315 protein-coding genes, 1 tRNA gene, 1 pseudogene and 1 riboswitch (1 of these 318 running past the window's edge) are annotated in these 339,517 nt (G+C 39.9%); of the genes and pseudogenes, 137 read left to right on the top strand and 180 right to left on the bottom strand.

Annotated elements, in window-relative coordinates; translation table 11 throughout:
• From FHS59_RS05285 to FHS59_RS05275, 3 genes are all read left to right on the top strand, one after another.
• Nucleotides 1-295, top strand: a 295-nt coding sequence (locus FHS59_RS05285; RefSeq protein WP_246388307.1) for a GIY-YIG nuclease family protein, incomplete at its 5' end; no start/stop codon positions are given.
• Between the two features lie 135 nt (nt 296-430).
• Nucleotides 431-721, top strand: coding sequence for a GIY-YIG nuclease family protein (locus FHS59_RS05280; protein ID WP_184493680.1), 291 nt, complete (start codon nt 431-433; stop codon nt 719-721).
• Between the two features lie 579 nt (nt 722-1,300).
• Nucleotides 1,301-1,447, top strand: coding sequence for a lmo0937 family membrane protein (locus tag FHS59_RS05275; RefSeq protein ID WP_184493678.1), 147 nt, complete (start codon nt 1,301-1,303; stop codon nt 1,445-1,447).
• Nucleotides 1,448-1,524: 77 nt separating this feature from the next.
• On the opposite strand, the gene FHS59_RS05270 is transcribed toward FHS59_RS05275, so the two are convergent.
• The 3 genes from FHS59_RS05270 to FHS59_RS05260 form a co-directional block, all read right to left on the bottom strand.
• Nucleotides 1,525-3,858 (bottom strand): TonB-dependent receptor domain-containing protein, encoded by a 2,334-nt coding sequence (locus FHS59_RS05270; protein WP_184493676.1) that lies wholly within the window; start codon nt 3,856-3,858, stop codon nt 1,525-1,527.
• A 65-nt stretch (nt 3,859-3,923) separates the two neighbouring features.
• Nucleotides 3,924-5,177 carry a sensor histidine kinase gene (locus FHS59_RS05265; RefSeq protein WP_184493673.1) on the bottom strand — a complete coding sequence of 418 codons (1,254 nt, stop codon included), beginning with the start codon at nt 5,175-5,177 and terminating at the stop codon, nt 3,924-3,926.
• Entirely contained in the window at nt 5,174-5,857 is a 684-nt protein-coding gene (locus tag FHS59_RS05260) for a response regulator transcription factor (RefSeq protein ID WP_184493671.1), read from the bottom strand. The genes FHS59_RS05265 and FHS59_RS05260 overlap by 4 nt, the downstream gene beginning before the upstream one ends.
• 264 nt (nt 5,858-6,121) lie before the next feature.
• Here FHS59_RS05260 and FHS59_RS05255 point away from each other — a divergent pair.
• A tRNA-Pro gene (locus tag FHS59_RS05255) sits at nt 6,122-6,195 on the top strand.
• A gap of 577 nt (nt 6,196-6,772) precedes the next feature.
• On the opposite strand, the pseudogene FHS59_RS23230 reads toward FHS59_RS05255, so the two are convergent.
• From FHS59_RS23230 to FHS59_RS05240, 3 genes and pseudogenes are all read right to left on the bottom strand, one after another.
• Nucleotides 6,773-7,711, bottom strand: a pseudogene (locus tag FHS59_RS23230) (recombinase family protein); the annotation flags it as partial.
• Nucleotides 7,712-7,931: 220 nt separating this feature from the next.
• Nucleotides 7,932-9,416 (bottom strand): recombinase family protein, encoded by a 1,485-nt coding sequence (locus FHS59_RS05245; RefSeq protein WP_015266925.1) that lies wholly within the window; start codon nt 9,414-9,416, stop codon nt 7,932-7,934.
• On the bottom strand, nt 9,406-9,573 hold the full coding sequence (locus FHS59_RS05240) for a hypothetical protein (protein WP_184493669.1): 168 nt from the start codon (nt 9,571-9,573) through the stop codon (nt 9,406-9,408). Before FHS59_RS05240 ends, FHS59_RS05245 begins: the two co-directional genes overlap by 11 nt.
• Nucleotides 9,574-10,183: 610 nt before the next feature.
• On the opposite strand from FHS59_RS05240, the gene FHS59_RS05235 reads away from it, so the two are divergent.
• The 7 genes from FHS59_RS05235 to FHS59_RS05205 are packed head-to-tail and all read left to right on the top strand — an operon-like array spanning nt 10,184 to nt 15,240.
• Nucleotides 10,184-10,576, top strand: coding sequence for a single-stranded DNA-binding protein (locus FHS59_RS05235; RefSeq protein WP_015266927.1), 393 nt, complete (start codon nt 10,184-10,186; stop codon nt 10,574-10,576).
• Nucleotides 10,577-10,620: 44 nt separating this feature from the next.
• Nucleotides 10,621-11,694, top strand: a complete 1,074-nt coding sequence (locus FHS59_RS05230; RefSeq protein WP_015266928.1) for a DUF932 domain-containing protein — start codon at nt 10,621-10,623, stop codon at nt 11,692-11,694.
• A 54-nt stretch (nt 11,695-11,748) separates the two neighbouring features.
• On the top strand, nt 11,749-12,273 hold the full coding sequence (locus FHS59_RS05225) for a PRTRC system protein E (RefSeq protein WP_184493667.1): 525 nt from the start codon (nt 11,749-11,751) through the stop codon (nt 12,271-12,273).
• A gap of 31 nt (nt 12,274-12,304) precedes the next feature.
• Complete coding sequence (locus FHS59_RS05220) at nt 12,305-12,523, top strand: PRTRC system protein C (protein ID WP_184493665.1); 219 nt, start codon at nt 12,305-12,307, stop codon at nt 12,521-12,523.
• Nucleotides 12,524-12,539: 16 nt separating this feature from the next.
• A complete protein-coding gene (locus FHS59_RS05215) occupies nt 12,540-13,715 on the top strand; it encodes a hypothetical protein (RefSeq protein WP_184493663.1) in 1,176 nt (391 codons plus the stop codon).
• Nucleotides 13,712-14,437 carry a PRTRC system protein B gene (locus FHS59_RS05210; RefSeq protein WP_184493661.1) on the top strand — a complete coding sequence of 242 codons (726 nt, stop codon included), beginning with the start codon at nt 13,712-13,714 and terminating at the stop codon, nt 14,435-14,437. The genes FHS59_RS05215 and FHS59_RS05210 overlap by 4 nt, the downstream gene beginning before the upstream one ends.
• Nucleotides 14,434-15,240: a PRTRC system ThiF family protein gene (locus tag FHS59_RS05205; protein WP_184493659.1), complete on the top strand. Its 807-nt coding sequence runs from the start codon at nt 14,434-14,436 to the stop codon at nt 15,238-15,240. The genes FHS59_RS05210 and FHS59_RS05205 overlap by 4 nt, the downstream gene beginning before the upstream one ends.
• Before the next feature lie 352 nt (nt 15,241-15,592).
• Here FHS59_RS05205 and FHS59_RS05200 read toward each other — a convergent pair whose 3' ends face one another.
• The 13 genes from FHS59_RS05200 to FHS59_RS05140 all read right to left on the bottom strand — a co-directional run bounded on the left by FHS59_RS05200 (nt 15,593) and on the right by FHS59_RS05140 (nt 25,474).
• Nucleotides 15,593-15,874 carry a molybdenum ABC transporter permease gene (locus tag FHS59_RS05200; RefSeq protein WP_184493657.1) on the bottom strand — a complete coding sequence of 94 codons (282 nt, stop codon included), beginning with the start codon at nt 15,872-15,874 and terminating at the stop codon, nt 15,593-15,595.
• Nucleotides 15,875-15,996: 122 nt separating this feature from the next.
• A complete protein-coding gene (locus FHS59_RS05195; RefSeq protein ID WP_184493655.1) occupies nt 15,997-16,443 on the bottom strand; it encodes a DUF3872 domain-containing protein in 447 nt (148 codons plus the stop codon).
• Nucleotides 16,444-16,454: 11 nt separating this feature from the next.
• The gene (locus FHS59_RS05190) at nt 16,455-16,949 is read right to left on the bottom strand and encodes a conjugal transfer protein TraO (RefSeq protein ID WP_246388305.1); all 495 of its coding nucleotides are present in this window, start codon (nt 16,947-16,949) and stop codon (nt 16,455-16,457) included.
• A gap of 86 nt (nt 16,950-17,035) precedes the next feature.
• On the bottom strand, nt 17,036-17,932 hold the full coding sequence (traN, locus tag FHS59_RS05185) for a conjugative transposon protein TraN (protein ID WP_184493650.1): 897 nt from the start codon (nt 17,930-17,932) through the stop codon (nt 17,036-17,038).
• A gap of 24 nt (nt 17,933-17,956) precedes the next feature.
• Entirely contained in the window at nt 17,957-19,288 is a 1,332-nt protein-coding gene (gene traM / locus FHS59_RS05180) for a conjugative transposon protein TraM (RefSeq protein ID WP_184493648.1), read from the bottom strand.
• Nucleotides 19,275-19,562: a nitrogen regulatory IIA protein gene (locus FHS59_RS05175; protein ID WP_184493646.1), complete on the bottom strand. Its 288-nt coding sequence runs from the start codon at nt 19,560-19,562 to the stop codon at nt 19,275-19,277. The genes traM and FHS59_RS05175 overlap by 14 nt, the downstream gene beginning before the upstream one ends.
• Before the next feature lie 13 nt (nt 19,563-19,575).
• Nucleotides 19,576-20,004: a hypothetical protein gene (locus FHS59_RS05170; RefSeq protein WP_015266956.1), complete on the bottom strand. Its 429-nt coding sequence runs from the start codon at nt 20,002-20,004 to the stop codon at nt 19,576-19,578.
• A 12-nt stretch (nt 20,005-20,016) separates the two neighbouring features.
• Nucleotides 20,017-20,640: a conjugative transposon protein TraK gene (traK, locus tag FHS59_RS05165; RefSeq protein ID WP_015266957.1), complete on the bottom strand. Its 624-nt coding sequence runs from the start codon at nt 20,638-20,640 to the stop codon at nt 20,017-20,019.
• Between the two features lie 24 nt (nt 20,641-20,664).
• Entirely contained in the window at nt 20,665-21,657 is a 993-nt protein-coding gene (traJ, locus tag FHS59_RS05160; RefSeq protein ID WP_015266958.1) for a conjugative transposon protein TraJ, read from the bottom strand.
• 3 nt (nt 21,658-21,660) lie between these two features.
• A complete protein-coding gene (locus FHS59_RS05155; RefSeq protein ID WP_184493644.1) occupies nt 21,661-22,293 on the bottom strand; it encodes a DUF4141 domain-containing protein in 633 nt (210 codons plus the stop codon).
• A 27-nt stretch (nt 22,294-22,320) separates the two neighbouring features.
• A complete protein-coding gene (locus FHS59_RS05150; RefSeq protein WP_184493642.1) occupies nt 22,321-24,825 on the bottom strand; it encodes a TraG family conjugative transposon ATPase in 2,505 nt (834 codons plus the stop codon).
• Complete coding sequence (locus FHS59_RS05145) at nt 24,822-25,154, bottom strand: DUF4133 domain-containing protein (protein ID WP_015266961.1); 333 nt, start codon at nt 25,152-25,154, stop codon at nt 24,822-24,824. Before FHS59_RS05145 ends, FHS59_RS05150 begins: the two co-directional genes overlap by 4 nt.
• Before the next feature lie 11 nt (nt 25,155-25,165).
• A complete protein-coding gene (locus FHS59_RS05140) occupies nt 25,166-25,474 on the bottom strand; it encodes a DUF4134 domain-containing protein (protein ID WP_184493640.1) in 309 nt (102 codons plus the stop codon).
• A gap of 222 nt (nt 25,475-25,696) precedes the next feature.
• Between FHS59_RS05140 and FHS59_RS05135 the strand changes: the two genes are divergently transcribed.
• Nucleotides 25,697-26,500 carry a phospholipase D-like domain-containing protein gene (locus tag FHS59_RS05135; protein WP_184493638.1) on the top strand — a complete coding sequence of 268 codons (804 nt, stop codon included), beginning with the start codon at nt 25,697-25,699 and terminating at the stop codon, nt 26,498-26,500.
• A gap of 89 nt (nt 26,501-26,589) precedes the next feature.
• Here FHS59_RS05135 and FHS59_RS05130 read toward each other — a convergent pair whose 3' ends face one another.
• From FHS59_RS05130 to FHS59_RS05115, 4 genes are read right to left on the bottom strand one after another with little or no spacing between them, the layout of a single operon-like run.
• Nucleotides 26,590-26,952 carry a hypothetical protein gene (locus tag FHS59_RS05130; RefSeq protein ID WP_184493636.1) on the bottom strand — a complete coding sequence of 121 codons (363 nt, stop codon included), beginning with the start codon at nt 26,950-26,952 and terminating at the stop codon, nt 26,590-26,592.
• 56 nt (nt 26,953-27,008) lie between these two features.
• The gene (locus tag FHS59_RS05125; protein ID WP_184493634.1) at nt 27,009-28,136 is read right to left on the bottom strand and encodes a nucleotidyltransferase domain-containing protein; all 1,128 of its coding nucleotides are present in this window, start codon (nt 28,134-28,136) and stop codon (nt 27,009-27,011) included.
• A complete protein-coding gene (locus FHS59_RS05120) occupies nt 28,133-28,936 on the bottom strand; it encodes an SMODS-associated NUDIX domain-containing protein (protein WP_015266966.1) in 804 nt (267 codons plus the stop codon). Before FHS59_RS05120 ends, FHS59_RS05125 begins: the two co-directional genes overlap by 4 nt.
• 3 nt (nt 28,937-28,939) lie before the next feature.
• Nucleotides 28,940-29,173, bottom strand: a complete 234-nt coding sequence (locus tag FHS59_RS05115; RefSeq protein ID WP_015266967.1) for a DUF2188 domain-containing protein — start codon at nt 29,171-29,173, stop codon at nt 28,940-28,942.
• A gap of 165 nt (nt 29,174-29,338) precedes the next feature.
• On the opposite strand from FHS59_RS05115, the gene FHS59_RS05110 reads away from it, so the two are divergent.
• From FHS59_RS05110 to FHS59_RS05100, 3 genes are read left to right on the top strand one after another with little or no spacing between them, the layout of a single operon-like run.
• Complete coding sequence (locus tag FHS59_RS05110; protein WP_184493632.1) at nt 29,339-29,863, top strand: sigma-70 family RNA polymerase sigma factor; 525 nt, start codon at nt 29,339-29,341, stop codon at nt 29,861-29,863.
• Complete coding sequence (locus tag FHS59_RS05105; RefSeq protein ID WP_015266969.1) at nt 29,860-30,255, top strand: hypothetical protein; 396 nt, start codon at nt 29,860-29,862, stop codon at nt 30,253-30,255. Before FHS59_RS05110 ends, FHS59_RS05105 begins: the two co-directional genes overlap by 4 nt.
• Nucleotides 30,239-31,060 carry an ImmA/IrrE family metallo-endopeptidase gene (locus FHS59_RS05100; protein WP_015266970.1) on the top strand — a complete coding sequence of 274 codons (822 nt, stop codon included), beginning with the start codon at nt 30,239-30,241 and terminating at the stop codon, nt 31,058-31,060. The genes FHS59_RS05105 and FHS59_RS05100 overlap by 17 nt, the downstream gene beginning before the upstream one ends.
• Nucleotides 31,061-31,133: 73 nt before the next feature.
• On the opposite strand, the gene FHS59_RS05095 is transcribed toward FHS59_RS05100, so the two are convergent.
• The 32 genes from FHS59_RS05095 to FHS59_RS04950 form a co-directional block, all read right to left on the bottom strand.
• Nucleotides 31,134-31,328 (bottom strand): DUF4391 domain-containing protein, encoded by a 195-nt coding sequence (locus FHS59_RS05095; RefSeq protein WP_041738736.1) that lies wholly within the window; start codon nt 31,326-31,328, stop codon nt 31,134-31,136.
• A 186-nt stretch (nt 31,329-31,514) separates the two neighbouring features.
• On the bottom strand, nt 31,515-31,904 hold the full coding sequence (locus FHS59_RS05090) for a hypothetical protein (RefSeq protein ID WP_041738738.1): 390 nt from the start codon (nt 31,902-31,904) through the stop codon (nt 31,515-31,517).
• Between the two features lie 150 nt (nt 31,905-32,054).
• Nucleotides 32,055-32,267 carry a GDCCVxC domain-containing (seleno)protein gene (locus FHS59_RS23225; RefSeq protein ID WP_137404718.1) on the bottom strand — a complete coding sequence of 71 codons (213 nt, stop codon included), beginning with the start codon at nt 32,265-32,267 and terminating at the stop codon, nt 32,055-32,057.
• Complete coding sequence (merTP, locus tag FHS59_RS05085; protein WP_221444440.1) at nt 32,268-32,867, bottom strand: mercuric transport protein MerTP; 600 nt, start codon at nt 32,865-32,867, stop codon at nt 32,268-32,270.
• Between the two features lie 44 nt (nt 32,868-32,911).
• A complete protein-coding gene (locus tag FHS59_RS05080; protein ID WP_015266975.1) occupies nt 32,912-33,115 on the bottom strand; it encodes a hypothetical protein in 204 nt (67 codons plus the stop codon).
• Nucleotides 33,116-33,150: 35 nt separating this feature from the next.
• Entirely contained in the window at nt 33,151-33,540 is a 390-nt protein-coding gene (locus FHS59_RS05075; protein ID WP_184493630.1) for a metal-sensing transcriptional repressor, read from the bottom strand.
• A complete protein-coding gene (locus tag FHS59_RS05070) occupies nt 33,537-33,905 on the bottom strand; it encodes an ArsR/SmtB family transcription factor (protein WP_137404716.1) in 369 nt (122 codons plus the stop codon). The genes FHS59_RS05075 and FHS59_RS05070 overlap by 4 nt, the downstream gene beginning before the upstream one ends.
• 91 nt (nt 33,906-33,996) lie before the next feature.
• Nucleotides 33,997-34,683 carry a site-specific integrase gene (locus tag FHS59_RS05065; protein ID WP_052331439.1) on the bottom strand — a complete coding sequence of 229 codons (687 nt, stop codon included), beginning with the start codon at nt 34,681-34,683 and terminating at the stop codon, nt 33,997-33,999.
• 202 nt (nt 34,684-34,885) lie between these two features.
• Nucleotides 34,886-35,086, bottom strand: coding sequence for a hypothetical protein (locus FHS59_RS05060; protein WP_041738740.1), 201 nt, complete (start codon nt 35,084-35,086; stop codon nt 34,886-34,888).
• Between the two features lie 108 nt (nt 35,087-35,194).
• Complete coding sequence (locus FHS59_RS05055; RefSeq protein ID WP_184493628.1) at nt 35,195-37,249, bottom strand: copper-translocating P-type ATPase; 2,055 nt, start codon at nt 37,247-37,249, stop codon at nt 35,195-35,197.
• An 18-nt stretch (nt 37,250-37,267) separates the two neighbouring features.
• Nucleotides 37,268-37,849 (bottom strand): DUF2911 domain-containing protein, encoded by a 582-nt coding sequence (locus FHS59_RS05050; RefSeq protein WP_184494500.1) that lies wholly within the window; start codon nt 37,847-37,849, stop codon nt 37,268-37,270.
• Nucleotides 37,849-38,562 (bottom strand): PepSY domain-containing protein, encoded by a 714-nt coding sequence (locus FHS59_RS05045; RefSeq protein WP_014771899.1) that lies wholly within the window; start codon nt 38,560-38,562, stop codon nt 37,849-37,851. The genes FHS59_RS05050 and FHS59_RS05045 overlap by 1 nt, the downstream gene beginning before the upstream one ends.
• Nucleotides 38,559-39,872 carry an APC family permease gene (locus tag FHS59_RS05040; protein ID WP_184493626.1) on the bottom strand — a complete coding sequence of 438 codons (1,314 nt, stop codon included), beginning with the start codon at nt 39,870-39,872 and terminating at the stop codon, nt 38,559-38,561. Before FHS59_RS05040 ends, FHS59_RS05045 begins: the two co-directional genes overlap by 4 nt.
• A gap of 161 nt (nt 39,873-40,033) precedes the next feature.
• Nucleotides 40,034-40,828, bottom strand: a complete 795-nt coding sequence (locus FHS59_RS05035; protein WP_184493624.1) for a cation transporter — start codon at nt 40,826-40,828, stop codon at nt 40,034-40,036.
• A gap of 50 nt (nt 40,829-40,878) precedes the next feature.
• On the bottom strand, nt 40,879-43,233 hold the full coding sequence (locus FHS59_RS05030) for a multicopper oxidase domain-containing protein (RefSeq protein WP_184493622.1): 2,355 nt from the start codon (nt 43,231-43,233) through the stop codon (nt 40,879-40,881).
• 10 nt (nt 43,234-43,243) lie between these two features.
• A complete protein-coding gene (locus FHS59_RS05025; protein WP_184493620.1) occupies nt 43,244-43,930 on the bottom strand; it encodes a hypothetical protein in 687 nt (228 codons plus the stop codon).
• A 19-nt stretch (nt 43,931-43,949) separates the two neighbouring features.
• A complete protein-coding gene (locus tag FHS59_RS05020; RefSeq protein WP_221444439.1) occupies nt 43,950-44,414 on the bottom strand; it encodes a nuclear transport factor 2 family protein in 465 nt (154 codons plus the stop codon).
• Nucleotides 44,415-44,438: 24 nt separating this feature from the next.
• Complete coding sequence (locus FHS59_RS05015; RefSeq protein ID WP_184493618.1) at nt 44,439-44,876, bottom strand: hypothetical protein; 438 nt, start codon at nt 44,874-44,876, stop codon at nt 44,439-44,441.
• A 96-nt stretch (nt 44,877-44,972) separates the two neighbouring features.
• Complete coding sequence (locus FHS59_RS05010) at nt 44,973-45,425, bottom strand: 5-fold beta-flower protein (RefSeq protein WP_184493616.1); 453 nt, start codon at nt 45,423-45,425, stop codon at nt 44,973-44,975.
• A 77-nt stretch (nt 45,426-45,502) separates the two neighbouring features.
• A complete protein-coding gene (locus tag FHS59_RS05005; RefSeq protein WP_246388304.1) occupies nt 45,503-46,003 on the bottom strand; it encodes a DUF3347 domain-containing protein in 501 nt (166 codons plus the stop codon).
• Between the two features lie 159 nt (nt 46,004-46,162).
• Nucleotides 46,163-47,950: an efflux RND transporter periplasmic adaptor subunit gene (locus FHS59_RS05000; RefSeq protein ID WP_246388303.1), complete on the bottom strand. Its 1,788-nt coding sequence runs from the start codon at nt 47,948-47,950 to the stop codon at nt 46,163-46,165.
• Nucleotides 47,951-47,968: 18 nt separating this feature from the next.
• Entirely contained in the window at nt 47,969-49,393 is a 1,425-nt protein-coding gene (locus FHS59_RS04995; protein ID WP_184493612.1) for a TolC family protein, read from the bottom strand.
• A 10-nt stretch (nt 49,394-49,403) separates the two neighbouring features.
• On the bottom strand, nt 49,404-53,228 hold the full coding sequence (locus tag FHS59_RS04990) for an efflux RND transporter permease subunit (RefSeq protein ID WP_184494498.1): 3,825 nt from the start codon (nt 53,226-53,228) through the stop codon (nt 49,404-49,406).
• A 119-nt stretch (nt 53,229-53,347) separates the two neighbouring features.
• Nucleotides 53,348-53,782, bottom strand: a complete 435-nt coding sequence (locus tag FHS59_RS04985; RefSeq protein WP_449355639.1) for an HYC_CC_PP family protein — start codon at nt 53,780-53,782, stop codon at nt 53,348-53,350.
• A 120-nt stretch (nt 53,783-53,902) separates the two neighbouring features.
• Nucleotides 53,903-54,508 carry a YceI family protein gene (locus FHS59_RS04980; protein ID WP_184493610.1) on the bottom strand — a complete coding sequence of 202 codons (606 nt, stop codon included), beginning with the start codon at nt 54,506-54,508 and terminating at the stop codon, nt 53,903-53,905.
• A gap of 225 nt (nt 54,509-54,733) precedes the next feature.
• Nucleotides 54,734-55,996: a hypothetical protein gene (locus FHS59_RS04975; RefSeq protein WP_083892016.1), complete on the bottom strand. Its 1,263-nt coding sequence runs from the start codon at nt 55,994-55,996 to the stop codon at nt 54,734-54,736.
• Between the two features lie 13 nt (nt 55,997-56,009).
• Nucleotides 56,010-56,588, bottom strand: coding sequence for a YceI family protein (locus FHS59_RS04970; RefSeq protein ID WP_184493608.1), 579 nt, complete (start codon nt 56,586-56,588; stop codon nt 56,010-56,012).
• A gap of 11 nt (nt 56,589-56,599) precedes the next feature.
• Entirely contained in the window at nt 56,600-57,631 is a 1,032-nt protein-coding gene (gene adhP / locus FHS59_RS04965; protein WP_015266994.1) for an alcohol dehydrogenase AdhP, read from the bottom strand.
• 327 nt (nt 57,632-57,958) lie between these two features.
• A complete protein-coding gene (locus FHS59_RS04960; protein WP_073094974.1) occupies nt 57,959-58,531 on the bottom strand; it encodes a helix-turn-helix transcriptional regulator in 573 nt (190 codons plus the stop codon).
• A 92-nt stretch (nt 58,532-58,623) separates the two neighbouring features.
• Nucleotides 58,624-59,004: a hypothetical protein gene (locus FHS59_RS04955; protein WP_184493606.1), complete on the bottom strand. Its 381-nt coding sequence runs from the start codon at nt 59,002-59,004 to the stop codon at nt 58,624-58,626.
• Between the two features lie 149 nt (nt 59,005-59,153).
• Nucleotides 59,154-59,252, bottom strand: a complete 99-nt coding sequence (locus FHS59_RS23520) for a GDCCVxC domain-containing (seleno)protein (RefSeq protein ID WP_430623644.1) — start codon at nt 59,250-59,252, stop codon at nt 59,154-59,156.
• A 54-nt stretch (nt 59,253-59,306) separates the two neighbouring features.
• On the bottom strand, nt 59,307-59,585 hold the full coding sequence (locus FHS59_RS04950; protein ID WP_184493604.1) for a hypothetical protein: 279 nt from the start codon (nt 59,583-59,585) through the stop codon (nt 59,307-59,309).
• 12 nt (nt 59,586-59,597) lie between these two features.
• On the opposite strand from FHS59_RS04950, the gene FHS59_RS04945 reads away from it, so the two are divergent.
• The gene (locus FHS59_RS04945; protein ID WP_317168168.1) at nt 59,598-60,188 is read left to right on the top strand and encodes a metal-dependent transcriptional regulator; all 591 of its coding nucleotides are present in this window, start codon (nt 59,598-59,600) and stop codon (nt 60,186-60,188) included.
• 193 nt (nt 60,189-60,381) lie between these two features.
• Here FHS59_RS04945 and FHS59_RS04940 read toward each other — a convergent pair whose 3' ends face one another.
• The 4 genes from FHS59_RS04940 to FHS59_RS04925 all read right to left on the bottom strand — a co-directional run bounded on the left by FHS59_RS04940 (nt 60,382) and on the right by FHS59_RS04925 (nt 63,252).
• On the bottom strand, nt 60,382-60,795 hold the full coding sequence (locus FHS59_RS04940; RefSeq protein ID WP_041738750.1) for a hypothetical protein: 414 nt from the start codon (nt 60,793-60,795) through the stop codon (nt 60,382-60,384).
• 588 nt (nt 60,796-61,383) lie between these two features.
• The gene (locus FHS59_RS04935; protein WP_015266998.1) at nt 61,384-62,019 is read right to left on the bottom strand and encodes a hypothetical protein; all 636 of its coding nucleotides are present in this window, start codon (nt 62,017-62,019) and stop codon (nt 61,384-61,386) included.
• Nucleotides 62,020-62,030: 11 nt separating this feature from the next.
• The gene (locus tag FHS59_RS04930) at nt 62,031-62,480 is read right to left on the bottom strand and encodes a DUF3408 domain-containing protein (RefSeq protein WP_015266999.1); all 450 of its coding nucleotides are present in this window, start codon (nt 62,478-62,480) and stop codon (nt 62,031-62,033) included.
• A gap of 4 nt (nt 62,481-62,484) precedes the next feature.
• Complete coding sequence (locus FHS59_RS04925; RefSeq protein WP_015267000.1) at nt 62,485-63,252, bottom strand: ParA family protein; 768 nt, start codon at nt 63,250-63,252, stop codon at nt 62,485-62,487.
• A 736-nt stretch (nt 63,253-63,988) separates the two neighbouring features.
• Between FHS59_RS04925 and mobA the strand changes: the two genes are divergently transcribed.
• The 6 genes from mobA (at nt 63,989) to FHS59_RS04895 (ending at nt 69,468) form a co-directional block, all read left to right on the top strand.
• The gene (gene mobA / locus FHS59_RS04920) at nt 63,989-64,426 is read left to right on the top strand and encodes a conjugal transfer protein MobA (RefSeq protein ID WP_015267001.1); all 438 of its coding nucleotides are present in this window, start codon (nt 63,989-63,991) and stop codon (nt 64,424-64,426) included.
• 2 nt (nt 64,427-64,428) lie between these two features.
• Nucleotides 64,429-65,718: a conjugal transfer protein MobB gene (gene mobB, locus FHS59_RS04915; protein WP_137404687.1), complete on the top strand. Its 1,290-nt coding sequence runs from the start codon at nt 64,429-64,431 to the stop codon at nt 65,716-65,718.
• Nucleotides 65,719-65,818: 100 nt separating this feature from the next.
• Complete coding sequence (gene mobC / locus FHS59_RS04910; protein WP_015267003.1) at nt 65,819-67,840, top strand: conjugal transfer protein MobC; 2,022 nt, start codon at nt 65,819-65,821, stop codon at nt 67,838-67,840.
• 105 nt (nt 67,841-67,945) lie between these two features.
• Nucleotides 67,946-68,776 carry an RteC domain-containing protein gene (locus FHS59_RS04905; protein WP_184493601.1) on the top strand — a complete coding sequence of 277 codons (831 nt, stop codon included), beginning with the start codon at nt 67,946-67,948 and terminating at the stop codon, nt 68,774-68,776.
• Nucleotides 68,766-68,954 (top strand): hypothetical protein, encoded by a 189-nt coding sequence (locus FHS59_RS04900; RefSeq protein ID WP_184493599.1) that lies wholly within the window; start codon nt 68,766-68,768, stop codon nt 68,952-68,954. Before FHS59_RS04905 ends, FHS59_RS04900 begins: the two co-directional genes overlap by 11 nt.
• Before the next feature lie 16 nt (nt 68,955-68,970).
• On the top strand, nt 68,971-69,468 hold the full coding sequence (locus FHS59_RS04895; protein ID WP_015267006.1) for a hypothetical protein: 498 nt from the start codon (nt 68,971-68,973) through the stop codon (nt 69,466-69,468).
• A gap of 80 nt (nt 69,469-69,548) precedes the next feature.
• Here FHS59_RS04895 and FHS59_RS04890 read toward each other — a convergent pair whose 3' ends face one another.
• From FHS59_RS04890 to FHS59_RS04855, 8 genes are all read right to left on the bottom strand, one after another.
• Nucleotides 69,549-74,948 (bottom strand): N-6 DNA methylase, encoded by a 5,400-nt coding sequence (locus tag FHS59_RS04890; RefSeq protein ID WP_184493597.1) that lies wholly within the window; start codon nt 74,946-74,948, stop codon nt 69,549-69,551.
• On the bottom strand, nt 74,935-75,372 hold the full coding sequence (locus FHS59_RS04885) for a DUF1896 domain-containing protein (RefSeq protein ID WP_137404685.1): 438 nt from the start codon (nt 75,370-75,372) through the stop codon (nt 74,935-74,937). The genes FHS59_RS04890 and FHS59_RS04885 overlap by 14 nt, the downstream gene beginning before the upstream one ends.
• Nucleotides 75,373-75,592: 220 nt before the next feature.
• Nucleotides 75,593-76,522, bottom strand: a complete 930-nt coding sequence (locus FHS59_RS04880; protein ID WP_184493594.1) for a nucleotidyl transferase AbiEii/AbiGii toxin family protein — start codon at nt 76,520-76,522, stop codon at nt 75,593-75,595.
• Between the two features lie 3 nt (nt 76,523-76,525).
• On the bottom strand, nt 76,526-77,314 hold the full coding sequence (locus tag FHS59_RS04875) for a type IV toxin-antitoxin system AbiEi family antitoxin (RefSeq protein WP_184493593.1): 789 nt from the start codon (nt 77,312-77,314) through the stop codon (nt 76,526-76,528).
• A gap of 118 nt (nt 77,315-77,432) precedes the next feature.
• Entirely contained in the window at nt 77,433-79,514 is a 2,082-nt protein-coding gene (locus FHS59_RS04870; protein WP_184493591.1) for a type IA DNA topoisomerase, read from the bottom strand.
• A gap of 6 nt (nt 79,515-79,520) precedes the next feature.
• Nucleotides 79,521-80,984, bottom strand: a complete 1,464-nt coding sequence (locus tag FHS59_RS04865; protein WP_184493589.1) for a DUF3945 domain-containing protein — start codon at nt 80,982-80,984, stop codon at nt 79,521-79,523.
• 84 nt (nt 80,985-81,068) lie between these two features.
• A complete protein-coding gene (locus FHS59_RS04860; protein ID WP_015267013.1) occupies nt 81,069-81,377 on the bottom strand; it encodes a helix-turn-helix domain-containing protein in 309 nt (102 codons plus the stop codon).
• A gap of 249 nt (nt 81,378-81,626) precedes the next feature.
• Complete coding sequence (locus FHS59_RS04855) at nt 81,627-82,472, bottom strand: RteC domain-containing protein (protein ID WP_015267014.1); 846 nt, start codon at nt 82,470-82,472, stop codon at nt 81,627-81,629.
• Between the two features lie 715 nt (nt 82,473-83,187).
• On the opposite strand from FHS59_RS04855, the gene FHS59_RS04850 reads away from it, so the two are divergent.
• Both FHS59_RS04850 and FHS59_RS04845 read left to right on the top strand, forming a co-directional pair.
• The gene (locus tag FHS59_RS04850; protein WP_246388301.1) at nt 83,188-84,312 is read left to right on the top strand and encodes a PQQ-dependent sugar dehydrogenase; all 1,125 of its coding nucleotides are present in this window, start codon (nt 83,188-83,190) and stop codon (nt 84,310-84,312) included.
• Between the two features lie 335 nt (nt 84,313-84,647).
• A complete protein-coding gene (locus FHS59_RS04845) occupies nt 84,648-86,069 on the top strand; it encodes an alanine/glycine:cation symporter family protein (protein ID WP_184493585.1) in 1,422 nt (473 codons plus the stop codon).
• Nucleotides 86,070-86,277: 208 nt separating this feature from the next.
• Here FHS59_RS04845 and FHS59_RS04840 read toward each other — a convergent pair whose 3' ends face one another.
• The 5 genes from FHS59_RS04840 to FHS59_RS04820 form a co-directional block, all read right to left on the bottom strand.
• Nucleotides 86,278-89,454 (bottom strand): efflux RND transporter permease subunit, encoded by a 3,177-nt coding sequence (locus FHS59_RS04840; protein ID WP_184493583.1) that lies wholly within the window; start codon nt 89,452-89,454, stop codon nt 86,278-86,280.
• A 25-nt stretch (nt 89,455-89,479) separates the two neighbouring features.
• Nucleotides 89,480-90,598, bottom strand: a complete 1,119-nt coding sequence (locus tag FHS59_RS04835; protein WP_184493581.1) for an efflux RND transporter periplasmic adaptor subunit — start codon at nt 90,596-90,598, stop codon at nt 89,480-89,482.
• Nucleotides 90,599-90,624: 26 nt separating this feature from the next.
• Entirely contained in the window at nt 90,625-91,950 is a 1,326-nt protein-coding gene (locus FHS59_RS04830; RefSeq protein WP_184493579.1) for a TolC family protein, read from the bottom strand.
• Nucleotides 91,951-91,994: 44 nt separating this feature from the next.
• Nucleotides 91,995-92,573 (bottom strand): TetR/AcrR family transcriptional regulator, encoded by a 579-nt coding sequence (locus tag FHS59_RS04825; RefSeq protein ID WP_184493577.1) that lies wholly within the window; start codon nt 92,571-92,573, stop codon nt 91,995-91,997.
• Between the two features lie 108 nt (nt 92,574-92,681).
• Complete coding sequence (locus FHS59_RS04820) at nt 92,682-93,764, bottom strand: AI-2E family transporter (RefSeq protein WP_184493575.1); 1,083 nt, start codon at nt 93,762-93,764, stop codon at nt 92,682-92,684.
• Between the two features lie 127 nt (nt 93,765-93,891).
• Between FHS59_RS04820 and FHS59_RS04815 the strand changes: the two genes are divergently transcribed.
• Both FHS59_RS04815 and FHS59_RS04810 read left to right on the top strand, forming a co-directional pair.
• Nucleotides 93,892-94,743 carry an alpha/beta hydrolase gene (locus FHS59_RS04815; RefSeq protein WP_184493573.1) on the top strand — a complete coding sequence of 284 codons (852 nt, stop codon included), beginning with the start codon at nt 93,892-93,894 and terminating at the stop codon, nt 94,741-94,743.
• Between the two features lie 88 nt (nt 94,744-94,831).
• Complete coding sequence (locus tag FHS59_RS04810) at nt 94,832-95,977, top strand: 1-acyl-sn-glycerol-3-phosphate acyltransferase (RefSeq protein ID WP_184493571.1); 1,146 nt, start codon at nt 94,832-94,834, stop codon at nt 95,975-95,977.
• Here FHS59_RS04810 and FHS59_RS04805 read toward each other — a convergent pair.
• Nucleotides 95,970-97,187 carry a GAF domain-containing sensor histidine kinase gene (locus tag FHS59_RS04805; protein ID WP_184493569.1) on the bottom strand — a complete coding sequence of 406 codons (1,218 nt, stop codon included), beginning with the start codon at nt 97,185-97,187 and terminating at the stop codon, nt 95,970-95,972. The two genes, FHS59_RS04810 and FHS59_RS04805, sit on opposite strands and share 8 nt — an antisense overlap.
• A gap of 110 nt (nt 97,188-97,297) precedes the next feature.
• Here FHS59_RS04805 and FHS59_RS04800 point away from each other — a divergent pair, with 110 nt between their 5' ends.
• The 15 genes from FHS59_RS04800 (at nt 97,298) to FHS59_RS04730 (ending at nt 112,341) form a co-directional block, all read left to right on the top strand.
• Nucleotides 97,298-97,876, top strand: coding sequence for a peptidylprolyl isomerase (locus FHS59_RS04800; RefSeq protein WP_184493567.1), 579 nt, complete (start codon nt 97,298-97,300; stop codon nt 97,874-97,876).
• 35 nt (nt 97,877-97,911) lie between these two features.
• Entirely contained in the window at nt 97,912-101,025 is a 3,114-nt protein-coding gene (locus FHS59_RS04795) for an AsmA family protein (RefSeq protein ID WP_184493565.1), read from the top strand.
• A 27-nt stretch (nt 101,026-101,052) separates the two neighbouring features.
• Entirely contained in the window at nt 101,053-102,123 is a 1,071-nt protein-coding gene (locus FHS59_RS04790; RefSeq protein WP_184493563.1) for a Gfo/Idh/MocA family protein, read from the top strand.
• 61 nt (nt 102,124-102,184) lie between these two features.
• The gene (locus tag FHS59_RS04785) at nt 102,185-102,943 is read left to right on the top strand and encodes an SDR family NAD(P)-dependent oxidoreductase (RefSeq protein ID WP_184493561.1); all 759 of its coding nucleotides are present in this window, start codon (nt 102,185-102,187) and stop codon (nt 102,941-102,943) included.
• A gap of 126 nt (nt 102,944-103,069) precedes the next feature.
• On the top strand, nt 103,070-103,930 hold the full coding sequence (locus FHS59_RS04780) for a fumarylacetoacetate hydrolase family protein (RefSeq protein WP_184493559.1): 861 nt from the start codon (nt 103,070-103,072) through the stop codon (nt 103,928-103,930).
• Complete coding sequence (locus FHS59_RS04775) at nt 103,927-104,751, top strand: amidohydrolase family protein (RefSeq protein ID WP_184493557.1); 825 nt, start codon at nt 103,927-103,929, stop codon at nt 104,749-104,751. Before FHS59_RS04780 ends, FHS59_RS04775 begins: the two co-directional genes overlap by 4 nt.
• Nucleotides 104,752-104,858: 107 nt before the next feature.
• Nucleotides 104,859-105,623 carry an L-fucose dehydrogenase gene (locus FHS59_RS04770; protein ID WP_184493555.1) on the top strand — a complete coding sequence of 255 codons (765 nt, stop codon included), beginning with the start codon at nt 104,859-104,861 and terminating at the stop codon, nt 105,621-105,623.
• An 8-nt stretch (nt 105,624-105,631) separates the two neighbouring features.
• The gene (gene fucP, locus FHS59_RS04765) at nt 105,632-106,939 is read left to right on the top strand and encodes an L-fucose:H+ symporter permease (protein WP_184493553.1); all 1,308 of its coding nucleotides are present in this window, start codon (nt 105,632-105,634) and stop codon (nt 106,937-106,939) included.
• Between the two features lie 86 nt (nt 106,940-107,025).
• Nucleotides 107,026-107,367: an L-rhamnose mutarotase gene (locus tag FHS59_RS04760; RefSeq protein ID WP_184493551.1), complete on the top strand. Its 342-nt coding sequence runs from the start codon at nt 107,026-107,028 to the stop codon at nt 107,365-107,367.
• A gap of 83 nt (nt 107,368-107,450) precedes the next feature.
• A riboswitch (TPP riboswitch) is annotated at nt 107,451-107,541 on the top strand.
• Between the two features lie 52 nt (nt 107,542-107,593).
• Complete coding sequence (locus FHS59_RS04755) at nt 107,594-108,319, top strand: class I SAM-dependent methyltransferase (protein WP_184493549.1); 726 nt, start codon at nt 107,594-107,596, stop codon at nt 108,317-108,319.
• Nucleotides 108,319-109,383, top strand: a complete 1,065-nt coding sequence (locus FHS59_RS04750) for an AIR synthase family protein (RefSeq protein WP_184493547.1) — start codon at nt 108,319-108,321, stop codon at nt 109,381-109,383. Before FHS59_RS04755 ends, FHS59_RS04750 begins: the two co-directional genes overlap by 1 nt.
• On the top strand, nt 109,380-110,009 hold the full coding sequence (locus tag FHS59_RS04745; RefSeq protein WP_184493545.1) for a thiamine phosphate synthase: 630 nt from the start codon (nt 109,380-109,382) through the stop codon (nt 110,007-110,009). Before FHS59_RS04750 ends, FHS59_RS04745 begins: the two co-directional genes overlap by 4 nt.
• Before the next feature lies 1 nt (nt 110,010).
• The gene (locus FHS59_RS04740) at nt 110,011-110,298 is read left to right on the top strand and encodes a Trm112 family protein (RefSeq protein WP_184493543.1); all 288 of its coding nucleotides are present in this window, start codon (nt 110,011-110,013) and stop codon (nt 110,296-110,298) included.
• Between the two features lie 74 nt (nt 110,299-110,372).
• Entirely contained in the window at nt 110,373-111,287 is a 915-nt protein-coding gene (locus tag FHS59_RS04735) for an alpha/beta hydrolase (protein WP_184493541.1), read from the top strand.
• A 364-nt stretch (nt 111,288-111,651) separates the two neighbouring features.
• Nucleotides 111,652-112,341, top strand: a complete 690-nt coding sequence (locus FHS59_RS04730) for an HAD family hydrolase (protein ID WP_184493539.1) — start codon at nt 111,652-111,654, stop codon at nt 112,339-112,341.
• A 108-nt stretch (nt 112,342-112,449) separates the two neighbouring features.
• Here FHS59_RS04730 and FHS59_RS04725 read toward each other — a convergent pair whose 3' ends face one another.
• Nucleotides 112,450-114,195, bottom strand: coding sequence for an ABC transporter ATP-binding protein (locus FHS59_RS04725; protein ID WP_184493537.1), 1,746 nt, complete (start codon nt 114,193-114,195; stop codon nt 112,450-112,452).
• A gap of 355 nt (nt 114,196-114,550) precedes the next feature.
• Here FHS59_RS04725 and FHS59_RS04720 point away from each other — a divergent pair, with 355 nt between their 5' ends.
• Nucleotides 114,551-116,257 carry a GH39 family glycosyl hydrolase gene (locus tag FHS59_RS04720; RefSeq protein WP_184493535.1) on the top strand — a complete coding sequence of 569 codons (1,707 nt, stop codon included), beginning with the start codon at nt 114,551-114,553 and terminating at the stop codon, nt 116,255-116,257.
• A 211-nt stretch (nt 116,258-116,468) separates the two neighbouring features.
• Here the strand turns inward: FHS59_RS04720 and FHS59_RS04715 are convergent, their stop codons facing one another.
• The 3 genes from FHS59_RS04715 to FHS59_RS04705 form a co-directional block, all read right to left on the bottom strand.
• The gene (locus tag FHS59_RS04715) at nt 116,469-117,320 is read right to left on the bottom strand and encodes an alpha/beta hydrolase (RefSeq protein ID WP_184493533.1); all 852 of its coding nucleotides are present in this window, start codon (nt 117,318-117,320) and stop codon (nt 116,469-116,471) included.
• Nucleotides 117,321-117,519: 199 nt separating this feature from the next.
• The gene (locus FHS59_RS04710) at nt 117,520-117,915 is read right to left on the bottom strand and encodes a DUF1573 domain-containing protein (RefSeq protein ID WP_184493531.1); all 396 of its coding nucleotides are present in this window, start codon (nt 117,913-117,915) and stop codon (nt 117,520-117,522) included.
• A gap of 212 nt (nt 117,916-118,127) precedes the next feature.
• Complete coding sequence (locus tag FHS59_RS04705) at nt 118,128-119,573, bottom strand: ATP-dependent DNA helicase (protein WP_184493529.1); 1,446 nt, start codon at nt 119,571-119,573, stop codon at nt 118,128-118,130.
• A gap of 14 nt (nt 119,574-119,587) precedes the next feature.
• Between FHS59_RS04705 and FHS59_RS04700 the strand changes: the two genes are divergently transcribed.
• Genes FHS59_RS04700 through coaD form a run of 4 tightly spaced genes read left to right on the top strand, consistent with a single transcriptional unit; the run spans nt 119,588 to nt 122,016 of the window.
• Nucleotides 119,588-120,097 carry an NUDIX domain-containing protein gene (locus FHS59_RS04700; protein WP_184493527.1) on the top strand — a complete coding sequence of 170 codons (510 nt, stop codon included), beginning with the start codon at nt 119,588-119,590 and terminating at the stop codon, nt 120,095-120,097.
• 48 nt (nt 120,098-120,145) lie between these two features.
• Nucleotides 120,146-120,727, top strand: coding sequence for a hypothetical protein (locus FHS59_RS04695; protein WP_184493525.1), 582 nt, complete (start codon nt 120,146-120,148; stop codon nt 120,725-120,727).
• 12 nt (nt 120,728-120,739) lie between these two features.
• Nucleotides 120,740-121,558 carry a DUF3822 family protein gene (locus tag FHS59_RS04690; RefSeq protein ID WP_184493523.1) on the top strand — a complete coding sequence of 273 codons (819 nt, stop codon included), beginning with the start codon at nt 120,740-120,742 and terminating at the stop codon, nt 121,556-121,558.
• Between the two features lie 2 nt (nt 121,559-121,560).
• Complete coding sequence (gene coaD / locus FHS59_RS04685; protein WP_184493521.1) at nt 121,561-122,016, top strand: pantetheine-phosphate adenylyltransferase; 456 nt, start codon at nt 121,561-121,563, stop codon at nt 122,014-122,016.
• Here coaD and FHS59_RS04680 read toward each other — a convergent pair.
• Nucleotides 122,004-122,693, bottom strand: coding sequence for an NUDIX hydrolase (locus FHS59_RS04680; RefSeq protein WP_184493519.1), 690 nt, complete (start codon nt 122,691-122,693; stop codon nt 122,004-122,006). The genes coaD and FHS59_RS04680 overlap by 13 nt on opposite strands.
• 96 nt (nt 122,694-122,789) lie before the next feature.
• On the opposite strand from FHS59_RS04680, the gene pyrE reads away from it, so the two are divergent.
• The gene (gene pyrE, locus FHS59_RS04675) at nt 122,790-123,434 is read left to right on the top strand and encodes an orotate phosphoribosyltransferase (protein WP_184493517.1); all 645 of its coding nucleotides are present in this window, start codon (nt 122,790-122,792) and stop codon (nt 123,432-123,434) included.
• Between the two features lie 63 nt (nt 123,435-123,497).
• Here pyrE and FHS59_RS04670 read toward each other — a convergent pair whose 3' ends face one another.
• The 7 genes from FHS59_RS04670 to FHS59_RS04640 form a co-directional block, all read right to left on the bottom strand.
• Nucleotides 123,498-124,688: a hypothetical protein gene (locus FHS59_RS04670; RefSeq protein WP_184493515.1), complete on the bottom strand. Its 1,191-nt coding sequence runs from the start codon at nt 124,686-124,688 to the stop codon at nt 123,498-123,500.
• Nucleotides 124,689-124,693: 5 nt separating this feature from the next.
• Nucleotides 124,694-125,491 (bottom strand): type 1 glutamine amidotransferase, encoded by a 798-nt coding sequence (locus tag FHS59_RS04665; protein WP_184494495.1) that lies wholly within the window; start codon nt 125,489-125,491, stop codon nt 124,694-124,696.
• 70 nt (nt 125,492-125,561) lie between these two features.
• Complete coding sequence (locus FHS59_RS04660) at nt 125,562-126,689, bottom strand: carboxylate-amine ligase (RefSeq protein ID WP_184493513.1); 1,128 nt, start codon at nt 126,687-126,689, stop codon at nt 125,562-125,564.
• Between the two features lie 17 nt (nt 126,690-126,706).
• Complete coding sequence (locus FHS59_RS04655) at nt 126,707-127,663, bottom strand: ATP-grasp domain-containing protein (RefSeq protein WP_184493511.1); 957 nt, start codon at nt 127,661-127,663, stop codon at nt 126,707-126,709.
• Between the two features lie 33 nt (nt 127,664-127,696).
• On the bottom strand, nt 127,697-128,410 hold the full coding sequence (locus tag FHS59_RS04650) for an alpha/beta hydrolase-fold protein (RefSeq protein ID WP_184493509.1): 714 nt from the start codon (nt 128,408-128,410) through the stop codon (nt 127,697-127,699).
• A 116-nt stretch (nt 128,411-128,526) separates the two neighbouring features.
• Nucleotides 128,527-129,045, bottom strand: a complete 519-nt coding sequence (locus tag FHS59_RS04645; protein WP_184493507.1) for a hypothetical protein — start codon at nt 129,043-129,045, stop codon at nt 128,527-128,529.
• 90 nt (nt 129,046-129,135) lie between these two features.
• Nucleotides 129,136-129,645: a gamma carbonic anhydrase family protein gene (locus FHS59_RS04640; protein ID WP_184493505.1), complete on the bottom strand. Its 510-nt coding sequence runs from the start codon at nt 129,643-129,645 to the stop codon at nt 129,136-129,138.
• Nucleotides 129,646-129,788: 143 nt separating this feature from the next.
• Here FHS59_RS04640 and FHS59_RS04635 point away from each other — a divergent pair, with 143 nt between their 5' ends.
• From FHS59_RS04635 to FHS59_RS04595, 9 genes are all read left to right on the top strand, one after another.
• Entirely contained in the window at nt 129,789-130,514 is a 726-nt protein-coding gene (locus FHS59_RS04635; RefSeq protein WP_184493503.1) for a YceI family protein, read from the top strand.
• A 13-nt stretch (nt 130,515-130,527) separates the two neighbouring features.
• Complete coding sequence (locus tag FHS59_RS04630; RefSeq protein WP_246388300.1) at nt 130,528-131,829, top strand: anthranilate synthase component I family protein; 1,302 nt, start codon at nt 130,528-130,530, stop codon at nt 131,827-131,829.
• The gene (gene dinB, locus FHS59_RS04625; protein ID WP_184493501.1) at nt 131,810-132,919 is read left to right on the top strand and encodes a DNA polymerase IV; all 1,110 of its coding nucleotides are present in this window, start codon (nt 131,810-131,812) and stop codon (nt 132,917-132,919) included. The genes FHS59_RS04630 and dinB overlap by 20 nt, the downstream gene beginning before the upstream one ends.
• 86 nt (nt 132,920-133,005) lie before the next feature.
• Entirely contained in the window at nt 133,006-134,481 is a 1,476-nt protein-coding gene (gene miaB / locus FHS59_RS04620) for a tRNA (N6-isopentenyl adenosine(37)-C2)-methylthiotransferase MiaB (protein WP_184493499.1), read from the top strand.
• Nucleotides 134,481-135,773 (top strand): sigma-54 interaction domain-containing protein, encoded by a 1,293-nt coding sequence (locus FHS59_RS04615; protein ID WP_184493497.1) that lies wholly within the window; start codon nt 134,481-134,483, stop codon nt 135,771-135,773. The genes miaB and FHS59_RS04615 overlap by 1 nt, the downstream gene beginning before the upstream one ends.
• A complete protein-coding gene (gene lptE, locus FHS59_RS04610) occupies nt 135,757-136,296 on the top strand; it encodes an LPS assembly lipoprotein LptE (protein ID WP_184493495.1) in 540 nt (179 codons plus the stop codon). The genes FHS59_RS04615 and lptE overlap by 17 nt, the downstream gene beginning before the upstream one ends.
• A 32-nt stretch (nt 136,297-136,328) precedes the next feature.
• Complete coding sequence (locus tag FHS59_RS04605; protein ID WP_184493493.1) at nt 136,329-137,072, top strand: hypothetical protein; 744 nt, start codon at nt 136,329-136,331, stop codon at nt 137,070-137,072.
• Between the two features lie 10 nt (nt 137,073-137,082).
• Nucleotides 137,083-137,445, top strand: coding sequence for a preprotein translocase subunit SecG (secG, locus tag FHS59_RS04600; RefSeq protein WP_184493491.1), 363 nt, complete (start codon nt 137,083-137,085; stop codon nt 137,443-137,445).
• Nucleotides 137,446-137,607: 162 nt separating this feature from the next.
• On the top strand, nt 137,608-138,558 hold the full coding sequence (locus tag FHS59_RS04595) for a sterol desaturase family protein (protein ID WP_184493489.1): 951 nt from the start codon (nt 137,608-137,610) through the stop codon (nt 138,556-138,558).
• 2 nt (nt 138,559-138,560) lie between these two features.
• Here the strand turns inward: FHS59_RS04595 and FHS59_RS04590 are convergent, their stop codons facing one another.
• On the bottom strand, nt 138,561-139,280 hold the full coding sequence (locus FHS59_RS04590; RefSeq protein WP_184493487.1) for a hypothetical protein: 720 nt from the start codon (nt 139,278-139,280) through the stop codon (nt 138,561-138,563).
• A gap of 217 nt (nt 139,281-139,497) precedes the next feature.
• Here FHS59_RS04590 and FHS59_RS04585 point away from each other — a divergent pair, with 217 nt between their 5' ends.
• From FHS59_RS04585 to FHS59_RS04575, 3 genes are all read left to right on the top strand, one after another.
• The gene (locus FHS59_RS04585) at nt 139,498-139,776 is read left to right on the top strand and encodes a co-chaperone GroES (RefSeq protein ID WP_184493485.1); all 279 of its coding nucleotides are present in this window, start codon (nt 139,498-139,500) and stop codon (nt 139,774-139,776) included.
• Nucleotides 139,777-139,813: 37 nt separating this feature from the next.
• Nucleotides 139,814-141,442 carry a chaperonin GroEL gene (groL, locus tag FHS59_RS04580; protein WP_184493482.1) on the top strand — a complete coding sequence of 543 codons (1,629 nt, stop codon included), beginning with the start codon at nt 139,814-139,816 and terminating at the stop codon, nt 141,440-141,442.
• A gap of 175 nt (nt 141,443-141,617) precedes the next feature.
• On the top strand, nt 141,618-142,001 hold the full coding sequence (locus FHS59_RS04575) for a response regulator (RefSeq protein ID WP_184493480.1): 384 nt from the start codon (nt 141,618-141,620) through the stop codon (nt 141,999-142,001).
• Between the two features lies 1 nt (nt 142,002).
• On the opposite strand, the gene FHS59_RS04570 is transcribed toward FHS59_RS04575, so the two are convergent.
• From FHS59_RS04570 to FHS59_RS04515, 12 genes are all read right to left on the bottom strand, one after another.
• Entirely contained in the window at nt 142,003-143,127 is a 1,125-nt protein-coding gene (locus FHS59_RS04570; protein WP_184493478.1) for a serine hydrolase domain-containing protein, read from the bottom strand.
• 3 nt (nt 143,128-143,130) lie between these two features.
• On the bottom strand, nt 143,131-144,636 hold the full coding sequence (locus FHS59_RS04565; RefSeq protein ID WP_184493476.1) for a S10 family peptidase: 1,506 nt from the start codon (nt 144,634-144,636) through the stop codon (nt 143,131-143,133).
• A 135-nt stretch (nt 144,637-144,771) separates the two neighbouring features.
• Nucleotides 144,772-145,179, bottom strand: coding sequence for a GNAT family N-acetyltransferase (locus tag FHS59_RS04560; protein WP_184493474.1), 408 nt, complete (start codon nt 145,177-145,179; stop codon nt 144,772-144,774).
• 287 nt (nt 145,180-145,466) lie between these two features.
• Entirely contained in the window at nt 145,467-145,748 is a 282-nt protein-coding gene (locus tag FHS59_RS04555; RefSeq protein WP_184493471.1) for a GNAT family N-acetyltransferase, read from the bottom strand.
• A gap of 18 nt (nt 145,749-145,766) precedes the next feature.
• Nucleotides 145,767-146,186, bottom strand: coding sequence for a VOC family protein (locus FHS59_RS04550; protein WP_184493469.1), 420 nt, complete (start codon nt 146,184-146,186; stop codon nt 145,767-145,769).
• Between the two features lie 16 nt (nt 146,187-146,202).
• The gene (locus FHS59_RS04545) at nt 146,203-146,568 is read right to left on the bottom strand and encodes a DUF2116 family Zn-ribbon domain-containing protein (protein ID WP_184493467.1); all 366 of its coding nucleotides are present in this window, start codon (nt 146,566-146,568) and stop codon (nt 146,203-146,205) included.
• A gap of 69 nt (nt 146,569-146,637) precedes the next feature.
• Nucleotides 146,638-147,783 (bottom strand): aminotransferase class V-fold PLP-dependent enzyme, encoded by a 1,146-nt coding sequence (locus FHS59_RS04540; protein ID WP_184493465.1) that lies wholly within the window; start codon nt 147,781-147,783, stop codon nt 146,638-146,640.
• Nucleotides 147,784-147,810: 27 nt separating this feature from the next.
• Nucleotides 147,811-148,308, bottom strand: coding sequence for a GNAT family N-acetyltransferase (locus FHS59_RS04535; protein ID WP_184493463.1), 498 nt, complete (start codon nt 148,306-148,308; stop codon nt 147,811-147,813).
• An 8-nt stretch (nt 148,309-148,316) separates the two neighbouring features.
• Nucleotides 148,317-150,098 (bottom strand): SGNH/GDSL hydrolase family protein, encoded by a 1,782-nt coding sequence (locus tag FHS59_RS04530; RefSeq protein ID WP_184493461.1) that lies wholly within the window; start codon nt 150,096-150,098, stop codon nt 148,317-148,319.
• 39 nt (nt 150,099-150,137) lie between these two features.
• A complete protein-coding gene (locus tag FHS59_RS04525; RefSeq protein ID WP_184493458.1) occupies nt 150,138-150,716 on the bottom strand; it encodes a YdeI/OmpD-associated family protein in 579 nt (192 codons plus the stop codon).
• Nucleotides 150,717-150,831: 115 nt separating this feature from the next.
• Nucleotides 150,832-152,271, bottom strand: coding sequence for an alpha-L-fucosidase (locus tag FHS59_RS04520; RefSeq protein WP_184493456.1), 1,440 nt, complete (start codon nt 152,269-152,271; stop codon nt 150,832-150,834).
• A gap of 205 nt (nt 152,272-152,476) precedes the next feature.
• A complete protein-coding gene (locus FHS59_RS04515; protein WP_246388299.1) occupies nt 152,477-152,875 on the bottom strand; it encodes a hypothetical protein in 399 nt (132 codons plus the stop codon).
• A 157-nt stretch (nt 152,876-153,032) separates the two neighbouring features.
• Here FHS59_RS04515 and FHS59_RS04510 point away from each other — a divergent pair, with 157 nt between their 5' ends.
• Together FHS59_RS04510 and FHS59_RS04505 are read left to right on the top strand one after the other, a co-directional pair.
• Nucleotides 153,033-153,497, top strand: coding sequence for a (2Fe-2S)-binding protein (locus FHS59_RS04510; RefSeq protein WP_184493454.1), 465 nt, complete (start codon nt 153,033-153,035; stop codon nt 153,495-153,497).
• A 1-nt stretch (nt 153,498) separates the two neighbouring features.
• Nucleotides 153,499-155,721 (top strand): xanthine dehydrogenase family protein molybdopterin-binding subunit, encoded by a 2,223-nt coding sequence (locus tag FHS59_RS04505; RefSeq protein WP_246388297.1) that lies wholly within the window; start codon nt 153,499-153,501, stop codon nt 155,719-155,721.
• Nucleotides 155,722-155,723: 2 nt separating this feature from the next.
• On the opposite strand, the gene FHS59_RS04500 is transcribed toward FHS59_RS04505, so the two are convergent.
• The 11 genes from FHS59_RS04500 to FHS59_RS04450 form a co-directional block, all read right to left on the bottom strand.
• Complete coding sequence (locus FHS59_RS04500; RefSeq protein WP_184493452.1) at nt 155,724-156,089, bottom strand: DUF2200 domain-containing protein; 366 nt, start codon at nt 156,087-156,089, stop codon at nt 155,724-155,726.
• 21 nt (nt 156,090-156,110) lie between these two features.
• A complete protein-coding gene (locus tag FHS59_RS04495) occupies nt 156,111-156,503 on the bottom strand; it encodes a DUF1801 domain-containing protein (RefSeq protein WP_184493450.1) in 393 nt (130 codons plus the stop codon).
• A 48-nt stretch (nt 156,504-156,551) separates the two neighbouring features.
• Entirely contained in the window at nt 156,552-156,983 is a 432-nt protein-coding gene (locus FHS59_RS04490) for a DUF1801 domain-containing protein (RefSeq protein ID WP_184493448.1), read from the bottom strand.
• Nucleotides 156,984-156,992: 9 nt separating this feature from the next.
• Nucleotides 156,993-157,454 (bottom strand): SRPBCC family protein, encoded by a 462-nt coding sequence (locus tag FHS59_RS04485; RefSeq protein WP_184493446.1) that lies wholly within the window; start codon nt 157,452-157,454, stop codon nt 156,993-156,995.
• Between the two features lie 136 nt (nt 157,455-157,590).
• A complete protein-coding gene (locus FHS59_RS04480; protein ID WP_184493444.1) occupies nt 157,591-158,292 on the bottom strand; it encodes a class I SAM-dependent methyltransferase in 702 nt (233 codons plus the stop codon).
• 120 nt (nt 158,293-158,412) lie between these two features.
• Nucleotides 158,413-159,042: a hypothetical protein gene (locus FHS59_RS04475; RefSeq protein WP_184493442.1), complete on the bottom strand. Its 630-nt coding sequence runs from the start codon at nt 159,040-159,042 to the stop codon at nt 158,413-158,415.
• A gap of 38 nt (nt 159,043-159,080) precedes the next feature.
• The gene (locus FHS59_RS04470) at nt 159,081-159,674 is read right to left on the bottom strand and encodes a hypothetical protein (RefSeq protein ID WP_184493440.1); all 594 of its coding nucleotides are present in this window, start codon (nt 159,672-159,674) and stop codon (nt 159,081-159,083) included.
• 206 nt (nt 159,675-159,880) lie between these two features.
• Nucleotides 159,881-160,369 (bottom strand): SRPBCC family protein, encoded by a 489-nt coding sequence (locus FHS59_RS04465; RefSeq protein ID WP_184493438.1) that lies wholly within the window; start codon nt 160,367-160,369, stop codon nt 159,881-159,883.
• Nucleotides 160,370-160,868: 499 nt separating this feature from the next.
• Nucleotides 160,869-161,405, bottom strand: a complete 537-nt coding sequence (locus FHS59_RS04460; RefSeq protein WP_184493436.1) for a hypothetical protein — start codon at nt 161,403-161,405, stop codon at nt 160,869-160,871.
• A gap of 142 nt (nt 161,406-161,547) precedes the next feature.
• Complete coding sequence (locus FHS59_RS04455; protein WP_184493434.1) at nt 161,548-162,423, bottom strand: FEKKY domain-containing protein; 876 nt, start codon at nt 162,421-162,423, stop codon at nt 161,548-161,550.
• Nucleotides 162,424-162,608: 185 nt separating this feature from the next.
• Complete coding sequence (locus tag FHS59_RS04450) at nt 162,609-163,118, bottom strand: hypothetical protein (protein WP_184493432.1); 510 nt, start codon at nt 163,116-163,118, stop codon at nt 162,609-162,611.
• Between the two features lie 245 nt (nt 163,119-163,363).
• Here FHS59_RS04450 and FHS59_RS04445 point away from each other — a divergent pair, with 245 nt between their 5' ends.
• The gene (locus FHS59_RS04445) at nt 163,364-163,747 is read left to right on the top strand and encodes a single-stranded DNA-binding protein (RefSeq protein WP_184493430.1); all 384 of its coding nucleotides are present in this window, start codon (nt 163,364-163,366) and stop codon (nt 163,745-163,747) included.
• Nucleotides 163,748-164,115: 368 nt separating this feature from the next.
• On the opposite strand, the gene FHS59_RS04440 is transcribed toward FHS59_RS04445, so the two are convergent.
• The 6 genes from FHS59_RS04440 to FHS59_RS04415 form a co-directional block, all read right to left on the bottom strand.
• Complete coding sequence (locus FHS59_RS04440; protein WP_184493428.1) at nt 164,116-165,042, bottom strand: alpha/beta hydrolase; 927 nt, start codon at nt 165,040-165,042, stop codon at nt 164,116-164,118.
• 306 nt (nt 165,043-165,348) lie between these two features.
• The gene (locus FHS59_RS04435; RefSeq protein WP_184493426.1) at nt 165,349-166,830 is read right to left on the bottom strand and encodes a cryptochrome/photolyase family protein; all 1,482 of its coding nucleotides are present in this window, start codon (nt 166,828-166,830) and stop codon (nt 165,349-165,351) included.
• A complete protein-coding gene (locus FHS59_RS04430) occupies nt 166,814-166,960 on the bottom strand; it encodes a DUF2256 domain-containing protein (protein WP_184493424.1) in 147 nt (48 codons plus the stop codon). Before FHS59_RS04430 ends, FHS59_RS04435 begins: the two co-directional genes overlap by 17 nt.
• A complete protein-coding gene (locus tag FHS59_RS04425) occupies nt 166,957-167,586 on the bottom strand; it encodes a flavin reductase family protein (protein ID WP_184493422.1) in 630 nt (209 codons plus the stop codon). The genes FHS59_RS04430 and FHS59_RS04425 overlap by 4 nt, the downstream gene beginning before the upstream one ends.
• Before the next feature lie 31 nt (nt 167,587-167,617).
• Complete coding sequence (locus FHS59_RS04420; protein WP_184493420.1) at nt 167,618-168,757, bottom strand: FAD-binding domain-containing protein; 1,140 nt, start codon at nt 168,755-168,757, stop codon at nt 167,618-167,620.
• The gene (locus tag FHS59_RS04415) at nt 168,715-168,978 is read right to left on the bottom strand and encodes a TIGR03643 family protein (RefSeq protein WP_184493418.1); all 264 of its coding nucleotides are present in this window, start codon (nt 168,976-168,978) and stop codon (nt 168,715-168,717) included. The genes FHS59_RS04420 and FHS59_RS04415 overlap by 43 nt, the downstream gene beginning before the upstream one ends.
• 466 nt (nt 168,979-169,444) lie before the next feature.
• Here FHS59_RS04415 and FHS59_RS04410 point away from each other — a divergent pair, with 466 nt between their 5' ends.
• From FHS59_RS04410 to FHS59_RS04395, 4 genes are all read left to right on the top strand, one after another.
• Nucleotides 169,445-170,491: a nucleoside hydrolase gene (locus tag FHS59_RS04410; protein ID WP_184493416.1), complete on the top strand. Its 1,047-nt coding sequence runs from the start codon at nt 169,445-169,447 to the stop codon at nt 170,489-170,491.
• Nucleotides 170,492-170,580: 89 nt separating this feature from the next.
• The gene (locus FHS59_RS04405) at nt 170,581-171,285 is read left to right on the top strand and encodes a TIGR04282 family arsenosugar biosynthesis glycosyltransferase (RefSeq protein WP_184493414.1); all 705 of its coding nucleotides are present in this window, start codon (nt 170,581-170,583) and stop codon (nt 171,283-171,285) included.
• A gap of 107 nt (nt 171,286-171,392) precedes the next feature.
• Nucleotides 171,393-174,614 carry a SusC/RagA family TonB-linked outer membrane protein gene (locus FHS59_RS04400; RefSeq protein WP_184493412.1) on the top strand — a complete coding sequence of 1,074 codons (3,222 nt, stop codon included), beginning with the start codon at nt 171,393-171,395 and terminating at the stop codon, nt 174,612-174,614.
• Between the two features lie 2 nt (nt 174,615-174,616).
• Nucleotides 174,617-176,065, top strand: a complete 1,449-nt coding sequence (locus tag FHS59_RS04395) for a SusD/RagB family nutrient-binding outer membrane lipoprotein (protein WP_184493410.1) — start codon at nt 174,617-174,619, stop codon at nt 176,063-176,065.
• Nucleotides 176,066-176,237: 172 nt separating this feature from the next.
• Here the strand turns inward: FHS59_RS04395 and FHS59_RS04390 are convergent, their stop codons facing one another.
• From FHS59_RS04390 to FHS59_RS04375, 4 genes are all read right to left on the bottom strand, one after another.
• Nucleotides 176,238-176,678 (bottom strand): 2-dehydro-3-deoxyphosphooctonate aldolase, encoded by a 441-nt coding sequence (locus tag FHS59_RS04390; protein WP_184493409.1) that lies wholly within the window; start codon nt 176,676-176,678, stop codon nt 176,238-176,240.
• 58 nt (nt 176,679-176,736) lie between these two features.
• A complete protein-coding gene (locus FHS59_RS04385) occupies nt 176,737-176,925 on the bottom strand; it encodes a hypothetical protein (RefSeq protein WP_184493407.1) in 189 nt (62 codons plus the stop codon).
• 203 nt (nt 176,926-177,128) lie between these two features.
• Nucleotides 177,129-177,545, bottom strand: coding sequence for a YybH family protein (locus FHS59_RS04380; protein WP_184493405.1), 417 nt, complete (start codon nt 177,543-177,545; stop codon nt 177,129-177,131).
• 189 nt (nt 177,546-177,734) lie between these two features.
• Nucleotides 177,735-178,277 carry a tetratricopeptide repeat protein gene (locus FHS59_RS04375; RefSeq protein ID WP_184493403.1) on the bottom strand — a complete coding sequence of 181 codons (543 nt, stop codon included), beginning with the start codon at nt 178,275-178,277 and terminating at the stop codon, nt 177,735-177,737.
• Nucleotides 178,278-178,608: 331 nt separating this feature from the next.
• Between FHS59_RS04375 and FHS59_RS04370 the strand changes: the two genes are divergently transcribed.
• The gene (locus FHS59_RS04370; protein ID WP_184493401.1) at nt 178,609-178,992 is read left to right on the top strand and encodes a single-stranded DNA-binding protein; all 384 of its coding nucleotides are present in this window, start codon (nt 178,609-178,611) and stop codon (nt 178,990-178,992) included.
• A gap of 635 nt (nt 178,993-179,627) precedes the next feature.
• Nucleotides 179,628-179,849: a hypothetical protein gene (locus FHS59_RS04365; protein ID WP_246388295.1), complete on the top strand. Its 222-nt coding sequence runs from the start codon at nt 179,628-179,630 to the stop codon at nt 179,847-179,849.
• Between the two features lie 403 nt (nt 179,850-180,252).
• Here the strand turns inward: FHS59_RS04365 and FHS59_RS04360 are convergent, their stop codons facing one another.
• The gene (locus FHS59_RS04360) at nt 180,253-182,484 is read right to left on the bottom strand and encodes an acylase (protein ID WP_246388293.1); all 2,232 of its coding nucleotides are present in this window, start codon (nt 182,482-182,484) and stop codon (nt 180,253-180,255) included.
• A 41-nt stretch (nt 182,485-182,525) separates the two neighbouring features.
• Nucleotides 182,526-183,416: an aldo/keto reductase gene (locus FHS59_RS04355; RefSeq protein WP_184493399.1), complete on the bottom strand. Its 891-nt coding sequence runs from the start codon at nt 183,414-183,416 to the stop codon at nt 182,526-182,528.
• A 129-nt stretch (nt 183,417-183,545) separates the two neighbouring features.
• Between FHS59_RS04355 and pfkA the strand changes: the two genes are divergently transcribed.
• Together pfkA and FHS59_RS04345 are read left to right on the top strand one after the other, a co-directional pair.
• Nucleotides 183,546-184,520: a 6-phosphofructokinase gene (pfkA, locus tag FHS59_RS04350; RefSeq protein ID WP_184493397.1), complete on the top strand. Its 975-nt coding sequence runs from the start codon at nt 183,546-183,548 to the stop codon at nt 184,518-184,520.
• 1 nt (nt 184,521) lies between these two features.
• The gene (locus tag FHS59_RS04345; protein ID WP_184493395.1) at nt 184,522-184,857 is read left to right on the top strand and encodes a hypothetical protein; all 336 of its coding nucleotides are present in this window, start codon (nt 184,522-184,524) and stop codon (nt 184,855-184,857) included.
• Here the strand turns inward: FHS59_RS04345 and miaA are convergent.
• Nucleotides 184,842-185,777, bottom strand: a complete 936-nt coding sequence (miaA, locus tag FHS59_RS04340; RefSeq protein ID WP_184493392.1) for a tRNA (adenosine(37)-N6)-dimethylallyltransferase MiaA — start codon at nt 185,775-185,777, stop codon at nt 184,842-184,844. The genes FHS59_RS04345 and miaA overlap by 16 nt on opposite strands.
• Nucleotides 185,778-185,797: 20 nt before the next feature.
• Here miaA and FHS59_RS04335 point away from each other — a divergent pair, with 20 nt between their 5' ends.
• Genes FHS59_RS04335 through FHS59_RS04315 form a run of 5 tightly spaced genes read left to right on the top strand, consistent with a single transcriptional unit; the run spans nt 185,798 to nt 189,555 of the window.
• The gene (locus tag FHS59_RS04335) at nt 185,798-186,559 is read left to right on the top strand and encodes a response regulator (RefSeq protein WP_184493390.1); all 762 of its coding nucleotides are present in this window, start codon (nt 185,798-185,800) and stop codon (nt 186,557-186,559) included.
• Nucleotides 186,556-186,933 (top strand): response regulator, encoded by a 378-nt coding sequence (locus FHS59_RS04330; RefSeq protein WP_184493388.1) that lies wholly within the window; start codon nt 186,556-186,558, stop codon nt 186,931-186,933. Before FHS59_RS04335 ends, FHS59_RS04330 begins: the two co-directional genes overlap by 4 nt.
• A 2-nt stretch (nt 186,934-186,935) precedes the next feature.
• A complete protein-coding gene (locus tag FHS59_RS04325) occupies nt 186,936-187,214 on the top strand; it encodes a hypothetical protein (protein ID WP_184493386.1) in 279 nt (92 codons plus the stop codon).
• On the top strand, nt 187,211-187,975 hold the full coding sequence (locus tag FHS59_RS04320; RefSeq protein ID WP_184493384.1) for an MBL fold metallo-hydrolase: 765 nt from the start codon (nt 187,211-187,213) through the stop codon (nt 187,973-187,975). The genes FHS59_RS04325 and FHS59_RS04320 overlap by 4 nt, the downstream gene beginning before the upstream one ends.
• Nucleotides 187,975-189,555 (top strand): NFACT RNA binding domain-containing protein, encoded by a 1,581-nt coding sequence (locus FHS59_RS04315; RefSeq protein ID WP_184493382.1) that lies wholly within the window; start codon nt 187,975-187,977, stop codon nt 189,553-189,555. Before FHS59_RS04320 ends, FHS59_RS04315 begins: the two co-directional genes overlap by 1 nt.
• A 6-nt stretch (nt 189,556-189,561) precedes the next feature.
• Here FHS59_RS04315 and FHS59_RS04310 read toward each other — a convergent pair whose 3' ends face one another.
• The 4 genes from FHS59_RS04310 to FHS59_RS04295 all read right to left on the bottom strand — a co-directional run bounded on the left by FHS59_RS04310 (nt 189,562) and on the right by FHS59_RS04295 (nt 194,400).
• Entirely contained in the window at nt 189,562-190,347 is a 786-nt protein-coding gene (locus tag FHS59_RS04310; RefSeq protein ID WP_184493380.1) for a LytR/AlgR family response regulator transcription factor, read from the bottom strand.
• 142 nt (nt 190,348-190,489) lie between these two features.
• Complete coding sequence (locus FHS59_RS04305; protein WP_184493378.1) at nt 190,490-192,352, bottom strand: fasciclin domain-containing protein; 1,863 nt, start codon at nt 192,350-192,352, stop codon at nt 190,490-190,492.
• Nucleotides 192,353-192,533: 181 nt separating this feature from the next.
• Nucleotides 192,534-193,964 (bottom strand): pyruvate kinase, encoded by a 1,431-nt coding sequence (gene pyk / locus FHS59_RS04300; RefSeq protein WP_184493376.1) that lies wholly within the window; start codon nt 193,962-193,964, stop codon nt 192,534-192,536.
• Between the two features lie 7 nt (nt 193,965-193,971).
• The gene (locus tag FHS59_RS04295; protein WP_184493374.1) at nt 193,972-194,400 is read right to left on the bottom strand and encodes an IPExxxVDY family protein; all 429 of its coding nucleotides are present in this window, start codon (nt 194,398-194,400) and stop codon (nt 193,972-193,974) included.
• Between the two features lie 152 nt (nt 194,401-194,552).
• Between FHS59_RS04295 and FHS59_RS04290 the strand changes: the two genes are divergently transcribed.
• Genes FHS59_RS04290 through FHS59_RS04270 form a run of 5 tightly spaced genes read left to right on the top strand, consistent with a single transcriptional unit; the run spans nt 194,553 to nt 199,781 of the window.
• Complete coding sequence (locus FHS59_RS04290) at nt 194,553-194,789, top strand: acyl carrier protein (protein ID WP_057940051.1); 237 nt, start codon at nt 194,553-194,555, stop codon at nt 194,787-194,789.
• Between the two features lie 19 nt (nt 194,790-194,808).
• Nucleotides 194,809-196,059: a beta-ketoacyl-ACP synthase II gene (fabF, locus tag FHS59_RS04285; protein ID WP_184493372.1), complete on the top strand. Its 1,251-nt coding sequence runs from the start codon at nt 194,809-194,811 to the stop codon at nt 196,057-196,059.
• 7 nt (nt 196,060-196,066) lie between these two features.
• Complete coding sequence (rnc, locus tag FHS59_RS04280) at nt 196,067-196,807, top strand: ribonuclease III (protein ID WP_184493370.1); 741 nt, start codon at nt 196,067-196,069, stop codon at nt 196,805-196,807.
• 32 nt (nt 196,808-196,839) lie between these two features.
• A complete protein-coding gene (gene nadE, locus FHS59_RS04275) occupies nt 196,840-198,681 on the top strand; it encodes an NAD(+) synthase (protein WP_184493368.1) in 1,842 nt (613 codons plus the stop codon).
• A gap of 2 nt (nt 198,682-198,683) precedes the next feature.
• Entirely contained in the window at nt 198,684-199,781 is a 1,098-nt protein-coding gene (locus FHS59_RS04270) for a prolipoprotein diacylglyceryl transferase (RefSeq protein WP_184493366.1), read from the top strand.
• A 1-nt stretch (nt 199,782) separates the two neighbouring features.
• Here the strand turns inward: FHS59_RS04270 and yidD are convergent, their stop codons facing one another.
• Nucleotides 199,783-200,010, bottom strand: coding sequence for a membrane protein insertion efficiency factor YidD (gene yidD, locus FHS59_RS04265; RefSeq protein WP_184493364.1), 228 nt, complete (start codon nt 200,008-200,010; stop codon nt 199,783-199,785).
• 56 nt (nt 200,011-200,066) lie between these two features.
• Here yidD and FHS59_RS04260 point away from each other — a divergent pair, with 56 nt between their 5' ends.
• The 8 genes from FHS59_RS04260 (at nt 200,067) to FHS59_RS04225 (ending at nt 212,721) form a co-directional block, all read left to right on the top strand.
• Nucleotides 200,067-201,530, top strand: a complete 1,464-nt coding sequence (locus FHS59_RS04260) for a POTRA domain-containing protein (RefSeq protein WP_246388291.1) — start codon at nt 200,067-200,069, stop codon at nt 201,528-201,530.
• 75 nt (nt 201,531-201,605) lie between these two features.
• Complete coding sequence (locus FHS59_RS04255) at nt 201,606-202,421, top strand: PorV/PorQ family protein (protein ID WP_184493362.1); 816 nt, start codon at nt 201,606-201,608, stop codon at nt 202,419-202,421.
• Nucleotides 202,412-204,520, top strand: coding sequence for a helix-hairpin-helix domain-containing protein (locus FHS59_RS04250; protein WP_184493360.1), 2,109 nt, complete (start codon nt 202,412-202,414; stop codon nt 204,518-204,520). The genes FHS59_RS04255 and FHS59_RS04250 overlap by 10 nt, the downstream gene beginning before the upstream one ends.
• A 64-nt stretch (nt 204,521-204,584) precedes the next feature.
• Nucleotides 204,585-207,020 carry a zinc-dependent metalloprotease gene (locus tag FHS59_RS04245; protein ID WP_184493358.1) on the top strand — a complete coding sequence of 812 codons (2,436 nt, stop codon included), beginning with the start codon at nt 204,585-204,587 and terminating at the stop codon, nt 207,018-207,020.
• Between the two features lie 184 nt (nt 207,021-207,204).
• Entirely contained in the window at nt 207,205-208,581 is a 1,377-nt protein-coding gene (locus tag FHS59_RS04240; RefSeq protein ID WP_184493356.1) for a tetratricopeptide repeat-containing protein, read from the top strand.
• Between the two features lie 24 nt (nt 208,582-208,605).
• Complete coding sequence (locus tag FHS59_RS04235) at nt 208,606-210,645, top strand: M3 family metallopeptidase (RefSeq protein WP_184493354.1); 2,040 nt, start codon at nt 208,606-208,608, stop codon at nt 210,643-210,645.
• A 65-nt stretch (nt 210,646-210,710) separates the two neighbouring features.
• Nucleotides 210,711-211,805 carry an AI-2E family transporter gene (locus FHS59_RS04230; RefSeq protein ID WP_184493352.1) on the top strand — a complete coding sequence of 365 codons (1,095 nt, stop codon included), beginning with the start codon at nt 210,711-210,713 and terminating at the stop codon, nt 211,803-211,805.
• Nucleotides 211,768-212,721, top strand: coding sequence for a tetratricopeptide repeat protein (locus FHS59_RS04225; protein WP_184493350.1), 954 nt, complete (start codon nt 211,768-211,770; stop codon nt 212,719-212,721). The genes FHS59_RS04230 and FHS59_RS04225 overlap by 38 nt, the downstream gene beginning before the upstream one ends.
• On the opposite strand, the gene FHS59_RS04220 is transcribed toward FHS59_RS04225, so the two are convergent.
• The 3 genes from FHS59_RS04220 to FHS59_RS04210 form a co-directional block, all read right to left on the bottom strand.
• Nucleotides 212,709-215,651, bottom strand: coding sequence for a PAS domain-containing hybrid sensor histidine kinase/response regulator (locus tag FHS59_RS04220; protein ID WP_184493348.1), 2,943 nt, complete (start codon nt 215,649-215,651; stop codon nt 212,709-212,711). The genes FHS59_RS04225 and FHS59_RS04220 overlap by 13 nt on opposite strands.
• A gap of 293 nt (nt 215,652-215,944) precedes the next feature.
• On the bottom strand, nt 215,945-218,209 hold the full coding sequence (locus FHS59_RS04215) for an aconitate hydratase (protein WP_184493346.1): 2,265 nt from the start codon (nt 218,207-218,209) through the stop codon (nt 215,945-215,947).
• 144 nt (nt 218,210-218,353) lie between these two features.
• Nucleotides 218,354-219,640 (bottom strand): TIGR00366 family protein, encoded by a 1,287-nt coding sequence (locus FHS59_RS04210; RefSeq protein ID WP_184493344.1) that lies wholly within the window; start codon nt 219,638-219,640, stop codon nt 218,354-218,356.
• A gap of 112 nt (nt 219,641-219,752) precedes the next feature.
• On the opposite strand from FHS59_RS04210, the gene FHS59_RS04205 reads away from it, so the two are divergent.
• Nucleotides 219,753-221,525: a sensor histidine kinase gene (locus FHS59_RS04205; protein WP_184493342.1), complete on the top strand. Its 1,773-nt coding sequence runs from the start codon at nt 219,753-219,755 to the stop codon at nt 221,523-221,525.
• On the opposite strand, the gene FHS59_RS04200 is transcribed toward FHS59_RS04205, so the two are convergent.
• A complete protein-coding gene (locus FHS59_RS04200; protein WP_184493340.1) occupies nt 221,508-222,521 on the bottom strand; it encodes an acyl-CoA reductase in 1,014 nt (337 codons plus the stop codon). The genes FHS59_RS04205 and FHS59_RS04200 overlap by 18 nt on opposite strands.
• A 138-nt stretch (nt 222,522-222,659) precedes the next feature.
• Between FHS59_RS04200 and FHS59_RS04195 the strand changes: the two genes are divergently transcribed.
• The 5 genes from FHS59_RS04195 to cas6 all read left to right on the top strand — a co-directional run bounded on the left by FHS59_RS04195 (nt 222,660) and on the right by cas6 (nt 226,754).
• Complete coding sequence (locus FHS59_RS04195) at nt 222,660-223,007, top strand: 4Fe-4S dicluster domain-containing protein (protein ID WP_184493338.1); 348 nt, start codon at nt 222,660-222,662, stop codon at nt 223,005-223,007.
• Between the two features lie 169 nt (nt 223,008-223,176).
• Nucleotides 223,177-223,500 (top strand): DUF3276 family protein, encoded by a 324-nt coding sequence (locus FHS59_RS04190; protein WP_184493336.1) that lies wholly within the window; start codon nt 223,177-223,179, stop codon nt 223,498-223,500.
• 80 nt (nt 223,501-223,580) lie between these two features.
• The gene (locus FHS59_RS04185; protein WP_184493334.1) at nt 223,581-224,666 is read left to right on the top strand and encodes an AI-2E family transporter; all 1,086 of its coding nucleotides are present in this window, start codon (nt 223,581-223,583) and stop codon (nt 224,664-224,666) included.
• 7 nt (nt 224,667-224,673) lie between these two features.
• Nucleotides 224,674-225,771: a redox-regulated ATPase YchF gene (gene ychF, locus FHS59_RS04180; RefSeq protein WP_184493332.1), complete on the top strand. Its 1,098-nt coding sequence runs from the start codon at nt 224,674-224,676 to the stop codon at nt 225,769-225,771.
• 92 nt (nt 225,772-225,863) lie between these two features.
• Nucleotides 225,864-226,754, top strand: a complete 891-nt coding sequence (cas6, locus tag FHS59_RS04175; RefSeq protein ID WP_184493330.1) for a CRISPR-associated endoribonuclease Cas6 — start codon at nt 225,864-225,866, stop codon at nt 226,752-226,754.
• A 36-nt stretch (nt 226,755-226,790) separates the two neighbouring features.
• Here the strand turns inward: cas6 and FHS59_RS04170 are convergent, their stop codons facing one another.
• Nucleotides 226,791-228,062, bottom strand: a complete 1,272-nt coding sequence (locus tag FHS59_RS04170; protein ID WP_184493328.1) for a type IX secretion system plug protein — start codon at nt 228,060-228,062, stop codon at nt 226,791-226,793.
• 50 nt (nt 228,063-228,112) lie between these two features.
• Nucleotides 228,113-230,026, bottom strand: a complete 1,914-nt coding sequence (locus FHS59_RS04165) for an ABC-F family ATP-binding cassette domain-containing protein (RefSeq protein ID WP_184493326.1) — start codon at nt 230,024-230,026, stop codon at nt 228,113-228,115.
• A 93-nt stretch (nt 230,027-230,119) separates the two neighbouring features.
• Here FHS59_RS04165 and FHS59_RS04160 point away from each other — a divergent pair, with 93 nt between their 5' ends.
• Nucleotides 230,120-231,325 (top strand): PQQ-dependent sugar dehydrogenase, encoded by a 1,206-nt coding sequence (locus tag FHS59_RS04160; RefSeq protein ID WP_246388287.1) that lies wholly within the window; start codon nt 230,120-230,122, stop codon nt 231,323-231,325.
• Between the two features lie 31 nt (nt 231,326-231,356).
• Here the strand turns inward: FHS59_RS04160 and FHS59_RS04155 are convergent, their stop codons facing one another.
• From FHS59_RS04155 to FHS59_RS04140, 4 genes are all read right to left on the bottom strand, one after another.
• A complete protein-coding gene (locus FHS59_RS04155) occupies nt 231,357-232,676 on the bottom strand; it encodes an ABC1 kinase family protein (protein WP_184493324.1) in 1,320 nt (439 codons plus the stop codon).
• A gap of 3 nt (nt 232,677-232,679) precedes the next feature.
• On the bottom strand, nt 232,680-233,345 hold the full coding sequence (locus tag FHS59_RS04150; RefSeq protein WP_184493322.1) for a TetR family transcriptional regulator C-terminal domain-containing protein: 666 nt from the start codon (nt 233,343-233,345) through the stop codon (nt 232,680-232,682).
• A 111-nt stretch (nt 233,346-233,456) separates the two neighbouring features.
• Nucleotides 233,457-233,996 (bottom strand): ATP-dependent protease subunit HslV, encoded by a 540-nt coding sequence (hslV, locus tag FHS59_RS04145; protein WP_184493320.1) that lies wholly within the window; start codon nt 233,994-233,996, stop codon nt 233,457-233,459.
• Nucleotides 233,997-234,140: 144 nt separating this feature from the next.
• Nucleotides 234,141-235,769 carry a pyruvate dehydrogenase complex dihydrolipoamide acetyltransferase gene (locus FHS59_RS04140; RefSeq protein ID WP_184493318.1) on the bottom strand — a complete coding sequence of 543 codons (1,629 nt, stop codon included), beginning with the start codon at nt 235,767-235,769 and terminating at the stop codon, nt 234,141-234,143.
• Between the two features lie 120 nt (nt 235,770-235,889).
• Here FHS59_RS04140 and FHS59_RS04135 point away from each other — a divergent pair, with 120 nt between their 5' ends.
• The 5 genes from FHS59_RS04135 to FHS59_RS04115 all read left to right on the top strand — a co-directional run bounded on the left by FHS59_RS04135 (nt 235,890) and on the right by FHS59_RS04115 (nt 240,924).
• On the top strand, nt 235,890-236,849 hold the full coding sequence (locus FHS59_RS04135; RefSeq protein WP_184493316.1) for a YheT family hydrolase: 960 nt from the start codon (nt 235,890-235,892) through the stop codon (nt 236,847-236,849).
• A 34-nt stretch (nt 236,850-236,883) separates the two neighbouring features.
• Nucleotides 236,884-237,582: an SOS response-associated peptidase gene (locus FHS59_RS04130; protein WP_184493314.1), complete on the top strand. Its 699-nt coding sequence runs from the start codon at nt 236,884-236,886 to the stop codon at nt 237,580-237,582.
• 86 nt (nt 237,583-237,668) lie between these two features.
• Nucleotides 237,669-238,667, top strand: coding sequence for a 3-oxoacyl-ACP synthase III family protein (locus FHS59_RS04125; RefSeq protein WP_184493312.1), 999 nt, complete (start codon nt 237,669-237,671; stop codon nt 238,665-238,667).
• 1 nt (nt 238,668) lies between these two features.
• Nucleotides 238,669-239,244: a hypothetical protein gene (locus tag FHS59_RS04120; RefSeq protein ID WP_184493310.1), complete on the top strand. Its 576-nt coding sequence runs from the start codon at nt 238,669-238,671 to the stop codon at nt 239,242-239,244.
• Nucleotides 239,245-239,361: 117 nt separating this feature from the next.
• Entirely contained in the window at nt 239,362-240,924 is a 1,563-nt protein-coding gene (locus FHS59_RS04115; protein WP_184493308.1) for a toxin-antitoxin system YwqK family antitoxin, read from the top strand.
• A gap of 207 nt (nt 240,925-241,131) precedes the next feature.
• Here the strand turns inward: FHS59_RS04115 and FHS59_RS04110 are convergent, their stop codons facing one another.
• Entirely contained in the window at nt 241,132-241,653 is a 522-nt protein-coding gene (locus FHS59_RS04110; RefSeq protein WP_184493305.1) for a cupin domain-containing protein, read from the bottom strand.
• 213 nt (nt 241,654-241,866) lie between these two features.
• On the opposite strand from FHS59_RS04110, the gene FHS59_RS04105 reads away from it, so the two are divergent.
• The 4 genes from FHS59_RS04105 to FHS59_RS04090 are packed head-to-tail and all read left to right on the top strand — an operon-like array spanning nt 241,867 to nt 249,215.
• Entirely contained in the window at nt 241,867-243,114 is a 1,248-nt protein-coding gene (locus tag FHS59_RS04105) for an ROK family transcriptional regulator (protein ID WP_184493303.1), read from the top strand.
• Nucleotides 243,115-243,134: 20 nt separating this feature from the next.
• On the top strand, nt 243,135-246,422 hold the full coding sequence (locus FHS59_RS04100) for a VCBS repeat-containing protein (protein ID WP_184493301.1): 3,288 nt from the start codon (nt 243,135-243,137) through the stop codon (nt 246,420-246,422).
• Nucleotides 246,419-247,753 (top strand): vanadium-dependent haloperoxidase, encoded by a 1,335-nt coding sequence (locus FHS59_RS04095; RefSeq protein ID WP_184493299.1) that lies wholly within the window; start codon nt 246,419-246,421, stop codon nt 247,751-247,753. The genes FHS59_RS04100 and FHS59_RS04095 overlap by 4 nt, the downstream gene beginning before the upstream one ends.
• Nucleotides 247,754-247,772: 19 nt before the next feature.
• On the top strand, nt 247,773-249,215 hold the full coding sequence (locus tag FHS59_RS04090) for a sulfatase family protein (protein WP_184493298.1): 1,443 nt from the start codon (nt 247,773-247,775) through the stop codon (nt 249,213-249,215).
• A 6-nt stretch (nt 249,216-249,221) separates the two neighbouring features.
• Here FHS59_RS04090 and FHS59_RS04085 read toward each other — a convergent pair whose 3' ends face one another.
• The 7 genes from FHS59_RS04085 to FHS59_RS04055 all read right to left on the bottom strand — a co-directional run bounded on the left by FHS59_RS04085 (nt 249,222) and on the right by FHS59_RS04055 (nt 264,710).
• A complete protein-coding gene (locus FHS59_RS04085; protein ID WP_184493297.1) occupies nt 249,222-251,090 on the bottom strand; it encodes an FAD-dependent oxidoreductase in 1,869 nt (622 codons plus the stop codon).
• A gap of 5 nt (nt 251,091-251,095) precedes the next feature.
• Nucleotides 251,096-251,950, bottom strand: a complete 855-nt coding sequence (locus FHS59_RS04080; RefSeq protein ID WP_184493296.1) for an ROK family protein — start codon at nt 251,948-251,950, stop codon at nt 251,096-251,098.
• Between the two features lie 147 nt (nt 251,951-252,097).
• Nucleotides 252,098-253,696: a SusD/RagB family nutrient-binding outer membrane lipoprotein gene (locus FHS59_RS04075; protein ID WP_184493295.1), complete on the bottom strand. Its 1,599-nt coding sequence runs from the start codon at nt 253,694-253,696 to the stop codon at nt 252,098-252,100.
• A gap of 2 nt (nt 253,697-253,698) precedes the next feature.
• Nucleotides 253,699-256,770, bottom strand: a complete 3,072-nt coding sequence (locus tag FHS59_RS04070) for a SusC/RagA family TonB-linked outer membrane protein (protein WP_184493294.1) — start codon at nt 256,768-256,770, stop codon at nt 253,699-253,701.
• Between the two features lie 408 nt (nt 256,771-257,178).
• Nucleotides 257,179-258,765: a SusD/RagB family nutrient-binding outer membrane lipoprotein gene (locus FHS59_RS04065; RefSeq protein WP_184493292.1), complete on the bottom strand. Its 1,587-nt coding sequence runs from the start codon at nt 258,763-258,765 to the stop codon at nt 257,179-257,181.
• A 28-nt stretch (nt 258,766-258,793) separates the two neighbouring features.
• Nucleotides 258,794-262,111 (bottom strand): SusC/RagA family TonB-linked outer membrane protein, encoded by a 3,318-nt coding sequence (locus FHS59_RS04060; protein WP_184493290.1) that lies wholly within the window; start codon nt 262,109-262,111, stop codon nt 258,794-258,796.
• Between the two features lie 436 nt (nt 262,112-262,547).
• A complete protein-coding gene (locus tag FHS59_RS04055) occupies nt 262,548-264,710 on the bottom strand; it encodes a glutamine synthetase III family protein (RefSeq protein WP_184493288.1) in 2,163 nt (720 codons plus the stop codon).
• Nucleotides 264,711-264,942: 232 nt separating this feature from the next.
• On the opposite strand from FHS59_RS04055, the gene mtaB reads away from it, so the two are divergent.
• Nucleotides 264,943-266,262 carry a tRNA (N(6)-L-threonylcarbamoyladenosine(37)-C(2))-methylthiotransferase MtaB gene (mtaB, locus tag FHS59_RS04050; RefSeq protein WP_184493286.1) on the top strand — a complete coding sequence of 440 codons (1,320 nt, stop codon included), beginning with the start codon at nt 264,943-264,945 and terminating at the stop codon, nt 266,260-266,262.
• Nucleotides 266,263-266,389: 127 nt separating this feature from the next.
• Complete coding sequence (locus FHS59_RS04045) at nt 266,390-268,402, top strand: alpha-amylase family glycosyl hydrolase (protein ID WP_184493283.1); 2,013 nt, start codon at nt 266,390-266,392, stop codon at nt 268,400-268,402.
• 12 nt (nt 268,403-268,414) lie between these two features.
• Here the strand turns inward: FHS59_RS04045 and FHS59_RS04040 are convergent, their stop codons facing one another.
• Complete coding sequence (locus FHS59_RS04040; RefSeq protein WP_184493281.1) at nt 268,415-269,488, bottom strand: acyl-CoA dehydrogenase family protein; 1,074 nt, start codon at nt 269,486-269,488, stop codon at nt 268,415-268,417.
• Nucleotides 269,466-270,092, bottom strand: coding sequence for a nicotinamide riboside transporter PnuC (pnuC, locus tag FHS59_RS04035; RefSeq protein WP_184493279.1), 627 nt, complete (start codon nt 270,090-270,092; stop codon nt 269,466-269,468). Before pnuC ends, FHS59_RS04040 begins: the two co-directional genes overlap by 23 nt.
• Before the next feature lie 276 nt (nt 270,093-270,368).
• Between pnuC and FHS59_RS04030 the strand changes: the two genes are divergently transcribed.
• Nucleotides 270,369-270,722 carry a DUF805 domain-containing protein gene (locus FHS59_RS04030; RefSeq protein WP_184493277.1) on the top strand — a complete coding sequence of 118 codons (354 nt, stop codon included), beginning with the start codon at nt 270,369-270,371 and terminating at the stop codon, nt 270,720-270,722.
• Between the two features lie 32 nt (nt 270,723-270,754).
• Here FHS59_RS04030 and FHS59_RS04025 read toward each other — a convergent pair whose 3' ends face one another.
• The 5 genes from FHS59_RS04025 to lpxK all read right to left on the bottom strand — a co-directional run bounded on the left by FHS59_RS04025 (nt 270,755) and on the right by lpxK (nt 277,751).
• A complete protein-coding gene (locus FHS59_RS04025; protein ID WP_184493275.1) occupies nt 270,755-272,443 on the bottom strand; it encodes a GMC oxidoreductase in 1,689 nt (562 codons plus the stop codon).
• Between the two features lie 121 nt (nt 272,444-272,564).
• A complete protein-coding gene (locus tag FHS59_RS04020; RefSeq protein WP_184493273.1) occupies nt 272,565-273,809 on the bottom strand; it encodes an ABC transporter permease in 1,245 nt (414 codons plus the stop codon).
• Between the two features lie 336 nt (nt 273,810-274,145).
• Complete coding sequence (gene miaE, locus FHS59_RS04015; protein WP_184493271.1) at nt 274,146-274,757, bottom strand: tRNA-(ms[2]io[6]A)-hydroxylase; 612 nt, start codon at nt 274,755-274,757, stop codon at nt 274,146-274,148.
• Between the two features lies 1 nt (nt 274,758).
• Nucleotides 274,759-276,660: a putative porin gene (locus FHS59_RS04010; RefSeq protein WP_246388286.1), complete on the bottom strand. Its 1,902-nt coding sequence runs from the start codon at nt 276,658-276,660 to the stop codon at nt 274,759-274,761.
• 50 nt (nt 276,661-276,710) lie between these two features.
• Nucleotides 276,711-277,751 (bottom strand): tetraacyldisaccharide 4'-kinase, encoded by a 1,041-nt coding sequence (lpxK, locus tag FHS59_RS04005; RefSeq protein WP_184493269.1) that lies wholly within the window; start codon nt 277,749-277,751, stop codon nt 276,711-276,713.
• A gap of 41 nt (nt 277,752-277,792) precedes the next feature.
• On the opposite strand from lpxK, the gene FHS59_RS04000 reads away from it, so the two are divergent.
• The 3 genes from FHS59_RS04000 to FHS59_RS03990 all read left to right on the top strand — a co-directional run bounded on the left by FHS59_RS04000 (nt 277,793) and on the right by FHS59_RS03990 (nt 280,196).
• The gene (locus FHS59_RS04000) at nt 277,793-278,893 is read left to right on the top strand and encodes a Nif3-like dinuclear metal center hexameric protein (RefSeq protein ID WP_184493267.1); all 1,101 of its coding nucleotides are present in this window, start codon (nt 277,793-277,795) and stop codon (nt 278,891-278,893) included.
• Nucleotides 278,894-278,896: 3 nt separating this feature from the next.
• On the top strand, nt 278,897-279,667 hold the full coding sequence (locus FHS59_RS03995; RefSeq protein WP_184493260.1) for a zinc ribbon domain-containing protein: 771 nt from the start codon (nt 278,897-278,899) through the stop codon (nt 279,665-279,667).
• Nucleotides 279,668-279,812: 145 nt separating this feature from the next.
• Entirely contained in the window at nt 279,813-280,196 is a 384-nt protein-coding gene (locus tag FHS59_RS03990) for a hypothetical protein (RefSeq protein ID WP_184493258.1), read from the top strand.
• Here FHS59_RS03990 and FHS59_RS03985 read toward each other — a convergent pair.
• Nucleotides 280,174-280,803, bottom strand: a complete 630-nt coding sequence (locus tag FHS59_RS03985; RefSeq protein ID WP_184493256.1) for a histidine phosphatase family protein — start codon at nt 280,801-280,803, stop codon at nt 280,174-280,176. The two genes, FHS59_RS03990 and FHS59_RS03985, sit on opposite strands and share 23 nt — an antisense overlap.
• Nucleotides 280,804-280,855: 52 nt before the next feature.
• Here FHS59_RS03985 and FHS59_RS03980 point away from each other — a divergent pair, with 52 nt between their 5' ends.
• From FHS59_RS03980 to menD, 3 genes are read left to right on the top strand one after another with little or no spacing between them, the layout of a single operon-like run.
• The gene (locus tag FHS59_RS03980) at nt 280,856-281,278 is read left to right on the top strand and encodes a hotdog fold thioesterase (RefSeq protein ID WP_184493254.1); all 423 of its coding nucleotides are present in this window, start codon (nt 280,856-280,858) and stop codon (nt 281,276-281,278) included.
• A complete protein-coding gene (locus FHS59_RS03975; RefSeq protein ID WP_184493252.1) occupies nt 281,279-282,496 on the top strand; it encodes a chorismate-binding protein in 1,218 nt (405 codons plus the stop codon).
• The gene (gene menD, locus FHS59_RS03970; RefSeq protein ID WP_184493250.1) at nt 282,493-284,178 is read left to right on the top strand and encodes a 2-succinyl-5-enolpyruvyl-6-hydroxy-3-cyclohexene-1-carboxylic-acid synthase; all 1,686 of its coding nucleotides are present in this window, start codon (nt 282,493-282,495) and stop codon (nt 284,176-284,178) included. Before FHS59_RS03975 ends, menD begins: the two co-directional genes overlap by 4 nt.
• Here menD and FHS59_RS03965 read toward each other — a convergent pair.
• Complete coding sequence (locus tag FHS59_RS03965) at nt 284,156-284,962, bottom strand: helix-turn-helix domain-containing protein (protein WP_184493247.1); 807 nt, start codon at nt 284,960-284,962, stop codon at nt 284,156-284,158. The two genes, menD and FHS59_RS03965, sit on opposite strands and share 23 nt — an antisense overlap.
• A 122-nt stretch (nt 284,963-285,084) precedes the next feature.
• Nucleotides 285,085-285,954 carry a LysR family transcriptional regulator gene (locus tag FHS59_RS03960; RefSeq protein ID WP_184493245.1) on the bottom strand — a complete coding sequence of 290 codons (870 nt, stop codon included), beginning with the start codon at nt 285,952-285,954 and terminating at the stop codon, nt 285,085-285,087.
• 100 nt (nt 285,955-286,054) lie between these two features.
• On the opposite strand from FHS59_RS03960, the gene hutH reads away from it, so the two are divergent.
• The 5 genes from hutH to FHS59_RS03935 all read left to right on the top strand — a co-directional run bounded on the left by hutH (nt 286,055) and on the right by FHS59_RS03935 (nt 293,286).
• Nucleotides 286,055-287,620, top strand: coding sequence for a histidine ammonia-lyase (hutH, locus tag FHS59_RS03955; RefSeq protein ID WP_184493243.1), 1,566 nt, complete (start codon nt 286,055-286,057; stop codon nt 287,618-287,620).
• Between the two features lie 145 nt (nt 287,621-287,765).
• Nucleotides 287,766-288,998 carry an imidazolonepropionase gene (gene hutI, locus FHS59_RS03950; RefSeq protein ID WP_184493241.1) on the top strand — a complete coding sequence of 411 codons (1,233 nt, stop codon included), beginning with the start codon at nt 287,766-287,768 and terminating at the stop codon, nt 288,996-288,998.
• 114 nt (nt 288,999-289,112) lie between these two features.
• Nucleotides 289,113-291,113: a urocanate hydratase gene (locus FHS59_RS03945; protein WP_184493239.1), complete on the top strand. Its 2,001-nt coding sequence runs from the start codon at nt 289,113-289,115 to the stop codon at nt 291,111-291,113.
• A gap of 9 nt (nt 291,114-291,122) precedes the next feature.
• Nucleotides 291,123-292,085 (top strand): formimidoylglutamase, encoded by a 963-nt coding sequence (hutG, locus tag FHS59_RS03940; protein ID WP_184493237.1) that lies wholly within the window; start codon nt 291,123-291,125, stop codon nt 292,083-292,085.
• Nucleotides 292,086-292,098: 13 nt separating this feature from the next.
• The gene (locus FHS59_RS03935; protein WP_184493235.1) at nt 292,099-293,286 is read left to right on the top strand and encodes a 6-bladed beta-propeller; all 1,188 of its coding nucleotides are present in this window, start codon (nt 292,099-292,101) and stop codon (nt 293,284-293,286) included.
• Nucleotides 293,287-293,301: 15 nt separating this feature from the next.
• Here FHS59_RS03935 and FHS59_RS03930 read toward each other — a convergent pair whose 3' ends face one another.
• The gene (locus tag FHS59_RS03930; RefSeq protein ID WP_184493233.1) at nt 293,302-296,247 is read right to left on the bottom strand and encodes an FAD-binding and (Fe-S)-binding domain-containing protein; all 2,946 of its coding nucleotides are present in this window, start codon (nt 296,245-296,247) and stop codon (nt 293,302-293,304) included.
• 139 nt (nt 296,248-296,386) lie between these two features.
• Entirely contained in the window at nt 296,387-296,716 is a 330-nt protein-coding gene (locus FHS59_RS03925; protein WP_184493231.1) for a hypothetical protein, read from the bottom strand.
• Nucleotides 296,717-297,201: 485 nt separating this feature from the next.
• Between FHS59_RS03925 and FHS59_RS03920 the strand changes: the two genes are divergently transcribed.
• The gene (locus FHS59_RS03920) at nt 297,202-297,972 is read left to right on the top strand and encodes a YdcF family protein (RefSeq protein ID WP_184493229.1); all 771 of its coding nucleotides are present in this window, start codon (nt 297,202-297,204) and stop codon (nt 297,970-297,972) included.
• A 6-nt stretch (nt 297,973-297,978) separates the two neighbouring features.
• Here FHS59_RS03920 and FHS59_RS03915 read toward each other — a convergent pair whose 3' ends face one another.
• The 4 genes from FHS59_RS03915 to FHS59_RS03900 all read right to left on the bottom strand — a co-directional run bounded on the left by FHS59_RS03915 (nt 297,979) and on the right by FHS59_RS03900 (nt 304,497).
• Nucleotides 297,979-299,283, bottom strand: coding sequence for a type II toxin-antitoxin system HipA family toxin (locus tag FHS59_RS03915; RefSeq protein WP_184493227.1), 1,305 nt, complete (start codon nt 299,281-299,283; stop codon nt 297,979-297,981).
• Entirely contained in the window at nt 299,277-299,612 is a 336-nt protein-coding gene (locus FHS59_RS03910; RefSeq protein ID WP_184493225.1) for a helix-turn-helix domain-containing protein, read from the bottom strand. The genes FHS59_RS03915 and FHS59_RS03910 overlap by 7 nt, the downstream gene beginning before the upstream one ends.
• Before the next feature lie 178 nt (nt 299,613-299,790).
• On the bottom strand, nt 299,791-303,684 hold the full coding sequence (locus FHS59_RS03905; protein ID WP_184493222.1) for a DEAD/DEAH box helicase: 3,894 nt from the start codon (nt 303,682-303,684) through the stop codon (nt 299,791-299,793).
• Nucleotides 303,685-304,497, bottom strand: coding sequence for an SDR family oxidoreductase (locus FHS59_RS03900; protein WP_184493220.1), 813 nt, complete (start codon nt 304,495-304,497; stop codon nt 303,685-303,687).
• A 108-nt stretch (nt 304,498-304,605) separates the two neighbouring features.
• Between FHS59_RS03900 and rlmD the strand changes: the two genes are divergently transcribed.
• Together rlmD and FHS59_RS03890 are read left to right on the top strand one after the other, a co-directional pair.
• Complete coding sequence (gene rlmD, locus FHS59_RS03895; RefSeq protein WP_184493218.1) at nt 304,606-306,012, top strand: 23S rRNA (uracil(1939)-C(5))-methyltransferase RlmD; 1,407 nt, start codon at nt 304,606-304,608, stop codon at nt 306,010-306,012.
• A complete protein-coding gene (locus FHS59_RS03890; protein ID WP_184493216.1) occupies nt 306,009-306,386 on the top strand; it encodes a hypothetical protein in 378 nt (125 codons plus the stop codon). Before rlmD ends, FHS59_RS03890 begins: the two co-directional genes overlap by 4 nt.
• A 160-nt stretch (nt 306,387-306,546) precedes the next feature.
• Here FHS59_RS03890 and thiL read toward each other — a convergent pair whose 3' ends face one another.
• Together thiL and mce are read right to left on the bottom strand one after the other, a co-directional pair.
• Nucleotides 306,547-307,575: a thiamine-phosphate kinase gene (gene thiL, locus FHS59_RS03885; protein ID WP_184493214.1), complete on the bottom strand. Its 1,029-nt coding sequence runs from the start codon at nt 307,573-307,575 to the stop codon at nt 306,547-306,549.
• A gap of 138 nt (nt 307,576-307,713) precedes the next feature.
• On the bottom strand, nt 307,714-308,115 hold the full coding sequence (mce, locus tag FHS59_RS03880) for a methylmalonyl-CoA epimerase (protein WP_184493212.1): 402 nt from the start codon (nt 308,113-308,115) through the stop codon (nt 307,714-307,716).
• A 95-nt stretch (nt 308,116-308,210) separates the two neighbouring features.
• On the opposite strand from mce, the gene FHS59_RS03875 reads away from it, so the two are divergent.
• From FHS59_RS03875 to FHS59_RS03850, 6 genes are all read left to right on the top strand, one after another.
• Nucleotides 308,211-308,537: a HesB/IscA family protein gene (locus FHS59_RS03875; RefSeq protein ID WP_184493210.1), complete on the top strand. Its 327-nt coding sequence runs from the start codon at nt 308,211-308,213 to the stop codon at nt 308,535-308,537.
• Nucleotides 308,538-308,682: 145 nt separating this feature from the next.
• A complete protein-coding gene (gcvT, locus tag FHS59_RS03870) occupies nt 308,683-309,777 on the top strand; it encodes a glycine cleavage system aminomethyltransferase GcvT (protein WP_184493208.1) in 1,095 nt (364 codons plus the stop codon).
• A gap of 6 nt (nt 309,778-309,783) precedes the next feature.
• On the top strand, nt 309,784-310,497 hold the full coding sequence (locus FHS59_RS03865; RefSeq protein ID WP_184493206.1) for a 2-phosphosulfolactate phosphatase: 714 nt from the start codon (nt 309,784-309,786) through the stop codon (nt 310,495-310,497).
• A gap of 183 nt (nt 310,498-310,680) precedes the next feature.
• Nucleotides 310,681-312,159 (top strand): alpha-amylase, encoded by a 1,479-nt coding sequence (locus FHS59_RS03860; protein WP_221444438.1) that lies wholly within the window; start codon nt 310,681-310,683, stop codon nt 312,157-312,159.
• A gap of 93 nt (nt 312,160-312,252) precedes the next feature.
• Complete coding sequence (locus tag FHS59_RS03855) at nt 312,253-313,728, top strand: sulfatase (protein WP_221444437.1); 1,476 nt, start codon at nt 312,253-312,255, stop codon at nt 313,726-313,728.
• Between the two features lie 66 nt (nt 313,729-313,794).
• Entirely contained in the window at nt 313,795-314,277 is a 483-nt protein-coding gene (locus FHS59_RS03850; protein ID WP_184493204.1) for a hypothetical protein, read from the top strand.
• Between the two features lie 3 nt (nt 314,278-314,280).
• Here the strand turns inward: FHS59_RS03850 and FHS59_RS03845 are convergent, their stop codons facing one another.
• Nucleotides 314,281-314,619: a nucleotide pyrophosphohydrolase gene (locus FHS59_RS03845; protein ID WP_184493202.1), complete on the bottom strand. Its 339-nt coding sequence runs from the start codon at nt 314,617-314,619 to the stop codon at nt 314,281-314,283.
• A gap of 121 nt (nt 314,620-314,740) precedes the next feature.
• Here FHS59_RS03845 and FHS59_RS03840 point away from each other — a divergent pair, with 121 nt between their 5' ends.
• Genes FHS59_RS03840 through FHS59_RS03830 form a run of 3 tightly spaced genes read left to right on the top strand, consistent with a single transcriptional unit; the run spans nt 314,741 to nt 316,829 of the window.
• A complete protein-coding gene (locus FHS59_RS03840) occupies nt 314,741-315,373 on the top strand; it encodes a MarC family protein (RefSeq protein ID WP_184493200.1) in 633 nt (210 codons plus the stop codon).
• A 21-nt stretch (nt 315,374-315,394) separates the two neighbouring features.
• Nucleotides 315,395-316,435 (top strand): zinc-dependent alcohol dehydrogenase family protein, encoded by a 1,041-nt coding sequence (locus tag FHS59_RS03835; RefSeq protein ID WP_184493198.1) that lies wholly within the window; start codon nt 315,395-315,397, stop codon nt 316,433-316,435.
• A 7-nt stretch (nt 316,436-316,442) separates the two neighbouring features.
• A complete protein-coding gene (locus tag FHS59_RS03830; protein WP_184493196.1) occupies nt 316,443-316,829 on the top strand; it encodes an iron chaperone in 387 nt (128 codons plus the stop codon).
• A 7-nt stretch (nt 316,830-316,836) separates the two neighbouring features.
• On the opposite strand, the gene FHS59_RS03825 is transcribed toward FHS59_RS03830, so the two are convergent.
• Nucleotides 316,837-318,099: an aminotransferase class V-fold PLP-dependent enzyme gene (locus tag FHS59_RS03825; RefSeq protein WP_184493194.1), complete on the bottom strand. Its 1,263-nt coding sequence runs from the start codon at nt 318,097-318,099 to the stop codon at nt 316,837-316,839.
• Nucleotides 318,100-318,325: 226 nt separating this feature from the next.
• On the opposite strand from FHS59_RS03825, the gene FHS59_RS23515 reads away from it, so the two are divergent.
• Nucleotides 318,326-321,010 (top strand): alginate lyase family protein, encoded by a 2,685-nt coding sequence (locus FHS59_RS23515; RefSeq protein WP_221444436.1) that lies wholly within the window; start codon nt 318,326-318,328, stop codon nt 321,008-321,010.
• A gap of 49 nt (nt 321,011-321,059) precedes the next feature.
• Here the strand turns inward: FHS59_RS23515 and FHS59_RS03815 are convergent, their stop codons facing one another.
• From FHS59_RS03815 to FHS59_RS03785, 7 genes are all read right to left on the bottom strand, one after another.
• Nucleotides 321,060-322,541 (bottom strand): ATP-binding cassette domain-containing protein, encoded by a 1,482-nt coding sequence (locus tag FHS59_RS03815; RefSeq protein ID WP_184493192.1) that lies wholly within the window; start codon nt 322,539-322,541, stop codon nt 321,060-321,062.
• A gap of 95 nt (nt 322,542-322,636) precedes the next feature.
• Nucleotides 322,637-324,121 (bottom strand): sulfatase family protein, encoded by a 1,485-nt coding sequence (locus tag FHS59_RS03810; protein WP_246388285.1) that lies wholly within the window; start codon nt 324,119-324,121, stop codon nt 322,637-322,639.
• A 76-nt stretch (nt 324,122-324,197) separates the two neighbouring features.
• Nucleotides 324,198-324,650 carry a D-aminoacyl-tRNA deacylase gene (dtd, locus tag FHS59_RS03805; protein WP_184493190.1) on the bottom strand — a complete coding sequence of 151 codons (453 nt, stop codon included), beginning with the start codon at nt 324,648-324,650 and terminating at the stop codon, nt 324,198-324,200.
• On the bottom strand, nt 324,647-325,360 hold the full coding sequence (locus FHS59_RS03800; RefSeq protein WP_184493188.1) for an NAD-dependent epimerase/dehydratase family protein: 714 nt from the start codon (nt 325,358-325,360) through the stop codon (nt 324,647-324,649). The genes dtd and FHS59_RS03800 overlap by 4 nt, the downstream gene beginning before the upstream one ends.
• Entirely contained in the window at nt 325,354-325,986 is a 633-nt protein-coding gene (locus tag FHS59_RS03795) for a thioredoxin family protein (RefSeq protein ID WP_184493186.1), read from the bottom strand. Before FHS59_RS03795 ends, FHS59_RS03800 begins: the two co-directional genes overlap by 7 nt.
• Before the next feature lie 31 nt (nt 325,987-326,017).
• Complete coding sequence (locus FHS59_RS03790; RefSeq protein WP_184493184.1) at nt 326,018-326,431, bottom strand: YkvA family protein; 414 nt, start codon at nt 326,429-326,431, stop codon at nt 326,018-326,020.
• A gap of 3 nt (nt 326,432-326,434) precedes the next feature.
• Nucleotides 326,435-326,956, bottom strand: coding sequence for a DUF7935 family protein (locus tag FHS59_RS03785; protein ID WP_184493182.1), 522 nt, complete (start codon nt 326,954-326,956; stop codon nt 326,435-326,437).
• Between the two features lie 110 nt (nt 326,957-327,066).
• On the opposite strand from FHS59_RS03785, the gene FHS59_RS03780 reads away from it, so the two are divergent.
• The 3 genes from FHS59_RS03780 to FHS59_RS03770 all read left to right on the top strand — a co-directional run bounded on the left by FHS59_RS03780 (nt 327,067) and on the right by FHS59_RS03770 (nt 328,541).
• Nucleotides 327,067-327,381 (top strand): HesB/IscA family protein, encoded by a 315-nt coding sequence (locus FHS59_RS03780; protein ID WP_184493180.1) that lies wholly within the window; start codon nt 327,067-327,069, stop codon nt 327,379-327,381.
• Between the two features lie 34 nt (nt 327,382-327,415).
• Complete coding sequence (locus FHS59_RS03775; RefSeq protein ID WP_184493178.1) at nt 327,416-327,919, top strand: DUF6265 family protein; 504 nt, start codon at nt 327,416-327,418, stop codon at nt 327,917-327,919.
• A 127-nt stretch (nt 327,920-328,046) separates the two neighbouring features.
• Entirely contained in the window at nt 328,047-328,541 is a 495-nt protein-coding gene (locus FHS59_RS03770) for a DUF4136 domain-containing protein (RefSeq protein WP_184493176.1), read from the top strand.
• A gap of 33 nt (nt 328,542-328,574) precedes the next feature.
• Here the strand turns inward: FHS59_RS03770 and FHS59_RS03765 are convergent, their stop codons facing one another.
• The 5 genes from FHS59_RS03765 to FHS59_RS03745 are packed head-to-tail and all read right to left on the bottom strand — an operon-like array spanning nt 328,575 to nt 332,148.
• Entirely contained in the window at nt 328,575-329,033 is a 459-nt protein-coding gene (locus tag FHS59_RS03765) for a DUF4268 domain-containing protein (protein ID WP_184493174.1), read from the bottom strand.
• Nucleotides 329,034-329,035: 2 nt separating this feature from the next.
• Nucleotides 329,036-329,899, bottom strand: coding sequence for a ChaN family lipoprotein (locus FHS59_RS03760; protein ID WP_184493172.1), 864 nt, complete (start codon nt 329,897-329,899; stop codon nt 329,036-329,038).
• Nucleotides 329,892-330,257: a dihydroneopterin aldolase gene (folB, locus tag FHS59_RS03755; RefSeq protein WP_184493170.1), complete on the bottom strand. Its 366-nt coding sequence runs from the start codon at nt 330,255-330,257 to the stop codon at nt 329,892-329,894. The genes FHS59_RS03760 and folB overlap by 8 nt, the downstream gene beginning before the upstream one ends.
• Nucleotides 330,257-331,234, bottom strand: coding sequence for a DivIVA domain-containing protein (locus tag FHS59_RS03750; RefSeq protein ID WP_184493168.1), 978 nt, complete (start codon nt 331,232-331,234; stop codon nt 330,257-330,259). The genes folB and FHS59_RS03750 overlap by 1 nt, the downstream gene beginning before the upstream one ends.
• Nucleotides 331,231-332,148, bottom strand: coding sequence for a WD40 repeat domain-containing protein (locus FHS59_RS03745; protein ID WP_184493166.1), 918 nt, complete (start codon nt 332,146-332,148; stop codon nt 331,231-331,233). The genes FHS59_RS03750 and FHS59_RS03745 overlap by 4 nt, the downstream gene beginning before the upstream one ends.
• Nucleotides 332,149-332,184: 36 nt before the next feature.
• On the opposite strand from FHS59_RS03745, the gene FHS59_RS03740 reads away from it, so the two are divergent.
• On the top strand, nt 332,185-332,814 hold the full coding sequence (locus FHS59_RS03740) for a 4'-phosphopantetheinyl transferase family protein (RefSeq protein WP_184493164.1): 630 nt from the start codon (nt 332,185-332,187) through the stop codon (nt 332,812-332,814).
• Between the two features lie 80 nt (nt 332,815-332,894).
• The gene (locus FHS59_RS03735) at nt 332,895-333,398 is read left to right on the top strand and encodes a redoxin domain-containing protein (RefSeq protein ID WP_184493162.1); all 504 of its coding nucleotides are present in this window, start codon (nt 332,895-332,897) and stop codon (nt 333,396-333,398) included.
• On the opposite strand, the gene FHS59_RS03730 is transcribed toward FHS59_RS03735, so the two are convergent.
• The 3 genes from FHS59_RS03730 to FHS59_RS03720 form a co-directional block, all read right to left on the bottom strand.
• Nucleotides 333,395-334,237 (bottom strand): transglutaminase-like domain-containing protein, encoded by an 843-nt coding sequence (locus FHS59_RS03730; RefSeq protein WP_184493160.1) that lies wholly within the window; start codon nt 334,235-334,237, stop codon nt 333,395-333,397. The two genes, FHS59_RS03735 and FHS59_RS03730, sit on opposite strands and share 4 nt — an antisense overlap.
• Nucleotides 334,238-334,286: 49 nt before the next feature.
• On the bottom strand, nt 334,287-335,897 hold the full coding sequence (locus FHS59_RS03725) for an acyl-CoA carboxylase subunit beta (protein ID WP_184494483.1): 1,611 nt from the start codon (nt 335,895-335,897) through the stop codon (nt 334,287-334,289).
• Between the two features lie 138 nt (nt 335,898-336,035).
• Nucleotides 336,036-336,836, bottom strand: coding sequence for an N-acetylmuramoyl-L-alanine amidase family protein (locus FHS59_RS03720; protein ID WP_184493158.1), 801 nt, complete (start codon nt 336,834-336,836; stop codon nt 336,036-336,038).
• A 61-nt stretch (nt 336,837-336,897) separates the two neighbouring features.
• Here FHS59_RS03720 and FHS59_RS03715 point away from each other — a divergent pair, with 61 nt between their 5' ends.
• Nucleotides 336,898-339,517, top strand: the 5' portion of a protein-coding gene (locus tag FHS59_RS03715; RefSeq protein ID WP_394353559.1) for a putative LPS assembly protein LptD. Its footprint extends 113 nt past the window's final position; the window shows 2,620 of its 2,733 coding nt (coding positions 1-2,620); the start codon lies at nt 336,898-336,900; its stop codon lies beyond the right edge, outside the window.

Below are 339,517 nucleotides of genomic sequence, written 5' to 3'. Positions count from 1 at the left end.
TCAGATGGATGTATGCTATATTATTTTTAGTCCTTCTTTAAACAAATTCTACGTAGGAATTACCCATGAACCTATTCACAATAGAGTCAAAAAGCAAAACCTACACCAATATGGAAAACATAAGTTTACTGCTAAGGCGAATGATTGGGAGCTTTATCTCCTGCTGCAAGCACAATCCTACTCTCATGCCCGAAGAATGGAATTAAAGATTAAAAAAATGAAAAGTGCAAAGTTTATCAGGGAACTAAAAGAAAACCTAGTAATGCAATCACTCTTGATCCAACAAACCATATGAGCTCCTGACTCTCCCGACTTGTCGGGACAGGTGGTCCCTGCCCACGATAGCCATCGGGGCGAGCCCAGGTGGACCCACAAAAAGGCTGGATTAGTTTCCAGCCTTTTTTACTTTTGACTCTTTTGCTTTGATCAGATGGATGTATGCTATATTATTTTTAGTCCTTCTTTAAACAAATTCTACGTAGGAATTACCCATGAACCTATTCACAATAGAGTCAAAAAGCACAACCTACACCAATATGGAAAACATAGGTTTACTGCTAAGGCGAATGATTGGGAGCTTTATCTCCTGCTGCAAGCACAATCCTACTCTCATGCCCGAAGAATGGAATTAAAGATTAAAAAAATGAAAAGTGCAAAGTTTATCAGGGAACTAAAAGAAAACCTAGTAATGCAATCACTCTTGATCCAACAAACCATATGAGCTCCTGACTCTCCCGACTTGTCGGGACAGGTGGTCCCTGCCCACGGTAGCAATCGGGGCGAGCCCAGGTGGGCCCACAAACGCCCCGGATACATTACGTGTTCGGGGTTTTGTTTTTTCAGAGAATTGCTTACTTCTTCTTTTCAATCTCAAATTTCAAAAATGACTAAGTCTGAACACCGATACATAAAGGGATACTTATTTAAAATTTGAGCTAAAATAATATTCATCTATTAATTAAGATAAATGAATTCATACTATTGATTTATAAAAAGATATGAAACATTATTTTTCAGATATAGAGAAAATCTATCAAAAGAAATTTTGTAAAAAAAAGGGTCTTACTAATTAATTCACAGAAATCTTATGTGAAGATCCCTTTCTTTAAAATCATAAATTTGTTTAACTACAATCAGTTAATGAAGTACCTGTTTCGGGAAGAATTTTGCCCATATCAGCCTAATCAAGAAACTAAATCCAAGTATTTCCACTCTATTCGACTCAAAATAAAGGATTTTGAAAATGGCACTCGACTTGGGTATTAGTAGGAAACAATTTGAAAATTAAACCACTAATACCATGAGTTCTTTATTATATCTAATTGCCGTTATTTTATTAATTGGGTGGTTGGTTGGCGTATTTATCTACAGCGTCAGCGGACTGATCCATATTTTATTGGTTTTGGCACTAGTAGCCATCATATTTCGACTTATTGGAGGAAGATAGATCAAAATCTAACCTTCAAAGAAAAAGGCAGAGAATCCCTGCCTTTTTCTGTTTACATAAAACCCATAATATTACTTTTAAAAATTAAACATGGCAGATAATAAATAAATCTGCGTTTCTCTTTTGGAATAAAACTCTTGAGAAAAAGTATTGGTCATAGAAGTACCGGCAAATCTTCTGGTATCAAAAATATCCCTGGCGCTAAAGGTCAAACTCCCCTTTCCGTCAAAAAAAGATTTCTGCAAACTTCCATCAAAATAATATTGTGCGAGATCTCTACCCTGCGCTTCGATTTCAGGTGACTCATAGTTTCCTACTAATTGGAAATTAATCCCTAGAGGTAACTTGAAGTCTTGAGTCAGTTTAACATTCCAAGAAAAACCGGAATTAGTAAACTCTTCACTGATGTTAGATCCATCTACCGCTATTTGAAAAAGTGTCAATCCACCATTCAAGGAATACCAATCAGAAAGCTCACTCGTAGCAATAAACTCCACACCATAAGACTGTGAGGACAATAGATTATCAGGCTGGGAATAGGAAATTCCATCCTCTATGAAAGTGATAAAATCAATTTGCCCATTTACTTTCCTATAGAACAAATTGGTGGTGAAACTACTCTTTTCAAAATTTGCCAAATGCCCAAATTCATAGGAGTTGATCATTTCTGGCTGTAATTCAGGGTTTCCCCTTCGGACATTTAAACTATCTGTGATATCCGGAAAAGGGTTCAATCTCCAAGCTCTAGGCCGGTCAATTCTTCGACTGTATGTGATTTTGAGAGAATGATTTTCATTTAAATTATAAAGTCCCTGAACACTCGGGAAAAGATTGAAATAGGACTGCTTATTCTCTTCGTTGGTGTTTGCCAAATAAGTATCCACCTTGGTATACTCTCCTCTCAACCCTAAAGCATATTCAAACTTTGGTTTGGTATTGGAATAGACAAAATAACCTGCATGAATTTGATCCTTGTATATAAAATGATTGCTGACGTCTGGATTAACTACAAAATCCTGACTTACCTCGTCAAATCTTAAATATTGATAATCATTGTCAAATTTTCGGATTGTTGACTTCAATCCCATTTCAATTTTTTGATCTTCCCAAGGACGGATATAATCGAATTGAAACACTGAAATATCTCTTACCTCGTCTGTAAATGCCCTTTCTCTTCCTGTCAGATTTTCAGGATCTGGGCTTTGGGAATTATTGAATATCTCGATATCCTGAGTTTTATATTGATTTCTATAAGAGTGACTCGCTAAAGCTCTCAATAAATGCCCTTTATCCTTAAATGAGTGTTCAAAGATCAAAGCATTATCCCAACCGTCATCTGTTTCATTTTCTGAATTCCTTCTAACATAGTCAAAAACATCTTCGTTTTTCAGTTGTTCTGCATACAAGGTATTGACTTGCCAATTTTCACTTGACTGAAATACACCTTCGTAACTCAATGTGTTATTTCCAAAGTAATAATCTGCTCCAAAGTTTAAATTATGCCCAATATCATGATCGGTATTATTGGTATTTTGAACTAAAGATTCATTTTCTTCAAATAGAAACCTTGTTGATTCACGATTCCCGATTTGTTTCCAATTTCTATAATTGTAACCCGCATAGGTATTCAACTTAAGCCCTCTGTGTGAAATCCTACCACCCAAATTGGTTCGGTTCCTAGTCCCGTAGGTGGCTTCTACTCCTCCGTGAGTTCCTAATTCCAACCCTTTTTTCAAAACGATGTCAATCACTCCAGCCTCAGCTTCTGCATCATATCGTGCATTGGGATTATTAATCACTCTAATTTCCTCTACTGCACTGGCAGGTAGTTGATCCAGATTTTGGGTCAAAGAGGAGTTTCTTCCATTGATCAGAATATTTGTCCCGGAACTTCCCCTCAGTGAAACTGCTCCGTCTTCACTAACTGAAATGGACGGGGTATTTCTAAGTACGTCCAACAGTGTCCCACCTGTATTTGCCAAGTTGTTTTCCGGAGTAATCGTGATTCCTTCCATGGTAGATCTGATCGGCATTTTACTGGTCTCTACAACTACCTCTTCCAGGTTTTGATTTTCACTTTTCATTTCTAGTGTACCCAAATCCACTGAACCGGATACTTCTACATCAGAGACGGTAAAATCTGAATATCCCAGAAAAAAAGCTTTGAAAAAATAAGTCCCAGGTGAAACCTTCAAAGAAAACTCTCCATTTTCATCTGTATCTCCGAAAACCTCTGGAGTTGAGGATTCTTCATTTTCAAAAATCGCGACCTGTACAAAAGACAATGGCTTTTTGGTTTGAGAATCCACCAAAACACCACTTATCTCAGAATTTTGCCCGAAGGATTGCGTACTCCCGAGCAAAAGAAATAAGATAATTAATCTATAAATAGATGGTTTGATGAAATTCATTGAATCGTTGGTTTTTAAGTTTCACCTAATTCTACCAAATGATTCTGAATCAAATTTGAAGTTGATTATCCGAAAGTAATTCGAGCTGAATGAATTGACCCCTCGGAAGTATATGTGAAAGACAAACCATAAGTTTTACAGATCTGATTGACAATTGCCAATCCAAGACCAATTGATTCTGTCTTATTACTTTCTTTTTTAAATCGCTGCAGAAGTTCTTCCGGATTTTTTCTCAATGGAATACCGGAATTTTCTACCAATAAAAATTCAGAATTGAGCTGAAGCCGAATCCAACCTTCTTCAATATTATGCTTTACAGCATTGCTGATGAGATTCTGGATCATCACTTCAGCAATAAATGGATGGATAACAGAAAAAACATCCTCCTGAATATCCTGCTCCAATTCAAGACCACTGACATGGATAAGTTCTTTGGTCATCTCCAGATTCTTCTTTACCAGCTCAGTGAGATTGATCGAAGTCGGGGTCTCAAACTCATTATTTTCCAATTTTGCCAACAAGCTCAGTGATCTCACAATTCTTTGAATTCTTTCATTATTTTGGTAGGCAGAATGGATCAGTTCGGCTTGCTTCTCTGTGATGTCTTCATTCATCAAGTGCTCCAATTTACCCCTCACAACTGATGTGGGTGTTTGTATTTCATGAGAGATATTTTCAGAAAACTCCTTGATCTGCCTATAGTCTTTCAAAAGCTTGGCAGACATTCGCATCAAAAATTCATTAAGTTGATCAAACTCTTTGATTTTGCTCTTCGAAAATTCAAAAGGCTCATTGCTGGAGAAATTAAATTTCTGAATCTGATTCAGAGAGTTTTGAAATGGTCGAAAAACTCGATTTGAAATTCTCCGAAGGAAAAATCCGATAAATGCCAATTGCAGCAAAAAAACCACCACCATTGTAAAAACTACCGTTTCAGTAATATCATCTTTTTCTACCAACAGATTGAAATAGGAAATTCTGTAATGCTTTCCATCGATCTTATAGGATTTACTTGCTTTGAGCTGCCTCACTTGCTTGTCATTCGGATCATGAAATGCCAGTGTATCTCTTAAATTCAGAGATTCTTCTGCTCTATTCATTGGCAAAATTTCAATCTCCAACCTGTCGTCAACTAAACCTTCATAAGGGCTTCCTCTTCGAATCTGGTCTGCAACAGAATCCACTTGACGATCAAGTTCCCTTCCCATTTCAAATTCTATTTCAGAATCGATTTTGAGATAGATAAAAAAACCACCAATCAGCAGACCCGCCAAAGTCAGGCTCAAGTACAATAAAGTGATGATGTTGATGAGTTTCATGATGGATTTTCTTCAAACTTATACCCTATTCCATAGACTGTTTTCAGGTAATCTTTGCCCCCAGCTTCACAGATTTTCTTTCGAAGATTTTTCATGTGCTGATACACAAAATCAAAATTTGCAAGATCATCAGTGTAGTCTCCCCAAAGGTGCTGTGCGATTGCCTGCTTGCCAAGGACCCGGTTTTTATTGGTAATCAAAAAAATAAGGAGATCGTATTCCTTCTTAGTCAGATCAAGCAATTTCCCATTAACAAAAGCTTGAAAAGTACTGTAATGGATAGAAATTTCACCAAGATTCAATTCATCCGATCCTTCCAGTTTTGATCTTCTATAAATGGCTTTAAGTCGAGCCAATAATTCTGAAAGGTGGAATGGTTTAGGTAAATAATCATCTGCTCCTTGATCTAACCCTTTGATCTTGTCATCCAGAGAGTCTTTCGCAGAAATTATCAGGACATTGGGTGAATTCGTTCTAGATTTGATCCATTTCAACAGCTCTAACCCATCTCCATCTGGAAGCATCAAGTCCAGCAAAACACAATCATAGGTGTAAGACAATAATTTATCTTCAGCCTGGTAATGAGAATTGGCAGTTTCACAAAGAACTCCAACTTGATCCAAATACCTGACGACATTGTCAGCAAGTTCTTCGTTATCTTCTACCAAGAGAATTTTCATAGGATAAACAAGAAATGAATTTCGTACCGAAAGGGCAATCGAAAGGTTAAAAAATACTCTGAAGGAATTCTGAAGTTTATCTTTTGCCAACTTTACCCAGATAAAATACTCGTTTTCAAATCTTTATAAACAGCCAATTTTCGAGTAAAAATTCGATTCATTTTTTTTTAGAATTAAATGAATCAGAAAATTGAAAAAAGGAATAAATCACTACATTTGCATCCGGTTATGGGGGAATTGGTTTTCCAAAACCTCATAAAACCACGGGGTGTAGCGTAGCCCGGTATCGCGCCACATTTGGGATGTGGAGGTCGTAGGTTCGAATCCTGCCACCCCGACTTGACGGGACAAAGTAGAAAAATCTATTTTTGTCCCGTTTTTATTTTTACCTAATTCGCTATTAATCAACTGAATATAACTCACGAATTCATTGCGTCTTCTGGTTCGAACTTTGCTTCCGTCAAAAACGATTTTTTCGGGATAAATCGAACCAATATCTTTTCTTACCTCTGAAAGGTTCCCATTTTTAACCGATGTGCCTATCTCTTTGATTTTTGTCAGCCCCTGCTCAATAAGCGTTTGCACATTGTCGATATCATGATTGAATTTGGTCAGTTGCAATTCCAGAGTCGATATCTTTGCTCCGTATTCTGTTTTCATTTCCCGGTAATCAGAAGCATCGATTTGCCGTGTAGCCAATAGTTCCCTTACATGAGAGAGCCGACTTTCATAGTCTTTGATCTGATTGAGGACTTCTTTCTTTTCTGTTTGTACTTCCCTTGTCTGTTCAAGGTAATCCTTGGTGACTATCTCCTGGTATAATTTTTTGTCCCGAATATCGGGGATAAACCGTAGCAAATCCGCTTGGATGGCATCGTTCACTTTCCCGGCATTTGTACGATGTTTACAGCCTCCCTTGCAATGGTAATAAGCATAATAGCGGTACCTCCCTTTTGACTTGCTACCTGTCAACAGTTTTTCGCATTCGGGACATATCAAAAATCCCCTGAAAGGGAATTCATCCACTGTCTCGACCTTTGTCCGGTAATTTCTGCCTCTACCGTCCAATGTATCCTGAACCTCATTAAACAAACTCTCAGAGATGATCGGCTCGTGCTGCGCCTTAACAAAATATCCTTCCTCGTCTTTAAATGGCGGCACGAATAGCTTTCCGCAATAAAGCGGATTCCTCAGCACCTGCCAAAAAGCATTTTTGCTGCATTTAAGCCCTTTCGTCCTCGCTTGCTTCCAGACTTGTTCTGTATTATAAACTCCCTTACTTACTTCCTCAAATGCCCATTTCAGGATTTCGGCATCCGGCTCTTTGGGTGCTATATATTTTTTGCCGTACTCATCCGATTTATTTACGTATGCTACCGGTGCCAGTCCCATGTACCGTCCTTCTTTCTTTGCCCGGCGCATGCCGTAAAATACGTTCAATGCCCTGCGGTCGTTTTCCACTTCCGGGGCAGCCAGATAAAACGCCAGCATCATTTTGTTTTCCGGAATCTCCAGATCCAAAGGTTGTTCAATTGCCTGCGGTTCCACGCCTAAGCGACGAAGGACATTAATCATCTGGTAGGCATCCCCAGCATTACGGCTGAAACGATCCCATTTGGTAAACAGTACCAGATTAACGCTATTCTTCCGCTTCTTTAAGCTTTGTATCAATTCCTTCCACCTTGGGCGGTTGAAAGATTTCGCCGAATGGTCCTCATAGACCACATTGCGGATTTCTATCTTGTTGTTGATGCAGTATTTCCTCAACATCTCCTCTTGGTTCCGCTGAGAGTACCCTTTGTCCGCCTGTTCGTCGGTGCTTACCCGAATATATAGATCCGCTAAATATCCCATACCTCTAATCGAATTTAGTGCAAGAAGAGCCAGTCTTTCGGAGTGCAATGAAGTTCTTTGTCCTTCATTGGTTGCATTTGGCTCTCGATGGCTACTAATTTAACGATTAAAATCGAAGTAAAAGACTGTTAAATAGTAAAATTAGGGCTGCCTGTAGATGAGTGACCTGGAATAGAAAATGGATTGCGGTAGTTTTAAAACGGGAAAAATCAGCCTGTCCTTATTTCGTTTTTTCCGTGTTATAGTGATAGGCAAGCGTTAGGATGTCATCGGGTTTAACCTCTTCGGCTAATGTGCCGTAAAACAACAGCTTTTGCGGGTATATCGTGTGTATAAGGGATCTTTTGTCCTCTGTTTTGCTTTCTTCAAAGATGCTGTCCAACGCCATTAATTCCATGATGTCTTTTTCCAATAAGGATTCTATTTTGGGCAGGCTTCGGCAAATATTATCCAGTTTTTCTTTCAATCCGGTTAAGACCGAGTCGTATTGCCGCTTGATTTCGAGATAATCGGTTGGTTCAATTTTCTGCATGGCCAGCAGGTTACGGATATGCGATACCCTGTTCTCGTAATCCTTTAGCTGATGTAACAATTGCTTTTTTATTTTCTGCTCATTTTGGGTAAGCTCATAGTACGCTTCCGCGATGATTTTTCGGTAGATAGCCGACATCTCTTTTCTGGGGATGAACTTTCGCAACTCCCCCTCAAACACCTGGTGGAGTTCTTCAACCCTTATCCGGTAAGGGCATCCCTTACGGCAGTGATAGTAACTGTAATGATTTGTCCTTCCCTTTGATCTACTGGCGGTGAGAAGGCTACCGCAGACCGGGCATATCAGGAAACCTCTTAATGGAAAATCATTTCGGGTATTGATCTTGGGTCTATATTTCCTGCCTCTTCCGTCCAATATCTCCTGTACCTTATCAAACAACTCTTCTGATATGATGGCCTGATGCTGTCCCTGGATAAACCGGCTTTCTTCATCCTTGAACTTTGGCAGGAATATCTTTCCGCAGTACACGGGATTTCGAATCAATTGCCAAAACGCATTTTTACTACATTGCAAACCTTTTTCCCTTGCATTTTTCCAGACCTGTTCGGTATTGAATACACCCTTTGACAACTCTTCGAATGCCCAATAGAGTATGGTGGCATCCGGTTCTTTGGGAGCAATGTACTTATGTCCACCCTGGTCTATCTTGTTTTTGTAACCTACGGGAGCGAGTCCCATATAACGACCTTCCTTCTTCGCCCTTCGCATGCCGTAGAATACGTTGAGCGCGCGACGGTCATTTTCTACCTCGGGTGCGGCAAGATAAAAGGCAAGCATCATCTTGTTCTCCGGAATGGATAGATCCAACGGTTGTTCGATGGCCTGTGGTTCAACCCCGAAATCACGGAGAACATTTATCATCTGATAAGCGTCACCTGCGTTCCTGCTGAACCGATCCCATTTGGTGAACAGGACAAGATCGATTTTGCCCCGGTGTTTTTTAAGGTAGGAAAGCAGTTTTTTCCATTCAGGTCTATTGAAGGATTTAGCAGAATGATCCTCATAGACAATATTCCGTATTTCAATCCAATGATTGTCACAGTATTTTCGCAGCATTTCCTCCTGGTTACGCTGTGAATAACCCTTGTCTGCCTGTTCATCGGTACTTACGCGGACGTATAGATCAGCTCTCTTTCCTCTTTCAACGCTCATCCGATTCCAGGTATTTTGTTACCGTTATCTTTGCCAGTTTCTTCAAGAACGCCAGAAGCTTAGCAGCTTCTTCCTTGGTGACTTCAATCTGCTGCTGCCTTAACATACTGACGATTTTATCCGGTGTTACTTTTATATTTTGTGCTATTGCTTCCATAAGCTATCCTCCAATTGCCATTCATCCTGAAAGTTATAGGCAAAGGAGCCCGGACGTTGGAATGATGCAGTGATTGGCGATTAAAGGAAGTATTTGGCTAAATAGATTTCCACATTCGTTTTAGCTTTTTTGTAGCCCAAGCACATTTGCTTCCCTGCACATTCCCTCTACTGCAAAAGAGCTTGCTGGCTACCTCTGAAACAGGAAATAGAAAACCGTAACCCCGCCGCAGTCTTCCTTCCGTTCCGCTTTTCCAATCCCTGTTCACCGGGCTTTCACAGCCCTATCATTAGTACCCAAAAGGAAATTGTCAGAATAATATTTTCCAATACGAAACCGGTAAAAAGGCAGCTAAGATGTAGTGGGCAGCCACCGCGCAAGCCCAACCAAAAGACTACGGCATAAACGGTTTCCTCCCCGGGGGGTCCCCTCCAATTATTCCGTTTCCTTTTGGTTTTGCGCCATGCCCACTCCGGTTACCTGCTTTCTTTTTTCCGGTTTTTCTTTTGGAAAAATTTATGCGAAGCGAAGCGGAGCAGACCACAACAGGAAACAGGGAACGAGGAAAAGCGAACGTAACAAAATGTCAAACTCTAAAAACAGTACGATTATGAACATCATCGGAAGACTGACAAGGGATGCGGAAGTACGTACCCTGTCAAACGAAAAGCAGGTAGTAAACTTTTCGGTAGCGGTAAACGACAGCTACCGAAACAAACAGGGTGAGCGAGTAGAACAGACCGCATATTTCGATTGCGCCTATTGGATTTCCTCAAGCGTAGCAAGGCTACTGACCAAAGGTACATTGGTAGAATTATCAGGCAGGGTAAGCGCCAGGGCGTGGACGGGCAAAGACGGTGAAACCCGTGCAGGACTGAACTTCCATACTTCACAAATTAAATTGCATGGAGGCGGTAAGAGAGCGGAAACCACACAGGCTACCCAGCAACCCGAAAACAACAAGGTAACGGTGCAGGGAACGGAGGACGACCTCCCATTTTAACAACAGTATTCATTTCATTTTCAAACATCAAAATTTCAAATATCATGGCACATAATCTGAATTTCAACGAGCGTACAGGACGTTATTCATTCTTTAGCGTACAGCAGAAAGCGTGGCACGGTTTGGGACAAATCGTGGAGCAGTACCCGACAAGCGAGGAAGCTATCAAATATGCAGGGTTAGATTACGAGGTAGTAAAATCCCCCCTGTTCACCAAAGGTTCGGGCATAATCGAAACAGCTAATGGCATAGAGATAGGCAGTAATGAACTGGAAGTCCCCAACTATTTCGCCAATATCCGCACCGACAACAATGTCGTATTGGGCGTAGTGGGCAAAGATTACCATATTGTACAGAACCGTGAAGCCTTTAATTTCTTTGATGCCATCGTAGGCGGTGGCGAAGGTATCCTGTACGAAACTGCAGGAGCGTTGGGCAATGGGGAGCGCATATTTATCACAGCCAAACTGCCCGATTATATCCGTGTGGGAAATGGCGATGACGTGACGGAAAAATACATTTTCCTGACCACTTCGCATGACGGTAGCGGAAGTATCACGGCAGCTTTCACACCTATCCGTATCGTATGCCAAAATACGCTGAATGCTTCGCTTCGCAATATGACCAATGTAGTGCGAATCAAACACACTTCAGGCGCAAAACAGCGTATCGAGAATGCCCACAGGATAATGGGGTTGGCAAACACGTTGAGCAACCAGTTAGAAGGCATTTTCAACGAATGGACAAAGGTAAAGGTGACCGACCGAGAAGTAAGAAAGCTCATCCAGTTAGCACTTTGCCCGAACAAGGAAACCCTTGACCTTATCAAAAAAGGTGCGGAAGATGAAATTTCCACCGTGTTCAAAAACACCGTGGATGATGCCTTCGCCTATGCCATGATAAGCGACACACAGCAAATGGACACGACCAAAGGCACGTTGTTCGGGGCGTATAATGCCGTTACAGGCTACTATCAGAATGTTCGCAATTACAGGAACGAGGAAGCCAAGTTACAGAGCATTGTATTGGGTGGTACTGCCCAACTGAAATCGCAGAAAGCCTTTGAATGGTGTAATGCCTTTGCAACGGACGGTGCGGACATCCTGAACCTTAATTAGATAATCACAGGCTACCGCCTTATTCGGTGGTAGCCTTTAAAAAAACTTTAAACGATGAACACAAATTTCTTCAATCAGATAGCGCAGTTGGAGTTTACAGGAAACCTGCAACTGACCATAGCAAAAGGAGCGGAAAACCATCTTATCGTATCGGTAATGCTCCACAATGACGGGTGCGGAGATAATGCCAAAAACCTTATTCCCCCATTGACCTTTAACGCCACACCGCAGGAGTTTGACGAGGGATTTTTTGAGCAGATAACCGCACCAATCCAAAAAGTGTCAGGGGTAATGGTGGATATGGAAAAATTCCTAAAACAGCTTGAAGAAGCCAAAAAACAATCGGCAATGGAGAAGGAAAAAGCCGATAGGGAGAAAAAGGAAAAAGAAGCCAGAGACAAGAAGTTCAAAGACGGAATGGCAAAGGCTGACGAACTGGAGAAAGAAGGCAAATTCCGTGATGCGTGGATAAAAGTTCCCGATATAGCGGAGTTTCCCGAAAAGGTGGACGAGATACGAAAGCGCAAGTCGGAATTGTCTGAGAAATTTTCAACCCCAAGCCTTTTTGGGGCGGAATAACCCATTTGTTGAACATTTAGAATCGAACATTATGTTATTAGCAACGCATTTAGAACGGGTATTTATACTCAAAGAGAAAGGACAGGACATCCGACTGACCGACCCCGAACCACGTTGGAGCGTGGAAGCCGTGATGAATTTTTATGCAGGAACGTACCCCATGCTGACAACGGCAAAAGTATCCGCACCGCAAATCAAGGATGATGCGGTGGAATACAGATTTGAAAGCGTAATGGGGACGAAAGGTTAATCTTAAATCTAAAACGATGAACTATGTACAAACCTATCATATCGGGGATTATCAGCATACCCGAGCAGAAACGGCAACGGCAATTGCACCGACAGTTGGGCGAGTTCGCAGGTTGGATGCAAAGAACCAAAGACGCAAACGAAGTGCGGAAAGACAAACAGAAATCCGTACCGATAGCCATGTTGCCAATGGTTTTCTAAGGTGCAGGTTTCTGCCGAAACTGAAAACGGAACAATCTGTACAGGCTTGCAGGAAAACAGCGAAAACGGAAAGGGATTTTTATCAGTCCCTTTCCGAACTTGCCGAACATTACCGCATTGAGCCCATGCCGACCAAGGATTTTGGCTTTCCCTACAATATCGCTTTGGCAATGTGGGATGTAGAAACCCAATTAAAACGTAGCCACGTAAATTGGGATAGTTTCCATTTGATACAGGATAGCAGGAAAACCTTTTTTGTAAGCGAGGAACGGTACAACACAGGCACGACCCTTTATTATATTCCCGTTGTTCCGCTCTTTCAGATGCTCAAAGACCCGAAGCGGAAAAAGAACGCCCAATTGCTTATTTCGGTTTGCAGTTACCTCTATCATATAGCCGACATTCCGTATTACAGGCAGGAAGACAGCTATTTGTACTGGATGTACGAAATGCACAAAGAATGGGTGGAGCAGAACGATGAAACGGAAGACACGGAAATATATATGCGTGAATTTGGGATTGCCGAACACGTAGGCGACCGTATAGAACAGAAACTGTTCAACCGAATCAACCTAACCGTATTTGAACAGCGTTTAAGCCAGTTTGAAAGCCACAATACCTTTGACCAAGAATGTTTTCGGATAGCTTGCAATGCCTTTGCCCTGTATTCAGAATACCCGACAGCCAGTATTTTCCGAAACGCACCCATTCCCGATGATGCCCCCGATGATGGTGATTACAGCAATGAAACCATCGGAATGGAAAAGTATATCTCCTTTATTGCCGATACAAATGGATGGCTGTATGAGAGCCTTTCGGATAGCATCAACAATGAATTTAACGAATACGGAGGTGTTCAGGAGCCGACCATTCGCAAATCCTTTGACGGAAGTAACATCGCAGAAAGTAACCTTGGGTTTGAGAACCGTTTGTTTGCGTTACTGGACGACCTATGTACCCTATTGTATGATTATAAAACGACAAGAACATGAACAGTGCAAACGACATAACCGAGAATTTTGGAACCTTATACCACCCAAAATCCGCTTTGGTCTTTTATGAAACCAATGGAGCAAATACCGATAGGTATGTGGAGCATTTTGATATGGACAGCAACGGCAATCCAATCAATGCCCACCCCCTGACCGTAAGAGAAGCGAATGTGTTGGCGAAGGCTTTGCAGACTGATGAAGAAAGAAACAGAGCCTTTTTAAAGCCAAAGGGAATATTGCCGACCAATATTATGCATATCAATCCAAGCGAGAAAGGCACGGTACTTTGGTACACCAAAGCACAGCAACGGCAACTGTATTTTGTGGATAGTTTGGGCATACCCAACGGCAAGGCACAAGTGCCGCCAATGCTATGGTATGCAGGTAAAAATAACCTTTTTGTATTTGCTTTGGCATCGGATAGAAGACCGAATGCTAACACGCCATTGCATTACGCCCCCCTCTTCAATGTGTATGAAAATGGCAATGTATGTATGGGAACGGTGGGTATTGACATCAAAAAATCGGCTTCGGTGGAGGAATTTACCACCGCATGGGAGGACTACTTTTTTAACAGCTATTTCAGCCACTTGTTAGGCAGACATAGCCCCATAAAAGGAAATTGTGTTAAGATATGGAAAGACCTAATCGGTACGGACAACCCCTTTGCGAAAGAAGTATTGAAAAAGAATGGCAAAACCCTTAAAAACCTATTGCAATGAACACGACAAAAACAGCCGTCCATTTTGTGGACAATGAACTGATAAGTCCGACCAATCCAATTTCGGTAAACCTTATCGGTGCAGGTGGCACAGGCTCAAAAGTCCTGACCGCCTTAATGGAAATGAACCACAGCTTGATAGCGTTGGGACATGCAGGATTGCAGGTGCGTTTATGGGACGATGATATTATCACCAGTGCCAATTTAGGCAGACAGCGTTTTGCCGAGAGTGAAACAGAGCTGTATAAATCCGTTGCTTTAATCAATCGTTGTAACCGCTTTACAGGAACAAATTGGAAAGCCGAGACAGCAAAATTTGAGAAAGGCAAGTTGGGCAGATTGCCCGATTATGCGCAAGCGACCATTACGATTACCTGTGTGGATAATGTACAGGCAAGGTTTGGCATTGCAGAAATTTTGAAAGAAATCAGTAACCGCAGAAACCACAGGGATGAACCGAAATATTGGTTGGACTTTGGGAATAGCCAGCACACAGGGCAAGTCCTGCTATCTACTATCGGGGAGATAAACCAACCTCAATCCGAAAAGTACAAAACCGTGGCAAACCTGCCAATGATTACCGATGAATTTGGCGAATTGCTGAAGCAATCCGAACAAGAGGATAATACGCCAAGTTGCAGTTTGACTGAAGCCTTGGAAAAGCAGGATTTGTTTATCAATTCCTCATTGACCCAAATGGGTTGCTCGTTATTGTGGGGCTTATTCCGCAACGGAATGACCCCATACAGGGGATTTTTCCATAACCTGAAGGATTTTAATACCCACCCGATAAAAGTCGCCTGACCCGAAAAATCGGGCGGCGAAAAGACGCATCCTTCCGTTGGTCGGAACCGCCTTTTCGCATTTAATTGGTGCAACCCCTTTGTCAAAATGCCCCTTCACCGCTTCATGGCACTGCATTTTATCAAACAGGTTGCGGGAAAATTTGCGGGATATTCGTTATCCCGATATTGGGGATTGGTTTCGGCTTCTTTTCTTTCCACATAAGCGGCCAAAGAAAAGAAGCAAAAGAACGCCGCTTGGTTAGAACTGAATAGATATTGCTTCCTCTATCATGGCGTTGTTGGAGTACTGTTTGCAAGCATGTTTTTAACCACTTTATCGACTAAAAAATCTTATCGTATTATTGAACCGACTATTTCGGGCTATGAATTTCGGTAGTTTGCTGTTCCTTATCGCTTTTCATTCTTGAATAGGACCATAGAAAAAGAATGCCGATGATAATCAGCGCATATGCGAGCCATTTGCCGATACGTTCCAATAAACGGGTGAATACTGAAGATTCAAAGCTCGAAAAGCCTTCCACACCAGCCATATTGCGCCGGTAAAATTTCCTGCGGCTTATCCAGTAGATAAGCCCAATCCCCACCACAATGGGAATAATACCAAGCATTAATTGTGAAGTTACTGCATCCATTGTATTGAGCTGATAATCCAAGTAAATTTAAGGAAAAACCTCCCATATGGGGAGCAAAAAATGAAAAAAGCGACCTGTAAATAAGGATACAAGTCGCTTTTTTGATTGATTTCGGTATGCCTTTAGTCACTACTGTTAAACCGGAAACTCAACTGTTTCTCGTTACCGAAATTATCCGAAATCCATACCTCAAAGGATTGTGATACGGTGGATGCCGAGGTGTAATATAACCGGAACTGCTCTGCTGGCACAGGGTATAAATCATTGGGCAGGTATGGCGGTTCATCATAGTAGCGCAAGGTTCCCTGTCCGGCAAACTGGAAGTAGCGGAGAAAGTACCGGGTATCTGCATAGTTGCCGTTTCGCTGTATTGTTACCCTGATCTCCACGGTACTGCCATTGGCCAACTCGTTGGGTACGGGCATTACATCGACTTCGAAGGGAAAGTCGTTCTGGATTTCGAGTTCGTCCTTTTCGCAAGAAAACAAAACCACCGAACAAATAAGCATTGCTGCAAGCATAAATCCTGCTTGAAAATGCGGGCTGTATTTTCTGAATAATCGTTTCATCGTAAGTCATTTTAAAAGTTAAATCGTAATCCTACACCTGCCGATGGACGGAACTGCTCCAGATCTGTTCCCCAAAGAACTTTTGTACGTCCCTGTAAGAGGAATACAACCTGGTCAGACAGGTAGGTTTCTAAACTGAGCCGTCCGCCTGCGCCGTAAACGAAGTTGTCTTCACTTAATATCCTCGCACCGTCGTATAGCATTTGCTCACCTCGATTGATGTTTTCATAGCCGACAACACCTGTAACCCCAAGATTGAATGTGAAATTCTTCCGGGTATCGCCCAACAAAAAGAAGCTGTAACCACCTTCTGCCGTATAGGTTTCATGCGGTATGCGAAGGTCTTTATAGTCGTAATACTGGTGAGCATATTCCAAAGCCCAAAGCTGGTAGTTCCCGTTTTTGCCATTTACGGTCATGCCGATTTGGAGGTAATAATCGTTGCCGATTTTGTCATTGGATAATACACCGGTTCTTACTTCCAATCCTTTCTGCTTGGGCAACATCCGTTGTCCCTGTGCCATTGTGATGCCCAAGAGCATGAACATCACGGCGTAGATATACTTTTTCATATTTCGCTGTCAAAGGGTTATTAAATTTTCAGGTGCATGTCGTCAATCAGACGAGCCTTGATCAAATCCGAATTTTCCACCTGAAGTGTTTGATGCCTACCTCCGTTCTTCTCAAAAATCTCAATTTGGAGAATCTTGTCATCGCCGATGGTAAACTGATCCAAGAGGAATACATTCTGCTCCGTCATATTTCCTGAAATTCCTCCCAATGGCTTATAGGTACGGAGTGGTATCAGTGGTCGCTCCTGCACGACGGTACGTTTAGCGACTTGTTTGTCCACTACCTTGAAATTGATGAAATCAATCTCGAACGGCATATTGCTTTTGTTCTGGATCTCCGTATGGTAATAGTATTTACCGTTATGGATATAAATTCCCTTCAGGATGAACTGAATGCCGAAGCTTTTAGCACCGATGTGCTTTATGATGCGCTTATCCTTTTTGTAAATGGTTTCCATTAGCAGACCTACAAGCGATGGCGAGCTGCTTCCCAGCTCTTCAAACAGAACGTCGTTTCCATTCGCTTTCTCCACGGCTTTCTGCATGGTAAGGAGGTCGTAGCTCAAAGCCAGTGGATTGGTACTGTAATGGACATTGAAACTGTAGAAACGTCCGTCATTGGTAATGACCGAAAAATTGGTTTCCTGTTCGAAATCCTTTACCGAGGCCTTTACACGTAACACATTTTCCGCATCGTCCGCTTTTCCGGCAATCAGGCACTCACTTCCCAAATCCACGTAACGTATAGCGGTCGGGAAAATCAAATGCGAAGTCTTATCGTAGGTGACTTCCATCTGGTACGGTTCTATCTTGCCCAGAGCAAGAGGTTTTCTTGTCGCATTGTCCTGTGCAAATGACGACATGGCAAAGCCGATGATCAGGGTTATTGCTCCCAGTGTTTTAAAAAGACTGTTCATTGTTTTACTTATTTGAGTTTAACATTATTGTTTAGAGACCAGGAAGAGCTGGAGCCCTGCTTTAAGGGTGACTTTCGGTGTCCTTACTTTCTTGGAGAAATAGCCGGATATGCCCTGCACCACACCACGACTGAGGTCTGCGGCGATCTGCTGTCCGGCGGATTGGGTAAGCATCAGGCTTGTTCCCGGAGTCTGGCTCATATTACCCGCCATTTCGGTCAGTGCATTCATTTCCGGCGAATACGGAACGTGCAGACCTTGCTGTCCATCCAGATCATAAATGGCAATATCCACCGGCATGATATTGCCTTCCAGTTCGATGGAAGATACATTCAATTGTAAGCGGCCGCCCTGAAACTTGGCATTTGCCGTTAAAACAGTCCCCTTGGGGATCGTACGATCAGGTGTTTGGGCAGACTCCAATAAACGAAGCCGAACTCCACTTTCACCGGTAATGGTCTGCGTTTCATGTACACAGGCTTTGATACTGTTTTTCGATTGTACCACCTGCCCGACGGAACCCGTAGTAAAGAAACCCCTGTTTCGGGATTCACTCCAATCGGCTAAAAAGGTACTATCCGCTGGTTCACGGTACAGTGCGGATACCGTGTTTTTCCTTGTTGGTGTGAATGCGACAAAATGTACCTTTTGTGTAGGAGCAGCGACTTTGGCTACACCGTCAGCTGACACAGCTTGTCCCGCATTCGTGCCTGAAGGAAGGTATTTTGCAGCCATCTGATAGGATTTTTCCATCAGCGCCAATTGGTCATCCACAGTGACGGCGGGCGGTACCTCTTTTTCCGCCAGCTGTTCTTTCAATTCATCCAGCTGCCTGCGAAGTTCAGCTGTTTCGGTATCATCTTCCTGATAGAAAGACCCTAATGTATTCTGTGCATAACGATAGCTGCTGAGTGCCGGATTACCGGACCGTCCGGCGCTTCTACCACCTGTATAGCCGTAATTTTCGCCTTCTTCGGGAAATTCTTCTATTGCTTCTTCCTGATCATTGGTATTCCAATAGTCCGAAAGTGTTGCCATCGCATTGCGTTTTTCCTGTTCCTTACGCTCCAGCATTTCCTGCTCATAGGCCTTGCCTTTATCGGCGGGTAGTCCTGCACCTGTAGCTTGGGGAACGGCATCGTTGATCCCGACATTTTCGACTTCCTTTTTGTCGGAGTATGGTTTAAATATCAGGTACAAACAGCCGAGAAATACGACACCCATCAAGACGAATATGAGAGGCTTTTTGAACTTTTCGGTTTTGTTCTGCGTGCTGTCTTGCAGCATATCTTTGGTTGTTCCCGGATCACCCTCGGTCACCCGGACAACCGTTCTTTGGTTCTCATTTTCTTTCATCAGTCTTATCTTTTGAGTTTGTGAATAATGTATCCTGCAAGCTTGCAGGGCTTTCGTTCTTTTTAAGAACAGGGTTTTCGATATGCTCAATGACCATATCGTTGGCAGACTTTCCTGTATCGAGCCAGACACTGGTAATTACTCCGGCGGTAAGCATCAGGTAACCTGTAAAAAAGTATACGGTGTACCTACGCTGTTTTCGAACGGGTAAGGCTTTCCAGTGCTCGTCCAGCCTGTCAAAATACCTGTCCAGATTTGCTCTGATCTTTTTCATACTATTTCTGTTGTTATAGCTTGAAACGCTTGGGGCTTAGATCTACTTTTTGCTTCGGTACTTCGTTTACCAAAGCCACTGCTTCTGCTGCTTTTGGGACGGTAAACACCGATAGGTTAGTCAGCTTTGATTGTTTCAATAGTTGACCAAAGCGGTCTTTCTTCGTAATCTCCATGCTGTCGACGAAGAATTTGTTGTTCAGGTATTTCACCCACATATTACATTCTATCCGTGGCTTGTCTTCGCCAGCCCAGAGCAGGTAGCTCGTCAATAGCAATTCCCTTTCAGGCAAATGATCATTACCTTTTTGACAGCTTTCAAGGTATTCCCCTATGCTTTCTTTTAATTTCCCCGGATATGCACCCTGTGTGTGGAAATAGCCGTTATATCCTTTGTCAGTAAGGATTTTCGCGAATGTGTTTAAATCTGATAATGCTTCCATTACATTGTTTTTTTAGCGTTCAATGACTTCCATATCCCTATTTTCCATGACGGCAAACTTTTCGATGTTAAACCCTTGGGGATTGTTGTCCGAGCGGACGGAATTGACGAGGTAACAGGAAGTAATCAGGTTTCGCCGGGTCACGTTGCTCGATCGGATGATGAACTGTTTGGCATAGGTTCGTACCGAATAAGGATAGTTGTCGAAATTGCACACCACGCTATCCACTTCAATGCGCTGTTGGACATTCCCCGATATGATCCTACCGTAATACCCCTTTTCTGAAAGGTCTTTGTAATAGTTAAAGGCACTTTTATCGGCAAGGTTAAATGCCCGGTTCATATTGCTTTCGATGGCATTCCTGTCAGGTGCCAACGTAAAGAACAGTTCGTGAAAGCGCCTCACGTGCTCCCGAGCCTCAACCGGACGGTTGATACTTGCATCCTGTGACAGCGCCAACATCAATGACTTTCCACTGTCCAGCACATAGATTTTCTGGCGTTGCTGCTCTGCGAAGTGATAGGATTTCCACACGGTATATCCCACCACTCCAGTGCAGAGAACGGCAAATACGATTGCGTACAAGCGTATCTGGCGGAAGCTGTTTTCGATATTTCTTAGCGTCTTAAATTCCATTTTTTACGGATTAATCGTTTTACATTATTTGAGTAGCTGACCGCCGATGTTTCCAGCTGCTGAACCTGCTCCGGCACTTGCGACATTCCCTGCTTTCATTGCGGTCTGGTTTACGTTACGGGTAAAGTTTCCTGCGCCACCTGCCTGGATAATCCAACCTGTTACCGTCGGGATAGTGAAGTATCCCACGATTCCGATAATCATAAAGATGATATAGACGGTATTGGAGGTGTCGGGAATGAATGTCGGGTCGGCAAGCTTTTCGATATCCTTTTCGACGATTAGGGATTGAATCTTGGAGAGCATGGCACTAAACAGGTCTGCAACGGGCAGCCATAGGTAGACACTGATGTACCTCGTAAGCCACTGCGTGAGCGTGGACTGAAAACCGTCCCATACGGAAATAGCAAAAGCTATGGGACCGAGTATGGACAGGACGATCAGAAAAAAAGTACGTATGGTATCGATTACCAATGCTGCCGCTTGAAACAGAATTTCCAGCAGTTCCCGGAACCAGTTTTTGACTGCCTGTTCCATATTGTACATGCCCCGCTCGATGTACATGCCCGACATCGTCATTAAATCGGATGGTGACCAGCCCAATTCGTCCAGTTTTTTATCAAACTCCTCATCAGATGCCAGATAAGCGGTTTCAGGATTTCTGAGCATCGCTTCCCGTTCCAACAGGTCTTTTTTCTCCTGTAATTCGGTCATATCAAGCACTTGGTCTTCGAGGATAGTATGCGTACCCTGCACTACAGGGCTCAACACGGCATTGATGGTTCCCAGCACGATGGTCGGAAAAAACATAATGCAGATGCCCAAAGCAAAAGGACGGAGCAAAGGGTATATATCAATCGGCTCTGCCTGGCTCAATGCCTGCCATACCTTGATGGCCACATAGAATAAAGCCCCCAAACCTGCCAACCCTTTGGCTATTGCCGCCATATCGGCGGACAGGGGCAGCATCTCATCGTATAATGAGCGCAGGACTTCGTGTAGATTACTAAACTCCATGGCTTACCAGTATTTTTGGTTAGCCGTTCCATAGAGTTCCAGCACCCGGTGGGTATTGTTCTGTTTTTTGGCTCTGAGATAACTTACGGAGATGTTCTTGGTGGTATAGTAGCGCACCAAACTGTGGTATTCCTTAACCTCTTTGTACACCCGGTCGATAATATCCATCCGTTCCTTATCATTCAGCGACAGGCTTGTGGCACTTACGATCTGTTTGAGTTCCTTCAGCAGTTCAGTACTTTCATTAAGCAATGCGGAATAACCGTTGGATATGGCTGTTAATTCCTGTGCGGAAAAATTCGGGTCGTTCATCATCTTGCCGAAATTCTGTACATACATCTCGGACACGTCACCCACCAAGAGTACCGTTTGCTGTACTTTTCGGGCATCTTTGACCAGGTTACTTACCGCTTTCAGCTTGTCGTAATATTCTTTACCCTGCTTATAGACCTTTTCAACTTCCTTGAAATTTTTCACCACATTACTTACCGTGGAGGAAGTCTGTACGATCTCATTCGCGCTGTTGAGAATACCCGAAGCCAGATTTGCCGGGTCGGTTACTACAAACTGGGCTTTTGCGGACGGTGCTACGGCAAGCATGATTGCCGTACACACCAAATACATGATCTTCTTCATTGTTTCTGATTTTTAAAATGTTAATGACTATTGATTTACTTTATCCCGCCTTTGCATAGCGATGTGCTTAATAGCGAGTTCTACATTGCCATCCAGTTCGGAAGCAAGCTGCATCACTTCCATCTTTTCGGTTTCTTCCGTGGTATAAGCCAGATATTCTTCCAGACTAACCTCCGTGGCATAGACTGCGGAGTGCGTACCACCCAAGCCAATCCACACCTCTTTATAAAGCCGGCTTGGGTCATTATTCATGTTGATGGAAAGTACCTGTGCCTTTTCTTTATCCGTTAGCCCGAGCATGGTCTGGATATCGTCAAACTTGTTCATGTACTTGCGCTGGTCAAGCAGGATTTTGCAATCACTATTGTTGATGATACTCTCCTTGACGATGGGTGACTGGATGATGTCGTCCACTTCCTGCGTAACCACGATGGCTTCACCAAAAAACTTTCTGACGGTCTTAAAAAGATACTTGATGTACTCTGCCATTCCCTCTTTTGCGATGGCTTTCCAGGCTTCCTCAATCAAAATGAGCTTTCGTATGCCTTTCAGCCTACGCATCTTGTTGATGAAAACCTCCATAATGATGATGGTCACAATGGGAAACAGGATTTTGTGATCCTTAATGGCATCAATTTCAAACACAATAAAGCGCTTGGAAAGCAGGTCGAGTTGCTTGTCGGAGTTGAGCAGGTAATCATACTCACCGCCTTTGTAGTAAGGTTCCAGTACGTTCAGGAAGCCGGCGACATCAAAATCCTTCTCCCTGACCTGTTTTTCCTCCAGTATCTTCCGGTAATCCCTTCGTACATATTCATAAAAACCATTGAAAGATGGATATTCATCACTTTGCCGGATTCGTTCGATATAACCGCTCACGGCATTGGACAGAGCTACCTCTTCGGAACGGGTTGGCGGCTCATCATCACGTTTCCAAAGTGTCAGTATCAAAGTTTTGATACTTTCCCTTTTCTCAATGTCAAATACACCATCATCGGTATAGAAGGGATTAAAGGCAATGGGATTGTCTTCCGTATAGGTGAAATACACTCCGTCTTCGCCTTTGGTTTTCCCCTTGATGAGTTCACACAATCCCTGATAGGAATTACCGGTATCCACCAATAGCACGTGAGCGCCTTGCTCGTAATATTGCCGTACCATGTGGTTGGTAAAAAAAGATTTCCCCGAGCCAGACGGACCAAGAATAAACTTGTTCCGGTTCGTGATGATGCCACGTTTCATGGGCAAATCCGAAATATCCAAATGGAGGGGTTTTCCGGTCAGGCGGTCAGCCATTTTGATACCGAATGGCGCGGGTGAACTTTGGTAATTGGTTTCTTCGGTGAAGAAACACAAAGCAGGCTCGATGAAAGTGTAAAAGCTTTCTTCACTCGGAAAATCGCCTGCATTGCCCGGCATTCCTGCCCAAAACAAGGTAGCGACGTCCGTGGTGTTGTGCCGCGGCTTACATTCCATTAATGCCAATGCGCTACCGCAATCGTTCTTGAGCTGCTTCAATTCGCCAGGGTCGTCCGACCAGGCCATCACATTGAAGTGCGCCCGGATAGATGATAGCCCGAAGCTGTGGGCTTCGTTCAGGTAGCGCTCAATCCATTCTTTGTTGATCTGATTGGCACGGCTGTACCGAGCCAGCGAGTGCATATTCCTTGCGGACTTTTCAAACTTTTGCAGGTTGTCTTCGCTGTTGTCCAAAAACAGGTACTGGTTGTAAATGTGATTGCAGCTAAGCAGTAATCCCACGGGAGCAGCAAAAGACAACTGACAGTCACTACGGTCAGTGGATAATTTTTCATATCGGGTATCCGCCGATACCGTTGGTGGAAGGTCGTCTGTATCGGAAAGCGTATGCAGGCACAATCTTTTGTTACCGACACGGACTTCTTCACTTCCCAATGCAATATCCTGCATGGGTGTACCGGCTTCCTTTGATAATGTAAGGTACTGTTCCAGCAATCCCTGTTTTTGATCGGTACCAACGATATCTTCTTCACTTAGCCGTTGCAAGCTTATAAAGCCACTATCGTTCACGATACGCTCAAACTGTGTCACGGCTTCCATGAATCGGTGTACCGTTTCCTTATTTCTGATTTCCTTTGGGATCAGTGTGCCTTTGCAAAGCGAAGAGAAATTGCTCTGCATCCGCATACGCTCTTTAGTGGTCTTGGTCAGGAACAGGTAGCAATAATGATTCAGGAACGGACGCTCATTGAAATGACGTTGGTAGGATTTGCCTAAAAAGCTAAAACCATCCTTATCCAAATCGGGATTATAACTTTCCTTGATGTACCAGTCCTGTTTGTGAACGACTGTAAAATCCGATAAGGTCTTGATGGCCTTGTGCCAGGTGGAATGAACGGCCTCGTATTCCGCAGAAGCTACGGTAAACAATTCCGGCAATCGCACCTCAAAACAGGCAGTGATATCCGCATCCTTTGAAAGGATGCAATTATTCTCTACTGCCAGTAAAGGGAACTTGCTTTCCAGTGTGGAGGTCTTTGCTACATTTCTCATACGGCACCGGATTTAAGGGGAAACTTTAAATAGCGGCGTACAGGCTTGCGGCAGACGATGTATCGGGGATGCCGTTTGTTGGCTGCTATCTTCATCAGTCCGTGTTCGCCATATTTTCTGTTCAGTAAAAAGGTCTGCCACACGATCAGCGAAGCACCGCCCGCTCCAAGAAACAGGCAGATATAAGAGTTTACGCCCGCCATGTACAGGATCATCACCAGGATAAGTATGCCGAGCAGTCCACCGGCAAAGATGAACAGGTACTGAGCCTTCAATCCCTTAAACTCTACTGTTCTCCCAATGCCCTTATTGATGTTGTAAGTACTCATAAGGCAAGGGATTAAAGGAAGAATGAACGCAGGATGGTAGCCGCAACAATGAGAAAAATACAGGCTCCAAACCACGAAGCCGCCGTCTTGCTCGTGTCGGGATCTCCGCTGCTGAACTTGTTGTACACCTTAACACCACCGATTAACCCAACGACCGCACCAATGGCGTAGATAAGCTGTGTGGCCGGATCGAAATAGGATGTTACCATTTGGGTGGCTTCATTGATCCCGGCCGAACCGTTGCCCTGCTGGGCAAGCGCACTAAAGCCTGACAGCACTGCTACCGCTGCCAAAAGCGCTTTTTTGCTTTGTTTTTCCATAATTGAAACACTTTAATTTGTTGCTTTCGACCCGCGCCTTGCGGGCTTTCGGGACAAAGGTGTTTCAAAAAGGGAGGAGGTATAACTAAGTGGCAGTGAGAGGAATTACTTGGCGGTGAGTGGCGGTATGTCTCAGATTTAAAAGGGAATTGCAGTTTGTCTATACATTCTATTGGTGGATAGTTGCTATTTTAGCATAAACAAAAATCATCCAAATAATTAATGAAATTATCAGAGTTAACAATAGATAGCATAAAGGAATTTATTTCGGGGGATAACCAGTTGACGCCTTATCTTACAGGCCCAGAAATTTTAAAACTCTTTAACCGGATTGGTTTTAAAGATGTTTATAAGTACAGAGATGGAGGAATGCCAAATGGTCTTAGTCGAAACGCTTATGTTTTGGAGAAACTCATTGAAATAAATGGAAGAAAGGAAATGGTAGCACTAATGCAAATGATCTTTGATCCAAGACATTTTGCGGGGGATACAAGTAAGGATATCGCAAAAGCTGTTGAACAAATTAATCCACTCTTGCAACAAGATGGCTATAGACTTGATGAATTTAATGGACAATACAAAATAATAGGTGCCGACTTACCGGATAACATTGAGGTTGAAGTACATTTTGAAGACATCGAAGCACAAATTGTCGAACAAATCCAAAACGCCAAATTCTCAATCTGGATAGCGGTTGCTTGGTTCACCAACAAAACCCTTATGAGGGAGATTTATAACAAAAAACTTGAAGGGGTCAGTGTCCGCATTGTAGTCTTAGATGATGAAATAAACTCAAAATACGGGTTTGAGTTTGAAAAATATTTTGAAGCTAAAAGAGTTCCAAAAAGTGGGAAATATGAAAATATAATGCATCACAAATTCTGTATTATCGACTTAAAAACGGTTATTCATGGTTCTTATAACTGGACAACAAAAGCCAATTGGAATAGGGAGACTGTTAGCGTCGAAAACAGTCGTGAATTAGCAGAAAAATATGCTTCCGAATTTATTCAACTTATTAAATAGGTTGCTTAAAAGCAAGCTAATGAGCGACAAATGGTTGTCTCCCGAGTGGGGCAAATAGAACTCGGGGTGTAATCTGCTTTTTTTTCATTTCAATTCGGATGCTCACCGCCTCCCAGCCAATCACCAGTTGTGTGCCATAGCTCATAGTAATATAACCACAAGGCCGTCCAGGGAATAATTGTATCCGCCAAAAAATCAGATTTCTTGAACTCATTATATTTCGGTCTATATAAACATAGATTCCCAGATGAATACAAATGAGGTACCTTTTCCCCATTTGCATTCAGTTCCAATTTTGGTGAAACGATGGTTATGTTTGGCATGTCTGAAAGCTTATATTTTAAGACAAATTCATATAAACAACTTCGGGCACTGGGCCGCAGAGCTCCTTCCATTTTCATAGAGCTTGGAGAGGTAAACTTGGTCGCAAATTGCGGAAATTTCGTCTTCATATAAGCTATCTGTTCCGATAGTTTTTTCTCTCTGATCCTTGACGTGTAACTAGCTCTCATTCGCCGAAAAAAGTGTTATTCTTAATCGGGATACTGCCCAGTGAGCTGGTCGAGGTCAATACCCCAGTACCTGTTGCTACCCCAAGTGCATTACTTTTTCGAGATCTTTCAATCTCCATCGCTTGACTACCTTGCGCTTTCACGAACAGATCATCACCAAACAGGCCTTTCATAATCCGACTTTCTTCAATGATGCCGTTATCCTTCTTCAATTTTTGCCATTCACTATGTAAATGAAATGAAAACCGTTTAAATGCTTCGTAATATTCAGGCTCCTTATCCCATTTATCGGTAAAGTCTTCATCTGCATTCACCGGATTGAGTATTTTAAGTCTCCCATAGGACTGCCCTATGCTATTTTGGATCGTAGAAACAATATTATCAACGGTGTTAAAAATACTGTCTTCGCCTTGATAAAATTGGCCGGCTATCGTTGTCAGGATCACGCTTGATGTTTTGTAGCTGTCATCCTTTTGGAAATAGATATCTCGGTAGCGCTTAATTAACTGTACTCCGCGCTGCAATGGCTTTTTCTTACTGAAATCGTCAACAGGCAGATTTTCGGCTCTAAGTGCCTTCTCAAGCAGGCTTTCCTTAACAAGATTTGATTGCGCTATAAACCAGTCAGCATAACCTCGCGGATTGCTACTGACCCAGCTTCCTAATTCACGGTCAGGAACCATGATACGATTTCTATCATATTCAACTTCCTGAACCCCTGGCAAAATATCCATGTGATAATCCCCTGCATATTTTAAACGGATACATCGGTTTTTGGCTTCTAACATATCCCTATACAATCCATGCTCATTTAATCGTCGCCTCAGTTCATTGTATATCCTTTCAGGACTATGTGGGGTTCCGTATTTCAGGTGTATTGCAATATCCAAATCAAACTCTTCTCTTCCGAAAGGCTTGACAGTTGTCATTATTCGAACAGACCCATGAGGATACACATCATACTTGTATGGCTTGAAGAATTTTTCATCCGCTTCAATCCACTCTTTCACGGCCTCGTAACTACTTTTCATACGATCACGCCGTGTCTTGTCCAGTTGAACCTCTTCTGCCATCCTATCGAGCAGATCATCAATTTGTGTAGCTTTCTTTCCTAATAGTATCATTTTGGTAAAATTTTAAATGTGTGTGGCAAAATCCTTTCACCATTTATGGTTGACCCGTTCCGGATCTCATTTGGCGTAGCAAAGTAAACCTCGTCCCTTTTGCTTATCAGGGCATTGATAGATTGCTTTTGGGCATCATTTTCAGTCCTCAATTCAAAGATGTCTGCATATCGTAATTCATCGATAGGGTATGCCGGTGATTTTAAAACGCCTTCGATGTGTTTCCCTATAAACACGTATTTAATGTGCTTGAAAATATCACCAGGTAATATGTTGGCATCGATCAGCTCTTCACGGAATTCTCTGGTTGGATCCATTTCACGGTTTTTTCTGCTTTCAAACCATTTCAGGAAATCAATTAGATTTTTCCTCCTTTTAACAATAATCCGTAAATCGTTTTCGGTATCCTCGTCTCTCGGTACGTGATTGCAGGGCTCAACACCCAGCCGATCGAACAATTCCCTGTTTTCTTCCTTCAAATATTTGTATGCACCTCCAACCGGTTGGTAGCCGGGATTGTCATTCTTGTGCCTCTTGATTAATAGGTATCTGCCATTCACTTCAATTCTAAACAAATAAGCGACCGTGACCCTGACTGGTTGATTACGTTTTATAATCAATGTCTTAAATAGCCTCCATTTTTTTCGGTTCTCCAACAAGAATACACAGAACTCTACCATGCCACCGACTACGAGACCTAAAGAGATCTTAAACACTGTGCCTTTTGGTTCGTCCCCTGCCAGAAAAAAGCAGGAGAGGAACCCTAAAAGGCCGATAACCAAACTTACTTTTCCTTTCATCGACTAATGCTTTGTGTCTTTTGGAGGGTGAGGATCGTTGCCGTAGGAATCCTTATCCCGGATTGTACCATTCGGTCTATGGATAACAACTTCTGATTGCTGATTGATAGCAATTTCCCGTGCTATCTTAATTGCTTCTTTCTGGGTTCCTACAATTTTTGTAGCCTTTTCGTTTCCGGCACCTTTGACTGCCCAATTGTCGCCCCTCGGCACCACATGTTGATTTTTTTTAGCCATGTCTTTATTATTTGTTAATTTTTAATATTCTTCGTCCCCTTCTTTAATGGGAGCCTTTATATATACATGCTGATGTTTTTCAATTTTTTGCCACGACCAAGAATTTTTTTTTTACGAGTGGCAAATTTTTTCCCCATCTTAGCATATTATTATAGACAAGAGCTGATGAATCTTTATGACGAATTGCAATCTATTGACTTGGACGACCTGTTAGACAGGTTGACCTCGTATGCGACCAATCGTTTGAAGTCAGCCGGGTTAAAGGATTTGGGAGGAAAAGAGCCTTTTGATTTTGTTGGAGATTTACTTTTAAAGGTAATTGAAGGTACCCGTGATTGGGAAAATGCGAATTGTTCGTTTACCGATTTTATGTTCGGGAGTCTTCGAAGTGAAATCAGCAATTTTTTAAAGGGATCTCTGGTTGGGCAAACGCAGGATCTTTTGGAGAGTCACGCGTATAATAATCAAGATGATATTAAAGAAGAAAGGCAACAAGTTTCAGAATTATTGCAACAGGCTGGAGCGGATGATGACGAATTAATGGTGTTCGAGTATTGGATGGACGGTATCTGCAAACCAAGAGAAATTGCAGAGGATCTCGGCATTGATGTAAAGGAGATTTACAGGACCGTGAAACGATTGGAACGAAGATTGCCCAAAATAAGAGAACAAGCAAAAAGTATCATATGAGCAATAATATTAAAAATAGGATTGACGATGCTCTGATTGCTTTCTACAAAGAAGTGGACAAGGATGCCCTCGCCGATATGCTGAAAGATGATGTATCAGATATCGATGCGTACAACAAAAAAAAGAAGCAACTTGTTTTTTTGGCAAGGGCAAAGGCACAGAAGGAACGGAATGACAATTTATTGAAATTAGTCAGTAAATTTCAACAAGCCATCGAAGCGAATATTGAGAAGCCTGTGGCTATGCTCAAACAATTTATTCAGGGTAATGCTTCTTTGGCCTTGTACCGAAATCTCGATAAATTGTCCAAAGAGGATATTATCGAAATAATCAAGGATCAGAACTTTGTTCAACTAATTGAAGAATTGGAGAACGATGAGAAGCGTCAATAATGCGCGCTTACAGGCTCGCAAACTTTTAGACGACTGTGGATTGGATGAGATAACCGATTTGGACATGGATCTGTTTGTCGCCGGATTAGTGGTTGCTGGGCATGATGCAATACTTATCGAAGAAGAGCTCTCTAATTGTGATGGAAAAATTGTGTTTGGAAACAATAAGGCGGTTATAAAGGTAAATTCAAAGATACAGTTCCAGGAGAGAAAACGCTTCGTTGCAGCCCATGAGATAGGGCATCTCTTGATGCATAGAAATATGCAGCTTCCCGATGATACATTCACTAATTTTAACATTATTGAAGGTACGGAAAATACATTGAAAAACGGGAGGCAAGAATTGGAAGCAAATGAATTCGCCAGTGAACTTCTAATGCCTGAAAATTTATTCCTTAAAGAAGCAAAAGGCAAGAAGTTTTCACCCCTTTTGATCAAGCAACTTTCAGAACGATTTAAAACTAGTTTGACAGCAACTATTTTTCGCTATTTGCAGTTTGAGCAGTTACACCCTCTTTGCCTTGTCTTTATCGAGAATGGGAAAGTGAAATATTGGAAAAAGTCCAACGACTTAAAAGTTTGGTTGGGCGATTACACCAAGTTAGCACCACCTTCCGATTCAGTTGCCGCAGAGTATATTCAAAAAGATTACGAGTTTGTGTATAAACTTGAAGAAAAAGCACAGAACATTAACAAATCAACATGGTTCAATCTAAGTGAATATGATGAAGATACAGACTTCTATGAGTATTGCATTCCAACAAGGCGGTATAAAACCATCCTAAGCATCATCTGGGAAAATTAAATTCATGATTTTCGGCCGACTTCCTTTAGACAATGTTTTATCGAAGTTAAGTATTTCGGAATTCCGAACTCCATCAATTTGATCCTTTCCCATCTGCAAATAGCCACTCCAGCTCCTTTTCAGCGGCTTTTAGCTGTTGGTTCAATTCCACTTTTTGATTGAACTGTTTGCTCTTGGCTATGGCCGATTTTAACTTTGAAATTTCCTTTTCCAATGCTGTTATTTTTTTTCGATAAGCAACCAGATCCGGTAGAGGTTTGATTTGCATGGAGCGATTGCCGGACAATTGCACGCAGAAATTATTTTATTGAAAGTCTGATTAAAGAAACTTGATGATAGTTTTGTCGGATAGATCGTGTTCTAATGCTGTTCGAATATCCCGGAACAGCTATATTTTACAGAACCATTTCCGACATTGCTCGAAGGTTTCGTAACCCAGGCAACTAACTGATAATCAGATGTATCTAAATAAGAAATGACTGGAACAGGATAGAGCGATACCGCCCTGACCAGCCGGGGGAGCCTTTTTAGGATTTGTGTATGTTCTTGATTCGAAAAATTGTGTAGAAGGCAAATGGAAAGATGGCTGAGCCAATGCCGCAGGTGAAAAAGCAATGACCGGAATGTCAGAATGAGGTGCTCTGAAATCATCAAGAGAGAAGATGGTTTCCTGGTCCTCACAGCCATCACAAGGGTTGCTGTGATCGTCACAGCATGGTTCGTGGTGTTTTAGAAAAAGCTCGAAACTGATCAGTTCGCCCCCACAAAAGTGCTGAAACACTGCCATCCCTTTGCCAGGGAGGAGCATTGCAATGAGCAGGACTATATATAAGTTGCGCTTCATGAGCCTTTTTGATGTAAAATGCCATCCATTGAAGGGGCATCTATTTGGTATTCCCTTCAATATGACTCAAAAGTACGCAACGGTTATTGAGGGTGCTATGACATTGTACATGTTAAAACATGATGTATGTCAGATAAAGCATTGTCTACGCTAGCAACATGCTTGATCAGAATCCAATTGTACTGGTGGACAAGGTGCTGAGCCATAGCTGCAATACACGCAGCAATCCCCTTCCTTCGGTTTTAGTACCTGGTGGCAATTTTCACATTCGTAAAAATACTGACAGGCGTCAGTGGGCATGGTTTCTTCTTTTTGATGCCCGCATTCCGGGCAGGTGATGGTTGATTCTAATATGATTTCCATTTATTTCTCTGTTTTATTGGTCACGGAATATCCGGTCGAGTTGATAGCTTGCTCAATTTCAAGGATGCCTGTTTTGGTATTGTCAAATTCTACAATGGCATTGCCCTGTTCGTAGGATGCGGTTACTTTAAGGATACCGCTGAGCTTATTTACCTCATGTTCAACATGATCTGCGCAACCCTGGCAAGTCATGCCTTTGATTTGAAAATTTACGGTCTGAATGTCTGACTTATCAACGATGATCACTTGCTTTTCAGATTTAGGGTAGAAAATGTGAGCATAAAGCGGGAATGTGAGCATCAGGGTCGCAAAAACGGTGACTATCCCAAGGAATTTCCTTGTTTTCCAAAAGGAGGGCTGTAGGTCCTCCTCACACGCACATTCTATTTCACCTTTGGCCTTTGGTTTAAGTTTTTGGTACCAGGCAAAACCCAACACTACAACCGTAATGCCCACAAAAAAGGGCCGTGCAGGATCCAGCCAGGAAAAAGTGGAGGCAATCCCGCTTGCACCGGCCACTAGTGCAAGCACCGGGGTGATGCAGCAAAGTGAACTTAAGAGTGCAGCCATAATACCGCTGGTTAAAAGCGAATTTTTCATATACTTTTTCATTTCAAAAAAAGAAGGGCTCTGCGCCCTCCCGGTTACTTTTTCTTGCAGCAGGCGGGTATTTCCGCCACTTTCAAATCATAAGGACATTCCGGAGTGCCTGCCAAAGGGCAGCTAACTTTTGGACAATCTGGAGTACCTTCCAAAGGACAAGCTTTTGGGGATGAGTTGATCCCGTAAGCAAGGCCACCAATGGCGAGAATACCCGCTGTGGCCAAAATCATGAGTTTACTTTTCATATCAATACTATTTTATTGAAACATCTCTCCAAAGTTCAGTCACGGGGGGAGGGGGTGTCCAAACGTTCGGATAAAAATTTCTTCAATTCTTCTTCCACCGTCCGGGCTTCCCTTAGTTTTTCAGGCACTTCTTCGAGTTTAAGCTCTGGAAATAGTGTTCTCAGCTTTTCTATTGTTTCTTCATTACCACAGTTACCGGGGCAGTTCTGGTAAGCTAACGAGATTCTTTCTGCTAATGCTTTTCTGTAGGTATCATCCAATAATTCATAAGTAGTCTTGGTAAGGGTGGATTGTACCGCCTTCAACTGGAGAAGTATGTTTTCCACCTGGTCCTCATCGTCAATTTTACTGAGGATATATCCCAACTGCCCGGTAGCAGTTTTTAAGGAAACCTTTATGCTTTGGGTAAGATCACTGGATATCATAGGGCAGGAATTGTATTTGGGAGATTAAACAAATCGAGCACTGATGAAATGATCCGCTGACTGTGCGCTTCTACTGAATAGAAGATGGTTTGTCCGGATTTTTTGGTTGTCACGATTCCTGCATCCTTCAGCTTTTTCAGATGTTGGGAAATGGCCGGCACTGTCATGCCTAGGATGTCTGACAAGTCGCACGGACAAAGTTCATTTTCCTGTTTCAAGAGGTACAGGATTTTGAGGCGAACCGCATTACCAGCCAGGTTCAGTACATCTGCCAGTTCTAAAAAGCCTTCTTCTTTACTCTTCAAGTCTTCCCTGCACCTATTGATCTGGTCGCTATCGGCAAAGACACGGATACATGTATTCATAACTTCGTATTTAAGCATTTGCTTAACAAAGCTAAGGAATTAAATGTATTTAAGCAATCACTTAAATACAAAAAAGGGCTACTTCGAAGGGCTACTTCGCCCTTCTCATCAATTTTGGTGCTGCCAGCTTCTCCCGGAGAGTGTGCATGTCTTCCCTTACCTTCTTCTCCACCACTTTAGCGTAAACCTGAGTAGTGGTGATTTTTGAATGACCCAGCATCTTGCTCACAGTCTCCAACGGGACACCATTGCAAAGAGTAACGGTGGTGGCAAATGTATGCCTGGCCAGGTGAAAGGTGAGGTTCTTTTCAATCCCGCACAGGTCGGCTATTTCTTTCAGATAAGAGTTAAGCTTTTGATTAGAGATCATAGGGAATACAGATCCTTTTTGCAAAGCCCTTGGGTGGGTTCTGTATTTCTCAATAATCTCCCAGGCCTTGGGAAGGATGGGAACCCTGACAGGTTGGTCGGTTTTCTGGCGGCAGGTGGAAAGCCAGTACTCCCCATCAATGCCAATCGTGATGTTGGATGGTGTCAGGTTCATCGCATCGATGTAGGCCAGTCCGGTATAGCAACTGAACACAAACAGATCCCTGACCCACTGCAAACGCACAATCTTGAAGTCCTTGTTTTCTACTGCCTCCAACTCTTCGTGATTAAGGAAATCCCTATCAACTCGATGAAATTTGAGCAGATACTTTTCAAAGGGATCCCGGCTTACCCATTCCATTTTTACAGCCATGGTCACCATCTTCCAGAACCTCTCTAGGTGCCTCATCACTCCATTGTTTCCAAGCGGCTTTTGGTGGTCTTTGGGTTTTTAATTGCGTAGGTAAAACTCCAAGATATTGTCAAAGAAGCCTGTGAGCTTATCTAATTCGTTTTGATAATACTTGCGCCTAATCTTAATCCCTATTGGGCTTGTTAGTTCCAAAATTGAACACGTTGAGATTGTAAATGAGTTTGCAGGCGTATTTGGGTTAAATCTCCTTAAAGAAGAGTATTTCACCGGCTTGAGAATCTACAAGGTTTTTAGTTAAGACATTCTGTAACCTGTTAATGGCAATTAGAACCCTTTGAAAGCTCAGCTCTGATTTTTTGAGGAGGTTATCTTCCTCCAGATCGATCATTCTAAGTTTGTCCTCTAAATCTTCATATTGTTGGTTATAATTTTCAGGCATTTAAAAAGTGAGTTTTTCATTTTCATAGTGTCTATTTACTGCATGAACTGGTTCAAATAATCAACACAGCAGATTTTACCTGGTCTTCCCAAATCTGAGCAGGGGTAGTCAGTTCTTAATTTTTCGTTTCAGCAATTGCGCATTAATGGCGACTATGACCGTACTCAGGCTCATGAACACTGCGCCTATGGCAGGGCTTATAACCAGGCCGGGGATAAAGCCGGTGGCCAAAGGTAATGCGATGGCATTGTAACCGGTAGCCCAGGCGAGGTTTTGAATCATTTTGTTGTAGGTTGCCCTGCCAAACAGAACCAGGTTGGCAATGTCCTTTGGGTTGCTGTTGACCAGGATGATGTCGGCTGTCTCAGCAGCCACATCGGTACCGGAACCTACTGCAATACCCACATTAGCCTGTGCCAGTGCAGGGGCGTCATTCACACCATCACCCGTCATGGCTACAAAGTGGCCTTCTTTTTGGAGTTTCTTGATGATTTCCACTTTTTGATGGGGCAGTACCTCACTGTAGTAGCCATCCAGCCCGAGTTTTTCACTGACTGCCTTGGCGGTTTTCTCATTGTCCCCGGTAGCCATGTATAGCTTCATGCCTTTTTCCCGAAGCGTTTCGATGGCTTTAGGGCTTTCTTCCCTGATTTGGTCGGACAAGGCTATGAAGCCTATTATTAGATTCTCTTGCAGCACATACACGATGGTTTCTGCCTCATCAGATCCTGCCTGATCGGGGATATTTATGTCGTTTTCTTTCAGGTAGCCGGGGCTGACTACTTTCCAATTTTGTCCCTCGATCTTGCCTTGAATGCCCTTGGCCGTTAATGATTCAAAATTTTCTACCTTTTTCAATGCCAGGCCTGCCTCTTTCGCTGCTTTCACAATGCCTTGTGCAATTGGGTGCTCCGATTGCTGCTCCAGCGAAGCGGCAAAGGACAGCAGTTCATTTTTGTTCATATCATCAGAAAGGCTCTCATATCGTGAGACACCAAATTTGCCTTCGGTCAACGTGCCTGTTTTGTCAAACACCATTGCGGTAATCTTCCGAGCATTTTCAAAAGCAGTACGGTTGCGGATCAGCAAGCCTTTTCCTGCTGAAACAGCAGTGGAAATGGCTACAACTAGTGGTATGGCCAAACCCAACGCATGTGGACAGGATATAACCATGACGGTCACCATTCGTTCCAATGCAAAATCTAAAGGCTTACCCAAGCTGATCCAGGTAAACAACGTAATAGTACCCGCACCAATGGCGATGAAAGTGAGCCATCTTGCGGCAACATTGGCCAGGTTTTGAGTTTTCGATTTAGCTTTCTGAGCTTCTTCAACCAGCGTGATCACTTTGTTGAGGTAGCTTTCTTTCCCGGTTTTGGACACTTTCACCTTGATGGATTGGCTGCCATTTACTGATCCGCCAATGACCGGGTCGCCCTTGGATTTTTTCACCGGCTTGCTCTCACCGGTGAGCATGCTTTCGTCCAGGTGGCTTTCCCCATCCACCACTGTACCGTCCGCAGGTATTTTTTCATTGGCTTTTATCAGGATGATATCCTCCTTTTTCAGTTGATCAACCTTGATGTCCTTGATTTGGTCTCCCTGAACCAAATGAGCTTCGGAAGGCATCATCTGCACCAGTAATTCGAGCGCTCTTGATGCACCCATTACCGATTTCATCTCGATCCAATGCCCCAGCAGCATGATGACAATAAGGGTCGCCAGCTCCCAGAAAAAATCCATCCCCTCCAAGCCAAACACCACAGCCGAGCTGTACACATAAGCCACAGTAATGGCCACTGCAATCAGGGTCATCATGCCCGGGTTTTTGTCCTTCAACTCGTCCCAAAGTCCTTTGAGAAAAGGCCAGCCCCCATAAAAGAAGACAATGGTGGAAAGCCCAAAAAGGACGTACTGATCACCAAAAAAGGTTAGCTCAAATCCCAGTAATTGCTGGATCATATGAGATAGTGCCAGGATCGGTACGGTGAGCACCAGAGAAATCCAAAAACGCTTTTTAAAATCCTCGATCATCATGGCATGGTGGTCATGGTGCCCATGCTGATGGTCTGATTTGTTGATGGTTTGATGATCTGATGATTGGCTCTTTTGGTGACCCTCGTGTGTATGATGCTTGTGGTGTTCGTGATTATGCTTTTCCATGAGTAAAAATTTTAGTGGTTAATCTGTTTTGAATGGAAGTGAAACACTTAGCTTTTCCCATGACATGCGGATAGCGCCAGAGCCCTCTCCTTTGTCTTCTATGGTATAAGTTAGCCGTTCGGTAAGTGGCATTCCCGTTTCCGGTGTTACCTCAATCATGATGACATCATCGGCCTGATCGTAATCATCTGCCAGGTGCTGCTCCCAGTTTTTGTTTAGGATCAATGTCCAACGGTCCTGTCCGGGAATGGTAAAGAATGCATACTTCCCTTTTGGTATCGTAGTTTCTTCGACCTGGATTGCTTTGGAAAATTCTATATTGGTGGCACTGTGTGCACCTGTCACCCAAACTTCGCCATAGGGTACCAAACCTCCCCAGATGACCCTTTCCCGCACTGCGGGTGAGTGGTACTTGATGGTAATGTGCGTATCACCCACATTGCCATGCGCTTCCTGAGGGATGCTCTTTTTCGAGTTGTCCGATTGCTCAGTAGGTGCTTTTTCCGGCTGATGGTGTTCGTGACCACCATTTTCACCTTTTTTGTTTTGGCAGGATACGATCAGCAATCCCAGTGCAAGTATGTAAATCAGTTTGTTCATCATTTATTCTTTTTAAGTTTTGAAGTGGTTTTTAAGAAAGTTTTAGAGGATACTGCGTAAAGTGTAAAGCCTGATAGCACTGTAAATAGGCCAAAGACTGAAAATGCCCTGAGCAGCCAATTGTTAAAGTTGTCCCGCCCGGCATAATCCATGGTGTGGAACATCCAAAGAAAATCGAACCAACGCCAACGGCTGTGGCGTACCCGTTCGAAGTTGCCGTTACGGGCATCTACGTAGGCCGTAAGGTTTTCGGGATGCTCAAAGTGGACAGCCCAGGCTGGTAGCGGCCTGCCACGGTATTCATGATGGTTGTCGGTTTCAGTAATCCATTCTGTTTTCAGGATTTCCAGGTTTTTTACGAGATGGTTCTGTGCGATTTCGGCCGCCTCCGTTTCGGTTATGCCCTTTTTGATTTGCCCGGTCAGGGCATTGTAAAGCAGACTATCGTTGACCCAATAATGCGGTTGGTGATTGATGTAGCGAAGCTCAAGGGATGAAATACCAATCGTTGAATCCAATTGTGCCGGACTGATCAGGTTCCGGGGTGAATGGGTCGTGACATGCTCATGGTGGAACTGGTCTCCATGGATTTCGTCAATATCCGTCCAACTGAAATAGAGGCCGCTGACCGTCCACCCAATAAACTGAATGCCTATAAAAATCCCCAGATACCGGTGTGTTTTTCGGATGTAGTAGTTTCTGTTTCGTTTCATTTTTGGGTAGATTTATCTGCTCGACTTAAGAACCATTTTTCACCTGCAAAAACTATTAGCATCACAGATGCAGAAACAATAAGAACCAAAAGGTCAGATGATGCCTTGATCCATAAGAAAGCTGCCAATACGATGAAATCCAACACCATCGCTGTGAGTACAATTGTTCCATTGGCTTTCACCTCTTTCCTCAAATACTTATATACACCCCAATGAATAATGATGTCCATCACCAAATAAAAAATGGCTCCTATGGAAGCAATTCTGGACAGATCAAAGAAAATAGTCAGGATGATAGCGATAAACACCACATACACCAACATATGCTTCTGTATTCGGCCTGACATGCCCAAATGACTATGTGGAATAAGTTCCATATCTGTAAGCATAGCCGTCATACGAGAGACTGCAAAAATGCTGGCAATCACTCCCGAAATAGTAGCTATTATGGCAATAGCAACGGTAAAATGAAGACCAAAATCTCCAAAAACAGGTCTGGCAGCTTCAGCAAGGGAGTAATCTTTGGCTTGAATAATTTCAGAGATTGTAAGGCTTGAGTTTACAGCGAAAGCAACCAGAAAATACACCACTGTGCATATCAACAAAGAAATAATAATAGACAGGCCAACATTTTTTTGAGGTTCTGTAATTTCGCCACCACTATTAGTTATTGTAGTGAATCCTTTGTAGGCCAAAATGGAAAGTGCTAAAGCCCCAATATAACTGGTTGCTGAATAATCAGTGTTTTTGATGGCTTTTGGTATCAACCCTTCCAGAGAAAAACCCACTGCCCAGAGAGCTCCTATGGCAAAAATCAGAATTCCGATAATTTTGATAAATGACATGAACTGTGATGACTTTCCTATCAGCTTGTTGCCAGATATGTTAATCAAAAAAGCGCTAACCAAAAGAGCAACACCCAATATGGGAATCCAAAGTTCCTTGTTTTCAACTTCGAACAGTTGTAGGGTATAAGAGCCAAAAGTTCTGGCAACCAGGCTTTCGTTGATTACCATGGATAGTGCCATTAATAATGATGCAGAAGCTGTTATGGTTGATTTACCATAAGCTTTTTTCAAAATCATGGCTATCCCCCCAGCCGAAGGATACGTATTTGAAACTTTGATGTAGGAGTAAGCACTAAATGCTGAAATGAGAGCTCCCAAAACGAAAATGTAAGGAAACCAGGTCCCTGACAGTTCAGCCACCTGGCCCAATAATGCAAAGATTCCTGCACCGATCATTACACCAGTGCCTAAAGCAATTGATCCTAATAAACTTAAACTTCCTTTTTTATAACTTTCTTCCATAACGGTTTGCGGCTTTGCGTTCGGGCGGGTTTTTAGCACAAAACTTCCTTACGAAGCCGTAAACTTCAAAGTTACGAAAAACTGTCATACGAAGCCGTTTCCCCCGCCTGACGCAAAACCGCTGTTAGCAGTAGTGGTTTCTTCCGTTGTCTTGTTAGTCGTCATTTTGATAGCTGTAAAATTCTGTAAGCTCCTCTCGCTACAATGACAAATACAATTGCTCCAATAATTAAGTCGGGATAACCTGAATTGAGCCAATTAACCAAAAGTCCTGCTGTAATTACTCCCGAATTTATGATTATGTCATTTGAAGTAAAAATCATACTTGCTTGCATATGAGCTTCTTTGCTTTTTCTCTTTTGCAATAAATACAGACAAATAACATTAGCTATTAACGCTACAATCGAAACGAAAATCATTGTTTGAAAGTCAGGCATTTTCTCGACTCCAATAAATCGTCTGACTACTTCTATAAAACCAATTACAGCAAGAAGGATTTGAAAGTATCCTGCAAATTTTGCGATATTCTTTTTTCTGACTACTGTTCCGCCAACAACAATTAATGCAAGTCCATAAACAATACTGTCAGCCAGCATATCTAAACTGTCGGCAACCAAGCCCATTGAGTTTGATATAAGTCCTGTTACAATTTCAATAACGAAAAACAAAAAATTTATTATTAAAACAGTCCATAAGGTTTTTCTTTCGTCATTTTGATTGTCAGTTGCTGTAAAATTGTCAACCGAAACAGTCGAGAGAATTGAAGTGTCAAATTTTAATGTGTCAAGTCGCTGAAAAATTTGTTCATTATTGTCTATATGAAAAACGTGTAAAAGTCGGTTGGGTATGTCAAATTCTAACGATTGAATATTTGTCAAATCGTCAAGTTTCATCCGAATCATTTGTTCTTCGGATGGACAGTCCATTTTTGTTATCTTAAATGTCGTTTTTTGCATATCACTTCATTGTCTGTTGGGTCGTCCTACCATTACTGCTAACTTCCTAATTAAAACATGACAGATAATCCGCCCCCTGCTCCGAAGCGGTTGTCATAGCTTGTCATCAGTGAAAAATTCTTAGAAAGCATGTATTGTGCACCGGCACTCCATACAATTTCTTCTTTGTAATTTTGGCCGGCCTCCAGACCGTTTACCAATCCTGCATCAATTTGATATTCGTAATAGCCAAAAATTGATAACTTCGGAAATATCATCAGCGATCGACCGATTCCAATTCTAGGCCGAAGCTCATTATCTATCCTTAGGTCAACATTGAACATATAAGGTGTAAACCACCGGATACCAGCCACGGCAATTGTCTTCATATCATCCAAACTATTCCTGGTGGTATTCTCAACATTAATACCTCCAAAAACCCTCAAATAATCGTACAGATAATACTCATAAGAAAATTCAGCTTCCAGGTTCTGATTCCATCCGTATTCCATTGATAAATTGAATTGATTGCGAATGTTTGAAGTGGTCAGATTGACTGTTGTATTATGTGAGGCAACATCTGCCATTCCCCAACTATAGAAGCGGTTGGTTTCGTGAATCAGTTTGGAAATTGGAAAGGGTTTCATTCTAGGGTCTTCCGGTGTATCATAGCTGACTACCCGTGCCATACCACCCATCATATGATAGAGAATATGACAATGAAAGAACCAATCCCCATATTCGTTCCCGTAAAACTCAATGGTTACTTTTTGCATGGGGGGCACATTCACCGTGTGCTTCAGGGGTGAGTAATCACCGCTTTCGTTGATGACACGGAAAAAATGACCATGCAGGTGCATGGGATGGTGCATCATCGTCAGGTTGTTAAGGGTGATTCGGGTAATTTGCCCCTCTTTGATTTTTATTTTATCGGTTTCAGATAGGGGAATACCATTCATGCTCCAGATGTAGCGGTTCATATTCCCAGTAAGATTGAGGAGGATTTCATTGACTGGAACATCCTTACCATAAACCGTTTTTTCAGGTGATTTCAGATAATTGTAATTGAATTCTGAAAACATGTCCATGTTTTCCATCCCGGGCATTTCAGCCATGGGAGCACTTGGCGGATCCATTTTGGAGTTTTTATCATCAGACATATCCATTGAGGAATGATCCATTTGGGAGACCTCTTCCTTATTTCCGGCCATATTCATACCCGGCATATCATTATCCGGGTTTTTGTCGCCTTTCATTTGCATTCCCCAGTTCTCCATCATTTTTTGGGGATCGTCCTTTTTAGGATTAAATTTTAGGGCAGGAGCCCCCATGCGCATGTCCATTTTTGCTATTTGCATCATCATGCCAATCTTATCAGGACGGGGAACATCTTCGGCTGCTAAAACTTCGCCATCACCCAAAAAAGCAGAGGCTGTTCCTGAACCATCCTGAGCGGTGGCCCGAAATTCCATCTTTCCACTTTCCGGAATACTTACAATAAAATCGTAGGTTTCCGCAATGGCAATAAATGTTTTATTGCGCTTGACCGGCTCAACATTTAGTCCATCAGCTGCAACTAAAGTCGGCTCTTCACCACCAAACGTCATCCAAAACGAGGTAGAAGCTGCCCCGTTAATAATTCTAAGCCTAACCTTTTCTCCGGGTTTGAAATTGGGATATTCCTGAACTTGTTCACCATTAACTAAAAAGGCAGGATAATATATATCGGCAATGTCTGCACTTTCCATTCTCTGCCTCCAGAAATTTAACTGTGCTCCCATTGCACCTCTGGCAATAACCCGGTTGAGGGGTGTGGCCGTACCTTTTCGCCAGTTGTACCATTCGGTTCCTCGTTTCAAGAAACGAAGTACGTTCATGGGCTTTTCATTTGTCCAGTCCGAAAGTATTATAACAAGCTCTTTGTCATAGGCCAGGGTTTCTTCTTTAGGATGGATGACGATAGAGCCAAAAACACCACTCTGCTCTTGCAGCATGGTATGTGAATGATACCAATAGGTACCGGCTTGTTTCAGGGGAAATTCGTACTTCTGTGTTTCTCCAGGCGCGATGGGCGGAGTGGTAAGGTAAGGAACCCCGTCATAAAAATTGGGCAACAGCAATCCGTGCCAGTGAATGGATGTCTCTTCATCCATTTCGTTTTTTACGTAGATTACGGCAAATTCACCTTCAGTAAAAGTAAGTGTGGGTCCCGGGATACTGCCATTAATGGCCATTCCCATTACTTCCTTGCCTGCCCTGTTCACTGCCAGCTCATTTATGGAAATGGCGTACTCTCTTACAGGAAGATTATCAGTGTTGCCTTCGACTGATTTTTGAGTGAGGTTTTGCGCATTAGTTAGCCCTGATAATAAAAAAGACAAGGCAAATGCGAAAATTGCTAAAATTATATTAGGGAATTTTTTCATTATCTGATGTTTAATGTTCATGCTCCAGTTCCAAAAAATTACCTTGCGGCCCTACACCTTCTATGTGTACCAATTGTGCTCCGTAATGTCCTGCCTGTGCCACAGCATAAGCTGCACCCAATAACACAACTGCTACAATAGCCATTGCCCATCTTTTTGATTTGAAAATGAATAGGTTGATTCCTTGTAACAGCAGGCCAATAAACCCAAGATTGATTGTCCAGTCAGCCCAGAAGTCGTGTTGTTCCAATACGAGCTTGGCATGTTCTGTTAGTCCGTGAGTGTGCGGATGGAAGTTTCTGCCTGCCAGATATGCGGCAATAAATCCGATCAACACCAGGGCAAATGCCGTCCATGCCAGTTCCCTTTTGATGAAATAGATGTTGACTACCGCCAGAATGGCTCCCACAATCAGCAATACGATAGCGAAATGCACAATTAGCGGATGGATTGTGGGAAAGTCCGCAAGATCAGCCGTGACCTTTTTTTCGTGGTGTGCATCTTGAGGATGTGTATCGTGGCTATCCGCCTCGCTGGTACTGGTGTGGTCTTCATGCTCTTCCCCGGTGGAATGAGCATTCATTACGGTATCCGCCTGTTGGGCGGTACTGTCTTGTTTGCTTTTGTGGCCGTCATGAGCCGATACGGTTGCCGTAGTGAATAGTAGCAATACGACTGCTTTTAGAATATTTTTCATTGTTAAATTATTTAGGTGATTAATGATTGGTCTGTGGTTTTCTTGCTGATGAATGGGTTTGCCATATTTTCCATTGACCGTTTTCTTTTTTCAAAATGCTGGAGGCAACTCCTTTTCGCTCAATAACTGACTTGTCCTTGCTTAGCACAATGGTGTATTTGTAGGTTTCAGTAGCAAAGGCAAATGGCAAAGCGACTTCAATGGCTACTTCATAGTCACTAAACTTGAAAGATTCGAAATGATGGAGCTCCGGGCCCAGGTGGTTGGCCAGATAGTCCTGATATCGGCCTTCAACTTTGCCTGACTCAATAACAATTGATTGCGATACAAATAAATTACCTGTGCCGGTTGTATCGAGGCTTTCAATGGCCTGTTTGTATGATTCCAGGACTTGTTTTACCTGGTTAATTTCATCCGACTGTTGCGCTTGAGTCTTCACGGCCACTATGGCAGCAAGACCAAAAAAAAGCAGTTTCAATTTCATAGATTTTGGGTTAAAGGATTGTTTTTAGTTTTTCTTAAATGCGTTGTAATTAGCCTCTGATTCAAAGTAGGCAACTGCACCTTGTTGGTTAGTCACTACTATAAATGCTTCTGATTTATCTACAGGATTACCACTATAGGGGTCAATCGCGATCCTTGCGCTTTCCAGGTTGTTAAGCTTATCCACGCACATTTCACAGCAACCATAATAGGTTTTGCCATTGACCGGTACCGGGATTTGGGCTACACCCATATAGGCGTCATTGACCATACATACTAAGCTTGGGTCAATTGGAGTCTTTATCTCATCAGTGGCTATACCAACCGATGAGCCTATGCGGTAACCCTGAATCCAAAACACCGCTACAGTAGCTACAACTATCAGTGATACCAAGGTCAGATAAGCCACTAGTTTGTCTTTGCGCAATGACTTTGGACTAGCGTTGTGTTTTCTCGTTTTCATCGTATTAAGAGTTTGGTGCCTGATGGAAGAGTGGCGGCAGTGTAGCATGCAAGACTACACCTGCACAGAGGCCACTCTCCAACAGGGCTTTACTTTTTACTTATCTTCCTCTTTTTTCATTTCCTGTTCCAAGAAGAAACAGTGTGTAGCACACGCATGAAGTTTATAGTTTTTATGAACTGTGCCTTTTTTGTGACCTTCTGGATCCAGAATTTCACATTTATCACCCATCGTTTTGGTGCTCAGAATGAATACTCCATCGTTGTTGTAATAGCGACCATCTTTTTTGGCTTTGCCAAGGGGATTACCTTCGGCATCATACACTTTGCCGTTTTTGATAAAGCCCAGTTTTTGATTCTGATTGTTGAAAACAATGTCTTCTTTACTGATGTATCCGAGTTTGGTGCCCCGGTCATCCGATACCTCACCTTTTGAATTGATGTGTATTAGGCGTTGTTCCAACTTGCTACTTGGTTGTGCCAAGAGCCCATGTGCTGCCAGCAGCATTCCTCCAAGGAATGCGATGGTGAAAATGATGTTCTTTTTCATTTCTCATTGTGTTTGTGCCTGGTGTCAGGATCGGGCTCAGCTTATCGTGAACCCAATCCCTTATGCCAGGACTTGTGTCAGTTAATTGTCTCTTTTACGCTTCCGCACTTCAGCATCTTGTCACCGAAGTAAGGGTTGCGGATCTCCTTTTCGTTGGAGAGCCAATAGCCTCCTGTGTTGCCATTGGCCATTGGGCAGTATTCCAGGTAGAGTTCTCCCATGCTTATATCAGCGCCCTTCACCAAAGTGGCCATCTCATTGCTTAAGGCGGTAAAAGCCTTTCGCTGGTTTTCCAGTGAACCTGCCTGTGCAACTTTGGCCGCCTCTGTATGGACTTTATCACTTCCTTTTACATTGTGAAGAGCTTTCACCAAAGATTCAGAAGCAGATTTTGCTTGCTGAAAATCAGAGGCTACCAAAGCATTCTTCAAATGAATGTAGTGCGTGTAGGAAGATCCCAGCGCCTTGTCTTTGAACATGGGTTCCATCTTTTCACTGCTTGCTTGTGCGCCATGCGCTGCATGGTCGTGTTGTGCGGTTGCTCCCCAGCTTACTAAAGCCAGGCATAGCATGATCATTGTTTTTTTCATTTTTCTATTTGTTTAAAGGTTAAATACTTGGATCAGGACTAAACCAGTGACCAGAAGAATGACTATTCCCCAGGAAATCCAGCTGACCCATTTTTTTATTTTAGATGGAGATCTTTCATCTCCTGTTTTGCAGCAACTTTTCATCTCTTAATGGTTATGTCCACTGGCTGCTTGCTTGGCAGGCCCTCCATCCTCAAAGACTTTTTGACCTTTGAGATACGTCTCTTTCACCTCCCCACAGGAAAGCATGGCCTCACCGAAGTAGGGGTTGAGAATCTCTTCCGTTTCACTGAGCCAAAATGCGCCCTTATTGTCAAATGCCATCGGGCAGAAATCTTTGTACACTTTGTCCTTTTCCAGTCCGAAAGATTCGGTCATCTCCAGCATATTTTCAGAAAGCATTGAGAAGTGTTGCCGCAGGCCATCCAGGCTTTCTTCAGCCTGCATCATTTTAGTTGCTTCTGAAAACTTCTGTTTCAAAGCCATCCAGTGATCGTGTGCCTGGCCTTTCAGCCCGGCCATGTCAATCTGGTCCAAAGCTGCCTCCAACTGTTCCAATGCGGATTGTGTAGCCTTTGGATCATCAGCGACCAAACCATTCTTTACTTTGAAATAAGCATCGGCCAGCGCTGTGATTTGTTCCCTGAAAGCCTGTGGTACGTCCATGGTTTTCACATCCGGACGCATGAGCATACTGTAGTTTCCGGAAAGTTGTGCAGCCGCATCGATGGCAAATACTCCATTGGTCACTATCTCTTCACCCGCTTCCAGTCCGGCTTCCACCAGCCACATTTCGCCCATACGTGGGCCTATGGTGATTTCACGCATTTCGTAAGTTGGAAATTCAGTATCAGGTACTTTTACATACACGATTGAACGCTTGCCCGACCAAAGCAGAGCGGTGCGAGTTATGGCCAAAGAGGATTGCCCTTTGCGTAAAGTGGTCCGCACCCTGGCGTTGATGAACATTTCAGGTCGCAGCTCTCCGTTGCTGTTGGAGGCCTCAGCCCTCACAGAGGCTGCACGGGTTGAAGAATTTATGACCGGATCTATGTAGGTAATCTTAGCTTTAAAGGTCTCTCCGGGAATGCCTGCTGCGGTAAAGTTGACCTCATCACCGATTTTTACAAATGGGAGATCGGATTCATACGCATCAATCATTATCCATACCCGGTTCAGGTCAACTATATCAAATAAAACTGATCCAGTGTTCACATAATCACCAACTGAAATATTCCGCTGGGTTACAATACCACTTTTGTCGGCCAGCACATCAAATTGATCCTGCACTTTTCCAGAACCTTCAAGATCGTCAATTTGCTTCTCATTAAGTTTCCATAAGCGCAGTTTTTCCCTGGCTGCCTGATAAAGTTCGGGATAGGTGGATTTGGTAGAAGCAGCCTCCAAAAGTTCCTTTTGTGCTGTAACCAGCTCGGGTGAATAAATGGTGGCCAACCTTTCGCCCTGCCGGACAACCTGGCCGGTGAAATTGACAAAAAGCTGATCGATACGTCCCGGAAATTTGGCCGTGACAGAAGCCAGTTGGCGTTCATCGGCTTTCACTTTTCCGGTTAGAAAAAGCTCCCCTTCAGGAGATACTCCTGTAACCAGGGAAGTATGGACATTGGCCATGGCCACTGCTTCGGGTGTCATCTCATGCATAAGTGGACTGGCCGAGGCAGCAGACCGTTTACTTGAAGCTGGGATCAGGTCCATCCCGCAGATTGGACAACTGCCCGGTTCTGAAAGCCGTATCTGTGGGTGCATGGAGCAAGTCCATATTTGATCAGAATCTTCATCATGTACGTGAACAGCTTCTTCCGTCTCCTGATGACCTGAAGATGGTTTTACCATCCAGCCGAGTACGCCTCCCAATGTCAGCGCTACGAGCACGATCAGTAGGAGTTTTTTATTTTTAAATATTTCTTTCATCATTTTAACTTTTTAGATCAATTAATTCAGTTCTGTTGCTGCCAGGTTTTCCAGCATGGCAATGGTGACGTGCTGATCTACTATTGAAGTGATCAGCTTGAGTTGATAATCGAGCAATTGCTGTTGTACCCGCAGCACTTCCTCGAAATCCCGTCCGTCAGTAGCGTAGCTGGTCATCAGCAGGTTCAGGGTTTGCCCGGCCAGGTCGGTTTGCTCCCGGTACAGCTTTGTCCTTCTGGTTGCATCGTCCAAATCCCGCAAGGCGGTTGACCATCGGGTGGTCAACTGATTGACGGTGTTTTCCCTGCGCTGCTGAACGGCCAATTGTTTCAATTCCGCCTCTTTCTGTAAAGCATTGTACTTTTTCCGATAGATGGGTATAGTCAGCCTCAACATGGGCATCACCATGTCATTGCCGCCCATCGGCATTCCATTTTCTGTCCTTGGACTAAAGGGCATATAGTTGACGCCTGCCCCCAACATAGGCCTGCCTTCCAGCCGAGCCATCTTTTTCTGTGCCTCATAGGCTTCTTCCTCGGCATCCAGCATTTTCAACATGGGATTGTTCTGCGTAATGCTGTCCAGCAAAGCCTGGCGCTCCCAAGAGACTACTGATCCGCTCAATGAATCGGCTATGCTTACCACTTCATTGATATCCCGGTTAAGCAACTGATTGAATTCGGCTTTAATGGGCAGTCGGGAGTCTTCAAGCAAGGCAAGTGTGTTTTCCAGTTCCTTGATCTGAATCCTTACCCTGAGCACATCACTCATGCCTGACCCGCCCCCGTTCATTGATGAGGAAGTACCCATTGAAGAACCACCTTTTGAACTGCTTTTACCGGAAGTGCCACTGGTCATTCCACCGCTCATTCCACCCATTGACGATGCTGATGAGGTGGAGGAACCGCTGTTCATGCTTGTAGCTTGCTGCATATTGCTAGGGCCGGAACCGGTTCCTATATCTGCACTCTGAAAACGAATGAGCGCCAGCCGCTCATACTGTTTAAGAATCTCAAGGTTTTCCTCCGTAATGCGGATTTCCTCTTCTAGCCGATACAGTTTATACCAGGTGTTTTTTACCTGATAAAACAAGCGGTATTTGGCATCCTGAAACACTTCGTACTGCGCCAGTGCCATTTTGCTTGCTTCATCCTTTTGGGTTTTCAGCATGCCGAACCAGGGAAACATCTGCATCAACTGGATGTCGGCTTGCTGGTTGCCCATGAACCGCTCCATTGGTTGAAAGAAGAAACCCATGGTCAGTTCAGGATCAGGAAGTGCTCCCACCTGATGTACTTTTTCCAAAGAGGCCAGATATTCATTGAAGTAGGCTTTTAACTCCGGGTTGTTTTCTGCTGCTACTTTCAGGTATTCATCCAGGCTTTGTGAAAAGCTTGTGGACTGAACTCCTAAAAACAACAGGAATATGATTGCTATTTTTTTCATCTTCCTCTATTTATGATTCAGTAAATACTTCGGGATTGCGTCTTAACTTGCGCTCTGCCCACCAGCAGTATAGGACTGGCACCAGCAGTACTGTAATGATCTCGATGATCATACCCCCGAATGAGGGAATGGCCATTGGGATCATGATATCCGAACCCCGGCCTGATGAAGTAAGCACCGGCAAAAGTGCTAACAAGGTGGTGGCTGTGGTCATCATGGCTGGCAATACCCGCTTTTGTCCGGCCTCCAAAACTGCGTTACGCACCTCTTTCACGCTTTCCGGTTCCCGTTTTTCGAAGCTTTGCTTCAAATAGGTGGCCACTACAACGCCATCATCTGTGGCAATCCCGAACAAGGCAATAAACCCGACCCAAACGGCCACACTCAGGTTATACACCTTCATTTGGAAAAGCTCCCGCATGTTGGTGTCGAAGACAGTAAAATCCATGAACCAGTCCTGACCATACAGCCATAGCATCATAAACCCACCCGAAAAAGCCATTGCAATCCCGGTGAATACGAACAATGTGGTGGAAATTGCCCTGAACTGAAAATACAGGATCAGGAAGATGGCCATGAGGCACAGAGGAACTACAATGGCCAATCGCTTTTCAGCCCTTACCTGGTTTTCATAGCTTCCTGAAAACTCATAGCGAACACCTGATGGTACGATGAGTTCACCCGAATCAATTTTCTCCCGAAGATGGCGTTGCGCATCTTCCACTACAGTCACCTCGGCAAATTCCGGCAGCCGGTCCAAGAGCACGTAACCCACCAAAAAGCTGTTTTCTCCCCTGATCATCTCAGGTCCGGGGCGGTAGGTGATGTCTGCGAGCTGGCCAAGTGGAATGTAATTGCCCAAGGGCGTGGGCACCTGCATGTTTTCAATGGATGAAGGATCATCTCGGTACTCACGAGCATACCGCACCCTGATTGGAAAGCGTTCCCGGCCTTCCACCGTGGTACTGATTTGCATTCCGCCAATAGCCGTTTCTATATAGTCTTGTACATCCCGGATGTTGAGCCCGTAGCGGGTAATCTGATCTCGGTCAATGTCAATTTCGAGATAGGGCTTGCCTACAATACGGTCGGCAAAAACGGCCTCTTTCTTCACAGAAGGAACCTCCTTGAGGTATTTTTCCAATTGCAGCCCAAATTCTTCAATGGTTTTCAGGTCCGGCCCATAAACTTTAATCCCCATAGGCGCCCGCATACCCGTTTGGAGCATGACCAGCCGGGTTTCGATCGGTTGAAGTTTGGGAGAGGATGTAACACCCGGAATATTGACCACAGAAACAATTTCATCCCAGATATCATCAGGCGTTTTAATATGAGCCCGCCATTGGCGGAAATACTCGCCACTGCGGTCTTCAATGAGTTGATTGACATCAATTTGTTCCGGGGACATGGTCTCCGGGTTATAGGTGGTTCCATTTTTCAGTTCAAAGTGACCATCATCATTTACTTTGAACCGCAGCTTGTTTCCATTGATATCGGATACGTATTCGCTTTTGTAGTTAATGGTGTTTTCGAACATCGAGATGGGAGCCGGATCAATGGCTGTTTCTGCCCGGCCGGCTTTACCGACCACCATTTCCACTTCGGGGATGGCCGTTACCATCATATCCAGTTTTTGCAGTACCTCACGGTTTACTTCTATGCCGGAGTGCGGCATGGATGTGGGCATCAGGAGAAATGAACCCTCATTGAGAGACGGCATGAACTCTTCGCCTAAGCCCGGAAACACTTCAGATACAGCCGTCCATCCTGAGGTTTCCCTTAAGTTCCAGCCTAATTTTTCTGTTGCTTTTGGCAAAAAGCCGAATACCTTGTCAAAACCCAGCCAGATATTGGCCCCCAATAAAATAATGACAACAGGTGTAACCAAGAACAAGCCTTTATTGTCCAGGCACCACATGAGTATTTTCGGATAAACCCTGAGGAATAGAGCGAAGGTGCCAAGCACCAGGCCGAGGATTACAGCAATAAACAGAAAATTGACAAGCAGGCTATTGGATACCCCCAAGGGCACCCACTCTGTAGTCAGCAGCCAGGCTACAGCCACCACGGTAACGCCTACCATCATCAGGTTCCGGTATTTACCCAGTCTGTCAGGATAGTGCTGCAGCAGTACATTCACCAGACCAAAACCAAATAATACCCAGCCTGCCCATGACCAAACGGTGAATGCGACAACAGGGCCTGCTACCATTAGCAGATAGTTTAGATAGAGTCCCGTTTTTCCCTTTGCTTTTTTCATGGAAAATATCCAGTGCGAAAAGGCAGGCATGATGACCAGCGTAAAGATCACCGCTGATACCAACGCAAAGGTTTTTGTATAAGCTAACGGGCCAAATAGCTTTCCTTCAGCAGCTTGTAGCGTAAATACCGGCAAAAAGCTGACTATGGTCGTGCTGACGGCTGTTAGAATCGCAGTGGCCACCTCAGTGGTGGCATCATACACGGTTTTTAATTTTGACTGGCCTTCCGGGGCAATTTCCAGGTGCCGCAAAATGTTTTCATTGAGGATAATACCAAGATCGACCATGGTGCCGATGGCAATGGCAATACCGGACAGGGCTACAATGTTGGCATCTACTCCGAAGTATTTCATGAATATGAAGCACATGAGTACCGCCAGTGGCAAAAGCGCTGAAATGAGGATAGATGCCCGCAGGTTGTACACCATCACAATGATCACAATGATGGTAATCAATATTTGCAGGCTGATGGCTTCATACAAGGTACCAAGGGTTTCGTAAATCAAGCCGGTGCGATCATAGAAGGGTACTATCGTTACTTTAGAAACCGTGCCGTCTGCCAGTGTTTTGGACGGAAGTCCATCGGCTATTTTTTCAATTTCCGCTTTTGTCGCATTGATGATTTTCAAGGGGTTGTCACCGTAGCGGGCAATTACCACACCGCCCACCGCTTCGGCACCTGATTTGTCCAGGATGCCGCTCATGTTTCTTGGTTGGGGACCAATGTTGACCTTAGCAACATCTTTTACCCGGATGGGGACATTGTCCGTTACTTTCACTACAGCCTTGTCCAGGTCGGCCAGTTCCTCCACATAGCCCAGGCCTCTGACGAAATAATCGACAAGGTTTACTTCAATGGTGTTGGCCCCTACATCGATGTTGCTGTTCCTTACTGCCTGCATCACATCCATCAGAGAAACACCGTGTGCTTTCAGTGCAGCAGGGTCAACATCCACCTGATATTCTTTGACATATCCACCCACAGAAGCCACCTCGGCCACACCTTCCACTGCCGTGAGGGCGTAGCGTATGTAATAGTCCTGGATGGTGCGCAGTTCGTGGAGATCCCAACCTCCTGTAGGGTTTCCGTCTTTGTCCCGGCCTTCCAGCGTGTACCAATACACCTGCCCCAGGGCGGTAGCATCAGGGCCAAGTTTTGGCTGCACATCCGGTGGAAGCAAACCTGCCGGTAAAGAGTTGAGTTTTTCCAGCACCCGTGACCGGCTCCAGTAGAACTCAATGTCTTCATTAAAAATGATGTAGATGCTGGAAAAGCCAAAAGCTGAACTACTCCGCACACTTTTTACACCTGGAAGACCCAGCAATGCCGTGGTGAGCGGATAGGTGATTTGATCCTCCACATCTTGCGGGGAACGACCCATCCACTCGGTGAAAACGATTTGCTGGTTTTCTCCAATATCCGGGATGGCATCTACGGGTACGGGATCACGGGGAAGGAAGCCCACCTCCCAGTTGAACGGGGCTGTAACAATGCCCCAGGCTACAATGAGTAGCAATACGAGAACGGTAACGAGCTTATTCTCGAGAAAGAATTTGATTATGGAATTGAGCATATTTTGATTATTTGATGAATACAATGGTTTGATGGTCTGATGGAATAAATCCAACATACCACGTAGCATAGTTGAACCCGGCCGGTAATCAAATTATCGGAGGTTCAGATCATCAAAAATCAAATAAGGAAGGATTGAACGAGCACAGGTATGTCACGCTCAATCAGAGGGGGGGAATAATCGTTATACGAATAATAATCAACTGCAGGAGCGCTGAAAAGAAAGGATACCACAGCGTAGAAAACTGCGATCATTTGAAAATCAGGAACCGCAACTTTGGACACTTGGGTAAGGTCTTCATGTCCTTCCATTACTACAGTCTGGTCTTCGCAACAACCCTTTTTAGTGACCTGCTGATGTTCGCAATCTGGATCATGCTTATTCGTGGCACAAGGTGATTTCTGTGTGGCCATTTCGCAGGGCTCAGCCCCGGAAAAAAGTGCAATGCTCTCCAACTGTCCCATGCAAAAATGCATACCAAAGGTGTAGCTCGTGGAACTGAGCAGCACCAGGATGGAAAGCAGGATGGCCGATATTTTTCTAAAACGTTGCACTTTGTAGAAAGTCTTATTCGAATTTACGAAATTTAGTTTAGAATGTTCAAATTATAATGGGGTAAAACGAAGCAATTAGCATTATATTGCTTGGTAACTTATGGTTTTAAACCCATTATTTCATAAATACCTCATTACCAGGTGAAAGTCAACCAGAACTAAATCGTTTATTTTGATAGCACCAAATAATTTTTGAGGCGGCTCCAGATCAAAATCTGAAAGTGAAAATGACCGGCTCCCTTCAATGTGCATGCCATCATTGGTATAGTCTGTAATTTTGCATCGAACATTGTATTTTTCAGACTTTCCCGCCAGGGAAACTATAACTTCTCCATTTATCAAGTCGAAATCAGGTTGCTTCACCAACTGCTCAAACTGGATTATAACCGTTGGGAACTCACCAGCCTTTATTGTATTGTGAAAATCCCTGGTCATAAATCGGTTATGACAATCAAAAGAGGATGCCTTCAGGGTAACTTTGCCATTGAAAATGGTGCGCCCTGAACTAATTTCCCAAACCTGCACAAGCGTGTCCGTACCGTGGTAATCCATTGACTGGCAGTGAAAGTCTTTGACATTGCTGCCTACGGTCAATTCAAGTCGGCTATCTCCTGTTATGAGCCAAACTTTACTGCCCTGACTGTTTATCGTGAAACTTCCAAACATCAGTAAAATCAACAGCACAAGTGTTGGGTAAATTCCTTTGGTTCTAAAAAGGGTATTCATTTGGCTAGCTCTTGTTCTGTTTGTTTTTGAACTTTTCCCGGTACCAGCGAAGTAATTTTTGGCGCTCCTCCTGTCCGAGCATTGTCAGTGATTTATTAAGCTCCTTCTTTAAAAGGCTTTTATCAAAGCTTACCTTTTTCAGGATGAGCTTGCTGTATTCAAACCAGTTCATCGTATTTAAAAAATCCGGGTGGAGAGCATCTCTCCACCCGGAAAACCCCAAGCCTAAAAACTAATTACAGCTTCAAGGTTAATACCGTTGAATTCTCCTCCGGCATATTTAGTGCCTGCCCAGCCATCATCTTCATAAGTTTGGGTCACATATTCCAATTTAGCCATCACATTGCCGGTGAGGTACCAACCGGCACCAACATTCAATCGGTTTACGCTTTGATCTGCTGCTGTGTCAGACATTTTCCCGTTGACGGTGTTGTACCTTCCCCCGAAGTAAAATTGTTCCGTGTTGCCAAAGCGGTAAAGCACTTCTGCTGCAAGCTGCGTAAAAGAACCAGCTCCTTCCTCATCGCTGTTGGAAGCTACTTCATAGATGCCAAAAAACTCCAAGCCTTTAAATTTGATAAATGGGTTAACCTGAAAAGCTGTTAGTTGCCTGAACCGTGGGTTAAACCTTCCCTCAAAAGCATTCCCATCACCATCGAGTGTTTGCATTACATTATAATAACGGGATCCGGCCCTATCTCCACCGTAAAGGTAATTCCCCGTGGTAGTGCCCTTGTTGATGTACCATGAGCCTGTAAGACGCACTCTCAGGTCATTGTTTATCTGGTTATCATAACCCAGTTTTCCAAAGAATGATGCTTTGTTATCGGAATTGTCGTTTACCACCACACTTTGGTTAAGCTTTCCGTTGGTTAGCCCTAAAACACCCAGAAAGCCGTTTTTCATCACAGTAACTTCACCAAATGCTTCTGTAGAAAAAGCATCCATGATGTAGTTGCCTACAAACGGATTGAAAATGGCACGGGCATTGTCGCTTCTGCGGAAGTGAGCATCTCCATAATTGAACTCATCTAACCCTACGGTGATGCGGGTAACGTCCATGATGCCTTCCAGAAACCCGGGTTTGATAAAATCCAGTTTGTCAATTTGCACATACCCACCTTTTACCCAGGCTTCAGTATGGTTTTTAGAAGAAAGGTAAGTCCTCAAATGCATCCGTACACCCTCATAAAGCTGCACGTCTAAATTCAAATTGGCAGTAGGCAGATTGAAGTTGGAGCCGAGTTCTACCAAACTATCCAGATCATTGGATTGGTTCAAGGCTTGAAATTGCAAGGCGAAATCACCCCCTACCCGGACTTTTACTCCGTCAAAAGCAACGGTATCTTCCTTTGAAGGCTCAAATACATTGACACCGGCCCTGTCATTTGGCCTGAAATACTGCAAGGTCGGTTGCTGGGCATAAACTACGCCAGATGCCAATATTAGAAAGGCAACAAGCATGGATTGAGTTATTTTATTTTTCATTTTGTTTGAACTTTTAATTGTTTGATTGTTTAAAAATGGTTTCAAAAGAAATCCTCAGGTCATTCCCTGTCCTTATAGTGCCAAATACTGCTGTGGGCGGTTCCATATTGAACTGACTGAAAGTCACGGGCAGGCTTCCTTTGAAGCGAATGTTTTTTCCGGAAACCAGATAGTTTACTTTGAATTCAACTGGCCTGGCGGTACCGGCAATCGTGAGCCTGCCACCGGCAAAGATGGTGAGGTCATCCACCTGTACCGTGGTAAGCTCAAAGTGGATGTTAGGATGTTGCTTCGCTTTCAGCGCCTTATAGGCATTTTCGTCCATCCCACTTTTGCCGCTTTTCAACGTATTTACCGGTATGCTTACCGACAAGGACGCTATTTCCTTGATCCGCTCACCGCTCAGCGTAATACTTGCCGAACCCTCCGATTTTTCAGAAACCATCTCCCAATCATGTAGAGTGGAGGTTCCTGTTACCTTTAAAGATTGACTGCCCATCAGCTCATAGTGCTGTTGTGCAGTTGCCGGTAGGGAAAGCGCCACTCCTGCTAAAAGCAGGATATAAGTTTTTATTTTTATGAATCGTTTCATTGTTAGGTGGGTTAATGACCAATATCCAGCACCATACGGCCTTCTATCTGTCCCTTTTTCATTTGATCAAAGATTAGGTTGATATCCTCCAGCGGAGCGGATTTTACCGTGGTGGTTACCTTTCCTTCCATTGCAAAGTCGATAGCTTCCTGCAGGTCTTTCCTGGTGCCAACAATGGAGCCACGCACCGTATAGCGATTCAATACGGTTTCAAAAATGGGCAGGTCAAAGCTACCTGGAGGAAGTCCATTCATTACCAACGTTCCTTTTCTGCGTAGCAGGTCCAGTGCCTGCCGGAAAGCCACCGGTGACACAGCCGTGACCAACACGCCATGAACACCACCCGTTTCTTTCCGGGCATTCATCACTTCATCGGGATTTTTACCGTTGACCACTCTATCAGCTCCAAGCTTTTTGGCCAGGTTCAATTTGTCATCTGACACATCCACTGCAAGCACATGCAAACCCATGGCTTTTGCGTATTGCACTGCCACATGACCCAGGCCACCTATGCCTGAAATGGCCACCCACTGTCCTGGTCGCACTTCGGTTTCTTTTAGGCCTTTATACACCGTTACACCCGCACATAAAATAGGGGCCATTTGCACAAAGTCTATGGCTCCGCTGAACCGCCCTACATAATTGGGATCTGCCAATACGTATTCCGCATAGCCGCCATCTACGCTGTAGCCTCCGTTTACCTGCGACTCGCACAGTGTTTCCCAACCTGTAATGCAATGCTCGCAATGACCGCAGGCACTGTAGAGCCAGGGAACACCCACTATATCACCTTCTTTGGTGTTTTTTACATTGGAGCCCACAGCCGCCACATAGCCAATGCCTTCATGGCCAGGAATGAGCGGCAACCTGGGCTTGACAGGCCAGTCGCCATCAGCTGCATGCAAATCCGTATGGCATACTCCTGATGCCATTACCTGCACCAGGATTTGGTTTTCATTTGGGGCCTTTACAGGTATCTCTTCAATTTTAAGCGGTTGGCCAAACTCTGTGACCACAGCCGCTTTCATGGTTTTTGGTAACATGGTTTATTTATTTAAATGAATACTTTCTAACATTGACACATCAGTCAAATTGACATTTAGTCTGTTCCTTTCGCATCCTGCGTTTGGTTGTAGACCGCCAACCGAACGAATCCAAATAGCGCCAAACGCCTGCAAATTTATTGGCTCAACAAGCCTGATCTTTTACGTAATTTTCTTGGTGTTCCATTTTGAAGTTTAAAATTTAAAATCATCTACATTATTGATTATCAACTATTTAATTGTGATAAATTCAAGCTATCTCACATTTTGAATAGCGTTCGTTCAGGAAATTATAGTCTGTATATCCGTTTTTTACAGAATTATTGACTAGCATAGCCGATCAATAAACTTTCTCCTGTTGAGAAAGAGCTTTTGAAATTCTTTAGGGGTCATTCCTGTATATTGCTTAAACTGGCTGGTCATATACTGAACCGTGCTGTAACCCGCCTGAAAGGCGATGGCGCTCAAGGTTTGTTCATTGTAGATCAGCAGTTCTTTCACCCGCTCAATCCGTTGCAGGATGAGGTAGCGTTCAATGGTAATGTTTTCAAAAGACGAAAACAGGGTGCTTAAATAGCCGTAATCGTGTTCAAGATGTCGGCACAGATAGCTTGAAATTTTTTCTTCCTGCACTTGGTACCCGGAGCGTGCGTAATCGATTACAAGGCTTTTGATGTGCTCAATGAGCCGGAGCTTCTTTTCTTCGATAAGTTCAAGTCCTGATTGCTTTAGGAATTCCTGAATCAGGCTGATCCGTTCATCATTGAGCTCCCCAATAATCACTGCCTCACCCAAATGGATGCAGGCTATTTGGAAACCGAGGTTTTCGAGCCCCTGGCGCACCACCATGATACACCGCTCGCACACCATGTTTTTGATGTAGATATGTGAAGTTTTCATTTCTTCTTTTGTTTAGATTTTACATTTGATAAAGTATTGTACACTACAGGAAGCTGTGTGTGTGACAATACAATTGAACGTCAAATGTAGAATTACAGAAGAAATGACTGGAACAGGATAGAGCGATACCGCCCTGACCAGCCGGGGGGAGCCTTTTTAGGAGTTGTGTAGTTTCTTGACTCGAAAAATTGTGTAGAAGGCAAATGGAAAGATGGCTGAGCCATTGCCGCATGTAAAAAATCAATGACCAGAATGTCAGAATGAGGTGTCCTGAAATCATCGAGAGAGAAGATGGCTTCCTGATCCTCACAGCCATCACAAGGGTTGCTGTGATCGTCACAGCATGGTTCGTAGTGTTTTAGAAAAAGCTCGAAGCTAATCAGTTCGCCCCCGCAAAAGTGCTGAAACACTGCCATCCCTTTGCCAGGGAGGAGCATTGCAATGAGCAGGACGATATATAAGTTGCGCTTCATAAGCCTTTTGATGTAAAATGCCATCCAGTGAAGGGGTATCTATTTGTTATCCCCTTCAATATGACTCGAAAGTACGCAACGGTTATTGAGAGGGCTATGACATTGCACATGTCAAAACATGATGTATGTCACATAAAGCATTGTCTACGCTAGCAACATGCTTGATCAGAATCCAATTGTACTGGTGGACAAGGTGCTGAGCCATAGGAGCAATACACGCAACAATCCCCTTCCTTCGGTTTTAACAGATGATAACAGAAAGCAGGCTTACGCTTAATAATGTATTTTCTTCATTGTAAAATTCAAGATTTTAGAACTTCAACTATCCTTATATCCCAAGTACCGTTTAAGTGATTGTCCTCTTTATCTTTCACAAAAACTTTTAGCTTGATCTTCCCGGTGTTTAGGGATTTGACTATTTCTGAAGGTGTATCAGAACTCACAATAAAAGTCTCCCCATTAACATTTACTTGCCATGCATTTTCGTTCTTAACCAACTGGCCAACGATGGTGACTTCAGCATTCTTGGCTGAAAATCCATTATTCCTCACCTCTTCCTGAATCTTTTTCACCTTTCCCATGAAAATGGAGATGTGAGCGTCAAGGATCTGTCGGATCAGTTATCTATAAAAATGCCCACAGCCACCAGCATGATGAAAAAGCTGGCTGAAAAAGGTTTGGTGCATTACGAAAGTTACAAACCTCTGAAACTGACCAGTCGGGGGCTTAAAGAAGCAGGGCTCATCGTGCGAAAGCATCGGCTCACGGAAATGTTCCTGGTAGAGAAGATGGGATTTAGCTGGGAGGAGGTGCACGAAATAGCCGAACAGGTGGAGCACGTGCATTCACCTTTGTTTTTTGAGCGGATGGACAAGCTTTTGGGCTACCCGACCATTGATCCACATGGCTCTCCGATTCCTGACAATGAGGGAAATGTTGAAAAACCGAAATATAACAAGCTCAGCGATTGCAAGGCAGGTGATAAATTCACTTTGCTGGCAGTTGCGAATTCCAGTGAAGAATTTCTTCACTACCTGAATAGTCACCGGTTGAAGTTGGATACTGAGATTACTGTTCTTTCGGTTGAGGCTTTTGATGCAAGCATGACCGTTAGTTATGGCAACATTCCACAAGCGACCTTGGGAGAAGCCGCTTGTAAAAATCTGCTTGGAAGGAGGGGCTGATAACCTCAGCCCCTCATCATGCCGATTTGTCTGTTAAATGTCAGCGGAAATTAACTGTCTTTTGACCTACTGGTAGTTTGGATTGCAATTGCATCAGGAACAGAAAACTGAACGATATGGATAAGATGGAGTTCATATACCCGTAGACACACGCAAAATGTTAATGTGCAAGGGTATTGCAAATTAACATTTTTTAATTCGATTCCTCAAGTGAGGTGTTTATGTACTGGTCGTGTGCCTCACGATGGATAAGACCTGATTTCACAAAGTTGGCAATGTAGCCTTCGGCTGTCTTTGCCGGAATGCTCATTACTTTTGCTACTTCGAGGTACTTCTGACGGTTGAAGGTTTGTGGTAAGGCATACAGAAACTTCTCCTTCTTATTCATGCGAGTTGGCTTAGGCTCTTCTTGTGGAAGTTCTCCAAATACTTTGCTTGAATGCTTAACCAGTACTTTGACCATTGAAAGCGAAGCTTGAAAATCCCTTTCCTCACAAATCAGTTTATGGGAAGTGTCGCCTGTTTGACAGCTATTGGATAATATTTCTCCAGTGGCACTGTCGAATGCGCCAATATTTTTATCGTGTATAATGTGGCGCACTTCCATGATCCGCAAAGCGGAAAATATCATGCAGATTCGGTAAGCTATCAATCCTAATCTTCTGATTGTTGCCATGTAGTCCAACCCTTGAAGGTTCCAACCTATGGCAACAAATACCTACGTTCCACACTGGTGGAGCTGGGCTGGGCAGCATCCAGGACAAAAAACATCTATTTTGAAACAAAATACAAAATTTTGGTGGGCAGACGGGGCAAAAGAAAACCATTATTGCTTTAGGACATAAAATCCTGATTGCCTCCTACCACATACTCAAGGACAAGGTAGATTACAAAGAACTGGGAGCAGACCACCTCGACAATTTTAAGAGAGATAAGCTGGTTGCTTATTACAAAAAGCAATTAGCACAACTTGGGGAGGAAGCTTTTCAAGTAGCATAAGTTTTAACAAAGGTCGAATTTTACTATTGGGAAAACCACGAAAATGAAACTGACCTTATCAGTTAAGCACAAAAGAGTATCACCAAGAGCATGTGCATGAAAATTTTACCTAAAAGATGTTCTTAACTGATTTTTATAAATGATTGAAAAACAAAAAAATTAACTATTATTTATTCGCGTGAAAAAGGGAGCTTGCTTACACAAACTTCCCGATATCAAAATCATCCAGATGAGTTGTCCGCAAAGTGGAAGAACCGGCTTCCGTTTCAGCAGAAAGGCTTTTATCCAACAGCATGGCTATTTTTTGGGAAGCACTTTCCATAGAATTTTCCAGTAGGCTGAATAATTCGGTCCCCTGTATTTTCTGAACTATGGCTACTGCTGTTTCCTTCTGGGATGGCTCCAATATGTCTTTTTGCAGCAGCATCCCCACGGTGCTTAGTTCCTCGAAGGTAACCCCCTGGGCAAGACCGTTATCGCCTCCGGAATTTCCATACCTGTTCCATTCTTCTTCCTCTTCTTCAAAATCAGGCGTATTGCTGAATACTTCATCCAGTTCTTCCTGCGGAACTTGAATAGCGACTTGCTCATTCTCGTCGTATTCGATGTCTAAGTTATCAGGATTCGCTTCCGGTTCCTCAATTTGGCGTTCCCTGGCAGTCTTTGGCACCGAAAGTCGTTTTACAGGCTTGGGTTGCCCCATAATATCAGGCAGGTGTGGATTCACTTTTTCCTGCGTGGGTTTTTGGTCTGATCTTTTATTGATGACAATCTTGTCCTGCAAAAGCAGGGCAATGACTATCAGCAGGCAAATCACCATTACTATTTCCATTATCAAATGCTTTAAAAAATGGGTTTAAAATTTTCATTGAAATCATCCGTAATCGCTTTCTCAAACATTTCAAAATGATGCTCCAGAATGTTGTCAAGATAGGCATACAGGGGTATTTCATCTTTTCCAATAACCCGGACAATACGGGATAATCGTTCGTGGTATTCTTGCCGGATATAAATGCTTTTATCACCGCGCTTTGTCATGGCGTGGCTTTTCAAAAAATGGTCGCCGTAACTTCCGTCAAGATTTTTCCTCGCCCGGCTCTTTTCTCTTTGAACAGCTTTGTTCCGTGGTGATTCTTCCCGTTTTACGCCTTCTTTTGCCACTTCCTTTTCCCGAACTTCGGGTGGTTCAGGAGGAAGCCGTATCCCTTCTTTTTTGACGCCATCGACCATCAGGTTCATCATCAGTTCCTCATTAATATCCGGCGTGGCTTTTCTTTTATGATCGTTCTCCATAAGGCTATAATTGAATGATTTTCAAAAATTCGCTGATGAACAGGTCTAACTGGCAGGCTTTCATCAAGCGTTCATCGGGAGGCATTACGGTAGAGCGGAAAACGGTCTTGCTGTTCACTTCGCTTTCTTTACGAAAGCGTGTACTGTTCTTGACTTGGCTCTGCATCAGACTCAACCCTAATTGATGGATGAGATTGTGATATACGGCGTATAGCGGCGTCCTTTCCCTGCCATCAACCTGATTCCAGAAGAGGTTAATGGTTTCGATGGAAGTTTCTCCCTTTTTCATAATCACGTCCTGCAAAAGCTGAGTGAAGATGAGCGTACTTTCCATTACCACACGGTCTGCCGTAATGGGGGTGAAAATGTGGTGCATTCCAGCCAATGCCTTCAGGATTCCGGGCGTGTTGACCGTTCCGGGCAGGTCAAAGAAAATCACATCAAGAGGAACAGACGAAGTATTTGCAAACTCCTGAGCCGCTTCCAACACACTGTCAGCTCTGTGCTGCATAATGGGATAGGCCTTTTTATTGATGGTCGTAAATTGTTTGTATGCCAGCTTTTTCAAAGCCTCGTTTTCCATGACCATGGCCAAATCCCTTTTCTTCATTTTCATCAGGCTGTGCTGCGGAAAATCTGCATCAAATACGGCTACATTGTAACCTAAGCGATAGTGCAGGGTACTCGCTGCAAGCGTCGTAAATGTGCTTTTGCCAACCCCTCCTTTTTGAGAAGAAAAGGCGATAAACAGAGTTCTCTTTTTTGTGTCCATATTTTAAAAATTTAAAGTTTTCAAATTACTGTTTGCAGGCTTGCAGGCGTTCCGGCAAGCCGTTCTGATTTCCCGCTTTCTATCAGGATAGCTATCAGCCTTGCCTGCGATCATACCTGCTTCCTTGCAGTGCGGCAGCACGGCATTCATTCCGGTAGCTCATCAGGCAGGATTGACGTCTTGCTTTCATTCCGTCCTTCAAGCATTTCATCAGGTGGGCAGGATATATGGATAGCAAGCTTTCCTGCAATCTTGCTTTCTTGTATTCCGGAAATCAAGCAGGCTGGATAACCAGCCATCTTGAATGCACGCCGTCTGTTGGTCCTGAAGCACGGACGGTCTGTCTTCCTGCCAACATTCAAGGACAAAGAACCCATCAATATTATTCGATGGCGTAGCTGTGGCACTGTTTGGCGTTGAGGGGCAGTGTTTGGCACTGCGCAACAGTGCAGTGCTCTAATGGATAGGACTTTACTTTGTAGAAGGATTTTTAATAGCAGATTTATGCAAAGGACTTTTGACAAAATGGGGGGGTAACAGGAACGGCCTAAAGCCGTTTTTCCCTGCTATATCTAATCCGTCCCGGAGGGCGGATTCTTGTGTTCACCGGAACACGGCAAGTTGTGTTTTGAGCATCTCCAAACGATTTCCGATGCTCAAAACAACTTGCCCTTGCAGGGAGCTAAAAACACCTTCCGAAGTCAGGGTTTTCTGTGGTAATTAAAATGGATTAGCGATGAATGAGAACAACAAAAAACAAGTGAAAAAGACCGGACGCCGGCCAAAAAAGGATCCGGCGAAGATTCGGTACACCATTTCCTTTAATCAAGAACGACACGCTCGATTTCTTGCTCTTTTTGACAAATCGAGTATGCAGGTAAAGGCACATTTTATAATGTCCTGTATCTTCAACAACACGGTAAAGACCATTCAAATTGACAAAGGAACGGTGGATTTTTATATGCGTTTGACTTCCTTTCATAGTCAATTCCGCTCCGTTGGCGTGAATTATAATCAGGTGGTGAAACTGCTGTACCGTCATTTTTCCGAGAAAAAAGCAGCAGCATATCTGTATAAACTGGAAAAACAGACGGCTGAAATGGCGGTGCTTTGTCAAAAAATCATTCAGATAAGCGCGGAGTTTGATGCAAAATATCTGAAAAAACAGCGGTAAAAATGATTGCGAAGATCGGTAGAAGCGCAAATTTATATGGGGCATTGGCGTACAATCAGCTTAAAGTGGAGCAGGAAAACGGTAAGATTTTGTTTGCCAATAAGATGATTGAAAACGCAAGCGGGCATTATTCCGTGCCACAATTAGCCCAATCTTTTGCTCCTTATCTGATTGCCAACCGCAATACCGAAAAACATACTCTGCATATTTCCCTTAATCCGGACCCGAAAGACAAGGTAAGCGACGAGAAGTTCCGGAAGATGGCGGAAGAATATATGCGGGGAATGGGTTACGGTGAACAGCCTTTTGTCGTATTCAAGCATACCGATATTGACCGAAGCCATATCCATATCGTATCGGTCTGCGTGGACGAGCAGGGCAAAAAGATTTCTGACAAGTTTGAGAAAGTGCGGTCGATGAAGGTATGCCGCGAATTGGAAAGCAAGTACGGTCTGATACCTGCAACCGATAAGGAACGACGGCTGAACGAAAAGATTTTCCGTCCGGTGGACTACCGAGCAGGTGATATAAAAAGTCAAATCGCTTCGGTTGTTCGCCACTTGCCCAGCTATTACCAGTTCCAGACTTTGGGAGAATACAATGCTTTGCTTTCCCTATTCAATATAACTACTGAAAAAGTGGAGGGCGAATTACAGGGAAAGCCCCAACAAGGTTTATTGTACATTCCCTTAAATGAAAAAGGTGAAAAATCCGGACATCCGTTCAAGGCTTCGCTTTTCGGGAAGAATGCTGGGATTCCGGCTTTGGAATTGCATTTTGCAAAATGTAAAACGGCATTAAAAAACGACCCAAGCAAGCAGACCTTAAAAGCAGCCGTTACCATTGCCCTGAAAAACACAAGCGATGAGCAGGCTTTTAAAAAGCAGTTAGCTGAACAGGGCATTAACGTAGTGGCACGGAGAAATGATACCGGGCGTATTTATGGAATGACGTTCATTGACCACAATTCCAAGACGGTCTGGAACGGCTCACGATTAGGAAAGGAATTTTCTGCCAACACCTTTAATGGTTACTGGAACCACAATATCAAACCGGATATAAAAGAGCCTGCCCTGGCACCATCCAAACTATCCACATCAAATGATGCTGTTCTTCCTGCCGAAGAACCGCACCACTTGTTCAACTTCTTGAATACTTCTGAAAAGCCTGAAAGTGGCCTAATCGAAGCATTGGGTGGATTGCTGCCAGAAGCGCAAGGCGAAGATTATGAGGAACAGGCTTTTGCTAATAGGATGAAGAAAAGAAAAAAACGCCGAAGAGGTCATCAATAGCATCTGGACAAACATTGCCACGCTCCGCCACTGACTGCCACATTCGTATCGCCGGTCTTCTTCTCCCTTAAATTTCCGTTTGGACATTTAATTACAAAAAATGCAGGGAGAAGACGATTTACGGGGGCTGGCCAAAATCATGGCTTTTATGCGTGCGGTAAGTATCCTTTTGGTGTTGATGCACCTTTATTGGTTTTGCTACGGTTTCTTTTCAGAGCGTGGTTGGATACTGGAAATCATCAACAAAATATTAGGAAATTTCAACCGGACGGCGGGCTTGTTTTCACATCCCCTTTATACTAAACTGTTTGCATTGGTTTTGCTGGCATTAAGCTGTCTGGGTACCAAAGGTGTCAAGAACGAGAAGATAACCTGGAGCAAGATCTTTGTTGCTTTGGGAATTGGGTTTGTATTGTTTTTCCTGAATACGCCACTCTTGAAGCTATCGCCAGTCGCTGGGACTTCCCTTTATATACTCACCCTTGCTGCCGGATACATTGCCCTATTGATGGCGGGTGTTTGGATGCACCGCCTGCTTAACAACAACCTTATGGATGATGTGTTCAACAGCGAAAACGAAAGTTTCATGCAGGAAACCAGATTGATGGAAAACGAGTATTCCATTAACCTGCCTACCAAATTCTGGTACAGCAAGAAACAGCACAACGGCTGGATCAATGTTGTCAATCCTTTTCGGGCTACGATAGTACTCGGAACCCCGGGATCAGGAAAATCGTATGCCATCGTAAACAACTACATCAAGCAGCAGATCGAGAAAGGTTTCTCCCTGTATATCTATGATTTTAAGTTTGACGACCTTTCCACCATTGCCTACAACCATTTATTGAAGCACAGCGATAAGTACAAGGTAAAACCGAAGTTTTACGTCATCAACTTTGACGACCCACGGAGAAGCCATCGTTGTAATCCGTTGAACCCCGACTTTATGACGGACATATCCGATGCTTACGAGGCAGCTTATACCATCATGCTAAACCTGAACCGTAGCTGGATACAAAAGCAGGGAGATTTCTTTGTGGAATCCCCAATTATATTGCTTGCAGCGATCATCTGGTTTCTCAAAATTTATGATAATGGAAAATACTGTACGTTTCCACACGCTATCGAGTTGTTGAATAAAAAATACGCAGACGTTTTCACGATCTTGACTTCCTATCCTGAACTGGAAAATTATCTATCGCCCTTTATGGATGCCTGGCAAGGTGGCGCACAAGATCAGTTACAAGGGCAGATTGCTTCGGCAAAAATCCCCTTGTCAAGGATGATCAGTCCGCAGTTGTATTGGGTAATGACCGGAGACGATTTTTCGCTGGACATCAATAATCCGGCAGCGCCAAAAATTCTATGTGTGGGAAACAATCCCGACCGGCAAAATATTTACTCGGCAGCGTTGGGCTTGTACAATTCAAGGATTGTCAAGCTTATCAACAAAAAAGGGCAATTGAAAAGCTCCGTGATCATAGATGAGCTGCCCACGATTTATTTCAGGGGGTTGGATAACTTAATCGCAACTGCCAGAAGTAATAAAGTGGCTGTATGTTTGGGATTTCAGGATTTTTCGCAACTAACCCGTGACTACGGCGATAAGGAAAGCAAAGTGATACAAAATACCGTTGGTAATGTATTCAGTGGTCAGGTGGTTGGTGAAACCGCCAAGAATCTTTCGGAACGCTTTGGCAAGGTATTGCAGAAACGCCAGAGCCTGACCATTAATCGAAACGACAAATCAACCTCCATATCCACTCAAATGGACAGCTTGATACCTGCTTCCAAAATCTCAACGCTTACGCAGGGGATGTTCGTGGGATCAGTATCGGATAATTACGATGAACGCATTGAGCAAAAGATTTTTCACGCTGAAATTGTCGTGGACAATGAAAAGGTTGCCGCCGAAACCAAAGCGTATCGGGAGATACCTCAGATTCTTTCTTTCGTTGATGAGCAGGGAGAGGATAAGATGAAAGAACAGATTGAAAACAATTACCGCCAGATAAAATCGGACATTTTGGGTATTGTCGGGAACGAGCTGGAGCGAATCAAAAATGATCCAAGCTTGCAGCATCTTGTTGTGAAAGAGAGCGAAAACAAAAATAACGGGTAGCTCTATAATAATACGCTGATGCTAAGGCAAGAAGGTATTAAAAGGTTCATATACCCGGAAAAACATATCTTTCAAGATAATTTTATCATCAAACATAATTACGTTATGGAGAAATTTTTCAATCAAAGGTTGCTGGAACTGGAATCAGGAATAAAAGAATTGGAGATCGAACCTGATTTTTCAATACAGCGCATCGAGGCTGGAATTGAGCTTATTGTTCGATGCCTGGCTACAGTTAAAGAGCATGTTTTAACAAAGGGGTTTAAGGACACCAACGAGGAAATTCAGTTTTTCAAACACAGGAAACCGATTATCGTCTCAAAGCTGATTTTCTATAACTCAATCTACAGGATAGAGACTAAGAAACCTTACGGTTGTAAAGCGACTAAAAAGTACCTGAATAGGGAATTGCGCAAACTCAAGCGGTATTTTGACGAGAATCTTGAGTTTTACAAGTATTATCGCACCAATAACACCTACCTGGATGAAATCCTCTTTGTCAGGGGAAAACACGATTACAAACTCTGTTTAGAACCGTACTATATCCAGTCAGATCACAACTTTTCCTCCTCCCACGACTATAAGGTTGCCGAAATTATAGCCAATGATATGATACAGGTATATATCGAAGACCAGCTTTATAATTCCCGTTACTTGGACAAGCGAATGGCGAAAAATCCCAACCTAAACTGGACGAGCAGCAAAACGGCCTTAATCGAACTCATCTATGCCATGCATGCTCAGGGTGTATTTGACCACGGAAACGCTGATATAAAAGTCATCACAAAAAAAATTGAAAAGATGTTCAATGTTGACCTAGGGGATTTTTACCATACCTACCTGGAACTGCGCGGCAGGAAAATCAACCGTACCAAATTCATCGACACCCTGCGGGAAAGCCTTGTTAAAAAGATGGATGAACAGGATGAGAAGTGATTGTTGGAAGGGCTACGATGGTCTCCGTACACAGGGGATTAATGCGTATATTTGGGGCATAGGGCCATTTAAAACAGAAACCGATGTGCAGGCAATTGACAACAGAAAACATGGCTTTGACAATTTCAATAATATCACTTATCATTTCTGGACTAACTTTTTGGTTGACGAGAATTAGGAAAGGCAGTTTAAAAATGACACGACCTTCAATCATCTGTTTTCTTGGACAAAATGGCAATGATGAACCAAAAATATTTATTCGGACATTACTTTATGCGACTGCTGACCAAGGGCAACACATTCAAAATATGTTTGTGAAAATTCACCGGGCTGAGACAATACAAAATTTTAATGTTTGGGCTTACGGTGACAATGGGATTGTCAGAGGTAGCGGACTTTTTGCAAGTAAGACAGGTATATCAGTTTATCATCATTTTTTACTGCCGAAAAATGAACAATGGAATTTCGTTTCTGGAGAATATAGACTTGAAGTATATGCTGAAACCCCTAACAATAAAACGGAGAAATTATTTGAACAAAAATTGTCCCTGACAACAGACCAGACTAAGGACATTGAACTAGGGAAGGCAGTTTACTTTGATTGGGCGCCAAATACTGGACAATATGTGTCATATTCCGATATTAGAACAAATGAAAAGTGGCGTGGCGAAGACAAGAAAAATACCCAATAACAACTGTGTAACTGTAACTGTGGGTAACTCCTGTTGCAAAATTAATTTCCCCAAAACGGGTGAAATTATAGCCCTCGGGATCAGTGAATTCCATTCCTCATCAAGTTTGAGTTAGCCATATCGACGGTTGCCAGAGGGCTTTGTTCTATAACCTCAGCCGTTTTTTGCTCTTCCTTGGGTTCAGGAGAAATGGATAGCTGTATTTTACGGTCAACAGCTGCCAACTCGGTTTTTAGCTCGCTTAATCTGCTTTCTTTTGCCCATGTACCGTTTACTACTTCTTTGAGAACTGGCAGATCTTTTTGAAGTTCCGCTATTTTCTTCTGTTCCTGCTCCATGTAACCGGGCAGTTTTTCCAAGGCATTCAAAAAGTTCATTGCGGCCAGCTTTTCGTCTTTGGCGATGATACCGTTGTTATAGGTGTATTTGATATTGCCTTCGCCCTGAACCAAGAAGCGGTTTACCCGTATATCCATCCCCTCTTTTTCAGATGTTTCGGTTTTGACCAGTAATTGAAAGCCATACAAGCTGCCTATTTCCTGATAATCACCTCCGGTGCGGGCTTTGTCAGCAATTTGGTTGAGCTTTGCACCAATTTGTTTTATATCCGCATTGGGTGATAATCCGTCCAGCAGAACGGGGTTTGCAACAGTACCGTCCGAACGCTTTTGTATCCGCTCCTGTAGATTATTCCAATCAAGACTCATCCGCTGCAAGCGGGATTCGGCGCTTTCAAGCATTGCCATAGTATCTTCCAGCTTGTACTTGGAACTGAATTTGGAGCGGTTGAAGGCTTGTTTTTCGCTTTCCAATCCGGCAATCTGCTTTTCTATCTTGGCTTTGTCCAGCAGGTCAGTATTGCCGGAAAGAATTGCTACATATTCGGAAAAGTTCATTCCCGATTTTTCATCCATACTGCCTTCGTCGATAGTACGTTTGCCGAGGTTGTTGGATTTTAGCTGGTCGATAAATAGCTGTTTATTGTACAAAAGGTTGAACTTATAACTGTCCAATGATTTTTCTACCGCATAAATGATAACATCCACTTTATTGTCGGCGAAGAATTTGGCAATCTCATTGCCTTTGCGGATAGCCCGACCATCCCGTTGGGCAAGGTCGCTCGGTCTCCACGGCGTGTCCAGATGATGCACGGCAACGGCTCTTTTCTGTGCGTTGACCCCGGTACCCAGCATGCTGGTAGAACCAAACAGCACCCGGATTTTACCTTCGTTCATTCCCTTAATGAGTTCCTTACGTTTCTTATCATTGTTGGCTTCCTGAATGAATCGAACTTCGTGTGCGGGTATGCCGTGATCTTCCACAAGCTTGCGTTTGATCTCGGAGTACACATTCCATTCACCGGGCTTATAGGTGCCCAGGTCGGAGAACACGAACTGTGTTCCTTTCTGTGTGTTGTACCTGTTGTAATATTTGGCAATGTTTACCGCACAATGCGAAGCCTTATTGTCGGGATGGTCTTCGTACCTGCCGCTTACCATACGCATATCCAGCGACATCTTACGGGCGTAATCGGTGGCGATGAGCATCTTTGCCTTTTCCTCCCTTTGCGATAACGGTTCCCTCCCAAGCAAAGTGGCATTACCGTTTTTGGCAAATTCCATCAGCTTTTGGATAAATACCTGCTGATCCGGTGTGGGTGGAATATTGTACAATACCTCGTTCTTTTCGGGACGGTCAATACCTATATCCTTTGCCGTTCGGTAATCCGTGATTTCAGAGTAGAATTGAGCCAGCTCCGGCACTTTGATAAAGTAGCGGAAACGCTCTTTCGCCACAATGTTATTGGCTACCGAAAACTCATAGTCCGTCGTTTTCCTTGCATATATGGCAGCCCAGGCATCAAAACAGTTAATGCCCTGTTTTTCCAGAGCACGTGGGCGGAGGTACTTAAACAACAGGTACAGTTCTGTCAGCGAATTACTGATAGTTGTCCCGGAAAGAAAGGTAGCTCCCATGTCACTATCCTTCCTGTCCTGAATGGTCCGGATGGCAAAGAGCAGGTTCATCGCCTTTTGACTCCCTGCCATATTGCCCAATCCGGCAACACGGTTATGCCGGGTATTGAACATCAGGTTTTTGAACTGGTGGCTTTCATCTATGAATAGATGATCGATGCCCATCATTTTGAAATCCACGACATCGTCTTTGCGGTTTTCGATATCGTATTGCAATGTCTTTAGCTTGACTTCAAGGTTTTCTTTCTGTTTGATTGCTCCGGCAAGCATCCCCCGAGTTACTTCATTCCCCTGGGCTTGGAGCGCATCGAGATTCCGCTCCACACTGTCCAGTTCGATTTCGAGGATCTCTTTTTGCATTTCGGGCGATTGGGGTATCATTCCGAACTGGTCGTGCGTAAGGATTATGCAGTCCCAATCGTTGTTTTTAATCTCCCCGAAAATCCGCAGGCGGTTCTTGGGCGTAAAATCCTGCTTGCCGGGATACAATATCTTGGCATGCGGATAGGCAGTTCGGTAGGCTTCGGCTATTTCGTGAACATTACTCTTCAGCCCGATAATCATCGGTTTGTGTGCCAATCCCAATCGCTTCATTTCTTGTGCAGCGGTACACATAACCAGTGTTTTTCCTGCACCTACTTCATGGTCACAAATGGCGCCGCCATTTAGCTTAATCATCCAGACGGTATCTTTCTGGCTGGAATACAGGTCTTGCATACCTAATCCCTTGCGGTCCAATCCCGGAAAGTCCTGATGGGTTCCGTCGTAATTTGGGCGGACAAAACAGTTAAAGGTGTCGTTGTATTGGTCTGTCAGCCGCTTTTTAAACTCATCGTTTTGCGCATGCAGCCAGTCGGAAAAAGCGGTTCGGATTTCGTCAATCTTGGTGTTCGCCATTTGGATGGCTTCCATATCCCGCACCTTGACCTCTTTATCATCGACCTTAATTTTCTTGGTAATATCGGGTGTAGTATTGACCAATGCATGCTTTAGCAGGGCTATCCCGTCAAAGGTTCGGCTTTCCGATTTGACGGCGTATTTGTCCCATATATGCACATTCTTCCGGTCGCATTTTAGCGAAAAGTCATCGGTGCTATCGGAATAATGGATCAGCACTTCCGTATCAAACAAATGCGAAGCAAAACGGGCGTAAATACCAGTGGGTATCCAGCGTTCACCGAGGTTAAAATCCAGCTCTTCAAACTCGATACGCCTTGGTCGGGCTTCTTCCAGAACGGTAAGACTTGCTTTCGCTTCCGTATCATCGGGATTGTTTTTGAGGTAGGCGTGTACCTCTCCAGCCTTTTCGACCACATTGCCAGCAATCCAGCGTTCGGATATTTCGTATTCCTTTTGGAGTGGGTTGTAAAAAATACGACCATGCAGGGCTTCTTTCAAGGCATCGTCGGTCATACCGCTGATTTCGGACATATAGCCCAGATCCACGCTTCCGTATTTGTTGAGCGAAGCCGCCAATGCCTCTTTAGGATTGTCGGTAGCTAATGTTGCGGTAGAGAAACTTACAGGACGATGGAATATATCCGCTTTATGCACCACCCCGCCAACAACACGCTCCAGATAAGGGATTTCCTTTCCGGAACTGTCTGTTTTGATGAGCTTGATATTTTCGGCACTATTAAGGTTGCCACACCTTTTGACAAAGACGTCGTAAAGGCGGTTAAGCTTTTCCCTTTCTTCTTGATGTTCACGCTGTTGTTCCGCTTCTTTGATATAGAGCTTTTGGTAAACATCACGCACTTCGATATAGGCTTCGGCTCTTGCCTTTTGTAAAGGCGGTAATTGTAACGGGTGGAAAATAGCCGAACCGTCTGCTGTATCTACATCCTGCAAATGACCCACCCATCCCTTATCCACTACAAGGCAATCGTTTCTGTGGAAGGGTTGCAATTCGCCACTATACGGGGCAGGTTCAGCAATAATGCTGGAATCGGCTTGCTTTTCAGTCTGACCATTCCCGTTTATTTGTGAAAACAGGTCACCGATAGCTTCCTGTTTTTTTCCGTTTATTTGTGCAGTTCCGTTAGGTTTTGGTGGTGTATGTGGTTGTTGCATCACTCCACCGAACAGGTTTGTCTGGCGACCTATTGCCGCCCTTCTTTTTTTAGAGGTTTGCCTTTTGGGTTGTAGCGTTCCTTTGGATGTAGCAGCAACTGTTACGGGTTCGTCTGTATTTTCAAACAGGTCGAAAATGCTTAGCTGTTTTAATTCTTTTGGACTTTCTTGATAGGCAGCAGGTACGGGTTTCGGTTCCTGCCTAATGATGACAGGATCGATAACCGGAGGATTAACCGTTGGAGTGAAAGGACTTTGTATAAAGGACTGATCGTTCCGTTCCTCTTTGTATAAATTCAAATTCAAGTGCTTTCCAAAATCTTCGGAAAGCATTTGTTTGAGGTCTTTAGCGATACCATTCGTACCGTCTTTATGCGTGTAGATTAATGCAGGCTGTCCGTAGGGATCAGTGTCTAATTTCCAGTCGGTATGTACAATTCTTGTGTTGTCCTGAAAAATGGCATTACCCGGGGTGCCATATTCTGTTTGCCTGCTTTGACAAAACCGTTCTTCAACTTCGCTCAGGTTTTGCTTTGCCGTGTTCTTTTGGAGGATAATCAGATCGCTGCCAACCTCTGTTCCGGCATAGTCGGTAAACAGGTTATTGGGCAATCGAGCGGCTAAAACCAGGTTATTATTCTCCATCAATGCCCGGCGGATTGGCTCGTTCTTCGGACTATTTAGAATCCCCTGTGAAGTGATATACGCTAATACACCACCCTCACGGAGCATATCCGTTCCTTTCAGGAAAAAGTAATTGTGGACGCTCCGGGCCGCCTGTACTTTTGCCGTGTCTTTACTCCTAGAATAGGAAAGGTCAAACACGGAAGTATCGCCGAACGGGATGTTGCTGGCAACCACATCATAAGTATTCTGTTCCCTTTCGGGTATTTCCTCAAAACCGCTGATGCGGATATTACTTTCGGGATATAGCTGCTTTAGAATCTTGCCGGTGAGCAGATCTTTTTCATAAGCGGTAATACTTGGGATTTGGCTTTCTGAAAAGGACTGGATGAATGAGCCAATTCCTGCGGAGGGTTCTAGAAATTTATCCATCTTCAGACCGCTGTCACGCAAGGTTGATGAAATTGCATCAATGACTTGTGGCGGGGTATAAAAAGCTGTCAGTACGGAGCGTTTCATACTATCCACATATCTGCGATATTGCTTATCGTCCTGGGAGTTTTCTTTGAGTAGCTGGTGGAGTTCCTGCGTAAGTGGAAAAAGATCGTGTTCGGTTTTTCTCCAATGATTGATGTCTGTTTCGTTTGCTATGGGGTTCAGCACGAATTTAAGACCGCCAAATCCGCTGTATTGCATCAAGAGCAGTCTTTCGCCTACGGTGGCTTGTCGTTTCTCCTTTTCCAGTTTAAAAGCAATCCGTAAAGCATCAATATTCTGTTGGAGATGTTGCCTTTTACTGAAGCCCATTTTCCTCTATCCAGATGGCTATGGTTCCGGTGAGTTCGGTATAGAGCAGGTCAAACTCATACCCGTATGCGAAATCATCGGTCAGTTCATATCGAGCGAAAACAGGTTCACAAATAGGGAGCATTTTCAGGGCGAACGGTCGCAACTCCTCATCTGCCATATTGGTGTCGAACTCATTGCAGACCACTTGGAAAACGGTATCGAATCTGGAAAAATGCAAGCCCTCAAAAAGAATGTAATTTGCTATTTCATCGCATTGTTCTATGGGATTTCCCGCCATAAAAGCGCCCTCATAGGCATTGGCAGCCCAGGAGGAACGCTGGTCTATAAATTTTGTGTCAAAAGCTTTTTCGGGAAAGCTGGTATTTAATAGTTCTTGTAGCTGTAGCCTGAAATAAGACAAGTCTTTTCGCTGCGTATCCATACTAATTTTCTTTAGAATTTTCTTGAAGTCTAAAATTAGAGCAGCAAATAGGGATTTTTATAGAAGTGGCAGGGCTTGGCGTTGAAGGGTAGGACTTGGCTTATCGTTGCTTTTTACAGGACAGTAATTAAAATCAAAAACCCTCCGGAATGTCGGAGGGCATTTATGGGATTGTCAAGAATTTGAATTATCCTGCCAACAATAGGATGCTTTAAAAATATCACGTTTTGTTATTGAAAAGTACCTCTTTCAGTTTCTCGGCTGCTTGCCTGTGTTTCTTTTCGTCCATTTTTGAGAGATTGAGCAGTTTCCACTGAACAGATGGCAAATGAGCGACTTCCTCCATATTGGGCAGACCCAATAACTCCCATTGCGGTTTTCGTTCTTTAAAAGACAACAAAAATGCCCTCTCATCTGGAGTCATTTCTTTATTGATAACGGTCACCAGTTGCTCCCTTGTCCGTTCCAGTACTTCTACGGAAATATCCACCTCTGCCATTTGTGCGAAATCTGATTCATATATTTCACGTATGTCTTTGCGGTGTGGCGCAAGCAGTTCAGCCATTGGTCGCTGGTGGCTGATCAGGAACACAAGAAATGTTTTTCGTAGATTTTCCGTAAACCCCTCATTTTCGAGCAGAAACTTTACATCAAACAAATCACGGGGATGTTGCCTGTCCAATGCCGCGGCAATCTTCCCCGCGTATAAATCGGGTAATGATGCTACCTGTATTTCGGCGTAACCAAATTCACGCTCTACGGTTTCACAAACTTCCATGCGAACCTCAGGGAATACCGATCCCCGGATAACCGGTGACAACTCCACTTTGACACGTATATCTTCCACTTGCAGAATAAGACGGAGTGCGTTCCCCTGTTCGTGCGTGTTCTGTATGCGAATGCCCGGAATGGTTTTCTTAATCAGTTCGCTCAATCTCGATAATGCTTCACGGATATTAGCGAGTGCTTCTTCACGTCCCTCTGAGGGCAGGTAGAGCAAATCAATATCAACTGATAGTCTGGGAAGTTCCCTGTAAAAAAGGTTGATGGCGGTTCCGCCCTTCAGGGCAAAACATTTCTCACTGTCCAAAAGTGGCAGGATGCGTACCAATAACTGGACCTGCCGGTAATAAATACTGTCTTTCTTCATCTGTTAGGTTTGAAAATCCTTGGGTACGGTTATTTTATATGTTTTATCAAGCTCTCCTTCCTTTGCAATTACCCGGTTGCCGGACCCAAGGGCTATATGTTCCGTATCCAGCTTTGAAAACCATGTATAATTATGCCTTGAAGCGAACCAAAGGAAAAGCCGTTTGACTTTGACATTTGTGCACGCCTCCAATAATCGTTGCAAGGTTCGGGGGGAAAGGGAGGTCATTCCTTGTATGAGCTGATCTGCATGTTCAAATGATATTTTTCTGGGAACGTCGTTGAGCATTTCCAAGCAGGCTCTTTCCGGGCATGATATTTTCAGGTCTTTGAAACTTTCTTTCCAAGAAACGGAACTGGTGTATTTCCCGGAAATATCTCTTTCCATACCGGAGAAAAGTTCATTCCGGGTATGGCGTATAAAAGCTATGTTTTCCGATAGTTCGTTCGTCCATAAGGGTAATTTATCATTACCGTATAGACGGATGGTTTCTTTTTGGGAAACGGGTATGTAATGCGAAAACCCTTTTAATTCAAGAGCCGACAGCCCACCTACCACATAATCCGTTTTCATAACGGTTTGCAAGGTATAGACCATACTTTGCCAGGAAAGCAGGATACTCCCCCTTGTATATAGCCCTTTCCACAGTAATTTCAACTGTTCGCTTTTTACCAGGTTGTCTATGGCATGTTTGTCCAAAGAAGCCTCTTCCATAAGCCAGTTACGGGTTACAATCATACTTTCGGGTATTATCTGTTCCAATAATCGTCGTCTTTCAGGATTGGATGCCATGTTTACATAATTTATTTTAGGCGGCGTTTATCGCCGTCAAAACAAAGATACGTAAATATTTTGTTTATATAAAATAAAAATAACGGCGTTTATCGCCGTTGAATAAGATTTATATAAACTATTTCTTTTTCCGCTTCTCAAATTCAAAGGAGCTTTCAGCTTTGTCGTTCAAGACGATATAGGCATCGAACGTCTTTCCCGCCTTGCTTTTCATTCCTTTGATAAGCGATGTTTTGCCGTTATCCACCAGGCTTTCAATATCAACAATGCCGATTTGCACGCCGCAAACAATGCGAAACTGGACCCAATTGCAAGCCTCGTCCGGACACTTCACGATTTTATCCCGGATGAGCAGTTTTTGTTTTTTGCATTTCGGACAGACAAGTTCGGGTGAATTATCCTTGGCAATGGAAGTTTGCAACAGTTCTCCGGTGATGGATTTGGTATAGGCCTCCATTTCCTTTTGGAATGCTATGGCATTCATTTCACTGGTTTCGATTTTCTGAAGTGCCAGTTCCCATTCGGCGGTCATGGCCACGTCTGCAATTTTCCGGTCTTTGACCAACTCATATACCTGCAATCCCTTTTCCGTAGGAATCAAAGATTTCTTTTCCCGCTGGATATAATTGCGGGTAAACAGGGTTTCGATTATTGCGGCTCTTGTAGCCGGAGTGCCAATACCGATATTCTGCAAAGCTTTCCGTTCTTCCTCGTTCTTGATATCCTTTCCCGCCGTTTCCATAGCCGACAAAAGCCCTGCTTCGGTGTATAATACGGGAGGCTTGGTTTTCTTTTCCAAAACTGCGGCTTGTTTGATTTTGAGTACATCACCTTCTTTTATGTCCGGTAGATCCTCTATAGGTTCTGCATCATCATCGGTGAAGTTACCTTTGATGGAACGCCAGCCGGGTTCGAGCACCTTGCAGCCCTTTGTCGTAAAATCGTAATGCAATGCCTGTAAAGTAATATGAGTGGCCTCCTTGGTGCAGGCACCGGAAATCGCTTCGAGTAGTCGAAAGGCAATCATATCATAAACCGCATTTTCCTTTGCATTCAGTGCCGATGGGATTGTGTCGGTAGTCAATAACCCGTGGTGGTCGGTCACGCGCAGGTCATTCACGATGCGTTTATTGAAACGTCCCCATTTCACTTTGGCAACGGCTTGTTTACAGGTGTCCCTATCCTGCAAAGCTCTTATGAGATTGGGAATCTCTGTCCACATATCTTCGGGTATGTACTTGCTTCCGGTACGTGGATAGGTGATAAACTTCTTCTCATAAAGACTTTGAGCAATTTTGAGGGTTTCTTCCGCAGATAGGTTCAGTTTTTTGTTTACTTCTTTTTGCAAGCCGGTCAGGTCAAACAACAAGGGCGGCTGTTCTGTAACGTTTTTGGTTTCTACGGATGTGACAGCAGCCGTATTCCCGTTTCTCTCTATGGATTTCAAGGTGTCCTCTGCCAGTTTTTGGTTATCCCACTTATTTTTGGAAAGGCTTTTAAACTCGATGAATTCCTTGGTATGCGACAACTGTATCTGCCAGTATTTCTGTACCGAAAAGTTTTTGTTTTCCAAGTAACGCCTACATATCAAAGCTAGTGTTGGCGTCTGTACCCGTCCAAGCGAATAAACACCATTGCCAGCCGCAATGGAGAGTGCCTGCGTGGCATTGATTCCTACCAGCCAGTCTGCACGACTTCTGCCTTGTGCCGCTTGGTATAGTCCGTCAAACTCCTTTCCGTCTTTGAGGTTGTCAAAACCCTGTTTAATGGCTTTTTCCGTAAGGGAACTGATCCAAAGTCGCTGAAAGGGCTTGATGCATTTCAGGTACTCGTAAATGTATCTGAATATGAGCTCGCCCTCACGTCCGGCATCGGTCGCTACGATAATGCCATCACTTCGGTTAAAAAGCTGTTCAATGATTTTCAGTTGCTTTATCGCTCCTGCGTCGGTGGTGTAGCCTTTGTCTTTTTTCACCTTGCGGACTGCCAGTAAAAACGGATGGGGCAATATCGGCAAAGCTGCTTTGTCAAATCCCGTTATGCCATAATCTTCGGGCATTCCCAACCCGACAAGGTGTCCGAATGCCCAGGTAACAAAATAGCCGTTGCCTGTCAGGTGACCTTCCTTCTTTTCGGTGGCTCCCAACAGGCTGGCTATTTCCCTTGCTACACTTGGTTTTTCTGCAATGACTGTTTTCATACTTTACTACATTTTTCTGCTTCTGGCCTTTGCAGGTGTTTTGGGTTTTTCCTGTTGTTGCTGCTGTTTTTTGTCTTTCGGGGTTTGTTGCGCTGTCTTCAAAGGCTCTTTGATATTCTTGGTAGCTTCGTTGGTTTTTCCCTCTGAGTTGACTGCTGTTTGGGTTTTGTGGGGTTCGGTAGGTTTTGCCTGCTCTTTGAGCTTATCAGGATTTCGGAAAGAAAATTCCGTTCTGCCTGTTTCCTGATTCAGCGTGATATATCCCTGATATTTTTGCCCCTTTTTATCCACCAGGCCATCTACGTACACCGTTTGACCGGCTTTGAACTTATTGTATTGCTCTTCGTCCAGTTCCTTGCCCCGGAATGTTCGTGGAGCTTCCTGCGGCTGGTTTTGCTGATTGTTTTGAACATTGCTCTGTGTTTGCCGATTGGAATTGTTCCTGTCAAAAAGAAACTCCACATAGCGTTTGTCCGCGTTGAACTGAACCATAGCCGCAAACTCGGTTCCTTTCCTGGAAATCATACCTTCCAGATAAAGCGGTTTACCTTCCATTAAGGCTTGTTTTTGCGCATCGCCCAGTTTTACCCCTTTGATCTCATCCGGGATTCTGATAAAATCCGTCCGTAATGCGACCAGTTCATTGGTCAGCCTGTCTACGCTGACAATGGACGGAAGTGTTTCGCCTGTTTTGGGATTGGTCAGGTTAACCACACGTCCCATATTTCCTGATTCGAGTAGATTTTTCTTGTCCTCATCGGTAAACTTATGGCCGAAAAACTCAAAGTTCAGGTTTGGCTCTTTACGGATGCCGTGAATGGCAACCACCACCTGTCCGTCATCATTGGGTTGCAGGGATAAGCGGGCGTCCATTCGGGTTACCGCAGTACCAAGGTTTAGGCTTACCGGTACAAGTTCGTTGGTCTTATAGCCTTTCAGTAAAGGTTCAAGGAGGTTCATTTTTTCAAGGCGCTCCTTACCTAATCCAAGATTGTTCATGGTTTCCCAATCAATCTGTTCCAGCTTGTAGCGGTATTCGCTGGTTTCCGGGGTTTTCTGTGTCGTTTCCATATCATTTTGATTTTCTTGTTTTTGTTTCTCTTTTATTTCCGGTTTGATCTCGTGCTGTTTTAGTAGGTGTTCGCCTTCAGGAGTTGGACTGCTTACCTGCTTTTGCATTTTATCCGCCGTATCAATGGCAATAGGTGAGGGAACTTTGAAAAAAGAGAAGTTGGTGGGGTTCTTCAACTGGCTGAAAAAGTTGGAGAAGAAGTTGGAAAAGAAATCGCCATGTCTGTCCACCCGCATAAACTGGTTCTGGTTTTTCCTTGTAGGATCAACCGTTTCCATTTTCCCATTTTTGTCAATGCTTTTTACAGCCTGGATTTTCTTTTTCTCCTTATCCAGTACCAGCAATATGTCCGAGAGTTGTTCCGGTACTTGTGGTTTATCTAACGTTTGCTCACTCATCGCTTGAAAATTTTAAAGTTCAGTGCCGAAAGTAAAAGACGTACTCATCGTTTTGCTTCAATTGGCATCCACTGGCAGTGTTTGTCACTTGTTGGCGTTCGTTTTGGGGACCGGAGCCCTGAAACTCTCACGGATGAAGCGATGGACGTCGGAGAGCTTGTAATACAATTTTCCACTTATGGTGTAATAGGGCAACTTGCCGATGGAGCGGTAGCGTTGCAGGGAACGGTTACTTATTTTTAGCATCTGGAGCAGATCCTGATTGTCGAGCAACTCCTCACCATCTATGCAGTTGCGTTTTTTCTGCACATCCTCTAAATGGTCGCTAAGTATGTCAAAGCGCCCCATAATGCGTTCCATCCATGCCGTAAATTCCATTTTATCAATATTCATAAGGACTCCGTTTTTGTTTCATTACAAAATTCAGGAGTGTGGAAGGGTTTGTCTGCCAAGGCTAGCCAATTGGTTTAGCTGTTTTTTTAAAATTTTAGCAGTAATGAGAATTAGCTGAAAAACAATGGGTTAATTCTTGTAGAGTATATCGTTGGAGAACGGAACAGAGATTTTACCAATTGGCGGATATGGGCAAAAAGAAAGCAGCACATAAAATGCACTGCCTTGAACTTGACCTTTTGGATGCTGTCAAAGATCTTTATCCATGTATTCTTCGAGAGATAATTTCAACTGATCCAGAAATGCGGTTCTCGAACCAGCCCGGGTTTTCATCCGGTGAAAAGCGTGATGCAGGTCTCCGAGAGGAATACGGAAAAGTATCTGGAACATCAGGCTTATTTTTCGGATGCCGATCTTACCATGTGAAATAACACCGGAAGCGTGAAGTGCATAAACCAATTCAATGAGCGCGTTTTTGCTGTCTGTCCAGAAAACGTCATTGGAACTTTCCGGCTTCTGCAATATGGTGTCCGGGTTTTCTTCAGGATTGATTTTGGTCAGCAGGTAGGAATAAAGCAATTCATTGGCAATGATCCTTGCGATCTTGTAATCAAAAAAAGTTGAGAATAACGGATCTATCTCGAACACTATACTGTTAAGTCCATCGTGGTAATTGATATTTCCACGCTTAAAATAGGTGTCGTCACGATCCGTTCGTCCTGAGCGGTAATAACGGTAAAAATCGGTATTACAGACATGTGCCATGTATTCCCGTTTTAGGTTGGCCAACTGCGTTGAAAAATATCCATAATACATTTTCCCGTTGTCCACGGGGCAGGCTGTTTCAATGCGGTAAACCTTGTTGTAGTAGATTAGTTTACCGAGTATCTGCGGTTTTATCGTTCGGAAGAAGTTGATTTCTTCAGCATCGTTGCAGAAGCCATTCTCGATAATGTGTCCTTTAGCCGAGAATAGTAGGTCTTGGAGATACAGTGTCATTTCGTAGGCCTCATCAATCAATGTTTTGCCTTGCGATGAAATCTTGTCTTCCTTTTGGTGTATCTCCAAAATGATGTTTTGTAGAGCGTGTTTCATATCCGCCAATTTTATGGGGCTACAGGCTTTTTAGAGACAAGTATTCCCAAATGAAGTACAAACTTTATGATTTTGAGCACAATATTTCCCCAAGTTCTACCCAAGTTGGGAGATTTTTTTTTGCTGCAACCTCATAATTGGAGCTTTACATCTCTTGTTGAAAGGAAGCGTAAATTTAGCCTGTCAAAATAAAAATGATAAGAAACAGCGGTGTCTCCTTGCTTCTCGATATTTTCTTCATACTTTTGCACCGGTTAGTTCGAACCAAGACGAATCTTTCTCTTTCTGATTGTATACGAAGAAAAATAAATTCAATATATGTGGTTGATTTTTAATTACTTACGCATCGTTTTTCGAGGCTAATAATTTTAAATCTTCCAAAAAATGGTTCGAAAATTGTCCCGGGAGGACGACTTAAGCCAGCAGATATTTTTGCTGGCTTTTTTTATGCCCTTTCATTTTTATTCTGAGTCAAAATCATTTTTCGATTTATCATTATTTCTGGATGAAAAATGGCTGTGCTTTATCCTAAAAATTCATTTTCATCACCTTTCATTCCTGACCAAAGAGCAATTTTCATGAATTGGAATGCCATTCATTTTCCTTTATCTTGAATGACACATTTATAAAAGAGAAAAATCTCTTTCCCTTTAAACCAAAGCACTCAATGAGGTATTTATTCAATTTGTTACTCATATTTTGTCTTACTTTTAATATGAGCTGTGCCCAGGAAAATTCAAATCCTGCACCGGCTTCCAATGGAAATTTAGAAATAATAGAAGCATTCCCTTCATTAAGTTTTGAAAGACCGGTGGATTTTCAGCATGCCGGTGATGATTCCAAAAGACTATTTGTGGTAGAGCAAAGAGGAGTCATTTCAGTCTTTCAGAATGACTCAAAAACTGCAGAAAAATCTGAGTTTCTAGAAATAGAAGCAAAAGTGGATGATTCAGGTAACGAAGAAGGACTTCTAGGACTTGCTTTTCATCCTGATTTTAAAAATAACGGTTACTTCTATGTGAATTATACTGCCAGCAGCCCTAACCGGACAGTAATTTCTAGATTTAAAGTTTCGTCATCTAATCCAAATCAGGCTGATCCAAGCAGTGAATTGATTCTTTTGGAGTTTGAGCAACCCTATTCCAATCATAATGGAGGGCAAATTGCCTTTGGTCCAGATGGCAATTTGTACATCGCTGTGGGAGATGGAGGAAATGGTGGTGATCCGAAAGGGAATGGTCAAAATAGAAATACTTTGCTAGGAACGATCCTTCGAATTGACGTGAATAAGCCTAATGGTTCTAAAAGCTATTCCATTCCATCGGATAATCCTTTTGCTAATTCCTCTAGTGGTTTTCAAAAGGAAATATATGCTTATGGTTTAAGGAACCCTTGGCGCCTTAGTTTTGATTCAGAAACCGGAGAACTTTGGGTTGGAGATGTAGGTCAAAATAAATACGAGGAAATTGATATCATCAAAAATGGAGGAAATTACGGTTGGAATACAATGGAAGGATTTCATTGTTATAATTCCTCCAATTGTAATCAAGAAGGACTAGAGCTACCGGTTTGGGAATATGACCGATCTCGAGGTGACATCTCTATTACCGGAGGATATGTTTATAGAGGATCCGCAATCCAGCAATTGAAAGGACTTTATATTTATGCAGATTACGTTTCTGGAAGGGTATGGAGTTTGGATGCCTCCTCTTCTACCAGCCCAGTCAACACAGAACTTTTCGATATGGACTTTGCTATTTCATCTTTTGGTGTGGATGAAAACCAGGAGTTATATCTCTGTGGTTTTGATGGTAAAATCTATAAGTTCAATTTAAATTGAATTAGAATTAGGCGTGCTTGATTGGGGTCATAAATAGCTAGAGAAAGATGAGTAGTTAACATTTGGCCAAACCCAAATTTCTAACTCTTTAAGAATTTATTTTTCTGAAACTCTATTGATTTTCAAAAGGGCTGCTAAAACATTTATCAATTTGAAAATTGATGTAAAAAGTATGCTTTTTCCCATAATACCTAATTTTCAAAGGCAATCGATCATGAATTAAGCCCATTTAAAATGATTCTTCTGCTATAATCCCAGAATTTTCACTTTCTTCGGGTTTATAATAAACCCAAGCTTAAGAAAACAAGATAGATTTAGAAGTTTACAGATAAAAAATGAAAGAAATAGTAGAAGCAATCAATGCTGTCGTCTGGAGTAATGCCTTAATTTTCCTTTGCCTTGCAGCGGGAATTTATTTTTCATTCGTCACCAAATTTCTCCAAGTCACCTATATCAAAGAAATGGTCCAACTCCTTTTTAAGGGAGAATCATCCAAAGAAGGGGTTTCCTCCTTTCAGGCTTTTGCAATTGCAATTTCAGGAAGAGTTGGAACAGGAAATATCGCTGGTGTTGCCACTGCCATTGCTATGGGAGGTCCAGGTGCAATTTTCTGGATGTGGGTAATCGCTTTCTTAGGCGCAGCATCCGCATTTGTAGAATCCACTTTAGGCCAGATTTATAAGGAAGTAAACAATGGTGAATACCGTGGTGGACCTGCTTATTACATCGAAAAAGGCCTTGGAATCAAGTGGTACGCCATGCTTTTTGCATTCGCAACCATTCTTGCCACCGCCCTATTTATGCCAGGTGTTCAGAGTAATAGCATCGCCCTCAGCGTAGAAAATGCCTTTGAAATTCCTGTGATGTACACTGGAATCATTATTACAGTTTTCCTTGCCTTGATTATTTTGGGTGGAGTCAAAAGAATCAGTAAAGTAGCAGAGGTTGTTATCCCTTTCATGGCTGCTGCATATATCTTAATGGCGGTGGTGATCATCGCTATGAACATCGCTGAAGTACCATCCATTTTTGCATTGATTATCAAATCAGCCATGAACTTAGAAGCTGCATTCAGTGGAGTATTTGGTATGGCGATCGCCTGGGGAGTGAAAAGAGGAATCTATTCCAATGAAGCCGGACAAGGTACAGCTCCTCATGCAGCATCTGCAGCTGAAGTTTCCCACCCGGTTAAACAAGGATTGGTACAAGCATTTTCTGTTTATGTAGATACTATTTTCGTCTGTACCGCTACTGCTCTAATGATCCTTTTTACTGGTCAATACAATGTATTAAATCCTGATGGGGGCTTTATTGTAGAAAACTTACCTGGAGTTTCATTCGGACCAGAATACACCCAATATGCAGTGGGAACACATTTCCCTGCATTAGGAAAAGGATTTGTGGCTATATCCTTGTTGTTTTTTGCCTTTACTACGATCATGGCATATTACTACATTGCTGAAACAAACCTGAGTTATTTGATTCGAAAATCAAAAAACACTTGGGCAATTTGGGTACTCAGAGTGGCGATTTTAGGTGCTACATTTTATGGATCAATTAAAACCGCTGAACTCGCATGGACCATGGGTGATATCGGAGTGGGAATGATGGCATGGCTTAACGTGATTGCTATTCTTTTACTGAGAAAACCTGCCATGAAAGCATTTAAAGATTATAAAAAGCAGAAGAAAGAAGGCAAAGATCCAGTCTTTATTGCCAAAGATGCAGGAATCGAAAATGCAGATTTCTGGAAATAAATCATTCTTGAATTACTAAAAGAAGGCCGGCAATAGAATTGTCGGCCTTTTATGTTGAATCTCCATATCAAGAAGAATTTTTTATCATTTTCTCTTCTGTGAAACAATTAAATCCCTCTTAAAACTTTCACCAAAGAACAAAAAGAAACCTCCCGACAAGCTTTCACTTATCAGGAGGTTTCTTTTTAACTAGTACTAAAGAAGAGATTTAATGACCGTGGTCTCCTTCTTCAGGTTTATAATTAGCTTCTAATTCTGCCAATTCTTTTTTGCCGTATGCAATCTTGGTGATAGTGGTATAAAGAACCGGAACGAAGAAAATTGCCAAGAAAGTAGCAGCAAGCATCCCTCCAATCACTGTCCATCCGATAGTTTGTCTAGCCACTGCCCCAGCTCCATTTGATAAGGCCAAAGGCACAACTCCAAGAATAAATGCAAGCGAAGTCATAATGATTGGTCGAAGTCTCAACTTCACTGCTTCCAGCGTCGCATCCAATAAAGGCATTCCCCTATCCACACGTTCTTTCGCAAATTCCACTATCAAAATGGCATTCTTCGCTGCCAAACCGATCAAAGTCACCAAACCGATCTGCGCATATACGTTGTTGTCCAGCTTAGGTAAGAAGTGAAGAGCGACAATCGCTCCAAAAGCTCCCAACGGAAGGGCCAGCAAAACCGAGAATGGAACAGACCAACTTTCATAAAGAGCTGCCAAAAGCAAGGAAACCAAAACAATAGCCAACACGAAAATCAAAATGGTGCTATTACCGGAAGCTAATTCTTCCCTACTCAAGGCTGAGAAATCATAGCCATAACCACTAGGTAATACTTGGGCTGCCACTTCCTGAAGTGCTTCCAAAGCCTGACCACTACTGTAACCTGGAGCGGCATTTCCGTTGATTTCTGCAGATCTGAAAAGGTTATAGTGGGAAATCACAGATGCATTTTCCACCACCTCATAATCCACCAAAGCCGAAAGTGGAACAGATTCTCTGCTGGAATTCAACACGTAATATTGTTTCAAGTCTTCAATTCCGGAACGATAAGAAGTGTCAGCCTGAGAAACTACGCGGAAATTTCGGCCGTATCTGGTGAAGTCATTCACATAATTACTGCCCATATAGTTGGACATCGTGCTAAAGATATCGGTCATCTGCACTCCGAGCTTCTTCGCTTTTTCGCGGTTTACAGTAATGTGATACCCAGGAGTTCTGGCATTGAAGAAACTATAAGCCATAGCGATCTCCGGTCTTTGATTGACTGCTGCCAAAAACTGACCCATCACTTGCTCAAATTCTTTAATATCTCCTCCACCAGCACGCTGCTCTAGCATAAAACTGAAACCACCAGTTCTACCTAATCCCGGAATTGCAGGAGGCGGAACCACCACAATATTTCCATCTTTTATGGCTGTAAACTTCTGGTTCAATTGTGCGATAATTCCAAAGAGTTGTTTGGAAGGCTCTTTTCTATCCTCCCATGGATCCATCTGCACGAAGAAAGTTGCTGAGTTGGATTTAAAGGAGAAGTTGATCACGTTCAATCCACCGATACCAGTGACGTGATTGACTCCATCCGTATTTTGGATCAAGTCATTCATCTGCATCATCACTTCCCGAGTTCGACTGGTAGAAGCACTTTCTGGAAGCTCTAATGTTATGTACAATCGACCTTCATCCTCTGTTGGTAAGAAACCTGTAGGTTTGGATTGGAACAGGCCAAAAGTACCGGCGAAAATACAGATCAATAAAATCAGCACTAAAGGAGCTCTTCGGATCGACTTCTTCACCCCTGAGGTGTAAGAATTAGTGGTTCTTTCAAACCAAAGGTTGAACTTATAGAAGAACTTATTCAAGCCTTTGCCATGCTCATTTACCTCAGAGGGCTTCAATAGTAGCGTACAAAGTGCTGGAGTCAAACTCAATGCGACAAAAGCTGAAATCAATACAGAAATCGCGATGGTAATCGCAAACTGCTGGTACATTCTACCAACGATCCCAGGAATAAATCCAACTGGAATAAATACCGCAGAAAGAATCAATGCGATAGCAATAACCGGAGCAGTGATATCTTTCATTGCCAATTTGGTCGCTTCTTTCGCAGAAATCTTTTTGGAATCGATGTAATGCTGAACAGCCTCCACTACCACAATCGCATCATCCACCACAATACCGATTGCCAAAACAAATCCAAATAGCGTCAGCGTATTGATCGTAAAGCCAAGTAATGGGAAAAAGATGAACGTACCAATAATCGAAACCGGAATTGCCAGCACTGGTACCAAAGTCGCTCTCCAACTTTGAAGGAACAAGAATACCACGATAACCACCAATAACAGCGCTTCCATAAAAGTGTGAAGAACCTCATTGATCGAAACATCCACCACAGATACGGACTCGAATGAGATGGTATATTCCATGTCATTTGGGAAACTGGCTTTCAACTCATCCAAAGCAGCATATACACCTTCAGCAGTCTCCAATGCATTACTTCCTGGAGCTTGATACACCAAAAGAATTGCAGAATCTTTCCCATCCAAAATAGAAAAACGGCTATAATCAAACTGACCTAATTCCACTCTGGCAACATCTCTCAAATAGACCAAGGAACCGTCAGCAGGATTTGAACGAAGAACAATATCTTCGAACTCTTCAGCCCGCTCTAATCGACCGTTGACTGTAATCGGATATTCAAAAGCCTGACTATTAAACTGAGGCATTCCACCCACAGTACCAGCTGCTACCTGAAGGTTTTGCTCCTGAATCGCAGCAGTCACTTCTTTGGATGAAATATTATACTGAGCGAGTTTATCTGGCTTTAGCCAAATTCGCATACTAAAATCCTGACCAATCGGAGTAATATCCCCTACTCCATTGACTCTCAATAGTGCATCTTTGATGTAAATGTTGGCATAATTGGAAAGGAATTTCGGATCATGCGTTCCTTTGGGCGAAGTAATACTCACCACCATCATGATACTTGGATTTCTCTTTCTCACCACAACGCCAAGCCTTCTAACCGCTTCTGGAAGTTGTGGCTCTGCGATACTCACCCTGTTTTGAACATCAAGTGTGGCGATGTCGATATCCGTCCCAACTTCAAAAGTCACGTTGGCATTCATCTGACCTGTACTGGTATTGGTAGATGAAATGTAAGCCATCCCCGGTGTACCATTTACTTGAGTTTCAATCGGCGTTGCTACCGTTTCCTCCACAGTTTTCGCATCAGCACCCGTATAGTTTGCTGCGATAGCTACAACTGGAGGAGTAATGTCGGGATATTGCGTCACGGGGAGATTGAGAATTGCCAATGTCCCCACCAGCACTATCACAATGGATATTACCATTGCTGTTACCGGTCGTTTTATAAATACGTCTGATATCATTTTTATTGATTCAATCCTTTAAAAATTATTGTTGGGGAGCAGCCGATTCAGTAGTAATCTGAATGCCTTCTCTCAATTTCTGCACGCCACTCTCTACGATGACAGTTCCTTCCGCCAGGCCATCTCTTACTACTATATCATCTCCTAGTTGAGTACCAAGTATCACCTTTTGCTGGTGAACTTTATTTTCCTCCTGTACCACAAAGACAAAATATTCTCCCATTTGCTCGACGACTGCCTTAGCTGGTATCGCCAATTGAGGACCGATATCATCATTCAAAACCTGAAGATTGACAGTCATACCTGCGATTAATTCATGATTTGGATTTGGGAATCTCACTCTCAAATTGATCGTACCGGATTGTCTTCCAACTGCTCTATCAATCGTGATGAATTTTCCAGGAAATGGATAAGAAGACCCATCACTAAACTGGATCGTAAACAAAGAGTCCGGTTGATTTTCTTCTCTCAAAAGCTTGTTGTATCTAGGAATCTCTCGCTCATTCACCACAAAATTCAAAGACATTGGGTCATTGGAAGAAAGTGTGTTTAATAATGGTTGGCCTGGAGAAACCTGCGCACCTACTCTCACCTGAGAAATTCCAACTGTCCCATCAAATGGAGCTGTCAATAAAGAATACTGATAATCTGTACTGGCAGACTGAAGCTGTGCTTTCGCAAAAGCAAGTTGGGATTTGGCATCCAAAACCGCAGTTTCTGCATAATCCAATTGCTGTTTGGCGATCGCATCTTGCTCATCCAATCTTTTATAGCGCTCCAGATCTTTTGTCAGTTTAGCAAGATTGGCTTCCGCACTGGCCACATTTGCCTGCGCCTGCTGCTGTGAAGCTGCATATTTACTTCTATCGATTTCGTAAAGCTTTTGACCTTTCTTTACCATTTGTCCATCCTGAACATAAATATTGGTGATATAGCCAGAAATCTGAGGTCTGATCTCCACCTCATTCATTGGCACCAAAGTCGCCGGGTATTGATCAAATCCTCTGACAGATTTTTTAACCACTTTATAGGTAGTCACTGGAATAACTGGGGCTGGTGGTGGACCTGCCTGCTGTTTTGAACCGCAGGCAAAAGCCGTAAAAATCAGTGCTGAGAAAGCAATTATGTGAAAGTTAGATTTCATTATGATTGATAATTAGAGATGCAGAATTAATTGTATTCGATGATTCCAAGGGCTTTCTTCAGATCCAGCTTACTTTCCAAGACCTGATAGACAGCATTTAAGTGATTGATCTGGGCTGTTCTTAAATCGGATTCAGCCACGACCAAATCCACATAAGCTTTGATCCCTTCATCGTATTGTAATTTGATGATATTGTAAACATCTTCGGCCATTTCCATATTCTCGCGAATGGCTTCCCATTCGTACAGACTGCTTTTGTAATTTGCCAAAGCCACTTTGTATTCCGTCTTGATCTGACTGGAAAGATTTCGAAGATCTATTTCTCCCCGCTCTACCTGTAGATTTGCTATCCTTACCCTGTGCATTCTTTTTCCTCCTTGAAAAATCGGAAGCGCAAGCGTTAACCCAACAGCAGAAGTAGGGTAAGATTGATTATATAGATTGGAGAATTCCTGGTTGAAAAACAGCCAGTTGTACCGATAATTTGCAGAAAGCTCAGGAAGATAATTCCACTTCTCATAGCTTGTCTGAATCTCGTTCAAAGTCTGTTGGGTTTTCATCAACTGATATTCCACTCGATTCTCCAGTACCAAAGGTTCAGATTCTTCCATAAACATATCATCGAGCATTTTCTCACGATTAAACTCGACAGTGAAATCGGCATTATCCGGATAGCCCATTAACTGTTTTAGGTAGGCATATTTCGCATCAAAAGAAGTCTTCACCCGGTTTCGATCACTCCTTTCGTTGGCAAGTGCAATGCTCGCTCGCTGATAGTCTGTTTTGTCTACCAAACCCGCTTCATATCTACTGACGGCATCTTTGTATTGCTTTTCCAGCCTCACCATGTTTTCATCTAATACATTAAGCTGTTCGCTTGCCAACAAGATGTCGTAATAGGCTTTGCTCACCTCCACGATGGTATTGATTCGACTATTTTCAGTCACCTTTTCCAATTGCTCACGATAGTACTTGGAGGTTTTAGAAGCGAATAATTGATCTCTGTTGAAGAGTGTTTGGTTTACTTGAAACAACACATTGGAATTCCAAGGCTGGCCAAATGTGATCAGCTGGTCACCAATTACTTGGGTTTGCAACTTGATATTATAAGAACCTCCAGCGGAGGCAGAAATCTGTGGAAACCATCCCGCCAAACTGGATTTGATTTCCTGATCTCCGATTTCTTCATCGATCTGAGACTGTCGGATAAGTGGACTGTTCAGCAATGAATACTCTAAAATTTCCTCCAGGGACAATTCACCCTGTGGAATTGGTGGATCCTCCTGGCCAAAGCCAGTCGTCGAAAAGAGAAAAATGCTCATTCCAACTAGCAAAACATGCTTTTTAAACATAGAACTGTTTATTGAATAAAATTAAACTCGAACAAAGGTTTGGGTTACTTGTTTCTAATCCCTTCCCAGATCAAACTGGAAATCTCCTCCAGGTTTACATTTTTCTCTGCAAACCTATTCTTAAAGTTATTTTTGATTCTGACTACCGAATTGATATTCGAGTTGACTAAAATCGCCAGTACCGTTGGGTTTATGTATTTGATAGCTCCCGAGTCAATTCCTGACTGGAAAAATTGATTGGCCCACTCATGCCAACCATTAGGTTTTAATTGGGAATTTTCAGAATGAAAAGGTGAATTTACGAATTGGTCATAGAACCCATGGTGTGCTGGATTGAGTTCAAAATATTCCGTGTAATTTTTCCAATAATTGAAAAATCGAATTTCATATTCCATAGACTCATCGTCCTTACTGGATACATATTCCTTGATTTTTTCTGACACATATTCAAAAACTCCCATGATCAATTCTTCCTTACTGTCGAAGTAAGTATAAATTGAACCTGCAGCCACACCCGCATTTTTTGCGACTTTACTTACCGGGCATCCATGAAACCCCTGCTCATTGATAAGTACAAGGGCGCTTTCGAGGATACTTTCCTTTTTGTTTTGCAAATTCTCCATAACTGAATGAACGTTCAATCATAGCATGATACAAATAGTTCCTGAATGTGTGAAAAAAAGTTAAAAATAAATTGAGTGGAGAATTTTGGCCTTGTGTGGCAGCTGCATCTATTCTTTGTGAATCTTCCTTTTAAATAGCTTCCAGAAATTTTCATTTTTCTCTGACACAATGATTTCATCGCCCAGCAAAAATCCATAAGCCTTATAATTCTCCCTTTTTTCCAAAGTAATCTTCAGCACACCGACCAAAGGAATGAATAATATCATTCCTGAAATCCCCCAAACCCAACCACCGATTAAAATTGAAAGAACTACGGCAAAGGCATTTACCTGAACTTGTGCCCCTACTACCAATGGAGTGATCAGGTTATTTTCCAGAAGTTGAATTCCCCATAAAACCAGGAAGGTCAAAAATGGATAAAGAGCCGAATCCGTTGTCAAAAACACGTATAAAATGGCAAAAAGTGAACTTACAAAGACACCAACGTAAGGAATCAAGTTCATCAAAGCTATAAAGACGGCGAAAAGGAGAAAATACTTTACTCCGATTATATAAAAGAAGATCCCTGCCATGATCGCAACGATCACCGTCACTTTCAGCATTCCAGCCAAATAATATTGGATAACCCTCCCCGATTCTTTTGCCCATTCAATAATTTTTTCATTAGAATCTTTGGAGTTTCTATACAGGAATTCGACAAAAAAATCTTTGTAGTAAAGCAATAGAAAGATGAAAAGAGGAATTATTCCCGCTAAGGCAATTGACTTTCCTGTAGCAAATAGCGTCTGGTTTATACTCCCAAAATCAACTATCTGATCATAGATTTTTTCATTGTTGTCAAGCAGATTGATCCCTGTCGTAGCTTGAATTTCCTCCAGATAGGATTCCATCTTGGAACTAAATTGGGATCCAATTTCCGGAATATCCCCGATCAACCCGATCATTTGATTCAGAAGCAAATAAAACACACCAAAGGCCAACACACTAACTATAAGGATGCTGATAATAATGGCGATGCCTCTGGGAATTCTCCTCTCTTCTAGCCAATTGGACATGGGATTCAAAGCGAATGCAAAAAAAACTCCCCAAACCAGAGGTACAAAAATGAAAGCCCCTTCCATTAAGATGATTGACCCAAAAACCAGGACAATAAAAAAGTAAGCGATATTTTGAAGAGTCGTACTTTTCATAGCTTTCTATGTTAAAGATAGGGATTTTCGAATCTTGGAAATATGACTTAAGTCAGGATGTAAATTCAGTTTATTTTCAATTTATCCCTATTTTGGACTTTCGATAAATCCCAAATCCTATTACACTATGAACAGAATCTTACTTTTGCTTTTCTTTCTTCCCTCCTTTGCTTTTGCACAGGCAAAAGTTGATACACTGGAAGTTTACAGTCCGGTGATGAAGAAAAACTTAAAAGCAGCAGTCACCACACCCTCTTCCTATTCATCTTCATCTAAGAGTTACCCAGTACTATACCTTCTTCATGGTGGAAGCGGGGCTTTTAATGATTGGCACAAAAAGGTAACTGAGCCTGGTTTGGTTAATCAACTCGCAGATCAATACAACTTGATTATTGTTACACCTAGTGTGGGTCCAGCTAGCTATTATTACGACAGCCCGATGATGGATTCTGTCCAGTATGAAACCTACATTATCAAAGAACTGATCCCAGAAATTGATAAGAAGTACAGAACCTTGGACAAAAGAGAATCCAGAGCAATCACGGGACTATCTATGGGTGGACATGGAGCAATCATTCTTAGCGCAAAACACCCGGAATTATTTATTGCAGCGGGCAGCATGAGTGGAGTAATGAATATTGATACCCGTATGTGGATAGTGCCGGAAGATTTTCAGAAACTTCGTACTACTCAGCAAAAGGCAATGCTTGGAGAAGACCTGATTTATGATGCTCCTTTCTCGCAGTATACCGCTGTGGGCTTGGTAGACAAAATCAAAGAAAATGGTGTCGCACTCACTCTGGATATTGGGGTGGATGATTTCCTGATAAAAACAAATCGTCAGATGCACCAATTGCTTTTAGAGAATAAAATTGACCATGATTATACAGAAAGACCTGGAGCTCACACTTGGAATTACTGGACAGAGTCACTTCCTTATCATCTTTTATTCTTTTCTAAACACCTGAAATGGGAATAATTACAGAAGAAAGCAAAAATGATTTACAGGAGAAACTTCAAAAATTGACCTAAATTTTGCTTTTTGCAGGATAACTCAGCACCCATCTATGTCAAAATTTGATTCGATCAGGCCTTTTTATGATGCAGAAGCGAATGATGCTATTCGAGAAATAGTGGATGACCCGATGCTTGAGGCCATGATGAATTTCACATTTCCTCATGATTCCAAAGATCACTGGAAAGACCTCATGCTTCACACGCATTCTCTCCGTGATTTTCAGATCAACTTTATTTACCCAGGAGTCAAAAAAGTCTTGGAAAAAAGCTCTGACGGACTCAGTATCGATGGTTTTGAAAAACTAGAACCGAATACTTCCTATTTGTTTATTTCCAATCATAGAGACATCATTCTGGACACTTCTCTATTGAATGCCTCTCTCTATGAAAATGGATTGGTTTTGACTACTTCTGCCATTGGTGATAATCTTATCAAAAAGAAGTTTTTGCATACCCTTTCCAGATTAAACAGAAACTTTGCTATCAAACGAGGTTTGCAAGGAAGAGCCTTATTGGAGAGCTCTATGATGGCTTCAGAGTATATCAAAAAGTCCTTGGTTCATGAGAACAGATCTGTCTGGACTGCACAGCGGGAAGGCAGAACCAAAGATGGAAATGATGCAACTCAGCGTGGTGTTCTGAAAATGCTGACTCTTGCAGAAGAGGGAAATAATCCATTTGGGTATTTCGAGAAAATCAGAGTGGTTCCGATTTCCATTTCTTACGAATACGATCCTACGGACATTTTAAAAATGCCTGAGTTGCTGGCTAAATCCAGAGATGAAAAGTACGTCAAAAGTGAAAATGAAGATTTCCTAAATCTTTTGCGTGGCATCATGGGAACGAAGAAACGAATTCATATTCAAGTGAATGGAGTTTTGAATGAGGAAATCTCAGAAATCTCCAAAATGGAGCTGAATCAAAGTGAGAAACTTAGTCACTTAGCCAATGTAATCGACCAGAAAATTTGGTCTGGATATAAGCTTTGGCCAAGTAATTACATAGCACATGACTTACTTTATGGGGATGATGAATACAAAGCACATTACTCCGTAGAAGAAAAAAATGCATTCGAAAAGCGTTTAATCGAAAAAGTTGACACCAAAAACACACTGATGGTCAAAAACTTTTTGGCGATGTATGCAAATCCTGTCAACAATCAGAAAAAGAGCTTGGAATCCAATTCTATCAGTTGAATTGGATTCCAATTTTAAAGGTTGTTCCCTGACTTGGCTCAGACTCAATTTCCATTTTCCCTCCCAGTTCATTCACGAGTTTGGTGACTACATGTAGTCCAAAACCAAATCCCTTTTCACCGGAAGTTCCTTTTTCACTGCTAGCCTCTTCGGCTAAAATTTGATCTATTTTTTGCTGAGGCATGCCTGTGCCGGTATCTTTCACTGTAATGTTTAAAAACTCTTTTCCCTCATTAACCTCTAAATGCAGGAAAATCGAAATGGTGCCATAAGCAGGAGTGAATTTGATGGAATTGGAAATCAAATTACCAACGATCTGCATCAGTTTTGATTTTGGAAAAGGTGTAAAATGATTTGAGCTCCCAACTTCTACGATGAAATTCACCTTCTTCACCATCGCCTGCGGCTCAAACATGGCTTGAATTTTATTTTTGAAAAGCAGCAAAGTGAATTCATGATCCTTTGGATCGCGGATCATTTGAAGTTTTGGATCGAAATTTTGATTGAGGATTTCATCAGCCAAATCAAGAATTGAATCCCCGCTGTTTTGGATAAGATCCATGTATTCCAATACTTCCTCAATTTGGTTATCCATTCCCTGCATCTTGATTATTTCAGCCAAGCCAACGATTCCACCGATTGGACCTCTGACGTCGTGAGCAAGTTTTTTCTGACTTTGCAAGATATCCCCCATCTGGTCCTTCAGCTCTGCCAACTTGCTGTTAATCTTTAGTCGATCGACAATCTGCCTTGCGATCAATTTTAAAAGCTCCCTCTTCTCAGTAACGATGTTCTTCTCTTCCACATCCATTACACACAATGCCCCTAAATTATACCCTTCCGCAGTGGTCAGTGGCACTCCAAGATAATATGTCAGGTTGGGATCTTCTTTTACGTAAAATTTCTCTTTAAAGCGATCGTCTTCCCGCAAGTCATTTACTTCAAAAATCTCTCCTTCTTCATTTTCCATGGTGTATTGGCAAACAGAGTCTTCTCTGGCCATATTGGAAATTTCCATTCCTACATTAGCAATGGTCCACTGCGTGTAGGAATCGATCAAATTGATCAAGGAAACTTTAGTACCTGCCACGTTTGCTGCCATCTCAGCGAGCCACTTTACTCCATGTTTTCCATCGTAATAATCTAAATCTAAATTACTTAAAGCCAATAATCTCTCTAATTCACTCTCAAGAGTATATTTATTATCCATTATTTAAAATTAATTATCTCTGAAAAACAATCTAAATAAAATCAATTTCTACCAAAATCAATTTGAATTGATTTTATATTTAGATCAACAACTACGTACGAGCTATGAACATGATTAGACTATTCACGATCACATTATTTTTGGTTTCTTTTTCCATCATTAAATCTGTTGCTCAAAAGAAAGTTCCTGTCGCGGAGATAAAGACTCCCCAAGGAAAAATCCTTATTTCACTTGATGATAGAACTCCTAATCATCGTGATAGCTTTATTGAACTAGCCGAAGCCGGTTATTGGGATACTTTGACTTTCAACAGGGTGATCCCCAATTTTGTCAACCAAGGAGGCTGTCCTGATACAGAAGATGGTTTTAATGATCCTGAATATCTTTTGGCACCAGAAATCATTCCAGAATTGACTCATCAATATGGAGCGGTCGGAGCTGGAAGAGATGGCAATCCTGAAAAAATCAGTGCTAGATGCCAATTTTATATTATTCAAAATCCGGAGGGAGTTCATCGATTGGACGGAGACTATACCGTTTTTGGACAGGTAATAAAAGGAATGGAGGTGGTGGAAAAAATCGCTCAAATAGAAACAAATGATCAAGATGAGCCAATGGAGCCTGTTTCCATGAAAATTAAAATCAAATACCTCCCAGCTTCAAAAATTGATAAAATGGGTAACTTGTAATCTTATCTGCATCAGGCCTTTAATTTTTAAAATCTATGAAAGTGAATTTTTGGAATTCGAAAATATGGAAGTTCGGCCTTGGCTTTTTACTCCTCTTTTTCCTTTTTCTTCTATTTTTCCCTGTCATTTTCAAAGACCGGCTTCAGTCCACTCTTCAAAAGGTTTTGGATGAACAATTAGAGGTTGAAGTGAATTTTTCAGAAGTCAACGTAAGCTTGATTCGTCATTTCCCCTCGCTAACGGTCTCAATGGATGAATTGCTTTTAGAAGGATCTTCCCCATTTCAAACTGACACGCTTTTATATTCCAAAGAACTGGCATTAGGAATCAGCATTCCATCCCTTTTTTCAGAAAAATACATTGTGGATGAAATTTACCTGAAGGATGCTGTTTTGAAACTTATGCGTGACAAGGATGGCAATTCAAATTTTGATGTGGTCAAACCCACGCCTAAAGACAGTGTGGAAAAAGAACAAAGTCCTCTGAACTTAGAAATTGAGACTTTTCATTTTACAAACAGCAGATTTCTTTATCAGGATACTTCGCTTGACATGATTTGCGATGCAAAAGGAATTGACTATAAGGGAAGTGGGATATTGGAAAATGAAAACTTTAACCTGACAAGCGATATTACTATTGAAGAACTTCAGTTGCTGTACGAAGACTTCCCAATTCTAAATAAAAACAAGGTCGTCGCCAGTTTACTTACTCAGATCAACACAGAATCCACTTCATTAACTTTTTTAAGAAACGAACTTAAAATCAATCAATTACCAATGAATTTTGTCGGAAAACTTGAATTTATTCCGGGTGGCTACGACATGAATTTTGTTCTCGAATCTTTCGATTCAGGACTCGAGGATATTTTTTCTTTAATTCCTCAAGACCTGATGCCAGATCTTGGGAAAACAAAAATTACCGGTAAAGGCGATATCGTCGCTTCCTTACAAGGACTCTATCTTCCTGAAGAAAATGAAATGCCTGCTTTGGTCATCAATATGGGAGTTTCTAATGGGGAGATCTTACATAATGAAGCATCTCAACCCATCAAAGATTTGGGATTCCGATTAAATCTCCGTTTACCAGCTTTAGATCCTAGCCAATTTGAATTTGATTTAGATAGCTTGAATTTGAATTTAGATGATGGAAATCTAAATGGATTCTTTCATCTGAAAAACCTGAACCCATCTCAAATCAACTCTGAATTAAAAGCGGATTTGGATTTAGGTTTATTGAACAAAGCCTTGGGTACAAAATCCCTGGATTATAGAGGAAAATTTAATTTAGATTTCTCTTCAAGTGGGAATTTAAAAAGTGAACCAGACCCTAATGAATTAAGAAATCCTGAAGTTATTATCACAAGAATCCCAAAATTCAATCTGAAAACGAGTCTCTCAGACGGATATTTAAAATGGAATCAATTACCTGAGGCTATTCAGAATATCGACATCAATCTGAGTATTACTAGTCCCGACAGTCTTCCAAAAAATCTCAATTTCTCATTTGACAAAATCAATTTTAAAGTTATTGACCAAATCACCTCTGGGAATTTGAGCTATAACCTCGCACTCGAAAGAGAAGTCAATGCTAACCTGAAAAGTAGTTTTGACTTAGGTGATATCCCAAAATTCTACCCTTTGGATTCAGGTTTTCTTCTTAATGGTAAAATCGATTTGGATCTTATTGCTTCTGGAAAATACAATCCTGAAACAAAAGAATCTCCTATCGTCAACGCAGATTTTAAACTATCTAATGGATTTATTCAAACCCCGTATCATTCAGAATCCATTCAGGATCTATCCATCTTACTTTCAGTAAAAAGTAACTCTAATTCCATTTCAGATTTAAAATTTACTATCCAACCGATTGAATTTACATTTGCAGGTCAGCCATTTTTCCTGGCAGCAAACCTGCAAAACCCTGAAAATCTTTCCTATGACATAAACTCAAAAGGGAGGCTAGATTTAGGGAAACTTTACAGTTTTTTTGGTGTCGATGGGTATGATCTAGATGGTTTTTTAATCACTGATTTTTCCCTCAAGGGAAATCAAAATGATGCAATTAATGGGGATTACAATAAGCTAGACAATAGTGGATCGATACAAGTTCAGGATATCACTTTGCGAACAGACCTTCTTCCCCAACCCGTTGAACTGAAAAAAGGACTTTTAGAATTTAATCAGGACAAAATATCTTTTTCTGATTTTTTGACTTCCTATCAATCAAATGAGATTACAAGCTCTGGCTTTTTCTATAATTATTTAGGGTATGCTGTTGATCCGGAAGAATTATTGAAAGGGGAAATAACAGTTAATTCCACCTTTATAAATTTTGATGATTTCATGTTCTTCGGAGAAGAGACTCCTGGGAAAGTTGATAGTATGGGTTCTGTTTCCGGTGTCATTGTCCCTCCAAAAAATCTAGATATTGCATTAAATGCCAACATTGATTCGATTCATTTTGAGGAATTGGTAATAAAGAATTTTCAAGGTAAACTTTCCACGAAGCCTGAAATTATCAACTTAGAAAAAGCAGAATTTGAACTTGCTGGTGCAAAAATCTCCATGTCTGGAAATTATCAAGCAAAAAATCCATATTCAGCGACGTTTGAATATCAAATAGATGCAAAAGAATTTGATATAAACAGAGCCTACCAAGAAATAAAAATGTTTCAGGAAATGGCATCCTTTGCTGAATATGCCAGTGGAATTGCCTCGCTGAGCTATCATCTAGAGGGAAAAATCAATGCTCAAATGGAGCCCGTTCTACCATCCATAAAAGGTAAAGGTGTTTTAGGCTTGAAGGAAGTCAAATTAAAAGGCTTTAAATTGATGAACACTATTGCCAAGGAAACCGAAAACGCGGAATTGGAAGACCCTAACCTTAATGATGTAGAAATAGAAACTTCCATTGAAAACAACCTTCTTACTATTCCCAGAACTAAAATGCGGATCGCTGGATTTAGACCTAGATTTGAAGGTCAGGTAAGTTTGGATGGAGATATGAGTATTGCTTTTCGGTTGGGATTACCTCCTTTGGGGATTTTCGGAATCCCGATAAAAATTACAGGAAATCAGGATGAACCAAACATCGAAGTAGGAAAAATCACGGAGGGAGATACATTAGAGGAAGTGAAAGACAATAATTAAAATCAATTTTTGAGAAATTAGAGTACAATGAACCCAATCAGAATATTAGTTGTAGGATGTGGAAATATGGGAGCTTCCCATGCGACTGCGTATCATCAAATGCCGGAATTCGAAATATGTGGTTTAGTATCTCGTGGAGAGAGCAAAAACAAGCTAAACCAATCCTTGAATTCTAATTACCCACTTTTTGAGGACTTTGATCAAGCACTTCAGGAATCAAATGCAGATGCGGTGTGCATCAGCACTTATCCAGATACTCATGAAGAATTTGCTTTAAAAGCTTTAGATGCCGATTGCCATGTTTTCATTGAAAAACCTTTAGCAGATTCCATTACCGGATGCGAGAAAATCATTGCCAAAGCAAAAGCGAAAAATAAAAAAGTTGTCGTTGGCTATATTTTAAGACATCATCCTTCTTGGATCCGCTTTATCGAGGAAGCACAAAAGATGGGAAAACCTCTGGTGATGCGCATGAATCTCAACCAGCAAAGTCATGGTTATATGTGGGATGTTCATAAAAATCTAATGAAAAGCCTAAGTCCGATTGTGGATTGTGGTGTTCATTACATTGATGTGATGTGTCAAATGACTCTATCTAAACCTGTTTCAGTTTCCGCTATTGGTGCGAGAATGACTGATGAAATAGCAACAGACAACTATAATTATGGGCAACTTCAAATTCGATTTGAAGATGGTTCGGTTGGATGGTACGAGGCAGGCTGGGGACCAATGGTCAGCGAAACTGCATTTTTTGTAAAAGACGTCTTCGGTCCAAAAGGTTCTGTTTCCATCACTGCAAAAGATGCAGGATCATCTGGAAAATCTGATCATGTGGATAGCCATACAAAAACTGAGTCGATCAAAATTCATCATGCTGAAATCGACGAAAAAAATGAATTTCTTAGACCAGATGAATGGATTGATCTTAAAGATGAACCAGGCCATCAAGAGCTTTGTAACCGCGAACAGCACTATTTTTTAAAGGCAATTGAAGACAATGTAAATCTTGATGATCATTTGCAAGATGCACTTAACAGTCTGAAGATCGCTTTTGCCTGTGATGAATCGGTCAAAACCGGAGAAACAGTTAAATTATAATCCATCAAATATATTTTGGGAGTCTAGGCCAAAGACCCTATTTTCCCATTTTGGAAATGACATGAAAAATAAAACAGTACTTATAACAGGTGGGGCTTCAGGAATCGGACTTGCCATGGTTCAGCTTTTTGCAGCCAAAGAGACCAAAGTTTACTTTATCGACATTAACCCTGAAATAGGTGAAAAAGTAGCCCAAGAAGAACGTGACAAAGGATTTGATGTCACTTTCCTTTGTGGAAGTGTCGCAGATCCTGCAGAAACCGAAACACTCATTCAATCAATCCCTGGAAAAATCGACACATTGATTAATAATGCAGGAGTTTCGCACATAGGAAAAGCTGAAAACACGTCTGAAGAAGATTTTGACCGGGTATTTCAAGTGAATGTAAAAGGCATGTTTAACTGCATCAAGGCGGCACTACCGAAGCTGAAAGAAAATGGTGGAGGTTCTATTCTAAATATGGCTTCTGTGGCAGCAACGATCGGTATTCCTGATCGATTTGCTTATAGCATGACCAAAGGAGCGGCACTTTCCATGACTTTGAGTGTGGCTAGAGATTACGTGGCTGATCGGATACGTTGTAATTGTTTATCTCCAGGACGTGTTCATACCCCATTTGTAGATGGATTTTTGGCCAAAAATTATCCTGGTCAGGAAAAAGAAATGTTTGAAAAACTTGCTGCAACCCAGCCAATAGGTAGAATGGCAACTCCATCAGAGATTGCTGAGCTTGCCTACTTTGTAAGCGCTGAAACCGGAAGCTTCATTACAGGAACAAATATTCCTATCGATGGAGGATTCCTTGGTTTAAAAATGTGATACGAAATTCGAATTAAGAAATACGAGTTTTAAGCCAGTATTAGCCTAAACACAAAATTTTACATCTTGATTCTTGATTCTAAAATCTTAAAACTTGAAACATTATATTAATTACTAGATACTTATATGAAACTGATACGATTTGGCGAGGCCGGAAAAGAAAAACCAGGAATCATTGATAAAGACGGCAATTATTTGGATTGCTCTGGATTTCAGGAAGATTGGAATGAAGCATTTTTTGAAAGCAATGGACTAGATCGGTTGGATGCTTGGTTAGAAGCAAATATTGAAGGTCTCAGCAAAATCCCTGATAATTCAAGAATCGGTTCCCCTGTGGCCAGACCTTCTAAAATCGTTTGTATTGGACTGAATTATAGAAAACATGCGATCGAATCGGGCATGGCTGTTCCAGAAATTCCGATCATTTTCATGAAGGCCACCTCCTCTCTTTCAGGACCATTTGACCCGATTTATATCCCTAAAAATTCCACTGCAACAGACTGGGAAGTGGAATTGGCAGTAGTGATTGGTAAAAGAGCCAAATATGTGAGCAAGGAAAATGCTATGGATTATGTAGCAGGATATTGCTTGCACAATGATGTCAGCGAGCGTGACTTCCAGCTTCGTCATGGTGGTCAATGGGTAAAAGGAAAAAGTGCTGACAATTTTGCTCCGCTTGGACCATTTCTGGCAACTAAATTTGAAATTCCTGACCCGCACAATTTGAGACTTTGGTTGAAACTGAATGGCGAAACTATTCAGGACAGCAATACTTCTGATTTGGTATTTGACATCCCTTATTTGATTGAGCATTTGAGCCAATACATGACATTGCTACCAGGTGATGTGATTTCGACAGGAACACCGGCAGGTGTTGGATTAGGATTTGATCCACCAAAATATTTAACTGAAGGAGATGTGGTAGAATTAGGAATAGATGGCCTAGGTGTATCCCGACAAGTAGCCATGAAAGATCCTGAGGCATGAAAATAGATGCGCACCAGCATTTTTGGAAATACAATCCTACAAAGCACGACTGGATCAATGAGGACATGAAAGTCATCCGGAAAAACTTTCTTCCGGATGACCTGATTCCAATTCTTAAAGAGTTCGAAATTGATGGATGCGTCGCCGTTCAAGCAGATGAAAGCTTTTATGAAACGGCTTTTTTGATTGATCTGGCAGATGAATATCCGGAAATCAAGGCAGTCGTTGGTTGGGCAGATTTGGCAAATGATGCACTAGACAAAGACCTAGACCAATTTGCGAAACATCCCAAGCTTAAAGGCTATCGTGAAGTCCTCCAATCAAAACCCGTGGAATACATGCTACGCAAGGATTTTATCCAGGGAATTGAGAAAATCGGAAAGAGAGGCTATACCTATGATATCTTGATTTTTCATACTCAATTGGAAGCGGCTTTGCAGTTTGTCAAAAAAGCTCCCGAACAACCATTTGTGATTGACCATATAGCCAAACCAAATATCAAATTGGGAATCTGGCGAGATTGGAAAAAAGAAATGGCACCTCTAGCTGAGCGGGAATATATTTATTGCAAACTTTCTGGAATGGTCACAGAAGCTGACTGGAAAAAATGGACGGCAAAGGATTTTCAGGTCTATTTGGAAGTAGCATTGGAATTATTTGGCCCCAATCGATTGATGTTTGGAAGTGACTGGCCAGTCTGTAAAGTGGCAGCAGAATACGAGCAAGTACTAGAGCTGGTAGAAAAATTTACCGATCGGCTTTCCAAATCTGAAAAAGAAGCCATCATGGGAAATACTGCTATTGAGTTTTATGGAATTTGAATTATTGAAAGACAACAGTCCAAGGACCTCAGTATTCTGGAAATAAATTAAAATGTAAAAAAACTCTGTCAACAGTTTTTAGTGGACTTTTGACAAAACAATAAACTATGAACCTAAATTTATCAAACAAAGTCATCCTTATTTCAGGAGGAGCCAAAGGAATTGGCGGAGCTATTTCCAAGGGATTGATCGCCGAGGGAGCAATCCCGGTGATGATCGACCCTTCGGAAAAAGAAGGAGCTGAAATTCTCGCTTTGGGCGAAGCCTTTCAAATTCCGGTGAGACTTTTTGATGCTGCTGACTCGGAAAATGTAGTCAAAATTACATTGGAAAAGTACGGAAGAATAGATGGGCTTGTCAATAATGCAGGAGCAAATGACAGTGTAGGTTTGGAAAAAGGAAGCCCTGAAGAATTCGAAAAATCCGTTGCTAAAAACCTGAATCATTATTACCATTTGGCACATTATGCCTTGCCTTCTTTGAAGAAGTCCAAAGGAAGCATTGTCAATATCAGTAGCAAAACAGCGGTAACAGGACAAGGAGGAACCTCTGGCTATACAGCAGCAAAAGGAGCCCAACTATCTCTCACCCGGGAATGGGCTGTAGAACTCCTACCTTATGAGATCACAGTGAATGCAGTTATCCCTGCCGAAGTCTATACTCCGCTATACGAAAACTGGATCAATACTTTTGAGGATCCCAAAGCTAAACTAGAATCCATCACTGCGAAAATCCCATTGGGAAAGCGCATGACCAAACCAGAGGAAATAGCTGCAATGGCTATTTTCTTACTATCCGACCAAGCCAGACATATCACAGGACAGCACCTGTACGTGGATGGTGGTTACACCCATCTTGACCGATCCTTATAACCTCAATCATGACCCAAAAACCTGCACTTGTACCCAAACATCTTGTTTTACCATTTATCCTGATTACATCCCTTTTTGCTTTATGGGGTTTTGCAAATGACATCACCAATCCCATGGTGGCGGCATTTAAGCGAGTTTTGGAACTGAACAATACTCAGGCTTCCTGGGTACAAATGGCATTTTATGGAGGCTATTTTACAATGGCTCTTCCTGCCGCCTTTTTCATTAAAAAATACTCATACAAAACCGGCATTTTGCTTGGGTTAGGTTTATACGGCTTTGGAGCTCTCCTATTCTACCCTGCTGCTGCATGGGAAAGCTATGGCTTCTTCTTAGCCTCCTTGTATATCCTGACTTTTGGTTTGGCATTTTTGGAAACTACCGCAAATCCATACATTCTTTCCATGGGGCCGGAAGCTACTGCCACGCAACGATTAAATCTCGCCCAGGCATTTAACCCAATGGGAGCTTTGGCGGGCCTTTTTGTCGCAAAGCAATTCATTCTTAATGCTCTCCAATCCAATGCAACAGATGCAAATGGAAATATCATCTTCTCAAATCTCGATGAGTCTGCAAAAGCTGTAATCAGAACTGCTGATTTGATGGTCATAAGAAATCCTTATGTCATGTTGGGTTTAGTGGTTTTGGCTATTTTAGTCATCATTGCTGTGGCCAAAATGCCTGAAAGCAAAGACAATAATAAAATTGATTTCAAAGCAACAATGAAGCGTTTGCTATCCAAGCGAAACTTTGTAGAAGGCACGCTAGCTCAAATGTTTTATGTGGGAGCTCAGATCATGGTTTGGACTTACATTTATCAATACGCTGAAGTACTGGGGATTTCAAATGCAGATGCCGTCAATTATGGTTATGCCGCATTGGTTGTTTTTTTAGTAGGAAGATGGGTTTGTACCTACCTATTCAAGTTTTTTGCTGCGGCAAAGCTTCTTACCATATTTTCAGTTTTGGCTATTTTATTCACCGCCGGGGCAATTTTCCTTCCTGGAATGCTTGGATTGTACAGTTTAGTCGCCATTTCTTTTGCTATGTCTCTGATGTTTCCAACGATCTACGGCATTGCTTTAGAGGGACTTGGAGAAGATTCAAAATTTGCCGCTGCTTATTTGGTGATGGCAATTGTCGGTGGTGCTATTATGCCAACCCTTCAGGGAATGATCATGGATATTGGCGGTGCAGCTTATGATGATACGTTGATTTTGGGAGTTCCTGAAGTCAATTTCTCATTCATTCTTCCACTCGTCTGCTTTGTTATGGTCCTATTATTTAGCGTAAGAGTAAAAGAAGTCGTCAAATAACTATTAAATATCCACCAATTCTTAACCGGCTTGATTTCCAATTTAGATTCGGAAATCACTCATTTAATTAACAAGATAAGTAAGCAATGAAAACTCAAACTTTCGTCCTTATTTGTGACCTGAAGAATGAAGAAGAAACTATTCAGGCTTATGTGGAATGCCACAAAGCCGTAGTTCCTGAAATTATAGAAAGTATTCGTGTGGCTGGTGTTTTACAGATGAGTATTTATCGTTGGCAGAATAGACTTACAATGATTTTGGTGGGAGACGAAGAGTTCTCTTTCGAAAAGAAAGCTAAATTGGATGAAAGTAACCCGAAAGTTCAGGAGTGGGAAACATTTCTGGGGCAATATCAGACGAATTTACCTGGTACTCCTCCAAACTGGCGCTGGGCACTGACAGAAAAAATATTTGATTTTCAGGTTTAAAACCCAAAAAGTCATTTCTTTCCAATAACTCTTTCGGAAAGACTTTTACCTTAAAGCCTAGTTTCTATCTTTGTATAGAATAAATTATTACAACGGGGTGCCCAAAAGGCTGAGATTATACCCGAAAACCTGATCTGGATAATGCCAGCGTAGGAAATTGTGAACCATCCTATTTTTCACTTTCTCACCTTTTCTGGGATTCATTCAGGTCTATGAACATAGACGAATGAGTAAACTGATCAAACAAGAAACATTTGAAGTTGCCCCAGATGGGCTACGCAATTGGCAAGGTCGTAAAGAATGGTTTTTCAACCGAGATGATACGGACCATTACGAGGATTACTACGAAGGCCCTTATAAATTTCAGGAGGTCTGGCAAAAAAAGACACTGGAGGAATTAATCAAACAAGATCATCGGGTCAAAACGCTGTTGGAATTTGGTTGTGGCACCACTCGATTTACCCGATGGTGGCATGAAATAGGACTGGAAGCTAGCGGGGGTGACATCTCCCCTTTTATGCTGGCTCAAGGAGTCCAATTATTTGATGGTGATCTAGTCCTTGCAGACTCTCATCACATGCCTTTCAAGGATCACTCCTTTGATGCACTCGCTTTTGTAACCACTTTTGAATACTACAAAAACCCTGTGAAGGTTATCCAAGAGGCGGTAAGAGTAGGGAAATATGGAATCATATTCGGAATGATGAACCGAAATACTCCCAAATTGATCCGTAGAAAAGTCCAGCAGGCTTTTGGTAGAAACAATTATTATATCACAGCTCATTTTTACACGCCAAGTTCTCTGAAAGACTTGGTGGCGGAAGCTTTGCCCGACAGGAAGTACAAAATCGAATGGAATGCCACAGGACTACCGAAATGGTTTCCAAAAAAGCAATGGAAGATCCCTTACGGAGATTTCTTTGGTTTTCACGTTCAATTGCTAGATGTCTAATGGGAGCTTTCGAAAATTTTTCCGGAAAGATTGGCTCAGAAATCTTCAAAGAAGATGTTTTTTATTCCTGTGGAGCTAAAAGGAAGGAAGTCATTTGCGGACCCAAATTTGGTGTGGATACTTCCATTGTAGATTTGGGAAATGGAGAAGTTTTGGCTATTTCCAGTGATCCTCTATCTCTAATTCCCAGACTGGGGATGAAAGTTTCAGCTTGGCTTTCGGTCTACTTATTAGCCAATGACATGAGCACAACTGGCTTTACTCCAGAGTATGCCCAGTTTGTTTTAAACTTACCAACCAATCTAAGTAGAAGTGACTTTCAGAAATATTGGGGTCACATTCATGAGCTTTGTCAGGAAATGGGAATCAGCATTACTGGAGGGCACACAGGGCAAATCCCAGGAATTGAATCTACGATAGCCGGAGGTGGGACTTTTTTCCTAAAGGCACCCAAAGAACAGATCCTTACTAGTAATCAAGCAAAGAGTGGAGATTGCATTCTACTGACCAAGCATGCGGGTATTTCATCTACCTCTCTTTTGGCTATGGCTTTTCCCGAAACAGTTAAAAATGCTTTGGGTGAAAAAATCCAACAAACAGCTGCCGATAATTTCTGGAACCTATCTGTATTGAAAGAAGCTGTAATTGCCCGGCAAACTCTCTCAATTTCTGGGGGACTTCACGCCATGCATGATGTCACTGAAGGTGGAGTTTTAGGAGCAATCCAAGAAATGGCCCAGGCTTCCGGATTGGGTTTTCAGGTAGATATCCAGAAAATTCCTGTACCCGAAGTGGTTGAAAAAGTTGCTGAGTTATTCGGGATTGACCCATTCTTTTCCATTGGCGCTGGCGCAATGATCATGGCTGTAAAACCAGAATCAATAAATATCCTTCTTAATGAATTTGCCAAGGAGGGTATCCAAGCCACTTCTATTGGGACATTCACTGAAAGTTCAGAGCAGTTCCTCATAGCTCAAGACGGCACAAAATCAAATTTTGAATTTAATGGAATCGATCCCTACTGGGAAGCCTTTTTCCAAGCCTTCAAACAAGGGAAGAAATGAAAAAACTTAAAGGAATTTATCTGGTAATTGATCCAAATCAGCCTTGGGAAGCTCTTTTTGATAAAACCCAACAAGCATTAAAGGGAGGTGTTCAGATTCTTCAAATATGGAATCACTGGAAAGATGGTATTTCTGAATCAGAAAAAATCCGATTCTGCCAAGAAATCAAGAAGCTTGCACTTCCATATGATGTTGCTGTTTTGATTAATGAGGATTGGAAGTTTGTTGAAAAATCCGGTTTGGATGGATTACACTTGGACAGGAAACCTGACAATTGGGAAGAAATAAAGTCAGCGTTGAAAGGCCAATTGGTAGGATTGACTGTTGGAAATCAAGATGAGTTGATTGTATGGGCAGAAGAGCAACATTTATCATATATCAGCTTTTGCTCTGTATTCCCTTCCTCTTCTGTAGATTCCTGTGAAATAGTCAGGCCGGAAAACATCCAAAATGCAAGATCATTGACTTCTTTACCGATTTTCCTTTCAGGAGGAATCAGGCCAGAAAATCTACATCAACTAGACAAACTATCCTTCGAAGGGCTAGCAGTGATTTCTGGAATTTTAAACTCCAAAGATCCAGAACTAGCTACCAAGACCTATATAGATCACCTCAAAATGTATTAAAATGAATCGAAAACTATTAGATATACTATGTTGCCCTTTTGATAAAAGTGACTTAGAAATTCAAGTCATTCAAGAAACGGATTCTCAAGAAATCATAGAAGGGCTACTTACGTGCTCGACTTGCCAGAGATATTTTCCGATCATTTATGGTATACCCATTATGACCCCAGATGAATACAGGGAAAAAAGTCTGGAACTCCCTAATTTGGAGAGATGGGGATTAGAAATGCATACAAAAACTAATTCTTTCAAAATAGCAGACTCAAAAACTGCCAAAGAACTGGAATAATTGAGTATTTTAAACTCTCGAAACCAATTGGTTTTTAGAGTTAACCATTCAATTTTAGCCCAATTAATTAACCTATGAAAACGCTATTTTCCTGCATTCTTCTTTGCTTAATGCTATCTACCGCATACTCCCAAGAAATTATCCTATCACTTTGGGAAGGAACTCCTCCTCTTCAAAATGACATGGGTTTGGAAGAAAAAGCTGTTGAGGAAGGAATTATCCGGATCGAAAATGTCCAAACCCCTCAAATCGAAGTATTCCTGCCAAGCAAGCAATCACGAACTGGTCAGGCTGTGGTTATTTTTCCCGGAGGAGGTTATCATATTTTGGCCTATGATTGGGAAGGAAGGGACTTTGCCAAATGGCTAAATACTCAAGGAATCGTGGGAATTGTAGTCAAATACAGACTTCCGGATTCCAAATCTCTCACTGATGCTAAAGAGGTGCCGCTTCTTGATGCTCAAAGAGCTATTCGTCTTGCAAGGCATCATGCAGAAGAATGGAAAATTGACCCTGAAAAAATCGGGGTTTTGGGTTTTTCAGCCGGCGGGCATTTAGCTTCTACAGTGAGTACACAATATGCACATGAAGTGGACAGACCAAAAGATGCGATTGATGCCTTATCAGCTAGACCGGATTTTTCAATTTTGGCATATCCTGTTATTTCGTTTAGAGATGCCAGTGCACATTCTGGTTCAAGAAGGAATCTAATCGGAGAAAATGCATCTCAAGAGTTAATTGATCGTTTTTCTGGGGAATTGAACGTGACAGAAGAAACACCACCAACATTCTTGGTTCATGCACAGGATGACAAGGGCGTTCCAATCGAAAACAGCTTCTTGTATTATAAAGCTCTTCATGCCAAGGGCGTTCCTGCTTCACTCCATATTTATCCATCTGGGGGACACGGCTTTGGCTTTGGTTTTGGAAAAGGGCCTGTTTCTGGATGGAGAGAGGTGTTATTGGACTGGATGGTTGATTTGAAGTAGAATACTGTAAACTGGAGTTGAGAAAGTTAGATTTGTCTCTCTGAGTCCCAATTATTCTTCGAACATACTAAGGAAATGACAGGAATTGATCTTAAAAACTGGATTACAGTTACTCTGAGCACTTGAGAGACGAGAGTCTAGAAATCGAAGGGTCCTCGACTCCGCTCGGACTGACCCGCATATCTAACCATTAAATCAATTTGTCATTTGTAGCGAAATTGAAGTGCATTAATAAAACCTTTGTAAATAAGGCTTCGACTCCGCTCAGCCTGACTCCAGTGATACAACTTTAAAACCTTATCACTTTGCAACTTTACAACTCCAATAAATTTAGGATCATACAATATTTTAATTTTCCAATCTGATGATCAAAGTAATAGCCTTCGATGCAGATGATACACTTTGGGTAAATGAACCTTTTTTTAGAGAGGCAGAAGAACGATTTACCGAAATGCTGGAGGACTTTATGCCTCAGCATAGCGTTTTAAAAGAACTTTATAAGACGGAAATCGAAAACCTAGGCTTGTATGGGTATGGAATAAAAGGTTTTATGCTTTCCATGATCCAAACCGCTTTGAGAATTTCGGACCAAAAAATCCCTGTAAAACTCATTGATAAGATTCTAGAAATTGGGGTTGATATGATGCAAAAGCCAGTGGAACTTTTACCTGGAGTAGAGGAAGTTTTAGCCGAATTAAAAAAAGATTTTCGACTTGTAATGGCAACGAAAGGAGATTTGGTGGATCAGGAAAGGAAACTTAAAAAATCTGGTCTAGATCATTATTTCCATCATATCGAAATTATGAGCGAGAAGAAAGAAGCTGATTTTGAAAAACTAATCCGACACTTGGATGTAGCTCCTGAGGAATTCATGATGTTGGGCAATAGTCTCAAATCAGACATTCTACCAGTTTTAGCTCTTGGCGGGCACGCCATCCATATTCCATTTCATATCACATGGAAGCATGAATTAATTGAACATGAGATCGAGCATGAGCAATTTTATCAGGCAGAGCATATTTCTCAGGTCATTCAGATTATCAGGAATATTTAGCTAGGTACTTCATTAAAAAATAAAAAAGGGATTGTAAATAGTTAATCTATTTGCAATCCCTTTTTACTGAATTAACAATCTAAGCTAAAAAAGCCAGATGATTCCCTGTCAAATTCTCGACTGATAGGTGTATAGCTGATAATATCTTCCTTCCAAAGCAATAAGTTCATCATGCTTCCCTCGCTCCACAATATTACCTTGCTCAATCACCAAAATCTGATCTGCCTGACGTATGGTACTCAACCTATGCGCTATGACAAAAGTGGTTCTACCTTTCATCAACTCTTTTAAACTAGCCTGTATCAAAGTCTCAGATTCAGTATCCAAATTGGAAGTAGCTTCATCTAAAATCAAAATTCTTGGATCAGCCAAAACTGCTCGCGCAATGGCAATTCGTTGCCTTTGACCACCAGAAAGTTTTACCCCTCTCTCTCCTATCAACGTATCCAAACCATCTTCAAAACGGTCTGTAAATTCCTGCACGTGCGCTGCATGAACGGCTTGTTGAAGCTGTTCTTCTGAAGCATCCGGTCTAGGAAATAAAATATTCTCCCTGATTGTTCCTTCGAAAAGAAAATCATCTTGTAAAACTACCCCTAGCTTTGACCGAAAAGAATCCAACGTAACGGCCGCTAGATCATTTCCATCCAGAGTAATGGTTCCTGAATCAGGAGTTAGAAAAGTAGCTGCCAATCCAGCAATCGTTGTTTTTCCCGATCCAGATGTACCTACCAATGCCGTTACGGAACCTGATGGCGCATCGAAACTGATTTCTTTTACAACCTCCTTTCCTTCCTCATATGCAAAAGACACCTTGTTAAAAACCATATTGCCTTTGATTTTATCCAATGCAACAGTTCTCAGATTGTCATCGGCTTCCAATGGCGTATTCATAATCTCTTCTGTTCTGTCCAAACCTGCAAAAGCCTCTGTCAACTGACTTCCAATATTTGACATTTGGACAATCGGAGCTATCATAAAACCTAAGTAAAGGGTGAAAGCTAAGAAATCACCGAAAGTCAACTGGTCCTGCATGATCATATAACCTCCCAAGCCCATAATTCCCGCAGATGCCAGTCCAAGAAGAAGTGCTCCAGCAGAAGTCACAAAGCTTGTTGCTGTCAAACTTGCCTTGACATTTTGAAACAATTCATCCACTCCTTTGGCAAAAGTCTTGATTTCCTGCTCTTCGGCATTGAAACCTTTTATTACACGAATTCCACCGAGAGTTTCGGTTAGTCTTCCAGTTACCTGCGCATTAATTTTTCCTCTTTCCCGGAAAATAGGACGGATCTTCCCGAAGGCTTTTAAAGAAACCAATCCAAAAACCACCACTGGAAGGAGCACAAACAGAGTCATTTTAGGAGAAATGCTGAACAGTAAAACCAAAGAAATAATAGCTGTCAAAATCCCCCCAACCATTTGAGCAAATCCGGTTCCGACCAGGTTTCTTACCCCTTCTACATCTGACATAATTCGGGATACTAATTCTCCGGTTTTTGTATTGTCAAAGAAGCGAATGGGAAGTTTGATGATATGCGACTGAACTTGAGATCGAAGTTTTGCGATCAGATTCTGAGCCTCCACACTGAGAATTTGCGTCAGAGCATAAGAAGTAACTGATTGTATAACGATAGCTGTGACTACTGCGATGATTAACCATTTGAGCATATTCAAATCATTGCTCGGGATCACATCATCGATCAGGTATTTACTGGCTCCTGGCAAAACCAAGCTGGCGAGTCTACTGATAATAATTAGAAACAGTCCTAAAAATAAATGCTTTCTTCTGGGCCAAATAATGGTTTTAAAAACCTGACCCATAGTCACTTTTCGTTCTGCTTTTTTAGCCATGAAATAGTTTGTTTAGCGAAAGAAACCCCGAATTTTCTTTTACAGTTCAAAAACAGAAAAAAATAATAATCCAATTTCAATTCTCACTATATGGAAATAATTCAATATCCTTTAATTAAGAGAAAGTCATTTGCCAGAGAATTAATTTATTCCTTTTTGGAAATCAAAGTTTAACAATTGTAGAAGCATTGATTTAAAAAAGCCAGGAGTTTTAGCTTTAAAATTTCAAGGGGTTTGGTTTTAAATTTTTTAGAAGATTTTAAAACTTCTAATTCTTCGAGATTTTAAAAAGCAATCGTTTTTACCAATTATGGAAACATACTTCCTATATTAAAATGACAATTAACCCAAACCTATGAAACCACTTTTAATTAAAACCCTTCTAACATTTCTCGTATTTTCCTTTACGATTATCCATCTGAAAGCTCAAGAGCAAGTTGAAAAAGTAAACATTCAGGTGAATCTAGATAAAAAAATTGGTGAAATGGACCCCATTTGGGCATGGTGGGGTTATGATGAGCCTAACTATACCTACATGAAAGATGGCAAAAAGTTGCTTTCTGAAATAGCTTCTCTAAGCCCTGTCCCTGTCTATGTCAGAGCACACAGCTTATTGGTGACTGGTGAGGGAACCCATGCATTAAAATGGGGATCAACCAATGCCTACACAGAGGATTCTGATGGTAATCCAGTGTATGATTGGACGATTGTAGATAGGATTTTTGATACTTATATCGAAAGAGGTATGAAACCTTTTGCCCAGATCGGATTTATGCCTGAAGCACTTTCATCCAAACCCGAACCTTACAGGCACCATTGGTATCCGGGGGCACCTTACGAAGAAATTTATACAGGTTGGGCATATCCTCCAAATGACTATGAGAAATATGGAGAACTTGTTTACCAATGGGTATTGCATTGTGTAGACCGATATGGGAAAGAAGAAGTTGACAGCTGGTACTGGGAAGTATGGAACGAGCCTAACATTGGTTACTGGCAAGGTACCATGGAAGAGTATTTTATGCTTTACGATTATGCGGCTGATGCGGTAAAAAGAGCGCTACCCTCAGCCAAAATAGGAGGTCCAGAAACTACAGGACCTGGTTGGGATAAAGCAGCAGAATTCCTAACCGCTTTTTTAGATCATGTTCGTGACGATAACAGCTATGCAACTGGTAAAAAAGATATTCCATTAGATTTTATTTCCTTTCATGCCAAAGGCAGTCCCAAGTTGGTAGATGATATGGTTCAAATGAATATTGGAACGCAGTTGCGGGATATAAGTGAAGGTTTTAGAATTGTAGCTTCCTATCCAGAATTTAAAGATTTACCGATAATCATCGGAGAGTCTGATCCAGAAGGTTGTGCCGCTTGCTCAGTGAATGATTACCCACAAAATGATTATAGGAATGGAACCATGTATGCTAGTTATACAGCTGCTGCATTTTCAAGAAAATATGAACTGGCAGATCATTTTGGTGTGAATTTACTTGGAGCAGTGACTTGGGGATTTGAATTTGAAGATCAACCTTGGTATGCTGGATTTAGAGATATGGCAACCAACGGGGTAGATAAGCCAGTACTGAATGTGTTTAGGATGTTTGGTATGATGGAGGGAGATCGTGTAGCGATAAATCAAGAAGAACTTGCTTATGGTTTTCTGGATGTTAGAGATCATAGTGTCCGAGAAAAGCAGGATATCAATGCCATCGCATCAAAAAGCGATCAAGGTGCAGCGGTGATGATTTGGAATTACCATGATAACAATGATTTAACTATTCCAGACGCCTCGATAAGCCTTCAAATTGAAGGTATGCCTGGAAAAAAAATATTAGTACAGCATTTTCGGATAGACCAGGAACACAGTAACTCCTACACACTTTGGAAGAAAATGGGATCTCCACAAGACCCTTCTAATGAACAAATTGAAGCACTTGAAAAAGCTGGTCAACTTGAACATTACACATCTCCTTTTTGGGTTGAATCAAAGGATGGTATGGTGGAAATTGAGCTGACATTACCAGCTCAGGGCATTTCCCTTTTTAAATTGGATTGGGAATAAAAGAGGTATTATTTATAATCAAGAATAGGTAAACCCTACCTAATCAAGGATTTAAAATAAGTGTTTTGAGATTGGAGAAGATCAAACATCTACTTCAATAAGCTCCGAGAAAATATTAATTCCAAAAACCTGATTAATACATCTGCGATAGAAGTATCAAAACATTATAAAATCAAGATTTCATCATTTCACCTATATGCTAAGAACCAGCTTATTTCTCCAGTAAACTAGCAAAAAACACCATGTGGTATGGAAGTGCATTTTCCCAATACTTCCATGAATGCCCTCCATCTCGCTCAGTGTAATCATGAGAAATCCCCTCGAAAACCAATCTTCTATGCAATTCTCTGTTGGGTTGAATTAAAAAATCATTTACTCCACAGTCTATCATCAAGTGAATTCCGTGTTTCTTATACACATCGATATTGTTGATAATGCTTACCTCATCGTATCGCTCTGGAAACTCTTCTTTACTTCCTAAGATCCCCGCAAATCCTTTTCCCACATCGATCATTGATTGTTGTGGAAGGCCCCAACCCTTAAGATCTGGATTTATTGCGCCACTCATACTTCCAGCCGCTAAAAACAGCTCAGGATGCTTAGCAGATAAATACAATGCCCCAAAACCACCCATAGATAATCCTGTTATCGCTCTACCCTCTTTTTTGGCAATAGTTCTATAATTTTTGTCCATGAAATTGACGACATCTTTTGAAATATATGTGTCGTACTGACTTTTCTCGTCAACTGGGCTATCTATGTAATAACTAAATACATCACCTTCTGGCATAACAATAATAAACCCATATTGATCAGCCAGTTTTTGGATCAGAGCTTTATCAGAAATCTGCTTTGTCCAGTCAGAAAACTTTCCAATTCCACCATGTAATAAGTAAAGCGTGGGGTAATTTTTATTTCCTTGCTCATAAGTGCTTGGAGTCACCACTACTGCTTTGTGAGTAATCATGGTTTTAGAGTTTGTAATTTGCACAGTATCTGAGCTTGCAAAACTTGAACTTGCAAGTGCTGAAATGAAAAATAGAAGTAGGGCTGTAAATTTCATGAGTATCCTGATTTTGCTCTGAAATAAGCTAAAAAATTTATTGTAACAAAATGATACAATAGTAACTTCTATAAATAAAACACATATAACTTTCCCATTAGGGTTTTTGAAAAAGAACCAATCGTTTTGCTCCTAATGAATCCAAGCATAAAAAAAGCCTCCCAAACTGGAAGGCTTTCTAATTGTGTCATTTATGAACTTACTTCGTTTTAGGAAGTACGTTTGAAATCAATGAGATTTTTTCAATTGGCTCAGAAGCATTGGAATAAATTCTTACCACTGAATTTTGTTTCCCCATTTTACCTGCTGAATTAAAGGAAACCTTGATTTCGGCAGATTCACCTGGTGCAATTGGCTCCTTTGGCCAGCTTGGTACTGTACAGCCACAAGTTGCTGCCACATTGGAAATAATCAATGGAGCTTTCCCTGAATTTGTCAATTCAAATGTGTGAGACACTTTATCTCCTTGAGTAATATCTCCAAAGTCAATAGATTTTTCTTTGAATGTAATGGCTGCTCCAGAAGCTTCCTGCGCGTTTGCATGAAAAACCAATGCAAATGCAAAGAGACTAAATAGAATGGCTATTTTTTTCATATGATTATTATTTAATTTTCAATGGTCACATGGAAACTCGCTTGATCAGTAATCATCCTAAAGAATGATAAGTTAGTCATGCTCGATTTCATGATCTTAATTATTATTGGTTTTCAAATATTCAATTTTTTCAGATAGCATCAAATAACGAATTTCTTTTCTGCTTGGTTGCCATACTGAAAATACCTTGCCAAAATTGTTTTCTAGCAGTTTTATGACATGTCGTCAGCTGTTTTAACAAAAAACATGGGATTAAAATTCACAAGATATAATTCCTGAGTAGCCCGTGTTACTGCGGTATATAACCACCTGGTAAAGTCTTTATCCACCTGATCTTCTTTCAAATATCCCTGATCAACAAATACTGCCATCCATTGTCCACCTTGAGCCTTATGACAGGTCAAGGCATAGGCAAACTTCACTTGCAAAGCGTTCAAATAAGGATCTTTTCTGATCAATTCCATTCGCTCCTTTTTACTAGCAACATCAGCATAGTCCTCTGAAACCTTTTGATACAAACTTCTGTACTGGTCTCTTGTCAAAGATGGACTTGGCGAATAGAGCGTATCCAAGAGTACTTTTGCCTCAAAATGGGGCTCATCTGGATAATCCAATAGTCTCAACTCCAAAGTGGCAAACCGAAAATCATACATCTCTTCAAAAGACCTGATTTTCATCACTTCAGCCATATCTCCATTTGCTAAGAAATTGACCCTGTCTGACTCAGTCATATAGGTGTAGTTGTTTTTTACAATCATCAGTAAATCACCCGAGCTGATTTCATCTTCAAAAAAATGAATGACTTTACGGATATAAAGATTGTATTGAACCGCTGCTTTGTTTGATCTGGTAACAATTGTCGTGTTTTCTGTCCCAAATTTATCATAGGCATACCTGAGACCATCTTCCAACTTCTCTCCAGTCATTTTAAAAGTATCCTTAAATAAATTGGTGGTAATCTGTATTTTTGGCAGTTCGGCTTTTAATTGATCCCTTAAATTAGTGGCATTATAAAGAATCCCAGATTCCAATTTCTGCCGCATCACCTCTGTCAATTCGATTTGAGCAGCATCTAAGCGAAAGTATCGTTGAAGATAGCTTGACTCCAATGCCGGACTATATTCACTTCCCACAGGTGGTAATTGAGCCGTATCACCCACCAAAATCAATCGATTCCCTGTTCCCTGAAAGGTAAATCGGATCAAATCTCCAAGAAGATTCCCAGACATCCCTCCATCATCGGCCAGCATCGAGGATTCATCTACAATAAATACAGTGTCTTTGTAATAATTCTTTTGAAGAATAAAGCCCATTCCCAGACTCCCGTCATCCCCTTTTGGTTTGTAAATAATTTTATGAATGGTAAAAGCTGCTCTTTTGCTATAATTACCCATGACTTTGGCTGCTCGGCCAGTGGGTGCTAGAAGCAAGGATTTCATATTCAACCTTGGCAAACTTTTGACCAAGGCAGAAATCACAGAAGTCTTCCCTGTGCCTGCATACCCTCTTAATACAAAAGTTGGCTTGGAATCTGCGTCCATAGACAAAAAGTCATCCATTTTCTTAAAAAAAACAGATTGGCCAGAGGTTGGCGGAAAAGGAAAATTTTTGATCAATAAATCCGAAGGCTTCGGCAAGTGCTGATTATCTTTAGCCATAGAAGCGAATGTAAATGGCAAAAGACGATATCAGCAAGGAAATAGAATCAAAATTTGGAAATCATTTGCGTGTGAGGGTAAATGGGATCCTGATAGAGGATAATAAACTACTCATGGTCAAGCACCTGATGGGGGATGGAAAAATTCTTTGGTCTGTGCCTGGAGGAGGAATGCATTATGGGACGAATGCCGAGGAAAATCTGATCAGAGAATTTAAAGAAGAAACAGGTCTAAATGTTAAAATTCGCAAATATTTGTTTGTTCACGAGTATTTAGACCCTCCATTACACGCAATGGAGCATTTTTTTAGTTTAAAATCCACCGGAGGTAGTTTAAAACTCGGAGAAGATCCCGAACTTAGTAAGGAATTCCAGATTTTAAGTGAAATGGCATGGATGAGTCTGGAAGATATCCGTTCACTGCCTCAGGACTCCCTTCATCAAATCTTTTGGCGAATAAATTCACTTGAGGACCTAGGTTTGTGGAAAGGATATTTTAATTTTGGAAATATTTCCATAAAATAGCACGTTTAAAAAACCTTCAACCTTACCTTGATTTAAAATTTAATCAAAATGAATCTAACTAAAGTATTATCCTTTGTCTTCCTTTTAGCTGCTCTAGGTCTTGGTTACCTGCTTTGGAAAGGTGTAGATGATGTAGTGGAAACTGAGAAAAGAATTGCTTTGACAGAAGCTGCGATTATCGAGAAACTCCAAATGCTTCGTGATGCTGAATTGGCATATCAAGCTGCTAACGGAAAATATGCAGACAATTGGGACACCTTGAAGCAATTCATCCAAGAAGGTAAAATCTGGTTAGTTCAGAGAACTGAAACAACCAAATTATTGGAATATGGTAAAGAAGAAACTACAGTAACTTTTGACACCCTAGGTTCTGTAAACGTTCTTGACTCTTTGTTTAACGATAGAAAATATCCAAACTTCAATTTAGAAGCATTGGCAGTAGTTCCAGGTTCTGGAGGAAAGCGTTTTGAATTCTTCGCTGACAAAATCGAAAGAAACAGCTACGAAATCGCTGTATTCGAGATCAGAGACCCTGCTCCTATCAATCCAGAAAGAAGATTAAACAACAACGAGAAAGCCCTTAAAGTGGGTTCCAGAACTGACGCTTCAACTGAAGGTAACTGGAAATAATCCCAAAGGATTTTGGAAAACAATCTCAAAGTATACAAGAGTGATAAGTTTGATGTGGAAGACACAACGAGCTTATCACTTTTTTTATATCCCCATTCACTTGCAATTTTTGCCAAAGACAAAAATCAAGCGAACATCGGGATTCATTATTACACCAAATTTGAGTGGAATGAAATAGAATCTTTGCTGGTTTCTGATCCTCTTCTTCGGATGGATTTACCTGCAAAAATCTATTTGCACCAACTTGAATTTAGCTTGATACCAGGCGTTCTCTATGCACCTGGCAAAGAGGAAACCTATCTCTCTTTTGTTGGAGAGCAGAAAAAAGACAACTTTTATTTTGCAACACCTTTGGATAGCAACAATATCCAATTGGTTTCTTATCTCTCCAGTAAAACCAAGAAAGCTCTGGAGGCTAGATTTTCGGAAATCTCCTTTTATCATGGAGGCACTTCCTTTTTATCCTATTTATTCAAAGAGCGCTTTAATTTGATTGGACAAGAGATTCTTGTCTGCATTCTCGATAATTATATCTATTTGGTCGCCTTTACAGATCAAGAGTTAAGTGTCTTCAATATTTTTGAAATCAAAGATAAAGAGGACATTCTCAAGTATGTCAGCATTGTCATTGCTCAGATGAACTATGACAAAAACCATGTGAGAATCAGCCTTTTTGGTGCAACAGAACATTTTGAAGTAACTAATGAGTGGGGAAAGGAATATTTCCATCATTTCAGAATAATGAAGCCACATTCCAACCAGAATTATTCCCACGGCTTTAAACATTTAAAATCCGGAGGCCTTTTTGAGTCTTCTTGGCAATTTGATTGATCATGAAAAAAGTAGCCATATTCCCTGGTTCATTTGACCCATTTACTATGGGTCATCACGACATCGTAATCAGAAGTTTAAAACTTTTTGATGAGGTGATTATTGGAATTGGCTACAACTCGACCAAGCAAAACCGCTATTTCGACATAGACTTAATGGTCGATAAAATCAAAAGTGTGTATACTGGAATGGATCAGGTTAAAGTCATTGTCTATAATGAACTAACCTCCACTTTAGCAAAAAAACATGATGCGGGTTACTTGGTAAGAGGTTTGAGAAATACGACTGATTTCGAATACGAAAACACAATCAGCCAAATGAACCGGTACCTAAATGAAGATCTAGAAACCGTGTTTTTGATTACCTCCCCTCCTTTTGCAGCGATAAGCTCCACCGTTATTCGCGAAGTCCATCGCTATGGCGGAGATGTGGCAGAATTTCTACCTTATAAAATCTGAGGTTTTGGGTGGTTTTTGATAAACTGCTTAAATAAATACCTCATCGATGGATAAGAATTCACCAAGGCTATTTTGGCATCAGGTTCATAAAACCATCTGATATCATCGATTCCTTCTTCTTTTTGAGGAGTCATGTTTTTATCATCCAAGCACTCCATTTCATACCAATAAGTCTTCTTGAGAATACTTTTACGGTTTTGGGTGTAGGTATGCCAAGTGTTATACAAATGCCTTGTCACTTTTACTTTTACTGCGCATTCCTCCTCCACTTCACGAAGAGCACACTGCTCAGGAGTTTCGCCTTTGTCAAATTTCCCTTTTGGGAAATCCCACTTTCCAAGTCTAAAAATCAATAAAACCTTTTTCTTCTTATTCGTCACTACTCCTCCGGCAGCCTTGATAATCATAAAACGGCTTTTGACAAATTTCTTTAACGAGGCCTTATCTTTTGTCACTAAAGTAATGGAATCCAGATTTTTCAATTTTCTGGTCCGAAGAACATAGAGAAGTTTGATGACTAGATCGTGGGAAGGTTCATGAAAAAGCACATCATCTTGCCATTCTACAGAATTCAACAATTCATCAGGTTGATGGTAAATCGACTCAAAAGTTTTTCGACCATCCAACTCTTCATACGAAATCAGATCTAATGGCTTGTCGTTTACAAAAATTCTCATGGAAATTCCGCGCTTTATTTTTCTGAAAGAACCAAAAATGCATAAAAAAATCAGCAGCAACAACCTTCAGGAAAGTTTATCACTTATTTTTGGGTTATGGAAATTTTAGACCCGAGTGTAGCTGCTGAAGTAGCCGATAAATTACTGGAAATACAAGCGATCCGACTTCAACCTGAAAACCCTTTCACTTGGGCTTCAGGATGGAAATCCCCAATTTATTGCGACAATAGATTATCCTTGTCATTTCCTGCTGTCAGAAATCTTATCAAAAGCCAACTGGTAAAAAGTGTCATGCACTATTTTCCGGAAGCAGAAGCCATTGCCGGTGTTGCTACTGCCGGAATTCCTCAAGGAGCTTTGATAGCCAATGATTTAGAGCTTCCGTTTATCTATGTTCGATCCAAAGCCAAAGGGCATGGGATGGAAAATATGATTGAAGGAAAAGTAACCCCAGGTCAAAAAGTAGTCGTCGTGGAAGATTTGGTTTCTACAGGAGGAAGTTCTCTAAAAGCTGCAGAAGATTTAAGAAAAGCAGGTTTTGAAGTACTCGGAATGGTGGCGATCTTTAGCTATGGATTTGATTTGGCGGCAGAAAACTTCAAAAATGCAGGAGTCAAATTGATTTGTCTAAGTCATTATGAAGCACTTTTGCCAAGAGCAATCCAGAAAAAATATGTGACAGATGAAACTTTAAAATCTCTTTCCGCTTGGAGAAAAGACCCTTCTACCTGGACACCCTGAAAAAATATCAATTTTGATAATTGAGTTATAAATGAAAAAATAAAGGCCGATCAATCCGGCCTTTTACTTTTGGAATAACCCGATAGATCCGCCTACCCAGTCTTTATCTTTATTGAATTTTACACCTACCATTTCACCTCTGCTCAGTCGAGCCAGATTTGCCACCAACGTAGGACTTTCATCTTTCTCTGGCCAAAGGGCTAAAATCCTGACTTCTACCTTTACTTTTCCATCAGGTGCTTGGATCACAGGAGCATAATGCACTTTCTTTTGAAGTAAAAACATGTCTTTTTCTTTCACTTCGTCAATATCTTGCTGGGTGACATGAAATTTCACTCCACTTCCCGAAAAGGAGAATAAAGGCTTCAAGACATAATTCTCAAGATCAGTTGGAATCTCCTTTATTTCACTTAAGAGTCTACTTTCAATAAAATATGGCCCTTTTAAATAAGGAAGAATAAACTTCGAAATCCTCGTATACCAATTTGGATGACCTGCCCATTCTATATCTAATTCTTCTTCAAAACTGAAGGCAAGTTTTAAGTCTTTTCTCAAATCCAATTCATCAAAAATCACTCTATTGTAAATCCTTTTGATCTGAATTTTTTCTCCGACAGAATTCAAATAAAATAGCATTTTACCTTCTTTGATGACCTCGGTAACACAAACTACAGGAATCCCTAAATCATGTTTACAGTAATAGAAATCTATCTTTGTGTTTTGCTTTTCCGGCTCAATTTCCAGCAAAACGACTTCCTCGGGTTTGAAGTCTTTTAGAACTACTTTTCTCAAAAGATCCAGAAATGTAGACTCATTAAATCCATTGAGATAAGGAGTAGTATCCTTCAAAAATGGATAGAATTTTAAAAACTTTTGAAAGAGATGATACTGGAAATTGAAAACAGATGGAAAGCCCTGGATTTCGATCAACTTGGGTACAATCTTTCCATTCTCTTCACAGACTCCAAAATCTATCGCAAGAAATTGAGAATGGGAATCCTCATTCGGAACTGAGGTATTTAAATCAATCGATCGCTGAGTGAGGCTTTTAAAATCTGATTTTTTGATAAAAGAGATGACCTCTTCACATCCTTGCTGAATCTGTTTTTTTAACTCTACAGGAATAAAAAAAGGAGTTTCTGCAATTCTAAATGTCGGCGCAAAATTAAAATCACCCGCTATGTCCTTTAAAAAAGCATCATATTTCTCGGGGGTAAATGATGCATTAAACTGTTCTCTAAAGGACTGAATCATAGAATTTAGATAATAAGTGAGGGTGTTTTTGCAGTCTTTATTTTTCTTATGGATTGTTCTAAAAAGTTCGGAATGAGTGTTTCGTTCGTTTTGTAGATTTTATTTTCGTCTACTAAATGTTCCAACATCGTTCTAAACTTTGCTTTTCCTTTGGAGGCAATAATTTTCTCTCTGACTTCCGCCTTTTTCAAATGAGCCATAAAGCTTACTGGATCAGCTTCAGGGTGAAACTGGGTGCCGACGATTTCATCAGAAAAACGAATTGCCATAATCGCTCTTTCGTACTCAACATGACTGCGAATCTTCTCCAAAGCAATAATTTTCGCTCCCAGAAGATTAAATTTCTTATGATTAGGTTGAAGTACTTGGTAGTCTCTTGAATCAACCGCCCAAAATGGATTATCCAAGTTTTGGAACAAAGGATCCGTCATTCCATCTATCGTTTTATGAATTGACATCACCCCAAAAGATGTTGATTTCCTTTTGCTTAATTTACCCAGACCAAAATGTCTGCAAGCCATTTGGTAAGAATGACAGATCAAAAGAATATGTTTTTTCTGGGAATGGTTCTGGTTCCAGATCCAAATCTGATCGAGAAGATCAAAATATTTCAAATCCCAATTCCCATCACCTTCGAGTGGATCTCCAGGTCCTCCGGTAGAAATGTAGATATCATATTCTAAAATATCCGGCAATTCTGCTTTTCCTCTAACATCATAAACCCGATAGGATATTTGATCTGAAAATCTGTCAACAATTTCCTTGATGCAGCGCATGCCTTGATTCGCCTCACCATCATACATATCCAGGATTGCCAGATTTATCTTTTTCTTTCTCACGATTCTTCTACTTTATAATCAATCGCAAATGTAATTAATGTGACTGAATCCCTTGTCGAAATTTTGAGGTTATCATATCTACCACTTTTGATAAATCCTGAGTTTCCTCAAATACCGCCAACTGCTGATCTGCCCCAGTGCCATTCTTCAGGATTTCGTGGACATAATTGATTTCTTCCCTACTTCCTAACTCATCTACTACATCATCAATAAAATCCAATAACTCCAAAACCAAATCTTGTGTGGGAACCTCTGTTTTCTTTCCAAAGTCTATCAATTTGCCTTCAATTCCATTCCTCGCAGCACGAAACTTATTTTCTCTGATCAAGGCTATCCTGTAGATATTAAAGCTCGTATTGCTCATCAACAACTTATATAATTTAGCTACAATCGCCTGGATCAATGCTACAATACAAATGGTCTCATCTACAGTCAAGCACATATCGCAAATGCGAAATTCGATTGTACTGAAAAAAGGATGCATCCTGAGATCCCACCAGATTTTTTTAGGGTTATCAATACAATTGGTTTTGACCAAAATCTCTAAAAAATTGTCATAAGACTGTACCGAGTCAAAGTATTCAGGAAGTCCAGTTCTCGGAAATTTCGCAAAAACCTTTGCTCTGAACGCTTTAAAACCAGTATTTCTTCCTTCCCAAAAAGGCGAATTCGTCGAAAGAGCGTAAATATGAGGAAGGAAATAGCATGCTTGATTCATCAATTGCAACGCTATATCTCTATTGTCAATACCCACATGCACATGCAAACCAAAAATCAGGTTTGATCTGGCAATGTCTTTCAATTCATTGACTATCTCATGATATCGAAGGTCATCTGTGATTTCCTGATCCTGCCATTTTGAAAAAGGATGAGTTCCTGCAGCACCAACTACCAATCCCTGCTTATCTGCAAGTTCAAAAATCTTATTTCTCAAAAAAGAAACTTCCTTCCTTGCTTCGGCAACATTTTCACAAATATTGGTCCCCACTTCCACCACAGATTGATGCATTTCGGCCTTTACCTGCTCTCTGAGTTGGATTTTCCCACCTTCCACAATCTTTGACATATGAGATCTCAAGTCCCTGGTTTGGGGATCGATAATCTGATATTCTTCCTCTACACCCAAAGTGAATTTGGGTAACTTTTTCCCACCTTCTTTCATGAAAAGTTCTTTTCGGATTAAAATCTTTTTGCGGTTGCGGCTGCGTCTCTAATAAATGTACCCCAAGTCAAATTCATTTTTCCTGGCTTCTGAGCTTTCGCATAGGCAATTGCCATTTTTGCTGCTTCTTCTACAACCCATTCAAAATTTTCCTGTCCCACGGAATTGACATCTGCATCTGGAGCAGGGTTACCAAAATCAATGGCATATGGAATTCCATCTCGCACCGCAAACTCAACTGTATTAAAATCATAGCCTAGGCCTTTGCAAAGACGAATCGTATAATCTTTAACCGTCGCCAATAATTTTTTAGAAGAAGGGGTTTTATCCACTACATATCGTAAATGATGAGGGTTTCGAGGTTCATAATCCATGATTCTCACAGCTTTACCACCCAAACAATACACTCTAAAATATTCATCAAATACAATCTCCTCCTGAAGAAGCATTACCAATTGTCCTGTTTCAGGATGCTTTTGAAAAAACTCTTCTTGATTCTCCAATCTATACACATTCTTCCACCCCCCACCTGCGTAAGGTTTCATATATGCCGGAAAACCTATGTATTCAAACATCCCATTCCAATCTAAAGGAGCAGCCAGATTTCTAAAAGATTTACTAGTTGTATCATCCGGATGCTTTGAAGAAGGCAGAAGAACTGTTTTTGGAAGTGGAACTCCCAATTGATCCGCTAATGCATTGTTGAAGAATTTATCATCCGCACTCCACCAAAATGGATTATTGATCACTGCAGTACCGGTCAATGCAGCATTTTTCAAAAAAGCCCTGTAAAAAGGGACATCCTGAGAAATTCTATCAATAATTACTGCATATTCCGAAAGATGATTTTGAATCACTTTGTCAATTTTCACAGCTTCTGCCACGATTCCAGTTGGGGCAATTTGATTGACACGGTCAATAAATGCCTGAGGAAAAATATCCTCCATTCCGAAAAGTATTCCAATCTTTTTCATTCAAAACTTTTTAGGTGATTTTAAATCTATTGATTAATCAAACTTTATTCTAGACAAATAATGAGGAAACATTTCTTTCCAAACATCCCAATCATGCTGTCTGTTTTGCCTTACATCCAGCCAATGGGGCAATCCTCTCGACTTCAAAACTTCATGAAGTTGTAAATTGGAATCATAACAGATATCCCAATTGGAAGTACCTAAAACGATATCCATATTCCACAATTCATTATCATGTAATGCTCCCAAAAACTCAAGGGGGCTATTATAATAAATATCGTCATGAACGTATCCATCCATAAAACTCCGAATACTAAACGCTCCTGACATACTGAACATATGGCTCACATAACCAGGGTGCCTAAAAGCAAAATTGGCTGCATGATACCCACCAAAACTGCATCCAGCTGTCACTACTTTCCCTACCCTTGTATTTAGCCGTATCCTCTCTACCAGTTCATGACAGATCATTTTATCATAGGCCACATGCTGCTCGATTCGCTGATGCGGATGGACACTTTTATTATAGAAGCTTTGGGCATCATTGCTTTCTGGACAGTAAATCTGGATCAGGCCTTGCTCAATATACCATTGAGCGGATGTAATAAGCCCCATATCCCTGTTCTCATGAAAGGATCCTTTGGAGGTCGGAAAAAGTACGACCGGATAGCCTGCATGTCCAAAAACAAGCATCTGAACATCCCTTTGAAGGAAATTTGAGAACCACTTGAAATATTCTTCTTTCATCTAATTTGATTTTGAATACCAATCAATTAAGTGGATCCCACTTTCAATCAAATAAGTCAAAAAACATCAAAAACCAAAGCCCTGAAACTTACAGAGCATTATATTTTTATGATGTTTTATTTAAAGAAAGAAATAAAGGGTTTATTACTTAGTCGAATCATTCTGGAAACACCGATGATCAAGAGGAAAAATAGCAAGCCTACAAAAATCCATTTACTAGTAGTACAAAAGGAAGTGACCCAGGCTAATAAGGGCTTTTGAGAGGGGAAATTATTAATGAGATTGATAATTAGAATATTTTCTACGAAATCAAAAAACATAATGATTAAAGGGATCACTACCAGTTTTTTATTTCCCCAAAGGAAATACAGAATCCCTGTCGCCAACAAACCATACACTACCAGGTATGGAAAATCTAAGGCCAGTAAACCTACTTTATAAATTTCCCGATCAGGTTTCGATAAACTACCTAGTGCTGCATATGCCTGATCCACTGTATAAGCAAATTTCAAATCAAGCGCATATTCTGCTGGGAGATAATAATTCAATAATAAATTAAACAAGATGAATAGAGATGTCAGAAATAAAAGAACTGATCTCTTTTTGAGAGAAGAAAAAATCATTTTAGTAGACATAAAAACTGTTAAAAAAAACTTGAAACAATGAATAAAAAAGATTATGACAAATAAAGTGTTTTTTGTCCTATTTAAAAAGTTCCAAATACTTTATTTAAACCAACCAGCATACATAGGATAATTTTTGGCTGTACGGTCAATTACCCCTTGCATCGCCTCTCCGGTATCTTTTACTTTTTTCGCAGGCATACCGGCATAAATTGAATTAGCCTCCACTATAGTACCTGCTAACACTACTGCGCCGGCAGCTATAACAGCTCCAGAATTTACCACTGCTCCATCCATTACGATTGCTCCCATCCCGATCAAAACCCGATCGTGAATAGTACAACCATGAACTACCGCATTATGAGCGATAGATACTTTATTACCAATGATAGTGGGAAATTTTTGGTAGGTGCAATGGATCACCGCACCATCTTGGATATTGGTTTCATCTCCGATTTTTATAAAATGTACATCTCCTCGCAACACCGCATTAAACCAAACTGTACAATTATTCCCCATTTGTACATCCCCTACAAGCGTTGCATTAGGGGCCAACCAACAATTTTCGCCTATTTGCGGTTCTTTTTCATTGACTGGAATAATTAATGCCATAACCTTCGAAATATTTTTGCTGATCAAATCTAAAAAGATCTTCTGGGCAAAAATCTTTTCTTAAATGAAACTTTAAAAATAATTTTGAGTTTAAATGTATATACATATAAATTTGTGAAAATTTCAACCCTTTATCGATACCAATGAAAACTATTAAACTATCCGGATTATTTGTTGCAGCTGCATTGCTTGCATTTTCTTGTAACAAACCATCTGAAACTGTAGAAACTACAGAAGCGCAGGAAGTTGCAGCAGCAGAAGGAAAAACTTTAGAAATCGTACCAGAAGCGACAACTATCGCTTGGAGAGGTTACAAACCAGCAGGACAGCATTTTGGCAAAATTCCGGCTGTTGAAGGAACTCTAGCTGTTCAAGGTGAAGAAATCACAGGTGGAAAATTCACTTTTGATATCACAGGTCTTAAGATTGAGGATATGGAAGAAACTGACGAAAGCTACGGTAAGCTTTGGGGTCACCTTCAGTCTCCAGATTTCTTTGATGCTGCAAACCATCCACAAGCAACTTTCGAAATTACTGGCGTTGAGCCATTTGAAGCTGGTGATGTGATAGCTGATCAGGAGCAATTTGCTACTGAAAACACTCCTAAAGCTGCATCAGAACTTTCTCCAGCTAATCCAACTCACTGGATCAGTGGAAATTTGACCATGAGAGGAACTACTAAAAACATCAAATTCCCAGCTGCAGTAAGTTTGGAAAATGGTGCAGTTTCTGCAAAAGCAGGTTTTAATATTGACAGAACTGCTTGGGGTCTGGCTTACGGAGATGAAGCAACTGCTGTAGATAAGGCAAAAGATAAATTTATCTACAACACTGTTTCTCTTACACTTGATGTGAAAGCTGCAGAATAAATTTATTACATTCATGAAAAGAGGAATTCTAACGAATTCCTCTTTTTTTTGTCCTACAATGATGGATTTCCCTTTTTCTTACTCCCTTCCCTCTCCTATTTTCAATCAAAAACTTACAACATGGGCTCATGCTCATTTTCGGTTTTTGGCACTTTTTCAGGGAAATGATTATCAATATCCGGAAGAACCTTTTGCTGACTTTTTCTTTGCAGGAAATCAGGAATTAACCGAAAATGAAATTTGGGATAAATCTGTTCAAAAAGTCAAAGTTGGAATTATTGGATATGATTTTAAGAATCAAATTGAACAATTAGAAAGCTCAAATCCTGCTTGGCTTCCTCTTCCGGATCTTTGTTTCTTTACTCCTGAAATCTCCCTGAAATTTGAAGGAGATTTGGTAAAAAGTAGAACTGAGCTACCAGATGATTTTTGGAAGCAAATTGAATCAATCGAGTTTACTGAGTATAGTACTGAATGTAACTTTCGTGCTCTAATTACTAGTCAGGAATACCTAGAAAAAGTCAAGAAAATCCAGGATCTTATCATAGAAGGAGAAACTTATGAAATGAATTTTTGTCAGGCCTTTGAAGGACAATTTGAGAACTGGGATCCAATCGGCGCATTTTTCAAGCTTCAAAAGGCTTCTCCGATGCCCTTTTCGGCTTTATTTAAAGCTCGGGAAAAATGGCTTGTTTCCGCATCTCCTGAAAGATTCCTAAAGAAAAAAGGATCAAAACTTATTGGTCAGCCTATTAAAGGAACTATACGAAGAGGAAGCACTCCAGAAGAAGACATTGTCAATCGTTCTATTTTGATTGAGAGTGAAAAAGAGCGAGCTGAGAATTTAATGATCACAGACCTGACCAGAAATGACCTTTCAAAAGTTTCAAAAGTGGCTTCGGTCAAAGTGGATGAGTTGTTTGGCATCTATTCCCTTCCTAGAGTTTTTCAAATGATCACAACAGTTAGCTCAGAATTGAAAGAAAATGTCTCATTCAAAGAAATCATCCAAGCTACATTCCCAATGGGTTCGATGACTGGAGCTCCGAAAATCAGAACCATGAAATTGATAGAAGAACTTGAGTCTTTTAAAAGAGGTTGGTTTTCTGGAGCTTTTGGTTGGATAGATGAGGCTGGAGACTTTGATTTTTCTGTGATTATCAGGAGCATTATCGCTGACCAAAAAGCAAAAAAGCTCTATTTTGCTGTAGGAAGTGCAATTACTATTGATTCTGATGCTTCCAAAGAATACGAAGAGTGCGAACTAAAATCCCAGGCTATCCGAGAAATACTGCATGGAAGAAGCGATTCCTAATCCAGTCCGAAAGATAATTCACGTTGACATGGATGCATTTTATGCTTCTGTGGAGCAAATGGATCATCCCGAATGGAGGGGAAAACCCTTGGTAGTCGGAGGAAATGAATCTCGTGGTGTGGTGGCTGCTGCAAGCTACGAAGCCCGGAAATATGGGATCTTTTCTGCGATGGCCTCTGCTATTGCAGCCAGAAAATGCCCTCATTTGATTTTTGCAAAGCCTAGGTTTGATCGATATAAAGAGCTCTCTTTGCAGATTCGTGAAGTCTTCTATGAATACACAGACCTTGTGGAACCACTTTCCTTGGATGAGGCATTTTTAGATGTGACAGAAAACAAAATGGGTTTGAATTCTGCGATTTTGATAGCGAAACAGATTCGGTCAAAAATCAAAGAAAAAACCGGGTTGAACGCCTCGGCGGGAGTTTCCTACAATAAGTTTCTTGCGAAAATTGCCTCTGATTTAAATAAACCAAATGGTCAAGCTTACATATTACCCGAAGATGCAGAGGAGTTTTTAGAGAAATTGCCAATAGGAAAATTCTTTGGGATCGGTAAAGTAACCGCTGAAAAAATGCAAAAAATCGGTATTCATAATGGGGCCGATTTAAAACAATTTTCGCTTCAGTTTCTCACCAAAAAATTCGGGAAATCAGGAATCCACTATTACAATATTGTCAGAGGAATTCATCTTTCTGAAGTTCAACCCCATCGGGTAAGGAAATCTCTCAGTGCAGAAAACACATTTGAAAAAGACCTTTCTTCCATAGAGGATTTGACAAATTCTCTAAAATCGATTTATGAAGAGCTCATCAAACGTATTCGGAAATCCGGAATCAAAGGAAGAACAGTCACTTTGAAAATTAAATATGAAGACTTCAGTCAACAAACAAGAAGTAAAACCGTTGACCAATATCCGGAAGAAGAAATGATCTGGGAGATCGCAGTGGAATTATTAACTCAAGAAGAACTTCCCAAAGCTGTACGTTTATTAGGCTTGGGAATTTCCAACCTGAATATCATTGAAGAACATCAGCATTTTGGGGAGCAGTTGCTAATTCAATTTCCTTCTCAGCCTCGTGAGAGCTAATCTTTTTCTCAAAAAAAGAAATACCCCTACAGACTGCCATTTTGTCCGCATTTTATTAATTTCGCATCCCGAAAGTATTTCAGTACATGGATAATTTGATTAAAGACATAGATATCATCTCAGGAGAAGAAGCTCAAGCATGCGACTTCAAAACCACTGCAGATGATAACACCGGTAAATCCCGCAAACTTTACATTGAGAGCTATGGTTGCCAGATGAATTTCTCCGATTCGGAGATTGTGGCTTCCATCATGAAGGAAAATGGTTTTGATACTACCTCTGATTTCAATCAGGCCGATGTCATCTTTTTGAATACCTGCTCCATTCGTGAAAAAGCAGAATTGACGGTCAGGAAGAGATTGACGGATTTTAACAGAGCCAAAAGGAACAAACCTGAAATGACCATTGGAGTTTTAGGATGTATGGCTGAGCGTCTGAAAGAGAAGTTGTTGGAGGAAGAAAAGATTGTTGATGTGGTCGTAGGACCAGATGCGTATAGAGACCTTCCCAACTTAGTTTCTGCAGCCGAGGATGGAAATAAAGGTGTCAACACTTTCCTTTCCAGAGAAGAAACTTATGCGGACATAGCTCCGGTAAGATTAAACTCTAATGGAGTTTCTGCATTTATCTCGATTATGCGTGGATGCGACAACATGTGTTCTTTCTGTGTGGTGCCATTCACCAGAGGTAGAGAAAGAAGCCGTGATCCTCATTCTATTGTGGCAGAAGCACAGGATTTATTTTCCAAAGGTTATAAGGAAGTGACTTTGCTAGGCCAAAATGTAGACAGCTACAAATGGTCGCCTGAGGAAAACAACAAAGCGAGATTGAACAAAAAGGAAGAAGAAGTTACCGAGGTGATCAATTTTGCCAATTTATTGGAAATGGTCGCACAAGTATCCCCTACTCTTCGAGTGAGATTCTCCACATCCCATCCAAAGGATATTACAGACGAGGTACTTTATACAATGAAGAAGTACGACAACATCTGTAAATACATCCATTTGCCAGTGCAAAGTGGAAACAGCCGCGTTTTGGAGCTGATGAACAGAACTTATGACAGAGAATGGTATCTGAATAGAGTTCAGGCGATCAGGGATATTTTAGGTGATGAATGCGGTATTTCCTCAGATATGATCACAGGTTTTTGTACCGAAACTGAGGAAGAGCATCAGGATACTTTAACCTTGATGGACATCGTAAAATACGATTTCAGCTATATGTTTTTCTATTCTGAAAGACCAGGGACTTTAGCTGCGAAAAAATACGAAGATGACATTCCTCTAGAAGTCAAAAAACGAAGATTGGCTGAAGTAATTACCAAGCAAAGCGAGCTTTCTCACGAAAGAAACAAACTGGACTTAGGAAAAGAACAGTTGATTTTGGTTGATGGGATTTCTAAAAAATCAGATTCAGAATATAAGGGAAGAAATTCTGCCAATAAGGTGGTCATCATTCCTGCCGGAGATTATAAAATCGGAGATTATGTATTGGTGAAAATCACCGATTGTACTCCTGCCACTCTTTTCGGAGAGATCATCACCGTTAATCCAGCATTTTAATGATTACAGATTCGGAAATACAAAGCGTCAAACAACGATTTGGAATCATTGGAAACAGCCCTTTGCTGAACCATGCGATCCAAGTGGCGATTCAGGCATCTCCGACGGATATGACTGTTTTGATTACTGGCGAAAGCGGTAGTGGTAAGGAAAGTTTCTCGAAAATCATTCATTCTTTAAGTCTTAGAAAACACGGGAAATTTATTGCGATCAACTGTGGCGCGATTCCAGAAGGAACGATAGATTCTGAGCTTTTCGGGCATGAAAAAGGATCATTTACTGGTGCTCATGAGGCAAGAAAAGGCTATTTCGAAGTAACTGACGGAGGTTCTATTTTCTTAGATGAAATCGGAGAAATGCCTCTTGGAACGCAGGCCCGACTACTTAGAGTGTTGGAAAATGGTGAATTTATCAAAGTAGGTTCCTCCAAAGTCCAAAAAACCAACGTTCGTGTGATCACTGCTACCAATGTGAAATTGTTGAAGGCAGTAGAAAAAGGGAAGTTTAGAGAAGACCTTTATTACAGATTGAATACAGTTCCTATTTACGTTCCGCCATTGAGAGAGCGGGGAGATGACATGGTTTTATTATTCAGGAAATTCACTTCAGATTTTTCTGAAAAATATCATGTTAAACCTATTTCCTTGGATGCAGATGCCCAATCATTATTAAAGAGGTACCCATTCCCAGGAAATATCAGACAGCTGAAAAACCTTGCTGAGCAAATTTCGCTTTTGGAAGAGTCAAGGGATGTAGATGCCCAGACTTTATCTAAATATCTTCCTACAGACAATTCCCGTCTGCCAATGGCGTTAGGTCATCAGGGAAGCAAATCGGAATCTTCAGATTTCTCTGAAAGAGATTTACTTTACAAAGTCCTTTTTGACATGAAAAAGGACATGAATGAACTCAAAAAACTAGTTCTGGAATCATATCAATCTGGAGGGTTAAACCAGAGTATAATCCAAAAGCATCAAGGCTTATTTGAGGACATGGAGAGTAGCATACCAACGAATGAATCAGCGGAAAGCTCCTCCAATTATTCTGTTCCTTTGGTGATTGCTCCTCAAAAGAATCCTCATGATCAAGAGGAAGATTACGAAGACGAGGCAATTGAGGATATTTACCATGAGGAAGATGATAATTCGCTTTCTTTGGAAAGAAAAGAAAAGGAGATGATCCTAAAAGCTTTGCGCAAGCATAACAATAAAAGAAAATATGCGGCGAGTGATCTGGGAATCTCCGAACGTACCTTATACAGGAAGATCAAACAATATGAAATTGATCAGTAAACTTAGAATTCTTCTGGCTTTCGGCATATTCCTGTTGTTTCAAGGTTGCTCTGTCAAGTACAGTTTCACCGGAACCAACATTAATTACGATTTGGTAAAAACCTTTACAGTAGAAAACTTCTTCAATGATTCTGGTGGTGGACCTGCTAACATGGAGCAGCTTTTTACTGAATCTTTGAAGGAATATTACCAAAGAAATACCCAGTTGGAATTAGTAAGGACAAATGGAGACTTGCAATTTGCGGGAGCGATCAATCGATATTCTCTCACACCACAATCTGCTGTTTCCAGTAATAATCCGAATTTACCGGATCGTGCGGGTCAGATGAGACTGACTATTGCAGTGGAAGTTGAGTACATCAATTTGACGAATGAGGAGGAAAACCTGAGAAGGACTTTCTCTTTTTTCCAGGATTATGATCCCCGAACTACTACCCTTTTGGATGTGGAAAGTCAGTTAGTGGAAGAAATATTTCAAAATATCATTCAAGATATCTTTACCGCAACGGTAGCAAACTGGTAAATTCCTTATATTAAAACCCAAAATTAAATCCAGTGAACGCAGCACAATTTATAGAGTTGATCAGTAAGTCAGAGTCACCTGAAAGAAGTGATTTATTATCACTGAAAAAGATTCAGGAGAACTTCCCGTATTTCCAGATCCCTCATGTAATTGCTGCGAGATATGAATTCAATAAAGACCCGAACACCACTCCAGATTCTTTGGGATATGCGGCAGTCACCAGCCCAAACAGGGTTTGGCTGAAATATTTGGTAGAAAAGAAAGTTTCAGAAACTGAAAAGCCAAAATCCACCGCCTTAAAAGAAGAGTTTTTACCAGAAGAAATACCTGGTAAAAAAGATCCGAACCAAAGAACCAAATCCCTTATCAAACTAGGTGAAGATCTAAAAGGCAATAAGGTAGAAGAGGAAAAGCCCAAACCTGTAAGAAAGAGACGAAAACTGCCTAATGATGACTTGATAGAGAATATCAAGAAAAGGGAAAAGAAAACGATCGTAGACTCTAAGAAGCGCGAGCAAATAGATTTGATTAAAGCTTTTAGCAAAAAAGAAATCAAGCTTGCTACTATTAAAGAGATCGAAGCTAACCAGAACAATGAAAATCTGGCAGCGAGTAGTACTGAAATCAATGACAATTTACTATCCGAGTCTTTTGCCAAACTTTTGGTCTCTCAAGGCAAAAAGCCTAAGGCAAAGAAAATTTATGAGAAATTGATGTTGAAATTTCCGGATAAAAGGTCTTACTTTGCGGACTTAATTGAAAAACTGAAAGAATAATCCCCAATATATGTTTACGTTATTAATCACCATTATCCTGATCCTAGCAGTTCTATTAATCCTAGTGATCTTAGGTCAAAACTCAAAAGGTGGCGTTGGAGCAGCTTTCGGAGGCAGTGCATCTCAAATCATGGGTGTAACTCGTACTGGAAATGTATTGGAAAAAGCTACTTGGGTACTTGCTGTATCTATCTTGGTTTTATCCTTGGCTTCTTCAGCTTTCTACACAGGAAGCCAGCCAAATCAATTCTCTTCTCCAAATATTGAAAGTGCCAAACAACAAGTTGTAACTCCAGCTTTTGGAAACGATGAAAGCCTTCTTCCTACAGAATCTACTCCTGCGACCAGCGAAGACACTACTGGTGGAGAATAAGTAAGGAACTCATAACATTTGTGAAAGTCTGCCTCAAAAAGGCAGACTTTTTTGTTTTAGTAAAATGGATCATGTATTTTTCTATCTAGTCACCAAATTCTGGTCATTTTGATTCGTTTTTGAGCTACCAGAATCTTTCTTTAATCACCTTTCACCTACTATATGAATACCAAACCTATTCGTCTTGAGGACTTACATATTGAAAATTGGCCAAATCTAATTTTATGGGCTGCCCCGATCATGTTTCTACTCGTATTCATCGAGTGGGGAATCAGTGCCTATCAAAAGAAAGATGCTTATAACACTAAAGATTTTTTCGCTGCTTCTACCATCGGTTTGGTTAATGTAGGTATCAGCGCTCTGATCAAAATAGCAACATTTGGATCGGCTCTCTTCTTTTATAACATCTCCCCTTTTACTATTCCTGTTACTTGGTGGTCATTTATCTTATGCTTTTTTGCCATAGATTTTGCCAGATATTGGGCTCATAGAATTGCTCATGAGCAGCGTTTTTGGTGGGCAACTCACATTACACATCATAATTCATCGAAATACAACCTTTCAGTTTCCTTTAGACTAGGCTGGACCCAGCACATCAAAGTCATTTTCTTTTTTCCTGTGATGTTTATGGGATTTAATCCTTTTGTTTTCTTTATCTGTCACCAAATCGCAGTTTTATATCAGTTTTGGATCCATACAGAGTACATCACCAAATTGCCAAAGCCAATAGAATTCTTCTTTACGACTCCTTCTCATCACCGGGTTCACCATGCAAGTGATGCACATTATCTGGATAAAAACTATGGCTCGACTTTCATCATTTGGGACAGAATGTTTGGCACTTTTATGCCTGAAGGCGAAAGACCTACTTATGGGATTACAAAACCAGTAACTTCATACAATCCAGTTTATCTGGTTTTTCATGAATGGGTAGACATTTTCAAAGACCTCAGAAAAGCGAAGAATTTCAAAGAAGGCTGGAGAATCTTATTTGACAAACCTGGAGCTGAGGTGATCGCCAACAGAGAGAAAATCGAAAAAGAAAAGGCAACAGCAATCCACTCTTCTAAAATCGAAAAAGAGGTTCTTGCTTTGGAAGTCCAGGAAAAATAAGCTTAGCTATTTGGATTAGAAACGTGCTGCAGCAATAATCTCTTGCTAATCGGCAGCAAAGTTTCCTCCATTGGAAAATCCTTTGAACTGTGTAATCTCCATGTTGCAGGATTTGGGAGTTCCTTGATATCCTTGATCAATTGTAGTTTAATTTTCTCAAGTGTATTGACCAGGGATTTCTGAAACACTCCTACCAGCCACATTCGGATACTTCTGAATTTTTCTCCGGCAAGCTGAAGAAAACTAGACTGGTACCTGAATGCATGGATTTCAGGCTTGGACTCTCTAGTCAGTAGCATGAAGCCTTCTTTGGAATAAATCGGCATGATGCCTACTGGCTCAAATTCCACTTGGCTTTCTACTAGCTGGTAAATGTCCTTCCCTTTATTAATCTGATGCTCAAATCTAGGAATTGCAAATTCGGTAATATTGGCAATCTCCTGCATCAACTCCCCTTCTTTTTCTGTGGGTTGATAATGAAGTTTGCCATTTTGCAAATCAATTCCTGACAAAGCTTTTGGGAAAAGGCTATTCATTTGTGACTTTCCTTTTTTCAAATCATCCAAAAGCCGATGATGCTCTATGAGTTCGCCCAAGACAGGGTAAAGTTTTGAAGCATCAAATTGTTGATTAGTTTCTTGGAGATAGGCCAAAAGCTGATACTTTTTGTATTCAAAATCAATAAGGCCTTCAGCGATCCAATTTTTTGGTAATGTCTTCATAGGGAAATAGGTATACCAAAAAATACAAAAAACTGACATAAATACTGTCAGTTTTGGAAAAATTGACAGTTCTTTTTCTTCAATTTGTCGTGTATTGAAGCCTTCCTACCTGACAATTACAGCCGATTTGTCAGCCTTTCAAAAATATAGTCTACTGGCACAGGAAGTGCTAATAGCCATATGCATTTTAATCTAACATTTTAAACAAATTCATAATATGTCAAACGTGAACATCAAACCTCTTGCAGATCGGGTTTTGGTACAGCCAGCTGCAGCTGAAGAGAAAACCGCTTCCGGTCTTTATATCCCGGACACTGCAAAAGAAAAGCCTCAGAAAGGCACAGTAGTAGCAGTGGGTAATGGTAAAAAAGATGAGCCCTTGACTGTTTCAGTTGGAGACACTGTATTGTACGGGAAATACTCCGGTACTGAACTGAATGTAGATGGCAAGGATTACCTCATCATGAGAGAATCTGATATTTTCGCTATCCTTTAAGTAATCACCAAAACGTTAACCTAAAAATTCTAAAAATATGTCTAAGGAACTATTTTTCGACACTGATGCTAGAGACCGCCTGAAAAAAGGTGTTGATGCATTAGCTGACGCAGTAAAAACCACATTGGGACCAAAAGGTCGTAATGTCATTCTTGATAAAAAATTCGGTGCACCTACAATCACCAAAGATGGTGTTTCTGTAGCGAAAGAGATTGAGCTTGCCGAGCCAATCGAAAACATGGGTGCTCAACTTGTAAAAGAAGTTGCTTCTAAAACTGCAGACAATGCTGGTGATGGTACTACTACTGCAACTGTATTGGCTCAGTCTATCTTCAACGTAGGTATCAAAAACGTTGCAGCTGGCGCTAACCCAATGGATCTGAAGAGAGGTATCGACAAAGCTGTTGCTGCCGTAGTAGCTCAGTTGAAGACCAACTCTAAAGCTATCTCTACTTCTAAAGAAATCGCTCAAGTAGCTACTGTTTCTGCTAACAATGACGAAGAAATCGGTAACATGATTTCTGACGCAATGGACAAAGTAGGAAAAGACGGTGTGATTACTGTTGAAGAAGCTAAAGGAACAGAAACTGAAGTTAAAACTGTAGAAGGTATGCAGTTTGACAGAGGTTACCTTTCTCCATACTTCGTAACCAACACCGAGAAAATGGAAGCTGAATTAGAGCAACCATATATCTTGATTTATGACAAGAAGATTTCTTCTATGAAGGAATTGCTTCCAGTATTGGAGCCAGTTGCTCAGTCAGGTAAGCCTTTGGTCATTATCTCTGAAGATGTTGACGGTGAAGCTTTGGCTACATTGGTAGTAAATAAAATCAGAGGTGCTCTGAAAGTTGCTGCTGTGAAAGCTCCAGGTTTCGGTGACAGAAGAAAAGCTATGTTGGAAGACATCGCTATCTTAACTGGCGGAACTGTTATCTCTGAAGAAAGAGGTTTCAAATTAGAAAATGCTACTGTTGATATGCTTGGTAGAGCTGAAAAAATCAACATTGATAAAGACAACACTACCATAGTAAATGGTGCTGGAGATGCAAATGCGATCAAAGGACGTGTTTCTGAAATCAAAGCTCAAATCGAAAAAACTACTTCTGATTACGACAGAGAGAAGCTTCAGGAAAGATTGGCAAAGCTTTCTGGCGGTGTAGCTATCCTTTACATTGGTGCTGCTACTGAGGTAGAAATGAAAGAAAAGAAAGACCGTGTTGATGATGCATTGCACGCTACTAGAGCTGCAGTACAAGAAGGTGTTGTAGTAGGTGGTGGTGTAGCTTTGATCAGAGCTAGCGAAGCACTTGCTGACTTGAAAGGTCTTAACGAAGATGAAGATACTGGTATCAACATCATCAGACAAGCAATTGAATTTCCTCTTAGAACAATCGTTTCTAACGCAGGTGGCGAGCCTTCTGTAGTAATCAATAAGATCAGAGAAAACTCTGGAAACTACGGTTACAATGCTCGTACAGATAAATATGAAGATCTATTCTCTGTAGGTGTAATTGACCCTACTAAAGTGACTAGATTAGCTCTAGAAAACGCAGCTTCTATCGCAGCATTGCTATTGACTACAGAATGTGTCGTAGCAGATGTTAAAGAAGATGCTCCAGCAATGCCTCCAATGGGCGGCGGTGGAATGGGCGGAATGATGTAATTCATTCCAAATCACCAAAATTAAAGAGGAGACCTAACTGGTCTCCTTTTTATTTGCCTGAATATTAGACAAAACACTACCTAAAAATAAAAAAGAAATAAAATACTTTTTCTAGGATATGGAATAATTGTATTTTGCTAATATTAGCCCATAAATGATTATTACAAACCAATAAATGATTCACTTCGACGCCATTTTTCTCGTGGATGATGACCCAATCAATAACCTAATCAACAATAGATTATTGAGCAAAGTTGAAGTTTCTGAAACTATCGAAGAATTTTTAGAAGGCCAATATGCCATCAATAGAATCTGTGATTATAATTTAGATTCCAGAATTTTAATTTTTTTGGATATCAATATGCCCGTAATGAACGGATGGGAGTTTTTAAAAAAATATCAGGAGAATTTTCCTGATAGAGATGACACTATAATTATCCTTTCAAGCTCTATCGATTTTCAGGATAGACAAAAAGCGGATGAATATTCCATTGTTTCTGGCTTTTTAGAAAAACCATTGACATTGGACAAAATCAACATACAATTATCCAAATATTGATTTATTGAATCACGGGCCCCAATCGATCCCAAATATCTCTGATCAATAAAAAAGGCACCGCTAAATCTCCTGGTGCACCGCCCATTCTCACCACGACCATATTCTGAGAAGGAATTACCATTAAAAACTGACCATTTTTGCCCATAGCCTGATACATATCTGATGGAGCCTGAGGAATTAAACTTCCAGGAAAAACCATTTGGCTTTGAGGAACCATATACGAACTCTTGCCATTCAGCCAAGTCAAATAACCATAGCTATTGTTTAAATCCTGAGAACTCGAATATAAATCTTCGAAATAACCACTTTTCCAGAATCTCTCACCATCCCACTTTCCATTTGCCAGCAACAATAAACCAAACCTTGCCATAGACCTTGCATTGCTGTAAAAAACCTGATTCTCTCCGGTTTTCTGCCACATTCCCGACATCCCAATCTTAGAACCTAAGTTTTCTTCAAAGAAAGCCTGAAGCTTCATTCCTGTAGCTTTTTCTAACACCTTATCCAATAATGTATACGGTGCATTGTGATATGCCCAACGAGTGCCAGCTTCTGATTTAAAAACAAGACTAGCTGGGTCTGTATTGTCTTGGTTTGCAACTCCATCATCCAGTCCGGTCGTCATGCTCAATTGATGTAGAATGAGGATTTCACGTTCTTGACTATTTTCAAGAGATGTCCAGCCACTTCCAAGGTATTCCTGAGTTCGATCCTTGATGGAAAGCAAATTCTTTTCTTGAGCTAATCCTACCAGTGAAGCTGTCAAAGTTTTCCCAGCAGATGCCCAATACCAAAATGAGTTTTGATCCATTGGACCAAGTCCTGTCAATTTATCCCCCCAATATTCTTCTACCACAATTTTCCCATCCTTAAGAATAATAAAAGCACGGGTATCTTGGGTAGGAAGCCAGCTTAGAAGCTCCGCCAAAGCAGTTCCATCCCAGTTGAGACTTTGGTAATTAGTCTCATCCCAAACTGATGATTCCTTGGGAGGAAAATAAAGATCACCAGAATTTTTTGGTTGCTGAGCTTCAGTGCATGCTGAACTGAAAAATAACCAGCACCCAACTGTGACTTTTCCGACCAGATGGAAGCTATATTGAGACAGAAGGGTGCTGATTTTCATTTCTTATTTTCTTAATGTATCTGTAATAAATTCTTTCAAATCTGATCTGAATTTTGCCGCGGATGGCAAATGAGTATACATCATATGACCAGCTTCATAGTAAGTCATTTTGATTCTATCTGATGCAGATTTCGGCAATCCTAAATGCGAAATAGAATGCTCTACGCCATAAAATACTGTAGCCAAATCATAATACCCATTCATGATCAATACTTTCATATTTGGATCCTTGCTTAACGCATCTGCCATATCGGGTAGCGTGCTGATCGCGCCTGTTGTACCCCAATATTGATTTCCACTATGTGACCAATCCCACTTAAAACCCTCTTTGCTGTAAGCTGAAGGAGCATATAGCAAATCTTTACTTACTCCTAAGGCTCCGTGGAAATAATCTAAAAACAAACTTGTATAGGCAGGAGAAATCGCATCACTTTGCGGGTCAGTAAAGGCAGACATGGACATAAGATCAAGATTAATCCCTTTATATCTAGAATCGAGCCTTCCCACAGTCATCCCTTCATCTCTCAATAATTCCTGAAAAGTCTCCCCTGCATCCATTTTCAAATCGGCTCTTTTCCAAATCTCAGCATCAATGCCTGTATACCCTTCCAATTTTTGCGCTATTGCGTTTTTATCAGATTCAGAGAGTCGGTTTCCTTTAAATAAGGCTGGAGCATACTCGTTTTCTGTAAACTCCCTTACTTCCTGAACAAAGGATTCCAAATCAGCTTCTTTATTGGAAATTTTATCATGATATCTCGCGGTCACAGCTACGGTTGGTAAATAAGCGATATTGGAAATATCTTCATTTGGAACAAAGAACAATGTCCTCAGATCAAATACAGAAGAAACCATGATCACTCCATTTAGAGCATAACCTTGGTTCAACAAATAGCTCATTACACCAGCATTTCTAAATGTACCATAGCTCTCTCCCAAAATGTATTTAGGAGAATTAAGTCGATCATATTCCTTCAAAAACTGCATGATAAACAAACTCACACTTCTGATATCCTGATCTACTCCCCAAAAGTCTTTGCCAGTTGCTTCACCAATCGGCACACTGAGACCAGTGCCAATAGGATCCATCATTACGACATCAGCCACATCCAAAATAGAATACTCATTGTTAGCTAACTCATAAGGACCAGCCTGATTATAATTCGGATCATCAACCACAATTCGCTTTGGTCCCATGATTCCCATGTGTAGCCAATAAGATGAAGAACCAGGTCCACCATTATATGAGAAAATGATAGGTCTGTTTTTCTCTGGATTTTCTTTGAAATAAGCTGTGAAACCAAATAATGCTATCGGTCTATTTTGCTCATCTTTCAGTTCAAATGTTCCCGCTTTTGCATTGAGGTTGATCGTTTTACCGTCTATGGTTACAGACTGTTTCGACTCGAATACCTGTGCTTTTGGAAGTTCCTTTTCCGCAGCCGGCTTTTCCTGCGCTATCGCAAAGCCCGAAACAAGAAACAGAATTATTAAAAATCTGGATTTCATAGTATTTAGATTTAAGTTGAATGGTTTGGTTTAATCAAGATCAAAAAAACTCGGAAAAGGGTATTGAACCTGATCAACTGATTTCTTATGGGTGATTGGTTGGTTGGTTAAATTCAGAAGCAGTTTAACAAAAAATCAGGACATTGGCTCACCGGTTTTCAACTGATAACATCGCTCATGTAAGTGAAAGCCCAGTTTTTTGTAAAAACCTTCGGCATCTTCAGCGGAAAAAAGAAAAAGTCGGGCAGTAGGTGCAACTTCTCGGGTACAAGTCAGGATTTCTGTTCCTATCCCTTTTCCCTGATAACTCTTGATCACTGCAAGATCAGCCACAAAAGTTCGGTAGCAATAATCCGAAATACCCCGCATCAGTCCGATTAAAGTTCCTTCTTCCCTCGCGGTTACCCATAGATTTGTGCCCAAAATCATCTGATTTAAGAGCTTTTGGTCATCCATTGGTCTCCTTTTCCCCAATCCCGATTCATCCAAGACTTTCATGAATTCTTCAAGCGTGACCGTTTGTTCTGTTTGAATAGAAATCATATATTAAAGAATTAATTCAAAATTATGGGAGGCGGAGCAGGTTTTAGTTTATCCGGGAATCATTCCCTAAAAGACAATCGGAATTTAGGAAAAATCCGACCTATTCCTGTTGCTAAAGATTCATATTCCTATCAATCAAAAATTCATTTGGTAAACCTAAAAACATTGGATGAGTCTATCCAATTCAGGATTGAAAGGAAAATTAATCAAGAGAATTTTAGAAAATGGATTTTCAGAGGGATCTGGATCGGTGGACTTATCCTTTTCCTGATTCTTTATTTAATAAATTAAGTCAGCACATCCTGAAGATCTTTTCGCTTTTTGAATGTGGCTTTGGCGAATGGACAAAGTGGAAGGACTTTTATCTCTTCTTTTCTGACATAATCTACCAATGCTTCCAAAAGCTTTGCCCCTATACCCTGCCCTTTGAGGGATTCATCTACTTCTGTATGTTCGATGATCATTTTTTTTGATCCTGCCATGACATAGACCATTTCAGCGAACCGCCTCGCTCCTTCTTCAATAAAAAAAGAACCTTTTCTACCATCAAATTGATGTTGTATCTCCATATTAAATGTTTTCCAATTTTAACTTTCGGTTTTCTTTTCAACCATCTCGTCATACACCTCATTGACTGGTTCCCAAAGCTCGATGCTATGTCCATCTGGATCTAAAATATGCACAAACTTTCCATAGTCATAACTTGCTATTTCATCGAGAATGGTCACTCCTTCTTTCTTTAATTCTTCAACCAGTTCAACTAGATTTTCCACACAATAATTCACCATAAAATCTTTTTCAGAGGGCTTAAAGTAAGTGGTATTATCTTTCATTGGAGACCATTGTGTAAAGCCTTTTTGGTTTGGATTTTCGGAACTTCTCCACTCGAATGTAGTTCCATAGTCATCGGTTTGAAGACCTAAATGTTTTTTATACCAATCTTTTGTTTTGGCTGGATCTTTTACTTTGAAAAATATCCCTCCAATTGCAGTGACACGCTTTTTCATATTATCTGGATTAAGTTTATTCTATGCCTTTGACTATCAAAAACCAATCTCCATCCAATTCCAGATAGCCATAATCATAACAATAGTGATATTGATTCCCCTTTTTGTTGGTGTATAAATGTGTGATGTACTTAAAATTAAAACCAGCTCTCATCAACCTGTCCCGTGTAGTTTTACCAAGGTTTTCTCCATCCGGAATAAATTTCTCCAAAATATTTCGATTTCTCTTAAGCGCATTGTTTGTATTTCGGATCAAATTAGTGGTTAATGCAGTTTGCTGATTGTTGTAATTATTCCGGCAGGAATCATCACAAAACTTTTTATCTACTCTACCTCGAATAGGTTCACCACAATTCAAACATGTTCTCTTTTCTAAGCTCATTTTCAAAAAATATTCCTTAATCTAAGAATAAATAAGTTGATTATAAATAGTTAGCCTAGGATTTCAAACTTAATTTTTAATTAAGTCGATTAGTTTAATAATATCCGTTTCAGAATTGAAAACATTTACTGAGACACGCAAATTCTCACCTCTTGCAGAGAGATACACCTGATGATCTTCCAATTTTTGCTTTAAACTTGCCACATCTAAATGGCCAGGGAGTTTCGGAGCAATTAAATGAAATGCTAAAAATTCATCCTCCTCTACCACTCCACCAATGTCTTTGATATAATCTCTCAAGGGTAGATTCAGCTGTTTTGCATATTCTTGAATTCGTTCGGGTTTCCATTCGAGCAATTGTTCCAAACTTGCTTTAAGCATTGGCATCATGATAAAATTGCTGGTCTCACCGACATTAAATCTTCCTGCCCCAGGTTCATATTCGGATGCATAGTCCGAAAGAGAACCAAAATTCCTTGCATTCACTCTATTCATCCAAGACTCTTCTAGAGGAATTCCATCTTCGAATTTTTCCCCGATAAAGGCCAAGGCAATGGAATAAGGTCCTAAAAGCCACTTGTATCCGGCACAAACCAAAGCATCAATTTTATACTCCTTCACATCCATGGTCATTGCTCCCACAGACTGGGTGCCATCCACTATAAAGTAGGCTCCAACCGTTTCACATTTTTCGCCTATCTCCTTCAGGTTAAACTTCACCCCACTCATCCAGTGGATTGAGCTGATCAAAACTACTGCTGTATTCTCGTCTATGGCCTCAATGATTCGTTGATTCCAACTTTCTCCTTTTTGAATTGCCGAAGGATCCGATTCTACGATCTGCAATGCTGCACCATTTTCTTTAGCCCATCTTTCCATAGAAAAATAACCGCTTGGGAACTCATCCTTCACTACAATAGCCTTCTTTTTCAATTCGGCTTTGATGTTATTCAAAACAGAGGTAAAACCGTAAGATGTTGAAGGCATTACCGCTACTTCACTTGGTCTACAATTCACCAGTTTCCCGAAGGACATTCTCACCTCCAAAACTCCATCAAAGAAGTCATCCGGCTTTAAATCAAAGGGGTTTCGTTGTTTGATAAGAGACTGAATTCCTGCTTCTTCGGAGGATCTCAACAAAGGAGCACGATAAGCATTATTTAAATAATGAACTTCTGGTTTCAGGTTAAAAAGTTCTTTTTGGCATGAAAGCATAGCTTATTTTTTTATCAAAATGGTGATTTATTCTTCAAGGCTTTTAAACATAATATAGGTATCGACAAATCCTTTTTCAGGATGTCTAAATCCTTTTGGGGTAACTCCGATTATGGAGAAACCAAATTTCTTCCAAAGATGTACGGCCGCTAAATTCGTGCTGACCACACAATTAAACTGAATTCCGGTATATCCTTTTTCCTTTGCAAAGGAAATCGAATGTTCGCAAAGCATTTTCCCTAATCCCTTCCCATGATGATCGGGATGTACCATGTACCCGCAATTGGCAATGTGATTTCCTAAATCAATCTGATTTGGCTTGATGAAATAAGTTGCCAGTATTTCCCCAGTTTCATTCTCCAAAAGAAATGTATCCATTGAGCTGGCAAACCAAAGATCTGAAAGCCTTTCCTTGGGAGTTTTTGGGTCATAAACATACGTATCCCCAGATTGAATCACCTTCGAAAAAATCTCCCAGATTCCATCTAAGTCATTTTTAAAGTCAGCATGACGAATAAGACTCATTCCACTTTTTAATTATGAAGTATAGGTACCAATTCTTTCGCTATTACTTGATAGCCTGCTTCATTTGGATGCAAACCGTCTGAGAAAAGTGATTCATTTAACACCCCATCAGGTGACAACAACCCTTTCCCAACTTCCAAATAGGCACAATTAGCCAAATCGGCCATTTGCGAAATTTCCAGGTTGATCTGAGAAACTTCTTTTTCCAGTCCTCTTCTCGGAAGCAAACCAACCATCACGATTTCACTAGAAGGTTGACGCTCCTTTATTTCCTGTATCAGATTTTTTAACCCTAGAATTATTTCTTCTTGGGTATTAATTTGAAAGTTATTCGTCCCGATCATCAAGATGATCTGATTTGCTTCAAAGCCATCCAATTCATCATGATAGATTCTCCAAAGTACATTTTCTATCCGATCCCATCCATAGCCAAAATTCCGAACACCGGCAGGTTTGAGCATATCATTCCAGGAGTTAGGCCCATTTACCGTTTTGATTTTAGGTTCACCTCCCCAGAAGTTAACTATGGAATTTCCGAAAAGTAAGATTTTCGGAGGATCGTCATGATTCATTTTAAGGATTTCCTGATGCCTTTCCTCCCATTTATAGACGGCGATATCCCTGCTTTGGCTGGTGGAAATGGTAGTGGAAATATCACCTTTTTCTTGGTTCAAAACCTCTAAGATCAATGCCTCATAAGCAGCCGCATACTCTTCCATTCCTATGTCATTGGGATGAATAATATCCACAAATGAATCAAAACCCAGTCCCAGTTCCTCTTTTTCCAACAAGTAAATCCCTGTCACACCCTCATTCTTTAATTGCAAAAAAGCCTTTTTATACTGCTCATTGAGCCTTTTCACCAAATCATCATTTTTAATATTGACAAATGCATCCGCGTATCCAACATGCTCCGTCAAAATAATAGGCACATCAGGACGCTTGGATTTCAATTGCCGAACGGCATTTATGGTGAGGTTATAAATATCATCCCGGTCAGGACTTAAATTTGGAAGGCAATCCAAAATATAAACCTTGGCATCTATCTCCGTCAATAATTCCAGAACCTCCGGTTCCATTTTACCATTTCCAGAAAATCCCAGATTCAGAACGGGTCTTTCCAATTTCCTTTCCAGGATATTGGTCCAGGCCATTCCCGGTCTTGTAGCACAAGCTCCCTGACAAATTGAGGTTCCATATGCGACAATTGGTTTCTCTTTACGTACTGGCAACACTTCAAAGAAAAACTCCTCACCAACTCCTATTTCCAGATTTGAAACCTCATTATAAAGTGGTAAAAACAACTGGTATTCACGACCAAACTTGGCATATTTTGGTGATTCATCATTGATGATAAAAATGTATTCTGAATCCTCTTTGATAGAGTATTTCCCCCAAGCGCGCAGCCATTCTCCATCATAAGATTTGCTGTAAAGATCCAAACCACTTACGCCTGTTGCAGGCATATGAGGCATAGCGATTCCTCTTGTCACTTTATATCGAACCTGAATAGAATCAGCATTACTCCAAAACCGAATTGACAGCCCGGCGGACTGCTTAGAAAGATTCCAAACCGCATCTCTCACCTCGTCCTCAGCACGCGCTGGAAGTCGGTGGTAAATGGAAGGAACCTCTGAAGCCCAAGCCTGACCAGAAATAACCGGGAATTCACTTTGGGATGGATTCCACCAAGTGATTTTTCCTTCTTGCTGTGCAAATGAGTGGAAATCAAAAACCAGTAGAAAAATAAAAACAGAAAAAATTCTAAGATTAATTTGGCTGTATTTCATCGATTTCGGGTTTGTTCAATTTAGGTTTTAAGATCATTTCTAATCTTGAAGGCCTTTTCCTTCAAAAATTTTAGGGATATATTTTTCAATTCTTGATTCTCTGGTTTTAGCTTGTTTAGCTTGCGAAAAATAGAGTAAATATCCTCTTTGTCTTCCCGGAGTTAGACTTTCAAACGCTTTTTTCAATTCAGAATCATTCTCCAATCTGGCCTTGAGTTCATCAACCATTGGAAATTCAGAGGTTTCTTTCAGTTCAACTTTTAATCCTGCTTTTTCTACTTCGATCGCTTCAAAAACATATGCTTTTATGGAAGCTTTTAGGTCTTGAATTTCTTTCAATTCTGTAAACCTCATCTGCCTAGCGGCTTGGACATTTTTGGTTTGTTGGATCAAAATCCCCTCTGGATCTTTTAGAAGAGCTCCTTTATGAAAGAGGATCGCACAATATTCTTTGAAACCATGAATTAAGACCACATTGCTTCCTCGAAAAGTGTAGCAAGGCACTCCCCATTTTAACTCTTCAATCAATCCACAATCAAGAATAATAGACCTTAAAAGCAAATACTCCTTTCGCCATTGGGAAGGTTTTTCGAAAAAGAAATCAACTTTTGGGTTCATTGGGAAACTAGTAAAAATGAAACATCGATTTATGAAATCGGAGATCAAGATAAAAAAATAGTCAGCCAAATAAACCTGACTGACTATTCAAAAATGATATTATCTAAATCTCCTTTTAATTTCCTTCGTATTTCAAGACAATTGCCGCCCCTCCAGAAAGCTTTTTCTGAAGATTTTTTGGAATTGAAACTACGGTCTTTCCATTTTCGGATTTCCATTTTAGAGATTGGCTTTCTCCCAAAACCGTGATTTTACTTCCTTTTTTTGGATCATTCACTTCGAATGAAATGCTTGACTCAAGCTGCTCTCCTTCTTCCAATGGCAAAATTGCAAACAACTCATTTGCTTTGCCTTTTGTGAAGTAAAGCTTTCCATCTTTGAAAGTTTCGATCGCTCTGGTGTTATAAATTCCTTCTCCATTTACATCCAGCCACGCTCCGATTTCTTCCAATCTTGAAACTTGCTCAGGCAAGAAAAGACCATCGGCGGTCGGCCCAACACCCAACAATAAATTCCCTCCTTTTGCTACAATTTCAATCAACAAATGGATGACTTTTCGGGATGGCTTGAATTTATCATTTGGCACATAACCCCAAGCACCTCCTAATGTGATGCAGCTTTCCCAAGGATCTGGAGACATCTCTGCCGGAATTCCCTGCTCTGGAGTTCTATAATTTTCAAAAGGACCATGCACTGTTCTATCTACAATCAGAATTCCTTCCTGATTCTCTCTTACCATTTCGGCTACTTTAGGCATGTCGATTTCCTGACTGAATTCAGGAATCGGAGCTCCCCAGCTTAACACTTCCTCATTGACTGTTTCCAGAGGACGAACCCAGCCGCCATCCAGCCAAAGAATGTCAATAGCTCCATAGTTGGAAGTGATTTCATTCAGCTGATTATGAGTGAATTTCACAAACTGATTCCATCTCCAAGGGTGTTTTCGAATATCATAATTAACATTTCGGTCAGGAGTTGCCCGATAATCCCACCAAAAATACTGAGAATGCCAATCCGGTTTGGAGTAATAGGCTCCGATCATCATGTTCTTATCTCTGAATGCATCAAAGACATATTTCGCGACATCGGCTTTCGGGTTGTTTTTGAAAGGGCCATTTGAAATTTTATAATCCGTAAACTGGGTATCAAACATGTTGAATCCATCATGGTGCTTGGTGGTAAAAACCACGTATTTCATGCCTGCTTTAGCAGCTGCATCTGCCCACTGAGTTGGGTCAAATCCCTGTGGATTAAACTTCTCGCTCAATCCCCAATACCACTTTTTATAATCCTCATAGCTTTGAGTAGTGTCTCTTCGGTTGATCCAATCTTCATTGACAATACTCCAAGACTCAACGATTCCAGGGACTGCATAAATCCCCCAATGAATTAGAATCCCGAATTTCTGATCTCGCCAGTGTTCTAATTTTTCAACCACTTTTGGGTCTGTGGGATATTCGTATTCAGATGAGGTCGGATGGATGGTATTTTGAGCTTGCGCTCCAAAAGCAAAGGCGATGAGTATCACCCATGTCCAAAGGATTTTGGAAAACATAAATTCTAATGAAAATTGAAATGAAACATCTTGTGCTTTTAACAACAGCTAAAGGTAAAATAGATTGATTTAGGGCGCAAACCCTAATTTATTATTTCTCCAAAAAAAGTAAAATACTATCATTAAAGCTTATAAGAGGGCCCAAATTGAATTTTTTTTATTCTTGAATTCCTGTCCAAATATTATTAAAACCAATAGAGATTTCTCAAAACTCATTTTTCTTAAAGTTGAAAATGACCATCAAAGCAAAGACTAAAAATGGAATCGTAGAAAAAAAGATTTTCGGATTTTTTCCTATAATCCCAATCAAGGTCATAAATCCAAGTAATAATCCTAAAGAACCTATTCCTATATAGGTGAGAATTTTATTCGGCTTTTTCTGAAATACAGTTATTAACAACAGCAATTGTCCTATCGAGGGAATCACAGTAAAAGGATGAATGACTGAGCTTGGTTCAGAAACTATTTTTTGAAATAGCTCAGCCTCTATTTGGAATAAAAAAGAATGTTGGCCCTCCCCCCACTCCAAATAGCCAAAGAGCGAACTAATAATTAGCAAGACATTCAAAATTTTGATTTTCATAACAATCAAATAATCAAACAATTCTTTAATGAATATATTTAAAAGATCAGATAACTAATTACAGCACTTTCTTGGATCGTCCAAAAAGTGCCAGAAATCAATTTCTACCAGCCGTTTATAAGGATTCTTTCCTATTCTAAAGTCCAATTTCTTATCTTGGTATTTAACAGTTTTGACCATGCCCAAATACAATCTCCAAATCAATGGCTCACAAAAGACCGTAGAAACTGAGTCTGACACGCCTTTGCTTTATGTACTTCGTGATTATCTGGAACTGAATGGCCCTAAATTCGGCTGTGGATTATCTCAGTGCGGAGCTTGCATGGTCTTAGTCGATGGAGTCGCAGAAACTTCCTGCACTACTCCAATCGCAGCAGTAAGAGATTCTAAAATCACCACTTTGGAAGGATTGGCAGATCGAAACGGAAATCTCCACCCTGTACAAGAAGCATTTATTGAAGAACAAGCAGCTCAATGTGGCTACTGTCTAAATGGAATGGTCATGGCTTCGGTAAGCTTGCTTCAGGAAAATCCCAATCCCACACTTGCTGAAATTAAAGCTGGATTAGAATTAAATCTATGTCGCTGTAGTGCTCAAAGCAGAATAATCAAAGCGGTGGAAAGAGCTGCAAAGAACCTATAAAATGATGATTGAGCTACCTAATACTTCGAGAAGAAAATTCCTAAGAAACATTGGCTACATCAGTGTAGGTTTCCCTTTGCTGAGTTCCTGCTTTGCGGAGCAAGAACAAAAAATAACCGCCAGAGAAAACTTTGATGGAAATCTTCCAGGCAGCATGCGAAATGCAAGTGCAGTCAATGCCTGGCTTCAAGTGCTGGAAGATGGAAGGGTTTTGATTTATTCAGGAAAGGTGGAATTAGGACAGGGAATCCGAATGGCGATTTGTCAAGTTGCTGCCGAAGAATTGGATTTGGAATTAGATCAGGTTGACGTTCACTTGGCAGAAACCGGTGTCACCCCTGATGAAGGATATACGGCAGGAAGTGGTTCAGTGCCGAATAGTGCGATGTCTGTCCGATATGCCGCTGCCACGGCCAGACAAAAACTGCTGGAAATGACCAGCGAGAAATTAAATACTCCGGTTGAAAATTTGATTTTCTATGATGGAATGGTGAAAACCAAAACCGGGAATCAGAGTCTGAATTTTGCTGAAATTTTGAATGGAGCGCAAATTGACATGGAAGTCACCAAGCCCATTCCGGTAAAAGTAAGTTCAGGATATCGATATGTTGGAAAGCTGATTCCTAGAAAAGATATTCCAAAAATGGTCCGTGGCGAGGAAGTTTATATCCAGGATTTGAGGTTTCCGGGAATGGTGCATGCCCGAGTTTTGAGACCACCTAGTTACAAAGCTAAATTAGGAAGCATTGACTTTTCTGGACTTTCTACTGCAGTTGCAGGCGTTCTTAAAACCCATGTCAATGGAAGTTTTGTTGGCGTAATAACAGAGCGGGAATACCAAGCTGTCAAAGCGGTAAATTATCTAAATCGAACTGCAAAATGGGAAGTTGAAACAGCTTTATCTTCTGAAAAAGATCTCTTTGATCATTTAAAATCTATTGCAGAAGCTCCACAAAGTATCCGAAACGATGGAGATTTCGATTCGATTTCAGCAGAAAACAAAACATTTAAAGCAAGATATACTAAGCCCTATTTGATGCATGGATCTATCGGTCCAGCCTGTGGAATCGCCTTATATGACGGTGAAATCCTACATGTTTGGTCTCATAGTCAAGGAATCTACCCTATGCGGAGAGCTTTGTCAGCCATGCTAAAAATGGATGAAAATAAGATCCATGTGATTTCAGTGCCTGGAGCTGGATGTTTCGGCCATAGCACGGCTGATGATGCTTCCGCTGATGCTGCCATTTTAGCTTTGGAATACCCAGGAAAACACGTCAGAGTTCAATGGTCCCGACAGGATGAACATACATGGGAACCCTATGGCACAGCCATGATTATGGAAATGGAAGCTAGTTTGGATAAAAGCGGAAAGATTTCAGCATGGAAATCTGATATCTGGACAGACTCGCACAGCATGCGACCTGACTCAGATCCCGCCACATTAATTGATGCACGATATTTGGAAAACCCTGTTCAATTGAGAGGCAGGGGCTATTTGGGAGGAGGTCATAGAAATGCTGATCCTTATTATCCGATTCCAAACTTGCAGGTTAATGCTCATTTTTTTGATGGTCCATTGCGGATTTCTTCTTTAAGGAGCCTTGGCTCTTATGCCAATATCTTTGCGATAGAATCTTTTATGGATGAACTTGCCAGCAAAGCTGGAAAAGATCCGATCGATTTCAGGATAGCGCATTTACAGGATGAAAGAGCAATTGCAACTCTGAAGAAGATTAAAGAACTCACTCAAGCTGAAACTCTGAAGGAGGGAGAAGGAATTGGATTTGCTTTCTCTCGATATAAAAACAATACGGCTTATTGCACTGTCGCTGCCAAAGTAAATGTGGATCCAAAAAGTGGGAAGGTAGTCATTCAAAAAATGTGGGGAGTTGGAGATGTAGGCCAAATCATCAATCTGGATGGCATCAAAAATCAATTCGAAGGAGGAATGATTCAGGCTGCAAGCTGGACTTTGATGGAGCAGGTAAATTTTACCTCCGACGCGATCAGCAGCCAAGATTGGTATGATTACCCGATATTCCGATTCCCAGATATTCCAGAAGTCGAAGTGCATATGATCGACCGGCCTGAAGAAAAAGCAGAAGGAGGCGGAGAAGTCTCCATGCCTCCTACTGGTGCGGCCATTGCCAATGCAGTTTATCAGGCAGTTGGAAAACGAGTTTATGACCTTCCGATTACGTCAGAAAAGGTTTTGGGGTGAAATTACCCTTCCCTTAAAATCTTTTCCATCTTCCTGCCTTTGGCCAATTCATCAACTAGTTTATCCAAATATCTGACTTGCTGCGTCAAGGGAGTTTCAATATCCTCGATGCGATACCCACAAATGACTCCTTTGATCAGGCTGGCATTTCGATTCAGATTTGCTTCAGAAAAGAATTGGGAAAATGTCACTTTAGCAGTAATCAATTCCTGAATTTTTTTCTCGTCAAATCCGGTCAACCACTCAATCACCTGATGCAATTCCTCTTTGGTCCTGCCTTTCTTTTCCACTTTGGTTACATAATGTGGGTACACCGACCCAAAAGTTATTTTAGCTATTTTTTCGTCGTGTTCTGGTGTCGTATTCATGCCTAATTCTATCTATCAATTTTACTTTAGCCTCTCCAAAAGGCCTTTCTTTTTTACTATGTTTTTGTAATCCCATTGAATCTCCCGGGATTTCTTTAGCCAATTTCTCAAGTCCATTTCTTCTATTTCCTCCACAAAATTATAAAAAATAGAAGCATCTTTAAATTTACCGGTTCCAGGCTTCAACCTGTCATCTTCAAAATCTGCCCCACTCCAAAACATCAGCCGGATTCCTATTTTCTCCTTGCTATAGCCAACGATAGGATTTCCTTCTAAAAACCAAACGGGATGCGAATGCCATATCTTATTTTCAGCTTCGCTTAATTCCTCCAAAATGATTTGTGCCAATTTTTCACAGATCTTTTGGTCTTCCTCTGTTTGCTTTTGGTGATATGCTAGAATTGCTGGATTCATATTGGTAGAAAAATAAGTAGATGAAGAGGAAAATGATCGTATGGATTTTCAACAAACTGAATTAGGGTAATTTTTTAAATATTCAATTGCAGCTTTGCAAAGCTTCTCCAAAACTTCCAAATCGATGTCGGCAAGCTTATTCACATAAATACAGGCTTTTCCCATTTTATATTTCCCAAGCTCTGCCAAGAGTGATTTACTTTCCTCAGGATTAGTATAGATATATAAAGAAAAAGCTGCTTTTCTAGGTGAAAATGCAATCAAGGGCATGTCTCCTTCATGGCCACTTTCATATTTGTAATGATGGGTGCCAAAACCAATGATACTTGGCCCCCACATTTTTGCTTCGAAGCCTGACCATTGCTTCATCAGTTCTATGAGTTGGTAGGCATCCGCTTTCTTTGATTCACTGGAAACAAAGGAGTCTATGAAATCAGACACGGAGATTTCTGTTTCTACAGTTTTATTTTTTTGTGCCATTTTAAAAGTTTAATGTTCCAGTCTCTTTTTAAGATTTTCCAAGCTCATCATCAGATCTTTGCCCAGCATTTTTTGAAAAATTCCTTTCAATAAACTCATCGGAAACTTGGTAGGCCCTCTGAAGTCCCAGGACACCATGGTCTGCTTGTCATTCACTTCGGAAAGTATAAATTTTGAAGTCCCGGTATTTTTCATCGGGCGTTCAAATTTCATCTCGTATTCGATCCGTTCATTTTGGACTAACTTCGTGATTTTCTGTTCTCCTGCTCCTACACTTTTGTCTTTACTATCCCATTTGTACACAAATCCAACTGTCCCATCAGTCCCATAATAGTCAGCTTTTTTGTAAGGATCTTTCATGTTCCAAACACTATATTGATCCATGTTTTTAGAAAACCTCAGGTAATCAAAAACAACATCTATTGGTTGATCAATCACCACAGATTTCTCAACGATCATTTCACTTGCCATGCGAATTAATTTTAAGGTTAGGATATAAATAGAGGCTTTCTTGAAAAACCGACGACATCAACTTTGAAAGCTTACTAATTTATATAAAATCAATGACTTAGGTAAATTCCAATTGTAAAGAAAAATGAAATGAAATCTATCTTATTTTTTCCCCTTCGATAAATAACATACTCCCTTTCCGATAGCTTTTTATTCTTGATTTCTCTTCTTTGAAAAGTGCCAAAATCTCCTTTTCTGAACATAATTCCCCAAACTCATTCAATTTTCGAAGCTGCTGCATATACAGCTTGCTGATCCACCGATGTGTGATCATTGTGCTGAAATAAAAGGTTCCTCCTACTTTAAGAACGCGCAACAATTCCTGAACATACTCTTGCTTGTTATCAAAAAGATGGATCATTCCGAAGCTGCAAACTGTGTCAAAACAATTTTCAGCAAAAGGTAAATTGAAGGCATCGGCTTGCAATAATTGGATAGAATCACGCAATTTTCCTGTTTGTTCTATCAATCTTCCTTTCGCGATTTTCAGCATTTCAATTGAGCTATCGACCAAAGTACAAGGTCTTTTGGTCTGGGAATATATTGCTGCTGTCTGAATTAAACCTCCACAACCCACATCCAGTAATGAGCCATTTTCTGAAAAAATCCCTTTTTTGCCGAACTCCTTGTAATCGTCCGGGGAAGTCCCCCAAATAATTTTATTATACAGCTTAGACGAAACCAATTTTTCATACATAGCTGCCTTTTGGTCATAGGCCGATCCGGAAAAATTGTCCAAAACAGAAAAAATTCCTGGTTCGATTTCCTTCCATCCTTCCTGAGATTTTATAGTATCCATCGATTGTTACTAATTGGGTTTAAAACCACAATTTAGAAAAGAAAGAAGGTAGTTTTAATCGGCCAAATCTTCGGTTTGAGAAAATTATTGAAAGCTTTGTTCCAGCTTTATTTTGAGTTCTTAATATTCAATCGTTGTAAAATGGTTGGAGATCTTCCATTCCCCATTTTCTTTTTTAAAAAACACAATTAACTCCTCTCCTGCGGTTTTACCGTTGTATGATTCGTTATTCAAAAAGATGCCTAAGGTCGAAATCACCATATCTCCATTTTTGTTGCCTAGAAAAGACTTGAAAACATATTTAACATTTTCATTACCCTCTTTTTCGGAATTGGAAAGAATCAATCGGCTTTCTTTGTTCAGGTTTTCCTGGTCGAATTCGAATGCGGTTCCTCCATTTTCAATAAGTTGAATCGCTAAACTTTTTTCATCCTCACTCAACTCTTGCTTACCCAAAATGAATGATTTAAAACGCCTGGGAATAGGCTTTTCAATTGGTTTATATTCAATGTAAAGGATTTTATCTCCATAATTTCTTCCGAATTGATCCAAAACCAAATCCATAAATTCATGAAAATCGACCTCAGAATTAAGTTCATCCTTTTGAAGATTATCGAGGTTTTCCTCTTTTTTGATTTCTGATTCACAGGCAATCAAACTTATGGCAAGCAACAGGATGAAAATTGATTTCCTTTTTTTAAGAATGGTTAGTAAATCATTGTTTTCCAAACTGTTTAGGATGATTATCATTCAGTTATAATTGCATGTATTAAATGTAGTTGTTACTACTATTTGAAAATCTGGAAATTCCAAACCAGTTTTTTGGTCTGAATCAAGGTTCTCCAATCAATAAAGAACAGGCAAAAAAGCAGAAAAAGGGCCAAAATCAAACTAGCAACAGACTTTAAAGAAAAAGCCTGATCCATGATGGTTTGGACATTATCCACTGCATAGGCACCCAGAAGTAAGGCGACAGTATCACTAGTGAATTTCCCAATCAGAAAAGGCGGAATCACATAAATAGCTTTGATTTTAGAAATCCCTGCTCCTAAAAACAGCGGAGTTGTAGGTAGCGGCAAAAGTGAATAGGCAAGGATAATCATAATTCCTTTCCACTTATTTTCTCTCATTTTATCTCCCAAAAACTGGATGTCATTATTCTTGGATTCTTTCAGGTACATCTTGGCGAGAAGTGGTGCATACAGGAGAAGAATATATCTCCCTAAAACAGAACCTATTACCCCGATGATGATTACCCACCAAACATTCAGCTTAAAAACGATAAGTAAAAAAACCATAATCGTAAAAGCCGGCGGAAAAGGAAAAGGAACGATATCAAACAGAAGCGCACCTAGGAAAACCAAAAAATACTGCCACCACATGCTTCTCGTGATATGTTTTTAATGAAATTTATTGAATAAGTATGGATGGGAATTTACAGATTTCTGAATAATATTTTCAATCACCTTATCGCTACATCCTCTTGTAAATCTTGCTGACATATTCTAAAAATCTGAAGGCAGGGAATTAAAGCTTTGGGGATCGGGGCTTTGGTATGTGGCGTATCCCGAAGGGTATGCCAACATCATCACTTGATATCTCTCGTATTTACTTTCAATACTTGTTTCCATTTTTCACTCTCAGCAAAATCCTTAATTATTTCATTTCTTTTGATTAGGAAATTTGTCATATATCTTCTAAGAATTAGTTTGTCCACCAATTTACCTACAATTCCGAACGGAGACTCAAAATCAAAATAATCAATCATTATTGTTTGATCTCCCTTTTGTTCAAATTCGTGTTTATGTTTCATGAATTTGAATATTCCGCTTATCATTTCATCTGTGAAGTTTTTTGGTTTTTCAAATCCAGTAATTTTTACTTTCATTTTATGCCATATTCCGAAGTGTTTGGCTTTCCATGTTACTGATTCATTAAGTTTTATTAATCCTTCAGTTACTCCAGAAATTGCTTGTTCATGGGTTTTGGAAGCTGATATTTTATGTAAGTCTATTGAAGTTGACAATTCAAAACATCTTTCAATTGGTGCATTTATTTCAGTTTTAAGTTTGATCATGATTAATATTTGAACAGCCAAACAATTACTGCTATTGAACCGAGTGATATCAATATATGCGGTATTCTTTTTTTACCTTTTATTTCATCATATCTTAAAAGTCTACTTTTATTTGAGTTAATAATTAATATCCCTAATACATAAAAGATTACCCACAAAATAAAAATGTAGTATGACGGCTTTTCTTCCAGTTCAATGATTTGCAATGTCGAGTTTATGAAGTTAAGGATTGCCAAAAACAAAGTAACTGAACAGGCAATTGCTCTATACTGCATTCCTGACATTCCAAAGGAAAGTGAGTTCCAGAATACATAATATGTTTTAAACAATAAGATCATTAATTTTTTAATGAGAGATAACGGTTTACCGCTTTGCGTAGGCGGAGATTTTTAGCATTAAACTTCATTAGATGCACAAAGCTTGAATTAAGCACTCACTTTCATAGGAGAACGCTCCCCCCGCTTTTGCAAAACGGCTTTTATAGCCAGTTTTTCTTTCATTAACTTAGTCCTATTTTATTCTTTATTATGTCTTTCAATTCTATTGCTTCTGTGTGCTCAATTCCGCTTATCGCTGTGATAGTTTCATAGCCATAAGAAAAGGTTATTTTAATTTTGTCGGTAATATTGAGAAGTTGAAGCATTGCTGTTGGTCCTTCCGAAACTGATTCGTCTTTAATATCAATGTTCTTTATTTCCGAAAGTTTGTATGTTCTTGTCCTAGTCCAAAGCGGTGAAAGTTTGCTCAATTTTAAACTCTCTTCGTTTAAGCTAATTTCTTTTATTCCTTTTAGTTGCCATAAAAGTCCTTTCAAAGTAAAATAAACTACAATTACCGATAAAATGAAAATCACAATTCTTTCAATTGTTGGTAAGTCATTCGCAAAAAATAAGGATTGAATAATGCCATTAGTAAATTGAAGTGTTATTAACGAAAAGAAAATAATTAAAACCCAACTTTTTCGTTTTGGAGTTGAGATTGTAATTCCTGTTGTTGTCTCTGCAATTGCAGAAGTCATCTTTTTAGGTTCTTCCATTTTACCTGCTGTCTTTTTAAAATTGGCTATAACAGATTGCAAGCAGGCATCAGTTTTTGGCTAATGTCCACCCATGTATTTGAGTAGCCCTGCGCCAATAATTGTGCTTGCTTGCTGATATAGGGCATATTTCTTCTTCTACTCATAATGGTCCAGTTGCAAATGAAATAGTTATTCCAAAATTTTTGTCGTTAATTTTCTCAATTCTGTCAACGGTTACTAAACTCCTAATGTCATTACCGCCAAAGTCAATCTCCTCTCCCAGTTGCAAATTTTTATGACCATTTTTCTCATCCAGTAAAATATAGCTGTCAAGTAAAACAAGTCCTCTTTTAATGTCAATTGGAGCGTCAAGTCCACCGAGCATGCTTGTCATTAACCTGTCAGCTGTGCGAAACCAAAATCCAAGGTCTGTTGTGTCGTGTTGATATTTAGATGTTTCAAAGCGAAAAGTCAAAACGTAGTATTCACAACCCCAATTACGGATTACAAGTTTGTCGCCATTATCAAAAGTTACTGTTTCAATGGCTGATATACTGTCTGGCTGCAAATTAAAAGTCGTGTTTGGGTAGTCCGCTTTTTGAATTACAGGTTCTGCCTGTCCCCGAACGCAGTCGCTACTATGCACTTGCTCGGTTTGCGTTTGTATGTTTGTTGCTACATTATCAATGCTATCGAGTTGATTTTGAAATTTTGTCCACCAACCGGCACCGAATTTATTTTCCAATTGGGCAATCATTTTCTTGTTATAATATTCTGTCCCGTTGATAATTTCCGTAGATACATTGCAACCGAATAGATAAAAGCTAAAGTCGTAAGAGTTTGCCAATTTTTGTTTTTGCTCAAAGTTCAGCGGCATTTCTCCAATCTCAACGATTTGAATTTTACCATTTTTAATGTTTTGTCCCGCTGTCCAGAAATTAAATGGTGTAAAAAGTCCGAATGCGAAATGAAGTCCGAAGTAAAGTCCAATGAGTAGAAGAATCGTCAAAATTCCGTATGTAATTTTTTTTTTCAAATTATTTTTTTTTGTCAGTTTCGATGTCGTCTTAAAATGCCTTATAACGGCCCTGGCTATGGCAAGTTCGGGGTTTTGAAACCGCTTTCTTGTCCGCTAGACCGAATGTTTTTTATTTGTAATGTTTCCATATTTAAACAGTCAGCCCGCATTTGCTATAGCCGATGTTAGCGGGTCGTGCTTTTTTATTTCGTTAATTTCATCGCTCTTCTCGCTATGCCCTGAAAGTGTTTTGAGTCTTTGTCAACTTGGTCTGAAGTCTTTCCAACAATTTCTCTTCTGTTGATGGGCGAGTCAAGTCCTGTCAGTTCAATAATTCTTTTTCGTCTTTCTTTATTTTTCAAATCTTCGAGTCGATTAATTAAGTCAGACCTAAAATCTATATTCTTCAATTGTTCGTAGTTTACAAGAGTCCGACATGCAGCAAAAACTTCATCTTCATTTTCTGTTTGTAAAGCAATGTCGATAAGTTTGTTTGTGTCTGGTATTGGTAATCGGCACATAACTGGATTTCCGCCACCATGATACTCAGAGTCAACTCTGTAGGAAAGCCATTTATCTCCTGTTTCTTTGTCCATGTAGGTGATTGTCCATTCAGTTTCGTTTTGGTCAACTTGGTCGAACTGGCTCTCTAATTGATCAATGAGTTTTTGATCAGCGATGAAATATCTATTATGTAGTTCAGTTGTTGTCATTTTTGCATGCCGCCAATACTTATATATTCGCAACTCTCATTTTTCTCACTAAACCTACTAAACTTTTTTGATTACATAATCAGTCCATACAAGCTATAAACCTATATTATCCGACAACAAACGACTACAAACGGATACAAACGACTTACTCCCGACTCTGCCCTTCCTTCTTCCCCAACTTTGGCTTATCGAATTCCTCTAGCGAAAACGAAAAACAAATTTTTCACAACAAAACAACAAATATCATGAACACGCTAAGAAACAAAGTACAGCTAATCGGACGCCTAGGAGCCAAAGTAGAAATCAAAAATCTTGACGGCGGAAAGACGCTTGGCAAAGTATCCATGGCCACTAACGAATACTACAAAAACCCGAAAGGTGAACGCGTAGAAGAAACTACCTGGCACAACCTCGTAGCTTGGGGAAAGCAAGCAGAACTTTTGGATAAGTACACAGACAAGGGTTCGGAAATTGCCATCGAAGGCAAGCTCAGTAACCGTTCCTACGAAGACAAAGAAGGTAACAAACGTTACATTTCCGAAGTCGTAGTCCACAGCATTTTACTGATGGGAGACCGCAAAGCGAATGTTCCTGCAGGAGCCGAAACGGAAGACGATTTGCCATTTTGATAGCAATAGAAGCAAAAAACCGGGACTAAATAAATCCCGGTTTTTTTTCTGAAAGTCCAATGGAATCCCGCAGATTGACGCAGAAAAAGAGCGCAGATTCCCGCAGATTGCGTTCTGAGGATATGTTTCTTTCATCCCTATTTGTGAAGTACTAATTCATGAATGTTTTATGAAATATTTTATTGATTTACTCTTCGCGAGATACATCTCTTACCACCTATCTAGCGATAGCCCTATCTTGATTTATCTGCCTGAAAGGCTATCTTAAAAAAAGATAGACTGGCAAAATTTCAACTGAGGTAATTGCCTGAAAACTTTGTCTCGCATTTCGTACTTCAAATTTCGCAGATCTTACTTCAAACCTCCTTTTACTTTTTCTCCAAAAATTTATTCACATCCAGCCAATGAATAAATGCATCAAACCATTTGTTGCTGGTTCGATTAGGATTACCTAGTCCAAAACCATGTCCCCCATTTTGATAGAGGTGAAACTCAACAGGAATTCCGGCATTATACCAAGACTCTACCACACCAAATTGTCCTCTAAACAGGAAATCATCCGAAGCAATTGCATTAAACATTGGTGGTGCATCCTTAGGAACTTCCACAGGTCCCATTCCTCCATAAATTGGACCAATAAAGGCCAACTTCATCGTTTTGGAATTTAAGGTAGAATGCATGGTCAATCCAGCTCCCGCAGAAAATCCAATCATCCCAATTCGATTGACATCAACTCCCCATTCATCAGCTCGATCTAAAATCATTGCATAGGCAGCTTCTGCATCTTCTAATTGATTCGATAAGTCCATTGGAGCAGGTCTAACTGGGGTTTCCCCGGCAGAATTTCCAGATGGTGGTGTTGCTGGAGTTCGTGGTCGATTCATCCAATCACTAAAATCATCCAAAGATTCCGGAGTCGGATGTAATCTGTATTTCAGCACGAAAGCTGCAATTCCTTGTTTTGCCAAAGCTTCGGCCACTTCCCAACCTTCATTCCCCATGGACAACCAGCGAAAACCACCCCCCGGAGCGACGATTACAGCGGCACCATTTCCAGTACCTGGTGCAGGAAGAAATGGGGTTAGTGTAGCAGTAGTAATATTCCTTGCCATCGGATCTCCCCACTGGCGAAACCAGGATTCGGAAGCAGGTTGGTCGTCGACACCCCCTGTATTTAGAAGTATGGCATTTGGTTCATCTGGTGCCTCAAGCGGGTAGATCGTTCCATCTTGGGCATGTGCAGCAAAGGCACAAGAGAAAAAAGAAGCCAAAAAGGCTAACTTAAATAGTTTCATAGGTTTAAGGGTTTAGATAATTTGGATTAAGGTAAAAAAAATATGATTATCCGCAATGGGGCCAGTATATAAAGAATGAGTTAAGAAAGTCGCGGATAATCGTCCACCGACGACAGTCCACTGTCCGCAGCACGTTGAAGTGTTCTTCAAACCCATTTTTCCTTGTCTACTGGTAAAAAAGCGGATATTCATAAAAACATTTTCTAATCCATTCCAACGTATCCCTTTATACAATCTTAAAATGGTTACTAACTTCTGAGACTGAATACTAACTTTCGTATTTTGCACATCACAATTTCCAACTTCCTAATCTCCCAACTTCTCCAAAAAAGCTTCCGCCTTTTCCAAATGGGCATTTTTCTTTTTCTGATCCATCTTGTCCCAGGTATGATTCATCATCGAAAGCCGCGGATTTGATTTGAAAAAATCAGAGTGAACATCAATAAACCTCCAAAAGAGTCCATCCCAAACCGCTTCCCATTCTCCTTTCGGATAATTGCTCATTTTTTTCAGGTAATTGGAACCTGCGATGTAAGGCTTTGTCGCAAATAATCCTCCATCCGCAAACTGACTCATGCCGTAGACATTGGGCACCATCACCCAATCGTAGGCATCGATAAACAACTCCATAAACCAGCGATAGACTTCGTCAGGATCAAATTCACAAAGCAACATGAAATTGCCCAGAATCATCAATCGCTCGATATGATGACAATATCCAGTTTTCAACACCTTTTTAATCGTCTGATCCACTGGCTTTATCCCTGTACTTCCATCATAAAAACTCGCAGGGATCTTTCTTTTAAAACCCCAATAATTCCTGGTTCTGGAAAAACTGCCTTTGCATACATACATCCCTCGGATAAATTCCCTCCAGCCGATAATCTGCCGAACAAATCCTTCTGTAGAATTGATTGGGACATTTTCTGATTTGGCAAAGGCTAAACTTTCCTCCAAGACATATTCTGGAAGCAATAAACCCACGTTGATCAGGGGAGACAATAAACTATGATTGAGGAAAGATTCTTCTTTGACGATGGCATCTTCATAGGGTCCAAATTCATGAAATCGTGATTTTAAAAACTGCTGAAACCAAGTCTCTGCTTGATCTGGAGTAATTGGATAAATCGGTTGTTTGGTCAGTTTGCCTGGATTATCCGGAAAATGCTTTTTGGTATACTCACATGCCTCTTCCCAGAACTCCGACGCATCCGGAAATTGAATCGAGGGAGGAGTTTTCCCTTTGGGATATTTTTTCCGGTTATCAGAATCATATGTCCAATTTCCTCCCGCTGGCTCTTCATCTTTTTCTAATAAAATATCGCGCTCTTTTCGCTGCTGCTTATAAAAAGTGGTTTGAAAAAAGGATTTTTTATCTGGTTTGAAAAACCCTCCCAGATCCTTCTTGGAATTTAAAAAAGCTGGGTTTTCATAAATTTTCAGATCGCATGAAGCAGCCATTTTCTTGATCCTCTTCTCTAACCAATTATCCTCAGGATCTATGAAATGAACCTCTTTGATTTTCTGTTGATTGATTTCTTTTGTGAATTTTCTTATATCAGAAAGCTCAGAATTGGATGCTATGTAATGAACTTTCTTCCCTTTCTTTTCCAAAAAATCCTGGTAAGCTTTCATGGAAGCTAGATGAAAAGCGATCTTCTGTTTGTGAAAGCTGTATTGTTTAAAAAACAGGAATTCCTCCACCAGATAAATCTCACATTCATTTTCTAATAATGGACCAGAATAGAATAGCTGATGGGGAAAAATCAGGTTAATTGCTTTTGTCATTGGTTTTATTTCTTCTGCATTTTTCGCTGCAATATTTTACATCTGGCCAGTTTTTCTCCCATTTTTTCCTCCAGGAAAATGGCCTGTCACAGACTACACATATTTTACTTGACAGATCTGATTTTTTCATTCAAACTCAGGTATTTCATCTTCTCTGACATAGGGGAAAGTCTCCAGTTTTTGCAGACCGTAGTAGCTGTTGAGCCCGGCTATGCCTACTCCAGCATATCCTTCCAAATCCAATTGACCTAATTCATTGATCGCCTGATCAGGAAAAACCAAAAGCTCCACCGACCCAATTACAAAAAAACAGCCATTGGGTAAGGGTAAGCTTTCCTGATATTTCATTCCGATTTTCACCTGACTTTCTTTGACAAATGGAGCGAAAAAATCTCCGATATACTCAGAACCGAGTTTCATTCGATCAAATTCGGACTCTCCTCTTTTCAGTTTAGCTGAGGTGAAGTGTGCCTTTTTGATAAAAGATTCTGAAATATGGTTGATGGTATAATATCCCGTATCCAAGATATTTGGATAAGTATCCCGAGGCACTTCCATCTGTGGTCTCATAATAAAACCAAGTTGAGCGGGATTAGATCCCAAATGAACCACAGAGGAAAAAACGGCTACATTTTCCTGATTTTCTAGAGATTTGGTCCCGATCAGATTCGCAGGTTTAATCCCAGAAATCGAATTGATCAAATTCAATCGGTACTTCCTTTCCAGCTGATCTATTTCCTCTTTTTGAAATTTCATATTCTGTCTTTTTATTCTGTTATCGCAGCTTTTACTGTCTTGCAATCTCTTTTTTAACCTTTTTCCAAAAGGCAAAAAAGGATGGAAAATATCCCTCCACACTGCTTATCCAATCTCTGGACTCCATTTTCCCTTCATAATGTTGATTCAAAGGATGCTCTTTATAAATCAGATTATTGGGATCAACCTGCCCCTTTAACTCCTCAAACTCTCCCACTAAAACCTGAATCCCTTTAATGTTTTCTGAAAGCGCCAAAGCAAATTCTAAACACTTCTGAGAGACAGGATATTTTTCGAAAACGGATGGTTCCAACAGAAAAATGCGTTGCATTTCTTCGCCTTTGTACCAGTATGGATCCAGGTTGTAATAATTATAGATCAAGGTCTTTTTTGAGCTTTCCAAAAGAGGCTTTTGGAAATTAGGAAGCATTGTTCCTCCCGCAAAAGGCTCTGTTTTCTGAAGCAAATCAGGGATTTCTATCGAATCAAATTCTTCGTATTCCACATCCAGAAAAGTACCTTGTTGAGAGCTTTGGAAATACTTATTGATGTTCGCCTGATTGGCGAAATACTTTTTGCTGGAAAAAGCCCCTGCCACCCATTGCCAACTCAAATGATTACTTGCCAGATCGCCATCCAGCAAATGACTGTAAAGCCATTTGGCAGGGTTTAGCCAATGTGAATCCGCGATATTACAGCAGATCGAGGCGACATACATCCGCATATGATTATGCATGTAGCCAGTTTGGTAAAACTCCAGAATGGCCTGATCCACTACCTCAATTCCTGTTTTCCCTTGAATTACTGCAGTTGGAATTTGATGATTGTTAATGGGCTTTTGCTCATTTTTCAAATCCTGAAAAACACCATCGCTTTTCGCTTTCCATACTTGCTGCCAATAATCTCTCCAGGCTAATTCCTGAATCAACTTTTCACAGGATTGCCAAGGCAAATCGAGCGTTTGGATATACTGAAAAACCTGTTTGGTAGAAATCACTCCTCGGGAAATATAAGGGGATAGCCCTGTCACTGCCCCATCTTTAAAGTTTCTGGAAGCAGCATATTTCACAGGATTGATTGTTTGAATCCTTTTTTCGATAGCAAATAAATCGGTAGGAAAAGAATGCACTAGGTAATCTTGTTTAGGGAAATACTTTTTTGTCTGCTGCATTTAAAGCGGGTGATTTCATCACTTCTTTTCTTGAGATGCTTTTGGCTCACGCCAGAATTGACACGTTTCCGCCACATTTTAAAGGAGCTTTCCTTTAGTTCTTTTCGCATTAAGCGAATCACTTCAGATTCCGAGATTCCAAATTGATTTTTGGTGGCCTCGAAGGGAGTCCGATCTTCCCAGGCCATTTCTATGATTCGATCTATGTCTCTGTCGGTCATTTACTTCTCAAATTGTATTCAATGTGTCCAGATTTTCTTGAGAAAAAACTGCGTGTTTAGACTACATTTGATAAAGCAACAGCATCAAAAATTGTTTGAAAAGAAGCTGATTTTAATTGGCAGAATTCTAAAAAAGTATTTTCCTGTGGAGGGCTTCAAATAGATTTTTTTCGCTGAATAGAAACCTAATTGAGTTTTATGTACTTATCTAGGTAATTCAAGAATTACCTGAAATCAACGATTTCTATATAACCCAAATTACCCTACTTAAAACCAAGTAATAATTTATTCAATCAAAGTAATTAACCCTTAGTGTAAATACAGAGGTTTTGTCCCGTGGCTGACATTTGCCTGCTTAATTTTGAAAGACAAAATCCAATTCTTATCCACATTCGTAAATCGAGAAGGAAATCAGCCCTTTCCTAGATTCATCCTTTTATAAAATAACTCATCAATTCTTCCCATTATGCATTTCACATTTTCCATTGTCCTCTTTTTCAGCTTTTTGTATTCAGGCATCAACCTAAACATCTTAGACTTTATAGGTAATGATTTCTTGAGCCCTGAAACATCCATCAAATCAGAAGTGGCAATTGAAAAAAGACCGATTTGGATAGATACAGATCTGGCGGTTGGAATGAAAAGATATACGCGTCCTGGTTTCTCGGATGTAGACGATGGCTATGCGGTACTTCAGCTTATGAAGTCGGATAAAGTAAAAATCGTTGGGATCTCTGCGGTTTTTGGAAACACCAGGATTGATGACGCATACCGGATAAGTAACTACATGAATGAGATGTTTGCCGGAGGAAAAATCCCTGTTTACAAAGGTGCGGGAGAAGCAATCAATCTTCAGTCAGTAAAAACCAATGAAGCTGTGGAAGCCATGGCAGCTGCCCTTCGGGAACAAAAAATGCGGATTATGGCTATAGGTCCTGCCACTAATGTGGGGCTTTTATTATTGCTTTATCCAGAATTAAGTAGTCAAATCGAAGAAGTCGTACTTGTCGCAGGTCGTAGAAAGCACACCGATTATTTTGCGATAGGAACCCAAGGAAACCGGGCTAAGGATTTGAATTTTGACCTTGATAATGACGCCTTCCGACTGATGCTTGAAAATCAAGTTCCCGTAACTTTATGTCCTTTTGAAATTTCAAATCTGGTTTGGGTAAAAGGCGATGATTTAGATGCTTTGGCCAAAGCCGATAAAGGATCTCAATGGTTGGCAGAAAATTCCAGACCTTGGTTGGCTCAGTGGATCAGTCAAGGTGCGGATGGGTTCAATCCATTCGATGTTTTAGCCAGTCACTACATGATTCATCCTGAGGACATCATTTCCGAACCTCTGAATGCCAGATTGGAAATACACATCGATGATACTATCAAAGAAAATGACAAGGAAACCTTCAAGCAGTATTTGATCTGCGATAAAGGTGAAGGCTACCCGATCAAATACTGCTACAATGTCGTACCGGATTATCATCAAAAATTAGTGAACAGTTTTATCCGATAATTTCAAAAACTCTAAAGCCAAAACACTAATTCAGTTCGTAAGTATCAGAACATTTGAATTTCTGTAAAAATCAGGTCAAACTCTTTTAAATGAAGCAAACCAGTTCCAATACAGCTCTAATGGTTTATGCCATCCGCCCGAGGATTCAGGCTGAAAAAAAGGCTGTTTTTGGAAGTGAGCATTTTCTAAAGTCTCTGGCACTTTTTGAAAGACTTCAGGAAAACACCAAAAGAATCGTCAGCGAATCTGGACTGGAAGCAATCTGGATTTTTGATGACCTCCAAGAAGGAAAAACCTTTGGGGAGAGATACGCTAAAGCATTTTCGGATTTATTCCAACAAGGCTATGATCAAATCATTTCTGTCGGAAATGATATTCCTGGCTTGGAAGCTTCCCATATTCTGGAAGCACAGACACAACTTCAAAACTCCCAGACGATCCTAGGGCCAGCAGAGGATGGAGGTAACTATTTAATTGCGCTTTCCAAATCCTCCTTTGAAGAGGAAACGTTTTTCCAATTGCCGTGGAACAGCAATAAATTACATCAGGCAATAAAGTCCTTATTCCAAGCCAATGAGGGATCTGTTTTCCAATTAGAATACCTGATTGATATCGATGATTTCGATTCCTTGACCCGCTTCAAAGCTGATCTGAAATCCGGTGATTTCTTTCGATTCATTTCGCATTTGTTGCGCTCAATACTTGCATATATTCAAGAGGAAAAGAATTTTTTATGGGAAGTAATTCCCACCAAAGACAATCCACTTAGGGCTCCCCCTGCCCTTTTACCCTAATAAATCAAGCAACACCTTTTGCTAAACCAAATCCCTTTATTGACGGCTTCGGATGGAATTCCATTGCAATATGGCCAGTCAACAGGGTTTATTTTGACCAACTTTATATGAAATTTATATACACTGTACTGTTTCTATTCCTTGCTTTTGCCGCCTTGGCACAAAGCAATGTGTACGAAGGAAGCATCAAAGACAAAAATGGATTGCCTATTCCAGGCGCGACAATCGCAGAAACTGGCACCAAAAACGTAGCTATTTCAGATGCTGAAGGTAAATTCAGGATCAGTTCATCCTCCAGAGACCTTAGCTTACGAATCAGTTTTATTGGATATGAAACTACTACTGTTGCCATTCAAAACGGTGAATTCAATGGTTCTATCACCCTGTTAGAATCCACGGAAAACCTGGATGAATTTGTAGTTACAGCCTTGGGTATCACCAGAGAAAAACAATCTCTTTCTTCCGCTGTAACAACCATTGGAACACGAGAGCTGAGTGATGTTCCTCAAACCAATCTAATCAATGCACTTTCTGGTCAAGTGGCTGGGGTGCAGATCACCAATGGGTCTTCCGGAGTGGGATCTTCTTCTAGAATTATAATCAGAGGGGAAAACTCCATTTCTGGAAATAACCAAGCATTAGTGGTGGTAGATGGGGTTCCCATTAGCAATGAACAAATTACCAGTGACCTATTTAATGATGGGGCAAATATCCAGGAAGTCGATTTCGGAAATGGAGCCGCAGATATTAACCCTGAAGACATCGAATCTCTGACTATTCTCAAAGGCCCTGGTTCTGCGGCTCTTTATGGTGCAAGAGCAGCAAATGGAGTGGTTTTGATCACTACCAAAAAAGGAAAAAAGAAACCGGGAATCGGAGTTAGCACCAGTAGTTTGTTGACTTTTGATGGTCTTTTGACACTCCCGGATTATCAAAATGTTTATGGTGGCGGCTCAAATGGAAATTATTCATTTCAAAATGGAATCGGTGCAGGTGTCAATGACGGTGGCATTTCCAGCTATGGCCCCAAACTGGATCAAGGGCAGCTAATCGCTCAGTTTGACTCTCCTTCCGTAGATATTAATGGAAATCCAGTCAGAGGCGGTGACGTTATCAGCAGAACAAATCCTGATGGTTCCTATACACCGATCACTCCAACACCTTGGGTTTCCCGACCTGATAATGTCCGCGACTTTTATAGAACCGGCATCACTTCCCAGAACAATATTGCTATCAGTTCAGGAAATGAAAACGGCGGAGCTCGACTTTCTTACAGCAATCTTCGAAACGAGGGTATCTTGCCAAATACAGACCTAAAACGGGATGGAATTGCATTGAGTATCAACCAGCAATTGGTAGAGAAGCTTCGGGTTGACCTTTTTAGTAACTATGTCAATTCCAGAAGTGGCAACCGACCGAATCTCGGTTATGGTTATGAAAATGTGCAATACGGATTTAACTGGACAGGAAGACAGACCAATATCGCTTCTTTGAGAGATTATTGGCAGGCTGGGCAAGAAGGCCTTCAGCATTATGATTTCAATTACCTCTGGTTAACCAATCCGTATTTGACACTATTTGAAAACACCAATAGCTTCAATAAAAACAGGATTTTGGGAAACCTTGCCTTGACCTATGATATCAGCGATAAGCTAAGTCTTCGTGTTAGATCTGGCTTGGATAATTACAGCGATCTTAGAAAATTCAAAAGGGCATTTAGTACCAATAGAAGAATTTACGGTGGTTATAGAGAAGATCAGGTGAAGTTCTCTGAGAGAAATTCGGACATATTACTGACTTACTCTGATGCATTGAATTCCAAAATCACTTATTCCGTTTCGGCGGGAGCGAATAGATTGGATCAAAAAATCAACTATTCCTATACCGAAGCCTATCAGTTGGCGCTCCCAGGGATTTATACGCTGGAAAATTCAAGAGTTCCTTTGAGAGGTAGCAGTCAGATTTTCGAAAAGCGGATCAATTCAGTTTATGCTTTTGGTAATATCAGCTTGAACTCATCGCTCTTTCTTGATTTGACTTTGAGAAATGACTGGAGCAGTACTTTACCAGAAGGGAATAATTCCTTTGCCTATTATTCTGGCGGGTTGAGCTATGCATTTTCGGATGATATCAGACTTCCAAAGCCAATTTCAAGCTCCCTTGTTCGCTTTAATGTGGCCAGTGTGGGAAATGACACAGACCCTTATCAACTGAACAATACTTTTCAGTTCAATCAAAATTATGGCTCTTTCACCCGGGTTACGAACGGAACTGTGCTAAACAATCCAGATCTAAGACCGGAAAGATTGAATTCCTTGGAAGCTGGACTGGAACTGGGATTTTGGAAAGATCGCCTACTCGCGGATCTATCTGTGTATCAAAACACCAGTATCAACCAGATAATCGGCAGACCAATTTCTACTTCATCAGGTTTCAGCAACATCATCGAAAATGGTGGCGAGGTTAGAACCAGAGGATTGGAAGCAAGCCTGAAAGCGCTGATGATTGAGAAAAGAAACTTCAGCTGGAATTTGGGAGTGAATTTCACCAAGTATATTTCTGAGGTGACGGAACTACCAGAAGGAGTAGACCAATATGTCACCGGGGAAGCCAGCGTATTTGCAGGTTCCGGAGGATCCAATTCTGTGTTTTACATCGCAAGAAAAGGAGGAAGAATCGGCGACATGTACGGTTCAGGATTCCAGGAATTTGAAGGTCAGACCATTTTTGGAGCAAATGGTTTGCCGATTCAGGATGGAAAATTAAGACTGCTAGGCAACTACAATCCTGACTTCTTTATGGGATTGACCAACCAATTCAGATACAAGGGAATTGAATTGGGATTTGTGTTTGATTGGAGAAGCGGAGGAACGATCGTGTCAAGAACCAAGGCTTTGGGAAGTACATCTGGAGTCTTGCAGGAAACATTGGCAGGACGCGAAACAGGCGTTATTGGAGAAGGAGTCATGAATGTGGGAACGGCAGAAAACCCACAATATGTAACCAATACGACTTCTGTCCCAGCCAGTACATACTATAATAATTTCTACGATCGGGGAAATGAGGCGAGTGCATTATATGATGCTTCTTACCTGAAATTGAGACAATTGAGTATTTACTATGACCTACCTATGGCTTGGGTCAGCCAGATCGGATTCCAAAAAGTCCGGGTGGGATTTGTAGGAAGCAACTTATTGCTATTTACTGAAAACCCTCATTTCGATCCCGAGCTAAATGCCTTACAAGGCCGAAACATTACCTATGGGGTTGAGGACATGTCCTACCCTTCCACCCGAAGCTTTGGTTTCAGCATCAAAACAGAATTTTAATCATGAAAAAGCTCAAACATATAAATAAAGCAGCGGTAATAATTACCCTATTTTTCACTTTCTCCTGTACAGAAGGTTTTGAGGAAATCAATACCAATCCGAATTCTCCGGAAGCAATCGGGCCTCAATTCCTGCTTTCCAATGTAATTTCTGTAGCGGCCAATGAAAACACCTACACACAGGGATTTCGCTTGGCTAATTACTTGGCTCAATATGCTGCCAGTGTGGAATTTGAAAGAATTGACCGGTATGAAATGGGGAGTAATGCCCAATATTGGAATGGGATTTATCGACTGCTGAATGACATAGAGTCCATTCAGACCAATCCTGCCACCAATGAAGCCTATAATGCTGTGGCAGATATTATGAAGGCCTATTTATTTTCCCAATTGACAGATATGTGGGGTGATGTGCCCTATTCCGAAGCATTGGCAGCCAAATCAGGTGTCTACAATCCAGCATACGATACTCAGGAAAAAATTTATTTAGATCCTGAAATTGGAATTTTGGCCTTGTTGAAAAAATCTGCCGCAACGCTAAATACAACGGGTACCAGCATCCAGGGAGACATGATGTTTAATAACAACCTGGAGAAATGGAGAAGGTTTGCCAATTCTTTGAGAGTAAGGTACATCCTTAGAATTTCAAAACGGATGACTGACTTTTCGGAATTGCAGGCATTGGTAGATGAAAATGAGTTGATGCTTAGCAATGCAGATAACGCAGTGGTTCCCTATTTGTCCTCAGCTCCAAATCAATGGCCGATGTCCCAGTCTGCATTAGGTTTATATCAGGAACATCGGATGACTTTAACAGTTGATTCAGTGCTTAAGGCTTGGGACGATCCTAGGCAACTAGTTCTTTACAAACCCACTCAAAAAAGCGTAACGGATGGAAATCCAGAATTCAAGGGACTTCAGAATGGTCTAAATAGAGAGACGATCAATGGCAGAGGGATTAATTTGAATGATATTTCCTTATTCGGGGCTATTTTCCGGGATGTTCCAGATGGTGTCGATGGACAATTTATGCAATATTCTGAGCTGCAATTTGCATTGGCAGAGGCCGTAGCCAGAGGCTATATCAATGGAGATGCAAAGGCTTATTATGAAAAGGGAATTGCAGCGAGTTTTGACTACTATGACACAACTATTCCAGCCGGTTATTTTGAAAGACCTAATGTTGCTTTGAACAGAACGGACGATCTGACCAAAATTCTGACCCAAAAATGGCTATCCTTGATCAGCAATGGTCATGAAGCTTGGTTTAACATCCGAAGAACAGGAATTCCAGCTTTGACTCCGGGTCCAGACAATTTAAATGATGACAAATACCCTGTCCGATACCTTTACCCTGAATCTGAGCAAGCAGTCAACAATGAAAATTATCAGGCTGCGGCTAGTAGAATGGGCGGAGATAATATCAATAGCAAAGTCTGGTGGGAGAAATAGGGTGATCCATTAAGTAACAAGAAAAAACTCTCATATTCGAGACAGCAAAACTTGATTTGAAGTAAAAGCAAAAAAACCACCTGCGTATAGGTGGTTTTTTTGTTTTTTGAATGATAAGGAAAAATGTCTTTGCTTACTTTTTAAAACTTCAGTGAAACAATTTTTGACAAAATTATTTTTTGATAGTAAATCCAACAGGAGCTTTCAGCTTTCCAGAATCATACATGTTGATAAAAATTGAAACTGTATCTTTTGAATTTTCCCAGGTCACCCGATAATTATCCAACATAACACTTCCAAATCCAAAGGGGTTATTATCACTTTTAATTGGACAACAGCTTCCAGCTCTATAATAAGAGACCTTCTCCCCATTTGGCCCTGCCAATGCATTTAAAAATCTTCTCTCGTTTATTGGCCCCTCAGAGTCTTTTACTCCTCCTACCTCAACTGGATTTTTTTCTGTGAAACCATAAGTCTCATCAGTAGAAATTTCTGAAATCAAAAAAGTGTTTTCATCTCGAAGCTTCTGCGGTTCATTTTTTGAAAGTTGCTTGGTAGAAGTACAAGCAAAAAAAGAAAATAAGATTCCAAGAGTAAGAAGTTGTTTTTTCAATTTAAGGATTTGATTAAATACAATGGTTAGATAGAAAGGGGATTTTTTGATTGTTTATTTAGCGCTCAGTTAATCTTGGTTTTGATTCTTTCAAAGCAAATCCTGCAATTGTCAAAGGAAATCCAAAGAATGTAAGTAGTCCAGAAATCGATAGAGTTCGTCCTGAATTGGGATCAAGAAGGATTAGCGTGATCGAAGCTGCAATTAAGATCAATCCGATGGTGAAAATTAAAACACTTGTTTTCATAAATTACCTAGTTTGATGTAGTAATTAGTTCTTTTTTTATAAGTCCAAACTTCTTTAGATACACGATTGAAAAGGAAACGATTTTTCCAAAAGCAAATCCAGATTGCAATCGAAAAACTGACCTTACCATAACTAAGATAATAAAAAAGAAAAGATTCAGTTAACTTTTAGTTTTTTAATTTGGGACTTTAAATCAAAACCTTTTATAAATCCAAAATAGCAGTAAGATCCTCAGAAGTCACCGGAGCAGAAATATGCTGGTGAACCACTTTCCAATCTTCTTTCAACTTGGAAAACCCAATGGTAATCCTATTTTTCATGTTCCTTAATACAATTCCTTCAGGAGAAATAGCTTGAAATTTGATCAAACCACTGGCAAATCCAGTTGAATCTGACTGATGGATTTTTATCATTTCAAAATCAACTTTTACTTTTTCCTCCCCCAAAGAGTTTAACCAGTTTTCAATTTCTGGAGTCCATTCCTGAAGGTTGGAATAGTATCCCTTATCCCACATATCAAATTGAACAGCTTCGGAATCATAAAGCCTCAGAACAGCAGCAGGATTTTTTTGCCAAACTGCATCTTTATACGAAGGAAAAAATTCTTCAATTTCTTTCATGTTGTTTTTGAAAATAGAATTTAAGTTTAATGTCTAATTTATTTTAGCTTGATATTAACGGTTTGCATATGGCTTGTGGCGGTTTCGGAGCACTTTTCTGTCCACCGAAACCAAAGCTGGCTACGGAGCGAAAACCTTGCTGGTAACCGTTCACCCGCCATAAGCAATATGCTGTGTTGTGGGTAGTTTTTATTTTTCTCCTATTTGTTCGTATTCGATTTCACCTGTCCAATATTTGATAAGCTGCTTCTTAGAAACTGCCTGCTCTTTATACAAGTCAATCATTTCTATTTGATAATCTTCAAAATCCATTTCTTTCATGTCGGTTAGCGTTTTATTCGCCTTTGTAGTGTCGCCAGAAGCTTCTAAAATTCCCACATATTCAATCAACAGGTCGAAATTGAGCGTGTCCGATTTAAGGTAGTAGTCATATTTTTCAATTGCTCTTGAATAATACACGTTCGCTTCATCAATTTTACCTTCAAGTTCTAAAAACATAGCTTTTTGTCCGAGGTAAAATGGTTTGTCGGTCAGTTCAATTAATTTGTCAGCTACCTGAATTAATCCTTTTGAATCTTTCTTTCTGAACAGAAGTGTCACTTTGTGATTTAATGCACTAAAGTTTTGGTCGTCAAACTCTAATGCCTTATTTGTCAATACAAGGGAACTATCAATTTTAATATCGTCATTTAGTTCCGCATACAGGTAAACGTCCATAGCTTGCTCCATCATTTCCTTCGACTTTTCAGATTGTCGGCAAGAAGTCAATATCAAACAGCTTATTAGAATTAAAGTTAGTCTTATGTTCATTGATTTTTTCAAATTACCCACAACACCCGTATATACACAACTCTCCATTTTTCTCACTAAACCTACTAAACTTTTTTGATTCCATAATCAGCCCATACAAGCTATAAACCTATATTATCCGACAACAAACGACTACAAACGGATACAAACGACTAACTCCCGATTCTGCACTTCCCTCTCCCCCAACTTTGGCTTATCGAATTCCTCTAGCGAAAACGAAAAACAAATTTTTAACAACAAAACAACAAACATTATGAACACGATAAGAAACAAAGTACAGCTAATCGGACGCCTTGGAGCCAAAGTAGAAATCAAAAATCTTGACGGCGGAAAGACGCTCGGCAAAGTATCCATGGCCACTAACGAATACTACAAAAACCCGAAAGGTGAACGCGTAGAAGAAACTACTTGGCACAACCTCGTAGCCTGGGGAAAGCAAGCAGAATTATTGGATAAGTACACAGACAAGGGTTCGGAAATCGCCATCGAGGGCAAGCTTAGCAATCGCTCTTACGAAGACAAAGAAGGAATCAAACGCTACATTTCCGAAGTTGTGGTTCATAGCATCTTACTAATGGGAGACCGCAAAGCGAATGTTCCTGCAGGAGCTGAAACGGAAGACGATTTGCCGTTTTGAAAAAATTAGAGTTGAAAACTAAGACCAGAATTGAATCCAGTTCTGGTCTTTTGTTTTTAATAGGGTTAAGTATTTGTCGCTTTCTGCAAATCTTGAAAGGTAATTCAAGATCTTTTTTGCAATTCAAATATCAATCGAACTCCCCATTCTATCATAAATTATTTTTATGACTAACCAATAAATAATTAATATTCATTTATGTAAAAAACATAATCTTTAGTGGGCTTTTAACCGTAAATTGATTTAATGAGAAAAATTGCCACTATAACGAAAGTTCTACTCCTATCCTTGATTTTTATTTGTTCAGGGACCATGGAATATGAATTGGTAAATTCCATTTTCATCCAAAACGAAAGCGTCCATGAAGTTGAAATAATCAATTCAAGAGAAGTTTTTCACTACCACTCCAGGAAAAATAAAGAGCGTGAAAATCCTTGTTTTTCCTTTAAGAAACCATACATCCAGGAAATTTCGAGAATTTCAAAAACAGAGTTCCCAGAAGTCTTTATTTCCAAAACCCCAATTTTCATTCGGAATAGTTGCTTTTTGATTTAGCTTTTTAGATGAGATCTCGGTAGAGATATAATCAGTTTCTATTTTCTAAAATCAATCTTAAACTTTTCAAATCATCTGAAATGAAAAAGAGGAAAACCATGCTCGATTATTGCAAAACAATTTTAAAAGCAGTCTCATTTGATAAAAGACTATTTAAAAAAGAATATAGAAAAGCTTTAAAATGGCTTTCTATCGATGAAGGAAGAGAACTTAAGTATTGGCTTCGTCGGGAGTATGTTCGTGCGAATCAGGGTTCTTTAAAACAGCAAGAAGAGAGGTACTTTAGTAATTTATCTATCTAAAGTCACATGTCCCCCTTGAAACCTGATCATCAAATAAATACCGATCACAATCCAAGGGGGATTTATTCGCTTCCAAAACTTATAAACTTCACAAGATTCCAACTGCCTACTGAAAACTGAGACCTACCTTAGGTAGGCAGGCTGATGACTGTACACTGCCTTTCAGCTTTCTCACTTTAGATTTCTGACTTCAAAATATCTCGTTACTAAATCCTCTTAACCTCCTTTGATTGAGATCAGGATCCAATTCAGAATCCTACTTCAAGGGAGATTAGATCCGTTTCCAAAACTTATAAACTTTACAAGATTCCAACTGCCTACTGAAAACTGAGACCTACCTTCGGTAGGCAGGCTGAATACTGAATACTGTATTTCAGCTTTCTCACTTTAGACTTTTGACTTACTATCTTCCTCTTTTCCCAGGCTGATATTTCTCCTCTGCTCTTGCCTCGATATCTTCACGATAGAATGCCACATCTTTGAATTTTGCATCTGCATATCGCTGTGCCTGATCATCAAAATGAGGTGAATTTGGATCTGAATTTTGACCACCCGCTAAAATGGACTTGGCTTTTACCTTATCACCAAACTCCACCACTGCCACAAAGCTATTCCCTCTGTATCCATACAATCGCTTGGTTTCTGGTGTTGATCTGGCTCCATAAGCTGCCAAAGCCCCCCAAGTTCCTGAAGCTAAACCTACCGGCACATAAGGCTTTTCATCATCAAACTTCAAATCGATATCCCCTGTCAACCTTTGAAATCTGTTGATCTCTGACCAAGGTGTATTCCAAGTTCCAAAATCAGCATTCATTTGATCAATGGTACTTTGGAAAGTAGTCAGAAGTTCGATCGCGGTTGGAGCAGGAACCTCTCCTTTCCCTTGATTGAAATCCAGCAGGTTATTGATATTTCCATGGTTTCGCATAAAATTCATCCCAAAGAAATGCGCCAAAGACATCGCCACAGATTCCTTGCTGGTGCGATAATCCCATTCTTCCAAAACTTTGATCGGTTCGCTGATTTTTGGATCGCCAACCCCCTTTTGATCATAAGCTTTCAGGAGCATAGGAATCAATTTTTCAAAAGCCGGTAAGTATGGATCGTAGGCCAAATCTATCAATTTATCCAATGTGAGATCGTTGGCATCCTTTAAAACTTTTACAGCATGAACAGCTCTGTAATTTTCAGATTCCGGAGCCATATAAACCGGGAAATTTTCTGCTTTCGGGCTAAACTCACCAGCCGCTGTGTAAGGGGTAGAATTACAATTCTGGATCCAGCCTGTACCAGGATTCAATAAAGTAATGCTTTCATCTACCGTATGCAATCCTTGCCAGTCCGAAGCAGGATCAGAACCATCTACGGGCTTTGAGAAGTCAAAACCTTCATTTCTTTTCGGGATAAAATTCCCATGGAAATAGGCAATGTTGCCATCAGCATCCGCATAAACTGTGTTGTTGGAAGAATTGGTACGGATATTCATCATCTCTTTAAACTCTGCATGATTGCTGAGTTTCGTTCGGGTAAAACTTTGGGTCAAGGCATTCACAGGATCCCAATTGATTTTGGTCACCACCCACTTATCATCCAATTTATGAGTAATTGGCCCATGATGGGTTCGATACATGGTAAAGGATTTCTCCTTGATTTCGTTTCCATCCTTATACTTCAAGGTGATGGGTAATTCGGTCACAGCTCTGTTTTCATCGCCATACTTGTAACTCAATTTTCCATCAGTTTCTGTGACATCTTCTACGAATTCATCTATAAAATCCACTCCTGTGGAGGTATGCATCCAACCGGTTTTTTCATTGAATCCCTGATAAACAAAAAATTGTCCCCAAGTCACCGCTCCATATGCGTTTAACCCTTCTTCACTGACCACGTGGATTTCCGGTCTGAAATAGAAAGAAGTATGTGGATTGATCAGCAGCATGGCTTTTCCAGACTCAGTTCGAGAACCTGAAATAGCAATTCCATTAGAACCTTTTGGTTCCTCGGTCAGGTCCACAGGATCCAATCCACTTCCAAATTCATTGTAAGCCAAGGATTTATTTTCCCCATAAAATGCAGCGATTCTTCTGGTTGGAATTTGCTCAATATCTCCACCAATCGATCCTTCAGAGAAAAACATAGGCATCCAAGGTTCATAATACGTGATCACATTTGGTGTTACCTCAGGATGCGTTGCCAAGTAATAATTCACTCCATCAGCAAAAGCCACACAAAGTTTCTGCAACCAATCAGGAGCAGCGTCATAAGCAGCTTTGGCTTCCGCTTCAGTCATATACAAATTCGCACGCAAATCCGAATAGATCGCTTCCTCTCCTTCCAGCTCAGCCAGTCTTCCAGTGGCCCAAACATAGTTTCGCTCCACTCTTCTAAAATCATCCTCACACTGGGCGTAAAGCATCCCAAAAACAGCATCGGCATCCGTCTCTCCATAAATATGTGGGATCCCAAAATCATCCCGGATGATTTCCACTCGCTCAGCGGTGGCCTCCCATCGTTCCTGTTCGGTAAGTTCTTTGGGTTGACAGGCAAAAACCAATAATGGCAATGCCAAATAGAGTAATCGAAACTTCATCTTTAAGTGGATTTGGGTGATTTTTAGATCAAATGAATTCAACATGCCTAAAATAATTGATTTGAATTCTGTGGGCAACAGGAATTTTACCGATGCTGCTGATAGTAATTTGGAGTGAATTTTTGGCGGAATTCAGAAATGACATCATCAGAAATAGCTTTACTTTTTTCAAAGCCTTCTACCATTTTCTCGACTTGAGTTACAGAACTTGCACCAATAATTAAAGCCCCAACAGCTTTTTGGCTTAAGCCAAATCGAATCAAAAATGCTTCAGGAAGAATTCCATAACTGGCGATTTCCTTTTTGATTTCCTCCACCTTTTGGGCAGAAAGATCCAAATATTCTCCAGCGGGCTTATTGATCAGCATCCCTTTGACAAAGCTTCCTCGTACCAATACTTTTGTCTGAGTGCTTTCAATCAATGGGAATGCCTCTTCTTCTGGCCTTCGGTCCAACGGGCTGTATTGCATCATAATCGTAGCCGGCTGAGAGTCTGCCATTACTTTTCTGATGACATTTGGACGGATGGATGAAATACCGAATGCCCGGATTTTCCCTTGCTCTTTCAAAATTTCAAAAGCTTCGAGCGTCTCATCCCAAGGATCATCAATCGTTCCTCCATGCAATTGATAAAGGTCAATGTAATCCGTTTGCAATCTTTTCAGACTTTTTTCAACTGCTTGAAGAATGTATTCTTTCTTTGGGTTCCAATCCCAGCCCGATCCATCCGCTCTCATTTGATTGCCGACTTTGGTCGCCAAAACAACTTCCTTTCTTTGATCTTTAATTGCATTCCCCAGCATCTCTTCATTCCATCCGTTTTGATATAAATCTGCTGTGTCCAGAAATTTAATTCCATTGGCAACTGCCGCTTTCAGGATTTTTTCACTTTCCTGAAAATTGTCAGGAAGTGACATACAACCCAAACCTATCTTTGAAATCTGGAGATTCGAGGGCAGAAGTGTGGTACTGTTCATAAAAATTTAACTTGTTTTTAACAGATGATTGTTGTTTTCCAAGAAAGCTGATTTTTTTGGGCTTTTAAAATCCCTGAACTCCTTTATTCCTTTCAGAATTCCTATTTTTGGTGACTTAAACCTATTGAAATGAAAAAAATCGCAGTTTTTACTTCTGGTGGAGATAGTCCTGGCATGAATGCCTGTGTGAGAGCAGTTGTTCGTACGGCTATTTTCAAAGGATTGGAAGTATATGGAATATATAGAGGGTACGAAGGGATGATTGAGGGTGACATCAAGAGAATGTATTCCTACTCAGTAAGTAATATTATCCAAAGAGGTGGCACCGTATTGAAATCTGCCAGATCTATGGAGTTTAAGACTCCTGAAGGCAGAAAAAAAGCTTATGACAATCTTGTCGCGCATGGGATCGAAGGAATCGTAGCAATTGGAGGTGACGGAACTTTTACGGGAGCCAAGATTTTCCAGGAAGAATTCGGAATCCCTACTGTTGGTTGCCCCGGAACGATCGATAATGACATCTATGGCACGGATTATACCATTGGATTCGATACCGCTGTCAATACAGCTTTGGCGGCAATTGATAAAATCAGAGATACAGCTGCAGCTCATGACAGAATATTCTTTATCGAAGTCATGGGAAGAGATGCCGGTTTTATTGCCGTGGATTGCGGCATCGGTGGAGGAGCAGAATTTGTGATGGTTCCGGAGACCAAAACTGATCTGAGCATGGTAGTAAAAAGCCTCAAAAATCTCCGAAAAAGCAAAAGCTCCAGTATTGTGGTCGTTGCCGAAGGTGATGAGGAGGGAAATGCTGAAGCCATCATGCAGAAAGTCAAAGAAAAAATCAATGACAAAGAAAAGGACTTCAAAGTGACAACTTTAGGTCATATACAACGAGGTGGAAGCCCTACTGCCAAAGATCGTGTGTTGGGCAGTTTATGCGGAATGGCAGCAGTAGAGGGATTATTGGAAGGTCGTATGAATTGTATGGCTGGAGTAATGAACCAAGAAATCGTCTACACACCTTTTGGAGATTGCATTGGCAAAGAAAAACCTCTCAATAAAGAACATCTCAAATTGATGGAAATTTTAAGTATTTAATATGGGATTTATTCCAATATTCTTAACGATGGGAGGCGCTTGCCTCCTGTTTTTTCTTACAGTTCGAACCACCATGCAGCGAAAGCTGAATGCACAGCGCGAAATTGCTTCCAAATTGGCTCTAGCTCATCCCGAACTGAATATTATTCTTGGAGAAATGATTGACCCTGAGCAGGTTTTTTCTATTTGGACCAAAGCCCATCCTGATAAATCCCTCCCTAAAAAAAGTCAGGAGTTGGTAAGGGAATTGAAAATAAACAGGCTTCAATACAATCAGCTAATTAAAAAAGCACCTTACAACTGGGTGGCAAAAATCTCTGGTTATTCTCCCATTTGAGAAGATAGGTATTCCAAAATCCCATTTTCATCCTTTGGATTAAACCAACGGATTTCCGTGTCCTTTCTAAACCAGGTCAATTGTCTTTTTGCATATCTGCGTGAATTTCTTTTGAGCAGCCTGATTGCTTCTTCCCTATCATATTTTCCTTCCATAAAACCGAAAATTTCCTGATAGCCGACTGTTTGAAGTGCATTCAAATTCCGCTTTTCAAAAAGACTTTCTGCTTCTTCAAAAAGACCCGCAGCAATCATTTGATCCATTCTCAAATCAATTCGCTGGTATAATTCTTCCCGTTCTCTTTCCAATCCGATTTTGATGGTTTTGAAATTCCGATCGGCTTTTTGCTTAACTCGGAAACTACTGAAGGGCTTACCGGTTCCTCTAAAAACTTCTATTGCACGCATCAGTCTTTGAGGATTATTTCTATCTACCAATTCGTAATATTCCGGGTCGATTTTTAATACTTCCGATTGCAAAAATTCAAGTCCTTTTGATTCATATTCATGAATTACCTCTTCTCTGAAACGAGGGTCCAATTCCGGCATTTCATCTAGTCCATTGACAACTGCATCTGCAAATAACCCTGAACCTCCAGTCATGATTACTGCAGACTTCTCCTGAAACAGTTGATCCAATAGTTCAATCACTTCTTTTTCAAATCTCTTGACATCGTAAGATTCCTCAATCGAAAGCGTATTGATAAAATGATGCTTTACCTGTTCTAATTCAGAATTTGTTGGCTTTGCCGTACCTAAATTAGTTTCTTTATAAAATTGCCTGCTATCACAAGAGATAATCTCTGTATTGAATTTTTTGGCTAGATTTAAACACAAATCGGTTTTCCCGACTGCAGTCGGGCCAACCACCAGAATAAGATAATTTTGTATAGACAATGGTTCTGTAGCTTGAACGGACATCAAAAATCCAAACTTACCAAATGAAAAGCAAAAGGGTATTGATTGTGGACGATAATGATCTTAACAGAAAATTATTTGAAAACCTGATTGGACAAGTCTGCTTATTTGAAAGCGCAAAAAATGGAATTGAAGCTTTGGCATTGCTTGAGGAAAATAGATTTGATTTAATTTTAATGGATATCCAAATGCCTCAAATGGATGGTATGACGGCTATGAAGAAGATTAAGTTAACTGATCATTCTAACTGCCCGATTATCGCAATTACTGCCTTTGCCGAAATGGAGGATCGAAATACTTTTATCGAACAGGGTTTTGATGAATTTATGATAAAACCCATCAGACCACGGGAATTTCTGGAATCAATTAAAGTTTACTTGTCCAATAAATCTCCTGAAAACCTCAAACCAGAGGAGGAAGATACTTTTTCTTTGGAACCGGTGATTTTAGACCTACAGATAGTCAGACAATTGATGAAATACAACAAGCCAGAAACAATCAAAAATGTGTTTTTGGACTTTGTTAAAGAGTGTGATCACCTGTTTGAAGAATTGGATTTATCCACCAATAATTTTGAGTTCAAAACCATTGAAGATAAGCTGCATACCATAAAAGGAAACAGCGGAACACTTGGAGCAAATACCTTATACCTTTTGGCACAGGAAGGAGAAATCAATGCCAAATTGGAGAATCGGTCAGAAACCAAGAAAATACTTCATGAGATGCAAAATGAAATTCTTAATTTCAAAAAATATATTATGGAAGAAACTATTTTTAACCAATGAGCACGCCTAAAAAAATCCTTGTCGGAGAAGACAGTTCAGTGATAATAAACTTGACAAAAAGTGTTTTAGCTTTTGAAAAGTATGAAATGAAGGCAGCCAGAAATGGGAAACAAGTGCTGGAATTACTCGATAAAGAAGATTTTGATTTAATTTTGATGGATATCAGTATGCCCGTCATGGATGGAGTTACCTGTACTCAGGCAATCAGAAATCTACCTGATCCTAAAAAGTCAAAATTGCCGATCATCGCTATTTCAGGAAATGTAAATAATTACACCATGGATGAATTGCGGAAGTTTGGCTTTGACGACTTTATCCAAAAGCCTTTAGACTTTGACAAAGTTCTGGGCACAGTAAATAAATATCTGATTTAAGTATGGCAGTAAAGTACACAAAGCATTTCTTGGATAAACTTGAAAACCTTTTTGCAGCATCAGAATACATGCTCCGCTATGAAAAAGGCAATTTCAAATCCGGGTATTGTGTGCTTCGTGATACCAAAATCGTCATCATCAATAAGTACTTTCCTATTGAGGGAAAAATAAATGCACTTATTGATATTCTTACTGAGCTAAATTTTGATCCGAAAGATTTTACGGAAAAATCCAATCATGATTTTCTTCGTGAATTAAGACAAACCACATTAAAATTTTGAAAGTCACTTTTCTGGGAACCGGTACCTCACAAGGCGTTCCAGTAATTACTTGTTCCTGCCAGGTTTGCCAATCATTAGATTTTAGAAACAAAAGATTCCGATCGTCCATCCATTTCGAAATAGGCGATTTAAGCCTTGTGGTAGACACTGGTCCGGACTTTAGAAGCCAAATGCTTACTGCTGGCGTAAAACGTCTTGACGGCGTGCTTTTCACCCATGAGCACAAAGATCACACTGCAGGCCTGGATGACATCCGCCCTTTCAACTTCTCCCAAAAAATGGATATTCCGATTTTTGGAAGACCGCAAGTTCTGGAACAGATTAAAAGGGAGTTTGCCTATGTGTTTTCCAATAAAAAATACCCTGGAGTACCTCAAATTGAGCCGGTAGAGATTGATGAATCTCCTTTCACCATTCAAGGAGTCACCATCATCCCGATTCCTGTTTTTCATTATAAACTACCAGTACTTGGTTTTCGAATCGGGGATTTCACTTACATCACGGACACTAATTATATCCCAGATGAGTCGATGGAACTCATTAAAGGAAGCAAAATCCTTGTTCTGAATGCCTTGCAAAAAGAGTCACATATCTCTCACTTTACACTGGATGAGGCTGTGGCAAAAGCAAAAGAAATCGGAGCAGATACAACTTACCTGACTCACATTTCACATAAACTTGGGCTTCATGACGAAGTAGAAAAGGAATTGCCTTCTGGAATTTCTTTGGCCTACGACGGACTTCAGGTAACTTTGCCCTGATGCATCTCAATTACCATTTTCTGAAATTCCTTTGCCCTGCGCTGACCCAAAAATTCAAAGGTCATACCATCGTTTCATGTTTTTCCCAGAGCAAAGATGAATTGATCATTGAAACACAGATTGGAGAAGAGGAAGGATGGATCCGGGCACATCTGATGCCTTCGCAAATTTATTACAGTTTCCCTGATCAGTTTAGAAGAGCAAAAAGAAATAGCATCAACTTATTTCAGGAAATGATTGGTTTGACAATCGAGTCTTGTGAAGTCATTCCTTTCGAGCGATCTTTTATTTTCAGATTGAACTCTGATAAAATTCTTCTTTTTAAGCTTCATGCCAACAGAAGCAATATTTTGTTTTATGAGGAAAATTCGGAAACTCCGAAATACATTTTCAGAAATGTAATTTCTGAAGATCGGGATTTAGATTGGAGGACACTGGCTGTAGAATTAAACCTTTCTAGAAATAGGTTTGAGGAATTAAATGGAAATGCTTCTCAATTCCTTCCAACTCTAGGTAAAATACCGAGAGCTTATCTGAAGGAAAGAGCTTATCCTGAGGCGGATTTGGAAACCAAATGGCAATTGATGGAGGAAGTCATAGACATCTTAGATACTCCATTATTTTCATTGGTGGAAAGCCAAGATGGTATCCACTTGAGTTTACTTCCAGAGTCCAATGCCCTTCGTACATTTTCGGATCCGATTCCCGCTTTGAATGAGCTTTTTTATCTGGCGCTAGTCAAAGGAAACTTCGAAAAGGAGAAAAACAATCTCCTCAAAAGCCTACAAGATCAATTAAAAAGGACTGTTTCTTACTTGAATAAATCGAGTCAAAAACTCTACGAATTAAAAAACTCTCCTCCCCCATCTCAATTAGCTGATGTGGTCATGGCAAATTTGCATGAGTTTAAAGACGGCAAAAATGAAGTGGAATTATTGGATTTCTACACTGGAAAAACTGTGAAAATTCAGTTGAAACCACAGCAAAAACCTCAGGATTTTGCTTCTCAACTCTATAGAAAAAGTAAAAACAGAAAGCTGGAATGGGAACAGATTGAAAAAACCATTCAGAATAAAACTGAGCTGAAAAACAGCCTAATATCCCAAATCGAGAAACTGGAAGCTGTAGAGGAATTCAGAGCTTTGAAAGCTTTCAAGAAGGATGAAATCCAAGAAAAAACTCTTTTAAAATCTTCAGTTTCATTGCCATTCAAGACTTTTGATGTGGAAGGATTCCCAATTTGGGTTGGCAAATCAGCAAAAGATAATGATGAAATGCTCAGGGGCTTTGTCCATAAAGATGACCTTTGGCTCCATGCTCGTTTAGTTCCTGGTTCTCACGTGGTCATTAAGATGAAAGGATTCAAGAATGTACCTCCCACTGTATTGGAAAGAGCAGCCGAACTGGCAGCTTTCTACTCCAAGCATAAAAGTGAATCTTTAGCTCCTGTGATTTATACCGAAGCCAAATTTGTCAGAAAAGTAAAAGGGTCACCTGATGGATCGGTCAAAGTGGATAAAGAGAAAGTAATTATGGTCAAACCGACTGGTCCCGACGACAGTATTTCTATCCAGAGATAAGGTCTGCTATTGATTCACCCACCTTTTAAATTCCGCCACTCGTTCTCTAGCCACAATCGGCTCAAAATCACTTTTAGTAGCGAGAGACAACAATAAACGTCCGTTTACATAGGGTTTGATAGCCGAAACATCATGTAAGTTTATGATCATCGACCTATTGATCCTGTAAAAATCAGTGGGATTCAGTAAGCTTTCCTGAAGTTCATTCAGAGAATTTTCAACAATATATTTTTGTGCAGTTCCACTTTCCACTAAATAAGTAACTCCATTTTCGGAGAAGAAAAAAGAGACTTTTTCAGTGGGAACGTAAGTAAATCTATTCCCGATTTTTACTAAAAAACGCTTTTTAAATTCCGACTTGGCTATTCTGGAAACAATGTTTTCAAACATCTGATTTTCCATGTTTTGAAGGGAATTTAAGGAAAGCATTCTACTCATTTTTTCAAAAGCCTTCTCCAGCTTCTTAGGGAGAACAGGCTTTAATAAAAAGTCCAAACAGTCAAACTCAAAAGCTTCCATTGCTTTCTCCTTCCGATTGGAAATAAAAATCAGTGGCTTTTCTTTCAGAAATTGAACGATCAAATTGTTTTCCCAACTCGAAATCAAATCAAAATCTACCACTATAAAATCGACCGCAGAAACTTGATTTGAATAATTTTCAAAATCCTCAACAGCTTTGATTATTTTCAGAATTTTCCATCCTAAGTACTTTTCTTGAAGAAGCACCTCTATCTTTTGGGAAAGCTGGGATTCGTCAGAAATCAATAGAAAATTCATCTGATAATCAATCATTTAATCCAGTTTATCTGGTTGGTTATTGGGATAGACTAACAACTATCTGATAAAAAAAATGTTTAAAAGAGAAGATTGAAGAATGGATAAATCAAAAAAAAGGAGTGGTTCCCCACTCCTTTTTCTATTCTATTTCGTCAAATCAAAGCGTTGGCAATAAAACTCCATCGATGACATGAACAACTCCATTTTCGATCGCAACGTCGGCTGCGACAACATTAAATGTATTTCCAGCTTTATCTGTAACGGTAACATTTGAACCATTTCTAGTCACTGTCAACATTTCTCCAGAAAGAGTTGGAACCATTTGAGCGCCAGACTCTAAATCAAATGAGAATGCTGTAGCAGGAACCACATGGAATTGAAGGATTTTTGTCACTGCATCTATTCCTAAAGTCGAAACGACTTCTTCAAGAGAATTTAAATTCAATGCGGCTAACAAGTCCACAAAAGCTTGATTGGTAGGGGCAAAAACAGTTATTGCTTCCGCATCCAATAAAGCTCCGCCCACATTGGCAGCCGTTACAGCATTTAACAAGATAGTTAGATTTGCTGCAGTTGCTGCCTCTACTAGGTTAGGTAATTCCAATTCTGGCAAAAGAACGCCATCGATCACATGCACTACTCCATTTTCAATCGCTACATCAGCAGCAACCACGTTGGCAGTATTTCCCAATGCATCCATCACAGTCACACCATCAGCTCCAGCCATCACTGTAAGTTCTTGACCCGCTAGAGTCGTAAATGTATTAGTTGCTGCCAAATCTGTTGAAAAAGCCACAGCAGGCACAACATGGAACCCTAGAACTGTCTGAAGATTTTCCATTCCTCCAATTTTAGCCACCAATTGATTTAAGTCAGAAACATTATAAGCATCTAGTGCTGCCGCAAAAGCATCATTTGTAGGAGCGAAAACGGTAATAGCGTCTGCACCTAAAAGTGCACCACCTAAATCAGCAGCCGTAACTGCATCAATTAAAGTTGTCAATCCAGCATCTTGAGCAGCTTCTACAATATTTGGAAGCATCAAATCTGGTAGCATTACACCATTTAAAACATGGACTACACCATTGGAAATCTCAATATCTGCTGCCACTACCTGAGCCACTCGACCCAAAGCATCTATCACAGATACAGTATTTCCACTTTTCTCAACAGTGATATTTTGTCCCGATAAAGTAGTAAAGGAATTGGTTGCGTCTAAATCTGAAGATAATGCCACGGCAGGAACGACATGGAAGCCAAGGACTTTCTCTAAATTGGCCAACCCACCAATTTTCACCACAAGCTCATCTAAATCCTCAGCGTCAAATACTTCCAGTGCCGCAGCAAAAGCTTCATTTGTAGGAGCAAAAACTGTGATTGCATCTGCAGAAAGCAATTGATCTGCTAATCCATCCACTGCTGTCACCGCACTGATCAAGGTAGTCAATCCAGCATCAGTTGCTGCCTCTACTAAAGTAGGGTTAGGAAGTTCAATGCTTGGGATCAAAACTCTGTCTATCACATGGACAACACCATTTTCAATTCTTACATCAGCCTGCAAAACTCTAGAAGTGTTTCCAGCAGCATCAATTACTGTAACCGACCCTGGAGAAACTCTTACTCTAAGTTGTTGACCTGAAACAGTTGTAAAAATATTTTCTTCATTTAAATCTTTTGAAAGCGCAACAGCAGGAACCACGTGAAAACCAAGGATTGTTTCCAAATTAGCTGCCCCTCCGACTTTCGCTACTAAATCTGATAAGTCACTGGCTCCGAATTCTGTTAAAGCATTTGCAAAAGCATCATTGGTAGGAGCAAAAACTGTAATTGCCGGCTGAGATTGAAGGGTGTTTGTCAATCCTGGCACTGCATTGACAGCAGTCAATAAGGTGGTGAGACCGGCATCTTGTGCTGCTTCCGTCAAAGTTGGATAAGGAAGGGGACCCTGATAATCGTCGCTACAGGAGAGGATCATGAAAAACATGGACCCCAGAATAAAATATTTTAAATAGTTGTACATAGTTTTTTAGGTTAGTTACCCTGATAACTATGACAATGGCAATTAGATTAACAAAACTAGTTAAACTGTATTTTTCTATTATTGAATTGAATTTTAAAATACTTGAACCGCAATTTCAATAATTAGACAAAAAAAAATACCCTCGGTTGGAGGGTATTTAAATTTCTATCTTTTTAAACAATTACTTCACTACGTGAATTTTCAACATATTGGTTCTACCCTCTCCTTTCAAAGGCATACTCGCAGTGTTGATAATGATATCTTCAGAATTCACGTGATCATCAGCTTTTAGCATATTTTCAATGTCTTCAAAAGTTGCATCAGTGGAAACTACTTTGTCGTAATAATATGCTCTCACACCCCAAACCAAGGACATTTGTGTGATCAAACTTTTCTTGCTTGTGAAGACAAAAATGTTGGCCAAAGGTCTGTGTGAAGCAATTCTAAAACCTGTAAATCCAGAAGAGGTAATTCCTACAATCGCTTTTGCCTTCACATTTCTTGAAAGTCTGGAAGCCATCAAAATCAAGTTATTGCTTAGGAAAGTTTCGTCATCCTCTGGGATTTTGTAAAGATTATGGTAGATCTCCGCATTAGCTTCTAAATAACCGATGATGCTACTCATTGCTTTCACTGCATTGACAGGGTATTTTCCAGAAGCAGTTTCTGCAGAAAGCATTACCGCATCAGCACCATCCAAGACAGCATTTGCCACGTCATTGGTTTCTGCTCTGGTTGGTCTAGGATTCACAATCATGCTCTCCATCATCTGAGTAGCAATGATTACCGGCTTACATGCCAGTTTACATTTCTCAACAATTTTTTTCTGCCAAAGAGGAACGATTTCCATTGGAACTTCCACTCCTAGGTCACCACGGGCAACCATAATAGCATCCGTAGCAGCGATGATTGAATCGATATTTTCCAGAGCTTCTGGTTTTTCAATTTTTGCAACGATCTTACAAACTTTTCCTTTTGCTTCAATTCGCTCACGAAGGTCAAGAATATCTTCGGCAGATCTCACAAAAGAAAGAGCGATCCAATCCACTTCCTGAGACAATCCAAATTGAAGGTCTTCGATATCTTTCTCAGTCAGGGAAGGAGCACTTACCTTGGTATTTGGAAGATTGATACCTTTTCTGGATTTCAGAATTCCACCATGGATCACAGTACAGTTTACGTTTTTACCATCTGTATCATTCACCACTACTTCTAAGTTACCATCGTCAATCAAAATTCTATCTCCTGTGACTACATCTTGAGGAAGGTTCTGATAAACAGTACTTACCAGGCTGCTGGTACCAATTACAGGATCATTGGTAATCGTGATTTTTTCTCCTGGTTTGATCTCCACTCCATTATTCTCTACCTCACCCACTCTGATTTTTGGACCCTGAAGATCCTGAAGAATCCCGAGGTTCAAGTTCTTTACTTTATTAACCTTACGGATGATGTCGATTACTTCTTTGTGAATATCGTGACTACCATGCGAAAAATTCAGTCGAAAAACATTAGCTCCTGCAGCAGCAAGATTTGAGATTGTTTCATAGTTATTGGAAGCAGGGCCGATTGTTGCAAGAATTTTAGTCTTGTTAAATTGAGTATAGCTCATTGGAACATTAATAAGTTAATAGGTTCTCTTTTGATTTTAATTTGGAAATATCCAGTTTGACAATGTTTTGTACGAATGAATTTTTTGCCAATTGGTCTACAAAGGTATGAATACTCGTCTGAAAGGTATCATCTTGGACCAAAAGGAAATAATCCATAAACTTCAGCTCAGGAATAAGATAGGTGACTTGATGTTCATTATTTAAAGCTTTATTTTTCAAAAGCTGAATATATCCATGCGGTAAAGAAAGGAAATATTGTGATATTTTCAGACTAGGCGAAGTTAGAAACTCTAATTCAAGATCCTCTTTTTTTACCAAGTTTATATCCAGGTCACGATTGATCAGCCAAGCCATTTTATAATCCTTTACAGGGGATTGAAGGCCTAGAAGCTCAAAATCGTAAGTATGTTCAATTAGTAATTTTGCCTTCTTCATTGAGGAAGAAAATAGATAGTGCCAAAGTTAAAAATTTAAATCCAACCAAACAGGGGAGTGATTTATAATAAAATTTACTTGAGCCATTTCTTTGCCAATTAGGTATTAAATATATTTCTTTGCGAAGTGTTATTAACTAAACTGATCACAAAATGTCTGAAATTGCACAAAAAGTAAAAGCCATCATTGTTGACAAACTTGGCGTAGAAGAGTCTGAAGTGACTTTAGAAGCGAGCTTCACCAATGACCTTGGAGCTGACTCTCTGGACACCGTAGAATTGATCATGGAGTTCGAAAAAGAATTCAATATCTCGATTCCTGATGATCAGGCTGAGCAAATCGGTACGGTAGGACAGGCTGTCACTTACTTAGAGGCTAACGTTAAATAATAACCCATAAATTCATTTTATGAATTTAAAAAGAGTTGTTGTAACAGGTATTGGTGCCCTCACCCCAATAGGCAATACGGCAGAAGAATTCTGGACCGGATTGATTAATGGGGTGAGCGGTGCTGCGCCGATCACCCGGTTCGACGCCTCTCTATTCAAAACTCAATTTGCCTGCGAAGTCAAAAATCTTGATATCGAACAGTTCATTGACAGAAAAGAGGCCCGAAAGATGGATCCTTTTACCCAGTATGCAATGATCTCTGTAGAAGAGGCCATGAATGACGCTGGTTTCGATTTAGAAGCCATCGACAAGTCACGTGCAGGTGTAATTTGGGGTTCAGGAATTGGCGGATTAAAGACTTTTCAGGATGAAGTGACAGATTTTGCCAACGGTGATGGCACTCCTCGCTTCAATCCATTCTTTATTCCAAAGATGATTGCAGATATCAGTGCTGGATTTATTTCCATCAAATATGGTTTTAGAGGACCAAACTTTGTTACTGTTTCTGCTTGTGCTTCTGCTACTAATGCATTGATTGATGCATTCAATTATATCCGACTTGGTAAAGCTGATATCTTCATCTCTGGAGGTTCCGAGGCTGCAGTGACCGAGGCAGGAATAGGTGGTTTCAATGCCATGAAAGCGCTTTCTCAGAGAAATGATTCTCCGGAAACTGCTTCAAGACCTTTTGATAAAGACAGAGATGGATTTGTTTTAGGTGAAGGTGCCGGAGCTCTTATTCTTGAAGAATATGAACATGCAAAAGCTAGAGGAGCAAAAATCTATGCTGAATTAGTTGGTGGTGGAATGACTGCCGATGCTTATCATATCACTGCCCCTCATCCAGATGGTTTAGGTGCAAGTAATGTGATGAAAATCGCACTCGAAGATGCTAACCTTCAGCCAGAAGCAATCGATTACATCAATGTGCATGGTACTTCTACCCCACTAGGTGATGTAGGAGAAACGAAAGCCATCGGAAAAGTTTTCGGTGAGCATGCTTATAAATTGAATATCAGCAGTACCAAGTCCATGACTGGACACTTGCTGGGTGCTGCGGGAGCTATTGAAGCGATTGCTTCAATCCTAGCGATTAAAAATGGAATTGTTCCTCCGACGATCAATCATTTCACAGATGACGAAAGCTTTGATCCAGGATTGAATTTAACTTTCAATACAGCCCAAAAGAGAGAAATAAATTACGCTTTGAGCAATACTTTTGGATTTGGCGGTCATAACTGCTCCGTCATTTTCAAGAAATATAATTAAACCGAACTTGAAACTTATTCAGAGACTCGGAATCAACACTCTCTTCTTTAGCAAAAAAGACAAAAGGCTTGCTGCCTCCATCAAAGTGATGATGGGCAGCAGGCCTTTTAACATTGCACTTTACAAACTTGCACTCACTCCTTCCGGAATCGCTGAGGAAACGATGAAAGGCTTTAAAATTTCCAACGAAAGATTGGAGTTTCTGGGAGATGCAATTTTGGGAGCAGTGATTGCTGAATATCTTTTCCAAAAATACCCTTATCGGGATGAGGGATTCCTGACAGAAACCCGGTCCAAGCTTGTTAATCGGGAGTCTTTAAATTCGACCGGAATTAAAATCGGGTTGAAAAATGTACTCAATTTAGAAATCGGAGATCGAAATTTCATTGGAAATAAATCCTTATACGGAGATGTTTTAGAGGCATTTCTAGGAGCTATTTACCTAGACAAAGGCTATCATTTCACTAAAAAATTTATCCTTAAAAGGATATTGCTCCATTTTGACTTGGAGGGAATGATCGCTACGGTGACCAATTACAAAAGTAAAATCATCGAATGGTCGCAGAAAGAAAATAAATCCATTGAGTATAAAGTTCTTCATGTACATGGAAATCAACGCTTCAAAGAATTTATTGTCGCTTTAGAAATCGATGGAGAGGAAACCTCCCAAGGAAAAGGGAGTACAAAGAAAAAAGCAGAACAAGAAGCATCAAAAAATGCTTGTGACTTGCTGAAGATCACCCAATAGAAGCGTATTTTACCTTCAATTTTGAATTTATCATGTCTCCAATAAAAATTGCTGCTGCCACCGTCAATCAAACTCCTTTGGATTGGAGTGGGAATTTGGATCGGATTATCCGCGCTATTAGGGAAGCTAGGGCTGAGGAAGCTGAAATTCTTTGCTTACCTGAGTTGGCAATCACCGGATATGGCAGCGAAGATTTATTTTTGAGTTATTGGTTTCCAAAAAAAGCACTGGAGCAATTGGGGAAAGTAATCCCAGAATGTGAAAATATCACTGTTGCAGTCGGCTTGCCCGTTCGAATTCAAGATAAAGTTTACAATTGCGTTGCGGTCATCGAAAATGCAAAATTGCTGGGTTTTGTCGCTAAACAATACATGGCAATCGATGGAGTCCATTATGAATTTAGATGGTTTACCCCTTGGCAAGCTCACGAGGTTATTCAATTTGAATTTGAAGGAAAAAATTATCCACTAGGAGATCAAATCTTTGAGCATAAAGGATGGAAATACGGTTTTGAAATCTGCGAAGACGCTTGGAGAGGCCCAATAAGACCAGGATATCGGCTTGCAGATAGAAAAGTTGACCTCATTTTTAATCCTAGTGCTAGTCATTTTGCCATGGGCAAAACCAAAGAACGCTATGAGTTGATTTCCGATAGCAGTCGCATTTTTGATTGTTATTATTGCTATGCAAACCTACTGGGAAATGAAGCTGGGAGAATGATTTTCGACGGGGAAATCATGCTTGGAAAATCCGGAAAAATACTTTCCAGAAACCAACTTCTTTCTTTTGAAGATTTCCAAGTCAAGAGTTTTTGGCTGGAAGAAAAAGAGCAGGAAATAGCTCCAATTCTAGAAAAGGAAAAAGAATTTGTACAAGCTGGTTCGCTTGCTCTTTTTGATTATTTGAGAAAAAGCAAAAGCAAAGGTTTTGTCCTTTCCCTTAGCGGTGGAGCAGATTCTTCCACCATTGCGATTCTTGTTTCAGAAATGGTCAAAAGGGGTATTTCTGAATTAGGGATTGTGCTTTTCTGCAAAAAGATCAATTTTCCTTTGCCTCCAAAAGAAGTAGAAGATGTTGCAAAATATATGGTCGGCAAATTGTTGACGACTGCCTATCAAGGCACGAAAAACTCTTCAGAAGACACGTTTAATTCCGCAAAAACTTTAGCTGAAAGCATAGGAGCAGTCTTTTATCATTGGCAAATTGAAGAGGAAGTCAGCTCTTATACACGCAAAATCGAACAAGCAATCGGTAGGAAATTGACCTGGGAAAAAGACGATATCACACTCCAAAATATCCAGGCAAGAACCCGATCTCCAATAATCTGGATGCTGGCCAATATCAATAATGCCTTATTGCTTTCTACTTCAAACCGAAGTGAAGGGGATGTTGGATATGCAACCATGGATGGAGACACCAGTGGAAGTATTTCACCGATTGCTGCTGTTGATAAATACTTTATCCTGCAATGGCTATCTTGGGCAGAAAAAAATCTGGATCAGCCTGGATTAAAATTGGTGAATTCGTTGCAGCCAACTGCTGAATTGAGACCTTTGGAAAAAACCCAGACAGATGAGAAGGATTTGATGCCTTATTCTGTCATCGTGGAAATTGAAAAATTGGCGATCAGGGATAAACGGTCCCCGATGGATATTTTCTTGATCCTACAAGATGAATTAGAAATAGCCCCTGAAGTTTTAAAAGAATACATTAAAAAATTCTTTAGACTTTGGTCGCGAAATCAGTGGAAAAGAGAGCGTCTAGCCCCTTCTTTCCATTTAGATGAATTTAATGTGGACCCAAAAACCTGGTACAGATTTCCAATCTTGTCGGGTGGGTTTGCAGAAGAACTTGAACTATTAGACCACTTATAACTATGCTTGAATCATTGCTGAATTACGTTGTCTGGGATCCAAATCCTGCAGTTTTTGCCGGGTTTGAAAGACTTAGATGGTACAGCTTACTATTTGCTTTGGGGTTTATCATTTCCCAGCAATTCATGGTTTACTTCTTCAAAAAGGAAGGTCAAAATCCTGAGCTAGTGGATAAATTGACGATTTACATGGTTTTGGCTACCATAATCGGTGCGAGGTTGGGCCATGTGCTTTTTTATGAGCCAGAAAAATATTTGGGCAATCCTATAGAAATCCTGAAAGTCTGGGAAGGTGGCTTGGCAAGTCATGGAGCAGCAATTGCGATCCTATTTGCGCTTTGGCTTTATGCCAAACGAACGCCTGGACAAAGTTACTTATGGGTGGTAGACAGAATAGTTATCGTGACAGCAATGACAGGTGCTTTGATCCGATTTGGAAATTTGATGAATTCTGAAATCGGAGGTAAAGACACTGGGACAGATTATGGTTTTGTATATGCTTGGGATACTGAAGACATTTTGAAAACCCTCAGAATGCCTATCGAATCTATAAATGCTTATGCCCCTGAAGACCGTAGCTCCGAGCTTCAAAACAATGGAATTGTACCAGTAAACTTTGATATAGTGATAGGAAAAGGAGGCTTTTCAATCGAGGATTTAGAGTCCACCCTGAGAAGGGATGTAAAATATGCCTTAACCCAATTTAGCTCTTCGAGAGAATACTTGGCAGAACCTATAGAACCTGCTTTGGATTTAACTATTTCAGACAAAGGCGACCATTATCTTGCGACCATTAAAACATTTGGAAGGACCAAACATCCTACTCAGATTTACGAATCCCTGTCATATTTGGTGATTTTCTTAATCCTCTTTGGGATTTGGTATAAATATCAATCAAGATTGCCGGATGGAATATTGCTCGGACTATTTCTAATCTCTGTTTTCGGAATGCGCTTTCTTTGGGAGTATTTCAAAGCTGTTCAAGTGGAATTTGAGGAATCAATGGTATTGAACATGGGACAAATATTGAGTATTCCTTTGGTAATTGCCGGTGTATTCTTGGTGATTAGAGCATTAAGAAATGGGTTAAAACCGGAATAACTTAAGGTACAGGATCATGTCCATGGCCTCCCCATGGATTACAGCTGATAATTCTCTTTATCCCAAGCCATCCTCCTTTGATTACTCCATGCTTTAAGATAGCTTCTTTCGTATATTGACTGCAGGTCGGTGTATAACGGCAACTTGCCGGAAAAAGCGGAGAAATGGTGTATTGGTATACCAAAACGGGAAATATGGCTATCTTTCGAATTAATGTCCTAAATGTCATAAACCAACCTGTTGGATTTGTCTCTCTAACCAAAATTACTCAATCAGAATTCCCTCTTGTCATTTAAGATAAAAAATATCCTTTCGCTTCTATTGCTTTCCTTTTGCCTTAGCTTTTTAGGTATTGGGTTAAACAGTGCATTTGCACAAGTTGACACAGCTTTTAGTCCTGCAAATTCCGGTACACCTGAAAAGGTAAAAGTGAACAACATTTTTATTATAGGAAATGAGAAAACGAAAAAGAGTATCATCCTTAGAGAGCTGGATTTTACCACAGATTATTATTACGATTGGGAGACTTTCATGGAGATCATCCAGGCTGACCAAAAGAAAATTTACAACCTTCGTCTCTTTACTGAAGTTGAAATCACTCCTTTGATTACGGGAGAAGATGAGGTAGAAGTAGTGATTTCTGTGAAAGAACGCTGGTATATTCTCCCCTCTTTAATTTTCCAATTGGCTGATAGAAACTTTGCGGAATGGTGGACTAACCAAGGAAGAGACTTTTCCAGAGTGAATTACGGTCTTCGTCTCAGCCATAGTAATGTGGCAGGAAGAAACGAAAAACTGAGATTTGCAGGGCAATTAGGATTTACGAAGGCTTTGGATATCCAATATAGTAAACCTTACATCGATAAGAAACAAAAACATGGTTTGGCTGCCCAATTCACTTTCTATAATAACAAAACCCTAGCCATCAAATCTGAAAATAACCGTCAGGTATTTTATACTTCTCCAGAAGAAGATGTGCTTCGGAAGAATATTGCCGCAGCGCTTAGATATACCTACAGAAGGAGTTTTTACAACTTCCATTTTGTCACTTTAGGTTTTAACCATACTTGGATCAGTCCTCTGATTTTGGATGAGAATCCAAATTATTTTCAACACGGGACAAATACACTTCGATACCTCTACATGACATACAGTTTCAGACATGATCGCAGAGATAATGTTGCTTATGCCACGGACGGAGAATTATTGGTACTAACAGCTACTAAATACGGCATTTTCTTTACAGATGAGCTGGACGAGGTAGAGGTGAATTTGACGGCAAATAAATATTTCAAATTCAATGACAAATTCAACTTTAATACCGGTCTTACTGCCAACTGGTTTTTAAGTGCACAACAACCTTACACATTAGTGAGGGGAATTGGGTATAGTCCTAATTTTATCAGGGGATACGAACTAAATGTGATAGAAGGCCAACAGCTGTATGTTCATAAAAACAGTTTCAGGTGGAAGTTTTTTGACCGTGATTTTGATATTTCCAGAGCAGTTCAGTTAGAACAATTTAGCACCATTCCTATCCGACTTTATTTGAGTGCCAACTTTGATCATGGTTTTGTAAAAGACCGAAATGAAATACCATCAAATTCCAGATTAGCCAATAAATATCTGATAGGATATGGCTTGGGACTTGATTTGGTAGGGTTTTATGATTCCGTCCTGAGATTTGAATACTCTCTAAATAATTCCAGAGAAGGAAACTTCTTCTTCAACTTCAAAGCCCCATTCTAAAAATTTCTTAGTCAGTCGCATACCTATTTAAATGAATTTTATTTAAATTAATAGTTCATTTATATTTTTATCGAAATGAAGCGATTGATTTTTTTAGGCTTCTTTGTTTGGTTTAGCATTTCCTCTAAAGCCCAAACAGATCCACTAACCCAAGCCCATGGGGCTAAGAGTCAAAGTATGGGAAATCTTAAGGTTAATCTCCAAGATGCCTGGGCTATTTTCAATAATATCGGTGGATTAGATAGAATAAAAAGTTCTCAGATTTCCTTGGGAGTGGATACCAGATATGGACTCAAAGAACTAAGCACAACTGGAATAGCTGCAGGGATAAAGACTGATATTGGTACGTTTGGAGTTGGTTTGACTCGATTTGGTGGAAAGTTATTCAACCAACAAATGCTAGGATTGGGCTTTTCCCAAAAACTAGGAATAGCCAGTTTTGGAGTGAAAGTAGATTGGTTTCAGACCCAAATTCAGGATTTTGGTACCGGAAATTCTTTTCTGCTGAGCCTTGGTGGAGTGGCTGATTTAGGCCCTAAACTTCAAATAGGAGGAGCTTTTTCAAATATCAATCGCGCTAAAATCAGCAAAGCCTCCAGCGACCATTTATCCACTTTGATTTCAATGGGTCTTTCCTACTTTCCCACCTCCAGTTTGCAAGTGCATTTGGAAGCTGAAAAAGACATTTCTTATGCTCCTAATATTAAACTTGGATTAGAATACGGATTAAAAGAGTGGATATTCCTTAGGACAGGAATAAATAGTAATCCATCAAAACTATTTTTTGGGTTTGGTCTTAACCCTGGGAAATTTCGATTTGATTATGGACTTGGTCAAAATAACCCTCTTGGTTCTACAAATCATGTAAGCTTCGGATATATATGGGATTGAGGAAACTACATATTGCCCTATGTATTTCCACTTTACTACTTACCTATTCTATTTATGCTCAGAATCCGCCTCAAGGTCAAATTGACACAGAAAAATTAGTAGAACGGTTATTTCCTGTTCAGGAGGAAGACCTAGATTATGCAGCTATTTACGAGGTGCTTTTTCAGCTTTATTCAAATCCAATAAACATTAACCTCGCAGATGCTGAAATCCTTCAGGCAAGTTATCTTTTGAATCCCAGCCAAATCAATTCCATCATTTCCTATCGTGAGAAATATGGACCTTTTCTCTCACTTTATGAACTTCAAGCTGTTCCCGATCTCAGTCCAGAAACAATACAACAGATTTTGCCATTCATTACTTTAGGAAACAATGGGAATTCTTATTCCAAAGGATTGATTAGAAGGATTATTGATGAGGAACAAGGATATTTACTATTTCGCCATAGAAGAGTTTTGGAAACTCGAAAAGGGTTCACAACAGCAGATAGTTCTAGTTCAGGACAACCAAATTCCCGGTATTTGGGTGGGCCAAATGATCTTTATTTAAGATTTAGAATCCAACATGCAAGAGATTTCAGTCTTGGAATCACTTTGGATAAAGATGCTGGGGAACAATTTATCTGGGACCCAAAATCGAATAGATATGGGTTTAATTTTTTCTCTTTTCATTTCACCAAGTATCAAGTAAGAAACTGGAAAGTCATCAGTGTGGGTGATTATCAGGTTCAATTTGGACAGGGATTGGTGTTTGGTGCGGGCTATTCTTTGGGCAAAGGAGCTGAAACTGTTCCAACCGTCAGAAAAAGTAGTGTAGGCATCCTCCCTTACACTGCTGCGATGGAGTTTGGATTTTTCAGAGGATTAGGAGCTACTTATCAATCTGGAAAATGGCAGGGCACGATCATCACCTCTCTTGCCCCCAGAGATGGCAGATCCTCGCTTGAAAGAGATAGTCTGGAAAATGTATTTGAAACAATTTCTAGCCTAAGCCAAAGTGGGCTTCATCGGACAGCCAGTGAAATTTCTACTAAAGCTAAATTTCGAGAGGTTTCGATTGGAGGAAATACACAATATTCCTTATCCAAAAAACTTTCAATAGGCGGAAACTTTTTATCTACAAGATTTGACAAACCTTGGATCAAAACTCCCACTGTTTATAATCAATTTGATTTCTCTGGACAATCGAATTGGGTGGGGAGTTTTTATTTTAATTATAACTGGAAAAACTTCTTTCTATTTGGAGAAACTGGAATATCTAAATCACTTGGTAAAGGTTCTGTAATAGGATTCATCACCAGCTTAAGCAAAGAGTTCAATTTGTCAATGGTTTGGAGGAATTACGATCGTGATTTTCATAGCCTTTACGGTAATTCATTTTCCGAAGGAACCCGGTCTATCAATGAGCGAGGAGTTTACCTCGGAATGGAATATCAACCAACTAGGCAGTGGAAACTCAATGCGTATTATGACTTTTTCAGATTTCCTTGGTTGCGATATCGAGTCTATTCCCCTTCCAAGGGATTTGAATGGCTAGCTAGAATTTCCTATTCTCCATCTAAAACTCTCCTGACTTTTATCCAACTCCGCACTGAACAAAAAGAAAGAAATTTATCAGATACTGGAGAGTCTGCTATCCCCTACTTAGTTTCTCCGATTAAGAAATCAAATGGCATGTTGAGCCTAGAATACCAACTCTCAAAACAAGTTTTTATAAGATCTAGAATTTTAGGAAGTCGAGTGGAATTCAATTCAGAAAAATCCTACGGATTTATGGTACTTCAGGACTTTCAATACGCACGAGACAACTGGAAATTCACAACACGATTCGCTCTTTTTGACACGGATAATTATGACAACAGACAATATGCCTTTGAAAACAATGTCCTTTGGGCCTTTTCCGTCCCGGCATTTTCAGGTCAGGGAATGCGCTATTATTTTTTGGGGCAATACAAATTTAACACACAACTCACTGCCTATTTTCGGTTTGCTAGAACAAGCTATTCAGATCGGGATCAGATCGGATCAGGTCTTCAAACAATCGACTCTTCCCACATAACAGAAACCACTTTTTTAATCAGATACATGCTCCATCATTAATTTTCCATCAATGGTACAATTTTGAGCCTGTTTTTTTAATAATTTGTCAACAAACCACTATACCATGAAAAAAATACTTTACGCAAGTTTCATTTTACTACTCACCCTATCGTCGGCAATTGCCCAGGAGGTGGATTTGAGCAAATTCACCAAAATGGAAGGATTTGTCGATTTCTATCTCGACGAAGAAAAAGGTAAAATCTATCTGGAAATCGAGGATCTCGAAAAGGAATTTCTTTACGTCAGCTCTTTGACAGCAGGTGTTGGGTCCAATGACCTTGGACTTGATAGAGGTCAATTAGGTCAAACAAGAATTGTTGAATTTAGAAAGACCGGAAATAAAATCTTTTTAGTCCAGAAGAATTACGATTATCGAGCCTATTCTGACAATCCAGCTGAAGTAAAATCGATTAGAGATGCTTTCGCAGAATCCACTCTTTGGGGATTTGATGTCTCCCAAAAAAATGGAGACTCTTACATTGTCGAAGCGACAAAATTCTACATGGAAGATACTCATGGCGTTGGATCTAGATTGAGCAGAAGTCGTCAAGGAACATTCAGAACAGATGCAAGTCGCTCTAGCCTATACTACCCAACCACCAAGAATTTCCCAAAAAACACAGAAGTAGAAGCTGTGATCACTTTGACAGGTCAAATCACCGGTAGAGAGTTGAGTTCTGTTACACCCGGATCTGATGCCGTGACTGTTCGTCAGAGACATTCTTTTATCGAATTGCCAGATTTGGATTATGAGAAAAGAGAATTTGATCCAAGAGGCGGATATTTTTCTATCAGCTACATGGATTTCACAACTCCAATTACAGAGCCTATCGTCAAAAGATTTATTTCCAGACACCGTTTGGAAAAAACTGATCCAAGTGCCGCTGTTTCTGAAGTTGTAGAGCCAATTGTTTATTACCTGGATCGAGGAACACCAGAACCAGTAGCTTCTGCATTGATTGAAGGAGGGAATTACTGGAGTCAAGCATTTGAAGCAGCAGGATTTAAGAATGCTTTTAGAGTAGAATTGGCTCCTGAAGGAATGGATTTGATGGATGTGAGATACAATGTGGTCCAGTGGGTTCACAGATCTACCAGAGGATGGTCTTATGGAAGCAGTGTCAGAGACCCAAGAACAGGAGAAATTATCAAAGGACATGTTTCTTTAGGTTCTCTTCGAGTTCGTCAGGACTATTTGATTGCTCAGGGTTTGATTCAACCTTATGAGAATGGTGATGAACCTGATCCTAAAATGCTAAAGCTTGCATTAGATCGTTTGAGACAGCTTTCTGCCCATGAAATTGGTCATACCATTGGATTGGCTCATAGCTACGCCACTTCTGCCGAAGGAAGATCTTCCGTGATGGATTACCCTTATCCTGTTATCACTCAAAATGCAAATGGTGAATTGGATTTATATACAGCATACGACCAGAAAATCGGCGAATGGGACAAATGGGCTATCAAATATGGTTACGGCACAGTTCCTTCTGGAATGACTGAGGAAGAGTTCTTGAATAAAACCTTGGAAGACACCTACGCTGCTGGATACGAATTCATAACTGATTCAGATTCAAGAGACCCAAGTGGCGCTCACCCACGTTCGCATTTATGGGATAATGGAGCTTCGGCCTCTACTGAATTAGAAAGAATGCTTTCTCTTCGAAAAAATAAATTGGCTTCTTTTGGCTTAAATGCAATTCCAAATGGAACTCCAGAAGCCATGTTGGAAGAGGTTTTGGTTCCTCTTTTCTTAATGCACAGATACCAAGTAGAAGCAACCACCAAAGTAGTAGGAGGCTTGGATTACAGCTATAAGGTAAAAGGTGACAACCAACCAACCCACAGCTGGATTTCAGCAAAAGACCAACAAGATGCTTTGGATGCACTTTTACTTACCATCTCTCCAAGCCAATTGGAAGTTCCTGCTCATATCTTAGCTCTGATCCCTCCAAGACCTTATGGATATGGCAGAACAAGAGAAACATTTGTATCCAGAACTGGTCCTACCTTCGATCCTATCGCTCCAGCTGAGACAGTGGTAGATCTGACGCTATCATTCCTTTTTGATGTAGCAAGAGTCAATAGAATGTATTTACAGCAATTACAAAACAAAGACCTACCTGGCTATCAGGCGATTTTAGACAAAGTAAGCAATGAGATTTTCTCATCCTCTCTTCCATCTGGACTCCAATCAGAAATAAAAATGATGACCGAAACCAAAATGGTAGATCAATTAATCGCTTTAGCTAAAAGTGCGGATGCATCCAATACTGTGAGAGCAATTACTAGAGCACAACTAGAGAAACTTGCAAATGGGAACAGTAAACTTTCCTCTAGATCTTCAAATGCGTTGCTAGCTCAGCATTCTAATTATTTGGCTGCAAAGATTAATGCATTTTTGGATCTTCCGGTGGAATTGACCGTTCAGGAAACTTTAAAAGCTCCTGATGGTTCACCAATTGGATCAGAATCAATGTCTTGCGACTTTGACTATTAATTTCATATAAAAACCTTGAAAGAGCTTCCAAAATAGGAAGCTCTTTTTTTTAATTCCTTTTAAACTTTTCAAAAATATCTCAAACTATTTTTGTGTTTTTTACAATATTATTTTGAAATTTTGATTTTAAAAACTCTTACATTTTGAAATATTTGAATTAGATAACAATAAAATTTTTTGCACTATGAAGGAAGGCAAGAAAAGGTGTTTTGTAGTGATGGGTTTCGGCATCAAAACAGATTATGTGAATGGGAGAAAATTAGACCTCAATAAATCTTATCGATTATTGATTAAACCTGTTGTTGAAAGCAAAGGAATAGAATGTCTCAGAGCAGATGAAATCACACATTCAGGTTCTATTGATGTTCAGATGTATAAGGAGCTTTTAAAAGCGGATTTGGTAATAGCGGACTTGTCTACAGCGAACCCGAATGCTTTATATGAACTTGGGATAAGACATGCTTTAAGACCCTATACTACCATAGTCATTTCCGAAGACAAATTGATTTATCCATTTGATCTCAACCACATTCTCATATCAAAATACAAACATTTGGGTGATGCAATAGATTATGAGGAAGTAGAAAGATTCAGAATAGCCTTAGGAAACCTAATTGAAGAGGTGATTGACAAAAATGAATCAGATAGTCCTGTTTATACTTATTTAAGCTCATTGATTCCTCCAAAAACTCAGCAGGAAATAGAAGATTCAATAAATAAAACTACTGCCATTGAGCCATCAATACATGAGGAAAAAGGCAAAGCCCTTTCTCTGATAATTCAAGAGGCAGAAAATGCTGTAGAAATTAAAGAATTTGAAAAAGCACGGGATTTATTCCAGTCCGCAGTATTAATTTCAAATAGTAATCAATCCCAGCGTGATTCATATTTAATTCATAGACTAGCATTTTGCACTTATAAGGCTGCAAAACCAGATTTAATCACATCTTTATACCAATCTTTAGAGCTTTTAAAATCGATCAACCTAGCTCATACCAATGATCCTGAAACAGTATCTACTGCTGGTGCAATAGAAAAGAAACTTTATGAATGCGGTGAGGGAGATATTCATTTAGAAAACTCAATTCTTTTCTTCCAAAGGAGTTATTATCTACTCAACAACCGATACAATGGTATTAACCTTGCAATTACATATGTGTATAGAGCAAACTCAGGGTTGAGTACTAAAGAAAAGGAAAGAATTGCCGATTTGGTGTTTGCACAAAGAACTTGGAAACGAGTATTATTTCTCTGCGAAAAAGATTGGCAGATAATTTTGTCCAAAGAAAAAGGAGATGCAGCTCTAAAATCAAACTCTAAGGAATCTGAGGAGTTAAAGGAATATTATTCAAATCAAAAATTTTGGATTACAGTGAATCAAGCTGAGTCATATTTTGGTTTGGGTCAGTTTGATCTTTTTAGGTTTCATCATGAAGAAGCCAAAAAAATTCCACATGCGGTCTGGATGTGGGAAAGCTTTAAAGATCAAATTGGTAGATTAGAGGCAGAATTAAAAAAGTCAGGTCATTTGATGGATCCTATTTGGGAATCTTCATCTTAACAAAACACATAAGTTTCTTATTTTATGCAAAACCCATTATTGGCAAATTTTGCCACTCCATTTGATACAGCTCCTTTTTCAACAATTAAAACCGAAGATTATCTTCCTGCTATAAAAATCGCGATCGACGAAGCAAAACTGGAGATCGAAAACATCAAGAATAAGGAAAATCCAACATTCGAAAACACCATTGAAGCGATGGATCAATCCGGAGAAAAACTGGGAACGATCAGCTCAATATTTTTCAATTTAAATTCCGCAGAAACCAGTCCTGAACTTCAAAAGTTGGCAAGAGAAATTTCTCCCCTTTTGACTCAGCATTCTAATGACATATTACTTGACCCGGTTTTATTCCAAAAAGTAGCTTCAGTTTTTGAATCAAAAGATCAACTTGATCTAAATCCTGAACAAGTTACTTTGCTGGATAAGACTTATAAATCATTTGTTAGAAATGGAGCAAAACTTACCCCTGAGCAGGGAGAAATTCTCCGGACTATAGATCAGGAACTTGCACAGTTAAGCTTGAAATTTGGTGAGAATGTACTAGAAGAGACCAATAAATTTGTTCATTTTGAATCAGAAGAAAATGCTGTAGAAGGGCTTCCTGAAGGCATCAAAGAAGCAGCAGCCCAGATTGCAGAAGAAAAAGGTCAGCCCGGAAAATGGGCATTTACACTTGACTATCCTAGCTATGTTCCGGCACTTACCTATGCCAAAAACAGGGAATTGCGAAAACTTTTATTTTATGCATACAACACCAAATGCTCCAAAGGAGATGAGTTGGACAACCAGCAGATTATCAAAGACATCCTTCAATTAAAGGAGAAAAGAGCTCAACTTTTGGGATTTAAAAATCATGCTGAATTTATTTTGGCAGAAAGAATGGCAAAAAGTCCGGGTGAAGTGACTGAATTTTTAGAATCCTTACTTGAAAAAGCAAAGCCTAAAGCAGAACAGGAATTAGCTGAACTCACCGAATTTGCCAAGAAAACTGATGGAATCACTGAGTTGAAAAAATGGGATTTCTCTTATTATTCTGAGTTGCTAAAAAAGGAAAAATATGCGATCGATGATGAACTTTTGAGACCATATTTTCAGCTAGAAAAAGTGATTTCAGGAGTTTTCTTGACTGCCAAGAAATTATTTGGGCTTGAATTTATCCCGAATAAAGAAATTCCAGTTTACCACCCAGATGTACTTGCCTATGAAGTAAAAGATGCAAATGGGAAGCATATTGCGGTGTTTTATGCAGATTATTTCCCTAGACCAGGGAAAAGAAATGGTGCCTGGATGACCAGTTATCGTGGCCAAAGCAATGTGAACGGGGTAAGCAAAAGACCTCACGTTTCAATTGTTTGCAATTTCACAAAGCCAACCAAAACCAAACCGAGTTTATTGACTTTCAACGAAGTCACCACTTTGTTCCATGAGTTTGGACATGCATTGCATGGAATGCTAGCTAATACCACTTATGAATCACTCTCCGGCACTAGCGTTTATTGGGACTTTGTAGAGCTGCCTTCTCAGATTTTCGAAAACTGGTGCTACGAAAAAGATTGCTTAGATCTCTTTGCAGTACATTACGAAACTGGTGAAAAGATCCCTGCAGGCCTAATCGAAAAATTGAAGAAAGCCGCTAATTTCCAACAGGGATATCAAACCCTTCGACAAATAAGTTTCGGTTTATTGGATATGGCTTATCATAGCACAAAAGCAGAAGAAATTGAGTCAATCCCAACTTTTGAAACCGAGATCATGAAACAAACTGATCTGCTTCCAAAAGTGGAAGGAACGCTAATGTCCCCTTCATTTTCACATATTTTCCAAGGCGGGTATTCCGCTGGATATTATAGCTATAAGTGGGCTGAAGTTTTGGATGCCGATGCATTTGAGCTTTTCTTAGAAAATGGAGTTTTTGATAAGAAAACAGCTGATTCATTCTTAAAAAATATTTTGTCAGCAGGTGGTAGCGAACACCCATCTATTTTATACAAAAGATTTAGAGGAAGAGAACCAAAACAAGATGCTTTGCTTAAAAGAGCTGGCTTAATTACTTCTAATTAAGAACATTAGATTTATTATTTTCAAAAACTTCTATATTTCGTAAAACAATAATGAAACCCGACAAGATGAAAGAAAAATCTTTTACTATGCCCCCCTATCTCAAAGCCTTATCGGTTTTGATTTTCATAATAGTTCTTGTCTTCTTTCTTATTGTTGGAAAAAGCCTCTTGGTTCCATTATTTATGGGAGGTTTTTTTGCTGTTCTTTTCACCCCTTTCAGCAATTGGCTGGAGAGTAAAAAAGTACCGAGAACCATTTCGGCAGTTCTATCTTTGCTTTTGAATATAGCAATCGTGGTCGGATTATTGGTTTTTATCATCACTACGATTTCCAACTTCACAAGCGATTTTGACAATGTCTCAGAAAAATTATCCAACTACGCGAAGGATATTGATGAATGGACAATGACAAATTTTGGTATTGATGAAAATTTCGAAGAGAAAGCCAGTGATGATTATATCAAGACTTTGCTTCAAGAGCAGGGAGCAAACATTACAGGCTTTGCATTAAGAACAGTAGGATCATTATCCGGGACAGTTTTGATCCCTGTGTTCATGTTTTTCTTTTTGCTATATCGAGACCATTTGACGGAGGTCATGATCCGGATTTACCGAGACAAAGATCCTCAACTAGTCAAAATGAGAATCACTAACCTGAGAAAACTGCTGCAAAATTACATCATCGGAGTAGTAAAAGTGATGGGAATTTTGGCAGTTTTGAATGTCACGGCTTTTACAGCGCTGGGTATCAAGCATGCCATCTTCTTTGGTTTAATTGCTGCATTCCTCAATATCATTCCTTACGTAGGACCATTTATCGGTGCATTGATGCCGATGGTATATGCTTTTCTTACAAAAGACAGTCTGTTTTATCCGATTGCAGTTTTAGTTTCTTATCAACTGATCCAGTTGATAGAAGGGAATATTTTAACGCCTAAAATTGTGGGAGGAAATGTGAACCTGAATCCTTTTATTACATTTCTCGGCCTTTTAGTGGGTGGAACTATCTGGGGTGTTGCAGGAATGGTTTTGATTATTCCTACCTTAGCAATCCTTAGAGAAATATTTGAATTAAGTGATCAAACAAGTCCTTTTGCCTTATTGTTGGGTGAAGAAAGATCGGATGAAAAATCAAAAGAAAAATCCTCTGAAAGCGGTTAATTTCCTTGCTTTCCTTTTTACAATCATACTTTTTTCCTGTGATTCCCTTGAAGATAAAAAGGGAAGGTTCTTGCTGAAAGGCAATGAAAAAATGGAGGAAAATGATCCAAAATCAGCCATTGGATTTTACGAGGAGGCATTGGATTTGGATAGCGCCTATTTCGATGCTCATTATAACAAAGCGATGGCGCAGTTAAAACTCAACCAGCTTGACGAAGCAATTCATTCACTAGAGGATGCTATCAAATATAGACCTGATGATTTTGAAAGTTATTTCCAGAGAGGCTTAATTTATCTGGACAATGGTGAATTTTATAAATCAAGAGGAGACGCTGAGAAGCTGATCAGTTTAAATGACCAATCTTGGAAATCCTTCTTTCTGAAAGGACTTGTCGAGGAAAAGCTCAAAAACTATCCTGCCGCTCTATCGTCATTTGAAAAAGCTGTCAGCCTAGATCCATCAAATTCCGACCTGTTAGTTAATAAAGCGACATTGCTTTATTATGAAAAAAAGCCTGAATTGGCATTAGAAGTCTTGGAAGAGGCAGAAACCTTCAATCCCTCTGAACCAAATCTTCACAATTTGAGGTCAATGATTTATTTTGATGAAGGGAATTATTCAAAAGCTCTTGAAGCAGTTAATAAAGCAATTGCCATCGATAAAGGCCAGGCGTACTATTACAATAATAAAGGGCTTTACTTAATCTATCTTGATCAACTGGAAGAAGGATTGGATTTGATAAATCAAAGCTTAAAAATGGAACCCAATAATCCTTTCGCATTGAGAAATAAAGGGATTTACTATGTTCTGAAGGGCGATAAAGTTACTGCTTTGCAATTTTTGGCAGAATTAAATCAGAATTATCCAGAAATGGATTTAGTGAAGGAATACTTAGAAAAGGCTCAGGCGCTATAATTTTCGCCTGTTACTACTTCTTTGATCTTTTTCAAAAGCTCCGCAGCATCAATTGGCTTAGCTACAAATCCATCGAAACCGCATTCATCGATACGCTCCATGATTTCAAGTTTTGCGGCTGCTGTCAAAGCAATTACAGGGACACTTGAAAAAGATTTGATTGCTAATGTAGCATCAAAACCATCCATGACAGGCATTTGAATATCCATCAAAACGCAATCATACTCATTGGTTTTGAGCATATCTACTGCTTCTTGACCATTATGAACACGTTCAAATGTAAAGCCCCATTTTTTAATGATTTTGCCAAGAACTAGTGCATTGACATCATTGTCTTCCGCCATCAACAGTCTTAATTGTAACGGAGCTGATGGTTTTTCCTTTACAGTGAAAGTTGGAACTGGGTTTTCATCAGAAATTTCGAATTCCAATTCAAAGTAAAAACGACTACCCTTATCTACTTCAGATTCCAATTGGATAGTGCCTCCCATCAGAGAAAGTAGCTTCCTGGTAATCGACAAACCAAGTCCCGTACCTCCATATTTAGAACTGAAGGTTGGCTTCACCTGGTCAAAATCATTGAAAATTTTCTCTTGGTTTTCTTTCGCAATACCAATACCTGTATCCTTAACCTCGAAATATATTCTTGCCTTGTTTGTGCTCATTTCTTTGAGCAAAACAGAAACAGTCACATCCCCTTCTTTTGTAAACTTGAGTGCGTTAGTAATAAGGTTATTTAGAATTTGAGAAAGTCTTGTTTTATCACCTTTGAGCCAAAGATTCAATCCTTCAGAAATGTTTAATTGAAGATTGTTTTTACTTTCTTTCGCATGGAATGACAATCCATTCAAGATCTGTTGAATTAAATTCTCAAAGTTGAAAGAAGCTTTTTCAATGGTCAATTTACCAGCTTCAATTTTTTGAAAATCCAGTAGATCATTGATCATGATAATCAAATTATCTACTGCAAAATTAATCGTATTCAGAGCTGTTTTCTGGGAATCACTTGGCTGCTCTTGTAGCAAAGAATAAGTAGAACCCGAAATCGCATTTAACGGTGTCCGCAATTCATGACTGATCATAGACAGGAAGTCAGATTTGATTTGACTTGCTTTCACAGCTGTCAACCTAGCTTCCTCAAGCTTAGCCTCGAATTCTTTTTGATCACTGATATCTGTCAAATAACCATACCAAACCATGTCTCCATTCTCGAGAAGTTGCGGTCTGGCGGCACCTAAAATCCATCTATATTGATTTTGGGAATCATCCGTCTTGACTCTAAACTGACATTGCCAAGGCTCTTGCTTTTTGGCAGAAGCCACCGAGGACATGATAACCTGAGGCAAGTCCATTGGATGAACTCTGGAAATCGCCATAGAAATGTCCTCAAAATCCTTGATTTCTTCAGGGTTCAAGCCCAGTACTGATCCAATTCCTTTGGACAGAAAAGAGAACTTCATTTTCCCTTCGGCATCCAAAACCATCTGATAAAGACCTCCTGGAACTTGCTCTGTTAGGTTCATCAAGAAGTCACTGCTTTCTTCCAGGTTTTTCTCTAGAATTACCTTTTCAGAAATATTTCTAAAGGTCAAACTTATAAATCCTTGCTCTTCAACTTCGATTAATTTAGAGCAGATTTCCAGAGTCAACTGACGACCTTGGGTATTTATCAAATTAGTGGAAAATCGCTGCAACTCTGATTCAGAACCTTCATTTTGGATCCAATCCTGCCACAAATCAGGGTTATCAAACAAACCTCCAAGCTCGCTTAAGTGCTTTAGGTTTCTTCCTTCTTCAAAGCCAAAAAGCTTTACTACTTCATGATTCGCGATATAAACTTTACCGTCTGGGAAAACGACCATGCTTGGATCTGGCGACTCCAGCAATAACTTTTCAAGTCGATTGATTTTTCTATTCCGATCAATTATCTCAGAGTCTTCCCAGATTATTCCAGCAAACTCAGAATCATTGACTTTTATACCCTTGAATTGAAAATGTTTAGTTGACGACTCTAAAAGCTCTATTTCAAATTCAAAACTTGCAGATTCAGAACCAATCTTTACAAAACAGTCACCCCATTTATCCGCAAATTCCTGCACAGATTTACTTTGAATTGCATTAGCTAAATCAATTTGTTGTGCGAGTCCAATTAAATTTGAAGCAACTGCATCGAATGAAATTGAATTTATACTCTTATTAAACTTCCAAGATCCTGATTTTGCAGAAGAAGGAGAATTTACTTTTAAGTTTTCAATTTGATTCTCTAGTTGCTTTTGTTTTGCTTTTTCAGAAACATCTTTCCCAATGATGAAAAATCTTTCTGGAGTAAACTGGACACTAAAATCAATGAATTTGAATTCTCCTGATTTTGATCTAATCCTCGCTTCAAAAAAAGCATTTCCATCATTCCCTACTTTTTCCCTCCAAATGGATTTAACCGACTCCAGATCTTTTTCATGAATCAAATTACAAAGACTTGAATTCAATAACTCCTCAGGTTGATATCCCAATACCGGAAGCACAGATCCATTTAAATAAGTTAAATACTCATGCTGTCCGATTGCAATTATATCCTGGAAAGAAGTGAAAAATTGCTGAGCTTCTTTTTTGGTCGGCAACCCCAGAGTTTTGACCTCTTTACCTTTGTAAAACAAAAAATAATTTGCGCTGCTTTCATAAGGTAATTCCAGTCTGAAACTGTATTCTTTCCCATCATGGCTAAGAATCAATTCTTCTTTGAAAATATAAGCGTTGATATCCAGCCCTAATCCTGCTAAAGTCTTTTCTTGGAGTGATTCACCAATCTGATTTTCGAACGCATCATTGGCATAGAAGATACTATATGGAAACGTATCATCTGCAAGAAAAACCATTTCTGAAGATTCATATATGATTTTCTTAAAGGTGCTATTAATACCTCTTTCTTGCATTTGGGCGAATCTAAAATTAAGGGTGTTTCGGCGTTTTTGTTACAAGAAACCATAAATTGATCTCCATGCAGTAAACATACATCATTTTGTATTTCATAACAAATTTTTTGATTTATAAATACAATTTATTAAATGAAAAAATCCTAACTCTCTCCAATCCAGTCTGATTTTTGGGATAAACGGAGCCATTTTGATTTAAATAATCGTGTTTTAATACACCACTTTAAAAAAATAAGACAGAAAAAAAACCGTAGCATTTGAATACTACGGTTTTAAAAATTTAACTATACATCTTAAGCTTTTGCTGCCTTGATTAAGTTCAATGCAGATCCTGCTTTAAACCAGTCAATTTGTGCATCATTATAACTATGATTAGCAACAATCACATCTTTTGATCCATCTGCATGAACAAACTCAAGATGAAGTGGCTTCTCTGGAGCAAATTGATCCAAATCTAGGAAGTTAATAGTATCATCCTCCTTGATTTTATCGTAATCAGCCTCATTGGCAAAAGTAAGAGCCAACATACCTTGCTTCTTCAAGTTAGTCTCGTGAATACGCGCAAATGACTTCACCAATACAGCCTTAACTCCAAGGTGTCTTGGCTCCATTGCAGCATGCTCTCTAGAAGAACCTTCACCATAGTTCTGATCTCCTACTACGATTGTTGGAACTCCAGCAGCTTTATAAGCTCTCTGAGTTGCCGGAACAGGACCATATTCTCCAGTTAATTGATTTTTAACAGAGTTAGTAGCATCATTAAATGCATTAACAGCACCTATCAGACAGTTGTCAGAAATATTATCCAAATGGCCTCTGAATCTCAACCATGGACCTGCCATAGAAATATGATCAGTAGTGCACTTACCAAATGCTTTGATTAAAAGCTTCGCTCCTGTGATATTTTTTCCATCCCAAGGCGCAAAAGGTTCCAATAATTGAAGACGGTTAGAGTCTGGTTTTACAACCACTTCAACACCACTTCCATCTTCCGCTGGAGCTTGGTATCCATTGTCCTCAACTGCAAATCCTTTTTCTGGCAATTCATCCCCTACTGGTGGGTCTAATTTCACTTCGATACCATCAGCATTGACCAAAGTATCTGTGATTGGATTGAATCCTAAATCCCCGGAAATCGCAATTGCAGCTACCATTTCTGGTGAGGTTACAAATGCATGGGTGTTAGGATTACCATCAGCACGCTTAGAGAAGTTTCTATTGAATGAGTGAACGATCGTGTTTTTCTCTTTTTTATCCGCTCCAGCTCTTGCCCACTGGCCAATACATGGACCGCAAGCATTGGTAAAGATGGTAGCGTCCAAATCGGTGAAGATATCCAACAAACCATCTCTGTCTGCTGTGTATCTCACTTGTTCAGAACCTGGATTGATACCAAATTCTGCCTTAGTTTTCAATTTTTTATCAACAGCCTGCTTCGCAATTGAAGCCGCTCTAGCTAAATCCTCATAAGATGAGTTGGTACAAGAACCGATCAAACCCCATTCAACTTTAGTAGGCCATCCGTTTTTCTCAGCTTCTTCTCTGATTTGAGAAACTGGAGTAGCTCTATCTGGAGTAAACGGACCGTTTACGTGTGGTTCCAAAGTAGAAAGATCGATCTCGATCACTTGATCGAAATATTTCTCAGGATTTGCATACACTTCACTGTCACCAGTCAAATGTTCTTTTACTGCATTTGCCAACTCCGCTACATCTGCTCTATCAGTAGCTTTCAAGTAGCGCTCCATTGACTCATCATACCCGAAAGTAGAAGTAGTAGCACCTATTTCAGCTCCCATGTTACAGATTGTACCTTTTCCGGTTGCAGAAAGAGAAAGCGCTCCATCTCCGAAATATTCAACGATGCAACCAGTTCCTCCTTTTACGGTCAAGATTCCAGCTACTTTCAGGATGACATCTTTTGCAGAAGTCCATCCGTTCATTTTGCCTGTCAACTTCACACCGATCAATTTTGGGAATTTAAGTTCCCAAGCCATACCTGCCATCACGTCTACAGCATCAGCTCCACCTACACCGATAGCAACCATGCCTAATCCTCCAGCATTCACAGTATGTGAATCGGTACCGATCATCATTCCGCCTGGGAATGCATAATTTTCCAAAACTACCTGGTGAATAATACCTGCTCCTGGCTTCCAAAATCCAATTCCATATTTGTTGGAAACAGATTCCAAAAAGTTAAAAACCTCACCACTGGCAGTTAATGAGCTACTCAAATCAGCTTTTGCGCCATTTTGAGCTAAAATTAAGTGATCACAGTGCGCAGTGGAAGGAACTGCCACCTTGTCTTTGCCTGCTTGCATAAACTGCAAAAGTGCCATCTGGGCAGTTGCATCTTGCATAGCAACTCTGTCAGGGGCAAAATCCACATAAGATTTCCCTCTTTCGAAGCTCTGTGTAGCATCTCCTTCCCAAAGGTGAGCATAAAGTATTTTCTCTGCTAAAGTAAGTGGCTTTCCCACCACCTTCCTGGCAGCTGCGATTCGCTCAGGATACTTCGCATACACTGCCTTGATCATTTCTATATCAAATGCCATTTGTAGGGTATTTTATTTTAGATTAAAAGGTTCTGTTTTCTCGAAGGCAAATATAGAAATATAGCCCAATAATCCGTAGCCGACTACAATCTGTAAATCAGGGTTTATCCTAATTTAAAACCATTATAAAGCGGGATTCTTGGTTTAAAGAAAGAAATAAATAGCAAATGCCAGAAATAGACTCCCAAAGGCACATAAGACCAAACAGTATTTAAACATACTTTTGGCACTGACACCTGTTATAGATAAAAGTGGCAATGCCCAAAAAGGCTGTAATAAATTGGTGATTTGATCACCGTAGGAAAAAGCCATGACCAGATTGTTGAAAGGAATTCCCAAAGTTTCTCCAGCAGACATTAGCACTGGCCCTTGAACTGCCCATTGTCCTCCTCCAGAAGGAACCAAAAAATTTACGATTCCAGCAGAAACAAAAGAAATCAAAGGAAGAGTTGCTTGATTTGAAAAGGAGACCAATTGATCCGAAAATTGAATCAATAGCCCAGATTGAGTCATTAAGCCAAGTATTCCAGCATAAAAAGGGAATTGAATGAAAATATCGACGGATGTTGTTAAGCCCGCAGATACTGCCTTTGTAAATTTTGAAAAGGACTTATAGGCCGTCATCGTCAATCCGAATAATGTAAAATTCACGACATTCAAATTCACTGTGGAGTTATCAGGGACAATTCCAGATAAAAAATTAATCATAATTACGATTAAAATTAAAATCCCAACTACCCCGCTAACCTGATATTTACCCTCTGGCTCAATTGCTTTCAGTGGAACAGGCTTAATTTTTTGAGTTGAGTCTCTAAAAAACTTCTCACAAATCAAGAGTGCTCCAATAAAAACGAGAATCAGCAACCCGGTAATTCCGAGGTTAAAAAAGCTGAATACCGTATCTTCTATTGGGACTACTCCAATTTGATCTTTTAAGAAATGTTCTGATTTAGCCACTGTCAGTGGAGCTGAACCTGATAATCCCCCATGCCATACTGCCATTCCCAAATAACCAGCCGAAGCCAACAAAGAATAATTGGGTTTTAGCCCTTTCTCTTTTTGAGCAATACCCACAAACCTTGCCAACAGAGCTCCGATTATCAAACCAAAACCCCAATTCAATAAGCCTGAAACCATGGTTATTATTCCCGTAAAAACAACTGCTTGAAAACCATTTTTCGGGATACCCGAAATCCTTTTCAAAAAATTATGGATTGGTTTATATGCTGCCAAAGCATATCCAAAAACCAAAATCATCATCATTTGAACTGTAAAACCAAGAAGGCTGAAAAATCCAGATTGCCAATAGTTGAATGCGGAAAGAGCTGTTTCCTTTATCCCAAGTTCCTTTGGATCGCTTTTAAAAATGACCAGCAAAAAGCAGAAAACTGTCAACCCAATAACCAAGGAAAAAGGTGTTGGAAACGCCATTTTAAATCTTTTGTCAGTCAATTTTGGGATTTCTTTTTTAGTTTTAATTTTTACATTAATATTATTTGATTAATAGTAACAATTCACCACTCTTCTCTCAATCAGACCCATTTTGGAATTTATAATAAATCCATATTCCTCCATATTACTTATTTCAGGTTTATTGGTCGCTGGTTTATCTACTTTTATAGCTCTGCGCTTGGGAGATTCTACTAGATGGATTGCTCTCACGATGCTTTGTGTTTCCATATGGGGGATTTTTTATGGATTAGAATTAACAACCAGTACAAAAGAGATGATGCTCTTTTTTGTCAAAATCGAATACATCGGAATATTGCTTACCCCTGCATTCTGGCTGATTTTCTGTTTGAAATATACAGGTCTCAAACCAAAAAATTTAAAACTCACCTACCTTTTAATTGGGATAGTCCCCGTTTTGTCCTACCTAATCTTATTGACCAATGATTACCACCATTTTCATTATGCCAATACTTCAGTTGTGAATACGATGGGTTTCCCGACTCTCAAAATAGAAATCGGACCTTGGTATCTGGTTAATATTGTTTATTCTTACAGTACTTTTCTAATAGGGCTTATTTTGATTGGAAGGAGGTTTAAGTCTTCTGATCCTCTTTATAGAAAACAAACTCAGTTTCTATTTTTAGCAGGTTTAATCCCTATTTTGGTCAATGCCCTTTATCAATTAGGTTTATTCAAAGGGGTTTCAGCCATAGATTTTACTCCTTTTGCCTTTTTGTTTACTTATCTTCTTTTGGCTTTTGCTATCATCCGATATAGTCTTTTCAGTATCAAACCTATTGCAAAAGATAAAATCATAGAAACGATTACCCGTGGAGTTTTGGTAGTCGATCATCGAATGAACATTATTGATTTCAATGCTGCTTTTTTAAACTTTTTTATCAACCCAAAATCTGTCCAAACAGGTAAAAACTTAAATCAGCTCTTTCTGGGGTTCCCGGAAATAATATCTCTTACTGAATCTAAAATTCACAATACAATAGAAGTTCAGGATGTAACAGATGAAAAAAGAAAAATCATACGAATTGAAGCCATTCCTATTCTGGATCCCGAATCCTTGATGAGTGGAACAGTCCTTTTGTTTGAAGATATCAGCGAAGAAGTTTTAAATAAAGAGACCTTAGAAAAGCAAACAGAGGAATTAAAGCAATTAAATGATCTCAAAGACAAATATTTTAGCATCATTTCACATGATCTAAAAGGTCCAATCTTCGGGGTAAAAGAGCTCATCCACTTGACGCAAACAGGATTGGTTTCTCAAGAGGAGTTTATGGAAATGATGCCTGAAATTTCCAAAAACATGGAAAACGTGGCCATTCTTTTGGAAAACCTTTTAGCATGGACAAGCTCCCAACTCCGTGGAGAATTTGTTCAAAAGACTGAGTTTGACATCATCCCACTTATAACTCAACAAAAGAATTTACTCGAAAGAATTACCAAGGAAAAAAACATCAAGATTGAAGTAGAAAATGTTTCTGATGTCTGGGTCTTTGCTGACCGGAACATGGTGGAATTGGTCATTAGAAATATACTCAGCAATGCAATCAAATTTTCTGAATTTCAAGGAGTAATTAACATCACAGTATCAGAGGAAAATGAAACTGCAAAAATCTGTTTTGAAGATAACGGCGCAGGTATTTCCGAAGAAAATCTTGAAAAGCTAAAAAAGGGCATTTCTTTTACCACAAAAGGGAGACGCAACGAATCCGGTACAGGACTCGGTCTAGTTTTGGTGAGGGATTATCTTGAAAAAAATGATGCAACATTAAAAATAACCTCAGAAATCAATAAAGGTTCTAAATTCTGTATCTATCTCCCGAAAGCAAATTCAGGCAAGATCGATTAGGAATTGAAGTGTATCAACTTCATCAGCATAATCCCAAGGCATTGGGTTTTGAGCATTTCCAAAACTAATTGCGCCCTCCAAAGCCTCTGGATTACCAACTACACACTGGATCTTATCCTTTAAACCTGCCAAAGTCTGTGAAAGAGCCTCTTGAGACTCATAAATTTCATAATACAAGACGGATATCGGAGAAACCAACTCTTTGGATTCTTTTACCAGAAGAAATCCATTGTCCAGATGCTTCTCATTATTTACCAAATAAATAGATTTATTGTAATCGTAATTATTATGGTATTTATGATGGTTTGCTACAAAGGAAAAGCCCTCAAGGTTATCCAATAATTGCTGAAGTTGGTTTTCAGATTTCAAATAAACTTTGGATACATTTCTACATCCCAAGCCAAAGTATTTAAAAATATCTTTTCCAAGAGCCTTTAAATCCTCAGGTGATTCTTCTCCGGTCAAAACCGCTATTGAGGTTCTATTCTGACGAATGACGCTCGGGTATTTTCCAAAATAATAATTGAAATATCTTGCCGAATTATCACTTCCTGTTGCGATATAGGCATCTTTTCCTTTCAGCATTTCTTCAATGGAAATCAATTCAGAGAATTCAGGATTGATTTCAATCAATCTATTTATTAGCCAAGACATCAAAATAGTATCGGAAGAACTCAATTTGACACAAGCTTTGTTTCCGCTAATTAAGACTGTCAATAAATCATGAAATCCCACCGCAGGTATGTTTCCTGCCATCATCACTCCTACAGATTTTGGATTGGTTTTTTCCGGAATGTCATAAGCACCTATCCATTTTTCTAGATTCTCTTTTTGCAGAAAAATGACAATCCCCTCCAAAGCTGAATTGATATAATCTTCGGTAAACCAATTATTGCCATTTTGCACTCTCCAATAAAGTTCTTTGGTTTCATCATCCATATTCTGGATAGTTTCTCCTAATTTGATAAAGGCAGCAATTCTTTCAGATAAAATCATAATCTTAATTTGGAGGTGCAAATTTACCTTTTTTAATAGGAAGGATCAGGAAAGAATTCATTAAAATTAAATTCCATGTCAATTTTTTATTGTCTCTTCCCCTTAGGCTTGTTACTTTTGGATTTAAATAATTGAGTTATGGCAATAATGATTACCGACGAATGCATCAACTGTGGTGCATGCGAGCCAGAATGTCCAAACACAGCTATCTATGAAGGTGGCGTAGAATGGACTTGGGCTGGAGGAACGACACTTAAGGAAGTTACCCTAGAGGATGGTACCGTTGTGGATGCTAATGAAAAGCAAGAACCAGTTTCTGATGAGTTTTATTACATCGTCACAGATAAATGTACAGAATGCAATGGCTTTCATGAAGAGCCTCAATGTGCTGCAGTTTGTCCTGTAGATTGCTGTGTTGACGATCCTGATCATCCGGAAACTGAAGAAGTATTATTGGCGAAGAAGGCCTTTATGCACGGAGAATAAGGTTTAGGTACAACTTTGAATTGGTAATTTGAACCCTGATTTTGAAATATTTACATAAAATTTTAGGGCCTTTTTTGAAAAAAGTCCAAAATTGCTTTGAAAACTAGGACCTAATTACCTTATCTTAGGTTGTATTTTAACTATATCAAAAATTAATAACAAAAGAACTGTGGAAGATCAAAGAGGTTACGACAGGGAAGAAATCTTTTCGAAAAAAGTGAAGGCAGGAAAGAGAACCTACTTTTTCGATATTAAATCAACCCGAGCTAACGATTATTATTTAACTATTACAGAAAGCAAAAGAAGAGTCAATGGAGATTCTTTTTCTTACGAAAAACACAAGATTTTCCTTTACAAAGAGGATTTCTTCAAATTCGTAGAAGCTTTAAACGAAACAGTAGATCATGTAAAAAATGAACTACTTCCTGATGTTGACTTTGATCAATACGAACAAGAAGAAGAGGAATCTTCCAATGAATTAAAATGGGAATAGTTCCTATTTCGAAAATTACTTTCGAAATACAGAAATAGTATATTAGAGGAGGCAGAGATGCCTCCTTTTATTTTCTACCTATGCAGCGTTTTTTTATATACCTAATCTTAATAATCGGAGCCTTCCTCCTATTTGGCTGGTATTTTTCCAACATTACTCTTTATTTAATTATTTCATTGATCATGGCGGCTCTATTACGTCCCATGACCAATCATTTAAATGACTTCCACCTTTTAGGCCAACATATACCAAGATGGTTGGCAATCATTATATCCTACGCATCCATCGTACTTATATTGATTTTGTTAAGTCTATTATTTTTCCCACTTATCAACAACCAGATAATCATTTTAAGTGGATTAGACCTTGATACAATTTATCAGGAAGTACATGCTCCTATTTCAAAAGTGGAGAATTTCCTTTTCCGCTATCAGTTATTAGATAACCAACCTGGATATCTTTTTGAAGAAATCAAGTCCCAGTTGATTACTGCCATAAAAAGTATTGATATCGGGACGATCATTTCCAATGTATTAAATACTACAAGTAGTGTTTTCATTGGTCTTCTTGCTGTCTTATTTATTTCATTTTTTCTTCTTTTAGAAAATGGTCTTCTAAGAAGAAACCTTCTAAACCTAATCCCAAACCCATATTTTGAACTGTCTGTAGCGACATTTACAAAAGTTGAAAAACTACTATCTAATTACCTATCTGGATTATTGCTTCAAATGTTAGCGATTTTCTCCCTTGCGAGTTTTGGATTGACAATAGTAGGAGTTGATTATGCATTAACGATCGCCTTATTTGCTGCTGTAGCTAATCTTATTCCATATGCTGGGCCAATCTTAGGAGCATCCTTTGGAATAATAGTTGGGATTTCCACTGGGAATTTCGTCGAAAGCCAAGATCTAAATTATTTTCTGATTAAAATTCTGACCGTATTTGCTGCTGTTCAGATCACGGATAATATTTTTCTGCAGCCTATGATTTTTTCTAAATCTGTAAAAGCGCATCCCCTTGAAATTTTTGTTGTTATCTTTGCCGGTGCAAAAATCGCCGGGGTTACCGGGATGATTTTTGCCATACCGGTTTATACCATTTTCAGAGTTTCAATAATGGAGTTCTATCAAGGGTATAAATCCTATAGAATCTTTAAAATTAAATAACATATTAATGGCCTTACAGTGTGGCATCGTAGGACTTCCAAATGTTGGGAAATCCACTTTATTTAATGCTCTTTCCAGTGCAAAAGCAGAAGCTGCAAATTTCCCTTTTTGTACCATCGAACCAAACGTCGGCGTCGTTACAGTTCCAGATAAAAGACTTCAGATCCTTGAACAGTTAGTATCCCCTCAGCGTGTACTTCCTACAGTTATTGAATTTGTGGATATCGCAGGTTTGGTAAAAGGCGCAAGTAAAGGTGAAGGCTTGGGCAACAAATTCTTGGCAAATATCAGAGAAGTAGATGCGGTAATCCATGTAATCAGATGTTTTGAAGATGAAAACATTGTTCACGTGGCAGGAAGTGTTGATCCTATTTTTGACAAAGAGGTTATTGATACAGAACTTCAGTTGAAGGATTTGGAATCTGTGGATAAAAAAATCCAAAAGACTGAAAAAGTTGCAAAATCAGGAGATGCAAAGGCAAGAAAAGAATTGGAAACATTACTTCTGTTCAAAGATGCACTGACTTCTGGAAAAAATGCAAGATCCGTTGAGGTTGAAAAAGAAGATCTGGAGGCTGTTAAAGATTTACATCTTTTAACGATCAAACCTGTCCTTTATGTAGCAAATGTGGATGAAGCAAGCATCCAAGACGGAAATAAATACGTAGATCAACTGAGAGAGAAGGTCAAAGAAGAGAATGCAGAAGTCATTATTCTCTGTGCAGCCATTGAATCCCAAATCGCAGAATTTGAAGATTTAGACGAAAAAGAACTGTTTTTGGGAGAATATGGTTTAGAAGAAAGTGGCCTCAATAAACTAATCAGTGCTGCTTATTCGTTATTAGATTTGATAACCTATTTCACAGCTGGAGTTCAGGAAGTAAGAGCTTGGACAATTAAAAAAGGATGGAAAGCCCCACAAGCTGCAGGAGTTATCCATACAGATTTTGAAAGAGGTTTTATCAAAGCTGAAGTAATAAAACTAGCTGATTATCAACAATTCAAAACTGAGGCCGGTTGTCGTGAAAATGGAAAAATCTCCATTGAAGGCAAAGAATATGTGGTGAAAGATGGTGATATCATGCATTTTAGATTTAATGTTTAACATTTTCTTGAAAAAAAATGTAATTTTGCCTCTTAATCACCTATTTAATAATTTTAATTTATCTATTTTCTCAATCTTATTTTTAAATCACCGTGAGAGTTAGACTTATATTTTCCCTAAAAAACAAAGGCTCTTATTTGCCTTTTCATCATCAGTATATCCTTGCACAATTCCTTAAGGGATTGATAGTTAAAGGTGGACGAGAAGAATTTTACAATTATAATTTCTTCAACTTTTCTGGCTTAAAAGGTCAGACTAAAGTAAGTAGAAGTGGATTGCATTATTATTCAAGCTTGGTCACTTTGGTACTTTCTTCCCAGAGTGAAGACTTCATGGATTATTTGCTAGAACAGGTATTTGCTACTCCAAAAGTGGAGCTAGGTAATCTAATTTTGGTTCCTGAATACACAGAAATCGAAGTTGAGCCTGTATTAGAAACTTCCAACAAATTCGTTTGTATTTCCCCGTTGGTATTGATCATCCCTGCTTTTAATGAAGAAGCTGGAAAAAGATTTATCAGCCCGGATAGCGATGAATTTTCAGATTTACTATATGAATCAACTTTGACTCGTATGGAAAGATCTGGCTGGTATACACCAGAGCAAATGGAGTCTTTCTTTAAATTCCAGGTTGTCCCTGACATGGTTTATGTGAATAAACTGAAAGAACAGCAGAAGAAATTTGCCAGAATCTATGCAGTTTATGACATGGATGTCAAATATGAAGTAAGAGGCTATACGCTTCCATTTACCTTATATGCAGCTCCAGAAGTTCAGGATTTCGTATTCAAATGCGGTCTTGGTGCATTTACTCATAAAGGATTTGGTATGCTGGATTTAGCAACACATCCTCCAGGAGCTAGGACTAAGACTTACAAATTCAAAAGAGAAGGTTTTGTACCTTACAAGCCAAATGAGCGCGTGAGACAAAATGTAGCTCCTACAGAATCTGAGGGAGAAGAAAACTCTGAAACTGAAGACTAAAATTTAAAAAACCTCTTACTAACCTAAGAGGTTTTTTTATAACCTCCTTTTATTCGGTTGCAATACTACGTAGCCGACCAACTGATCATACCTAGATCCCAAGGCTCTTAAATAAACCAATACCTCGTATTGGTTTTCCGTTTCAAAATGAGAGCCTTCAAAAATGTTCGTTTCGAACTTTGAGTCATTTTCAGTACCAATCATAAAATCATACCAACCTTGTTTTAGCAACATGGATGTCCTATAGATTTTATTCTGCGCATCCCACTCAAATTTTGCCTCCGGCTTTCTTCCCCAATTGGTAAGCGAGCCTAGTAAATACAATGGCTCTGTAGTCTGTTCTACTCCAAGGTTAAAAGTCATGAAAACGTATTGACTTTCAAGTTCTGGATCCCCTCCTGGCCTATCATTATTATCTACAATATATTGTCCGTTCAAGTCCAAATATTGAGAGTAAACTTCGTTTGCCCTAGGTTGATTTAGTGCAGTTTCGCCAAAAACAGCATCTTCTTCTACCCTCATTGAGGCAATATTTTGGCCTCTAGCTCTCATGAATCGCAGATCAATAAATCTGAATTCATTACTTGCGTCAAAAGCATTTCCCCCTCCAAAATCTTCATAGCGAAGCACTTTGGAGCTTTGGTTCATAAAAGTCGGCTTCGTTAAAAATTTAGCATTATCCCAACGCTGATTTTGTCGCACAACGACTTTAATCTGGGTTTCTGGATTTACGACTTCTACTTTTGAATAATTCACAACAGTATTTATCTGCTGCCACCTTTTTCGATCAGCAGTCTGGGTAGGTGGCACTACTGCAGCTCCTACCGTCAGCAAATCTTCGTAGACCATAAACCTTTTGGTAAGGATCACATCACTTGCATCTCTTCTTCGATAGACTTTAACCACATAATTACCGGACTTTGTAACTTTCGGAATAACAAATCTATAGTGGATATAAGGGATTCTGGTGTTGATTGAATAATCGTAATCCTGAATATTGAATTCATTAAAAGGAACCAGAAAATCATTGTTTTTCAATGCTGATTGCTTCCAGTCCGCATCACAATGGATCAATGTTGCCGAATACATTTCCGGATCATAGGCCAAGTCATCAAAAAGTAGAACCAGATCTTTATCTCCCAAAATAGAAACAACTGGAGCATCCAATTGACTTCCTGTCGTCACTCCCATCGGGAACAATCTCACAGACTGGATGTGGTCTTTATAAACTTCATCTTCAATTTGAGCAAACAAACTGAACGACAGGTGACAAAAAATCGCAAGAAAGAAAATCCGAATACATCTCATACTACCCAAAATAGTCAAATCCTTTTGAAATCAGAATGGATTCAAGATACCTATTCCTGTAAAGCCGAAATCTCATCTACCAAACTTTCCCAAGCAGCATTCAAATCATCTATTTTTCGATGAAGATCCTGATGCTCCTCCTGAACCTTTTTTAATTTTGGCTCATCCGCATATAGATCGGGATCTGCCATTTTCTGTTCTACAGCCTCTTTTTGAGTTTCAAGCTTTTCAATCAGTGCTTCCAACTTCGAAAGATTCTCTTCTAACTTTTTAAGATCTTTCTTGGCTTTATTTATTTCAACTTGATCTTTTGAAGGCGTAGGTTTCTCTTTTGGAGCAGGTTTGCTGGCTACTTCCACCTTCTCTTCAACCTGCTGAGATTTCCAAACCTCATATTCAGCATAAGTACCTGGGTATTCTTTTATCTCATGATTCTCGATATACCAGATTTTATTGGCCACTCCTTTGATGAAGTGTCTATCGTGAGAAACTGTCACAAATGTCCCCTCATATTGCTGCAAAGCTTGTATCAGGATATTTACAGACTGAAAATCCAAGTGGTTGGTAGGTTCATCCAGTAAAAGGAAATTCGCTTCAGAAATCAATGTTTTAGCCAAAGCAACTCTGGACTTTTCACCTCCAGAAAGCACTTTGATTTTTTTGAAAACATCGTCATTAGTGAAAAGAAAACATCCTAAAACATTCCTTAATTCGGTTTCTGTCTTGGCACTTCCTGCCTGAGCCATTTCTTGAAGAATTTCATTATCCAAGGTCAAGGCTTCCAGCTGATGCTGCGCAAAAAAGGATTTAATCACATTGTATCCTTCCTCTCTTTTTCCATCCACTTTTTCAGACCCGTCAATAATTCTGAGTAAAGTAGACTTACCTTTTCCATTGGCACCGATCAATGCTATCTTATCGCCTCTTTCAATTCTCGCAGATGCATTTTTAAGAATCACATTATCACCATAAGCCTTCGAAACATGGTCGATAACTACCACATCTCTTCCTGACTGCTTCGAAAATTTAAACTTAAAATTGACAGAAACCTGATCATCGACTACTTCATGGACTTTTTCCATTCTGTCCAGCGCTTTGATTCTAGACTGAACTTGGTTGGATTTTGTAGCTTTGGCGCGGAAACGCTCTATGAATTTTTCAGTTTGCTTGATCATCTGTTGCTGATTCTCATAAGCATTTTGCTGAATCTCCATCCTTTCTTTCTTTTCTTCTTTATAGAAAGAATAATTTCCGGAATAAAGGGTCAAAGTCTGGTTTGCAACCTCCACCGTGCTGCTAATGCAATTATCCAAGAACGTTTGGTCATGTGAAACCACCACTACTGCTCCCTCGTAAGTTTTAAGGTAGTTTTCTACCCATTGAATGGAAGGCAAATCCAAGTGGTTGGTAGGCTCATCAAGCATAAGCAAAGACGGTTTTTCCAACAGTAATTTTGCAAGCATCACCCTCATTCTCCATCCTCCGGAAAATGTCCGCAGAGGCTTATCTAAATCGGCTGTTTTAAACCCAATTCCTTCCAGAACCTCTTCAGCTTTTGCCTTGATGGTATATCCTTCGTTGGCCTCAAACATATCCTGAAGTTTTGCCAGACGATTCATGATCTCTTCAGAATAGTCGGTTTCCATTTGCTTGAGTACCTCATCTATCTCCGATTGTAAATCCAAAGTTTCTTTGAATGCCGCCAAAGCCACATTTAAGATACTTTCATCAGATTGATACGAAAGAAGATCTTGATTTAGGAATCCAATGGAACAATCTTTGGCTTTTTGGACTTCTCCAGATGAAGGCTGGTAATCTCCAGAAATAATTTTCAATAATGTAGATTTGCCAGTACCATTCTGACCGACCAGACCAATTTTGTCTTTTGGCTTGATATGAAGGTTGGAATTTTCGTAAAGCGGGCGACCGCCGATGAAGTAAGAGAGATTGCTAATCGATAACATGCCCCAAAAATAAAGATTAACCCGTTCATATACCTTTGAAAAAAGAACATTCTGAAATTGATTAGTTTACTTATCATAAGAAAAGAAAAAATTATGAAAACCATTTCAACATTATCTCTATCCATGCTTTTGGCAGCTGCCTCAATTACAGCCAGTTGCCAACAAAAGAAAGAAGTAAAGATCCAACCGATAAAAACTGTCGACTCTGCAAACAAAATTGATATTTCTCAAGCTTCAGCAGAAGTTCAGTTGGATAAATTGACTCTACCAGCAAATTTTAAAATTGATGTTTGGGCTGCAGACATTCCAAATGCCAGATCTATGGCAATTTCTGAAGAAGGAATTGTTTTCGTAGGAAATAGACAAGAGGACAAAGTCTATGCAATTGTGGACGAAGATGCCGACGGGAAAGCTGATTCTAAATTTATTTTGGCAGAAGGTCTTCAAATGCCAAATGGTGTTGCCTACAAAGATGGTGACCTATATGTCGCTGAAGTGAGTAGAATTCTTCGATTCAAAGACATCAAAAATAACTTAGGCAATCCAACCTATGAGGTCATTTATGATGAATTCCCTACTGAAACGCACCATGGATGGAAGTTCATATCTTTTGGTCCTGATGGAATGTTATATGTCCCTGTAGGAGCTCCATGTAATATCTGTGATCCTGAGGAGGAAATTTTTGCTAGCATTACCCGAATGGATGTTAATGCAGCGAATCCGCAACCTGAAGTTTATGCACATGGAGTAAGAAACACAGTAGGTTTTGATTGGAATCCTCAAACAGGCAATATGTGGTTTACCGACAATGGTAGAGATATGATGGGTGACGATATTCCTAATTGCGAACTAAATCAAATTACCGAAGCAGGTCAGCATTTTGGATACCCATATTGGCATGCTGGAGATGTGAAAGATCCTGAATTTGGCGATAAAGGTGGCGCACAATCTGATTATAAAGCTCCTGCAGCATTGATGGGCCCTCATAATGCCCCATTAGGAATGAGATTTTATGAAGATGGAATGTTTCCAGATTCTTACAACAATTCCATTTTTGTAGCGAAGCATGGTTCTTGGAACAGAAGCAAGAAAGCAGGTTATGTAGTAGCTGTAGAAAAAGTTGATGCCAACTCTAAAGTAACCGGAGAAGAAATATTCATAGAAGGCTGGTTGGATGATGCTTCCCAGGATGTTTGGGGGAGACCCGTAGATGTTCAGGAATTGCCTGATGGAAGCATGCTAATCTCTGATGACATGGCAGGAGTGATTTACAGAGTGACTTACTCAGAAGCCAAATAATAAAAAAAGGGAAGCAAATGCTTCCCTTTTTTTATTTCAACCAATCAGGTTTCGTCGTATCCACCTCAGCCCTCAATTGGTTTAAGAGGTTATACAATCCAAAATAGGTTCTATTAATATATAATCCATGTCTAGAGCCTCTTGCCTGACGTGATTTTTTAAACATCTTATCATTGGAAATCCTATCTCCTAATTGGAAAATCTGCTCAAAAAAACCGTCATCAGCAAAATCAAAACGATCCACATGGAATGGTTTTCCCAATAGAGAAATCATTTCTCTAAATACCCCTTTGAAATAAGCCTTTTCTTCTTCAGTGTCTTTATCTGAAATAAATTCAAGATCATAAAAGATCTGATCCAACTCCTCCTGTTTGATCAATAAATCCTTTTTTATCAAAGCAAAATAGCCTTGATAGAAGTCTTCAGGAATCACTTTTACACATCCAAAATCAATGATGCCAAGCTGATCGTTTTCCTGAACTATGAAATTACCCGGATGAGGATCGGCATGAACTTGCTTCAAATTATGAACTTGGTGGTGGTAAAAATCCCAAAGTGCCTGTCCGATCTGATTTCTTGATTCTTGAGAAGGATCAGTTTCCAACCATTCTTTTAAATGCTGTCCGTTGATCCAATCCATCGTAATGATTCTCTCGGCACTATATTCATCGTAATAGACAGGGAATTTCAAATTGGGAATATGAGAACAGGCAGATGAAATCTCACGGGACCTTTTTACCTCTAGGACATAATCTGTCTCCTCCAATAATTTCTCCTCTACCTCTGCCATATAATGATCTAATTCCCGCTCATTCATATTCAGTAAGCGCAAAGCGAAAGGCCTTACCAATTTCAAATCAGAACTGACAGAATCTGCAATTCCAGGATATTGAATCTTGACAGCCAATGTTTTACCATCTTTGGTGGCTTTGTGAACCTGACCAATGGAAGCAGCATTTACAGCTGAGCGGGTAAATGTTTCATATATCTGGTCCGGAGATTTTCCAAAATATTTTTGGAAGGTTTTTACTACCAAAGGATATGATAACGGAGGCGCAGAATATTGTGCCATCGTAAATTTATCCTGATAAGCCCTTGGCAAGAGATTTTTATCCATTGACATCATTTGGGCCACTTTCAAAGCCGAACCTTTCAGCTGGCTGAGTGATTTATAAATATCAGAAGCATTGCTTTGATGAAGCTCTTCTTTATCCAATCCGGGCTGTACGACCTTTTTGGCATAATGCTTCACATAATTCCCTCCTACTTTGGCTCCCGTGGAAATAAATTTGGCAGCCCTTTGTACTTTGGAAACTGGAATGGACTCCTGTTCATTGAGATTAACAGCCATAATTTATTTGGATTGGTACATGAATTTTGCAAAATCTAGAAAAGAATCCAGAGCTGATTTCCCCATTAGGTCAAAAGCCAAGTTGACAGATTTCTCTATGGCAGCATCGGTCTTTTCAAATCGAGGTGATCGATCATCAAGCCAATATTGGAAGACAAACCAAAGTTGGAACCACATCGCCTCATCGTATTTATCGGTGATAAATGGTCGATTGGCAATCTCTTCCGTCTCTTTTCCTTCCAAAATGATCTCTGAGGCAAACTCTTTGAATTTCTCTTTAAACTCCATTGCTTCCTTAGGTAGCGGAGTTAGTTTTTTGGAATTTCCTGAATAAAGACTCAACAAATACGATCGGTTTTTCTTCAATTCCTCTATCCAGGTAAATAAGAATCCCAGAAATTTCTCTCTTGCACTATATTCTTTAAAGACTTCCTGCGATTCAATTTGAAGCAATGTTTGGTCAAAAATTTCTAACCAAATAGCTGATTTGATCGCTTCAAAAGAAGTGAACCAAGTATAAAACTCTTCCTCTTTCATTTTCAAGTCCTTTGCAAACTTGAATACTGACGGAGGAGTAACTCCATGTTCCAAAACATAAGATTGAAATGCTTCGAGTATTACTTTTTTTAAATCCTTCTTTGTAGTCTTTTTTGCTGTCGTAGTAGTCATATTTCTTTGCTAAATATCTAATTGATAACAGCTAAAAGGGCAAACAGGTTTTTAATTGGGCATAAAAAAACCGGAGAATTTACTCCGGCTATAATATTTGTCAACTTTCACTTAATTCACTTTCTCAATTACGAGGTTGTGATTAGTGTAAATACAGATATCTGCTGCAATATTTAGGCTTTCTCTAACCATTTCTTCAGCTGACATCTGCGGAGCAAATTGCTTCATAGCTCTAGCGGCAGATTGTGCATACATACTTCCAGAACCAATGGTAGCAATCTCCATATCTGGTTCGATCACATCTCCTGTACCTGAGATAATCAAAATATCTTCCTTATCAGCAACGATCATCATTGCTTCTAACTTGCTGAGCATACGATCTGTTCTCCATTCCTTAGCCAGTTCAACAGCTGCACGTTTCATATTATTTCCAAAAGCTCCAAGCTTCTCTTCAAATTTCTCCAAAAGGGTAAATGCATCGGCAGTGGATCCAGCAAATCCAGTCACAATTTTACCACCTTGTAAAACCCGTAATTTTTTGACAGAGCTTTTTGCAACGGTATTTCCTAAAGTGGCTTGACCATCTGCACCGATCACTACTTCTCCGTTATGTCTGATTGCTACTACTGTGGTAGATTTAATTTTAGTCATGATCTATTTTAATGAATTTCAAAGATTACAAAATCAAAAATCGGCTTATACTTCACCATTTTTTCTCTTTCCACTTCACCAATAACCATACAAAAAGCAAAAAGTCCTGAAATCAGGACTTTTTGGCAGTAAAATTTATTTCTATTAGACCAGAATTCTAACTGGATCTTCAAGAAGACTCTTTAACGTAATCAAGAATGCTGAACCTACAGATCCATCTACAACTCTGTGATCGCAAGACAAGGTTACTTTCATGATGTTACCGATTTGCATCTGGCCATCTTTCACAATGACTGTTTCTTTGATTCCGCCTACAGCAAGGATACAAGCATCTGGTGGATTGATAATCGCAGTGAATTCGTCAATTCCGAACATTCCCAAATTAGAGATCGTGAAGGTATTTCCTTCCCAATCCTTTGGCTGAAGTTCTTTATTCTTAGCTTTTCCACCCAAAGATTTTGCTTGAGTAGAGATCTGAGAAAGTGATAAATTATCTGCAAATCTGATCACCGGCACAAGCAGACCTTCTTCTACCGCTACAGCCATTCCGATATGGATATGCTCGTTGTATCTGATTTTATCTCCTAACCAGCTAGAATTTACTTTTGGATGCTGACGCAAAGCTGCCGCAGCTGCTTTGATCACCATATCGTTGAAAGAAATTTTCACTGGAGAAACTTCGTTCATGCTCTTTCTTGCTTCTATTGCCTTGTCCATGTTGATTTCCATGGTCAAATAGAAGTGTGGAGCACCAAATTTACTTTCAGCAAGTCTCTTCGCGATTACTTTACGCATCTGAGAAACTTTCTCCTCTTTATAACTTTCTTGTCCAATTGCAGGAGCAGCTCCTGCTGCTGATGCAGCCTGTGGTGCAGCAGCTGGCACAAAGTTTTCAATATCTTTTTTGACGATTCTTCCTCCTTCACCCGAACCACTCACTTGTCTGATGTCCAAACCTTTTTCCTCTGCCATTTTCTTAGCCAATGGAGATGCTTTGATTCTTTCGCCATCTGATGTACTTGCAACTGGGGTCGCAGCTGGAGTAGATTTCTTTTCTGGTTCAGGAGCTGATTCTTTTTCTGGAGCAGCTTCTTTCTTTGGTTCTGGAGCAGACTCAGATGAATTTGATTTCTGAGCTTTCAACAAAGTTTCAAAATCAGCACCTTTTTCTCCGATTACTGCAATGACACCATCCACAGGCACACTGTCGCCTGCTTCAACTCCAATGTATAGCAAAGTACCATCATCGTAACTTTCCAGTTCCATGGTCGCTTTATCAGTTTCAACTTCAGCGATAATTTCTCCGGATTTAATGTCATCTCCTACATTTTTCAACCAAGAAGCAATAGTTCCTTCTTGCATGGTATCAGACATTTTTGGCATAGTGATAACAGTGGCATTGATGTTAGAAACATCAATTTTCTCTTCAGGAGCCTCTGATTTTGCAGGTTCTGGAGTAGATTCCTCAGCTTTTGGAGCCTCTTCTTTCTTCTCAGATTTTTCAGACCCATTCAATAAGTGCTCGTAATCTTCACCTTTTTCACCGATCACAGCAATTACGCCATTCACAGGAACTGAATCTTTCTCTTTTACTCCAATATATAAAAGCACACCTTCGTCGTATGATTCCAGCTCCATTGTTGCTTTGTCAGTTTCTACTTCAGCCAGGATATCTCCCGGTTTTACAGTATCTCCTACTTTTTTCAACCATGCAGCGATCACACCTTCTTCCATGGTGTCGCTCATTTTAGGCATTCTAATAATTTCGGCCATGAGTTATTGCGCTCTATTCGTTTTTAAAGTGTCCAAAAATAGTTTTTATAATGTCTTTATTCAAATTTAAAACTAGTATTTTCCCCCTGCATTTCAGCCTTTATTCACCAATTTCCTGATATGCCCATAATTCCAGACAGCAAATACCGAAGACCAAAGTGGCTTTTCAATGGCCATTTGGAAACAATCTACCCAGCAATTTTCAGAAAAGTAGATCTGAAAAAGCCTGTTCGTGAAAGAATTAACACCTCCGATGGTGATTTTCTTGATTTGGACTGGTACAGGCAAGGGTCAAATAAACTTGTGATCATCAACCATGGTTTAGAGGGAAATAGTTCCAGAGCATATATTCTGGGAATGGCTAAAATATTTTTGGAAAACGGACATGATGTCCTTTGTTGGAATTATCGAGGCTGCGGAGAAGAGCTGAATCAAAAGGCAATTTTTTACCATTCCGGTGCAACCTATGATTTAAAATCAGTCATCGAGCATGCGCAATCTGGATATGACGAATTACACTTAATTGGTTTTTCTCTAGGTGGAAATCTAGTATTAAAATTTCTGGGGGAATTGGAAAGTCAAACCGAAAAAATCAAAAAAGGGGTAGCCATTTCTGTCCCATTACATCTCAGTAGCTCCAGTAAAAAAATCTCATCCTTAGAAAACACGCTCTACTCAAAACGCTTCCTTAAAACTTTAAAAGAGAAAGTAATCGAAAAATCGAAGACGCATCCGAATGATATCCCTGTTCAGATGTTGAAAAACATAAAAACTTTATCTGATTTTGATGATTACCTCACAGGACCGTTACATGGGTTTTCTGATGCCGAAGAATATTACGAAGTAAACTCATCGCTTTTCTTTTTGGATAAAATAAAAGTGCCCACATACGTCCTAAATGCCCAAAATGATCCTTTTCTCAGTGAACTCTGCTTCCCACTAGAATTGGGGAAAAGGCTGGATAAAGTATACTTCGAGTTTCCTAGTCAAGGAGGACATGTCGGGTTTACCTCTTCAAATTCAGAAAAACCTTATTATTCTGAACTACGGGCAGTTGAATTTATAAGCAGGGATTTCTAACTTCCAATCCGGTAATCATCCAACCTATCAAACTATGTGCGGTCGCTATTCATTGAGTAAAAGTAAAATCGAGTTAGAGGAACGATTTCAGGCAGAAATGCTTCCTGAATTCAAACCTAGATACAATATCGCTCCAACTCAATTGGTGCCCGTCATTACATCTGGCAGTTCGAAGGGATTCTCCTTTTTTTATTGGGGAATTACACCTGAGTTTGGAAAGAACAAACCAGTAGCTCAAAAACTCATAAACGCTAAAGCTGAAACGGTTGATCAGAAAATCTCCTTTAAAAGCTCATTTCAAAAACGACGTTGCATTATTCCTGCGGATGGATTTTATGAATGGAAAAAACTCGGTAAAAAGACCAAAATACCTTATCGATTTACTTTGAGAGAAGCTGAGCTCTTTTCGATGGCAGGTATTTGGGAAGAATACGAAACGTTAAACGGCGAAATCCAACATACATTTTTGATTTTGACTACCACTCCAAATGAGATTGTTTCTGAAATTCATGATCGGATGCCAGTGATTTTGACGAAGCAACAAGAAAAGGTTTGGTTGGATAGCTATTCTAAAGAGGAGGATTTAAAGCAAATTCTTAGCCCTTTTTCATCAGATTTAATGATAAGTTACACAGTATCTCCTCTGGTGAATACAGTACAAAATGACACTCCCGCGGTTATGAGAAAAACATCCCCGATGGATCAACATGGAAACTATACTTTATTTGGGTAATTGAAACATTTTAGATCGCGAACAAGTCTTTTGTATAAGTTATTCAAATAGGACTTTCTTATTTTTTTACTAAACCCAAAATTGAAATGAAGAGATCAAGAATTCTTGGAGTTGGGCATAGCTTACCTGACAGAATTGTGACGAATGAAGAGCTTTCCGAATTAATGGACACCAATAATGAATGGATAGTCGAAAGAACCGGAATTGAAGAAAGAAGATGGTTTACACCTGGAGTCGATACCGTTACGAGTTTATCAAAAAACGCCTCACTTCTGGCTTTGGAAAGGGCTGGTATTGAAGCAAAGGATCTAGATTTTATCGTTTTTGCCACCATTACTCCTGATTATTATGTACCTGGGAATGGCGTATTACTCCAGCGGGAATTAGGCATTCCTGGTATTGGTGCATTGGATATCCGAAATGCTTGTTCTGGTTTTATTTATGCACTTTCGGTCGCTGATCAGTTCATCAAAACCGGCATGTATCAAAATATTTTGGTTGTAGGAGCGGAAATCCAATCATCCGGACTTGATAAAAGTGATGAAGGTAGATCAAGTGCGGTCATTTTTGCTGATGGAGCAGGGGCTGTAGTTCTTGGCGTATCAGAAGATGAAAACTCCGGAATTTTATCAACACATCTTCATGCAGATGGAACATTTGCTGAAGAATTATTCTGCAAAGACCCTGGGAGCTCCAGAGAAGATAGATTTTCTCAAGAACTTTTTGATTCTGGTAGCTTCTTTCTCAAAATGAATGGAAATGTAGTTTTCAAACATGCCATTGTTCGCTTTATCGAAGTGATCAATGAAGCTTTAAAAGCCAATAATTTATCCAAAGAAGACATAGATCTTTTGGTTCCTCACCAAGCAAACCTAAGAATCAGCCAGTTCATCCAGCAAAAATTAGAATTCCCAGATGATAAGGTTTTTAACAATATCATGACGCTGGGAAATACCACGGGAGCCACAATTCCAATTGCATTAAGCGAAGCTTGGGAACAAGGCAGAATAAAATCCGGAGATTTGGTTTGCCTGGCAGCTTTTGGTTCGGGATTCACTTGGGCCTCAGCCTTATTAAAATGGTAGAATGACAAAATCTCCAGGAAATCCGGATTTAGATCTATGGAAAGATCAAGAATTATTCAAAAAGCAGCATCGGCTAAAGCTTCAGTTTTGGGAGATTCTTTCTTTGATAGCTGAGGAGATTTCTAATGAATCCCTTTCTAAAATTTGCAAAAAGCATAAATCAAAAAAACTTTCTCGTGGCAATGATCTATTGGGAATGCCCTACCAGGTTCTAGATATAATCAGAAATTTTGATCCAGAAAATGGGCTTAACATCAGAGTTCTGAACTGGTTTGGAAATGGGATTTACTTATTTCTTTTAGTGGGTCAAAAAAAATATCATCAGACTAGCTCCTTTCCAATGAGAAATAATTTTTACCTGAGCTTGACGGAAAGCCCTTGGGATTATCCAGGCATGATTTTAGAAAATCAGAAAACAAAAACACCTGATAAAGAACCAATTAACAAAGAAAATCTACTCGTTTGGTTTAAAGAAATTTCAATTTTTGGCGACAAAAAAGAGATTATAAAAACAATTTCAGAGCAGATAAATACGTGTATAAATGAATTATCTTCCATTCTTGAAACGGAGAAATAATTAATTTTAAAACTGGAATTGGCTAAAACCGTAAAATAAAATCAATTGACTTAATAGAATTCATTAAATTAAGTCTTATGCTTTTTTCACTAAATCACCAGAACGAATAGTATCTATATGAAATATATCCTGATCATAGGTATCTTCTTATTTTCATCCCCTCTTTTTGCCCAGCAATCCTCTGTCGTTAAAATATACAGTCCTGATTCCTCTATTATGGCTACTGGTGTTTTAGAAGGAGTTGTTAAAGAGGGACTTTGGAAATATTATAATCCAAAAACCAATCAATTACTTTCCGAAGGAACATTTAAAAATAACCTTAGAGAAGGTCAATGGACTTCTTATAATGCCAAAGGTCAAAAAAAAGTAGTGGCTGAATATAAGGACGGCGAGTTATTTGGCCCAGCCCAAGTTTATGATTTAGATGGAGCTTTGGTAACTCAAATGATATTCCAGGACAGTGTTTTGGTAGGACAATATGTTGAATACTTTGGCAAGACTGAAACACCAGATTACATTTCCCCAAAACAAGTCAAAAGAGAAGGTTCTTACGAAAATGGAATGAAGACCGGTCAATGGGTCACATATCATGAATTTGGAGAGCCTGCAATAGTAGAATTTTTTAAAGAAAATAAAAGAGAAGGGCCTTACCTAGAATATGATCCGGAAGGTGTTTTGATTGTGGAAACCACATACAAGAATGGTCAGTTGGATGGAGATTTCAAGAGGTATTATTATCCTAACCGTCCTATCGAGGTTGGAAAATATTCTAATGGAAATAAAGTAGGAGTTTGGCAGAGATTTTTCCCTGAAAACAACAGGTTAGAAGCAGAAGAAACCTATGATAAATTTGGAAAAAAGACTGGTGACTGGACTTATTTTTATGAAAATGGGAGAATGGCAAGGTGGGAAAAATATAAAAATGGGATAGCTGTCGGAACTTGGGAAGAATATTTTCCTAACAAAGCACTCGCAAAGCGACAAACATTTGAATTAGGCGTACCAGTGGGAGAATATGTGGAATTCCATGATACCGGTAAACTTTCTGTTTTTGGAAATTATGCTTCGGGAATGAAAACAGGCCTCTGGAAAAGCTTCTTTCCTGATGGTGAACTTTATTCTATTGGAGAGTATAGAAATGACCTGCAGACTGGGAATTGGAAGTATTTCAATAAAATCGGAATCCTGATTGCCGAAGGTAAATTCAATCTTGGATTGGAAGAAGGACAATGGTTTTACTACTACGATGGAGGTCAACTTAAATCAGTCGGATCGTACAAATTGGGTCTTGAGGATGGTATTTGGGGCTTATTTTATGACAATAAAAAGCTAACCCAAGAAGAATTTTGGGATTCTGGCATGTTGATGAATGTGGGAAGTTATAATTCCTACGAAGGAAATGAAACTTACGACAAAGGAACTCTGAAAGATGGAAATGGAACTAGAATCACCTACTACGTCACAGGGAAAAAAGAATCTGAAGGAAGTTATAATAGTGGAAAAGCTGAAGGCACCTGGATTTTTTATCATGAAAATGGAAGAAAAGCCTCCGAAGGCGCTATGAAAGAAGGCAAAAAAGAAGGTGTTTGGAGATACTACAACCCATCAGGTAGATTAGAAGACTTGATCAATTATAAAAATGATGAAATTGTTGAAGACCAATCTTTAAAGAATTTCTAATTGATGAATTTCTGATTTTAAAATTTCAGATAATTCAAAATGTTTTTTGAATATAAAATTTTGATGTTTAGATATTTATAATTAAATTTAATCACTATTTAAACTTGTCCGATAGACGTTTTTTAAACTGTATTAGTAATTTTAAGGGTGATTGAGCTACGGACTGACTTATTAAAATTTTTTAGCCCGGATTTTTCCGGGCTTTTTTTATGACCTTGAATAATCATCTTCAAGTCTCACGATATCTTCTTCGTTTGATGGATTTTCAGGATTTGAGTGCATCCAGATTTCAGCCACTATTCCCCAGTTTTCTGAACCTATAAGCCTGTGTCTCTCTCCTTTTGCCAAAGAGACAGTTTCTCCCATAATTAAATTTGTAGCTGGGCCTTGCTCATCATTTTGGCTTTTTGATATCAAAGCATCTCCACCTATTAATTTCCAGATTTCTGCTCTTCTAAAATGATACTGCCAAGAAAGTCTTGCCCCTGGAGCCACAAGAAGCAATTTCGGAGATAGTTTCAGTTGTAATTGCTCTTTAGACAAGTCTACTTCGTGGAAGAACTTTTCTTTAAATTTTTGAATCTGTTTTTCATTCAATACAAAAAAACCACCCCAAGGTCTCGTTTGATCGATTTTTTCTACTTCAAAGCCCTCCTCGGTTAAAAAATCTTCAATTTTCTTAAATACCTCAGCCTTTGTCAGGTCAGGAAAAATATCAAGTGTAATCATAATTTTAATTTCAATGTATGATCAAAATTAGTAAAAATTTGGTTTTTAGTCAGTAATGAGATTCAATGATTCCTCAAATCTTTTTATGAAACAATGAGATTTAAGTAATAAATACTATTTCTATTTACCCCGCCACATTGGTTTATTTATTTTTTTATGAAAGTGCTTTTTTCAAACTCAAAAAATACTTTAATTGAAGGATAATTTTACCATATGCATCTAATAAACCCTCAGGAAGTAATTGATAAAATGGACGGTGTCGTCGAAATCAAAAGCTACCTAAACAAGATAAAAATTATTAAAAACCTGTACCTGAAGGGTGCAAATACAGCAAGTGAAATTTGTTCTGAAGTAGGTATCTCTCTACCAACTGTCAATGCGCTGTTAGGTGATTTAATGAATTCCGGAGAAGTAATTAAACATGGAAGAGCAGAATCTCAAGGAGGAAGAAAACCAGACTTGTATAGACTTGCAGAAGATGCTTTTTATGTTTTGTCAGTAGACTTATCCAGGTTCCAAGTGAATCTTGCTCTGTATTCTTGTAATCAAGAACTAGCCAGTCCAAAAGAGAGTCATAAAATCACCTTGAACAATGAAAAGGAAACTTTTGAGCAGCTTTGTGATCTAATTGATACCTACTTGAAAAATACAGGAATTAAATCTGAGAAAATCATTGCGATTGGGTTTTCGATGCCTGGATTAATTGATTCTGTGGGAGGTGTGAATTACACTTACTTGCGATTTGGAAAGAAAACACTACTGGAAAATCTAGAAGAGCGATTCGCTAAGAAGATTTTCCTGGAAAATGATGCGAGAGCCATGACTTTGGCAGAGTTCAAGTTTGGTTCTGACCATTCCCACAAAAATGTCCTTGGGATATTTGTTGGCTGGGGAATTGGTTTGGGAATCATCATCGATGGAAAAATATATCAGGGAGCTTCCGGTTTTGCTGGTGAATTTTCTCATTCACCTATTTTCGAATCAAGAGACGTTACCTGTACCTGTGGTAAAAAAGGATGTCTTGAATCAGTTTCATCTGGTACAGCTATTGTCAGAATGGCTGAGGAAGCGATTAAACTAGACAAGGACAGCATATTGGCAAGAATGGTTAGAGATCATCAAGGTGAATTGGAGCCAGCACTTGTAGTAGAAGCTGCTTTGGCCGGTGACCAAAGAGCAATTACGATTCTATCCGAAGCCGGATTGGATTTAGGTAGAGGTATTTCAATTCTCATTCAGCTTTTGAACCCGGAACTCATTATTATAGGTGGATCGGTTGCTGAAGCAAATCAATACCTAATTACTCCTATTCAGCAGGCATTGAATATTTATAGTATGGCAAAATCCCGCGAAAGATCTCAATTGGCATTATATCAATTAGGTGAAGATGTAGGTCTTTTAGGTGGAGTTGCCGTGGTCAATGAAAAGCTGTTTGAAGATGTCATCAACCGATTGAGTTAAAATTCTTCAATTTCAAAACCATGTATTCCTACCATAAATCCAAGGCAATTTTAATTGTTCTTGGGTTTTCAATTTTATTCATTACTCCAAAAAGGCTATTCGCTCAAAAAGGGAATTCCACTTTTTTTGAGACAGTTTCCAATAGGAAATCCGGAATAACTTTTAAAAATCAATTAAAAGAAGACGACAAAAACAACATCCTTCGCTACGAATATTTTTACAATGGAGGCGGAGTTGCCGTTGGGGATTTGAACAATGATGGTCTGGAAGACCTGTTTTTAACAGGAAACATGGTTTCCAATAAAGTTTACAAAAATCTAGGAAACTGGAAATTCGAGGACAAAACAAAAGACGCTGGACTTTCAGGTAAAGATGTATGGACGACCGGAGTATCTATGGCCGATGTCAACGGTGATGGATTGTTGGATATTTATGTTTGCTATTCTGGCAAAGGAACTCCGGAAAATAGAAAAAATGAGCTTTGGATAAACAAGGGGAATTTTAATTTTTCCGAAGAAGCTGAAGCCTATGGTTTAGCGGATCCATCAAACAGTACCCAAGCATTATTTTTTGATTTTGATAGAGATGGCGATCTGGACATGTACCTTCTCAATCACAATATTGAGGTTATCAATGAACTCGAATTCAATGAAGTAAAAGGAATCAGACATCCATTTGCAGGCGACAAGCTTTATGAAAATAAGGATGGGGAATTTATAGATATCTCTGAAAAAGCTGGGATCAAAGGTTCTGCCTTAGGTTTTGGCTTGTCAGTAATTGCATCTGACATCAACCAAGATGGATGGATGGATCTATTGGTCACCAATGATTACATAGAACCTGACTATGTTTATATCAATCAACAAGACGGCACCTTCAAGGATGAAATGAAGGAGTATTTTCAGCATATCTCCCATTTCTCGATGGGATCAGACATTTCCGATATTAACAATGATGGAAACGTAGACATCTATACCTTAGACATGCTTCCTGAGGACAACGAGAGACAAAAGCTACTTTATGGACCTGAAAATTACGAGCAATATGCATTGATGATTCAACAGGGATTTCATCACCAAAACATGAGAAATATGTTGCAGCTCAATTTAGGGGCAGGAAATTTCTCAGAAATAGCACAGCTTTCAAATATTTCAAATAGCGACTGGAGTTGGTCTGCATTGTTTTTCGATGCGACAAATGATGGAAATAAAGACCTCTTCATTTCCAATGGGTATTACCGAGATTATACGAATCGTGACTTCTTGAAATATAAGGGGGACTATTATTTCAAGCAGGCCATAGCAAACGAAAAAGCAGACACTTTGCACTTAGTTACCACCATGACCTCCACTCCTATTCATAATTACATTTTTGAAAATGATGGAGATCTGCAGTTTCAAGACAGATCAATGGATTGGGGATTTTCTGAAAAAGGATTTTCTTCTGGTGCAGTTTATGCCGACCTCGATAATGATGGTGACCTGGATTTAGTTGTCAGTAACCTCAATGATTTTGCTGGCATTTATGAAAATAATAGTTCAGGTAACAATTGGCTGCAAGTCATCCTTAATTCTAATAGCAAAAACTGGTTTGGTATTGGGGCAAAAGTCGAAGCTGTGACAGAAAGTGGAAATCAGGTTTTAGAAGTTCAGCCTGTCAGAGGATTTCAATCATCTGTGAGTCCAAGATTGCAGTTTGGACTAGGTGATGAAAGAACAGTGAAATCTCTAAAAATTACTTGGCCAGATGGAAGCATTCAAGTAATTGAGGACATTCCTTCAAATCAACTTTTGAAAGTTCAAAAAGAAAATACAAGCCACAAGGTTTCTTCAATTGGTGATGTAGATCCAATACTCGTCAAATCGACTTCTACCCCTCCCTATTCTCCAATTGAAAATAATTTTAATGATTTTAAGCGTCAACCTTTGATGCTAACCATGGCAAGTTATATCGATCCGATTTTAGCACAAGGAGACTTGGACAATGATGGATATCCTGAGGTTTTTATTGGCGGAACAAAGGGTCAAGCAGGCAAAATTTATTCCTTCAAAAATCAAACTTGGACAGCATATAGCGGATTTAAATCCACTCCTGAGTTTACGGATGCCATTGCAATTTTTGAGGATTTTAATGGTGACGGAGCACAGGATTTATTTCTTGGAAGTGGTGGATATCATGATTACATCGGTTCAGATGAATCCTTACAGGATAGGCTATATCTAAATGATGGAAACGGGAAACTGAATAAAGCCGCAAATTTCCCTGATTACAAATTTAGCACTGGAACAGCCCAAGCGATCGATGTGAATGGAGATGGGAATCTAGATTTATTTGTAGGAGCTAAATTGATTCCTGGTCGATATCCTCTGATTCCAGAAAGTAAAATTCTAATTAACGATGGGAAAGGGAACTTCACCGTGGACCCGAATTTACTTCCAGAAGGTGGAAAGATCGGCCTGATTACGTCCTCTGAACAAATTGACATCAATAGAGACGGGAAAATGGATTTGATTTTAGCTGGTGAATTTCTCCCCGTTACGATATTGATCAATACCGGAGTTGGGTTTGAAAATCAAACTGCTGATTACATGCTAGTGACTTTATCCGGATGGTACGGAAGTCTATCAAAAGCTGATATGGATGGAGATGGAGATCTTGATTTAATAGCTGGGAATTTTGGTTTAAACTCACAATTTGAAGCAAATGAAAATAAAGTCCTTCGACTTTACGCTTCAGATTTTGATCAAAATGGATCCATAGATCCGATTCTGGAATGTTTTGTTGGGGATAAAATGTATCCTTTCCCAAGTCGAGATGAGCTTTTGGATCAAATGGCAAGCATGAGAAGTAAATTCACAGATTATGCCTCGTATTCTAAAGCCACAATGGAGGATTTATTTACATCACAGCAATTGGAAAACGCCCAAGTTCTGGAAGCCAATTCCCTGGAATCTATTTATTTAGAAAATAAAGGCGATCATTTTGAGGCCAAAGCTCTTCCTAAAATAGCCCAATCGTTTCCAATTTACGCCATCCTTCCGATCGACGTCAATAAAGATGGGAACATGGACTTGGTATTAGGTGGAAACCAATCCCAAACCAGAATCCGTATTGGTAAAATAGATGCAGGTCTAGGTTTGGTTTTGATAGGTGATGGGAAAGGAAATTTTAAACCTTTATCCCCAAAAGAATCTGGATTGGCGATCAAAGGTGATATCAAGTCAATCTTGCCAATTCAAACAGAATCTGGTCTTCAATTGATTTTCGGCATCAATCAACAACCCTTGCAAAGTTTTCAGATCAAATGAAATTTTCTTTCAGTAAAATAATCCTGATTACTCTCCTAAGTTTCGCTCTTATAGGTTCGGGGAATCTCTTTGCAAAGCCGATGAATTGGCCAAAAGTCTATTCTGAAAACCTATTCCATATTACTGAAGTAATGGTGACAGATGTTGCCAGTCCACCCGTAGCTGCAAGAATTTACGCCTATTCTAATCTGGCGGCTTATCTAGTGATTAAAAGTCAGGGAGGAAGTTTTTCAAATCAGGATATTTTGGCAAACACTTACTTGGAAAACCATGATTGGGGTATTCCCGAATCAAATGTTACCTCACCTGAGTTTGTCTCCATTTTGGCGATGCTGAAAGTAGGTCAGGACATTATGCCATCAGGTTATTTGTTGGAAAAAAGACAAGAAGAGTGGATAGAAATTGCGCTTAAAAACAAAGTCATTTCTAAAAAGAATCTTACTGAGCATAAAGAATTAGCCAATTTGGTTGCTGATAAAGTGATGGAGATTGCCAAAAAAGACGGCTATTTACAACTTTCGACTTTGACTCGATACACTCCTCAAAAAGGAGAAGGCTTCTGGTACCCTACTCCACCAGCCTACATAGCAGCTGTGGAACCGGAGTGGGAAACCATTCAGCCATTTTTTATAAAAGATCTTGAAGATTTCGAACCAGCTCCGATGGCTCCATTTGACATGGCGGAAGGAAGCTCTTTCCATAATCAACTGATGGAAGTGTATAACACCACCAATGAGTTAAATGAAGAGAGAAAATTGATTGCTAATTTTTGGGATTGTAATCCTTTCAAAGTTGAATTTTCTGGCCATATGGCAATAGGAGTAAAAAAGATTTCTCCTGGCGGACATTGGATTGGAATCACTGGAATTGCTGCGCAAAAAGCCAATCTTTCATTTGCCGAAACTGCCTATGTTCATGCTTTGGTGGGAATGACTTTGCATGATGCGTTTATTTCTTGTTGGAAAGCAAAATACGATACAGATAGAATTCGTCCAGAAACGGTTATCAACCAAAAACTAGATCAGCGCTGGAGACCCTTGTTACAAACACCTCCTTTTCCAGAATATACTTCAGGCCATTCCGTCATCAGTCGAGCCTCCGCAGTAGTATTAACAGGCTACTTCGGAGATAATTTTGAATTTATAGACAGCTCAGAAACTTACTTTGGCTTACCAGAAAGACCATTCCCATCATTTCTTTATGCTTCCGAAGAAGCAGCGATTTCTCGTCTCTACGGAGGAATTCACTTCAGAGATGCCATCGAAGAAGGAGTAAAACAAGGAGGTAAAATCGGAGTAATGATTTGGTCTAAAGTGGGAAATGATGACTAAGTAAAATAAAAAACAAACTATGCGATTCCATAAGTCAATCCATCAATTCACAGCCTTTATAGCTTTTTTAAGCCTCTTCTCTTGTAATACCAAAGAGGAAAAAATAAGCGAAGAAAGTCCAACTAAGCCCAACATAGTTTTGATTTTTGCAGATGACATGGGCTATGGAGACTTGGGTGTTTATGGTGCTACACAGTGGAAAACCCCAAACCTGGATCAACTGGCTGCTGACGGGGTTCGATTCACTCAGTTTTATGTTCCTCATGCGGTTTGTTCGGCATCAAGAGCTGCACTTTTAACAGGCACTTATGCCAATAGACTTGAGATTTTTGGAGCTTTAGATCACTCTGCAAAACATGGATTAAATCCTGAAGAAACAACTATTGCAGAGATGCTAAAAAGCAATGGATATACCACAGGAATGGTTGGAAAGTGGCATTTGGGGCATTTGGCACCATTTCTTCCAACCGAACAAGGCTTTGATTCCTACTATGGATTACCATATTCAAACGATATGTGGCCTCATCATCCTGAGGTGAAAGATTATTACCCTCCTCTTCCTCTTTATAGAAATACGACTGTGATTGACACGCTTGATGACCAAAGTATGTTGACTACAAATTACACAGAGGAGGCAATCAAGTTTATCGAGCAAAGTAAAGACAAGCCTTTTTTCCTTTATTTGGCACATAGCATGACCCATGTACCTCTCTTCGTTTCTGACAAGTTTAAGGGGAAGTCTGAACAAGGGCTTTACGGAGATGTGATGATGGAGGTAGATTGGTCTGTAGGCCAAGTGAGAAAGAAATTGGAAGAACTTGGCTTGGACAAAAACACCATTATCATTTTTACTTCTGACAATGGCCCATGGCTTTCATATGGAGGACATGCAGGATTGACTGGTGGTTTACGAGAAGGAAAAGGAACATCTTGGGATGGAGGAATCCGTGAACCGGGGATTTTTGTATGGCCAGGTCATTTTCCTGCTGGAAAAGTAGAAAATCAGGCTGCCATGACCATTGATATTCTTCCTACTTTGGCAGAAATCACAAACTCAAAACTTCTTGAGTTACCAATTGATGGGAGGAGCATTTTACCAATCCTCGAAGGGAAAGAAATGGATCCCAAGCCTTATTTCGCATATTATAACCGGAATGAATTGCAGGCTGTCATATATGGGAAATGGAAGATGGTTTTCCCACATGCTTACAGAAGTATTCCGGAAGGAACGGAAATGAGAAATGATGGCATCCCTGTCAAATATCACATGCTGAACCAAGAAAACGCCGAACTTTTTGACTTATCTACCGACCCTAATGAAACTACGGATGTTTCAGGAAACAATCCTGAGATTGTTTCCAAATTGAATCAATTTGCTGAAGAAGCAAGGGCGGATATGGGGGATGCTTTAACAGAATCCGAAGGAAAAGGCTTAAGAAAACATGGGAGGATTGAGGAATAAGAATTCTTAGTTGATCATAACTAACTCCCCTTTCCAGTTTACTTCTACTGAAAATGGATTCAATAATTCATCAATAAGAACCGAAACTTGTTCTCTATTGAGTATTAAATCTGTATTAAAAGATCCTTCAAGACCTCTTCTATTCCAAGCTTGTGCAATTTCCAATAATGGAGTTTTGGGTTTAACTACATCCAACAAAACTTGAAACCTTTGTCCTGTTAAATAGTCTCCGGATGCTCCCCAAAAGTCCTTCAGTGTTGGATAATAAGGTCTCAGGCCATCTATCAACTCAAATTCTGTCACAAGGCGATCCGGATAAAACCACATTTGGTTTGCCCAGAGGTAGGGAACTCCCTCCCCTTTTAAAATCCCGGTGGCACCGATTTTTTGAATGGCGATGAAATTCTCATCCGAAGGACTCATATCCAGAAATGGCATGATATAAGCATTTTGAGAAAGCAAAACAGATTGAACTTGGCGAATCGAGACTTTCTGTAGCTCAATTTTTTCCTTCATTGCGACTGAAGCCAAAACTCCCGATGCCTGACCAATCCCAAGAACCACTGGTTGCAATCTGGTCGCACCATTGACGATGTTTGATACGGAAATACTCTTTTCTGCCAGGATCAAAGCTGGGTGTTCTTTTGGAACTAGCGAACCTAAGGGAATATTGTAAGATGGAACTCTGATTTTGATAAAATCAATGGCTGGAGCTTCGGGATTTTTCTTGTGATGATGATCTATCGTATAGTCTCCTACCGCTGCGCCTGTACGATAAAATGGTGATGGGGCTTCAAAGGGTGTACGAACATAAGGCAGCGTGAAATCCACCATCCCAACATACCGTCTTGATTCTCTATGATAAGGGATCATAGGAAGCATATCCTTTGTGGGATATTCCTCCTCCGAAATTCCCAAATGTTTGAAACCCAACTCATGCTGGATATAATAGACAAAGCGGAGACTCGCTTGTTTTGCTTCTTCTAATGCCTCTTCACGCTCCTCAGGTGTTTTCTCAATGATATTCAGATAGTAATCATTCCCACAATTTGGCCAGTTGATCATGTATTTGCCATTAGGGAGCTTACCATAATTGATCATTTTTTGGCAATCTGAAACTGCAGCCTTATCAGTAATAGGATCAGAATGTGCACAAGCACATTCAAATTCCGCAGGATCATAATTTGAAGGTTTCGGAATGGTTTTATCGGCACCTTCCCCATAATCCTGGAGTGTTACCACATAAGTTAAATCCTGTATGATATCATTACTTTCTTCTGGAGCAAAGCTTTCTCCAATTTCATCTCTGGCATCCATTCCAATCCGATAGGTTAAACCTTGCGCAGCAGCAACATCTCCTAATTCTGTCGCATCAATCAAAATAGGGGCTTGAACTTCAATTTGTTCCCCATCTTTCAAGAAAGTTACCGTCCAAAGCTTTTCTGAATACTCAGCTTTTTGCCAAGAACTGTTAAATGTGACTGTCAGATTCTCTACAGATTTAGCCATTTCCTGAAGAATTTGATTTCCTACTTTCGGCTCAAAAAGTGTGTTGCTCACCCAGCCTGTTGCCAATTTTTCCGGACCTCCATAATACTCTTCTAGTTTTAACCTGAACTCACCCCAAATCCCTGATGGAAGCCGATGATTCCCATCAATAGCCGACACTCCGGCAGAAGTAAGCATCCCTCCCAGCCAAGGAGTAGACTCTATAATCAATGTTTTAGAACCTAACCTACCAGCTGAAATCCCAGCAGCAGTTCCACTGGCACCTCCACCAACAATTATTACATCATATTTCTGCTGAGCAAAAACTGCAGACGAAAAACTCAATAGTGAAATCCAAAAGAAGGTAAAAAACAGGGTGATTTTCATGGGTTTTATTTTTCTTCGACACTCAGACATGCTCCAACAAGTGCTGATTTTTCTCCAAGTTCAGAGATTTTGATGGGGATTGAATATCCCATAGTTTTTAAATATTCATTTGTGGTTGGTAAAAAATATTCAGAAGCCAGACTAATTTTACCGCCAAGGACCACTCCTTCAGTTTTTAATCGAATTAGATAAGGAAACAAAAACTCACCTAATGCTCGTCCAAATCTCTCAAAAATTGCCTGTCGAAAAGATGGATTAACCTCATTCGAAAAAAGGTCTTTTACACCATTTATCTCAAAATTAAAATTCTCTCTGGCGTCATTCTTAAACCAGGCTGTACCAAGATAATCTTCGGCGATACCATCCCGAAAAGGAGCTGTCCAAAGCTTGGCATCTTTCACGAATTCATGGACTTTAATCGCAGAACCTAGCCCAGTCCCTAAAGTAAGACCTATTGAATTTTGAAATCCTTTCCCTGCGCCAGCGTAACTTTCTCCTATCAAAAAAGCCTCTGCATCATTTGTGAAGGAGATTTGATTTTCAGGAATCTCCAGATTTTTTGCAAGCAGGTTTTTGACCGAGACTTGGTAAAAGGATGCCATTTTTCCTTGTTCTTTAATCAGAGAAATTCCATTTGGGTAGTCAAAAGGCCCTGGCATTGCAATTCCGATCTGAATATCTCGAGAACTTCCTGAAGATGATTTTATCACTTCACACCAACTTTCAATGATCTCCTCTTTTTTTCCAAAAGTATTTACATCTGCCTCGTGAAAATCCGAAAAAGATACTTTTCCTGACTCTAAATGAACTTTGGCAGCTGAAATGTGAGAGCCTCCAATATCTACTCCTATTCGTATCATACAGCATTAAAGATATTCAGTACTGTTGACTTGGGAAAGATGAAAAGCACTAAATCTGAAACAAAACGATTAAAAAAAGAAGAGGCTTTGATATGAATCAAAACCTCTTCCGGTAATCTATCTATGAAATATGTTATTCTTTAGGAATTATTTATCCCACCATACAGAATTCACCCAAGTGTCACCACCCATATTAGCAATTGCACCTGCCAATCCTTCTGGATTAGTAGTACTTTCTGAAGCAGGATAAAGCTGTCTTCTTGGAATCTGGCCTCCTGAGAAGTTTCCGGTGTAGTTGACAGGAGTCAACTCTGGGTAACCAGATCTTTTCCAGTTATTCCAAGATTCCACAAAGTTTGCCAACAAACTTGTTGTTGCCCAAATTTGCTCATTTATCATCTTCAAAGAAGCAGCAGAGCTACTTGTGTTCAATGGGTTTGCTGCAGCAAAAGCAGCAGCATCTCCAGCAGAGACACTACCTCCACCAAATTTTCCTATAGAAATCAAAGCTCCTTCAACACCTGCCGCATAATAGCTAGCAGCAGTACCTGGAACATTTAAACCTCTTGCTGCTGCATCGGCCAACAATAATTGAACTTCTGCATAAGTCAGGATAAATACTGGTGCATCTCTGTCTCTATAAATTGCTGTAGGTCTAGAATAAGCCCCTATTGGTGCTACATCATCTCCTGAACCTGTAGGACCTGGATAGTTAGGTTCATTTGAAACATCGTCTGCTCCACCTTTTAAATCATATCCATTTGGTAAACCGATTTGAGCACTTGGAGATTTATCACCAACGACATTTCCATTTCTATTAGCCGCAAGTCCAGCTGGTGGTACCTCAGCAACTATAGAAAGCCTAGGATCATTAGTAGACTTCAAGAAATCAATCATGTTTTTAGACCAACGAACTTCATACACATCATCTGTTACGTTCAAGGCATTCGCACTTGAATTAGCATATCCATTGTTTTGATCAGAAACCAAAACAGCTTCATCTGCTGCAGAAGCAAATACACCACCTGCAAGTGCTTTTGTAACATATGTTTGTGCAGTAGAAGGATCGACATCAACCAATCTCATTGCCATTCTCAACATGATGGAATAACCAAGCTTTTTCCACTTGGAGATATCTCCACCATAAAGCACATCATTTTTGATAGGGTCACTACCTGAGCCCAAAGTACTCAAAGCAGCCTCCAAATCGGACAACATGCTCATATATGCCTCAGACTGAGAATCATATTTTGGTTGCGTAATTCCCTCATCAGCTTTTAATGCCTCAGAATAAGGAATATCACCATAAACATCTGATACAAAAGATAGAGTCAAAACTTTCCATATCTGGCCTACTGCACTTAGGTTGGTAAAACCTTTGTCCATTGCCAAACTTTGCATTTGATTTACTCTTGAAGAAGAGGCAAAACCATCATTCCAAACACTTTGTATGTAGCTGTTTGTACTACCTGAGGCCACATATTTATCCGCGTTGGAATAGTAATTTGCTCCACCAGTTGAAGTTGAAGCCATCGCTTGGATCCACATACTCTGGAACAGAATTGCACCTGTATAACCAGTCATCATATTGCCATAATTATAAGAAACTGTCGGCAAAATCAAATTTGGATCAAATACATTCCCATCGGCACTATTAGGGTCAGTGTTAATATCAGCGAAGTCACCATCGCAACTTGCAACAGTCAAAAACAACCCCGATAAAATTATACTTAAATATTTTTTCATTGTTAGTTCAATTTGAAGTTCAGGTTAAAACCAAACGATCTTGTACTAGGAAGGGCAGTTCCTTCAATACCAGCAAAATTGATATTAGAACCAAAACTTGCTTCAGGATCAATATTTTTGGCTTTTCTCATTAGATATGCCAGATTTCTAGCAACAAATGAAATATCCAAACCTTTTATTACAGGAGTATTTCCAAACCAGCTAGCTGGTAAGGAGTATCCCAAAGTCAATTGTCTCAATTTGATGAAGTCACCGTCTACTACTGATGTACTAGTAACATTCTGAGCTAAAGCCTGATAGTATGCTTGAGCTGGAGCTGTTACTCCTCCCGTAGTTACACCTGATTCTCTTCCTTCTAAGGTCACTTTATTCAAACCTCTGAAAGTGGAATAAAACTCAGTTGCTGAAAGCACCTTGTTTCCATAATTGTAGTCAATCAAGAAAGAGAATGAAATTCCTTTAAAATTGAATTCGTTATTCCATCCACCATAAAGCGTCGGAAGAACAGTGCCCATATTGATCAATTCACCGCGAACCGGAAGTCCTGCTTCATCGACTTGAATACTTCCATCAGAATTGTATGCATAGTCATAAGCTCTGATTTGTGGCCCTGCCTCTCCTACTACGAAAGCTGTAACGGCATTTCCTAGGGTTGCTCTATTTTGTCCAAGATTAATTGGGCCATTATTTTCGTCAGTACTTAATACTTCATTTTTCACATTCGTCAAGTTAAATGACGAAGTCCAAGTAAAGTTTTGATTTTGAATTGGCTTACCAGTTAATAGTATTTCAATCCCCTTGTTTTGAATCGAACCAGTCGCTACTACTGCACTGCTGAAACCGGAAGCTATACTTAAACTCGCATTCATGATTTCGTTATGAGTGGTTTTTGTGTAATAAGCAATATCAAAACCTAATCGATTGTTGTAAAAATTCATATCCAAACCAAGCTCTATTTCATCCGTCGTAAATGGTTTTAAGAATAGGTTTGGTAATGAAGTTGGAGCAGATCCTGCGGGAACACCAGCATATGAATTTGCAGAGGAGTAATATAACTGATTACTATAAGCAACTCCTGGATCACCACTCGTAACAGCATAAGAAGCTCTGAATTTACCAAAGTCCATTGCTGGGATATTCAAGAATTTATCGAAAAGAAAAGCCGCAGATACTGATGGAGAGAAAATACTATTATCATCAGAAACTGAACTAGTCAATGTACTGTAAACATCATATCTACCAGTAGTGGATAAAGTCAAGAAATCTTTGATTCCAAAGTCAAGAGAATAAAAGCCTGAATGAACTTCCAATTCCGAGAAGGAATATCCTCTAGAAAACGCCTCAACGTTAAAAGGTGAATAGAGGTATGGCAATACAAATCGACTACCTCCAACACTTACAGACTCAAATTTATTTTTCCGAATGTTACCACCTACTAATGCATCTAATTCTATTCCTTCTGTCAGGTTAACTTTTGCTCCAAAAATACCATCAATGTTCAATTCTGATCTAGTAGATTGACCTCTGGAGTTCAAGTTACCTTGAAGGTTTGCCGAATATGCCAACCCATAAGGATCGATGCTGTAGAAGTCATCATTAGAAACATCATTTCCGATTCTGACCATGGCATAGATATCTTTAGTAAAGCTATACTTAGTAGACAAAGCAGATATAGTTCTTTTCCTTCCCTGATCGTTAATTCCTTGATTGACAATAAAATAAGGGTTTGTCACATAGATATCATCACTAAACACAGTTTCAGCACCTGTTGCAGCGTCGAATCCAGGAGCAAAAATGCTCTGGCTAATATTTGGTGCCAAGAACAAGAAGTTGTTTGGATTTTTTGGACCATCGCTTAGAAACGGAATATTAGTTGATTTTTGGTCAATGTAATTTACCATTGCGGTAACATTCAACTTATCTGTAATATTCTGATCTACATTTAGGTTTAAGCTCAATCTATCCATTCCGCTATTTGGAACGATCGATTTAGAATCAAGATTAGAAACCGACATTCTGAAAGATCCATCTGTACCCAAACCTTTAGAAACTGAAACAGTATTAGTAAAATTGGATCCAGTTCTATAGAAATCTAAATAACCATCATTGGTTGGTGAATAAGGGTATTGATTCCCATCAAATCCAATTACGTTACCTCCCATTCGCTCTCCCCAAGCTAATCTACCTGTAGTTTGAGCATCTGTTGCGGTAGTAGGTCTTTGACCTCCTGTACCTTGACCATACTGATTCTGGAAATCAGTAAAATCTACAGGGTTTTCCACCATGTAATTCAAATTATAACTTGCACTCCAATCACCACCTTTGCTTCCTGATTTAGTCGTGATCAAAATCACACCATTGGAAGCTCGAGTTCCATATAAGGCAGAAGCTGCTTGACCTTTCAAAACTGTCATCGTTTCGATATCATCTGGTGAAAGGTTACCGATACCATCACCATTATCACTTCCACCCCACTGACCTGATCCACCTCTTTGTGTATTATCCATTGGCACACCATTGATCACATATAATGGAGAACCTGAACCGTTAATACTTGGAACACCTCTCAATAATACTTTTGAAGTACCACCTGGTCCCGAACTGGTTCCTTTAACTACTAAGCCAGCTACTCGGCCAGCCAGGGAGTTCGCCACGTTAGTTTCGCGTGCTTTTGTCAATGACTCACTATCAACTTCAGTTAAGGAATAACCCAATTTTTCCTTTTCCTTACTGATACCCAAAGCGGTAACTACCACTTCAGAAAGTTCGTTTGCGTCTTCTTCTAAGTTGATGTTTAGTTCCGTTTGATTACCTACCGTAATTTCTTGGGTAGCATAACCTATAAACGAAAAAACCAAAACTGAATTTGGTCCTACAGAAATCGAATACTCACCATCAATATTTGTGGTAGTACCGGTCTGATTGCTCTTGTCCAAAATTGTGACACCTGGCATGGGTAACCCATCCGGCGAAGCTGTCACAACTCCTTTCAAGACCCTACTTTGACCTTGCGCAAGGGCTATGGCCCCAAGCATCAAAACCAAAGTGAAAGAAATTGATAGAATTTTTCTCATAGTTGGTAATAAATGATTTGAAATAATTGATTTTAAATTGAATTCTTTGAACTCTTATTTTTAAAATTCGCAGGTTAAACCTGAAAATTTTACCATTGAAAAACGAAAAATGATTTTCATGCACTTAATGAGTCAATCAAAACAAAACCCACCGTCTAGTGAGTAAATCTAGATAATTCACAAATTAATCCAAAAGCAATTGATTAATTTTTTATTTAAAATAAATTTGATTAAACAATATTTTTAAAAATGTTTCTAATGAAACTATTATTTTTTTAATTAATAATTTCATTATCAACCATTTTTCAAAAGATAATTTCAAAACAGTTTAATATTCTTTTTGAAACAATAGATAAAAAAAACCTCTCAATTTCTTGAGAGGTTTATATTTATTTAATCTGAACCTGATTAGTTCATGTCCCAGAACAAGCTATTAGTCAACTTGTCATTTGGCTGAACTACCGCATAATTTTCAGTATTATACGTTTGTTCAGACCCTGGGTAATTCCATCTATAAGGAGGCAAGCCCTGCTGATTTGACTGATCTACCCAGAATTCCAAGTCTACGAGATCTAATCTTCTCATTTCAGCCCAGTTTTCATTCGGATTGATCACGTTGAAATGCAACCATTTTTGCTCAGCAATCAATTTCAATTTTGCATCATTCGAACCAGCAGCAGTCCAAGAAACTGCATCCTGAGCCAAATAAGCCTCAATATCTCCCACGGTTGGAACTACAGCAGCTGGCGAATCACCATTATTTGAAATACCTCTCAAATACACATAAAGATCCGTAGAAGTAGCTACAGCAGCTTCATAAGCAGCCTGAGCCATTGCATCTTGACCATTTTTTAAATAATATTCTGCAGCGAAGAAGTAAACTTCAGGAGCTGTGATCAATAATCCAGGGAAATATTGATTTCTGGAAATCGTAGATCTATTGTAAATGGTCAAAGTACCAGTAAGCACCATTTCATTTTGTACCGAACCATTCAACAATGGGTCCAAACCCATATAATAATCTGGCTCAGCCTCTAGTCCTGGCTCAAACACATAAGTCAATCGAGGATCATCATTATTCAACATGTGGTCCAAAATGGTCTTTCCAGCAATATTGCCATTCCAATCTTCTAAACCAGACTGGAATGTGTTCGCTGGAAGAATAGTACCCAATGCGTAAACATCCCATTGGACATTATCTTGATTTGAAGTAACCACAGGATAAGTACCTTGATTGTTTAAAATTTCACCAATTTCAGTATTGGCTCTGGAAGAGAAAGTCCCTGTATTGCTCACCCTAGACAACATTCGAAGTCTGAGTGAATTGATATACTTTTTCCAAAGTTCTAAATCTCCAGAGTTAATCAAATCCTGCGTTCTGAACTCTACCAGTACCCCGGAATTGACATTAATATTATTGATCTCATCTGCCATTGCTGCTAAATCATCAAGCATCATTGAATAAAGCATCTCCGCATCATCATATGTCGCATAAGAAGAATTGTAATTTCCACCATTTTGGCTAAGCTTCCCTGCCTCTGTAAATGGAATATCCCCATAAATATCAATCATCTTTTGGGTCTTATCATAGATGAAAGTCTTAGCAGCGATCATGTAAATTCTTTGATCTGCAGCTGCAGCTTCAGAAAGACCTGCATAGACTTTTTCGATCTCTCTATATTGAGCTAAAGTTTGATAATAGTTATTCCAAATGTTATTGTTCGCAGAGGAACCTGGTACGTATTGGTTTTCAGCATTAACCCAGCCGATTGCTTGAGTGAACCTATTCGAGTTGATACGGTGATTGACAAAATAATCATCGTAACTAGGAAAAACGTAAGCTCTATTGGTATAAAACATCCCAGAGAATTGCTTTCCTACGGTAGTCTCGGCGAGCTTTGAAGGGTCTGTGTAATTTTCTTCAAAGTCCTCTACTGTACAGCTTACTAGAGAAGCAGCTACAATTAAGCCTATATATAAACTTTTAAATTTCATTTTCTTTTTGGATTAGTTGGGCCCTAAATTAGAATTTAGCTCTTAGCATGAAACCAACGGTTCTGGTTGCAGGGTTAGTACCAGCACTTGTGATGGTCTGAGTCCAGTTGGAACCTGCGGTCAATACTTCAGGATCTAGGTCCTTGATATTTCTATATAGGAAGAACAAGTTTCTTCCGAATACGGAAATGTTCACATTGCTAGCACCGATTTTCTGAGTAAGGCTGTTAGGAATAGTGTATCCTAGTGTAAGCTCTCTCATTTTCAAGTAGGTATTGTCCTCGATATACAACTCATATCTTGACTCAGAATACTGTGGACCACCCCAGTTATACGTTCTTTGGTAGTACAATGCTTGAGAAATTACATTGGTGTTAGCCTGACCATCAGAATTCACACCGTCCATCAACATACCATCATGGTAAACTTTTTCTCCATTAGGACCAGCCGCAGTGGAGTGATCCACTTGTACTCCTTTACCATCTGCATTTTGGTAATATGCCAATCCTCCAGTCTCCTCATTTCTATATTTGGTACTTTCTTCAGTCAAACCACGTGAGATCATCCAATTGATACCAGTAGGCATTACAGATCCGCCTACCTGGAAGTCCATCAGTGCAGAGAAGTTGAAGTTCTTATAAGATAGGTTATTCATAAAACCACCTACCAAATCTGGATTATAGTTACCTACTCTTTTCCAATTATTGGCATCGATCTTATACAAACCGTTTGGCTGCACAATTTTATTTCCATTGGCGTCAGTTTCTATCGGGTGAGCAAATAGATCTCCCATAGGGCGACCTACAACAGATCTCAACTGTGCTGCGTTACCATCATAGTCAGCATGAAGGAGTTCAGTTGCATTGTTAGCCAATTTCTCAACTGTGTTCACGTTTCTTGCCAAGTTCAAGGTCATGTCCCAAACAAAACTTCCGCTTTGCATGATTGTGGAATTCAAGGCCAATTCAATCCCTTTATTTCTCAATGTACCGATATTGGTCAAAACTGATCCAGCACCACTGGTTGCTGGAAGAGTCAGTGGAAGGATCTGGTCACGGATCTGCGCATTATAATAAGAGATATCTAGTCCCAAACGATTATTGAACAAGCGAGTATCCATACCGATTTCAAATTCGTGCTTTTGTTCAGGTCTGATTCCATCATTTCCAAAAGAATTAGGAATTACAGTATACAAAACTGACGAACCTCCATCTTGCTGCACACCTAGGGTGTTTTGATTATAGGCAATGTTTGCTCTATATACAGCTGGATAGTTACCTACAATACCCCAAGAACCTCTCAATTTTGAGAAAGTGATAAATTCTGGCAATTGAACCATATCAGAGATTGCCAAACTCGTATTTACAGAGGGATATACAAATGCATTGTTTTGAGGATTCATGGTAGACGTTCTATCTCTACGAACAGTACCTTCTAAGAACCAAAACCCTTTGTAATCAAAATTCACTGTGCCAATGAAAGCATCAATCACTCTATTAAATCTATTTGAGCTACTGTTTGCGATATTATTAGAAGCAACCAAGTCAAATAAGTTTTCACTACTCAAGCCACCATTGGTACTTCTACCTGTGCTACTATTGGTCTCTTTGGTCGCTGTATAACCTGCCAATGCACTAATGCTGATATCTTCTGATAAACTTTTAGTGTAGTTCAAAAACAAATCCCCATAAAGGATGCTGAAGTTTTCAGAAAGCATACCGAAGTAACCCGAATTCCCGAAAGCCAAAGGTCTTTCAGTTGCTCTTCTATCCTCTGTATATCTAGAAGTGAAGTCATTGGAGATTCTAGCTCTAAAACTCAAATCATTCGTGATCTGATAGGTATTTGTCAATACTCCGATCACACGATTAGAAGTCTCATCAAGATTATGTTTGTTCACTCTCCATACATAGTCACCAATGTCACCCATAAAGCCATTGTATACAATATTTTCATCTGGAGTTAAACTCTGACCTGTTCCTGTCACAAATCTATAACCTCGACTGGTTTGATATCTGTCCAAGTACCAAGCACCATTATCAAATCTAGACATCATACCGCTAAAATTATTGATCATACGGTCAATAGAGTAAGGTCTGTTGGTGGTGTTCTGGTTCACATAGTTTACCATTATATCGGTTTTCCACTTTTTGCTTATTTTGAAAGAAGCATTCAAGTTGGCGATATTCTTATTGTTTTTTGAGTTCAAACTCAAGGCCTCGTTATCCTGACGAGTCAAAGAGAATCTGAAGTCAGATATATCAGTACTGTTGGCAATGGCCACGTTTACAGAAGAACTCAAAGGATTGTTAAACAAGGCAGCGTAGTTGTCTTTCTGAGCCACATAAGGTCTGATTTCACCATCCCAAGATTTGGTTGGCTGACCATCAAACTCAGGACCGAAATTGATAGAAGTATTTGGCAAACCTCTAGAACCGTCCGCATAAGTAATAAAACCATCATCTTGCTGACCCAAAGAAAAAACATGGCTTGGCCCCCCTGGACCTCTTACATTCTGATAACGAGGAAGGTAAGCGATTTCATCTCTTGCCATGTTAGCGCTAAAGTCAACAGTAAATCCTTTTTTACCAGAATTCCCTTTTTTAGTAGTGATCAAAACGACCCCATTTACCGCTTCAGAACCATAAAGAGCTGCTGCAGATGCACCTTTCAAGATAGAAATGTTTGCAATATCCTCTGGGTTAATATCCAAGAGACCATTACCTCTCAATCTTTGATCACCCCAATAGTTGTTATTGGTAACGTTCTCGTTTCGAATAGGAACCCCGTCCATAATGATCAATGGCTGAGTATTTCCCGTAATGGAGTTTAGCCCCCTGACAGTGATATTCACCGCAGAAGTAGCCCCACCTGCTCCGGACTGGATTCTTACACCTGGAGCTTTACCATAAAGTGCTGTTGCTACGTTTGGCGTTCCTACTTTAGTAAGCTCAGCTGCATTTACCGTGCTGGTAGCATAACCCAAAGACTTCTCTTTTTTATCCATACCAAAGGCTGTTACCACAAATTCTGAAAGTTCGCTGGCATTTTCCTCTAGGTAAATGTTAATCTCAGATTGATTCCCAACCGTAACCTCCTGAGGCGCGAAACCAATAAAAGAAAATACCAAAACCGAATTTGGTCCGACATTAATAGAATACTCACCATCTATATTAGTGGTGGTACCCGTCTGGTTCGTTTTGTCCAAAACTGTGACACCCGGCATCGGCTCTCCGTCCGGCGAAGCTGTCACAACTCCCTTCAAAACTCTTTGCTGACCTTGTGCCAAAGTCGCGGCACTTAAGATCATCACCAGAGCGAAAGCAATTGATAGAACTTTTCTCATAGTAAATAATTAATGATTAGAAAATAAATGAGTTTATTGACTGACCTGCAAAAGCTTTAGTTATTAACAAATCTTTAAGATCTATTTATTCACAAAAGGACTGATTATGTGTCATTTAGCTTTCAAAAATTTTTGAAAACAACATTGCAAATACAAGTCGATGCAGTAAATCTAAAAATTTCATAATCCATTCAAAACAATTCAATAATATTTTTTATTAAAAAGAGGGTAAATAATTAAATTTTTTAAAAAAGTATTTCAGAATAAAATTTATTTTAGACATCTACTAAGATTGCTATACAATATTTTGTTTATTAACCACCCCCATACAGAAAATTTCATTCCGATTTATGGGAGTTTTTAAAATTTATGAAAAGTCAAAAAAAAAGCCTCTCAATTTCTTGAGAGGCTTTAACTAGCTAGTTTTCAGAGCATATTATCTCAAAAACAGCATTTCTCTATATTTCACTAATGGCCAAGACTCATCGTCTACCAATAGTTCTAATTTATCTACAGCATATCTGATCTTGTCAAAATAAGCTTCCTTAACATCTGTTTGATAACCTTTGGCCATCTTCACGATATCTTCTTCTTTGTTAAGTTTCTTTCTTGCCTCGATCATTGCAGTAATATTAGACTTCAATGCTTCGATATGTTTAGAAACTTCTTTGATGGTCTCTACCGCGGCAGTATGATCCAAACCTAGACCTTTCAGACCATTGGCATTCTGAATCATTTTGTTTTGGTAAAGGATAGCAGTTGGGATAATGTGATTCAATGCCAAATCTCCCATTACTCTACCTTCAATCTGAACTTTCTTGATGAAGTTTTCAAGCATGATCTCGTGACGTGCATGTACCTCAATGTGGTTCATTACATTATGTCTTTCGAAAAGCTCTTTTGTTGCTTTTGTATTATACACATCAAGTGCCTGAGGTGTAGATTTCAGGTTAGAAAGACCTCTCTTCTCAGCTTCTTTAGCCCAAGCTTCTGAATATCCATCTCCCTCAAATCTTACTTTTTTGCTATCCTTAATGTATTTTCTCAAAACATTAACGATTGCAATTTTCTTCTCTTTACCAGCAGCCATTTCTTTTTCGATGTCTTTTGCCATCGTTTTCAAAACATCTGCTACGATTACGTTCAATGCAGTCATTGGACCAGCCACGTTAGCTTGAGAACCTACCGCTCTGAATTCAAACTTGTTTCCTGTAAATGCAAATGGAGAAGTTCTGTTTCTATCAGTATTGTCAAGGATGATTTCAGGAATCTTAGAAATTCCCAATTTCATATACATGTTATCTCCTTTTTCGATCTTGATATTTCCGTTTTTCTCAAGCTCATCCAATACTTCAGTAAGAGTAGCACCCAAGAATACAGAAATGATAGCAGGAGGAGCTTCATTAGCACCAAGTCTATGGTCATTACCTGCAGAGGCAATACTTGCTCTCAAAAGATCAGAATGATCATAAACCGCCTTGATTGTAGCAACCAAGAAAGTCAAGAACTGAAGATTCTCTCTTGCAGAATTGCTTGGCTGGAATAAGTTAACGCCAGTATCAGTGATTAGAGACCAGTTGTTATGCTTTCCACTACCGTTTACTCCAGCAAATGGCTTCTCATGAAGTAGAACTTTAAGATCATGTCTCTCAGCTACCTTCTCCATCACGTCCATCAATAACTGGTTGTGATCAGTTGCTTTGTTGATTTCTTCGAACAAAGGAGCAACCTCGAATTGACCTGGAGCAACCTCATTGTGTCTGGTCATTACAGGAATACCCAATTTATGAGCTTCGATTTCGAAGTCCACCATAAAGTCTTTTACGCGAGTTGGGATTGATCCAAAGTAATGATCATCCAATTGCTGACCTCTAGCTGGGCTATGACCGAAAACAGTTCTTCCCGCCATGACCAAATCTGGTCTTGCTGCGAAAAGTGCCTTATCAATCACAAAATATTCTTGCTCAACACCCAAAGAAGGGAATACTTTTTTCACGTTTCTATCAAACAACTGGCAGATATTGATCGCTGCTTCGTTGATAGCTTCCATTGATTTCAACAATGGAGTTTTGTAATCCAAAGCCTCTCCAGTGTAAGACACGAAGATGGTAGGGATACAAAGTGTGTTTTCAAAAATGAAGATCGGAGATGAAGGATCCCAAGCGGTATATCCTCTTGCTTCAAAAGTAGATCTGATTCCACCATTAGGGAAAGAAGAAGCATCTGGCTCTTGCTGTACAAGTGCACTTCCTTTAAATTTCTCAAGTCCACCTAGCGCATCAAAAAACGAATCATGCTTTTCAGCAGTTGAGCCTGTCAGTGGCTGAAACCAGTGTGTATAATGTGTTACACCTTTAGAAAGGGCCCAGGTTTTTACAGCGGATGCAATTTCTTCTGCAGTGGAAACATCAATTTTGCTTCCTTTGTCAATTGCCTCCATTACTTTTTTGTAAACAGATGGAGCCAAAGACTCTTTCATTTGCGCTGTTCCAAAAACATTTTCACCAAAATAATTTGATATTTTGGTGGATGGTGCTTTTACAGCTACTCGCTGTCTAGCCTGCACCATAGACAAGGCTTGTTGTCTGAGTGTTGCCATTTCTACAATTTGTGGTTTAAGATTATACTCACAAAAATAGAAAAATACTGACTCGAAAATGAAAATGCTTGAATTTTGAGCTCATTTTTTGAAAAATTTACAGTTTTTTCAAAAACACATGGTCTTTTTGACGCCATTTCGTCCAAAAAAGTGATTTTCTGTTCTGAAATTAGAAAATTGAAAACATCCAGAGATTAATTACCTTTGCAAACTCATAAAGAAGGAGCTAAAAGTGAAAAAGGTAGCATTTTATACACTAGGTTGTAAACTGAACTTCTCTGAAACTTCCACAATCAGCAGGCAGTTTGAGGACAAAGGGTATTTAAAAGTGGATTTTCAGGAAAATCCAGACATTTTTATCATTAATACCTGCTCAGTAACCGAAAATGCCGATAAGAAGTGTAAAAAGATAGTAAAGGAAGCAAAAAAGATCTCTCCCAATTCTTATGTCACTATCATTGGTTGTTATGCTCAGTTAAAACCAAAAGAAATTTCTGAAATCCCGGGAGTAGACGCTGTTCTAGGTGCAGCAGAAAAATTCCGATTAATCGAGCTTTTGGATGATTTTGCGAAAGCTCAGGAAACAAAAGTACTGGCATCAGAAATCCAGGAGGCCACGACCTATAATAATGCCTACTCTATCAATGATAGAACCCGTACCTTTTTAAAGGTGCAAGACGGCTGTAATTATGGATGTGCTTTTTGTACGATTCCACTTGCAAGGGGCAAAAGCAGAAGTAATACCATCGAAAGTGTCATCGCTTCAGCAAAAGAAATAGCAAATTCAGGAGTAAAGGAAGTAGTTCTTACTGGGGTCAATATCGGAGATTTTGGAATAGTAGATGGCAAGCGAAATGAGCGTTTCGCTGATTTGGTTTATGCTTTAGACGATGTCGATGGAATCAATCGATTTAGAATTTCATCAATTGAGCCGAATTTATTAACCAACGAGATCATCAGCTTTGCAGCAACTTCAAAGCGATTTGTCCCTCATTTCCACGTACCTCTTCAGTCGGGCTCCAATACCATTTTGCGAAAAATGGGGAGAAGATATCTGAGAGAATTATATGAGGATCGCGTGAGTAAAATCAAAGGGTTGATGCCCCATGCATGTATAGGTGTGGATGTAATTGTTGGTTTTCCAGGCGAAACAGACGAATTGTTTTTGGAGACTTATAATTTTCTCAATGAATTAGACATCTCTTATTTACATGTTTTCACGTATTCAGAAAGAGCTAATACAAGAGCGGTAGAGATGGATGGAATCGTGCCGATGAAAAAGAGAAATGAACGATCCAAAATGCTCAGAATACTTTCTGAGAAAAAAAGAAGGAAGTTTTACGAAGAAAATCTAGGCAAAACCTTCTCCGTTTTATTTGAAGAAGATATTGAGGATGGAAAAATACACGGCTTTACAGAAAATTACATTCGTGTAGCTGCCAAGTATGATCCAATGTTAATCAACGAGGTAAAAATGGTTACACTGGACAGAATCAATGAATCTGGAAATGTAGAAGTCATCGAACCTGAAATGATTTACGAAAAGCATTAAAGCTTAATAATCACAAGGAATTTCAGAGCCAAGGGATGTTCTTTTCGAATATTCTTGGCTCTTTTTTTTTTGATGCATTGTAACCCATTCAATTTTTATAAATTCAGCAGGGCTAAATGATATTTTTGTGAAAGAACCTGAAAAACTGAATTTGGTAAAAGACGAACCTTGGCTGGAGAGTTATGCTCCAAAAATCTCTGATAGATACCATAGATTTCAAGCTTCTTTAAAAGAAATTGAAAATTTCAGCGGCAGTATCACAGAGTTTGCCAGAAACCATGAGTTTTATGGAATTCACTTTGAAGCCTGGAGAAAAGGTTGGGTTTATCGGGAATGGGCTCCTGCTGCAGAGGCACTCTATTTTTTTGGTGACTTCAATAATTGGGATAGGACTTCTCACCCGATGAAGAAAAGTCCGAGAGGAGATTGGGAAATCTTTCTTCCCTTTGATGAATACAAAGATCGATTTGTACATGGAAGTAAAGTAAAGGTCCACGTCATTGGAGCCAATGGAAAACTGGACCGAATACCCGCTTATATAAGGAGAGCTATTCAGGATGAAAAAAGTCATGACTTTGCCGGGCAACTTTGGTTCGAGAAGGAGTTTAATTGGACAGATCAATCCTTTTCGCTATCCAGAAGCCTTCATCAACCATTGATTTACGAATGCCACGTAGGGATGGCACAGGAAAAGCTGGGAGTCGGGACTTATCAGGAATTTGAAGAAATCACCCTCCCTAAAATAAAAGAGGCTGGATATAATACCATTCAGATGATGGCCATTATGGAGCATCCATATTATGGATCTTTCGGTTATCATATTTCAAACTTCTTTGCTCCAACTTCTCGTTTTGGCACTCCAGAAGAACTAAAATCACTTGTTAACAAAGCTCATGAACTAGGAATTGCTGTGGTGATGGACATTGTTCATTCGCATGCGATAAAAAATACAAATGAAGGTCTAAATGAATTTGATGGAAGTGACCATCAGTATTTTCACCCTGGAGCAAAAGGATATCATGAAGGCTGGGATTCCAAGGTTTTTGATTATGCCAAGTGGGAGGTTAAACAATTCCTGCTGAGTAATATCAGATACTGGCTTGAAGAATTCCACTTTGATGGGTTCCGCTTTGACGGAGTCACATCCATCATGTACCAACATCATGGTCTATTTATGGATTTTGACAATGTCGATCTTTATTTTAATTCCCAAGTTGATGAAGATGCAATCGTCTACCTCCAACTTGCAAATAAGCTTATTCATGATCTGAAACCAGACAGCCTTTCTATTGCAGAAGATGTGAGCGGGATGCCTGGACTTTCCAGAAAAATCGAAGATGGAGGAATTGGCTTTGACTTCAGGATGGCCATGGGCGTTCCCGATTATTGGATCAAAACCCTGAAACACAAGCAAGATGAAGAATGGGACATGTTTGAGCTTTGGCACCAACTGTCCAATCGTCCAGCAAAAGAACGTTCAATCTGCTATGCAGAAAGTCATGATCAGGCTTTGGTAGGAGATAAAACACTCGCTTTCAGATTAATGGATAAGGAAATGTATTTTTCCATGTCAGTTTTAGAGCAAAATCTGGTCATCGACCGGGGAATCGCGCTTCATAAATTGATCCGGATGATTACCCTTAGCTTAGGAGGCGAAGGCTATTTGAATTTTATCGGTAACGAATTTGGACATCCAGAATGGATTGATTTCCCAAGGGAAGGAAACAACTGGAGCTATCAGCATGCCCGAAGACAATGGTCATTGATTGAAGATCCTTTGCTACGCTATGGACAGCTGAACGCATGGGACAAGGAAATGATACAGCTGGCAAATGAATATGATATTCTTGCCTCAAAACCTGCTGTTCAACTTCATTTAGACCCAGATAAAAAGATCTTGGCTTACGAAAGAGCCGGATTGATTTTTGTTTTTTCCTTTAATCCAACGGCCTCCTTTTTTGGGTTTGCGATTCGAGTTTTGGAAGAAGGGAATTACAAAATTTTACTGAATTCAGATCAAAAGGAATTTGGGGGATTTGAAAGGCTAGACAATAAAATCAACTACCCTACAGATAAAAACCAATGCCTATTAGCCTATGTGCCTAATAGGACTATGATGGTTTTTAAGAAAGTGGATTAATTCTAGCTGGGTTCAAAAAGGAAAAATCAGCAAAGCATGCTGGCTCACCGTATTAAAATCTCTCCAAACACGATTCAATTCTGTCTGCGTTTTTGCTCCTTCTAATCCAGAAAAAGGAAATAGTTCTGAATTTACTCTCCTGCAAGTTGAGGTGAGAAGTCTACTTTTTTTACTGATCTTCTTAAGTCTGGAATCAGAGATTTGCCCTTCCTTTTCCAACTCAACCCAAGCCTTTTCTATTTGTCTGTAGAATTGCTTCTTATGTTTTTTGACTTCTATTCTATTGTCTTTCAACAGTTCGGAAAAGTATCGCTGATGCTTTTTATCGTATTTTCGATATTCATGCCTTTTCCAAAAAGACTCCTCTATTAAGTCCATTAAATGGAATGAAATACCAAGGATGTTCACCGCTAATGTTGCCTCGGCAAATTGCAGAAATGGGAATTTATAAATCGGATCTGGAAGGCTTGTTTTCTCTGGAATGATTTCAAAACATCGATCCTTCGAAACATGGAGGTTTTCGGTTTTGAAGGCATGACTTCCCGTGGCAATCATTCCCATGTAGTTCCATCCATCGAGAATCTGAACTTCCTCTTTTTTAAGAATAAAAGCCTTGATAATGGGATTACCTTCTTCATTTAGAACCGCATTTCCATTTTCAAAGATTTCGCAATTCCCAGTAAAATGCGTCGCATGAAGAGCCCCAGAAGCATAGGTCCAACTTCCCGAGATCAAATATCTCTCTCCTATTTGATCCGCTTTTCCACCAACAAAACCACTTCCAGCCAAACAAAGGTTTTCTCTCGTGAAAAATTCATTTCGAATAGATTCTTCCATAAAGCCAACAAACCAAGCCGCACCTGCACAAAGCGTAATGGTCCATCCTAAACTACCATCTAATCTGGCTAGGCTTTCTTCATATTTTAAAGCCTGCTTTAGAGGTAAACCCAGCCCTCCCAGTTCCCGAGGGACAAACAGCTTGAACCACTTTTCCTCATAGATAACAGAAAGCCATTCCTCTGGTAATTTCCCAATGGATTCGGCTTTAGAAGCGAGCTGGTGATTAAATAGTTCTGAATTTCGCATCGCGGTTTTCTAATTCTTTTTTCCAATCCAGGTACCCGAAAATAGCCACCACAAAAAGGAAAAGGGTTAAAAATGAAACTAAGATGAGTTGCTTATGGAAAAGCAAAGGAATAGCAACCAGATTGGAAACATTCAGCCAAATCCAGTTTTCAAGCTTTCTTTTAGCCAAAAGCCACATTCCTGCCCAAGCAGTTGCAGATACAAATGCATCTAAAATTGGGACATCGGAGTCAGTGAAATATTTTAAGGCAAAGTATAAAAACACCCATCCTCCAAGAGCAATAGACCAAGTGATTTTCTGGTCATGAATGGTGCTTTTAGATATTTGCCCGGCACCTGAAGCTGATCGGTTTTTCCACATTGCCCAGCCATAAATGCTCATCACCAAATAATAGCCATGAAGCAAAGTTTCTGCATAAAGCTTCGCATCAATTAGCAGGAAGGAGGAACACAAAATCCCTACTATACCGGCTGGATAAAGCAGAACATTGATTTTTCTAGCTAATAATACTTCAGTGACGCCAAAGCCTACTGCAATCCATTCGAGTAGACTTGTAGCTTGAATCTGCTGCCAAAGCAGATCGAATTCAATAAAATTTTCCATTTGAATAATTAGTAATCATTATTCAAAAAAGGGAGAACAATTAATCTATTCCCTACGCCGGCACTACCCGGATCAGGTGCTCAGCAATTGCTTGCTGATGGGTATGATCTCAGCCCGTAAATTTTGGGCACCCCTTATTTGATACTGCTAATATATAAAAATACTTCCCCTAATACCTGAAAAGTACCCAAACTGATTCTCACTAACTTATTGTTTCCGATCAACCTGAATTCTCTATAAGTTTAAACAATTATCCATCGAACTTGTTATCTAGTTATGAATGAGATATTTAAACCAGAGGGAAGAATCAGTAGGAGAAAATATTTGGTGCTTTTTTTATTCTTTTATTTCACAAATATTTTGAGCCTGATGATGATGTGGCAATCTTATCAGCAAGAAGCTTGGCCGACATTTTTCAGCTTCACAATAGTCCTGATTGCATCAATTGTTGTTCTTTTGATTCAGGCTATAAAACGATTTCATGATATCGGCATGGATTGGAAATATGCACTTTACCTATTAATTCCGCCCCCAGTAAACTTTATTGGTTTTATTTGGCTTGCTGCTAAAAAAGGTCAAGACGGGCCTAATGAATATGGTCCAGACCCAAGGAAAACAGATTTAATCTAAATTTTCCATTAAGTTTGAAACTCAATTCAGTCTTATTTAATCGACCCTTTTTTTAATTCATTTACTGCATAATCTACCGCCCTGGCAGTTAATGCCATGTAGGTGATAGAGGGATTTTGTGTACCCGTCGAAGTCATACAAGCTCCATCAGTCACAAAAACATTCGGTGCCAAATGCATTTGATTGAAATCGTTGAGAAGTGACGTTTTTGGATCTTTTCCCATTCTAACTCCTCCCATTTCATGAATGTCAAGACCTGGAGATTGTTTGCTGTCCGATGTTCGAATGTTTTGACAACCGGCTTTGATCAGCATTTCTTCTCCTTGTACAAAGAAATCCTTCAAAATCAATTCATCATTTGAATCGTAATCTACATTTACTTTCAGCAAAGGAATTCCCCAAGCATCTTTTTGATCAGCACTTAGAGTAACTTGATTAGATTCTTTTGGAATAGTTTCTCCTTGCATCATCATATATACTGACCAAGGTCCTGGTTTCGTATTAGCTTCTTTAAAATCTGCACCAAAAGGCATGTCCGCATGTCCAAACCCAGCTCTCCCAGCAGTGTAAAAAGTCATATATCCCCGCAAAAAGTCCATTTCCTGCTTTTTGACATTTCGGAAATTGGGCATCATCACAGCTGTCGGTCTTCTTCCATAATAATAACTGTCTTCAAATCCTTCATAAGAAGCACCTATTGAACCTCTATAATTGTGAAATGCGATATACTTCCCCAAAACTCCAGAATCATTTCCGAGACCATTAGGAAATCGGCTGGAAACACTGTTCATTAAAATCAGATTAGAGTTTAATGCAGAGGCATTCACAAAAATCACTTTTGCAAAGTATTCTGTTGATTCCAAAGTCAAACGATCTACAATTCTTACACCTGTTACTTTCTCTTTTTGATCATCATAGATTAGGGAATGAACAACGGAGTCAGGTCTAAGAGTTAGATTTCCCGTGGCTGCCGCAAATGGAAGAGTGGACGAATTGGAACTGAAATAACCCCCGAATGGACATCCTCGATAGCATTGGTTTCTAGCCATGCATTGTCCTCTTCCTTGTGCAAGATGAACTTCTTTTGGCTCAGTCAAATGAGCACATCTCCCAATGATTACATCCCGATCTTGATAGGCAGATTTGATTCTTTTTTGAATCTCTTTTTCCACGCAATTCATTTCCCAAGGCTTCAAAAACTCACCATCCGGTAAAGTATCCAATCCTTCATAACTCCCGCTAATCCCTACAAACCGCTCCACATGACTATACCAAGGAGCAATGTCGTCGTATCGTATCGGCCAATCCACAGCAAAGCCATCTCTGCCAGGACCTTCAAAATCGTATTTACTCCATCGCTGGGTTTGGCGGGCCCATATCAATGATTTCCCTCCTACTTGATAGCCTCTGACCCAATCAAATGGTTTTTCCTGAACATAGGGATGATCTGAATCTTTAACAAAGAAGTGCTCGGTATCTTCTTTATAGGCATAGCAGCGATTGACAACAGGATTTTTGATTTTGTCCTCACGAGGAATCGTATTTCTATGAGGCATTTCCCAAGGATTGGAGGTCATCGTAGGGTAATCCTGAAGATGCTTCACATCTCTTCCTCTTTCCAAAACCAATGTTTTCAGACCCTTTTCACAAAGCTCCTTCGCAGCCCATCCTCCACTGATTCCTGAGCCAATTACGATCGCATCAAATTCATTTCTTTTCATCTTTGGAAAATAATGCTATCTCTTACAAATCCATAAAAAATAGAATGTTGATTTTAGGATAAAAAACAAAAGGCCTCCAAAAATTCAATTGGAGGCCTTTTCTTAGATGTATTTTTATTGATTATTCGTATCTCAAGGATTCGATTGGATCCATTTTACTGGCTTTGAAAGCTGGAAAATATCCTGAAAGAAGCCCAACAATAATACAGATCAAAAATGCCACAAACATCCATAACCAAGGAATCAAAAATCCTCCAACACCAATGACCAAAGAAATCAGGTTGCCTATCGCGATCCCTAATATTACTCCCATTAATCCACCTAAAACGCAGATCATAATTGCCTCAAGGAGGAATTGCTGACGGATTCTCAAAGGAGTAGCTCCCAATGCTTTTCTGATTCCAATTTCACGTGTTCTTTCAGTCACCGATACCAGCATGATATTCATTAAACCAATGGAAGCTCCCAATAGGGTAATAAACCCGATTCCAAAACCTCCCATTCTTAAATAACCTGCTACTTCCTCAAGACTTTCTGCTACGGATTGGCTTTTTGTCAAATCAAATGAATCTTCTTTTGTAACACGGTCTTGACGGATTTTTCTCATAATCTCAGTCGCCTGCCCCATGTCATATTCTATTTTAGTACCATCAGAACTCAATGCGGTGATATTGTAATTAAAATTACCTGTTCTATCCAGCCTACTGGCGTTCTCTATCGGAATAATCACCTGTCGATCAGCACCTTGATCTTGACCTACTCCACCCTGCTTTTCCAAAACTCCAACAATCACATAAGGTCTACCAAATACAGTGATTTTCTTATTAATTGGATCTTCGTTTGGCTCAAAAAGGGTCGAAACTATTTCAGTTCCCACCACACAAACATTATTTCCTTGCTGAACTTCGAGATTACTGAAATTTCTTCCATTCTCGATTTTCATTGCCTTAATATTCGCATAGTTTTCATCAGCCCCAGTAATTCTTGTATTTGGGTCAGTTTTTTTGGAACCTCTTTTCAATTCTGCAGCACCTGCTACTCGTGTATAAACAGTAGCTGCTCCGATAGAGCTATATTCTGTCTTAAATGTCTGAGTCTCACGAAATGTAATTTTTGGATAGGTCTTTTCGGTAACACCTTGCTGGATGGCTCTACCACCTGAGTACCCCTTATTTCGGATATCAAATGAATTGGCACCTAATCCTGAAAAACTATCTGCAATCTGGGTTTTAATCCCGTCGATAGCTGTAAGCATTCCCACCAAAGAGGAGATTCCAATGGCGATAATCGCCCCTGTCAAAACAGTTCGAAGTAAGTTTACTTTTACAGAGTTGAGAGCCTCTCGTATATTTTCGATCAAATTCATAAATCGTCCGAATTGGAACAGGTTTTTTAATATTCTTTAAAAATCAATTTTAAGTATAGCAATAAACTTTCAAATAGTTAATTCCTTATCAATATTTAACCTATCCATTTTATTGGTTTTACTTCTTTTGTGTTATTGGTATCCAATTTTTTTCTACGGAACTCTCAGGGAAAGGATCGTAGGATTCATCAAAGGTTTCAAAATGCGGTCTTTTGTCAAACTCAAATCCTGACTTTGGAAGCCATTTTTAATAAAATCCCTGTATAACAGATTGAAAACGAATTAGAATTCCAGATAATTTAATCGGCGCTATTTCGATTATTTCAATATCCATCTCTAATGCATTCTGTCTCCTCGAAGGCCAATTTCCTGCAAGACTTCCGCCTCAAATACCAACCATTCCTGCCACCTCGAATTGACTTTTTCTGGATCCTGGTATTTTCTAGCCAGTTCAATAAAAGTGACATAATGACCCGCTTCAGAAATCATCAATTCATAATAAAAGCTCTGAAGTTCCTTATCCTGAATATTCTTAGACAAAAGTTTAAATCGCTCGCAGCTTCTTGCTTCGATCAAGGCATTTAAAAGCAGGATCTCTGTCAGTTGCTGCCATCGGTTCCCTCCTTTTTTCACAAAACCTTGAAGCCTAGTCACGTACTCGTCTTTTCTTGGCTCTCCAAACCTCAATTCCCTTTTCCGAATCTGTTCCAAAACACGTTCGAAATGTCCCCATTCTTCAGACACGATTGGCGTCAGAGTATCTACCAATTCAGGTAAATCAAAAAATCTCAAAATCAAACTGATGCAAGACGATGCAGCTTTTTGTTCACAGTAAGCATGATCTGTCAAAATATCCTCGATCTGCATCTCTGCAATATTCACCCATCTTGGATCTGTAGGCAACTTCAGATGAAGCATTTTCTGTCTGGTGCTTTCTTCCCAATTCATATTAATCAAATAAATACCAGGTAATCCCCAAGTCAATAAAAGACTTATAACCAGTGTAATCAGGAGTCACAAAATAGCCTTCCTGTTTCATCATTCCACTGTTTAGGTGATTGTATTTCAGTAAAACTCTCGTCCTGTTAATTCTAAAATCAAGGAAAACATCCGCTACGGGATATGCATAAATATTGAATGAATTCTGAAGATAGAATTGCTGAGTTGAAGCAAAATAAGCATCTGCAAAATAGTCAGACTTAAACCTAACATCTACACCAAATTGGATATAGACATTCTCATTGAAGGCCGGAGAGTCAAAATAAAATTTACTGTTTGCATAGAATTTTGGGATACGAAAAGCATCTCCTCCCGCCCCAGTGACTTGCGTAAAAATGACCTCATTATCCCATCGGAACTTTCTCCCAATCTGGAAATTTGCTATCAATCCTGGCATCAGCATAAATGCCTCTCCATCGTTTTGAGTCGCAATTCTATCCTCGTTGAAATAGATATAATTGTTAATTCGATTGATAGTCAAATTTGGTCTCAGCCTGATTTTATCAAAGTTTACAATCAATTTTCCTTTGATCTGATCCACTCCGGTATTGTTAAAATCATTATCCCATTGGTAATGATTTCCCATATAAATCTGCTGAACGGAAGTCGGTTTATACAAAGCTTTGGTATACTCCAACTCAAGCCATGGAGAGACAAAAACTCCATGTAAACGATAAGCTCCAGGAAGCAAATATTCCCCATCAGCTGTCAATGACCATTGCTCAGAAATCTTCCCTACTAATTGGCCACCGATGTATACCTCATTGAATTTGTCATCATTTTCGAAGAATTTATTCTTCATTCTCCCAGCCCTGAATTTGGCGTAGGCATTGTAAAAAAACTTGCCAAAAGTCCCTTTAAGACCTACCTCATTTCTCCATTCTGAAAACTCATTAAAGTTTCTCGTCGTGTCAGGTTGATTATATCTTGTCGGAGGGAAATACAAAGAATCTGTAGTAGTCAAATTGGATTCAAAAGTCATATCCTGACTTTTCTTATCAAAAACATGATACAACTGCAGCCCGTCTTCAATCTTGAATTCATGATAAAAATGGTAATCCTGGCGTAAATCCCTTGCTTGAGTATTTCGGAGCCAAACTTTGGCATCTTCGTAGGTAAAATAAACAGATGTACTATCCACTTCCGGAGGAATAATCCCTCCTATTTCATTCACTCGGTGACGCATCCTTGAGAAATTCCCCAAAAACCAATATTTCCCGTTTTCTGTGCGATAGTTGGTATGAAGAGAATAAGAAGTCTGTTCGACCATATTGTCATCTCTTGCTGTAGGATTCAGAGTCTTTCTAGACTTGATGGTATGAAAGTCAAATCCGACATTCCAGCGTGGATTGATATTTCTGGCAAAAGCAATGTCCAACATATTTCTATTGCCACCCCCAAAAAATGCTGACATCTCTGTAAATGGAGATTTCGTGTCGAAATATTTATTGTTTTCTGGTGCGTGGTAATAAATATCATAAGCCGAATAGCCGGATCTTGTCCCGATTAAGTCTGGGATTTGATAAAAAACTGGCTTAGCTGCACTTCCTATATTTCCTAAATCCTGGTACTTCCAACCACTTTTTGCAACAGGATCATAATTATGAAAATTGGTCAAAGAAGTATCCTGAGGATATAAAATGAGGTTATTTCTTTTGATATCCTTTTCGAAAAAATAAAGACTTGTTTTAGGTCCAAAAACCTGTTTGGTACTATCATCTAGCAATGGTCTTCTACCGTCCACTTCTTGCTCCTCTTCAGGATCTTCTCTGGTACCGAGTTGCTGATTTCTCTGTTGATTTGGATTGGTGGTAACGGGACGCTGAGCCATCAGTCCTGTGGACAGTCCCATTGTCAAAATAATAAGTAAACCGAAAATCTTTATTCTCACCTAATCTACGTTTATTGAAGTATTACCTGATCGATAATGCTTTCTATGATTTGCTCATCTTCAGGAGAGAAAACTACCTGAATTGGCAGGACAAAAATCGGAATTTCTCTTAGAAAACCTTCCGGGCAAGAAGATTTAACTTTTACTGCATCTTTTTCTGTGGTTAGAATAACGGGCTTGGACGGTAAATGTTGAGTGAAGACCTCCTTGATCTTTTCAAAATCCGACTTGTCATAGTCATGATGATCTGGATACGTTAACGTCTCCAGCAACTCATACTTTTCGGAGACAAATTCTTTTAATTGAGAATCATTTGCAATCCCACTTAACAAAATCACATTTTTGGAAAAGTTGTGTTCAAATCCCAAGTAATAAGGAACTCCGTATCCTATCGAACTAAATAAAATCGGAGCTGAAGAATTATAGGTTTTCAGTTGAGATTTCAACTCTTTTTTATCCGCTTCTTTCAAGGTTTTTGGGCTCTTAGTCACGACAATTAGGTCAGCTCTTTTTGCGCCAGACCTACTCTCTCTCAATCGTCCAGCCGGAAGCAAATAATCACTGCAAAACGGGTTTTTAAAAGTTGTCAGAAGAATATTCAGATCAGCTTTCACATAGCGATGCTGGAATGCATCATCGAGTATTACTAAATCATTTTCAGGAAAATTAGAACTAATATTTTTAAGAGCTTCCACCCGATTTTCCCCAACAAAAACAGCTATTTCTTCTCCGAATTTCTCAAAAATCTGGAAAGGTTCATCCCCTATTTCAGAGGGTGAAACACCCTCTCCAGCTTTCAAAAATCCTTTTGTGCTCCTGCCATAACCCCGACTAAGGGTTGCAATCTTTTGCCTTGATTTTAGCATCCTCACCAAATATTCCACCATCGGGGTCTTTCCAGTTCCACCCACACTCAGATTTCCAATCAAAATACTTTTGATCGTTGATTTAGTCGTCTTTAACCAACCCCAATCAAAAAATTTATTTCTGATTCTGGTGATCAAATCATATAGCACTGCAAATGGATAAAGCAAAAAAGCGTAAGGTCGCATTCCTTAGAATTACTATTTTTGATCAAAGAAACTAAAAAAATATGGGATACAAGATCGGAGAACTGATTTCATGGCTTGAATCGTTTGCGCCACCCGCTTATCAGGAATCTTATGATAATGCTACTTTGATCACAGGTGATCGAAATGCTGCGCTTACAGGAGTGGTTTGCACACTGGATTGCACCGAAGAAGTCGTAGATGAGGCAATTTCCCTTGGAGCAAATTTAATTGTGGCTCATCATCCCATTGTTTTTAGAGGGCTGAAAAGTTTTACTGGCAGAAATTATGTCGAACGAACAGTCATAAAGGCGATTAAAAATGACATTGCCATTTTTGCGATACACACAAACCTGGACCATGTTGCAAACGGGGTAAATAAAAGGATCTCGAACAGACTGAACCTGCAGAATACCAAGATTTTACAGCCAAAAAAACAACTGTTAAGCAAGCTGGAATTTTTCGTTCCCACGAAAGATAAGAATCAAGTTCTTTCTGCCATTTTTAAAGCAGGTGCAGGGAAAATCGGTGAATATTCAGATTGCTCATTTCAAAGCACCGGGACCGGGACATTTACACCATCCCAAAATGCAAACCCAGCTATTGGTGAAAAGGGAAAACCGGAATCTTTAGAAGAAGTGAAAGCCGAAGTTCTCGTTTCTAATCATTTATTGGGCAAGGTTCTAAGTACTTTAAAAAATTCTCATCCCTATGAGGAAGTTGCATATTATGTATCTAGCCTAGAAAATGAAAACCAAGAAGTAGGTGCTGGAATGATTGGAGAACTCCATGAAGAAATGGATCCTACTGATTTTCTGGATTACTTAAAAGACAAAATGGAACTGAAGGTGATCAAGCATACGGCTATCCTGGAGAGAAAAATTAAAAAAGTTGCAGTTTGTGGTGGTGCAGGAATTTTCTTGTTAAATGATGCAAAAAGAGCTAAAGCGGACGTATTTATTACCTCAGACGTGAAATACCACGAGTTTTTCGATACAGAAGGCAGGTTAATTCTCTGCGATATTGGGCATTATGAGAGTGAAATTTTCACAAAAGAATTACTTGGAGAGCTATTGTCACAAAATTTTCCTAATATTGCACTCTATTTGACGAAAGTAGTTACAAATCCCACATCCTACCGATAGTACATGGAAAGTACAGTAGCACAAAAGCTCGAGGCTATACATAACCTTCAACTCATTGATTCAAGACTTGACGCACTTATTAAAGTAAGAGGCGCTCTTCCTGAGGAAGTTCAAGATTTAGAAGACGAGATCGCAGGTTACGAGACCCGATTGGAGAAATTCCAAAGCGAGATTGAAGCATACGAAGAGGAAATCAAACAACTCAAGGAAAGCATCAAAGATTCTGAAAAACTGATCAAGAAATATCAGGAGCAGCAGATGAACGTGCGAAACAACCGTGAGTATGATGCCATCACCAAGGAATTGGAATTGCAAGATCTTGAAATTCAAGTTTCAAAAAAGAAAATTGCAGAAGCTTCCACTCGAATCGATCAGAAAAAAGTAGATCTTGACGAATTGAATGCAGTGATGAAAGATCGTCAGAAAGATCTGGATCAGAAAAACAGCGAACTTTCTACTATCATTTCTGAAAGCGAATCTGAAGAAGCAAAATTAAATGCTGACAGAGAGAAAGCTTTGAAAAAAGTAGAAGAGAGATTGATCAAATCTTACACTAAAATCCGAGCAAATGCTAAAAATGGTCTTGCTGTAGTTTTGGTTAAAAGAGGTGCTTGCGGTGGATGTTTCAACACTGTTCCGCCACAGAGACAAGCTGATATCAGAGAAAAGAAAAAATTGATCGTTTGTGAGCACTGCGGAAGAATCCTTGCAGGTGTTGAAGACGAAATTGAGGAGCCAGCTCCAACAACAAAAAAGAAAAGAGCAAAAGCTTAATCAGTTTTTGAATCCATACAAAAACCCCAGAAAAAAATTTCTGGGGTTTTCTTTTTTTTAGCTAAATGACATTTGCTTATTCGGGCATTATTTTAGTACCTTACAGGGTATGAGAAGTTTAGGAATAGTTGCGATTATAATGTTTATGTCTCTCACATCATTTGCTAAAAATGATGATACAAGGACATTTATGGTGATTTTCAAGCAAAAGGAATTAAAATCACTTAATACCAATATCAAGAATATCGAAAATCAGTTTTCGTCAACCTTTAAAACTAAATCCTATACTGGGAATTCTGACCTCACTTTGGTAATAGAAGTACCCACTCAAAACATCGACAAATGTATCTTGGGCGACTTTTTGGTAGAAGTTGGAAATGATAAAGAAATTAAACTTCAGGATATCGCTTTCAGAGTATTTGACATAACAGAAGGGAAAGAGGAACTCGAAAGCTTTATATCAGAATACGAAGAACTTCAGCAGCAAAAGAAAAACAACAAGACTGCTAAGCTTCATCCAATTCCTTAAGGTGACTCACATCATTTCCCCTTAACAGATCAAAGCCTCCATCCTCATTCTTCTCCAACAGATACAGGCACAGGTTCTGATGTTCAAAATCATCCATATTTTTTAAATCCTTCTTTAGAATCAAGCTAAGGAAAATTCTCATCGCACGACCGTGCATGCAAACCAGTACATTTTCTCCTGGGTCAGAAATGATCTTTTCTATCCCTTTGATCATTCGTGCTGCGACAATATTGGGACTTTCACCACCAGCTATAGCATAATCGAGATTACCAATCTTCCATTGATTCAACATGTGATGGTAATATTGACTTTCGTCAGGAGTCATCGGAGTACCCTCGTAATCTCCCCAAGAAATTTCATTTAATTCCGGAAGAGTTGTGGCTGGTATACCCAAGTCTAAAAAACCTTGGATGGATTGCTTGGTTCTTATCAGTGCAGTATGATATAGTTGATCAAAAGGAACATTCCGATAAGCTTTAAAAAATAACTCTCCCTGCTTCTTGCCAGTTTCATTGATATCGGCATTGATTCCACTCCCCTGCACTACTCCTTTTAGGTTGAAATCAGTCTGTCCGTGTCTTACTAGGTAAATTTTTTTTCGATTCAAGATTCTCTATTTTTGTCCTCAGCCCAAAGAAAACTCATTTACTTTAATTTTCATGGTATTTAAGCGAAAGCCTTCACTAGAGGAATTAAATAAGCAAGGAAAAAACACCATGGTTTCCCATTTGGGAATAATTTTCACTGACATTTCCGATAATTCAATTTCTGCCACAATGCCGGTAGATGAGCGAACAAAACAACCCATGGGATTGTTGCATGGAGGAGCAAATGTGGTCTTGGCGGAGACTTTGGGCAGTATTGCAAGTTCGCTTACAATTGATCTGGAAAGTCAAACTTGTGTTGGTTTAGAAATAAATGCCAATCACATCAAAGCCGTCAGATCTGGAATAGTAAAAGGAACAACGACGCCGATCCACATTGGGAGAAAGACTCAGATTTGGGAAATTAAAATCTTTAACGAGCAAGATCAGCTTTCCTGCATCAGTCGAATTACAGTTGCGATTATAGATAAGAAGTAAATGAATACGGAAGTATCCACCAATTACACCCAAACAGAAGTCATTCATCGCCTATTGCAATTAGGTCTGAGTTCGGGTGGTTCTTTTGCAATCTGGAGAAAGCCAAAATCCAATGTTTTGGAAATGGTTTTGGATAATAACAGTAGCCCTTCCAAAGTTCCAATTAACCTGGAAGAGCTTGAGCCTGGATTTATCGTACACCCCTTTGCTGACCAAGCGGACAAAAAAGCATTTTTTATCAAAGCGAATAATTACCTGAAACTTCAATTGGATGGAGAAATAGGTCAAGATGATTTGCCTGAATGGGCTAAAATCCGTCTTGAAAATGAAAGTCCAATTTCACCTGAAGATTTAAAATCGCTTTTGTCGGCTCAAAAGAAATCCAATAAGGAAAATTCAAAAGATGAAAGTGGAGATAAACTTCATTTCATGAACTTGGTGGAATTGGGAGTACAGGCAATTTTAGATGGCAAAATGGAAAAAGTCGTTCCAGCTAGAACCAAAACCATCAGTACACCTGAAAATTTCAATTTAAGCAGTACTCTTTTGAGTTTGATGAATTCTTACCCTTTTGCCTTTATCAATTTCTTTCATATTCCTCAAATCGGAACCTGGATTGGAGCTTCTCCAGAGATTTTGATTGAGACTAAAGGTGATATTTTCTATACCATGTCTCTAGCTGGAACACAGGCTGCAACTGGTGATAATCCATTAAAAACCGTAGCCTGGACTCAAAAAGAAATCGAAGAACAAGCTCTTGTAAGCAGATACATTGTTTCCTGTTTCAAAAAAATCAGACTCCGTGAATACGAAGAGCATGGGCCTAAAACTGCGATAGCAGGCAACCTACTTCACCTTCGCTCAGATTTCAAAATCAACATGCGTGAGACAGGATTTCCAACTCTAGGTTCCATTATGTTAGATTTATTACATCCTACGTCTGCAGTTTGCGGGATGCCAAGAAAAGAATCCCATGAATTTCTCCAAGCTTATGAAGGTTTTGATAGATCTTTTTATGCGGGATTTATCGGTCCGGTAAATATTCAGGAAGAAACTTCTATTTATGTGAATTTGAGAACTGCATCACTTTCAGAAAAGCAGGTAATTTTATACGCTGGTGCCGGTGTAACTGAAGATTCAGATCCTGAAAAAGAATGGGAAGAAACGGAGCTCAAATGCGAGATCATCGGTAAATTCATCCAAAATCCAAGCGCTTGATCCTCTCCCAAATCACCGAATTAGTAGCCATTTGCGCGAAAAAAGGAATCGAACATGTGATTTTATCACCGGGTTCCCGATGCGCCCCACTAACATTGGCTTTTTCAAGACATCCTGAAATACATACAAGAACTATTTCTGATGAACGTTCCGCTGCATTTATTGCCTTAGGAATGGCTCAGGAATTGGAAAAACCTGTGGCTTTGGTATGTACCAGTGGTTCTGCAGCCTTGAATTATTACCCAGCTATTGCTGAGGCTTTTTTCCAGCAGGTTCCTTTATTGATATTGACAGCAGATCGACCAGCAGAATGGATTGATCAATATGATGGACAGACGATTTTCCAGCAGGAAGTCTATGGTAAACATGTGAAAGAAAGTTTTCAATTTCCCAATCATATCCAAGGGGAAGACGACCTTTGGCATGCTGCAAGGATTAGCAATGAGGCGATTAATCTGGCTAAGAAATTCCCAGCAGGTCCCGTTCATATCAACATCCCTCTGAAGGAACCTTTCTACCCTCAACCAAGTGAAGAAATAATTTTCCCTGAAAATCCGCGGGTTATTAAGCTTTCAAAAAGCTCTGTAACATTGACCGAGGATACTTTTTCAAACTTGAAAAACATCCTCTCCACTGTTCAAAACCTACTGATTGTTCCTGGTCAACAAAAATCTGATCCAACACTTCAGGGGCTTTTAGACCAATTGTCTATCCAGCAAAATGCTGTGATTATGACGGATTCAATTTCGAATTTACAATCGGATCAAACCATTACATTCCATGATCATTGGCTTGGGAATGAAAATCTATCCCAAAAACTTTCTCCCGACTTAATCATCACATTTGGGAAGTCCATCATTTCGAAATCGCTGAAGCTATTCCTTCGGAAATCTGGCGCAAAGCATTGGCATTTTCAAGAGAATGGAGAAGCGAAAGATACATTTCAGAATTTGACACAAATTTTACCAGTTTCTCCCCAAAATTTCCTGGCTTGGCTGAGTAAAAATCTGAGACCTCAAAATCCAGAGTTTCATCATTCATGGCATTCATTGGAAAAAACAGTTTCCCTTTCCTTACCAGCAGTTTTAAGTGAAGTTGAATTTGGTGAGTACGGTGCATTAAATGATGTCTTGAAAAAGATTCCTCCTTTTTCAAAAATCCATGTTGCCAATAGCATGGCAGTTCGATATTTAAATTTCCTTGGAAAGCGAAACCCAGAGGTTCGATGCAACCGAGGCACCAGTGGAATTGATGGCTCCAACTCTACTGCTGTTGGATGTACTTTTACGACAAAAGATCTTGTCACTTTGATCACAGGTGACTTAGCATTCTTTTACGACAGAAATGCATTTTGGCATAACTACGCGATGCCGAACTTAAGGATTATAATACTGAATAATCACGCAGGCGGCATTTTCAGGATGATTGATGGTCCTAAAAACCAACCGGAGCTAGAGGAATATTTCGAAACGAAACAAAAATTAACCGCACAGCATTTGGCAACTGAATACGGTTTTTTCTATGTAAAGGTGAATTCAAAAACCGAATTGGACGCCGCTTTAACTGATTTTTTTGCACCGGGAATTCATCCAAAAATTCTGGAAATAGAAAGCCAAAGTCCAAAAAATGCTGAAATTCTAAAAGAAGTAAAAGAAAAAATCAAGCAGATACTTGAGAACTAAAAGTGGAATCGGGAGAAGAAGTTCTCCCGATTTTATTGATTCCCCAGATCAGAAACCCAATTTCCCCAAGTTCAAATAAAGTCAGTGGAATCAGCCCAAATAAAGCTCCAATGACAGAAAAGATCAATACCCCAGCGACAATCCCCAGTGCTCCGATGATTTGAGGGATATTGGACCATAGATTTTTGTAAGTCATAAAACCTATTCCCATAAACCCATAAGCCAAGCCAAAGGAGGCCAATTTCACATAGTAATAATCCTCGATGAAAAAAGAATTACCCAACAAACTGATGAGATCTATCGTGATCCAAAAAGCATTGAAAACTATCATCAATAGGAGCGAGATTTTCAGTATTTTATTTGGAAAAGCCTCAGCCATTTTTTTCAATCCTAGAAGAAAAAGAGAAAATGTAAGCAAAGTCCCGATTTTCACCCAAGCGAAATTGGTTTTTTGGAGCAAGGCTCCTTCTAGCCATTCGATTTCCATACTGATCTCAAAGTAGGAGAGAAAGAAATAAACCAATCCACCTGCCAATCCTGCATATAGCCAAGGGAGTTTGGTGTTGTTAATTTCAATATTCGGTTCGTTTTTAAACTCCTTTGTTTCTATCCCCAAAGCCTCAAACAAAGCTTTGATCGTATAACTTCTAGGAGTCACCTCCCCTGCTTCTATGCGCTGGATAGTCCGCACATTCAGGTTGCATAGTTCGACCAACTCCTCCTGAGTCAATCCTTTTGCCTTTCTCATTTCAGAGATCTTTTTGCCAAGTTCTGGTTGTTTCATTGTAAATAGTTTTTGATTAACCATGGCAATTTCTCTGTTTGATTTTTGACTTTGGACGAAATAAGGTCGGATTTGACCCGACATTTGCCCGACATTTGCTTTAAAGGCTCAATTTAAGGATTTCAAATAATGAATGGCAAAACCTGCTTCAACGCTGGATTCCTATTCTCTGCCTTCCAAATTGCAGAAAGCTCCGTGAATTGTGGAATATTCGGAACCTGCATAAATCGGACATTCAACTCATATCCTTCCTTGAGCGAAGTAGGAACTATCGCCACCCCCATCCCATTTTCCACTAATTTGAAAATCGTCAAAGCATGCACAGACTTGTGTCTGATTCTAGGAGAGAATCCTGCATCCTTACAAATCCCGATAATCTGCTCGTAATATAGATTGCTATAGTCTGAAGAAAACAAAACGAAAGATTCATCACGAAATTGATTGACAGAATGAAAATCCTGAATCTGAATAGGATGATCTTTTGGCACTACCAACGAGAAACTATCCCGCAAAACTACCTTCATTTCCAAATCACTTGGCACAGAAGCCAATCTTACAAAACCCAGATCCAACTTATCTTTCTCTATCATTTCCACTTGGACTGCGTTGCTAAGCTCTTCCAAACTCGTACTGATCAATGGCTGTTGGGAATTCAATTTTGAAAGCAAATCTGGCAAAACCTGATTGGATGCCGATCCCAAAAACCCTATTCGAAGCTCACCAATTTTTCCTGATGCTATCAACTTCAGCTGGCTTTTGGTCATCTGCAGATGGTTCAACACAAAATCCACCTCCCCTTTCAGGTAATTGCCAGCAACTGTCAGCTCAACATGCTTTTGGTCACGCTCAAATAGCTTAACCTCCAGCAACTCTTCCAATTGCTTGATCTGCCTGCTCAATCCTGGTTGTGAAATAAACAAACGCTCTGCTGCCTTTCGAAAATTCAACTCTTCAGCTACAGCTTTGAAATAACTTAAATGTCTTAACTCCATGATAACTCAAAGGTATCATATATTGATAAAATTGATATCAAAAATTATCAATAAGGCTTGGTATCTTTGTAAAGACCCTAGAATATTTACCCAAATAATAATGGAAACTTTCAACTACGGATTAAACCAACTCACTGCCGGCGTAGCTTTAAAGCTAGCTAGGAAAGAAATAAAAGGCGTTTTAAGTATCGAAACCCGGGAAAAAGTTCAGGCTTCTTCACAAGCGGTTGCCAATATCGCTAAAGGTGAAAAGGCAGTTTACGGTATCAATACTGGCTTTGGCCCTCTTTGCACCAGCAAAATTTCAGCTGCTGACACCCAGACATTACAGGAAAACCTCCTGAAAAGCCATGCTGTTGGATTGGGAGAACCTGTGCCGATTGAAATCTCCAAACTCATGCTTGTGTTGAAGCTTCAGGCTTTGGCTCAGGGATATTCCGGAATTCGATTGGAAACCTTGGATCGAATGATTTGGATGTTGGAAAATGAAGTGATTCCAGTTGTTCCAATTCAAGGATCTGTAGGAGCATCCGGTGACTTAGCCCCACTTTCACATTTGTTTCTGCCATTGCTTGGACTAGGCAAGGTTCACTACAAAGGAGAGATTAAACGTACAGTTGAGGTGTTTGAAAAGCTTGGTATGAATCCACTTTCTCTTGGACCAAAAGAAGGTTTGGCGTTGATCAATGGAACACAATTCATGGCTGCCTACGGCGTAAAAATCGTGGATCGCCTGCATAATTTGTTGGTTCATGCAGACATTACAGGAGCAATGATGATCGAGGGGCTCATGGGTTCGATCAAGCCTTTTTCTCCAGAATTGCATCAGCTTAGACCTTTCGCTGGAAATCAGCATGTGGCTCAGACGATTCTGAATTTGCTTCATGAGTCCGAAATCGTCAACTCACATTTGGATTGTGCGAGAGTTCAGGATCCCTATTCTTTAAGATGTATGCCGCAGGTTCATGGGGCATCTAGAAATGCTTGGTTGCACCTGAAAGACGCAATCGAAACAGAAATCAATTCTGTTACTGACAATCCTGTTGTTTTCAGTGAAGACCATACGATTTCCGGTGGGAGCTTTCATGGTCAACCTATTGCTTTGCCTTTGGATTATGCCTGTCTTGCAGCTTCAGAATTAGGAAATATTTCTGATCGAAGAATCTACCTTTCTCTGGAAGGTGATACTCCTGGAGTGCCGAAATTATTGCTAAAAGAAACTGGTTTGAATTCTGGCTTGATGATTCCACAATACACCACAGCCGCTTTGGCATCTGAGAATAAGGGGCTTTGTTTCCCCGCTTCTGCCGACAGCATCCCAACTTCTTTAGGACAGGAAGATCATGTGAGCATGGGTTCGATTGGGGCAAGAAAAGCGCTACGCGTTATTGAGAATGTAGAGAAAATCCTGGGGATTGAGTTGTTTTATGCGGCTCAAGCCATGGATTTTCATGCCCCATTGAAATCTGGAAAAGTCATGACAGCCATCCATGAGCATGTTCGAACTAAGATAGAACCTGTCATAAATGACCGTGTAATGACTGAAGACATGGAAGCAGCAATCGAAATGATCCAAAGTGGTGAGTTGATTGGTATTGCTAATCAGGTAGCCAAAGAAGAAGGTTTGCCTTTTGATACGGAGTGGGGTGAATTATTTAGCTTTTAAAATTGCCCGCAGATTGGTGCAGAAAAAGACGCAGATTTCCGCTGATAAATAATAAAAATCTGCGCTTTTATCTGCGCCCCTTATCAGCGTAAATCTGCGGGAAACCAATAGAAACAACAGTGGTCTTTCTAAAAACCAACAAACCATGAAAAAACTAATCGGCCCTATATCACAACTATTGACTCTAGACAAACTCCCGTTAAAAGGTGTGTTGCAAGATGAGCAATTGGAAATTCTGGAGTATGCTGGGATCCTGATGGAAGGAGAAAAGATTTTGGAAATTGGAAACTTTAATGATTTAAAAGCCAAAGCAAAATCGTTAAATGCTGAGGTAATTGAGTTGGAGAAAGATTTTGTAGCTCTTCCAGGTTGGATAGATTGCCATACACATATTTGTTTTGGAGGTAGCCGAGCCAAGGATTTTGCCATGAGAAATGCAGGAAAATCTTACCTGGAAATAGCAGAGGCTGGAGGAGGAATTTGGGATACAGTCACCCAAACAAGAAACCTCAGTCAAGATGGCCTTGCTGAAAGAACTATTTCTAACGCAAATAGGCATTTAAGTGATGGAGTAACCACTATTGAGGTGAAAAGCGGTTATGGGCTATCATTAGAAGAAGAACTAAAAATGCTTCGTTCCATCAAACAAGCTAATCAAGAAGCCAAAGCAGACTTAATTCCGACTTGTCTTGCTGCGCACATGAAACCTCGCGATTTTGAAGGCACAAATCAGGAATATCTGGAAATGATTTCTAAACAACTTTTCCCAATTCTCAAATCAGAGATCCTCGCAAACCGAATTGATTCCTTTGTTGAGAAAAGCGCTTTTTCGCCAGGAGAAATAAAAACCTATTATCAAAAAGCGATGGAGTTTGGATTTGAACTGACTGCTCACGCAGATCAATTTACTACAGGAGGTTCTGAAGTTGCGGTAAATTTCAAAGCTAAATCCGCAGATCATTTGGAAGCTTCGACTGAAAAAGAAATCGCTCTTTTGGCTAATTCAGATACGATTGCGGTCGCACTTCCCGGAGCATCCATAGGTTTGGGATGTGATTTTACTCCGGCTAGAAAAATACTCGATCAAGGAGGTTCTTTGGCAATTGGAAGTGACTGGAATCCTGGTTCCGCTCCGATGGGAGATTTGCTCACACAAGCTTCGATTTTGGCAACGTTCGAAAAACTCAGCACCGCAGAAGTTTTTGCAGCATTGACATTTCGAGCTGCTTCGGCTTTGGGTTTAGAAGATCGAGGCAAATTAAGATCAGGATTTTTGGCAGATTTTAATCTTTATCCAACTTCAGATTATAGAGAAATCCTTTATAATCAAGGGAAGTTGAAACCAGCGCAGGTATGGAAAAGAGGAAGTAAGACGTGAGACATTAGATTTTAGATCCAAGAATCAAGACATTAAGTATAAACTCCAGATCATAGAATTACGACAGAGGTTCAAATAAAGCTCGTAAATCGTAATTCAAAAATCGTAAATAGCATGACTTTTAAAGAGCAAATATCCCAAGGCATTCCTTCTCAACTTCCTTCAAAAAGAACCCTAAACACAACTTTGAGCCATGCTCCAAAGCGCAAGGATATCCTTTCGGGAGAAGAAAAGAAACTTGCATTGACGAATGCATTGCGATATTTTCCTAAAGAATGGCATTTGGAATTGGCAAGTGAGTTTTTAACGGAACTGAAAGATTATGGCCGAATCTATATGTATAGATTTATGCCGGATTACGAGATGCGCGCGAGAGCCATCACTGACTATCCTGCCAAGTCAAAACAGGCAGCGGCAATTATGCTAATGATCCAGAATAATTTGGATCCAGCAGTTGCGCAGCATCCTGAGGAATTGATCACTTACGGTGGAAATGGAGCTGTTTTCCAAAACTGGGCTCAATATCTTTTGGTGATGAAATACCTGTCTGAAATGAGCGATGATCAGACTTTGCATATCTATTCTGGACATCCTATGGGACTTTTTCCTTCTTCCAAAGAAGCTCCTCGAGTGGTGGTAACCAATGGGATGATGATCCCGAATTACTCCAAACCCGATGATTGGGAGAAATTCAACGCACTTGGAGTGACGCAATATGGCCAAATGACCGCAGGTTCTTTTATGTATATCGGTCCTCAGGGAATTGTACATGGAACAACAATTACTGTGATGAATGCCTTCCGTAAAAAGCTGGGAGCCGGAAAGAAACCCGCGGGAAAGATTTTTTTGACTGCAGGTCTAGGAGGTATGAGTGGAGCACAGCCCAAAGCTGGAAATATTGCCGGATGCATCACTATTTGTGCAGAAGTGAATCCTGCTGCTGCCAGAAAACGGCATGAACAAGGATGGGTCGATGAATTGATTGAAAATTTAGACGAGCTCGTAATTCGGACACAGCTTGCCAAAAAAAATCAAGAAGTCGTCTCTCTGGCGTTCATTGGAAACATTGTAGATGTATGGGAGCGATTTGATAAAGAGGGAATTTTCGTAGAGCTGGGTTCTGACCAGACGTCTCTTCACAATCCTTGGGCTGGAGGTTATTATCCTGTTGGGCTTTCCTTTGAGGAGTCAAACAAGCTTATGGCAGAGGATCCAAAAACTTTCAAGGAAAAAGTACAGGAGACTTTAAGGAGACATGCTGCTTCCATTAATTCCCATGTAGCAAAGGGAACCTACTTTTTTGACTATGGAAATGCCTTTTTGCTGGAAGCATCCAGAGCTGGAGCAGAAGTTATGGCTGAGAATGGTATTGATTTCCGATATCCATCTTATGTGCAAGATATCTTGGGTCCGATGTGCTTTGATTATGGATTTGGACCATTCCGATGGGTATGTACTTCCGGAAAAGCGGAGGATTTAAGAAAATCAGACCAGATCGCTGCGAAGGTTCTAAAAGAAATCATGCAGAATTCTCCTTCTTCTATTCAACAGCAAATGCAGGATAACATTACCTGGATCGAGGAGGCTGAAAAGAACAAATTGGTCGTTGGGTCACAGGCGAGAATCCTATATGCAGATGCGGAAGGAAGATCGAAAATCGCTAAAGCCTTCAACGATGCTGTACTATCAGGAGAAATTTCTGCTCCGATTGTGCTGGGTCGAGATCATCATGATGTAAGCGGAACCGATTCACCTTTTCGTGAAACAAGCAATATCTACGATGGAAGTAAGTTCACAGCTGATATGGCGATTCATAATGTGATCGGGGATAGTTTCAGAGGAGCCACTTGGGTTTCAATCCACAATGGCGGCGGAGTTGGCTGGGGAGAGGTAATGAATGGAGGATTTGGGATGGTTCTGGATGGATCGGAAGATTCAGAAAGAAAACTGAAATCCATGCTTTTTTACGATGTGAATAATGGAATTGCAAGAAGAGCTTGGGCCAGAAATTCGGGATCATTGGAAGCGATCCAAAGGGAGATGGACAGAAGTCCTCAATTAAAAGTTACGGTTCCAAATCTGGTAGATCCTAGTATTTTGGATAAATTGCTTTAAAAAAAAGCAATGAGCGAATTCCATCAAAATCCAGAAACTTCCAATTGGTTTGGTAGAAAATCCGATTCGATCGAATATTGGCACCAGGCAAGCATCTCTGTCAACGATTTACAAATCGATTCAAATACTGAGAATCCTAAAGTTGGAATTTTGGGATATGCAGGAGAAGAAGGCGTGAATAGAAATCAAGGAAGGCTAGGCACCATAGCTGGACCAAAATCTATTCGCAATATGATGGGAAGTCTTGCTTTTCACCTTCCCGAAAAAACCAGGATTTTTGATTATGGCGATGTGATTACTGTAAACAGTGATATGGAATCCAGCCATAACCTGATAACAGACACTGTGAAAAGTCTTTTGGAAACCAATCACTTCCCAATCTTGCTTGGAGGTGGACACGATTTGGCTTTGGCCCATGCAAAGGGAATTTATGATTTCCTTAAACCAAAGAATGAAAGGCTAGGGATCATTAACCTAGATGCTCATTTTGATTTGCGACCCCTCGTTAATGGAAAAGGCCATTCTGGATCGCCTTTTTATCAGCTTGCCGAAGAGTTTGGAGATGATTTTCAATATTTATGTTTAGGCATCCAACGATCCACCAACCCAAAATCATTATTTGATACCGCTGAAAGCACCGGAACCAAATGGATGGTCATGGAAGATTTCAGACTTAATAATTGGGAGGTAATCCAAGAGAAAATACTCTGGTTTTTAGATTCTGTTGACAAAATTTATTTGACGGTGGATATGGATGGATTTGCATCAGCATTTGCGCCTGGGGTGTCTGCCCCATCTCCAATGGGTTTTGAACCTGAGTTTGCCTTCAAAGTTTTTGAATTGATCGCTTCAACAAAAAAGTTGATTTCCATGGATGTAGTCGAACTCAACCCTAATTACGATATTGATAATTGTACATCCAGACTAGCTGCAAGATGTGCCGAATATGTAGCAAGAAAGGTTTTTAGTTAATAAATCAACAATAATGTTTCATTTCAAGAATACTTTTTATGCTCTTTCATTGAGTGCTTTTTTAGCTTTTGGTTGTCAAAATTCAGAAAGTAACATTCAAGAAATACCAACTTTTGAAATTACTGGTAAGTCAGTAAATGATTTCGATAAGGTAGTAGAGTCCGTAGAATTTATCCCATTGCTAAACAACTCCGATTCTCCCGCAAATTTGAATTGTAGTATATGGAATCTATTTATTACCAATGAATACATCGTTTATGCAACGATCTGTAATCCAACCGCTAAAATCCATCTTTTCGATCTAAAGGGTAACTATTTAAAAACTTTTGACCGAGCTGGGGAAGGGCCAACAGAATACCAAAATATCCAGGGAATTAATTTCACGGAAGACACTTTGAGTCTTTCTGTTGGGGCTGGTTTAATCAAACATTATAGCTTTCCTGACTTTGACTTTATTGGAAGTGAAACCATCTTGGAAGAATTGGCTTTCTTACCGACTTTTCAAGAAATCATACCAAACAAATGGTTAGTATCTCCCATGTTTGATGGAAAAACAGATGAGGAAGGAAAATATAAAGTATTCAAAATAGTTGATTTAGAGAATGATCAATTTATTGATATACCACTTAAAGCAAGTCCTTTAGCTGCAGAAATCAGTGAAGGCGAAATAGCTAAATTAGGCCAATCTTACTTGCTGAATTTCGCATTTTCTGACACCCTCACCATCTTAGAAAAGACTGCAACAAAACCTTTTGGCGTATTAGATTTTGGAGAAAGAGGGATTTCAAAACAAGAATTAAATAGAAACCCAGAGGACTTCGAAAAAACTGTAGTTCAACAACCCTATGCTTTTAACATGGGAAAAATCTGGTACACAGATTCCATAGCAAGGATAAAAACTTTTGCTTTAATCAAAAATCAAGACATGGATTTATCAGACATGCGGACTTTTCCAATTCATGAGGTTTTCCTCAATTTCTCCAATCAAAAAGTCACCGCTTTCCCTTCTTTTGCAGGTTGGTCCAATGGAAAAGGATTTGCGAAAGACGGATATTTCTATGATGTACTACGAACAGAAGACTGGATCCATGCTTTGGAAACTGGAGCATTTGGTAAATACGGGGATCAATTGAAAGATCAACTTTCTAAAACAATCGGATTTGAAGATCCGATTGTCATCAAGTATAAGCTTAAGTTCTAATTAATACGCTGAGCTTTAAGAATCAAAAGCCTCCCATAAAATCTCTACAGGATGCTTTGCTTTCCGGCCAGTTCCATCTGCAATTTGATGTCTACAGGAAGTCCCTGGAGCAGCAATGATCGTTTCGGAATCAGCTATTCTCACAGCAGGGAAAAGCACCAACTCTCCCACTTGCTGTGAAACTTCAAAATGCTCTGCTTCATACCCAAAGCTTCCAGCCATACCACAGCATCCACTTGGGATCGTTTCCACAGTGTAATTTTTAGGAAGGGAAAGGATTTTTTGCGTCCAAAGTAATGAGGAAAGCGCTTTCTGATGGCAGTGACCATGAAGCTTGATCTTCTGGCTTTTGGTAGAAAAAGATTCTGGTTTAATATTTCCAGCAGCAGCTTCCTGAGCCAAAAACTCATCAATCAGCTTGACATGAAATTTCAGTTTTTTAGCTGCATCGACTAACTCTTTGCCCACAATCCGCGGGTATTCATCTCTAAAACTCAAAATAGCAGAAGGCTCCAAACCAATCAAAGGCGTATTTCCATCTATCAATTCCGCAAACACTTTCACATTCGCTTCCGCATGTTTTTTCGCTTTTGGCAACAAGCCTTTTGACAAAGCCGATCGTCCGCTCTCTTCGTGATCCACAATTCTGACTTCATACCCGAGCTTTTTCAACAAGGAAATAGCTTTAATCCCGATCTGAGTATCATTGTAATTGGTAAACTCATCCACAAAAAAGTAGACAGATTTGATAGTTTTGGCTGTTCCAGGAAGTGAATCATAATTTTTCTTGTACCACTTTCTCAAGCTTTGAGAACTAATGGCCGGCAAATTTCTACTTGGAGCCACACCAAGAACAGATTTCATCAATCCTCCAGTGACACTATTACTCAAAAAGAAATTAGCGATTCCTGGAACGATTGAGCCCAATTCATTCAATTCATTGATATGAGCAAAAGCTTTTGATCGAAGTGGTGTTCCATTAGTTTTTTGATATTGGTAAAGGAACTCTGCTTTCAAACTGGCCATGTCCACATTCGAAGGACACTCGGCAGTACACCCTTTACAACTCAAACACAGATCCATCGCTTCTTTGATTTCTGGATGATCAAAGGCATTCTCCTTTTTGTCCATTGTCAAAAACTCACGTAAAGTATTGGCACGACCTCGAGTTGTATCACGTTCATTTCTGGTAGCCATGAAACTAGGACACATCGTCCCTCCTGAACCCGGAAGTTTTCTACAATCCCCAGAACCGTTGCATTTCTCAGCTAAACGAAGGATTCCTCCAACCTGAGAAAAGTCCATCATCGTTTTATGCTCAGGCGTTTCTTGGTCCGGCTCATATCTTAGAAATTTATTCATTGGGGCAGCATCCACAATTTTCCCGGGATTGAAAATATTTTGAGGATCCCAAGTGAATTTCACCCTTCGGAAAAGCTCGTAATTCTTCTCTCCGACCATCATTGGGATAAAAGCAGCACGGACACGACCATCTCCATGTTCACCGGAAAGCGAACCTTGATACTTTTTCACCAATTCTGCAGAGGCTTTCGATATTTGGTAAAACTCCTCCACATCTTTGGACTTTTTCAAATCCAAAATAGGACGTAAGTGAATTTCCCCTGCACCGGCATGGGCATAATGAACAGGTTTTTGATTGAAACCTTTCATCATCTCATCTACTTCGTCGATGTAATCTGCCAAATCCTCAATGTCCACCGCGGTATCTTCAATACATGCAACCGCTTTTGGATCACCCGGAATATTGGCAAGAAGACCAAGTCCTGCTGACCTTAGCGCCCAAGCAGCTGAGACCATCGCTGGTTCAATTATCGGGTAGGCATAACCAATTCCTGACTTTTTAAAATCTTCCACCAAAGCATGGCCTTTTGCCATGGCTTCTTCTAAGGTTTGACCTCGGAATTCCACCATTAAAAGTGCTTCTGGATCACCTTCGACGAAATATCTGTTTTTGGAATATTCAATACTTTCTTTCGTACAATCCAGAATGATCTTGTCCATCAATTCCACTGCAGTTGCTGGATGTTTCATCGCAGTTTGGGAAGCCACCATACTTTCATGGATCGTCTCAAAATGTGCAGCTACAACAATTTCGATGGGATCAGGTAAAGGATCCAAGCTGATTTTAATCTCAGTAGTAAATGCCAATGTTCCTTCCGAACCTGTCAAAAGTTTGCAGAAATTAAACTTTTCCTTTCCTTCAAAAAGCTCGGATTTCAATAATTCATCCACTGCATAGCCAGTATTTCTTCGGTGTATGGATTTCTTCGGGAACTGCGCATGGATTTCCTCTCTTGCTTCGGGATTATTCAATTCATCAAAAATCTGCCGATAAATCTTACCCTCCAGAGTATTGAGCCCACATTTTCGGTCAAAATCATCTTGGGATATCTCTTCAAAAACTGCCGAATTCCCGTCACTTAAAATGGTATTAAGGGAAATGACTTTATCCCGAGTCACACCATATACAATCGAAGTAGTACCAGAGGAATTATTCCCAACCATACCTCCTATCATTGCACGATTGGCGGTAGAAGTAATCGGGCTAAAGAAAAGCCCATGAGGTTTTAAGAATCTATTGAGTTCATCCCTTACCACACCTGGTTGTACCCTCACCCATCTTTCCTCCACATTCAATTCAATGATTTTAGTGAAGTTCTTTGCCACATCAACCACGATTCCATTTCCAACGCACTGACCAGCCAGTGAGGTCCCTGCAGTTCTTGGGATCAGAGAAGTTCCATTTTCTGAAGCAAAACGGATCAACTTCTGGATATCTGCCTCAGTTTTTGGAAAGGCTACTGCCAAAGGTATTTCCCGATACACGGAAGCATCGGTGGAATAGAGGGTTTTTGTTAAAGTATCGAATTGCAAAGGTCCTTCTAATTGGGTAGAAAGTTTCTGCAACAAAGGCAATAGGTTAGGCTGGTCTGAACTCATGTTCAAAAATAACCCGATGAGATGGATTTAAAGAAATGTTGAGCAAAAGAATTTGGAAATGATTATTGGACAATATTCAATGATCAATTCTCAAAGCCAAATAATTGAATGCACCATGCTTGTAGCTATCGTGTGAAATTCAATCATCCTTTTCAAAAGTCTCTTTGCTCCTAGCGATATCGCCATTTGGAAAAATCATTCTTGTCTGTAATTCATCTTCACTTCCATTCAATTTAATTAAATAGTTGTAAGTGTAAATTTTATCATAATCAAAAATTCTAAGAATATCTCCAATGATCAGCCACTTCCCCTTTTTTAAAACAACCTCCTTTTTCCTCGGATTAACATCAGTCCAGTAAACCGTATCTTCCTTAAATTCATAATAAGCATTTGTTAAATAAAGCTCATTCACTTCAAGGATCTCATCTTGTTGAACTTTTGGCGTAGCCTTAAATGCTGCAGAATTCACCAAATTGAAATTTGCCTCTGCAAAGGTTAATTTCCATTTACCCAATAGAGCAATAGGGTCAATTAAGAGTATCAGAAGAAATAAAAATCTCATATTTTTTTTCTTTAGATTAAAAATCAGAAAAACTACTAAATATAAGTTAGTTATATATTGATCAATTTAATAACAGATCGCAAAATATTTAACACTTAGTTAAATAATAGACGTTAAATGCAATAAATACCTAATTAATTAATATGATTATCCGCAATGGAGCCAGTAGTTAAAGAATGAGTTAAGAATTCGCGGATAATCGGTCATAGACGACAGTCCACTGTCTTCAGCACGTTGAAGTGTTCTTCAAAACCCATTTTTCCTTGTCTACTGGTAAAAAAGCGGATATACATATTAATTAAATAAATTATTCCTTCGAACTTCAAAGCGTGAACATTGAATTTGAAAATTGAGTCTTTCCATCCTTTCTTTGTGAAAACCTCAAGTCACCCATGTTTTTCTACCTTTCCCAATTCCTGAGCTTTTTAGCAATGCCCTTGACAATCATTAGCATTTTGATAGTTATAGGAGCATTATATGTCAAAAAGAAATGGGGAAAGAGAAGTCTTTGGATAGGAATTATCCTGCTTTGGTTTTTTACTAATCAATTTATCGCAAATCAAGCTATACTAGCTTGGGAACCTGATTTTAAAGATTTCAATGAAATCAAAACCCACGAATTTGGAATTGTATTGACAGGAGTGACCAATCTTAGCAAAACTGCTTATGACCGCACCTTCTTTAATAAAGGAGCAGATCGGATTACCCATGCGCTCCAACTATATCGAATGGGGAAAATCAAAAAAATTCTGATTACTGGTGGACAAGGACTGAATCCTGTCAATCCACAATCCGAGGCAGAACTTTTACAGCGATTTCTGATTATGACTGGCGTTCCTTCAGAAGATGTAATGATTGAAGATCAGGCTAAAAATACCGCGCAGAATGCACAATTCACCAAAACATTTTTGGAGGAAAAAGGAATCGATACAGATGAGGAATTTTTATTAATCACCTCTGCTTTTCATATGTATCGAGCGAAAGGTTGCTTTGATAAAGTCGGATTAAAAACAGAAACTTTTCCAACAGACTACTATAGTCACGACACCAAATACGATTTTCCAGCTTTTGTTTATCCAAACCCCTCATCACTTGAAAATTGGCATAAACTCGTCAAAGAATGGATCGGAATCTTAGTTTATAAGTTGGTGGGATATATTTAACCCGGATTATCTTACCAGCAATGTTTCTTGGATCGATTCTTTCAGTTTTTTATCTACCCCTACGGCCGAAGCAAAATCATCCCATTTTCTAATTGTGGATTTTACTCGTTCAATCTTTTCTTCTGGATTTTTAATATTCATTTTACCTGCGACCTCTAAAAAGTCTATATCCTGGATATTTTCCCTTTTTCCATTGACCATAAGCGACTGTGAACTCACCCACATGCTGCCAGGTCTGTAGGCATAACAGATATCATAAGCTGGCGAAAGTTTCCACTTTCCATCCTGCCCCATCAGAAATGCAAAATTCTTCGTGTGATCATCGCAGTTTCTAGCCAATACATTGAATACCATTCGGACAAACATCTGCTCCGCCTCTGGATAGGAAAGCCGCAACATCCGCATCGTTTCAAAAACCTGCTCATAGCTAAAATATCCTACTTGGTTGAAGTCAAAATGACGCAGTCCACAAAGACTTTGCATATGGATTTTTTGACCATCATCAGTACGATCAAATCTTTTCGTCATGAAATGGGCTCTGCCATTTTCTTCCAAAAGCCTGCTTTCATTCATCTCGATTCCCGCCTCCACAGCCATTAGATAGTAGGCCATCTCCACTCTTCCATAGCCCATAGTCACTCCAAATTGTGAATCATGGACCCCATCAAATTTGATGATCCAATACGAAAACCCTTTCGGAGCTTTCACTTGACCACTTTTTACGGCTCCAGTTTTTGGGTTGAATGCAATGACCGCTTTCGCTCTTGCTCCTCCTGCCGATGTGCCGATTTTGAGGATATCTGATAAAGCAGACTGTTCATCTACGCTTAAATTGGACTGGAAGTCCTCCCGGGCATTAAGGATTTTTCCGGCGATATTGACCAAACTATCGATTTCTAATTCACTTGGCTTTGTAGCTTCCTGCCGAAATGAAGGTCTAATCTCTAATGCTCCCACTCCCCGCTTTCCAATAAAACAAAGCTGCTCCACAGGGTTCAAACTGTCTGCAGGCCTTCCGTTTTGGGTGAGCCAAGCATTGATCAATTGATTTCCATATTTATCTGGAAGCATATCTGCCAATAATCCTGGAAGTCCTTTGAAAGTATCAAATGCATCAGTCCTTGATTTTCTCAGTTCGGGAAACCTAAAAATCCTATTTCCACTTGCCAAAGGCATTTTCACGGGAGAAATATCCAAACCAGATCGAAGAAAGCCTTGATCAAATTCAAAACTTCCGATCTGCCCCACTTCATCCCAAAGTATCGCACCCGCAAACTTATCCCAAATCCAGATTTCCGCCCCTACTACCATTCTAAAGGTGGATTATCAGCTGCCATATCTGAATTACGAACGCGTTGACGCTCATGCTTCTTTTGAAGCTTGATGTAATCTATCGGACTGATCGTCTTCTTTACCTCAAACGCCTCCATCCATTGCAGACGATCCAGCACACGAAGGACCTGAATCAAAGTAATTAGATTCACCTTTTCACCTCTTTCCAAAAGACTGAGAGTGGATCGACTGATCCCCGCTTCTTTGGAAAGCTGATCTTGGGATTTTTGCTGATGAATGCGCTCAGCCTTGACGAACTCTCCAATCTGACGAATAATTTGTAAATCACTTAGAGCATTATAGTCCATGCATCAAATATCATTCATTAATACTAATTTTACAAGTTTATGAATGATTTTTCATACATTTATTATATATTTTATTTGAATTATTTATCATTCATTAAATACATAAATTAGCTATAAAGAATGATTTATCATTCAAAAATTAGAAATTTAGATATAGTAAATATAAATACTGGTAAAATCATTTTAAAAACTCTTCCCTGCTCCATTTCCATACCCAGTTCCATCCTTTTTCTTCCAGCAAAATCGGATGATAAGCCATAGCAGCTTTGGCAGTACTTGTATTAAAAAAACGCTGATCATCTGTCAAAACAGCTAGCTCCTCGCCAGAATCTTCAATTTGTTTTAAATCCATCACTGTAGAAGGAATATCCTTAGAATAAGAAGAATAGTGAGTGGTAAGATAATTTTTCAAGCTCCAATCCACTTCAAAACCATTCACATTCAATTCAAAAGAGTCAACTCCAGGAGAGGTAGCTTGCGTCTGAACAAAAGTCAAAAACTCTTTTAGAAGGGAAATTCCTAAGTTCTTCAACTGGGACGGGGTAAAGTCAGTCGGCTCAATACTACTCACAACATGCAAATTTCTTTTAGCTCTACTGATAGCCACATTCATTCGATTTTCAGCACCAGCCTTGCCCAACAAACCAAAATTCGTGACCAACTTCCCTTGCCTATTAGGCGCATAGCCCAAGGATAAAATCACCTGATCAAACTCATCTCCTTGCACATTTTCAATATTCCGAACTTTGATCGACTGTCCCTGCAGCCCAGCTTTCCAAAGCTTTTCCCGAATCAATTCCATCTGGAAATAATTACCAGTCACTATCCCAATAGTTTCATTCGGCTTTTCAGAAATCAACTTATTCACCAAGTCAAAAACGGATTCAGCCTCAGTTTTATTGATTTGATTTTCCCAGATCCCCTCCACTTTCAGCCAAGAAAATGCGGGTTTATTTGCCCGGGAAGTTGGATAATCAGGTAAGGTCTCCAGAAGGTTTCCATAGAAATGAGTATTCGAAAAATAAATCAAAGCTGGATCAGCAGAGCGATAATGCCCTTTTAATTGTCGATTTTCGAAATAATATCCCGCCAATTCCAATAGAGATTCAGTCTCATATTCCAGACCTTCCTCTTCAGTCTCCCATTTCACCTGATAAAAATCCGAAGGCCTCAATTGCTTTGAATCACCAGCTACCACCACCTGCTTACCCCTCAACATGGCAGGAAGCCCACGCTCCACCTGACATTGTGAAGCTTCATCGAATATTACCAAATCAAAAAATGGACTTGAAACATTTCCAATTGGGAAAATCGCCGAGACAGTTTCAGGACTTGCCAGCCAGCATGGCAACAATCTAAAAACCTCATCCCCGAGTTCACCGACTAATTTCCTGATCGGCCATTTTTGCCTCTTCTTATTCACCTGATGAGACAATTCCCGATAGGTAAGTCGATTACCAAGACGGTTAAATTCCAAATTAGAACTCATCTGCTCCCGTAATCGAAGCAGCGCAACATCTTTGGCAATTGATCTTTTTTCCAAAATTGAAGATTTCAGCTCTTCAATTTCCTGTTCCAGTTTCAATCCTCCAGCTTCGGCCAAAATTGGATTTCTCTTTTCAAGCTCAGAAATCCAACATGCAAACCATGAATTCTCAAAAATCAGAATTTGATCTTCTGTACCCCGATCAGAAAAACCAGCTAAAATTTTATCTGCCAATTGCTTTCTTGTTCCCTCCCATTTCGCCAAAAACTGATCAAAGGCATTAAGTTCAGAAAAAGTCTGATAAAGATTCCCATCGTCAACCTTCAAATCATCAAAAAGCAATTTCTCAATCTGCACATTTGAAAAATAAATTTTCCAAGAAATCAGTTTCTGTTCAAACTCTTCAACAGAATCTCCAAGCAAACCAAGAAAACCGACCAGATCTTCGGAATTAGTATCAGCATCTTTCCAATCCAAAACACTAGAAATCAATGCTTCATTTTTCCATTGATCAATCCATAAAAGTGCACATTCTATTTCTAGTAATTCACTTTCAATTGTACTTAAAGAAAGTTCAAGACCAGGAAACTTCGGTAAAGCATTCATTTCAGAATGGATTTCTCCTAAGACTTCAAGTTCTCTAATCCCAAGTTTTAGATTTTCTGAATTGAACTTCAGGCTATTCTTATCTAGCCAATCAGCAAAACCCGGATACCTATTTTTTTGCCATGAAATCAAAAATTTGCCAGACCAAGAATTCAACTTCTCTTGTATAGAACTTGCCTCCTCTCTCAGTTTATCAAGGGATTCCGGGACACCTAATTGATTGGTAGCAATTCTATTTAGAGCATTCTTCAAAACGCTTTGAACTGAATTCAATTCCGGTCTTTTATCATCAAAAATGACCAAATCAAGTAATAAAGGCTGTTTTTCGGAATTTTCAACCCCTCTCTGAAGTTGCCTAATTCGTTTAGAAAAACCACCCTTAATTAGGATTTCCTTTAGTATTTCATCGTAAGTTTTTCGATCCCATTTTAACGGAATTTCACCAAAACTTAGATTCTCAATTTGCTTAAGCACTTCCTCAATCACTGCAAATTGATGCGGTTCGATATTTTCAAATGAATTCCTGTTTTCCCAAAAACTCCCCTGAAATTTTTTATAGAAAGATTTAAAGATTCTGAATTCCTTTTTGAATTGAGAAACCTCTTCCCAATCCAACTTTAATAATCCTGATTCCGGTGATAATCCTGCCTCAAGTTTTTTATTATACTTAAGGTACATGGCTTTTATCGGCAATCCGCTCTTACTTGAATCAAGCAAATCAGATCTAAACTCTTCGAATTTTGAAGAAAGACGCTCAATAGTTTTTGAAAGAACTGAAATATCCCGCTCCAACTGCATGCTATCAATGCCCCTGTTGAGTTCCTGGTATTTTTCAATGGAATCAATTTGAACCTTAATCTTTTCAAAAAGCAGTTTTTGATCCGCTCTGAAGTCATGAACCAAGCCCAAGAATTCACCAAAACCTGCCTTTTCCAATCGCTCATACACCACATCCAAGGCAGCTCGTTTTTGCGAAACCACCAAGACTTTCTTCCCTCGGGCAATATAATCTGACACCAAATTGGATATCAATTGCGATTTACCGGTGCCAGGAGGACCCTCTACCACCAAGCTTTTCCTTCTTCTCACTGAATGTAAAACATGCTCCTGAGAAGCATCTAATGGAAAAATTGGAAACATTTGATCTTCTCTGGGAGATGGAAGTTCCTTATCGAATGCATATTGATCAAGAAATAACTCTTCCAGCTTTTTATCTCCAAATTGCTTGATTAATGATTCATATTCTTGAAAAAGAAAACTTCCTTTTTGAGCATAAAGCCCCAAAGCCGAATAATTCTTTAAACTGATTTTCCCATCCTGAAATTGGGAACTATCCAATGATTTTTGGGAAATGGGAATAGGCTGGATTCGATCTTCAAAAAGATTCGAACTTACATGAATTGAGAAATTCTCTTGGAGAATTTTGGCGAGTTGGGTTCTAAATTCAGTGGGGTCTGTAGATAAAGAATTTAAGTTTTCTTCAAGGAGATCCGAATCAATTTCTGTTTGATAGGCATGCTGGTACGCCAAAAGAAAAGCTGGATTCCATTGCCAAGAGCCTTCTATTGACAAAAACCAATGATCTTTCTCTTTGTATAGAGAAATCGGGAACATCAATAAAGGAGCTCGTAAAATTTGCCCATTAATCAGTTTTCCTTCCACAAAAAGCCAAGAGAGAACCAATGCATGATCTCCTGTTTCTTCTTGAGTCAGTAGATCTCTAAAATTAAGTCTGGAAAGTGATTTGGAAAGTGAATTTGTCTGAGCTTGTCTTGGGTCAGACTCAGGAATTAATGGAATTTTCTTTTTGGCCTGAATTAATTTTCTTACAATTTCAAAAGATGGTTCTCCATTTAAGAATTCGAAATCGTAAAGATCTATTAATCCCGAGCCTTCGATTTTAGGTATGTACAGCGACTTGTTTTTTGAAGACAAGTCAGTCAATCTGTTCAGATAAGTTTGAAAGATCGATTCAGCCATTTATTTAAAAGGCGAATCTGGTTCCTTGGCCATTTCCCGGTAAACCATCCCATCCATAATTCCAGGAATCCATTTATTTAAAAATACCGCGAGCTTTCCCTGAGTCGTTAAAACTAAGTCGCGTTTCCTCTTTCTTGTAGCCTTCACAATTGCCTCTGCTACATCTTCAGCAGACATCATATTTGATTCATCTCTTGGAGATTCTCCTTGGGAGGAACCGTGAGCTGTAAGTGCATTGGTTCTAATATTTGAAGCTGTAAAACCAGGTGAAGCAACTAGCACATGGACTCCATTATGCATTACCTCAGTCCTAAGCGATTCAAAAAATCCATTCATCGCATACTTGCTTGCTGTGTAAGCTGTTCTGGCTGGAGTACCTCTAAAACCATTGATGGAAGAAATCCCAACAATGGACCCTTTATTTTCCAAAATAGAAGGCAGACAATATTTGGTCGCGTAAACTGTTCCCCAAAAGTTGGTATCCATTACCTTTCTGAATACTTCCAAGTCAAGATCCTGGAACAAAGCCCGCATAGAAATTCCTGCATTATTGATCAGGATATCAATTTTCCCATAGGTAGAAATAACCTGATTAGCCATCATCTTATTTTCCTCTTCTGATCCTGCATCCGCCAATATTGCGATAACCTGAATCCCCGCATCAGCCAAAATCTTTCTTTCTACCTCCAATTTTTCCGGATTCCGGCCAGTGATGGCAATTTTGGCTCCTTCCTTCCCGAATGCATAAGCGCAAGCTGCCCCTATTCCTGAAGTGGCTCCTGTTACTACAACGACTTTGTTCTTAAATTCCATGGGTTTACGATCTTACAAAGATAGTCAAAACAAAAAAAATGAAAGGATCGTGCCAGCTTTTAGATAATGATTTTCTTTGGCCCTTCGATTTTACCTAATTTTGCGCCCATGTCGCGGAAAATGAAAAACAAAATTGTCCCAAATATCTTGATCGAGCGCATAGCATCAGAAGGAAAATGTGTGGGACATCATGAGGAAAAAGTCGTATTTGTCTCAGGTGTGGCACCTGGAGACGTGGTGGATGTACGAATCACAAAAGGCAAAAGCTCTTTTATGGAAGGTGAGCCTGTTAAATTTCACCAATATTCAAAAGATCGAATCGAGCCATTTTGCTCGCACTTCGGCACTTGCGGGGGATGCAAATGGCAACATATCAATTATGACTTGCAAAAAAGCTACAAACGTCAGCAGGTTTTAGACCAGTTTCAACGGATAGCAAAAGTCCAAATCCCCGAAGTTTTACCCACTTTAGGTTCCGAAAAAACGAAATACTATCGAAACAAACTCGATTTTACTTTCAGCAATAAAAAATGGCTCACACTAGAGCAGATCAGATCCGAAGAGGATTTTGATAGAAATGCATTAGGTTTTCATATCCCTAAAATGTTTGACAAAATCATCGATGTGGATCATTGCTATCTCCAAGGCGGAATCTCAAATGATGTAAGAAATGAATTGAGAGCATTCGCAAAGGAAAACAAGCTGAGTTTTTACGATATCAGGAACCAGGAAGGATTACTTCGAAACCTGATAATCAGAACCACCAGCACCGGGCAAACCATGGTCATTGTGCAATTCGGAGAGTCTGACCCAAGTTCAATCGATTTGGTAATGGAGTTTTTAAACCAAAAATTCCCGGAAATAACTTCCCTACTCTATGTGATCAATACTAAAGGAAATGAAACATTCCATGATTTAGAATTGGTCACCTATTCAGGTTTACCCTATATCGAAGAGGAAATGGAAGGCCTTAAATTCCGAGTTGGACCGAAATCATTTTATCAGACCAACTCGGAACAAGCCTATGAATTATATAAAGTCGCAAGGGATTTTGCCTCTTTAAAAGGAGATGAAATCGTCTATGATTTGTATACCGGAACGGGCACCATCGCCAACTTTGTAGCCAAGCAAGCGAAGCAAGTAATCGGGGTTGAATATGTGGAAGCCGCCATCGAAGATGCGAAGATAAACTCCCAAATAAATGGGATAGAAAACACCCTCTTTTATGCAGGTGATATGAAGGATATTTTGAATGAGGAATTCATCCAAAATCATGCTGCTCCAGATGTCATTATTACTGATCCACCAAGGGCTGGAATGGATGAAAAAGTCGTTCAAATGTTACTCCGTTTGGCAGCTCCAAAAATCGTTTATGTCTCCTGTAATCCCGCTACCCAAGCAAGAGATTTAGCCCTACTTGGAGAGCAATACCAAGTCGAAAAAATCCAGCCTGTGGACATGTTTCCACAGACCTATCATGTAGAAAATGTCGTACTCTTAACTCTCAAAAAATGATTTCAGATTTCAATGATCCCGAATTGAGTGGAAAATATTTGGGCACGATCACACAAGATTTCGTTAAAATTTCAGACACATTAAAAGAAGCATCTTACCAAATTCGGTCTAGAAAATTTTCGGATTTCCCTATTTTCCCCATCTCAAAAGAGATGCAACCAATTGGAAAAATCTTCCTCGGAAAAGAGGAAAAAGACCTAGATTGGAATTACTTCATCACCTATGTGGATGAGTTTGTACAAAGAAAATTAATCTCGGAAGAAGCTCTTGAAGACTTCAAAAAAGCGTACAAAGACCCGGATGAATTCTGCTGCCTATTTGTCATGGATGGAGCATTTACAAGTTTTGTATACGTACCTTACCCTAATGATTGAAGTATCTAAGTACAATAAAAAAAGCTTTACCTTTCATTTAGGTAAAGCTTTTTTATTTACTGGTTTTCATAATTTTATGTAAAACCATTTTAAGTCATTATTGACTACTTAAACTACGTAGAAACCTTAATTTCTGCTACGCATAGCATACTTACGTAGTTTAAAAATGCTTCCAGCCTTGAGCTTTAATCTGAACAGCAGTTCCGCTCTTAGTTACCAAGAATTTTCCTTCAGATGCTTTAGTGATATGACCGATGAAATGGATGTCTGGATGCTTCTCCAGTTTTGCAAAATCCTTTTGATCAATAGTGAAAAGAAGTTCATAATCTTCCCCTCCATTGAGCACACAAGTGATCGGATCAAGATTTAATTCTACTGCTGTATCAAAGGTCTGTTTATCGATTGGAAGTTTGTCTTCATAGATCGTCGCCCCTACCCCAGATGCTTTGCAGATATGAAAAATCTCAGAAGCCAAACCATCTGAAATATCCATCATGCTGGTAGGAACAATTTCCATCTCGGCAAGCTCATGAACGATATCCATTCTGGCATCAGGTCTCAGTTGACGACCCGTAACAATCGTGTATTTTTCTAGGTCAGGTTTCATATCTGGGTTGGCTAAAAACACCTGCTTTTCCCGCTCCAAAATCTGAAGTCCAACTAGGGCTGCACCTAGGTCTCCGGTCACACAAAGAATGTCATTTTCCTTTGCTCCTGAACGGTAAGAAATCTGCTCTTTTTTTGCTTCACCAATGGCAGTAATTGAGATGGCTAAACCCGATCTGGAAGCCGTTGTATCACCCCCAACTAAGTCCACTCCATAATGATCACAAGCCGCATAAATTCCTTCGTATAATGCCTCCACTGCTTCAAGTGAAAATCTATTTGAAAGGGCAATACTCACTGTGATTTGTTTTGGAACTGCATTCATTGCTGCGATGTCCGAAACGTTTACTGCAACAGCCTTAAATCCTAGGTGTGGCAAAGGCGCATAAGATAAATCAAAGTGAACTCCTTCCATCAACAAGTCTGTGGAAACAACCTTCACATGATCCCCTGCATCTATCACTGCGGCATCGTCTCCTATTCCTTTTAGGCTAGATCGATTTTTAATTACCACTTTTTCATTCAGCCGGTCGATCAAACCAAATTCACCTAAATCACTTATTTCTGTTCTTTTTTCTGACATAATTTTATTTCAATATGATTTGTCTTCGGTTTCCATTTCATGAAACCTTTCGACATCTTTTTAATTCCTTTTTTCTATCCCAATTGGTACCCACTGCCCACTGCATACTGAGACTGCCTACTGAGACTGCCCACTGCCTTATGAAATCTCCTGGCACAATTCTACCAAAACACCATTAGTACTTCTAGGGTGCAAAAATACCACTAATTTATTGTCTGCACCTAGTTTTGGTGTCTCATTGAGGATTTCGAATCCTTCAGCCTTTAACCTTTCTACCTCAGCCTGAATATCTTCCACATCAAAAGCAATATGATGCACTCCTTCTGACTTTCGGTCAATATATTTAGCGATAGGACTATCTTCTCTCGTTGCTTGAAGAAGCTCCACTTTCGTTTCCCCTAGCTGAAAAAAAGAAGTCTCAACCCCTTCTCCTTCCACCAATTCAGTTTTAAAATGCTCTTTACCCAACAATCTGGCAAAAAGAGCACTGGATTTTTCTAAATCTGCTACCGCTATCCCGATATGTTCGATTTTCCTCATTTTTAAATTTCTTATATTTGCGTTTGAATTATTTACAAGTGAAAGATGTTTGCGTCTTAACTTGACAATTGAATTTAAAGTAAAAGCATAAAGATATGATAATCGTTTCTGACAAAGCCAAAGAGCGAATCCTCGAACTTAAAAAAGAAGAGGGTCGTACAGAGGGAGAAAACATCCGTGTATCGGTCAAAGGAGGAGGTTGTTCAGGATTAATGTATGATCTTGGATTTGATGCTAATACGGTGGAAACTGACCATGTATTCGAAGATAAAGGTGTGAAAATCATCGTGGATAGAAAAAGTTTACTGTATCTCGCTGGAACGACATTAGAATTTTCTGATGGATTAAATGGAAAAGGTTTCCAGTTCATCAATCCAAATGCATCTAGAACATGTGGATGCGGAGAGAGTTTCTCCATATGATATTCATTTAACGAACTCACGAAAGACAGCCTTCAAAAGCTGTCTTTTTTTGTTTCTTATAGATACCAAATTGACTTTTTGACACTTCAATTCCCCAATATCGACCTCATTCCTTACCTTTGCCCACGAAAAATTAACCCCAAATATGGAAGAGCAAATCAAGAAAATTCAACTTAATGACCTGCATGCTGCCTTAGGTGGTAAAATGGTGCCTTTTGCCGGATACAATATGCCGGTTCGCTACAGTTCAGATAATGAAGAGCATCTCTGTGTCAGAAATGGAGTTGGAGTATTTGATGTTTCCCATATGGGAGAATTTATGGTGGAAGGCCCTGAAGCTTTGAACCTGATTCAGAAAGTAACTTCAAACGATGCCTCCAAGCTGGTAAATGGTCAAGCACAATATTCCTGCTTTCCTAACGAAACAGGAGGAATTGTGGATGATTTGATCGTGTACAAATTTGAGGAAGAAAAATACATGTTGGTAGTCAATGCTTCCAATATTGATAAAGATTGGGCTTGGGTAAACAAGTTCAACACGATGGGAGCGAAATTGACAAATATCTCAGATGAGATTTCTCTTTTTGCTGTTCAGGGACCAAAAGCTATCGAAGCAGTTCAGTCACTGACCCCAGTAAACCTTTCTGAAGTTAAATTCTATCATTTTACTGTAGGTGAATTTGCAGGCGTGAAAGATGTCATTATCTCTGGAACTGGCTATACCGGTGCTGGTGGTTTTGAGATCTACGTTAAAAATGAAGATGCTGAGCACGTTTGGAAAGCCATTTTTGAAGCTGGAAAAGACTTTGACATCAAGCCAATCGGTTTGGGTGCTAGAGATACTTTGAGACTGGAAATGGGATATTGTCTTTACGGAAATGATATCACTGATACTACTTCTCCTCTAGAGGCTGGACTTGGCTGGATCACAAAATTCACCAAAGACTTCACGAATTCTGAGGCATTAAAAGCTCAAAAAGAAGCAGGTGTATCCCGAAAACTAGTTGGATTTGTCATGCAAGAAAGAGGTATTCCAAGAGGCCACTACCCTATCGTGGATGCAGCGGGTGAGGTCATCGGTGAAGTAACTTCAGGCACTCAATCTCCAAGCATGGGAGTTGGTATCGGTTTGGGTTATGTGAAAACCGAATTTGCCAAAGCAGGAACTGAAATCTTCATTCAGGTTAGAAATAAAAACCTTAAAGCTCAGGTAGAGAAGCTACCTCTATTGAAATCCTAAAATTTCATGAGAAAAGTAGAAATCTGCTTTAGCCCAGAGTTAATTCATTTGCATTCTTTACAAGGCAAAATCGTAGTGGTGGTCGATATTTTTCGAGCCACCTCTACGATGGTTGCTGCTTTGGCAAATGGAATCTCGGAAATTCGAACTTTCGCAGATCTGGAAGATTGCAGGGCAATGAAAGAGCAAGGTTTTTTAATCGCTGGAGAAAGAAATGGTCTAACCGCTCCCGGATTTGAAATGGGAAATTCTCCAGTTGCATACCTAAATGGAGATTACGAAGGAAGGAAATTAGCTATGACCACGACCAATGGCACTTTGGCTATTTCTAAATCTTCAGAAGCAGATGAAATTTTGATTGGTGCTTTTCCAAATCTCGGTGCAACGATCGAATACCTTCAAAAGAAAGATCAGGATGTCTTGATCCATTGTGCTGGTTGGAAAGGGATGTTTAACCTGGAAGACTCGCTGTATGCCGGCGCTTTGGTCAAAAGCTTGGAAGCTACTCATGAAGCTTCAGAAGATGGTGCATTGGCAATGAAAGCACTTTTTGAAAAAGAAGGTCACGACCTAAAAGGATTTCTTTCCCAGGCATCTCATGCCAAAAGACTTCAAAATCATAACATCGAATCAGACATTGATTTTTGCCTCACCTTAGATTTATACTCTATCATTGGGAAAGTGGAAAAAGAAGTTCTAATCGCGATAGAACCACATTAACTCACTGATTATCATTAATATAAATAAATTTCCGACTTAGAAACAAGTCGGAAATTTTTATTTGATTCACCTATTTTTCAATTTAGATATCAATACCTCATAATTATTTAATTATTTCTTTAAACTATTCAATCTATCTGCCGTTTATCCGATAGTTTAATCACTATCACTAATATTTTTCTTATGAAAAACGGTACCATGATTCAATTTTTCCATTGGTATACCCCAGAGGATTCACTTTGGAAAGAATTAAAAGAGAAAGCTGAATATTTAGGCTATTTGGGAATTACATCAGTCTGGCTACCTCCAGCATCAAAAGGAGAACTGGGGGGAATGAGTGTAGGCTATGATAACTATGACTTGTTTGACTTGGGAGAATTTGATCAAAAAGGATCTGTCCGAACAAAATACGGGACTAAGGATGAATTTATCGAGGCGACCAAAGCACTTCATGATCGGGGAGTTCAGTTCATTGTAGATTTTGTATTCAATCATAAAGCTGGTGGAGATGAGTCTGAGCAGATTCAAGTAGTCAAGGTGGATGAAGAAAACAGACTTAATTACCTCTCAGAGCCTTATGAAATCGAAGCCTTTACTAAGTTTACTTTTCCTGGAAGAAATGGAGCCTACTCAGATTTTGTCTGGGATCATCAATGTTTTAGTGGGGTGGATTATGATCATCGAAACCAAGAGTCAGGAATATTCAAAATCTTGAGCGAGTACGGAGATGATTGGGAAGAAATGATAACCGATGAAAAGGGGAATTTTGACTTTCTGATGTTTTGCGATATAGAATTCAGGAATCCAGCTGTGAGAGATGAACTTCTACACTATGCCACTTGGCTCCATGAATTGACCTATTATGATGGAGTTAGGCTAGATGCCGTCAAGCATATTCCTCCCTCATATTTTAAAGAATTCCTTCATTTTTTAAGAGAACGAATCGGAAAAGACATTTTTGCCGTGGGAGAATATTGGGCTCCTGGTAATTTGGAAGTACTCATGAAATACATTGATGCCACGGAAGGCACGATGAGTTTATTTGATTCTGCCCTTCAGCATAATTTCCATATTGCCTCTAATTCGGGAAGTGATTATGACCTCAGAAAAATTTTTGAAAGGACTTTGGTAGCTGAGAAATCAGAATTAGCAGTGACGCTTGTAGATAACCATGATACTCAACCGTTACAAGCACTGGAAGCACCAGTAGAAAGCTGGTTTAAACCAATTGCATATGCCTTGATTTTGCTTCGAAAAGATGGATATCCATGCTTGTTTTACCCAGATCTTTTTGGAGCATCTTATTGGGATAAAGGAGAGGATGGAAAGGACTATGAGATATTCATCAATCGGGTAGATGAGTTAGAAAACCTACTTTACATCAGAAAAGATCATGCATTCGGAACACAAAGAGACTATTTTGAAAATGCAACAAGTATTGGTTGGACTAGAGAAGGTGATGAAAATCATTCCGGTTGTGCTGTGGTCCTTTCAAATGGCGATGGAGCAACAATCTCAATGGAAATCGGAACTAGATATGCTGGTAGAAGTTTCCATGACCAACTAGGCAAAATCGAAGGAGAAGTTTGGATAAATGAATCAGGATGGGCTGAATTTCATTGTGCACCAGGATCGGTTTCTGTTTGGATTGAGAATGTTTAAATAATGCTTTGAATTACTTAAAGTAGTGGATATTATCTTTCATTTTTAACTTAAATTTAAATCCTTTAGATTGAAGTTAAAACTTGAAAGGCATTGACTGTTCTAATTCAAAGATTCTTATTATTAGGATTTGCTGTCTGGATAAATTTCCCTGCTTTATCCCAAGCTAAAAAACCAAATATTCTCTTCATTGCTGTTGATGATCTCAGGGCTGAACTTGGGCATCTTGGTGATACCCAAATCTTAACCCCAAACCTCGATGAGTTGGCAAAAGAAGCAGTAAGTTTTTCAAACCATTTTGTAGCTGTTCCGACCTGTGGGGCATCTAGAGCAGCATTTTTGACAGGGAGAAGGCCAAGCCGACGAGTCGAACTCAATAATAACATTATGCAGGATGAGTTTCCAAAAAAGGAAGAATCATCCATCCCGGAGACATTTATTCATCATTTGAGAAGAAACGGATATCACACAGTTGGGATAGGAAAAATTTCACATTCTGCTGATGGGTATGTTTATGGCTACGAAGAGGAAGTTTCTGATCAAAGAGAACTTCCCTACAGCTGGGATGAGTTGCTGTTTGATGCAGGAAAATGGAAAACAGGGTGGAATGCCTTTTTTGCCTATTCGGATGGAGAGAACCGCCAAAGCATGAACAAGCAAGTCAAGCCCTATGAGGCTGGTGATGTGGATGATTTGGGATACCCAGATGGATTGACCACACAACTTGCTATCTCAAAACTGAAAGATTTAAAGAATCAAAATGAACCGTTCTTCTTGGGAATAGGCCTTTTCAAACCCCACCTACCTTTTACAGCTCCTAAGAAATATTGGGATTTGTATCAGGAAGATCAGATTGAGATTGCTAAGAATCCAAACAAACCGCTTCATGTCTCTGACCAAAGCCTTTTACCTAGCGGAGAATTTAATCAATACGCCTTAGGTGAAGAACACCCAAACCTTTCAACCGTGGCCTCAAAAGCGTATGCACAAAAAATTAAGCATGCTTATTACGCAGCAGCAAGCTATTCAGATGCTCAGATAGGACTCATTTTGGATGCCCTAAAAGCTTTGGACCTGGAGAAAAATACAATTGTCATTATTTGGGGAGATCATGGTTGGCACCTGGGAGAGCAGCAGATTTGGGGAAAACACACGCTTTTTGAAAATGCATTGAATAGTGCATTGATCCTTAAAATACCAGGTAAAACTGAACAAGGGAGAACTGAGAACTCCATCGTCGAGTCAGTTGATATTTATCCAACAATAATGGAATTAACCGGTATTGATGCTCCTGGAGAATTAGATGGAGAAAGTCTAGTCTCTCTGATCCTTCAAAACCAAAATAGGCAAAAGAAGGTCGCTTATGGATATTTTAATAATGGGATTACGGTAAGAAATGACAGATATCGATTGACTCGGTTTTATAGAAATGGAGGTTTGATTTATGAGCTTTACGACCATCAAATCGACCCTCTTGAATCCGTCAATATCGCTAAAGAAAACCCTGATATCGTCCTAGAAATGATACCGTTACTAGAAAAAGGTAATACAGGACTTTTTGAAAAATAAACCTTTTTATAAGGATCCAGTTAATATTCAAACCAATTAACTAGATTTGTAATTATTTTTCAAACAATGGTACATTTAATCTGGGGGATTATCAACATCCTTTTTTTCGTCAGCTGGATCTATTTAGCCATTAAATTCCTTTCAGGAAATCGGTCTTTTTTCAAGAGACATTCCAAATTTTACACTCTTATTCTGGTATTTGGATTTATCAGTTTTGTCAGTGGAAGATCTGAAGCCGATGAACAAAACACTGACCATCTTGATAGCCCAACAGTTTTACAATTCGCTAAAGTCAATGAGACTTTAACCTATGGGATTGATTTGACTTTGGTTCGAGATAAAGAAACAGGAATGGTTATTCAGGATAGAAGTCAGTCCAGCCTTGAAGGTTTTGTGAGTGGATTGGGCTGGAAGCACTTTTCAGTGCTTGAGAATGAAAACGGTTTGGAGCTTACTGGTTTTCTAAGTTGGAAAATCTTGGGTTTGCCCCTCTACAGTCAAACCAAAACATTTTGTATTTCTAAAGATCAGGTAAAAACAATAAACTGATTCTTATTTCAGTTTCTCATTGTTTTTGTGACGCTCAATATCCCTCATATTCTTTTTCTCAAAGTTCTTTTTGATCGCTTCCGTTAAATCCACACCGGTCTGATTTGCCAAGCAGACCAAAACCCAAAGAACATCCGCCATTTCATCTCCCAAGTCTTTCCCTTTATCAGATTCTTTAAAAGATTGCTCGCCATAAGTTCTGGCCATTATTCTTGCCAATTCCCCTACTTCCTCCATCAAAATGGTCATGTTGGTTAATTCATTGAAATAGCGAACTCCTACTGTTTTGATCCATTGGTCCACTTGTTCCTGAACTTCGGAGATAGTAATTTCTTTTTTCATCTGACTCTGTTTCGTTTATTAGAGATTGAATATTAAAAGTACCAAGCTAGATAACAGTAGAAAACAATTCTGCTTTTTTATCTTGCTTAATCTTCTTGAATAAATCTACATCTATTTTCATATGTCTTCGTTGACCAGCGACCTATTAACTTTTACTTTATCTGTATTTACCGGTTTTTTTGCCATCATGAATCCGATAGCTAATGTTCCGATTTTTTCATCTTTGGTAGAAGATGCTGATAAAGAGACTAAGCGAAAAATCAGTAAGAAAGCGACTACAGTTGCCTTTTTGATTGTATTTATCTTTGTGCTTTTAGGCAAGTTTATCTTTGAGCTTTTTGGGATTACCATCCCAGCTTTCAAGATCACGGGAGGTATTTTGATCTTTTTTGTTGGCTTTGAAATGCTCCAATCCAAAAAATCTACCGTCAAACATTTGAAAGAAACAGCATTTGATGAAAACATCGCTATTTCACCTTTGGCAATCCCGATCTTGGCGGGACCCGGTACCATCGTCACAGCGATGAACTTTGTTTCTTCTGGCAATTATATTCATATCGGCATTGTAATCCTGGTTTTTGCCATCATGTGTATTTTAACCCATTGGGCGTTTCGATTGGGAGATAAATTGGTCCTTCGAGTCGGTAAAAATGTCATTACAGTGATTGGGAAAATCATGGGTCTGATCATAGCCATAATTGGTACTAACATGATCATTGAAGGGATAAAGGTTGCTTTTGACCTTGCCGCCTAATCGAATTCAAATGTCATTCCTATGAAAGCACTTCTTTACGAATCTTTTCAAACTCTACCTATAATTACACAGGTTCCTGACCCAGCTCCAAGTCCAGATGGTGTAGTAATAGCGGTAAAAGCAACAGGACTTTGCCGATCAGATTGGCATGGCTGGATGGGACATGATGAAGATATCCAATTACCTCACGTGCCTGGACACGAGTTTGCAGGAGTTATCGCCTCCGTTGGGAAAAATGTAAAAAACTGGAAAATCGGTGATCGGGTTAGTGTGCCATTTATCTGTGCTTGTGGGAAGTGTCCTGAATGCGCTTCCGGTAATCACCAGGTCTGTGATGACCAATTCCAACCGGGATTTACTCATTGGGGATCCTTTGCAGAATATGTTTCCATTGATCGGGCCGATACCAATGTCATCTTACTTCCTGAACAAATCAGTTTTGAAACCGCAGCAAGTTTGGGATGTCGATTTGCCACTTCATTTCGTGCTGTCGTAGCACAGGGAAAATTAACCGGAGGTCAATGGATGGCAGTACATGGATGCGGCGGAGTTGGATTATCCGCTATTATGATCGGCTGTGCCTTAGGTGCCAATGTAATAGCGATTGACATAGATGAGGAAAAATTGAAACTGGCTAAATCCATCGGATCAATAGCAGTAATAAATAGTGCAAAAGAGAAAAATACCGTCGAGAAAATCCAGCATATCTGTCATGGTGGGGTGCATGTTTCGATTGATGCACTTGGAAGTATAGAGACCTGTTTTAATTCTATTTCTTCCCTTCGGAAAAGAGGAAAACACATTCAAGTCGGATTGATGCTGGCGGATATGAAAAACCCAAAAGTCCCAATGAATCAAATTCTCTCTAAAGAATTAGAAATTCTTGGTAGCCATGGGATGCAGGCATACAAGTATCCTGAAATGATGGAAATGATAATTCAGGGCAAAATGAATCCCGAAAAATTAATTGGTCGATTCATTAATTTGGAAGATGCTGTTTTGGAATTAATGGAAATGAATAAATTTAAAGGAACCGGAATTACCATCATCAACTCTTTTTAAAACAGAAATGAATCCAAAGCCTAGTTCGATCGAAGAATACTTCTCCTGGTTTTCTCCTGAGATTCAAGAAAAATTACAATTGATAAGAGAAACGCTTCTCAAAGCTGTTCCGGAAGGAAAAGAGGTTATCAGCTACCACATGCCTGCGATTAAGACAAGCGAAGTCTTGGTTTACTATGCTGCGCAAAAAAATCATATTGGATATTATCCTACCAATCAACCGATCATAGAATTCAAAAAAGAGCTCTCCGGATATGTGACCTCCAAGGGAGCTATTCAAATTCCATATGATCAAGAATTGCCATTGAAACTGATCAGTGATATTGCGATTTTTCGAAGAGAACAAGCCATCCTAGCTGCTGAACAAAAACAGAAAAAGAAGAAAAAATCTTAGCAAAATCTCATACTAGAACTTTTTGAACTTGATTCAGGAAAGCATCAATTTCTGGTTTACTATTATAGATATGTGTTGAAATCCGAATTGCATTTAAACCTGCTTCAGGAACGATTCTGATTCTAAACCCTCCCTTTCCGATAGCTTTATAAGCTTCCTCATAATCCATCTTTTTTGGTTTAAAAGTCACCATACAAATTCTGGAATCCGCCTCTTTTGCGCTCTTTATTTCCAAAACCTGAGTCATTTCAGAAAGTCCATCGTAAAGATATTGGTTTAATTCCCTAACCCTTGCTTCAATTTTATCCTTCCCTATTTCTTGATGAAACTCAGTAGCAGCAATTACTCCCCTAATCAATGGTAGACTTTGACTTCCAAAATCATATCGATGAGCGGTATTGACATATCCTTTAAGTGATGGAGGAGAACTTTTAAGATCAAAACCCAAATCAGAATAGGCTCCTACTTGATAGGCCTGTAATCTATCCAAATTATCTTCTTTGACATATAAGAAGCCTGACCCATTTGGACCAAGCATCCATTTATGATAGCTGGTAGCATAAAAATCCACCCCAAGCTCATGTAAGTTTAAATCAAATGTTCCAGCTCCGTGTGCTCCATCAATCGCTGTAAAAATCCCTTTTGACTTGGCAAATTCTGCTATTTCTTTAATGGGAAATACCAAACCGGTCGTGCAGGTGATATGTGGTATTGCGATGACTTTCGTACGCGGTGTTACCAGCTTTTTAATCAAATCCAGGTTTTCTGCCTGGGTTGCGGCAGGCTCAAAAGGAACCAAAACAATGTTATCAAGTTTGGCTCGATTTAGCCAAGGCAAAGCATTTCCCACATGCTCGTGATAGGTGATGATCACTTCATCTCCAGCTGACAAAGGCAATCCCCAAGCCATGATATTGATGCCCTCAGTAGTATTATGGGTCAAAGAAATTTCTGATTCCTTTATACCAACAAAATCCGCTAATCCACCTCGGAGAGGATTTATATGCCCATATTCCCCAATCGTATTTGTTTCATCTAAAGAGTTTTTAATGGCATTTAAAACCGGGGTTGGTGAAGGTCCAAATGTTCCGTTGTTGAGATAAACTCTATCCTTTGTTAAGGGAAATTGTGCACGAACCTGATCCCAAAACTCATCTCCGCCAATAGTATGGTCAATTTTAAACTCCTGACTTTGAGCGTTAAGTCCTACTACACCTGGCATTAATGCCCCTATTGATAATTTTTGAAGAAAATTTCTTCTACTGTTCATAAAAGTTAATTCTAAAAATGAATTCGGAATCTAGTAAGGAGATTTAGATAATCCCATTTAAAGCAAGTTTTTCAAAGAAAAATTAATTCCTAAATCTTTTTTCTTCCCATACCGACATGAAAATCTTCATAGTTCATTCTGTGAAATAGGAAATTGATTGACTTTCAAAAACCCTGAATAAATCGCAACTTAAAGACCAGGTTGTAATTAACTCCCATAGCCCAAAATGATTCAGACCATATTTTTCCTTGTTTTCTCAATAGGTTTAAACTTTAGCAGTCCTAACAGTATTCCCACTTCCAAAAAAGACCTTTTCTCCAAAGAAAAAGTTCGGGTCGTACAGCTTGCAGAAAAATATAAAAACCTACCTCCTATTACCGTCACCTCAGCAAAAAGTCCCAGAAGTGCAGGAGGAATTCATGATTTTTATTCTGAAGGAGATTATTGGTGGCCGAATCCAAAAGATCCAGAAGGTCCATACATCCAACGGGACGGAATGAGCAACCCCGATAATTTTACTGCTCATCGCGAAGCCATGATCCGATTAAGTCAAATTTCCGGAGCTTTAGCCTCAGCCTATTTGGTCACAAATGATGATTCTTATATTAAAGCTTTGGCACCGCATCTAAGGGCATGGTTTATCGACGAAGAAACCAAAATGAACCCTAATCTTTTGTATGGGCAAGCGATCAAAGGAAGAGTAACTGGTCGGGGAATTGGCATCATTGACACCATCCAACTGATGGAAGTTGCTAAGGCGATTGAAGTCATAGAAGACGCTGGAATTATCCCTGACTCAGAAATCGATCAAATGAAAAGCTGGTTTTCTGAATATTTGACTTGGATGACAACCCATCCCTATGGAATCGATGAGCGAGATCATGGAAACAATCACAGTGTTTGCTGGGCGATGCAGGCCGCGGTTTTTGCGAAGCTCGTAGGAAATGAAGAAGTTCTGAATTACTGCAAAGAAATGTACAAATCTGTGCTTCTTCCTGAACAAATGGCTGAAAACGGAAGCTTTCCTCAGGAATTAAAACGTACTAAACCGTACGGGTATTCCTTGTTTACGCTTGATGCGATGGCCACACTTTGTCAGGTGTATGCGGATGAACCCGAAGATTTATTTCATTATGAAACTGCAGATGGTAAATCCTTGGCAAAGGGAGTTTCATTTCTATATCCATTCGTGGCAGACAAAAACACATGGCCTTTTGAAAAAGATGTGATGTATTGGGATCAATGGCCGGTACGCCATCCCTTCCTACTTTTTGGTGGTTTGGCTTTTGGTCAAGAAAATTACCTGGAACTTTGGAATAGACTAGATGCTGATTTTGAAACTCCGGAAGTCATTAGAAATATGCCAGTGAGATTTCCCCTTTTATGGGTGGCTGATCAAGATAATGAAACTATTGACTCGGAATTAAAATCAAAAATAATTGCTACTGGCGAGGTTACATACAGTGATTTTGGTGCCAAGGGCGATGGGAAAACGGATGACATTAAAGCCATAGCCAAAGCACATGAATTCGCCAATCAAAACCATTTGCCAGTAAAAGCTGATGACGGAGCAGTTTATTACATTGGTGGAGATGAATTGACGGTAGAAATTCAAACAGATTCTGATTTTGGTAATGCCACATTTATCATAGATGACAGAGAGGTGCAGAACCGGACTGCTCCAGTATTCTTAGTCCTCTCTTCACTTGAATCATATTCTCTAGATGGAATAAAATCAGTCAAAAGAAATCAAGAAAAGTTAGACTTGGAATTAGCTGGACCTGCCTTGGTCACTTTGACGGATGCCACTACAAAACGATATATTCGCTTCGGCCCAAATCAGAATAGTGGCGCTTCACAAACGGATATTATTCTGGTAGATAAAAATGGAAATGTAGATGAAAATGCCCCTATTATTTGGGATTTTGATCAGATAACCGAAATGTCAGTACTGCCTATCGATGAAAAAATCTTAAAAATCACAGGCGGAAAGTTTATCACTATTGCCAATCAAGAGGAATCCAAATACAACTATTATAGCAGAAACATTTCCATTCAGCGATCCAATGTGATCGTGGATGGTTTGGAACATCGTATCCAAGGCGAACAAGATCATGGCGCTCCCTATGGAGGATTCCTTGCTATCAGCAATTGCACCAATGTGACAGTTCAAAACTCAATCTTAACAGGTCATAAAACCTATCAAACCATTGGAAATGCAGGAACTACAGTATCTATGGGTTCCTATGACATCTTGGTTAACCGTGCCCTCAACGTTTCCTTTATCAATTGCTCTCAAACCAATGATATTGATGACAGTACTTTTTGGGGGATCATGGGGTCGAATTATTCCAAAAATCTTCTTTTTGATAAGTGCACTTTCTCCAGATTCGATGCTCACATGGGCGTTGCCAATACAACGATCCGTAATTCTACTCTAGGGCACATGGGAATTAACGCAATTGGAACAGGAACTTTCACAGTAGAAAACAGCATCATCAGAGGTCGCAGTTTGATAAACCTCCGCTCAGATTATGGCAGCACTTGGCAAGGCAAACTGATAATTAAGAATTGCACTTTTATCCCAAATGCAGGAAAAACCTACAGTGCTTCCCTTATCAATGGCTACAATTCCGGTCAACATGATTTTGGTTACACCTGCTATATGCCGGAGGAAATTCTCATCGAGAATCTAAAAATTGATGATTCTAATCACCCTGAGAATTATGATGGGCCAGCTATTTTTGGAAATTTTAATTCTGAAAGAAAAGAGGATACCTATGAGGAAAAGTATCCGTATGTCCTCACCAAAGAAGTTCACTTGAAAAACGTGTCTACTACCAGTGGAAAAGAAATTAGGCGAAGTAATAATGAGGTGATGTTTAAGGGGGTGAAAGTTGAGAATAATTGATTTTTGCTGATTTCATAGCCTCGGGCTTAGCCCAAGAAGTAGAATTATCTTATCTACACAACTCCATCACCTTATCCACCACTTCCGGAACATCTTCGGCATAGTGACTTACATAGATTAATGTAATCCCACTTCGCTCGCATACTTGCTGAACAGTTTCTTTAAAAAGCCTTCTTTGAATCTGATCCATTCCCTGGGAAGCCTCATCGAGAATCAACAATTTGGGCTGCTTGATCAATGCTCTCGCAAGCAATGTCCATCGCTGATGCTCCAATGACAATCGCTGAATGACTGTTTGTTGAAGGGGTTCTAAATTGAACAACTTGATCCAACGATTTGCCAACTCCTCCTGTTCTGGACTTACCTTTTTAAATAATCCCATGGTATCAAAAAGCCCTGATAAAATTACTTTGCGACAAGTTTGATTTGCTGGAAAATAGCGGCTAAGCTCGGGCGCCACAAAACCAGTGGGTCGCTTCACATCCCAAATGCTCTCTCCAGTACCTCGCTTCCTACCAAATAGCCAAAAGTCCTGTGAATATGCTTGTGGGTTTTCCCCGATCAACAAACTCAATAAGGTTGATTTTCCAGCTCCATTGTTCCCTTTTAGCAACCACCTTTCCCCTGCTTTCACTTTCCAGTTCAACCGATCTAAGATTACTTTCTCTCCATATTTGATGGTCACATCCTTTAGCTTGATTACCTCAACATCCAACTTGTTACGATCTTTTGGAAGCAAAGAATCTAATAATTGCCAATCCCAGGAAGGACTTTGCAGCGGTTCAATATTTTCCAGTTGAAATTCAGAACGGGACCAAGTGTTCGCAATCCCAGTTTTTGACACTTTGGCAATATGTGTAATGCCTTCAGGGATTTCATTTCCAGAAGTTGTCAATAATACTTGCACACCAGCATTGGAAATTGCCTTCAAAATCTCTCCAAACTCTTCCCTACTTTTCACATCCAATCCAGTCATGGGCTGGTCAAGCAAGTAAATCTTTGGTTGTTGCATCAAGCCTAAAGCAATCGCTAATCTCCTAGTTTCTCCATTGGATAACTTCAAAAGTGATTTATCCAACAAAGCCTCTAATCGAAGCAATTTGGCTACATTTTCAAGATTCCAAGGTCCTTCAACCTTGGGGATTACTTCGAGCAAATACTCTCGGACACTGGCAGTTTCCTCAGATTCAGAAGAATTGAAGCGTTGTTGGAAATAAAAGTTCTGGATGTGGGAACGATTCTTAAAAACATACTTTTGGGATACATAAGCAATCAAATCCCGAAAGCTATTTACTTCTCCCGCTGCAGTTTTCCTTTCTACATAACTCTTAGAAAATGGTCTATCGATATGACCATCCGATAAAACAGTATTCCCTCTTAGAGTTTCTATAAAAGCGGTGAGTTCCCAACCTGAATCCCCAATAATCGCCCAATTCTGCCCCTTTTCCCAATGGAAGTTGAGGTTTTGAAAGGCTTGTTGGGCTTTAAATAAAATGGTGGCCTGCTGGATGGATATTATTGTATCTGACAAAAGAATGCTGTTTAATAGGGCTCGAAAGATTGAAAAATATATTCAGCCAATCAATAATTGACGGAATGAAAATTCATCAACCTTTTCTCTCCTTCTCACCTATCGACCTGAAGGTAATTTTCTGCCCTCAAACTATCAGTGCGATCATATAAATAATTCCATTGGGTCATATATTCGTCTGCCGGCAGAAATTTATCATGCGTTGCTTTTAGCTTCTTCTTCAGAATTCCTTCCATCTCCTTTTGCAAATCCTTGTATTCGTCTTGATCCACAAGGTTATTTAGCTGGTAAGGATCTTTCTCATTGTCATACAAAAGCCAAGGGCCCAAAAGATCTTTCACATAGGTATATCTTTTTGTCCGGATTCCCCGATACTCTCTTCCTCCATTTTTGAACTGCCATTCATGAAATGGAACTGGCAACATGATCAGAGTTGCTTCATTCCCAAGGTCTTTTCCTGCCAAAAGGTTTCCTGAAAAATCTTTTCCTTCTATGGATTTGGGAATGGGAATATCACTAAGACCAAGCAAAGTTGGAAGGATATCCGGTGTTCCAATCGGGTCAAAAACTTCTCGACTTTCATGACCGAATTTCCCAGGGTACCGAATCAACATAGGCACTTTGATCGCTTCATCCCACGGCCTTTGCTTTTTCAAAGCCCCTCGAGACATCAGCATATCTCCATGCTCGGAAGTAAATACAAAAATGGTATTATCTGCAACTCCTGCTTTCTCTATTCCTTCCAGCAAATCCCCAATAGCCTTATCAATTGCCGTAGCATGGGCATAGTATCCCGCCAAAACCCTTCTGGCACTATCCTGAAATTCTTCCGGCACATTCGGCCTCAATTTCAAAGTTCCGGCATCGTATAATTTTTGATATTCCTTTGGAGCGGAAAAATACGGATCATGCGGAGGGCCATATGACAGCATCAACACAAATGGATTCTCCTTGTTTTTGGTAATGTAGCTAATGGCACTATCCGTCTGAGGAAAAACATCGTAGCCTTCCCAAGTATTCTTCACGTCATTTTCATCAAAATAGAAGCTGTTATTGTAGTTATGTGTTACTTCCCGCACTTTCCAGTAATCAAAACCCTGTCGTCGATCTTTTGGAACGGGCTGATCCCGAGCACTAAAAGGGTCTGCTCCCCTTGCATGCCCATTCAAATGCCACTTACCAATATATCCAGTTTGATATCCTGCCTCTTTATAGATTTCTGCGAAAGTCAAAGCTTCATTTGGAAGTGGTTTATCATTGTAAAACACTCCATGCGTCAGTGGATATTGACCTGTCAAAAAACTAGCTCTCCAAGGAGCACAAACGGCCATTGTCGTTATCGCATTTTCAAAAACCAAACTTTCCGAAGCCAGTTTATCGAGGTTTGGAGTAATAATCTGATCGTTTCCCGCATATCCCACTTCCTGAGCTCGCCACTGATCTGCCAGCACAAAGACAATATTTGGTTTGGTATTTTGCTCAGGATTTAAAGAACTATTATTGGACTTCGCTGGCTTTAGGAAATCGGCAGAAATAGCAATTGAACATGCTACCAGAAATAAGATTAAGATGGGCTTCATCTGAGTAATGTAAACCAGATCCCTAAAATCCCTGTCCTGTTCTTACCCGAAGGCATTCAAAAAATAGAAGCAGAAATCAAACCTTATTTTTGGTGTCCATTACAATGGTTACCGGGCCATCATTCACTAAGGAGACCTTCATATCTGCACCAAACTCACCTGTTCCGATGGATTTTCCAAGATCATTTTGCAAAGCATCAATCATCTTTTCATACATGGGAACAGCAATATCCGGTTTAGCAGCCTTGATGTAAGATGGGCGATTTCCCTTTTTGGTACTCGCATGCAGCGTAAATTGAGAAATCAAAAGAATCTCTCCGTCCACGTTCAACAAACTTTTGTTCATCACTCCATTTTCATCCGGGAAAATTCTGAGATTCACGATCTTCTTCGATAACCAATCAATATCTTCCTGACTATCTGCTTCCTCGATTCCCAATAAAATCATCAGGCCTGTTCCTATCGCTGCTTTGGTTTTGCCATCAATTTTTACCGATGCTTCTGAGGCTCGTTGGATTACTACAATCATTTGCTTATGTCTTGCATTTCTCCGGAGGAGATGATTTCTACTGAATTAGAGTTTTTGGAAAGGGCTGTCCTTACTAAGGCTTTGGCAACTTGATAATCATAGATTGGGCGAATGTTCTTAAACAATTTCAACCAAACCAATGGCTTCATAACAATCGTGGCAATTTGTTCACCAAGTCGAAACTCCGACCTATTTCCCAATAATAAGGAGGGTCTGAATAACCCTAGGTACTCAAATCCCAAATCTTTTAAATCATTTTCTGTTTTACCTTTTGTCTGACTATAGAAAATGGATGATTTGGCATCCGCACCAGAGGAAGAAACATAGAGGAATTTGGTAGCGCCTAAATCTTTTGCCCATTTTGCAAATTCTATTACCAGATCATGATCAATCTGAAAAAATCGTTCTTTGGAACCTGCCTGTTTGATGGTTGTTCCCAAGGATGAAAAAGCATGTATTTCCGCCTTCTTTTCTACAATATTCTCTTTGAGTGAATTAAACTCTCCTCCCAAAGAATCTAAAACGAGCAAATGCTCCCAATCCCAGGAATTAACTTGAGACAGGTCTCCTTCCAACTGAACCAGATTCTGGTGTTTGATGGCAAGCTTTCTTCTCCCCACGCTGATGACATAATCATAGCTAGACAGAAGTTGATGCAAAAGCTGCATCCCGACCATGCCTGAAGTTCCTGAGACTAGTGCTACTACCATAGCATTTCTTGATATTGTGAAATCACCTCCATAAGTTCTTTTTCTATCGCCTGGTTTTTATCCTTTGCATACCAAAGATACGTTCCTTCGCTAAATTCTTTTGAGCTGACACCTTGCGGATCTAATTTATAAGCTTTTAATCTATCCTGAAGAAATTTTGGTCTTGGACCCCAAGTAAACAATTCCTCGCTTAAATCCTGTGATAATGCAATCAGTTTAGGAATTGATCTAGCCCCTTCTGTTAAGTATTGATCCATTACTTCAGGATGTTCATCTCTGAAAATCAGTTTTAGATCAATATTTGAATTGAGCTCAGCCAACTTCGCCAGATAAGGAATATTTTGCGAAGCATCTCCGCACCAGGCTTCCGTAATCACCACCCAAACCTGTGGCTCTTGGATACTTTTCACCAAAGCTTCCATTTCCGAAGACACTTTTCCGGTCTTTTCCACTCGCTTCATTCGAGCGACATTCATTTTGGTATAATTGATATTCGCCTCCGAATGGTTTGTTCCGGAAGTTTTTCCAGAAGCTAAAAGCTGATCAATTAACTGTCGGTAAATAGGATAAGAAAGTGCGGATTGTAGTATTTCCGAGGTAATCGGATGGGTAATCTGTTGGCTCATACTATTGGAATTTGAGAACTAACAGTCTCAATCAAACTTGAGTTCTCTCCCAATCCAAAAATTCTTCAATTTCATCTTTCACCTTCGCATAGATCGCCAAGATGACAGACAAATCATCTGCAAAACCAAAAAACCCGAGAAAATCAGGCACAATATCCAATGGAGAAATGAAGTAAACCAATCCTAAAAGCAACAATCCTAAGGTACTTCCGGCCAGTTTATGAGTTCCATTAAAATGAGCTTTGATCATCCGAATAAAAACTCCAAGCGGCGACACAAGCTTCTTAATCCTAGAATCTTCTCCCAGTTTGCCAAGCTTTTTGACAGTATTTGAAACTAAATCTTTGACTTTTTCCTCTTGTATCATCAACGCATCCACCTGCTTTCCAAAAAGCTTTTTTGCTTTATCCACCGCTTCTGTCGCTTTTGATTTAAGAGTAGTCATGATTTAGAAGTAAATGTTGATTTCTGATTTTACCTGTCTTAACGCATAAGAAACCGCATCGTTATTTTGCTCCAAAGATTTTGTAAAAATTGCTCTTGCCAATTCCATTCCGGTCGCTTCAGCATCTACAGACTGTCTGCTTTGGTTTATGATTGTATTGACACTTTCAACCGCATTTTTAACAGCCTCCCAAGTTTGTTCTGAGAAATAAACCTGTTGGGAAAAATTATGATTGAATTCTTCTCGCACATCATGCAATAATAGAGAGTGCAATTCTGCGGCCGTTACTGAGCCAGGGTTCGACCTTCTTACCAGATTATTTGGAGAAATCCGCTCCAAAAGCAAACAAAGCCTTTCTGCTGCCTGCAGCCTAATAGGCAGAATTGTCTGGGAATTTTGAGTTTTCAACTCGACAAGCATCTTCTCTCTTTCTTTGGAAAGGAAAGAAACCACCACCAAGTACATCCCATAAAGGACGATACCGGCAGGTAACAAAATCTTCAATAAATCTATCGCGTAATCCATAATTGGCAATTTCTCTCGAATATCTGTAAATAATCCCTGTCTTAAAACTGAAGAGATCGTAAATTTGAATCGAAAACGAACCAATTCCGCGCCAAAAACATTTGACTCACATGATTATTCCAGTTCAAATCACAGAAAAGGCTGAGGCTGAGATCAAAAACATCATGTCACATAAAAACATCCCCTCAGATTACAGTTTACGGGTAGGTGTAAAAGGTGGTGGCTGTGGAGGCATGTCCTATGCCTTAGGCTTTGATAAACCAAAAGAAGATGATCAACAATTTGAAATCGCTGGAATACCTGTTTTGATAGAAAAACGACATTTCATGTTCTTGATGGGAATGCAAATTGATTTTTTCGAAAGTGACGAAGCAAGAGGGTTTACTTTCATCAACCCTGACATTCCAAAGCGACACGATCTCTAAGATTTTTCTTAAATTCATAGGCAAATACCTACCTATGAAACCACTACTCTACCTTCTATTTTTCATTTTTATATCATCCCCTCTTTTTGCTCAAATAAAACATTTAAACGAAGGTGAAAAACCGGGAACCGGTTCAATTGAAGAGCTAGATTGGCTTGTGGGTTACTGGACTGGAACAGGCCTTGGCGGGGAATGTGATGAGACCTGGATGCCCCCAGTGGATGGTAATATGGTGGGAACGTTTCGATTTTGGAGCGAAGGCAAATTGGTATTCACTGAATTCATGAATATGGTTCAGGAGGGAGATACTTTTTACCTGAAACTGAAACACTTCAATCCTGACCTTTCTGGCTGGGAAGAAAAAGAAGAGTGGACTGTTTTTAGATTAGTGGAAACCGGGCCAAACACGATTTGGTTTGACGGTTTTACAATGAAACGTTTGGGAGATGAAATGCAGCTTTGGCTAGAATTGGAAGAGAATGGAGAAAAAACCACCATGGAGTTTTCCTATTCTAAGAAGAAACAACTTGGATTCTAAGCCTAACAAATTGATACTTAAAACAAAAAGTAATAGATTTTTGAAAATTTGAATTCCTAAAAATAGACTTTTAGTAAACTAAACTCCTTTTTATTCGTAAATTCATAGCATCTAACCCCTTTTTAATATGAAAAATCTGCTTTTAGTTGCTGGAATTCTTTTCACCTTAATTTCATGCAAAACTTCTGAAAATATTACCGTAGATCAGGTTAGTAATAATTCTGGATTATCTGGCAAAAAAACCTTCCAAGTGATCACCAAAGCGGATGCTCCTAAAGATATCCTCATGCTTAATAAGCTTTTTGAGAAAAAAATGAAAGAAAGAGGGTATTCCAAAGATGAGCACAACCCAGATTTTCTGGTCCAATCGGTAATCGCTTCGATCGATTATGAAAAAGAAGTTTTGGGGTATGGGAGCGTTGGCAATGCTTTTTCTACAATGTATTATCCTGTTAAACTTGAGTCAGAAAAATATGGGAAAGTCATTTTTTTAATTCAAGATGCTGAAACTTATGAAGTTTTATGGATGGGAACAGGAACAGGAGTTTTGACAGAAAAAGAGTTAATTGACAAAGGTTCAATAAACTCTGCCCTAGACCAACTGATAGCAGAATTAAAGTAAATTCATCAAGAATATTTTTGAAAAATTTTCAAACTAGAAATCTTCAAAGCCAGGTTTGATATTATCCCAAAAAGCATCCAAGGCTATTATTCTTGGCTTCAAAAAAGAAATGATTTTTGGCCAATCTGCTTGATCCATCACATTCACAGAAGGTAGTACTTTTTCAATCTTCGAGACTTGCTGACCAAATTCATTTTCCACTAATAGTTTCCACTCCCACTCTTCCCCTATCTCTGAATTCAGCAAATTCTTAAACTGCTTAAATTGATCAAAAAAAAGCTCTTGAAGTTCTTCATCTAGGTGGCAGATTTCGATCCCGATGGATGCAAAATCCCGCTCTGCCTTCATTCTGAAATAGATATCCTTCACTCCGGTTTTGTAATTAGGCCAATTCACTCGGAAACCCGAAGCGCTTCGAATCGGCTTCATATATTGACCAAATGCAATCCAAAATTCTTTTCGAATCCGGGAAGTTTCTGCCCGACTGTACATTTTTAATAGGATTCGTGACTATCAGAAGGCAAAACTAAAATAATCTCTCCTGATTGGCTGTTTTTTTCATCCAAGGATTTTAATTGATCCTGAGTAACTGTGTGAATATTCAGCATTTTTAAATCTGGAAATTTCCGATTCAAATACCACAAAATACCTTCGTCATCTTTAGAATGATAAGAACCGTTAACGTGTAAGATTTTTTTACCAGCAGCAATTGACTCAAACAGAGATTCGGCCATTGTTGCATCTTTTAATGCTTGAGCCTCCACCATAAAATCAGAATTTCCTGGAGCCCCATGCATCATGTCTTTCATCGCCACATAACCAGGCATTGTCATATCAACTTCATAGGGCAACTTTGCCATGTAAAGCTTTGCCTCCGGACTCAAATTCTCCAATTCACCCATCCCTGATTTACTCACCAAGGAGGCGTATTTTCTCGGTACGTTACTCGCTATAAATTGAAGATGTTTCTCGTTGGCAAAACGCATCAAAGGCCGGTAATCGGTCTTGTAATTATTCCAAAGTTTAGCTTCGGTCTCAAAGTTCTTCTCCGTCATATTCCCGGCAAACCACTCATTGATATTAAGTTGATCATCGCGCTCAAAAAACTCTGCACCGAGAACCAAATCTGAATTATCAGCATACATTCCCTTTAAAACCTGTAGCTGTAACCAATGTGCCAGACTGTTATTATGCAATTCTCCGAAGAAAGTCACGTCAGCCTTTTTAGCCATTTTCAGAACTTCTTCCAGATCGATTTTCTTTCCTTTATCTGTGAAAAACTGGTAAGCTTCTCCTTGAGCATAGCTCGAAGTGAATGCAAAAAAGAAAAGTAAAAGTAGTGTACAGATTTTATGCATAGTCTTCTGGGTATTGAATTTGGACAGCAGAGAATTTCACCAATCCTCCTAAGGATGGATGATGCTTTTTAAGAGTGATTTTAATTTTATTGACAGCAGGATAGACTTTCAAAATATCTTCAATAATCAAATGCCCGAGATGCTCCAATAATTTGACTTTCACATCCATCCGGTCTTTGATAAGCTTATAAAGTTTAGTGTAATCGACAGTCTCTTTCAAATCATCTTGAAGCATGGCAACTTTAAAATCGGTTTCCAACTCCAAGTCGAGTGTAAAGCGATTTCCCAGAACATTTTCCTCTGGATAAGCGCCATGGTACGCATGAAATTCAATTCCTTCGAGCGATACTTTTCCCATTAGTCAAATTGGTCGAAAAATGATCCCGATTGATTTGGATTCTCTTCCTTAGGCTTTGGTTTTTCCTCCACGATTGGAGTAACTTTGGCTTCGATTTTCTCTTCCTTCTTCACTGGCTCAGGTTCTTCTTCTACCAGTTCCTCCGGTTCAGGAGCTTCTTCTTCCTCTATTGTTTCGTCTTGATCAGTGATTTCTTCTTCGATCTCCACTTCTTCCTCAACTTCCAAATCTGGTGTAGCATCATGCGCTTCCAGTTCCAAATCTTCCTCAATCACTTCCATTTCCGCAATAGGATCTTCCTTTTCAGGTTCCGGCTCAAAAACCTCCTCCGGTGAAGGAGTAAGATTTTCAATATTTGCATAAGTAAAGGCATTTGATCTGCTCAGTTCATCGATTGCTCGCTGATAGGCCTTTGCATCAATTCTTGTAAAATGTGCATCCGAAAGATCAATCTGATTCAGCATATCTTGAGAAATTCTTCTTAGGCTTTTCACCAAAGCTTCTCGCTGCTCTACCAATCCATCATAAGATCGAACCAATCCCTGCATGCTTTCTCTCAACTCTACGATAGTCTCTTTTGCTTTGGCTTCTGCCGCTCCCAAAATCACAGATGCCTGCTGCTGTGCATGAGATTGAACTTTTTCAGCATATTCATTTGCTTCGGCTACAGTTTTTTCGGAAAGACTATTCGCCTCCGCTATTATTAAATCAGCTGCTTCATTTGCTTCTTCGATGATGGATGCTCCCGTATCTTCCGCAGTTTTCAAAGTTCGGAAAAGCGAATCCTCTACATCTTTCAGCCTTTTTGCTTCTGCTTCAGTATTCTGAAGCTTCGATTTCAATTCGATATTTTCCTGATGTAGCTGATCAACCACCTGGCTGATCTCTTCTAAAAATTGAGATACATCTTTTTTCTCATATCCTCTGAATGCTGTTTCAAAGGACTGTTGCCGGATGGCTGCTGGTGTGATCTTCATGGGTTAATCTCTTCTATTTGCCAAATGGAAATGGTACGATCATCAGAAACAGATATTACCTGTCCTGAATAGGTACTCCAAAGTACTTTATTTATGGATGTGCCGTGGCCGGCGTTTCTTGCTTTATCGATGACTTTCAGTAATTTTTTCTCCTCAGCATCCCAAACTTTAATGGATTTATCCATAGAACAGGTTGCCAGATACTTTCCGTCTTTTTTGAAAGATAAATAATTAATGGCATACATATGTGCCGCTATGCTCTCTTCTAATTGATAATCGGAATTCCAGAATTTCAATCTCGCATCTCTGGATCCACTTATCAAGGTCTTTTCGTCTGGGGAGTAGGCCAAAGCAAAAACTGAATTTTCATGTCCTGTAAGATTCGCTATCGGTTGGAAATCCTCACGTATATCCAAAACCTTGATAGTATGATCACTAAGTCCCAAAGCAAGATGTTTTTTACTCGGAGAAACAGTCATAACTCGGATACTTTTTGAGCTTAGTTTTACTCGTTTCTTTAATGACTGACTAGGAATATCAATGATCACCAAAACCCCGTCACCTGTTCCTACAAAGACCTCATTTCCGAAAATTTTGATATCAAAAATGGCTTGATCTGTAAAATTGATAGACCAAATTTCTTTGTTTTCATTGAGATCAATGACGTGGATTCCTTCAAAATTGTGACCGATAAACAAGAGATTTCGCTCATTATCCACCTCCAGCGCATAGACTGAATGTGGGAGCTTGGCAATCAATTTCCCATCTTTCGGATTATCCAGATCCCATTCCACCACCATTCCATCTCCTGCACCTGTGTAAAAAAATCTCGGATCACTGCCTTCGGTGAGCGCATAGATGCAGTCATTGTGCCCGGTCAGCGTGTGTAATTTATTTACTTGAATTTTTGACATATATTGGACGGTGACTTAGCTGAGCCCTATTGGCCTATGCAAACAAAAATAGAAAAAATTGATTCTTCATCGGCCTTAGCCATCAAGATAATTGAACCGCAAGAGGTAGATGATCTGGATTTCCTAAGCTTTCGCGAAAAATTATCTTACGCCAACATCTCCCACCCAGAAAAAAGAATGGAATGGGCAACCGCCAGGATGGCTATCAAAGATGCTCTGGAAACTCTACATGTTCCCTATCCGGGCTTTTTCAAAGATGAACACGGAAAATCCCATTCCATGAACGGAAACGGATATGTCTCCTTATCACACACGGAAGGTTTGGCTGGTGCGATTTATCACCGGGATTCTCCTGTGGGAATAGACATGGATTTTGTGCGAGAAAAAATCTTAAAAATCGGATTTCGGTTTCTGGATCCCTCGGAATTGGACTTCTTAGAAAAAGATCCTGTTCATTATACTTTGGCATGGTCTGCAAAAGAATCTATCTTTAAGTGTCAAGGAAGACGTGGAGTGAGTTTCAGAGACAATATCTTATTGGAACCTTTTGCTCCAGGTGACTCCCTTATCAAAGCTAAAATCAGAAATACTGACTTCTCAAACCATCATTACGAAGTTCAGGCAAGGGTTTTTCCTGACACCGTTTTAACTTATACAATTTGGTAAAATCCATGAAGAAAATTTCCTCCTTACTTTTCATATTACTTATTTCTATAAGCTGCCTATCAGCGCAAAACATCGGTGAAATGAGCCTTACTGATGCAGTAACCGGCAAAACCTACACCATTTCAAATGAAATAAAAGGAAAGGCTCTGGTATTGATTTTTCATAGTACCAATTGCCCTTTTGCAAAAATGTATGAAAAGCGGATCATTGATTTAAGAACAAGATTTCAAAATCTGGGAGTTTCATTCGCTTTGGTTAATCCTGATCCAAAACCAGAACACCAAAATGCAGACATGATGAGAAGCCATGTGGATGCCACTGATTTAAATATGTCTTATCTGATGGATGTGGAGCAAGTTTGGGCAAAAGCTTTCAAAATCACCAAAATTCCTGAGATTGTAATAATTACCCCAAATTCTGGAAGCCCATCCATAGTATATCGAGGAGCTATTGACAACAATGCTCAAGTGGAAAGTTCCGTAACTGAGAAGTATGTGGAGCGGGCAATCAATCAGGTTTTGAAAGGTGAAAAACCTAGTCCAGAGCAAGTGAGAGCCGTTGGGTGCAACGTGAGAAGTTTCTAACTATCCAAAATGTCGATCAACTCTTTGATCTCCTCCACTTTTTCCATTTCACCGAGCTTTTCAAATGAGTTGCCCAGGTTTCTCAATGTTCTCAGCAGAATCTGAAGGTAAGCACATGGCTCGAAATAGAAATCTTTAGGCTCTAATTTCAAATGCTCTAAATAGTTGTAAATATCCTGTTTGCTAAAAATCAAGCCTTTATTAAAGGCATTGATATAAAAGGTCAGTTCAGGAGTTTTATAAGTCAGAACAAACAAATTAGGAAGATTGACTCCATAAATCGGCAGCCCTAACTTTTTCCCAACCAATAAATAAATCGCACAAAGACTCAATGGGTTGCCTCTTTTGGAGTCAATCACCGAGGAAAGCATGCTATTGGCCGGAGAATGAAAATTCTTGGTGTTGGCAGAAAACCTCAGTGTATTAAACAGCACATTGTTGATAATCCGAATCTGGTCGTAAGGAGGTAGATCATTTTTGAAAGCTGTCCATACTTCAAAGTAAATTTGATGCATTTCTGCATTCAGCTTTTCGTATTCCAGATCTGGATATTGGTAGGTATTGATAATCCAAAGCCCGGTGAGAAGATCTCGGTCCTCAGAATCTCTCCATTCAGTCAATCTTTTCTTTAACAGAGAGAACTGAAGCTCATGAACCAAATCCTCAATTTCCTTTTGTATCTCTGGATTGAAACTAGTTTCCCATTTTTCTTCCAGAAATGGAATAATTTCAGTTCCAAGAGAGGTGATCCTTTCTCTGACATGGTTTCTCACCTCTACATCGGTATCATCTAGAAGTGAAACCAATGCATTCAATTCTCCAGGTGTCAATGTACTCATAGGTCAATTCTGTAAAGGAAGATCTTTCTAATAATTTAATAAAAATTGCTTAAGTCTGGATAACTCCCACATTAAATCTTTCAGAAATCGGAGCATGATTTGCCGCCTCGATTCCGGTACTGATCACTTTTCTAGTTTCTCTTGGATCTATCACACCATCCACCCAAAGCCTGGAAGCTGCATAATATGGACTTAACTCCTCTTTGTACTTATTGCTGATTTCGTCTAATAATTCTTTTTCATCCTCCTCAGATATCTCCTGCCCTTTCTTCTTTAGGGAAGCAACTTTTATTTGAAGCAAAGTTTTCGCGGCAGATGCCCCAGACATCACAGCCATTTGAGCAGTCGGCCAAGAGTAAATCAATCGTGGATCATATGCTTTTCCACACATGGCGTAGTTTCCCGCACCATACGAATTTCCCAAAATGATTGTGAATTTTGGTACCACTGAATTGGCCATCGCATTCACCATTTTAGCTCCATCTTTGATGATGCCTCCATGTTCTGCCTTACTTCCTACCATAAATCCACTCACATCCTGAAGAAATACCAAAGGAATTTTTCGCTGGTTGCAATTCATAATAAATCTGGCTGCCTTATCTGCTGAATCGGAATAAATCACGCCACCCATCTGCATTTCACCACTTGCAGTTTTCACGATTTTCCGCTGGTTTGCGACGATTCCTACTGCCCAGCCATCAATTCTCGCAGTACCACAGATCAACGTCTTTCCATATTCCTTTTTGTATTCATCTATTTCTCCCTCATCGACAAGACCTTTAATTACCTCAAGCATATCATAAGGTTTTACTCTTTCCATAGGAAAAACATCTAATAACTGATCTCCGGAAATGCCAGGTTCCTTTGGCTCTTTGCGATCAAATCCTGCCTTCGGTTCTGCTCCTATTTTGTCAAAAATATTCCGGATTGCATCCAGACAATCTTGATCGGAGTCATATTTATTATCGGTCACTCCGGAAATCTCGCAATGAGTCGTGGCTCCTCCCAAAGTTTCATTGTCCACCGTTTCTCCGATTGCAGCTTTCACTAAGTAAGATCCCGCAAGAAAGATTGAGCCTGTCTTATCAACTATCATGGCTTCATCCGACATGATGGGCAAGTAAGCACCACCAGCTACACAACTCCCCATAATCGCCGCAACTTGGACAATTCCCATTGCAGACATCTTCGCATTATTCCTGAACTGTCTTCCAAAATGTTCTTTATCAGGAAAAATTTCATTTTGCATTGGAAGAAAAACACCGGCGCTATCGACTAGATAAATTATCGGAAGGCGGTTTTCCATTGCCACTTCCTGTGCTCTAAGATTTTTCTTTGCTGTCATAGGAAACCAAGCTCCTGCTTTGACAGTCGCATCATTTGCTACGATTACAACCATTCTACCCTGTACATGGGCAATTCCAGTTACAACACCTGCTGAAGGACAACCTCCCTCTTCCTCATACATTCCATCAGCTGCGAAAGCCCCGATCTCCAAAAAATCAGAATCTTGATCAATCAAATATTGTATCCTCTCCCTCGCTGTCAATTTTCCTTTCTCATGTTCTTTGGCAATCCGCTTTGGTCCACCGCCAAGCTTGACTTGCTCAGTTTTGGACTTTAAGATTTCCAGTAATGATTGAAAAGTTTGTGGTTCCATGGATGCTTTAGAATTCATGTTTGTATTTGGGTTTATAGATTAAAAACTCCAAATCAGGACTTAGAGTTTGTTTGAATATAAACAAAAGCCCTTTTTCCGGGGAGAAAAAGGGCTAAATGATTCAAAGTCAAAAGGAAATTAATTTGCTTCGATTTGTTCTTTATAATCTCGAATAGATCTGTAAATAGCTGAAGCCATGTACTCTTGTCCTTTTTGGCTCATCAGAAATGCCTCTTCATTAGAGTTGGATAAGAAACCTAACTCTATCAAAACACTTGGCATAGATGGAGTCCAAAGCACGTAAAATGGTCCTTGCTTCACTCCTCTACTTTTTCTACCAACTCGATCTTTAAATTGAGTTTCCACATGATCTGCCAAAGTCACCGAATTTTCAAAGTGCACTTTTGACATCAAGTTAAACATCATATAAGATTCCGGTGAACCAGGTTCAAATCCTTCGTAATTCTCTTTGTAGTTATCTTCCAAAAGAATTACAGAGTTTTCTCTTTTTACAATATCAAAGTTGGCATCGAAATGCTTCATCCCCATCACAAAAGTTTCAGTACCGTATGCAGACCTGTTTGGAGCTGAATTGGAATGAATGGAAACAAATAAATCCGCCTTGTTTTTGTTGGCGATGATTGGTCTTTCTTTCAATTCGGGAAAGCTATCGTCCTTTCTTGTGTAGATTACTTCTACATCCGGAAGATTTTCCTCAATATATTTCCCTACTAAAAGGGCAACTGCAAGATTAATATTCTTTTCTTTGGACCTGGAACCTAAGTTACCCGGATCTTTTCCGCCATGTCCAGCATCGATGACAATTTTCTTCATGCGAAACGCTGGCATCATAGATTCGTTAGTAATGAATCCGCCAAAGAAAAAAGGGACTAGGAAAACTAAAGTGAGAAGAATTTTTTTGCTTTTGGACCGTTCCATGAGGGCAATAGAATTAACTTTACGGGAAATTTTACACAAATTAAACAAAGCGCAATCAACTGTGCAGGGATTTAGACTCCTTTTATTTTCACTATTCGGATTACTGATTGCTCCATTTTGGGCAGCTGCACAGCAACCTACTAAACAAGTTGAGAGAAGGTTGACTTTGCCTGACACGTTGGTCTCACCAATTTCAGACACCTTACCTGAATCCAACCCTCCAGCATTGAGAGATACTTTGCCATCTGATAGTTTGGCAAAAATTATGCCCACTGGGCCAATTACTCAAGATATTACTTATTACGCTGAGGATAGTATCGTCTCAGACTTTATAGAAAACAAAGTTTACCTCTATAATAAAGCTTGGTTTGAATATGGCGAAATGAAGCTGGAAGCCGATCTGATCGTGATTGATTGGAAAAACTCTATGCTCTATGCCACTGGAGTCACAGATAGTCTGGGAAATATGACCGGAAATCCGTTTTTCAAAGACGGCCCAAATGTCTATGAAATCCGAAAAGAGATGCGCTATAACTTTGCAACGCAAAAAGCGCTGATCAAAGATGTGGTTACTGAACAACAGGACGGTGTGCTTAGAGGTGAAACCATCAAAAAAACGGAGGATGGTAGCATTTACCTGAGTCATGGCTATTATACTACCTGTAAACTAACCAAACCCCATTGGCATATATCTTCCAATAAAATCAAGTCTATTCAAGGCAAACAAGTCGTTTCTGGACCTTTCAATCTTTATTTCAATGGCATCCCTACACCACTAGGATTGCCTTTCGGAATTATCCCAGATACTCCCGAAGAAAAGGCCTCAGGGATTATCTTCCCTTCCTATGGTAGCGAGCAGGTTCGGGGATTATTCCTTAAGGATTTTGGCTATTACTTTGCCATTAACGATTACATACACGCAAGATTTACCGGAGATATTTATTCAAAAGGTGGCTGGGGAGCAAAATCTCAGGCCGTTTACAAGAAGCGTTATCGATACGGCGGAAGCTTCAATATTGATTTCCAAAAATTTGTTTCTCCCGAGACTGAATTGAATCCTGTCAACTACAATACTTTCCGAATTCAATGGAGCCACACGCCTGAATCCAGAGGAACTGGCAGATTCTCCGCTTCAGTCAATGCAGGAAGTACGAGTTATTTTAACAACGTAATCAATCAGAATAATTTCCAGAATAACATTTCTTCGGAATTCACATCGAACGTTTCTTACTCAAAATCTTTTACCGGAACGCCATTTTCGATGTCAGCAAATATGCGACATTCCCAAAGTGTGACCACTGGTGAAGTTCGAGTAGATCTTCCGACGATTTCATTGAACATGAACCGTCAAAGTCCATTCAGAAATGTGAAATTTGAACCGTTGAAAACGCTGAATGTAGCTTGGAATTTTAACCTTCAAAACTCCATTACTAACCGAGTCGATCAATCTTTTGGAGTTCCAACTGACTTGACCACTGGAAATGAAGAGACTCAATACATAGACTTTAACTTTGCGAATGCACGTTTATTATTAGACAATGCCAATAACGGTGCAAAGAACACCATTCCGATTTCATCCAATTTCACCCTTTTTAAATACTTTACAGGCACCGCTTCATTCAACTATCAGGAGCTTTGGTATTTGAATAGAATCAATTACTACTATAATCCTTCACAGGAGCGTGTTGATAAAATCATCGAGGATGGTTTTAATAGAATAGGTACTTATAGTTCTTCATTCGCATTGAACACCAATGTTTATGGATTCTTTAATTTTAAAGGGAATGGTAAAATCCAGACTATCCGTCAACATTTGCAACCATCTATTGGATTTAGTTTTAGACCGGATTTTTCCGACCCAAAATATGGGTACTATCAAGAAGTTCAAATCAATGAGGAAGGTGACACCAGGCTATTATCTCGCCATCAGGGCTTCATCTATGGAGGTGCCACTTTAGGTGAGTCCAGAGCAATGACTTTTAACTTAAGGAACGTTTTGGAAGCCAAAATCAAAAACGCTTCAGATACCGCAGAGGAAACCACTAAGAAAATTCCATTACTGGAAACTCTAAACCTAAGTACCAGTTACAACTTTGCAGCAGACTCCTTTAACCTTGCTCCTTTGAGCATCAGTGCAAGAACTAGTTTTTTCGATAGAAAACTCTCAGTCAATATGAGTACTACGCTGGATCCTTACGCCACTTCCCCTTATTTGACAAGTAATGGTGAAGAATCCATCAGAAGAATCAATGATTATGCATGGAAAAATGGTCAGGGAATCGGTACCATTCGAAATGCTTCTTTGAACATGAATATGTCATTAAATCCAGGTGGTAATAAAACCCAGGGAGAAGTGAGAGATGAGGTCACATCCAATTTTTTAAAGCAAGGAGGAGTATTAAATGAATTTGCAGAAAGTGAAATCAATCGAATTGTTACGGATCCAAGCCAATATATTGATTGGAATATACCATGGAATTTGAGTTTTGGATACAACCTGAGTTACAGTAAACAGACAACTGGAACTACCAATATCACCCAAGGTATCAATATGAGTGGTGATGTTTCTTTATCGGAGAAATGGAAAATCAATTTCAACACCGGTATAGATTTACAGGCGCAAAAAATCACACAATCTATGATTGGAATCGCGAGAGATCTTCACTGCTGGCAAATGAATG

The organism is Algoriphagus iocasae (assembly GCF_014206875.1).
Taxonomy (GTDB): Bacteria; Bacteroidota; Bacteroidia; order Cytophagales; family Cyclobacteriaceae; genus Algoriphagus; species Algoriphagus iocasae.
The sequence above is the reverse complement of the archived record's forward strand: the minus strand, read 5'-3'. Positions and strand labels throughout refer to the sequence as shown.

What these genes read in the sequence shown, in the direction of transcription:
- FHS59_RS05280 (WP_184493680.1), top strand. Translation starts at nt 431, where the DNA reads ATGGATGTATGCTATATTATTTTTAGTCCTTCTTTAAACAAATTCTAC.
- FHS59_RS05275 (WP_184493678.1), top strand. Translation starts at nt 1,301, where the DNA reads ATGAGTTCTTTATTATATCTAATTGCCGTTATTTTATTAATTGGGTGG.
- FHS59_RS05270 (WP_184493676.1), bottom strand. Translation starts at nt 3,858, where the DNA reads ATGAATTTCATCAAACCATCTATTTATAGATTAATTATCTTATTTCTT.
- FHS59_RS05265 (WP_184493673.1), bottom strand. Translation starts at nt 5,177, where the DNA reads ATGAAACTCATCAACATCATCACTTTATTGTACTTGAGCCTGACTTTG.
- FHS59_RS05260 (WP_184493671.1), bottom strand. Translation starts at nt 5,857, where the DNA reads ATGAAAATTCTCTTGGTAGAAGATAACGAAGAACTTGCTGACAATGTC.
- FHS59_RS05245 (WP_015266925.1), bottom strand. Translation starts at nt 9,416, where the DNA reads ATGAGCGTTGAAAGAGGAAAGAGAGCTGATCTATACGTCCGCGTAAGT.
- FHS59_RS05240 (WP_184493669.1), bottom strand. Translation starts at nt 9,573, where the DNA reads ATGGAAGCAATAGCACAAAATATAAAAGTAACACCGGATAAAATCGTC.
- FHS59_RS05235 (WP_015266927.1), top strand. Translation starts at nt 10,184, where the DNA reads ATGAACATCATCGGAAGACTGACAAGGGATGCGGAAGTACGTACCCTG.
- FHS59_RS05230 (WP_015266928.1), top strand. Translation starts at nt 10,621, where the DNA reads ATGGCACATAATCTGAATTTCAACGAGCGTACAGGACGTTATTCATTC.
- FHS59_RS05225 (WP_184493667.1), top strand. Translation starts at nt 11,749, where the DNA reads ATGAACACAAATTTCTTCAATCAGATAGCGCAGTTGGAGTTTACAGGA.
- FHS59_RS05220 (WP_184493665.1), top strand. Translation starts at nt 12,305, where the DNA reads ATGTTATTAGCAACGCATTTAGAACGGGTATTTATACTCAAAGAGAAA.
- FHS59_RS05215 (WP_184493663.1), top strand. Translation starts at nt 12,540, where the DNA reads ATGAACTATGTACAAACCTATCATATCGGGGATTATCAGCATACCCGA.
- FHS59_RS05210 (WP_184493661.1), top strand. Translation starts at nt 13,712, where the DNA reads ATGAACAGTGCAAACGACATAACCGAGAATTTTGGAACCTTATACCAC.
- FHS59_RS05205 (WP_184493659.1), top strand. Translation starts at nt 14,434, where the DNA reads ATGAACACGACAAAAACAGCCGTCCATTTTGTGGACAATGAACTGATA.
- FHS59_RS05200 (WP_184493657.1), bottom strand. Translation starts at nt 15,874, where the DNA reads ATGGATGCAGTAACTTCACAATTAATGCTTGGTATTATTCCCATTGTG.
- FHS59_RS05195 (WP_184493655.1), bottom strand. Translation starts at nt 16,443, where the DNA reads ATGAAACGATTATTCAGAAAATACAGCCCGCATTTTCAAGCAGGATTT.
- FHS59_RS05190 (WP_246388305.1), bottom strand. Translation starts at nt 16,949, where the DNA reads ATGTTGCCCAAGCAGAAAGGATTGGAAGTAAGAACCGGTGTATTATCC.
- traN (WP_184493650.1), bottom strand. Translation starts at nt 17,932, where the DNA reads ATGAACAGTCTTTTTAAAACACTGGGAGCAATAACCCTGATCATCGGC.
- traM (WP_184493648.1), bottom strand. Translation starts at nt 19,288, where the DNA reads ATGAAAGAAAATGAGAACCAAAGAACGGTTGTCCGGGTGACCGAGGGT.
- FHS59_RS05175 (WP_184493646.1), bottom strand. Translation starts at nt 19,562, where the DNA reads ATGAAAAAGATCAGAGCAAATCTGGACAGGTATTTTGACAGGCTGGAC.
- FHS59_RS05170 (WP_015266956.1), bottom strand. Translation starts at nt 20,004, where the DNA reads ATGGAAGCATTATCAGATTTAAACACATTCGCGAAAATCCTTACTGAC.
- traK (WP_015266957.1), bottom strand. Translation starts at nt 20,640, where the DNA reads ATGGAATTTAAGACGCTAAGAAATATCGAAAACAGCTTCCGCCAGATA.
- traJ (WP_015266958.1), bottom strand. Translation starts at nt 21,657, where the DNA reads ATGGAGTTTAGTAATCTACACGAAGTCCTGCGCTCATTATACGATGAG.
- FHS59_RS05155 (WP_184493644.1), bottom strand. Translation starts at nt 22,293, where the DNA reads ATGAAGAAGATCATGTATTTGGTGTGTACGGCAATCATGCTTGCCGTA.
- FHS59_RS05150 (WP_184493642.1), bottom strand. Translation starts at nt 24,825, where the DNA reads ATGAGAAATGTAGCAAAGACCTCCACACTGGAAAGCAAGTTCCCTTTA.
- FHS59_RS05145 (WP_015266961.1), bottom strand. Translation starts at nt 25,154, where the DNA reads ATGAGTACTTACAACATCAATAAGGGCATTGGGAGAACAGTAGAGTTT.
- FHS59_RS05140 (WP_184493640.1), bottom strand. Translation starts at nt 25,474, where the DNA reads ATGGAAAAACAAAGCAAAAAAGCGCTTTTGGCAGCGGTAGCAGTGCTG.
- FHS59_RS05135 (WP_184493638.1), top strand. Translation starts at nt 25,697, where the DNA reads ATGAAATTATCAGAGTTAACAATAGATAGCATAAAGGAATTTATTTCG.
- FHS59_RS05130 (WP_184493636.1), bottom strand. Translation starts at nt 26,952, where the DNA reads ATGAAGACGAAATTTCCGCAATTTGCGACCAAGTTTACCTCTCCAAGC.
- FHS59_RS05125 (WP_184493634.1), bottom strand. Translation starts at nt 28,136, where the DNA reads ATGATACTATTAGGAAAGAAAGCTACACAAATTGATGATCTGCTCGAT.
- FHS59_RS05120 (WP_015266966.1), bottom strand. Translation starts at nt 28,936, where the DNA reads ATGAAAGGAAAAGTAAGTTTGGTTATCGGCCTTTTAGGGTTCCTCTCC.
- FHS59_RS05115 (WP_015266967.1), bottom strand. Translation starts at nt 29,173, where the DNA reads ATGGCTAAAAAAAATCAACATGTGGTGCCGAGGGGCGACAATTGGGCA.
- FHS59_RS05110 (WP_184493632.1), top strand. Translation starts at nt 29,339, where the DNA reads ATGAATCTTTATGACGAATTGCAATCTATTGACTTGGACGACCTGTTA.
- FHS59_RS05105 (WP_015266969.1), top strand. Translation starts at nt 29,860, where the DNA reads ATGAGCAATAATATTAAAAATAGGATTGACGATGCTCTGATTGCTTTC.
- FHS59_RS05100 (WP_015266970.1), top strand. Translation starts at nt 30,239, where the DNA reads ATGAGAAGCGTCAATAATGCGCGCTTACAGGCTCGCAAACTTTTAGAC.
- FHS59_RS05095 (WP_041738736.1), bottom strand. Translation starts at nt 31,328, where the DNA reads ATGCAAATCAAACCTCTACCGGATCTGGTTGCTTATCGAAAAAAAATA.
- FHS59_RS05090 (WP_041738738.1), bottom strand. Translation starts at nt 31,904, where the DNA reads ATGAAGCGCAACTTATATATAGTCCTGCTCATTGCAATGCTCCTCCCT.
- FHS59_RS23225 (WP_137404718.1), bottom strand. Translation starts at nt 32,267, where the DNA reads ATGGAAATCATATTAGAATCAACCATCACCTGCCCGGAATGCGGGCAT.
- merTP (WP_221444440.1), bottom strand. Translation starts at nt 32,867, where the DNA reads ATGAAAAATTCGCTTTTAACCAGCGGTATTATGGCTGCACTCTTAAGT.
- FHS59_RS05080 (WP_015266975.1), bottom strand. Translation starts at nt 33,115, where the DNA reads ATGAAAAGTAAACTCATGATTTTGGCCACAGCGGGTATTCTCGCCATT.
- FHS59_RS05075 (WP_184493630.1), bottom strand. Translation starts at nt 33,540, where the DNA reads ATGATATCCAGTGATCTTACCCAAAGCATAAAGGTTTCCTTAAAAACT.
- FHS59_RS05070 (WP_137404716.1), bottom strand. Translation starts at nt 33,905, where the DNA reads ATGAATACATGTATCCGTGTCTTTGCCGATAGCGACCAGATCAATAGG.
- FHS59_RS05065 (WP_052331439.1), bottom strand. Translation starts at nt 34,683, where the DNA reads ATGAGGCACCTAGAGAGGTTCTGGAAGATGGTGACCATGGCTGTAAAA.
- FHS59_RS05060 (WP_041738740.1), bottom strand. Translation starts at nt 35,086, where the DNA reads ATGCCTGAAAATTATAACCAACAATATGAAGATTTAGAGGACAAACTT.
- FHS59_RS05055 (WP_184493628.1), bottom strand. Translation starts at nt 37,249, where the DNA reads ATGGAAAAGCATAATCACGAACACCACAAGCATCATACACACGAGGGT.
- FHS59_RS05050 (WP_184494500.1), bottom strand. Translation starts at nt 37,849, where the DNA reads ATGAACAAACTGATTTACATACTTGCACTGGGATTGCTGATCGTATCC.
- FHS59_RS05045 (WP_014771899.1), bottom strand. Translation starts at nt 38,562, where the DNA reads ATGAAACGAAACAGAAACTACTACATCCGAAAAACACACCGGTATCTG.
- FHS59_RS05040 (WP_184493626.1), bottom strand. Translation starts at nt 39,872, where the DNA reads ATGGAAGAAAGTTATAAAAAAGGAAGTTTAAGTTTATTAGGATCAATT.
- FHS59_RS05035 (WP_184493624.1), bottom strand. Translation starts at nt 40,828, where the DNA reads ATGCAAAAAACGACATTTAAGATAACAAAAATGGACTGTCCATCCGAA.
- FHS59_RS05030 (WP_184493622.1), bottom strand. Translation starts at nt 43,233, where the DNA reads ATGAAAAAATTCCCTAATATAATTTTAGCAATTTTCGCATTTGCCTTG.
- FHS59_RS05025 (WP_184493620.1), bottom strand. Translation starts at nt 43,930, where the DNA reads ATGAAAAATATTCTAAAAGCAGTCGTATTGCTACTATTCACTACGGCA.
- FHS59_RS05020 (WP_221444439.1), bottom strand. Translation starts at nt 44,414, where the DNA reads ATGAAATTGAAACTGCTTTTTTTTGGTCTTGCTGCCATAGTGGCCGTG.
- FHS59_RS05015 (WP_184493618.1), bottom strand. Translation starts at nt 44,876, where the DNA reads ATGAAAACGAGAAAACACAACGCTAGTCCAAAGTCATTGCGCAAAGAC.
- FHS59_RS05010 (WP_184493616.1), bottom strand. Translation starts at nt 45,425, where the DNA reads ATGAAAAAGAACATCATTTTCACCATCGCATTCCTTGGAGGAATGCTG.
- FHS59_RS05005 (WP_246388304.1), bottom strand. Translation starts at nt 46,003, where the DNA reads ATGATCATGCTATGCCTGGCTTTAGTAAGCTGGGGAGCAACCGCACAA.
- FHS59_RS05000 (WP_246388303.1), bottom strand. Translation starts at nt 47,950, where the DNA reads ATGATGAAAGAAATATTTAAAAATAAAAAACTCCTACTGATCGTGCTC.
- FHS59_RS04995 (WP_184493612.1), bottom strand. Translation starts at nt 49,393, where the DNA reads ATGAAAAAAATAGCAATCATATTCCTGTTGTTTTTAGGAGTTCAGTCC.
- FHS59_RS04990 (WP_184494498.1), bottom strand. Translation starts at nt 53,228, where the DNA reads ATGCTCAATTCCATAATCAAATTCTTTCTCGAGAATAAGCTCGTTACC.
- FHS59_RS04980 (WP_184493610.1), bottom strand. Translation starts at nt 54,508, where the DNA reads ATGAATACCCTTTTTAGAACCAAAGGAATTTACCCAACACTTGTGCTG.
- FHS59_RS04975 (WP_083892016.1), bottom strand. Translation starts at nt 55,996, where the DNA reads ATGAAAAATAAAATAACTCAATCCATGCTTGTTGCCTTTCTAATATTG.
- FHS59_RS04970 (WP_184493608.1), bottom strand. Translation starts at nt 56,588, where the DNA reads ATGAAACGATTCATAAAAATAAAAACTTATATCCTGCTTTTAGCAGGA.
- adhP (WP_015266994.1), bottom strand. Translation starts at nt 57,631, where the DNA reads ATGTTACCAAAAACCATGAAAGCGGCTGTGGTCACAGAGTTTGGCCAA.
- FHS59_RS04960 (WP_073094974.1), bottom strand. Translation starts at nt 58,531, where the DNA reads ATGAAAACTTCACATATCTACATCAAAAACATGGTGTGCGAGCGGTGT.
- FHS59_RS04955 (WP_184493606.1), bottom strand. Translation starts at nt 59,004, where the DNA reads ATGAAGCGCAACTTATATATCGTCCTGCTCATTGCAATGCTCCTCCCT.
- FHS59_RS04950 (WP_184493604.1), bottom strand. Translation starts at nt 59,585, where the DNA reads ATGGGAAAGGTGAAAAAGATTCAGGAAGAGGTGAGGAATAATGGATTT.
- FHS59_RS04940 (WP_041738750.1), bottom strand. Translation starts at nt 60,795, where the DNA reads ATGGAAGTGCGCCACATTATACACGATAAAAATATTGGCGCATTCGAC.
- FHS59_RS04935 (WP_015266998.1), bottom strand. Translation starts at nt 62,019, where the DNA reads ATGGAAATAGTAATGGTGATTTGCCTGCTGATAGTCATTGCCCTGCTT.
- FHS59_RS04930 (WP_015266999.1), bottom strand. Translation starts at nt 62,480, where the DNA reads ATGGAGAACGATCATAAAAGAAAAGCCACGCCGGATATTAATGAGGAA.
- FHS59_RS04925 (WP_015267000.1), bottom strand. Translation starts at nt 63,252, where the DNA reads ATGGACACAAAAAAGAGAACTCTGTTTATCGCCTTTTCTTCTCAAAAA.
- mobA (WP_015267001.1), top strand. Translation starts at nt 63,989, where the DNA reads ATGAATGAGAACAACAAAAAACAAGTGAAAAAGACCGGACGCCGGCCA.
- mobB (WP_137404687.1), top strand. Translation starts at nt 64,429, where the DNA reads ATGATTGCGAAGATCGGTAGAAGCGCAAATTTATATGGGGCATTGGCG.
- mobC (WP_015267003.1), top strand. Translation starts at nt 65,819, where the DNA reads ATGCAGGGAGAAGACGATTTACGGGGGCTGGCCAAAATCATGGCTTTT.
- FHS59_RS04905 (WP_184493601.1), top strand. Translation starts at nt 67,946, where the DNA reads ATGGAGAAATTTTTCAATCAAAGGTTGCTGGAACTGGAATCAGGAATA.
- FHS59_RS04900 (WP_184493599.1), top strand. Translation starts at nt 68,766, where the DNA reads ATGAGAAGTGATTGTTGGAAGGGCTACGATGGTCTCCGTACACAGGGG.
- FHS59_RS04895 (WP_015267006.1), top strand. Translation starts at nt 68,971, where the DNA reads ATGACACGACCTTCAATCATCTGTTTTCTTGGACAAAATGGCAATGAT.
- FHS59_RS04890 (WP_184493597.1), bottom strand. Translation starts at nt 74,948, where the DNA reads ATGGGCTTCAGTAAAAGGCAACATCTCCAACAGAATATTGATGCTTTA.
- FHS59_RS04885 (WP_137404685.1), bottom strand. Translation starts at nt 75,372, where the DNA reads ATGGATACGCAGCGAAAAGACTTGTCTTATTTCAGGCTACAGCTACAA.
- FHS59_RS04880 (WP_184493594.1), bottom strand. Translation starts at nt 76,522, where the DNA reads ATGAAGAAAGACAGTATTTATTACCGGCAGGTCCAGTTATTGGTACGC.
- FHS59_RS04875 (WP_184493593.1), bottom strand. Translation starts at nt 77,314, where the DNA reads ATGGCATCCAATCCTGAAAGACGACGATTATTGGAACAGATAATACCC.
- FHS59_RS04870 (WP_184493591.1), bottom strand. Translation starts at nt 79,514, where the DNA reads ATGAAAACAGTCATTGCAGAAAAACCAAGTGTAGCAAGGGAAATAGCC.
- FHS59_RS04865 (WP_184493589.1), bottom strand. Translation starts at nt 80,984, where the DNA reads ATGAGTGAGCAAACGTTAGATAAACCACAAGTACCGGAACAACTCTCG.
- FHS59_RS04860 (WP_015267013.1), bottom strand. Translation starts at nt 81,377, where the DNA reads ATGAATATTGATAAAATGGAATTTACGGCATGGATGGAACGCATTATG.
- FHS59_RS04855 (WP_015267014.1), bottom strand. Translation starts at nt 82,472, where the DNA reads ATGAAACACGCTCTACAAAACATCATTTTGGAGATACACCAAAAGGAA.
- FHS59_RS04850 (WP_246388301.1), top strand. Translation starts at nt 83,188, where the DNA reads ATGAGCTGTGCCCAGGAAAATTCAAATCCTGCACCGGCTTCCAATGGA.
- FHS59_RS04845 (WP_184493585.1), top strand. Translation starts at nt 84,648, where the DNA reads ATGAAAGAAATAGTAGAAGCAATCAATGCTGTCGTCTGGAGTAATGCC.
- FHS59_RS04840 (WP_184493583.1), bottom strand. Translation starts at nt 89,454, where the DNA reads ATGATATCAGACGTATTTATAAAACGACCGGTAACAGCAATGGTAATA.
- FHS59_RS04835 (WP_184493581.1), bottom strand. Translation starts at nt 90,598, where the DNA reads ATGAAATCTAACTTTCACATAATTGCTTTCTCAGCACTGATTTTTACG.
- FHS59_RS04830 (WP_184493579.1), bottom strand. Translation starts at nt 91,950, where the DNA reads ATGTTTAAAAAGCATGTTTTGCTAGTTGGAATGAGCATTTTTCTCTTT.
- FHS59_RS04825 (WP_184493577.1), bottom strand. Translation starts at nt 92,573, where the DNA reads ATGGAGAATTTGCAAAACAAAAAGGAAAGTATCCTCGAAAGCGCCCTT.
- FHS59_RS04820 (WP_184493575.1), bottom strand. Translation starts at nt 93,764, where the DNA reads ATGAAAAGTACGACTCTTCAAAATATCGCTTACTTTTTTATTGTCCTG.
- FHS59_RS04815 (WP_184493573.1), top strand. Translation starts at nt 93,892, where the DNA reads ATGAACAGAATCTTACTTTTGCTTTTCTTTCTTCCCTCCTTTGCTTTT.
- FHS59_RS04810 (WP_184493571.1), top strand. Translation starts at nt 94,832, where the DNA reads ATGTCAAAATTTGATTCGATCAGGCCTTTTTATGATGCAGAAGCGAAT.
- FHS59_RS04805 (WP_184493569.1), bottom strand. Translation starts at nt 97,187, where the DNA reads ATGGATAATAAATATACTCTTGAGAGTGAATTAGAGAGATTATTGGCT.
- FHS59_RS04800 (WP_184493567.1), top strand. Translation starts at nt 97,298, where the DNA reads ATGATTAGACTATTCACGATCACATTATTTTTGGTTTCTTTTTCCATC.
- FHS59_RS04795 (WP_184493565.1), top strand. Translation starts at nt 97,912, where the DNA reads ATGAAAGTGAATTTTTGGAATTCGAAAATATGGAAGTTCGGCCTTGGC.
- FHS59_RS04790 (WP_184493563.1), top strand. Translation starts at nt 101,053, where the DNA reads ATGAACCCAATCAGAATATTAGTTGTAGGATGTGGAAATATGGGAGCT.
- FHS59_RS04785 (WP_184493561.1), top strand. Translation starts at nt 102,185, where the DNA reads ATGAAAAATAAAACAGTACTTATAACAGGTGGGGCTTCAGGAATCGGA.
- FHS59_RS04780 (WP_184493559.1), top strand. Translation starts at nt 103,070, where the DNA reads ATGAAACTGATACGATTTGGCGAGGCCGGAAAAGAAAAACCAGGAATC.
- FHS59_RS04775 (WP_184493557.1), top strand. Translation starts at nt 103,927, where the DNA reads ATGAAAATAGATGCGCACCAGCATTTTTGGAAATACAATCCTACAAAG.
- FHS59_RS04770 (WP_184493555.1), top strand. Translation starts at nt 104,859, where the DNA reads ATGAACCTAAATTTATCAAACAAAGTCATCCTTATTTCAGGAGGAGCC.
- fucP (WP_184493553.1), top strand. Translation starts at nt 105,632, where the DNA reads ATGACCCAAAAACCTGCACTTGTACCCAAACATCTTGTTTTACCATTT.
- FHS59_RS04760 (WP_184493551.1), top strand. Translation starts at nt 107,026, where the DNA reads ATGAAAACTCAAACTTTCGTCCTTATTTGTGACCTGAAGAATGAAGAA.
- FHS59_RS04755 (WP_184493549.1), top strand. Translation starts at nt 107,594, where the DNA reads ATGAGTAAACTGATCAAACAAGAAACATTTGAAGTTGCCCCAGATGGG.
- FHS59_RS04750 (WP_184493547.1), top strand. Translation starts at nt 108,319, where the DNA reads ATGGGAGCTTTCGAAAATTTTTCCGGAAAGATTGGCTCAGAAATCTTC.
- FHS59_RS04745 (WP_184493545.1), top strand. Translation starts at nt 109,380, where the DNA reads ATGAAAAAACTTAAAGGAATTTATCTGGTAATTGATCCAAATCAGCCT.
- FHS59_RS04740 (WP_184493543.1), top strand. Translation starts at nt 110,011, where the DNA reads ATGAATCGAAAACTATTAGATATACTATGTTGCCCTTTTGATAAAAGT.
- FHS59_RS04735 (WP_184493541.1), top strand. Translation starts at nt 110,373, where the DNA reads ATGAAAACGCTATTTTCCTGCATTCTTCTTTGCTTAATGCTATCTACC.
- FHS59_RS04730 (WP_184493539.1), top strand. Translation starts at nt 111,652, where the DNA reads ATGATCAAAGTAATAGCCTTCGATGCAGATGATACACTTTGGGTAAAT.
- FHS59_RS04725 (WP_184493537.1), bottom strand. Translation starts at nt 114,195, where the DNA reads ATGGCTAAAAAAGCAGAACGAAAAGTGACTATGGGTCAGGTTTTTAAA.
- FHS59_RS04720 (WP_184493535.1), top strand. Translation starts at nt 114,551, where the DNA reads ATGAAACCACTTTTAATTAAAACCCTTCTAACATTTCTCGTATTTTCC.
- FHS59_RS04715 (WP_184493533.1), bottom strand. Translation starts at nt 117,320, where the DNA reads ATGAAATTTACAGCCCTACTTCTATTTTTCATTTCAGCACTTGCAAGT.
- FHS59_RS04710 (WP_184493531.1), bottom strand. Translation starts at nt 117,915, where the DNA reads ATGAAAAAAATAGCCATTCTATTTAGTCTCTTTGCATTTGCATTGGTT.
- FHS59_RS04705 (WP_184493529.1), bottom strand. Translation starts at nt 119,573, where the DNA reads ATGGCTAAAGATAATCAGCACTTGCCGAAGCCTTCGGATTTATTGATC.
- FHS59_RS04700 (WP_184493527.1), top strand. Translation starts at nt 119,588, where the DNA reads ATGGCAAAAGACGATATCAGCAAGGAAATAGAATCAAAATTTGGAAAT.
- FHS59_RS04695 (WP_184493525.1), top strand. Translation starts at nt 120,146, where the DNA reads ATGAATCTAACTAAAGTATTATCCTTTGTCTTCCTTTTAGCTGCTCTA.
- coaD (WP_184493521.1), top strand. Translation starts at nt 121,561, where the DNA reads ATGAAAAAAGTAGCCATATTCCCTGGTTCATTTGACCCATTTACTATG.
- FHS59_RS04680 (WP_184493519.1), bottom strand. Translation starts at nt 122,693, where the DNA reads ATGAGAATTTTTGTAAACGACAAGCCATTAGATCTGATTTCGTATGAA.
- pyrE (WP_184493517.1), top strand. Translation starts at nt 122,790, where the DNA reads ATGGAAATTTTAGACCCGAGTGTAGCTGCTGAAGTAGCCGATAAATTA.
- FHS59_RS04670 (WP_184493515.1), bottom strand. Translation starts at nt 124,688, where the DNA reads ATGATTCAGTCCTTTAGAGAACAGTTTAATGCATCATTTACCCCCGAG.
- FHS59_RS04665 (WP_184494495.1), bottom strand. Translation starts at nt 125,491, where the DNA reads ATGTATGATGGTGAGGCGAATCAAGGCATGCGCTGCATCAAGGAAATT.
- FHS59_RS04660 (WP_184493513.1), bottom strand. Translation starts at nt 126,689, where the DNA reads ATGAAAGAAGGTGGGAAAAAGTTACCCAAATTCACTTTGGGTGTAGAG.
- FHS59_RS04655 (WP_184493511.1), bottom strand. Translation starts at nt 127,663, where the DNA reads ATGAAAAAGATTGGAATACTTTTCGGAATGGAGGATATTTTTCCTCAG.
- FHS59_RS04650 (WP_184493509.1), bottom strand. Translation starts at nt 128,410, where the DNA reads ATGAAAGAAGAATATTTCAAGTGGTTCTCAAATTTCCTTCAAAGGGAT.
- FHS59_RS04645 (WP_184493507.1), bottom strand. Translation starts at nt 129,045, where the DNA reads ATGTCTACTAAAATGATTTTTTCTTCTCTCAAAAAGAGATCAGTTCTT.
- FHS59_RS04640 (WP_184493505.1), bottom strand. Translation starts at nt 129,645, where the DNA reads ATGGCATTAATTATTCCAGTCAATGAAAAAGAACCGCAAATAGGCGAA.
- FHS59_RS04635 (WP_184493503.1), top strand. Translation starts at nt 129,789, where the DNA reads ATGAAAACTATTAAACTATCCGGATTATTTGTTGCAGCTGCATTGCTT.
- FHS59_RS04630 (WP_246388300.1), top strand. Translation starts at nt 130,528, where the DNA reads ATGAAAAGAGGAATTCTAACGAATTCCTCTTTTTTTTGTCCTACAATG.
- dinB (WP_184493501.1), top strand. Translation starts at nt 131,810, where the DNA reads ATGGAAGAAGCGATTCCTAATCCAGTCCGAAAGATAATTCACGTTGAC.
- miaB (WP_184493499.1), top strand. Translation starts at nt 133,006, where the DNA reads ATGGATAATTTGATTAAAGACATAGATATCATCTCAGGAGAAGAAGCT.
- FHS59_RS04615 (WP_184493497.1), top strand. Translation starts at nt 134,481, where the DNA reads ATGATTACAGATTCGGAAATACAAAGCGTCAAACAACGATTTGGAATC.
- lptE (WP_184493495.1), top strand. Translation starts at nt 135,757, where the DNA reads ATGAAATTGATCAGTAAACTTAGAATTCTTCTGGCTTTCGGCATATTC.
- secG (WP_184493491.1), top strand. Translation starts at nt 137,083, where the DNA reads ATGTTTACGTTATTAATCACCATTATCCTGATCCTAGCAGTTCTATTA.
- FHS59_RS04595 (WP_184493489.1), top strand. Translation starts at nt 137,608, where the DNA reads ATGAATACCAAACCTATTCGTCTTGAGGACTTACATATTGAAAATTGG.
- FHS59_RS04590 (WP_184493487.1), bottom strand. Translation starts at nt 139,280, where the DNA reads ATGAAGACATTACCAAAAAATTGGATCGCTGAAGGCCTTATTGATTTT.
- FHS59_RS04585 (WP_184493485.1), top strand. Translation starts at nt 139,498, where the DNA reads ATGTCAAACGTGAACATCAAACCTCTTGCAGATCGGGTTTTGGTACAG.
- groL (WP_184493482.1), top strand. Translation starts at nt 139,814, where the DNA reads ATGTCTAAGGAACTATTTTTCGACACTGATGCTAGAGACCGCCTGAAA.
- FHS59_RS04575 (WP_184493480.1), top strand. Translation starts at nt 141,618, where the DNA reads ATGATTCACTTCGACGCCATTTTTCTCGTGGATGATGACCCAATCAAT.
- FHS59_RS04570 (WP_184493478.1), bottom strand. Translation starts at nt 143,127, where the DNA reads ATGAAAATCAGCACCCTTCTGTCTCAATATAGCTTCCATCTGGTCGGA.
- FHS59_RS04565 (WP_184493476.1), bottom strand. Translation starts at nt 144,636, where the DNA reads ATGAAATCCAGATTTTTAATAATTCTGTTTCTTGTTTCGGGCTTTGCG.
- FHS59_RS04560 (WP_184493474.1), bottom strand. Translation starts at nt 145,179, where the DNA reads ATGATTTCTATTCAAACAGAACAAACGGTCACGCTTGAAGAATTCATG.
- FHS59_RS04555 (WP_184493471.1), bottom strand. Translation starts at nt 145,748, where the DNA reads ATGGAGATACAACATCAATTTGATGGTAGAAAAGGTTCTTTTTTTATT.
- FHS59_RS04550 (WP_184493469.1), bottom strand. Translation starts at nt 146,186, where the DNA reads ATGAAAAAGCGTGTCACTGCAATTGGAGGGATATTTTTCAAAGTAAAA.
- FHS59_RS04545 (WP_184493467.1), bottom strand. Translation starts at nt 146,568, where the DNA reads ATGAGCTTAGAAAAGAGAACATGTTTGAATTGTGGTGAACCTATTCGA.
- FHS59_RS04540 (WP_184493465.1), bottom strand. Translation starts at nt 147,783, where the DNA reads ATGCTTTCATGCCAAAAAGAACTTTTTAACCTGAAACCAGAAGTTCAT.
- FHS59_RS04535 (WP_184493463.1), bottom strand. Translation starts at nt 148,308, where the DNA reads ATGAGTCTTATTCGTCATGCTGACTTTAAAAATGACTTAGATGGAATC.
- FHS59_RS04530 (WP_184493461.1), bottom strand. Translation starts at nt 150,098, where the DNA reads ATGAAATACAGCCAAATTAATCTTAGAATTTTTTCTGTTTTTATTTTT.
- FHS59_RS04525 (WP_184493458.1), bottom strand. Translation starts at nt 150,716, where the DNA reads ATGAACCCAAAAGTTGATTTCTTTTTCGAAAAACCTTCCCAATGGCGA.
- FHS59_RS04520 (WP_184493456.1), bottom strand. Translation starts at nt 152,271, where the DNA reads ATGTTTTCCAAAATCCTTTGGACATGGGTGATACTCATCGCCTTTGCT.
- FHS59_RS04510 (WP_184493454.1), top strand. Translation starts at nt 153,033, where the DNA reads ATGCCCAAATACAATCTCCAAATCAATGGCTCACAAAAGACCGTAGAA.
- FHS59_RS04505 (WP_246388297.1), top strand. Translation starts at nt 153,499, where the DNA reads ATGATGATTGAGCTACCTAATACTTCGAGAAGAAAATTCCTAAGAAAC.
- FHS59_RS04500 (WP_184493452.1), bottom strand. Translation starts at nt 156,089, where the DNA reads ATGAATACGACACCAGAACACGACGAAAAAATAGCTAAAATAACTTTT.
- FHS59_RS04495 (WP_184493450.1), bottom strand. Translation starts at nt 156,503, where the DNA reads ATGAATCCAGCAATTCTAGCATATCACCAAAAGCAAACAGAGGAAGAC.
- FHS59_RS04490 (WP_184493448.1), bottom strand. Translation starts at nt 156,983, where the DNA reads ATGGCACAAAAAAATAAAACTGTAGAAACAGAAATCTCCGTGTCTGAT.
- FHS59_RS04485 (WP_184493446.1), bottom strand. Translation starts at nt 157,454, where the DNA reads ATGGCAAGTGAAATGATCGTTGAGAAATCTGTGGTGATTGATCAACCA.
- FHS59_RS04480 (WP_184493444.1), bottom strand. Translation starts at nt 158,292, where the DNA reads ATGGATACTATAAAATCTCAGGAAGGATGGAAGGAAATCGAACCAGGA.
- FHS59_RS04475 (WP_184493442.1), bottom strand. Translation starts at nt 159,042, where the DNA reads ATGATAATCATCCTAAACAGTTTGGAAAACAATGATTTACTAACCATT.
- FHS59_RS04470 (WP_184493440.1), bottom strand. Translation starts at nt 159,674, where the DNA reads ATGTGGTGGCAGTATTTTTTGGTTTTCCTAGGTGCGCTTCTGTTTGAT.
- FHS59_RS04465 (WP_184493438.1), bottom strand. Translation starts at nt 160,369, where the DNA reads ATGATCAAACTTAAAACTGAAATAAATGCACCAATTGAAAGATGTTTT.
- FHS59_RS04460 (WP_184493436.1), bottom strand. Translation starts at nt 161,405, where the DNA reads ATGGAAGAACCTAAAAAGATGACTTCTGCAATTGCAGAGACAACAACA.
- FHS59_RS04450 (WP_184493432.1), bottom strand. Translation starts at nt 163,118, where the DNA reads ATGACAACAACTGAACTACATAATAGATATTTCATCGCTGATCAAAAA.
- FHS59_RS04445 (WP_184493430.1), top strand. Translation starts at nt 163,364, where the DNA reads ATGAACACGCTAAGAAACAAAGTACAGCTAATCGGACGCCTAGGAGCC.
- FHS59_RS04440 (WP_184493428.1), bottom strand. Translation starts at nt 165,042, where the DNA reads ATGAAACTATTTAAGTTAGCCTTTTTGGCTTCTTTTTTCTCTTGTGCC.
- FHS59_RS04435 (WP_184493426.1), bottom strand. Translation starts at nt 166,830, where the DNA reads ATGACAAAAGCAATTAACCTGATTTTTCCCCATCAGCTATTCTATTCT.
- FHS59_RS04430 (WP_184493424.1), bottom strand. Translation starts at nt 166,960, where the DNA reads ATGAAAAAATCAGATCTGTCAAGTAAAATATGTGTAGTCTGTGACAGG.
- FHS59_RS04425 (WP_184493422.1), bottom strand. Translation starts at nt 167,586, where the DNA reads ATGAAATTTCAAAAAGAGGAAATAGATCAGCTGGAAAGGAAGTACCGA.
- FHS59_RS04420 (WP_184493420.1), bottom strand. Translation starts at nt 168,757, where the DNA reads ATGCAGCAGACAAAAAAGTATTTCCCTAAACAAGATTACCTAGTGCAT.
- FHS59_RS04415 (WP_184493418.1), bottom strand. Translation starts at nt 168,978, where the DNA reads ATGACCGACAGAGACATAGATCGAATCATAGAAATGGCCTGGGAAGAT.
- FHS59_RS04410 (WP_184493416.1), top strand. Translation starts at nt 169,445, where the DNA reads ATGCATTTCACATTTTCCATTGTCCTCTTTTTCAGCTTTTTGTATTCA.
- FHS59_RS04405 (WP_184493414.1), top strand. Translation starts at nt 170,581, where the DNA reads ATGAAGCAAACCAGTTCCAATACAGCTCTAATGGTTTATGCCATCCGC.
- FHS59_RS04400 (WP_184493412.1), top strand. Translation starts at nt 171,393, where the DNA reads ATGAAATTTATATACACTGTACTGTTTCTATTCCTTGCTTTTGCCGCC.
- FHS59_RS04395 (WP_184493410.1), top strand. Translation starts at nt 174,617, where the DNA reads ATGAAAAAGCTCAAACATATAAATAAAGCAGCGGTAATAATTACCCTA.
- FHS59_RS04385 (WP_184493407.1), bottom strand. Translation starts at nt 176,925, where the DNA reads ATGAAAACAAGTGTTTTAATTTTCACCATCGGATTGATCTTAATTGCA.
- FHS59_RS04380 (WP_184493405.1), bottom strand. Translation starts at nt 177,545, where the DNA reads ATGAAAGAAATTGAAGAATTTTTTCCTTCGTATAAAGATGCAGTTTGG.
- FHS59_RS04375 (WP_184493403.1), bottom strand. Translation starts at nt 178,277, where the DNA reads ATGATGGAGCAAGCTATGGACGTTTACCTGTATGCGGAACTAAATGAC.
- FHS59_RS04370 (WP_184493401.1), top strand. Translation starts at nt 178,609, where the DNA reads ATGAACACGATAAGAAACAAAGTACAGCTAATCGGACGCCTTGGAGCC.
- FHS59_RS04365 (WP_246388295.1), top strand. Translation starts at nt 179,628, where the DNA reads ATGAAAAAGAGGAAAACCATGCTCGATTATTGCAAAACAATTTTAAAA.
- FHS59_RS04360 (WP_246388293.1), bottom strand. Translation starts at nt 182,484, where the DNA reads ATGTTGAATTCATTTGATCTAAAAATCACCCAAATCCACTTAAAGATG.
- FHS59_RS04355 (WP_184493399.1), bottom strand. Translation starts at nt 183,416, where the DNA reads ATGAACAGTACCACACTTCTGCCCTCGAATCTCCAGATTTCAAAGATA.
- pfkA (WP_184493397.1), top strand. Translation starts at nt 183,546, where the DNA reads ATGAAAAAAATCGCAGTTTTTACTTCTGGTGGAGATAGTCCTGGCATG.
- FHS59_RS04345 (WP_184493395.1), top strand. Translation starts at nt 184,522, where the DNA reads ATGGGATTTATTCCAATATTCTTAACGATGGGAGGCGCTTGCCTCCTG.
- miaA (WP_184493392.1), bottom strand. Translation starts at nt 185,777, where the DNA reads ATGTCCGTTCAAGCTACAGAACCATTGTCTATACAAAATTATCTTATT.
- FHS59_RS04335 (WP_184493390.1), top strand. Translation starts at nt 185,798, where the DNA reads ATGAAAAGCAAAAGGGTATTGATTGTGGACGATAATGATCTTAACAGA.
- FHS59_RS04330 (WP_184493388.1), top strand. Translation starts at nt 186,556, where the DNA reads ATGAGCACGCCTAAAAAAATCCTTGTCGGAGAAGACAGTTCAGTGATA.
- FHS59_RS04325 (WP_184493386.1), top strand. Translation starts at nt 186,936, where the DNA reads ATGGCAGTAAAGTACACAAAGCATTTCTTGGATAAACTTGAAAACCTT.
- FHS59_RS04315 (WP_184493382.1), top strand. Translation starts at nt 187,975, where the DNA reads ATGCATCTCAATTACCATTTTCTGAAATTCCTTTGCCCTGCGCTGACC.
- FHS59_RS04310 (WP_184493380.1), bottom strand. Translation starts at nt 190,347, where the DNA reads ATGATTGATTATCAGATGAATTTTCTATTGATTTCTGACGAATCCCAG.
- FHS59_RS04305 (WP_184493378.1), bottom strand. Translation starts at nt 192,352, where the DNA reads ATGTACAACTATTTAAAATATTTTATTCTGGGGTCCATGTTTTTCATG.
- pyk (WP_184493376.1), bottom strand. Translation starts at nt 193,964, where the DNA reads ATGAGCTATACTCAATTTAACAAGACTAAAATTCTTGCAACAATCGGC.
- FHS59_RS04295 (WP_184493374.1), bottom strand. Translation starts at nt 194,400, where the DNA reads ATGAAGAAGGCAAAATTACTAATTGAACATACTTACGATTTTGAGCTT.
- FHS59_RS04290 (WP_057940051.1), top strand. Translation starts at nt 194,553, where the DNA reads ATGTCTGAAATTGCACAAAAAGTAAAAGCCATCATTGTTGACAAACTT.
- fabF (WP_184493372.1), top strand. Translation starts at nt 194,809, where the DNA reads ATGAATTTAAAAAGAGTTGTTGTAACAGGTATTGGTGCCCTCACCCCA.
- nadE (WP_184493368.1), top strand. Translation starts at nt 196,840, where the DNA reads ATGTCTCCAATAAAAATTGCTGCTGCCACCGTCAATCAAACTCCTTTG.
- FHS59_RS04270 (WP_184493366.1), top strand. Translation starts at nt 198,684, where the DNA reads ATGCTTGAATCATTGCTGAATTACGTTGTCTGGGATCCAAATCCTGCA.
- yidD (WP_184493364.1), bottom strand. Translation starts at nt 200,010, where the DNA reads ATGACATTTAGGACATTAATTCGAAAGATAGCCATATTTCCCGTTTTG.
- FHS59_RS04255 (WP_184493362.1), top strand. Translation starts at nt 201,606, where the DNA reads ATGAAGCGATTGATTTTTTTAGGCTTCTTTGTTTGGTTTAGCATTTCC.
- FHS59_RS04250 (WP_184493360.1), top strand. Translation starts at nt 202,412, where the DNA reads ATGGGATTGAGGAAACTACATATTGCCCTATGTATTTCCACTTTACTA.
- FHS59_RS04245 (WP_184493358.1), top strand. Translation starts at nt 204,585, where the DNA reads ATGAAAAAAATACTTTACGCAAGTTTCATTTTACTACTCACCCTATCG.
- FHS59_RS04240 (WP_184493356.1), top strand. Translation starts at nt 207,205, where the DNA reads ATGAAGGAAGGCAAGAAAAGGTGTTTTGTAGTGATGGGTTTCGGCATC.
- FHS59_RS04235 (WP_184493354.1), top strand. Translation starts at nt 208,606, where the DNA reads ATGCAAAACCCATTATTGGCAAATTTTGCCACTCCATTTGATACAGCT.
- FHS59_RS04230 (WP_184493352.1), top strand. Translation starts at nt 210,711, where the DNA reads ATGAAAGAAAAATCTTTTACTATGCCCCCCTATCTCAAAGCCTTATCG.
- FHS59_RS04225 (WP_184493350.1), top strand. Translation starts at nt 211,768, where the DNA reads ATGAAAAATCAAAAGAAAAATCCTCTGAAAGCGGTTAATTTCCTTGCT.
- FHS59_RS04220 (WP_184493348.1), bottom strand. Translation starts at nt 215,651, where the DNA reads ATGCAAGAAAGAGGTATTAATAGCACCTTTAAGAAAATCATATATGAA.
- FHS59_RS04215 (WP_184493346.1), bottom strand. Translation starts at nt 218,209, where the DNA reads ATGGCATTTGATATAGAAATGATCAAGGCAGTGTATGCGAAGTATCCT.
- FHS59_RS04210 (WP_184493344.1), bottom strand. Translation starts at nt 219,640, where the DNA reads ATGGCGTTTCCAACACCTTTTTCCTTGGTTATTGGGTTGACAGTTTTC.
- FHS59_RS04200 (WP_184493340.1), bottom strand. Translation starts at nt 222,521, where the DNA reads ATGATTTTATCTGAAAGAATTGCTGCCTTTATCAAATTAGGAGAAACT.
- FHS59_RS04195 (WP_184493338.1), top strand. Translation starts at nt 222,660, where the DNA reads ATGGCAATAATGATTACCGACGAATGCATCAACTGTGGTGCATGCGAG.
- FHS59_RS04185 (WP_184493334.1), top strand. Translation starts at nt 223,581, where the DNA reads ATGCAGCGTTTTTTTATATACCTAATCTTAATAATCGGAGCCTTCCTC.
- ychF (WP_184493332.1), top strand. Translation starts at nt 224,674, where the DNA reads ATGGCCTTACAGTGTGGCATCGTAGGACTTCCAAATGTTGGGAAATCC.
- FHS59_RS04170 (WP_184493328.1), bottom strand. Translation starts at nt 228,062, where the DNA reads ATGAGATGTATTCGGATTTTCTTTCTTGCGATTTTTTGTCACCTGTCG.
- FHS59_RS04165 (WP_184493326.1), bottom strand. Translation starts at nt 230,026, where the DNA reads ATGTTATCGATTAGCAATCTCTCTTACTTCATCGGCGGTCGCCCGCTT.
- FHS59_RS04160 (WP_246388287.1), top strand. Translation starts at nt 230,120, where the DNA reads ATGAAAACCATTTCAACATTATCTCTATCCATGCTTTTGGCAGCTGCC.
- FHS59_RS04155 (WP_184493324.1), bottom strand. Translation starts at nt 232,676, where the DNA reads ATGGCTGTTAATCTCAATGAACAGGAGTCCATTCCAGTTTCCAAAGTA.
- FHS59_RS04150 (WP_184493322.1), bottom strand. Translation starts at nt 233,345, where the DNA reads ATGACTACTACGACAGCAAAAAAGACTACAAAGAAGGATTTAAAAAAA.
- hslV (WP_184493320.1), bottom strand. Translation starts at nt 233,996, where the DNA reads ATGACTAAAATTAAATCTACCACAGTAGTAGCAATCAGACATAACGGA.
- FHS59_RS04140 (WP_184493318.1), bottom strand. Translation starts at nt 235,769, where the DNA reads ATGGCCGAAATTATTAGAATGCCTAAAATGAGCGACACCATGGAAGAA.
- FHS59_RS04135 (WP_184493316.1), top strand. Translation starts at nt 235,890, where the DNA reads ATGCCCATAATTCCAGACAGCAAATACCGAAGACCAAAGTGGCTTTTC.
- FHS59_RS04130 (WP_184493314.1), top strand. Translation starts at nt 236,884, where the DNA reads ATGTGCGGTCGCTATTCATTGAGTAAAAGTAAAATCGAGTTAGAGGAA.
- FHS59_RS04125 (WP_184493312.1), top strand. Translation starts at nt 237,669, where the DNA reads ATGAAGAGATCAAGAATTCTTGGAGTTGGGCATAGCTTACCTGACAGA.
- FHS59_RS04120 (WP_184493310.1), top strand. Translation starts at nt 238,669, where the DNA reads ATGACAAAATCTCCAGGAAATCCGGATTTAGATCTATGGAAAGATCAA.
- FHS59_RS04115 (WP_184493308.1), top strand. Translation starts at nt 239,362, where the DNA reads ATGAAATATATCCTGATCATAGGTATCTTCTTATTTTCATCCCCTCTT.
- FHS59_RS04110 (WP_184493305.1), bottom strand. Translation starts at nt 241,653, where the DNA reads ATGATTACACTTGATATTTTTCCTGACCTGACAAAGGCTGAGGTATTT.
- FHS59_RS04105 (WP_184493303.1), top strand. Translation starts at nt 241,867, where the DNA reads ATGCATCTAATAAACCCTCAGGAAGTAATTGATAAAATGGACGGTGTC.
- FHS59_RS04100 (WP_184493301.1), top strand. Translation starts at nt 243,135, where the DNA reads ATGTATTCCTACCATAAATCCAAGGCAATTTTAATTGTTCTTGGGTTT.
- FHS59_RS04095 (WP_184493299.1), top strand. Translation starts at nt 246,419, where the DNA reads ATGAAATTTTCTTTCAGTAAAATAATCCTGATTACTCTCCTAAGTTTC.
- FHS59_RS04090 (WP_184493298.1), top strand. Translation starts at nt 247,773, where the DNA reads ATGCGATTCCATAAGTCAATCCATCAATTCACAGCCTTTATAGCTTTT.
- FHS59_RS04085 (WP_184493297.1), bottom strand. Translation starts at nt 251,090, where the DNA reads ATGAAAATCACCCTGTTTTTTACCTTCTTTTGGATTTCACTATTGAGT.
- FHS59_RS04080 (WP_184493296.1), bottom strand. Translation starts at nt 251,950, where the DNA reads ATGATACGAATAGGAGTAGATATTGGAGGCTCTCACATTTCAGCTGCC.
- FHS59_RS04075 (WP_184493295.1), bottom strand. Translation starts at nt 253,696, where the DNA reads ATGAAAAAATATTTAAGTATAATTTTATCGGGGTTGTTTTTGACTGTT.
- FHS59_RS04070 (WP_184493294.1), bottom strand. Translation starts at nt 256,770, where the DNA reads ATGAGAAAAATTCTATCAATTTCTTTCACTTTGGTTTTGATGCTTGGG.
- FHS59_RS04065 (WP_184493292.1), bottom strand. Translation starts at nt 258,765, where the DNA reads ATGAAATTTAAAAGTTTATATATAGGCTTAATTGTAGCTGCTTCTCTA.
- FHS59_RS04060 (WP_184493290.1), bottom strand. Translation starts at nt 262,111, where the DNA reads ATGAGAAAAGTTCTATCAATTGCTTTCGCTCTGGTGATGATCTTAAGT.
- FHS59_RS04055 (WP_184493288.1), bottom strand. Translation starts at nt 264,710, where the DNA reads ATGGCAACACTCAGACAACAAGCCTTGTCTATGGTGCAGGCTAGACAG.
- FHS59_RS04040 (WP_184493281.1), bottom strand. Translation starts at nt 269,488, where the DNA reads ATGCGAAATTCAGAACTATTTAATCACCAGCTCGCTTCTAAAGCCGAA.
- pnuC (WP_184493279.1), bottom strand. Translation starts at nt 270,092, where the DNA reads ATGGAAAATTTTATTGAATTCGATCTGCTTTGGCAGCAGATTCAAGCT.
- FHS59_RS04030 (WP_184493277.1), top strand. Translation starts at nt 270,369, where the DNA reads ATGAATGAGATATTTAAACCAGAGGGAAGAATCAGTAGGAGAAAATAT.
- FHS59_RS04025 (WP_184493275.1), bottom strand. Translation starts at nt 272,443, where the DNA reads ATGAAAAGAAATGAATTTGATGCGATCGTAATTGGCTCAGGAATCAGT.
- FHS59_RS04020 (WP_184493273.1), bottom strand. Translation starts at nt 273,809, where the DNA reads ATGAATTTGATCGAAAATATACGAGAGGCTCTCAACTCTGTAAAAGTA.
- miaE (WP_184493271.1), bottom strand. Translation starts at nt 274,757, where the DNA reads ATGAATTGGGAAGAAAGCACCAGACAGAAAATGCTTCATCTGAAGTTG.
- FHS59_RS04010 (WP_246388286.1), bottom strand. Translation starts at nt 276,660, where the DNA reads ATGGGACTGTCCACAGGACTGATGGCTCAGCGTCCCGTTACCACCAAT.
- lpxK (WP_184493269.1), bottom strand. Translation starts at nt 277,751, where the DNA reads ATGCGACCTTACGCTTTTTTGCTTTATCCATTTGCAGTGCTATATGAT.
- FHS59_RS04000 (WP_184493267.1), top strand. Translation starts at nt 277,793, where the DNA reads ATGGGATACAAGATCGGAGAACTGATTTCATGGCTTGAATCGTTTGCG.
- FHS59_RS03995 (WP_184493260.1), top strand. Translation starts at nt 278,897, where the DNA reads ATGGAAAGTACAGTAGCACAAAAGCTCGAGGCTATACATAACCTTCAA.
- FHS59_RS03990 (WP_184493258.1), top strand. Translation starts at nt 279,813, where the DNA reads ATGTCTCTCACATCATTTGCTAAAAATGATGATACAAGGACATTTATG.
- FHS59_RS03980 (WP_184493254.1), top strand. Translation starts at nt 280,856, where the DNA reads ATGGTATTTAAGCGAAAGCCTTCACTAGAGGAATTAAATAAGCAAGGA.
- FHS59_RS03975 (WP_184493252.1), top strand. Translation starts at nt 281,279, where the DNA reads ATGAATACGGAAGTATCCACCAATTACACCCAAACAGAAGTCATTCAT.
- FHS59_RS03965 (WP_184493247.1), bottom strand. Translation starts at nt 284,962, where the DNA reads ATGAAACAACCAGAACTTGGCAAAAAGATCTCTGAAATGAGAAAGGCA.
- FHS59_RS03960 (WP_184493245.1), bottom strand. Translation starts at nt 285,954, where the DNA reads ATGGAGTTAAGACATTTAAGTTATTTCAAAGCTGTAGCTGAAGAGTTG.
- hutH (WP_184493243.1), top strand. Translation starts at nt 286,055, where the DNA reads ATGGAAACTTTCAACTACGGATTAAACCAACTCACTGCCGGCGTAGCT.
- hutI (WP_184493241.1), top strand. Translation starts at nt 287,766, where the DNA reads ATGAAAAAACTAATCGGCCCTATATCACAACTATTGACTCTAGACAAA.
- FHS59_RS03945 (WP_184493239.1), top strand. Translation starts at nt 289,113, where the DNA reads ATGACTTTTAAAGAGCAAATATCCCAAGGCATTCCTTCTCAACTTCCT.
- hutG (WP_184493237.1), top strand. Translation starts at nt 291,123, where the DNA reads ATGAGCGAATTCCATCAAAATCCAGAAACTTCCAATTGGTTTGGTAGA.
- FHS59_RS03935 (WP_184493235.1), top strand. Translation starts at nt 292,099, where the DNA reads ATGTTTCATTTCAAGAATACTTTTTATGCTCTTTCATTGAGTGCTTTT.
- FHS59_RS03930 (WP_184493233.1), bottom strand. Translation starts at nt 296,247, where the DNA reads ATGAGTTCAGACCAGCCTAACCTATTGCCTTTGTTGCAGAAACTTTCT.
- FHS59_RS03920 (WP_184493229.1), top strand. Translation starts at nt 297,202, where the DNA reads ATGTTTTTCTACCTTTCCCAATTCCTGAGCTTTTTAGCAATGCCCTTG.
- FHS59_RS03915 (WP_184493227.1), bottom strand. Translation starts at nt 299,283, where the DNA reads ATGGTAGTAGGGGCGGAAATCTGGATTTGGGATAAGTTTGCGGGTGCG.
- FHS59_RS03910 (WP_184493225.1), bottom strand. Translation starts at nt 299,612, where the DNA reads ATGGACTATAATGCTCTAAGTGATTTACAAATTATTCGTCAGATTGGA.
- FHS59_RS03905 (WP_184493222.1), bottom strand. Translation starts at nt 303,684, where the DNA reads ATGGCTGAATCGATCTTTCAAACTTATCTGAACAGATTGACTGACTTG.
- FHS59_RS03900 (WP_184493220.1), bottom strand. Translation starts at nt 304,497, where the DNA reads ATGGAATTTAAGAACAAAGTCGTTGTAGTAACAGGAGCCACTTCAGGA.
- rlmD (WP_184493218.1), top strand. Translation starts at nt 304,606, where the DNA reads ATGTCGCGGAAAATGAAAAACAAAATTGTCCCAAATATCTTGATCGAG.
- FHS59_RS03890 (WP_184493216.1), top strand. Translation starts at nt 306,009, where the DNA reads ATGATTTCAGATTTCAATGATCCCGAATTGAGTGGAAAATATTTGGGC.
- thiL (WP_184493214.1), bottom strand. Translation starts at nt 307,575, where the DNA reads ATGTCAGAAAAAAGAACAGAAATAAGTGATTTAGGTGAATTTGGTTTG.
- mce (WP_184493212.1), bottom strand. Translation starts at nt 308,115, where the DNA reads ATGAGGAAAATCGAACATATCGGGATAGCGGTAGCAGATTTAGAAAAA.
- FHS59_RS03875 (WP_184493210.1), top strand. Translation starts at nt 308,211, where the DNA reads ATGATAATCGTTTCTGACAAAGCCAAAGAGCGAATCCTCGAACTTAAA.
- gcvT (WP_184493208.1), top strand. Translation starts at nt 308,683, where the DNA reads ATGGAAGAGCAAATCAAGAAAATTCAACTTAATGACCTGCATGCTGCC.
- FHS59_RS03865 (WP_184493206.1), top strand. Translation starts at nt 309,784, where the DNA reads ATGAGAAAAGTAGAAATCTGCTTTAGCCCAGAGTTAATTCATTTGCAT.
- FHS59_RS03860 (WP_221444438.1), top strand. Translation starts at nt 310,681, where the DNA reads ATGAAAAACGGTACCATGATTCAATTTTTCCATTGGTATACCCCAGAG.
- FHS59_RS03850 (WP_184493204.1), top strand. Translation starts at nt 313,795, where the DNA reads ATGGTACATTTAATCTGGGGGATTATCAACATCCTTTTTTTCGTCAGC.
- FHS59_RS03845 (WP_184493202.1), bottom strand. Translation starts at nt 314,619, where the DNA reads ATGAAAAAAGAAATTACTATCTCCGAAGTTCAGGAACAAGTGGACCAA.
- FHS59_RS03840 (WP_184493200.1), top strand. Translation starts at nt 314,741, where the DNA reads ATGTCTTCGTTGACCAGCGACCTATTAACTTTTACTTTATCTGTATTT.
- FHS59_RS03835 (WP_184493198.1), top strand. Translation starts at nt 315,395, where the DNA reads ATGAAAGCACTTCTTTACGAATCTTTTCAAACTCTACCTATAATTACA.
- FHS59_RS03830 (WP_184493196.1), top strand. Translation starts at nt 316,443, where the DNA reads ATGAATCCAAAGCCTAGTTCGATCGAAGAATACTTCTCCTGGTTTTCT.
- FHS59_RS03825 (WP_184493194.1), bottom strand. Translation starts at nt 318,099, where the DNA reads ATGAACAGTAGAAGAAATTTTCTTCAAAAATTATCAATAGGGGCATTA.
- FHS59_RS23515 (WP_221444436.1), top strand. Translation starts at nt 318,326, where the DNA reads ATGATTCAGACCATATTTTTCCTTGTTTTCTCAATAGGTTTAAACTTT.
- FHS59_RS03810 (WP_246388285.1), bottom strand. Translation starts at nt 324,121, where the DNA reads ATGAAGCCCATCTTAATCTTATTTCTGGTAGCATGTTCAATTGCTATT.
- dtd (WP_184493190.1), bottom strand. Translation starts at nt 324,650, where the DNA reads ATGATTGTAGTAATCCAACGAGCCTCAGAAGCATCGGTAAAAATTGAT.
- FHS59_RS03800 (WP_184493188.1), bottom strand. Translation starts at nt 325,360, where the DNA reads ATGGTAGTAGCACTAGTCTCAGGAACTTCAGGCATGGTCGGGATGCAG.
- FHS59_RS03795 (WP_184493186.1), bottom strand. Translation starts at nt 325,986, where the DNA reads ATGAGCCAACAGATTACCCATCCGATTACCTCGGAAATACTACAATCC.
- FHS59_RS03790 (WP_184493184.1), bottom strand. Translation starts at nt 326,431, where the DNA reads ATGACTACTCTTAAATCAAAAGCGACAGAAGCGGTGGATAAAGCAAAA.
- FHS59_RS03785 (WP_184493182.1), bottom strand. Translation starts at nt 326,956, where the DNA reads ATGGATTACGCGATAGATTTATTGAAGATTTTGTTACCTGCCGGTATC.
- FHS59_RS03780 (WP_184493180.1), top strand. Translation starts at nt 327,067, where the DNA reads ATGATTATTCCAGTTCAAATCACAGAAAAGGCTGAGGCTGAGATCAAA.
- FHS59_RS03775 (WP_184493178.1), top strand. Translation starts at nt 327,416, where the DNA reads ATGAAACCACTACTCTACCTTCTATTTTTCATTTTTATATCATCCCCT.
- FHS59_RS03770 (WP_184493176.1), top strand. Translation starts at nt 328,047, where the DNA reads ATGAAAAATCTGCTTTTAGTTGCTGGAATTCTTTTCACCTTAATTTCA.
- FHS59_RS03765 (WP_184493174.1), bottom strand. Translation starts at nt 329,033, where the DNA reads ATGTACAGTCGGGCAGAAACTTCCCGGATTCGAAAAGAATTTTGGATT.
- FHS59_RS03760 (WP_184493172.1), bottom strand. Translation starts at nt 329,899, where the DNA reads ATGCATAAAATCTGTACACTACTTTTACTTTTCTTTTTTGCATTCACT.
- folB (WP_184493170.1), bottom strand. Translation starts at nt 330,257, where the DNA reads ATGGGAAAAGTATCGCTCGAAGGAATTGAATTTCATGCGTACCATGGC.
- FHS59_RS03750 (WP_184493168.1), bottom strand. Translation starts at nt 331,234, where the DNA reads ATGAAGATCACACCAGCAGCCATCCGGCAACAGTCCTTTGAAACAGCA.
- FHS59_RS03745 (WP_184493166.1), bottom strand. Translation starts at nt 332,148, where the DNA reads ATGTCAAAAATTCAAGTAAATAAATTACACACGCTGACCGGGCACAAT.
- FHS59_RS03740 (WP_184493164.1), top strand. Translation starts at nt 332,185, where the DNA reads ATGCAAACAAAAATAGAAAAAATTGATTCTTCATCGGCCTTAGCCATC.
- FHS59_RS03735 (WP_184493162.1), top strand. Translation starts at nt 332,895, where the DNA reads ATGAGCCTTACTGATGCAGTAACCGGCAAAACCTACACCATTTCAAAT.
- FHS59_RS03730 (WP_184493160.1), bottom strand. Translation starts at nt 334,237, where the DNA reads ATGAGTACATTGACACCTGGAGAATTGAATGCATTGGTTTCACTTCTA.
- FHS59_RS03725 (WP_184494483.1), bottom strand. Translation starts at nt 335,897, where the DNA reads ATGGAACCACAAACTTTTCAATCATTACTGGAAATCTTAAAGTCCAAA.
- FHS59_RS03720 (WP_184493158.1), bottom strand. Translation starts at nt 336,836, where the DNA reads ATGGAACGGTCCAAAAGCAAAAAAATTCTTCTCACTTTAGTTTTCCTA.